We start from the raw sequence: 453,450 nt of genomic DNA, 5'->3' as shown, positions 1-453,450 counted from the left end.
CGCGCGAAGAGCGCGTCGACTTCGTTCCACATCGGCGTATCGACGACACCCGGCGCGATGCCGTTCACATTGATCTTGTGCGGCGCAAGCGCCAATGCCGCGGATTGCGTGTAGCTGAGCACCGCCGCCTTGGTCGCGCAGTAGTGCGACACGAGCGCCTCGCCGCGCCGTCCGGCTTGCGACGACATATTGATGATCTTGCCGCCGTGGCCCTGCTCGACCATCTTTTGCGCCACGGCCTGCATGAGGAAGAACATGCCCTTCACGTTGACCGCGAAGAGACGGTCGAATACGTCCCAGGATTCGTCGAGGATCGGGCGCATGTCGAAGAGCGCCGCGTTGTTGAAGAGAATGTCGATTTGCCCGAAGCGCTCCAGCGCGCTCGCCACGATGCGCTGGATATCGTCGCGGCGTGTGACGTCGGCGCGCACCGTCAGCACGCGATCGCCATGGATCGCACGCAACGAGTCGCCGAAACTGTCGGCCGGCTTCACGTCGACCAGCACGCAGCGCGCGCCTTCGTCCAGATATCGCCGCGCCACGGCTTCACCGATTCCGCTTGCCGCGCCCGTCAGAATGGCCACCTTGTCCTGCAATCGTGCCGCCACTGCTCGTCTCCGGTTCGTTTCGCTTCTTGAGGCGCGGTGAGCGAACGCTCATCACGCGAACAATTGCTCTGTTAGTGATCGAATGATCGGATACGCACCGGGCCATGTCAAGGCGCCCGAGCAGATTTCGATGGTGCAGCGCGGCAGGACTCCGGCACCCCATTCCTGCTCCGATCAACACTAGTACGAGAACTCGCAGTCGGCCAATCTGCTTTCCATGCGGCCATGCTGACAACATTTCGAGATACGTTATATCATTGCGACCTCGCTTCGCTTCGAAGCTGTTTGGTTGCGATTTCGCCCGATTGCCATTTCGTAGGAGCCTCCGCCGATGGCCACATCGACTGCAGAACACCATGCCGTGCGCCTCGCGCATGCCGAAGCGCATGCCGCCTTGCACGGGCTCGCGCTGACGCCGCTGCGTCGTCAGGTGTATGCGGCGATCGTCGCGAGCGAGCGGCCGATCGGCGCTTATGAACTGCTCGATGCGCTCGAACCGGAACGCGGCCGCGTGCCGCCCACGACCGTGTATCGCGCGCTGGACTTTTTGCTCGCGCATGGCTTCGTGCATCGGATCGAATCGAAGAACGCGTTTGTGGCCTGCTGCGAAGTCGGCGTGCCGCATCGCAGCCAGTTTCTGATGTGCGACGGCTGCGGCGCCACCGTCGAAATTCCCGGCGACGACCTCGCCGAACAGTTGTCGCATAGCGCGCCGGCCCACGGCTTCGAAGTGCATCGGCAGGTGGTCGAACTGAGCGGTCTATGCGCGCTATGTGCCCGCACGGCGCGGCCTGGCGACGCTTCGGCCGACACAAAGCCGGCCTAGAGCCGGCGCGCTTTTCCTAACGTCAGTGATCCATTCAACCCTCACGCAGCAGGACACAGCAATGAAGAAATTCGGCCCGATGTTCAAAGGCGCGCAGCGTGCGCTCAAGCTGTTGAAGTACGTCGCGGTAAGCGCCGCCGTGGTCGTGTTCGGCCACGCCGCGATGGCCGCGGACGCCAAAATCCCGGTGGTCGCGGCGGAGAATTTCTACGGCGACGTGGTGCAGCAACTTGGCGGCGAACGCGTCGACGTGACGAGCATCCTCAGCAATCCGGAGCAGGACCCGCATCTGTTCGAAGCGAGCCCGAAGACGGCGCGCGCGCTGCAGCATGCGAGCCTTGTGGTCTACAACGGCGCCGACTACGATCCGTGGATGGCAAAACTGCTGGCGGCGTCGAAGGGCGCGAAGCGCGTGACGATCGTCGCGGCCGATCTCGTCGGCAAGAAAGGCGGCGACAATCCGCACCTCTGGTACGACCCGGCGACCATGCCGAAAGTGGCGCGCGCGGTGAGCGAGGCGCTCGTCGCGGCTGACCCGGCGCACAAGTCGGCGTACGATGCGAACCTCGCGAAGTTTCTCGATTCGCTGAAACCAGTCGACGCCAAAGTCGCCGAACTGCATGGCCGCTACGCCGGCGTGCCGGTCACGGCGACCGAACCGGTGTTCGGCTACATGTCCGACGCCGTGGGCCTGACGATGCGCAACCTGCGCTTCCAGCTCGCCACGATGAACGACACCGAAGCCAGCGCGGCCGATATCGCCGCGTTCGAACGCGACCTGCGCGAGACGCGCGTCCGTGTTCTGATCTATAACAGCCAGGCAACTGAGGCCCTGACCAAACGCATGTTGAAGCTCGCGCAGCAATCGAAGGTGCCGACCATGAGCGTCACCGAGACCGAACCGGCCGGCAAGACCTATCAGACGTGGATGCTGACGCAGCTCGACGCGCTGGACACGGCGCTGGCCTCGGGTGATACGAACGGCGCAAGTGCGGCTGCGGCTTCAGGCGCGAAAGGAAAAACCCAATGACCCAGACTGGCCGCGGCGCGCCAGCGCGCGAGCCCAGCAGCGCGCCCGTGCTCGAACTCGAACGCGTGACGCTCGAACTCGGCGACCGCACGATTCTGCGCGACACCGGCTTCGTGGTGAACCAGGGCGAATTCATCGGCGTGCTCGGACCCAACGGCGCGGGCAAGACGACGCTGATGCGCGCCGTCCTCGGTCTCGTGCCTGCCGCTCAAGGCGCGATCCGCGTGCTGGGGCAACCGGTCGAACGCGGCAATTCGTCGATCGGCTATATGCCGCAGACGCGCAGCGCGCTCGCCGGACGCCGCGTGCGCGGCCGCGATTTCGTCGCGATGGCCGCCGACGGCCATCGTTGGGGCTTGCCGCATGCGGACGCGGCCACTCGCGCCGATGTCGAACGTGTGCTGGATCTGGTGGGCGGCCGCAAGCTGGCCGAGCGGCCGTTGTCGGAACTATCGGGCGGCGAGCGTCAGCGGTTGTTGCTGGCGCAGTGCCTGCTCGGCAACCCGAAACTGTTGCTGCTTGACGAGCCGTTGATCAGCCTCGACCCGCATCATCAAAAGAGCGTGGTCGAACTGGTGCGGCGCGTGCAACAGGAACTCGGCATCGCCGTGCTGTTTTCGGCGCATGAATTGAACCCGCTGCTTCACGCGCTCGATCGCGTGCTGTATCTCGGCAGCGGCGTGGCGGCGCTCGGCACCGTCGACGAAGTGATCACGCGGCCGGTCCTGTCGCGCCTCTACGGCTCGCCGATCGACGTAATGCGCGTGAACGGCCGCATCTTCGTGATGTCGGGCGACGTCGAAGTGGAAAAGCACGATCACGAGCACGAACACGACGAGCACGGCGGCCACGGCCACTCGCACTCGCACTCGCACTCGCATTCCCATTCGCATGGCCACGCGCACGGCCACTCAGACCAGCACGACTCACGCGACGGACACAAGCACGATGTTTGAATACGATTTCATGGTGAACGCATTCGCGGCGTCGGGGATCGTCGCGGTGCTGGCCGGCGTGGTGGGCTATTTTCTGGTGATGCGCGGACAGACCTTCGCGGGCCACGCGCTCTCGCACGTCGGCTTCACCGGCGCGACCGGCGCGGTGCTGATCGGCATCTCGCCGATCTGGGGGATGATCGGCTTCACGCTGGCGGCGGGCGTCGGCATGGGCGCGCTCGGCGAACGCCTCGCCGGACGCGATGTGGCGATCGGCGTGATCCTCTCGCTGTCGCTCGGTTTCGGCTTGCTGTTTCTGCACTTCTTCACCGCGTACGCGACCCAAGTCACGGCGCTGCTGTTCGGCAATGTGCTCGGCGTGAATGCATCGACGCTCGGCGTGCTGGCGGGCTTGGGTGTCGTGAGTTTGCTGGCGCTCGCGGCGATCATGCGGCCGCTGCTGTTCGCTTCGTTGCAGCCGGAACTGGCCGAAGCCAAGGGCGTGTCGTTGCGCCTCGTGTCCGTGCTGTTTCTCGCGATCGCGGCGCTCGCCGTCGCGGCGTGCACGCAGATTGTCGGCGTGCTGCTGGTGTTCACGCTGATGGTCGGCCCGGCTGCCGCCGCGCAAAACATGACGACGCGGCTTTCAGCGGGCCTCGTGCTCGCCGCAGTGTTCGCGCTACTGCAGGCGTGGCTCGGTCTGACACTCGCGTTCTACACCGATTGGCCGACGAGCTTCTGGATCACCGTGCTGTCGGCGGTGGTGTACGGCGGGAGTTTGTTGAGACGGCATTGAGTCTTCAGGAACGATGGCGGCATCGTATCTGCACACCGCCATCGTCGTCCTGCGAGCCTTCAGCCGAGCAGCACCTTCGCGTGATGCGCGAGATGATCCTCGATGAACGTCGAGATGAAGTAATAGCCGTGGTCGTAGCCCGCGTGACGGCGTAGCGTCAGCGGTTGACCTGCGGCCTGGCAAGCGGCTTCGAACACGTCGGGATTCAGTTGCTCCGCGAGGAACTGATCCGCGAGTCCCTGATCGACCAGAATCCCTTCCGAGAACTGGCGCGACGTCCGCGCGACCAGTTCGCTCGCGTCGTACTGCTTCCACGCTTCGCGGTCGTCGCCCAGATAGCCGCGGAACGCTTTCTCGCCCCACGGACAGCGCGTCGGCGCGGCAATCGGCGCGAACGCCGACACCGACCGATAGATCTCCGGATTGCGCAACGCGAGCATCAACGCGCCGTGACCGCCCATCGAATGCCCGAAAATGCCCAGACGCGCGCCGTCCACCGGCAGATTCGCGAGCACCGTTTCACGCAGTTCGTCCCGCACGTACGAGTACATCCGGTAGTGCTGCGCCCACGGCTGCTGGGTGGCATCGACGTAAAAGCCCGCGCCCACGCCGAAGTCCCACGCCGCGCTTTCGCCCGGCACGCCCGCGCCGCGCGGACTCGTATCCGGCGCGATCAACGCAATGCCGTGCTGCGCGGCGAAACGCTGCGCGCCGGCTTTGACCGGAAACGTTTCTTCGGTGCACGTGAGACCCGCGAGATAGAACAGCGCGGGCACGTTCGCACTGGCCTGCAAAGCTTGCGGCGGCAGATAGACGGAGAAGCGCATCGGCAGACCGATGGTCTGCGAGTCGTGCCGATAGATGCGCTGCTCGCCGCCATGACAGACATGCGACGACAAGAGTTCAAGCATGGCGAGGCTTCCGGATTAGTACAGCACGACCGAGCGGATCGACTCGCCCTTCTTCATCAGATCGAAGCCCTCGTTGATGCGCTCGAGCGGCAGACGGTGCGTGATCAGATCGTCGATATTGATCTTGCCTTCCATGTACCAGTCGACGATCTTCGGCACGTCGGTGCGGCCGCGCGCGCCGCCGAACGCCGAGCCTTTCCACTCGCGACCCGTCACCAATTGGAACGGACGCGTGCTGATTTCCTCGCCCGCCGCCGCCACGCCGATGATGAACGACTGTCCCCAGCCCTTATGCGTGCATTCGAGCGCCTGACGCATCACCTTCGTGTTGCCGATGCATTCGAACGAGTAGTCCGCGCCGCCGTCGGTGAGTTGCACGATGTGATCGACCACGTTCTCAACCTCGTTCGTTTTGATGAAGTGCGTCATGCCGAATTTCTTCGCCAGTTCGACACGGCCCGGATTGAGGTCCACACCGATGATCTTGTCCGCGCCAACCATCTTCGCGCCCTGGATCACGTTCAGCCCGATGCCGCCGAGACCGAACACGACCACGTTCGCGCCCGCCTCGACCTTCGCCGAATACACGACCGCGCCGACGCCCGTCGTCACACCGCAACCGATGTAGCAAATCTTGTCGAACGGGGCGTCTTCACGCACTTTCGCCACCGCGATTTCCGGCACGACGATGTAGTTCGAAAACGTCGACGTGCCCATGTAGTGAAATAGCGGCTTGCCGTCGAGCGAGAAGCGCGAGGTCGCATCGGGCATCAAACCTTTGCCTTGCGTCGAACGGATCGCCTGACAAAGATTGGTCTTGCGCGACAGACAGAATTTGCACTGGCGGCATTCCGGCGTATAGAGCGGAATGACGTGATCGCCCTTCTTCAGCGTGCCGACGCCGGGCCCGGTATCGACAATCACGCCCGCGCCTTCGTGCCCGAGAATCGCCGGAAAGATGCCTTCTGGGTCCGCGCCGGAGAGCGTGTAGTAATCGGTATGGCAAATGCCCGTGGCCTTCACTTCGATCAGGACTTCACCGGCGCGCGGCCCTTCCAGATCGACTTCCTCGATCGTCAACGGCGCGCCGGCTTTCCATGCGATTGCTGCTTTGGTCTTCATCGTCAATGCTCCTGTAATCCTGTAAGTCTGTCGAGGCAAGGCGCGTCGCGGCGGACTGCGTTGCGGCGCGCATGTGTTGCGATTCGGTGCTGCGGTTGGTTCGTGCGTCTCATGCGAGCACGTCATCATTGTCGTTCGGCGCACTGCGCCGACTCATACGTTAGCGAGTGAAAAACGTAATGGTATTGCAAAGTGCGTCACGGCATTGTCTGAACCTGACATGACATTCGCTCATTGCGACGGCGTTTCGGTGAACCATGTTTCGACTCGTCCGTAGAGATCGAGAAAGCGCTCATAGCGTCCGGCAAGCGCCGCGTCGCCTTGCGGACCTGCAACGCGCGTCGCGCCCGGCGCGAGCGCGGCCAGATCGCGCGCGTGCCAATGCCCGCTTGCGAGGCCGCCGAGAATCGCCGCGCCACGCGGCGCCGCGTTCGGACAATCGACCGCGTGCAGTTCGACATTCAGCGCATCGGCGAGCAACTGGCGCCAGCGGGCGTCGACGGAGCCGCCGCCCGCCAGTTTCAACGCCGTCACCGTCGCGCCGCTCGCGCGAATCGCGTCGAGTCCGGCACGCAGCGAGAACGCGACGCCTTCGAACGCGGCGCGCATCATCGTGCCGCGCGTGTGATCGAGCGCGAGGCCGAGCCAGCCGCCGCGCGCCATCGGATTGAGCCAGGGCGTGCGTTCGCCTGTGAGGTACGGCAGGAACGTGAGGCCGGATGCCGCCGCCGTGTTCGCATTGGATGCGTCGGTCGCGCTGGATGCGCCGATTGCGTTGGTCGCGTCACCGAACGCGTCCCGATACGCATCGGCCCATTCATACGACAGCCACCCGCGCGCGCGTTCGAGCGCGATGCCGACGTTCTGCATCGCCGCCATCCGATACCAGTGATCGCTCGCCGCGCGATAACGATGCAAGCCCTTGACCGCCGCGGGCGCGTGCTCCGCCAGCACCACGATCTGTCCGCCAGTGCCAGTGGTCAGCAATGCGTCGCCGTCGTGCGCCAATCCGCTGCCTAGCGCGGCGCAAGGCGTATCGGCCGCGCCGGTCGCGAGCACGATGCCGGCGCGCAACCCCAACGCCCGCGCCGCGCTCTCCGACAACACACCACCGGCCGCATAGGACGGCGCCAGCGGTGCGAACCATTCGCGCGGAATCTCGAGCCGATCGAGCAGCGCCGCGTCCCACACGCCGGCGGGATCGGCGAGCGCGGTCGCGCAGGCGTCGGAGGGATCGGTCGCCACCGCGCCGCCCAGTGCGACGCGCAGCCAGTCTTTCGGTTGCAGCGCCCAGCGCGTGCGGCTCGCGGACTGCGGCTCGTGCAACACGATCCAGCGCAGCAGCGGACCGGCCATGCCCGGCGCAACCGGATTCGGCTGCGGCTCGGGCCACGCGTCGAGCAAGGCCAGCGCGCGCGTGTCGGGCCACAGCATGGCGGGCCGCACGGCCTCGCCCGCTGCGTCGACCAATACGACGCCGTGCATCTGTCCGGAAAAACCGATAGCCCGCACATCGCGGCGCAATCCGTCGGGCAAACGCGCGGCGGCTTCGCATAGCGCGCGCCACCATGTTTGCACCGATGTCTCCGCCCACCCCGCCTGCGGCGTTTCGATGGGGTAAGCGACGCTCGCCACCGCCTGCTCGCGACCGTTTTCGTCGACGATTGCTACTTTGAGGGAACCGGTGCCGAGGTCGATGCCGAGAAAACTCATGGGCGATTGAACGTCAAATTGAGGAGCGAAATAAGCACGCGAAAGCTGCCCGAAAAGCGCATTTTCCAGCTTCGGCGCAGCGCTTGAAAAGCATGCCCGACCGCACGCCGAAAATCGCGAATCGCGGGTTAACCCACCCGCGCCGCGAGCCACATCAAAACAGGACTATGCGGTGAGCCAGATACACCTCATTGATTCTCACACATATCGCGTCAATCCGGACTCGCGCGACGCACAGCCTCGCATCGCCACTGCAAGGGGCTGACCGCCGATGGACCAGGCCCGCGCATTTCTTTTGGCTTTCAAACGGCCCCTACCCATATCGTCACCGGGAATGCCGGAATAGGCCCCACTGGTCTTGTTGTGCTTTTTAGTCCCCGATACCTTGGAGTCATCCCAAAAACTCAGATGGTGGAGACAGACAATATGCAATCGAACACGGTTCACCCGTGCGATGAACGACTGCCCGCAGGCCAGTTGCTCACGCTCGGCATTCAGCACGTTCTGGTGATGTATGCCGGTGCGGTCGCAGTGCCGCTGATCGTCGGCGCGGCGCTCAAGTTGCCGAAAGACCAGATCGCGTTCCTGATCAGCGCCGATCTGTTTTCCTGCGGCATCGCCACGCTGATCCAGACGCTCGGTCTGTGGATTTTCGGCATCCGTCTGCCGGTCATCATGGGCTGCACGTTCGCGGCCGTCGGTCCGATGGTCGCGATCGGCACCAATCCCTCGCTCGGCATTCTCGACATCTTCGGCTCCACGATTGCGGCCGGTGTGGTCGGGATCCTGCTCGCGCCCGCGGTCGGCAAATTGCTGCGCTTCTTCCCGCCGGTCGTGATCGGCGTGGTGATTTCGGTGATCGGTTTGTCGCTGATGGAAGTCGGCATCAACTGGGCGGCCGGCGGTGTGGGCAATCCGGATTACGGCAATCCGATCTATCTCGGCCTCTCGCTGACCGTGCTGATGCTGATTCTGTTGATCAACAAGTTCGCCAAGGGCTTCCTTGCCAATATCTCGGTGCTGCTCGGCATTGTCGCCGGCTTCGTGATCGCGCTGGCGATCGGCCGCGTCAACATGGAAGGCGTCACGCACGCGCCGTGGGTCGGCTTCGTCATGCCGTTCCACTTCGGCCTGCCGCATTTCGATCCGCTCTCGATCGCGACGATGGTCACTGTGATGTTCGTCACCTTCATTGAATCGACCGGCATGTTCCTCGCGGTCGGCGACATGGTGGATCGTCCGGTCGATCAGAAGACGCTGGTGCGCGGCTTGCGCGTCGACGGCCTGGGCACGCTGATCGGCGGTATCTTCAACTCGTTCCCGCATACCTCGTTCTCGCAGAACGTCGGCCTGATCGGCGTGACCGGCGTGAAGAGCCGCTTTGTCTGCGCGATGGGCGGCGTGATCCTGGTGCTGCTGGGCCTATTCCCGAAGATGGCGCAAGTGGTCGCCTCGGTGCCGGCTTTCGTGCTCGGCGGCGCCGGCATCGTGATGTTCGGCATGGTCGCGGCGAACGGCATCAAGGTGCTGTCGAAGGTCGACTTCGTGAAGAATCACCACAACCTGTTCATCGTCGCGGTCAGTATCGGCCTGGGTCTCGTGCCGGTGGTGTCGCCGCACTTCTTCTCGAAGCTGCCGCCGGCGCTCTCTCCGCTGCTGCATAGCGGAATTCTGCTGGCATCGGTGTCGGCGGTCGTGCTGAATCTGATCTTCAACGGCGTAAAGAGCGAGAAAAAGGCGCAGTGCGAAATTCGCAGCGCCGGGCATGATTTCGACGGACGCGGCGGCAATGAACCGCGCGGCGACGACATGCTGCGCGCGGCTGACGTGCACTGAACGGCACGCAACATTTGAGCGCTTGCGCGAATGAGGGACCGCGCAAGCGCTGCGGATAAAAAAACGCCACGGCATGCCGTGGCGTTTTTTTCATGGCGGGCTGCGCAAGGCGGTTTCTGCTGAAACTGAAACCGCTCCACGCGCCCGGGGGCAACGAGCAATTCTAACCCGCCGTGGCCCCAGAAGCCGCCACCGGCGCGCTCGCCGCACCGTAGTCGACCGGTGCATCGGCCGGACGCGGCTGCTCGCCGTTGTGTTCGATCCAGCCGCCGCCGAGCACCTGATACAACGTCACGAGGTTCTGCAGACGTTCCATGCGGGCGGTGACCAGCAACTGCTGCGACGAATACAGATCGGTCTGCGCGGTCAGCACCGTCAGATAGCTGTCGACACCATTCGTATAACGCAGGTTCGACAGATCCAGCCGGCGCTGTTCGGCAAAGGTATTGCGCTCCAATGCCTGGATCTGCTGATCGTACGTGCCGCGCGCCGCCAGGGCGTCGGCCACATCGCGGAAGGCCGACTGGATCGCTTTTTCATACGTGGCGATCTGGACTTTCTTCTGGATATTGGCGAGATCGAGGTTGGCGAGATTCTGTCCGCCCTCGAAGATCGGCAACGTGATCGACGGTGCGAAGCTCCATGCCGCCGAACCCGGTTTGAACAGACCGCCGAGCGACGGGCTGAGCGTACCGAAGCTGCCGGTCAGCGAGACCTTCGGGAAGAACGCCGCGCGCGCCGCGCCGATGTTCGCATTGGCGGCCAGCAGATTTTCTTCGGCCTCCATGATGTCCGGACGACGCGTCAGCAGATCAGACGGCAGACCCGCCGGAATATCCGTGAGGAGATTCTGGTTGTCCAGCGTCATGCCCGGCGGCAGATCGTCCGGCAACGGCTCGCCGATCAACAGCACGAGCGCGTTATCCGCTTGCGCCCGCAGACGCAGCTGCTGCTGCAGGTTGGCCTGAGCCTGTTCGACCACGGTTTGCGATTGACGCAGATCCAGCTCCGAACCGGTGCCGTTGTCGAACTGCAGCTTGGCGATCCGATACGATTCCTGCGAGGTCTTCAGCGTGTTCTGCGTGACTTTCAACAGGTCGTCGAGCTCGAGCACGGTCATGTACTGGGTCGCCACCTGCGAGACCAGCGAGATTTCCGCCGCCTTGCGCGCCTGAGCCGTGGCCAGGTATTGCGCCAGCGCCTGGTCCTTCAGGCTCTGAATCCGCCCGAAGAAGTCGATTTCCCACGACGCGTTCAAGCCGACCGAATACGTGTTGGTAATCGTCTGCCCCGCGACCGACAGATCCTTCGGCGTGCGTTGCTTGCTTTGCGAAGCCGCGGCGTCGAGCGTGGGGAACAGCCCGGCGCGAACGATCCGGTATTGCGCCGCCGAGGCCTGCATGTTAAGCACCGACACGCGCAGGTCGCGGTTGTTCTTCAGCGCGATCTCGATCAACCGCTGCATGCGCGGATCGACGAAGAAATCACGCCAGCCGATATCCGCCGCGGCCACGCCGTTGGCGCTGCGCGCAGCATTCGTCGCGCCGGGCGGTTGCTTGCCCGCCTGGGTCGCGTCTGTCTGGCTCGCGCCCGGCTGGGTCGCGCCCGGTTGCGTGTCGTACACGCCGCCGGTCGGGAAGGTGCTCGTCGTGGGCGGAGCCGGACGCTCGTACTTCGGCGCCATCGTGCACCCCGCGGCGAACAGCGCGACCGCCACTGCAATCAGAGAGTGTTTTTGCATCTCAATGTCCGTCCTTGCCCGAGCCTTGATCCGTCGACCCGGCCGAAGCGCCGCCCTGGCCGTCATGCGGATGGTGCTGGTTGTAGTGTGCGAGCGCCTCGTCCGGGTCTTCCTTCTCACCGCCGAATTTCGCGCGGATCACGACGAAGAACATCGGGATCATGAAAATCGCGAGGAAGGTCGCCGTCAACATCCCGCCGATCACGCCGGTACCGATCGCGTGCTGGCTCGCTGAACCCGCGCCATTACTGATCGCGAGCGGCATCACGCCGAGAATGAACGCGAGCGAGGTCATCAGAATCGGGCGCAACCGCAGACGCGCTGCTTCCAGCGCGGCCTCGATCGGCCCCATGCCCTCACCCTGCTGCAGCTCGCGGGCGAATTCCACGATCAGAATCGCGTTCTTCGCCGACAGACCCACCGTGGTCAACAGACCCACCTGGAAGAACACGTCGTTCTCGAGTCCACGCAGCGTAGCGGCCAGCAGTGCGCCGATCACGCCGAGCGGCACCACCATGATCACCGAGAACGGAATCGACCAGCTTTCATACAGTGCCGCGAGACACAGGAACACGACGAGGATCGAAATGCCGTACAGAATCGGCGCCTGCGAACCGGACTGGCGTTCCTGCAACGACAGACCCGTCCACTCGTAGCCCACGCCGGCCGGCAGCTTCGCCACGAGCGCTTCCATGGCTGTCATGGCCTGACCGGTCGACTTGCCCGGTGCCGCCGCGCCCTGGATTTCCACCGCGGAAATACCGTTGTAGCGCTCCAGCTTCGGCGAACCGTAGGTCCACGTGCCGCTCGCGAACGACGAGAACGGCACCATGCCACCCGCCGAGTTACGCACGTACCAGGCGTTCAGGTCTTCCGGCGTCATGCGGAACGGCGCATCGCCTTGCAGATACACCTTCTTGATCCGGCCGTCGGTGTCGAGGAAGTTGTTCACGTACTGCGACGCCCACGCGATCGAGAACGTCTGGTCGATCGCGGACAGCGACACGCCGAGGGCCGAAGCCTTCTCGTGGTCGATATCCACCTTGAACTGCGGCGTGTCGTTCAGGCCGTTCGGACGCACCTGAGCCAGCGTCGGATCTTTCGCCGCCATGCCCAGCAACATATTGCGTGCTTCCATCAACTTTGCGTGACCGACGCCGGCGCGATCCTGCAATTCGAAGTCGAAGCCCGCGGCCGTACCAAGTTCAGGAATCGACGGCGGATTCACCGGATACACCAGCGCGTTCTTGTAGCTGCCGAAGTGCATGAAGAGACGGCCCACCAGCGCCTGCACCTTCTGATCGCTGTGCTGACGTTGCGAGTAATCCTTCATCCGCACGAACACGAGACCCGCATTCTGGCCGCGACCGGCGAAGCTGAAGCCGTTCACGGTAAAGGTCGATTCGACGATGCTCTTCTCGGTGTTGAGCAGATAGTCGGACACGTCCTTCAACGCGCGCGCCGTGGTTTCCTGCGTCGAGCCCGACGGCGTTTGCACCAGCACGAACATCGTGCCCTGGTCTTCGTCAGGCAGGAACGACTTGGGCAACTTCACGAACAGCAGGCCGACCGCGAAAATCACCACCATATAGATGATCAGCCAACGGCCCGAGCGCTTGATCACGTGGTGCACGCCCGAGTGATACTTGTCGCGGCTCCTGTTGAAGGTGCGGTTGAACCAGCCGAAGAAACCGGTGGTTTTTTCCTGATGCCCCGGTTCAACCGGCTTGAGAATCGTCGCGCACAATGCCGGCGTCAGAATCAACGCGACCAGCACGGACAGCACCATGGCCGCCACGATCGTCAGCGAGAACTGCCGGTAAATTGCGCCGACCGAACCACCCGAGAACGCCACCGGCACGAACACCGCCGAGAGCACGAGCGCCACGCCGACCAGCGCGCCGGTAATCTGATCCATCGCCTTGCGGGTTGCGTCACGAGGCGATAAACCCTCCTCCTGCATCACCCGCTCGACGTTTTCCACCACCACGATCGCATCGTCCACCAGCAAGCCGATCGCCAGCACGAGCCCGAACATGGACAGCGTGTTGATCGAGAAGCCCACCAGACCCATGATCGCGAACGTGCCCAGCAGCACCACCGGCACCGCGATCGTCGGGATCAGCGTGGCGCGCAGGTTTTGCAGGAACAGGTACATGACCAGGAACACCAGCACGATACCTTCGAGCAGCGTCTTGACCACTTCTTCGATCGACAGACGCACGAAAGGCGTGGTGTCGTACGGGTACTGCACCACCAGACCGTGCGGGAAGTACTTCGACAGTTCGGCGACCTTCGCGCGCACCGCCTTCGCGGTAGCCAGCGCATTCGCGCCGGTAGCGAGCTGAATACCGAAGCCCGCCGTCGGCTGGCCGTTGTACTTGGTGTCGAAGTTGTAGTTTTCGCCGCCGAGCTCGATACGCGCCACGTCCTTGATGCGAACGCGCGAGCCGTCCTGGTTCACCTTCAGCAGCACGTTGCCGAACTGTTCAGGCGTATTGAGCAGCGTGGCTTCCGTGATGGTGGCCTGCAACACCTGACCCGGCACGGAAGGCGTGCCGCCGAGCGAACCACCCGCGACCTGCACGTTCTGCGCTTGCAACGCGGTTTCCACATCCACCGGCGTGAGGCCGAAGTTGGTCAGCTTGTTCGCGTCCAGCCAGATCCGCATGGCGTACTGCGAACCGAACAGCGTCACCGTGCCCACGCCGTCGATACGGCTCACCGGATCCTGAATGTTCGACGCGACGTAGTTCGCCAGGTCGTACTTGTTCATGCTGCCGTCTTCGGACACGAACGCCATCACCAGCAAGAAGCTGCTGCTCGACTTCGTGACCTTGGTGCCCAACTGCTGCACGGCTTGCGGCAACAGCGGCGTGGCGAGCTGCAGCTTGTTCTGCACCTGCACCTGCGCGATGTCAGGATTGGTGCCGGCCGCGAACGTCAGCGTGATGGTTGCCGTACCCGAGTCGTCCGAGGTGGACGACAGATACAGCAAGTGGTCGAGACCACTCATCTGCTGCTCGATCACCTGCGTGACGGTGTTTTCCACCGTCTTCGCCGATGCGCCCGGGTACGTTGCGCTGATCTGCACGGCCGGCGGCGCGATGGTCGGGTACTGCGCGATCGGCAATGTGAAGACCGACGCGATGCCCGCGAGCATCAGAATAATGGCGATCACCCATGCAAAAATCGGGCGATCAATGAAGAACTTTGCCATGAGGCGGGCTCCCTGTTATTACGCGCCCGATGCAGCGGAGGCAGGTTGTGCCGTCTGCGCAGCACCGCTGGCGGCCGGCGCGCTTTGAGCAGCAGCGCCGGAAGCGGGTGTGGCGGGAAGTTGCGCGGCGACGGTCTTGACCTGCATGCCGGGTTTCGCCTTGTCGGTGCCCTGCACGATCACGCGGTCGCCCGGCTTCAGGCCGCTTTCGACCACCCAGTTCGAACCGTACGTGCCCGAGGTGACCAGCTGACGCAACACCACCTTGTTGTCGTTACCGACGACCAGCGCGGTCGGCTGGCCCTTCTGGTCGTGCGTGATGCCGACTTGCGGCACCACGAGCGCGCTTTCGTTGACGCCTTCTTCGATGCGCGCGCGCACGAACATGCCTGGCAGCAGCACCTTGTCGGTGTTCTTGAAGATCGCGCGCACGGTGACCGAACCGGTGCCCTGGTCGACCGTCACGTCGGTGAACTGCAGCTTGCCCTTCTCCGAATAGGTGCGGCCGTCTTCGAGAATCAGCGACACCTTGGCGGCGTCCGGCCCGGTCGTCTTCAGACGTCCTTCCTGCATATCGCGGCGCAGCTTCAGCCCGTCGAGGCTCGATTGCGTCAGGTCCACATAGACCGGATCCAGTGTCTGCACGGTGGCCATCAAGGTGGCGGCGCTGGCCTGCACGTAGGCGCCCGGCGTGACCTGCGAAATGCCGACCTGGCCGCTCACCGGCGAAACCACGTCCGTGTAGCCGAGGTTGATCTGCGCTGTATCCACCGCCGCCTTGCCCGCGGCGACGTCGGCCACTGCCTGCCCTTGCGAGGCGACGGCGTTGTCGTAGTCCTGCTTGCTGACCGCATTGGCCGCCACCAGCACCTTGTAACGGTTCGCTTGCGCAGTGACCGACACGAGGTTGGCCTGCGCCTTCGCCAGGCTCGCCTTGGCGTTATTCAGCGTGGCGATGTACGGCGCCGGATCGATCTTGTACAGACGTTGTCCCGCTTTGACCTGACTGCCTTCCGTGAACTCGCGGCGCAGCACGATGCCGTCGACCCGCGCGCGCACTTGCGCCACGAGGAAGGCACTGGTGCGGCCGGGCAATTCGGTGACGACGGGCACGGCCGTCGGCTGAACAGTGACGACGCCGACTTCCGGCGTTTGTTGCGGCGGGGCAGATTGTTTTGGTCCGCACGCTGCCAGCAATACGGCAGCCGTCGCGGCACTGATTAAGCGGAATGGAACCCGTTCGACGCGCATGGAGCGACCTCTGTCAAAGACTGAGAATGAAAAAGTGCGCGCATCCCTACCCCGGGGACGACAGCGCACACATGCGTCTTGCGACGCTTGACCGGACACCCGCGGACGCACACCGAACCTGCAGGGCACCCTGAGTGAAATGCGCCATACCGGGGAAATGCCGCGCGGCGCCGCCCGTCCGGGCACGGCGCGAAGAGCGTTTTGAAAGGCAACAGTGACGGATATTAACGTTTCGTCACGGCTTGGGCTATCCGATCGTGGGATGCTATTATATATACATTCACGAATGCATGTAAAAGTGCGTTTATATCTCTTGCTGGCTGGGGGCTTGCAAGATCGCTTCGCAATTCGGTCAACGGTAGACGGATTGTCATCGGGCGTACTTAAAAACGCCCGGGAAAACCCCACAATCAGGGCAGGTCATTCCAACATGGTCAGAAGAACCAAAGAAGAGGCGCAGGAGACGCGCAACAGTATTCTCGACGCGGCCGAAAGGGTTTTCTTCGAGAAAGGCGTATCGCGCACGTCGCTTGCCGATATCGCGCAGGCCGCGGGCGTCACACGCGGTGCCATCTATTGGCACTTCGCACATAAGAGCGATCTGTTCACGGAAATGTTCGACCGCGTGCTGCTGCCGCTGGACGAACTCAAGGCCGCTTCGCAAGATCCCAACGAGCCTGATCCGCTCGGACGTCTGATGGAAATCTGCACAGTCTGTCTGCGCGACACCGCCAACGACCCGCGTCGCCGGCGCGTGTTCGACATCCTGTTTCTGAAATGCGAGCTGGTCGAGGAAATGGGTCCGGTGATGGTCCGCTATCAGACCAACATGCGCGAAGGACTTCAGAAAATCCAGGGCGGTCTGCGCAATGCCATCTCCAAAGGGCAACTGCCCGCGGATCTGGACACGAAGCTGGCGGCGGCGATGGTGCATGCGTTCGTCAGCGGTTCGCTGCGCGACATGCTGTTTTTGCCCGACGCCACGGATTTCGGCGCCCATGCCGTGCAGATGGTCGAAGGCATGTTCGACGCACTGAAGCTAAGCCCGTCTCTGCGCAATGGGCATGCGCAGCGGAGCGGCGGCGGTTAGGCGATCGCCTGACGGAAGCGGCGGACGAAAAAAGGCGGACGGGTGAGCAACCCGCCGCCTTTGTTTTCATGCACAGCATGCGTGATGCCGCATCCGCCGCTTTGTTCTACCCGGCCGACCGCATTCTATATAGCAGCGCTCGACGCGACCATCGTCCGCGATCTCTACGCCGCGGCCCGCGTGGCCCTTGCCTTCTGATTCGACGCATAGATGTTGTCCCGCTCCAAAGGCGTCCCACTCCGCACTGCCGCGATCCACTCGTCCGTGCTCGCCACTGCCGCGAAACGCGACTGCAGCACCACGCTGAACACCCGGTGGATGTCCTGCGCGCTGGCGAAACCCGCGCTGTTCTGATACGGCACAGAACCCGTCGCGTCGTGCAGGAATTCGACGGTCAGTCCCGCGTGAACCGCGTGATTGATGGTCGACGCGTCGCAGTTGTGCGTCATGTAGCCGGCAACCGTCAGCGTGTCGATCTGGCGCGCGGCGAGCCAGTCGGCCAGGTCGGTGCCTGTGAAAGCGCTCGGCAGCGACTTTTCGACGTAATGATCGCGAGTCCGCTCGCCCACCACCGGATGCAGCTCCGCGCCGCTGCTGCCACGCGCGAATAGCGGCGAGCTGGCCGGCGCGAAGTTTTGCACGACCACCACCGGCACGCCGGCGGCCCGCGCCGCATCCATCGCGCGGCCGATATGGGCGAGCGAGCTTTGCACGTCCGGATATTCGATCGGCAGATCGCCGGTCACGTATTCGTTCTGCACGTCGATAACGATCAGCGCACGGCGCGGTGTGGTCATGGCAAGACTCCTCGGTCGGTAAATGGGCGGCGCGGGCGGGTCCAGTCTGGACTCGGAGCGAGCTGCGGGGATGACTGCATTGTTCCCTCACGGCGAATTTCCCGACAGCGACCCGAATGACAAGATTCGCTAGAATCGGGCCATTGTCGGAATTCACGAGATGACTGATGGCCACGCCCGCTTCCACTTCCGTTTCCTCTGGCACGACGCGCGGCGAACCGCTCCGCCACATCGTCGTGGTGGTCGCGTTCGATCGCATCAGTCCGTTCCATCTTTCGGTGCCGTGCGTGGTGTTTGGCGAAGACCGCAGCGGCGGCGGCGTGCCGGAGTTCGACTTCCGCGTCTGCGCCGCCGAAACGGGCGCGCTGACCACCACCGCCGGCTTTTCGATCGCCGTCACGCATGGACTGGAAGCGCTCGCCGACGCCGACACGATCATCGTGCCGAGCTGGCGCGACCCAGCCGAAACGCCGCCCACAGCGCTGCTCGGCGCACTACGCGCCGCCCACGCGCGCGGCGCGCAACTGGTCGGGCTTTGCCTGGGCGCATTCGTGCTGGCAGCCGCCGGCATCCTCGACGACCGTCCGGCGTCGACGCACTGGGCGTGGGCCGACGACTTCGCGCGCCGCTACCCGCGCGTGCGCCTCGACCCGAACGTCCTCTATGTCGACGACGGCAATGTGCTGACCTCGGCCGGCACGGCGGCGGGCCTCGACTGCTGTTTGCATGTGATGCGCAAACTGTGCGGCGCTGCAGTGGCCAATCACGTCGCGCGCCGGCTGGTGGTGCCCCCGCATCGGCAAGGCGGCCAGGCGCAATACGTTCAGCAGCCGATGCCGCCGAATGTGCGCGGCGACCGGCTGTCGGATCTGCTCGATTGGGTGAGCGGCAATCTGACGTTGCCGCATACGCTCGACACGCTGGCCGGGCGCGCGCTGATGAGCCGCCGCACCTTCACGCGACGCTTCCGCCTCGCCACGGGCACGACTGTCGGCGCATGGCTGCTGGCGCAGCGGCTGGCTCGCGCGCAGCAATTGCTCGAGAGCACCGACGAGCCGGTGGAAGCGATCGCCGGAATCGCGGGCTTCGGTTCGGCCGCTTCGCTGCGGCAACATTTCGCGGAGGCGTTCCGCACGTCGCCGTCGGCATGGCGAAGGGAGTTTCGTGGCGTGTGAGTGTGCATGCGCGAGCGCCAGCGCGGCGCTGCTCGGCTGACGACGTTTCGTAGCAGGCCACCGGAATTTCGTAGTCGCATGGACACGACAGCGGCGCTACCCGCCGCGCTTGCGCCGCCGCTACGACAGGCACCTGGCAGAATCAATGCTCGCTGATCCAGCGCGCGACATACAACAGCAGCGCGACCAGAAAGATCATCGCGGCCCAAGCCCAGTTCGGGACCGCGTGAGGACTCGGCTCGTGATGCGGAACCCCGTGCGACACACCATGCGCGGCTCCGTGCGACGCGCTGGCCGCGCGCCCGGGCAGCGCATTGCCGTGATCCGACCTTACTCGCCGCGCCATGCTGCCGAGCGTGATCGGCCGCAGAAACACATGCTGGCGGCGCACCGCCGAACCCCGGGCGCGATTCGGACCTTGCCCATGCTTCGCGCGCACGACAGCATCGAACTCCGTAAAAAAGTCGTCGGCCAGTTGATGCAGCGCGTTTTCGAGTTGCCGCGTCGGCAGTTCCGCGAGCGGGCCCGACGAGGTCGCCCAGATGGTGTAATCGATCCGCGTGCTGCGCTCCCTGTCGGCGGCGTGCGCGCTTTCGTCAGCGCGCAAGCGTACTTCGATCTGGCCGCGCAACGCGCCGATCCCCTCGGCCCGCGCTTTGAAATTGATGGTGCGACGCTGCGCATCCGCCGGACCGGAATCCTGGCCGGCCACGTGGGCACGCGCCTGGTAGCGCGCGCGCAGCGGACCGAGCGGCACGGTCATGATCAGCTCGTATTCGCCGTGCGCGAGGCGGGTGAACGACTCGCAATTGTCGAGGCTGGCCCGCAGCAGCGCGAGATCCTGCAACGCTTCCCAGACGTCGGACGGCGCAAGTGGAATCCGTAACGCGTCGTTCAGTTCCATGCCAGCCTCCCCGATGAACGCGCGACAGCGGGATCAGGACGTCTGATCGATGCGGTCGACGCGCGATGCGTAAAACGCGAGATACCCTTTGATCTTCATCGCCGATTCGAGCGGCGTTTCGTAACTCCACACGGCGTTCTCGATCAGGCCGTCTTCCGTGCGCAGATGGAAATACGACGCGTCGCCCTTGAACGGACAGTGCGTGGTGTGCGTCGAGCGCTCGAGCCGGGCCATGTTCACGTCCGAGCGCGGGAAATAGAACACGTCCGCCAGACCGGTTTCCGACAATGTCAGTCCCGCCTGCGTATCGGCCATGGTGACGCCGCCGTGGATCATCCGCACCCGGTGGCTGTTGCCGGTGATCACGATGGTGTGCGCGCCTGCGCTCGCGTCGGGGCTACCGTGAGATGTCAAGGCATCGCTCATGTCTCGGCTCCGTGATGATGTGCGGTCGTGCAAACAGTAAAGCCACGGGGGGTGCCCGTGGCTTCATTATCGGCCAAAGTCCGGCCGATTGCGCAACCTTCCTGCACGCAGTGCGGCGCTAACCACACCACCACCCGTAACGGCGCCGGGCTTACTGCGTGTCTTACTGCGTGTTCCAGTAGAACGCGGCCTTCGCAGTGCCCTTGGCCGGGATCGTCACCGCTTTGGACTGGTCGCGGTCCTTGTATTGAGCGTGCACCGTGTAGCGCCCCGGGCGCACTTTCACCAGCATATACGGCCCGCGCGACGTGGTGCTCAGCACCTCGCCGTTGTGCGCGTCGACCAGACGCACATGAACGTCGGCGAGAAAGTCGGAACCCGGGCCCGTAAAGCGCAGCGAGAGCGGCCACTGGCTTTGCGCCTGTTGCAATGCCTTCGATTCGTCGAGACCGACGCCGCCCGACACGAACGAGACGTCGCCTTGCTGCTGGATTTGCGGCAGGCCGCCGCCATTGGCGTTGCCCGCGCTGGTTTGATCGGTGGTCGTGCCGCCGGTCGTATCGCTTGCCTGCTGTGCGTATGCGCCACCCGCCAGACCGAGCGTGAGCGCTGCGGCGACCGCGGCGGCTACGATCCTTCGCTGATTGCGTTGGGTTTTCATCGGTTCGCTCCTTGTTGAAGTCCTATGCCTGCTTCTCCGGTTTCCGGCGATGGGCCCGGATCAAAGCAGACGCAACCTGCGTGCCAAGCCGTGGGCTGAGTCATATGGAGACCGCCATATGCCACCCCGGGCGGCGCACAGCGCCCTTCTTCGATGCAAAGGTCCAATAAAAAATTGCCGGTCCGCCGGCATTAAATGCAACGGACCGGCAAGCATTACTTCAACTCGCGGTGAGATCAGCCGCGGCGTCGGTCAAACTTCCAACCGGACGAGCGGCTATGCCGTCCACCTCTCGCGACGGATCAGCCGAGATCCACCGGTACGAAGATCTGCGAGTTGTCGCGCTGGATCAGCAACGCGATGCTGTTGCCGGCGCCGGCGATTATCTGTTTCAGTTGGTCGACGCTCGAAATGGGCCGGCCGTTGACCGCCAGAATCACGTCGCCCGGTTGAATGCCGGCGCTTTCCGCCGCGCCGCCCGATTGCTGCACCAGCAGACCGTGCGAAACCGACGCGCCGCTCTTCTCTTCCGGCGTCAGCGGCCGCACCGCCACACCGAGCCGGCCTTGCAACTGCGTCGGCTGATCGGCCTTGCCCGAAGCGACCTTCGCATCCGACAACGAGCCGATGGTTACCTTGAGGTCTTTGGTGGCCTTGTCGCGCCAGACCTGCACGGTTGCAGAACTGCCCGGCGCCAGACCTGCGACCTGCGCCGGCAGATCGGACGAGTCGCTGACCGGTTCGCCGTTCACCGACAGGATCACGTCGCCCGGCTGCAAGCCGCCCTTGGCCGCCGGGCCGCCCGGATCGACCGAGCTGACCAGCGCGCCCTGCGGCTTCTGCATGCCGAACGAGTTGGCGAGCGTCTGGTCCATGCCCTGCACCGCCACGCCGAGACGGCCGCGGCTCACGTGGCCGGTCTTGACGATGTCGTCCTTGACCTTGATCGCCTCATTGATCGGGATGGCGAACGAAAGGCCCTGGAAGCCGCCCGTCTGCGAATAGATCATCGAGTTGATACCGATCACTTCGCCTTGCAGATTGAACAGCGGTCCGCCCGAGTTGCCTGGGTTCACCGGCACGTCGGTCTGAATGAACGGCGTGTAGTTTTCGTTAGGCAGCGAGCGCGACTTCGCGCTGATGATGCCCGAGGTCACCGTGTTGTCGAAACCGTAAGGCGAGCCGATCGCGACGACCCACTGGCCGACCTTGCTCTGGCGCGGATCGCCGATCTTCACGGTCGGCAGATTGCTCGCGTCGATCTTCAGCACGGCGACGTCGGACTGCTTGTCGGCGCCGACCACCTTGGCCTTGAACTCGCGCTTGTCGGTCAGCTTCACGGTGACGACGTTCGCGCCGTCCACCACGTGCGCGTTAGTCAGGATATAGCCGTCATTGCTGACGATGAATCCCGAGCCCAGGCTCGCGCTCGGCTGATCGGTCGCATCGCCGCCGTCGCCGCCGCCTTGCATGCCCGGCATGCCGCCGAAGAAATGCTTATAGAACTGGTAGAACGGGTCACTCGGATCGATCGGCAACTGATTGCCGTTGCCATTGCCGGGATTGCCGCGCAGCGCCGTCTGCTTGACGACGTGCTTCGCGCTGATGTTCACCACGGCCGGACCGTAGGTTTCGACGAGGCCCGAGAAGTCGGGAATGCCGGTTTTAGCGGCGGCTTCAGCGGGCATCATCGCGGCTTGCGCCGGCGAGATCACCTGAGGCGCGGGCACGTCGCGATGCCCCGCTACATAGCCGGCGGAAAGCGCTACGGCGACGGCGATTGCAACGGCGCTGCGGGACAAGGTTTTCGCGTTCATCGTGTACTCCTGACTGGGAGAAAGAGACTTTGGATGTCTCGAAGCGTACGTGGCATCGCTTAAAAGAGTCTTAAGCAGCGACAGATCGCTTCCAACCAGCTATTTAGGCCTGTTTAAGCCCTCTTTAAGTCTCTTTACGAACAGAAAGCCTTGCCTTCAAAATCGCACGCTCACCTGCAAGCCGCCCGCCGGCGACTCGTCGAGCGATACGGCGGCATGATGCTGCACGGCGATGCGGCGCACGATCGCCAGACCCAGACCGGTGCCCGCCACGTCGGTACGGACGCGATTCGCGCCGGCGCCCGCGCGATAGAAACGATCGAACACGCGATCGCGTTCGGCCGGCTCGATCCCCGGCCCGCTGTCGGCGATCCGCACGACCGGGTGTCCCTCTTCGACATGCAGGCTGACGTCCACACGTCCGCCGCGTGGCGTGTACTTGGTTGCGTTATCCACGAGATTGTTGAACATCACGCGCAACGCGTCGGCATCGCCGATCACGGTGGCGGATTCGGTCGCCTCGATGCCGAGATCGACGCCGCGATCGAGCGCAAGCGGCGCGTAAGCCACCACGCACTCTTGCAGCAGCGCGCGCAGATCGACCGCGTCGGTGGCGGCAAGGCCGTCCGGTTCAGAACGCGCCAGCGCCAATAGCTGTTCCGCAAGACGCGTGGCGCGTGTCACGCCGGCTTGCAGATCGGCGAGCGCTTCGCTGCGGCCGCTATCGTCCTTCGCGCGCGCCACCAGTTGCGCCTGAATCTGCACGGCGGCGAGCGGCGTGCGCAGTTCGTGCGCGGCGTCGGCGACGAATGCTTTCTGAGTATCGAGCGCGGTGGCGAGCCGTGCGAGCAGACCGTTCAGCGCGCGCACCAGCGGCTGCACTTCGAGCGGCAAGCGCTGATCCGGCAAAGGATCGAGCGCTTCGGGATGACGCGCGTCGAGCGCGCTGGTCACGCGCCGCAATGGCCTGAGTCCGCGACCGATAACCACCCACACCGCGAGCCCCAGCAACGGTAGCAGCACGATCAACGGCCACAGCGTACGCAACGCGACATTCGCAGCGAGCCGGTTGCGCACGGAAATCGGCTGCGCCAGTTGCACCACGTTGTCGCCGACGATCGCGCCATACACGCGCCACTCGCCGCGATCCGTGTGCTCGGTCGAAAACCCGAGTTCGGCGCGCGGCGCGAGCGGCGCACGCGGACGCGAGTAGTACATCAGCACGCCGTTGCGATTCCAGATCTGCAGCACGATGCCCTCGTCGCCGGTGTCGCGCGAACCGAGCACTTGGGAGAACGGTTCCGACGGCAGCGCGGCGGCGATCTGCTCCAGTTGGTAATCGAAAAGTTCGTTGGCTTCGGCCAGCGCTTGCCGGTAAATCAGCCAACCCGCAATGCCGACGCCGAGCAGCACCAGCGCCAGCAGCCAGACCAGCAATTGACGGCGAATCGAACGCATCGGCTCAGGCGTCCTTCGCGATCATGTAGCCCAGACCGCGCACGTTGCGGATCAGCTCCGCACCGAGCTTCTTGCGCAGCGCGTGAATGTAGACCTCGACCGTGTTGCTGCCGATCTCCTCGCCCCAGCCGTACATTTTTTCTTCGAGCTGGCTCTTCGAGAGCACGGCGCCGGGACGCGCAAGCAGCGCCTCGAGCAGCGCGAATTCTCGCGCCGACAACGCGACCGGCGCGCCGTCGAGCGTGACCTGATGAGAGGCGGGATCGAGCGTCAGGTTGCCGTGGCGAATGGTCGAATCGCTGCGTCCGGACTGACGCCGGATCAATGCGCGCATGCGGGCGCCGAGTTCGTCGAGATCGAAAGGTTTGACGAGGTAATCGTCGGCGCCGGCGTCGAGGCCTTTGACACGATCCGCCACGGCATCGCGCGCGGTGACGATCAGCACCGGCAGCGCGTGACCGCGCGAGCGCAGCGTGCGCAAGACGTCGAGGCCGTCGCGTTTGGGCAGGCCCAGGTCGAGCAGCACGAGATCGTAAGGCTGGCTGCCCACCGCGCTGAGCGCCGCTTCGCCGTCTTCCACCCAGTCGACCGCAAAGCCTTCGCCGCGCAGCGCCTTGCGCACGCCTTCAGCAATCATCCGGTCGTCTTCGACTAGCAAGATGCGCATGGTTATCCGTTCCGAATCGTTCGATGATGCCGCATTCTAGCGCCCGCTCCGTGCATGCGCGCCGCGTGGCGCATTTTCCACCGCAGCCTGGCGGCAACTCTCTACAATGGGCGCTTTGCTTCGCGCGGCCGGCATTTTGTGTCCGCGCGCCAACGCGATCCATCGGCACCGCCGGGATTGCCGCGTGCCCCACGCCCTGACATTTTGCTTTTTCGCCCGTCCATGACGCACGCTTTTCTGGTTTCTCTTGCACGCCGCATCAAGTATGTTCGTCATGTCGCGCTGCGTACGCGATCCGCTTCTGTTTCCGCCGCTCCAGGCACATTCACTGAGCCGTTCGATGGCGTGGCTCGCGCAGCTTCGGCCATAACAACCGCTTCCACCATACATCTGCCGCGCCGGTTCGCGCCGCGCGCCGTGACATGGCTCGTCGCCTGCGCCGCGCTCGGCTGCGGCGCATCGCTGCCGCTAGTCGCGCAGGCTCGCGTCAAGGCCACGCGTCCGAGCGTCAACGTCACCACGGTCTTGCCGCAGTCGGTGATGCTGGGCTTGCAGCGCGCGCACGTGCCCTTGTCGTCGATCAGCGTGGTCGTGGAGAAAGTCGGCGATCGCACGCCGATCCTCGCACTGAACGCCGGCAAGCCGATGATGCCCGCCTCGACGATGAAACTCGTCACCACCTACTCGGGCCTGTCGATACTCGGCCCGGACTACCGCTGGCGCACCAGCGCCTACGCGGACGGCACCATCGACGCGAACGGCGTGCTGCACGGCAATCTCTACATTCAGGGCACGGGCGACCCGAAGCTCGTGCCGGAAGAACTGATCGATCTCGTGCAGAAGATCCATAAGGCGGGCATCACCGGCATAGACGGCGCACTGGTGCTCGACAAGCGCTACTTCGATCCGTCCACACGCGACCTTCCGCCGTTCGATGACGACGCCACCGCGCCGTACAACGTCGGCCCCGATCCGCTGCTGTATGCATTCAAATCGCTGTCGTTCACGCTGACGCCGTCGCCCGACGGCAGCGTCGCGATCGACGTGCTGCCCGCGCTCGCGCAGTTGCAGATCGACAACCAGATGCACGCGGTGAACGGCCCGTGCCGCGGCGACGCGGCCTCGGTGTCGCCCACTGTCACGCCGCAACCGAACGGCACCGTCGTGGCCTCGTTCAGCGGCGACTATTCGATGCGCTGCGGCCCGCGCACGATCAATGTCGCGGTACTCGACCACTCGGCTTTTTTTGCGGGCGGTTTTCTCGCGCTCTGGCAGCAAACCGGCGGCACGTTCAGCGGCGCGACGCACGAAGGCGCGGTGCCCGTCGGCGCCAAACTGGTGGCGACGCATCAGGGGCCGGTGCTGTCCGACATCGTTCGCGACATCAACAAGTTCAGCAACAACACGATGGCGCGCAACCTGTTCCTGACGATCGGCGCCGCCGAGGAAAAAGGGCCCGCGACGACCGCCAAATCGGCGCGCGCAATCCAGGCGTTTCTGCGCCGCGACAGCGTCGACATGGAATATCTGACGCTGGATAACGGCTCGGGCCTCTCGCGCGAAGAGCATGTCACCGCGCTCTCACTCGCTGATCTATTGCAGCGAGCCAACGCGAGTCCGGTCGCGCAGGTGTTCGTGGAGTCGCTGCCGATCGCGGGCGTCGACGGCACCATGCGCAACCGCTTGACCAACCAGGGCGCGGGCGGCAATGCGCACATCAAGACGGGCACCTTGCGCGACGTTCGGGCAATCGCGGGCTATGTGGCCTCGGCGGACGGTAACAGTTACGTGGTGGTCAGCCTGATCAACGATCCGCATTCGGAAGCCGCGCGCGCCGCGCACGACGCGCTGCTCGAATGGGTGTATCAAGGACCGTCGCAGGGCTTCACCAAGGTGTCCGATCCGGTCGTCGAACCGCGCAACATCAAGCCCAGGAAAAACCCGCACGCGCGTGGCGCTCACTGAGTGTTCCTTCTAGCGAAGCCGCGCGCGGCAACGTGCTCAAGCGTGTACGCTGTCGGGCAGTGTTTGAGGCGCGCGTAATACGCTGGACGTGACGCCGGGGCGGTGCATCGATTACGGCCCCGCTCGAACAAAAACGACAACATCCGCTGCGCACAACGCGGCGGCCAGGGACCACGGAGGAAGACACAATGCAATTCGATGCCGAATTGCTGCTGCTCGCCATGGCGCCAGTCTTTCTCGCATGCATCGGCTGGGAGGCGTGGCACCTGCGGCGCACGCAACCGGGCGCGCAACTCTATAGCTGGCGCGACACGCTCTGCAACGCCGCGCTCGCGCTAATGCAGCAAGCCGCCGACAAGCTCGCGTGGCTCGCCATCATTCCGGTCTACGCGTTCTTCTACGATCACTATCGCATCTACACGTGGCAGGCGGGCTGGGTCTCGTTTGCCGTGCTGTTCATCGCGCAGGATCTGCTCTACTACGTGTTCCACCGCTGCAGTCATCGCGTGCGCTGGCTGTGGGCCGCGCATGTCGTGCATCACTCGTCGGAGCGCATGAATTTTTCAACCGCGTTCCGTCAGAGCCTGATGTATCCGGTCGCGGGCATGTGGCTATTCTGGACGCCGCTCGCCGTGCTCGGTTTTCCGCCGAAGCAGATCGTCGCGATCGTGCTCATCAATCTCGGCTTTCAGTTTTTCGTGCATACGCAGGCCATCGGCAAACTCGGCTGGCTCGAAATCGTGTTCAATACGCCGTCGATTCATCGCGTGCATCACGCGCGCAACGACCGCTATATCGACCGCAACTATGCCGGCGTGCTGGTGATCTGGGATCGCCTGTTCGGCAGCTACGTCGAGGAGGATTTGCGCGATGCGCCGGTGTACGGCATCGTCGAGCCGCTTCACACCTACAACCCGCTGAAGGCGACGTTTCACGAATGGGCGTCGATGGCCGCCGACTTCGCGAGCGTGCGCGGCTGGCGCAACAAACTGCGCGCGCTGTTTGCGCCGCCCGCGTGGGCGGCGGATTATCATGCGCGGCGCGCCGCCGGTTCATCGGGAGCGCGCATGGACTCAGGTGAATATTCGGGCGAGGCTACGCGCGCGAAGCAAGACCATACGGCCGCGTTTCAAACACCACGCAGGCCGTAGAAGATTCTGTAAGCTGTCGTCACGCCGCCTAAGCGGTGGGCGCTGGCTGCAACACATGGCAAAGGGCCACACATACATACGAGGAGATGTCGTCAACATGAAGCAAACAGCATCGCGGAAACAACATTGGCTGCGTGTCACGCAGATCGCCATGGCCAGCACGGCATTCGCTCTGCTCGCGGCTTGCGGCGGGGGTAGCGACAATAACAACAACGCCAGCAGCACGCCTGCGGGCGGAGTCAAGCTGCAGGTCGTGTCGTTCGGCGACAGCTTGTCGGATGTCGGCACGTACTCGCCGGTCATTCAAGGGAGCTTCGGCGGCGGCCGCTTCACGACGAACCCGGGTGAAGTGTGGACCCAGAAGGTCGCTGAGTATTACGGCGACACGTTGACGCCGGCCTACCTCGGCGGCTTCGGCCAGCCGCTGGTCGCAACGGGTGGCCTGGGCTATGCGCAAGGCGGCTCGGACGTCGTCAATGCTCAAGGCCAGGGTTGGGCGCCCAACAACATGGCCGCGACGACCGTGCCGGTCGTGACCCAGGTGGCCAACTACCTGGGCGCGCATGCGAGCTTCAATGCAAACCAACTCGTGCTGATCAACGGCGGCGCGAATGACATCTTCCAGTTCGCGGGGACCACCGCCAATCTGACGGCGCTGGGCGCCGCGCTACAGACGCAGTACCCGCTGCTCGTGCAAGCCGGCACACTGCCGAACTCGCAAGCGGGCCAAGTGGCGTTCATCGTCGGCTACCTGCAGAAGTTGCCCAATCCGCAGATCGCGCAGGCCGCCACGCAGCTCGCGGCGCAAGTCCAGAAGATCGTCGGCTCGGGCGCGACTCACGTGGTGGTGTCGACGGTGCCGGACATCGGCAACACGCCGCTCGGCGTCGCCGCCAACGCAAGCACGCCTGGCACGGCTGCGCTGCTGTCCGGCATTACCGCGGCGTATAACTATCTGCTGGTGCAGAACCTGACGGCTCTCGGCCTGGTGGGTACGGGCAAGGTCATCGTGGCCGACGCGTTCACCTGGATCGATCAGCAATTGCCGAACTACAAGGCGCTGGGCTTCACGGTGTCGAACACCGGCACGGCGTGTAACCTGACGTCGATGCAGGCCAACGCAACCGCGTACGCCACCGCCAATCCGAGCGCAACGAACGGGCTGACGCCGGCTCAGTACGGCGCCCAGTTCGGCTCGTCGCTGTTCTGCTCGCCGCAGACTTATACGGTGGCTGGCGCTGACCAGACCTATATGTTCGCGGATACGGTGCACCCGAGCACGCACCTGCACGCGTTGTTCGCGCAGTACGTGCAGCAGCAGATCGCTGCGACGGGGTTGGGGAAGTAATCAGGCGAGACGTTGCAGGCAAAACGGCGGATTGAGGCTCGATCCGCCGTTTTTCTTTGCTGTGGTGAATGAGAGGCCCGGCGGCCGATGCAGCCGTGCTGCCGGCATTATCCCTGCGCTTCGAACGCGGCGGCCGCCCGGCCAAGCCGGTCATTCACCGCGATCCACTCGATCGTATCCGGCAGCTTCTCGATCAGAATCCGCGTCACGTTCGCGCGATCCAGCGCCCGCAGCAAGCCATACAACTCACGCGCGTAGACATGCGGATCTTCAGGCGCGGCGATGAAATGCACGCCTTCGGCATCGGCCCAAGGTCCGGCTCGCGACGCACGCGCCACCAGCGCCACGCGCTCATCCGCTTGCCGCGCGGCAAGCAAAGGCTCCAGCGCGACGAACGGCAACAGCGCCAGCGGCGTGCGCGGCGCGTAATGCGCCTTCAACGTGCCGGAAGCCCGTGGCGCAGTCGCGTCGGAGCCGTCGGGCAAGCGCGGCGCCTCGCCGAGCACGTCGGCGATGTCTTGCGGTGTTACACGCCCCGGTCTCAACAACGCCGGAAAGCCGCGCGACAAATCCAGAATGGTCGATTCGATACCGACATCCGACGCGCCGCCGTCCAGCACATGAATCGTGTCGCCAAACTCGTCGCGCACGTGTTGCGCCGTAGTCGGGCTCACATGTCCGAACCGGTTCGCCGACGGCGCCGCAACACCGCCGTGTCCGCCGCGCAATGCATTGAACGCCTCGAGCAACGCTTGCGCGACCGGATGCGACGGGCAGCGCAATCCCACCGAATCCTGGCCGCCGCTCACCGCCGCCGGAATGCGCGCGGCGCGCTTCAGAATTAACGTGAGCGGACCCGGCCAGAACGCGTCGATCAACCGCTGCGCCTCCGCAGGCAAATGCTCGACCCAATAGTTCGGGTCGCCTTGCGGCGCGAGATGCACGATCACCGGATGATTCGCCGGCCTGCCCTTCGCCGCGTAAATGCGCGCGACGGCGTCGGGACTCTCGGCGTCGCCGCCGAGACCGTAGACCGTCTCCGTGGGAAACGCGACCAGGCTGCCCGCGTCGAGCAGCGCCGCCGCGTGTTCGATCTGCGCGGCGCTCACCGGCAATGCGGCTTCGGCGTGTTTCGGTTGATCCGGCATGATGCTCGTGTCAGCTCGTGATGATGTGCAGAAGCCGCGCGCAATCGCGTCCCGCCGTGCGCGCTTCTTCGAGCGTGGCAGCCGTGAAGTTCACGTGGCCCATCTTGCGGCCGCATCGTGCCTCCTCCTTGCCGTACAGATGCAGACGGGCTGCCGGCATGGCGGCGACTTCATGCCACGGCGGCGTGACGGCCGCGCGCTTCGGGCCGTCCGGAAACCACACGTCGCCGAGAATGTTCAGCATGACAGCCGGCGAATGCTGGCGCGTGTCGCCGAGCGGCATGCCGGTCATGGCGCGCACCTGTTGCTCGAACTGGCTGGTCGCGCAGGCGTCGACAGTGTAGTGGCCGGAATTGTGCGGGCGCGGCGCCATTTCATTGGCCACCAGCGAGCCGTCTTCGAGAATGAAGAACTCGACGCACAGCACGCCGACGTAACCGAGCTTGTCGGCGATTTGCAGTGCGGCCTGTTGCGCCTGCTGGACGAGCGTGGGGCTCGCATCGGGCGCCGGGACTATGGTGTGCGACAGCACGCCGTCGCGATGCGTGTTCTGCGCGAGCGGATAAACCACCGACGCGCCGCTCGCCGCCCGCGCGATCAGCGCGGACACTTCGAACTTCAACGGCAAACGCTTTTCCAGCACGCACGGCACGCCGGCGAGCGAAGCATGCGCCTCGCGCACTTCCTCGGCGTTGCGCACGCGAATCTGGCCTTTGCCGTCGTAGCCCATGCGGGCGGTCTTGAGAATACCCGGCAGCACGGCTTCGAGCTTCGCATCGTCGAGCGCGGCCAGCGCATCCGACGAGTCGATCACCACGTGCGGCGCCACCGTCACGCCCGACGACGCGATAAAACGCTTCTCGGCAATACGGTCCTGGGCCACGGCGACGCAGCGCCCGGCCGGACTCACGAACGTAGTCCGCGCGAGGAAGTCGAGACTCGCGGCCGGCACGTTCTCGAATTCGGTCGACACCGCCGCGCACAGCCGCGCGAGTTCGGTCAGCGAAGCTTCGTCGTCGTAAGCCGCGCGCAAATGGCGGTCAGCGACGGCGCCCGCCGGACTGCTTTCGTCCGGATCGAGCACGGCAACGCGGTAGCCCATGGCTTGAGCAGCGAAACAGAACATGCGGCCGAGCTGGCCGCCACCGACCATGCCAAGCCATGCGCCGGGCAGAATCGGTGAAACCGGTGTGTTGTCTGGGTTCATCTTAGTGGTCGGTCGCGGCCGGGTGCTGTGTGCAATGCGTGCGTGCAATGCGATGTCAGGCACCCGGCCGGGGGTCGGACAGGGGACGTCTTCAAGCAGTCAGTTCGTGCGCTTACAGCGCCGGCAACACCATGGCGTGAGCCGCTTCGTTCTGGCGCACGCGGAACGCAGCCAGCTTCTGCGCATACTCGTCGCTCGTGCCGCTCAGGAGCGACACCGCGAACAGGGCCGCGTTCGCCGCGCCCGCCTCGCCGATCGCAAATGTGGCGACCGGCACGCCCTTGGGCATCTGCACGATCGAATGCAATGAATCGACGCCCTTCAGGTACTTGCTCGCCACCGGCACGCCGAGCACTGGCACCGTAGTCTTGGCGGCCAGCATGCCCGGCAGATGCGCCGCGCCGCCCGCACCAGCGATGATCGCGCGAATGCCGCGCTCGCGCGCGCTTTCAGCATAGGCGAACATTTCGTCGGGCATGCGATGCGCCGATACGACCTTCGCTTCGTAGGGCACGCCGAATTCCTGCAGAATCGCCACGGCGTTCTTCATGACTTCCCAGTCGGAACTGGAGCCCATCAGCACGCCGATAACCGGCGCGCCATGCGTATGGGCGGTTTGTGCTTCACTCATCTTACGGCTTCCTTGTTTCTTGAGAGCGCCCGGCGCTGTCGCTTCGCGCCAGACGCCCCGGCGGAGCGGAATAGTTAGCGGCGGCCCGGCGCCCGGTTAGAAGCGCCACAAAGTCGTCGCTTCGCGCCGCCCGGCGAGGCCGTGATTGCAGAAGCGGCTTCCTCGGGAGCGGGCAAGCCACGGCGGCCCACGCTTTCTCGCGCGCGCCAACCGCTGCGCGCAATCAGGCGAGCTTATGTCCGGTCAGGCGTTCGAGCGCTTCCTGGTACTTCTCGCCCGTTTTCGTGACCACGTCGTCCGGCAGCTTCGGCGCCGGCGGCTCTTTCTTCCACGGCTGGGTTTCGAGCCAGTCGCGCACGAACTGCTTGTCGAACGACGGCGGGTTGGTGCCGACCTGATACTGGTCGGCCGGCCAGAAGCGCGACGAATCCGCAGTCAGCGCCTCGTCCATCAGATACAGCTTGCCGTGATTATCCAGACCGAACTCGAACTTCGTATCCGCGATGATGATGCCGCGCGTGGCCGCGTAGTCGGCCGCTTCCTTGTACAGCTTGATCGAGATGTCGCGGATCGTGGCCGACAGTTCGGTGCCGATGCGGCGCTCCATCTCGTTGTACGTGATGTTTTCGTCGTGATGGCCCATTTCGGCCTTGGCCGCCGGCGTGAAGATCGGCTCGGGCAGCTTCTGCGCGTTTTGCAGGCCCGGCGGCAGTTCGACGCCGCACACCGAACCGGTGGCCTGGTAGTCTTTCCAGCCGCTGCCGGCCAGATAGCCGCGCACCACGGCTTCGACGAGGATCGGCTCAAGGCGCTTCACGACGACCGCGCGGCCCTTGACCTGCTCGACCTCGTCCGCCGCCACCACGGATTCGGGCGCGACGCCCGTCAGGTGGTTCGGCACCACATGCTTCAGTTTCTCGAACCAGAAGTTCGCCATTTCGTTGAGCACGCGTCCCTTATTCGGAATCGGCTCGCCCATGATGACGTCGAACGCCGACAGACGGTCGGTCGTGACGATCAGCAACTGGTCGTTGCCCACCGCATAGTTGTCGCGGACTTTACCGCGGCCGAGCAGCGGCAGCGAGCGGAGCGTGGATTCGTAGAGGGTAGACATCGTCGTGGTTCGCTAAAAGTGAGGCAAAAAGTGTGACCGGAACAAAAGGGAAACGCCGTTCCCCGGATGATGCGGGAACGGCGGTCTAACGGCAACCTGGCCAAACGGCCAGGCGCGGAGCCTGTTGATAGCTTAGCGGACGACTTGCGAAAGCTCGCCTGCTTTGTACTTCTCCGCGATTTTATCAAGCGAAACCGGCTTGATCTTGCCAGCCTGGCCTTCGCAGCCGAATTGCGTGTAGCGCTCGACGCAGATTTTCATGGCGGCTTCGCGCGCCGGCTTGAGGTAATCGCGCGGATCGAACTTGCCCGGGTTGGTCGCCATGTAGCGGCGGATCGCGCCGGTGATCGCCAGACGCAGGTCGGTGTCGATATTGACCTTGCGCACGCCGTTCTTGATGCCTTCCTGGATTTCCTCGACCGGCACGCCGTAGGTTTCCTTCATGTCGCCGCCGAATTCACGGATTTCCGCCAGCAGTTCCTGGGGCACCGACGACGAACCGTGCATCACCAGATGGGTGTTCGGAATGCGCTGGTGAATTTCCTTGATGCGCTGGATCGACAGAATATCGCCCGTTGGCTTCTTGCTGAACTTGTACGCGCCATGCGACGTACCGATCGCGATGGCCAGCGCGTCGCACTGGGTCAGCTTGACGAAGTCGGCAGCCTGCTCCGGGTCGGTCAACAACTGCTCGCGCGTCATCGTGCCTTCCGCGCCGTGGCCGTCTTCCTTGTCGCCCTTCATGGTTTCCAGCGAACCGAGCACGCCCAGTTCCGCTTCCACCGTGATGCCGATCGAGTGAGCCGCTTCCACGACCTTGCGCGACACGTCCACGTTGTACTCGTACGACGCGACCGTCTTGCCGTCGGCTTCGAGCGAACCGTCCATCATCACGCTGGTGAAACCGCTGCGGATCGCCGCCATGCAAACCGCCGGCGACTGGCCGTGATCCTGGTGCATCACGACCGGAATGTGCGGATACGACTCGACCGCGGCTTCGATCAGGTGACGCAGGAACGCTTCGCCCGCGTACTTACGCGCGCCGGCCGACGCCTGCATGATGACCGGAGCGTTGACCTTGTCGGCCGCCGCCATGATCGCCTGAACCTGCTCCAGATTGTTCACGTTGAATGCCGGGAGGCCGTAGCCGTTTTCGGCGGCGTGGTCCAGCAGTTGACGCATTGATACGAGAGGCATGCAATAACTCCATAGATTGAAACGAAATCTTGTGCCGTCGGCATCTTTTTTTGCGAGCTGGTCTCGAAGCAAGCCACATACCCGTTCGCACAGTCTCTAAAGCGCGGAGCGGTCCTTACCGCTCGACGCGCGATTGGAGCCTGTGCGCCGCCTCTCGCGGAGCATGGCAGCCTGCTTCGGCCAATCAAAGCTGTCGACCGGAGTTTGTGCTTCAGCACTCACTCCGATCCGACGCAGAGCGTGCCGATCGAGCAGAGCGCATGTCGATCAGAGCCAGCGCTTCAGCACCGACCCCGATCCCACGCACCACACGCGCTCAATACGGTTCGCCGACCCGTACGATCTTCAGCGTATTCGTGCCGCCGGCCTGACCCATCGGCTCGCCGACGGTCAGCACCACCATGTCGCCGCGCGACGCGTAACCCTTGCTGACCACGGTCTCCAACGCCTGCTGCAACGCGGTGTCGCGGTCGGTGTTGGTGTCCAGATGCAGCGAAGTCACGTTGCGGTACAGCGCCATGGCCCGCTCGCTGCCGACCCGCGGCGTGAGCGCGAAAATCGGCACGTGGGTCCAGTGACGCGACATCCACAGCGCGGTCGAGCCGGACTCGGTCAACGCCACGATCGCCTTCGCGCCGAGATGGAACGCCGTGAACAGCGCGCCCATCGCGATCGACTGGTCGATCCGCGTAAACGTGCGGTCGAGGAAATCCTTGTCCAGCTCCGACTGCTCCGACTTCTCGGCTTCGATACAGATCGCCGCCATGGTTTCGATGGTCTGCACCGGATACTTGCCCGCCGCCGATTCCGCCGACAGCATCACCGCGTCCGTGCCATCGAGCACCGCGTTGGCGACGTCCGACACTTCGGCGCGGGTCGGCACCGGCGCGTGGATCATCGACTCCATCATCTGCGTGGCGGTGATCACGAACTTGTTCGATTCGCGCGCCATACGAATCATCCGCTTTTGCAGCGCGGGGACTGCGGCATTCCCCACTTCCACGGCCAAGTCGCCGCGCGCGACCATGATGCCGTCTGATGCATCGAGAATGCCCTGCAGCGCCGGAATGGCTTCAGCGCGCTCGATCTTGGCGATCATCTTCGGCTTGATGCCGAACGGCGCGCCGGCGATGTTCGCCAGCTGACGGGCCATTTCCATGTCGGTGGCGTTCTTCGGGAACGATACCGCGACGTAATCCACGCCGAGCGACATGGCGGTGCGGATGTCTTCCATGTCCTTGGCGGTCAGCGCGGGCGCCGTCAGACCGCCGCCCTGGCGGTTGATGCCCTTGTTGTTCGACAGCTCGCCGCCGATCTTCACAACGGTGTGAATCTCGTTGTTGATCACGCGCGCGACGTTCAGCACGATCAGGCCGTCGTTGAGCAACAGCACGTCGCCCGCTTTCAGGTCGCGCGGCAGGTCTTTGTAGTCGAGACCGGCGCGCTCTTCGTTGCCGAGTTCGCAGTCGGCGTCGAGGATGAACGGCTCGCCGGCGATCAGATTGATTTTGCCGTTTTCAAATTTGCCGACCCGGATCTTCGGGCCTTGCAGGTCCGCCATGATGGCGACTTCACGGCCGGCCTGGCGAGCCGCCTCGCGCACGAATTCGGCGCGTTGGCGGTGGTCGTCGGCGGTGCCGTGCGAGAAATTGAGCCGTACCACGTCCAGTCCTGCCTGCATCATTTGCAGCAGGATTTCCGGCGTGCTGGAAGCCGGTCCGATGGTGGCGACAATCTTGGTGGCGCGATGCATGAGTCTCCTCGTCTGGGTGAGATCGCTGGAAAGAGCGCTGCGAGTCGGATGCGGAGGCTGCGCACCGAAAGATGCTGCCGGGGGCTGCGCGCCGGTTGAAACCAGCGTCGCTTTATTGGGTGAAGCGGTGTTCGAGACCAGCACGGGAGGTGCCGGCTGCGGGGCGAGTTCTTCGTCGGGGAGTTCTGCGGATGGCGAGGCGGTCTGCACAGCATCTGCGCTGGGCAATTCCGCTGCCTCGCCGGCAGTGGTCAACTCCGCGAGCGCAAGGGGCGCCCCGGATTCTTCTTGCTGCTGGCTAGCTGAACCGACCGTGGCATCACCCGCGGACTCGAGCGCTGCCGGCGTGGCGGCGGAGCGCGCCGCGCGCTCCCCTGCCGATTCCGCCGCGATGTTGCGCGGCTTGCCGCCGCGCGCTTTTGCAGACTTTGCCGTTGGGGAGCGCGTCGCCACGTTAAGCCCGCGATTCCAGAACTTCGACGGCGGGCAGCTTCTTGCCTTCGAGGAACTCGAGGAAGGCGCCGCCGCCCGTCGAGATATAGCTGACCTTGTCGTGGATGCCGTACTTGGCGATCGCCGCAAGCGTATCGCCGCCGCCGGCAATCGAGAACGCCGACGACTTGGCGATAGCGTCCGCCAGCGTTTTGGTGCCGTTGCCGAACTGGTCGAATTCGAACACGCCGACCGGGCCGTTCCATACGATCGTGCCGGCCTTTTCCAGTTGTGCGGCAAGCGCCTTGGCCGTTTCCGGTCCGATGTCGAGGATCAGGTCGTCGTCTTGAACGTCGGCGACGGCCTTGATTTCGGCCTTGGCGGTCGGCGAAAACTCTTTGGCCGTGACCACGTCGGTCGGGATCGGCACCGAGGCGCCGCGCGCTTTCGCGGCGTCGATGATGGTTTTGGCCTCGTTCACCAGATCGGCTTCGGCAAGCGACTTGCCGATCTTCAGGCCGGCAGCCAGCATGAACGTGTTGGCGATGCCGCCGCCCACGATCAGCTGATCGACCTTGTCGGCGAGCGACTTGAGAATGGTCAGCTTGGTCGACACCTTCGAGCCGGCGACGATCGCCACCAGCGGACGTTTCGGCGCGCCCAGCGCCTTGCCGAGCGCTTCGAGTTCGGCGGCCAGCAGCGGACCGGCGCACGCGACCGGCGCGTATTTGGCGATGCCGTGCGTGGTCGCTTCAGCGCGGTGCGCGGTGCCGAACGCGTCGTTCACGTAGATGTCGCAGAGCTTCGCCATTTTTTGCGCGAGCTCGTCGGAATCCTTCTTTTCGCCCTTGTTGACGCGGCAGTTTTCCAGCAGCACGACCGAGCCCGGCTCGACATTCACGCCATTTTCCACCCAGTTCGCCACCAGCGGCACGTCGCGGCCGAGCAGTTCGGCCAGACGCTTCGCGACCGGCGCCAGCGAGTCTTCCGGCTTGAAATCGCCCTCGGTCGGACGGCCCAGGTGCGACGTGACCATCACGGCGGCGCCCGCGTCGAGCGCGGCCTTGATGGCCGGCACGGAGGCGCGGATACGGGTGTCTTCGGTGATGTTGCCTTGATCGTCCTGCGGCACGTTCAGATCGGCGCGGATGAACACGCGTTTGCCGGATAGCTTGCCTTCGGCGATCAGATCGGAGAGACGCAATACCTTGTTCATGGGCGTGTGTGTGCGAGTTGATGGGAAGGCGGTGGCGGACGGCGCGCGGTACTCAAGCGCGGTGAACTCCAGCGCTCAGGCACGGCAGCGGCTCCACTGACTCGGGTGCCGGCGGCAGAGCCGCGGCCCGCGCGCCTTGCGGCGGCGCGCTTATCCCGGAAACAAGCATTTTAACTGATCCACACGGCCTTCTGACCCGCGACCGGGCGAATGTCCCGTATTTGAAGCGAGCGGCGCCTATGCCGCAACGCAACATTTCCTGCCTCTTCAACTACATGAAGAGCCGCAACAGCGTGAACACGACCATTCCGACGACAATCGTACCGAGCATGGTGCGGCGCCACAAAAACCACCCGAGACCCGCCAGCGTGGCGTAGAACTCATGGTTCGACGGCGCGAACGACAGGCCGTCGGGCGTCGCCAGCACGTCCGGCAGGACCACGGCGGCGAGCGCCGCTGCCGGCGCATAACGCAGCATGCGCTGCACCCGCGCCGGCAAAACGGTACGCTCGCCGCCGATTAGAAACATCGCGCGTGTCACGGCGGTGACCAAGGTCATGCCGAAAATGGCCAGCCAGATCTGCGTGGATGTCATCGGGAATCTCCGGCGCTGTTACGGATGCGTCGCAAATCGGCGCGCTCGACCATCAGGTCGGCGGCGCTGCCGGCGACGATCGCCGCGATCACCGCGAGCGGCAGCGCGAGCCGGTACGGCAAGTCGAACGCCAGCAGAGACACCACACCGGCGACGGCGACCGCGACCAGCGTGGAGCGCGTCGCGATCGCCGAGATCATGATGGGCAGCAAGGCCAGCGTGCCCGCCAGCGCGAGGCCCCAGTTATCGGGAATCAGGCTCGCCAGCAGAATCCCGGCGATCGACGACACCTGCCACGACAGCCAGCTACAACTCGCCATGCCCCAGTAATACGCCTCCTTGCCCGGCACATAGCCAGTGGGGAAGCTCTTCTTCTGGAACAGCAGATAGATGACGTCGCCATTGAAGTAGCCGAGCACGATGCGCCGCCACATCGACAGATACGAAAAATGCGGCGCGAGACCCACGCTGAAGATCACGAAACGCGTATTGACCATCGCGGCGGTAAGCAGCACGGTCCAGATGGGCAGCTTGGCGGCCAGCAGCGGCAGCACCGCCAGTTGCGACGAGCCCGCATAGCACAGCAGCGACATGGTGAGCGCCTGCGGCAACGTGAGCACCGATTTGCTCATGGCGATGCCGGTGACGAGCCCCCAGGAGAAGATCGCCATCAGCGTGGGCGAATAGTCGCGCGCGCCTTCGCGGAAGGCACGACGATTGGTATCTGACAGGCGAGCGAGCATGGGGGCGAAACGCGGGCGCCAAGGGGCGCTGCAAGGATGGGAAGTCGGCGCCAGGTCGTCAAGCACCCGCTGGCGCATTCGGATATGAATTATGCGTGCGCTGGATTATAGCGTCGGGAATGCGGCCAAATGCCCGTTTCGTGTGCAAAAGACGTTAAAATGCGGGTCCTGGCTATACCCGACATAGCTACGCCTAACAACGCACCCGCTGGAGAATCGTATGTCAATGGCCGACCGCGACGGCAAGATCTGGATGGATGGCAAGCTCATCGACTGGCGCGACGCCAAGATCCACGTGCTCACCCACACGCTGCACTACGGCATGGGCGTCTTCGAAGGCGTACGCGCCTACAAGACCGCGGACGGCGGCACCGCGATTTTCCGTCTGCAGGAACACACCAAGCGTCTGCTGAACTCGGCCAAGATCTTCCAGATGGACGTGCCGTTCGACCACGAAACGCTCGCCGCCGCGCAATGCGAAGTGGTCCGCGAAAACAAGCTCGAATCCTGCTACCTGCGCCCGATCATCTGGGTCGGCTCGGAAAAGCTCGGCGTGTCGGCCAAGGGCAACACCATCCACGTGGCGATCGCCGCCTGGCCGTGGGGCGCGTACCTCGGTGAAGACGGTATCGCCAAGGGCATCCGCGTGAAGACTTCGTCGTTCACGCGCCATCACGTGAACGTGTCGATGGTCCGCGCCAAGGCGTCGGGCTGGTACGTGAACTCGATCCTCGCCAACCAGGAAGCCATCGCCGACGGCTACGACGAAGCGCTGCTGCTCGACGTGGACGGCTACGTGTCGGAAGGCTCCGGCGAGAACTTCTTCCTCGTGAACAACGGCAAGCTGTACACGCCGGACCTGTCGTCGTGCCTCGACGGCATTACGCGCGACACGGTCATCACGCTGGCGCGCGACGCGGGCATTCAGGTGATCGAAAAACGCATCACGCGCGACGAGGTTTATACCTGCGACGAAGCGTTCTTCACCGGCACCGCCGCCGAAGTCACGCCGATCCGCGAACTCGACAACCGCACGATCGGCTCGGGCACGCGCGGCCCGATTACCGAGAAGCTGCAGTCGGGCTTCTTCGATATCGTGAACGGCAAGAGCGACAAGTACGCGAACTGGCTCACCAAGATCTAACGCGCGCTGCGCCGGAATCAACCGGCGAAACGCACGCACCCTGCATACAACGAGAACGTCTCATGAGCGAAATCAAGGAAATGCCGCTGGTCGAACTGTCGGCAAAAGACCTGCCGGCGTATTGCCCGAATCCGGCCATGCCGCGCTGGAGCGCGCATCCGCGTGTCTTTATCGACGTCACGCATGGCGAAGCCAAGTGCCCGTACTGCAGCACGCGTTACAAGCTGCGCGACGGCGAAGTGGTCAAGGGTCATTGAATACGGCGCACTGAGCACTGATGGCTTGTGGCGCCGCTTGCCGGGTCGGCGGCCCGCTTCGTTGCGGGTTGGGCGCGGGTTGTGTCGTGGGGTTCGCTTCCTGATCGGCTGCGGGTTGTGCCGCGGCGAGGTTCGTCGTTGCACGAGCCGGCGCCGGTCGTGCAGTAGACCGTGACCATGCCACGCGCACGCGCAACCCGGTCCGAAAGCAGGCGCGTCACAGCAGGGCCGCCACCGCGGCGCGTCCGGCCATGCCGGAAATACGCCACGCGGCTTGCGGCTTTTCCCCTTTTACTAATCCGAATGCCACGCGCAAAACCTGCGCGGGGTTTCGTTTCGACACCGGACACTCACTCTGATGCGTCGCGCGTTGGTTATCGCACCGAACTGGATCGGTGACGCATTGATGGCGCAGCCGCTGTTTGCGCGCCTCGTGAAATTGCATCCGCGCATCGTCATCGACGCGGTCGCGCCCTCGTGGGTCGCACCTGTACTCGAACGTATGCCGGAAATCCGCGACGTCTACGCCACGGATCTCGCGCACGGCAAGCTGCAAATGCTGCGCCGCTGGCAGCTGGCGAGCGACTTGCGCGATGTCGGCTACGACGCCGCCTACGTGCTGCCGAACTCGCTCAAGTCGGCGCTGATTCCGTGGATGGCGGGTATTCCGCTGCGCATCGGCTATACCGGCGAGAGCCGCTACGGCCTGCTGAACGTGCGTCATGCGAATCCGCGCAAGGACGAGCGCCCGCCGATGGTCAGCCAGTACGCCGCCCTCGCCTACGCGCCCGGCGCCAAGCTGCCCGACGACCTGCCGATGCCGCGCCTCGACGCGGACCTGAACGAAGCGTCGCGCGTCTCGGCACGCTTCAATCTCGACACGCGCGTGCCGCTGCTGGTGTTCTGTCCGGGCGCCGAATACGGCCCGGCCAAACGCTGGCCGCCCGAGCACTTCGCATCGCTCGCGCAAATGGTCGGCCAGTCGTTCCCGTACACGCAGATCGTCGCACTCGGTTCGCCGAAAGACGCGCCGCTCGCACAGGCCATTGCCGAGCGAGCGCCGAACGTGCGCAACCTGTGCGGCCAGACCGCGCTGGGCGAGGCGTGCGCCTTGATCTCGCGCGCCAACGCGGTCGTCACCAACGATTCCGGCCTGATGCATGTGGCCGCCGCGCTGCGCCGGCCGCTGGTGGCCGTGTACGGCTCGACCGATCCGCGCCACACGCCGCCCTTGTCCGAGCTTGCGAAGGTACAATGGCTTCATCTCGAATGCAGCCCCTGTTTTGAGCGCGAGTGTCCGCTTGGTCATCTGAACTGCCTGAGGCAGTTGAGCGCCGAGCAGGTGTTCGGCGATTTGCGCGGCATGTTGCTGGCGCAACGCTGAACTCGCTGACACTTGCACGCAACACCGCACGCCCTGAGCGCGTCGCGTCATGTTCGCGCCTTGCGGCGCGGGCATTCTGGCGCTCGGGTGCGATTGTCCGGTGCCCCGGACTGTTCCGCTGACCGCTGTCCCGCAACCGCGCGCCGCGCACAAGAGACTGACGAGCCATGCCACGTTTTGCCCATATCTTCGAAGCCGCCGCCGATACCCTGAATGCCTATTACCAGGCCGTCGCCGAGGTCAATATCGACAGCTTGATGGGTCTGTGGATCGATGAAGAGTTCGTCAGCTGCATCTGCGCCGACGGCTCGCACCTGCACGGCCTCGACAGCATTCGCGCGGGCTTGCAGACCCAGCTCGAAACCGCGCGGGTTTCCATCGAACCGCTCGATATCCGCGTCTATGACAGCCTCGGCACCGTGGTCTACGCGATTGCCGAAGCGCACCGGCCGGCCGACCCGAAGGCCACGCCCGCCATGGTGTTCACGACTTACGTGATGGTTCACGAACGCGGCGAATGGCGCATCGCGCACATTCACGCGAGTCCGATGCCCAACGAAGCCGCCAGCCAGTTCGCCACGAAGATGCGGCATGGCCAGGGGTCGCTGCACTGACGCGCACCGCGCGTTTCACTTTTTTGTTCTGAAGCAGGCATGAGCACGCCCCGCAGGAAGTCCCTTTTGGGCACGACGCACGATCAATCCGCTTCTTCCGGCGCGGCACGCGCCGCGGCCGCCGTCGAGGCGACGGTCGAAGCGGCCGTCGACTTGCTCTACCGCGCGCCGCTCTGGCTGCCGAACCGGCATGTGCAGACCATCGTCCCGTCGCTGTTTGCGCGCCGCCCCGCCGTCTCGTTTCGGCGCGAGCGCTGGGACACGCCAGACGGCGATTTCATCGATCTCGACTGGGTCCAACATTCGGGCCACGCCGACGCCGCACCTCGCATTCCCGCCGAGACCGCCCCGCTCTTTGTCCTGTTTCACGGCCTCGAAGGCAGTTCCGGCTCGCACTACGCCGCTTCGTTGATGGCGGCCGCGCGCGAGTGCGGCTGGCACGGCGTCGTGCCGCACTTTCGCAGTTGCAGCGGAACGTTGAACCGCATGCCGCGCTTCTATCATCTCGCCGACAGCAACGAAGTCGACTGGGTGCTGCGTCGCCTGCGCGCCGCGCATCGCGGGCCGATCGTGGCGGCCGGCGTGTCGCTCGGCGGCAATGTGCTGCTGCGCTGGCTGGGCGAGCGGCGCGAAGACGCGGCCTCGGTGATCTCGGCCGCCGCGGCGATCTCGACACCCATCGACGTGCATGCCGGCGGCCGAGCGTTGTCACAGGGTTTCGGCCTCGTCTACACGCGCAGTTTCCTGAGGACGCTCAAGCAGAAGGCCGAGCAGAAGCTGGTTCAGTTTCCCGGCCTGTTCGACCGTGGCGCGATGCTGGCGAGCCGCACCATGTACGAGTTCGACAACGTGGTGACCGCGCCGCTGCACGGCTTTCGCGATACCGACGACTATTGGAGCACGGCGACCACGCGTCCTCTGCTGCCGCACATTCAGGTGCCGACGCTGGTGCTGAACGCGCGCAACGACCCGTTCCTGCCGGCTGCGGCATTGCCGTCGCGGCATGAAGTCTCGGAGGCGGTGGAACTCGACCAACCCAGGCACGGCGGCCACGCCGGCTTTATGACCGGGCCGTTTCCGGGCCGCATCGACTGGCTGTCGCGGCGCGTGCTCGGCTATCTGGAGCAACACGTCGATCATGGATGACATCGTCAAGCAGGCCTTGGCCAAATGGCCGAATGTACCGAGCTGCACAGGGTGGCTGATGCTGGACAGGCGCGGTAACTGGCGCATGCGCGACGAAGCCGCGCAGTCGAGTGGTTCGCCGGGTACACCGATCCGCCATGAAGCGTTGCTCGCGTTCATCAACCGGAATTACGACGCTGACGAGCGCGGGCAGTGGTATTTCCAGAACGGTCCGCAGCGCGTGTATGTCGAGTTGGGCTATACGCCGTGGGTGGTGCGGCTGTCGGCCAATACGGAGGCCGGCGCCGCAGTGCTCGCCTTGCAGGACCAGGCGGGCGGCCCGTTCGAGCCCGCAGCCGTGTTCGTCGATGAAGAAGGCGGCATTCTCTTTACCGACGGCTCGACGCCGCCGAGAGTCGCCGTCCTGCACGACCACGATCTGGAGGTGTTCTCCGATCACGCGACGCTGGCCGACGATTCGATGAGCGGCGAGTTTCGCTGGAACAATCAGGTTGTGCTGCCGCTGCAGGCTGTGCGGCGAAGCGACGTTGCGGCGCGGTTTGGATTTGTGCCAAGTCCGGCGGCTGCGGGCGCTTGAACCTTAGCCTACGCGCGGCGCTGTGCTTCGACGAGGCCAGCGCGTTGGACCCAGCCAGGCGCAGGCAACCAGGCGACGCTTAACTCTTTTCGTCCAGCCGCTCCTCCTGATAGCGGCTTTCCATCTCATGCAGCCTCGCGTCGACGGTCGCGAGATCGTAGTAGCCGATCGTCTTCAGATCGCGCGCGTCCTTCAATTGACGGATCGCCGAAGGCCACGCTCCCTCGAGCGCGAACTTTTCAGCCATCGCACGATGCTGGGTCAATGCGTCGCCGGTGCCCGCGCTAGCCTGGGCAAGATACAGCCACCAGGCCGGCTGACCGGGCTGGGCACGGGTTTCTTTTTGCGCAAGCGCCTGAGCATCGGCAAAACGGTGCAAGGTCAGCAAGGTGCGGATATGCATGTCGATGGCGGCATTCGACTGTGGCCAGCGCTTCTGCGCCAGCTCGGCCAGACGCGCGGCTTCGTCGTCACGGCCGGCGCGCCGCGCGATGTCGGCGGCCAACACGTCGAGACTCGGCGAACTGCGTGCCGTGCCGCCCTCGGCCTGCTCACCCGTCGCGAACGCGGCGCGGGACGACGCCAGCGACGCCGCAGCGTCGTCGTAACGTTCGAGCAGCATCTGCCCGTACGCAATGCCGTACCAGTTCGCCGCGACGTTGACCGCGGTGCGGTCCTCGATCTCCGAGCCCAAGCGCGAAATCTCGTCGCCGTAATCGCTGCGCGAGCGGTCCTGCAGCAGACGAGAGCGTGCCCGCACGAAACCATATTCGGCCGATTGATGCGGTTGCCGGTAAGGCGCGCGGCGCGCACGGTCCTCCATATCGGCAATCCGTTCGCCGGTCAGCGGATGGGTGCGCGCGTACGCCGGAATGCCGGTGTCGCTCATCGCGGCACGATCGAGGCGACCGAAGAAGGTGGTCATCGCGTAGGGATCGTAGCCGGCGCCGGCAAGCAGCAGAAAGCCGACGCGGTCCGCCTCGTGCTCGGCGGAACGCGAGAAACGCAACTGGTTGTCGACCGCATACGCCTGGCCGCCGATCGCAATCGCGCTGCCGAGGTCGCCGCTATGCGCGAGCACGCCGGCCAGCACGCCGAACAATAGGCCCGCGAGCGCCGCGTAGCCGCTGCGCTCGCCGGTTGTGATCATGCGCGAGATGTGCCGCTGCAAGACGTGTCCCATTTCGTGACCCAGTACCGATGCCAACTCGGACTCCGTCTGCGTGGCCACGATCAGGCCGGTGTTCACGCCGATAAAACCGCCCGGCAGCGAGAAGGCGTTGATCTGCGGGTCGCGCACCGCGAACAGATCGAAGTCCGGCCGATATCCGCCGATATAGAGCGCGCTCGCCGCCGCGGCCAGTTTCGCGGCAACCGAGTTCAGATAGTCGCGCACCAGCCAGTCCTCGAGATAGTCGGGGTCGCGGCGCAGTTCGCGCATCACGCGCTCGCCGAGCTTGCGCTCGGCCTGTGGCGTAAGCGAGCCGGAACCGCCGTTGCCGAGATCGGGGAGCTGTTGCGTAACGATCGGTGTGCGCCAGTTGGTGTTCACGCCGGTGTTGCCCGAGAAGCGGCTCTGCGCGCCGCCGTACACACCGAACACGCCTTGCGCGATATCGGACGGAACGAGCGGATCGGCGTAGGCATCGGCCGGGCCGCTAACCAGCGGCGGCTCCGCGGGCAAGGTGTTGAGCGCGATGCTCGACCCGCCGGGCGATTGCGCGAACGCGCCGGGCGGTGCGGCCAGCGCGACAGACAGCAACGCAGCGAGGAACCGTTTGAGACGCATCGCGAGCTCGAGTTGACGAAGTCGAAAGCGACGCCCGCCGCTCGGACTAAGATAGCGAGCATGGGCAATTGTAATCCGCCCATGCCGCGCTGCTATGATAGGCGCCCTCTGAAGGAGCCCAACCATGCCTGAACTCACTCATTTCGACGCAGCCGGCCAGGCGCATATGGTGGACGTCGGCGGCAAGCAGGAGACCAGGCGCATCGCCGTTGCGCGTGGCTCGATTCGCATGCTGCCGGAAACCTTCGCGCTGATTCGCGACGGCAACGCCAAGAAGGGCGACGTGATCGGCATCGCGCGGATTGCCGCGATTCAAGGCTCGAAGCGCACGGCCGATCTGATTCCGCTGTGTCATCCGCTTGCGTTGACGCGCGTCAAGGTGGATTTCGAGCTCGATGACACGCTGCCGGGCGCGCATTGCACGGTTCAGGTTGAAACGCTGGGGCGAACGGGCGTGGAGATGGAAGCGCTGACTGCCGTGCAGGTCGGATTATTGACCGTGTACGACATGTGCAAGGCGGTGGATCGCGGCATGACGATCACCGATGTGCGCGTGCTGGAAAAGCATGGCGGGAAGTCGGGGGATTGGGTGGCGAGTTGACGACTGGCTGCGTCATCAACCCACCCTTGAATCCTTGAAGCATTGAAGATTGAAGCGAACGCAGCGCCTCACTCCTCGTCGCTGTTGTCGTCCTCATTGACGTCGCCCGGCGGCATGCCGTAGCGCTTGACCAGTTCCGCCTTGAAACCGGTCAGCGTTTTCTGCTCGTCGCAAAGCTCGTACACGTAGCTCAGTTGCGACGGCCAGTCCTTCAGTTCCGTGGCGAAAATCTTCAGTCGTTCGACAGTATCGAGCGCCCCGGCCTGATCGCCGCTCAACGCCTGCAACACCGCATAGCGACGCAATACGGTTTCGCCCGGCAGCAGCGCCATCGCCTGTTTGTGCATGGCGAGCTTCTGTGGCAGATCCGTCGAATTCATCGGCAAAAGCGTCGCCAGACCATATTCGCCCCACGCCTGGAACAGGAACGACGGGGCCGCACGATATTGCTCGGCGGGACGCTGGCCGTAGTACAGCACCTCGGCGCGCGCATAGTCGCGATACACCGGATACAGCGCGGCCAGCCCGCCGAACACCACCACCGCAAAGACGCCGAACGACAGCCGTGCGGGCACGAGCCGCAGCGGCCGCGTTTCCAGCAGGCCGAACACGAACATCGCCGGCAACAGGAAGAACATATACTGCTGCGGATATTCGACCAGCGCGTGCATGACCAGCACGCCGATCAGCGCAATGCCGAATACGCGCGCTGAACTTTGCGGCGCGCGCACCACGCGCACGAGCCACGTAATCAGACCGAACAGCACGATCGCGAGGCCGATCAAACCGGTCTTCGCTAGCAGGTCGATAAAGATGTCGTGCGAATTGTTGGCGATCTCGACGCCGCCGAGCGACTTCGCAAACTCGTACTGGTAGCTCGGAAATTCGCCCCAACCGACCCCCAGCAGCGGATGCGTCTTGAACATCGTCCAGCCGTATTTCCACAGCGCGAGGCGCGGCGCGATCTGGCCGGCATCCTGAAAACGTTCCGCCGCGGACTGTCCGAGCTCCAGGTGATAGTGAACGTTGGCCCAGCGGATCAGCGCGTTGATCACGAAAAACAGCACGGCGAGCGCGATGGGAATGATCCATTCGCGATTGCCGCGGCGTACCTGCGACTGGTCGCGCATCTGCGCGAACGCCATCCAGAAACCGGCCACCACGATCACACCCATCTGCAGCCACGGCCCGCGCGACACGGTCAGCGCGAGGCCCACCGCGAAAATCGTCGACACGAGGAACCAGATGCTCACGGCGATCCGCCGCGTTTGCACGAGGAACAGCGCACCCGCCATCGCAAACGCGATGTAGGTGGCGAGGTGGTTGGCCTGAGCCATGTTGCCGAACGGCCGGCGCTCGACGGTCACGTTATACGCGACCACAAGCGGCGACACGCGCACTTCGAGGTGAAACAACTGGACGACCTGGCAAAACACCGCAAACAGTCCGCCGACGATCAACGCCCCAGCCGCCCAGCGCAACGCGGTCTCGTTGAGCTTGGCACGCGTGAAGCCATAACCGGCGTGCGTCGCCATGAAGGCCGCCAGCAAATAGCCGCCGCCGAGCCAGTTCATGGAAGGTTGCGAGACCGGCAACACCACCGACTGCGCCACCAGCAACAGCCCGAACAGCAACGGCACCAGCGCGACCACCGGCGACGCGAACGTCACACGCGGCTTGGCGCTCGCCACCATCAGCACGACACCCGCCCCGGTCAGCAGATACAGGGCGAGTGCGGTGAATTCAGCGTAAAAGGTCGGAATCGGATACGTATGGTTGACAACTGCATAAGGCAGCACCAACGCGAGAGCCAACAAAATGAAAGACAGATAGCGCGCGAAAGGGGTGGGCATCGAGGAACCGGTGGGCGTCAGCAACCGGCGCACTATACAAAAAAATTCTCCTGCTGTGCGCCGAGCCGGCTGAAATATCCCAAAAATCAGCCTTTTACGTGCGGACGACTGCGACGCCGCGCCGCTCTCCCGCGGTTATCGCGCGCTCATGTCGCATACGTTCACGAACGGCACTCAGGCGGGGCGAGATTCGACGGCAACGTGGGCGCATCGGTCGGTGCCGGGCCTGCGCCCGGCGCCGGCAGCGAGGACGCCGCTTTGCCGCCCGCAAAACATTCCCACGTCAGCGCGCCCGCCTGCACTCCGCCCTTGCTCAACGCGACGCGCGCAGTCGGCGCATCCGCATTGTCAGGCACCGACGGCACGAGCGTGAGCGTATTCGAACCAACGGCTGCGACGCGCGCCGTGAAGGCGACGGTGATCTGGCCGGTGTCGTCGTCGACCCGAATGGATTCGACGTTGCGGGTGGCGGGCGGCGACGCATAACCGCCACTGAACGTGTTGCCGCTCGCGGCGTTTTCAGCCACCGCCAGCCGCGCGGACGCCGCCAGCGACAGCCCCTCGCCGACGCGGCTGCGAGCCAGATAGTCCTGATACGCGGGAATCGCATAGGCCGCGATCACGCCGACGATCGCCAGCACGATCATCAGCTCGATCAGCGTGAAACCGGAACCGAGGTGTCGGCAGGCACGCGCGAGCCGCGCGGACCAGGCCGCCCGGCAAGATCGTGAGCGCGTGGCGAGCGAGGATTGGGAGTACGGGCAATAAGGCAAAGTGAAGATCATCGGCAGGCTCCTGAAACGAAAACGCCTGCCCCACGGATCGGGAACAGGCGTATCAATCGTAGCCAGCGGCGTTCGTGTCAGACAGTCAGCCGAATGGCTAACGTTGCAGCGTGGTGCGCCTCATGCCGACGCCGGAGCGCGTCTCAAGCCGCCGCGCGATGGGCGTTGCGGCGCTTGAGCAGATAACCAAGGACGACGACGAACAGCGCCCCCGCGATGCTCATGCCGTATTCGGCCAACGGCGTATCGAGGATCGGCCAGCGATCGCCTGCCGGGTCGTTGATGATCAGCCCGCCCGCAATCCAGCCCAGCAACCCGGCGCCGAGCGTGATGACGATCGGGAAGCGGTCGAGCAGTTTAAGAACCAGCTGGCTGCCCCACACGATCAACGGGATGCTCACCACCAGACCGAAGATCACCAACGCTAGACGGTGCTCGGGATCGGCCGCCTCAGCAGCGCCCGCGATCGCGATCACGTTGTCGAGGCTCATGACCGCGTCGGCGACGATGATGGTCTTGATCGCCGCCATCAGCTTGTCAGCCGGCTTGATGTTCTCATGCGGGTCATGCGCCGGCGCCATCAGACGCACGCCGATCCACAGCAGCAACAGGCCGCCCGCAAACTTCAGCAGCGGCACATCGAGCAGCGCGACCGCGAACGCGATCAACGCCACGCGCAGCACAATCGCGCCTGCCGTACCCCACAGCACGCCTTTCGTGCGCTGGGACGGCGGCAAATTGCGGCAGGCCAGCGCGATCACGACGGCATTATCGCCACCCAGCAGAATGTCGATGACGATGATCTGGATGACAGCGCCCCAGTGGAGCGTGGCGAAGAACTCGAGCATGATTGAAAGAATAAGAAGAAATGCGGCGAGCGGCCAATAAAAAAAGCGGAGGAGTCTGCACTCCCCCGCTTTTTGAACCGCGTGCTCACGAAAGGACTTCGTAAGCGTATCAAAAAACGCGCCGTGACAGCGCGCGAATTTCGACTTACAGCATTGCCTTCAGAAGACGCGCCATTTCCGACGGGTTCTTCGTGACCTTGATGCCGCATGCGTCCATGATTTCCAGCTTCGCTTCAGCGGTGTCAGCACCGCCCGAGATCAGCGCGCCGGCGTGGCCCATGCGCTTGCCCGGAGGCGCCGTGACACCCGCGATGAAGCCGACCACCGGCTTCTTCATGTTGTCCTTGATCCACTCAGCAGCGTTGGCTTCGTCCGGACCGCCGATCTCGCCGATCATGATGACGGCGTCCGTTTCCGGATCGTCGTTGAACATCTTCATCACGTCGATGTGCTTCAGACCGTTGATCGGGTCGCCGCCGATACCGACCGCCGACGACTGGCCGAGGCCGATCGCCGTCAATTGGCCGACTGCTTCGTACGTCAGCGTGCCCGAACGCGACACGACGCCGATGCGGCCCTTGCGGTGGATGTGACCCGGCATGATGCCGATCTTCAGTTCGTCTGGCGTGATCGTGCCCGGGCAGTTCGGGCCGAGCAACAGTGTCTTGCGGTTTTCAGCGCGCATACGAGCCTTCAGCTCGATCATGTCACGGACGGGAATGCCTTCCGTGATACAGATCGCCAGATCCAGATCGGCTTCGACCGCTTCCCAGATGGCAGCCGCGGCGCCTGCCGGCGGAACATAAATCACCGACACGGTCGCGCCCGTTTCAGCCTTGGCTTCAGCGACGCTAGCGTAGATAGGAATGCCTTCGAAGTCTTCGCCGGCACGCTTCGGGTTCACGCCCGCAACGTACGCTTCGCGGCCGTTTGCATATTCACGGCAAGCACGCGTGTGGAACTGACCGGTCTTGCCGGTGATGCCCTGCGTGATGACCTTGGTGTCTTTGTTAATCAGAATCGACATGTATTGACCTCTGTTCGTTTGGCGTCATGCGATGGCGCCGCGAGGCGGAATGTTCTCGCCCGCGTCGCTCGCACGCCGCCATTCGTAATCCTGGTTAATTCTGGCAAAAAGCCGCCGGGGGCGACGCTTACGCCTTGCCCGCAGCAGCCGCGACGACCTTCTGAGCCGCTTCTTCCATGCTGTCCGCCGCGATGATCGGCAGACCGGATTCAGCGAGCATCTTCTTGCCGAGGTCTTCGTTCGTGCCCTTCATGCGGACCACGAGCGGCACCTTCAGCGACACGGCCTTCGACGCCGCGATCACGCCTTCCGCGATCACGTCGCAGCGCATGATGCCGCCGAAAATGTTGACCAGAATCGCGGTCAGGTTCGGGTTCTTCAGCATGATCTTGAACGCTTCCGTGACCTTCTCGGTCGTGGCGCCACCGCCCACGTCCAGGAAGTTCGCCGGTTCGCCGCCGAACAGCTTGATGGTGTCCATCGTTGCCATGGCGAGGCCAGCACCGTTCACGAGGCAGCCGATGTTGCCGTCGAGCGAGATGTATGCGAGGTCGAACTTCGACGCTTCGACTTCAGCCGGATCTTCTTCGTCCAGATCGCGATACGCGACGATTTCCGGGTGACGGAACAGCGCGTTCGAATCGAAGTTGAACTTGGCGTCCAACGCGATGACCTTGCCGTCGCCGGTCAGGATCAGCGGGTTGATTTCGGCCAGCGATGCGTCGGTTTCCCAGAATGCCTTGTACAGGCCTTGCAGGATCGCGCGCGCTTGCGGCAGCGAAGCAGCGGGCACGCCGATCTTCGTGGCCAGTTCGTCGGCTTCGGCGTCTTTCAGGCCGGTTGCCGGGTCGACGGCGATCTTGTGGATCAGCTCAGGCGTCTTTTCCGCGACTTCTTCGACGTCCATGCCGCCTTCGCTCGATGCCATCACGACGATCTTCTGCGACACGCGATCGATCACGAGGCCGACATACAGTTCCTTCTTGATGTCAGCGCCTTCTTCGATCAGCAGGCGATTCACCTTCTGGCCTTCCGGACCGGTCTGGTGCGTGACGAGCTGCATGCCGAGGATCTGTTCCGAGTACTCGCGAACCTGATCCAGCGACTTGGCGACCTTCACGCCGCCGCCCTTGCCACGGCCACCCGCGTGGATCTGAGCCTTCACGACCCATACCGGGCCGCCGAGCTCTTCCGCGGCCTTGACCGCATCATCCACCGAGAAGACCGGCTTGCCGCGCGGTACCGCGACGCCGAATTTCCGCAGGATTTCCTTACCCTGGTACTCGTGAATCTTCATGCGTGATTCCCTTCAGTCTGAGAGTTGGATTGAACTTCGTTTCCGCTGCCGTCGTTCATGCCGGACGCGTTGCCGCCCTCGCCTGTCTGGCGGACTGCCCCGTCGCCTGACGATGCCGCGCGATCCGCTGTATACGGAGCGCGGCCATACCAGCGCGGATAAAACTGCTGCACCGCCTCGCCGTCGAAACGCAGCGCGTGGCAGCGTCCCAGCTGGAATGGCGGTTTATCGTTGGAATGCTCGCCTGTGCTGTTAGACGATCCGTCTCCTGAACCTGCGTTCGCGCCCGGCGTGCTGTCACCGGTATTCCACACTTCGCCCGCGAACGCCTGAATCGCGGCGGTCGGCAGAATTGCGCACAGCTCGGTGAGATGCGTGCAACCCGCCGTGCCACCGAGCACACGGGCAGACTCGCGACGGAAGTTTTGACGGAGATTGAGCCCGATGAGGGCACGGTAGGCGGGATTGCTGGCTTGGCACAAACCAGGATAGGGCACCCAGTCGGACGACGCCTCGGCGTCAACGACATTGAGCTTGCGATCGATGGTGATGCGAAGCCAGAGTTCATGGATCGGCTGACCCTTGGGCCGGACGCCCGACGCAAGCACTACGTCGCGCGGTTTTTCGTCAGTCAAGCACGCTTCCACATCCCACAGGCCATCGGCTCGCTCATAGGCTTCCGCTCTGATTGCGCGACGATGGCGCAACTGACGGGACACGGGCTGGGAGAGCGGCATGCGGGAAGGAAAGGCCGGATTGGAAAACCCACGAATTTTAGCATACTGGGTATTTGGGACAGGTCCGATTGCGCACGGCCGTGCCGCGCGCGGCTGAGAGCGGAACGTGCCACCCCAAAGGGTCTTGTATGCAAACGATGGACGACGCGGCTACTCGCCGCTCCACTCCTCGTCCATTCCCTTGAGGATTTTGCCGATCGTGGCGCCCGAAAATCCGCGCGATGCCAGAAAGCGCTGCTGTTTCGCCCGTTCGGCAGGCGTTTCGGGAAGCCGGCCGAACTTCTTTTGCCAGACGGCATGAGCGCGGGCGAGTTCGGTTTCGCGCAATTGCGCGCTCGCTTCTTCGACAAGCGTCTGGTCGACCGAATGCTGCTTCAATTCGCCAACTATCGGGCTCGCGCCCAATCGCGACGAGCGGCGATGAATCAGGCTTTCGGCAAAGCGCGAGTCGGACAGCCAGTTTTCGGCTTCCAGCGAGTCGAGCACGGTGTCGAGAGAGTCGGTTTCCTCGACGAATGGCTTCAGCTTGCGCGCCAGTTCGGTGCGGCTGTATTCGCGGCGGGATAGATAGCCGAGCGCGCGGCCTTTTAAAGACCGTGCCGGACGTTTGGATTGTTTGGCTTCGTCTTGCCCGGGTTTCGCTTCGCCTGGGACTCGACGTGAGCGGGTGTAGGTGGTCTCGGAGGGATCCGAGCCTACGGGCGGCGAGGATTCAAACTGCACGCGCTGCGGATTGCGGCCCGCGGCGCGGTCGTGTGCGTCGAACGATTCGAACGGATCGAACGACGCGTCGTCTTCATCACGCGGGCCGTCCGCGTGGCGTCCGGAATCGGACAACGGCCGGCCCTTGCGTATCACGTGATGGTTACTCTTCTTCGTCCGCGACTTCAGCGGCTGCGCCGGTCACGGCTTCAGCCATGGCATTCACGCCCAGCGATTCGCGGATACGATTTTCGATTTCACGAGCGATATCCGGATTTTCGCGCAGGAATTCACGCGCGTTGTCCTTGCCCTGACCGATACGTTCGCCGCTGTAGCTGTACCACGCGCCGGCCTTGTCGACGATCTTGGCTTGCACGCCCAGGTCGATGATTTCGCCCTGACGTGAAATTCCTTCGCCGTACAGAATGTCGAAAATCGCTTCGCGGAACGGCGGCGCCACCTTGTTCTTCACTACCTTCACGCGCGTTTCGTTGCCGATCACTTCGTCGTTCTTCTTGATCGAACCGATACGGCGAATGTCCAGACGCACCGACGCGTAGAACTTCAACGCGTTACCGCCCGTAGTGGTTTCCGGATTGCCGAACATCACGCCGATCTTCATGCGGATCTGGTTGATGAAGATCACAAGGCAGTTCGTGCGCTTGATCGTGCCGGTGAGTTTGCGCAGCGCTTGCGACATGAGACGCGCTTGCAGACCCGGCAGCGAGTCGCCCATTTCGCCTTCGATTTCAGCCTTCGGCACGAGTGCCGCGACCGAGTCGATCACGATCATGTCGATCGAACCCGAGCGCACCAGCGCGTCGGCGATTTCGAGCGCCTGTTCGCCAGTGTCTGGTTGCGAAACCAGCAGTTCGTTCACGTTGACGCCGAGCTTGCCCGCGTACTGGATGTCCAGCGCGTGTTCCGCGTCGATAAACGCTGCCGTGCCGCCGAGCTTCTGCATTTCGGCGACGACCTGCAACGTCAGCGTGGTTTTACCGGACGATTCCGGGCCATAAATTTCGACCACACGGCCACGCGGCAAACCGCCGACGCCCAACGCGATGTCGAGGCCGAGCGATCCGGTTGAGACCACCTGGATATCTTCGACCGCCTCACCTGCGCCGAGCCGCATGACCGACCCTTTACCGAACTGCTTTTCGATCTGTGCGAGTGCGGCAGCGAGTGCCTTGCTCTTTTCAGCCGTCAGTCCAGCCGAGCCTTTCTTGCTTTCTTCCATGAATCGTCCTTTGCTATGATGAACGGCGTCTGAGGCGGATGTGCAGCCCACTTTGAAAGGACAGCACACGAAACCCAGACACTGTATAAAAAAACAGTAGTTTTGGCAAGCACGATTCTCATGCGAACGCGCATTTTTACCGTCGCGCTGCCCAACTACCCACAATAATTTTCGGAGACCGCTGTGCGCCGGGGGGACACCCCGCGGTGCCGGCAAGGCCAGGCTGGCGCACCATGCGAATTCTGATTGCCGAAGACGACAGCATACTCGCGGACGGTCTGGTTCGATCACTCCGCCAATCGGCCTATGCCGTCGATCACGTAAAGAGCGGCGTCGAGGCCGATACCGCGCTGTCGATGCAATCTTTCGACCTGCTGATTCTCGATCTGGGCCTGCCGCGCATGTCCGGCCTCGAGGTGTTGCGACGCCTGCGCGCGCGCAATTCCACCCTGCCGGTGCTGATCCTGACCGCCGCGGACAGCGTCGACGAGCGCGTCAAGGGCCTCGACTTCGGCGCCGACGACTACATGGCCAAACCCTTCGCGCTGAACGAACTCGAAGCACGCGTGCGCGCCCTGACGCGGCGCGGTGCCGGCGGCGGCCCGACGGTCGTGCGGCACGGCTCGCTGTCGTTCGACCAGGTCGGCCGGATCGCCTATGTCAACGAGCAGGTGATCGACCTGTCGGCGCGCGAGCTGGGTTTGCTCGAAGTGCTGCTGCAGCGGATCGGCCGGCTGGTTTCGAAGGAACAACTCGTCGATCATCTGTGCGAATGGGGCGAAGAAGTCAGCAACAACGCGATCGAGGTCTACGTGCACCGCCTGCGCAAGAAAATCGAGCCGAGCGGCGTGCGCATCATCACCGTGCGCGGTCTGGGCTACTGTCTTGAGAAGGCCGCGTCAGCGCCGAGCGCAAGCACGAGCGCGAACGCTACGACCACGCCCGCACCCGCCGAGCCCGAACCGCCCGCCGCGCCGCCGTCCGGCGCAATGCCGGCGAGCCATCACTACAAATAGAGGCCGCCCATGTCCGCACGCGCAGATCGCGCTACGGCGCACGCGGCGGACCTCGACGAGGCGCGCGACGAGCGCTACGCCAACCCGTTCGCCCCGCCCGACGAAACCGAAGCCGCCGCCGAGGCGCGCCCGCGCTCGCTGTTCGGCGAGATTCTCGACTGGATGCTGGCGCCGCTGCTACTGCTTTGGCCAATGAGTCTCGCGGTCACCTATCTGGTCGCGAAGTCGATCGCGAACGGCCCGTTCGACCGCGCGCTGGAAACGGACGCCTACGTGCTGGCCCGCCAGATTCATCCGGTGAACGGCGTGGCGGAACTGACGCTGCCCGACTCCACGCGCGACTTTCTGCGCGCGGACAATGTCGACAGTGTGTTCTATCAGGTGCTCGGCACGCGCGGCGAACTGGTGGGCGGCGAGCGCGACATGCCGCTGCCGCACGAGGAAGACCGCCCGCAGCCGGGTCTCGTCGAATTTCGTGACGATGTGCTGCGCGGCAACGACATCCGCGTCGCCTACACGACTGTGGAATTTCCGCAGACGCCCGGCGCGCAGCCCGTGCTGGTGCAGGTCGCCGAAACGCTCGACAAACGCAGCCAGCTCGCCAACGACATCATCAAAGGCGTGATCTTGCCGCAGTTCGTGATTCTGCCGCTCGCGATCCTGCTGGTGTGGTTCGGGCTCTCGCGCGGGCTCGCGCCGCTGCACGCGCTACAGGCGCATATCCGCGCGCGCCGCCCGGACGACCTGTCGCCGCTCGAGGCGCGGCGCGCGCCGCCGGAAATCGAGCCGCTCGTGACCTCGTTCAACGATCTGCTGACGCGTCTCGAACAGAACATGGAGCTGCAAAAACGCTTTATCGCCGACGCCGCGCATCAGATGAAGACCCCGCTTGCCGGCTTGCGCACGCAGGCCGAGCTGGCGCTGCGTCAGGACGCCTCCGCGGAGGTGCATCGCTCGCTTGAGCAGATCGCCACCAGCTCGGAGCACGCCGCGCGGCTCGTCACGCAACTGCTGGCGCTGGCGCGCGCGGAGAACCGCATGTCGGGTCAGATTTTCACACCGGTCGAAGTGACGGAGGTCGCGCGCAGTGCAGTGCGCGACTGGGTTCAGGCCGCGCTCGCCAAGCAGATGGATCTGGGCTACGAAGCGCCTGACGAACCGGTCGAAGTGAATGGCAATCCGGTCATGTTGCGCGAAATGCTTTCGAATCTGATCGACAACGCGATCCGCTATACGCCGCCGGGCGGCCGCATCACCGTCAGAGTGCGGCACGACGCGGCGGCGCGGCTCGTGCATCTGGAAGTCGAGGATACAGGCCTCGGCATTCCGGTCGCCGAGCGTTCGCGGGTGATCGAGCGCTTCTACCGGATTCTCGGCCGCGAAGGCGACGGCAGCGGCCTCGGACTCGCGATCGTCCGCGAGATCGCGACCATGCACGGCGGCGAGCTGACGATCGACGACAACGTCTATCAAACTTCGCCGCGGCTTGCCGGCACGCTCGTACGCGTCAGTCTGCACGTGCACGAACGGGCCGGGACTTACCCTAACGCGACCTGAATGCGTCGATTCGCCGACTCAATAATGAGATACGTTGGGTGTAAATTGGGCCAGTTTGGCGCCAGATAGGCGCGTGTTGGGCGAAAACCCACAACACAGACCAGGCCTGCAAATTCACCCCGCCACGTCAGTACGCCGTAAGTTTCCACTCCAATAATCGGTTTCACGGGAACGCCGTTACCGGCGAACCGCGTGCATATCAATATTGGAGACGACATATGGCTACCGTTGGCGGGCAAATCTCGCACGTGCCGATGACGCGCGAAGAGAAGCGGGTGATCTTCGCATCGTCGCTGGGTACGGTTTTCGAGTGGTACGACTTCTATCTGGCCGGCTCGCTGGCGGCCTTCATCAGCAAGAGCTTCTTCTCCGGCGTCAATCCGACAGCTGCCTTCATCTTCACGCTGCTCAGCTTCGCGGCCGGCTTCGCGGTCCGGCCGTTCGGCGCGATCGTGTTCGGGCGGCTCGGCGATATGGTCGGGCGCAAGTACACGTTCCTCGTGACGATCGTGATCATGGGCTTGTCGACGTTCCTGGTCGGCTTCCTGCCGGGCTACGCGTCGATCGGCTTTGCATCGCCCGTGATCTTCATCGCGATGCGGATGCTGCAAGGCCTCGCGCTCGGCGGCGAGTATGGCGGCGCCGCCACCTACGTGGCCGAACATGCGCCGCCGGGACGCCGCGGCTTCTACACGGCATGGATCCAGACCACCGCCACGCTCGGCCTGTTCCTGTCGCTGCTGGTGATTCTCGGCGTGCGCACGGCAATGGGTGAGGATGCGTTCGGCGCCTGGGGCTGGCGCATTCCGTTCATCGTCTCGATCCTTTTGCTGGCCGTGTCAGTGTGGATTCGTCTGCAACTGCACGAATCGCCGGTGTTCGAGCGCATCAAGTCCGAAGGCAAGACCTCCAAGGCGCCGTTGACCGAAGCCTTCGGCCAGTGGAAGAATCTGAAGATCGTGATTCTCGCGCTGATCGGCCTCACCGCCGGCCAGGCCGTGGTCTGGTACACAGGCCAGTTCTACACGCTGTTCTTCCTGACGCAGACGCTGAAAGTGGATGGCAGCAGCGCCAACATCATGATCGCGATCGCGCTCCTGATCGGCACGCCGTTCTTCCTGTTCTTCGGCTCGCTGTCGGATCGTATCGGCCGCAAGCCGATCATCATGGCCGGCCTGCTGATCGCCGCGTGCACGTACTTCCCGCTGTTCAAGGCGCTCGCGCATTACACCAATCCAGCACTGGAAGCGGCGACCGCGAAGGCGCCGATCGTCGTGATCGCGAATCCGGACGAGTGCTCGTTCCAGTTCAACCCGGTCGGCACCGCGAAGTTCACGAGTTCCTGCGACATCGCCAAGAGCGCGCTCTCGAAGGCCGGTTTGAACTACGAGAACGTCGCCGCGCCGGCGGGCACGCTGGCGGAGATCAAGGTCGGCGATACGGTGATCAACACGTATGACGGCAAGGCTGCGGACGCCAAGGATCAAGGCAAGACGTTCGACAAGACTCTCGCGACGACGCTGAAGACCGCCGGTTATGCGCCGAAGGCCGATCCCACGCAGATCAACTGGCCAATGACCGTGGTGATTCTGACGATCATGATGATTTACGTGACGATGGTCTACGGCCCGATCGCGGCGATGCTGGTGGAGATGTTCCCGACGCGCATCCGCTATACGTCGATGTCGCTGCCGTATCACATCGGCAATGGCTGGTTCGGCGGCTTCCTGCCGGCCACCGCCTTTGCGATCGTGGCGGCGAAGGGCAATATCTTTTCGGGGCTGTGGTATCCGATCGTGATCGCGCTCGTCACCTTCGTGATCGGCATGCTGTTTGTCCGGGAAACCAAGGACTCGGATATCTACGCGAAAGATTGACGCGTCTGATGGACGTGACAGCTTCTTGAAAAAGTTGTGCACCGGGGGTTGACAGCCTCCGGTGCCGTCCGCATAATCTCGCTTCTTTCGGCGAATTAGCTCAGTTGGTTAGAGCGACGGAATCATAATCCGCAGGTCCGGGGTTCGAGTCCCTGATTCGCCACCAGTTGCAAGAAAAAGCCGCTGATCCGCAAGGTTCAGCGGCTTTTTTGTTTTGGCTTTCCGAACTGCAACTACAGCAACTTCAAGGAGGTTTCTTGATGACGTTCCGCACCGCCGTGCTTGCCGCGGCCACCGCTTCCATCGCTTTGCTCGGCGGCACGGCCGCCTTCGCCGCTCAGGCTCAGACACCGCCCGACAGTCAGTGGCGCACCAGCGCAACCACCCTCTCCACATTGCTGCAGGACGGCTACAAGATCGTCGCTGTCCTGAATGGCGCCCATGGCAGCGCTGGGTCAGCCGACACGATTTTCGTCCAGCGCGATCAGAGCGCATTCAAATGTATTGACCCGCAGCAGACCGACGCAAAAACCAGAACGTCCGTCGCGCCGCCGGCGTGTTTCGAACTGGTGCCGCCGTCGGGAGCGTCGGGGACGCCCGAGTCGAAATAGTCGGCACGCGGCGCGCCAAAGCGCGCCGTCAACCGCACGCTCTGTGCCGACCTACGGACTTTGAAGCTACGGTTTGAAAGAAGCCGGCGGCGGCGCAATCGACACCCCGCTCAACCAGCCGCGTGCCGCCTGTTACCGATCCACCAACCGGCTCAAATTCCCCCGCACCCGCTGCAACAACGCGATCAACTGCTTCGCTTCTTCATCGGTGAAGCCGTTCAGCGCTTCAAGCGCGACTTCGTCGCCGACTTTGCGCGCCTTGCCGAGCGTGCGCTCGGCCTTCGGCGTCATGTTCACCTGGCGCTCGCGGCGGTCCTGCGGATTGGCCGTCCGCTCGATCCAGCCGCCCTCTTCCATCCGATCCAGCAAACGCCCCGCCGAAATCGGCGCGACCTCGAGCAGGTCCGCAAGCCGCGCCTGATTGGTGTCGCCGTAGTGCGCGAGATAGGCCAGCACGCGGCACTGCGCGCGCGTCAAGTCGACCGACGACTTCGCGAGATCGTCGAAACGCTTGCCTGTCAGGCGACCGACGTCGGAAATCAGAAAGCCGAAGCGCTCATCGAGTTGGGTTTTCATTGGCGGATTATACGAAAGGCCTTCGTTTGTTAGCGTTGAAACGGGCGTATTCAGACTCCGCATAATTCCCGATGGCAGGCACGTGCTCAGTCGATATACTAAGCATGCTTATTATATCGACGACCCCGCTCCTTCATGTCCTCCGACACCCCGGCGGCCCGCGCCGCCGCGCCGCTCAACCGCCCGATGATCACCGTCTCGATCATGCTGGCGACGTTGATCCAGACGCTCGACAGCACGATCGCCAACGTGGCGCTGCCGCACATGCAGGGCACGCTGTCCGCGTCGCAGGATGAGATCACGTGGGTACTGACCTCGTACATCGTCGCCGCGGCGATCGCCACGCCGCTCACCGGCTGGTTGTCCGACCGGCTGAGCGTCAAGCGTCTGCTGATCTTCGCGATTGGCGGCTTCACGGTGTCGTCGGCGCTGTGCGGTTTGTCGGAGACGCTCACGCAGATCGTCGCGTCGCGTTTGCTGCAAGGGATTTTCGGCGCGTCGCTGGTGCCGCTGTCGCAATCCATCCTGCTCGACATCAACCCGCGCGAGAAGCAGGGGCAGGCCATGGCCGTGTGGGGCATGGGCGTGATGGTCGGACCGATTCTCGGGCCGACGCTCGGCGGCTGGCTCACCGACAGCTACAACTGGCGCTGGGTGTTTTTCATCAACGTGCCGATCGGCGCGTTCGCGCTGTTCGGTGTGGCGACCTTCCTGCCCGCGCGCGAACCGAAACACGATGCGAAGTTCGACGCGTTTGGCTTCGCCACGCTGGGTCTCGCCATCGGCGCATTGCAGGCCATGCTCGATCGCGGCGAGCAACTCGACTGGTTCGGCTCGAACGAAATCGTCATCGAGGCGTTGCTCGCGGCCATCAGCTTTGCGTTTTTCCTCGTGCACACGGCCACGGTCGGCAAGAAATCGTTTTTCAAATACGAGTTGCTGAAGGACCCGAACTTCGCCACGGGGACGTTTTTCATCTTCGTGATTGGCGCGGTGATGTACGCGACGCGCGCGTTGCTGCCGCCCATGCTGCAGAACCTGATGAACTATCCGGTCGCGACCACTGGCCTCGTCACTGCGCCGAGCGGCGCGGGCACGATGGTCGCCATGCTGTTCGCCGGGCGCCTGCTGAAGCGGATCGACGCACGGCTTCTGCTGCTCGCCGGCTTTCTGATCTCGGCGTTCGCGCTCTGGCAGATGATGCAGTACACGATCGTGCTGTCGGCGTCGGACATTGTCTGGCCCGGCGTGATTCAGGGCTTCGGGCTCGGGCTCGTGTTCGTGCCGCTGAGCGCGCTGACCTTCTCGACGCTCACGCCGGAACTGCGCGCGGATGGCACCGCGACGTACAGCCTGATGCGCAATATCGGCAGCAGTATCGGCATTTCGATCGTGCAAACGCTGATGACGCGCAACACGCAGGTCTCGCATGCGGACCTCGCGGCCAACATCACGCCCTTCAATCCCGCCGTCCAGCCGATGCTCAACAACGGCTCGAATTACGACATGGCCGCACTGAACGCGTCGATCACCCAGCAGGCGTCGATGATCGCGTATCTGAACGACTTCAAACTGATGTTCATGGCGACGCTGCTGGTTATTCCGCTTCTGCTATTGATCCGCCCCGCGCATAAGGCAGCGGAAGCGTCGGTGGCGCATGCCGCGATGGATTGAGACACGGCGCTGACCCGGTTAGTCGCCGTCGCAATGGGCCGCGCGCCGCGCCCGTGACTAACCTTCGATCCGCCCGCGCGTCACACCCAGCAGTGCCGCCATCGCCGTACGCGCTGCCACGGCGTCGCGATCGCGAATCGCTTCGAACACCGCCGTATGTTCGGCCAGCGACGCGTTGAACACCTCCGCGCGTTTTGCATTCAGACGCAGTTGCGCTTCGAGCGTGCGCTCGATCAGCGTGCCGAGCGGAATCAGCAATTCATTGCTGCACGCGGTCAACACGCTCAAATGAAACTGCAGATCGGCTCGCACCCATTCGTCGACATTGCGCGCCGCCACCATCGCTTCATGGGACGCCGCCAGCGCTTGGAAGGTGTCGTCCGTATGCGAAGCCGCCGCCAGACTCGCGGCATACGGCTCGATCATCTCGCGCATTTCCTGCAGGTTGAGCGCGAACGCCATCGGCTCGGCGACCCGCGAGTACCAGTCGAGCACGTCCACATCAAGCAGATTCCACGCGCGTTTCGGCCGCACGCGCGTCCCCACGCGCGGACGCGATTCGATCAAGCCTTTCGAAGTCAACGTGCGCAACGCCTCGCGCAACACCGTGCGACTCACGCCGAACGCCTCCATCAACTCCGCTTCGCGCGGCAGGATCGAATCAGGCGCGTAGTCGCCGCGCAGAATCGCGGTCGCCAGCCGATGGGCGACACGCCCATGCAGATCGTGCTGAATAGCTTTCTCCTAGCGGCCTTGCAGCGCTATTGATACGGGAACCGAGGCCGGAACGAGCGCGATTATCCGGCATCTCATCTCAGCCGTGAGATCACCGCTTCGACAATGCCGTGCCGGATGCAGGTCTCACCACTATCTGGCCAATAGTACTATTAATAGTATTTAAATGCGATTTTGATGTAGCATGTGAATCCTCGAAATAGTTCGCAGACGCCTAAGGCCGATGCTTCGCATGGGGCCGGAGTGAGCGCAAAAGCACTAACTCCAGCCGACAAAGGAGACGCACACCATGAAAATCACCAAGCTCGAAACCTTCATCGTTCCGCCGCGCTGGTGCTTCCTGAAAATCGAAACCGACGAAGGCATCGTCGGCTGGGGCGAACCGGTAGTCGAAGGTCGCGCGCATACGGTGGCGGCTGCGGTTGAAGAACTGTCCGACTATCTGGTCGGCAAAGACCCGCTTCTGATCGAAGACCATTGGCAAGTGATGTACCGCTCGGGCTTCTATCGCGGCGGCCCGATCACCATGAGCGCGATCGCCGGCGTCGACCAGGCGTTGTGGGACATCAAGGGCAAGCACCATGGCGTGCCGGTTCATGCGCTGCTCGGCGGCCAGGTGCGCGACAAGATCAAGGTGTATTCGTGGATCGGCGGCGACCGTCCGAGCGACGTGGCCAACAACGCGCGCGCCGTGGTCGAACGCGGCTTCAAGGCGGTGAAGATGAACGGCTCGGAAGAGTTGCAGATCATCGACACCTTCGACAAGGTGCAAGGCGTCATCAACAACGTCGCGGCCGTGCGCGAGGCAGTCGGACCGAACATCGGCATCGGCGTGGATTTCCATGGCCGCGTGCACAAGCCGATGGCCAAGGTACTGGCGAAAGAACTCGACCCGTACAAGCTGCTCTTCATCGAAGAGCCGGTGCTGTCGGAGAACGCCGAAGCGTTGCGCGACATCGTCAATCAGACCAACACGCCGATCGCGCTGGGCGAGCGTCTTTACTCGCGCTGGGACTTCAAGCACATTCTGTCGGGCGGCTACGTCGACATCATTCAGCCGGACGCATCGCACGCGGGCGGCATTACCGAGTGCCGCAAGATCGCGTCGATGGCGGAAGCCTACGACGTCGCGCTCGCGCTGCATTGCCCGCTCGGGCCGATCGCTCTGGCGACGTGTCTGCAGATCGATGCGGTGAGCTACAACGCGTTCATCCAGGAACAGAGCCTCGGCATCCACTACAACCAGGGCAACGATCTGCTCGACTACATCAGGAACCCGGAAGTCTTCAAATACGAAGACGGCTTCGTGTCGATTCCGCAAGGCCCGGGGCTCGGCATCGAGGTCAACGAAGAGAAAGTGCGGGAGATGGCCAAAGTCGGCCATCGCTGGCGCAATCCGGTGTGGCGCCATGAGGATGGCAGCGTCGCCGAATGGTAATCGCGTAAAGGAGCGCCGCCCGTGGGCGGCGTTTTTGTTTGCGTCGGCGGCCGCTCCGCCGATGCGGCCCGCGTTACGGTGACGTGACGCGTGGGCCGTCGCAGTAACGTAACATCCCGGACCGAACCCATCCGAGCAGGCGTTTTCCGCGCCCTTCCCAAACCCGCTCGAATTCCCGCAAAGCCTTATCCAGAAAGGCTGTCACGCCATCCGTTCGACACCACACATACACATGGCCCGCTCTTTGCTCAAATGCATTCAAACGACAAATGCATCGGGGAAATCATGGGCGAATTCCTGCCAGACTATCTGCTCCGCGAACAGGCCGCCGTCGGCGCGTTGGTGGCGTTCGGCGTGCTGCGCATCATCGGCGCGGCACTCGCATTCGAACGCGGCTGGCGCATCTCGGTCGTCGAGAAATGCTTCATCGGCGCCGCGATCGTGTACTGCCTGCCGCAACTGTTCGATCTGCTGACGCATATGTACGGCTCGCGCGCCGCGGGCGCCGAATTGGAAGGCAAAGCCGCGGGCTGCGCCATCGCCCTCTTTTGCGCGCCGATTCTCGGCCATCGGCTCGGTCTCGAATAAGCGGAGCCTCGCCATGCAATTGGCCAGGCGGCTCATGAGGCGGCCAAAACCCACCTTTCGCGCGGGCGACGTCCTGAAACTCAAGTCAGGCGGCCGTCCGATGACCGTCACCTGGAGCGGCCGGGTGCTATTCGCATCAGGTAACTGGCTGATCTGCCAGTGGTTCAGCGAGACCGGCGAGTTACAGCAGGAGATGTTTCCGGAGGAAACCCTGGAGCGGACGAGCCACGTACTCGCCGCTTCAAAAGTGCAGTAACGGATTGCTGGCCACCGCCAGGCGACCGTGTGTATTGCGCCGCACGCTTTGGCCGTGCGGCGCTTTTTTATGCGGCCGATGTCGCGCTTGCGAGACGTTGCGGACCTGAATCCTTAAGGACGCGGTTGCTGTTCAGGTGCCACCTGCTAGCCCGCCTTGCAGATGAGCTCGCGCTACGGTGTCAGCCGAGCGCGGCGAACGCAGGCACGCTATGCGACAACGCGGCCGCCGCGGCGAACACGCCGATCATCGCCAGCGCTTCCAGATACAGCACGTTGGCGAAGGTGTGGGCGTCCATTGTCGAGGCCGTGCGGCGCAGGCGCGGCAGCGCCAGAAAGCGGTTGAGTCCGCCGAGCACGAGCGCGAGCCCGACCAGCGCAAGCTTGAGCATCAGCACATGGCCCCACGTGCTGAGTTCGATCGCCTCGAACGAGCCGCCGGAACCTCGCACCGCGTTGAAGACGCCGGAGAGCAGCACGAGCGCAACCGCCACCACCGAGACGTTCGACACCTGAATCGCGGTGCGGATCAACATGCCGCGTGCAGTCGAGGTGCCGAGTGCCGGCAGCACCGCGAGCCCTGCGGCCATCGCCAGACCGCCCCACACGCTGGTAACGAGCACGTGCAGCGTTTGCATGGCGATCGCAGCCGAGGCCGGGCCGGCATCCGCCGCGTGACCGAGCGACGCCTTGCCGGCGGCGATCGCGACCACCGCGAGCCACAGGAGCGCATTGCGCAGCATGCCCGTATGACTGGCCATGGCCGTGCCGAGCAGCACCAGCGCGCCGGCGAACGCAAGGCTCCAACCATAACCGACGTGAGTTTGCGTCAGCACCGTGGGCACCACGCCGATGGCGGCCGGCAACCCGACACCGCTCATCGACGCCGCCTGGTACAGCAACCAGCCGAGGTCGGCGAGCACCAGCACGACGGTGGCCGTCAGCATCGAACGTTGCGCGCGCAACCAGGCGGGGCGCGCGGGCGAGATTTTCTGCTGGGCGTCCTTCGCGAGCCACGCGCCGAGCAACGCCGAACCGACGGCAAACGCAAACGCGACGTTCATGAGCGCGGCCATGGCGACCTGCCCGATCCAGAGTCCGTCGATGCTCATTTGACGATAAACGCAAAGTCGCCTTGGGTACGGTGGCCGTCCGTGGCTACCGCGATCCAGTGCACGGCATAGCGTCCGGCGCTCAACTGCGGCAGCGGCAGATGCATGACCTTGGCGTCGTCCTTGTCGACCTGCGACTCAGTTGCCACGGCCGCCTTGCCGCTGGTGTCGGCAAGCGCGATCTTGCTGAAAGCCGGTTCAAGCGGCTCGGTGAAATGGATCGTCACTTCGGAGGGCGCGGCGACTTCGGCGTTGGCCGCCGGCTCGCTCGAGCTCAGATGCGCATGGGCGAATGCCAAGGACGTCACAAGCAGCGCCGCGGCGCCGAGCATCGACGCTCGCGACGCCGGACGGGAAAAATTAAGTAGCTTCATTTAAGGCCGATAGCGGATGATCAGGAAAACGGTGGGCGTCGGACCCAGGCGCGTCGAGACCGGACAAGGTCCGGCGCGCCCGGAAGTGTACGCTTCGATGGTTCGCGCGGGCGTCGGTTCAACCTGGTTTATGGATAGTTCGTGCGCGGCCAGGCCTTGCAACCTTGATCGCGCAGACAAATTTGGGATAACAGTTAGGCAGCGTGAAACGCCTGTGCGCGTCAAACTGTCGCATGGCTGTGACAGCCGGAACCTTCTCTAATGTGCCAAATAGTCATCATCACCCTTCGATGATAGAATGCTGCGTCGCCGCAGCGCCGGCTGCCCTTCACACCGAGCCGCTCGAAGTTCGGTCAGGTCCCCGATTTTGATGGAGTTACGCGTGTCTTCAAGACGCATTTTCCGCCCGTTGCTCGCCCTTCTGCTGATCGGCTCCGCGGGCGTTTATAGCGCTGCGAAAGCGCAGACTCAGCCGAAAGCCCCCGATACGATGGAAGCGCGCGTGCAAGGCTGTACGGCCTGCCACGGCACACATGGCCAAGGTACGGACAACGACTACTTCCCTCGCCTCGCGGGCAAGCCTGCCGACTACCTGTACAACCAGCTACAGAATTTCCGCGAAGGGCGCCGCAAGTACCCGCCCATGAACTACCTCGTCACGTATCTCTCGGACGACTACCTTCATCAGATCGCCACGTATTTCTCGCAACAGCGTCCTCCGTATCCGCCGCCGGCCAAGCCGACGGTATCGTCGAGCACGCTCGCGCGCGGCCAGCAGATCGTGCTGAACGGCGACGCGTCGAAGCAGATTCCGGCTTGTGCGGCCTGCCACGGCAAGACGCTGACCGGTATGCAACCCGCTATCCCGGGTCTGGTCGGCTTGCATTCGGACTACATCAGCGCGCAGCTCGGCGCGTGGCGCTCGGGCTCGCGCCATGCCATCGCGCCTGATTGCATGCACACCATCGCCACGCGTCTGACCGACGAAGACGTGAACGCCGTTGCCGCCTGGCTTTCCACGCAGCAGGCCCCACAAAACCCCGTGCCGGCTCCAGCCCGCTCGATGAAGACTCCGCTTGCCTGCGGCAGCGAACCGCAATAAGGCACCGGGAGAGACACTCAAATGAAACGCAAGTCTTTGTTCGCCCTCTCGGCAGTCGTCGTCGTTGCGGCTGCCGCACTCGTTCCCGTCCTGTGGTCGGGCGGCGACCATCTGCATAACGGCACGGCCATGGCGGCAACGCCCGCCGACCAGGCCGCGCTGATCAAGCAAGGCGAGTATCTCGCCCGCGCCGGCGACTGTATCGCCTGCCACACAGTGCGCGGCGGGAAGCAGTTCGCCGGCGGTCTGCCCATGGCCACGCCGTTCGGCACGATGTTCACGCCGAACATCACGCCTGACGACCAGTACGGTATCGGAAAGTGGACGCAGGACGACTTCTATCGCGCCATGCACACCGGCCGTTCGAAAGACGGCAGCCTGCTGTATCCGGGCTTCCCGTTCACCAGCTACACGAAGGTCACGCGCGCCGACTCGGACGCGATCTACGCATACCTGCGTTCGGTCGCGCCGGTCAACGTGCCGAGCCGTCCGCATGAACTGAAATTCCCGTTCAACCAGCGCAACATGCTGATCGGCTGGCGCACGCTGTTCTTCCGTGAGGGCGAGTACAAGCCGGATCCGACCAAGTCGGTCGAATGGAACCGTGGTGCGTACCTGATCGAAGGTCTCGGCCACTGCGGCATGTGCCACACGTCGATCAACGCCATGGGCGGCCCGGTGAGTTCGGCGGCATTTGCCGGCGGCCTGATCCCGCTGCAGAACTGGTATGCACCGTCGCTCACGTCGAACAAGGAAGCCGGCCTCGGCGACTGGGAAACCAAAGACATCGCCGATCTGCTGAAGACCGGCGTGTCGAACCGCGGCGCGGTGTTCGGTCCGATGGCCGAAGTGGTTCACAACAGCCTGCAGTACATGTCGGACGCGGACATCAACGCGATGGCCACGTACCTGAAGACGATTCCGCAGAAGAGCGAAGCGCCTGAGTCGCTGCAGCTCGAAACGTCTGAAAAGTTCGGCGGCGAACTGCTGAAGCAAGGTCAGAAGATCTACGCTGACAACTGCGCGAAGTGCCATGCGGAAAATGGCCTCGGCATGCCGCCGGCCTTCCCGCCGCTCGCGAACAACCAGTCGATTCAGATGCCGTCGGCGGTCAACCCGATCCGTATGGTGCTGAACGGCGGATACCCGCCGAGCACGGATGCCAACCCGCATCCGTACGGCATGCCGCCGTTCGCACAAGCACTGTCGAATCAGGAAGTCGCGGCGGTTGTGACGTACATCCGTATGTCCTGGGGCAACCACGGTACGGCCGTGTCGCCGCAGCAAGTGTCCGATCTGCGTTCGGCGCCGCTCGACTAAGCAGCGTTCGTTGCACCCGGGGCGCGGCCTGCGAAATTCGCGGCCGCGCCCTTCGTTTTTGAAGGACCGGTATCATAGGGGAGTATTTACCCTGAGATAAACGCCGGGCCGCTGCTAGTTTTCTCACCCTGCGGGGTCGGCGCGCAGCGACAGATCCGGGAGCGCTTATGAAACTGGGCAGGAGATAAAGAATCGTGCATGCCGGGGAGCGTTTCAACAGCATTACCCACCTCGTCGGCGCCGTACTGTCGGTGGCGGGTCTTGCAACGCTCGTGACGATGGGCGCGCTCGACGGCGACGCGTACAAGGTGGTCAGCTTCAGCGTGTACGGTGCGATGCTGTTCGTGCTGTATGCTATCTCGACGCTTTACCACAGCGTGCGCAATCCGCGCGCGAAGGCGGTTCTGCAGAAATGCGACCATTCGGCGATCTACCTGCTGATCGCCGGCAGCTACACTCCGTTCACGCTCGTCACATTGCGCGGACCGTGGGGCTGGTCGCTATTCGGCGTAAGCTGGGGGCTTGCCGCTCTCGGCATCGTGCAGGAATTGACGCTGGGGCGACGCACCCGCAGCGTTTCGATGGTGCTGTATGTCCTGATGGGATGGCTCGCGCTCGTTGCCGTCCGCCCGCTGGTTGAAGCCTTACCGGCAGCGGGTACCGCCTGGCTCGTGGCCGGCGGGGTCATCTATAGCGTCGGCATCTACTTCTTCATCAACGACGAGCGCATCCGGCATGGACATGGTATCTGGCACCTGTTCGTACTGGCGGGCAGTCTGTGTCAATTCGTCAGTGTCGCGCGCTACGTCGCATGACACCCCACGGCGGCGAAATGCAACTTAAGGCCAGTCAACGTGTCTGCATAGCGCGTTGAAGCATTCGGCACGCGTTTGCGCGCGTGCCGCCGATTTCTCTGCGAACGGAACTGGGCTTCGGCCTCGAACACGCCATGCCGGTGTGTTCATGCCGCGTTCATGCCTGCCTGAACTCAGGTGTGTCCGTCCGCGAAACTGCATTGCAAAGATCTTTTATGTCTTTTGATTCCCTCGGCTTGTCCGAACCGTTGGTCCGCGCTGTACACGAACTCGGCTACACCACCCCGACTCCGATCCAGACGCAAGCGATTCCCGCCGTGCTCAACGGCGGCGATCTGCTGGCCGGCGCGCAAACCGGCACCGGCAAGACTGCCGGCTTTACGTTGCCGATCCTGCAACGCCTGAACACCATGCCCGCCGTTACGACCGGCTCGGGCAAGCGCGCGGTGCGCGCGCTGATTCTCACGCCCACGCGTGAACTGGCCGCGCAGGTCGAAGAAAGCGTGCGCGCGTACGGCAAGTATCTGAAACTCAAGTCGACGGTGATGTTCGGCGGCGTCGGCATCAATCCGCAGATCGGCGCACTGCGCAGCGGCGTGGATATCGTCGTCGCGACGCCGGGCCGTTTGCTCGATCACATGCAGCAGAAGACCATCGACCTGTCGCATCTCGAGATTCTCGTGCTCGACGAAGCCGACCGCATGCTCGACATGGGCTTCATCCACGACATCAAACGCGTGCTGGCGAAGCTGCCGCCGAAGCGGCAGAACCTGCTGTTCTCCGCCACCTTCTCCGACGAGATCAAGACGCTCGCCGACAACCTGCTCGACTCGCCGGCGCTGATCGAAGTCGCGCGCCGCAATACGACGGCGGAAACGGTCGCGCAGAAGATTCACCCGGTGGATCGCGACAAAAAGCGCGAACTGCTCACGCATCTGATCAAGCAACATAACTGGTTTCAGGTGCTGGTGTTCACGCGCACCAAGCACGGCGCCAACCGTCTTGCCGAACAGCTGACCAAGGACAGCATCAGCGCCCTGGCAATTCACGGCAACAAGAGCCAGTCGGCCCGCACACGCGCGCTCGCCGAGTTCAAGGACGGCACGCTGCAGGTGCTGGTCGCGACCGACATCGCGGCGCGCGGCATCGATATCGATCAACTGCCGCACGTGGTTAACTACGATCTGCCGAACGTGCCGGAAGACTACGTGCACCGCATCGGTCGCACGGGCCGCGCGGGCGCGACGGGCGAAGCGATCTCGCTGGTGTGCGTCGACGAACTGCAGTTGTTGAAGGACATCGAGAAGCTGATCAAGCGCCCGGTGCCGCAGGAAGTGATCGCCGGTTTCGAACCGGACCCGACTGCGAAGCCGGAACCGATCCTGCGTCGCGGCCAAGGTGGCGGCGGCGGTGGTGGTGGTCGTTCGCCGCGTCAGGGTCAAGGCGCACCGAAACGTGATGGCGCGGGTTCCGCGAAGCCGGCGCAGCGCTCGGGTCAACGCCCGGCGAACGGTCAACAGCAGCCGAAGCCGCATGGTGCGAAGCCGGCCGGCAATGGCGGCCAGCCGCGTCGCGACGGTCAGCGTCACGACGACCGGCCGCGCGCCGTCGCGCATGAGGGCAGCGCCGCGCAGCATGCGCCGCGCAAGCCGCAAGCCGCGAAACCGCAAGGCGGCAATCCGGGTGCGTTGCTGGGCGGTGCCAAGCCGCGCAACGAGGCGCCGCGCGGTGGCCAGCCCACGCGCAGCGGTCAGCGCGGCCGTTAAGCTTCGAGGCTCAGCCCACGCTCGCGGGCCACTGTCGTTGCGCTAAGCACGACGGGCCGGCGGCAGCAGGCAACATAGCCGCCAGGCCTAAAGGCACACACTCGCCGGCCGTTGTCCTTGCACCAAGGACGGCGGACGGCAGCACGCCGCTCACCCATCTATGGCCGTTGTCCTCGCATCGAGGACTAGCGGCCCGCCGCGGCAGCCGCTTGCTTCAGGTGCTCGATCTGCTGTTCCCATCGATCGAGTACCGCCTCTCGGTCCCCTTCCAGTTCGAACGTAATGCCGCTCGTCAGGCGCGCATAACGGACGCTTTGCGCCTCGGCCGTGTCGATCGAGCCGTGCAGATAGACAAGCCCGCTCTCATCGCCCGCGACGCTCGCTAGCGGCGTCATGAGCAACTGCACCTGATAGAACGCCTCATCGCAGACAAAGGTGAGCGCCGCCCGTCCGCTCTGCGCGATGGCGCGCGTCGCCCTCGCTTGGGGCCACAGCGCGATGCACAACGTGCGCGAATCAGGCGCGTACAACTCGCCGATGCCAAGCAGCGACGTGCGCACGTGGCCATTCGTATCGACGCTCAGCAGCGACGCGGTGAAACCCGTCTTGCCCGCGAGCGACGAACCGTCGAACAAGGCGCGCACGGCATCGGGCCATTCATCGAACACGTTCTGTTCGACTGGACGTTCGGGTGTTGAGGAATCGCTCATGGTGTCGATGGGATGATAAGTGAGCCAGTCTGCATCATGCCTTGAAAAGCAAATGGCCCGCCTAAGCGGGCCATTTGCAACGCCGGTGATTTACGCCAGGCGATTAGCGAAAGAACACGTGCTGCGTGATCTTGGCGAGCGGGTAATGCACGCCCGGCTGGATGCGCGCCGGCAGATTGAGCGGCTTGAGCAGCATCTTCACGCACATGTCGGCCGACAGATTGCGCCGCACCAGCGCATTGATGCGCGCCGCGCGCGCGCGGTTGTAGGTCGAGTCGTGCACGCGCTCCGGATAACGAGTCGCGAAGACGTGCCGCAAGGCGATTTCCGAGTCTTCGTTCTTGATTTCCATGACGCGGCGCATGAGAGCGCCGAGCACAGCCAGCCGGCCGTTGCCTTCGATCTTGTTGTACTTCTTGAAGTACTTGAAAAAGTGCTTGTAGTGACGCACTTCGTCGGTGCGGATGTTGTCGGTGATCTGCTTGAGCACGGGCTCGTCCGAGCATTCGCCGATCGCGCGATACAAGGTCGCGGTGCCGGTTTCCACCACGCAGCGCGCGACCATCTCGAGCGCGCGGGTCTTTTCAAAGTCCTCCACTGAGCAGGTCAGCGAATACTCTTCCATGAAATTACGAAATGCCGTGTCCCAGTCGAATTCGGGCCACACGTAAGCGATATACGTCTTGAGCGCGCGACCGTGCTGTAGCTCTTCCGGCTCCCACTCCTGGTTGAGCCAGGCCGAGACCTCAGGATCGCCGTTAAAGAAAGTGCTCAGATTGCTGGTGTACAGATCGGAGCCGCTTTCGATAAACGAAGACGCGCACAGCAGCAGCAGCAAGTCTTCGTTAGCGACGGCCTTTTGCCGATCAATGCGGGTGAGGTCGATGTCCTCGATCCGCCAGGGCATGACATGGTTCAGCTCTGTATGCATCGTGTCTTGCTCCGAAAGCTGTATCGACTCGCGGAGCATGCTCGCGACCGCCCGCTCTCGGCCGGGCCGGTCCGCCGTGTCTGATACAGCGCCTTGAATTAGAGTTAACCCCTTGTATCCTGCATCTTAGTCGGTGTTTCGCAACTCTGCAGATAACAGAGCACAGACCATGCCGAGGCGCCGCAGTTCCAATGGCGCGGTAGTCGAATCATTCGACCGGACAAAAGCGCATCGCGCGGCGCGTAAAAAAAGCCAGCTGAAGAGCTGGCTTGAGTTTGCGACGATCGCTCGTCAGTCAGGTTGGACGGGCATAGCGGCGCTTTGATTCAACGGCGCAAGGCCTGCGCTCAGGCCATCTGAACGCCTCGCGTCAGACGCACGCGGCGCATGCGCCACGCCACGACCACGAGCGAGAGGCCCGACAGCAGCGCGGCAATCAGCACGTAATAACTTGGCGCAAGTTTGTCGCCGGTCAAATGAATGAACGTTTCGACGATAGTGGGCGCGAAGCCGCCGAAGATCGTCACGCCGATGCTGTAACCGATTGAAAGACCGGTCGAGCGCACCTGCGTCGGAAAGATTTCGGACATTAGCGCGGGCATCGGTCCGGAATAAGCGGCCTTGAAAATTCCCGCCGTGCCCTGCAACACGAGCAGCCAGCCGACGGTCGGATGAGACTGCAGCAGCGCGAACATCGGATAGATCAGCGTGCCCATCAGAATCGAGGTGGTCAGCATGATGCGAATCCGGCCGATGCGATCGGACAACGCGCCCATCACCGGCGAGAGCAGGAACTGCAGGCCGCCGTTGAGCACCACCACGCCGAACGATGCCGCCGCCGGCATGTGCAATTGCTTGACGGCGTACATCGGCATGTAGAGCTGCAGCACATAGACGCCCACAGTGGATTGCGCGACGATGCCGATCGCGAGCAGCAGGTTGACCCACTGGCTCGCGAACGACGCGTCCTTCTCCGCGTTTGCCGTCGAGCGAGCGCCGGCCGCTTCGCGCGCCTCGCGCAGCGCGAGGAACTCCGGCGTCTCGTCGAGATGCGAACGGATGTAATAGCCCACCGGGCCGACCAGCAAACCGAACACGAACGGCAGGCGCCAGCCCCAGTCGTTCAGTTGCGCGGGCGGCATCCATGCGGTCAGCAACGAGCCGAACGCGGCGGCCGTAATCGCGGCAAGCCCCTGGCTCGCGAACTGCCAACTCGCGTAATAGCCGCGGCGCGACGCGCTATGCTCGACCATGAACGCCGTCGCGCTGCCGAACTCACCGCCCACCGCGAATCCTTGCACGAGCCGCGCGAGCAGAATCAGAATTGGCGCCGCGATACCGATCGATGCATACGGCGGCATCACCGCCATCGTGAAAGTGCCGACCATCATCAGCGCGATGGCGAACGTCAGTGCCGCCTTGCGGCCCTTGCGGTCGCCGTAGACGCCCAGCACGACCGCGCCCAGCGGCCGCATCAGAAACGAGATGCCGAAGGTGGCGATAGCGAGCAGCGTGGAGAGCCACTCGTCCTGCATCGGGAAAAACTGTTTGGCGATGATGGTCGCGAAGTAGCCGTAGACCAGAAAATCGAACCACTCGAGCGCATTGCCGACCGACGACGAAAACACGATCCGCCGCACCATCGCTTTGGAAAGCGGCGCGGGTGCGGAATGAGGGGAAGCTGTCGCCGAAGGCGACGCGTGGGTCTGCATGATGTCTCCTACTCTGTCTGATACTCGATGCCGGATGCCAGATGCCTGGCGTGCGAGAGACAACGCCGGCAACCGGTGTATTTGATTTGCGCGGGCCTTTAGCGTGCAGCGGAACGCGCGCTAAGGCATCGCCTGCGCACGCAGCGAAGCGCCGTTTCGAGCGGCGCCCTGCCTCGCGCATGGATGCCTGCTTAGAACCCCGCGGCCAACCCGTCACGGCGGCTATCGCTCGCCGCGACATAGCCACGATCCGGATCGTTGCGATCGAGCTTCCAGATGTATTGGCCGGAGCCGAAGTCCATATACGGATCGTCGACTGACTTGATCGTGTGGCCGAGCTTCTGCAAGGCCTCGGCGGTTTTTGGATCGAGCGTCGATTCGATGTCGATCGTGAAGTCGCGATTGACCTTCCAGCGCGGCGCGTCGCACGCGGCCTGCGGCTGCTGACCGTAGTCGAGCATCCGCACGATGGATTGCAGGTGGCCTTGCGGCTGCATGTCGCCGCCCATCACGCCGAAGCTCATCACCGCTTCCTGCCGGCCGTCCACCTGCTGCGTGAGGAACGACGGGATGATCGTGTGGAACGGCCGCTTGCCGCCTTCCACCACGTTCGGCGACTTCGGGTCCATCGAGAATCCGCAGCCACGGTTCTGCATGGCGATGCCGCTATCCGGCACCACGATGCCCGAGCCGAAGCCCATGTAGTTCGACTGGATGAAGCTGACCATCATGCCGCGCTCGTCAGCCACCGACATGTAGATGGTCCCGCCGGCCTTCGGCATGCCGAAGTCGAACTGCGTGGCGCGCTTGTGATCGATCAGTTTGGCGCGCGAGGTGAGGTACGCGTCGTCGAGCATCTGCTCCGGCGTGACTTCCATGGAGCGCGGATCGGCCACATAGCGGTAGACGTCGGCGAAGGCCAGCTTCATCGCTTCGATCTGCAAGTGCTGCGACTCGACGTTGTCGACCGCCAGTTCCTTCACATCGAATTTTTCGAGGATGCCCAGCGCGATCAGCGCCGCGATGCCCTGCCCGTTCGGCGGAATTTCGTGCACCGTGTAGCCGCGATAATCCTTGCCGATCGGCTCGACCCAATCCGCTTTGTAATTGCGGAGATCGTCGAGCGTCAGCGCGCCGCCGCCTTCGCGGGCGAACGCGGCGATCCGTTCAGCGATCTCGCCTTCGTAGTACGCACGCGGGCCTTGCTCGGCGAGCTTGCGCAGCGTCTTCGCGTGGCCGGGGAAGCGCACCAGTTCGCTCACTTCCGGCGCGCGGCCGCGCGGCATGAAGGTTTGCGCAAAGCCCGGCAGATCCTTCAGTTCCGGCACGGCAGCCGCCCACTTATAAGCGACGATGCTCGCCACCGCGTGACCGCGCTCGGCGATTTCAATGGCCGGCTCCATCAGGTCCGCGAACGGCAGCGTGCCGAATTTCTGATGCAGCGCTTCCCAACCTGCGATCACGCCGGGCACCGTCACCGCGTCCCAGCCGCGTTTCGGCTGCTTCGCGAGACCGTTTTCCTCGCCGTACTTGCGCTTGAAATAGTCGACGTTCCACGCCGCCGGCGAGACGCCCGACGCATTCAGGCCATGCAGCTTCTTGCCGTCCCACACCAGCGCGAACGCGTCGCCACCCAGCCCGCACGAGACCGGCTCGACCACGGTGATGGCCGCGGCGGCCGCGATCGCCGCATCGACGGCATTCCCGCCTTTCCACAGCATGCGCAGGCCGGCTTGCGCCGCGAGCGGATGCGAAGTCGAAACGATGTTGCGCGCGAACACAGGCAGACGCGGCGTCGGGTAAGGGTTTTGCCAGTTGAAGCCAGTCATGTCGAACACTCTCGAAAGCACGGCCCGGCATGTGGAAACGCCGGAAGCCATTGGAAACGGATCGAACGCGGGGTAAGGCGAGGTGAAGCGCGAATCAACCGAGGAACCCCGGATTGCATCGTGATCCGGCCCAAAAAACAAATTCATTTATCAAATGAATAAATGCGTAAATGGCCTGAATAGATCTGGGCGCGGTCGTCTTGTTGCCCATGCATGTCGCACGAGTTGGCAGACAAGGTGCGCGATGGTCTTACAATACGCTCACCCCGCTCACGTATCACCCGCTTACCGGCCAGCCTGGCGCGCCGGCGGCGGGCAGCGCCGACAAAAAACCCACGAACCGAGACACATGACCCGAGACCCCCGCCTGACTCTCAATGCCCGGCAACAGGAACTGCTGGAGTGGGTGCAACGCGACGGCTTCGTGACCGTGGACGACCTCGCGGCCCACTTCGACGTGACACCGCAGACGATCCGCCGCGACGTCAACTGGCTCGCCGACATGAACCTGCTGCGCCGTTATCACGGCGGCGCCAGTCTGCCGACCAGCTCCGAAAACGTCTCCTACACGGCGCGTCAGCGCATGTTTCACGACGAGAAACGGCGCATCGCGGCGTTAGTGGCCACTCACATTCCCGATCAGGCGTCGCTCTTCATCAACCTCGGCACCACCACCGAAGAAGTGGCGCGCGCACTCAATCGCCATCGCGGCCTGCGCGTGATCACCAACAACCTGAACGTCGCCAGCATGATGAGCGGCTATCCGGACTGCGAGGTGCTGGTGACGGGCGGCATCGTGCGGCCGTGGGACAAGGGGATCGTCGGCGAACTGGCGATCGATTTCATCCGCCAGTTCAAGGTCGACTTCGCGATCATCGGCACGTCGAGCATCGAAACAGATGGCACGCTGCGCGATTTCGACACGCGCGAAGTGCGCGTCGCCGAAGCGATCATCCAGCATGCACGCACCGTTTTCCTCGCCGCCGACAACTCCAAATTCGGCCGCCCCGCTCTGGTTCGCCAAGGCCATCTCGATCAGATCGACGCGTTGTTCACGGACATCGCACCACCCGCCGAGATGACCGAGACGCTCGCGGCCGCCAACTGCCAGGTGTATATCGCCGGCTGACGCCAGGCGTTTTTCGCCATGTTGCAGCGCACGCGAAACTTCGAGTGAAATCAAGAATCCGGCCGCGGCTCCTAACCGCCTCCCGTGCACCCAATTGTCAAAGGGAAAATTTACTGGGGCGGATTTGGTGTTTAACGTGCGGATGACTACACTCCAGTTCCCGGCGCACTTTTCCGCATTCTGCGTAGCGCCGTTGCATAAAACTTTCGTTAGAGCCGTACCTCCCGCCTGATTCTTTGCGGACTTCACTGGCAAGAGCCAGTCGCCGGCAAGGCCGTCCGCGTTTGCTTGACATGGAGAGAACGATGCTAAGTCCGCATGAATTCGCCACGTTGTTGCTCGTCAAGGATGCTCCGAACCAGGTCGATATGGAGCGAGAAGAACTCGACGCCCTTCTGGAACGCCAGTTGGTGCAACTCGAACGGCTCGCGTCGGGCAACGAACAATGGCGCGTGACTGAAATCGGCGATAGCGCATTGCGAGCCATCAAGCGTCTTTCCTAGTTTTGCGGGTTTCATTGCGTCTTGCGGGCGGACGAGCGATTCCCGTCCGCCGCCGGGACGGCGCACGCGCCGCGCTTTCATCGCACTCGCCTTTGCAACTTTGAAATCTTTCTCTTCGCGTGAAACGTAGGACGCCATCCGGCGTCCGCTTTGTTGTGCCCAAATCATTTACACAGTAAATTGACGCGACGGACTTTCTGCCCTCGCGCATGCCCAAAACGCTCTCCCCCGACGACATCCAGCAATTCCGCGAGGCCATGCGGCGCGTGGCCGAGAATGCATTCGCGACGCGTGGCGCGGCGGGCGTGACAATGCGCGAACTGGCGAGAGAACTGGGTTGCAGCGCGATGACGCCCTACCGCTACTTCCGCGACAAGGAGGAGATTCTCGCGATGGTGCGCGCCGCGGCATTCAACCGCTTCGCGGCGCGCCTCGAAGCGGCCGCGAAGACTGCCCCGGAGATGGATCACTCGGCGGTGAGCGAAGCCTACGTGGCGTTCGCGCTCGACGAACCGCACGCCTATCGGCTGATGTTCGATCTGGCTCAGAATGCCAGCGTCCATCCGGAACTTGCCGCCGCCTCGCAGCGCGCGTGGCGCATGCTCGGCGAGCACTTCGAGCAGCTCGTCGCGGCGGGCATTCTGGAAGGCGATCCGCAACTGATCGGTTACGCGTACTGGGCGAGTCTGCACGGCTTCACCATGCTGACGCTGGCGAATCAGTTACCGTTGCCTCAGGTGCAGCAACCTGCCGGCGCCGGCAATGCGCCGACCCGCGAAGCCGTGTTCGCGCAAATTCGCCGCATGCTGTGGCGCGGCGCACAGCCGCAACGCGCCTAGCGCTCACTGCGCGCGAAACAGACCGGTTCACGAATGGCGACAAGCGAGCCGAACGACGGCGCTCGCGCTTGGGCTTAACCGTTGCGCAAGGTCGGATCGACGGTCGCGCGCCAGCTCAACGCCTTAGCCCGCTGCTCGGTGAAGAACGTCACCCACTGGTTACGCACCTGCGGATCGGTGCTCACACCCTGGCTCGTGTAATGCTGCGCGATCGACGTCTGAAACGCGCAGAAATCCTCTTTCGACAGCTTGCCGCTGCGGTTCGCCACGTACGCGTCGAACATCGCCGCGTAGACGCCTTGCGCGTCGTTGCCGTAGTCGACCGTTTGGGGACTGCACATCTGCTGCAACGACGCAAACGACGGCGCGCCCCTCGTTCCGCTCAGGCTCGGCGAGCTCACACACCCCGCGAGAAGCGTAGCGGCGCCGATCATCAAAAGTCCACGCATGAATTCACCTCGAAATGGCTGCTGCCGAGAGTATCGTCCGTGGCCGCGCGTTGCGCCACTACCCGGACAACCGTTAGAGGGGCGCCCAAACAAACCGAACTTTACTTTTTCGAATATGTTCATTAGAGTTCGAAAACGAACACTATCGGTTCGATAGGTTTTCCAAAACTTTTCCGGACACGACGCAGGGGACACAGCAGGTGACGCAAGGCTCGAGATACGATTTGCTCGTCGTGGGCGGCGGGATCAACGGTGCAGGCATCGCGCGCGATGCGGCGGGCCGCGGCCTGTCGGTGCTGCTCTGCGAACAGGACGATCTGGCGGCGCATACGTCGTCGGCCAGCACGAAGCTGATCCACGGCGGCCTGCGCTATCTGGAATATCGCGAGTTCGGCCTGGTGCGCAAAGCGCTGCAGGAGCGCGAGACGCTGCTGCGCGCCGCGCCGCACATCATGTGGCCGCTGCGCTTCGTGATGCCGCACATGCCGGATCTGCGCCCGGCCTGGCTGATCCGCGCCGGCCTCTTCCTGTACGACCATCTGGCCAAACGCGAACTCCTGCCTGGCTCGCGTGGCATCGTGATGCGCAATCATCCGGCGGGCGCGCCGCTGGTCGATTCGATCAAGCGCGGCTTTGTGTATTCGGACGGCTGGGTCAACGACGCGCGCCTCGTCGTGCTGAACGCACTGGATGCGCAGGAGCACGGCGCAAAAATTCTCACGCGCACCAAGCTGCTGAGCGCCGTGCGCGCGGGCGGCGAATGGCGCGCACAACTCAAACGCGCGGACGGCACGATTCTGGACGTGCGCGCCGCCTCGATTGCGAACGCCGCGGGCCCGTGGGTCGGCGAACTGCTGCAAGGCGCGCTCGGCCGCGCCGCGTCGCACAGCGTGCGACTCGTGAAAGGCAGCCATATCGTCACGCGGCGCCTGTTCGATCACGATCACGCGTACATCTTCCAGAATCCGGACAAGCGCATCATCTTCGCGATTCCGTACGAACACGACTACACGCTGATCGGCACGACGGACCTCGAATATCGCGGCGACCCATCGCAAGTGGCGATCAACGCCGACGAAACGCAGTACCTGTGCGACTCGATCAACCGCTACTTCAAGCAGAAGATTTCGCCGGCCGACGTGCGCTGGACGTATTCGGGCGTGCGTCCGCTGCTCGAAGAAGAAGGCGCGGACAATCCGTCCGCGGTCACGCGCGACTACTCGCTCGAACTCGACGCTCCCGCCGGTGAAGCGCCGCTGCTGTCGGTGTTCGGCGGCAAGATCACCACCTTCCGCAAACTGGCGGAAGAAGCCGTCGACAAACTCACGCAAGCGCTGCGCCACGGCGCGTCTTCGTGGACGGCCGGCGCACCGTTGCCCGGCGGCGACATTCCGAACGCCAACTTCGAGCGCTTTCTGAACGAATTCAAGCAGCAGCATGCATGGTTGCCGGCCGATCTGGCGCATCGCCTCGCCCGCGCTTACGGCACGCGCGTCAAGCATGTGGTCGGCAATGCGCGTTCCGTGGCCGATCTCGGCCGCACCTTTGCGCCGGGCCTTTACGAAGCGGAACTGACGTATCTGCGCGACACCGAATGGGCGCGCAGTGCGCAGGACGTGCTGTGGCGCCGCTCGAAACTCGGCTTGCACGTCGAACCCGGCACGCTCGATTCGATCACACGCGATATCGATGCATGGTTCGCTCGCGAGCCCGAGCGACAGAGCGCATAGTCAGACATCGCCACGCGGCGCGCTCGCCGCAGTAAAAAACAACCGCATCGATTCACCCCTCGGCTGGACCACGCGGGGCCGCATCATCGCACGTGTTGCTGCCCGCGCAAAACTAGAAGCCGTTCCCGTCGCCGGCTATCCGTCCGGCGATTCATAAAACGCATGGAGAAGAGACAATGCAGGACCAGTACATCCTCGCGCTTGACCAAGGCACCACCAGCTCGCGCGCGATGCTGTTCGACCGGCTCGGCAATATCGTGTCGATCGCGCAAAAGGAATTCCAGCAGATCTATCCGCATCCGGGCTGGGTCGAACACGACCCGCAGGAAATCTGGTCGACCCAGGCGGGCGTCGCCGCCGAAGCCGTGACGCGTGCCGGCATGAACGGCACTTCGATCGCCGCGATCGGCATCACCAATCAGCGCGAGACCACCATTGTGTGGGATCGCGAAACCGGCCATCCGATCTATAACGCGATCGTCTGGCAAGACCGCCGCACCGCCGACTTCTGCGACCAACTCAAAGAGCAAGGGCTTGAAGAAAAAGTCCGCGCCAAAACCGGCCTGCCGATCGACTCGTACTTCTCGGCGACCAAGATCCGCTGGATACTCGACAACGTCGAAGGCGCGCGCGAAAAGGCCAAACAGGGCCGCCTCGCATTCGGCACCGTCGACAGTTGGCTCGTGTGGAATTTCACTAAAGGCGGCCTGCACGTCACCGACGTCACCAACGCGTCGCGCACGATGCTCTTCAACATCCACTCGCTGACGTGGGACGACGAACTGCTCGAAGCGCTCGATATTCCGCGCAGCATGCTGCCGGAGGTGCGGCCTTCGTCGGAAGTGTACGGGCCGACCAAGACCACGGTGTTCGCTTCGAAGATTCCGCTCGCGGGCATCGCCGGCGATCAGCACGCCGCCCTCTTCGGCCAGATGTGCACGGAATCGGGCATGGTGAAGAACACCTACGGCACAGGCTGCTTCCTCGTGATGAACACCGGCGACAAGCCGATCGAATCGAAGAACAATCTCGTCACCACGATCGCGTGGCAGATTGGCGATCAGATCAATTACGCGCTCGAAGGCAGCATCTTCATCGGCGGCGCCGTGGTGCAATGGCTGCGCGACGGCCTCGGCATCATCAAGAACGCCGCTGAAATCGAAACGCTGGCGCGCAGCGTGCCGCATTGCGACGGCGTGTATCTGGTGCCCGCCTTCGCCGGACTCGGCGCGCCGCACTGGAATGCGCGCGCTCGCGGCACGCTGTTCGGCGTGACCCGTGGCACGTCCTCGGCGCATATCGCGCGCGCCGCGCTCGACTCGATCGCCTATCAATCGCTCGACGTGCTGAAGGCGATGGAAGCCGACTCCGGCATTCGCATCGGCGAATTGCGCGTGGACGGCGGCGCCTGTGCGAACAATCTGCTGATGCAGTTCCAGGCGGACATTCTCGGCGTCGACGCGGTGCGCCCGAAGGTGGCGGAAACCACCGCATTGGGCGCGGCATATCTCGCCGGACTCGCGGTGGGTTACTGGAAAGACGTCGACGAACTGCAAAGCCAGTGGAAGCTCGATCGCCGCTTCACGCCTGCCTTGCCGCACGCCGAGGTCAAGCAATGTCTCGACGGCTGGCAGCGCGCGATTCGCGCCGCGAAGGCCTGGGCCGACACGCCCTGAGCGCATCTTCCAACACCTTCCTTCAACGATATCGACTATAAGGCAGCCGCTTATCCCGCGGCTTCCCTCATAACTATATTTCGGATACCCAACGATGTCTCCTTACATTGCTGAATTCATCGGCACAGCACTCGTGGTGCTGCTCGGCGACGGCGCCGTCGCCAACGTGCTGCTCGCGCGCACCAAAGGCAAAGGCGCGGACCTGATCGTGATCGTCATGGGCTGGGCGATGGCCGTGTTCATCGCCGTCTACGTCACCGCGTCGTTCAGCGGCGCTCATCTGAATCCCGTCGTGACCATCAGCCTCGCGCTGGCCGGCAAATTCGCCTGGGCCAAGGTGCCCGGCTATATCGCGGCGCAAATGCTCGGCGGCATGGCCGGCGCGCTGCTGGTGTGGATGGCGTATCGCCAGCACTTCGCAAAAGAAGCCGACGCCGACGTGAAGCTCGGCGTGTTCTGCACCTCGCCCGCGATTCGCAGCGTGCCGCACAACCTGCTCACCGAAATGATCGCCACATTCGTGCTGATCCTGGGCGTGCTGTATCTGGCTTCGCCGCAAGTCGGTCTCGGTGCGCTCGACGCGCTACCGGTCGGCCTGCTGGTTCTTGGCATCGGCATCTCGCTCGGCGGCCCGACCGGTTACGCGATGAGTCCCGCTCGCGATCTGTCGCCGCGTTTGATGCACGCGCTGCTGCCGATTCCAGGCAAGCGCGACAGCGACTGGCACTATGCGTGGATTCCGGTTTGCGGTCCGCTGCTGGGCGGCGCGGCGGCGGCGTGTCTGTATCTGTATCTGCACGTGCATTGATCCGCGCGGCGTAGGTGGGGCTCACTCAGGCGTACATCACGGTGCGCCTGAGCAAAGAAGTCACGGAAAGCAGCGGCGCCGCTCAGGCGCCGCCAAAGCACGTATCATGACGCTTTCACTTACCGCGCATGCGCTTGCAATTGCCTTGCGCATGCGCTTCGCTTTCCGTTTTCAGGCATGATCGACCACCTCATTTGTGACTGCGACGGCGTCCTCGTCGACAGCGAAATCATCGCTGACCGCGTGATGCTCGAAACGCTGACCGCCACGTTCCCCGGCCTCGACTTCGAACCCATCGTCAAGACGGCCTTTGGTCAGCAAACGTCGCGCTTTCTCGAAGGCATCGAGAAGTCATTCGATATCACGCTGCCCGTGAATTTTTTCGACACCATCGAACACAACGTCGAGCTCGAACTCGCGGCTTCGCTGAGCCCGATCAACGGTGTGCGCGACGCGTTGCAACGCGTCACGTTGCCGGCCGCCGTCGTGTCGAACAGCCGGATGGCGCGCGTGAATGCGTCGGTGCGGCGCGCGGGTTTGCAGCAGATTTTCGGCGAACGCATTTTCAGCGCGGAACAGGTGGCGCGGCCGAAGCCCTATCCCGATGTGTATCTGTTCGCCGCGAAAACGCTGGGCGTGGAACCGTCGCGATGTGTGGTGGTGGAAGACAGCGTGGCGGGTTTGAACGCCGCGCGCGCGGCGGGCATGAAGACGATCGCTTTCGTCGGCGCGAGCCATATTCCCGATGGCTACGCGGACGCGCTGCGCAAAATGGGCATGACGCGGATCATGCAGCATATGGACGAGTTGCCCGCGCTGGTCGAAGCCGGCGTACGCGGCGAGTTCGGCGACGTGCAGTCGTAGCAGTGGCGGCTAACGGACAAGCCGGCTGCAATGCCGGCGTTCATGGCGAATTCGCCGGCGTGCAACCGTAACCGTTACGCGGCGATAGGAAAAGCCGGCAATTCAAGCTTGCCGGCTTTTTTGCATCTACGCGGTAGCGAATGCGCGCGTCACCTCACGCGCGCACAGGAGTCACACCTCGTCAGCCACGCACTCGCGCGCCTGCGCCAGCGCCTGACGAAACTCCACCAGCTCGGCGATGGTCAGCATCGGCAGATTGTGTTGCGCGGCGAAGCGCTCCACATCGGCGCCGCGCGTCATCGTGCCGTCCGGGTTCATCAGTTCGCACAGCACGCCGGCCGGCTTCAGGCCCGCCAGAATCGCGAGATCGACCGTGCCTTCGGTGTGGCCTCGACGCGCCAGCACGCCGCCGGGTTGCGCACGCAGCGGGAACACGTGACCAGGACGCACGATATCGGCGGGCTTCGCCGTGTCGGCGATCGCGGCACGAATCGTCGTCACGCGATCGAGCGCGGAGACGCCGGTAGTCACGCCGTCGCGTGCTTCGATCGAGACCGTGAACGCGGTGCCGTGACGGCTTTCGTTGTTGACGGACATGGGCGGCAGTTCGAGCGCGCGGATCTTCTCGTCGGGCAAACACAGGCAGACGATGCCGCTGCATTCGCGGATCAGCAACGCCATGGTTTCGACGGACAGACGCTCGGCGGACACGATCAGATCGGCTTCGTTCTCACGGTCGTGGTCGTCTTGCAGAACGACGGCGCGGCCATCGCGCATGGCTTGCAAGGCGGCGGCGATACGCGGCGGAACGGCTTCGGTGGCGAGCAGCGGGAGGTCGAGGAATGCGCTATCCGCAATCGTCGACGGGGCAGGGAAAGTAGCAAAGGTCATGATTGAAACGCTCATCGCAAAAGTTGGGCGAGAAACGTTTCAGGGCATTGCAAACAGACAAAGACGCGCCGTTGAACGCCGCGCGAAGCGACGCTCGCGCACCGCCTCGACCTGCAAGCGGCGCCACGGAAACGAACATGACTATCTGCACATCTTCTTCCATCCGGACTCTAACCGTCGGCTCCGGCTTCTCACCAGATCTGCTGACCCCACTTCAGTCTTTCCTGTTCGGGAGACCGTACTACGTGGGCGCTCGCGGGCTCACCGGCTCACGCTTTCGCGTTGCCGGCATACCGCCGGTGGGGAATTTCGCCCCGCCCTGAAGACGCACTGATTGCCGGATCGACCGGCTGGCAAAGCATACAGCAGTCGCGCCGCACCTGCAGCGCAACCCTGCTCGTCAGACGGAGATCTCCGACTCGGAGCACATCCGTCTGTCACGATACGGATGATCAAACCGGCGCGGCCTCGCGCGCCGGCTCGTGGTGCGCTTGAACGTCCCAGCGCGGCGGCGTCTCCGCTTTCAACGTCACGCGAAACGCGCGCGCTTCCGTGTCGCCAGGATTGCGCAGGCTATGCGGCTGGTCGGCGTCGAACACGATCGCGTCGCCCGTGGCCAGCAACTGGCGTTGATCGTGGACGCTGACTTCCAGCGTACCCTCGCTCACCACCAGATTCACCGTGGTGCCAGGCGCGCGGCGCGTGCCGGCTTCGGTGTGCAGCGGCGCGATACGCAATTCGTGAAACTCGGCGGCGGTCGGCTCGGCGTCGGGATAAAGCGGCCGGGCCGAATAGCGTCCGTTCGAACTGACGACACGCGACGAACGCTCCGCCGGCAAATGCTCGAAGCCGTTGGTCGCGTGACGCCGCAAGAAAGCCGCCACCGACACCTTCAACGCCGCCGCCACCTTGCACAGCACCTTGATGGACGGCACGCTGCGCGCCGACTCGATCTGCGCGAGCATGGCGCGAGAGACGCCGGATGCGCGAGCCAAAGCGTCGAGCGACAGTTGCCGCTCGGCGCGCAAACGGGCGAGATTCACGCCGACCAGATGTTCAAGTGCATCGAAGGGTTCAGCGGCACGCGGCGACGTATCGGTGTCAGCCGTGGGATCACGAACCAGCGCAAGCGGGGAATGCATGATTGCCTCCAGGAGCGCCGCCGGACGGCGGGCAAACGGTTAGTGGAAGCAAGATAGCATCGTGCCGCGCCACCCCCAACGAAGTTATCTTCACACTGTTATCAGCATTGCGGAGGACGTTTTCCGCAATGCTTGTGCGAATTATTCATAAGGGCGCAGGCGCGGGCGGTTCACGGCCTCGTGCGTTCTCACGCCCGCTGCGCCACCGTCGTCGCCGGCGCATCCGTGCGCGCCGCGAACCACGTCAACAGCAATGCCGCCACGCTGACCGCTGCCGCCACCCACGGCAAGGTATCGAGCGAATAGCCGTGATTGATCACCAGGCCGCCGAGCCACGCGCCGCCCGCATTACCGACGTTGAACGCACCGATATTCAGCGTCGAGGCCAGATTCGGCGCCGCGGCCGCTTTCTCGACTACGCGCATCTGCAACGGCGGCACGGTGGCGAACGCGGCAATGCCCCATACGAAGATCGTGATCGCCGCGGCCACCTGCGAATGGCTGGTGCGCGCGAAGATCGCCATCACCACCGCGAGCGCCACCAGAATGCCCATCAGCGACGGCATCAGCGCACGGTCCGCCAGCTTGCCGCCGATCGTATTACCGATCGTCAGACCCACGCCGAACAACACCAGGATCAGCGTGACGCCGCGCGGCGAGAAGCCGCTCACCTGCTCGAGAATCGGCGCGATATAGGTGAACACGACGAACACGCCGCCGAAGCCGAGCACCGTCATCGCGAGCGCGGTCCAGACTTGCGGATCCTTCAACACGCGCACTTCATGACCGAGTCCGACCGGACCGGCGTCATGACGATTCGGCACCAGCGCCGTGACGCCCGCGAGCGACAGCACGCCGAACGCGCTGACGATCCAGAACGCCGCGCGCCAGCCGAACTCCTGGCCGACGAACGTGCCGAACGGTACGCCGAGCACGTTCGCCAGCGTCAGGCCGGTGAACATGAGCGCAATCGCGCTGGCGCGCTTTTCGGCCGGCACGAGCGAAGCCGCCACCACCGCGCCAATGCCGAAAAACGAGCCATGCGCGAACGACGTCACCACGCGCGCAATCATCAGCACGGAATAACTGGACGCGATCGCGCACAGCGTATTGCCGACGATGAACACGCCCATCAGCAGTTGCAGCGCCAATTTGCGCGGCATCTTGCTGGTCACCACCGCGAGCAACGGCGCACCGACGGCGACGCCGAGCGCGTAGCCGCTCACCAGCAATCCCGCCGACGGAATCGACACCGTCAGATCGTGCGCGACCTCGGGCAGCAAGCCCATGATCACGAACTCTGTCGTGCCGATTGCGAATGCGCTGATCGCCAGCGCGAGTAATGGAATGGGCATTTTTCTTCTCCAGGTTCTAAATTTGAGCGTGATGCAGCGCAGTCACGAATTCGACGACGACGCCTGGCGCAAGCGCCACGAACAGTTGCGCCTGTGCCTCTTGCGGTCCCATCTGCGGCACGCGCGCGGTTTGAAAGTCGACGCCGTGCGCATGCAGGCGGCCGAGCAGCGCCTGCCATTCGGCGGCGCTCTCCAGCCGGAAGGCGATGTGGTCGATGCGCGGCGCCGTCCTGCCGGCCGCAGCAGGCGCCGTCGCGTCGATCAGGTGAATCAGCGGGCGGCCGTTTGCGTACAGCCAGTAGCCGTCAATCGAAAACGGCGGCCGGGCGCCTTGGGTCAGCCCGGCGACGTCGACGAAAAAACGTCGGGCCGTGCCGAGGTCGGCAGTGACGATGGTCGCGTGATCGAGTTGCATGGCATGGCGGCATCAGGGTTTTCCATGAGCGCATTGTCGGGGCTGCGCGTCAATTTGATAATTGGCGTAACATTTGAAGCATTTTCAAATCTCATTTGAAAGATTCCTCATGGACAACCTCGGTGACATCCGCCTGTTCGTCGAAGCGGCGCAGCAGGGCAGCCTGTCGGCCGCGGGCCGCAAGCTGGGACTGACGCCCGCCGCCGCCAGCGCGCGCCTTGCCAAGCTCGAAGCCGGCCTCAAAGCGCGACTGTTCGAGCGCACCACCCGTCAACTCAGGCTCACTGACGAAGGCCGCCTGTACCTGAACTGCTGCCGTCAGGCGCTGCAATCGCTCGACGACGCCGAAGCGGCCCTGCAAGCCGGCCAAGGTGTCGTGCGCGGCAAGGTGCGGGTGTCGGCGACCTCGGACTTCGGCCGCAATCTGCTGATGCACTGGCTCGACGAATTCAACGCGCTGTATCCGGAAGTGACCTTCGCGTTGACGCTATCGGACTCGCTGGCGAATCTGGTGCAGGAAGACATCGATCTGGCGATCCGCTTCGGCGTGCCGCAGGACAGTTCGCTGGTCGCCCGCAAGCTGGCGCCCAATCGGCGCGTGCTGTGCGCGTCGCCGGATTACATCGCGCGCAAGGGCGAGCCGAAAGATCCGCACGATCTGGCCAATTTCGACTGCATCGTGCTGGCCACCGCCGCTGGGCTCGCGAACGAGTGGCGCTTCACGCGCGGCGACGAGGTGCAGCACTACACCGTGCCGTTCGAAACCGCCCGCGAAACCAACGACGGCGCGGTCGCCCGCGAATGGGCGCTGCGCGGTTACGGCATCGCGATCAAGTCGATGTGGGACGTGGAAGCCGACCTGCGCGCCGACGGCCTGAAGATCCTGCTGCCCGAATGGCGTTATCCAGATGCGCCGCTGCACGCGCTCTACCATCGCAACCGCTTCATGGCGCCGCGCGTGCGCGTGTTGCTGGATTTTCTGAGCGAGCGTTTCGCGCAGGTGTCGGACGAACTGGAAGGCCTGCTGGGCTTGCCGCCGGAGCTTGCATACGGCGAGGCGGCCGGGGAAACCGCATCGCGCGAAGGGCTATAATAATCAGCTACGCTGCAAACGTGCCCCGAAAGCTGCCCACGGCGGCCCATGACGGCAAATAAGCGCCGCCCCGCGGCCCGCTCGCACGTTTCGCCCTCTTCACCTTTTAAACGACGCCCCCAGGTTAACCACTGCGACCGGCGAAATTCGATGACCAAGAAAGTTTATGTAAAGACCTTTGGCTGCCAGATGAACGAGTACGACTCCGACAAGATGGTCGACGTACTCGGCGCGGCAGAAGGCCTCGTCAAGACCGACACGCCGGAAGACGCGGACGTCATTCTGTTCAACACGTGCTCGGTGCGCGAAAAGGCGCAGGAAAAAGTGTTCTCCGACCTCGGCCGCGTGCGCGAGTTGAAGGAAGCGAATCCGGATCTGATCATCGGTGTGGGCGGCTGCGTGGCGAGCCAGGAAGGCGCGGCAATCGTGTCGCGCGCGCCATACGTCGATCTGGTGTTCGGCCCGCAAACACTGCACCGTCTGCCGCAAATGATCGACAAGCGCCGCGAAAGCGGCCGCGCGCAAGTGGATATCTCGTTCCCGGAAATCGAAAAGTTCGATCACCTGCCGCCGGCGCGCGTCGACGGCCCGAGCGCGTTCGTGTCGATCATGGAAGGTTGCAGCAAGTACTGCAGCTATTGCGTCGTGCCGTACACGCGCGGCGAAGAAGTGTCGCGTCCGCTGGATGACGTGCTGACCGAAATCGCCGGCCTTGCCGACCAGGGCGTGCGCGAAGTTACGCTGCTCGGCCAGAACGTGAACGCTTACCGCGCCGGTCTCACGCTGGGTTCGACGGAAATCGCCGACTTCGCCCAGTTGATCGAATACGTCGCGGATATTCCGGGCATCGAACGGATTCGCTACACCACGTCGCATCCGAAGGAATTCACGCAGCGCCTGATCGACACCTACGCGAAAGTGCCGAAGCTCGTCAGCCACCTGCATTTGCCGGTGCAGCACGGCTCGGACCGCATCCTGATGGCCATGAAGCGCGGCTATACGGTGCTCGAATACAAATCCGTGATCCGCAAGCTGCGCGCGATCCGCCCCGACCTGTCGCTCTCCACGGACATGATCGTCGGCTTCCCCGGCGAGACGGAAGAAGACTTCGACAAGATGATGGCGCTCGTGCACGAGATGAAGTACGACACCAGCTTCTCGTTCATCTACAGTCCGCGTCCCGGCACGCCGGCCGCGAATCTGCACGACGACACGCCGCGCGAAGTGAAGCTCAGGCGTCTGCAACATTTGCAGGCCACCATCGAGGAAAACGTGCAGCGCATCAGCGATTCGATGGTCGGCAAGATCGAGCGCATACTGGTCGAGCGCCCGGCCCGCAAGGATCCGAACGAACTCGCCGGCCGCACCGAGAACAACCGCGTGGTGAATTTCCCGGCGCCGGTCGCGTCGCACGCCAGGCTGATCGGCCAGATGGTCGACGTGAAAATCGTCAAAGCGTACCCACATTCGCTACGTGGCGAGCTCGTGCTGGTTCATGACGACGCCCCGGCCACGACCCACTAAGCGACGCCAACCCGCGCCGCCAACCCGCGTACCGAAACCGACAGGATCGACCCACCGCCTTGAAGACCACTCAGCAGCATCTGGAATTCACCGCACCGCGCGAAGACAACGCGCGGCTCGCCAACCTGTGCGGCCCGCTCGACGAGAATCTGCGCCAGATCGAGCAGGCGCTCGACGTAACGCTGCAACGCCGTGGCCACCGCATCACGATTCGCGGGCGCGGCGCGAAACTCGCGCTCACCGCGCTCGAAAAGTTCTACGACAACTCGCAGAAGCCACTGTCGGTCGACGATATCCAGCTCGCGCTCGTTGAAGTGCGTCAGCCGGCACGGCGTCGCACGAACGGCAACGGCCATGGCACGGAAGCGCTGGACCCGCGTTTCCCCGGCAATCCGGATCATCCGTTCGACGAGCCCGCCGACGCCGGCGACGACGACCTCGAAGAACTCGGCCCGAAGCTGTACACGCGGCGCGCGGACCTGCGCGGCCGTACGCCGGCGCAGCGCGAGTATCTGAAGCAGATCATCTCGCACGACGTGACCTTCGGCATCGGTCCGGCCGGCACCGGCAAGACCTATCTCGCGGTGGCTTGCGCGGTGGACGCGCTCGAACGCGATCAGGTCAAACGCATCGTGCTGACGCGTCCGGCTGTCGAAGCAGGCGAGCGTCTCGGCTTCCTGCCGGGCGATCTGGCGCAAAAGGTCGATCCGTATCTGCGTCCTTTGTACGACGCGCTGTACGATCTGCTCGGCTTCGACAAGACCGCCAAGATGTTCGAGCGGCAAATGATCGAAATCGCGCCGCTCGCGTACATGCGCGGCCGCACGCTGAATCACGCGTTCATCATCCTCGACGAGGCGCAGAACACCACGCCTGAACAGATGAAGATGTTCCTCACGCGGATCGGCTTCGGCTCGAAGGCGGTGGTCACCGGTGACACGACTCAGGTCGACTTGCCGCGCGGCCACAAGAGCGGGCTGATCGAAGCGCAGCAGGTGCTGGCCGATGTGCGCGGCATCGCGCTCACACGCTTTACCAGCGCGGACGTTGTGCGGCATCCGCTGGTCGCGCGAATTGTGGAGGCGTACGATGCGCATTCGCAGAAAACCGCCAGTCCGGTGGATTCGCGCTGAGCGCCCGCAGCTATAAAGAACGCAACGAAAGCATTAAAACGACACCGCATGAGCCGCGCCCCGAAACTGACGTTGAATCTGCAATTCCCCGCCGCCAAGGCCTGGCCGGAACACAAGGCGCTGCTGCCGCGCGCCACCGTGGCCGGCTGGATCAAGGCGGCGCTCTTCGCGGACGGCGAACTGACGGTGCGTTTCGTCGATGCCGAAGAAGGCCGCACGTTGAACCGCACCTACCGCGGTAAGGATTATTCGACCAACGTGCTGACCTTCGCCTACGCCGAATCGGAAGACGATCCCGTGGCGGGCGACCTGATCCTGTGCTGTCCGGTGGTCGAGAAAGAAGCCGCCGAACAGGGCAAGCCGCTCATCGCGCACTACGCGCATCTGCTTGTGCACGGCACGCTCCACGCCCAGGGCTACGACCACGAAGTCGAGGAAGAAGCCGAGGAAATGGAAGCCATCGAAACCGAAATCCTCGGCAAGCTCGGCTTTCCCGATCCGTACCGGTAGGCGTCGATCACCCGCGCGTCGCCAACGTCCAATCCGTTCGAAACCATCGTGAGCCTCTCTTCCCCTGAAGCCGACACCCGAACACCGTGCCCGGACTATCCGCCGGCGCTCGGCGAATCGCGGCTTCTGACGGACGAGGAGTTGCGCGCGTCGCTCGAGTGCACGTTGCGCGACTGGGACCGCAAAAGCGACCTTTGGCTGTTCGGCTACGGGTCGCTGATCTGGAATCCTGGCCTGCCAACCGTCGAAGCCACTCGTTCGAAGGTCCACGGCTATCACCGTGGGCTCTATCTGTGGTCGCGCGTGAATCGTGGCACGCCCGAACAGCCCGGCCTCGTGCTGGCGCTCGATCGCGGCGGCTCGTGCACCGGCATCGCATTCCGGCTCGCGGCCGAAGGCTCGATGCCGCATCTCGAAGCGCTCTGGCGCCGCGAAATGGCGATGGGTTCATACCGGCCAGCGTGGCTGCCGTGCGTGCTCGCCGACGGCCGGCGCGTCGACGCACTCGCCTTCGTCATGCGCCGCGACGTGCCGAGCTACACCGGCAAGCTGCGCGACGAGATTGTCAAAACCGTGTTCGGCTGCGCGAGCGGGCGCTACGGCACCACGCTCGACTACGTCAGCCGGACAGTCCATGCTCTGCGTGAGAGCGGCATGCCCGACCGCGCGCTCGAAGCGCTGCTCGAACGGTGCCGCGAGGAAAGGCGCGAAGCGAACGCGAAAGCGGGCCAGAAAGCAGACCAGAAATAACCGCGGCGAACGGCGCTTTTTTTCCCGAAAACGCTTTTCCGCGCGTAATCAGTTAGGATTGACCCACGCCCGTCCTCACGGCGGAGCCGCTTCACCCCAGCTTCACTCATCGCCCAGCCGGGCGGGACACGGTCCTGCCATGTGCCTGGTGTATCCTTAATGCTCTGCAACAGCGCGCCCAGTCTTGCCGGGCGCACTACCATGAACGACACGTATCCCAGTCGACGCGAACTCGACAAACCGCAGGAAAAGCGCTCGCTCCTCGAGCGTCTGACCGACTTCATCTCGCCCGAGCCCGACTCGCGCGCCGAACTTCTGGAAATTCTGCAGGATGCGCACGAGCGCAACCTGATCGACGCCGACTCGCTGTCGATGATCGAAGGCGTATTCCAGGTGTCCGAACTCAGCGCGCGCGACATCATGGTGCCGCGGGCGCAAATGGACGCGATCAATATCGCGGAGAATCCCGCCGAATTCATCCCCTACGTGCTGGAAAAAGCGCACTCGCGCTATCCGGTCTACGAGGGCAATCGCGACAACATCATCGGTGTGCTGCTCGCCAAAGACCTGCTGCGCTATTACGCCGAAGAAGAGTTCGACGTGCGCGGCATGCTGCGCCCCGCCGTGTTCATCCCCGAATCGAAGCGCCTGAATGTGCTGCTGCACGACTTCCGTGTGAATCGCAATCACCTCGCGGTGGTAGTCGACGAATACGGCGGCGTGGCCGGCCTGATCACGATCGAAGACGTGCTGGAACAGATCGTCGGCGATATTGAAGACGAATACGATTTCGACGAGGAAAGCGGCAATATCATCGCCTCGCCGGACGGACGTTTCCGCGTGCGCGCGCTGACCGAAATCGAACAGTTCAACGAAGCCTTCGGCACCCACTATTCGGACGATGAAGTCGACACGATCGGCGGACTCGTCACGCATCACTTCGGACGGGTGCCGCATCGTGGCGAAAAAGTCCGCCTCGACGATCTGATCTTCGAGATTCTGCGCGGCGATGCCCGCCAGATTCACATGCTGCTGGTGCGCCGCGATCCGCTCGCGGGCCAGCGCGAGCGCGAAGCGCAGCACGTGCAGACCTGATCCCGCTTTTCGCTGGGTCTTGTTCCCGCCTCTCCAACTCCTCACGCCGACCGCGCAACAATGGCCGACCCGATGACCTCCCGTTCGCGCCGCAGCGTGAGCGCTTCTGCCGCCCAGCAAACCCTTGGCCGCACGCTACCGCGCTGGCATTACCTGGTCGCGCTGGCCGCGGGCGCGGCCAATACGCTCTCGTTCGCGCCGACGCCGCACGGCGGCTGGCTCGAACTCGCGATCTTCGCGTTCTTCTTCGCGTGGCTCACACGCAGCACCGGCTGGAAAAGCGCGGCGCTGACGGGCGGCGCATTCGGCTTCGGTAATTTCGTGACCGGCGTGTGGTGGCTCTACGTCAGCATGCATTTCTACGGTGGCATGGCGGCGCCGCTCGCCGGCGCCGCCGTCGTGCTGTTCTCGCTGTATCTGGCGATATATCCGGCGCTGGCGGCGGGCGTCTGGTCGTTCTGCGCCGGACACGCGCGCAACGGCGCGGCCGCCGACGACAGGCCGTTCTCCCCAACCTGGCACGGTGCGCTAGCATTCGCGAGCGCGTGGGCAATCGGCGAATGGTTGCGCGGCACGGTGTTCACAGGCTTTCCGTGGCTGGCGAGCGGCTACGCTCAGGTGGACGGTCCGTTTGCCGGCTTTGCACCGGTGGCGGGCGTGTACGGCGTCGGCTGGATGCTGGCGCTGGTGGCCGCGCTGATCGTGCAGGCTTTGCTTGCGTTCCTCTCCTCGCGCAAGCAAAGCCGGGCCGGCAACACCGGCAATAACGGCGCGAAACCGGGCGTGGCGCGCGTCGCCGTGCCGGGCGCGATCGCACTGGCGCTGATCGCCGCGGGCCTGCTGCTGCCGCTCGTGCAGTGGACGGTGCCGGCCAACGCGCCGCTGAGCGTGCGTCTGCTGCAGGGCAATGTCAAACAGGAAATGAAGTTCGAGGAATCCGGCATGCGCGCCGCAATCGATCAGTTTCAACAGATGATCACCTCGAAACCGGCCGATCTGATCGTCACGCCGGAAACCGCCATCCCGGTGCTCGCGCAGCAGTTGCCGGCGCCGTTCGCCTCTGCGGTGCGCAACTTCTCGGACTCGACCGGCAGCGCGATTCTGTTCGGCGCGATCGGCGGCACGATCACGCCGGAAGGCCAGGTAATCGACTATACGAACAGCCTGTTCGGCGTCACGCCCGGCACGCGCGACGTGTATCGCTATGACAAGCACCACCTCGTGCCGTTCGGCGAATTCGTGCCGTGGGGCTTCCGCTGGTTTGTCAATCTCATGAGCATTCCGCTCGGCGATTTCTTCCGTGGCGCGCCGGTGCAGAAGCCGTTCATGGTGCACAACCAGCCGGTCGCCGTGGACATCTGCTACGAAGACATTTTCGGCGAGGAGATTGCGCGGACCATCCGCGAAAGCGCTACACCCGCCGGCGTGCTGGTCAACTCGACCAATCTCGCCTGGTTCGGCGACACGATCGCACTCGACCAGCATCTGCAGATCGCGCGCATGCGCTCGCTGGAAACCGGCCGCCCGATGCTGCGCGCGACCAACACCGGCATGACCGCCGCGATCGACGCAAATGGCAAGGTGATCGGACGCCTGACGCCTTACACGATCGGCTCGCTCGATGTCACCGTACAAGGAACCGCGGGCAACACGCCTTACATCACGAGTGGCAATAACACCGTGCTGGCGGTTTCGTTGCTGCTGTTGGCGTTCGGCTTTGCGTTCGGGCCGGGGATTACGCGGCGGCGCAACGGCAAGCAATAAGCCGCGTCATTAAACCGCATTGATTCCGCGCGCCGCCTATTTGAAAGCGGCGCGCGCGAATCAACCACCCCAAAAACGCTGCAATAAAAAAACGCGCGCCGCGGAATACCGCGAGCGCGCGTTTTTAGCCCAATCAAACTTTACTGGTTCGAAGCAATGCGCTGCTGAATATGCTGCGCACGCGCCGGCGACGCCGGATGCGAACTCAACATGCTCGATTTACCGCCATCCAATGCGGCGAGCTTGTTGAATGCCGTCACCAATCCGGACGGATCGAGATTCTTCTTTTTCTGCAAGTCGAACGAATAATCGTCTGCGGCGCTTTCCTGCGTTTGTGAGAATTGCGCGTTAATCAGCTTCTCCGAAAAATCGCCGAGCTGCGAACCGGACAGCGCCCCCGCCACCCCGCCCGCCGACGACGCCACCGAGCGTGCCGCCGAAGTCGCATACGCGACCTGCATCGCCTTCTTCGTGTGGCCGAGCGCCACGTGGCCCATTTCATGGCCCACCACGCCGCGCACTTCGTTGTCGTTCATCATGTCCATCAGACCGCTGTAGACGCGCACGCAGCCGTTGGCCATGGCCCACGCATTGACGTCTTTGGTCATATACACCTTGTAGTTCACCGGCGTGCCGTTGATGTTGTCGCCCAATTGCGCCGCGATCTTGTTCAGCCGCTTCTGGTAATTGCTGTTGGCGGCGGCAATCTTGTTTTCGCTGTCGAGTTGCGCGCACGACTTGTCGGTCAGGGCTCGCACGTCGGCGTCGCTCAGCGTGGCAGCCTGAGTGGCCATCTGGCCGGACTTGATTAGCGCGGACGGATCGACGTTGCCGACGTTCGAGCACGCTGCAAATAAAGCGCAGGCGGAAACGGCAATGGCAAGGCGGTACGATTTCATGGTGGAAGTCTCTCTACGATGTTATTCGTTTCTGCGGCGCGCTTTTAATGCACCGCCTGTTCGCAACAGGTTTCATATCGGCAGGAAAAGAAGCCGTTATGTAAATTGCATAAACCCGCGTGGACGCATTTACAGCCCGTCAAAGACAAAAAAAATGCGCCTGACGGGCAGGCGCATTTTTACCACAAACGTAAGCTTTAATTCATGACTCTGGAAGCCTAATGACACTATTTTGCAAACTTCCCGATACGGCGGGTCATGTTATTCAATACAGCATCGCCTCACATCCATTTAGCTCACTATTCAGTCGGAAGGCGCCGTATCAATGAACGACTGACGCAGCGAGAGCTTCTGGAAATGTTTGTCCAGGTTCGGATACGGTTCGCGCCAGTTCCATTCCGGCATGCGGAAATCCAGATAACCCAATGCGCAACCCAGCGCGATATCGGCGAGCGTGTAGTGATTGGCCGCGCACCACGTCTTGCTGCCCAATCCCTGCGCCATCGCGACCAGGGCTTCGTCGATCTTGCGCTGCTGGCGCGCGACCCACGCGTCCACGCGCTGCTCCGGAGCGCGCTGCGTGCCTTCGAGGCGAATCAGCACCGCCGCGTCCAGCACGCCGTCGGCGAGCGCTTCCCAGCAGCGAACCTCGACACGCTCACGTCCCGACTGGGGAATCAGCTTGCCGACCGGCGAAAGCGTATCCACGTATTCACAGATCACGCGCGAGTCGAACACTGCTTCGCCATCTTCCATCACGAGGCACGGCACCTTGCCGAGCGGATTGAAAGTGTGAATGCGGGTGTCCGGCGCCCAGACATTCTCGGGCACCAGTTCGTAGTCGATCTTCTTATCTGCCAGCACGATCCGCGCTTTACGCACGAACGGACTGGCGAGCGAACCGATGAGTTTCATCATTACCATCTGCCTTTTTCTGAATCCGGCGAAAGTATAAGTGCTCGGCGGCGTTCACGAGCGTTCAGAAGCGTCACGCCGGCGCTTCGTGAGCCGCACGGGGACTTGCTGTGGACGGATTGCAACAGCGCCGCCGGCGCGTTGGCCGCCGCTTCCATGAGTATCCCGCGCAAAATAACTCCGCGCATGGGCGCTACAATCGCACGATGAACCAGCCGACCGAACTCACCATCGCCATCGACGTCTACCGCACGCGCCGTGAACGCGTACTCGCCGCGCTGCGGGCAGCGGGCGGCGGCGTCGCCATCGTCCCGACCGCGCCGGAAGCACTACGCAACCGGGACGCCGATTATCCGTATCGGCACGACAGCTACTTCTATTACCTGACCGGTTTCACCGAGCCCGAGGCGCTGCTGGTGCTCGACGCCAGCGCCGCGCCCGGCGCACCGGCGTCGGTGCTGTTCTGCCGCGAGAAAAACGTCGAGCGCGAAACGTGGGAAGGTTTCCGCTTCGGCCCTGACGGCGCGCGCGCCGCCTTCGGTTTCGACGCGGCGTTCGCCATCGGCGAAATCGATACGCAACTGCCGCGACTGCTCGCCGACAAGCCGTCGCTGCACTACGCGCTCGGCGCTTCGGCGCAACTGGACGAGCGGGTGCGTGGCTGGCTCGACGCGGTGCGCGCGCAAAGCCGCGGCGGTGTCGCCGCGCCGGCGGCCGCGTGCGATCTCATCCCGTTGCTCGACGAGATGCGGATTATCAAGGACGATCACGAACTCGCCATCATGCGCCGGGCCGGGCAGATTTCCGCCCAGGCGCATCGTCGCGCCATGGCGGTGTGCCATCCGGGCGTGCGCGAGTACGAACTCGAAGCCGAGCTGCTCTATACGTTCCGCAAGTTCGGCGCGCAGGCGCCGGCCTACACGTCGATCGTCGCGGCCGGCGCGAACGCCTGCGTGCTGCACTACCCGGCCGGCAACGCGATTGCCCAGGACGGCGACCTGATCCTGATCGACGCGGCCTGCGAACTCGACGGCTACGCGTCCGACATCACCCGCACCTTCCCCGCGAGCGGCCGCTTCACGCCGGCGCAGCGCGAGCTGTACGACATCGTGCTGGCCGCGCAGCATGCCGCGATCGACGCCACTCGCGCCGGCGCCACCTTCGACGACCCGCACCAGGCCGCCGTGCGCGTGCTGTCGCAGGGTCTGCTCGACACCGGCATTATCGAGCGCGCGAAATTCGCCTCGGTCGACGACGTAATCGCGGAGCGCGCCTACGCGCCCTTCTACATGCACCGCACCGGCCACTGGCTCGGCATGGACGTGCACGATGTCGGCGACTACCGCGAACGGGGCGCGCCACGCGACGAAGCGGGCGCGCTGCCGTGGCGCACGCTGCAGGCGTCGATGACGCTGACCATCGAGCCCGGCCTGTATATCCGGCCGGCCGAAGGCGTGCCCGAGCGCTACTGGAACATCGGCATCCGTATCGAGGACGACGCCATCGTCACGCCGACCGGCTGCGAACTGATGACACGCGAGGTGCCGGTCGCCGCCGACGAAATCGAGGCGCTGATGCAGGAAGCCCGCGCGGCATATGAATCAAGGAAGTAACTCGCAATGAACGACGTTTCCCAGTCGACGGTGATCCTGGAGCCTGCCAAGGCCGGCCAGCCCTTCGATTTCGACGTGACGATCGTCGGCGCCGGTCCGGTCGGGCTGGCGCTGGCCGGCTGGCTGGCGCGGCGCAGCGCGACGCGGGCGTTGAAGATCGCGCTGGTGGACGCGCGCGAACCGGAAGATTCGATCGCCGATCCGCGCGCAATCGCCGTGTCGCACGGCAGCCGGATGATCTTGGAGCCGCTGCGCTGGCCCGCCGACGCCACCGCGATCCAGCGCATCCACGTGTCGCAGCGCGGGCACTTTGGCCGCACGCTGATCGATCACGGCGAGCACGGCTTGCCGGCGCTTGGCTACGTGCTTCGCTACGGCTCGATCGTGCACGGTCTCGCCGAGGCGGTCCACGCGACCCCGGTGCATTGGTTCCGCTCCACTTCGGCTGCGGCGCCGACGCAGGAATTCGACGGCGTCACGCTGCCGATCGAAACCGCGGGCGTCACGCGTCAATTGCGCACGCGCATTCTGGTGAATGCCGAAGGCGGCCTGTTCGGCGATCAGAAGTCCGCTAAACGCGCGGCAAAACGCGCCGACAGGGACGCGCGCATGAGTGCGGACGAAGAAGTCGGCCACGACGGCGGCGAAGGTGGCGGCTACGATGACAGAACCGGCAGCCGAGCCGCGGATAGCGCGGCGAAAACCGCTGATCAGCACAGCGGCCGGGACGGCGACGCCGCGCGCCGCGCCGGCCGAGGCGCCGTCGAACCCGGCTCGCGCGATTATGGGCAAACCGCGCTGGTCGGCACGGTGACTGTTTCCGCGCCGCAACCGCACGTGGCGTGGGAGCGCTTCACGTCGCAAGGGCCGATCGCATTGCTGCCGATGGGCGGCGTGCGCGGCGCCGACTACGCGCTGGTCTGGTGCTGCGCGCCCGATGAAGCCGCGAGCCGCGCGCACCTCTCCGACGAAGACTTCCTGCGCGAACTCGGCACCGCATTCGGCGACCGCATGGGCCGTTTCACGCACATCAAGGGACGCGCGTCGTTCCCGTTGGGGCTGAACGCTGCGGAAACGCTCGTGAATGGCCACATCGTCGCGATCGGCAACGCGGCGCAGACGCTGCATCCGGTCGCGGGCCAAGGTCTGAATCTGGGTCTGCGCGACGCGCACGCGCTCGCCGACGCCCTGTCGGCGGAAGGTCCGACCCCGCTCGCGCTGGCCACCTTCGCGCAACGCCGCGCGCTCGACCGGCGCCTGACGATCGGCGCAACGGACACGCTCGCTCGTCTCTTTACCATCGACTTCGCGCCCCTCGCCGTCATGCGCGGCCTCGCTCTTACCGCGCTCGAATTCCTGCCGCCGGTAAAAACCGCGCTGGCACGGCAAATGATGTTCGGACAGCGCCGCTAGGCGCGCCGCGCGCTCACGCCCCGCGGCCTTTTTGCCCGTCGCACAAGGGACGATGGGAGCAGCGCCGGTTCTATGAATCGGCGCACTTTCATAGAAGATTTAATGGGTTACGACAGTCACATGTCGGGTGCCGGGTATCCGTTAACGCTAAAATAGCGGTTTTCTCTCGCATTTCGCGAACGCTCCGATTGACAGAAAATTGAGCAATCGGCTGCGCGCGCGTCCACCGCGTCTCACGTTATGCCCACTCTCGGCCCCCACAATCTGCGTAATAACCTGTTCGTCGCGCCTATGGCCGGCGTGACCGACCGGCCGTTCCGGCAACTGTGCAAACGGCTGGGCGCGGGCTATGCGGTGTCGGAAATGGTCGCTTCGAACGCGCAGTTGTGGAAAAGCGAGAAGACCATGCGCCGCGCCAACCACGCGGGCGAGGTCGAGCCGATCGCCGTGCAGATCGCCGGCGCCGATCCGGCCATGATGGCCGAAGCGGCCCGCTACAACGTGGCGAATGGCGCGCAGATCATCGACATCAACATGGGCTGCCCGGCCAAGAAGGTGTGCAACGTGGCGGCAGGTTCGGCCCTGTTGCAGAACGAGCCGCTGGTCCAGCGCATCGTCGAGGCCGTGGTCGGCGCCGTGGGCGTCGGGCCCGACGCGGTGCCCGTCACGCTGAAGATCCGCACGGGCTGGGATCGCGAGAACAAGAACGCGTTGAACGTCGCGCGTCTGGCCGAAGCCGCCGGCATTTCCATGCTGACCGTGCACGGGCGCACGCGCGCCGACCTGTACCACGGCGACGCCGAATACGAGACCATCGCCGCGGTGAAAGCGGCGGTGCGCATTCCGGTGGTCGCCAACGGCGACATTACCTCGCCGCACAAGGCGCGCGAGGTGCTCGCCGCCACCGGCGCGGACGCCATCATGATCGGCCGCGCCGCGCAGGGGCGCCCATGGCTGTTCCGCGAGATCGAGTACTTCCTGCAAACGGGTGAGTTGCTGCCGCCGCCGCGCATCGACGAAATCCAGCAGGTGATGAACGAGCATCTGGAAGACCACTACGCGTTCTACGGGGAATTTACCGGTGTCCGCACTGCGCGTAAGCACATCGGCTGGTACACTCGCGGCCTTTCTGGCGCCAACGTGTTCCGGCATCGCATGAATACGCTGGACACCACGCGCGAACAACTCCTCGCCGTCAACGAATTCTTCGACGCCCAAAAGGCGATCTCAGACCGTCTTGTCTACGTCGACGAGACGCTCAACGAAAACGGCGAGCCGGACCAAACCGACCGACTAGCAGCATGAGCAAGAACAATATCGAACAATCTGTCCGCGACAGCCTGGGAATGTATTTCCAGGACCTCGACGGCTCCAATCCGCACGACGTCTACGACATGGTCATTTCCTGCGTAGAAAAACCCTTGCTCGAAGTGGTGCTCGAGCAGGCCGGCGGCAATCAATCGCTGGCCGCCGAGTATCTCGGCATCAACCGCAATACGCTGCGCAAGAAACTGCAACAGCACGGATTGTTGTAGTTCGTTGTAGTTTCAGGCGCCCTGCCACGTTTCCCTTCGGCTTTTCGTCTTCATCATGATCAAGCAAGCGCTCATCTCCGTTTCCGACAAGTCCGGCATTGTCGACTTCGCCAAGTCGCTGTCGGACCTCGGCGTCAAGATCCTGTCGACCGGCGGCACCGCGAAACTACTCGCGGACGCGGGTCTCTCCGTCACCGAAGTCGCCGATTACACGGGCTTCCCGGAAATGCTGGACGGGCGCGTGAAAACGCTGCATCCGAAGGTGCACGGCGGCATTCTCGCGCGCCGCGACCTGCCGGAACACATGGCAGCGCTTGAAAAGCACGATATTCCGACCATCGACCTGCTGGTCGTGAACCTGTATCCGTTCGTGCAGACCGTGTCGAAAGAAGAATGCTCGCTGGAAGACGCGATCGAGAACATCGACATTGGCGGCCCGACCATGCTGCGGTCGGCCGCTAAGAACCATCGCGACGTGACGGTGGTGGTCGATCCGGCCGACTACGCGGTCGTGCTCGACGAAATGCGCGCGAACAGCAATGCCGTGTCGTACAAGACGAACTTCCGCCTTGCCACCAAGGTATTCGCGCACACCGCGCAATACGACGGCGCGATCACGAACTATCTGACGAGCCTGACCGACGAGTTGCAACACTCGTCGCGCAACACGTATCCGGCGACGTTCAACCTCGCGTTCGAGAAGGTGCAGGATCTGCGCTACGGCGAAAACCCGCATCAGAGCGCGGCGTTCTACCGCGACCTGTCGGTGCCGGCCGGCGCGCTGGCCAACTACAACCAGCTGCAAGGCAAGGAACTGTCGTACAACAACATTGCGGATTCGGACGCAGCGTGGGAATGCGTGAAGACTTTCGACGTGCCGGCCTGCGTGATCGTCAAACACGCGAATCCGTGCGGCGTGGCGCTCGGTGCGGATGCGCACGACGCATACGCCAAGGCGCTGCAGACCGATCCGACCTCGGCGTTCGGCGGCATCATCGCCTTCAACCGCGAAGTGGACGAAGCGGCGGCGCAAGCCGTGGCCAAGCAGTTCGTCGAAGTGCTGATCGCGCCGTCGTTCAGCGCCGAAGCGCGCCAGGTGTTCGCGGCCAAGCAGAATGTGCGTCTGCTGGAAATCGCGCTGGGCGAAGGCCATAACGCGTTCGATCTGAAGCGCGTGGGCGGCGGCCTGCTGGTGCAATCGCTCGACTCGAAGAACGTGCAGCCGCACGAATTGCGCGTGGTCACGAAGCGTCATCCGACGCCGAAGGAAATGGACGATCTGCTGTTCGCGTGGCGCGTGGCGAAGTTCGTGAAGTCGAACGCCATCGTGTTCTGCGGCAACGGCATGACGCTCGGCGTCGGCGCCGGCCAGATGAGCCGCGTGGACTCCGCGCGCATCGCCAGCATCAAGGCGCAGAACGCCGGTTTGACGCTCGCCGGTTCGGCGGTGGCGTCGGATGCGTTCTTCCCATTCCGCGACGGCCTCGACGTGGTGGTGGCGGCAGGCGCGACCTGCGTGATTCAGCCGGGCGGCTCGATGCGCGATGATGAAGTGGTTAGCGCGGCGGATGAACACAATATCGCGATGGTGCTGACGGGCGTGCGACATTTCCGGCATTGATTTGGGGGTTGGCAGTGGCGCCGGGTTCTTGTTGAAACCGGGGTTGCTGGTGAGGGTTGAGGTTTAGGGAAACGGCCTGGCGGAATTATTCGCCGGGCCGTTTTTTTTTGGCGCGGACTGGTGGGGACTTCGGTTCGGCGCTTATGCCGTGTGTGCCGTGTGTGCCGTGTGTGCCGCTTGTTCCGCTCGCTTCGATCCTGCCGTGCTTCCGCCAAGCGTCGCTCAGTCGTCCGGTTCCTTTCTCGCATAGCCGCCGCTCACATCAGCGTGTCGGCTGATATAAGTGCTGAGCCCCTGCCCGCGTTGCGCGAGACGTTTCAACGCAGCGACATGCCGTGCGCCGACGCTCGCCTCGGTGTACCAATACACCACCCCGTGCCTGAAGCGGACCGCGACGAAATCGTCGCCAATTTCATACGCCTCGACGCCCGAGTCGCCGCTGAGATTCCGATAGCGCTCCATGTGCGAATGCCTCCTTGCAGCCCACCCAGCAGTTTTTATTCCGCCGACATCGCGGCGCGCCGGCCGCCACGTGGCGCGGGTGTTGTAGTATCGCAAGCACCTGGTTTTTACCGCATTCGCGGCACCTCATGAGAATTCTCGGCATCGACCCCGGCCTGCGCGTGACCGGCTTCGGCGTAATCGACCAAAGCGGCCACAAGCTCAGCTATGTCGCAAGCGGCGTCATCAAAACCGCCGACGCCGATTTGCCGTCGCGTCTGGGCACTATCTTCGAAGGCATTTCCACATTGATCCGCCAGCATTCGCCGGATCAGTCGGCGATTGAAAAAGTGTTCGTCAACGTCAACCCGCAATCCACCTTACTACTGGGCCAGGCGCGCGGCGCGGCAATCTGCGGACTGGTCGCGGGCGGCGTGCCGGTCGCCGAATATACGGCCCTGCAATTGAAACAGGCCGTGGTGGGCTATGGCCGCGCAACCAAGGAGCAAATGCAACAGATGGTGGTGCGCCTGCTCAATCTCTCCGGCGTACCCGGCACCGACGCCGCCGACGCGCTCGGCATGGCAATCTGCCACGCACACGGCGGCACGACGTTAAGCACGTTGGGCGGCATTGCGCCTTCGCTGGCGAAGAAGGGGCTGCGGGTGAGGCGCGGACGTTTGGTGGGGTAATTTGCGCGTAACTCGCTGTCCACTCGACGCTCACGCGCTGCGCTACACTCGCCCTTTCTCTCGAGATTGAATTCGCCATGATCGGTCGCATTGCCGGCGTTCTGCTGGAAAAAAACCCGCCGCATCTGCTCATCGACTGCAACGGCGTCGGTTACGAAGTCGATGTGCCCATGAGCACGTTCTACAACCTGCCCTCCACCGGCGAGCGCGTCGTGTTGCTCACGCAGATGATCGTCCGCGAAGACGCGCATCTGCTGTACGGCTTCGGCACCGCCGAGGAACGCTCGACGTTCCGCGAACTGCTGAAAATCTCCGGCATCGGCGCGCGCATGGCGTTGGCGGTGCTGTCGGGCATGAGCGTGCATGAACTCGCGCAGACCGTCACGATGCAGGACGCGGCGCGTCTGACTCGCGTGCCGGGCATTGGCAAGAAAACGGCGGAGCGCTTGCTCCTCGAACTGAAGGGCAAGATCGGCGCAGACCTGGGCGCGATGGCGGGCGCGGCGTCGGCATCCGACCACGCCTCCGATATCCTGAACGCACTGCTCGCGTTGGGTTACTCCGAAAAAGAAGCGTTGGCCGCCGTCAAAAACGTGCCGGCCGGCACCGGCGTTTCCGAGGGCATCAAGCTCGCGTTGAAGGCGCTGTCCAAGGGCTGAAGCTCAGCCTTCTGTTCGACATGCGAGCGACAGCTGAAGCTTCGCACACGCTTGCACGCCGCGCACCCTGGCCATTCGGCCGAGTTTCGCGGCAGGCGGCTCGCGGTACAATGAACGCATGATCGAAACCGACAAACTCGCCGCCGAGCGCATCATCGCGGCCACGCCCGTCTCGCCGAACGAAGAAGCGTTCGAGCGCGCGTTGCGTCCGCGCCAGCTCGAAGAATATGTCGGGCAGGAAAAAGTGCGCGGCCAGCTGGAAATCTTTATCGAGGCCGCCAAGCGCCGCTCCGAATCGCTCGACCACGTCCTGCTGTTCGGGCCGCCGGGCCTCGGCAAAACCACCCTGGCGCACATCATCGCGCGGGAAATGGGCGTGAATTTGCGGCAAACGTCCGGGCCGGTGCTCGAGCGCGCCGGCGACCTCGCCGCGCTGCTCACCAATCTCGAAGCCAACGACGTTTTGTTCATCGACGAAATCCACCGGCTCTCGCCGGTCGTCGAAGAAATTCTCTATCCGGCGTTGGAGGATTATCAGATCGACATCATGATCGGCGAAGGGCCGGCCGCGCGCAGCGTGAAGCTGGACCTGCAACCGTTCACGCTGGTCGGCGCGACCACGCGCGCGGGCATGCTGACCAACCCGCTGCGCGACCGCTTCGGCATCGTGGCGCGGCTCGAGTTTTATAACGCCGAGGAATTGGCGCGCATCGTCACGCGTTCGGCGTCGCTGCTTCATGCACAGATCCATCCTGACGGCGCGTTCGAGATCGCCAAGCGCGCGCGCGGCACGCCACGGATCGCGAACCGCTTGCTGCGCCGTGTTCGCGACTTCGCCGAAGTGAAGGCCGACGGCAACATCACCGCGCAAGTGGCCGACGCCGCACTCAAGATGCTCGACGTGGATGCAGTCGGCTTCGACCTGATGGACCGTAAGCTGCTCGAAGCAATTCTGCACAAGTTCGACGGCGGCCCGGTCGGCGTCGACAATCTGGCGGCGGCAATCGGCGAAGAGCGCGACACGATTGAAGACGTGCTAGAGCCCTATCTGATCCAGCAAGGCTTCCTGCAACGCACGCCACGCGGTCGCGTCGCCACGCTGCTCACGTACCGGCATTTCGGCCTCGCCGCGCCGGATTCGTCGAGCGGCCTGCCGGGTCTATGGGATTCGGCCGCGACCTGAGCGGCACACGTCGAGCCTCACGAAACCGAATCAGGATGTCCGACCAAACCAGTCAGTCCAACTCGTCCAACGGTCTCGCGCATCTTCTCACCAGCAGGCTCCGCTCGAAACTGGCCGCCGGCGTTACGCATCTGACAAGCGGCAGCGGTCCCACGCTCGACTACTCGTCGCCTCCGGGCGACCCTGGTCTGTTCGGCCCGGACTCGGTGTGCTGGAAAGTCCACGCCGATTTCACATCGATGATGACGGGCGGCATCAGCGCGCTTCTGCTCCAGGCGCTGCACCCGCTGGCGCTCGCCGGCGTGTGGGACCATTCGACGTTTCGCACGGATATTCTTGGCCGCCTGCGCCGCACCGCGACGTTTATCGCGGGCACGACCTTCGGCAGCCGGCACGACGCGCTCGCGCTGATCGAACGTGTGAAGCACATTCATCTTGGCGTGAACGGCGTCGCGCCTGACGGCCGGCCCTATCGCGCGAGCGAACCCGCGCTGTTGACCTGGGTGCATGTCGCCGAAGTATCGAGTTTCATGACCGCGCACTTGCGCTATGTGAATCCGTCGCTGTCGATCGCCGCGCAGGATCAGTACTTCATGGAGACCGCACGAATTGCGGAGATGCTCGGCGCGTTGGACATTCCGCGTTCGCGTGCCGAGATCGACGCTTATTTGCTCGCGATGCGGCCGGGGCTTTTCGCCAGCGAGCGTACCCGCGAAGTCGTGAGGGTTCTGATGAACGCGCCGGCCCCGAGCCTATCGATGCGGCCGGCCGGCGTGTTGATGGTCAACGCCGGCGTCGACCTTCTGCCCGATTGGGCACAGGCGATGTTGGGATTCCAGCGCTATGCGGTGCTTCGCCGCGCGGTGGCGAGGCCTGGTGTGCGGCTGATCGCGCCGGTCATTCGCTGGGCGCTGGTGAATGGTGTGTCGAAACGGGCGCGCCGGCGTGTCGCCGCTGGCGTAAGCGAAACGGAGTAACGCGAGCGACGGCGCCCGAACGCGCACAAGCTGCGCGATCAACCGTCAGGGACAGTCAGTGACAACAACCGCGTGAATATGCGTATAAGTTGCGACACCCATCTTCGGCAGCCCGAATGCGCTGGCCGCGCGCGGACGGTCCGAATCAGCCGCGTAAACTCACGCCGCCCAATCGACGCGCGCCAATCACCGCCCCGGCTGCAGCACCTTCTTGAAACTATCATCCTCGCTCGGTGCATCGAGGTGCGAGACGTCCGCCCACGACACAATCGTCGCCTTGCCGTTGTCGAAATTCACCGTGTTCACGCTCGTGTTCAGCAGCGGGTAGTTACGCGGCGCATCGAGCGGCAAACCGCAGGCAAAGCGTCGCACGCAATCGAGCACGCCGCCGTGCGCGACGCAGGCAATCCGCCCACCGGGATGCGCGGCGACCAGCGGTTCGATCGCGTGCAGCACGCGATGGTAGAGCGTGCGTAGCGACTCGCCGTCCGGCGGTGCGAAGCCTGCGTCGCGGGTTTGCCAGTGCGCGTATTCATCGGGGAAACGCAGGGCGATCTCGTCGCTATCGTGGCCTTGGAACGCGCCGTAGGAACGCTCGCGCAGACCCTCGCGCAACTGCAGCGGCAAGCTGAGCACGTCGGCGACCGGCTGCGCAGTTTGCTGCGCGCGTTGCAGGTCGCTCGAATAGATCGCGTCGAGGCGTGCGCCCCGCTTCGCCTCATCGGCCATGCGGCGCGCCAGGCGCTGCGCTTGCGCCAGCCCCGTGGTAGCGAGCGGAATGTCGATGTGACCTTGAATGCGCTTGATGCGGTTCCAGTCGGTCTCGCCGTGCCGGATAAACAGAATCTGCGTCGTCATGGAATGAAAGTGGGCGCCTTGGCCGGTGTTGCCGAGCCGCTATTGTCGCAAAAGCGGCTGGAGGAATGGATGCGCACGCCAAGGTGCGCATTGAAGGACAAAGCTCAGGCGTTCGTCTTTAGCCAGAACGTGACCGGTCCGTCGTTGACGAGGGAGACCTGCATGTCGGCGCCGAACTCGCCGGTCCCGACGATCGGATGTTTCACGCGCGCCGTCGCGACGAAGTAGTCGAACAGGCGCTTGCCTTCATCCGGCGGCGCGGCCGGCGTAAAGCTCGGACGCAGGCCGCTGTTGGTGTCCGCGGCCAGCGTGAACTGCGACACGAGCAGCAAACCGCCCGCGCGCCCGGCGCCGTCGATATTCTGCACGGAGAGATTCATCTTGCCGGCAGCATCGCTGAACACGCGGTAGCCGAGCACCTTGGCGAGCAGCCGGTCGGCGGCTGCCTCGGTGTCGCCGCGTTCGGCGCACACGAACGCGAGCAGGCCCGCTTCGATCGCGCCGGTCACGCGGTCGGCCACGCGCACTTCCGCGCGCCGCACGCGTTGGATCAGCGCGATCATCGGCTCAACTCCGGAAGCGCCGCTCTGAACATCAGGCTGTCAGCGTAACGCGCGCAAAACGGCGCTTGCCGACCTGCACGACGTACTCGCCGGCTTCGACTTTCAGGCCCTTGTCGGACACGGTCGCGCCGTCGATCTTCACACCGCCCTGTTCGATGTTGCGCAGCGCTTCGCTCGTCGACGGCACGAGATTGGCCTGCTTGAGCAACTGGCCGATCGCGAGCGGTGCGCCCGCGAGCGTCACGCCCGGAATATCGTCCGGCACGCCGCCTTTCGCGCGATGGTTGAAGTCTTCGAGCGCGCGCTCGGCATCGGCTTGCGAGTGGAAGCGCGCGACGATTTCCTGGCCGAGCAGCACCTTGAAATCGCGCGGATTGCGGCCCGCTTCGATTTCCCTCTTGAACCCGGCGATTTCGTCCATAGGACGGAACGACAGCAGTTCGAAGTAACGCCACATCAGCACGTCGGAAATGCTCATCAGCTTGCCGAACATGTCCGTCGGCTTTTCGCTGATGCCAATGTAGTTGTTCTTCGACTTCGACATCTTCTCGACGCCGTCCAGCCCTTCGAGCAGCGGCATCGTCAGAATACATTGCTGTTCCTGGCCGTATTGCTTCTGCAACTCGCGGCCTACCAGCAGGTTGAATTTCTGGTCCGTGCCGCCGAGTTCGAGATCCGCGTTCAGCGCGACCGAGTCGTAGCCTTGCATCAGCGGATACAGGAACTCGTGAATCGAGATCGGCACGCCACCCTGAAAACGCTTGGTGAAGTCTTCGCGTTCGAGAATCCGCGCCACCGTGTAGCGTGACGCGAGTTTGATCATGCCGTCGGCGCCGAGCGGCATCGACCATTCGCTGTTGTAGCGGATCTCGGTTTTCTCGCGGTCGAGCACGAGCGCGGCCTGATCGAAATACGTTTTCGCGTTCGATTCGATCTGCTCGCGCGTGAGCGGCGGACGCGTGGCGTTGCGGCCCGACGGATCGCCGATCAGCGACGTGAAATCGCCGATCAGGAAGATGACGGTGTGGCCGAGATCCTGCAACTGACGCATCTTGTTCAACACGACCGTGTGGCCGATGTGGATGTCCGGCGCGGTCGGATCGAGCCCGAGTTTGATACGCAGCGGCGTGCCCGTGGCCGCGCTCTTCGCGAGTTTTTGCGCGAATTCGTCTTCGATCAGCAGTTCGTCGACACCGCGTTTGGTGACGGCGAGGGCGTGACGGACTTCGTCGGTGATCGGGAAGGCGGCAGCGGGATTAGGCTTGGTGGACTCGGTGCTCATGCTGGAAACGTGAAGTCGCGAAAAAAGGAGATTGTCCCATAGATGCGCGCCGCCGCGCCCAATGAGGCACCTAAGAACGCCCCGCCGGTGCACGATTTCTCCGTTCAACGTCGTGCCACCCGCGTCGCGACGCTTTATATTCGACCGCGCTTCACCCGATAATCTGCTACAACGAATCGCAACGAACCATCGAGAGGAGCAGCAACGTGGCGCAAGACCCCGCAGACGGCGTCTACTTTGGATTGATGTCCGGCACCAGCATGGACGGAGTCGACGGCGTGGCCGTCAGGTTCGCGCAAGGCAAGCCGCCGGTGGTGCTGGCCGAGGCGTTCGTCGGCTTTGCCGCGGGCCTGCGCGACGCATTGTTCGCGCTCCAGCAACCCGGCGACAACGAGATCGAGCGCGAGGCGCTCGCTGCCAATGCGCTCGCCACGCGTTACGCCGTGTGTTGCCACGACCTGCTGCACAACAGCCGCGTGCCCGCCGCGGAGGTGCGCGCGATCGGCGTGCATGGGCAGACGGTGCGGCATCGGCCGGAAAAGGGTTATACGCGGCAAATCAACAACCCGGCATTGCTCGCGGAAATGATGCATATCGACGTGATCGCCGATTTCCGCAGCCGCGACGTCGCGGCCGGCGGCCAGGGCGCGCCGCTTGTGCCGGCGTTTCACGCCACGGTGTTCGGCGCGAAAAACGAAACGCGCGTGGTTTGCAATCTCGGCGGCATCAGCAATATCACGATTCTGAACGCGACCGGCAGCGTGCGCGGCTTCGACTGCGGGCCGGCCAATGCGCTGCTCGACGAGTGGGCGCAACGCCATCTCGGCAAATCGTTCGATGAGAATGGCCATTTCGCGGCGGGCGGCCAAGTAGATCGCACGCTGTTGAACGCCTTGCTCGATGAGCCCTTTTTCGCGCAACAGCCGCCGAAGAGCACCGGCCGCGACCTGTTCAATGCGCAATGGCTCGACGCGAAGCTGCAGCCATTCGCCGGACTCGACCCCGCGGACGTGCAAGCGACGCTGGTGGCGCTCACGGCGGTGACAGTCGCGCGCGAAATCGAACGGCACGCGTCGGATGCGAGAGCGGTCTATGTCTGCGGCGGCGGCGCGCGCAATCCGGAGATCCTGAAGGCCTTGCAGCAGGCGCTGGAAGAAAGCGGCGTGAGCGGCGTACCCGTCATGACGACGGATGCGCTCGGCGTGCCGCCAAGCCAGGTCGAGCCGCTGGCGTTCGCCTGGCTTGCGATGCGCTGCGTGGCGCGTTTGCCAGGCAATCTGCCGGCGGTGACGGGCGCGTCGGCAGAGCGCGTGCTAGGAGCGATCTATCCGCGCTGACCGATGCACAGTCTATTGGTGCTAGAAATGAAAACGGGGCCGAAGCCCCGTTTTCATTTCAACCTGTTGCTCAACGAGCCAATCACACCGAGAACGACGAGCCGCAACCACAGGTGGTCGTAGCATTCGGGTTCTTGATGACGAACTGCGCGCCGTTGATGTCGTCCTTGTAGTCGATCTCAGCGCCGACCAGGTACTGGTAGCTCATGGAATCGATCAGCAGCTGGACACCGCTCTTGTTCATGACGGTGTCGTCTTCGTTGACGGCTTCGTCGAAGGTAAAACCGTACTGAAAGCCCGAGCAGCCGCCGCCCTGCACGAAAACGCGCAGTTTGAGGTCCGCATTGCCTTCTTCTTCGATCAGTTGCTTGACCTTGTCAGCCGCTGCGTCGGTAAAAACGAAGGGGGCGGGCATCTCGGTCACGGGTGTATCGGTGACTGCGTTCATTCGAACTCTCCAAAAAGCTTCTAACCGCTATTGTAGGGCTGATCTCGATATCGTGCTGAAGCCCACAAAATCAATGGGTTCTTCCGGCAAATTGATGGACGGCGCATTCTGCCGCCGCCAGCCCCGCCTGGCGGGATACATCGCCGCTCTGGCGACGAGTTCGTTGCGGCAGCACCGGGAGCACTGAGCCGCGAACCCATGAAAAAAAGCCGCCAACGCGAAAGCGTTGGCGGCTTTTGCAGCGCGCCAGCCCGAAAGCCGGCTCGCGCCCGAAGCGATTAACGCTTCGAGAATTGCTTCCTGCGGCGTGCCTTGTGGAAGCCGACCTTCTTACGTTCGACTTCACGTGCGTCACGCGTAACGAAGCCAGCCTTCGACAGTTCCGGCTTCAGCGTTGCGTCGTAGTCCATCAGCGCGCGCGTGATGCCGTGGCGAACCGCACCGGCTTGACCCGTTTCACCGCCACCGTTCACGTTGACTTTGATGTCGAACGTAACGCCGTGGTTCGTGAGTTCCAGCGGCTGACGCACGATCATGAGCGACGTTTCGCGCGAGAAGTAATCGGCGATAGGCTTGCCGTTGACAATGATCTCGCCCTTGCCAGCCTTGATGAAGACGCGTGCGACGGCGCTCTTGCGGCGGCCCGTGCCGTAATTCCAGTTACCGATCATGTGGGCTCCCCTTAGATCTCGAGCGCTTTCGGCTGTTGTGCCGAATGCGGATGCGTTGCTTCAGCGTAGACCTTCAGCTTCTTGATCATCGCGTAGCCGAGCGGGCCCTTCGGCAGCATGCCCTTGACCGCTTTCTCGAGCGCGCGGCCCGGGAAGCGTTCTTGCATTTTGCCGAACGTCGTTTCATAGATACCGCCCGGGTAGCCCGAGTGACGGTAGTACTTCTTGTCAGTAGCCTTGTTGCCCGTGACGCGCAACTTACCCGCGTTGATAACGATGATGAAATCACCGGTGTCGACGTGCGGAGTGAATTCAGGCTTGTGCTTGCCGCGAAGACGGTGTGCCACTTCGCTGGCGACACGCCCGAGAACCTTATCCGTCGCGTCAATCACGTACCATTCACGCGTGACCTCATGGGCTTTTGCGGAAAACGTCTTCATGATCGATCCAAAAAAATTGCTGCGCCCAATGTGTTTTTTCCTGCTTGTAGTGTGCGCATCGAGGCGCGTGCAGGCTCTCCCTGGTTCTTCCTCCGCGGGCGCGGATGCGGAAAAGCCCTGAATTATAAAGGAATTTGCTACGGCAAGTCAAAACGTACGGGAATGTGCGCGAGATTTCGCGGCGATCCGGCTATTGGAAGCGCGATTTGACGCACTATCGCGCCCGAGCGCGCAGGACGCGGGCGAAAAAAAACCCGAACGAGCGGTTCGGGTTTAATCCACCAAAGGAGGAGGTGGAGGAGACAGAAACGATTATATGAGTCGACCTTGTGCGATGCAAGAACATTTGCATTGCGAAACGTGATTTCACAATGTGAAAGTCAATGCTCTCGGCACGATGTCACAAATTTTCCTTTGAAATCAAACGCTAAATACCGCTCGCGCGACCATGCCGTTAGTTGTCATCTAGAGTAAAACCCCTAACCATGTCAGGGCCTTCCCGAATCGGCTGAACATGCCGCAGCGCAACACGCAAGCCGCATCCGGCATAACTGGAAGCAAAAGTCGCCTCGGGCAGACACTCAAGCACCGGGCTACAATGCCCTTTCGATAAGGCAAACGGGCGGTGGAGCACAGTATGGAATGCAAGGTGAGCTGGATGGGGCAGGACGGGATGGCGTTCGCAGCCGAGACGGGCAGCGGTCATCTGGTGACAATGGACGGCGCGCCTGAAGGCGGCGGCCGCAACCTCGCGCCGCGTCCGATGGAAATGGTTTTGCTCGGCACGGGCGGCTGCACCGCCTACGACGTCGTGATGATCCTGAAGAAAAGCCGTCAGGAAATCAGCGATTGCTCGGTGACACTGAAGGCCGAACGCGCCAGCGAAGATCCAAAAGTGTTCACCAAGATCCACTTTCACTTCACCGTAACGGGGAAGAATCTGAACCCGGCCACTGTGGAACGCGCGATCAACCTGTCGCACGACAAATACTGCTCGGCGTCGATCATGATCGCGAAGACCGCTGAGTTGACGCACTCGTTCGACATCGTCGCGGGCTGATTGCCGCCTCACGGCGACGGCGGCGCGGGTGCCGAACGAAAACTCGCCGCCCGGCACGCGCACTAAAAGAAAAATGCCGGCGTCCAGATGGACGCCGGCATTTTTTGTCAGGTGGCAAAGCAAGCCGATAAGCCGGATTCTGTGCACGCGCAACGTCCGAAGACGCGACGCGCGTGGCAGCCATTCCTCTAGGCGCGCCATTGCTGACGCGCTCAAGCTTCCTACCCGCAGACGTGACAGGGGCCCCGTCCTGCACCTCGAAGATGCTAGCCTGCCTACTTGGAATTGCTCCGGGTGGAGGTTACCGTGCCGGTCTGCCTTGCAGCAGCCGCGGTGCGCTCTTACCGCACCGTTTCACCCTTACCTGATCCCGGCTTGCGCCGGGCCATCGGCGGTTTGCTTTCTGTTGCCCTGTTCCGCGTGTTGCCACGGATGGCCGTTAGCCATCACCCTGCCCTGTGGAGTCCGGACTTTCCTCGCCCTCTTTGGCCGAAACCTCGGAGGCCGCGACTGCCTGGCCTGCTTTGCTGGGGCGGATTTTAACATCTGCGGGACGGACGGCCCGGTTTAACCGCTGAAATAGCCGAACAGCCAGGAGAATCCGAGGTCAGTTCCGCGTCGGAACCCGAACGCACCTGCCGCGCTCAACGCGCACGCCGCCCCGAGCGAAACACGGAGGTGTCGTCGTAAAACGCGGGCGACTCGTTCTCCGGCCACCAACCCGGAACACCCAGCACCGGCAACGGCGCAAACATGCGGCTTGTCAGCGCATCGGTACTCAGCAGCGCCGCCGCGACGGACTCGTCCAGCCAGGCGTCTCGCTTCGCAGCATCCCAGTCGAAATACACGGCCGGCACATCGACGATCCAGGCATGCCCTGTGCAAGCCTTGAACGGCGCAATCAGCTTCTCCATCAGCGCATGGCCGAAACATCGCACTTCGCAACTCGCCCCCCATGCATCGCGCCGGGCCACCAGCAGCGTATGCCAGTCGAACCCACGCAAGGCCTCGCTCAAAGCAGGATCAGCGCAAGCGAACAGCAGCGCGTTTTCATCGAACAGGGTTAGCGCATCGCGCACGCCGCCGCGGGTCGGACCGACGCCCAACACGTCGATGGCCGCCGACTGCCGCGCGTTCAGCGCCGCTTTGATGCGCGGAAAGGCGAACCACATCGACGCATTGAAGAAGTCGTGCAGATTGTGGCGCGTCGGCACACAGCCGGTCGACGCGATATGCGCCTCGTACGCCGCGCCGGCAGGCAAATCATCTTGCGCGATGAACGCAAGGCGCTGACCGCGCCCGGTGATCTGCCGCATCTCACCGGCCTCGGCGTTCATTTCGGCGAGCAATGCCGCGTAGCTCGTCAGGGCCGCTTGCTGCCAGCGCTTGCCGCGCTCGGCAAAAGGCGCGAACCACGGCCTGGTCCAGTCGATTGCGGCAAAGCCCGTCGGCTCCGCCTCGTGCGCCGGCATCTTGCTGAGCCTTAAACCAGCCGCCAGCCAATCGACTCGCCGCCGCGCAGCGGCACGACCGGCGTATCGCCGACCGGCAATTCAGCCGGCAGCGTCCATTCCTCACGACGCAGCGTGACCTTGTCTTCACTGCGCGGCAGACCGTAGAAGTCCGCGCCGAAAAAGCTCGCGAAGCCTTCGAGCTTGTCGAGCGCGTTGGCCTGGTCGAATGCTTCCGTGTAGAGCTCCAAAGCGTGGAGCGCCGTATAGCAACCCGCGCAGCCGCATGCATGCTCTTTCAGCCCCTTCGGATGCGGCGCGCTATCCGTGCCGAGGAAGAAACGCGGATTGCCCGAGGTCGCCGCTTCGACCAGCGCCACGCGATGCGTCTCCCGCTTCAACACCGGCAAACAGTAGTAATGCGGCCGAATGCCGCCCTGGAAGATCGCGTTGCGGTTGTACAGCAGGTGATGCGCCGTAATCGTCGCGCCCAGCAGTTCCGGCGCCGCGCCGGCTTCGCGGATATAGTCCACCGCGTCTTTCGTGGTGATGTGCTCGAACACCACCTTCAGCGCCGGGAACGCGCGGCGCAACGGCGCCATGACCCGGTCGATGAACACCTTCTCGCGGTCGAACAGATCGATCGACGAATCCGTCACTTCGCCGTGCACGAGCAGCGGCATGCCGACTTCCTGCATGACCTCGAGCGTTTTTGCGCACTTCATGATGTCGGTGACGCCCGCGTCAGAATTGGTCGTCGCGCCCGCCGGATACAGCTTTACGCCATGCACGAAGCCGCTTTCGCGCGCGCGGCGGATTTCGTCCGGCGGCGTGTTGTCGGTGAGGTACAGGGTCATCAGCGGTTCGAATTTCGCGCCTTCCGGAATCACGGCGACGATCCGCTCGCGATACGCCTGCGCCATCGTGGTGGTCGTGACCGGCGGCTTCAGGTTCGGCATGATGATCGCGCGGCCGAACTGGCGCGCGGTGTCCGGCAACACGGCCGCCAGCATTGCGCCGTCGCGGACGTGCAGGTGCCAGTCATCCGGACGGGCGAGCGTGATGGAGTCGATAGAAGCGTTGGAAGCGGTCATGGCGGCGGGGGACGAGATTCGACGACAAAAGCCAATCTATGCGGTCAATCCGCAACGTTGCGGCATAAACACGTGTCAATTTTGCTATTTGGCGTTTCTGGCTCGGTGATATGCTTGGAAAATCATCATTGTAACGGCTCGCCCCGTTCACAGGCTTACCCGCAACATGTGCCAACTTCTAGGAATGAACTGCGCCGCGCCAACGGACGTCACGTTCTCGTTCACCGGCTTTGCGGCGCGCGGCGGCGTCACCGATCACCACGCCGACGGCTGGGGTATCGCCTTCTTCGAAGACAAAGCCTGCCGCCTGTTCATCGACCATCAATCGTCGGCGACCTCGCCGATCGCCGAAATGGTCAAGCGCTACCCGATCAAATCGAAGAACACGATCGCGCATATCCGCAAGGCGACGCAAGGGCACATCCTGCTGGAAAATTGCCACCCGTTCATGCGCGAACTGTGGGGACGTCACTGGATCTTCGCGCATAACGGCGACCTCAAGGATTATTCGCCGGCGCTATCGGGCGTGTATCAGCCGGTTGGCACAACCGACAGCGAACTCGCTTTCTGCGCGCTCCTCGAAGGCCTGCGCAAGGCGTTTCCCGGCGCGCAGCAACCGCCGCTCGACGAACTGTTTGCCGCGCTTGAAACCCTCACGCGTGAAATCACGCAGTTCGGCGTGTTCAATTTCCTGATGTCGAATGGCCAGGCGCTGTTCGCGCATTGCTCCACGCATCTGCACTACATCGTGCGGCGCTGGCCGTTTTCCACCGCGCATCTCGTCGACGCCGACGTGTCGATCGATTTCGCCAAATACACGACGCCCGAAGACCGCGTCGCGGTGATCGCCACCAAGCCGCTGACCGACAACGAAGTGTGGACCGCCTTCGAACCGGGCGATCTGATGATGTTCCAGCACGGCGACGTGATCGGCCGCGTCAATGTGCCGGTGCCGGCTTCGGTGCTGGAAAAGCTGCGCAATCCGGCTTTGGATGCGTCGGCGTCGGCGAGCACGATTGCGGCTTCGACGGACACAATGAGCGCGCGAGAAGCCGAGGTCGATCTCGAAGCCGCAGACGACGCGGCCGCGTTCGAATCCTGAGCGCTCGGAGCATTCGCTAGAAAACAAATCGCCAGAAACAACAAAGCCGCTTCTTACGAAGCGGCTTTTTTCTGCCCGCGACACGCCGCGACGCGTGGCCTGCGCGCCGCGATGCCACAACAAACTCAATGCAGGATCTTCGCCAGAAAATCCTTCGCGCGATCCGACTTCGGATTGGCGAAGAAGTCTTCCTTACGGTCGTCCTCGACGATCAAGCCTTTGTCCATGAAGATCACGCGGTGCGCGACCTTCTTCGCGAAGCCCATTTCGTGCGTCACGCACATCATGGTCATGCCTTCCTGCGCGAGTTCGACCATCACGTCCAGCACTTCGTTGATCATTTCCGGATCAAGCGCGGAGGTCGGCTCGTCGAACAGCATGGCGATCGGATCCATCGACAAAGCGCGCGCAATCGCCACGCGCTGTTGCTGACCACCCGACAACTGGCCCGGAAACTTGTCGGCATGCGCACGCAGGCCGACGCGATCGAGCAGTTTCAAACCCTTCGCCGTCGCTTCGTCGTTCGAGCGGCCGAGCACCTTCACCTGCGCGAGCGTGAGGTTCTGCACGATCGACAGATGCGGGAACAGTTCGAAGTGCTGGAACACCATGCCGACCTTGGCACGCAGCTTCGACAGATTGGTTTTCTTGTCGGTGAGCGACTGGCCGTTGATGACGATCTCGCCCTTCTGGAACGGCTCGAGGCCGTTGACCGTTTTGATCAGCGTGGATTTGCCCGAGCCCGACGGCCCGCACACCACCACCACTTCACCCTTTTTGACTTCCGTCGTGCAGTCGGTCAGCACTTGAAACTGGCCGTACCACTTCGAAACATTCTTGATAGAGATCATCTTGCGACCTTTTTCTGAAGACCTTTGACGAGGCTCGACGCGACCACACAGATCACGAAATAACACGCGCCCGCGAACAGTACCATCTCGACATTCGTACCGTCACGGTCGCCAATATTCGTGGCGGTGCGGAAGAAGTCGGCGAGGCTGATCACGTAGACGAGCGACGTATCCTGAAACAGCACGATACCTTGAGTGAGCAGCAGCGGCACCATGGCGCGGAACGCCTGCGGCAGCACGATCAGACGCATGGACTGCGCGTACGTCATGCCGAGCGCGAAGGACGCGTTGACCTGCCCGCGCGCCACCGACTGAATGCCGGCGCGGATGATCTCCGAATAGTAAGCCGCCTCGAACAGCGAGAACGCGACCATGGCCGACGCGAGGCGAATGTCGATATCCGGCGACAAACCGAGCACGTTTTGCAGCACTTGCGGGACGATCAGGAAGAACCACAGCAGCACCATCACGAGCGGGATGGAACGGAAAATCGTCACGTAGCCCTTCGCGAACCACTCGAAGGGTTTGAACGACGACAGCCGCAACATCGCGAGAATAGTGCCCCAGACGATGCCGAACACGATGGCGATCAGCGTGATCTTGAACGTGACGATGGCGCCGGTCCACAGCGTAGGCAATGCGCCCGGAATACCGCTCCAGTCGAAATGGTGCATTACTTGCCTCCGATATAGCCGGGCAACCGGCTCTTGGCTTCGACCCAGCGCATGAGTTGCATCACGACCAGATTGATCAGCATGTACGCGATCGTGACCGCGATGAACGACTCATACGTCTGCGACGTGTAGTCGACCAGTTGGCGCGCCTGAGCGGACAGATCGAGCAGACCGATCGTCGACGCCACCGCCGAGTTTTTGAAGATATTCAGAAACTCGGAAGTCAGCGGCGGCACGATGATGCGGTAGGCGACCGGCAGCAGCACATACCGATACGTCTGCCATTGCGTGAAGCCCATGGCCAAACCCGCGGCGCGCTGACCCTTCGGCAACGCGTTGATCCCCGAGCGCACCTGCTCGCACACGCGCGCAGCCGTGAATAGCCCGAGACAGATGATCGACGACGAGAAAAACTGCGCGCTCGGCAGCAGTTGCTTGAACCAGTTGCCGATCGAAGCGGGCAGCAACTCCGGTATCACCAGATACCAGATGAAGAACTGCACGATCAGCGGGATATTACGGAAAATCGCGACATAGAGCGTGCCGATGCCCGACGCCCATTTATTCGGCACCGTGCGCAGCACGCCGAACAACGAACCGACGATCAGCGCGATCACCCACGCCGACAGCGACACGGTAATCGTCACCCAGAAGCCCGACAGCAGCCAGCCCAGATACGTGGTCGGCTCGCCGGTGGAGACGGGACTCAGCAGAATGCCCCAGTTCCAGTGATATGACATGACCAAGACTCCAGCAAAAAGAAACGGAAGAAGCGCGTGGCCCCTTCCGTTTCGTTCAGCGTTTCAAAAAAACAGCTAAGGTTTAATCGATTGCCTTGTCATTCGGGCTCTTGTAGAGCGCCTTGATGTCGTCGCTTTCCGGGAAGTTCAGGTTCAGGCCCTTCGGCGGGATCGGCGATTCGAACCACTTCTTGTAGATCGCGTCAGCTTCACCCGAGGTTTCGACCTTGGCGATCGCGTCGTCCACCACCTTCTTGAATTCCGGATCGTTCTTGCGAATCATGCAGCCGTACGCTTCATGCGATTGCGGCGTGCCGACAATCACGAAATCGCCCGGATTGTTCGACTTCGCGCGTTCGCCCGCGAGCAGCGCGTCGTCCATCATGAAGGCAGCGGCGCGTCCCGTGGAGAGCGTCAGGAACGACTCGCCGTGGTCCTTCGCGCTGATGATGTTCATGCCCATGCTCTTGTCCTGGTTCATCTTGCGAAGCAGGCGCTCGGACGTGGTGCCGGCGGTCGTGACGACCGTCTTGCCCTTCAGGTCCGCCCAGTCCTTGATGCCGGAGTCTTTCTTGGTCATCAGGCGCGTGCCGATCACGAAGATCGTGTTCGAGAAGGCAGCCTGCTGCTGACGTTCAGCATTGTTCGTGGTCGAACCGCATTCCATGTCCACGGTGCCGTTCTGCACCAGCGGAATACGGTTTTGCGACGTGACCGGCGTGAGCTTGACCTTCAGGTTCGGCATGTTCAGCTTCTGCTTCACTGCCTCTACGACCTTCAGCGCGAATTCCTGCGAGTAGCCGATGACGTTCTGCTTGTCGTCGTAATACGAAAACGGGATCGACGATTCGCGATGACCCAGCGAAATGACACCCGTGTCCTTGATCTTTTTCAGCGTACCAGCGTCTTGCGCATGCGCGCCAACCGTAAACAGTCCGAGAGTCGCGAGCAGCAGCGCAGCTTTTTTAACCTTCATGTGTGATCTCCTTGGCAAGAACCGGCGCCAGTTTAGCAAAGTAATTATTCTGAAAGTATGGCTATAAACCATGTTGTTGCGCGCGCGCCGCTAGGGGTTTGCGGCGCTTTGGGGGCAGGTCGGTCAACCTTTCCGCATATGCAAAGGCGGGCGGCATCGATACGATGCCGCCCGCCGGGTCGAACACGCAGTCTTGTGGACCGCGCTGAAGCAAGGATTGGCGGCGGTCCCGCGGGGTAGCGGAACCGCCGTTTGAAGCGGAAAAGAACCCGAAAGATCAGGGATACAGGCCGCGCAGTTCGCGTGCTTCCAGGATCCGCTTACATGCGACGATAAACGCCGCAGTCCGCACGGACACTTTCTGCTCGCTCGACACTTGCCACACTGCGGCAAACGCTTCACGCATCACGCGCTCGAGGCGCTGGTTGATCTCGTCTTCCGTCCAGAAGAAGCTCGAGAAGTCCTGCACCCACTCGAAGTACGACACGGTCACGCCGCCGGCGTTGGCCACCACGTCCGGGATCACGAGGATGCCGCGATCGTGCAGGATGTCGTCCGCAGCCGTGGTGGTTGGGCCGTTCGCGCCTTCCACGACGATCTTTGTCTTGATCTTGCTGGCGTTCTTTTCGGTGATCTGGTTTTCCAGCGCCGCCGGAATCAGGATGTCCGATTCGACGGTCCAGAACTCCTCGTTCGTGACGGCGTCGGCTTCGGGGAAACCACCCACGCCGCCCGTCCTGGCCACGTGGTCGAGCAGTGCGACGGCGTCGATACCGGTCGACTTGTACAGCGAGCCGGTGTGATCCTGCACCGCGACCAGCTTCGAACCGGCTTCCTGGAACAGACGCGCCGCGATGCCGCCCACGTTACCGAAACCTTGAACCGCGATGCGGGCGCCTTCGATGTCGACGCCGATACGGCGCGCGGCTTCCGAAGCTGTCACGAACACGCCGCGGCCGGTCGCCTCGCGGCGGCCGAGCGAACCGCCCAGCGTGATCGGCTTGCCCGTCACCACGCCAGTGGCCGTTTGGCCCTGGTTCATGGAGTACGTGTCCATCATCCACGCCATGATCTGCTCGTTCGTGTTCACGTCCGGCGCGGGAATGTCGGTATTCGGTCCGATGATGATGCCGATTTCGCTGGTGTAACGGCGCGTCACGCGCTCCAGTTCACCACGCGACAAGGTGCGCGGATCGACACGGATGCCGCCCTTCGCGCCGCCGTACGGCACGTTCACCGCAGCGTTCTTCACCGACATCCACGCCGACAAGGCCATCACTTCCGACAACGTCACGTCCTGGTGGTAACGCACACCGCCCTTGCCCGGACCGCGCGACACGTTGTGCTGCACGCGATAGCCTTCGAAGTGAGCGACCGTGCCGTTATCGAGTTCGATAGGCACGTCGACGATCAGAATGCGCTTCGGGCGCTTCAGGGTTTCGAGCCAGCGGGACAGGGAGCCGAGGTACGGGGCGACGCGATCGACCTGACGCAGGTAGTTGCCCCACGGGCCGAGATCGTCTTTATTCAGGTAGGAAGGAACCGACTGCAACGTTGATGCGGATTGGGCTGCTTGTGCTGCCTGTTGCTGGGATGACATGAACGCTCCGGCGTTGAACGAATGTCAGCATTGTGGAAAAACGCCGTTTTGAAATCCAATGCCGTTTCCTTATCCGATTATGTTTTTTTTGCATAACCATCAAGAAGCCGCAAATTCGCGTCGTAAGGAGGCAGGATTTCAGGCCGTGCCTTGCGCCAGTTCCTGCGACACCACCTCCCACAATTGACGCGCGAGTATCTGTCGCGCATCGTCGCTCTTCGCCGCGAGCTTGTCGCGATAGAGGCGGATCTCCATGGTCAGTGTGAGCTGGCCTTCCGGCGTGCCGCGCGTGGCGCGGTCCAGACGGATCAGCTTGCCGTCGGCGACCGCGTCCTCGACCGCGCTGTGCGGCAGGAAGGCGATGCCGTGCCCGGCCAGCGCCATCGCCTTGAGTCCCTCGGCCATGTCGGTTTCGTAGAGGCGGTCGAGGTACAGGCGCTCCGGCGCGTTGGCGAGTATCACTTCGGTCATGCGTCCCAGATAGGCGTTCGGCGTGTAGGACAGGTAAGGCGTGGGCGCCTCGCCCGTGCCCGGCAACGTATGACGCGGCCGGCCGGCGCGGCCCGGCGCCGAAAACGGACTGATCGGTTCGTTGCCGAGCGTCAGCATGTCGTAGCGGCCTGGATCGAGCGCGACCGGATGGCTGGGATGGTGATAGCCCATCATCAGATCGCAGCCGCCTTCCACCAGCGACAACGCCGCGTCATGCACGTTCAGGGCGCGCAGACGCGTGTGGATCGGACCCAGATGGGCTTCGATCCGCTGCAGCCAGCGTGGAAAGTAAGTCAGCGACAACGTGTGCGGCACGGCGAACTCGATGGTCGCCTGCGGCGTCGCCGTATGGCCACGCAGCAGCGCGCGCGCTTCGTGGAACTGCGAGAGCATCGCGAGCGCCTGTTCGTTGAACACCTGGCCGGCCGCCGTGAGTCGCGTCGGATAGACCGAGCGGTCGATCAGCTCCGTGCCGAGCCATGCTTCGAGCGCCTGAATCCGCCGGGAGAACGCCGGCTGCGTGACGTGGCGCAATTCAGCCGAGCGGCTGAAACTACGCGTTTCCGCGAGCGAAACGAAGTCTTCGAGCCATTTCAGTTCCATGCGGGGCCTGCTGCCGACGGGAGAGAGGAAGTCAGCATTCTAGTGGGTGTCGTGAGAGCGCCAGGTGCGGCCGTGCGCGAGATGGCGTGATGACCCCACGTCAGGAAATCGGATTGCGCCGATGGCGCCGCCCGGCCGCGAGCCGCTATCTTGCTGCACGCACGCCCCGGCGGCAGCGCGCCGCACCCTCCATCAACTCTCTCAGATAACGCGCCTTCCCGTGCGCGAGACCCGCCATGTCACCACTCGTCTCCATCATCACGCCGACGGCCAATCGCGACCGCTTCCTGCCGGCCATTGCGCGCTGCGTGCTGCGCCAGCAGGTCGACTGGGAATGGCTAATCCTCGACGACAGCCCCGAGCCGAGCGCGTATTTGCAGGCGCTGGCTTTGCAGGACGCGCGCATTCGCTACTTTCATTCCTCGGTGCGCATGTCGATCGGCGCCAAGCGCAACGCGCTGATCGCGGAGTCGCGCGGCTCGCTGATCGCTCATTTCGACGATGACGACCACTACGCGCCGCCCTACCTCGCGCACATGGTCACGACGATGCAGGAGAACCGCGCGGATCTGATCAAGCTGTCGGGCTTCTTCATGTACGCGCCGCACACGCAGTTCTTCGGCTACATGGACCTGAATGCCAAGGTGGGCTTGCACTACGAACTGAGCGGGCGTTCGGTCAGCCCTATCGAATTCCACGAGAAGATGCAGATCGGCGCGGACTTCATCCTGTTCTACGGCTTCTCCTATGTGTACGACAAAACGCTGGCCGCGGTCTCGGCCTTCGACGACATCAATCTGTGCGACGACGAGAGCTTCATCCGGCGCGTAGTCGAATCGGGCCGCAACGTGATCGCGGTGGACGATCCGCAGGCGAGCTGCCTGCATCTGGTCCATCCCGGTTCCACCTCGCGCTGCTTTTCGCGCTACTCGCTGCCGCCGTTCACGCTGCCTACCCTGTTCCCCGGCTACGAAGGTTATCCGGGCTAGCCGCCGCACGGGCGTTACGCTGGCGCCGCGCGGCGCAGCGTCGAAATCGGCCAGTCGGCGTCAGGTGGTAAAATTCGCGGTTCCCGCAGTTTCCTCCGCGTTTTCACCCTTGCGCCACGCCGCCATCATGTCCGACACCCATCCCGACACCCTGTTCGCGCTGAACGCGCTCTCCCCGCTCGACGGCCGCTACGCCTCGAAAACCGAAGCCCTGCGCGTCTGGCTCTCGGAAGCCGCATTCATGCGCAATCGCGTGACGGTCGAAATCCATTGGTTGATCGCGCTCTCGCGCGCCGGTTTCGCCGAAGTGCCGCGCTTTTCCGAAGCGTCCGAGCAATTCCTGCTGCAACTGGCCGAGCGCTTCACCGCGCACGACGCCGCGCGCATCAAGGAAATCGAACGTGTGACGAATCACGACGTGAAAGCGGTCGAGTACTGGCTGAAAGAATCGGTGAAGGGTCAGGCGGAACTGGAGCGCGCGAGCGAGTTCATCCACTTCGCCTGCACGTCGGAAGACATCAACAACACGTCGCACGGCCTGATGCTGGCGGGCGCCCGCGAACACGTGATCCTGCCGGCGCTGCGCTCGGTGCATCAGCGTCTCGTCGCTCTCGCTCACGCCCACGCCGAGCAGCCGATGCTGTCGCGCACGCACGGCCAGCCGGCCAGCCCGACTACGCTCGGCAAGGAACTCGCCAACGTCGCGGCCCGCCTTGAACGCGCGATCGATCGTATCGCCAAGGTCGAACTGCTGGGCAAGATGAATGGTGCGGTCGGCAACTTCAACGCGCATCTCTCTGCGTATCCGGAATTCGATTGGGAAGCGTTCTCGCGCGAAGTCGTCGAGCAACGTCTGAAACTCACCTTCAATCCGTACACGATCCAGATCGAGCCGCATGACTATATGGCCGAACTGTTCGACGCGGTCTCGCGCGCCAACACGATCCTGCTGGACCTGGATCGCGACGTCTGGGGCTACATCTCGGTCGGTTACTTCAAGCAGCGCACCAAGGCGGGCGAAATCGGTTCGTCGACCATGCCGCATAAGGTCAACCCGATCGACTTCGAAAACTCGGAAGGCAATCTCGGCCTGGCTAACGCCACGCTGCGCCACCTCGCCGACAAACTGCCGGTCTCGCGCTGGCAGCGTGACCTGACCGATTCGACGGTGCTGCGCAATATCGGCGTCGCGTTCGGTTACTCGCTGCTCGCGTACGACTCGCTGATCCGCGGTCTGGACAAGCTGGAAGTGAATGCGCTGCGTCTGAACGAAGACCTCGACAACTGCTGGGAAGTGCTGGCCGAGCCGGTGCAAACGGTGATGCGCCGTTACGGCATCGAGAATCCGTACGAGCAGTTGAAGGAACTGACGCGCGGCAAAGGCATCACGCGTGAAGCGCTGCAAACGTTCGTCAACGGCCTCGCGATTCCGCAGGACGCGAAAGACCGCTTGCTCGCGATGACGCCGGGTTCCTATATCGGCAAGGCCGTCGAATTGGCTAAGCGGATCGCTTAAGCGGTCTCGATTGCCGATTGCCTCGTTAAAGTCGAGGCGTAAAAAAACCGCTCCGTTCATGGAGCGGTTTTTCATTTGCAGCAGCGAAACAAACTCACTTGCGCGCTTCGACCTGCTTCAGCACCTCGACGACGATTTCTTCCGGGGACAATTCGATGCTCACCGTGATCGCTTCGTCCGGGCTCGGCTCTTCAAGTGTATCGAGCTGGCTTTGCAGCAGCGACGGATCGAAGAAATGCCCGGTGCGCGTGGTCAGACGCTGCTCCAGCACCTCACGCGAACCCTTCAGATACACGAAGCACACGTCCTTGTCGCCATCGCGCAAAACGTCGCGGTACGAGCGCTTCAGCGACGAGCAGGTGAACACGGCCGTCTCGCCCGCCTTCTCCTTCTCGACGATCGCGGCGCGGATGGTTTGCAGCCACGGCCACCGGTCTTCATCGGTAAGCGGAATGCCGTGGTGCATTTTCTCTTTGTTGGCGGCGCTGTGAAACGCGTCGCCATCGGTGAACGCGCAATGCAGGCGTTCCGCCAGCATTTCGCCAATTCTCGTCTTGCCGGCGCCCGACACGCCCATTGCGATCAGAATCATCAAAAACTCCTTACACGACCGCCGCGAGTGCGAAGGTCAAACCCAAGCCCATCAGTGAAATGATGGTTTCGAGGAGCGACCATGTCTTGAAGGTCTGCCCCACCGTCATACCGAAGTATTCCTTGATCAGCCAGAAACCGCCGTCGTTCACGTGCGAGAAGATCAGCGAGCCCGAACCGGTGGCGAGCACCAGCAATTCCGGCTCGACATGCACACCGCTAGCCGAAGCGATCGGTGCGACGATGCCGCACGCGGTGGTCATGGCGACCGTCGCCGAACCCGTGGCCAGACGAATCAGTGCGGCCACCAGCCAGCCGAACAACAGCGGCGACAGATGCATGGCCGTTGCCACATTGACGATTTCCTTCGAAATGCCGCTATCCATCAGCACGCGCCCGAAACCGCCGCCCGCGCCGACGATCAGCGTGATGCCCGCGATCGGCGCGAGACAGTCACCGCAGAATTTCTGGATCTGCTCGCGAGTGAAACCGCGGCTCGCACCGAAGGTCCAGAAGCTCACCAGCACGGCGATCAGCAGCGCGACGTCCGAATTGCCGGCGAAGTGCAGCAGATCGTTCGGCAAGGTTTTCGGCGTGGTGAAGAGATCGGCCCAGCTTCCCACCAGCATCAGAATCACCGGCAGCAGGATTGTGAGCAGCGTGATGCCGAAGCTCGGCAGTTCACGCTTGGGTGCCACGTTCTGCACTGCGTTTTGCTCGCCGTTTTTGGTCTCGTCACCGTGGCCGAGAAATTGCGCGGCTAGCGCGTTCTCTTTCGGCAGCTTGATGTAGCGGCTGATCAGCAACGCGAACAGCGGACCCGCGACGATCGCGGTCGGCACACCGACGATCAGCCCATAAGCGATGGTCCTGCCGATATCCGCGTGATACGCCTGCACCGCGAGCATCGCGGCCGGGTGCGGCGGAAGCAGGCCGTGCACGACGGACAGACCCGCCACCATCGGCAAGCCGACCAGCAGCAACGACTTGTTGGTGCGCTTGGCGACGTTGAACGCGATCGGGATCAGCAGCACGAAACCGACTTCGAAGAACACCGGCAAGCCGACGATGATCGCCACGATCATCATGGCCCAATGGATGTTCTTCTCGCCGAAGAAGTTGATCAACGTGGTGGCGATGCGCTCGGCGCCGCCCGACTCGGCCATCATCTTGCCGAGCATGGTGCCCAGACCGACCACGATGGCGATATGCCCAAGCGTATTGCCGTTACCCGTTTCGAACGATTTGACGATGGTCGCCATCGGCATGCCGGATGCAAGACCCAGCAGCAACGACACGATGATCAGAACGAGGAACGGATAAACCTTGTAGCGTGTGATCAGCAGGATCAGCAATGCGATGGCGATCACCGCGAAGACCAGCAGCGTGCTGCCGTGGACAGCTTCCATGAAGCTCCTCCTTTTGCGTTATTGATTCTGAGTGCGTGCGGAACACAGCCAGCACCGTGTCTCACGGCGACCTGTACGGCGCCTTGAAACCGGGCTGACCGCGCGGACGCTGAATTTTACTGTTTGTTATCTGAAGACGTGCGCCAATTCTCCGCGCATATCGCAAAAAGAGCCTCGCCAAGACAGCCTGAACAGCTGTATCGACGAGGCTCCTTCGTGTCGGACCTTGATAAAGGGTTAACGAGCGCGCGGATTCAACCTAGTGAGCCGGCGCCGCCAGCTGGCTCGCGGCACGCGCCAGACGCGTGACCTCGTCCCAGTTTTGCGCGGCGAGCGCGGCTTTCGGCGTGAGCCATGAGCCGCCCACGCATACCACGTTCGGCAGCGACAGGAAATGCGTGGCCGTTTCCGCCGTGATGCCGCCGGTCGGGCAGAACTTCAGATTCGGGAACGGGCCGTGGAACGCTTGCAGCATCGGCACGCCGCCGGCTTGCTGCGCCGGAAAAAACTTCACGATCTCGTAGCCGAGCTCGAGCGCCGCGATGATGTCCGTCGGCGTCATCACGCCCGGCAGCAGGGGCAAGCCCGCATCCTGCGCGGCCTTGTGCATGTCTCTTGTCAGGCCGGGCGAGACGCCGAACTGCGCGCCCGCCTTCTTGGCCTGAGCGCAATGCTCGGGCTTCGTAATCGTGCCGACACCCACCACGATATCTTCGGCCAACTGGCTCGCGCGTTCGATCGCTTCAAGGCCTGCTGCGGTGCGCAAGGTGATTTCCAGCACCTTCACGCCGCCCGCGTGCAGCGCGCGCGACACGTGTTCACCCTGTTCGACCGAGTCGAACGCGAGCACCGGAATCACCGGGCCGAGGCGCACGATATCGCTTACTGTTTTCGACGTCATAGTCAGACTCCTTGTTCTGCAGCACTTGGCTGGCTTGAGTGGTGCTTGTTGGGTGCCGATTTGCTGCTTGCGTGCCGCTTGCGTGTTTCAGGTGTGCGCTTTGGCTTTTTCGCCGTGACGCGCAGCCTCGTGAGCATCGTGCGACGCTGCATGAGGCGCCGCGTGCTCGCCCACCATCGCGCCGAATACCGACGCACCCTGCTCCGCCGGCGCCGCCGCCGCGCGGAACACGCCAAACAGCTCACGGCCGAAGCCAACTTCGTTCGCCGCCTGATGCTGCGGCACGGCGCCCTGGCGCGCGCTCCATTCCGCCGCGTCGATTTCGATGTCGAGCACGCCGGCGTCGGCGTCGATCACCAGCATGTCGCCTGTGCGCACCTTGCCGATCGGCCCTTGCAGCAACGCTTCCGGCGACAGGTGAATCACCGCCGGCACCTTGCCCGACGCGCCGGACATGCGGCCATCCGTGACCAGTGCAACATGGAAACCTTGATCCTGCAACACACCGAGCAGCGGCGTCAAACGGTGTAATTCGGGCATGCCGTTTGCCCGCGCGCCCTGGAAGCGCACGACAGCGATGAAGTCGCGCTTCAACTCGTGCTTGTCGAACGCTTCCTGCACGGCTTCCTGCGAATCGAACACGATCGCCGGCGCCCTCACCTTGCGATGCTGCGCCGCCACCGCCGAAATCTTGATCACGCCGCGCCCGAGCTTGCCCTGCATCAGACGCAGGCCGCCGTCCGGCTGGAACGGTTCCTTGATGCCGCGCAGCACCGCGGTGTCTTCGCTCGCTGCCGCACCCGGCACCCATTGCAGCTTGCCGTCGATCAGCTTCGGCTCTTCGGTGTAGTGCTTGAGCCCCTTGCCTGCGACCGTGTTCACGTCTTCGTGCAGCAAGCCGCCTTCGAGCAGATTGCGCACGAGGAACGCGACGCCGCCGGCTGCGTGGAAGTGGTTCACGTCCGCCTTGCCGTTCGGATAGATTTTCGCGAGCAGCGGCACGGCTTGCGACAGCGTGTCGAAGTCGTCCCAGTCGATCACGATGCCCGCCGCGCGCGCAATCGCGACCAGATGCAGCGTGTGATTGGTCGAGCCGCCGGTCGCCAGCAACGCGACAATGCCGTTGACGATCGCCTTTTCGTCGACCACGTGGCCGATCGGCATGTAGTTGCCGCGCTCGACCGTCAGATCGAGCACACGGCGCGCGGCCTGCGCGGTCAGCGCATCGCGCAGCGGCGTATGCGGATGCACGAAAGCCGAACTCGGCAGATGCAGGCCCATGACTTCCATCAGCATCTGATTGCTGTTGGCCGTGCCGTAGAACGTGCAGGTGCCGTGACTGTGATACGCGGCGGCTTCCGCTTCGAGCAGCGCGCCGCGGTCGCATTGGCCGGTCGCGAAGAGTTGGCGCGTCTTGGCTTTGTCGTCATTGGACAGGCCGCTGCCCATCGGGCCCGCCGGCACGAAGATGGTCGGGATATGGCCGAATTGCAGCGCGCCGATCAACAGGCCCGGCACGATCTTGTCGCAGATGCCGAGGCACAGCGCCGCGTCGAACATGTTGTGCGTGAGCGCGACAGCCGTGCTCATGGCGATGACCTCGCGCGAGAACAGCGACAGCTCCATGCCCGCATTGCCTTGCGTGACGCCGTCGCACATGGCCGGCACGCCGCCGGCGAATTGCGCGACGCCGCCGTTTTCACGCGCGGCCTGCTTGATGATGTCCGGGTAGTTTTTGTACGGGGCGTGGGCCGACAGCATCTCGTTGTACGAGGACACGATGCCGATGTTCGGCTCGCGAATCTGCTTGATGACGAGCTTGTCGTTGCCTTCGAGGCCGGCGAAACCGTGCGCCAGATTGGCGCAGGAGAGCGCGCCGCGCGCCGGGAACTTGCCCTGCGCCTGGTGGATGCGGGCGAGATACGCCTCACGAGTGGGCTTGCTACGCTCGACCACGCGCTGCGTGACCTTCAACAATTGCGAATGCGGGGAAACCATCGGAGCTCCTTCGTCGCTGGCCTAAGACGCGCGGACGATGCGCGCGCGATGCCAGGTGGGTATCGCGGGGGCGTCGGGTCAACCGACAACGTCATGTTAGTAGAAAAACTACACGATCGCAATGTGGATTCTTGTTGCGGCGCCGCATCGACGAATCGGCAGAAGCCCTTTACTGGCCGCCCGCTGCCGTATTTCAGCAACACCCTAGGGAATACACCTACATGCGAAATGTAGTTTTTGTACTTTTCTGGCAATCAGCTATAGTCCACGCATTCTTCAGCATAGTGCGAGTTTTCCGATGATGCTGTCCCAAGTCGAAGAGATGCGCGAGCAGTTGCGGCCGTCCGAGCGCAAGCTGGCCGACTATGTGATCGAGTCGCCACGCGAGGTGCTCGATCTGTCGATGACCGAAGTCGCCGCCCGCGCGGGCGTCAGCCAGCCGACCATCGCGCGGTTCTGTCGCGCGCTGGGCTTTTCGGGGTTTCGTGAGTTCAAGATCCGGCTGGCGCAAGGTATCGCGTCCGGCGTGCCGACCGTCTATCGCGACGTGCGGCCGGACGAAGGTGCGTCCGGGCTGATCGCCAAAGTGTTCGACCGGACCATCGGCACGCTGATCGAGGTGCGCAACAGTCTGTCGCCGGACAGCATCGAAGCGGCCGTCGAACTGCTGGCGAACGCGGCGCGCATCGAGTTTTACGGCGCGGGCGGCTCGGGCATCGCCGCCCAGGATATACAGCACAAGTTCTTCCGGCTCGGCATGCCGAGCGTCGCGTACTCCGACCCGCACACGTATTCGATGTCGGCGGCGCTGCTCGAACCCGGCGACGTCGTCGTGGCGATTTCCAATACCGGCCGTACGCGCGACATCATCGATTCAGCGCGCTCCGCGCTCGCGCGCGGTGCCAAAGTGATTGCCATCACGCACGGCAGTTCGCCGCTCGCACGGGTCGCGAGCATTTGCCTGTTCTCGAACGTCGTGGAAGAAAACGACGTGTTTTCACCGATGACCTCGCGCATGTCGCATCTCGCGATCGGCGACATTCTGGCGGTCGGCGTGGCGCTCAGGCGCGGACCTGAACTCGTCGAAAGGCTCGGCCAGGCGAAAGGCGTGATCGGCCGGCTGCGCATCGACGGCGAGCCCTGAAGCGCCGGAATAGAAAAAAGGCCTGCGCGACGGCAGGCCTTTGATGGTCAAACTTTTGCGTCGCCCGATTTACTCGGCGAAGACGCGCACGTCGACACGACGGTTTTGCATACGACCTTCGGCGGTTGCGTTCGTGGCAACCGGATCAGCGCTGCCCATGCCCTTCGATGAGAACTGGTCGGCCTGAAGGCCACCGTCGCGCAGATAAGCGACGACAGCCGCGGCACGCGCTTCGGAGAGCATCCGGTTATGCGGCTCGGAGCCTGTCTTGTCGGTATAGCCGATCACGGTCACGCGACGAAGGTGTACTTCCTTGTTCACGCGCAAGAACTGGTCGAGATTGTTCACCTTTACGTCTTCCGACTGCAGCTGGCTCACGTTCACCGCGTCCGTGGCGTTCAGACCCGCTGCCACGTTCGTGATGCGACGTTCCTTACCCGCTGCGCCAACCGACACTTCACCGCCGAGCGCCGTCGCTGCCGAGATCGCCGAGCCGCCGGCCGGCGTGAAGCCTGCCGTCGTCAGCGTCGTCGAGTTCGCCACCGAGTTCGAGCCCAGTGCTACCGAGTTCGCCGTCGTTGCCGAGGCGTTGCCACCGATCGCCACCGCATCCGTGCCCGTTGCCGACGAATCCGCCAGCGTCGAGTTCGCATGGAAGTACTTGATGCCACCACCGTTGGTGATGTTGTTCACCACGTTGCTGATGTTGGTGACGTTGCCAGCGATGTTCGTCACGTTGCCCGACAGATTGCTGACGTTGTTGCTCAGGTTGTTCACGTTGTTGTTGACCGTGTTCACCTTCGCATCTTCCGACTGCAACTGGCTCACGTTCACTGCGTCCGTCGCTGCCGAACCGGCTGCCACGTTGGTGATACGACGTTCCTTGCCTGCCGAGCCCATCGACACTTCGCCATTGGCCGTCGAAGCCGTGCCCGACAGCGTGCCCGTGCCCGGGTTGTAACCCGCGGCCGACAGGTTCGCGGTCGTCGTCGAACCCGAACCCAGTGCTACCGAGTTGGCTGCCGAGGCCGAGGCCGCACCACCGATCGCCACCGCGTTCGTGCCGGTTGCCGACGAATCCGCCAGCGTCGAGTTCGTGTGGAAGTACTTGATGCCCGTACCGCCGTTGGTGATGTTGTTCACCACGTTGCTGATGTTGGTGACGTTACCCGCGATGTTGCTGACGTTGTTGCTCAGGTTGTTCACGTTGTTGTTGACCGTGTTCACCTTCGCATCTTCCGATTGCAACTGGCTCACGTTCACCGCGTCCGTCGCTGCCGAACCGGCTGCCACGTTGGTGATGCGACGTTCCTTGCCTGCCGAACCCACCGACACTTCGCCGTTGGCCGTCGAAGCCGTGCCCGACAGCGTGCCCGTGCCCGGGTTGTAACCCGCGGCCGACAGGTTCGCGGTCGTCGTCGAACCCGAACCCAGCGCCACCGAGTTCGCTGCCGAGGCCGAGGCCGCACCACCGATCGCCACTGCGTCTGTGCCCGTTGCCGACGAGTCCGCCAGCGTCGAGTTCGTGTGGAAGTACTTGATGCCACCACCGTTGGTGATGTTGTTCACCGTGTTACTAAGGTTGGTGACGTTGCCAGCGATGTTGGTCACGTTGCCGGCAATGTTCGACACATTCTGGTTCGTCGCATACAACTGCGAGCCGTTCACCGCGTCCGTGCTGGTCGCGCTCAGCGTGCCGGCGGCCATGTTGACCACCTTGCGCTGCGACGTGGACGAACCCACCGACACCGTATTATTGACATCAGCAACAGAGTTGGAGCCCAAAGCCACCGAGTTACTTCCCGACGCCGTCGTGCCCATGCCAAGTGCAGTTGCCGCGTAATTCGTGGCCGAGCTGTTCGCGCCAACGGCGGTGGTATAACCCCAGGTTAGCGCCCCCCCTTGGGCAAGCGCGTTTTCGCCGATCGCGACAGAGTAACCGGCGTTGGAGCCCATGCTATTGAGGGCGCCCGCCTTCGCATTGCCGCCCAGTGCGACCGACGATCCCCCACCGGCTTGCGCGCTAGTGCCAATAGCGATCAGGTCAACACCTGTGGAATCGGCAATAGGCGCGGTGTTCGCGCCGGTTCCCATCGCAATTCCGTTGGTGCCCGCTGCCACAGCGCCCCCGCCGATCGCCACCGCGTTCGTGCCCGTTGCCGATGAATCCGCCAGCGTCGAGTTCGTGTGGAAGTACTTGATGCCCGTACCGCCGTTGGTGATGTTGTTCACCACGTTGCTGATGTTGGTGACGTTACCCGCGATGTTGCTGACGTTGTTGCTCAGGTTGTTCACGTTGTTGTTGACCGTGTTCACCTTCGCATCTTCCGACTGCAACTGGCTCACGTTCACCGCGTCCGTCGCCGCCGAACCGGCTGCCACGTTGGTGATGCGACGTTCCTTGCCTGCCGAGCCCACCGACACTTCGCCGTTGGCCGTCGAAGCCGTGCCCGACAGCGTGCCCGTGCCCGGGTTGTAGCCCGCGGCCGACAGGTTCGCGGTCGTCGTCGAACCCGAACCCAGCGCCACCGAGTTCGCTGCCGAGGCCGAGGCCGCACCACCGATCGCCACTGCGTCTGTGCCCGTTGCCGACGAGTCCGCCAGCGTCGAGTTCGTGTGGAAGTACTTGATGCCACCACCGTTGGTGATGTTGTTCACCGTGTTACTAAGGTTGGTGACGTTGCCAGCGATGTTGGTCACGTTGCCGGCAATATTCGCCACGTTCTGGTTCGTCGCATACAACTGCGAGCCGTTCACCGCGTCCGTGCTGGTCGCGCTCAGCGTACCGGCGGCCATGTTGACCACCTTGCGCTGCGACGTGGACGAACCCACCGACACCGTATTATTGACATCAGCAACAGAGTTGGAGCCCAAAGCCACCGAGGTGCTTGCCGACGCCGTCGCGCCCATGCCAAGTGCAGTTGCCGCGTAATTCGTGGCCGAGCTGTTCGCGCCGATGGCGGTGGAAAAACCGTAGACTCCCGGCCCCGATTGGGCGAGCGCGTTTTCGCCAATCGCAACAGCGTAACCGGCGTTGGAGCCCATGCTATTGAGGGCGCCCGCCTTCGCATTGCCGCCCAGTGCGACCGACGATCCCCCACCGGCTTGCGCGCTAGTGCCAATAGCGATCAGGTCAACACCTGTGGAATCGGCAACAGGCGCGGTGTTCGCGCCGGTTCCCATCGCAATGCCGTTGGTGCCCGCTGCCACAGCGCCCCCGCCGATCGCCACCGCGTTCGTGCCCGTTGCCGACGAATCCGCCAGCGTCGAGTTCGTGTGGAAGTACTTGATGCCACCACCGTTGGTGATGTTGTTCACCGTGTTGCTGATGTTCGTGACGTTGCCAGCGATGTTCGTCACGTTGCCCGACAGATTGCTGACGTTGTTGCTCAGGTTGTTCACGTTGTTGTTGACCGTGTTCACCTTCGCATCTTCCGACTGCAACTGGCTCACGTTCACCGCATCCGTCGCTGCCGAGCCGGCTGCCACGTTCGTGATGCGGCGTTCCTTGCCCGCCGAACCCACCGACACTTCGCCGTTGGCCGTCGAAGCCGTGCCCGACAGCGTGCCCGTGCCCGGGTTGTAGCCCGCGGCCGATAGGTTCGCCGTCGTCGTCGACAAATAACCCAGCGCTACCGAGTTCGCTGCAGTTGCATTCGCCGACGTGCCCAATGCTGTCGAGTTTGCTGCCGTTGCATTCGCCGACGTGCCCACTGCTGTCGAGGCATTCGCTGTCGCAGAGGACATCGAACCGAGCGCCGTCGCGTTTAGCGCGGACGCTGTCGCGGTAGCACCGACGGCAGTTGATAAATTCGCCGAAGCTGTCGTGCTCGTACCCACTGCCGTGGAATCCGCCCCAGAAGCTAGCGCACCACCACCAAACGCCGACGCCCACGATTGCGTCGCAGATGCCCCGTAGCCAAAAGCTGCCGCGAAGGCGCTCGAGGAGTTCCCGGCGACCGCATTGACGCCGACCACGGTCGACTGGAATCCATATGCTTGCGCGTTCCCACCAATCGCCACGCCGTAGGTAGAGGAATTTAATGCGTTCACGCCGATGGCAATCCCTGTACCGCCGTCGTTAGTGTTGGTGGTCACTTTAGCACCCTGACCAATCGCTTCCTCCGTAGAAACCGCCACCGTCCCGCCGTCAAGGCCACCAGCCACGGCCGAGCCAGCGCCGATGAGCGCGCTCCCGCCAATCACAAGCGCCAACACGCTCTTTGCCGGCGAGGCGGATTTCTTCCGTCCCTTGGCCGTCTCCTGCGCAGCAACCCACGTCCCCGTCGATTCGTTCCAGACAGAGCGATATGTCTTATTCATTTGAAAATCCTGATGAAAATTGAAAAAAGTTGTTCACGCGTTCGTGCTTGCCGCGCGGCGATGCGTCGGTGAAGTTCTGACTGAGGCGTTCGGTAGCCGGTGGACAGAGCCAGGAAGAGAAGGACTGAAGCGCCAATTGATTTGAAATTCGCGGAATTGATGACCTGCGGCAGATTCCGAATCGCTCCCGCTTATCGGGGCGTCGTTCCAATATCAAAAATGCCTTTGACTGCGTTTTCTCTATGTATGAAACTTTATGACCGACGTCATCAGACCTTAATAAGAGCATTCCGAATTGAGAGATCACGCGGCAAGATTGACAAAAACTGTCTGGATTTTTTTCTTCGGCGAAACTCGACACAACGGCGAATTTTGTAAATGAAAGGTGTGGCGGCGGAGATTTCTGTTTTGATATTAAGAATTTTCCCAACGACACACCCATGCTTAGCGAGCACAAGGCGGAGGCCACGGCAAGATTCACGGAGGACCTAATAGGACTTGCTCGCGATGGACGGAGACAAAAACAGGACAATTCTTAATACGGCAAGCGAAATTCCTCGGGCACATTAGGAATTCGCTTATTTATATTGATGCAAAATAATCTAAAATTTTTACAAATGCCGCCCCCGTAAATCGAGAGCAAAGCATTCTCCTTCGATTTGCCGAAAGTCGGAATCGATTGCCGGCGGCGCAAAGTGATTGTTTTTTGCACAGCCGCTAGAGCAAAAACCACACGCTCTGCGCGCCGCCTCCCCTCACTTAATCGAGATAATCAGCATGAAAGCGCTCAACCGTTTGACCCTTGCCATTCTTTTGGCGTCCTCCCTCGCGTCCCCTGCGTTCGCATCAGATCAAGACGAAGCGACTCTGAAGGCAATGGAACAGACTTGGGCCACTGCGACCGCCAACACTGACCGCGTCGCGCTGGAGAAGCTGCTCGACGATTCTTTCGTCGACACGACCCCCAGCGGCTCGCACCGCAGCAAGTCCGACCTTCTGTTGGCGCCGCCGCCGCCGCCCGGCTCCACGCAAACCTTGATGGATATGGAAGTCCGCGTGAACGGCGACACCGCCATCGTCACCGGCATCAATCAATTCAGAGCAAACCGAGGCGCGCGGCCGGTGGACTATTCGTTTACCGACGTGTTCGTCCGTAAATCCGAAGGCTGGCGCGCGATCGCAGCACAAATGATTCGCAAGTGAAAAAACAAGGGCGGCCCGTGCGCCGCCCTTGTTGGCTTTGAAGGCACAGGAAGCGTGATCTTGCTCGCGCTTCTTTCATACGGTTGCGGAGCCATCCCGCCCGGTCGATGGGCCGGTGCCTCAGTAGTGAAATATGTCGGCCGGCTACTGCAAGCCACGTCAGGCAGCCGCGGTCTTCCAGTCACGACAGCCCCTGCGCGATACACCGCCTGACGATTCGCAGGCCGAATGTCATGGCTATTGGCCTGCGTCGCTGCAATGCGGACACGCGCTCGCGTGCCTACCGTCGATTCAATGGATGTGAATATGAAGCACCTCAGTTTCCTGGCCGCGATTGGCCTATCAACCTGCGTCCTCGCCTCCGGCCTGACCACCCAGCTGCAAGTCGAAAACAAGCTCGTCCTCATGGAGCAAGCATGGGTCGATGCCGCCATTCGCGGCGATCGCGCGGCGCTCGATCAGTTGCTCGACGACTCCTTCGTCGAGACGATGCCTAACGGCGCACGCCGCACCAAAGCCGATCTCCTGGTCGCGCCCACGCTGCCGCCCGGTTCGGCGCAGACGCTCAGCGAACTGAAGGTGCGTGTCTTCGGAAATGTCGCCATGGTGTCCGGCGTCAATCACTACACGCCGGGCGCGGGCATCAAAGCGACCGATTACGCTTTCACTGACGTGTACGTCCGCCGTGGCGACGCATGGCGTGTGGCGGCGTCGCGCACGGCACGCGAGGCCAGCGCCTAAGCGCTTAAGTGGTGCGTCACCGGCCGTGAGTCATCAATCAGGAAGCGCGAATCCTTCGCGCCTCTTTGATTGCTGGAGCGGATCCGCAGTCCGTCTCAGGGCACCGGCACGGTGGCGACTGGATCGGCCGCCCCTTGTGCTGGCTTGCGCGTCATCGCGGCACCCACTTCAGCGACCGGTTCGCCCCTGTCCGCATCCCGTGTCGCATCGGCAAGCAACTTCGCCGCCGCACTCGCCGTAATCCGCCGATGCGCAATCCCCCGCGCATCGAGTGCAATCACCTGATACAGTTCGCGGTCGCGTTCCACTTCGCGCTCATACTCTTCGCACGTCTCCACCAGCAATTCGAGCAGCACTTGTCGGCTGCGTCGCTCGTGGTTCGTCAATGCAGGACTCCTATATATTGAGGTCGCAAGCGTGGCCAGTCGGCTGAGTTGAGTCAACTGCCGTTCGCATGAACCGAATGCCGACAAGGCGAGCTTTTCGTACTGCAGGGCATCAACGGGTGGGCGCGAGGCCGTTTGTTTTTTGGTGGACTTGCTCATGGTGCGATCTCCCTAAGACTTGCTGGATCGCCCGACACTCGCTTGCAAGGAGGGTGAGCGGGCACGTAGCGAAGTTGACAGACCGGGCTTGAAACAATCCGGCGAGCCTTGCGGCTCCTCCACCACAGCCCGCCCATAGAAAATACAGACGTGCAGAGATAGACGCACGACCCGCCTGGACGGGTGTGCGGTTTCAAGCGCGAGCTGTCAAACTCGACCACCGGTTGTTGCCGATGGTCTGCAAATTATAGATCACCCAACACGCCCATCGGCCGTCCCAATATAGGCTAACAACCGCACTGGCCATTCGGCCTAAGACACCGCGTCATCATCCAGCGCTGCAAAACAAAAAAGGGCGGTTTGCCGAACACCTCAGCAAACCGCCCTTCTACAAAATCAAAAGCCCTAACCCAAACAACCCACCCAACCACCCGCAGCCCTAAAACGGCTTGATCACCACCAACGCCACCGCCGCCAACATCCCCAGCACCGGCAACTCGTTGAACATCCGATACCACTTATCCGTCCGTCGATTCTCGCCGCGCTCGAACGTCCGCAGCAGCACACCGCAATAGGCGTGGTAAATCAAAAGCAGCACCACCACGCCAACCTTGGCGTGAATCCATCCCTGCCCGCGCCCAATGCCGATTCCCAGCCACAACCAGAGCCCGCACGCCAGCGCCGGCACGGCAATGAACGTCATGAAGCGGAACAGCTTGCGCGCCATGGTCAACAGACGCGCCGTCGCCGCAGGTTCCGTTTCCATCGCCAGATTGACGAAGATGCGCGGCAAATAGAACAGGCCGGCAAACCAGGAAGCCACCAGCACAATGTGAAACGTCTTGATCCAGAGCATCTGGCTCCTCGGGTTGCGGGTGAATTGTTATGCGGAGCGGCGGCGGTTATGCCGGTCGCGCATCGCGACACAAGGCGATCGAGGATCGCGGCAATGACAGGATGCAGCGAGAAACGGTTACGTGGCCGCATTCCACAGCCACGCTGCCCACCGCGTTCGCGTTATTGGCGCCCTTCACCATGCCCAAGCACGACGTACTTGAGCGACGTCAGCCCTTCCAGTCCCACCGGGCCACGCGCGTGCAGTTTGTCGTTGGAAATGCCGATTTCCGCGCCCAGTCCGAACTCAAAACCATCGGCAAAACGCGTCGACGCGTTGACCATCACACTCGCCGAATCCACTTCGCGCAGAAAGCGCATCGCGCGGTCGTGGTCTTCAGTGACGATCGCATCCGTGTGATGCGAGCCGTACTCGTTGATGTGCCCGATTGCCTCATCGATCCCGTCCACGACCTTGATCGCCAGCACAGGCGCGAGATATTCGGTGCGCCAGTCTTCTTCCGTCGCGTCGACCAGAGGCGCCACGCCCGCGTCTTCGAGCACCTTGCGCGCCGCCGCATCCACGCGCAGTTCCACCTCTTTTTCGCGATACAGCCTGCCGAGCGCCGGCAGCACTTCAGCCGCGATGCCGCGCGCGACCAGCAGCGTTTCCATCGTGTTGCAGGTGCCGTAGCGGTGCGTCTTCGCGTTGTCGCAGACGGCGAGCGCCTTCGGAATATCCGCGCGGCCGTCGACATACACGTGGCAAATGCCGTCGAGGTGCTTGATCATCGGCACGCGGCCTTCTTCCATCAGGCGCGCGATCAAACTCTTGCCGCCGCGCGGCACGATTACGTCGACGTATTCCGTCATGGTGATCAGCTTGCCGACCGCGGCGCGGTCCGGCGTCGCGACCACCTGCACGGCTTCCTGCGGCAGGCCCGCCCTTTCCAGCCCTTCGCCGATCAGTTTCGCCAACGCCGTGTTGCATTCGAGCGCTTCTGAACCGCCGCGCAGAATCGTCGCGTTGCCGGACTTCAGGCACAGCGCCGCGGCGTCGATGGTCACGTTCGGCCGCGATTCGTAAATGATGCCGACTACGCCGAGTGGCACGCGCATCTGTCCAACCTGAATGCCGCTTGGCCGAAACTTCAGATTGCTGATCTCGCCGATCGGATCGGCCAACGCGGCAACCTGCCGCAAGCCTTCCACCATCGTTTTGAGCGCTTTGTCCGAGAGCGTCAAGCGGTCGATAAACGCGGCGTCGTGACCTTTGTCGCGAGCCCGCGCGAGATCGCGCGCATTGGCTTCTTTCAGCAACGCGGCGTCGCGCTCGATCGCCTCGGCAACAGCGGCAAGCGCAGCGTTCTTCGCCGCCGTCGACGCCCGCGCCATCGCCCGCGATGCCCGGCGGGCGCGGCGACCGAGGTCGGTCATGTACTGGTCGATATCCATGGTGAGTCTCGTGGTGCCGCGCACGCCGAGGTGCAGCGGACAGGCAGAATTAGCGAAAGATCAAACGATTGTAAGTCGGGCCAGGCCGCTTTGCTTACCGCGGTGAAGCGCGTTAGCCGATTGGCCAGGCCTTCATGCGACGAAAACGACGAAACAGCGACGGCTAGCGGTCCGCGAACATCGGCGCGAGCGGCGCGGTTTTCAGAACCAGCCGGCCGCAAGACCAGCTCCCACGCCAGCCCTCAGACCGGCCGCCGCGCCGACGCCGCCGCCGAGCTGCGAGGTCGCGCCGGCGGCACGGCTGACGTTTTTGGCGCGGCCACCGTCATGGCGAGTTCGAACAGGCCGTCCCACGGATCGGGCGGCGGATCGTTGCGATGACTGCCCGGCGTGCCGCCCGACAAACCCTTTACCTGCCGGTCGAGCCTGGCGGCCAGCGCGAGCGCCTTTTCCAGCGCGCCTTCAGTGACACGCGACAGCGCGGGCCCGATCAACCGTTCACGCGGACCCCACACGCGGTTCTCGCGCACCAGCACCGCCAGCGGCTTGCCGGCCGCCGCGCCGCGCTTGATGCGCAGCAGCGTGCGTACTTCTTCGACCACCGCCCACAGCACCAGCACTGCGGCCTCGCCTTCGCCACGCAAGCCGTCGAGCATGCGCGACAACCGGCCGACGTCGCCCGCCAGCATCGCTTCGTTCAGCTTGAAAACATCGTAACGGGCGACGTTGAGCACGGCGTCCTGAACCTGTTCGAAGCTCAACGAACCCGCCGGATACAGCAGCCCGAGTTTCTGAATTTCCTGATGCGCGGCGAGCAGATTACCTTCCACGCGCTCGGCGATAAACGCGAGCGCGCGCCGCCCTTCTTCGCCTGCGGCAACCCGCTGACCCTGCGTTGCAAGCCGCTGCCCAACCCAATTCGGCAACTGCGCGCGCTCGACCGGATCGATTTTCAACGCGACACCCGCCTCGGACAAAGCCGTGAACCACGCCGACTTCTGCGTGGCCGCGTCGAGCCGCGGCAGCGTGACCATGGTGAGCACGTCGTCATTGACGGCAGCGGCGAGCGCTTTCAGCGCTTCCGCGCCTTCCTTGCCGGGTTTGCCGGACGGAATGCGCAACTCGACCAGTTGGCGGTCGCCGAATAGCGACATCGACTGGCTCGCGCCCAGCAACGAACTCCAGTCGAAGCCGCGCTCCACAGTGAACACCGAGCGGTCGGTAAAGCCGGCCGCGCGCGCCGTGGCGCGAATGCGATCGCACGCTTCCTGCGCGAGCAGGTGCTCGTCGCCGTACACGACGTACAGTCCGGCGAGTCCTTTGGCGAGATGCGCTTCGAGCGCGTCAAGTCGCAGTTGCATGGCTACCGATCGGCGAGGTTGAACAAAGACGGCAATTCGAACGAATGGTGCGACTCACAGCGGCGGCGGCGGCAATGGCGCGCGCGGCGCAACCGAGGGCACTTCCTCGCCCGGCGCCGGATGCATCGAGCGCACGACAGCCAGACGGCGCGTGAGCTGGTCGATCGCGTCTCTTTCCATGTCGTCGAAGAGAATGTTGCTTTCGGAGGCTTTCGCTTGCGAGAACTGATCGCTATAGGTCATTGCGCGGTTCAGCGCGATCACGCTCGGCGGAATCAGCAGCGTGCCGTCCTTGGCCGTCAGCGAATAGTTCATGTTGAGATTCAATTGATACTCTTCGACCACACCCAGCGAGTTCAGCGTCAGCGTGCCGATGCCGCGGCCTTCGGTGATCTGCAACGTGGCGTCGGCATTCGCGACCGACGTGACCACCACCGTGTCGCTGCCGCCTTCCACGATACGCGCGAGACGCGCGCCCGCCGCCGCGGAACCGCCGGCGATATAGAGGCGTTTGAATGCGTAGTCCTGCTGGCCGCGCAACTGGAAGCCGCAAGCGGTCAACATCAATACGCTGCAAGCCAGCGTCAAAAACGATCTGCGAGTCACATTGGCTCCTGGTTCGCAGTAGATTCCGCAGCGCGGACAAGCGCCGCCATGCGCGGCGGCGTCCTGCCTGCTGTCATGTCTTCGTCGATGCTCACACGACCACGTTCACGAGGCGTCCCGGCACCACGACGATCTTCTTCGGCGCCTTGCCTTCGCTGAACTTCGCAACCATGTCATGCGCGGCCGCGAGCTGTTCGATCGATTCGCGCGAGGCGTCTTTCGCCACCGTGATCGCGCCGCGCACCTTGCCGTTCACCTGCAGCACGAGTTCGATCTCGGACTGCTCCAGCGCTTGTTCGTCGACCTTCGGCCACGGCGCGTCGAGCAGCGAGCCGAGTTCGTCGGCGTAACCGAGTTCCTGCCACAACTGGAACGTAAGGTGCGGCACGACCGGATACAGCACGCGCAGCATCACGCTGCACGTTTCGCGCAGCACGGCCGGCCGGGCGCCCTTCGCGCTGTCGAGCGCGTTGAGCATCTTCATGGCGGCCGACACCACCGTGTTGTACTGCAGACGCTGGTAGTCGAAGTCGGCCTGCTTGAGCACGCTGTAGATCTCGCGGCGCAGCGTCTTTTCGACATCGCTAAGTTGGGCGGCGTCGAACGTGCCGCCTTCGCGCAATGCGGCTTCATTCGCCTGACTGAAGCTCCACACGCGGCGCAGGAAGCGGCTCGCGCCTTCCACACCCGAGCCGGACCATTCGAGCGACTGCTCGGGCGGTGCGGCGAACATCACGAACAGACGCGCGGTGTCCGCGCCATGCTGATCGATCAGCAATTGCGGATCGACGCCGTTGTTCTTCGACTTCGACATTTTCTCGACGCCGCCGAGCACCACCGGCTGACCGTCCTCATTCAGGACGGCGCCGACCGGGCGGCCCTTGTCGTCGAACGAAACGGTCACGTCGGCCGGGTTGTACCAGGTCTTCTTGCCCGCTTCGTTTTCGCGGTAATACGTTTCGTTGAGCACCATGCCCTGCGTGAGCAGGTTCCTGGCCGGCTCGCTGAATTTGACGAGGCCCATGTCGCGCATCACCTTCGCCCAGAAGCGCGAATACAAGAGGTGAAGAATCGCGTGTTCGATCCCGCCGATGTACTGATCCATCGGCGCCCAGTAGTCGGTGCGCTCGTCGACCATGGTCTTCGCATCCGGCGACGCGTAGCGGTAGAAGTACCACGACGAATCGACGAACGTGTCCATCGTGTCGGTTTCGCGTTTGGCCGCGCCGCCGCAGGTCGGGCAGGTGCAGTTCACAAACGCTTCCGACTTGGCGAGCGGATTGCCCGTGCCGTCCGGCACGAGGTCTTCCGGCAGCACCACCGGCAGATCTTTTTCCGGCACCGGCACGTCGCCGCAAGTCGGGCAGTGGATGATCGGAATCGGCGTGCCCCAGTAACGCTGACGCGACACGCCCCAGTCCCGCAGACGCCACGTGATCTGTTTGTCGCCGAGGCCGAGTTCCTTCAGGTCCGCGGCGATCTGGTCGACCGCTGCTTCATAGCCAAGGCCGTCGTACTTGCCGCTGTTGATCAGCGTGCCGGTCTTGTCGGCGTACCATTCTTGCCAGACATCGGTCGAGTATTCCTTGCCTTCAACCGCAACCACCTGCTTGATCGGCAGACCGTATTTCTTCACGAATGCGAAGTCGCGCTCGTCGTGCGCCGGCACGCCCATCACGGCGCCTTCGCCGTAGCTCATCAGCACGTAGTTGCCGATCCACACTTCGATCTGTTCCTGCGTCAGCGGATGCGTGACGTAGAAGCCGGTGGCCATGCCCTTCTTTTCCATGGTCGCGACGTCGGCTTCAGCAACGCCGCCGCGCTTGCATTCCTCGATGAAGGCCTGCAATTCCGGCTTGTCTTTCGCGAGACGCGTGGCGAGCGGATGCTCGGCGGCGATCGCGCAGAAGGTGACGCCCATGATCGTGTCGGCGCGCGTGGTGAACACGCGCAGCAGCTTCTGTTCGCCGTCGATCTCGTACGGGAAGCCGAAGTTCACGCCGAAGCTCTTGCCGATCCAGTTCTGCTGCATGATCTTGACGCGCTCGGGCCAGCCGAGGCCTTCGAGGTCGTTCAGCAGTTCGTCCGCGTACTGCGTGATGCGCATGTAGTACATCGGGATTTCGCGCTTTTCGACGAGCGCGCCCGAACGCCAGCCGCGGCCGTCGATCACCTGCTCGTTGGCGAGCACGGTCTGGTCGACCGGATCCCAGTTGACGGTGCCGGTTTTCTTGTACGCGATGCCCTTTTCCAGCATCTTCAGGAACAGCCACTGGTTCCACTTGTAGTAGTCCGGGCTGCACGTGGCGACTTCGCGCGACCAGTCGATCGCGAGGCCCATGGACTGCATCTGCTTCTTCATGTAAGCGATGTTGTCGTAGGTCCATTTCGCGGGCGGCACGTTGTTGGCCATCGCGGCGTTTTCCGCCGGCATGCCGAATGCGTCCCAACCCATCGGCATCAGCACGTTGTAGCCGTTCATCCGCAGATAGCGGTACATCACGTCGTTGATCGTGTAGTTGCGCACGTGACCCATGTGCAGCTTGCCCGACGGGTACGGCAGCATCGAGACGCAATAGAACTTGGGCTTGTCGGTGGTTTCCGTCGACTTGTACGCGTCGATGGCGCGCCATTGCCCTTGCGCGGCGGATTCGACGTCGGAGGGAACGTATTTTTCGTGCATGGTGTGATGGGATCGCTGGGTCGGTGCTTTCGCACCGGCCGCTTGGTGCTCTGCTGGATGAATTGGCGTCGTTTCCCCTTCGGCGGGGGAAAGGGCTGATTATACCGTCCGCGGACGGGTCCGCCGCGCGGCGTGCTGCATGCGACGGCTTGGCTTGGCTTGGCTTGGCTTGGCTTGGCTTGGCTTGGCTTGGCTTGGCTTGGCTTGGCTTGGCTTGGCTTGGCTTGGCTTGGCTTGGCTTGGCTTGGCTTGGCTTGGCTTGGCTTGGCTTGGCTTGGCTTGGCTTGGCTTGGCTTGGCTTGGCTTGGCTTGGCTTGGCTTGGCTTGGCTTGGCTTGGCTTGGCTTGGCTTGGCTTGGAAAGTATTTGTGGCGCGCGGCGTGAAAAGCAACTCGCACGCGATCGGAAAGCGCGACGGCCTCAAAAGCCGCCTGTTCCGCCAATTCCCGCGCCGCTAAGGCTTTGCAGCCGGCGGCGGCGGGTCGGTGACAAAACCGATCCGTTCGAGGCCGGCCTGCTGCGCCGCGCCCATCACCTGCGCGATCACCTCGTAGCGCGTGGAGCGCTCGGCGCGCAACTGGATCTCCGGCTGATCGCTCTGCTTGCCCGCTTGCGCGAAGCGCGCGCGCATCTGCTCGAGCGTGATCACGCTGCCGTCCCAGTAGAGCTTGCCGGCGGCGTCGATGGAAAGAGAAATGGTTTGCGGCGTCTGGCGCGCGGGCGCGGCCGCGACCTTCGGCAAATCGAGCCGGATCGCGTGCGTGAATAAAGGCGCGGTAATGATAAAAATCACCAGCAGCACCAGCATGACGTCGATCAGCGGCGTCATGTTGATCTCGGCCATGGGCGCGGCCGTCTGTTTTTTCTCGAGTCCGCCGAATGCCATACCGCCTCCTTCCGCCCGAGCGCGCTTAGTGGGTTGGAGCCTGCTGGGCCCGCGCCGGCGCCTGCGTGTGGCCCTGCTCCGCCGGTGCGCACACGTAGGCGTGCAGGTCGTGCGCGAAGCCGTCGAGTTCCTCCGACAACTGCCGCACCATACGCCCGAGCACGTTATAGGCGAGCACTGCCGGAATCGCCACCACAAGGCCGAAGGCGGTCATGATGAGCGCTTCGCCGACCGGCCCGGCGACGTTTTCGATCTGCGCCTGACCGCTCGCCGCGATGCTGCCGAGCGCGTGATAAATGCCCCACACGGTGCCGAGCAGGCCGACGAACGGCGCCGTGCTGCCCACCGAGGCCAGCAGCACCTGGCCGAATTCGAGCCGCCGCTGGGACACGTTGAGCGCCTGACGCAACGCCCGCAGCACTCGCTCGCCGCGTTCGACACGCGCGAGCAGTGCGCCCGGAATATCCACTTCAGACGCATGCAGCGCCGCTTCGGCCAGCGGCGTGAAGACGCGCTCGCGGTCCGCGCGCTTTAACGCCGCGACGCCTTCAGACAACGTGGGCGCCTGCCAGAAGAGCGCAATAGCGCGCGTGGCCTGGCGCTTGGCGCGCGTAAGAACCCAGCTTTTGACGATCAGAAAGCACCAGCTCGCAATCGACATGGCCAGCAACACGTACGCGACGCCATGCGTGATGGCATCGCTGGTTTGCAGGTAATGGATGATGCCGCTGCTGCCTGCCATCTGACCTCGCCATGGAGTTGTGATTTCAGGGGCGCGAACACGAGGCGCGATGCCCCTGAAGTTCGCTCAGGAAACGCTCAGCGCAGACCGAGCACGTCCTGCATGTCGAAGAAGCCGGTTGCGTGGCCTTCGAGGAAACGCACAGCACGAAGCGCGCCTTGTGCATACGAGAGACGGCTCGCCGATTTGTGCGTGATTTCGATGCGCTCGCCGATGCCCGCGAACAGCACCGTATGGTCGCCGACGATATCGCCACCGCGAATCGCCGAAAAACCGATCGTGGACGGGTCGCGTTCGCCGGTCACGCCTTCGCGGCTGTAGACCGCGCAGTCGTCGAGATTGCGGCCGAGCGCGTTGGCAATCACCTCGCCCATGACCAGCGCCGTACCGGACGGCGCGTCGACCTTGTGACGATGATGCGCGTCGATGATTTCAATGTCGTAGCCGGTCGCGAAATGCCTGGCCGCGAATTCGAGCAGCTTCAGCGTGACGTTCACGCCCACGCTCATGTTCGCCGAGAACATGATGGCGATCTTGTCCGCCGCGCCGCGCAGTTGCGCCTTCTGCTCGTTGTCGAAGCCGGTCGTGCCGATCACCATTTTGACGTTGTGACGCTGGGCCGCTTCGAGATGCATCAGCGTGCCTTCAGGGCGCGTGAAGTCGATCAGGTAATCGGATTCGGCGAACACGCGCTCGATGTCGTCGGTCAGCACAACGCCTGTCTGTTTGCCCAGAAATGCGCCGGCGTCCTGACCGAGTTGCGGAGAGCCCGCGCGGTCGAGCGCACCGGACAGCGTGGCGCCGGAATCGTTAAGGACTGTTTCGATGAGCATGCGGCCCATACGGCCCGATGCGCCAGCAATGGCAATTTTCATGGCTACGAGGGTTCGAAAGGCAAAACCCGGCAAGGCGGGCAAAAGCGGCGGCGGGCAGCACACCCAGGCGCCGCGCATGACTGAAAAACGAAGAACCGGACGCACGCTTTGCGCGGTGCGGTTGCCCGCGCGCAGCGCCTGTCTTAACAGCCTGTCTTAACACACGGACAGCGCGATTAGCCGCCCGTTCCCGAAGCCGGAGAAGAGGTCAGCGGCGCGTTGTGCGTCGGGCCGCTGTTGCTGCTCTGCGGGCCCGTCGGTCCAACCGGATTGCTGTTGTCCGTACCCGGATTTTGCGGCGGAGGCGGACGGTGGAACTGGAACTGCGGCTGACCCGCGGCCGTCGGGCTCTGTTGCGGAATGCCGCCGCCGTTGGCGGTCGGCGCGCTCGGCACGCTCGGACGCGCATTGGGCGACAACTGCACCGCATTGGTCGCACGATTGGCGGCTTGCGCGGCTTCGGCGTTGGCGTCCGTGGACGGAACGCCCGCTGCGGAAGCGCCGGCGACGGCCGGCGAGCGCGTGGTGTCGAGCGTGGCCGGCGCGGTTGCAACAACCGGCGCGCTCGCCTCGCTGGCGCCAGCGGCCACGGCCGCCGCGGCCTTCTTCTTGCCCAGCTTGTCGCCGTCGATTTCAGCCAGCAATTCAAGGTTGGACGGCAGATCTTCGCCACCCGACCAGCTGGCGACACGGTCGCCCGCGAACATCACTACGAAGTCGCGCTGCTGAACGACGCTCGTCGAGCCGCGCTTGAAATAGAACACGTAGTCCCAGCGATCGGCGTGGAACATGTCGGTCAGGAGCGGCGTGCCGAGCAGTTGCTTGACCTGCGCGCGGGACAAGCCGACCTGCATCTGTGCAGCCGCTTCTTTCGAGACGAAATTGCCTTGCACCACTGTAATGCGGTACGGCGTGATGCTTTGGGCAATACGCTGTGTCAGGCTGTCGTACGTGGAACATCCGGCAAGAACCGCGACAGTCGCAACAGCGATCAAGGTACCCCGCATGCGGCTCCCCCGGTAGATCAATTGAGATTTTGAAATCATTTCACTCACCGTGCGGGCCCGCTGACGAGCCGCGCGAGTTTCATTCCATCGAAGATGACCAGAACGGCAAAAACACATTACTATGAGAGCCCAGCATTGTACTCTAGGGATCCCTTGTCATGACCAATCCAACCGATCTCAAGAATATCGGGCTCAAGGCGACCCTTCCGCGCCTCAAAATCCTTGAGATTTTTCAGCACAGCCCGGTGCGCCACCTGACGGCCGAAGACGTGTACCGCAATCTGCTGCACGAAGAACTCGATATCGGTCTTGCAACCGTATATCGCGTGCTGACGCAATTCGAGCAGGCGGGTCTGCTCTCGCGCAGCAATTTCGAGTCGGGTAAGGCGGTGTTCGAACTGAACGAAGGGTCGCACCACGACCACCTCGTATGCCTCGATTGCGGGCTCGTCGAAGAGTTTTTCGACTCGGAAATCGAGAGCCGTCAGCAGTCCATCGCGAAAGAGCGCGGCTTCAAGCTGCAGGAACACGCTCTGGCCCTGTACGGCGCCTGCACCAAGGAGAATTGCCCGCATCGCAAGCATTGATGCGGCGCCGGCCGCGCCGGGGTGCGCGGTGCGGGCGGGCAGAAAAAGACCCGGCGGATGCGAATCGGCCGGGTCTTTTTGCATCTGCGCGGTGATTTTGCGGGAAGGCTTTTTACGACCCTATTCCACCAACTCGGCGCTCGCTTCAAACGTGAGCCGCCACGGCTCTGCCAATGACAATTCGTCGCAATTAGGCTGCTCGCCGCCACGATCCACCACCACGAAATCGCTCACCCGATCGAGCGCGAGCAACGGGTGATGCCAGACGCCTTTCGCGTAGTTCACGCCCTGCCACGCGTCGGTCCAGAAGGCGCGCATCTGCGCCGGATCGAACTCGCCGGCCGGCGCGACGACCACCAGATAACGCCCCGCGGTTAAGGGAATGAAAGCCTGGCTGCCGAGCGGATGCCGCTCCATCATCGTGATTTCGACCGGCAGCGCGCGCGGCTGCGCGCGGAACAGGTTGATCAGCGGCCGCCCGCCATACTCCGTCACGTCGACGCTGGCCAGATCGTGATAACGCTCGGTCGTGCCGCCGTTGATAGCGAAATGCCGCGCGCCGTCCAGTTCGATCACGTCGCCGAACGGCGCGAAGGCCGCGCGCGTGAGGCGTTCCATCTGCAATGTCTTCATCGACGCCACTCCGCTATGCGATTTCGCCCCATAGGCGTAGGCGCGACACGCCGCCGTCAGGAAAGATATTGAAACGAACGTGGGTGACCGGGCCCGGCGAGGCGAGGTTGTCCGCGAAGGTGTGGACGTGGTCCATCTGCAGCTTCTGTTCGTCGAGCAGCACCGGCCAGAACATTGCCTGCGTGACGAGCGAATCGTCCGTGCCGCCCGTCACCGACGCGGCTTGCAGCGAACAACGGTCCGGGAAGTTGCCCTTGAAGTGCGCCGTATCCACTTCGATCTTGCGGATCACGCCGGGCCGCGCCAACGCGACGATCGCCCAGTCGTTGCCCGGCTCGCGACGGCGCCGCGTTTCCCAGCCGTCGCCCATGTTGACGCCGCGGCCCGGCATCAGCATCTGCGAGGCCGGCCCGAAGTGCTGGTTGTTCGCCGCGACCAGGTACGCGCCGTTCTCGATCGCTGCCAGATCCAGCAGCGTGCCGCGCTCCACGCGCTCCCAATCGCGCTTCGGCTGACCGTACACGCGCAGGCGTGCGAGGCCGCCATCCGGATACAGATTCACGCGCAGATGGGTGAAAGCGCGCGCGTCGTTCACGTCGACGTAATGATGTTCATTGCCCTGCAGCGTGGTGGCCGGCACGAGGGTTTGCCAGTCCGCGTTATCGGCCGGCACGTCGCCGTCCGCGTAGCAGGCGTCGATGGACGCGGCCGGCGGGAAGTTGCCGGTGAAGTGGCTCGTATCGAGATCGACGCCATGCACGACGCCCGGGTGCGCGAGGCGGATCACGCAGTAGTCGTGGCCGGTGGTGCGCTTGCGGCGGGTTTCCCAGCCGTCCATCCATTTGCCGTGATCGTCGTATTTACCGGGGATGAACACCGCCGGCTGCGGCTCCAGCATGCGTTCCTTCGGCGCGAAGAATTCGTCGCTGGCGAAGAGCGCCTTCGCACCCAGACGCGGGTCGGCGAGGTTCATGTAGCGACGGGTGAAGGCAGGAGCGTTGGGGTCGAGGATCGGATTGGCCATGGTCGTCTAGTCTCGGTCAGGCAGCGAAAAGGTGAAGGAGAGCCGGCATTCTTCAGATCTGCCGGCGCTGGGAGCGCGCTGCAATGGCGCGCGGTTTCTAATGACGTTTCTCAGGTTCAGACAGCCGGAGCGTGCTCGCCGGCGACAGCGGGTTCGGCATCTTCACCGGCCGGGACGTAACGCAACGCCGCGTCGCGATTCAACACGCGATGCGCGCGCGCCCGGTCGATATCGTTTTCCCACACGGCGACCACCACCGTCGCCACGCAGTTGCCGATCAGGTTGGTCAGCGCGCGGGCAATACCGACGAACCAGTCGACTGGCAGGATCAGCACGAGGCCGAGCACGGGGATCGCCGGAATCGCGGACAACGTGGCGGCCAGAATCACGATTGCCGAGCCGGGAATGCCGTGCGCGCCCTTCGATGTCACCAGCGACACCAGCACCACCACGATCAGGTCATGCACCGACAGCGGCGTGTTGGTGGCCTGCGCGATGAAGATGACCGCGAGCGTGAGATAGATGGAAAACCCGTCGAGATTGAACGAGTAGCCGGTCGGAATGACGAGACCGACGGTCGAATCCTTCACACCCATCCATTCGAGCTTGCGCATGATCTGCGGCAGCACGGCGTCCGACGAGGCGGTGCCGAGCACAATCGACAGTTCTTCGCGCAGGTAGCGAATCAGCTTGAAAATGCTGAAGCCCGCGAGGCGCATGACGACGCCAAGCACGACGGCGACGAACACGAAACAGCTCACATAGAACACAAGCACCAGCATGCCGAGTTGCTTGAGCGACTCGACGCCATATGTGCCGGTGGTGAACGCGATTGCCCCGAGCACGCCGAGCGGTGCGAGCTTGATGATGAAGCCCATCACGCGGAAAAACACTTGCGACAGCTCGTCGATGAGGCTGCTCACGCGCTGCGCCTTACTGCCGAGCAGCGACAGCGCCGAGCCGAACAGCACCGAAAACACGAGGATTTGCAGGATGTCGCCGGTGGCGAACGCGTTGATCGCCGTGTCGGGGATGATCTTCAGCAGAAAGCCGGCGGTGTCCTTGAGGCTCTTCGCGTGCTCGGTGTAGGTCGAGAGCGAGGCCGGGTCCAGCGAGTGCAGATCGATGTTCATGCCGACGCCGGGGCGCGTGACGTACGCCAGGACCGCGCCGATCACGAGCGCGATCGTCGTCATCATCTCGAAGTAGATCACGGCCTTCAGGCCGACGCGCCCGACCTTGCGCAAGTCGCCGGCATGCGCCATGCCGCTGACCACGACACAAAAGACGATGGGCCCGATCACCATCTTGATCAGTTTGAGAAAGCCGTCGCCGAGCGGGCGCAGCGATTGAGCGAAATGCGGAAAAACGGCGCCGACCACGATGCCCGCCACTAGCGCTATGACGACCCGCCCAAACAGCGAATTGAAAAATTTCAACACGGCTTCCTCCTGGTTGCGATTTACATCTGTTCAGACTGGTCCGACCAGTACTGTTATCTCGAATAGTAGGAAGCCGATATACTGACGTCAAGGATTCATAGAACGGTGTTTACCCGCTGTTTCCGGAGCGGTTTCGGATCGGATCAGCGGTGGCGCGCAGCAAGCCACACGAGCGTTCAGAGCACGTACTACAATGCTGGTCAGACCGCGCCACCACAGTGAGACAACGATGAAAAACGTCCCGCATACCGTTACCGATGCCGCCATCGCGACCATCCGCGAACGGATCGAAGCGGGCGTCTATCCGGTGGGCAGTTTGCTGCCGGCGCAGCGTCAACTTTCCGAAGAACTTGCGATCAGCCGCGCGTCGCTGCGCGAAGCGCTTTCAACACTCGAAGCGCTCGGTTTGCTGGTGATTCGACCCGGCAAGGGCGTCTACGTGGAAAGCGCGCAGGCGTCGGCCGCGCATGCGTGGCGCTTCGCGGAGCAGTCGTCGCTGCCGGACACCTATCAGATGCGCTTCGCGCTGGAAGGCTTTATCGCGCGGATGGCGGCGCTGGCGGTCAGCGATTCCGACCTCGCCTGGCTCGAAGGCAACATCACGGCCATGCAAACAGCGCTCGCCTGCGACGAACTCGACGAAGCCGCCCGCCTCGACTACGACTTCCACATGCGCATCGTCAACATTGCCGGCAACGCGGCGATCGAATCGATTCTGAGCAGCAGTGCGGAAATCATGAAGGAAAGCCAGCGCATGCCGTTCTACCGGCGCGAACTGGTGCTGTCCACGTACAACGAGCATCGCGTGATTCTGGACGCGCTCAAGGCGCGCGATTCCGCCGCGGCCGGCAAAGCCATCGAGACGCATATCTCGAACGCAGCGCAGCGCGCCGGGGTCTATTTCCCGACGCCGCAGACGCAGACGCAACCGCAGGCATAGGCATAGGCGAAAAAAAACCGCTCCGAAGAGCGGTTTTTCTTTGCCCAGCCACCGCCGGCACGAAGCCGGCATTGCAGGGCGCAATGCGCGCAAGGCGCCGTCAGTTACTTCGCGTTGGCCAGCGCCACAGCCGTGTCCAGCATGCGGTTCGAGAAGCCCCACTCGTTGTCGTACCAGCTCGACACCTTCACCAGACGGCCCGACACCTTGGTCAGCGTCGCGTCGAACGTCGACGAAGCCGGGTTGTGGTTGAAGTCGATCGACACCAACGGTGCCTCGTTGTAACCGAGGATGCCCTTCAGCGAGCCTTCCGACGCTTCCTTCATGATCGCGTTGACTTCTTCGACCGTCGTGTCGCGCGCAGCGATAAACGACAGGTCGACCACCGACACGTTGATCGTCGGAACACGAATCGCGTAGCCGTCCAGCTTGCCGTTCAGTTCCGGCAGCACCAGGCCGACCGCCGAAGCCGCGCCGGTCTTGGTCGGGATCTGGCTGTGCGTGGCCGAGCGCGCGCGGCGCAGGTCTTCGTGGTACACGTCCGTCAGAACCTGGTCGTTCGTGTACGCGTGGATCGTGGTCATCAGACCGTTCACCAAGCCGATCTTGTCGTTCAGCGGCTTGACGAGCGGCGCCAGGCAGTTCGTCGTGCACGATGCGTTCGAGATCACCGTGTCCGATGCTTTCAGCACGTTGTGGTTCACGCCGTAGACGATCGTGGCGTCGACGTCTTTACCGCCCGGCGCCGAAATGATCACCTTCTTCGCGCCGCCCTTGATGTGCGCGCTCGCCTTTTCCTTAGTCGTGAAAAAGCCCGTGCATTCCATCACGACGTCGACATTCAGCTCGCCCCACGGCAGTTCGGCCGGGTTGCGGTTGGCCAGCACGCGGATCTTGTCGCCGTTGACGACGAGGTAGTCGCCGTCCACCGACACTTCGCCCGGGAACTTGCCGTGCGCCGTGTCGTATTGCGTCAGGTGAGCGTTGGTCTTGGCATCGCCGAGATCGTTGATGGCGACGATTTCGATATCGTGCTTCTTGCCGTTTTCATAGAAGGCGCGCAGCGTGTTGCGGCCGATCCGGCCGTAGCCGTTGATTGCGACGCGAATCGTCATGGTCTATCTCCTGAGGGCTGAAAAAATACGTCCAGGTTCGTCTGACTGACAGCGTTGCCGCGCGTTCGCACGCCAGCGGCAACGCTTGTTCAGGATCAGCCGAGGGCGGCTTTTGCCGTCTCCACCACGTGCTCGACGGTGAAGCCGAAATGCTTGAACAGCACGCCAGCCGGGGCCGATTCGCCGAACGTGTCGATGCCGACCACGCCGCCTTCCAGACCCACGTACTTGCGCCAGAAATCCGTGACGCCCGCTTCGATCGCGACGCGGCGCACGCCATGCGGCAGCACGCGCTCACGGTACTCGGCGTCCTGCTTGTCGAACACGGTGGTCGACGGCATGGACACGACGCGCGCCGCGATGCCTTCGCGCGCCAGCGGCTCGACTGCGTTCAGCGCCAGTTCGACTTCCGAACCGGTCGCGATCAGGATGACCTTGCGTGCGACGATTTCGTCGTTCCAGTCGCGCAGCACATAACCGCCCTTCTCGATGTTGGCGATCTGCGCGTCCGTGCGCTCCGAGAACAGCAGATTCTGACGGCTGAAGATCAGGCACGACGGGCCGTGGTGTTCGACCGCGTGGGTCCAGGCCACCGCAGTCTCAACGGTATCAGCCGGACGCCACACTTGCAGGTGCGGAATCAGACGCAGGCTCGCAACGTGTTCGACCGACTGGTGAGTCGGGCCGTCTTCGCCGAGGCCGATCGAATCGTGCGTGAACACGAAGATCGACGGCGCTTTCATCAGCGCGGCGACGCGCAGCGCGTTGCGGCTGTAATCCGAGAACGTCAGGAACGTGCCGCCGAACGCCTTGAAGCCGCCATGCAGCGCGATGCCGTTGATCGCGGCGCTCATGCCGAATTCGCGCACGCCGTAGTTGACGTAGTTGCCGGCAGCCTGGCCTTCGGCGTTCACGCGCACCGGCTTGGCGGCCTTCCAGTTGGTCAGGTTCGAACCGGTCAGGTCGGCGGAGCCGCCGAGCAGTTCCGGCAGCACGGCCGACAAAGCTTCGATAGCCTGCTGCGAAGCCTTGCGCGTCGCGATGGTTTCCGCGCGTTCGTTCGCGCCGGCGATGATAGCCTTGGCCTTTTCTTTCCAGTCGGCGGGCAGTTGCTTCGCGTCGCGACGCTTGAATTCCGCGGCTTCCTGCGGATATTTGGCTGCATACGCGGCAAACGCCTTGTCCCAATCGGACTCGTTGCGCGCGCCGGCTTCTTTCGCGTCCCACGCTGCATAGACTTCTTGCGGGATCACGAACGGCTCCCACTTCCAGCCGATTTTTTCGCGCGTGGCCGCGACTTCCTTGTCGCCCAGCGCCGCGCCGTGCGAATCGTGGCTGCCGGCCTTGTTCGGCGAGCCTTCGCCGATCACCGTCTTGCAGCAGATCAGCGTGGGCTTGTCGGATTGCTTGGCTTGCTTGATGGCCGCGTCGACCGCTTCGACGTCGTGGCCGACCACGTTCGGGATCACGTTCCAGCCGTACGCTTCGAAACGCTTGGGCGTGTCGTCGTGGAACCAGTGCACCACTTCGCCGTCGATCGAGATGCCGTTGTCGTCATAGAACGCGATCAGCTTGTTCAGCTTCAGCACGCCCGCCAGCGAGCAGGCTTCGTGCGAGATGCCTTCCATCAGGCAGCCGTCGCCGACGAACACGTATGTGTGGTGGTCGACGATCTTCGCGTCAGGCTTGTTGAATTCGGTGGCGAGCAGCGACTCGGCGAGCGCCATGCCGACCGCATTCGCCAGACCCTGGCCGAGCGGGCCGGTGGTCGTCTCGACGCCCGGCGTGATGCCGTATTCCGGGTGGCCCGGCGTCTTGGAATGCATCTGGCGGAAGTTCTTCAGCTCGTCGATCGGCAGATCGTAGCCGGTGAGATGCAGCAGCGAATACAGCAGCATCGAGCCGTGGCCGTTCGACAGCACGAAACGGTCGCGATCGGCCCACTGCGGGTTCTTCGGGTTGTGGCGCAGATGGCGCGACCACAGCGCCACGCCGATTTCCGCCATGCCCATCGGCATGCCGGGGTGGCCGGAATTCGCTTTTTGAACGGCGTCCATGGACAACGCGCGGATTGCGTTGGCCATCAAGGAAGTGGGTGCGGGAGACGGGGTCGTCATGTCGAGTCCGGAGACAGAGTCAGAAAGCGGTGCGCGCTTGAGTCCCGAATGCTCGAATGCCGGTTCACTTTGGCGCACGGTGCGGCGCCAGGAGACGCGAAACGGGCAGAGCAAACGGACAAGGCTGAAAGCGTGACATTCTAACAGAACGTTGCCCGCGCCCCGCTCCGAAAGCCGTCTGGCCCTGCGGCCCGATCCACCCGCCGAGCCCGCGCCGCGCGTCGGCCATTACAATTGCTCAACCTCGACCCACCTTGCTCCGGACGGAGCCCGCCATCCGTGAGCATTCCCTTGCTGTTCCGACCGAGTCCCGACGCCGTCTACGGATTTCCGCACGCGAAGCGCCTCGTGCGCGTCGATTCGCCGTATCAGCGGATCGAGGTTTGGGACACGCCGCAACTCGGCCGGCTCTTCACCCTCGACGGCCGTCCGATGACCTCCACCGGCGACGAGTTCATCTACCACGAGTGCATGGTGCATCCCGCCGCGCTGGCGCACCCGTCGCCGCAAGCGGCGCTCGTGCTGGGCGGCGGCGACGGCGGTGCCGCGCGGCAACTGCTGAGGCACCCGGACATTGGACGGATCGTGGTAGCGGAGCTGGACGCGCGAGTCGTAAGTCTGACGCGCGAACATTTGCCCGAGGTGCACGGCGGCGCATTCGACGATCCACGCGTCGAACTGATAATCGGCGACGCCGCACAATACGTCGAGGCAGCCGCTCCGGCGCAATTCGATCTCGTCGTGTTCGACCTGACGCCGCCGGACTCACCCGCCGCCGGTCTTTACACTCAAGCCTTCTACCAGCGGCTCAAGCGCGTCATGAGCCCGACTGCGGCACTCTCCGTGCACCTCGGGTCGCCCTATTTTCACGCCGAACGCGTCGCGCGCCTGCTCGACGACCTGAGCGCGGCCTTCGCCGTCGTCCGCACCATGAGCACTTTCGTGCCGCTATACGGCTCGCTGTGGATGATGGCGACCGCCAGCGACACGCTCGACCCCGCCGCCCTCACCGTCGATACGCTTGCGGACCGCCTGGCCGCGCGAGGAATCGACGCCCTGATGCACTACGACGCGGCCACGCACGCCGGACTGTTCTCGGCATCCCGCTCACTGCGAGATAAACTAGGTCAATTCTTAAAGCCAGCAAGCTAACGCGTGGGCAAAATGCACGGTTCCGTCGGACTGCGCTATCGGCATAACGATACGCAAACGTCCACCTGGACTCGCAGCACGTGCCCCGCCAACCCCATCGATCCGGAGAATCCCATGACCGCCTCCCGCCCAGCCGGTGTGCCCTGGTTGACCCCTTATCTGACGGTGCGCGACGCACATGCCGCGTCCGCGTTCTTCACAGCGGCGTTCGGCTTTGAAGTGCGTGACAGTGTCCAGGACGACGGTGTCGTCATGCATGTCGAGATGACCTATCAAGGCCAGTTGATTGTGATGTTCGCTCCGGAAGGCGCGTTCGGCTCGGCGGCGAAAACACCCAAAAGCGCGGGCGCAATCGCACCGCAATCGTTCTATGTCTATGTCGACGATGTCGACGCGATCTATGCGCGGGCGCTGGCCGCCGGCGCAAAGTCGCTGAGCGAGCCACAAGATCAGTTCTGGGGCGACCGCTTCGCCCAGGTCGAAGATCTGGACGGCTACCGCTGGGCGCTCGCTCGCCACCTTTCGTGAACCAATGAGTATTTTTCTGATGCCTCGCTTTTTCGTCGGTACGCCTCTCCAGCCCGAGGACGTCATGCCGCTCCCCGATGACGTCGTTCGGCATGTGCTCGTGCTGCGCCTGCAGCCCGGCGATTCGATCGTCCTTTTCAATGGCGAAGGCGGCGAATACAGCGCCGAACTCGTCGAAGTCGAACGGCGCTCGGCCGTGGTAAAGATCCGCGAATTCCGCGCTATCGAGGTCGAGGCGCCCTATCGCCTCACGCTCGCACAGGGCATTGCCGGCGGCGACAAGATGGACTGGCTGATCGAAAAAGCCGTCGAACTGGGTGCGTCCAGCTTCGTGCCGTTAACCACCACGCGCAGCGTCGTGCGTCTTTCCGGCGATCGCGCGCAGCGGCGCCATGCGCACTGGCAAGGCATCGTCCGGGCGTCGTGTGAGCAGTGCGGGCGCAATCGCCTGCCGGAAGTGATGCCGGTGCGCGAGATCGCCACCTGGCTCGGCTCGATGCCCCGCACGCCTGAAGAAGGCGACCTGCGCATTCTGCTCTCACCGCGCGCCAGCATCAGCTTTTCCGCGTTGCCCCCCGAACCGCCGAAAGGACGCGTGACTGTGCTGGTGGGCCCGGAAGGCGGCTTTTCCGCGACCGAGGAAGCAGCGGCGGCCGCTCACGGGTTTACCGCCGTCGGCCTCGGGCCGCGCGTGATGCGTACCGAAACGGCCGGCATCGCCGTTCTCTCCGCGCTGGCGGCCGGCTGGGGCGGCTGGTAAGCCGCTCGCCTGCCACGCCGGCCGTCTCGATTGAGGCAGCAAGCCGGCGTCGACATTCGCACCAAAAGCAAAGGCCCGCCAACTGGCGGGCCTTTGCTGTGTCGCCTCAACAGGCAACGCCCAAGCAAAAACTCAGGCGAACGAGTAAAACACCCGGAACGCCACTTTCCGCTCGGCCCAGAACTCCGCCGCTTCGCGGAACACGTCCAGCAGCGTCTCGCGGCCTTCCTTGTCGAACTTCTGGGCGACCGGCAACTGTTCGAGCACGATCACAAAGCCCGGCTGCGTACCCGCTTTCTGGACAAGATCGGTCAGGCAGTCGTAGAGCGCGTCGTAATTCTTGCCGAAATGCTTCGGAAACAGGAACGAGGTCGCGATGGTTTCGAGCACTTCCTGCTTGGACTGCGCGTTGGCGCAATACGCATAGAGAAAATGCTGGCCGAGCCGGTTGGCCTCGTCGGCGAGATCCTGCACGCGGAACGCGCGGATCGACTGTACGATGTTGGGTCGTACGGTCTTGAAAAGACTCATGGGCTCCTCGTTCGATGAAACCACAGTGCCTGCTTCGCTCTGGTTCTCGCGGCCCTGATCGCCGGCTCGCATCCGCATGACGCGTTGGAACAAATTGCCGTCGCCGGCCGCGAAAAGATCCGTCGCGACTCCGGAGTCGTGCGCGTAGACGTTGTCGCTCATGCCGTTCATCCCGATGTCATTCAACAATACGATTAAAACTGGTGTAGTGGTCGTCCGAGTAGTAACAATTGTCGGTTCGCTTCAGCGGACCTCCGCAGACGATGCGACGCGCCCCGCGATTACGTGAGCGAGGCGTGGGAACGGTGTATTCGTGGTAATAGCCGCGCCGATGGGCCGGCAGCAACCGTTCGCGATTGCCGAATACGATGCCGTCCTTCTCATACGGGTAAGGCCCGCCTGCGGCAATCAAGTTCAATGTATTGACCGCTTCGCGTGGCAACTGCGCCAGCGCGATGGTGCCCTGCAACTGCGCGTTCGCGTCGGCAGGTGCCGTGGAGTCGCGCGCAAACGCGCCAGGCACGGGGCCGGATAAAACGCACAGCGTAATAGCACCGATCAGCACGCCTTTCATGCGATGCCACTTGCGTGCCATGTATCAGGGTTCCCCGCTGTTAGATCACGAGTTTGACGACCATGAAAGTCGTAAGGGTATCGCTAATGGCCCCCGGAATCAACGCTCGCCGGGCCGGCGAAATCCTCACATAGGGCGCGAAATGGCCACCGGCGCGGCTTTGACGACTTTTGACAGAATATTTAGCTTAGTCAAGCTAAACTTTATCTCAATGTTGCGAATAGTGGTGGAAGCAGGCAGGTGGGGAGCGGATGTCGGGCCGCTTTGCATGAGGCTGCAAATAGTTCGATTCCCGAGGCAAGGGCAATGAGCCCATTAGCGTTCCGAGGCGGAATGTCTGCCTTGCCGTTTTTTCTGGGTGGCAATCCCCTGTTCACCCGAAGGCGTGCCCGTTGCGGGCGCGCCTTTTTTTTGCATGGCGCACGGCCTTCAAACCGGCGCCATGCTTCGTCTGGATCGCGGATTAACGGGCCGCGATCACATCCGCCACCAGCAGCGCCGTCATGTTGACGATCCGGCGCACCGTTGCCGAAGCCGTCAGCACGTGCACCGGCTTGGCCGCGCCCAGCAGCATCGGACCGATCGCGATGTTGTTGCCCGCGGCGGTCTTCAGCAGGTTGTACGAGATGTTGGCCGCGTCGATGTTCGGCAGCACCAGCAGATTGGCGTCGCCTTCGAGCGTCGAGTCGGGCATCACTTCGCGGCGCAGATTCGCGTCGAGCGCGATGTCGCCGTGCATTTCGCCGTCCACTTGCAGGTCCGGCGCGCGTTCGCGCAGGATTGCCAGCGTGTCGCGCATCTTCTGGGCGGTCGGCGCGTTGCTCGTGCCGAAGTTCGAATGCGACAGCAGCGCGATCTTCGGCTCGATACCGAAACGGCGTACTTCTTCAGCCGCCATGATCGTGATTTCGGCCAGTTGCTCCGGCGTCGGATCGACGTTCACGTGCGTGTCGACCAGGAAAATCTGGCGGTTGGGCAGCACCAGCGCGTTCATCGCCGCGTAGACCTTCGCGCCTTCCTTCTTGCCGATCACCTGATCGATGAAGTGCAGATGGCGATGCGTGGTCGACACCGTACCGCAGATCATGCCGTCGGCCTCGCCCTTTTCAACCAGCATCGCGCCGATCAGCGTGGTGCGGCGGCGCATTTCGAGCTTCGCCATCTGCGCGCTGATGCCCTTGCGCGACATCATCTTGTGATATTCCTGCCAGAAATCGCGATAGCGCTCGTCGTGGTCGGTGTTGACCACCGTGTAGTCCTGCCCTGCGATGAGACGCAGACCGTAGCGCGCAATACGCTGCTCGATCACCGCCGGACGGCCGATCAGGATCGGCTTGGCCAGCTTTTCGTCGACGATGATCTGCATGGCGCGCAGCACACGCTCTTCTTCGCCTTCCGCGAACACAATGCGCTTTTTCTCCGGCTCGACGCCACGCGCGAGCTGGAAAATCGGCTTCATGGTCGTGCCGCTGTGATACACGAACTGCTGCAGATGCTGTTCGTACGCTTCCATGTCCTCGATCGGACGCTCGGCAACGCCCGAGTCCATCGCGGCCTTCGCCACGGCCGGTGCGACCTTGACGATCAGACGCGGATCGAACGGCTTCGGAATCAGGTATTCCGGACCGAACGAGAGGTCCTGAATGCCATACGCCGTCGCGACGATGTCGCTCTGCTCCTGGCGCGCCAGTTCGGCGATCGCGTTGACAGCCGCGATTTCCATTTCCCGCGTCACCGTCGTCGCGCCCGCGTCCAGCGCGCCGCGGAACAGGAACGGGAACACCAGCACGTTGTTCACCTGGTTCGGGTAGTCGGTGCGGCCGGTGCACAGCACGGCGTCCGGACGCACTTCCAGCGCCAGTTCCGGCAGGATTTCCGGCGTCGGATTGGCCAGCGCCAGAATCAGCGGCTTGTCCGCCATCTGCTTGACCATGTCCTGCTTAAGCACCCCGCCGGCCGACAGACCGAGAAAAACGTCCGCGCCGCCAATCGCTTCAGCGAGCGTGCGGGCGTCGGTTTCACGCGCGAAGCGCTCCTTGTCCGGATCCATCAGTTCGACGCGGCCCTTGTAGACCACACCGGCCAGATCGGTGACGGTGATGTTTTCGAGCGGCAGGCCGATATCGACCAGCAGATCCAGACAGGCCAGCGCCGCCGCGCCCGCGCCCGAGGAGACCAGCTTGACCTCCTTGATGTCCTTGCCGACCACCTTCAAACCGTTGGTGATGGCCGCCGCCACGACGATCGCCGTGCCGTGCTGGTCGTCGTGGAAGACCGGAATCTTCATGCGCTTGCGGCATTCGCGTTCGACGATGAAGCAGTCCGGCGCCTTGATGTCTTCGAGGTTGATGCCGCCGAAGGTCGGCTCCAGCGCCGCGATCACGTCGACCAGCTTGTGCGGATCGGACTCGTTCAGCTCGATATCGAACACGTCGATGCCGGCGAACTTCTTGAACAGGACGGCCTTGCCTTCCATGACCGGCTTCGAGGCGAGCGGCCCGATGTTGCCGAGGCCCAGCACCGCGGTGCCGTTCGTGACGACGCCGACCAGGTTGCTGCGCGCGGTGAAGCGCGCGGCGTTCAACGGGTTTTCGACGATTTCTTCACACGCGAACGCGACGCCAGGCGAGTACGCCAGCGCGAGGTCGCGCTGGTTGATCATCTGCTTGGTCGGGGCGATCGCGATCTTCCCGGGGGTGGGGAACTCGTGGTAATCGAGGGCGGCTTCGCGGAGTTTGCTATTGACGGGAGTCGACATAAGGCGGGCTTCGGAGGGCGGATTAGAATAGACGTTCGACGGCATTGTAGCCCTAATTGCCGGCCCAATTCCTTCAATACGGGTACAACTGCCGCGACTGAAACATAGCGAAAGGCTGACGTGGCATGCTGTGGGCGGAACGCGACCCGAATCGGAGTTGCGGGCGGATCGAAGGTTTACCCTTCGTTCGCTCCGTACAATGCGCGCCGTTAGCCGAACTTCACGGCACTTGACCACTCACCTCGCGTTCACCCTCGCGTCCACCCATCGCCACCATGCTCTCCGAGTTTTCGCTGATCGATCGTTTCTTTGCCCGGCGCGCCGCTGCCCGGCCATCCGATGCCGCCGCGGGCTCGCTCGGCATCGGCGACGACTGCGCGCTGCTCGCGCCGCGCGCCGGCGAACTGCTGGCGATATCGACGGACATGCTGGTCGAAGGCCGCCACTTTTTCGCCGATGTCGATCCCGAGGCGCTCGGTCACAAGGCGCTCGCCGTGAATCTGTCGGACCTCGCCGCGATGGGTGCGCAACCGCAGGCGTTCACGCTGGCGTTCTCCTTGCCGAAGGCAGAGGAAGCCTGGCTCGCCGCGTTCAGCGAAGGGCTGTTCGCGCTGGCCGAACGCTACGGATGCGAGTTGATCGGCGGCGATACGACCGGCGGCCCGCTGAATCTGTGCATCACCGTGTTCGGCAGCGTGCCGCCGCGCGCTGCGCTGCGCCGCGACGCCGCGCAGCCGGGCGACGACATCTGGATCTCGGGCACGCTCGGCGACGCGCGCGCCGGCCTCGGCGTACAGCGCGGCGAATGGTCCGCCGATGCCGGCGACACTGCGACGTTTCGCCGCGCCCTCGAGCGACCGGAGCCACGCGTCGCGCTCGGCATGGCGTTGCGCGGCACTGCCCACGCGGCGCTCGACCTCTCGGACGGCCTTGCCGGCGATCTGCTGCACATTCTGGAACGCTCGAACCTGCGGGCCACGGTCGACGTCGACGCCGTGCCGCGTTCAGATGCGCTGGGCCGCCTCGCCCCCGACATCCAGCGACGCTGCACGCTCGCCGGCGGCGACGACTACGAGCTGTGCTTCACGGCGCCGGTCGCGGCGCGCACCGCGGTCGACAAGGCCGGCCACGAGGTGGGGATTCAGCTCACCCGCATCGGTACAATAAGCGCTCTCGAAACGGCGGCCGACCGCCCGGCGATCGGCTGGCACGACGCCGCCGGCGCGCCGCTCACACTGACGTTGCAAGGCTTCGACCACTTTCATGCAGACTGATCCCCCGCTCGGCCCGGCCGACAAACTCATCGCCGCCGAGACCTCCCCGCCCCCGCGCGCGCCCGATCAGCGCCCGCCTGGCCGTCAGCCGCGTCGCGCCACGGCGCGTTTCATGCTGTCGCATCCGCTGCACATTCTGTCGCTTGGGTTTGGCAGCGGCTTGTCGCCGATTGCGCCAGGCACGATCGGCACGTTGTTCGCGTGGGCTTCGTTCGCCGTTCTCAGCCGCCATCTGACGGTCATCGAGTGGGCCGTACTGATCGTGGCCGGCTTCTTCGGCGGCATTGCGATTTGCGGCTTCACCGCGAAGAAGCTCGGTATCGACGATCCGTCGCCGGTCGTGTGGGACGAAATCATCGCGTTCTGGCTGGTGCTGCTGATGGTCACGCCGGTCACGCTGACCGGCCAGTTCTGGGCGTTCATCGTGTTCCGCTTTTTCGACATGGTGAAGCCGCCGCCCATCGGCTATTTCGATCGCCGTCTGAAAGGTGGCTTTGGCATCATGTTCGATGACCTGGTTGCCGCGTTTTTCACGCTGCTCGTGATTGCGCTCTGGCGTATGTCCGTTTGATTGCTGCACGGCGGCCGCCGCGCCGCCGTGCATTCACCGCCAGCCCCCGTTTTCCGGATTGACGCCATGCCTACCGATTCCGTCGTTCATCAACTCGCGATTCGCGTGAGCAACCGTCTGCGCGACGAGCGCCTCATGCTCGTCACTGCCGAGTCCTGCACGGGCGGCATGGTGGCGACCGCGATCACCGATATTTCCGGCAGCAGCGGCTGGTTCGAGCGCGGCTTCGTCACGTATTCGAATCAGGCGAAGAGCGAGATGATCGGCGTGCCCGCCGAGCTGATCGACAAACACGGCGCGGTCAGCGAGCAGGTGGCGCGCGCCATGGCCGAAGGCGCGCTGCGCAACAGCCGCGCGCAGGTCTCGCTGTCGATTACCGGGGTGGCCGGACCGGGCGGCGGCACCGAGACGAAACCAGTCGGCATGGTCTCGTTTGGCTGGAGCAACCGGCTGCATACGTCGGTGGAAACGAAGATTTTCAAGGGCGACCGCGAGAAGATTCGCGTGCAGGCTGCCGCGCATGCACTGCGCGGCGTACTAGCCTTGCTCGACGAACGCGAGCACTAAACTCTGTTCGAAGCGGAAAGCCCATGCCTGATTCGCACGCAATCAAAGACGAACTGATCCGCCGCCTCGAACTCAAGCCGCATCCCGAAGGCGGATTTTTCAGCGAGACATACCGCTCGGTGGAACGCGTGATCCGTGACAAAGAGAGCGGCTCAGCGCAAACGCGCTCTGCGTCGACGGCGATCTATTACCTGCTGTGCGACGGCGCGCATTCGGCGTGGCATCGGATCAAATCCGACGAGGTCTGGCATTTCTATGCGGGCGAGCCGTTGAACGTCCACGTGTTAGACGAAACGGGGGCGCTGGTGACGCATAAACTGGGCAATGCGCTGACGCATCCGGATGCCGTGTTTCAGGCGGTAGTGCCGGCAGGGTTATGGTTCGCGGCGGAATGCGCCGACCCGGCGGCCTTCGCGCTGGTGGGTTGCACGGTGGCGCCGGGTTTCGAATTCAGCGAATTCGAGCTGGCGGATGTTGACGCGTTGAAAGCGCGGCACTCACAGCATGCCGCGTTGATCGCGCGGCTGGGGCCAAACTGAACCCCACGCGCACCCGAACAACGCTAGCCGATGATTTACCGGAACGCGTTGATCCGATCCCGCGTTTCCATCGCGGCCTTCGCCGCGGCTTCGGCGAAATCGTCGCCCTTGCCCGCGTAAATAATCGCGCGTGACGAGTTGATCAGCATGCCCGTGCCGTTCGCGGTGCGGCCGGCGTTGACGGTCGCTTGCACGTCGCCGCCTTGCGCGCCGATGCCCGGAATCAGCAGCGGCATATCGCCGACGATCCCCCGCACCACCTCGATTTCCTTCGGGAAGGTCGCGCCGACCACCAGACTCAGTTGGCCGCTCGCATTCCATTTCTCGGCCGCCAGTCGCGCGACGACCTGATATAGCGGACGGCCGCCCGTCTCCAGGAATTGCAGATCGGAGCCGCCCGGATTCGACGTGCGGCACAGCACGATCACGCCCTTGCCTGCATGCTCCAGATACGGCTCGATCGAGTCGAAGCCCATGTACGGATTCACCGTCACCGCGTCCGCCTGATAGCGCTCGAACGCCTCGCGCGCATATTGTTCGGCGGTGCTGCCGATGTCGCCGCGCTTCGCGTCCAGAATCACGGGCAGGCCCGGATGGTTCGCGTGAATGTGGGCGATCAGCTGCTCGAGCTGGTCTTCCGCGCGATGCGCCGCGAAGTAGGCAATCTGCGGTTTAAACGACGACGCATACGGCGCGGTCGCGTCGACGATCGTGCGGCAGAAATCGAAGATCGCCTCGGGACGGCCCGCGAGCGCGCCCGGGAATTTGCTCGGCTCGGGATCGAGGCCGACGCACAGCAGCGAGTTGGTGCGCTGCCAGGCGTCGTTGAGTGTCTGGATGAAATTGGGCATGGTGGTCTCGCGGCAAGCGGGAAAACGGAAGAGGCGCATATTTTACCCGTCCCGCGCGGCGGGCCGCGCCGGGAGCGTGCGGCAGCGGCGGTCCGGCGCCAGATGCCGACAGGCGCTGCTACCGGCCGCAATGCGCCGTGAGTGCACACATGCATCGGCCAGGCGCTCGCGAAGAAGCGTCCGAGCCGATGATGTCCGCAGCGCATCAGGGCATGCACACGTGCGCCCTGTCGCGCCACCCTCGCCCGCTACTGCCGCCGCTTCGAGCCGCGCGCGCCCGGCATCGAGCGCAAACCCGTGCGTTCGACGGTGAAGCGGAACGTGCGCGTCAGTCGCTCGCCACGTCCTAGCAAAGTCATGCCGTTTTCGCTCGCGCCGCCGGCCAGGTTCATCGCGTTGATCGGATGATCCACCGGTTCGAAGCAGAAAAAGTCTTCGCCGGGCGGCGTGTACAGCACGTAGTAATCGGTGTCGGCGGCAATGTTCAGCGACAGGCGGCGCTTCGGCCACACCACCGCCGCTTGCCCGCTCCAGCCGGTAAAAGCGTGATTGACCATGGTTTCCGGCAGCGGATACGCCACGCCGAATTGCCAGGCGGGCGGCGCCGGCACATGCCGCACCGGCAGCCAGTCGTCGCCGGAGAGCCACAAGCCGCCCGCAGCAGCCGACAACTCGGTGTCCGCGTCGCGCACGAAGAAGGGATGCACGCCCAGCCCGAAAGGCAGCGCCTCGCGGCCGGCATTTTCGATTTCGAGCGCGACGACGAGCGTCGGGCCGTCGAGCGTATAAGTTTGCGTCGCACGGTAGGCGTACGGCTTGCCGTCGCGGCGCTCGAGCGTGAGGCGGACGTTTTCACGATCCGACTCCGCGACCTGCCAGGCCGATTGCCAACCGTCGCCGTGAATCGGCAAGGGTTCGTCGGCGCGATTGCGCGGCACCTCGACCCGCCGTCCCGCCACATTGAATTGCCCGCCGCCGATGCGGTTCGAATACGGCAGCAGCGGATAACAGGCCAGCTGGTTCGGTTGCGTATCGGCCGCAACGTGGCGGCAGCGGCGGAAGATCGGCGTGAGCGCGCCATCGTTACGCCAGTCGAAACGGGTGACGCCGCCACCGAGCGTCGGCGCGACGTCGAGCCGCAGATGCGCATTGGCGAGCGTGATGCATGCGACATCGCCACCGCTGTCTTCGCCGACGGCCACCGCCGACGTGCTGGGACCGGCGAGCACCGGATTGGCCGCCGCCGCGAGTCGCGAGCGTCGACTCTGTGAGGTCTGAGGGGAGGAGGAAACAGGATTCGCAACAGTCATATCTGGCTCCATCGAGAGGCTTGGGACGTTGCCGTCATTGCTGACGGATGCTGTTGGGCGATTTTCTTAAAACGGGTCGCCTCTGGGTCCGAACTGCATGCTGCCGATTTGCTGCCACTGGGATTGCACCATCAACTTGCGATTCACTTCTGATTCACTGCCCGACCGTGCCTGATTGCTTCATGGCTGCCTCGGGAGCGAGGCAGCGTCATTCTGCGCTAAGCGGGCGCGCCTTGGAACACCGGCTCCGGCAAACCTTGCCGTCCGAGCGTGGCGATAAACACGCCGCCTGCCTGCATATCGTCGGCGAGCGCCGGCGCATCGAGACCGCAGCGCGCGCTCGTAATGTACAGCGTGTCCATCTGCGTGCCGCCCAGCGCGACGCAACTCGGCTGCGCGGTCGGCACGTCGACGCGCTCCGTTTCCACGCCGTCCGGTCCGTAACGCACCACGCGCCGGCCGCCCCACTGCGCGTTCCACAGGCCGCCGTCGCGGTCGACGGTCGAGCCGTCGGGTTCGCCGCTGGCGTCGGTGAGGCGGGTGAACAGGCGGTCATTGGCGATGCTGCCGTCCGCGCGATAGTCGCACGCACGGATTTCGCGTGTCGGCGAATCGCAGTAGTACATCGTCGCGCCGTCGGGACTGAACGCGATGCTGTTCGAGATCGCCGGCGCGGGCAACGGCAAACGCTCCAGCGACAAATCTTGACTGAGCCGGTAGAAGCCGCCGATTGCCTGCAACGGCACGCCCTCATCTTTGGTGCCGAACACGAAGCGGCCCTGACGGTCGCAGCGGCCGTCATTCACGCGGGTGTTCAAGCCGGCTTCGACGTCGACGATGCGCCGCGTCTCGCCGGTGGCCAGCTCGAAAAACGCGAGATGCGTGGCCAGGCCGAGCAACAGGTAACGCGGATCCGCGCACAGCGCGAAGGTGGCGAGGCGCTCGGGCATCTGCCAGGACATGTTGCTACCGTCCCGTGGGTCGTAGCGCCACAGACGCGCGCCTTCAATATCCGTCCAGTAGAAACGGCCGGTCTGCGCGCACCATGTCGCGCCTTCGCCGAGCGCGCATTTCGTATCGAGCAGCAGCGCGGCCGTGCTGGATGAACCGCTCGCACTCACGCCCAACCTCCGTCCACGATGATGTCCTGCGCGGTGATCATCCGGCTGTCGTCGGCGGCGAGGAAGAGCGCCATGCGCGCGAGATCGGCCGGTTCCAGCTCGGCGTCGATGCACTGCCCTTCCTTGATCGAACGACGGCCCGCGTCGTCGAGCCACAAGCGCTTCTGCTTCTCGGTCATCACCCAGCCCGGCACCAGCGTATTGACGCGGATATTGAAATGGCCGAGGTCGCGCGCGAGACCGCGCGTCAAACCCTGCACCGCCGATTTCGACATCACATAGACCGGATAGCCGCCGTTTTTCAGCATCCAGCTGATCGAACCGAGATTGATGATCGAGCCGCTGTTGGCGGCTTTCATGTCGTCCATCACCGCCTGCGCCGCGAAGAACTGGTGACGGATGTTCACCGCGATGCCCGCGTCGAACGACTCGCGCGTGACTTCGCCGATCGTATGGCGCTTGTCGTTCGCGGCGTTGTTCACCAGCACCTGAATCGGACCGAGCGCGGCCTTCACGTCGGCGATTGCCTTTTGCAGCGCGTCGATGTCGGTCAGATCGCACGACAGGAACAGCGGCTTGTGTTTCGAATCGCCAAGTTCGTCGGCAAGCGCTTCACCGGCGCTCGCGTCGATATCGAAAAACGCGACGCGCGCGCCTTGCGCCGCGAAATGCTCGACGAACGATGCGCCGATGCCGGTCGCGCCGCCCGTGATCAACACCGTGCGGTCGACGAGGCTCGGATAACGCGCGAAGGCGCTGTCCGCGAGACGGACGTTTGCATTGGCCGGAGACGACATCGTTCGATTCCTTTTAGAGCAAGTGAGTGGGCGGCGGGCTTAATCGCGCGAGCCGCGGTTCTTCAACTGGTCGAGCAGCACGGCGGCGAGCAGGATCGCGCCACGCACGAGGTACTGATAGAACGCGTCGATGTTCATCAGGTTCATCACGTTCTCGACCGTGCCCATGATCAGCACGCCGATCACTACGCCGGAAATGGTCGCGCGGCCGCCGAGCAGCGACACGCCGCCCAGCACGCACGCCGAAATCACGTTCAGCTCGAAGCCTTCCGCGGCATTCGGCTGACCCGACGTGATACGCGAGGCCAAAATCACACCGGCCAGCGCCGTCACCGCGCCCTGGATCAGGAAGATGTAGACGCGCGTGCGTTCCACATTGATACCGGCCAGACGCGAGGCTTCCGGATTGCCGCCGATTGCGAGCGTATTGCGGCCATACACGGTCTGGTTGAGCATCACGCCGAACACGATGAAGCACAGCAGCGTGACCCAGATCGGCAGCGACACGCCGAAGAAGCTCAATCCGCCGAGCGCGATAAACGTGTCCGACGACACGCCCACCGCCTGACCGTGCGAGACGATAAAGCCGAGACCGCGGACGATTTCCATCGTGGCGAGCGTCGTGATCAGCGCGTTGATGCGCAGATACGCGATTACCGCGCCGTTGACGAAGCCGATCACGCCGCCCGCCGCCACCGCCGCGACGATCGCAATGAACGTGTTACCGGTCGCGTTGAGCACCATCGCGCACAACACGCCGGCGAACGCGACCGTCGAGCCAACCGACAAGTCGAAGTCGCGCGAGGCGAGACAGAACATCATCGTGCACGCGACCATGCCGATCTGCGAGATCGACAGCGCGAGGCCGAGCATGTTCTCGATCGAGAAGAAGTGATCGACGGTCAGCGACATCGTGACGAACATCACGACGAAGATCACGATCAGGCTGTACTCGGTGATCTGCTGCCACCATTTGGCCTTGTCGTTCGACTGCGGAATCAACGCATCGGCAGCGCTCTTGGCGGCCTGTTGCGCGAGGTTTTCTCTGGCTTGCATGTTGAAGACTCCTCCCGTTCCCCACGGGTTGCCGGACTTTCGTCCGAATGATGTTCAGGCCGCCTGTTGGGCAGCGGCTTGCGTTCCGGGCAGTGCGGTCGAGCTTTGCGGCAGCGCAAGGCTCAGCACCGATTGTTCCGTTGCATCCTTACGCGACAGCTCGCCGGAAATCCGGCCCTGGCGCATTACCACGATGCGGTCGGACACGCCGAGCACTTCCGGCAGCTCCGACGAAATCATCACGATCGCGCAGCCGCGTTCGGCAAGCTGATAGATCACGTTATAGATTTCATGCTTCGCGCCGACGTCGATACCGCGCGTCGGCTCGTCGAGAATCACCACTTTCAGATCCGGCTCGGCCAACCAGCGCGACAGAATCGCCTTCTGTTGATTACCGCCCGAGAGGAAGCGAATCTTCTGGCGGCGGCTCGGCGTCTTGATCTTCAGCAGCTTGATGAAACGATCCGCGGTTTCCGCTTCCTTCTTGCGGTCGAGGAACATCCCGGCGCGCAGATAGTGACGGCGGCAACTGATATTGATGTTCTCCGACACGGTCGCCATCGCGACGATGCCCTCTTCCTTGCGATCTTCCGGGCACAGCACGATGCCGTGCCTGATCGCTTCGCCCGCGCTGCGCACCTTGATCGGCTTGCCGTCGAGCATCAACTCGCCGCCCTTCTTGTGATCGGCGCCGTACACCAGATGCATCAGTTCGCTGCGGCCCGCGCCCACCAGGCCGAAGAAGCCGACAATCTCGCCGCGCCGCACTTCGAAGCTGGCCGGCTGCGCGAGCGCATGGCCTTCGATCGCTTTCGCCGCGAAGCGCACTTCGCCGAGCGGCCGCGCCGAGTAGTTATAGATGTCCGAAATTTCCCGCCCCACCATTTCGCTGACGATGGTGTCGCGCGACACGCCTTCGAGCGTCGGATGCGAAGCGATCTTGCGGCCGTCGCGGAAGATCGTGCAGGCGTCGCACAGTTCGTAGATCTCGTCCATGCGGTGCGAGATGTAGATCATCGCGCGGTTGTCCGCGCGCAGATCGCGCACCAGCTTGAACAGCACTTCCGTCTCACGATGCGACAGCGAACTGGTCGGCTCGTCCAGCGCGATCACGCGCGCGTTGCGCAGCAGCGCCTTGCAGATTTCGACCATCTGCCGTTGCGCGATGGAGAGCTTGCGCAGTTTCGCGTTCGGGTCGAGCGCCACGCCCATCGCTTCGAGGCGTTCGCGCACGAAGCGTTTGGCTTCGCGCTTGTTGACCCAGCCGAGCGAGTTCGGCAGTTGACCGAGCAGCAGGTTTTCCGCGACCGTCAGATCGGGCACGTATTGCAGCTCCTGGTGAATCACCGCGATACCCGCCGCGATCGACGACGCCGCGCTCGTGAAGCGCACCTCGTTGCCGTCGATCATCACGCGGCCCGAGTCGGGCTGGTATTCACCACCGAGAATCTTCAGCAGGGTCGATTTCCCTGCGCCGTTTTCGCCCATCAGGCCGTGCACCTGGCCGACGTTGACGTCGAAGGACACACCGTCGAGCGCGCGCACGCCTGGAAAGACTTTACCGATATTGTCAAAACGTAGCGTCGCTGACACTTCGCCTCCTGTTGCTTCGTGTGAACCGAGTTCGTCGATGTGCTTGGTGGGCAACATCGCAAAACCACGGCCTGTCTCTACTGCTGATCTTTTATTGCTGCTGCCGGCACATGCCCTCTTTCGCGAAAGAGAACACGCGCCGGCAGTTCACTTCATGTCACCACGTGCGGAATCAACCCGCTCAATTCGCCGCGAGGCCCATCTTCTGACGCACATCGGCGACGTTGTCACGCGTGGCCAGCATGCCGGTCGTCAGCGTCAGCGGGGGCGGTGCCTTGCCTTGCGTGATCCAGTCGTACATCAGCGTGGAGGTTTCTTCGCCGTGACGCTTCGGGCTGATGATGACCGTGCCATAGAAGCCCGTCGGCGACGGCTTCTTGAACTCGTTGAGTGCCGAGTCCGAACCGCCGATGCCGATACCGATCATGTTGTCCGCCTTGAAGCCGCGGCCTTCCGCGGCACGCACGGCGCCGAGCACGGCTTCGTCGTTCAGGCCGTAAGCGACCCAGTGCTTGAAGTTCGGATTCTTCGTCAGCGCGATGTTGGCGGCGTTGAACGCGTTTTCCGTGTCGGTCTTCGCTTGCGGCGCCATCACGATGTTCGCCTTCGGGAAGCCGGCTGCGATCAATGCGTCGGTCGCGCCGCTGGTGCGGTCATGCGCGGTCGGCAGCTGTTCGTAGGTCACGTCGATCGCGCCCACGTCCTTCATGTCCCAGCCGCGCTTCTTGATTTCCGCCGCCAGGCCGTCGCCGACCTGCTTGCCGATGTTGTACGCCGAGATGCCCATATGCGGCACCGACGCGATCGGCTTGCCCGCGCCATCGACCAGACGGTCATCCACCGTCATCATCTTCAGGCCGTCGGCCTTCGCCTTCGCGACGATGCCCGGTCCGAGCTTGACGTCCGGCGTGCAGATCACGAAGCCTTGCGCCTTTTGCGCCGCCAGATTGTCGATGGCGCTCATCACCTTCTCGCCCGACGGCGCGCCGATCTTCACCAGCGTGAAGCCCTTTTCCTTGGCGGCGATTTCGGCGAACTTCCACTCGTCCTGGAACCACGGTTCTTCCGGCTGCTTCACGAGGAAGCCGATCTTCACCGGATCGGCGGCTTGCGCGACCGGTGCGTTGAAGAGCACACCCGTCGCCGCTGCTGCCAGCGTGAGGAAAATTCTACGTTTCATGATGCGTGTCTCCTGACTAATTGATAACGAGAAGGTATCGGCCGCGTCTTCTTGTACCGGGTGTGACACACGCGGCCAGCGCGTCGTCCGGTGTACTCCATGCGCCCCTGCGCAATCCGAGTCCTGCAAAAATTAGTCGTGATACAGCGCCGAGCGCCCGCCATCCACCGTGATGCAAGTGGCGTTGATGAACGGCGCTTCGTCCGAGGCGAGAAACACCGCTGTCATCGCCACTTCTTCCGGGCGGCCAATGCGTTTCATCGGCTGCAGATCGAGCGTCGCCTGCTGCGCCGCGGCCGGATCGGCTTGTTCGTTCCACCAGTCATGCGTCAATTGCGTTTCGATGTAACCCGGCGCGATCGCGTTGACCCGCACATTGCGCGGCGCATATTCGATGCCGAGCGCGCGCGTCAGGCCGATCACGCCGTGCTTGGCAACCGGGTACGGAAAACAGCCCGGAATGATCTTGAACGAATGTGTCGAGGCGATGTTCACAATGCTGCCCGCGCCCCGTTCGACCATGCCCGGCAAGGCCGCGCGGCAACCGTTCCACACGCCGTCGAGATCGACCGCGAAGCAGCGGCGCCAGTCGTCGTCGGTCATGGTGAGCGGGTCGCAGAACACGTTGATGCCGGCGTTGTTCACCAGCACGTCGAGCGCGCCGAATGCGCGTTCGGCTTCGCTCACCGCCTGCTGAACCGACGCGGATTGCGTCACGTCCGTGTGCACCGCGAGCACGTGCGCGCCGGTCTGCGACTCGATGTGCTCCGCCGTCTGCTGCGCGGTCTCGATATCCAGTTCGGCCAGCACGACTGCCGCGCCTTCGCGCGCGAACGCATGCGCGATCGCCGAACCGATGCCGCGACCGGCGCCGGTGACAAGCGCGACTTTGCCGGCGAGCCGTTTCATTTCTTCGCACCCGCGCGAGCGATGCGCAAACCGTTGATGTACGCCTTCGCGTGCGAAGCCGTCACTGCCGCACTCTGCCCCGGCTTATACAACGCCGAGCCGAGGCCGAAGCCGTTCGCACCCGCGCTCAAAAACGGGCCCATGTTGTCGGGCGTGATGCCGCCGACCGGCACCAGCGGCACTTCCGCCGCGATCACCGCGCGCCACGCTTTCACCACCTGGCAGCCGAGTTGTTCGGCGGGGAACATCTTCAGCACGTCCGCGCCGTTTTTTCAGCGCGAGGAATGCTTCGTTGGGCGTCGCGACGCCCGGCGCGCAGGCCATGCCTTGCGCTTTCGCTGCACCGACGACTTCCGGATCGCTATGCGGCATGACGATCAGTTCGCCGCCCGCCGACTTCACGTCGTTGACGAAACTCGGATGCAGCACCGTTCCCGCGCCGACGATCGCATCCGCCGGCAACACCTTGCGGATCGCGGCAATGCTGTCGAAAGGCTGCGGCGAATTCAGCGGCACTTCGACAATCCGGAAGCCGGCTTCGTAGAGCGCCTGGCCGTGCTCGGCGGCATCGGCGGGCGTCACGCCGCGCATGATCGCGATCAGCGGACACGCCTCGAACGCCGCGATCAAACCCGCGTGCGGCATGTACGGAGCGGGCAGATTGATGTGAGGTTGCATGTCGATTCCTTGTTTCGTGAGCGGCGGCGCTGATGGTCAGGCGCGCGCCGTCTTGGCGGCCGTTTTGACGAGCCCCGCCTGCGAGGCGACGCGCCAGAGGCCGCGCTCGGTGGCGTGCTTGACCAGTTCCGCCTGGGTGCAGCCAAATTGCGCCAGCGCGAGCCGATAACGCTCGCACAGCGCTTCGTTGCCGATCAGGCGCAGGCTCTGCCCGGCGAGCGCGCTTTGCTGTTGCGCAAGCACGGCGTCGAGACCAGCCAGTTCGTGTCCGATCAGCAACCCCGACAGATAGTCCGGTTGCTGTTCGCGCGACAGTTGTCCGGTGAGGCCGAGCGTGCGCGAACTGAACACGGTCGCGAGCACCCCCGCTTGGCCTTTTTCCCGCGCGATATTCACGCCATGCAGGAACGCGCCGGTGTCCGGAAGATCAGGCGTGAGCATGGTGCGGCCGAGAATCGTGTGTTCGCGCAGTGCCGCGAATACTTCGCCGGTCATGAAGGTGTGGAAACGTTCGATGCGGTCCGCTTGCACCACCGCCCATTTGGCGTGAGTGCCGGGGAGACCGATCAGCGAGCGCTTGCCGCTGTCGACAGTGTTTGTCTGTTCGCCGAGCGCGCCGAAGATCTGCGTTTCTTCGCCGCGCATCACGTTGGGCAGTTCGCCGCGTTGCAGGACGCCCGGCACGATATGCAGCGTCGCGCCGCACGCCGCCTGCACGCGGACGATGCCCGCCACCAGCGCATCGGCGCTCGCCGGCGTGTCCACATACGGCGCTTCCAGCCAGCCCTGCGCGCTGCCGACCATGCCTGCCGCGATCACCGGCGCGGCGGGCGCTTGTTCGAGCCAGGCGCCGCAGGCGTCGTCGAAGGCCGCGTCGAAGCCGCCCTGCTCCGCGCTGCGCGGCAGATTCATGATGCCCGCCGTCGATGCGCGCGTCGCCAGCACGTTGCCGGACGCGTCGTACAGATAGGCGCGCAGCGACGTCGTGCCCCAGTCGAGCGCGATCAGCGCGGCGTGCTCGTGGCTCGCGTCGACCGAAACGGCTGCGGCGTGGCCGGCTGCCTGGGTGGGAGAACCCGCTCGCTTCATCGCTTGATCCTGCGGGTTGCCGGCTGTGGAGCGCGCCAGCCGAGTTCTTCCGAAATCGCGCGCGCTTCGCGCTGCACGACCGGAATCAGTTCGTCCATGCGTTCGAGCGACATGTATGGAATCGTGCTCGCCACCGACAGCGCCGCCACCACCGCGCCCGACGCATCGCGCACGGGAGCCGCGACGCAGCGGATCGACGCTTCGTTTTCTTCGAGATCGAAGGTGTAGCCGCCGGCGGCGTAGTTGGTCATGCGCTGCATGAAGGTCTGCGCGTCGGGACGGTTGTCCGGCTTGAAGCTGACGCCGGCGAGCGCGCGGCGCGAGGCATCAAACAGCGACTGCCAGACGTCGGGCGTGAGGTCGAGCATCATGGCCTTGCCGATCCCCGTCGATGCCAGCGGCATGCGGTGACCGACGCGTGAGCGCATTTCGAGGCCGCGGGTGCCGGGGATTTTGTCGATGTAGAGGACGTCGTCGCCGTCGCGCACGCCGAGGTGGATCGTATCGAGGGTTTGTTCCGCGAGCGATTCGAGGTGCTGGCGAGCGACCGCGGTGAGCGGCATCTGTTCGAGCGCGATCGTGCCGAGTTCGATTAGCTTCGGGCCGAGCAGGTAGCCGCCTTGGACCTGGCGCAGATAGCGCGCCTGCACGAGGCTGCTGACCAGGCGATGCGTGGTGCTGCGGGTCGTGCCGAGCGCGGCGCCGAAGGTGCGGAGGTCGCGCACGCCCGCTGCTGCGGCTTCCAGGATCGCCAGGCCGCGCAGGAGGGTTTGCGTGCCGGCTTGCTGCGGGGTGATGTCGAGCAGCGTGCTGGGGAGCGCGATTCCGTCCACCGGGGCCGGGTGGATGCCGGCGTTCGCGCGCGGTGTCCTGGCGGCGGGCGCCGACGGACGCGGCGTCGTGCCGCTAGTCGCGTGGTCGACGGATGGCGATAGATCGGCTTCGGATTCGCTCGCGGCGTGAGTAGGCATCGCTTTGTTCATGGCGATTCGCTTTTCGGTGGTTTTTTGCGCTTACAGCGCGGGGCCGGAGAGAGGGCCTTGATTGCTCGCGGTATGGCTGGCGCGGCGGTGATGCCTTTGGGTTTTGGGCATGGTTTGGGCTTTGTCTCCGGTTTCTTCTTGCTGTCGCTTTTTCGGCGCCTGGCGGTGGGAGTTTCTCCGTGCCGTGCGGCGCTTTCTGCTTGTTGGGGTGGATTGTAGGGCGGTTTTTGAGAAAGCTCCAATATGTGAGTGTTGGATTCAGATAATGGGATTTTTTTGCTGTGGACTGAGTTGTTGGGTTGTGGTGTGCGGGTGTTGGCCTTTCCTTGAGGCGTTAGTGGTCTATTAGCGTCGCCCCTGTGCGGGGCAGGCACCTACTTTCTTTGCCGCGGCAAAGAAAGTAGGCAAAGAAAGCCGCTTCACACCGCTAACCTCTAAGCGGAGCCCTCGCGCAGCCGCGGTAGTGGTGCATCTGGAATCTGTGCCCTCGCACATTCGGCCACGGTGACAAAGCCGTCATACCCCCCGCCTCGCGCTGCGCGCTCGCCGGAAGGGTCCGCTTCTAACTCGTAGGTTTCCCTGCGTACTGTGGGGCCGTCGGCTTCGCCTCGGCGCGGCGCTGAAGTGCCGGTGTGTGAAGAGCGACGCCGGGGATGGAATCGCCAACGGTTTCGCGAGGTCTTGCAACGGTGCGAGTAGCTCCCCCTTCCGCATTGCCCGCCCCCTCTTCTCAGCACAGCCGCTGAGAACACGAACTAGGGCTTGAGAAATTTCGGAATTGATTGCGGCACGCACCTTTTAGCCTGCGCAGGTGTTCGCTTGCTGGAAGACACGTTTTAGAATTCCTTTGTCGTGTATTCCGCGACATACAGGTTTAACAGCCTACTAGCGTAGTACCCCGTACGATTGCTCAAGCAACTGTGCGGCTGCCTTTGCGCGTCTGTTCTCAACGGGCGGGCCTTGGCGGGGGAGCCTCACGGCTCGCCGGTTTTTGGTACTGCGCTCCGGTCTGTTAACCCCGTCACTGTGCCCGCTCACCACCTTGCAAGCGCGTGTCGGGCGATCCAGGTAAGTTTCAGGGAGATCGCGCCATGAGTAAATCCGTCAAGAATTCACGCACCACGTCGCGCCCACCCGTTGATGCACTTCAATACGAAAAGCTCGCCTTGTCCGCCTTTGGGCTGCTTGAGCGGCAGCTAGGTCAACTGGACAAGCTGGTGACACTTGCGGCCTCGATAGTCAGGAGTCCGGCGGGCGAGAGGAGAGACATCGCCAGCGGAAATTACTGGAATTGCTGCTCGACACGGGCGAGGATTACCAACGCGAAGTCGAGATCGACCGCGAGTTGTACCAGGTGATCGCGCTTGATGCCAAGGGAATTCCGCAGAGCCGCATCACAGCGCGCCACGCAGCGGACCTTCTTGCAAAGGCCACGAAGACAGCGTCAGAAGACCGTGAGCGTATCGGCGCAAAAAGAACGATGCAGAACAGACAACCTCGCTTTAGAACCATCACGCGAGCAACGACAGCAGCGCATTGACAAAGCTCTGCGTCGATATACGGCGCTTCGAAGAAGCCCCGAACTGAAGCGCACCAAATACCGAAAGTCGCTAGGGCCCAAAGCCGCGGCGAAGCCGACGGCCCCACAGCGCACAGAGAAACCCACTGGTTAGGACAGGAGCAGACCCTTCCGGCGAGCGCGTAGCGCGAGGCGGGAAGTATGACGGCCTTGTCACTAGCGCCGAATGTGCGAGAGCACAGATTCCAGATGCACCACTATTGCGACTGCGCGAGGGGCCCGCTTACAGGCTGGCGGTGTGAAGCGGCTTTCTTTGCCTACTTTCTTTGCCGCCGCAAAGAAAGTAGGTGCCTGCCCCGCACAGGGGCGACGCTAATAAACCACTACCAATGCAAGGAAAGGCCAACCCCACAAAAAACCCGCAACCAAAGCACCGAACAGGGCAAAAACCTCAATCGGGCAACTCAGCCGCCCCCATCCGCCTCGCAATAACCCGCGCCCGCTGCGCCAGATACTGCGACCCTCGATGCTCATCAAAATACTTAGGCTGCGGCAGCATGACAGCCAATCGCGCCGACTGCGCAGCAGTCAACCTACTCGCCGAAGTCTTGTAGTAGTAATGAGCCGCCGCCTCAGCCCCATAAACCCCATTCCCCCACTCAACGGAGTTGAGATAAATCTCAAAGATCCGTTCCTTATCCATCAAGGTCTCAAGCATCCAGGTAATGATGAGTTCCTGCCCCTTCCGGATATAACTCTTCTCCCGCGACAAGAACAGATTCCGCGCCAGCTGCTGAGTGATAGTCGACCCACCGCGCACAATCTTGCCCTTAGCCTTATTCCGCTCCCATGCCTGCAAAATAGCGTCGGTCTCATAGCCGTTGTTATTAACAAAATTCGCGTCCTCAGAAGCAATAATCGCGCGCTTCAAATTCCGCGAAATCTGGTCATACGACACCCACGTATGCTGCACTGAAAGATCCGGCCGATCCTGCGACAACCGCCACGCGTCCGACCGCATAAACGACGTACTCCGCGGATTGACGTAGTTCCAAACCGCGATCTGCCCGAAGTAAAACGCCTGCGTCGCCAGCCACGCAATCGCCACCACGGCGCCCAGATAGACGATCCATCGCACCGGACCTGGCCGGCTCACGCGCCGCGTTGCAGTCATCGTTCGTCGAGTCCTCGTGTCAATCGCCGCTGCAAAGTAAACGCCGCCTTAGGCGTGTGACGGCGCCGTCAACAGCGCGCGCAATTCGGCCAGCACCGGCGCGCCGTCAGGCCGCACGCCACGCCACACGTAAAACGATTCAGCCGCCTGTTCGACCAACATGCCGAGGCCGTCCGCACCGCGCGCGCCCAGCTTGCGCGCGTGCTCCATGAAGACCGTCGGATGCGCGCCATACATCATGTCGTAGGCAAGCGTGCCGCTGCCGAACGCGCGGTCGTCGCACTCCGGCAGCGACGCGTCCAGACTGCCCGCCGTCGCGTTGACGATCACGTCATAGGTGCCCGCTTCGATCGCCCGCGCGCTACCGCCGCTCAATCGGCACGCGGCATCACGCGCGGCTTGCGCGAATTGATCCACCAGCGCCTCGGCCTTTTCCGCCGTGCGATTGACGATGGTCAACGTATGCGGCGCGCGGTCCAGCATCGGCAGCACCACGCCGCGCGCGGCGCCGCCCGCGCCGAGCAACAGAATGCGCGCGCCCTTCAAGGACACGCCGAGATTCACCTCGATGTCACGCACGAGGCCGAAGCCGTCCGTGTTGTCGCCGTAAATACCATTCGCGTCGATACGCAACGTATTCACCGCGCCCGCCGCCGCCGCGCGCGGCGACAACGTGTCCGCAAAGGCATGCGCGTCGAGCTTGAATGGCACGGTCACGTTCAGCCCGCGCCCGCCTGCATCGATAAAGGCCCGCACGTGCGGCACGAACGCATCCACCGGCGCGAGCAGATGACCGTACTCGACGGGCTCGCCGGTCTGCGCGGCAAAGCGCCCATGAATGAACGGCGACTTGCTGTGGCCGACCGGGTTGCCGATGACCGCATAGCGGTCGCGTGAATCCTGGGTGCTCATCGCCCCGGCTCCGCAATGTGCTGATGGGTAACGGCACCGTCCGCGCCATCGCTGCTTTCGGCATCGTTCTTCACAGCAGCCGCGTCGTTGCCGTCGAGTTCGGCTTCGGCCTGCGCCTCGGCTTCGCCTTCGGCGCTCTCGTCCGGGGCGTCGATGATCTCCTCTTCGCCCTCGTCCGCTTCCTCAGCCTCGCTGCCGCTCGTCACGGTCGGCGCGTCGAGCACGTGTAGCAGACGCACGGACGCTTCGACGGTCAACTCATCGATCGACATCACTTCCATCTGCAAACGCGTGCCGCGCGCGTGCACGCCGAGGCCAGGCACATGCAGCAGCAACGGAATCTCTTCAAGGCGCACCAGATCGCCCTTCACCACCGACGCCACCACCTGCTTCCGGTTCTCCTGCTTCAGCCAGCGCAGACACCAGAAATATTCCATGCGACGCTGGTGATCGGCATACGCGGTATACGTATCGTCGAAACCCTGCACCACAGCGAACAGATCGGCGTCTTTGGGCTTGAACGGCGCGGCCAGTTTCGCGGTCACGCCGTGCTGCACGCAGGCAATCAACTGCCACTGATTAACCAGGTCGACATAACGACGCAGCGGCGACGTGCTCCAGGCGTACTGCGTGACGCCGAGTCCTTCGTGCGGCGCGGCGTTGGTCTGCATACGCGTACGCTTCGGACCGGTCGGCGCACCGAATGCGCGTTGCGTGCGATAAATGCCCGGCACGCCGTGGTCATGCAGGAACGCGCCCCACGACGAGTTCGCGAGAATCGCCAGCTCGGCGACGATCGTATCGAGCGGCGACCCACGCCGGCGCGGTGTGATCGTGATGTGCTCGCCTTCCACGTAGAAGTTGAAGTCGGTGTTGCGCTGCACTTCGCGGCGCAAACCGTAACCGGCGCGCGCGGCCTGGCGCTTTTCGAACAACGCCTGCGCGAACGGCCACAGCACGGCGATGTCGTCCTTGTGCGGATAGTCGCCGGTGCCGGCGGCGAGCGCCTCTTCGGTGACCAACTCGTCGAGCGTGTTGTGGCGCAGGTTGTTCTTGACGAACACGCGCTCGGCGCGCGTTTCGCTCGCGACGATTTCCTGCGTCTCGCGATTGACGATCACATACAGCGAGAGCGCCGGACGCAAGCCGCCTTCGGCCAGCGTGAACGCTTCCACGACGCTGTCGGGCAGCATGGTGATCTTGTCGCCAGGCATATACACGGTCGACAGACGCGTGCGTGCGATCGCATCGACCTCGTCGCCACGCTGAATGCCGAGCGCCGGCGCGGCGATGTGCACGCCGATCCGCACGCGGCCATCGGCCAGATGCTCGACGGAGAAAGCGTCGTCGATTTCAGTCGTGGTGATGTCGTCGATCGAAAATGCCTGCACGTTTGCTTCGGGCAGATCTTCCGGCAAGCTGCCGACAGAAACGGGCGGAAAACCCGTGCCGTGCGGGAAAAACTCGGAAAGGAATTTCGCTTCGTGCAGCGCGCGCGCCGACGGAATGGCACCGTTTTCCAGCATCAGACGCGCTTGCGAAATACCGCGGGCCGCCGCGGCGCCTTCGAGCGCCTTGTACTCGATCGTGTTCTTGTCCGGCCTGGTCAACAGAGCCAGCGCCTTGCTGCCGGTGAAGGCTTCCGGCAGACGGCCGGCTTTCAGCTCGTCTTCGTAGCCAGCCTGCACCAGCGCCTGCTGGCGCTTGCGCTCGAGGCCGGCGAGCGCCATCTTCAGTTGTTCCTGTGGCGCGCGCTGATACATGCCGCGGCCCTTGCGGCGGAAGTACACCGGCGAGCCGTGCATGCGCAACACCAGCGCGGCGCGCTCGATCGAGCCGAAACGCTCGCCGAAATACTCGGCGCCAAGGGTCGCGAACGGGAATTCGTCGTCAGGCGCGCATTCCCATAGAAAATCCAGATCGATCTCCTGCGCGGCGGCGTCGGCCTGTTGCATCAGCTCGGCCGCGCTCGGCTTTTCGAATTCGATCAGCACGTCTTTCGCGCGCACCTTGGTGCGCCGGCCGCCCGGCAGCTCGACCTGAAAAGCATCGCCCTGGCGCGACAGCACGCTGCCGGCCTTGAAACTGCCCGATTCCTCGAAGAAAACGTTCACTCAATACTCTCGTTCTGACTTGCATCTGCCGGCGCGCCCGATCTGGTTCAGCGATCGGTCACTGCGTGCGCGGCACGGCAACGTGTTCGTGGTAGTGGATCCGCGGCGCGGTACGCGCGCGCCTGCGGCATGAATCATGGTGCGCGGCAACTGCCGCGCTGCCGGAACGCCCGGCATGACGTGACTTAATGCAACATCAAGCGGCTTCGCGCGGCGCCGGCGGCTCGATGTCTTCCGCGTCGCAAAAGGCCAGCACGTCGTCGACGTATTGCGCGAACTCGCTGATCGCGTGGTCGCTCCCTTCGATCAGCGTAGTCCGTGCGCCGGGATAGTGCGCGAGCATTTCGCGGTAGTCGAGCACTTCGTCGCCGGTGGCGGCCATCAAATAATAGCGTTCGGGCCGGGTGATCGAGGCGACGCCGAGCGCGCGCAACTCATCCAGGTGATGCGGCTCGACGACGATGCTGCCGCCGCCGTGCCACAACGGCTGCTCGCCGAGATAGGCGCTCAGATCGCGCTGCGGCACGACCGCCGGGTTCAGCAGCACCGCCGGCCAACCGTGCTTTTCAGCCAGATACGTGGCGAAATAGCCGCCGAGCGAACTGCCGATCAGGGTGACGACTTTCGGCTGCGCGGCGGCCACCAGCGATTCGGCGAGCGCCACGGTCTCGAACGGCGAAACCGGCAACATCGGGCAGCACCATTCGTCGCTGCGGCCGAGTTCGACGAGCCGCGCCGCCAGCACGCGCGCCTTGAACGAATTCGGTGACGAGCGGAAACCGTGCAGATAAAGGATCACGAAGCGCCTCGCGCGGAAAGGGCGTCGAGCAGTTTCTGATGCACGCCGCCGAAGCCGCCGTTGCTCATCACCAGAATCTGGTCGCCGGGGCGCGCTGCGTGGACTACCGCTTTGACCAGCGCGTCGAGATTGTCAAAAGCCTGCGCCTTGCCGCCGAGCGGCGCGAGCGCCTCGCCGAGATTCCAGCCGAGCGCGTCGCGGCCGCTCGGCGCGCCGTAGCCAAACACGAGGTCGGCGTCGGCGAGACTGGCCGGCAATTGCGCCTTCATCACGCCGAGCTTCATGGTGTTCGAGCGCGGTTCCAGCACGGCGAGAATCCGCGTGTTGTCGCGGCCGACGCGGGCGCGCAAGCCGGCCACGGTCGTATCGATCGCGGTCGGGTGATGCGCGAAGTCGTCGTACACGGTCACGCCGTCGACGCTGCCGCGCACTTCCATGCGCCGCTTGACGTTGCGAAAGCTCGCCAGCGACCGGGCGGCCTGCGCCGGCGGCACGCCGACATGGCGTGCGGCGGCAATCGCGGCCAACGCGTTCATGCGGTTGTGCTCGCCTTGCACCTCCCACTCGACCACGCCGACGCGCTTGCTGTTGTGATACACGGCGAAGCGCTCGTCGACCGGCACGCCGTCTTCCGCCGGCAAGGTTTGCCAGCCGCCCTGCACGCCGAAGCGCTCCACTTCGCTCCAGCAGCCGCGTGTCAGCACGCGCTCGAGCGCGTCTTCACGGCCATTCGTGACCACGCGGCCGATGCCCGGCACGGTGCGGAGCAGATGATGGAACTGCGTTTCGATCGCGCCCAGATCCGGAAAGATGTCGGCGTGATCGAATTCGAGGTTGTTCAGCACCGCGGTCTTGGGCCGGTAGTGGACGAACTTGGACCGCTTGTCGAAGAAGGCCGTGTCGTACTCGTCAGCTTCGATCACGAAGAAGCTGGAATCGGTCAGCCGCGCGGACACGCCGAAATTCAGCGGCACGCCGCCGATCAGGAAACCCGGATTGAGGCCGGCGTCTTCGAGCAGCCAGGTCAGCATCGAGCTGGTGGTCGTCTTGCCGTGCGTGCCGGCCACCGCCAGCACCCATTTGCCGTTCAGCACATGTTCGCCGAGCCATTGCGGGCCGGAGATGTACGGCAAGCCCCGGTCGAGAATGGCTTCCATCAGCGGGTTGCCGCGCGAAACCACATTGCCGATCACGAACAGGTCGGCGTTCAGGCCGTTCAACTGGTCCGCGTCGTAGCCTTCAATCAGGCCAATGCCTTGCGCCTCGAGCTGGGTGCTCATGGGCGGATAGACGCCGGCGTCGCAACCCGTCACGGTGTGGCCCGCGCCGCGCGCGAGGACCGCGAGACCGCCCATGAACGTGCCGCAGATACCGAGGATGTGGATGTGCATAAGCCTGTCGTGCCGCGCGGGCGTTTTTCCTGGAAGGGCCCCTACTAATCCGGCGCTTCGCGCCGGTCCCCCGAGGGGGCAAGAAAAGCGGGCGAGGCCCGGGGTTTTCCCGAGAGGGATGGGAGCGCAAAAGAGCGGCCGAAACGACCGTCTGCAAAGGACGCTATTGTAACCGACGCCTTTCGATCACCCTATGCGCGCGCGCCCGCGCCGCCGCGGCCCGCGCGCTGCGCGACCCGCCAGGAAAGGCCGTCGCCAATCTCTAGTATGATCGAGGGATGGTTCGCAAATCACACTTCGATCCGCAGCGCGTGCGCGAGGAAATCGCCATCGCAGCTGCCCGCCTGATCGCCGAAGACGGTCTGGACTACGCCACGGCGAAGCGCAAAGCCGCCCGCCAAGTGATCGGCGAGAGCCGTGTTGCCGGCGAATGGCTGCCGGATAACGACCAGATTGAAGAAGAAATCCGCGAGTATCAGTCGCTATTCCAGGGCGACAGCCAGCCCGCGCTGCTGCGGCGGCTGCGCCATATCGCAGTCGACTGGATGGAACGGCTCGCGCCGTTCAATCCTTATTTGACCGGCGCGGTGCTAGGCGGCACCGCCGGCGAGCACTCGGATATTCACCTTCAGGTGTTCTGCGACAACCCCAAAGAAGTCGCGATCTATTTTCTTAACGCGGACATTCAGTACGACGTCTCGGAAACGCGGCATTTCGCCGGCCGCGGCTATGTCGAGACGCTTAGCTTCCTGTGGCGCCCCACGAATGAAGGCCGCGACGCGGAGCCGGTCGGCGTGCACGTGGCGCTCTACGAAACGGACGACCTGCGCGGCGCGGTGCGCGCCGACGCGCGCGGCCGCACAGCGCGCGCGAACCTGCAGGCCGTGCAGACGCTGCTCGACGGCAGCGACGTCGCTCCTTCAACCAACTAGACTGACCAAGATGAATATGAGACGGATTCTGGCGGGCGCGTGTGTCGCCATCGTCGCCGCAGGGGGCGGTGTATTGGCCAACCATTGGCTGAACGGCGGCGCTGGGGAAGTCGCGCACGCCGCGCAACCGGCCTCCGCCCAAAGCGCGGTCGCGCAGCTCTGGACCGCCCCCGTCACGACGGTGGACGGCAAGCCGCAAACGCTAAGTGTGCTCAAAGGGCACCCAATCGTCGTCAACTTCTGGGCGTCGTGGTGCGGGCCTTGCGTCGAAGAAATGCCGTCTTTGTCGCAGCTTCAGCGCGACTACGCGAAAAAAGGCATCCAGTTCGTTGGACTTGGCGTCGATTCGGAGAAGAACGTTCAGGCGTTCCTGCAGAAAGTAAAAGTGGCGTATCCGATCTACATCACCGGCTTCGGCGGCGCCGACCTCGCGCGTGCGTTCGGCAATACTGCGGGCGGGCTGCCGTTTACCGTCGTAATCGACGCAAATGGCAACATTCGCTCGACAAAATTGGGACAAATCGACCCGCAAGCGCTGAAACAAACGCTCGACGCGCTCTAAATTTCACATTGTTCCGACGCTCGATTACCCGCGGAAGGCGCGAAATTACACGCAAATCCCGCGGATTTGAGAGAAGATAGGCGCCCGGCGCGGCGGCAAAGCGCCGCCGGCATCGATCCGTACGTGCGCGAAACTAGACAAGTTTCTCTAATCAGCGCTAAAGTGCGCCCAATTCCACGGAAAAAGAAGCGACCATGACGCGACTGCTGGTACTGCACGGACCCAACCTCAACCTTCTCGGCACCCGGGAACCCGAGGTCTACGGTCGCGTGACCTTGCCGCAGATCGATCAGGCGCTGGCGGACCGCGCGGCGGACGCAGGCGTCGAACTCGCGTCGTTCCAGAGCAATCACGAAGGCGCTCTGGTGGACCGCATCCAATCCGCGCGGACTGAAAAAACCGATTTCATACTGATCAATCCCGCCGCGTACACGCATACCAGCGTGGCCATTCGGGACGCACTGGCGGGGGTCGGCATCCCGTTCGTCGAGATTCATCTGTCGAACGTGCATCGTCGCGAACCGTTCCGGCATCACTCGTATTTCTCCGACCAGGCTGAGGGCGTGATTTGCGGTCTCGGCTGGAAGGGATATATGTACGCGCTCGAATTCGCGCTCGACCGGCTGTCCGCCGGCTCGTCGCGCGCCTGATTCCAAACACGTCTAATTTGCGCCGGCTGCGTATGCGCCGGCACTTTTCGCATTAAAGGGGCTGCCTGATGGACTTACGTAAACTGAAAACTCTGATCGACCTCGTCTCGGAGTCCGGTATTTCCGAACTCGAAGTGACCGAGGGCGAAGGCAAGGTCCGCATCGTCAAGAATGCGCCGCCGGTTTACGTGCAGCCGTCCGCCTCATATGCGCCGCAATACGCGCAGCCGGCACCGGCAATCGGCGGCGAAGCGCCGGCTGCCGCAGCCGCGCCGGCTACGCCGGCCGCCGTCGCGCCGCAAGGCCATGTGGTGACCTCGCCGATGGTCGGCACGTTCTACCGTGCGCCGTCGCCGGGTGCCGATCCGTTCGTCCAGGTGGGCGACACGGTCAAGGAAGGCCAGACGATCTGCATTATCGAAGCAATGAAGCTGCTTAACGAAATCGAGTCGGACAAGTCCGGCGTGGTGAAGGAAATCCTCGTCGAAAACGGCCAGGCGGTCGAGTACGGCCAACCGCTGTTCGTGGTCGGCTGACGCGGCACGCTTTACGCATGCCGCCCGCGCGCCCGTCGTTCCCAGGCGCGCGACCGATCCTCTGAGGCAGCCGGCGTTGTGATCAACCCGGCGCCCATTGATGAGTCGAAAAACCGCTATGTTTGAAAAAATCCTCATTGCCAATCGTGGCGAGATCGCGCTTCGTATCCAGCGCGCCTGCCGCGAACTCGGCGTCAAGACGGTCGTCGTCTATTCAGAAGCCGACAAGGAAGCCAAGTACGTGAAGCTCGCCGACGAGGCCGTCTGTATCGGCCCGGCGCCTTCGAACCTGAGCTATCTGAACATGCCCGCGCTGATCAGCGCGGCGGAAGTCACCGACGCCGAAGCGATTCACCCCGGCTACGGCTTCCTTTCGGAAAACGCCGACTTCGCCGAACGTGTCGAACAGTCTGGCTTCACCTTCATCGGCCCGCGCCCGGAAACCATCCGGATGATGGGCGACAAGGTCACGGCCAAGCAGACCATGATCAAGACCGGCGTGCCGTGCGTGCCGGGTTCGGAAGGCGCGTTGCCGGACGATCCGAAAGAGATCGTGAAGATTGCCCGCCAGGTCGGCTATCCGGTCATCATCAAGGCCGCCGGCGGCGGCGGTGGCCGCGGCATGCGCGTGGTCCACACGGAAGCGGCGCTGGTCAACGCGGTCAACATGACGCGCGAAGAAGCCGGCCGTGCATTCGGTAATCCGCAGGTCTACATGGAGAAATTCCTGGAGAACCCGCGGCACATCGAAATTCAGGTGCTGGCTGACTCGTTCAAGAACGCAGTCTGGCTGGGCGAACGTGATTGCTCGATGCAGCGCCGTCACCAGAAAGTGATCGAAGAGGCGCCGGCGCCGGGTATCGCGCGCCGCCTGATCGACCGCATCGGCGATCGTTGCGCGGACGCCTGCAAGAAGATGGGCTATCTGGGCGCGGGTACGTTCGAGTTCCTGTACGAAAACGGCGAGTTCTACTTCATCGAAATGAACACGCGCGTGCAGGTCGAGCATCCGGTCACGGAGCTGATCACGGGCGTCGATATCGTGCAGGAACAGATCCGCATCGCGGCCGGCGAGAAGCTCGCCTTCCGTCAGCGCGACATCGTGTTCAAGGGTCACGCGATCGAATGCCGGATCAACGCGGAAGATCCGTTCAAGTTCATTCCGTCGCCGGGACGTTTGACGTCGTGGCACATGCCGGGCGGCCCCGGCATCCGCGTCGACTCGCATGCCTACAATGGCTATTTCGTGCCGCCGAACTATGATTCGATGATCGGCAAGCTGATCGCTTACGGCGCCACGCGCGAACAGGCGATCAAGCGCATGCGCATCGCGTTGTCGGAGATGGTGGTGGAAGGCATTCAGACCAACATCCCGCTGCACCGCGAGCTGATGCTGGACGCGAAATTCGTCGAAGGCGGCACCAGCATTCATTACCTCGAAAACCGGTTGGCCGCGAAGCTGCAGGCCGCGCCGGAAGAAGCGTAACCCATGAGCTACCGGGAACTGATCGCCGAGTTGGCACGCGAGCAGGCGGAGGAATTCTCCGACGCGCTGCTCGAGTTGGGCGCGTTGTCCGTATCGGTTGAAGATGCGGACGCCGACACGCCCGACGAGCAGCCGCTGTTCGGCGAACCCGGTCTCACGCCGGATCGCACGGCGTGGCAGCGATCACGCGTGATCGCGCTGGTCGCGCCGGAACACGACCCTGCGGTGTTGCTCACTGCCGCCGCCAATGAAATCGGCCTCCCGGCGGCGCCTTCGTTCACCGTGCGTGAAGTCGAAGATCAGGATTGGGTGCGCCTCACGCAGTCGCAGTTCGATCCGATCAAGATCGGCGAACGCATCTGGGTCGTGCCGTCTTGGCACGATGCGCCGGACCCCCATGCACTGGTGCTGGAGCTGGATCCTGGGCTCGCCTTCGGCACCGGCAGCCATCCCACCACGCGGCTTTGCATGGAATGGCTGGAGCAGTCGGTGCAGCCCGAGCAGTCCGTGCTCGATTACGGTTGCGGCTCCGGCATTCTCGCGATCCTCGCGAAAAAGTGCGGCGCGAATCCGGTGTACGGCATCGACATCGATCCGCAAGCGGTCGAGTCGGCGCGTCACAATAGCGAGCGCAACCGCGCGGAAGTCATCTACGGCCTGCCCGACGAATGCCCGACCGGCGAGTTCGATATCGTGGTCGCCAATATCCTGTCCAACCCACTCAAACTGATGGCGTCGATGCTTACGTCGAAGGTCAAGCCGGGTGGCAAGATCGCGCTGTCCGGCATTCTGGCGCGGCAAGCGGACGAGGTCGCACAGGTCTACTCACGGTGGATCGACATCAGCGTATGGCGCGAACAAGAAGGTTGGGTATGCCTGTCGGGAACGCGTCGCGAAAGCCATTAGAATAAGGCGTATTGTCCAACCAACGGCCTTCCGGCTCATCGGCTCAATATGCTCCTGGCGACGCGTTGCCCCTTCTGCGAAACCGTTTTTCGTCTGCAAACGGAACAGCTTGCGCTGCGCCGCGGCCTTGTGCGCTGCGGACATTGCCACGAAGTATTCGACGCATCGAGCAGTCTGTTCGACATTAGCGAAGGCGGTGATTTTTCGACCGCCAAACCGGTCGCCGCGGCTGCGGCGATAGAAGCGCTTTCGGGCGTGCGGCCGAAAAGCCCCGACTTCAGCGCCGAAGCATGGGACCCGTGGGCGCCGGCACCCGACGCCGCCATCGACAAGCGTCTGCGCCATAACGCCGGCAATGTGCCGCTCTCGCCGGTCTCGACCGGCGCGGGCGTCGCCGTCACGCCGCGCCACGCTACGGAGCCCGAACTGCAACCCGGCGCATCCAACGCGCCACTTCCGCCCGACGATGAACCGGTGCTGGCGGACGCGCCGCTCGACCCGTTCGCGTATCACCTGGACCCGCCCGAGGAAGATACCGAAGCGCCGCGTGTCTGGCACAAGACCGAGCGCGCGCCCGATACGGCGCCGAGCGAACCGCTCGAAGAGCCGGTTCTGGACGAGCCGGCTACCTTGTATGGCATTCCTGACAATGAGCCGCGTTTCGGTGCGGCCGGCTTAGGTGCGGCCGGCTTAGGCGCGGCCGGCGCGGGTCCGGCCGGCTTCGGTCCGGCCGGCGCAGGCACAACCAGACCGGATGCGCCGATGGCCACAGGCGCAGGCGCGGCGGCCTTTGCCGCTGCCGGCCCCGCCGCCGCTACCGGTCCCGTCTCCGCCAGCGGCGAACCCTTCTCCGTGCAGCCGATCGACGACGGCCCCGATCCCTTCCCCGTGGTGCGCGAAACCCGCCCGGCCGAACCGCGGCGCATGGGCTGGATCATCGCCGGCTCCGTGGTGGCGGCGCTGTTGATCGTCGCGCTGCTCGCGCAACTCGCCTGGTGGCAACGCGAAACGGTGATGGTTTATTTCCCGCGCTCGCAGACGCTCTATGCGAAGGCCTGCTTGACGCTCGGCTGCCAGGTTACGCCGCCGCACGACATCGACGGCTTGCAGGTCGAGCCGTCCGATCTGCGGCAGATCGACGGTCCGCACAAGCTCGAACTGAAGATGCCGCTGCGTAACCGTTTCAATATCGCGCTCGCCTATCCGGCCATCGAACTCACGTTGCTCGACGACCAGAACAACGTCGCGGTGCGCCGCGTGCTGTGGCCGCAAGACTACGTTCCGCCCGGCGCGCAGATCGCGGCCGGCCTGCCCGCGCATACGACCCAGACCATGATCGTGCATCTCGACACGGGCAATGCGGTCGCTTCCAATTTCCGCGTACAGATTTTTTATCCGTAACGCTTTCCCGCGCGCCCGGCACTGACCGGGCGCGTTCACCGTCAATCCTGACGAATTTTCGGAGCACGACAACATGAGTCAAGTTACGCTGGGTGGCAACCCGATCGAAGTAGCCGGCACGTTCCCGTCGGTGGGCCAGGCCGCTCCCGCTTTCTCGCTGGTCGGCAAGGATCTGAAGCCGGTGTCGCTCGCCGACTTCGCCGGCAAGCGCAAAGTGCTGAACATTGTGCCGAGCCTCGACACACCGACCTGCGCCACCTCGACCCGCAAGTTCAACGAAGCCGCCGCCAAGCTGACCAACACGGTCGTGATCGTCGTGTCGGGCGATCTGCCGTTCGCGGCGTCGCGCTTCTGCACGACCGAAGGCATCGAGAACGTCGTCACGGCGTCCACGTTCCGCGGCCATGAGTTCGCGCAAGCCTACGGCGTCGACGTAACGAGCGGCCCGCTGGCCGGCCTGACGGCACGCGCCGTGGTGGTGATCGACGAGAACGACAAGGTCGTTCACGCCGAACTGGTCGGCGAAATCAAGAACGAACCGAACTACGACGCAGCCCTCGCCGCGCTGAAGTAACGCCTTCGCGCACGAACCCGGCGCCGCGCTTCATGCGCGGCGCTGTCACATCGTCGCGCCCATTCTCTTTATCGTTTTTACAGGAACGCTCGCCTTGGCTACGCTGATTTGCGGCTCGCTCGCCTACGACAACATCATGACCTTCGAAGGCCGGTTCCGGGAGCACATCCTGCCGGAGCAGGTCCACATCCTGAACGTGAGCTTTCTGGTGCCGACCATGCGCCGCGAGTTCGGCGGCTGCGCGGGCAACATTGCCTACTCGCTGCATCTGCTGGGCGGCGACGCGCGCATCATGGGCACGCTCGGCTCGGTCGACGCGCAGCTCTATATGGACCGGTTCGAGCAACTCGGGCTGTCGACGGAGAGCGTGCTGGTGGTGCCGGACACGTACACGGCGCAGGCGATGATCACCACGGACCTGGAAAACAATCAGATCACCGCGTTCCACCCGGGCGCGATGATGCAGTCGCATCTGAATCGCGCTGATCAGGCCAAGGGCATCACGCTCGGCATCGTCGGGCCGGACGGTTACGACGGCATGATCCAGCACGCGGAGCATCTCGCGGCCGCGGGCGTCCCGTACATTTTCGATGTAGGCCAGGGCTTGCCGCTCTTCGACAGCGAGTCGCTGCGGCGCATGATTGAACTCGCCACTTATGTAGCGGTCAATGACTACGAAGCCAAACTGGTGAGCAACAAAACGGGCTGGTCGATCGAAGAGATCGCCGGCAAGGTCGAGGCGCTGATCGTCACGCTCGGCGAGCATGGCGCGCAGATCCATCACGCGGGCGGTATCGAAGAGATTCCGGCGGTGAAGGCACGGCAAGTGCTCGATCCGACAGGTTGCGGCGACGCGTTTCGCGGCGGCTTGCTGTACGGCATCGAGAACAAGCTCGGCTGGGCCACCACGGGGCGGCTGGCGAGCCTGATGGGTGCGCTGAAGATCGAACATCAGGGCCCGCAAAATTACGCGCCCAGCCGGGCCGAGATCAACGAGCGGTTCAAGCAGGCGTTCGGATACGACCTGCCGTAATACCGAGAGCTATTGGAGTTTAGGGAATGAGAATAACGAGTCGCCTGATCGTGGCCGCCTTGATTGCCGGTTCGCTGGCCATGTCGGGGTGTGCGTACAACAGCAGTTCCGCGGACGTGTACACGGCGTCGCAGGCGCAGCGCGAAGAAACGGTCCGCATGGGCACGGTGGATAGCGTGCGCGCCGTGAAGATCAGTTCGAACAATGGTCAGCCGAGCGGTCTCGGCGCGATCGGTGGCGGCGCTCTGGGCGCGGTGGCCGGCAGCAGGATCGGTGGTGGCACCGGCGCGATCGTCACGGGCATTATTGGCGGTCTGGCAGGCGCAGTGGCCGGCAATGCGGTCGAGAACGGCGTCGCGGTGCACGACGGTCTCGAGGTCACCGTCCGACTCGACAATGGCGACATGCGCGCCATCACGCAAAGCGCCACCGGCGAAATCTTCCGCGCCGGCGAACGCGTACGGTTGCTTTCCAGCGGCGGCGTCACGCGCGTCACGCACTAAGTTTCCCCTCTCGCGCGGCGAGGCTGTCTGCCGCCGCGACGACCTCACACGCATGCCCTCCCCTGTGCATGCGTTTTTTTCGCCTGCACGTTTTTCGCCGGGTGACTTCGCCTGGTGATTTCGCCGGGCGATTTCGCCGGGCGAAAAAAATCCCGTCGCCGGAAACCGGCAACGGGACTGACCGAGTAGCGCTCACCACGCTACTCAAGCGCTACTCGATCATCGGACACATCATGCGACGTGTCGAAGTACTTCTACCGCTCAGCGTCCGGATTACGGACGGCTGCCCGTCGGGAACGGCCATGCCGCTGCCGGGTTCAGCGCGGTCTTCACCGTCGCCGCCGGTGCGCTCGAAACAGAAGTCGCTGCGGGTGCGGGAGCCGCCTTCTTGGCGACAGCCTTCTTCGCAGGGGCAGCCTTCTTGGCAGGAGCAGCGGCTTTCTTCGCGGCAGCCTTCTTGGCAGGCGCAGCCTTTTTAGCGGCAGCCTTTTTCGCGGGCGCAGCCTTTTTAGCAGCAGCCTTTTTCGCAGGCGCAGCCTTCTTGGCAGCAGCCTTCTTGGCCGGTGCAGCCTTCTTCGCTGCAGCCTTCTTGGCCGGTGCCGCCTTCTTTGCTGCAACCTTCTTCACTGCGGCTTTCTTAGCCGGTGCAGCCTTCTTCGCAGCAACCTTCTTCACTGCGACTTTCTTGGCTGCAGCCTTCTTGGCCGGAGCAGCTTTCTTCGCTGCAACCTTCTTGGCCGGTGCTGCCTTCTTCGCCGCGACCTTCTTCACTGCCACTTTCTTGGCAGCGACTTTCTTTGCCGGAGCAGCTTTCTTAGCCGGAGCAGCCTTCTTTGCTGCGACCTTCTTGGCTGCGGGTTTCTTTGCGGCGGCTTTTTTTGCAGTTGCCATCATTTTCTCCTTCAGGTTTTCAGATGAGAGTCAGTTCAAACTACACCCTTCGTCAAAACCCGCTTCCCGCGGACGCTTCTCAGGGCGCGCGCTACGAAGCGGGCTATTCATCGGCGTACGCAGGTGCTGCGCGCTTACGCTAATGAATGCGGTAAGGCGCGCCGTGCCAAAAGGCACCGCGCGCCAGATCTGTTCGGCGTTGAGGCTCAACGCCGGCAATTGCTTGATCGAGCCGCCGGCAACGACGCCAGCGGCTTTTTCCGGGGGGAAGTTTGCCCATCCCACTGAAGGGTTCGCAAAGTGCCTGTCATAGTTGTGGGCCGCGAAGGCACGCGGCGCACCGGGCATGCTTTGCATCAGGCGATTCTGCTCCTAGCCAAAATTGCCGCGGCCCAAGCCGACGGCATCCCCATCGATGAATGCATTTGCAGCACGAACCCGGATCACTCCCAGGTCAGCGCGCCGCCAGTCTGATATTCGATCACTCGCGTCTCGAAGAAGTTGCGTTCCTTCTTCAGGTCGATCATCTCGCTCATCCACGGGAACGGGTTTTCCTCGTTCGGGTACAGCGGATCGAGACCGATCTGCTGGCAACGACGGTTGCAGATGAAGCGCAAATAGCTCTTGAACATCGACGCATTGAGGCCGAGCACCCCGCGCGGCATCGTGTCTTCTGCGTAACGATATTCAAGTTCGACCGCTTGCTGGAAGATCTCGCGGATTTCCGCGCGGAACTCAGCCGTCCAGAGTTGCGGGTTTTCGAGTTTGATCTGGTTGATCAGGTCGATGCCGAAGTTGCAGTGCATCGACTCGTCGCGCAGGATGTACTGGTACTGTTCCGCGGCGCCGGTCATCTTGTTCTGGCGACCCAGCGCCAGGATTTGCGTAAAGCCGACGTAGAAGAACAGGCCTTCCATCACACAGGCGAACACGATCAGCGAGCGCAGCAGCGTCTGGTCTGCCTCGAGCGTGCCGGTCTTGAAGGCCGGATCGGTCAGCACGTGGATGTACGGAATCAGGAATTCGTCTTTCGCGCGGATCGAGGAAACCTCGTGATACGCGTTGAAGATTTCGCCTTCGTCGAGACCCAGCGATTCGACGATGTACTGGTAGGCGTGCGTGTGGATCGCCTCTTCGAACGCCTGGCGCAGCAGGAACTGGCGGCATTCGGGCGCCGTGATGTGGCGGTAGGTGCCCAGCACGATATTGTTGGCGGCGAGGGAATCGGCCGTGACGAAGAAGCCCAGGTTGCGCTTGACGATGCGGCGCTCGTCTTCGGTCAGACCGTTCGGGTCTTTCCAGAGGGCGATGTCGCGCGACATGTTCACTTCTTGCGGCATCCAGTGGTTGGCACAACCAGCCAGATACTTTTCCCAAGCCCACTTGTATTTGAACGGCACCAACTGATTGACGTCGGTCTGGCCGTTGATGATGCGCTTGTCGGCGACGTTGACCCGCGCTTCCGAAACGGCAGCCGTTCCGGTAACAGCGTGAGCGACGGGAGCGACAGCGATGTCGTTCGCGAAAACGTCTTGAGCCGAGGGAGCATGAGGAGCGGAACGCGTTCCGACTTGCGAACCGACAGCCGATCCCGCAGCGTTGCGCAACACATTCTGTTGCGTAGCGCTCGAGGGAGTTACGGCAGTGATCTCGTCATCCCAGTTGAGCATAAATGTCACCATCAATTTAGAACGGTTTGTACCATCTTTTCACGAGCGATAAAAGAGTTCGCTGATGAAAAATCCTGTTTTCGATTCGCGTTGCTACGTTCATACAACACTTTGTTCAACGGAGTGTGTGCATCACCTCATGTGGAGCGTGTTGAACGTGTGTCGTCGAGGTGCTTCGCGAGCTCGAAGAGCAACGTGTCGATGCGACGTTTCGCTGCTCTATCTATCTGTATTGCGGAGCGTGCCTGTAGCGTCTTGCGACTGCTGACTGCTGACTCGCGTTGCTCGTCGCGATGGTCCGCGCTTGCTTCGCGCTTGCCCTGCGAGTGCTTCGCGTTTGCCTCGCATTTGCCTCGCGTTTGCCTATTCGTCAGTGCCGGCGAGGTGAAGTTCAATGCCATGTCGAGCGATGCATCGGGCCGGCTGCGTTGATCGACCCATCGATCGAAGCGTTTGCTGCGCGCACTGTGCCGCGCGCTTCGTCTGGTGCTGCCGACAGCTGATTGCCGAGTGACCGCTTCAAGACTTCAGTGACCTGCCTTGCTTCACTGCGTCGCTTCACTGCGTCGCCTCGCTGCGTTGCGATGAACAGCGCGCCTCGGATTCACTCGCCGCGCCGCTCATCGGCTTCACTTCTACTTCACTTGCTTCAGCTTCGCTGCTCGCTGCATGCGGGTCATTACCTACAACCCGTCAGCAAGCAGCGATCCTGCTACCTGCGTGCTTCTTATTGGCAAGCTTCGCACTCGTCGAAGCCAGGATCGCCCGGACGCATCATGCACACCGGACCATCCGCTTCCGGCGCTGCTTCAACCGCGACTGCTGCCGTGGCCGCTGCAGCCTGAAAGCCACCCGCGGCACCACCAGCCGCGCCATTGTTCGCACCGAAACCACCGGCCGCGCCACCCGCAGCGCCGCCCGAACCTTCGCCGCCACCCGAGCTCACGGCGTTCAGCGCGCCGTGCGCCACCGTCGATTTCTCGACGTGAGTCGCCGCCATCGTGCGGAGGTAGTAGGTCGTCTTCAGGCCACGCACCCAGGCGAGCTTGTAGATCTCGTCGAGCTTCTTGCCCGACGCGCCGCCCATGTAAATGTTCAGCGACTGCGCCTGGTCGATCCACTTCTGCCGACGCGACGCCGCTTCGACCAGCCACTTCGGATCGACTTCGAACGCGGTGGCGTAGATCGCGCGCAGGTCGGCCGGGATGCGGTCGATGCGCGAGAGCGTGCCGTCGAAGTACTTCAGGTCGGCGACCATCACTTCGTCCCACAGGCCGCGCGCCTTCAGGTCGCGCACCAGGTAGTCGTTGACCACCGTGAATTCGCCCGACAGATTCGACTTCACATACAGGTTCTGGAAGGTCGGTTCGATGCAAGCCGACACGCCGATGATGTTCGAGATCGTCGCCGTCGGCGCGATCGCGACGCAGTTCGAGTTGCGCATGCCGTAGGTGGCGATGCGCGAACGCAGTTCGGTCCAGTCCATCGACTCGCTCGAATCGACTTCGACGTAACCGCCGCGCGCTTGCTCCAGCAGCTTCACCGAGTCTTGCGGCAGGATGCCGCGATCCCACAGCGAGCCGCGGTAGCTGGAGTAGCGGCCGCGTTCCTGCGCCAGTTCCGTCGACGCGTAGTAAGCGTAGTAGCAGACCGCTTCCATCGACGTGTCGGCGAACTTGACCGCTTCTTCCGACGCGTACGGCGTGCGCAGCAGATGCAGGCAGTCCTGGAAGCCCATGATGCCCATGCCGACCGGACGGTGCTTCAGGTTCGAGTTACGCGCCTTGGCGACCGCGTAATAGTTGATGTCGATCACGTTGTCGAGCATGCGCATCGCCACGCTGACGGTGCGCTTCAGCTTGTCGTGGTCGAGCACGAGCGTGCCGTCGGCCTGTTCCTTCAGGTGAGCGACGAGGTTCACGGAGCCCAGGTTGCAGACGGCGATTTCGGCGTCGCTGGTGTTCAGCGTGATTTCCGTGCACAGGTTCGACGAGTGGACGACGCCGACGTGTTGTTGCGGCGAGCGCACATTGCACGGATCCTTGAACGTGATCCACGGGTGGCCGGTTTCGAACAGCATGCCCAGCATCTTGCGCCACAGTTGCGCCGCCGGGATCTTCTTGAACAGCTTGATCTCGCCGCGCGCGACCTTGTCTTCGTAAGCCGTGTAAGCCGTTTCGAATTCCGCGCCGAACTTGTCGTGCAGATCCGGGCAGGTGGACGGCGAGAACAGCGTCCAGTCGCCGCCTTCCATCACGCGCTTCATGAACAGGTCGGGAATCCAGTTCGCCGTGTTCATGTCGTGCGTGCGACGACGGTCGTCGCCGGTGTTCTTGCGCAGCTCGAGGAATTCCTCGATGTCCAGGTGCCACGTTTCCAGGTACGCGCACACCGCGCCCTTGCGCTTGCCGCCCTGGTTCACGGCAACTGCCGTGTCGTTGACCACCTTCAGGAACGGCACGACGCCTTGCGACTTGCCATTGGTACCCTTGATGTGCGAGCCCAAAGCACGCACGCGGGTCCAGTCGTTGCCCAGACCGCCGGCGAACTTCGACAGCAGCGCGTTTTCCTTCAGCGCTTCGTAGATGCCGTCGAGGTCGTCGTCGACCGTGGTCAGGTAGCACGACGACAATTGCGAACGGCGCGTGCCCGAGTTGAACAGCGTAGGCGTGGACGACATGAAGTCGAAGCTCGACAGCACGTTGTAAAACTCGATCGCGCGCGCTTCGCGGTCGATCTCGTTCAGCGACAAACCCATCGCGACACGCATAAAGAATGCCTGCGGCATTTCGATGCGCACACCGTCGTGATGCAGGAAGTAGCGGTCGTACAGCGTTTGCAGGCCGAGGTAGCCGAATTGCAGATCGCGGTTGTTGTCGAGCGCGGCGCCGAGGCGCTTCAGGTCGAACTGCAGCAGCTTGTCGTCGAGCAGCTCGGCTTGCACGCCGCGCTTGATGAACTGCGGGAAGTATTCGGCGTAACGCTCGCCCATTTCCGTTTGCGTGACTTCCTCTTCGAGGATCTCGCGGCGGATCGTGTGCAGCAGGATGCGCGCGGTGACCTGGCTATACGCCGGATCTTTTTCGATCATGGTGCGGGCAGCCAGGATCGCCGAGTCGTAGACCTGGCTCATCGGCACGCCGTCGTACAGATTCTTGACCGTTTCCGCGATGATCGGATCGGCGCTCACGGCGTCGCCCAGGTTCGAGCAAGCCAGTTCGATGATGCCGCGCAGCGCAGCCATATCCAGCGGACGCGTGACGCCGTTGTCGGTCACGTTCAGACCCGGCGTGTTCGCCACGATCTGATCGTCATGACCGCGCGCCTGCGTGCGCTTCTCGCGATACAGCACGTACGCACGCGCGACGTTGTGCTCGCCGCCGCGCATCAGCGCGAGTTCGACCTGATCCTGAATGTCTTCGATATGGAACGTGCCGCCGTTCGGACGGCTGCGCACGAGTGCGCGCACCACATTCTGCGTGAGCTGCTCGACCAGTTCGCGCACACGCGCCGACGCGGCGCCTTGACCACCGTTCACGGCCAGAAATGCCTTCGTCACGGCGATGGCGATTTTCGACGGTTCGAACGACACGACGCTGCCGTTGCGGCGGATCACCTTGTAGTCGGCGAAGGTCGCTTGCGGCGCGAGCGCTTGTGCGCCTTGTGCCTGGCCGAAGGCCTGGCCAGTCGGTGAGCCCTCGTACCGGGTCGTCACGTTGTCGGTGGTTTGCATGTGCAAAGCTCCTGGTCCTGGAAATGTTGCGGGAAGATCCGCGGATTAAAACGAACGCTGCGCCGCCGCGTGCGCAAGCGATGAGGTGCAGGAAAGGGACCGGCTGAGCCGGCTGGCGGGATGCGAGCGCGATGAAGCCTGGTTCGAATTGATAACGGTCTTCATCGTGTATGTCGCGATCACTTGCCAAGCCCCTTTCCTGAATGCTTCTGGATGCCGCCGGTGGTCTCTCCGGCCACGCCACAGGAATATTTTTTCGCTGCCTGAAATGCTTGCGGCGCCGTGCTCGGAGAGCGGACGCCGCTGACTTATTCACCCAGTTGTGCACCCGGTTATTCACATGGTTATGCACAGAACACCACAAGATGTTGTGCGCAACTGGATTTGTGGCACCAAGTATAGTGGAGATTCGAGACAGGTCAAATCGAAATATTTACTTTCGATGTCTTGACTTTTGCTTAGCGCGGCGCGAAGCCGACTCCCCGGAGAACAAGGCAGCGCCTCGCTCTCCTCGCATCACGCGAAGTCGCGCGAAGGGTCGTTACCGCGTTTTGGAAAACTTGAGATAGGGGAAATACTGAGCGTCGAGCGCGGTGTCGCGCTGCAGACGCGACCACTCGAAATGCGGCCCAGGATCGGTCTTGCGACCGGGGGCGATGTCCGAGTGACCGGCGAGCGCTTCGACCGGATAGTGAGCCTTGAGCGCGCTCACCAACGCGCCGAGCGTGCGGTATTGAGCCGCTTCGAAAGGCGCGGTGTCGCTGCCCTCCAATTCGATGCCGATCGAGAAATCATTGCAGCGCTCGCGGCCGAAAAAATTCGACGGCCCCGCGTGCCACGCGCGTTCGTTGCACGACACGAACTGTTCGAGCGCGCCGTCGCGATGAATCACGAAATGCGCCGACACCCGCACGCCGCGCAGATGCGAGTCGTAGTAGGGATGGGTGTCGCAATCGAGCGTGTTGAGGAACAGTTCGGCGATCGCGGTGCCGCCGAATTCGTTGGGAGGCAGGCTGATGTTGTGAACAACGATCAGTGTCGGCACGGCCCCTGCGGGCCGCGCTTCGAAATTCGGCGATGGCAGTTTGCGCGCGGCGGCGACCCAACCGTCGGGGTCGACGGCGAACTCGACGCTCATCGAGCGTCGCGGCCCGTGGGTCGCGCGCCGTGACGCTGCGCGTGCGCGGCGCTGCAGAACGGCTGCCCCGCCACCACCACGGAATCGCTCTTCGGCGCGTGCACGCCGCATTCGACACAACGGATCATCGGCTCGGGGAGCTGCGCCGGCGCGGACGCGGTTGAACCCGCGCCGCCGTTCGGACCTTTGGCACCCGCGGCGCCATTCGCGCCGGAGCCGGTGCGTTGCGACGCCTGCGCGTCATGACGGCGCAGCGCCTTCACCAGCCACTGGCCGACGATGAACAACAGGATCAGCAGAAAAATTTGTCGCATGGGACACGCTCACACTACAGCACGGTGCAACAGCACCTCGAATACAAACCGGCTGCCGACGTACGCTAGCAACAGCGCGACGAACGACGCCAGCACCCAGCGCAGTGCCGCACGGCCGCGCCAGCCGGAAACCTTGCGCGCCGTCAGCAGCGCGCCGAACATCACCCAGGAAAGAATCGCGAACACGGTCTTGTGATCGAGCCGCAATGCGCGATCGACCAGTTGCTCGCTGAACAGAATGCCCGACACCAGCGTCAACGTCAGCAGGACGAAACCCGCGCCGATCAGACGGAACAGCAGCTTCTCCAGCGTGAGGAGCGGCGGCAGCGTATCGAGCCAGCTCGACAGCCAGCCGTTGCCCGCCGCAGCCGCGTGACGCTGCGCGACGCCGCCGCGCATGGCATGCAGCCGCCGCTCGACCAGCAGCATCAGAACGGCGTGCAGCGCGGCGATCGCGAACAAGCCGTACGCGATGTTGGCGATCAGGAAGTGCAGCTTGAACATCGGCGCGGCGGAATACGGCAGCACGCGCACGCCGCCGAACGCGAGCGGCAACAACGAAGCGACGCAGGCGAGCGGGAGGACCAGCAGGCGCAGACCGTCGAGCGGAAAGAAAAAACTCTCTATCCAGTAGATGCCGGCGCCCAGCCAGAACATGGCCGACAGCGCGAACGCAAAACCGAACACCATGGCGTTCTGCGGGAAGATGGTGGTGTGCAGCAGCACCCCGTGGGCGAGCAGTGCCACGAACAGCAGCGCGCGGCCCGAGCTGCTCATGCCCGAAGCAGCCGACGGGGCCGACACGGACGCCGGCGCGGCGGGCACCGGCGGCACGCTTTCGAGCATGGGACGCAACGCGGCGTGCCGGTGCGAGCGCCAGCCGGCCACGGCTAAACCGCCGTAGAGGAGCGCAGTGAGGGCATACAGTACAATATCCATATTCGAAGTTTACACTAGGCCCCTGCTCCGCGACGTCTCCTGCATCGCGCCCCGCTCCGGCCGCACTGTTCATCGCTCCCCATGCTCGACAATCTGACTCAACGGATGGCGCGCGTCGTCAAGACGCTGCGCGGCGAAGCCCGGCTCACCGAGGCGAACACCCAGGAAATGCTGCGCGAGGTGCGTCTCGCGCTGCTCGAGGCCGACGTGGCGTTGCCCGTCGTACGCGAGTTCATCGCCAAGGTGAAGGAAAAGGCGCTCGGCGAAGAAGTTATCAGCAGCCTCTCGCCGGGTCAGGCGCTGGTGGGCGTAGTGCAGCGCGAACTGACCGCGATCATCGGCGGCGACTACGAAGGCAAGGCGGTCGAGCTCAACCTCGCCGTCACGCCGCCGGCCGTGATCCTGATGGCGGGTCTGCAGGGCGCGGGTAAGACGACCACCGTGGGTAAGCTCGCCAAGCTGCTGCGCGAGAAGTACAAGAAGAAAGTACTGACCGTCTCGTGCGACGTGTACCGCCCCGCCGCTATCGCGCAGTTGAAGACGGTGACCGAGCAGGTCGGCGCGGATTTCTTCCCGTCCGAACCGGATCAGAAACCGGTCGACATCGCGCGCGCCGCCGTGGATTGGGCCAAGCGCCACTATCACGACGTGCTGCTGGTCGACACGGCCGGCCGTCTCGGCATCGACGAAGCGATGATGCAGGAAATCACCGCGCTGCATAACACGCTGAAGCCGGCGGAGACGCTGTTCGTGGTCGACGCGATGCTCGGTCAGGACGCGGTCAACACCGCCAAGGCGTTCAGCGACGCGCTGCCGCTTACCGGCGTGGTCCTGACCAAGCTCGACGGCGACTCGCGCGGCGGCGCCGCGCTCTCCGTGCGTCATGTCACCGGCAAGCCGATCAAGTTCGTCGGCGTCGCGGAAAAGCTCGACGGTCTCGAAGTCTTCTACCCGGATCGCATGGCGAACCGGATTCTCGGCATGGGCGACATTCTCGCCCTCGTCGAAGAAGCGCAACGCGGCGTGGACGTGCAGGCCGCGCAAAAGCTCGCCGACAAGGTCAAGAAGGGCGGCGACTTCGATCTGAACGACTTCCGCGCACAGCTCACGCAAATGAAGGGCATGGGCGGCCTGTCGTCGCTGATGGACAAGCTGCCCGCGCAGTTTCAGCAGGCCGCCGCCGGCGCCAACATGGGCCAGGCCGAGAAGCAGATGCGCCGCATGGAAGGCATCATCAATTCCATGACGCCGCAGGAGCGCGCCAAGCCCGATCTCATCAAGGCCACGCGCAAGCGCCGCATCGCCGCGGGCGCGGGCGTGCAGGTTCAGGAAGTCAACCGCATGCTGAATCAGTACGACCAGATGCGCACCATGATGAAAAAGCTCAAGGGCGGCAATCTGCAAAAGATGATGCGCGGCATGAAGGGTATGTTGCCCGGCATGCGCTAAGCTTTAGCAAGACGGCGACACGCGTTCCGCGCATGAACCACGGAACGCGCCCCTGACTCCGCTGGGCCGACTCCCGCTTTGTGCGGGTTTATTCTGTACCGCGCGCCGCCGTCCTCACTCACACTATGTATACAGTCACCGCCCGCCAGACGTCATGAACCGCGAAGAAGCTCTCCACATTTTTAGCCACTCCGAAGAAATCGTTTCGGCCGACGACGTCAACGCGTCGATCAGCGGCATGGCGGCCGCCATCCGCAACGAGATGAGCGAGGACTTCCCGCTCGTGCTGTCGGTCATGGGCGGCGCGGCGGTGTTCACCGGCATGCTGCTGCCACACCTCGATTTCCCGCTCGAGTTCGACTACATCCACCTCACCCGCTACCGCAATACCACCAAGGGCGGCAACGAGATGCAGTGGCGCGTGGCGCCGGCGGAGTCGGTGAAGGATCGCGTCGTGCTGGTGCTCGACGACATTCTCGACGAAGGCGAGACGATGGCCGCGATTCGCGACCGCATTCTCGCGATGGGCGCGAAGCGCTTCCTGAGCGCGGTGCTGTGCGAGAAGATCATTCCGAAGGCCAAGCCGCTGCGTCCGGATTATTGCGGCTTCGAAGTGCCGGACCGTTATGTGTTCGGCTGCGGCATGGATGCGAAGGGTTACTGGCGTAACCTGCCGACGATTCGCGCGCTGACCGAAGGGGCTTGAGGTCTCTTTGAGGCGCCCGCTTTCGGGCGGTTAAGCCGGTATCGGTATAAAAAAAGCGGCCCCGTTAAACCGAGCGCCGCTTTTTTGTTGGCTGTGTGACGCCGCCACGCCAAACATTGGCCCGCTCCGGTATCACAGTTGATGCACGAACGACCGAATCCCGCCGAGCATCATCTCCACCGAAATCGCCACCAGCACGAGACCCATCAGCCGCTCGAAGGCCATCATGGCGCGCTCGCCGAGCCACGCCTGAATGCGCTCCGCCAGCATCAGCACGATTGCGCAGACCACCATCGTGACGGTCAGCGCGCCGATCCACTCAAACATCTTGCCGGGCGCCTGCGACGTCAGCAGCATCACCGTGGCGAGTGCCGACGGCCCCGCCAGCGCGGGAATGGCGAGCGGCACGATCAGCGGCTCTCCGCCGCGCGTGTCGCCGCCGAACGGACCGTCCGGATGCGGAAACACCATTCTGAGCGCGATAAGAAACAGCACGATCCCGCCGCCGATGCGCAGCGACTGGTCGGTCAGACTCATCATGCGCAGAAAGCGGTCGCCGACCACCATGAAGATCAGCAGAATCGCGAAGGCGATCGCCACCTCGCGCAGAATGACGACCGTGCGCCGCTTCGGCGCCACCCCGCGCAGACAGCTGATGAAGAGCGGAATGTTGCCGAGCGGATCGGTGATCAGAATCAGCAGGACGGTCGCGGACAGGAAGGTGTACTCCACCGTCCGCTCCGCTTAGCACGCCAACGCAGCGCGAACTTTCCCGATCACCGTTTGCGCGGCGTCTTCGACGGGCAGAAGCGTCGCTTCGGCGTCGCGGCGGCCCTGGTATTCGAGCTTGCCTTCCTTGAGGCCACGGTCGCCGATCACCAGACGATGCGGCACGCCGATCAGCTCCCAGTCGGCGAACATCACGCCCGGGCGCTCGCCGCGGTCGTCGAGGATCACGTCGATGCCGGCTTCGACCAGCGCCGCGTACAGCTTGTCGGCCTCCGTGCGCACCGCTTCGCTGCGGTCGTAACCCATCGGGCACAGCACAACTTCGAACGGCGCAATCGATTCCGGCCAGATGATGCCCTTGTCGTCGAAATTCTGTTCGATCGCGGCGCCCAGGATACGGGTGACGCCGATGCCGTAGCAGCCCATTTCCATCGGACGCGGCTTGCCGGTTTCGTCGAGGCAGGTCGCGTTCATCGCCTCGGAATACTTGGTGCCGAGTTGGAACACGTGACCCACTTCGATACCGCGGCAGATGTCGATCACACCCTTGCCGTCCGGCGACGGATCGCCCTTCTTCACGTTGCGAATATCGGCGACGACCGGTTCCGGCAGATCGCGGCCCCAGTTCACACCGGTGGTGTGGTAATCCACCTCGTTCGAGCCCACCACGAAGTCGCTCATGTTCGCGACCGTGCGATCCGCGACGACCTTGATCGGCTTCTTCGTGTTGATCGGGCCGAGATAACCCGGCGGCGTACCGAAGGTTTCGATAATTTCAGCTTCAGTCGCCATGCGGAAGTCGGCCAGCCCCGGCAGCTTGCTCGCCTTGATCTCGTTCAGATCGTGATCGCCGCGCAGCATCAACAACCAGATGGTCGGCTCGGCGCCTTCATTTTCAGTGGCGAGGATGATCGACTTGATCGTGCGCTCGAGCGGAATGTTCAGCAGCTCGGCCACCGCTTCGCACTTCGCCTTGCCCGGCGTGGGCGTTTTCTTCATCTCTTCGGCGGGGGCCGCGCGTTCCGCGTACAGCGGCAATGCTTCGGCCGCTTCGACGTTCGCCGCGAAATCGGAGGTCGGGCAATAGGCGATCGCGTCTTCACCGGTCTCGGCGATCACGTGGAATTCGTGCGAGCCGCTGCCGCCAATCGAACCGTTGTCCGCCGCCACCGCGCGGAAGTCCAGACCGAGGCGAGTGAAAATGCGCACGTACGCGTCGTACATCTTGCGATACGACTCGCGCAGACCGTCCATGTCCTTGTCGAACGAGTACGCGTCTTTCATGATGAATTCGCGGCCGCGCATCACACCGAAACGCGGACGGATCTCGTCGCGGAACTTGGTCTGGATCTGGTAGAAGTTCACCGGCAACTGGCGATAGCTCTTGATCTGATTGCGCGCGATGTCCGTCACCACTTCTTCGTGGGTCGGTCCGATCACGAAATCGGACTGCTTGCGATCCTTGAAGCGCAACAGCTCAGGACCGTACTTCTCCCAGCGGCCCGATTCCTGCCACAACTCGGCCGGCTGCACCGCAGGCATCAGTAATTCAATACCGCCTGCCCGGTTCATTTCTTCGCGCACGATGGCTTCCACCTTGCGGATCGAGCGCAGGCCGACCGGCAGGTAGTTATAGATACCGCCGGCGACGCGCCGGATCATGCCGGCGCGCACCATGAGCTTGTGGCTGACGATCTCTGCGTCGGCGGGAGCTTCTTTGAGGGTACCGATAAAGAAACGGGAAGCTTTCATTCAGATTATCCAAAAGCGGCGGCTCCGGAGGGACCGCCCGAAAGGTGAAAACGGTGGGGAAATCGACACAGATCCGGCTCTGAGCCGGCATGGCTCACCTGACAATACACTGACATCGGTACAGCGCGGTCCGACCTCGGCACCGACGTCGCCGCGCAAAGCCTTTGCACAAGGGATAAGGCACGGAAAGACTGACAGGCTACCGCAAACGCGGGCCTTTGGCGGCGAATCGTTCCAATCTGGTGCGAATCGGTGCGTCAGACCCGTTATCTGTTTATAATCAAAGCAATTTTAAAGGATTCGAAGGTGGTTGTATGCTGGATCGTGAAGGCTTTCGCCCGAACGTCGGCATCATCCTCTTGAACGCGCACAACGAGGTGTTTTGGGGCAAACGGCTCCGTGAACATTCCTGGCAGTTTCCGCAAGGGGGCATCAAGTACGGAGAGACCCCCGTGCAAGCGATGTATCGGGAGTTACACGAAGAAACCGGGCTGCTTCCTGAGCACGTCAAGGTGATTGGTCGCACGCGCGACTGGTTGCGTTACGAGGTGCCTGACAAGTTCATCAAGCGCGAAGTACGCGGTCATTACCGCGGCCAGAAACAAATCTGGTTTTTGCTCCGGATGGTTGGACGCGACTGCGACATCTGCTTGCGCGCCACCGACCACCCTGAGTTCGATGCGTGGCGCTGGAACGAGTATTGGGTGCCGCTCGACTGTGTGATCGAGTTCAAGCGGGATGTATATCAGTTGGCGCTGACGGAGCTATCCCGTTTCATGCGCCGGGCTGCGCCGCGTGCGGAAAAACCTGGCGGGCACCATGGGCCGCGCTATCCCCGGATAGCGTCATCAATGGAAAGTCCGCCGGATTCCACGGTAATGACGGTGACTTCTGTGACCACCGTCAGCATCGAAACATCGGTTCACGTTACGATCGCGTCCGATTGCGGTCCGGGGTCCGGGTCAACGGCAGAAGTAGACGCCGCGCCGGAACACGAAGACGAATCGGCAGGCGAAACGGCCGGCTCGCTGTTCCGCCCGGGCGTGCGCAATTAACAACTCTGTGCGGCTGTCCACGCCGCCTCTCTCTGGCGCGGCTCGACGAGCCGCGCCAGTGTTTCGGGGAAACCATATTGAAAGCACTTGCTCTCGTCGTGGCGTGCGTCGCCACCGGCGCCCTGCTGGCTGGTTGTTCGAGCGCCGGCAAACCAACCAATAAAGACGACAGCGCGTTTGTCTATCTGCTGGACCGCCAGGGCAACTGGGTTGAGAACAAGGTGGACGCTCTGCCGCCGCTGCCGCAGGATTCGAATCTGCTGCCTTTCGAAGTCTCCGGCAATACGCCGCTGCAGTTCGCGGTCGACCGGAATTCGCTGACCGTGGGTACGGACGGCGTGGTTCGCCTTACCGTCGTCGTGGCAAGCCCGAGCGGCGCTCGTAACGTAATTTACGAAGGGATTCGCTGCGACACGTACGAATGGCGCCAGTATGCGGGCCTGAATTCTGATCACGACGGGTGGGACACGACGGTCGCCAACAGCTTCACGCGTATCGAGAATGGCGCGCTGAACGCCTATCAGGCGGCGCTGTATCAGGACTATCTATGCGCGAACAAGATGCCCATGGGGAATGCGGCCTCGATTCTGGAGAACATCCGCTATAAGCGCACGGCGAGTTCGTCGATTCACTGAGCTTTGGATCCATGCAGCTTATGGGCGTGAAAAAAGCCGTTCCAGCTTTCGCTGGAACGGCTTTTTGTTTGCCGTATCCGTGTCCCCGCGCTTGCGACTATCGGTGACCTAGACGAGCACCAGATTATCGCGGTGGATAAGCTCCGGCTCGAGCATATAGCCAAGCACCGATTCAATCTCGCCACTCGGGCGCCGCTGAATGAGCTTGGTTTCCGCGCTGCTGTAGTTCGTCAGGCCGCGCGCCACTTCGCGCCCAGTTGCGCTCAGACAGGCGATCACTTCACCGCGCGCAAAGGCACCCTGAACGCCGACGATGCCGATAGGCAGCAGGCTCTTGCCGCCGTCAGTAAGTTTTTCGACCGCGCCGTCGTCGATCACTACATGGCCGCGCACCTGGAGATGATCCGCCATCCATTGCTTGCGCGCCGCCATGCGTGCCGTGCGCGCGATCAGCTGCGTGCCGATCGCCTCACCCGAGGCCAACCGCGACAGCACATCCGCTTCACGCCCGCTTGCGATCACCGTATTGGCGCCGCTGTGTGCCGCGCGCTTGGCGGCGAGAATCTTGGTCAGCATCCCGCCACGACCGAGACTCGAACCCGCGCCGCCCGCCATGGCTTCGAGGTCCGGCGCCCCAGCATCGGCCTGCTGGACCAGCGTGGCAGTCGGATCCTTGCGCGGGTCGGCGGTGAAAAGTCCTTGCTGATCGGTGAGGATGACGAGTGCGTCGCCTTCGATCAGGTTTGCGACGAGCGCCCCGAGCGTGTCGTTGTCGCCGAACTTGATTTCATCGGTGACGACCGTGTCGTTCTCGTTGATGATCGGCACGACGCCCAGGCGCAGAAGCGTGAGCAACGTGGAGCGCGCATTCAGATAGCGTTCGCGATCGGCCAGATCGGCGTGCGTGAGCAGAATCTGCGCGGTCTGAATGGAGTGCTCGGCAAAGCGGCTTTCGTACACCTGCGCGAGACCCATCTGGCCAACGGCAGCGGCCGCCTGCAGTTCGTCGATCTCGCGTGGCCGTTTGGTCCAGCCGAGCCGTTGCATTCCTTCGGCAATGGCACCCGAGCTGACGAGCACCACTTCCTTGCCTTGCGCGCGCAGGGCGGCAATCTGCGCGGCCCAGCGGCCGATAGCAGCATGATCGAGGCCGCGCCCGTCATTCGTGACGAGGCTCGAACCGACTTTTACTACCAATCGCCGTGAATCTGCGATGACGGAACGCATTGTGCGCGGTCTCCCAAGATGTCGCGTGATGCATACCGGTAACCCGCCCGGGCGCCGGCGCTCGAGCTTTTTATGCCTGCGGGTCGGTGCCGGCGTCGTCCGCGGCGGCCGGCGCTTCCGGCTTCTCGCGGAAGCGCACGTCAGCAGCGAGATCTTCGGCTTCCGCTGCGCGCTGTGCGTCCGAGTGCGCGGCGATGTGGTCGAACACCGCGTAGCAAAGGTTTTCGCAGCCCTGGCCTGTCAGCGCAGAGATTTCGAACACCGGGCCGTCCCAACCGAAGCCTTCGATGAACGCCGAAACACGGGCTTGGCGCTCGTCTTCGGGCACCATGTCAAGCTTGTTCAGCACCAGCCAGCGCGGCTTTTCATACAGTAGCTCGTCGTACTTGCGCAGCTCGTTGACGATCGCCTTGGCTTCCGCGACCGGATCGACCGCGTCGTCGAACGGTGCGAGGTCGACGATATGCAGCAACAAGCCCGTGCGCTGCAAGTGACGCAGGAACTGGTGGCCGAGGCCCGCGCCTTCCGCCGCGCCTTCGATCAAGCCAGGAATGTCGGCGATCACGAAGCTGCGGCTCGGCCCGACACGCACCACGCCGAGATTCGGCGCGAGTGTCGTGAACGGGTAATCGGCGATCTTCGGCTTGGCGTTCGACACCGACGCGATGAAGGTCGACTTGCCGGCGTTCGGCATGCCGAGCAGACCGACGTCTGCCAGCACCTTCAGTTCGAGGCGCACCATGCGGCGCTCGCCCGGCTTGCCGTCCGTTTTCTGACGCGGTGCGCGGTTCGTGCTGGATTTGAAATGCAGGTTTCCGAGACCGCCCGCGCCACCCTGAGCGATCTGCACGCTCTGATTGTGCTCGGTCAGATCGGCGATCAGCTCGCCGGTCTCCATGTCGGTGATCGTGGTGCCGACCGGCATGCGCAGCGTGATGTCGTCGCCGCCTTTGCCGTAGCAGTCCGCGCCGCGGCCGTTTTCGCCGTTGCGCGCCAGGTGTTTCTTCGCGTAGCGGTAGTCGATCAGCGTGTTGATGTTGCGGTCCGCGACCGCGATCACGCTGCCGCCCCGGCCGCCGTCGCCGCCATCCGGGCCGCCGAACGGAACGAACTTCTCGCGGCGCATCGACGCGCTGCCATCCCCTCCGTCGCCGGCGATGACTTCAATCCTCGCTTCGTCAATGAACTTCATGCGTAACTCCGTCCCGTGGTGTACTGCCAGATGGTGCTGCTAGATTTATTGCTACTGGATGCTGCTATTTTGCCGCGCCCGCCGCGAGTCGATCAATCGACCGAACCGCATAGGACCTAGCGGCACGAAGGGCGTTCCTGCCCATTCATCCGGCGAAAACCTGCCGGAATAAAAAAAGCCCCGCTAACTTCGCGGGGCCTTTTTCCGGTCCTGAAGCCCGTGCCTGAGTAAGCTCAGACTGCTGCCGGGACGACGTTGACCATGTGCTTCTTCGCTGCGCCCTTCGTCGAGAAATTGACGTGGCCGTCCGTCAGCGCGAACAAGGTGTGATCCTTGCCGATGCCAACGTTTTCGCCCGGGTGCATGCGCGTGCCACGTTGACGAACGATAATGCCGCCAGCGTTGATAGCCTGACCGCCGTAAACCTTCACGCCGAGGCGCTTCGATTCGGAGTCACGGCCGTTGCGGGATGATCCGCCTGCCTTTTTGTGTGCCATTTGATTTGCTCCTTAACCGGTGCGCTTACGCGTTGATCGCGTCGATGCGCAGTTCGGTATAGTTCTGGCGGTGGCCGCCATGCTTCTGGTAGTGCTTCCGGCGACGCATCTTGAAGATGGTCACTTTCTTGTGACGACCTTGCGACACGACGGTAGCCTTGACGGAAGCCCCACTGACCAGCGGCGCACCGAACTTAATCGATTCGCCTTCGCCCACTGCGAGAACCTGGTCGAGCGTGATTTCAGCGTCAATGTCTGCCGGTATCTGTTCTACTTTAAGTTTTTCGCCGACGGCAACTTTATACTGCTTGCCACCGGTTTTTATGACCGCGTACATTGAGAACCTCACTCTGTGTTCATTTTTTCCACGCACCGCGCGCGGAAACCCGTGATTATACATAGAGTTAGCTGCTCGGTCAAAACTCATTGAGGAGCGCCGCGCGCAGCGTCCGGCGCCTTGCAGCACAGGCCCGGCACGCGGTTCTGCCGCCGCCCGGAACGCGCCGCGCCGCAGCCTGCGACCCGGAACTGTCGCGATTCGCCTTATAATTCGCGGCACTACCCAATTCAGCCATCATGTCGTCGACTGCCACCCCCTCCTCCAACGCCGCCAGCCTGCTCGCTCCGATCGCCGAAGACATGCAGCAGGTCAATCGCGTCATACGGCACCGTCTTGCATCCGACGTGATGCTGATCAACCAGATTTCCGAGTACATCATCAGCGCGGGCGGCAAGCGGCTGAGGCCGGCCTTGCTGCTGCTGGTGGCCGGCGCGTTGGGCGAAACCACAGGGCATCGGCACGAACTGGCGGCGGTCGTCGAATTCATTCATACGGCCACGCTGCTGCACGACGACGTGGTCGACGAATCCGACCTGCGGCGCGGCCGCCAGACTGCCAACGCGCTGTTCGGCAACGCCGCCAGCGTGCTGGTGGGCGATTTCCTGTACTCGCGCTCGTTCCAGATGATGGTCGGCGTGGGCAAGATGCGCGTGATGGAGATTCTGTCGGAGGCGACCAACATCATCTCCGAGGGCGAAGTACTGCAGCTCCTGAACATGCACGACGCGGACGTGGACGAAGCCCGCTATATGCAGGTGATCCGCTACAAGACCGCCAAGCTGTTCGAAGCAGCCGCCCAATTGGGCGCGGTACTGGCCGGATCAGACGCGAAAACGGAAGCCGCCGCTGCCGAATTCGGCCGGCGCATCGGCACCGCGTTCCAGATCATGGACGACTGGCTCGACTACACGGGCACAGCTGAGTCGATGGGCAAGAACGCCGGCGACGACCTTCGCGAAGGCAAACCCACTCTGCCGCTGATCTATCTGATCGAACGCGGCACGCCGGAGCAGTCGGCGCTCGCGCGGGAAGTGATCGAGCAAGGTGGCACGGAACGTTTCGACACTATTTTCGAGGCGATCACGCGCTCCGGCGCACTGGATCACACGCTCGAATGCGCGAAAAAGGAAGCTCAGGCCGCCGCTGCAGCAATTTCTTCGTTTCCGGATTCCATTTTTAAAGAGAGCCTGCTAGAATTATGTTCTTACTCGACGGCAAGACAGTCTTGAACGAGACTGAAACGCTGGCTTAGTCTGAATCGAGTCTGCAGTACACATCGGGGTGTAGCTTAGCCTGGTAGAGCGCTACGTTCGGGACGTAGAGGCCGGAGGTTCGAATCCTCTCACCCCGACCAGATTCGCCTTGTTAGTTCAAGGCTCAAAAAACCGCCCAGCTTGCTCGGCGGTTTTTTGTTTTCTTGGGTCACGCGCGGCGTGTTCAGCGTGTTATTTCCCTCACGCACCCCGCACCGCCATCGTCGCCCTGTCTTTTGCCGCCAGTACGAACAGTGCGCGCAAGCCCCTCTGCTATATTCTCTTCATCCTTTCCCTATCCTTCACGACGCGTGCAACAACTTCCCTTATGGGCGCAGATTGGCGCCGTCTTTCTGCTGCTTATCTGCTCGAGCTTCTTTTCGATTTCCGAAACGGCGATGATGGCGATCAATCGCCATCGCCTGAAACATCTGGCCAATCAAAACGCGCTCGGCGCAAAGACCACTCAAAGTCTCCTCGCGCAGACGGATCAGCTTTTGAGCGTCGTGCTGATCGGCAACAATCTGTTCAACACCATCATTCCGGTGCTCACCACCTCGATCGCCTTGCACACGTTCGGCCGGAACAACCTCGTGCTGTCGATCGCGACCGGCATCGTCGCGTTTCTGATCATCGTGTTCGCGGAAATCACGCCGAAGATCGTCGGCGCGACGTTCCCTGAAAAAGTCGCGCTGCCGGCCAGTCTGCTGATCGCGCCGATGATGCGCGTCGCCAAACCGCTAGTCTGGTTCGTCAATCTTTTTGCGAACGGCATTCTGCGCGTGCTGCATATCAATACAAAGGGCGCGCACGACCAGCGCCTGTCGACCGAAGAGTTGCGCACCATCGTGCTCGAGTCCGGCAGCTTCATGCCGACCAAGCACCGCAGCATTCTGCTGAACCTGTTCGACCTGGAAAACATCTCCGTCGACGACGTGATGATCCCGCGCCGCCGCATCGAGGCGCTGGATTTCGACGCGCCGTTCGAGCACATCCTGCATCAACTGGAAACCTGCTATCACAACAAACTGATCGTCTATCAAGGCGACATCGATCGCGTGCTCGGTGTGCTGCACGTACGCAAGACACTGGCGGCGCTGCACAACCAGGAGCTGGAGCGCGAGACGCTGCGCGAGTTGCTGGCCGAGCCGTACTTCGTGCCGAGCGGGACGCCCGTGTTCCAGCAATTGCAATTCTTCCAGGAGAGCCGCCACCGCACAGCGTTGGTCGTCAATGAATACGGCGAGTTGCAGGGCCTCGTCACACCGGAAGACATCATCGAGGAACTGATCGGCGAGTTCACTACCTCGATTCCGCGCAGCGCCAACTCGCGCGGCGGCTGGAACGAGAACGGCGAATGCATCGTGGCCGGCAGCATGCCGCTGCGCGAGTTGAACCGCTGGCTGCATCTCACGCTGCCTACCGACGGGCCAAAAACGCTCAATGGTCTAATCCTCGAAATTCTCGAAGACATTCCCGACGGCGACGTGTGCGTGCAGATCGGCGAAGTCAAACTCGAAGTGATGCGCAGCGACGATCAGGCGATTCGTACGGTCAAGCTGTTCAGACCGCCGACGCGCGCGAAAGCCGGCAAGGTATTGCGCGGCTAGATTGGTCGGCGTAACTGCGCAACTTCGCGACGCGCGCGACCGCTTGGCACGACCAGCAACAGCGCGACACGGCCAGGCACGGCAGGCATGACGGCAGGCAGCGGCGAAACACGCGCCAGGCACAGCGGCCAAAACCTGCAGCAGCATCGCACACCAGCGCAGCGCGCGCCATTAGCCGAATGGCCGAATAGCGGCGCCCGCCAGCTTGCCGGAAGATGAACCCGTTGTGTTCTACAGGCGGTTCATCACCGGTCTCTCATGCAAGCCTCTTTCCAGCCCACGGCGGCATCGCCACGCCACATCGCAAACGCCCACGAAAGCGCCGTCAAAGCGAAACTGAAACCATTCGCACCCGACGTCGGCGCAACAAATCCCACTGATACCGACAACGCCCCCGCCGTACGTCTCTTGACCGACACATTGCAGGAAGCAACTCGCCGAAACGCGTCGGACCTTCACATCGAGCCAGCGGAACACGGCTGGCGCGTGCGCTTGCGAATCGACGGCGTGCTCCACGAGATCCCGCCGCCGCCCGCGCATCTGCGCGACGCATTCATTACTCGGGTGAAGGTGCTGGCGCGCATGGATATCGCCGAGCGGCGCGTGCCGCAAGACGGCCGGCTGCGCATTTCCACTTCGCCCGGACGCGTTGAAGACTATCGCGTCAACTCGCTGCCCACGCTATTCGGAGAAAAGCTCGTACTGCGCAGACTCGACGCGCTGCCCGCCGATCTTTCACTCGACTCGCTCGGTCTCGATCCGCATCAACGCGAAACCGTGGACGCCGCGATTCGCGCGCCGCACGGCCTCATGCTTGTCACCGGTCCCACCGGGAGCGGCAAGACATTGTCGCTGTACTGTTTCCTGAATCTGCTCAACGGTGACGCCCGCAATCTCTGTTCGGTGGAAGATCCCGCGGAGATCCAGTTGGCTGGCATCAATCAGGTCAGCGTGCGCGAAAAAGCCGGGCTCACTTTCGCGGTCGCGCTGCGTGCATTTCTTCGCCAGGATCCCGACGTGATCATGGTCGGCGAGATTCGCGACGAAGAAACCGCCGACGTCGCCGTAAAAGCCGCGCAAACCGGCCACCTCGTCCTGTCGACCCTGCATACGAACGACGCGCCGGCAGCCATCGCGCGTCTGATCGATATCGGCGTCGAGCCGTATAACCTCGCCGCCGCGTTGCGGATGGTCACCGCGCAACGGCTGGTGCGGCGGCTCTGCATCGCGTGCCGCGTGCCGGCGCCGCAGTCGGTCGCGGCGCTTCGGGCAGCAGGTTTCAGCGAGCAGCAACTCGATGGCTGGCAGCCCTACGCCACCGCCGGGTGCCCCGCGTGTCACGGCATCGGCTATCGCGGCCGCGTCGGCATTCATCAGGTGATGCCCGTATCCGATGCGATGCGCGAACTGATCGTCGCGAGCGCCGGCACGCATGAACTCGCGCGGCTGGCACAAACCGAACAGGTGGGCACCTTGCGCGACGCCGCGTTGAGGCGTGTGCGCGACGGCACCACCAGCCTCGCCGAAGCGCTCGCCGCCACCGAGTTCGCATGAACACGGCGACGACCCAAAGGCTTCCGGCCTCCGACATGCGTTTCAAATGGCGCGGCGTCGATGCCGACGGCGTGCGGAAAAACGGCGCGCTCATCGCGCCGGACGCAGCCATCGCTCGCTCAATACTCAAGCGCGACAATCTGTTCATCCTCGAACTGACGGCGCTCGGACCGGCACCGCGTCCCACCACGCGCGCCGCGGACATCACGCTATTCACGCGCCAGCTCGCCAGCCTGCTGCGCGCGGGTCTCCCACTCGCGCCCGCGCTGGACCTGCTCGCGCAAGCCCAGACTTCGCGCCGCCACGGCATGCCGCGCATTGTCGGCGCGCTTGCGCGCAACATTACCGGCGGCCTGCGTTTTTCTGCGGCGTTGCAGCGGCATCCCGCGCAATTCAACGCGCTGTACTGCCAACTCGTCGAAGTCGGCGAGGCAGCCGGCGCACTCGCGGCGGTCCTCGCCCGCATCGCCGACGACCGCGAACGCGCCGCCGCGCAGCGCGCCAAAGTGCGCGCGGCATTGACCTATCCCGTCGCGATCCTCGTGCTGGCGATGGCAATCACCGCGGCATTGCTCGTGTGGGTCGTGCCGACCTTCAAACAGATCTTCGACGGCTTCGGCGCCAGGCTGCCCGCACCCACGCAGTTCGTGCTGGCATTGTCGTCCGGTGTGGCGCGATGGAGCATACCGGCCGTCGCCATGATCTTCGCAATCGGATCAGCAGCGACGTTTCTGCTGCGACGTTCCGAAGCCGCGCGCATCCGCTTTGCGCGCATATCGCTGACAATACCGGTTGCCGGTCCGCTGTTGCGCACGTTGTGCGCGGCGCGCTGGAGCCGCGCGCTCGGCACCTTGTTATCAGCCGGCACACCGCTGGCCGACGCGTTCGATTCGCTGACTCACGCCACCGGCAACGCATTCTTCGACCGCGCCACAGTGGAAATCGCCGCGCGTCTGCGGCGCGGCGAACGGCTCGCCGCCGCAATGCGCGCGGCACACTGCTTTCCGCCCGAAGTCGTGCAGCCCATCGCGGTTGCCGAGGAGTCCGGAGCACTCGACGCCATGCTGATCGACGTGGCGTCGCTGGCCGATCGTCAGGTAGACGAAAAGATCGGCACGCTGTCGAGTCTATGCGAGCCACTCGTCATCGTCGTGCTCGGCGCGCTGGTCGGCGGCCTCGTGATCGCGATGTATCTTCCCATTATTCAACTCGGCAACGTGGTGTAGGATCGCAGCCGAATCCATCCTTAATCTATGCGGGCCACTCTTCCATTCGTGCCAGACACTTCTTCCAGCCTGCTGTCGGGTTTGCTGCCCGACCATTTCGCGACCGGCCTCGGCCAGGCGTTCGGCAGCTTGCCCACAGCACTGCAGATGACGTTCGCCATTGTGTTCGGCCTCGTGATCGGCAGCTTCCTGAACGTCGTCGTGCATCGGCTGCCGATCATGCTCGACCGCGCCTGGCGCGCTGAAGTCAGCGAGGCCGCCGATCAACCACTGCAAGAAGACGGCTTGCCGGCGCGCTACAACCTGTGGGTGCCGCGCAGCGCCTGTCCTCACTGCGGCCACGTGTTGAGCGCATGGGAGAACCTGCCGGTACTGAGCTATCTATTGCTACGCGGCCGCTGCTCCGCATGCAAGGCCCGCGTGAGTCTGCGCTATCCGCTGCTCGAAATCGCCAGTGCGGCGTTCGCGGCGGGCGCACTCGCATTGTTCGGCCCGACCGTCACGGCGCTCGCCGCCTTTGGTCTTTGCGCCACCTTGCTCGCCATGAGCGCGATCGACATCGACACGCATCTGCTGCCCGACTCCCTGACGTTGCCGTTGTTGTGGGCGGGCATCATCGTCAACTTCAACGGTATGTTTACGAACTTGCACGATGCGGTGCTGGGCGCGATCTTCGGCTATCTGGTGCTGTGGGTCGTGCACTGGTTATTTCTGCTCATCCGCGGCGTTGAAGGTATGGGTTATGGCGATTTCAAACTGCTGGCGGCGCTCGGCGCGTGGCTCGGTTGGGCGGCGCTGCCGCAGATCGTGCTGATCGCGGCGGTGAGCGGCGCGGTCGTCGGTCTGCTGGCAACATGGCGCGGCCGCATGCGCTTCGAGGAACCGCTGCCTTTCGGGCCGTTCCTTGCGGCGGGCGGCGCGCTGACGCTGTTTCTCGGCACACCGCTTTATCTGGCTTTGGGAGGCTGAAGCATGTTTGCTGTGGGATTGACCGGCGGCATCGGCAGCGGCAAATCGACTGTCGCCGATCTGTTTGCGGCGCACGGCGTGCCGCTCGTCGACACCGACCTGATCGCGCACCGCATCACCGCGCCGCATGGCATCGCCATGCCGCCAATCGCCGCCGAGTTCGGCGAGGAGTTCGTTGCGCCTGACGGCTCACTCGACCGCGCCGCCATGCGCGCACTCGTATTCAGCGACGACAGCGCGCGCAAACGCCTCGAAGGCATCACGCATCCATTGATTCGCGCTGAAACCGAACGCGAGCAGCGTGAGGCTCAAGGGCCTTATGTGATCATCGTGGTGCCGCTGCTGGTCGAATCCGGCAAGTGGAAGGCGCGTGTGAATCGCGTGCTGACGGTGGACTGCAGCATCGAAACGCAGATCTCGCGTGTGATGAGCCGCAATAATTTCAGTCGCGAACAGGTGCTGGCGATCATCGCTCGTCAGGCCACACGCGAAGCGCGCCTCGCCGCGGCCGACGACATAATCGACAACGACAACGCGCCGCTGGACGCGCTCGAGTCGCAAGTCGACGCGCTGCATCGCGTGTATCTGTCGCTCGCCCGCGCATGACGCGGACGTGACACCTCGGGAAATCCCGGTTGAACTTCGCAGCGATGCGCGTGCCAAAAGTGCGTTGAAAACCGCCCGAAACACGTGAAGAAAGTTGCAAATGCGTGCTGAAAAAGTGCGTGATTGCTAGGGTAGTCTCACGGCATTAGAATGTTCTGCATTCCCGTCACCGACCACGCCCGAGGCGAGCCCGCTTGATCCTTTACGAGTATCCCTTCAACGAGCGAATCCGGACGCTATTGCGCCTCGAAGATCTGTTCGAGCGCTTCACGTTCTTTCTGACTCAGGAAGACGCCAGGGAACATCACGTCGCACTGACAACGTTGTTCGAAATCTCAGAGGTTGCGGGCCGCGCGGATCTGAAGTCGGATCTGATGAAAGAACTCGAACGCCAACGGCAAACGCTGGCACCGTTTCGCGGCAATCCGGGAATCGAACAGAATGCGCTTGAAGCCGTACTCGGCGAGATCGAGCAAACACTCGCGGGGCTTTCGCAGATGCAGGGCAAGACCGGCCAGCATCTTGCAGACAACGAGTGGCTAGCCAGTATCCGCAGCCGCGCGATCATTCCGGGCGGCACCTGCAAGTTCGATCTGCCGTCCTATTACGCCTGGCAGCAGATTCATCCCGATCAGCGCCGCCAGGACATCGCCAAGTGGGTGACCCCGCTGCTGCCGCTGCGCGACGCGGCCATCATCGTCTTGCGGCTCGCGCGCGAGTCCGGCCAGGCCTCCAAGGTCATGGCCATGCAGGGCAGCTATCAGCAGATGCTGTCCGGCCGTTCGTATCAATTGATGCAAGTGCGGGTGGCACCGGAATTGCGCGTGATCCCCGAAGCCAGCGCGAACAAGTACATGCTGTGGGTGCGCTTCACCGTGCAGGACGGCGATTTGCGTCCGCGTGCGGTGGATGTCGACGTTCCTTTCCAGCTCACGCTTTGCAGCCTGTAGGTCACGCTCGCAGGCCTGTCATGTTCACCTGTTAAATCAGAAACGGTGGGGCACGCCTTTAAAGCGGCGAGAAATGCCCCTATATTCGTTACTTGTTCCGTTTGCGATTGATTGCCTGACCGTATGCCTACTGTCGTCAAATGCCCCACGTGCGGAAAGGACGTCCGCTGGACACCTGAAAACCGCTTCCGCCCCTTCTGCTCCGATCGCTGCAAGCAGATCGACCTCGGCGCCTGGGCCGCTGAGAAGTACAAGATCGGCGGGAGCGAGCAGGAAGCGTCGTCGGACGAGACGCCCGGCGGGGATTACACCCCGCATTGAGCGCGGCCCGCTGGCCGGGCCATGCCGATCGGCGCTGCGTTAGAGCAGCGCCTGACGTCGCGCGCCGTTTTCTTTCCGCTTCAGCTCTTTTCGGCTGCGAGCCATTCCAGCACGGGAATGGTCGCCGGCAACAGCGGCTCGACGTCCGCGGGCAGCGTCTGCCAGACAAAAGCCTGACCTTCGCGGCCGTGCGGCTCGCCGGACCACTGCGTCACCTTGCAGAAAAAGAGCCGCACATACGCGTGCGGGTAATCGTGTTCGAGCGTATGCCAAAGATGGCTTGCCTCGACCGCGATACCCAACTCCTCCTGCAACTCGCGAGCGAGCGCGGCTTCGACTGATTCGCCCGCTTCCAGCTTGCCGCCCGGAAACTCCCAGTAGCCTTCGTACGGCTTGCCGGCCGGGCGCTGCGCCAGCAGATAGCGCCCATCGGGCTGGACCAGCACGCCAACCGCGACTTGCGTCACCTTGCGGCCGGCGGCGTTCTTCTCGACGTCGTCGCTCATGCGCTCACTCATGCCGACGTCTTGCGGCCGGACCAGTCGCGCGCGAACTGCCACGCGACACGTCCCGAACGCGATCCGCGCTCGAGCGCCCACACCAGCGCATCGCCGCGCGCCGCTTCGACTTCGGCGTCGTCGCAACCGAAATGGCGCAGCCAGTGGCTGATGATCGACAGGTAGTCATCCTGCTTGAACGGATAGAAGCTGACCCACAAACCGAAGCGCTCGGACAGAGAGATCTTTTCTTCGACCAGCTCACCGGGGTGAATCTCGCCGTCGGACGTGTGCTTGTACGTCTCGTTGTCGCTCATGTATTCGGGCAACAGATGGCGCCGGTTCGACGTCGCATAAATCAGCACGTTGTCCGATTGCGCGGCGATCGAGCCGTCGAGCGCGACCTTCAGCGCCTTGTAGCCCGACTCGCCGTCTTCGAACGAGAGGTCGTCGCAGAACACCACGAAGCGTTCCGGCCGCTGCGCGATCAGGTCGACGATATCGCCGAGGTCGTGCAGATCGTCCTTATCCACTTCGATCAGACGTAGCCCGTCTTTCGCGTACGCGTTCAGACACGCCTTGATCAGCGACGACTTGCCGGTGCCGCGCGCGCCTGTCAGCAACACGTTGTTGGCCGGCTGCTTATGGACGAATTGACGCGTGTTCTGCTCGATCAGGCCTTTCTGGCGATCGATGTTCTGCAGGTCGTCGAGCGTGATCGCCGAGATGGCCGGCACCGGCTGCAGGTAGCCGCGCCCCTGGCGCTTGCGCCAGCGGAAGGCCACTGCCGCCGACCAGTCGATATCGGGCGAAGCGGGCGGAAGCATCGCTTCGAGGCGGACGAGCACGGCTTCGGCCCGGGTCAGAAACTGTTCGAGTTTATCCATGGCTGGGAAATAAGCGGCCTTCAGGCCGCGTAATGAACCTGGTTACGAACGATAGTCGGCGTTGATGCTCACGTAGTCGTGGGACAGATCGCAAGTCCAGATCGTGGCTTGCGCATCGCCGCGCCCGAGTACCACACGTATGCCGATCTCGCTCTTTTTCATGACGCGCTGGCCGTCTTCTTCGCGGTAGGCCGGATTGCGGCCGCCGGCAGTGGCGACCAGCACGTCGTCCAGATACAGATCGATCTTGCCGACGTCGAGATCGTCCACGCCGGCATAGCCGATGGCCGCGAGAATGCGGCCGAGATTCGGATCCGATGCATAGAAGGCCGTTTTCACGAGCGGCGAGTGGCCGATCGCATACGCGATCTGGCGGCATTCGCCGACGCTCGAGCCGCCTTCCACTTGCACGGTCATGAATTTGGTCGCGCCTTCGCCGTCGCGCACGATCAGTTGCGCGAGGGTCTGGGCGACTTCGGTCACCGCGTCGCGCAGCGCTGCATAAGCGGGCGAATCGGTGGACGTGATCGCAGGCAGGCTCGATTTGCCCGACGCGATCAGGATGAAGGAATCGTTGGTCGACGTATCGCCATCGATCGTGATGCAGTTGAACGAGCGATCCGCCACGTGCTTGACGAGCGCGTCGAGCACCGGCTGCGCGACGGCGGCGTCGAATGCGAGGAAGCCGAGCATGGTCGCCATGTTCGGCTTGATCATGCCGGCGCCCTTGCTGATGCCGGTCAGCGTGACCGTGTGGCCCTCGATCGTCACCTGGCGCGACGTGGCCTTGGGCAGCGTGTCCGTGGTCATGATCGCCTGCGCGGCGTCATACCAGTTCGCTTCCTTGCGGTTCGCCAGCGCGGCCGGCAAACCCGCTTTCAAACGATCGACCGGCAGCGGCTCCAGGATCACGCCCGTCGAAAACGGCAGCACCTGCTCCGGCGTGATGTCCGCCAGACGCGCGAGTTCGGCGCAGGTTTCGCGCGCCGCCACGAGGCCCGGCTCACCCGTGCCCGCGTTCGCGTTGCCGGTGTTGATCACCAGCGCGCGAATCGGCTTGCCGCCGGCGCGCACGCGTTCCAGATTCTCACGGCACACCGTGACGGGCGCCGCGCAAAAACGGTTCTGCGTGAACACGCCGCCCAGCGTGGCGCCTTCGCCCACGGAAATGACGAGCACGTCCTTGCGGTTCGGCTTGCGGATGTTCGCCTCCGCCCAGCCGAGTGAAACGCCGGCGACGGGATAGAGTTGAGCGGGATCGATCGAGGGGAAATTGACAGCCATGGTCGCGACCTGTCGAAGAAAATGCCGGCAGGCGCCGGCATCGGGGAAACGGAACTGATGATCCGGGCTTGTTGCCGGACCACCGCGAAATCAAGGCAACCTACCGCCTGAAACGACGCGGCGCGCCTCTCAGCGCGCCGCCTTCGGCATTACACGATCTTGCCGTGGCACTGCTTGTACTTCTTGCCGCTGCCGCACGGGCACGGGTCGTTACGGCCGACCTTTGGCACGTTGTCCGCGCTCATGTTCGCTGCTGCCGTATGCGACGAACCGTGGCTCATGGCATCGCCGATCATGGCGGCAGTCGCTGCTTCCGCGGCAACAGGCGCTGCGGCGGCCGCTTCGGCGAATTCGGCGTGGCGGAACTCGACGTTTTCAAGGTGGCCGCCCTGCTCTTCGAGCTGTTCAGCAGCCTGTTCCAACTGTTCAGGCGACTGGATCTGCACGTTCATCACCACGCGGGTGACTTCGAGCTTCACAGCGTCGAGCATGGCGGCGAACAGTTCGAACGCCTCACGCTTGTATTCCTGCTTCGGATTCTTCTGCGCATAGCCACGAAGATGGATGCCCTGACGCAAGTGATCGAGCGCGGCCAGATGTTCGCGCCAGCTGCGGTCCAGCGTTTGCAGCATGATCGAGCGCTCGAACGCGCTGAACGATTCGCGGCCGACCAGTTCGACCTTCGCTTCGTAGGCTTCGTCCGCGGCGGCTTCGACCGCTTCGAGAATCTCGTCCGCGCTGATCGAGTTCGACTCGTTGATCATTTCCTGGATCGCGAGATCGAGCTGCCATTCGTTGCGCAGCACTTCTTCCAGTTCGGGCACGTCCCACTGCTCTTCAATGCTGCCCGCCGGCACGAACTGATGAACGATATCGGCGATCACGCTCTGACGCATCGCGCCGATCGTTTCGGTGATGTCGTTCGCTTCGAGCAATTCATTGCGCTGCTGGTAAATCACCTTGCGCTGATCGTTCGACACATCGTCGTATTCGAGCAATTGCTTGCGAACGTCGAAGTTGCGCGCTTCCACCTTGCGCTGCGCCGATTCGATCGAGCGCGAGACGATGCCTGCCTCAATCGCTTCACCTTCGGGCATCTTCAGGCGGTCCATGATCGCGCGCACGCGATCGCCAGCGAAAATGCGCAGCAGCGGATCTTCCAGCGACAAATAGAAGCGCGACGAACCCGGATCGCCCTGACGGCCGGCACGGCCGCGCAGCTGATTGTCGATCCGGCGCGATTCGTGGCGCTCGGTGCCGATAATGTGCAGACCGCCCGCGGCCTTCACCTGATCGTGCAGCGCTTGCCATTCGTCATGCAGCTTCTGGATGCGGCGCTGCTTGTCGTCTTCAGCCAGCGTTTCGTCCAGCTCGAGGAACGACGCCTGCTTTTCCGCGTTGCCGCCGAGCACGATGTCCGTACCGCGACCGGCCATGTTGGTGGCGATCGTGATGCGCTTCGGACGGCCGGCTTCGGCGACGATCTCGGCTTCACGCGCGTGCTGCTTGGCGTTCAGCACTTCGTGCGGCAGACCGGCCTGCTTCAGCAGATGCGACAGCAACTCGGAGTTTTCGATGGACGTCGTACCGACCAGCACCGGCTGACCGCGTTCGTAGCAATCGCGAATGTCGCGGATTACCGCGTCGTAGCGTTCCTTGGCCGTCTTGTAGATCTGATCCTGCTTGTCGATCCGCTTGGGCGGACGGTTGGTCGGGATCACGACCGTTTCGAGACCATAGATCTCGTTGAATTCGAATGCTTCCGTATCCGCCGTGCCGGTCATGCCGGACAGCTTCGCGTACATGCGGAAGTAGTTCTGGAACGTGATCGACGCGAGCGTCTGGTTCTCGCTCTGGATCTTGACGTGTTCCTTCGCCTCGACAGCCTGGTGCAGCCCGTCCGACCAGCGGCGGCCCGACATCAGACGGCCGGTGAATTCGTCCACGATCACCACTTCGCCGTTCTGCACCACGTAGTGCTGGTCCTTGAAGAACAGCGTGTGTGCGCGCAGCGCGGCGTACACGTGGTGCATCAGCGTGATGTTCTGCGGCGCGTACAGGCTTTCGCCGTCGCCGATCAGGCCCCACTCGGCGAGCAGACGCTCGGCCTTTTCGTGGCCCGATTCCGTCAGGAACACCTGGCGGCCTTTTTCGTCCAGCGTATAGTCGCCCGGCTTTTCGACGCCGGTGCCGTCCGCTTTCTCTTCGCCGATCTGGCGCTCGAGCAGCGGCGGCAGCGCGTTCATGCGCACGTACAGGTCGGTGTGATCTTCTGCCTGGCCGGAGATGATCAGCGGCGTACGGGCTTCGTCGATCAGGATCGAGTCGACCTCGTCGACCACCGCGAAATTCAGGGCTCGCTGCACGCGCGCGTCGGTCTCGTAGACCATGTTGTCGCGCAGGTAGTCGAAGCCGAATTCGTTGTTGGTGCCGTACGTGATGTCCGCCGCGTAGGCTTCCTGCTTCGCGCCGTGATCCATCTGCGACAGATTGATGCCGACCGACAGACCGAGGAAGTTGTACAGGCGCGCCATCCATTCGGCATCGCGCTGGGCGAGGTAATCGTTGACCGTGACCACGTGCACGCCGCGGCCGGACAGCGCGTTCAGGTAGACCGGCAGCGTGGCGACGAGCGTCTTGCCCTCACCGGTGCGCATTTCGCCGATCTTGCCGTAGTGCAGAACCATGCCGCCGATCAGCTGCACGTCGAAGTGGCGCATTTTCAGCACCCGCTTGCTGGCCTCGCGGCACACCGCGAAGGCTTCCGGCAGGAGCTTGTCGAGCGATTCGCCGCTCGCGACGCGCTGGCGGAATTCACCCGTTTTGGCGCGCAGTTGATCGTCCGTCAATTGCTCGATCTGCGGTTCGAGCGCATTGATCGCCGTGACGGTCTTTTGATATTGCTTGACTAGCCGCTGGTTGCGGCTGCCAAAAATCTTCTGTAGAAAACCGGTGGTCATCGGATCGGTGTATGCGTCGCGGCTTCGGCTGGGTCGCGGCGTGCAGTTCGTGCACGCGCGCTCCGGGGTCGGAAGGGCCTCGGCGGCTTAGTCCAAGAGTGAATTCGAATCGCGCATTTTAGCACGCGGCCCCGCCCACGCTTATGTCAGCAGCGAGACGGCGGCAGGGCATCGGAAGCCCGCCGCAGCGCGCTCTGGCAGTCCGCATTGAGGCGGGACCGCGTGTGTCCTGCGCGGTACAATCGCGGCGTGAACGCGCATAGGGTGCGGACACGCCGTGACCCATCGAACATGAGCCGTTTTCCTTCCTTTTCAAGGCCGCCGCCCCAGCAGTTCAAGGCGCGCCGCCCGCAGCCGGTCGCCGAGGTGCTCAACCGCACGGACGCGTTCGCGGCCCTGCGCGCGGGCGTCGAGCAGATTGCGGCGTTGGAGAAGGATCTGCGCGCGCTGCTGCCGGACTATCTGGCGACGAGCGTTGAACCCAGCTTTATCAAGGAAGGCGTGCTCGCCCTGTTCGCCGGCCATAACGCGCTGGCGGCGCGGCTGCGGCATCTGGAGCCGCGGCTGCTGGCGGATCTGCAGCAGCGCGGCTGGCCGGTGAATTCGCTGCGGATTCGCGTGCGCCCGCAGGCTGTGAAGGAACCGCCGCCGGTCAAACAGGCGCGCATGACGCCGGCCGGCGCTGATGCGCTCCACGCGCTGAGCGAGTCGCTGGCGCCTTCGCCGCTGCAGGAAGCCTTGGCGAAAATGGCGGCGCGGCATCGGAGAAATCGCTAGGCAAAAGAAAAGCGGCCCGACTGGGCCGCTTACTTTTCATGCGCTGGCTTCGGAAATTTCACCCGAAGGCGTCAGGCGAAAGCCGTCTGCGTTTCGTAGGCAAAACCGCGCGGCGCCTTCTGCGTGTCCTCGAACGTCACGATTTCGTACGAATCTTCGTGTGCCAGCAGTTCGCGCAGGAGCGCGTTGTTCAGGCCGTGGCCCGATTTGTATGCGTCATACGCCGCCAGCAACGGATGGCCGACCACATACAGGTCGCCGATCGCGTCGAGCATCTTGTGCTTTACGAACTCGTCGTCGTAGCGCAGGCCGTCGTTATTCAGAATACGGTACTCGTCCAGCACGATCGCGTTGTCCATGCTGCCGCCACGCGCCAGACCCAGTTCGCGCATCATTTCCACTTCATGCGCAAAACCGAAGGTGCGGGCGCGCGCGATTTCGCGCACGTACGACGTATTGGCAAAATCCACTTCCAGCGCCTGGCCGGTTTTATCCACAGCCGGGTGACGGAAATCGATCGTGAACTTGAGCTTGAAACCAAAGTACGGGTCGAGACGCGCGAATTTATCGCCATCACGAATTTCGACCGGCTTGGTGACCTTGATGAATTTCTTCGCCGCGTTCTGTTCTTCAATACCCGCCGACTGAATCAGAAACACGAATGAACCGGCACTGCCGTCCATGATCGGAATTTCTTCGGCGGTGACGTCGATATAAAGATTGTCGATGCCGAGACCGGCGCAGGCGGACATCAGATGCTCGATGGTCGAGACGCGCGCGCCGTCCTTCTGCAACACGGAAGCCATACGCGTATCGCCAATCGCCATCGCCGACGCAGGAATGTCCACTGGCGTGGCCAGATCCACGCGCGAAAACACGATGCCCGTGTCCGGCGCGGCCGGACGGAGCGTCAGTTCGACTTTGCGGCCCGAGTGCAGGCCGATGCCGACTGTCTTGACGATTTGTTTGATAGTGCGCTGCTTCAGCATGGTGATCTTCTATTCGATTGAAAATCCCAATCGGGACTTTTTATTCCATAGCACGAATTATACTCCAATACCCTAAGGAGCGTCTTTCCGCGGAACGTATCAATCTGTTTCGCTGCATTACCCTTGTGCGCCCGTCAGGGAAAGCGTGACGGGCCGATGCCCCGGAACGGAGGCGTTTCCGGTCATCGGCCCGCGTAACGGCCTGTCACAAAAGCGTCTTATCGACCGTTGCCCAAGCACAACGCGCCAACCGCGCGTGCCTGTGGCGAAGGCCACGACGCCAGCGTGCCTAGCTCAACGTAGCGAGAATACTCCCTGCATCGCTGACTTCGAATTTGCCGGCAGCCTCGACGTTCAACGTCTTGACCACGCCGTCGTCGACTACCATCGCGTAGCGCTGGGAACGGATTCCCATGCCGCGCGCCGACAAATCCTGCTCGAGACCGAGCGCTCGCGTGAAAGCCGCACTGCCGTCCGCCATCATGCGCACCTTGCCCGAGGCGTGCTGATCGCGTCCCCACGCGCCCATTACGAACGCGTCGTTGACGGACACGCACCAGATCTCGTCGATGCCAAGAGCGCGCAACTGCTCGGCGTGCTCGACATAACCCGGTACATGTTTGGCCGAACAGGTTGGCGTGAACGCGCCGGGCAATCCAAAGATCACCACACGCTTGCCCGCCGTCTGCTCGCGCACGTCGAAGCTGTTAGGCCCGATCGTGCAGCCCGCCCGCTCGTCTTCGATCAACTCGAAGAGCGTCGCGTCGGGCAGCTTGTCACCTGCCTGAATCATGCTCAGTCCTTTGCATCGATGCGAAGCACGCTCGCACGTCGTCGTGTCGCAGTGAAAAATCCGGCGTGGGCACCAACCACTGCATGCTCCGCCGTCCGGCGACAGTCGCCCAATCCGCTTCGCGAATCCGAAGAGGGCACTTGTCCTTGTCGCGAATCCTCAACGATACGCGACTTGTTCGCCGTTCACCCGCCACGCTCGTGCATTCGTCCGCCAGCGCTGCACTGCTGTCCAAGCAGCGCCGCAACGAAAGCCTGCCCGTGCGCTCAGTCCGCCTGCTTGCGCAGGAATGCCGGAATATCGTACGTGTCGACGCCCTTTTCCTGCAGCGCCTGCACATGCGAAGCGGCCGTATCGCGCGACGTGCGCCACACTGCCGGCGTATCCAGCGCGCCGTAATCGGCGGTGCTGGCGTGCGACGACTGCGGTGCGTAAGCCGCGTGTGCACTGATCGGCTGGTTGTCGGTGCCGGTGCGCAGCAGCGTCATCGGTGCCGATTGCTGCTTCTTGGCCGCACGGCCCAGACCCGTTGCCACGACCGTCACGCGCAGCGCGTCGCCCATTGCATCGTCGTACACCGCGCCGAAAATCACGGTCGCGTCTTCTGCCGCGTAGCTCTTGATCGTGTTCATCACTTCGCGCGTTTCCGACAGACGCAGCGAACGGCTCGACGTGATGTTCACCAGCACGCCACGCGCGCCCGACAGATCCACGCCTTCCAGCAGCGGGCTCGCCACAGCCTGCTCAGCAGCGAGACGCGCGCGATCGACGCCGGCAACCGTCGCCGTGCCCATCATCGCCTTGCCCTGCTCGCCCATCACCGTCTTCACGTCTTCGAAGTCGACGTTCACCAGACCGTCGACGTTGATGATTTCCGCGATGCCGGCAACTGCGTTGTTCAGAACGTCGTCTGCGCACTGGAAGCACTTGTCCATCTCGGCGTCATCGCCCATCACCTCGAACAGCTTGTCGTTCAGAACGACGATCAGCGAGTCGACGTGATCCTCCAGTTGCTGCGAACCGGCTTCTGCCACGCGCATCCGCTTGCCGCCTTCGAATTCGAACGGCTTGCTGACCACGCCAACGGTCAAGATACCCATTTCTTTAGCGATCTGCGCGACCACGGGTGCTGCGCCCGTGCCCGTGCCGCCGCCCATGCCGGCCGTGATGAAGACCATGTGCGCGCCGCGCAGTGCGTCGGCGATGCGCTCACGTGCTTCTTCCGCTGCGGCGCGGCCCATTTCCGGCTTGGCGCCGGCGCCCAGACCCGTGTTGCCGAGCTGGATCACCGCGGTGGCGCGCGAACGCGACAAAGCCTGCGCGTCCGTGTTCATCACGATGAAGTCGACGCCTTGCACGCCTTTGTTGATCATGTGCTGAACAGCATTGCCGCCAGCGCCACCTACTCCGACCACCTTGATGATGGTGCCGTTCGTTTCGGTTTCCAGCATTTGGAAATCCATGATGCCTCCGTCAAGATAAAAATTTACAGCCACTTCGGCCGTTATTCGGCAGGAGATCGGGCAACCCCCTGTCGCGCGCCGGCCGCCGGCACCAGCGCGTATTTTGAAAACCCGTTCGACAACCCGTTCTGTGCAGCGGTGCTACGAATGCTTTAGAAATTGCCGAGGAACCAGTCCTTCATGCGCGTGAACACCTGTCCCATCGAGCCCGACTGCACGGCCACCTTGCGGCCGCGCATGCGTTGCGAGCGTCCTTCGACGAGCAGGCCCATCGCCGTCGAATAGCGCGGATTGCGCACTACGTCAGCCAGACCGCCCGCGTATTCCGGCACGCCGATACGCACCGGCTTCAGGAAGATGTCTTCACCCAGTTCGACCATGCCGAGCATCATCGACGCGCCGCCGGTCAGCACCACGCCGGAGCTCAGCAGTTCCTCGTAACCCGACTCGCGCACCACCTGCTGCACGAGCGAAAACAGTTCTTCGACGCGCGGCTCGACCACCGCCGCCAGCGCCTGGCGCGACAGCGTGCGCGGACCGCGCTCGCCGAGACCCGGCACTTCGATCATTTCGTCCGGATCGGCCAGCGCCTGCTTGGCGATGCCGTAATCCACCTTGATGTCTTCCGCGTCCGGCGTCGGCGTGCGCAGCGCCATCGCGATGTCGCTCGTGATCTGGTCGCCGGCGATCGGAATCACAGCCGTATGACGGATCGCGCCTTCGCTGAAAATCGCAATATCAGTCGTGCCACCGCCGATATCGACCAGCACCACGCCGAGTTCTTTTTCGTCTTCCGTCAGCACCGCCAGCGACGACGCCAGCGGCTGCAAGATCAGATCGTTCACTTCGAGCCCGCAACGGCGCACGCACTTGACGATGTTTTGCGCCGCGCTCACCGCGCCGGTGACGATATGCACCTTCACTTCCAGGCGAATGCCGCTCATGCCGATCGGCTCGCGCACATCTTCCTGACCGTCGATGATGAATTCCTGCGTCAGGATATGCAGCACTTGCTGATCGGTCGGGATGTTGATCGCCTTCGCCGTTTCGATCACGCGCGCCACATCGGTCTGCGTGACTTCCTTCTCCTTGATCGCCACCATGCCGCTGGAATTGAAGCTGCGGATATGGCTGCCGGCAATCCCGGTAAATACGTTGGTGATCTTGCAGTCGGCCATCAGTTCGGCTTCTTCGAGCGCGCGCTGAATGGACTGCACGGTGGCCTCGATATTCACCACCACGCCTTTCTTGAGCCCCTTTGATTCGCTCTGGCCGAGGCCGATCACCTCGTAGTGACCTTCGCCCTTCAACTCGGCGACGATGGCCACGACCTTCGACGTCCCAATGTCGAGGGCGACCAGCAGATCTTTATAGTCTTTACTCATAGCGTGCTCATTGCGTGTGATGTCCGTTTACTTCTTGCCCTTGTCGGGTTCGGTGATAAAGCGCATCCCTGCCGCGCGAATCGCGAAACCGTTCGGATAGCGCAAGTCCGCATACTCGATATCCTTTCCCCAACGTTGCGTCACCGCGCTCCACGCCGCGCTCAGACGTTTGCTCCGATCGAGCAGCGTGTCCTGATTGCGTTCGCGCCCAAGTTCCACCTGCGTGCCGTTCGAGAGCTTCACCGTCCACGCGTAGCGCGGCGACAGCGTCACTTCTTCAGGCGTCGCGCCCAACGGCGCAAACCATTTCTGGAAGTCGTGATACCGCGCGACCACCTCTTTTGCCGTACCGTCCGGACCGTCGAACGCGGGCAGATCTTCTTCGAGCTCGCCCTGGTTCGCGGTGAACAGCTCGCCGTCGACGCTCACCAACTGATCGCTGCCCCACGTTCCCAGCGGTTTGTACTCTTCCAGCGTGACAGCTAGTGCATTCGGCCAGACGCGCCGCACGCTCGCATGACGCACCCACGGCATCTGCTCGAATGCCTGGCGTGCCACGTCGAGATCCACCGTAAAAAAATTGCCCTTCAAGCGCCCAACCACACCCGCGCGCACCGTCGGCGAATTGATGTGCTCGGTATCGCCGTCGATCTGGATTTCGCGCAGCGCGAAATTCGGGCGCTGGATCAGCCAGTAACCGCCTGCCGCCAGCAGCACGAGCACCAGCAACACATGCAATGTGTTGGCGGCAAAATTGAGCTGGCGAACGTTGTTCCACATGGTGTTGCTTTCGGGTCGCCCCGGTTAGTCCTGCAGCGTCAGCGCCAACACGCCGACAACCAGTTCCTGATAGCTGATGCCCACCGCACGCGCCGCTTTCGGCGGCAGCGAGTGATCGGTCATGCCAGGCGCCGTGTTCACTTCGAGGAAATACGGGTTGCCGTCGGCGTCGAGCATGAAATCCGCGCGGCCCCAGTCGGTGCAGCCGAGCACGTCGAAGGCACGGCGCGCCAGCACTTTCAGGCGCGCTTCCTCGTCTGCCGCCAGACCGCACGGGATCAGATACTGCGTGTCGTTCGCGATGTACTTCGCGTGATAGTCGTAGAACTCGCCGGCCGGCACGATGCGAATCACCGGCAAATCCAGATTGCCGGCTATGCACGCGGTGTATTCGCCGCCGCCTTCAATACTCTTTTCGACCACGACGATCTTGTCGTACTTGACCGCTTCGATCAGCGCGGCGGGCAGCGCGTCGGCGCTCTTCACCTTGATCACCGCGACGCTCGAGCCTTCGCTCGCCGGCTTCACGAAAAGCGGCAAGCCGAGCTTCGCGACGATCTCTTTCGAGCGCGCTTCGTAGTCGTCGCCGCGCAGCACGGCTTCGAACGGCGGCGTCGGAATGCCGAGTTGCTGCCACACGAGCTTGGTGCGGAACTTGTCCAGACCGAGCGCCGAGCCGAGCACGCCGCTACCCGTGTACTTGATGCCGTAAAAGTCGAGCGCGCCTTGAATCTGGCCGTTCTCGCCGTAACCGCCATGCAGCGCGTTGAACGCGCGCACAAAACCTTCTTCCTTCAATGCGGCGAGCGGACGCTCGGCCGGATCGAACGGATGTGCGTCCACGCCGGCGTCGCGCAGCCCTTGCAGCACGAGGCGGCCGGAATTGAGCGAGACCTCGCGCTCGGCGGAATTACCACCGAGCAGTACTGCCACTTTGCCGAATTGTTTGGGGTCGATACTGCTCATCTCACACCTTCGTTTCCTGCGCGAGGCGACCCGGCACACCACCGATCGAACCCGCGCCCATCGTGATCACCACATCGCCGTCGCGCACCACTGCTGAGAGCGCGTCCGGCACTTCATCCACCGTATCGACAAAGACCGGCTCGACCTTGCCCGCCACACGCAGCGCACGCGCCAACGCACGGCCGTCCGCGGCGACGATCGGCGACTCGCCGGCCGAATAGACTTCGGTCAGCACGAGCGCGTCGACGGTGGACAGCACTTTCACAAAATCCTCGAAGCAATCACGCGTGCGCGTGAAGCGGTGCGGCTGGAACGCCAGTACCAGACGGCGGCCCGGAAATGCGCCGCGCGCCGCCGCCACAGTGGCCGCCATTTCGACCGGGTGATGACCGTAGTCATCCACCAGCGTGTACGCGCCGCTCGCTTTGCCTTCGCTGACGACCGGCACTTCGCCGTAACGCTGGAAGCGTCGGCCCACGCCGTTGAAATCCGCCAGCGCTCGCTGGATATCGGCATCTTTCACTTCAAGTTCAGTCGCGATTGCAATTGCGGCCAAAGCATTCTGTACGTTGTGCTCGCCCGGCAGGTTCAAGACGATGTCGATCGGCGCCGCGTCTTCGCGCATGGCCGTGAAATGCATCTTGCCGTCATGCGCTTTTACGTTGACCGCGCGCACCTGCGCGTCCGGCGCGAAGCCGTAGCGAATGATCGGCTTCGACACGAACGGCAGGATCTCCTTCACATTCGGATCGTCCACACACAACACCGCGATGCCATAGAACGGCAGCCGGTGTGTGAATTCGATGAACGCCTGCTTGAGCCGCGCGAAGTCGTGGCCATAGGTGTCCATGTGATCCGCGTCGATGTTCGTGATGACTTCGATCACCGGAAACAGATTCAGGAACGATGCATCCGACTCGTCGGCTTCCGCGACGATGAAGTCGCCCGTGCCGAGGCGCGCATTCGCGCCCGCGCTGATAAGACGGCCGCCGATCACGAAAGTCGGATCGAGACCGCCTGCCGCGAGCACGCTCGCCACCAGCGAGGTGGTCGTGGTCTTGCCGTGCGTACCGGCAATCGCGATGCCCTGCTTCAGGCGCATCAGTTCCGCGAGCATCACCGCGCGCGGCACGATCGGAATGCGGCGATGACGCGCGGCCAGCACTTCCGGGTTGTCGCTGCGCACCGCGGTGGAAACGACCACCGCGTTCGCGCCTTCGATGTTCTCCGCCGCGTGGCCGATCGCGATCCGCGCGCCGAGTGCGGCGAGGCGATCGGTGATCGCGTTGCTCGTGAGATCCGAGCCGCTCACCTGATAGCCGAGGTTGACCAGCACCTCCGCGATGCCGCTCATGCCGACACCACCGATGCCGACAAAGTGAATGTGTTTGACGATGTGTTTCATTGCTTTCCTTCTGGGCTCGCGCCCGAAATCGAACCCGCCACGGTCGCGCAAATCTGCGCGACCTGTTCCGTGGCGTCGGGTTTCGCGAGCGAGCGCGAACGCTCCGCCATCTCCGCGAGGGTTGCTCGCGTCTGGCTGCGCAACCAGTCAGCGAGGGTTTCCGCCGACAGATCGCGTTGCTGCACGACCAGCGCCGCGCCGTTGTCGGCGAGGAACGCTGCATTAGTGGTTTGGTGATCGTCTACTGCATACGGGAACGGCACGAAGAACGCCGCCACGCCTACTGCTGAAATCTCGGACACCGTCATTGCGCCGGACCGGCAAATCACCAGGTCGGCTTTCGCGTAGGCGCTCGTCATGTCGTCGATGAACGGCACGAGTTCGACATCGGCGCCTGCTTGCAGACCTGCTGCCGCGTAGTTTTCGCGCAGCGCTTCAATATGCTTCGCGCCCGCCTGATGCACGATGCGCGGCCGTTCGTCCGGCGCGAGCAAGGCCACCGCGCGCGGCACGACTTCATTCAACGCCGCGGCGCCCAGACTGCCGCCCACGACGAGCACATTCAACGGACCGCTGCGTTGCGCGTAGCGTGCTTTGGGTGCAATCGCGCGCGCAAGTTCCTCACGAATCGGATTTCCCGTCCATTCGCCGTGCGGCAGTGCATTCGGAAACGCAACCAGCACACGTTTAGCGACTTTCGCGAGCACCTTGTTCGCGAGACCGGCAATCGAATTCTGTTCATGCAGCACCAGCGGACGGCCGCTCAACGCGGTCATCAAACCGGCCGGAAACGTGATGTAACCGCCCATGCCGAGCACGACATCCGGCTTCACGCGACGCAGCACGGAGAGACTTTGCGTGCAGGCACGCAGCAGATTCAGCGGCAGCATCAGCTTGGGTTTCAGACCCTTGCCGCGCACGCCGCCGAAGCGCACGTATTCCATCGGGATGCCGTGCTTCGGCACCAGCGTCGCTTCCATGCCCGCAGGATTGCCGAGCCATACGACCTTCCAGCCCCACGCCTGCATCAGATGCGCGACCGCGAGCCCCGGGAACACGTGTCCCCCGGTGCCGCCGGCCATCACCATCAGCGTGCGTTGCGGCAGAGCGGTCATACCTTCCCTCCGCGCATGAGCACCCGGTTCTCGTAGTCCACACGCATCAACACGGCAACAGCAACGCAGTTCAGCACAATGCCCGAACCGCCATAACTGACTAGCGGCAACGTGAGACCCTTCGTCGGCAGCAAGCCGAGGTTCACGCCCATGTTGATGAAGGTCTGCGCGCCAAACCAGATGCCGATACCTTTCGCGACCAGGCCCGCGAACGTGCGGTCGAGTGCGAGCGCCTGACGGCCGATCTCGAACGAGCGGCGCACGATCCAGTAGAACATCAGGATCACGACCAGCACGCCGACAAAACCCAGTTCCTCGCCGATCACCGCGAGGATGAAGTCGGTATGCGCTTCCGGCAGATAGTTGAGTTTCTCGACGCTGCCGCCAAGACCCACGCCGAACCACTCGCCGCGACCGAACGCGATCAGCGAGTGCGTCAATTGATAAGCCTTGCCCTGTGCATAGCGGTCGTCCCACGGATCGAGGTACGCGAAAATCCGCTCACGACGCCACGGCGACGCCCACACCAGCAAACTGAACGTGCCGACCGCGGTCGCCACCAGGCCGCCGAACAGCTTGCCGTTCACGCCGCCGAGAAACAGCACGCCCATTGCAATCGCCGCGATCACCATGAACGCGCCCATGTCCGGTTCGAGCAGCAGCAATGCGCCGACGAGACCCACGGCGACCGCCATCGGCAAAAAGCCTTTGGCGAAGCTGTGCATGTATTCCTGTTTGCGCACCGTGTAGTTCGCGGCGTAAATCGTCACCGCGAGCTTCATGATTTCCGACGGCTGCATGTTCGTGATGCCGAGTGGAATCCAGCGGCGCGCGCCGTTCACGCCCTTGCCGACGTGCGGGATCAGCACGATCACCAGCGCGAACAGCGAGATCAGAAACAGCTTTGGCGCGTACTTGTCCCATGTCGCGATCGGAATGCGGAACGACACGATGCCGATCACCGAGCCCATCACCACGAAGATGATCTGGCGCACGAGGAACGCGTAATCGCGGTACGACGCGTACTTCGGCGAATCGGGCATGGCGATCGACGCCGAATACACCATCACCACGCCGAGACCGAGCAGCGCGACGACCACCCACAGCAGCGAGTGATCGTAGTCGAGCATGCGCGAGCGCAGCGGACGCACGCCGTTGACGGCGCTCGCAAGACCGCTGCCGCCCGTGCGGCCACCGACGCGAGCCGCGCCGCCCGAACCACCCGCGTCGCCGCCAGCGGCCTGGCGCGAACCGAAACGTTCCGACCAGCTCATATCATCGTCCCCCGTTCGGCCGCGATGTCTTCTACCGTGCTGCGGAATACCGCGGCGCGGTGCGCGTAACCCTTGAACATGTCGAAGCTCGCGCAAGCGGGCGAGAGCAGTACGGCATCGCCCGGCTCAGCGAGCGCGGTCGCGGCGCGCGTCGCTTCTTCGAGCGTCGCGTGATCCGTCATGGCGATACCGGTTTCTTCCAGCGCCGCGCGAATCTGCGGCGCGTCGCGGCCGATCAGCATCACGGCGCGGCACCAGCGCGTGACCGGCGCGGCAAGCGGTTCGAAATCCTGACCCTTGCCGTCGCCGCCGGCGATCAGCACGATGCGCTGGGCGAGCCCGTCGAGCGCGGCAACCGTCGCGCCGACGTTGGTGCCCTTGCTGTCGTCCACATAGTCGACACCGTCGATCGACGCGATTAATTCCACGCGATGCGGCTCGCCGCGATATTCGCGCAGACCGTGCAACAGCGGCGCGCCCGGCAGGCCGACCGCGCGTGCGAGTGCATAGGCGGCGAGCGCGTTGGCGGCGTTGTGCAGGCCACGAATGCGCAAGGCGTCCGCGGGCATCAGGCGTTTGAGCGCGATGTTCGGCGGCGTGACCACTTCGTTCTTGCGACGGCGCTTCGGCACCGGTTCGTCGCTCGCGTCGCGATCGTGCGCCTCTACGAGCCAGATCATGCCGTTGTCGCGCAGCAGACCGTAGTCGCCGTCGTTCTTCGGCTCGGTGACGCCGAACGTGACCATCTCGGCTTCGCTATCTTCCGCGGGCGCGAGCTTCATGACACGCGAGTCGTCGCGATTCAGCACGCGCACAGTCTGCGCACCGAAGATGCGGCCCTTCGCGGCGGCGTATGCGTCCAAACCGCCATGCCAGTCCAGATGATCCTGCGTGATGTTCAACACGACCGCCGCATCCGGCGAGAACGTGTGCGCCGTTTCCAACTGGAAGCTCGACAGTTCCAGCACCCACACGTCGGGCAACGCGGTGTTGTCGATCGCTTCAGCGAGTTTGTCGAGCAGCGACGGGCTGATGTTGCCCGCCACCGCGACCTTTTTGCCGGCGCGCTCGCACAGCAGGCCGGTCAAGCTCGTCGTCGTGGTCTTGCCGTTGGTGCCCGTAATCGCGATCACCTTCGGCGCATAGCCGCTTTCGCCAAGCGACTTCAGCGCTTGCGAGAACAGTTCGAGTTCGCCCCACACGGGGATACCCTGCTCGCGCGCAGCTTCGATCAGCGGCAACAGATCGGCGGCAAACGGCGACAGGCCGGGGCTGATGGCGACGAGTTCGACACCTTCGAGCAGCACCGGCGAAAACGGGCCGCCGACGAATGCGGCGTCGACGCCATGCGCTTCCAGCGCGGGCAGGTTCGGCGGTACTTCACGCGTGTCGGCCACTCGCAGCCGACAGCCGTGCCGCGCGCACCAGCGCGCCATTGCAAGACCGGATTCACCCAGTCCCAGCACGAGCACCATCGGCTTTTGCCGATCCCGAAACTTCTCGCCGAACATCGCCTGCTTCCTTAAGGACCTGCTGCTTAACGCAGTTTGAGCGTGGACAAACCAAAGAGACACAACATCAACGTGATGATCCAGAAGCGCACGACCACTTGCGTTTCCTTCCAACCCGACAATTCAAAATGGTGATGCAGCGGCGCCATCTTGAAGAGACGCCGCCCTTCGCCGAAGCGGCGCTTGGTGAATTTGAACCACGTCACTTGCAACATCACGGAGAGCGTTTCCGCGACAAAAATGCCGCCCATGATGAAGAGCACGATTTCCTGGCGCACGATCACCGCCACCGTGCCGAGCGCACCACCGAGCGCGAGCGCGCCGACGTCGCCCATGAACATTTGTGCCGGGTGCGTGTTGAACCAGAGAAACGCGAGCCCTGCCCCGCCCATTGCCGAACAGAAGATCAGCAGTTCGCCCGCGCCGGCGATATGCGGAAACAGCAGGTATTTCGAGTAAACCGAGCTGCCCATCACGTAAGCGAACACACCGAGCGATGCGCCGACCAGCACGACCGGCATGATCACGAGACCGTCGAGGCCGTCAGTGAGGTTGACCGCGTTGCTCGCGCCGACGATCACCAGATACGTCAGCACGATGAAGCCCCACACGCCGAGCGGATAGCTGATCGATTTGACGAACGGCAGCATCAGGTCGGCACGCGCCGGCAAGCCCATCGAGAGGCCGCTGCGCACCCACGCCATGAACAGGTCGAACACGCGCACATTGCTCGCTTCCGACACGCTGAAAGCCAGATAGACCGCCGCGAACAGACCAATTACCGACTGCCAGAAATACTTTTCGCGCGACGACATGCCGCGCGGATCCTTGTAGACCACCTTGCGGTAATCGTCGACCCAGCCGATCACGCCGAAACCGAACGTGACGAGCATCACGATCCAGATGAAGCGATTGGTCAGATCGGCCCACAACAACGTCGCCACGGCGATGCCGAGCAGAATCAGCACGCCGCCCATGGTCGGCGTGCCGGATTTGACGAGGTGAGTTTGCGGGCCATCTTTACGAACAGCCTGACCGACCTTCATGGCGGTCAGCTTGCGAATCACCGCCGGGCCGCAGACGAGCCCGATCAGCAGCGCGGTGATGGTCGCCATCACCGCACGGAAAGTCAGATAACTGAACACGCGCAAGAAGCTTGCGTCATTCTGCAGCCATTGCGCCAGCGCCAGTAGCATGCTTCGGTCCTTCTATTTCAATGTGCGGCGGGCGTACTGCCCGCTGCGTTGGGTTGTGGACTCGTTACGGCGTCCACCACGCGCTCCATCTGCATGAAGCGCGAGCCTTTCACGAGAAGCGTTGCGCCAGGACCGAAACCGGCCTGCTGCAATTGCGCGACCAGCGTGCCGATGTCGGCGACGTGATGCGCGTTCGCGCCATACGCGGTGCAGGCGTCGCGCGAGGCGTCGCCCATTGCGTACAGCGCGTCGATACCGCGTTCCTTGGCGTAAGCGCCGATTTCGCGGTGAAACGCCGGACCGTTGTCGCCGACTTCGCCCATGTCGCCCATCACCAGCACGCGCGGCGCGGCGCGCGAGGCGAGCACGTCGATCGCGGCGCGCATCGAATCGGGGTTGGCGTTGTAGGTGTCGTCGATGACGGTGGCGCCGGCGAGCGAGCCGAGTACGGCCTGCTTAACCTGCAAGCGGCCCTTCACGGCGCCGAACGATTCGAGGCCGCGCTTGATCGCGTCGAGCGACACGCCCGCAGCCAACGCTGCCGACGTTGCGGCCAAGGCGTTGTGCGCGTTGTGGTCGCCCAGCACTTTCAGCGTGACTTCGACCTGGCCTTCCGGCGTATCGATGCTCAGGACGTTGCCGGCGAACGTGCCTTTTACTGCGGCTTCGGTGATGCGCTCGGCGGAGTTCAGTGCGAAGTCCATGATGCGATTGCCGGTTGCGGCCACGCGCCAGATGCTCGCGTAGGCGTCGTCCGCAGGGAACACCGCGACGCCTTCCGGCGAGAGCGCGTGAATCACGCTTGCGTGTTCGAGCGCGACCGCTTCGACCGTCGCCATGAATTCCTGATGCTCGCGCTGCGCGTTGTTCACCACGGCGACCGTCGGCTCAGCGATCTTCGCGAGCTCCGAGGTTTCGCCCGGATGATTCATGCCCAGTTCGACCACTGCCAGTTGGTGCGCTGCGTGCAGGCGGAACAGCGTGAGCGGCAAGCCGATGTCGTTGTTGAAGTTGCCCGCGGTCGCGAGACGCGCGTCGGCGCCGACTGCGGCGGCGAAGATCGCCGCGATCATTTCCTTGACCGTGGTCTTGCCGTTGCTGCCCGTCACCGCGACGAGCGGCGTGCTGAACTGGCGGCGCCAGCCGCGTGCGAGCGCGCCGAGTGCGATGCGCGTGTCGGTGACTTTGAGCGCCGGCACAGTCCAGTCTTGCGGCGTGCGCGTGACGAGAACAGCGCTCACGTTGCGCGCGGCGACGTCCGGCAGAAAGTCGTGGGCGTCGAAGCGATCGCCCTTGATCGCGACGAACAGATCGCCGGGGCCCGCGCTGCGGCTGTCGGTCGCGACGCGTTCGAAGGTAACGCCCTCGTCACCCAGCACGGTTGCGCCCGAGATCAGCGCGGCAGCTTCACGCAGAGAGAACATGTTCATTCGCCACCTCCGCGTGCGTGCGTCGCGCGCGCGGCTAGCGCGAGGCGAGCGTGGTCCTGATCCGAGAAAGCGCGTTTCTTGCCCATGATTTCCTGTGTTGCTTCGTGCCCCTTGCCGGCCAGCACGATGACGTCCTCGCGCGCGGCGCTGCGGATCGCTTGCAGAATCGCGCTCGCGCGGTCCTCGATACGCCGCGCTTTCGACGCGTCTTTCATGCCCGCCGCGATCTGCTCGATGATGGCTTGCGGATCTTCGCTGCGCGGGTTGTCGCTGGTGACCACGACGCCGTCGGCGATTTTCTCGGCGATCGCGCCCATCAGCGGACGCTTGGTGGCGTCGCGGTCACCGCCGCAGCCGAACATGCAGATCAGTTCGCCGCCGCGCGCGGTCGCCATCGGGCGCAACGCTTCGAGTGTTTTTTCCAGCGCGTCCGGCGTGTGCGCGTAGTCGATCACGACGAGCGGTTCGTCGTTCTGCAAGCGGCCACCGAGCCGCTGCATGCGGCCGTTCACCGACTCGAGCTTTGCAAGTTCGGCCACGGCGGCGTCGAATGGGACGTCGGCGGCGAGCAGTGCGCCCAGCACGCCGAGCAGATTGCTGACGTTGAACGCGCCGAGCGTCTGCACTTCCACTTCGGCATCGCCCCAATCGGAAGTAGTCAGATGGAACGCGGTGCCTGTGGCCGTAGCGCGCACGTTCGAAGCGAGCAGAAGCGCGTCGGCTTGCGGCGCGTCTTGCAGCGTTTCGTCCAGCCCGTAGGCGATGGTGCGTGCATGGCCTTGCGTGCTCGCGAGCAAACGGCGGCCGGCTGCATCGTCGCGATTGATCACGGCCGCGCGCAGTTCCGGCCAGGCGAACAGACGCGCTTTAGCGGCTTCGTAGGCTTCGAACGTATGGTGATAGTCGAGATGGTCCTGCGTGAGATTCGTGAACACGGCGATGTCGAACGCCGTGCCGTTCACGCGCCCCTGATGCAACGCGTGCGACGACACTTCCATGGCCACCGCCTGCGCGCCCGCGTCGCGCAACTGCGCGAGACTGCGCTGCAATTGCGGCGCGTCGGGCGTGGTAAAGCCGGTGTGCACCAGGTGGCCCGGCAAGCCGGTGCCGAGCGTGCCGATGATCGCGCAGCGCGTGCCGAGCGCCGTCAGCGCCGCCGAGATCCACTGGCTGCACGAGGTCTTGCCGTTCGTGCCGGTAACGCCGACCGTGAGCATGCTGTCGCTCGGATCGTTGTACCAGCCGCTCGCAATCGAACCCGCGAGCTCGTTCAATGCCGGCACGGCCAGCGTGTTCGACGGATCGATCGCGCCGTTGAAGCCTTCGGGCTGAACCAGCACGGCGGCAGCGCCACGTTCGATCGCGCCGTCGACGAACGGGCGGTTGTCCGCGCCATCCACGGCATAGGCGAAAAACGCGTCGCCGGGTGCGAGCGAGCGCGTGTCGGCGTGCAGATGCGCGCCTGGCTGCACGTGAGCATGCAGCCAGGCGAGGGCGTCGGCGATCTGCCGCTGTGCGGGATGCTTCTTCCGCAACATGCTCATCGCACGACTCCCGGATGGCTTTTCGCGTTCGCGGAAATCGTCAACTTCTTCGCGCCGGCGCTGGTGGAGAGCTTCTTGGCCGTGGCTGGCGTGGCTGGCGTGGCTGGCGCGGTCGGTGCAGCCGGTGCCGAATCGTCCGACACCACCATTTGCTTGACCGGCATGTCCGGCGGCACATTCAAGGAGCGCAGCGTGTCGCCGACGATGCTCGAGAACACCGGACCCGACACCTGACCGCCGAAGTGGCTGCCCGCCGTCGGTTCGTCGACGGAGACGGCCACGACGATGCGCGGGTTCGGCATCGGCGCCATACCGACGAACGAAGCGCGATATTTCGAGTGGTCGTAGCCGTGCGCGCCGTGCTTGTACGCCGTGCCGCTCTTGCCGCCGACGCGATAGCCCGGCACCGCCGCATCCGGCGAGGTGCCGCCCGGCGCCGTGACGGTTTCGAGCATGGCGCGTACTTGACGTGCGGTAGTAGGCGCGAAAATCTGCGGGCCGGTGGCCGGCTGATCGCCAGGCGTGCGGAAAATCGACACCGGCATGATCTCGCCGTCGTGCGCGATTGCCGTATAAGCGCGGCCCAACTGGAACAGCGACACCGACAGACCGTAACCGTACGACATGGTGGCCTGCTCGATGCGGCGCCAGCTCTTCCACGGACGCAGACGGCCGGCCGCCGCGCCCGGGAAACCGACCTTCGGCGCCTGACCGAGACCGATGCTGGTGTACATGTTCCACATCTCTTCGGGCTTGAGCTGCATGGCGATCTTCGTCGCGCCGATGTTGCTCGACTTCTGGATCACGCCGCCCACCGTCAGCACGCCGAACGCGCTGTCGTCGGTAATCGGCGCGCCGTCGAGCACGAAACGGCCGCCGCCTGTATCAACCAGTGTAGTCGGCGTGACGCGGTGCAGATCGAGCGCGAGCGAAACCGTGAACGGCTTCATGATCGAGCCGGGCTCGAACGTGTCGGTCAGGATGCGGTTGCGCAGCTGATCGCCGGTCAGGTGTGAACGGTCGTTCGGGTTGTAGGTCGGGTAATTGACGAGCGCCAGCACTTCGCCGGTGCGCACGTCGATCACCATGGCCGCGCCGGCCTTGGCCTTGAATTTCTCGACGGCCGCCTTCAGGTTCGTGTAGGCGATGTACTGAATCTTGCTGTCGATCGAGAGATCCACGTCCTGGCCGTTGTGCGGCACGACCTGCTCGTCCACGTCTTCGATGATGTGGCCCATGCGGTCCTTGATCACGCGGCGGCTGCCCGACATGCCGGCGAGCAGCTTCTGGTCGCCGAGCTCGACGCCTTCCTGGCCTTCGTCTTCCACATTGGTGAAGCCGATCAGGTGGGCCGTGATCTCGCCTTCGGGATAGAAGCGCTTGTACTCGTCGCGCGCGTAAATGCCCGGGATCTCCAGCGCGGCGACTTTAGCGGCGACATCCACCGGCACCTGGCGCTTGACGTAAACAAAGGTCTTGTCTTCCGAGAGCTTGGCGCGCAGTTCCTTATTAGTCATGCCGAGCAGTTTGCCGAGCGACGTGAGCTTGTCCGCGCCAAGGTCGTCCGGCACCGATTCGGGAATCGCCCAGATCGCGCGCACCGGCAGACTCGTGGCCAGCACGAGACCATTGCGGTCGAGAATCTTGCCGCGCGTGGCCGGCAGTTCGAGCCGGCGCTGATAGCGGATTTCACCCTGCTTCTGATAGAACGCGTTGCCCGGGCCCTGGATCCAGAAGGCGCGCGCGGTCAGCGCGACGAACGCCATGAACAGCAGGAACACGACGAGTTTCGAGCGCCACATCGGCAGGCGCACCGACAGGATCGGATTGGCCGAGAAAGCCACGCTCTTGCGAGTCGACGATTTTTTCATCGCACGCCTCCGCGACGGGTCGGTGCCGGCGCCGATGCCGGGCCGGAAGTCGGAATCGGTGCGTCTTCGGCTTTCGCCGCGCCCGGATCGAGCGTCAGGTACTGGGTGCGGCCGGTGGCGACCGATTGCATCTTCAGGGAATCGGTGGCGATAGTCTCGATGCGCGACGTTTTCGACAGCGCGCTCTGCTGATATTGAAGTTGCGAATAATCCTGCTGCAGTTGACGCTCCTGCGATTGAGCGCGCTGCAACTGGATAAAGATCTGGCGCTGCTGATTGGTAGCATTGACGACGGACAGAGCGCAGCCCATCACGATGATCAGCAGGAAGATGTTGAGACGATTCATGGTGCGATCCGCTCCGCCACGCGCATCACGGCAGAACGGGCGCGCGGATTCGCGGCGACTTCAGCGTCGCTTGCGAATACGCGGCCGATGATTTTGAGCGGAGGGCTCGGCAGATCGACTGCGCGAATCGGCAGACGGCGATCCACCGTCGGCGTACTCGCGTGCGCCTGCATGAATCGCTTGACGATCCGGTCCTCGAGCGAATGAAAGCTGATGACCACCAGCCGCCCCCCTTGCTCCAACAGCGACAACGCTGCTTCTAAAACGACTTGCAGCTCCGCAAGCTCTTGATTGATGTGAATCCGTATAGCTTGAAAGGTGCGGGTTGCCGGATCCTTGCCCTTCTCACGGGTTTTGACGACGTTAGCCACGATTTGGGCAAGCTCGCCCGTGCTGACGAGAGGCCCAAGACGGTCGGACTCTGCCCGGCGAGCAACAAGCGCCTTTGCAATCTGAAAAGCAAACCGTTCTTCCCCATAATCTCGTATCACCTCCGTCAATTCCTGCACCGTGGCCCGCGCGAGCCAATCAGCCGCCGATTCGCCGCGCGTCGGGTCCATCCGCATGTCGAGCGGGCCGTCGGCGCGGAAGCTGAAGCCCCGCTCCGGATCGTCGACTTGCGGCGACGACACGCCCAGATCCAATAAAACGCCCGACACCCGTCCTACGCCGCGCTCCGCAATCGCGGTGCGCAGTGAAGCAAAACTCTCGTGCACGATGCCGAAGCGCGGATCCGCAATCTGCTGCGCCGTGGCGATGGCGAGCGGGTCTTTGTCGAAAGCGATCAGACGCCCCGACTCAGCCAGCTTTTCCAGCACCAGGCGGCTATGCCCTCCGCGCCCGAACGTGCCGTCCACATACACGCCGTCTGCGCGCGTAACCAGCGCCTGGACCGCTTCTTCCAGCAGCACCGTGCGATGCTGCAATTCGTTTCCCATCGCAGGTGCCATATATGTAAACCGCGATCAGAACGTGAAATCTTTTAACGCGTCGGGCATGCCCTCGGCCATTGCCGCCTGTTCCTTCGCGGCGTATGTTTGTGCATCCCACAACTCGAAGTGACGACCCATGCCAAGCAAGGTCACTTCTTTTTCCAATCCACCAGCCGTGCGCAATTCCGGCGATACGAGCACGCGCCCTGCGCCGTCCATTTCAACGTCCATTGCATTGCCGAGAAAAATGCGCTTCCACCAGGTCGCGTTCATAGGCAGCTTGTCGACCTTGTCGCGGAAAATTTCCCACTCCGGGCGCGGAAAGAGCAACAGGCAGCCGTCCGGGTGCTTGGTGATCGTCACCCGGCCCTCTGCCTGTGTCTGCAGCGCATCCCGATATCGAGAGGGAATAGACATCCGCCCTTTCGCATCGAGCGTCAGCGCCGACGCCCCTTGGAACACTTCGCTCTCCCCATTTGGCGCATTGGCGCGCCAGCTGCCCGACCCATGAAAATCTACCCGAAACCGCTTGTGAGATCACACAAAAATACACTTTCTCACACTGTCTCCCACTTTAGAGGAACGCTAAACGGGGGTCAAGGGAGATACGTGCTTTTCCAGCGAATTTTGTTTGTTAGAACAAGGACTTAGCGCGACTCCTTCACGTCGCGCATAAAACGGAAAACCGTTATAAATGAACGAGCTAGTGCAGCTTGTGAAGGTGATACGTGAAAAGTGCTGGGGAAAGGCGCGGAATGAAAGAGATCGTTAAGCGGGATCGGCAAACGTGGGATGGCGTTTCTGGGTGCTTCAGGCGAACGGCGCGAGGCGCCGTCCCACTTTCGAGATGTACGTGAACAGTTGGCTTTGACTTATATGTAATACGCGGTGCGCGTCATGACTTTCGACACGGCGCGCATCAGCGCGCGCGCGGGCAACGGTAGCTCCATGCCGCCGGCTTCCATCGCCGCCTTGCCGTGTTCCGCTTCGTCCGCGCGCATCTGCTCGACGATTGCACGCGACTCGTGATCGGCTGCCGGCAGTTCGTTCAGATGGCCGTCGAGATGCAGTTCCACCTGACGCTCGGTTTCGGCCATGAAGCCGAGGCTGACGCGGTCGCCCATGCGCCCAGCCGCGAGTCCGATTGCGAGCGCGCCTGTATACCAGAGTGGGTTCAGCAGGCTGGGGCGCGAGTCGAGCGCTTCGAGACGCTTGGAAGTCCACGCGAGATGATCTTCTTCCTCGATCGCGGCGCGATTGAACACAGCCCGCAAAGACGGCGATCTGGTCGCGAGTTTCTGAGCCTGGTAGAGCGCCTGCGCGCAGACCTCCCCGACGTGATTCACGCGCATCAAGCCGGCCGCGTGCGCACGCTCGGCCGGTGAAAGTTCGACCGCCGGTTCGGTCACCGCGGATTCTTGCGGCACCGGCAACGGACGACTCATCCGCGACACGCCGGTCATTGAGCGTAAACCCCGATCAAACTCGCTAATCAACTCGTCCAGAAACATTCAGCACTCCCTCATTCGACAACCGCCTTACCGATCCGCCAGGTCGGCTCGACAAGGCTTTGCGGTGCAAAACCGGCTTCGCAAAAACCTTCAAACCGCATGAATCGGGCGGCCAATTTCTGATTTTAGACCATGTTGCGTAAACGAAACAGGAGCCTTCGCGCCCCGCTCCTTTTTCTTTGTGCCATGTATGCCTTTTGTTACATTACGTGCAACTTCTCGCGAAGTTGGACATGCAAGGCCTCAACGCTAGATAAATATTCTGCCTTGTACAAAAGATTCGTAATCCTTGGAGATCATTCGATGAAAAAGTCGCTTCTCGCTCTCGCAGCACTGGGCGCATTCGCAGGCGTCGCACATGCTCAGAGCAGCGTGACCCTGTACGGTATCATTGACGAAGGCTTCAACATCAACACCAACTCGGGTGGCAAGCACCTGTACAACCTGTCCAGCGGCGTCATGCAAGGCTCGCGTTTCGGCCTGCGCGGCACGGAAGATCTGGGCGGCGGTCTGAAGGCAATCTTCGTGTTGGAAAACGGCTTTGACGTGAACAACGGCAAGCTGGGTCAAGGCGGCCTGATGTTCGGTCGTCAAGCTTACGTTGGCCTGTCGAGCCAGTTCGGTACGGTCACGCTGGGTCGTCAGTACGACTCCGTCGTCGACTACGTCGGTCCGCTGGAAGCCGGCGACCAATGGGGCGGCTACATCGCTGCTCACCCGGGCGACATCGACAACTTCAACAACGCGTACCGCACCAACAACACGGTCAAGTACACGAGCGCTGATTACGGCGGCCTGAAGTTCGGCGGCACGTACAGCTTCGGCGGCGTTGCCGGCAACGTCACGTCGAACCAGATCTGGTCGTTGGGCGCTGGCTACAACAACGGTCCGTTGGTCTTGGGCGTTGGCTATTTGAACGCACGCAGCCCGGCAGCTTCGGGCGGCCTGTTCAACAACGGCGGTACGGCTGCAACACCGGCCGCGGCTGTGACGTCGCCGGTGTACGCTGGCTTCTCGTCGGCTAACACGTATCAAGTGATCGGTGCAGGCGGCGCTTACACGTTCGGCGCAGCAACTATCGGTGCGACGTACTCGAACATCCGCTTCGGCAACCTGGGCGCTTCGTTCGCATCGCCGTTCAAGGGCCAGTCGGCTACGTTCAACAATGCAGAACTGAACTTCAAGTATCAGTTGACCCCGGCATTGCTGGTCGGCGCAGCGTATGACTACACGCGCGGCGCGGAAATCAACGGCAACTCGCGTGCTCAATACCACCAAGGCTCGCTCGGCGTGGATTACTTCCTGTCCAAGCGCACGGACGTGTACGTGATTGGCGTGTACCAACACGCTCTGGGCGATACGATCAACGCAGCGGGTGCTACGGTCAACGCAACGGCAGGCATCAACGGCCTGTCGGGCTCGTCGAACCAGAATCAACTCGCGGCTCGCGTCGGTATCCGCCACAAGTTCTAATAAGTCGTAAAAAAGCAGTCTGCCTCAAAGGCGCCTTCGGGCGCCTTTTTTTATGGCGCGCGCTGCCAACTGGTTTCGCGATGCGATTGCCATGCGAAAGAAAAGGCCCGGCAGACTTGCGTCTGCCGGGCCTTTTTCGCTTACTCGCCGCTTCTTGTCACCTTCTTGTCAGCTTCTTGCCGGCTTCGTGCCCGATCAGTGTGCGATTCCGTCTACGCGCGTCCGTCGCGCAACTCACGGCGCAGAATCTTGCCAACATTGCTCTTCGGTAGTTCAGTGCGGAACTCGACGATCTTAGGGCGCTTGTAGCCGGTCAACTGCTGCTTGCAGTACGCGAAGATGTCGGCATCAGTGAGCGCCTGATCCTTTTTCACGACAAACAGTTTCACTGCTTCGCCCGAATGCTGATCCGGCACGCCCACCGCGGCGACTTCGAACACGCCCGGCAGTTTGGCGACCACGTCTTCGATTTCATTCGGATAGACGTTGAAACCGGACACCAGAATCATGTCCTTCTTACGGTCGACGATCTTCACGAAGCCGCCGTCGTTCATCAGGCCGACATCGCCCGATTTGAAGAAGCCGTCCGGCGTCATCACCTTCGCGGTTTCGTCGGGCCGGTTCCAGTAACCCGCCATGACCTGCGGGCCGCGGATGCAGATTTCGCCAGGCTGGCCGAGCGGCACTTCGTTGCCCTCGTCGTCACGAATCGAGATTTCCGTCGACGGCAGCGGCAGACCGATCGTTCCGCTGTATTCGGTGACCGTGACCGGATTGCAGGTCACGCACGGCGACGTCTCCGACAAACCGTAGCCTTCGATAATCGGCGTATGAGTCTCTTCGTACCAGCGCTTGGCGACGGCTTCTTGCACCGCCATACCGCCGCCATTCGCGGCGATCAGCTTCGAAAAATCGAGCTTATGGAAATCCGGGCTATTCAACAACGCGTTGTAGAGCGTGTTGACGGCGGGAATCGTCGTGATCGGATAGCCTTCGAGCGCCTTGATCATGCCTGGAATGTCGCGCGGATTCGGAATGAGTACGCCGAGGCCGCCGGTGCGGATCGTCAACAGACCGCACACGGTCAGCGCGAACACGTGGTACAGCGGCAACGCTACGACGGTGACGAACTGACCGATATCCGTGCGATTCGCGCGAACCGGATCGAGCCAGATCTCCGACTGCAGCACATTGGCAATCAGGTTCCGATGCAGCAGGGTCGCGCCCTTGGCCACGCCTGTCGTGCCGCCCGTGTACTGGAGAAACGCGACATCGTCAGGGCCCTGCTGGACCGCTTTGAAATTCTGGCGCGCGCCTTCCGCGATGGCGGTGTTGAACTTGACGTGGCCCGGCAGACTCCAGGCCGGCACCATCTTCTTCATCTTGCGCACGACGAAGTTCACCAGCGTGCCCTTGATCCCCATCAGGTCGCCCATCGCGGCCACCACGATGTGCTTGATCGACGTGTTGCGCACGATCGCCTGCAGTGTGACCGCAAAATTCTCAAGCAGAATGATCGCTTCCGCGCCGCTGTCCTTGAGCTGATGCTCGAGCTCGCGAGGCGTATAGAGCGGGTTTACGTTCACGACCACATAGCCCGCGCGCAAGATAGCTGCAATGGCCACCGGATATTGCAGCACGTTGGGCATCATGATCGCGATGCGCGCGCCGCGGGCCAGGCCCTTCGACTGAAACCATGCGGCGAGTTTGCGCGAAAGCGCGTCGAGCTCGCCGTAGCTGATCTCCTTACCCATGCAGACGAACGCCGGTTTGGCGCGATGCTCGCGGAAGGCTTCTTCGAGCAGTTCTCCCACCGACGAATAGCGGCTCGGGTCGATCTCTGCGGGAACGCCGGGCGGATAAGATTTCAGCCAGATTTTGTCCATGCAGCGTCTCCTCCTTTATTTTCGAATGGTCGTGCTAAAAACGCATCGTAGCATGGGCACCTCGGTGCTATTCGCGAAAAGCGGCCTGGTTAGACTGCAGCCTCGAACCCGTGCGGGACGCGCGCTGCGGGGTGACTGAGCGGGTTTCAGAGGCGTTCGACTTCGACCAGGCAGTCGTAGAACGTCGCCGAGCCGCCCAGATCGGTGAGCGCCTGGCTGGTGAGTTGATTGGCATTGCGACCGTCGGGCGCGAGCTTTTTCCACCAGATCGACAGGCCGACCACGAGCCCTTTACGGGCTTTATCCGTGACGCGCACGCACGCCTGCATGGAACCGCGATCGTTAAAGATCCGCACCCGAGCGCCATCGACGATCTCCCGCGATTGGGCGTCGGCCGAATGCATGTCGAGGTGCGGCTCGCCCTCCGTCGAACGCAGACTTTCGACGTTCACGAAGGTGCTGTTCAGGAAGTTGCGGGCCGGCGGCGAGATCATCGCAAGCGGGTAGCGGGCGGCTAGCTCCGGTGCGCCGTCGGCGGATTCGTAGGGCGGCAGATAGTCCGGGAGCGGGTCGAGCCCCTGCTGCGCGAGCCGTTCACTATAGAACTCACATTTGCCGGACGGCGTTCGGAAGCCTCCTTCTGCGAAAGGTGCATCGGGCAGGTTCAGCCGGGCCCAGCCGGTTTGCTTCAACGTCTCCCAATCCACGCCTTCGAGCGTTTTGTCCTGCCAGCGGAACGCGTTTTTGGCGACCGTCTCGTCGCTTTCGAATAGCGCCGGCTCGCTTAACCCCATGTGACGCGCGAAGCCGCGGAAAATCTCCGTGTTCGGGAGTGCGCCGCCAACCGGAGCGATTGCCGGCAAGTTGACCATCACGTGCGTGTGGCCGTATGACTTATGGACATCGAAGTGTTCGAGTTGAGTCGTTGCGGGCAGGAGCAGATCGGCGTAGTCGGCGGTGTCGGTCTGGAAATGCTCCAGCACGATGGTGAAGAGATCCTCACGCGCGAAACCCGCTGCCACTCGCTCGGAATCCGGCGCGACGGCCACCGGATTCGAGTTGTAGACGACGATCACTTCGACTTTAGGGCCGAACGCGGCGTCGCCCTTGTGCAGCAACGCATCGCCGATTGTATTCATATTGATGACGCGGCTGACCTTGGACGGCCAGCCCGGCATCAGGTCCGGACGCTGCAATGCATGCGAGTCGACCGGCGCCCAACCGCCCGAAGACAGCAGCACGCCACCCGCTCTTTCGCGCCACGCGCCCGTCAACGACGGCAGGCAGGCGATAGCGCGCACGGCATTGCCGCCGCCACGCACGCGCTGCAGACCATAATTCATGCGGATCGCGGCCTTTTTAGTACCACCGTAAAGTCGCGCAAGATCGATGATAACGTGTTCATCAACGTCGCAAATTCCAGCAGCACGCGAGGGCGGGTAATTCAGCGCGCGGGCCTTCAGTTCATCAAAGCCTAATGTGTGGGCCTCAATGTAAGCGTGATCGAGCAGATTTTCCGCGATCAACACGTTCATCATGCCGAGCGCCAAGGCACCATCGGTGCCGGGTTTCAGGGCGATATGCTGATGGCACTTTTCGGCGGTCAGCGAGCGGTAAGGATCGATCGCGATCAGCTGTGCGCCGCGGCGTTTGGCCTGTTGAGCGCGGGTCCAGAAATGCAGGCTCGATGCGATGGGGTTGGCCCCCCAGATGAGGATGACCTCGCTCTCGTCGAAAAACTCGGTGAGCATGCCAAGGCTCGCGCCATAGGTGTACTTCAAACCGGCGGCGCCGGCGGACGCGCAGATCGTCCGGTCCAGTTGCGATGCGCCGAGCTTGTGAAAGAATCGTTGCGCGATGCTGTCGCCCTGGACCAAACCCATCGTGCCGGCATAGCTGTAGGGGACAATCGCTTCTGGCGCGCGACGCGCAATCTCCGAGAGACGGCCTGCCGCGAGCTGGAACGCCTCATCCCAACTGATCGGCTCAAAGCGGCCCTCGCCTTTACGGCCGACACGCTTCATCGGCGTCGTCAATCTTCGCGGATGATGCACGCGCTCAGCATAGCGACTGACCTTGGCGCACAGCGCGCCTTGCGTCGGCGGATGTTCGGGATCAGCGACGACCTTGATCGCACGTCCAGCCGCGACCGTCACTCGCATCGCGCAGGTGTCGGGGCAGTCGTGCGGGCATACGGCGCGGGCGAGTTCGGTCGGAGCATTCATCGGCGATCCTTTCAAGAAGGCGGTGAGCGGTGTAGCAATGCCGGATTCTATTACGGCAATTGCTGCGTGGCCTGCGCGCTGCCGCCAAAAAGGCCTTGGGCGTAGAATCGGTTATTACCGTGCCCGGGCCGGTGTGGCCCCGAGCGATTCCACGCAAGCCAAAGCACAGAAGCGTTACCACTCCATCATGAAACTTATCCCCGAAATCCAAGCCGCTCACGGCGAAATTCAGACCCTCCGACGAACGATCCATGCTCATCCGGAACTGCGTTACGAAGAAACGGCGACGGCCGATCTGGTGGCGCGAACGCTCGAGTCCTGGGGCATCGAAACTCATCGAGGGTTGGGCAAGACCGGCGTCGTCGGTGTGCTGAAACGAGGCAATGGTTCACGCTCCATTGGTCTGCGGGCCGATATGGATGCGTTGCCGATACAGGAACTGAACAGCTTCGACCATCGGTCGAAAAACGACGGCAAGATGCACGCGTGCGGCCACGACGGACATACCGCGATGCTGCTCGGCGCCGCGCGGCACCTGGTCAAACATGGCGAATTCGACGGCACAATCGTGTTCATTTTCCAGCCTGCCGAAGAAGGCGGCGCAGGTGCGCAGGCCATGATCGACGACGGCCTATTCGCGAAATTTCCGGTCGACGCCGTATTCGGTATTCATAACTGGCCGGGCATGCCGGCGGGGCACTTCGGCGTGACCGAAGGTCCAATCATGGCATCGAGCAACGAATTTCACATTGAAATCAAAGGCGTGGGCTCGCACGCCGCGCTGCCGCACAACGGCCGCGATCCCGTCTTCACTGCCGTCCAGATTGCGAATGGATTGCAGAGCATCATCACGCGGAACAAGAAGCCGCTCGACACCGCCGTGCTGTCGATCACGCAGATTCACGCCGGCGACGCGGTCAACGTCGTCCCGAACAATGCGTGGATCGCAGGCACCGTACGGACGTTTACGACCGAGACGCTAGATCTGATCGAAGCGCGCATGCGCAAGATCGCGGAGAGCACGGCCGAGGCCTACGATTGCTCGGTCGATATTCGTTTTCACCGAAACTACCCGCCGACGATCAACAGCAGCGAGGAGGCTCGCTTTGCAGCGACGGTGATGAAGGAAATTGTCGGTGCAGATAAAGTCGACGACGCGGTCGAACCAACGATGGGGGCGGAGGACTTCTCTTTCATGTTGCTCGCCAAACCGGGCTGTTACGCGTTCCTGGGTAATGGCGATGGCGGGCACCGAGATTCGGGCCATGGCGCGGGTCCGTGCATGCTGCATAACGCAAGCTATGACTTTAACGACGAGTTGCTGCCGATCGGGTCGACGTACTGGGTACGGCTGGCACAGCGGTTTCTGGCGCAGGGCAAATAGAATATTTTCGAGGGGGTTGGCGGCGGTGAATGGTGACCTTGCCCCCGTTTGGCGAATCCCATAACCGAGGATGTTATGCGGCCTTGCCTTGCTGTGCTGCGAACCAGTTCTGCTCGAAAGTCATTGGGCTAACGTAGTTGAGCGTCGAGTGTAACCGGCGTGCATTGTAAAAGCCCGAGCCTGTCAGATTTTCTGTGTGCCGAGGTCATGAGACGATAACGGAAATAACGTCCTATGACCGAAGCAACCGTGACAAAGAAGAACAGGAACCCGAAGGCACCGAAGCTGTTTCCCGACGAGTTGATCGACCAATTGCTTGCCCAGGTGCAGGGCAAGGATGCTGAGTCGGTCCTGGGCGAATCAGGTCTGGCCGGCCAGCTCAAGAAACGGCTGGCCGAGCGCATGCTCGCGGCCGAGTTGAGCCACCATCTGGAAGCCGAGACCGGGCAAGGCAAGTCCGGCAACCACCGCAACGGCACCAGCCCCAAGACGGTCATCACGCCCAATGGCGAACTGAATCTGGACATTCCGCGTGACCGGCAGGCGACATTCGAGCCGCAGTTGGTGGGCAAGTATCAGCGCCGGCTGCCGGGCTTTGACGATCACGTCATCAGCATGTACGCGCGCGGCATGAGCGTGCGCGAGATTCAGGGCCATTTGCTGGAGCTATATGGCCTACAGGTGTCGCCCGATCTGATTTCGACCGTCACCGACGAGGTGCTGGCCGAAGTCGAACAGTGGCAGCAACGCCCGCTCGAGGCGATGTATCCGATCGTGTATTTCGACGCACTTCGACTGAAGATCCGCGACGAAGGCACGGTCAGGAACAAGGCGGTGTACCTCGCGCTGGGCATTCGGGCCGACGGGCGCAAGGAAGTGCTGGGTTTGTGGATCGAGCAAACCGAAGGCGCCAAGTTCTGGCTGAAGGTTTTCAACGAGTTGAAGAATCGCGGTTTGCACGACATCCTGATTGCGGTGGTCGACGGCCTGCGTGGGTTCCCGGAGGCCATCGAGGCGGTGTTTCCGGCCGCGCAGATCCAGACCTGCATCGTGCATCTGATCCGTAATTCGCTGAATCTGGCGAGCTGGAAGGACCGTAAGCCGTTGGCTGCGGCGCTCAAGCCGATCTATCAGGCCGCCACCGCCGAAGCCGCTGAGGCGGCGCTGCAAGCCTTCTCGCAAAGCGAATGGGGCAAGAAATTCCCAACGGTCGCCGCGATGTGGCAGCGCCAATGGGAACAGGTCATTCCGTTCTTCGCCTATCCGCCGGAAGTACGCAGAATCATATACACGACAAATGCGATCGAAAGCATGCACATGCAGCTTCGCAAGATCGTCAAGAACCGCGGTCACTTCCCAAGCGACGAAGCCGCCAGCAAATTGCTATACCTGGCCTTGCGCAACATCGAAAAGGACTGGAAGATGCCACCTATCACCTGGCGGCAAGCAGTCAATCAGTTCGCCATTCTGTTCGGCGAGCGGTTCACCAGCGCCATCAACTGAGATTTCTAACCGGCCTCAGCACACAAGATTTCTGACACGTCCGATGAATGCGTACTTCACATCGACTCCTTGGCGAAGTACGCGGCCGCTTTTTTTAAAATATCCCGCTCCATCTTCAGGCGAGCCACTTCGGCACGCAGCCGCGCGAGCTCCATCTGTTCCGGGCTCACGGGCTTCGTGCCCGCACCCGTCAGTTTGCCTTCCCGGTCAGCCTTTACCCAGTTGTACAGCGTCTGTTCGACCACACCCAGTGTCGCCGCCACCGCAGCCATGCTTTGCCCGGCCTTGACCAGCCGCACCGCTTCCAGCTTGAACTCGAGCGTGTACTGCGCTCGCTTTGCCTTGCTTGTCATCGTTCTTCTCCTTGCTTGAGTTTACCTGCTCAGCAAGGGATTCGTTTTTCGGGGGCAAGCTCATGGTTCGCCGCCGAGCCTTCTCTCGTTGCTATGAATGGTTTCTGCGGATGGGAGTGAGGTGATTTAACCCGTCGGTTTTCTATGTGTATGGCGGCGGGGTAAACGCAGAAACCCCACCTTTGTGGGGTGGGGTTTCTGATTGCTGCTGGGGAGCCTGACGATTACCTACTTTCACACGGGTAATCCGCACTATCATCGGCGTGGAGTCGTTTCACGGTCCTGTTCGGGATGGGAAGGGGTGGGACCGACTCGCTATGGTCATCAGGCATGACTTGTTGCTGCACTGCTCGTGGAGCAATGCAACCAATCGGGAAGAAGTAGCTGAGAGGATGCCTCTCGTGTTGCTTTGGGTTGTGTTGTTTCTGGCACAACACGATCACTTAACCTGAGTGGCCTTGCCCCCTTCGGGGGTGGGATGCCCGTCCAGTGCTGAAGCACTGACGATCATCGCAAAACACACCTGTTATAGGATCAAGCCTTACGGGCAATTAGTATCAGTTAGCTTAACGCATTACTGCGCTTCCACACCTGACCTATCAACGTCCTGGTCTTGAACGACCCTTCAAGGGGCTCGAAGCCCCGGGGATATCTCATCTTAAGGCGAGTTTCCCGCTTAGATGCTTTCAGCGGTTATCTCTTCCGAACATAGCTACCCGGCGATGCCACTGGCGTGACAACCGGTACACCAGAGGTTCGTCCACTCCGGTCCTCTCGTACTAGGAGCAGCCCCCTTCAAATATCCAGCGCCCACGGCAGATAGGGACCAAACTGTCTCACGACGTTTTAAACCCAGCTCACGTACCTCTTTAAATGGCGAACAGCCATACCCTTGGGACCGGCTACAGCCCCAGGATGAGATGAGCCGACATCGAGGTGCCAAACACCGCCGTCGATATGAACTCTTGGGCGGTATCAGCCTGTTATCCCCAGAGTACCTTTTATCCGTTGAGCGATGGCCCTTCCATACAGAACCACCGGATCACTATGACCTGCTTTCGCACCTGCTCGACTTGTCGGTCTCGCAGTTAAGCACGCTTATGCCATTGCACTATCAGCACGATTTCCGACCGTACCTAGCGTACCTTCGTACTCCTCCGTTACACTTTGGGAGGAGACCGCCCCAGTCAAACTGCCTACCATGCACTGTCCCCGATCCGGATTACGGACCAAGGTTAGAACCTCAAACAAACCAGGGTGGTATTTCAAGGATGGCTCCACGCAGACTGGCGTCCACGCTTCAAAGCCTCCCACCTATCCTACACAGACCGGTTCAAAGTCCAATGCAAAGCTACAGTAAAGGTTCATGGGGTCTTTCCGTCTAGCCGCGGGGAGATTGCATCATCACAAACACTTCAACTTCGCTGAGTCTCGGGAGGAGACAGTGTGGCCATCGTTACGCCATTCGTGCAGGTCGGAACTTACCCGACAAGGAATTTCGCTACCTTAGGACCGTTATAGTTACGGCCGCCGTTTACCGGGACTTCAATCAAGAGCTTGCACCCCATCATTTAATCTTCCGGCACCGGGCAGGCGTCACACCCTATACGTCCACTTTCGTGTTTGCAGAGTGCTGTGTTTTTATTAAACAGTCGCAGCCACCAGTTTATTGCAACCCCTTCACCCTCTGCGCGCAGGCGCATCAGGCTACAGGGGCGTACCTTATCCCGAAGTTACGGTACCAATTTGCCGAGTTCCTTCTCCCGAGTTCTCTCAAGCGCCTTAGAATACTCATCTCGCCCACCTGTGTCGGTTTGCGGTACGGTCACTGTCAAACTGAAGCTTAGAGGCTTTTCTTGGAACCACTTCCGATTGCTTCTTCACCGAAGTGAATGGCCTCGCACCCTTGAATTCCGCGCCCGGATTTGCCAAAGCGCCTTCTCCAATGCAAGGACCGGGACTTCCAACACCCGGACAACCTTCCGCGATCCGTCCCCCCATCGCATTTAACAATGGTGCAGGAATATTAACCTGCTTCCCATCAGCTACGCATTTCTGCCTCGCCTTAGGGGCCGACTCACCCTACGCCGATGAACGTTGCGTAGGAAACCTTGGGCTTACGGCGAGGGGGCTTTTCACCCCCTTTATCGCTACTCATGTCAGCATTCGCACTTCCGATACCTCCAGCACACTTTCCAGTGCACCTTCGCAGGCTTACGGAACGCTCTCCTACCATGCACATAAATGTGCATCCGCAGCTTCGGTATATTGCTTAGCCCCGTTACATCTTCCGCGCAGGACGACTCGATCAGTGAGCTATTACGCTTTCTTTAAAGGATGGCTGCTTCTAAGCCAACCTCCTGACTGTTTTAGCCTTCCCACTTCGTTTCCCACTTAGCAATATTTGGGGACCTTAGCTGGCGGTCTGGGTTGTTTCCCTCTTGACACCGGACGTTAGCACCCGATGTCTGTCTCCCGTGATTGCACTCTTCGGTATTCGGAGTTTGCTATGGCGTAGTAATCCGCAATGGACCCCACAACCATGACAGTGCTCTACCCCCGAAGGTGATACACGAGGCACTACCTAAATAGTTTTCGGAGAGAACCAGCTATTTCCAGGTTTGTTTAGCCTTTCACCCCTATCCACAGCTCATCCCCTAACTTTTCAACGTTAGTGGGTTCGGACCTCCAGTACGTGTTACCGCACCTTCATCCTGGCCATGGATAGATCACCTGGTTTCGGGTCTACACCCAGCGACTGAATCGCCCTGTTCGGACTCGCTTTCGCTACGCCTGCCCTAATCGGTTAAGCTTGCCACTGAATGTAAGTCGCTGACCCATTATACAAAAGGTACGCCGTCACCCTCTTTCAAAGGCTCCGACTGTTTGTATGCATGCGGTTTCAGGATCTGTTTCACTCCCCTCCCGGGGTTCTTTTCGCCTTTCCCTCACGGTACTGGTTCACTATCGGTCGATCACGAGTATTTAGCCTTGGAGGATGGTCCCCCCATCTTCAGACAGGATTTCACGTGTCCCGCCCTACTTGTCGTACACCTAGTTCTTCCTCGCTGTTTTCGTCTACAGGGCTATCACCTGCTATGGCGGCACTTTCCAGAGCCTTCGACTAACAATGAAGATAAAGAGTACAGGCTGGTCCCATTTCGCTCGCCACTACTCTGGGAATCTCGGTTGATTTCTTTTCCTGCGGTTACTTAGATGTTTCAGTTCACCGCGTTCGCTTCACGTAGCCTATGTATTCAGCTACGGATGACCCATACGGGCCGGGTTTCCCCATTCGGATATCGGTGGATCAAAGCTCGTTTGCCAGCTCCCCACCGCTTTTCGCAGGCTACCGCGTCCTTCATCGCCTGTGATCGCCAAGGCATCCACCACATGCACTTGTTCGCTTGACCCTATAACGGGTGTGTCTCGCACGCCCTTCGCTGGGAAGACCGTGTCTGCCACACTCGCTACAGGTTGAGTATTCGTGTTGCGCCGTATTCCAAAAGCGATCTTTCGATCTCTCTTTTCATACATTGATACAATCACAACCCTGATTCACCTACTCAACCACCCATCTCTAAGTGATCTTTCGTGAATCTCTTTACTACTTCTTCCTGATTGTTAAAGAACGACAGCCGATATAAAGCTCTGCTTCATATCACTCTGACTGGCTCAATCGCCAATGCACAACGCTCTGCCTTTTACTGCCCGCAGAACGCTACGCATTGAGGATTGGTGGAGGATGACGGGATCGAACCGACGACCCCCTGCTTGCAAAGCAGGTGCTCTCCCAGCTGAGCTAATCCCCCAGTCATACAGCTACCCCAGAGGTTTCAGACGATCAGCACACCAGACAAGACTTTGGTGGGTCTGGATGGATTCGAACCATCGACCCCCGCCTTATCAAGACGGTGCTCTAACCGACTGAGCTACAGACCCCTGAGTCTGTCCTGATTTCACAGCCGATAAGCGTGAGCGCTCAACGCATTGCTTTTACACAACTGACGCGTTTAGCTCGAGAAAGGAGGTGATCCAGCCGCACCTTCCGATACGGCTACCTTGTTACGACTTCACCCCAGTCATGAATCCTACCGTGGTGACCGTCCTCCTTGCGGTTAGACTAGCCACTTCTGGTAAAACCCACTCCCATGGTGTGACGGGCGGTGTGTACAAGACCCGGGAACGTATTCACCGCGGCATGCTGATCCGCGATTACTAGCGATTCCAGCTTCACGCACTCGAGTTGCAGAGTGCGATCCGGACTACGATCGGTTTTCTGGGATTGGCTCCCCCTCGCGGGTTGGCGACCCTCTGTTCCGACCATTGTATGACGTGTGAAGCCCTACCCATAAGGGCCATGAGGACTTGACGTCATCCCCACCTTCCTCCGGTTTGTCACCGGCAGTCTCCCTAGAGTGCTCTTGCGTAGCAACTAGGGACAAGGGTTGCGCTCGTTGCGGGACTTAACCCAACATCTCACGACACGAGCTGACGACAGCCATGCAGCACCTGTGTTATGGCTCCCTTTCGGGCACTCCCACCTCTCAGCAGGATTCCATACATGTCAAGGGTAGGTAAGGTTTTTCGCGTTGCATCGAATTAATCCACATCATCCACCGCTTGTGCGGGTCCCCGTCAATTCCTTTGAGTTTTAATCTTGCGACCGTACTCCCCAGGCGGTCAACTTCACGCGTTAGCTACGTTACCAAGTCAATGAAGACCCGACAACTAGTTGACATCGTTTAGGGCGTGGACTACCAGGGTATCTAATCCTGTTTGCTCCCCACGCTTTCGTGCATGAGCGTCAGTATTGGCCCAGGGGGCTGCCTTCGCCATCGGTATTCCTCCACATCTCTACGCATTTCACTGCTACACGTGGAATTCTACCCCCCTCTGCCATACTCTAGCCCGCCAGTCACAAATGCAGTTCCCAGGTTAAGCCCGGGGATTTCACATCTGTCTTAGCGGACCGCCTGCGCACGCTTTACGCCCAGTAATTCCGATTAACGCTTGCACCCTACGTATTACCGCGGCTGCTGGCACGTAGTTAGCCGGTGCTTATTCTTCCGGTACCGTCATCCCCCCACCGTATTAGGGCGGAGGTTTTCTTTCCGGACAAAAGTGCTTTACAACCCGAAGGCCTTCTTCACACACGCGGCATTGCTGGATCAGGCTTGCGCCCATTGTCCAAAATTCCCCACTGCTGCCTCCCGTAGGAGTCTGGGCCGTGTCTCAGTCCCAGTGTGGCTGGTCGTCCTCTCAGACCAGCTACAGATCGTCGCCTTGGTAGGCCTTTACCCCACCAACTAGCTAATCTGCCATCGGCCGCCCCTGCAGCGCGAGGTCCTAAGATCCCCCGCTTTCATCCACAGATCGTATGCGGTATTAATCCGGCTTTCGCCGGGCTATCCCCCACTACAGGACACGTTCCGATGTATTACTCACCCGTTCGCCACTCGCCACCAGGGTTGCCCCCGTGCTGCCGTTCGACTTGCATGTGTAAGGCATGCCGCCAGCGTTCAATCTGAGCCAGGATCAAACTCTTCAGTTCAAACCTGTTACTGTTTTTCGGTTGTTTTACCAACCGGTCGCTCACTCAACGTACTGACGAATGATCTCTCCATCTTTCAATGGAAAAACCTTCCTTTCATTACTGTGTGAGACTTGATACTTTCGCTTCTTCCGGCAGATCCCGAAGGACCCGCCGGCGCGTCGCGCATCAAGCGCCCACACTTATCGGCTGTTAATTTTTAAAGATCGAGTACGCATTCACTACCGAACCCGTGCCGCCAGTCGTCAGCATCACAACCACCCGGCACCGCTTCGTTCTGCGTCGCTGCATCAGCAGCAGAGAAACGAGATTATGAAGAATTTCCGCTACGCCGTCAACAGGTTTTTCTAACTTCCTGAACCTGCCCGCTTCGCCGAAAGCCTTGCCACTGCTGGCTCTCCCGCCTCCCGCGCTCCGTTGTCCGAAGCACGAAAGAGCGAGATTCTAGCGAGCCCGAACCCGCCTTGCAAGCGTTATTTTGACAAGCGTATTAACGATGCTTGAAAACCGGTTTGCGCTTCTCGACAAACGCGGCCATGCCCTCCTTTTGATCTTCGGTGGCAAAGAGCGAATGGAACAGGCGGCGCTCGAAATGCACGCCTTCTGCAAGTGTCGTTTCATAAGCGCGGTTGACCGATTCTTTCACCATCATCACGGCCGGCAACGGGAATTCAGCGATCGTCGCAGCCGCAGCCACTGCTTCATCAACCAAGGACGCAGCTGGAATCACACGCGACACCAATCCTGCGCGCTCGGCTTCGGCGGCATCCATAAATCGCGCGGTCAGGCAGAGGTCCATCGCCTTCGCTTTGGACACGGCACGCGGCAGGCGCTGCGTACCGCCGGCGCCAGGCATGATGCCGAGCTTGATTTCCGGCTGGCCGAACTTTGCCGTGTCGGCGGCGAAAATGATGTCGCACATCATCGCCAGTTCGCAGCCGCCACCGAGCGCAAAGCCCGCCACCGCCGCAATAATCGGCTTACGAATGGAGCGAACGGTTTCCCAGTTGCGGGTGATGTAGTCACCCTTGTAGACATCCATATAGGTATAGGTGGACATCATGCCGATGTCAGCACCAGCCGCGAACGCCTTTTCGCTGCCCGTGACCACGATCGCGCCAATCGCGTCGTCGGCATCGAACTCGCGCAACGCCGCCCCCAGTTCGTCCATCAATGCGTCATTTAAAGCGTTCAACGCCTTCGGGTGATTCAACGTGACCAAGCCGACCCGTCCCCGCGTCTCAACCAGAATGTTCTCGTAAGCCATTGCCGCCTCCTAAGGTTAGAAAAATTGCGCGCGAAAACGCTTCGCGCGGTCATCTTAATAATGCTACCATTCGCCAACCAACCGGTCGGTCAATTATTCGACAGTCTTTTCCCAACGTACAGCCAAGCCCTCTGCCATGACACATCCGCTATTCACCAAGCACGAAGACACGCTGCAAAAGGCACTCACCGCGGTTGAAACGCGCGGCTACTGGAGCCCGTTCGTCGAAATGCCCAGTCCGAAAGTGTACGGGGAAACAGCTAATGCGGACGGCGAAGCCGCATTCAAAGCGCATCTCAACGCAACGTTCCAGCTGGACCAACCCTCGACGGGTGAAACCGTCGGCGCCGAAGTCTCACCGTTCGGATTCCCGCTCGGCGTGCGCTACCCGAAGGCCGACCCCGCCGCACTGATCGCGGCTGCCGCCGCTGCCCAACGTGAGTGGCGCGCAGCAGGCCCGCACGCATGGATCGGTGTCTGCCTCGAAATCCTTGCCCGCGTGAATCGCGCCAGCTTCGAAATTGGCTACAGCGTGATGCACACGACCGGCCAGGCATTCATGATGGCCTTCCAGGCCGGCGGCCCGCACGCACAAGACCGCGCGCTGGAAGCCGTCGTGTATGCGTGGGACCAGTTGCGCCGCATTCCCGGCGACGCCCATTGGGAAAAGCCGCAAGGCAAGAATCCGCCGCTCGCCATGCACAAGCGTTACACCGTCGTGCCGCGCGGCACCGGCCTTGTGCTCGGCTGCTGCACCTTCCCGACGTGGAACGGCTATCCGGGCCTCTTCGCCGATCTGGCCACCGGCAACACGGTCATTGTCAAGCCGCATCCGGGCGCAATTCTGCCGCTGGCGCTGACCGTGCGAATCGCGCGTGACGTTTTGCGCGAAGCGGGTTTCGATCCGAACGTCGTCACCTTGCTGGCCACCGAGCCGAACGACGGCGCACTCGTCCAGGACTTGGCCCTGCGTCCGGAAATCAAACTCATCGACTTCACGGGCAGCACGCAAAACGGCACGTGGCTCGAGCGCAATGCGCACCAGGCCCAGGTCTACACCGAAAAAGCCGGCGTGAACCAGATCGTGATCGACTCGGTCGACGACATCAAGGCTGTTGCCCGCAACATCGCCTTCTCGCTCGCGCTGTACTCGGGCCAGATGTGCACCGCGCCACAAAACATCTACGTGCCGCGCGGCGGCATCCGCACTCCGGAAGGCACGCTCGGTTTTGACGAAGTTGCCCAAGCCATTGCGGGCGCGGTGCAAAAACTCGTCGCCGACCCGGCCCGCGCTGTCGAGCTGCTCGGCGCGATTCAGAACCAAGGCGTGATTCAACGCATCGACGAAGCCGCAGAGCTCGGCCACGTTCTCGTCGAGAGCCTGTCGCTTGAACATCCCGCTTTCGCCGGCGCCCGCGTGCGCACGCCGCTCGTGCTCCAACTGGATGCCGCCACCGACCAGGCGCAGTTCACCAAAGAATGGTTCGGCCCGATCTCGTTCGTGATCGCGACGGACTCCACTGCGCAGTCGCTCGAACTCGCCGGCGCAATCGCCGCGGAACACGGCGCGCTGACGCTGTCGGTTTACAGCACGGACGAAGCGGTGCTCGAAGATGCGCACGAAGCATCGATCCGCGGCGGCGTGGCCTTGTCGATCAATCTGACCGGCGGCGTGTTCGTCAATCAGTCGGCAGCGTTCTCGGACTTCCACGGCACGGGCGCGAACCCGGCGGCCAATGCCGCGTTGGCTGACGCCGCCTTTGTCGCGAATCGCTTCCGCGTAGTTCAAAGCCGCGTTCATGTTGAACCCAAAGCGGCGCCGGCGGTAGCTGGCTGAATGGCATAAGGCAAAAGCACGGCTTTCGTCCTATGCCGTTTGGCCGAATGGACCGGGCGATGCACCCCAACTAACATGAGGCATTGGATCGGCACCTCACGCCGATCCGTTCCAGCAGGAATTCATATGAACGACGCCTTCATCTGCGATGCGATTCGCACTCCAATTGGCCGCTACGGCGGCGCACTCAAGGATGTCCGCGCCGATGACCTCGGCGCGGTGCCGATCAAGGCGTTGATCGAACGCAATCCAGGCGTCGACTGGCGCGCTTTGGACGATGTCATTTATGGCTGCGCGAACCAGGCCGGCGAAGACAATCGCAACGTCGCCCGCATGTCGGCGTTACTAGCCGGCTTACCCACCGAGGCGCCCGGCGCAACCATCAATCGCCTGTGCGGCTCGGGTATGGACGCAGTTGGCACCGCTGCGCGCGCTATCAAGGCGGGCGAAGCGCGTCTGATGATCGCGGGCGGCGTCGAAAGCATGACGCGTGCGCCGTTCGTCATGGGCAAGGCGACCAGCGCCTTCGCGCGCCAGGCTGACATTTACGACACGACCATCGGCTGGCGCTTCATCAATCCGTTGATGAAACGTCAGTACGGCGTCGATTCGATGCCCGAGACCGCGGAAAACGTTGCAGTCGAATTCAGCGTGAGCCGCGCGGATCAGGACGCGTTTGCCCTGGCGAGCCAGCAAAAGGCCGCGTATGCCCAAAGGGACGGCACGTTAGCTCAGGAAATTGTCGGCGTCGAAATCGCGCAAAAGAAGGGCGATCCTATACGCGTACTGCTCGATGAGCACCCGCGTGAAACCTCGCTCGAAAGTTTGGGCAAGCTCAAGGGCGTGGTTCGCCCGGACGGCAGTGTGACGGCCGGCAATGCGTCGGGCGTGAACGACGGCGCGTGCGCGTTGTTGCTAGCTAACCAGCAGGCCGCCGATCAATACGGACTGCGCCGCCGCGCCCGCGTGGTGGGCATGGCAACGGCGGGCGTCGAGCCGCGCATCATGGGTATCGGTCCGGCGCCGGCCACGCAAAAACTGTTGAAGCAGCTTGGCATGAGGCTCGAACAACTCGATGTGATCGAGTTGAACGAAGCCTTCGCCTCGCAAGGTCTCGCTGTTCTGCGTACGCTCGGTCTGCGCGACGACGACCCACGCGTCAACCCGAACGGCGGAGCCATTGCACTCGGCCACCCGCTGGGCGCTTCGGGCGCGCGTCTGATCACAACCGCGCTGTACCAGTTGGAGCGGACCAACGGCCGCTTTGCGCTTTGCACGATGTGCATTGGCGTGGGCCAGGGCATCGCACTGGTCATCGAGCGGCTCTGATATCAGCGCCGCAGCGCCCATCGGTCGAAGAGACTTTGAGGAGACACCCAATGTCATATGAAGCGATTCGCCTGGACATCGACTCATCGAGCCATGTCGCAACCATCACGCTGAACCGGCCGGACAAGCTCAACAGCTTCACGCGCGCGATGCATCAGGAACTGAGCGCCGCGCTCGACGAGGCCGAAACGTCCGGCGCGCGCGCGCTCGTGCTCACCGGAGCGGGCCGCGGCTTTTGCGCCGGCCAGGACCTCGCCGACCTCGATTTCACTCCAGGCGCCATGACCGATCTGGGTGAACTGATCGAGCAACATTTCAACCCGTTGATCCGCCGTCTGCAAGCACTGCCGCTGCCCATCATCGCCGCAGTGAACGGCACGGCCGCTGGCGCAGGCGCCAATCTCGCGCTCGCGTGCGACCTCGTGCTCGCGGCTCGCTCGGCCAGCTTCATTCAGGCGTTCGTGAAAATCGGCCTCGTTCCGGACTCGGGTGGCACATGGTTCCTGCCGCAGCGTGTCGGCATGGCTCGCGCGTTGGGACTCGCCATCACTGGCGACAGACTCAGCGCGGAAAAAGCTGAAGGCTGGGGCTTGATCTGGCAAGCAGTCGACGACTCGGAGCTCGCCGCCACCGCCGGGAAACTCGCGTCTCAACTCGCGCAGCAACCCACGCGCGCCATCGCCGCTATCAAGCAGGCCATGCGTGCGGGCGCGACGCAAACGCTCGACCAGCAACTCGATCTGGAACGCGATCTGCAACGCGAACTGGGAGCTTCCCACGATTACGCGGAAGGCGTGCAAGCCTTCGTTGAAAAGCGCGCACCGCGCTTTGAGGGCCGTTGAACATGTCCACGCAAGCCAATCATCCCGATCAGATGACGCCCGAGGAACTCGCCCGCGCCACTGCTGCCGCGATGTACGAGAACGACGCGTGCAGCCGTGCGCTCGGCCTCGAAATCGTCGAGGTGCGCCCCGGATACGCGCGCCTGCGCATGGCCGTGCGCGACGACTTTCTGAACGGTCATCAGATTTGCCACGGCGGCCTGATTTTCACGCTCGCGGATTCGACGTTCGCGTTCGCCTGCAACACGTACAACATCAACACGGTTGCAGCCGGCTGCTCGATCGAGTTTCTGCGGCCTGTGAAAGGCGGCGACGTGTTGACGGCGGAAGCCGTCGAGCAAACCTTGAGCGGCCGAACCGGCATCTACGACATTCGCGTGACGAACCGCGCCGAAGAAACCGTGGCGATGTTCCGCGGCAAATCCGCACAAATCAAAGGCAATCTGATTCCCGCAGGCGATTGATAACCGCAACCCTGCGGCAGGCTTAAGAGAGATTCGTGGTTTGGTGGCCGCACTTCACCCGCAAGCCGTTAAACCGCTAAAAAGCACCCAGCCCACGGTTTTTGCGCGCAAGCGCACGTACATCAGACCAAAGCATTGAGGCAGCAAGGAGACATTCGATGACCACCGCCCTTCCGCTCGATCCGATCGAGACCGCCAGCCGCGACGAACTCGCCGCGCTTCAACTCGAACGGCTTAAATGGTCGTTGAACCACGCTTATGAAAACTCGCCGGTTTATCGGCACAAATTCGATGAAGCCGGCGTTCACCCGAGTGAAGTGAAAACCCTCGCGGACCTGGCGCGTTTCCCCTTCACCACCAAGAAGGATCTGCGCGACAGCTACCCGTTCGGGATGTTCGCCGTGCCGCAGGAACAGATTTCACGGATCCACGCGTCGTCGGGTACGACAGGTAAGCCGACCGTGGTGGGTTACACGGCGCGCGATATCGACACGTGGGCGAATCTCGTCGCGCGTTCGGTCCGCGCCGCCGGCGCAAGACGCGGCGACAAGGTTCATATCAGCTACGGCTACGGCCTCTTCACGGGCGGCCTCGGCGCGCACTACGGCGCCGAGCGCGCGGGGCTCACCGTGATTCCGTTCGGTGGCGGGCAGACTGAAAAGCAGGTGCAACTGATCCAGGATTTCCGGCCGGACATCATCATGGTCACGCCGAGCTACATGCTTTCTATCGCAGACGAACTCGAGCGTCAGGGCATCGACCCGGCCAATTGTTCGTTGCGCATCGGCATCTTCGGCGCGGAACCGTGGACCAACGACATGCGTCGGGCGATCGAAAAGCGCATGGGCATCGACGCTGTCGACATCTACGGTCTGTCTGAAGTGATGGGTCCAGGCGTGGCGTCGGAGTGCGTGGAAACGAAAGACGGGCCGACCATCTGGGAAGACCACTTCTATCCCGAGATCATCGACCCCGAAACCGGCGAGGTGCTGCCGGACGGCGAACTGGGCGAACTGGTGTTCACGTCGCTGACCAAAGAGGCGCTGCCGATCGTCCGTTACCGCACGCGCGACCTCACGCGCCTCCTGCCCGGCAGCGCGCGCACCATGCGGCGCATGGAAAAAATCACCGGCCGCTCGGACGACATGATGATCGTGCGCGGCGTGAATGTGTTCCCGACGCAGATCGAAGAACTGCTGCTCAAGCAGCGCGCGCTCGCGCCGCATTATCAGATCGTGCTGACCAAAGAAGGCCCGCTCGACGTGTTGACGTTGAACGTCGAACCTTGCCCGGAATCGGCGCCTGACACAGCAGCGCTGAGCACGGCCAAGCAGGCGCTGGCCTATGACATCAAGGCGCTGATCGGCGTGAGCGCGGTGGTGAATGTGCTGGCTGTGAATGGAATCGAGCGTTCGGTAGGCAAGGCGCGGCGCGTGGTGGATAAGCGCAAGTCGGGACTGTAACGAAAGCCGCTTTGATCGACGCATGCAGCACGACGCATGCGTCGCACCCGCCTGCGCGCACGGTCGAATTGAACAGCCACACCCAAAACAAAGTGCAGCCAATCAAATAAGCAGCGCGGCCGCGCCGCTTACCGATCACATCAACCGGAAACAGCGGCGGCGTTAAACCTAACGTCCACCGCGAAACCTCAAGAATTCGGCAGCAACAACCACATCCGGCCGCCCTGCTTCATCTTCCCGGCCAGATCGCCGGCGTCGTCGCCGAGGCCCCAGAAGTAATCGGCGCGCACGCCGCCTTTAATCGCGGAACCCGTGTCTTGCGCGAACACGAGGCGGTTCATCGGCGAATTCGTCAACGGACGCGTTGTCTGTAAGAACACGGGCGTACCGAGCGGAATCGAAGTCGGATCGACCGCGATCGACCTCTCTGGCGTGAGCGGCACACCCAGTGCGCCGATGGGACCATCCGCGCCACTGCTCGGCACGCTCTCGCCGGACGGCATCTCGCGGAAGAACACGAAGCGCGGATTCGTATCGAGCAACGCATCGACGCGCGTCGGGTTCGCGCGCGCCCACGCCTTGATGCCCTGCATGGTCGCCTGCGCGGGCGTGAGTTCGCCGCGGTCCAGCAGCCAGCGTCCGATCGACTTGTACGGCTGGTTGTTAGTCCCGCCAAAGCCGAGCCGCATCACGCTGCCGTCTTCCATCACAATGCGCCCGGAGCCCTGCACCTGCAGGAAGAACGCTTCGATCGGGTCGTCGACCCATACGAGTTCGTTACCGTTGAGCACACCCGCGCGCTCGAGTTGCGCACGCGCCGGCAGCGGCGCGCCCGCGCGATAACCGGAAGGCCAGCGGTACAGCGCGGTCTGATACACGCCGTGGCGTGTGCGCGAGCCACGCAACAAGGGCTCGTAGTAACCGGTAACCAAGCCGTCGAGCGTGCCGTCGGTATTCGCTAACTGGAAAGGCGTGAAATAGGCTTCAAAAAAAGCCCGCGCACTGGTGACGTCGAGGTCGTCGATTTGCGAGGCCGCGGCACAGGCGCGGGCCCAGTTCGGTTGACGCGCGAGCCTCACGCAGTTTTGCCGCAACGCGGCCGTCGCACCGATCAACGAGTCGTCCTGCCAACCCGGCACCTGCTGCCAGGCAACGGCGGTTAGCCGCGCCGCGGCAATCTGCCCAGGTATGATCGCCGCCCCCGTGGGTGGCGAAACCGAGGGCCGGACCGCGCCGCCGCCACCGCAGGACGCCAGCATCACCGCAACCGAAAGCGCGCCGAGCCATGCTCCGGCCGCGCGGACAAAACGCATACAATGTTCGTTCTTGATGGAAACCGCCATGTCTGATCTGTTCGACGAATACCCGATGCTCATCTTCGCGCTGGAATCGCTCCTCGCGCTCTTCCTGCTCGTCTTTATCGTTGTGTGGACGTCGTCCGGCAAGAAGAAAGCGGCACGCGCCAACGCGAGTAAACAGCAAAAGCAGCAAAAATCGCAGTAAAGCTACGCGTTGCACCGCGCATGAGCTTCTTAAAGACCGCGGGCCGCGCCCTCGGTTCAATGCAACGTACGCGGCATGCGCAGAATGAACTCCGGCACCGGCGCGTCGAAACGCTCACCGTCCTCGGCCACGCAGAAGTACTCTCCGCGCATGGTGCCGACCGGCGTGGCGATCACCGCCCAACTCGTGTATTCGAAATGCTCGCCCGGTTTGAGCAACGGCTGGTGTCCGACCACACCCAAGCCCTTCACCTCCTGCACGCTCTTGTCGCTGTCGGTGATCACCCAATGACGCGCGATCAATTGCGCGGGCACCTGGCCGGTGTTGCGGATGGTCAGCGTGTAGGCGAATGCATACTGGCGGCGCTCCGGGTCCGACTCTTCGGGCAGATACTGCACCTGCGCCGAGACGCTGAATTCGTACTGGCTCATCCTGATTCCGGTCTGCTGAAACGGGGTGTGAAAAATCGCGGGAAAGCCCGAACGCCAATGGTTTGCGGGCGCACTGGCGAGGCGGCGCTGATGGTTTTGGCATTCTGCTTGATGCGCGGCACGCCCGCAACCGGACAAATCCCTTTGGCCAAGGGACATTAGGACGTTTTGTCACATTCGCCGCTTGAACGAAGGTTCACGCCCGAAAGCGTCCACGAACCGGAACGCCCGCGCGCAAAACGGTAAAATGGCGCTTTCCCGCTTGCCTCCGCCCCCGCCATGACGCAATTCCGCATCGCTCCAAGCATTCTGTCAGCCGACTTCGCCCGCCTCGGCGAAGAAGTCCGCAACGTTGTCGCCGCCGGCGCCGACTGGATTCATTTCGACGTGATGGACAACCATTACGTGCCGAACCTGACCATCGGCCCGCTCGTCTGCGAGGCGATCCGCCCGCATGTGGACGTGCCGATCGACGTGCATCTGATGGTGCGCCCGGTCGACCGCATCGTGCCGGACTTCGCGAAGGCCGGCGCGAATCTGATCAGCTTTCACCCGGAAGGCTCGGACCATATCGACCGCACGCTGTCGCTGATCCGCGACCACGGCTGCAAGGCCGGCCTGGTCTTTAATCCGGCCACGTCGTTGAATTATCTGGATCACGTGATGGACAAGGTCGATCTCGTGCTGATCATGTCGGTGAATCCGGGTTTCGGCGGCCAGTCGTTCATTCCGGAGGCGCTCAACAAGCTGCGCGAAGCACGCCGGCGGATCAATGCCTACAAGGAGCGCACCGGCCGCGAGATTCATCTGGAAGTGGACGGCGGCGTGAAGGTCGACAACATCGCCGAAATCGCGGCGGCCGGCGCGGACACCTTCGTGGCCGGTTCGGCGATCTTCGGCCAGCCCGACCACAAGGTCGTGATCGAGAAGATGCGCGCGGCACTCGCCAACATCCAGCACTGAGCACCGACGCATAACCGGCACGCAACATGACCACTCCGTTCCCCACCCCGACTTTCACCGGCCCACGCCTGCAAGCGGCGATCATCGACCTCGACGGCACGATGATCGATACCGCTGACGATTTCACCGCCGGCCTGAACGGCATGCTCGCGCAACTCGACGCGGAAGAAACGTCACGCGAGGAAGTGGTCGGTTATGTCGGCAAGGGTTCGGAGCATCTGATCCGCAGCGTGCTGGCGCCGCGCTTCGAAACGGAGCATGCGCAAGACCGCTTCGACGAAGCGCTCGCGATCTATCAGGAGGAGTACGCGAAGATCAACGGCACGCACACGCGGCTCTATCCCGATGTCGAAGCCGGATTGATCGCCATGCGCGACGCCGGCCTCAAGCTCGCCTGCGTGACCAACAAGCCGCATCGGTTCGCGGTGGAATTGCTGCAGCAGTATGGGCTCGCCCAGTATTTCGGCGTCGTGCTCGGCGGCGACAGCCTGGCGAAAAAGAAGCCGGATCCGCTGCCCATGCTTACCGCGGCCGCGCAGTTGGGCGTCGAACCGCGGGCCACGGTTGCCATTGGCGATTCGGAAAACGATGCGCTGGCGGGCCGTGCGGCCGGCATGGCGACGCTCACGGTGCCCTATGGCTACAACCATGGCCAAGCTATACAAACAATAAAATCCGATGGTATAGTTGGCTCGCTGCTCGACGCCGCCAAGGCGATCGCAGCGCACCATTCCACGACTTAAAAGTCCTTCATCCTCATGTTTCTGAATAAAAAACGGAGTCTGATTAGCATCGACCGGGGAGCCTGGCCCTGGCGTCGCTGGTCGCGCTAACCTCGCCTGAGGTACGCTGAAGTTCGTCTTCGGCAACCGTTTTTTACTTCGCTGCGCTCACGCGTTTTTTCCATCATCTTGTTTCGCTGCATCGGTTGATTCGGCCTGCGTGTACCCGCAAAGTACCGTTGTGCGCTGAAATCCCTTGCACGCGTCGATGGGAAACTCGCGCCGGTCGGTATCATCGTATCGACACGTCGAACGAACACCTGACCGGCCGCGCAATGACCCGCTTTGTCCGACGCACGCTGCCGCCGGATCACCGTACAGGATCGGAACATGACCGAACTCGAATTCCAGTCCCTCGCCAATGAGGGCTTCAACCGCATTCCGCTGATCGCCGAAGCGCTCGCCGACCTCGAAACGCCGCTCTCGCTGTACCTGAAACTCGCGCAGAGCGAGCGCAACGGCGCCAACTCGTTCCTGCTGGAATCGGTGGTGGGCGGCGAACGGTTCGGCCGCTATTCGTTCATCGGCCTGCCGGCGCGCACGCTGCTGCGCACCCGCAACGGCGTGTCCGAAGTGGTGCGCGACGGCAAGGTCGTCGAGACGCACGAGGGTGACCCGCTCGAATTCATCCAGCAATTCCAGGGCCGCTTCAAAGTGGCGCAGCGCCCCGGCTTGCCGCGCTTCGCGGGCGGTCTGGCCGGTTATTTCGGCTACGACGCAGTGCGCTACATCGAGAAGAAGCTTGCGCACACAGCGCCGAAAGACGATCTGAATCTGCCTGACATCCAGTTGCTTCTGACTGAAGAAGTCGCGGTGATCGACAACCTCGCGGGCAAGCTCTACCTCGTGGTCTACGCCGACCCGACGCAGCCCGAGGCCTACACAAAAGCGAAGCAACGTCTGCGCGAACTGCGCCAGCGTTTGCGCACGACCGTGCAACCGCCGGTCACGTCGGCGAGCGTACGCACCGAGACCTACCGTGAGTTCGCCAAAGACGATTACCTGACGGCCGTGCGCAAGGCGAAGGAATATATCGCCGCCGGCGAGCTGATGCAGGTGCAGGTCGGCCAGCGCCTGATCAAGCCGTACCGCGACAATCCGCTCTCGCTGTATCGCGCGCTGCGCTCGCTGAATCCGTCGCCGTATATGTATTTCTACAACTTCGGCGACTTCCACGTGGTCGGTGCATCGCCGGAAATCCTCGTGCGCCAGGAAAAACGTGGCGAGGATCGCATCGTTACCATCCGGCCGCTCGCCGGCACGCGGCCACGCGGCAATACGCCGGAACGCGACGCGGAACTCGCCACCGAGCTGCTGAACGACCCGAAGGAAATCGCCGAACACGTCATGTTGATCGACCTCGCGCGCAACGACGTCGGCCGCATCGCGCAGATCGGCTCAGTGGTCGTCACCGACAAGATGGTGATCGAAAAGTACTCGCACGTGCAGCACATCGTGAGTTCGGTCGAAGGCAAGCTGAAGCCCGGCACAACGAATTTCGACGTGCTGCGCGCCACCTTCCCGGCCGGCACGTTGTCGGGCGCGCCGAAAGTCCGCGCGATGGAACTGATCGACGAACTGGAGCCGGTGAAGCGCGGCCTGTATGGCGGTGCGGTCGGCTATCTGTCGTTCACGGGTGAAATGGATCTGGCCATCACGATCCGCACCGGCGTGATCGCGAACGGCAATCTGTATGTGCAGGCGGCAGCGGGTGTAGTCGCGGATTCGGTGCCGGAATCCGAATGGCAAGAGACCGAGAACAAGGCGCGCGCCGTGCTGCGCGCCGCGGAACAAGTGCAAGACGGCCTCGATAGCGACTTCTGACCGGAGACACACCATGCTGCTCATGATCGACAACTACGACTCGTTCACCTACAACCTGGTGCAGTACTTCGGCGAACTCGGCGAAGACGTGCGCACCTATCGGAACGACGAAATCACGCTGGACGAAATCGCGAAACTCAACCCGGAGCGCATCTGCCTGTCGCCCGGGCCGAGCAATCCGCAACACGCCGGCATCACGCTCGACGTGCTGCGCGAATTCAGCGGCAAGACGCCGATTCTCGGCGTCTGTCTCGGCCATCAGGCAATCGGCGAGGCCTTCGGCGGACGCGTGGTGCGCGCGCAAACCATCATGCACGGCAAGGTCAGCACGATCGAGACCGACTGCAAGGGCGTGTTCGCCGACCTGCCGAAGCATTTCGTCGTGACCCGCTATCACTCGCTTGCGATCGAACGCGAATCGCTGCCCGACTGCCTCGAAGTGTCCGCATGGACCGAAGACGGCGAGATCATGGGCGTGCGTCACAAGGAACTGGCGGTCGAAGGCGTGCAGTTCCACCCTGAATCGATCCTGTCCGAACACGGCCACGCGCTGCTCGAAAACTTCGTCAAGCAATCGAAGCTCGCCGGTGCGCCAACGTCCAATCGCAACGCTTGATGAAAAGAGACGACATCATGACGATTACGCCCCAGGAAGCGCTGCAACGGACCATCGAGCACCGCGAGATTTTCCACGACGAAATGCTGCACTTGATGCGGCTCATCATGCGCGGCGAACTCTCGCCCGTCATGGCGGCCGCAATCATCACCGGCTTGCGCGTCAAAAAAGAGACCATCGGCGAAATCACCGCCGCCGCCACGGTGATGCGTGAATTTGCCCGGCACGTCGAGGTGCAGGACAACTCGAACTTCGTCGATATCGTCGGCACCGGCGGCGACGGTTCGCATACCTTCAACATATCCACGGCAACCATGTTCGTGTCGGCCGCGGCCGGCGCCAAGGTCGCGAAGCACGGCGGCCGCGGCGTGTCGAGCAAGTCGGGCAGCGCGGACGTCCTCGAAGCGCTCGGCGTGAATATCGATCTGCAGCCGGAACAGGTGGCGGCGTCGATTGCGGAAACCGGCATGGGCTTCATGTTCGCGCCGAACCATCATCCGGCCATGAAGAACATTGCGCCGGTGCGCCGCGAACTCGGCGTGCGGACCATCTTCAACATTCTCGGGCCGCTGACCAATCCGGCCGGCGCACCCAATCAGTTGATGGGCGTGTTCCACGGCGATCTGGTCGGCATTCAGGTGCGCGTGATGCAGCGTCTCGGCGCGAAGCACGTGCTGGTGGTGTACGGTATGGACGGCATGGACGAGGTCTCGCTTGGCGCGGCGACGCAAGTCGGCGAGTTGCGCGACGGCCAGATTTACGAGTACGAGATCCATCCGGAAGACTTCGGCATGCAGATGGTGTCGAATCGCACGCTCAAAGTGGCCGACGCCACCGAATCGAAAGCAATGCTGCTCGACGCGCTCGACAACAAGCCGGGCGTGGCTCGAGAGATCGTCACGCTGAACGCGGGCACGGCCCTGTATTCGGCGAACGTGGCTTCGTCGATTGCGGACGGCATTCAGTTGGCGCGCGAAGCGATCGCGAGCGGCAAGGCGCGAGCCAAGGTCGACGAACTGGTTCGCTTCACCCAGCAATTCAAGCAGTGATCAAGTAGCAATCAACGTAGCGAGACACTTATGAGCGACATCCTCGACCGTATCATCGCGGTCAAACGCGAAGAAGTCCGCGCGGCCGAACAGAGCGCGCCGCTCGAAGAGCTGCGCCTCGAAGCGTCGTCGCGCGACATTCGCGACTTCGTCGGCGCATTGCGCGCGAAACACACGGCAGGCCTTGCCGCCGTGATCTCCGAAGTCAAGAAAGCGAGCCCGTCGAAAGGCGTGTTGCGCGAACACTTCGTGCCGGCCGATATCGCGCGCTCTTACGAAAAGCACGGCGCGGCCTGCCTGTCCGTACTGACCGACGTGCAGTTCTTTCAAGGCAGCGTCGCGTATTTGGAGCAAGCGCGCGCGGCCTGCAATTTGCCGGTGCTGCGCAAGGACTTCATCGTCGATCCTTACCAGATCGTCGAAGCGCGCGCGATGGGCGCCGACGCGATCCTGCTGATCGCCGCCGCGCTCGAAACGTCGCAGATGCAGGACCTGGAAGCGCTCGCGCATTCGCTCGGGCTCGCCGTGCTGGTCGAAGTGCACGATCAAGACGAACTGATGGAATCGCTCAAGCTGAAAACGCCGCTGATCGGCATCAACAACCGCAATCTGCGCACCTTCGAGACCTCGATCGAAACGACAATCGGCATGCTCGAATCGATTCCGGACGACCGCATCGTCGTCACGGAGTCGGGCATTCTGTCGCGCGCCGATGTGGAGCGCCTGCGCGCAATGGACGTGCATACGTTCCTCGTCGGCGAGGCGTTCATGCGCGCGGACGAGCCGGGCGTGGAGCTTGCCCGGATGTTTTTCTGAGCGCGCTGTCGGCATACGGCACGCGGCGTACGTAGCGGAGCAGATCATGGGCATGGAACGCGAAATCAAACTGGCGCTGCCGCCCGCCCAGGTGCAAGCGGCGACGCAGTGGTTCGCCACCCGCACGGGCGCGGCGGGTCGTCCGGTCAAGCTGGTGAATATTTACTTCGACACGCCGCAACTGACGCTCGCGAATTCGAAAAGCGCCTTGCGTTTGCGGCAGACGCCGGACGGGTGGCTGCAAACCTTCAAGACGGTGGGCAACGCCAAAGATGGTTTGCACAACCGGCACGAATGGGAAATGCCGGTGGCGGGCGAAAAGCTGGAGATCGACGCGCTGCTGCGCGAGTGCGACGAGCCGTCCGCTGCGGATGCTTTGCGTCAGGCAGCGCCTGAGCTGACCGAACTGTTCCGCACGAATTTCACCCGGACGCTGTGGCGTGTCGAAGTGGACGGCTCGGACATCGAAGCGGCCATCGATCAGGGCGACGTGTTCGCCAAAGTCGACGCAGAAACGCGCCGCGCGCCGATCTCGGAAGTCGAACTCGAACTGAAGTCCGGTGACGAAGCGGCGCTTCACACGCTTGCAGCGGAGCTCGGCAAACAGATAGCCGGCCTCGCGCCGGACAATATCAGCAAGGCGCAGCGCGGTTATAAGTTGCGGGCCGGCTGAGGCACAGCACGGAAAGCTACCGGGCAAACGCGACAAGCCGCGCCGCCCCACCTTGAGCAACGCCGCGTTTGCTGCGACACTTCCCCGCCATGACCTCTGCTTCCCGAACCCGCTCCAATCCGTCGCAGGCCTCGCTGTTCGGCGACGCCGCCTCCGCACCCGCCAAGGCTGCCAAGACGAGCACCCAGCCGCAGCAATCCGGCGCAAGCGCGCCCCCGCCGACGCTCGAAGCGCAATTCGACGCCCTGCCGCCCGCATGGCGCGCGCATCTCAAACCGTTCATCGAATGCGACGCCTATGCGCCGCTCTGCCGTTTCGTCGATGGTGAGCGCGCTGCCGGCAAAACCGTCTATCCCGCCGACGTGTTCCGCGCGCTGCGCCTGACCAGTCCGGAAGACGTCAAAGTCGTCATCCTCGGCCAAGACCCGTATCACGGCGAAGACCGGGGCACGCCGCAAGCGCACGGACTCGCGTTCTCCGTGGCGCCGAACGTGCGCACGCCGCCGTCGTTGCGCAATATTTTCAAGGAAATCGCCGCGAGCCTCGGCCACGAGACGCCGCGTCACGGCTGTCTCGACACATGGGCGAAGCAAGGGGTGCTGCTGCTGAACACCGTGCTGACCGTCGAGCGTGACTCCGCCGCCAGCCACGCGAAACGCGGCTGGGAAAAATGCACCGACACGTTGATCCATGAACTGGCCATGCGTCATGACGGCCTCGTGTTCATGCTGTGGGGTGCGCATGCGCAAGCCAAGCGCGCGCTGCTCGGCGGCAAGTCACATTGCGTGCTGGAAGCGCCGCATCCGTCGCCGCTGTCGGCGCATCGCGGTTTTCTCGGCTGCGGGCATTTCGCGAAGGCCAACGACTATCTCGCGCAGCAAGGTCGTGAACCGATCGATTGGCGCCTGCCCGACGAAGCGCAAATGCTGGCGTAAACCGCCGGCAATAGCCAGCGAGCGTGACACCGCCGCCGTGCCTCAAAGCAAAAACGCCACGGACCTAAAGATCCGTGGCGTTTTTTTCCGGCAGTCTGTTCACCGCATCGAAGCGGCGCAGCCAACCTTACGCAGCAGCAATCGCTTCACGTGCCGAGGCCAACGCAGCACCGGCAGCGTCCGGGCCCATGTTCAGGCCTTCGGCGTAGATGAAGTTCACGTCGGTCATGCCGAGGAAGCCGAGGAAGCTCTTCAGGTACGGCGTCTGGCTGTCGTTCGGCGTGCCCAGATACTTGCCGCCGCGTGCCGACACGACGTAGACCTTCTTGCCCTTCACGAGACCTTCCGGACCATTCGCCGTGTACGCAAACGTGATGCCGGCACGGGCGATGAAGTCGAAGTACGTCTTGAGTTGCGACGAGATGCCGAAGTTGTACATCGGCGCGCCGATCACAACGATGTCAGCGGCTTGCAGTTCGGCGATCAGCGCGTCGCTGCGCGCAGCGATCGCGGCTTGCTCAGCCGTGCGTTGCTCGGCCGGCGTGAAGAACGCGCCGAGGACGGCGTCGTCCAGGTGGGGCAGCGGCTCAGCTTGCAGATTGCGGACGACGACTTGCGCGCCCGGATTCGATTGTTGCAGCTTGGCGGTCAGTTCGTTGACGAGCAGCGTCGAGTTTGCGCCTTGCGAACGGGCTGCCGAGTTGATTTGCAGGATCGTGGTCATGGTTGACTCCAGTTGGGGGCGCGCAGTGTTGCGCGAATGGAGCCATTGTGGTTTTTTGCCGAACCTGGAACAAGCCGTCCGGCGGCGACGGATTGTTGCACTGGTAGAACAATCCGCCTGATCAGGCCGTCCATTGGCGACGGCCCCGACGACGATCAGCTGGCCAGCCAGCGCTCGCGTGCCTTACGCGCGGCGGGCCGCTTGTCGCTGGCGGTGAGCTTGTAGCGTGTCACTTCAGGCCCGTCCAGCTTGACTTGCGTGGTGCGCAACTCGTCGCGGCGGAACGCGTGAACCTCGACTTTCGCGCCCGGCTGATAGCGCGCGAGCAGCCCGTCAAGATTCGAGCCGGTTACGCGCAGGCCGTCGAGCGCGATCAGCACGTCGCCCGCCGAGAGTCCTGCTTTTTGCGCGGCGCTGTCGTCATGAACCGCCGCCAGCGTGCAATCGGCGCCACCGCGCACGCGCGCGCCGAGCGTCGGCTTGCCGTTTTTGTCCAATTCGGGCGCGATGTCGACGCCGAACGGCGCGAGCAGCGTGTCGAGGGGCAGATCGCGCGTGCCGTGCACGGCTTCGGCGAACAACTCGGCCAGTTTCGCGCCGGTTGCTTCGGCGAAAAGCGCCTCGATCTCGCCTTCGTCGACGCCAACCGGCTTGCCGCGATAAAAATCACGGCCGAAGCGCTGCCACAGCAAACGCATCACGTCGTCGAGCGATTTGCGGTTGTTGGTCTGCGCGCGGATCGTCAGATCGAACGCGAGCGCGACGAGCGAGCCCTTGGTGTAATAGCTGACGATCGCGTTCGGCGCGTTCTCGTCCTGCCGGTAGTACTTGACCCACGCGTCGAACGAGCTTTCGGCGACGGTCTGCTTGAGACGCCCACTGCCGCGCTGCACGCCGCCGATCACCTTGCCGAGCATGCCAAAATAGTCGTCCTGCGAGATGAGGCCGCTGCGCACGAGGATCAGGTCGTCGTAGTAAGAGGTGAAGCCCTCGAACAGCCACAGCAGCGACGTGTAGTTTTCGACGCTGAGATCGTACGGTGCGAACACAGCCGGCTTGATGCGCTTCACGTTCCAGGTGTGGAAATACTCGTGGCTGCACAAGCCTAGATAGGTTCGATAGCCTTCAGTGAGCGCCTCACGGCCTTCCACCGGCAGATCGCCGCGATTGCAGATCAGCGCGGTCGAAGCGCGGTGTTCAAGGCCGCCGTAACCATCGGTGACGGCCTGGGTCATGAACACGTAGCGATCCACCGGCGCTTTCTTCGACTTCGGCTCGAACAACGCGATCTGCGCTTCGCAAATGCGCTTCAGGTCGGCGGACAGACGCGCCATGTCGAGCCCGATCACGCGCCCGGCGATCACGATGTCGTGCGGCACGCCATGCGCCTTGAACGTCGCCAGTGCGAATTCACCGAGCGTGACCGGATGATCGATCAGTTCGTCGTAGTTCTGCGCGCGATACTCGCCGAAGCCATACCGCTTCGTGCCGCGCACTTCCGGCAGCGCGGTCGCGACACGCCAGTTGCGGTACGCCGCGCCCTCGGGCTTCTGAATATCGACCACGCACTGCGCCTCTTCGTGGCCGAGCGGCGAGAGAAACACGCTCGTGCCGTTGAAAAAGCCCGTCGTATCGTCGAGATGCGCGGCGCGCACCGACAGATCCCACGCATAGACCTCGTAGCGCAGCGTCAGCGCGCCTTTGACCGGCGCGGCTTGCCACGTGTGCTTGTCGGTCTTTTCGACGCGCACTTTGCGGCCCGCCTCGTTGACCGCGCGGAGCGTCACGATATTGCGGGCGAACTCGCGCACCATGTAGCTGCCCGGAATCCATACCGGCAGCATGAAACGCTGCCCAGCCGGATCAGGATCGGCGACGGTCACGGTGACTTCGAACAGGTGGGCGGCAGGCTGCTTGGGAACGATGGTGTAGCGGATCGGCTTCATCGGCGGTAATTAGGAGAGGTCAGGCGGGGATGTTCGGGCTCGATGTGAAAGGAGGCGCACGACGCGCCTCCTTTGCTTGATGTTTTACGCGTGCTCAGTGCACCGCGGACATTTCTTTATCCAGCCGGTCTGCCGGCACGGCGCCCGGCAGACGGCGGCCGTCGGCGAGAAACACCGTGGGCGTGCCGTCGACGTTCATGGCGTGGCCGAGCGCCAGGTTCTTGTCGATCGCGGCGGTGTCGCAGGTGCCGGCGGCGGTGGGCGCCTGGTGATCCTGCATCCACGACTCCCAGGCTTTCGCGCGATCCGTCGAGCACCAGATCGACTTCGACTTCGCCGTCGAATCCGGCGACAGCACCGGGTACAGGAAAGTGTAGACCGTCACGTTGTCGATCGACTTGAGCGACGTTTCGAGCTGCTTGCAGTACGGACAATTCGGATCGGAGAACACGGCGATCTTGCGCGCGCCGTTGCCCTTCACGACCTTCACCGCGTTGCCGAACGGCAGGCTCGCGAAGTCGATGCGGTTGGTTTCGGCCAGACGTGCTTCGGTCAGATTCTTGCGGGTCTTGGCGTCCACCATGTCGCCGAGCAGCAGGTATTCGCCGTTCGCGTCGCTATAGACGATCTGCGTGCCGAGGTTCACTTCGTACAGACCAGCAATCGGCGACTTCGTCACGCTCTTGATCGACACGTCGGCGAGACGCGTTTGCAGCGTGGCTTTGAGCTTGTCCGTGGTCTGGTCGGCCTGAGCGGAGCAGCCGATGGTGACGGCAGCAATGGCGAGCACGGCGGCTGCCATGCGGAAAGTTTTTTTCATGCTGAATTCCTGGTTCAATCGCGCGCAATGCGCGGGCAGTGCTCGTTTCCTGACGCTCCCGGTCTGACCGGAACGGCGTCCACCCGTTCATGATACCTGTCTCGCCGGCCGCGGCATGCCCGGCCGGATGCTTCAACCCAGCGCGGCCGACACCAGCCAGCGCTTGATGAACGGCTGCGCGCCGACAAACGCCATGCCGGTGTTACGCAACACCTTGGCAAACGGACCGGGGACGGAGAAGAGTTTTTGCAGGCCGTCGGTGGCGATCATTAGCGCGCGGATGTCCTCGCGGCGCGAGCGTTCGTAGCGGCGCAGCAGCACCATGTCGCCGAGATCGCGGAACGACTCCTTGCCGGCGACGGTGTCGGCGAGCGCAGCAACGTCGCGCAAGCCGAGGTTCATGCCCTGCCCGGCCAGCGGATGAATCAGATGCGCGGCGTCGCCGACCAGCGCGACGCGCGGCGCCACCAGCCGGTCGACCGTTTGCAGCGCGAGCGGGAAGCCTTGCGCCGGCGTCACGCAATCGAGCGCGCCGAACTGGCCGCCGGTCACGCGTTCCACTTCAGCGGCGAGTTGCGCCGGATCGAGCGCGATCAACTGCTGGGCGTGCTCCGTGCGCGCCGACCAGACCAGCGAGACGTGACCGTCCGGCATGGGCAGCAGCGCGATGATCTCGCCGTCCTTGAACCATTGGTAGGCGGTTTCGCTGTGCGGTTTTTCCGCCTTGAAATTGGCGACCACGCCGGTTTGCTTGTAGTCGCGCCGGTCCATTTTCGAGCCGATTTGCGCGCGCACCCACGAATGTGCGCCGTCCGCGCCGACCACCAGATCGGCGTCGAGCACATTGCCGTTGGCGAGGCCGACGCTTGCGCTGTCCGCCGTGAAGTCGAGCGCCTGAGCACGCGTGTCGATCCAGGTGAGGCTCGGCTGGAAGCGCAGCGCCGCATCCAGCGCACGTTCGATCACCGACGATTCGACGATCCACGCCAGCTGCGGCACCGAAGCCTGGAACGCGGAGAAATGCAGTTCGGCGTGCGCGTCGCCGTAAACGCGCATGTCATACACCGGCCCAAGCCGCGTCAGATCGAGCGCCTGCCACACCCGCAACCGCTCCAGCAAAGCCTGGGAACTCGACGACAGCGCGTAGACGCGCGAGTCGAAGGCAGCGCCGGCGGGCAGCGCCGCGCACGGTTGCGCGAGCAGCGCCACGCGCAGTCCGCCTTGCGTCAGCGCCAGCGCCGCGGTCTTGCCGACGAGCCCGCCGCCGATCACGGCGGCATCAAAGGTCTGGTGGTGTGCGTTCATCCGCGCATTATAGCCGTGGGGGTTGCCGGGGACGGATCGATGCAGGCGGCTTTCGCGCACGCCTTTGCGCCCGAACAACCGCGCCGCGGCTCACTGGTGACCGGCCGCCGCCAATGCCGCGTTGGCTTCGCGCAGCCGCGTGAATGCGCGGTCGGAAGACAGCAGCCGCCACGCGCTCGCCTCGAGGTCGCCCTTGCGCTCCCGCTGATCGCCGCGCACGGCGCAGTCCGGGAAGATGCGGTCGTACACGCGCCAGAGCGAATCGAAGTCGTTGGTATCGGCGAACTGCGCGATCTGTTTTTTATCGTCGAGCGTTAAGTGGCTTGAGAGACAGTTGACCGTTTGCCGGTCGGAGTTCGCCTGAGCGTCGTCGAAGTTCGGCGACACCCATGACGCAATCGCGCTGCCCACCGCGACGACAGCCACACCCGTTAAGACCCACCGTATTGTTCTCATTTTTTCCTCGGATTCGGGCTCTAGCGGCCCTGAACTGGCGATTCTACAGTGCGCCCGAGAAAACCTTACCTGAACCTTGCAATCGCGGACCGAGCGGCGAGCACCGCTTTCCCGCAGCCGCGTCGGTGAGCCGATCCGAACGGGTTACAATTGCGCTTTCCGTGAAAACTCGCACCCGGTCGTCGAGCAACGCCCCGATCCGGTGTCTTGTCCCGCTCCGCTGCACTGGTCCGCCACGCCACCCGCGAAGGCTTCTCGAATCCTGCACACAGCGTCGAGCGCATCACGCAACTTACTGATTCACTGAAGGATTTCCATGAGCCTCAAATGCGGCATCGTCGGCCTGCCTAACGTCGGCAAGTCCACCCTGTTCAATGCGCTGACCAAGGCGGGCATCGCCGCCGAAAACTATCCGTTCTGCACGATCGAGCCGAACGTCGGCATCGTCGAGGTGCCGGACGCGCGGCTGAAGGCGCTCGCTGAAATCGTCAAGCCGGAGCGCATCCTGCCGGCCGTGGTGGAATTCGTCGACATCGCCGGTCTCGTGGCAGGCGCAAGCAAGGGCGAAGGTCTGGGCAACCAGTTTCTCGCCAACATCCGCGAAACCGATGCGATCACGCACGTGGTGCGCTGCTTCGAAGACGAGAACGTGATTCACGTCGCGAACAAGATCGATCCGCTGTCGGATATCGAAGTGATCAACACCGAACTGGCGCTGGCCGACCTCGCGACTGTCGAAAAGGCGCTGGCGCGCTATTCGAAGGCGGCCAAGTCGGGTAACGACAAGGAAGCCATCAAGAACGCGGCCGTGCTGGAGAAGGTGCGCGCGCAGCTCGACCAGGCCAAGCCGGTCCGGGCGCTCGACCTGTCGGACGAAGAAAAGGCAACGCTCAAGCCGTTCTGCCTGATCACCGCCAAGCCGACCATGTACGTGGCCAACGTGAAGGAAGACGGCTTCGAGAACAATCCGCATCTGGACGCAGTCGCGAAGCACGCTGCGGCGGAAAATGCGCCGGTCGTGGCCGTTTGCGCCGCGATCGAAGCGGAAATCGCCGACCTCGACGAAGCCGACATGGAAGTGTTTCTCGCCGACATGGGCATGGAAGAGCCGGGCCTGAACCGCGTGATCCGCGCCGGCTTCAAGTTGCTGGGTCTGCAAACCTACTTCACGGCCGGCGTGAAGGAAGTGCGCGCATGGACGATCCATATCGGCGATACCGCGCCGCAGGCTGCGGGCGCGATTCACACGGACTTCGAACGCGGCTTCATTCGCGCGCAGACGATCGCGTACAACGACTACATCACCTATAAGGGTGAGCAAGGCGCGAAGGAAGCGGGCAAGATGCGCGCGGAAGGCAAGGAATACGTCGTGCATGATGGCGACGTGATGAACTTCCTGTTCAACGTCTGAGCTTCGCCTTCCGCTTCGGCGTGCGGCGACGGGTGCAAACCTGAGCGCCGCCACCCGCAGCAAGTGATTTCAAGAGAGCCCGTTCATCGAAGCGGGCTTTTTTTATCGCTCACTCCTTGCCTTGGAACGCGCACAACGCAACGGCAACGCAATACCCTCCCTAATGGCCGCCATTTTCTCCGGTGAATCCGCGAGCACCGCATCGATGCCGAGGCACGCCGCCATACGGTAATCGTCCGCCTCGTTCACCGCAATCGCGACGATCCGCACGTCCGGCTTCTGCCGGAAACAAGCGACAGTTGCAGGCGTCCACAGCGTAGCCTGCACGTCCGAGCGCCCCTCCCCCAGCGTGAACTTCTCCACCACCGTCAGCGCGCGATGCAGCTCGAACGCGGTCATGGCGTGTTCGGCCGGCGCGTCCACGCAGCCCTGATTCAGCAAGACTCGCACAAGCCGCCCACGCGTCGCATCGCGCGATTCGAACAGCTTCGCTTGTGGATACGCGGCAAAGCTTCGTTGATAATCCGCTTCGGTCGAATAAATCGACACACGCTGCCACGCCTTTTCTTCATCGAGCACGCGCACGACGGCTTGCGTCTGCGGCCCGGCGGGCAGCGCTTTCATATCGAGGATGACCGGCATGGTCGCAGGCATGGCATGCAGCGCCTCACGCAACGTCGGAATTCCCACAGGATGATCGCGGTATGGATATGCCTCGCTGCGGAGGAAGTTCCAACCGGCATTGACGCGAGCGAGTTCGGCCGCGGTGTAGGCAGCCACCGGACCTCTCGCGTCCGTCAATGCCGACAGATCCGCCGGCCGATACAAAACCGGCACGCCGTCCTTGCTCAACTGCACGGTGAGCCACATGGCGTCGGCGTGATGCTCGACCGACAGGCGGATCGCTTCGAGCGTGTTCTCTGGCGCGTCGCCCGTGCCGCCGCGATGCGCGATGATCGCCGGCAAAGAGTTCACCTGCTTGACGGCATCGTTGTTCGTGACCGGCGTGAACGCACACCCCGCCAAAGTGAGGGCCATCATCCAGCCACCTGTTGCCGACCGCACTGAGTAACCCAGCATCTGCAATCCTGATTATCGGACACCGTGATGTGACGCACCCGAATCGCCACGCGCGACTCAAACCCGCGTCCATCATGCCCTCTCGCAAACGGCCGCGTCCAGCCGGCACCTCGGGCTTTGCCTTCGCGCAAACTTCACCTTCAGACGCCGACTGTTTCCGTTTTATGACACCGATGTTAAATTGCGGCATTCGGCGCCCGTCAAAAATGGTGCACCGTGCCCGGCAACCGTCGCCGGACTGTCATCGAACACAAATAGAATCGCGCGATTCGCATTCGCGCCCGTTCCGACTGGAGACAAATCGATGAGTTTGAAGCCGCTAATCCGTTCGCTTTCCCTTGCCGCCGTATTGAGCGCCGGCCTTAGCCAGGCGGCCCATGCCGCGACTGAAATTCAGTTCTGGCACGGCATGGAAGCCGCATTGGGCGAACGGCTGAACGACATCGCCAACGCGTTCAACGCATCGCAAAGCGACTACAAGATCGTGCCGGTCTTCAAGGGCACCTACGATCAGACGCTCGCCGCCGGCATCGCCGCGTATCGCAGCGGCAATGCGCCGGCCATTCTGCAGGTCTACGAAGTCGGCACCGCCACCATGATGCAGGCGAAGAAGGCGGTGATCCCCGTCTCGGAAGTGTTCAAGCAAGCCGGCGTGCCGCTCGATGAGAAGGCCTTCGTGCCGACCATCGCCAGCTATTACAGCGACGCCAAAACCGGCGAGCTGATCTCGATGCCGTTCAATAGCTCGACGCCGGTGCTGTACTACAACAAGGACGCCTTCAAGAAAGCCGGCCTCGATCCGAACCAGCCGCCGAAAACCTGGGCCGAACTGCAGGCCGACGCGCAGAAGCTGAAGGCGTCGGGCATGGCGTGCGGTTATTCGTCGGGCTGGCAGAGCTGGATTCAACTCGAGAACTACAGCGCGTGGCACGGCGCACCGTTCGCGTCGAAGAACAATGGCTTCGACGGCCCGGACGCGCAACTGGAATTCAACAAGCCGCTGCAGGTCGCGCACATCCAGTTCCTGCAGAACATGCAGAAGGACGGCACGTTCACCTACGTCGGCCGCAAGGACGAACCGGTATCGAAGTTCTATAGCGGCGACTGCGGGATCATCACCAACTCGTCGGGGTCGCTCGCCACGATCAAGAAGTACGCGAAGTTCAACTTCGGCACCGGCATGATGCCGTACGACGCCAGCGTGAAGGGCGCGCCGCAGAACGCGATCATCGGCGGAGCGAGCCTGTGGGTCCTGTCGGGCAAGGATCCTGCCGTGTATAAGGGCGTGGCGAAATTTCTCTCGTATCTGTCGTCGGCGCCGGTTGCGGCCAAGTGGCATCAGGACACCGGCTATCTGCCGGTCACCACGGCGGCGTATCAACTGACGCAGCAGCAAGGCTTCTACGAGAAGAATCCGGGCAGCGACACCGCCATCAAGCAGATGCTCAACAAGCCGCCTCTGCCGTACACCAAGGGCTTGCGTCTGGGCAACATGCCGCAGATCCGCACGGTCATCGACGAAGAACTCGAGCAGGTCTGGGCACAGAAGAAGACGCCGCAACAGGCGCTCGACGCGGCTGTGTCGCGCGGCGACGAACTGCTGCGCCGCTTCGAGAAAGCCGGCAACTAAGCGGTCGTCGGCGGGGTTTCGGTGCGCCCGCACCGAAACCCGTGCTTGCAGCAGAACCTTGGAAATCATCGATGGAAAAGCGCTCCAGCTTCGGCACCAGCCTGCTGCCCTACCTGCTCGTCGCGCCGCAACTGGCGATCACGTTGCTGTTTTTTCTGTGGCCGGCCGGTGAGGCGCTCTGGCAATCCACGCAAAGCCAGGATGCGTTCGGCACGTCGAGCGAGTTCGTCGGACTGGCCAATTTCAAGCAACTCTTCGCCGATCCGCTCTACCTGTCGTCGTTCTATACGACGCTGATCTTCTGCGCGCTGGTCACCGTGTCGGGACTTGTGATCTCGCTGCTGCTCGCGGTCTGCGCGGATCGCGTAACGCGCGGCGCCAAGACCTATCAGACGCTGCTGATCTGGCCGTACGCGGTTGCGCCCGCGATCGCGGCGGTGTTGTGGTCGTTCCTGTTCAACCCGAGCATCGGCCTCGTCACCTATGCGCTGGCCAAATACGGCATCGTGTGGAATCACGCGCTGAACGCGGGTCAGGCGATGTTCCTGGTCGTGCTGGCGTCCGTCTGGAAACAGGTCAGCTATAACTTTCTGTTCTTCTACGCGGGCTTGCAGGCAATTCCGCGCTCGCTTATCGAAGCAGCGGCGATCGACGGCGCCGGTCCCGTGCGGCGCTTTTTCGGCATCGCACTGCCGCTCCTGTCGCCGACCAGTTTCTTCCTGCTGGTGATCAACATCACGTACGCCTTCTTCGACACTTTCCCTGTAATCGATGCGGCCACCGGCGGCGGCCCCGCGCAGGCAACCCGCACGCTGATCTACAAGATCTTCGCCGAAGGTTTTCAGGGGCTCGACATCGGCAGTTCCGGCGCGCAGTCGGTGATCCTGATGGTGATCGTCGTTGCGTTGACGGTCGTGCAATTCCGCTTCATCGAACGCAGGGTTCAATACTCATGATCGAGAACCGCCGCGGTTTCGACCTCTTCTGCCACGCCGTGTTGATTCTCGGCGTCGTGCTGGTGGTGTTTCCGGTGTACGTCGCGTTCTGCGCGGCGACCATGAGCGAGCACGAAGTGTTCAGCGTGCCGCTTTCGCTGGTGCCGAGCACGCATCTGTTCGAAAACATCGCGACCGTCTGGTCGCAAGGCAGCGGCAACGCGGCGGCGCCGTTCGGCCGCATGCTGTTCAACAGCCTCGTGATGGCGCTGGTGATTTCGATCGGCAAGATCGCCGTCTCCATGATCTCCGCGTACGCGATCGTGTTCTTCCGTTTTCCGTTGCGCAACCTCGCGTTCTGGCTGATCTTCATCACGCTGATGCTGCCGGTCGAAGTGCGGATCTTCCCAACCGTGCAAGTCGTGTCGTCGATGCATTTGAGCAATACGTATAGCGGTTTGACGTTGCCCCTGATCGCCTCGGCCACCGCGACATTCCTGTTCCGCCAGTTCTTCATGACGCTGCCGGACGAATTGATGGAAGCGGCGCGCATCGACGGCGCCGGCGCCATGCGGTTCTTCTGGGACGTCGTCTTGCCGCTGTCGAAAACGAACATGGCGGCTCTGTTCGTGATCACGTTCATTTACGGCTGGAACCAATACTTGTGGCCGATTCTGATCACGAGCCAGCAATCGCTGACCACGGCGGTGGTCGGCATCAAAAGCATGATCGCGTCGGGCGACACGGCGACCGAATGGCATCTCGTGATGACCGCGACGCTGCTCGCGATGCTGCCGCCGCTGGCAGTCGTGCTGACGATGCAACGCTGGTTCGTGCGCGGGCTCGTGGACGCGGAGAAGTAAGCGGCGCTTCACCGAGCATTCTTGATGCATTGGAATAGATAACACCGCGCGATCCGCGGCACGCAACGAGAGGCTAAAACGGCATGGCTGCGCTAACCCTGCAAGGCGTTAAAAAAACCTACGACGGAAAACAGTTCGTGCTGCACGGTATCGACGTGGACGTCGCCGACGGCGAGTTCGTCGTGATGGTCGGCCCGTCGGGTTGCGGCAAATCGACCTTGCTGCGGATGGTGGCGGGACTCGAACGCATCTCCGAGGGCAGCATTTCGATCGCCGGCAAAGTAGTCAATCAACTGGAGCCGAAGGATCGCAACATCGCGATGGTGTTCCAGAACTACGCGCTGTACCCGCATATGAGCGTCGCCGAAAACATGGGCTACGCGCTGAAGATCGCGGGCGTGGACCGCGCGCAGATTGCAAAGCGCGTGGACGCCGCCGCGCAGATTCTCGAACTCGAAGCGCTGTTGCAACGCAAGCCGCGCGAGTTGTCCGGCGGCCAGCGGCAACGCGTCGCGATGGGTCGCGCAATCGTGCGCGAGCCGGCCGTGTTTTTGTTCGACGAACCGCTGTCGAATCTCGACGCGCGCCTGCGCGTGCAGATGCGGCTCGAAATCCAGCGCTTGCATGCGCGGCTCGCCACGACGAGTCTGTACGTGACGCACGATCAGATCGAAGCGATGACATTGGCGCAGCGTGTGATCGTGATGAACAAGGGCCATGCCGAGCAGATCGGCGCACCGACCGAGGTGTATGAACGGCCTGCGACGGTGTTCGTGGCGAGCTTCATCGGCTCGCCGGGGATGAATCTGCTGGAAGGCCGCGTATCGGACGACGGCGCGTATTTCGAAGTGGCGGGCAATGGGCCGAAGCTGCCGCTGACCGACGTCGCGTCGATCGGCCAGGAAGTTGCCAAAGGACGCGAATGGACGCTTGGCATTCGTCCGGAGCACATGAGCCCCGGCCAGGCGGACGCGCCTCACGGAACGCTCACCGTCGACTCCTGCGAGTTGCTCGGCGCGGACAACCTCGCGCACGGCCGCTGGGGCAAGCACGACGTCACGGTGCGCCTGCCGCACGCGCATCGGCCCGCGGCGGGTGACGCGCTGCAGGTGGCGCTGCCCGCGCGGCATCTGCATTTCTTCGATCCGGCGAGCGGACGGCGCGCGAATTGAAACGCGGCAAAGCGCGTTGGAACTCAGAACAACAAGCGCAAGAAAGACAATGACACGCACGACCCACAAGAGCCTGCGCTCGTGCGCGGCGGTTGCCGCAGCGCTGCTGTTCAGCGCATCGTCCGCGTTCGCTTACGTAGCGCCGGGCACCACGCCCGACGAAGCAGACCTTAGCAACCACAACACCTACACCAATCGCGACGGCAGTACGGTGCACACGCCGGCCCGCTCGTTATCCGGCAAGGCGCCGGAAGGCGCAACCGCGCGCTGCCGCGATTCCACCTACAGCTTCAGCCGGCATCGCAGCGGCACCTGTTCGCGCCATGGCGGCGTGGCGGATTGGCTCTGAACACCCGAGCGAGGCCTGGCTGAACGGGTAGCCGCTGCCGCCCCGCGCTTGCGCCGAAGTACAATGCCACCTGAACCACCCGCCCGCGCGCGGGGCGTCGCGAAGTTCGACGCCGCGCTACATACCGCGCCGGCCGGCGCCGGGCGCTCCGCCCGGCCATAACACCGATTACCCGTCCACCCACGACCGCCCGCCCCCATGCGGCCGGTGTCGTCAACGTCTATTGCAAGCAAATGGCCCAATACGTCTTCACCATGAACCGGGTCGGCAAGATCGTGCCGCCCAAGCGTCAAATCCTGAAAGACATCTCGCTGTCGTTTTTCCCCGGCGCGAAGATCGGCCTGCTCGGCCTGAACGGCTCGGGCAAGTCGACGCTGATCCGCATCATGGCCGGTGTGGACAAAGACATCGAAGGCGAAGCCACGCCGATGCCGAACCTGAACATCGGCTATCTGCCGCAGGAACCGCAACTCGATCCGAACAAGACGGTGCGTGAAGCGGTCGAGGAAGGTCTCGGCGATGTCTTCGGCGCGCAAAAGAAACTCGACGAAATCTACGCGGCCTACGCCGAACCGGACGCCGACTTCGACGCGCTCGCCGCCGAACAGGCGAAGTACGAAGCGATCCTCGCCACCACCGACGGCAGCGCCGAGCAGCAGATCGAAATCGCCGCCGACGCGCTGCGCCTGCCGGCCTGGGACGCGAAAATCGAACATCTGTCGGGCGGCGAAAAGCGCCGCGTTGCGCTGTGCAAGCTGCTGCTCGAAAAGCCCGACATGCTGCTGCTCGACGAGCCGACCAACCACCTGGACGCGGAATCGGTCGACTGGCTCGAGCAGTTCCTCACGCGTTTCCCCGGCACCGTGGTCGCCGTGACTCACGATCGCTACTTCCTGGACAACGCCGCTGAGTGGATTCTCGAACTCGACCGCGGCCACGGCATTCCGTGGAAGGGCAACTACAGCAGCTGGCTCGACCAGAAGGAAGAACGCCTGAAGCAGGAAGAATCGTCGGAGTCGGCGCGTCAGAAGGCGATCAAGAAGGAACTGGAGTGGGTGCGCCAGAACCCGAAGGGCCGTCAGGCGAAGTCGAAGGCGCGTATTGCGCGCTTCGAGGAACTGAACAGCCAGGACTACCAGAAGCGCAACGAAACCTCGGAAATCTTCATCCCGGTCGGCGATCGCCTGGGCAATGAAGTGATCGAGTTCAAGAATGTCAGCAAGTCGTATGGCGACCGTCTGCTGCTCGACGACGTCAGCTTCAAGATTCCGGCGGGCGCGATCGTCGGCATCATCGGGCCGAACGGCGCCGGTAAGTCGACGCTGTTCCGCATGCTGACCGGCCGCGAACAACCGGACTCGGGCGAGATCGTGCAAGGCCCGACCGTCAAGCTCGCGTACGTGGATCAAAGCCGCGACGCGCTCGACGCCTCGAAGACCGTATTCGAGGAAATTTCCGGCGGCGCCGACGTGCTGACGGTTGGCAAGTACGAAACGCCGTCGCGTGCTTACATTGGCCGCTTCAACTTCAAGGGTGGCGATCAGCAAAAGATTGTCGGCAACCTGTCGGGCGGTGAGCGCGGCCGGCTGCATCTGGCGAAAACGCTGATCGCGGGCGGCAACGTCCTGCTGCTGGACGAACCGTCGAACGACCTCGACGTCGAAACGCTGCGCGCGCTCGAAGACGCCTTGCTCGAGTTCGCCGGCTCGGTGCTGGTGATCTCGCACGATCGCTGGTTCCTCGACCGGATCGCCACACACATCCTGGCGTTCGAAGGCGATTCGCAAATCACGTTCTTCGACGGCAACTACCAGGAATACGAAGCGGACAAGCGCGCGCGTCTGGGTGAAGAAGCTGCGCGTCCGAAGCGCCTACGTTACAAGCCGATCGCACGATAAGCCCGGATCGGGCGGCCTGCGCGTCGGATTTATTGACGCGTGCGCCGCCTAGATGCCCGTGTTTCAGGCGCTCGGACGACGTCACTTCGAAGTGCAACCTGGCTCACGGCGCAAACACGTCTGGGGCTTCACCCGTATGCGCGGCAGGGCACACGCATTGCTCGCGATGGCGTGATACACGTCATCGCGGCGGGATGCGTGTCGCGCGTTCCGCCTTGGACAAACACATCTGAGAGCGCGCGCCGCCCAGCAAGCGCACAGACCGATCACTGCCACACCGCGCGACAGGCGGAGACGAGGAGGCAAGCATGGCGATGTCGAAGGGCAAGCGCTGGGCCGTCGCCGCGGGCGGCGTGCTGCTGGTGCTGATCGTCGTCATGGTCGGCGCCTTGCAGTTCGCGCAACGCGAGGTCAAGGAGCGTGTGATCGCGGCGCTCGGTCCTTTGGGCAGCGCCGAAACTATCGAGGTCGGCCTCACTTCGGTTCATCTCACCAACGTTCTTCTCAAGGCGCCGCCCGGCTGGCCGGCCGGCGATCCGCTCCGGGCGGACGAAATTACACTCACACCCGACATTCGCGATCTGATCGCGCGGCGCATGCATATTCGCAGCGTGGTGGTACGCGGCTTCGACATCGCCGTGCTGCGCACGAAGGACGGCGCGATTCGCCTGATGCCGAATCTACGAGAAACGGTGAATCGATCCGACACCGAAGGCAGCGGCACGGCGACGTCCATTCCACGCGAAAAGCAGTTCGACCACGTCAGCTTCGAACGGGGCAACTTCCACTTCTACGACATGACAGTTGGCCCGCCGCCCTTCAAGGTGACGGTGAGCGATGCAAACGCGACCGTCGATAATCTGCGCCTGCCCGCGCTCACTGACCCGACCCATGTCAATGTCACGGGCTCCATCAAGGGCCCGCAGCATACGGGCACGGTGTCGTTCGGCGGCTGGATCAAGGTCGCCAGCAAGGATTCGCAGACTACGAGCAAGCTGCGCGGCGTCGATATCGTGATGCTCGACCCGTATCTGATCAAGAAAGCCGGCGCCAAGGCGCAAGTGGCGGGCGGCACGGTCGATCTGACAGTGGACTCGACGGTGAGCAACTATCAGTTGCACGCACCCGGCACGCTGACCATCCACAATCTGCAACTCGCCGACAGCGGCAGTCCGCTCGACACTTTCATGTCGATTCCGACCAAGGCTGCGGTCGCCGCGCTCAAGTCGCACAACGGCGACATCACGCTGCATTTCGTACTGGATGGGAATTTGCGCGACCCGAAATTCTCGGTGCAGGAGGGGCTGATAAAGCGCATCGGCAACGGCTTCGCCAAGGCGCTGGGTGTGAGCGTCGAAGACGTGGCAAAGGGCGCCGGCGAAACCGTGAAAGGCTTGGGTAACGCGTTGAAAAATCTGCTCGGCCAGTAGGCCGGGGCAGACGCCTCAGCCTTAAACCGGCAAGCCAAGCTCGCGCAGTTTCGCTTCGGTTCGCGCGGCGCTGGTGTGATGCACGCCATGCCAGCCGAGCGCTGTCGCGGCCTCGGCGTTCTTCAGGTTGTCGTCGATGAAGACGAGTTCGGCAGGCTCGATGCCGGGCAATTGCGCCTCGATCCGCTCGCGCATGGTCGCGAAAATGGCCGGATCGGGCTTCACCATCTTCACTCGCCCCGACACGACAATGTCGCGAAAGCGCCGCAACACCGGGTAATGCTCCCACGCATACGGAAAGGTTTCCGCCGACCAGTTGGTCAGCCCGAAAAGCGGCACTTCGGCCGCTTCGAGCTTTTCCATGATTGCCACGCCCTCTTCCAGCACACCGGCCACCATCTCGTGCCAGCGCTCGTAGAACGCGCGGATCAGCGCTTCGTGATCGGGAAACTTCGCCACCAGTTCGGCTGTGGCCTCGACGATCGGCTGGCCGCCGTCCTGACGGATCACCCAGTCCATCGAGCAGACGTGGGTCAGAAACCAGCGCCGCTCGGTTTCGTCAGGGATCAGTTCCCGATACAGATACTCGGGACTCCAGTCGATCAGCACGCCGCCGAAATCGAACACCACTGCCTTGATGGCCATGCACGCTCCGTAAGCTCGTTTCCGATTGCGATCAGATGGGTTGCGTGCGCAGCTCCAGCCACGCCTTGGCGTCGCCCGACACGTGCGGCGACAGCCGCGTGCGCACCGTCTCGTGATACGCGTTCAGCCACGCGCGCTCGTCCTCGCGCAGCAGCGACAGGTCTAGACAACGCGTATCAATCGGGCACAGCGTCAAAGTCTCGAACTTGAGGAAATCGCCGAACTCGGTTTCACCGGCCGGCACGTTCAGCACCAGATTCTCGATTCGCACGCCCCATTTGCCCGGACGGTAAATGCCCGGTTCGACCGAGGTAATCATGCCCTCTTCCATCGCCGTCCACGGTTCGGCCGGCGCGTAGTGCGAGATCACCTGCGGACCTTCGTGCACGTTCAGGAAATAGCCCACGCCGTGACCGGTGCCGTGGCCATAATCGGCGCCGACTTCCCAGATCGGCGCGCGGGCGATCGCGTCGAGCATCGGCGAACGGATGCCGCGCGGGAACTGCGCGCGCGAGAGCGCCATGGTGCCCTTCAGTACGATCGTGAAATCGCGCCGCTGCGCGTCGCCAGGGGTGCCGATCGGCACCACGCGCGTAATGTCGGTCGTGCCGCTCAGATACTGCGCGCCCGAATCGATCAGCAACAGGCCGTCGCCTTCGATCACCGAATGCGATTCCTCGGTGGCGCGGTAGTGCGGCATCGCGCCGTTCGCGTTGAAGCCGGCGATCGTCGCAAAGCTCAGCGACACGAAGCCCGGACGGCGCGCGCGAGCCGCCGTCAAACGTTCGTCGATGGTGAGTTCGGTGATCGTCTCGTTGCCGAGCGCGCCTTCGAACCACGCGAAAAATTCCGCCAGCGCCGCGCCGTCCTGTTCCATTGTCTCGCGCACATGCTCGGCTTCCGCCTCGGTCTTGCGCGATTTGAAGAAGGTGGACGGATTGACGGCCTCGACCACCGTGACCGTCGACGGCACCGATTGCAGCGAGCCGAACGTGATGCGGCGCGGGTCGATCAGCAGCGTGCTGCCGGCGGGCAGCGCGGCCAGTGCGTCCGCCGCCTTCGCATACGGCTCGACGCTGATGTTGTCTTTCGCGAGCGCGTCGGCTAGCGCCTGCGGCACCTTGCCGTCTGCGACGAACAGCGACGCGTGGTCGACACCGATCAGCGCATGCGCCACGAACACGGGGTTGTAGCTGACGTCGGCGCCGCGCAGATTCAGCAGCCACGCGAGATCGTCGAGCGTGGAGATGAAGTGCCATTGCGCGCCTTTGTCAGCCATCGCGCGGCGAATCTGCGCGAGCTTGTCCGACCGGGCGACGCTCGCGTGCGGCGCGGCGTGCTCGAACACGGCGGCCGCCGGCAGCGACGGACGCTGCGGCCAGATCGCGTCGAACAGATCGACGTCGGTGCGCAGCTGCACGCCGCGGGCGTTGAGAGCCTGGCTCAAGGCACGCGCCGCCGCCACGCCGAGCACGGCGCCATCCACACCGACCGTGGCGCCAGCCGGCACGTTCTGAGCGAGCCATTCGAAATGCGGCACGGTCTGCTGGCCGCCGGTCATTTTCATGAGCTGAACGCCGGTGCCGGCCAGTTGCGCATTGGCCTGTTCCCAATAGCGGCTGTCTGTCCAGACGCCGGCGAAGTCCGCGGTCACGACCAGCGTGCCGGCCGAGCCGGTGAAACCGGACAGCCACTGCCGGCCTTGCCAGCGCCCAGGCAGATACTCGGACAGATGCGGGTCGGCGGACGGCACCAGATAGGCGGCGACGCCTTCGCGCGCCATTGCGTTGCGCAAGGTGGCAAGCCGTTCGGGAATGGAGGAAGTTTCGGGGAGTCGGGCATTCATGGGAGTCACCTGCAAATATTCATCGACGGGAAAGCAAGCCGACCGTCACGGCAACGACGATCAACGCGACGCCGGTGCAGACCGGCCATTCGAGCGTATCGCCGTCATGGAAGAGACCAATCACGTTGCCGGCCATGTGCGCGACGGCCGCGCCCAGCACGCCGGCCAGCAGCGCCACCCACCACCGGGCGCGGCTCGCGCGTCGCAGCGGATGCAACCACCAGCCCGCGAGGCCAATCGCCGCCCCCAACACTACAAGGCCGGGCCACCCCATTAACGGCTGGCCTCGCGCAGTTTCGGATTCGTCTCATGGGCGCAAGGGGCCAACACAGCTAGCATTTTTGTCTCATTAACTATAGAAGTTCAGCACGGCGCTTTCCGCATAGCGGTTGAGTTTAGGGGTCGGGGTGATGTTAGGCAAGCTGTCAGCCTTACGGAAAAGCCTGGTCCCCGGTCATTGCCACGCTGAAAGCGCGTCATGCGAATTGCCCTTATCGAGCCGGACTTGCGGCATGCTGAACTGGTCGGCCGGTTGGTCTTCGCCGGCGGTCATCTGTGTCAGCACTTCATCGCGAGCGTGCCGTTTCTCAAGCACGCGAACGAAGAATTCTTCGACCTTCTCATCACCGAAAGCTGGGCCGGCGACCATTCCGCCGAAGATGTCATTGCGCGAGCCCGCGCCATCCTGCCGGGGTTGCCGGTGATCGTGCTGATGTCGGCGCCGCGCGAAAGTCAGATTGTCGCCGCGCTGCACGCCGGCGCCGACGACTGCCTGACCAAACCGGTCCGCGGCCCCGAGATGCTGGCCCGCGTCGATGCGCTGCTGCGCCGCGCCGGCTTGCGGCGCCCGCCCAACCGGCGGCGCGACATCATCGGCGAATATGCGTTCGATGCGGCGCAATTCGCCGTCACGTTCCGGAAGCAAACAGTTTTGCTGACGCCGAAGGAATTCCGCCTTGCGCTGCTGTTGTTCAGCAATCTCTCGCGGCCGGTGTCGCGAGCGCATATTCTTGAAAACGTCTGGACGCGCCGACGCGACGTAAGGTCGCGCACCGTGGACACGCACGCGTCGCGCGTGCGCAATAAATTGCAGCTTCATCCGGAACACGGCTATTGCCTGACGCCGCTTTACGGCTTCGGCTATCAACTCGACGCGATCCCCCTGGAGGCCGTTGTAAACGCGGAATAAGCCGCGCGCAATGTGGAAATCGTGGAAACGCTATAATATTGGGCTAAACCATAGCTCCCCCAAATGCAGCTTCTAACGATCGGAATCAATCACCACACTGCGCCTGTCGCCTTGCGCGAACGCGTGGCGTTTCCGCTCGAACAGATCAAGCCTGCTCTGGACACATTCAAGAGCATCTGGCTCGGCCCGTCGGCCCGCACGGCGCCTGAAGCGGCCATTCTCTCCACCTGCAATCGCACCGAGCTCTACTGCGCGACCGACGACCAGGCGGCGCGCGAAGCCGCGATCCAGTGGCTTTCCAAGTACCACAACCTGCCCATCGAGCAGCTCGCGCCGCACGTCTATGCGCTGCCGCAGTCGGAAGCCGTGCGCCACGCGTTTCGCGTCGCTTCCGGGCTGGATTCGATGGTGCTGGGTGAGACGCAAATCGTCGGACAAATGAAGGACGCGGTGCGTACCGCGTCCGAAGCGGGCGCGCTCGGCACCTATCTGAACCAGTTGTTCCAGCGCACCTTCGCCGTGGCGAAGGAAGTGCGTAGCACGACCGAAATCGGCGCGCAGTCGGTTTCCATGGCGGCCGCCGCGGTGCGCCTCGCCCAGCGGATTTTCGACAAGGTCTCGAACCAGCGCGTGCTGTTCATCGGCGCGGGCGAAATGATCGAGCTGTGCGCCACGCACTTCGCGGCGCAGCAGCCGCGTGAACTCGTGGTCGCGAATCGCACGGCCGAGCGCGGCACGCGTCTCGCCGAGCGTTTCAACGGCCGGGCCATTCCGCTGTCGGAACTGCCTTCGCGCATGCATGAGTTCGACATTATCGTGTCGTGCACGGCGTCCACCTTGCCGATCATCGGTTTGGGCGCGGTCGAGCGGGCAGTGAAAGCGCGTCGTCACCGGCCGATTTTCATGGTCGATCTGGCCGTTCCGCGCGATATCGAGCCCGAAGTCGGCAAGCTCGAAGACGTGTTCCTCTATACCGTCGACGACCTCGGCGCGATCGTCCGCGAAGGTAATGCGTCGCGGCAAGCGGCGGTGGCGCAAGCCGAAGCGATCATCGAAACGCGCGTGCAGAATTTCATGCAATGGCTGGATGCACGCAGCATCGTGCCGGTGATCCGCCATATGCACACGCAGGCCGACGTGCTGCGCCGCGCCGAAGTCGAACGCGCGCAGAAAATGCTCGCGCGCGGCGAAGATCCGGCCGCCGTGCTCGAAGCGCTGTCGCAATCGCTCACCAATAAACTGATCCACGGTCCTACGCACGCGCTCAATCGCGCGAGCAGCGAGAACCGCGACACGCTCATCGAACTCATGAGCGGTTTCTACAAACACTCCGGTTCCACGGAGCGTTAGCGGCGCAGCCACCGCCGCGCTGACCGGGCTACCCGCAAGTGGCCCGCGACGTGCTTCAGACCAGGGCATCCGCCCATTCCCCTAGTCGTCGTCTTTGCCGGAGCCCGCTCCGATACCCCGTCCGATGAAAACGAGCATGCAACGCAAGCTCGACCAGCTCACTACCCGGCTGGCCGAACTGAACGATCTGTTGAGCCGCGAGGACATCACCTCGAATCTCGACCAATACCGCAAGCTCACGCGGGAACACGCCGAGCTCGGACCGGTGGTGGACCACTACGCGCTGTGGCGTCAGGCCATGAACGACGCAACCACCGCGCAGGAATTGCTGGCGGATGCGTCGATGCGCGACTTCGCCGAAGATGAAATTCGCGCCGCCCGCGAGCGCATGGAAAAGCTAGGCGCCGAGTTGCAGAAAATGCTGCTGCCGAAAGATCCGAACGACGACCGCAACATCTTCCTCGAAATCCGCGCCGGCACGGGCGGCGACGAATCCGCGCTGTTCGCGGGCGACCTGCTGCGCATGTACCTGCGCTTTGCCGAACGCAACCGCTGGCAAGCGGAAATGATGTCGGCGAGCGAGTCGGACCTGGGCGGCTACAAGGAAGTGATCATGCGCATCGCGGGCGAAGCCGCTTATTCGAAGCTCAAGTTCGAGTCCGGCGGCCACCGCGTACAACGCGTGCCGGCGACCGAAACGCAAGGGCGCATTCACACGTCGGCGTGCACGGTCGCGGTCATGCCGGAAGCGGACGAAATCGGCGAAGTCGAGATCAATCCGGCTGATTTGCGGATCGACACGTTCCGCGCCTCCGGCGCGGGCGGGCAGCACATCAACAAAACCGATTCCGCGGTGCGCGTCACGCACTTGCCGACGGGGATCGTCGTCGAATGTCAGGACGACCGCTCGCAGCACAAGAACAAGGATCGCGCTCTGAAGGTGCTGGCCGCGCGCATCAAGGACAAGCAATCGCACGAGCAGCAGGCGAAGGAAGCCGCCACGCGCAAAAGCCTGATCGGCTCGGGCGACCGCTCGGAGCGGATTCGCACGTACAACTTCCCGCAAGGGCGACTGACGGATCATCGTATCAACCTGACGCTTTACCGCCTCGACGCGATTATGGACGGCGATCTCGACGAACTGATCGCGGCGCTCGTCAGCGAGCACCAGGCGGAATTGCTGGCCTCGCTCGGCGACGCGGACTGAAGCGCGCATGAGTTCGGCCAAACCTGCCACGTCTGCCACACCTGCCGCGCTACTGCGCGCCTCGACGCTGCCGCCGCTCGAAGCGCGCATCCTGCTCACGCACGTGCTCGGCTGGCGGCCCACGCAGCTGATTACACGCAGCGACGAAGCGCTCGACACCCAGTTCGTCGAGCGTTACCAGACGCTCGAAGCGCGGCGCGTAGCCGGCGAGCCGGTGGCACAACTGGTCGGCGCGCGCGAATTTTTTGGGCTGGATTTCGAAGTCACGCCGCACGTGCTGATTCCGCGTCCTGAAACCGAATTGCTGGTCGAAACGGCGCTGACGGCGCTGGAAAACCACGTGCGGCCGCGCGTGCTGGATCTCGGTACGGGCACCGGCGCCATTGCCGTCGCGATTGCGTCGATGCGGCCGGATGCACGAGTCTGGGCGCTCGACCGTTCCGCCGAAGCACTGGCGGTCGCCACGCGCAACGCCGCCCGCCTGCTCGACGCGCAGCGCCCCGGCGGCGCCGTGGCGTTGGTGCAAAGCGACTGGTACGACTCGCTGGACACCACGTTGCGCTTTGACGCGATCGTCAGCAATCCGCCGTATATCGCGAGCGGCGATCCGCATCTGGACGAAGGCGATCTGCGTTTCGAACCGCGCGGCGCACTCACCGATGAAGCCGATGGACTCAGCGCGATCCGCGTCATCATCGCTGGCGCGCCCGCCCGGCTTGCCGCCGGCGGCGTATTGTGGATCGAGCACGGCTACGATCAGGCCGAAGCCGTGCGCGCGCTGCTGGCGGCACAAGGTTTCGTGCAAGTCCGCTCGGAGTGCGACCTGGCGGGCATCGAACGGATCAGTGGCGGGCGTCTGGACGGCTGACGCGAACCGGCAAATATCCACAAACGCTGCACGGACAAAGCGGCGCTCGGCCGGCTGTATCGAAATCCGCTATCATTTCAGCCTATTCCCTACACATAACGGAACCGCAAGGTCAGTCATGGATACGCAACAACGCATCAAGCAAATCGTCGACGAGAACAATGTCGTCCTCTTCATGAAGGGCACCGCTCAGTTCCCGATGTGCGGCTTTTCGGGCCGCGCCATTCAGATTCTGAAGGCGTGCGGCGTCGGTGAGATCAAGACCGTCAACGTGCTCGAAGACGACGAAGTCCGCCAGGGGATCAAGCAATTCTCGAACTGGCCGACCATTCCGCAGCTGTACGTGAAGGGCGAATTCGTCGGCGGCTCGGACATCATGATGGAAATGTACGAATCGGGCGAACTGCAGCAGCTGTTCGCTGCGGCCTAAGCGGCCCGGTTCACACGTTTCTCTCCTTAGGCGCCGCGAGCCATGGAAACACGCGCTGCGGCGCCACGCCGGCTGATCGTCGCGATCACCGGCGCGACGGGTGCCATCTACGGCATCCGGACACTCGAAACGCTGCGCCGGCTGGGCGGCGTCGAGAGCCATCTGCTGATTTCGAGCGCGGGCTGGCTCAATATCCAGCACGAACTGCAGTTGAGCAAAGAAGACGTGCATCCGCTCGCGGATGTCGTTCATTCGGTGCGCGACGTCGGTGCGAGCATCGCGTCCGGCTCGTTTGCCACCGACGGCATGGTCGTCGCCCCTTGCTCCATGAAGACGCTCGCCAGCGTCGCGCACGGTTTCTCGGACAACCTGATCACGCGCGCCGCTGACGTCACGCTCAAGGAGCGCCGCCGCCTCGTGCTGCTCGTGCGCGAAACGCCGTTCAATCTGGCGCATCTGCGCAACATGACGGCCGTCACTGAAATGGGCGGCGTAATCTTCCCGCCCTTGCCTGCCTTCTACAACCAACCCGCTTCCATCGACGAAATGGTCGATCACACTGTGGCGCGCGTGCTGGATCTGTTTGCGCTCGGGCCGGCTTTGTCGCCGGCGTGGGCTGGGCTGCGCGGCACGCAGGAATAACGCGTCACCTCCGCCGGGCGATGATGTCCGTGCATACGCACGCATTCACAACATCTGCGACACAATCAATTCTGTTTTAGCCCGTTTATCAAATCACGGTAGACCCCTATATTGGTAGCAACCCAATCTTTGCGCCGCGCCCTCGCGGCCGCGTTGCTGCCATGAACCGCTTACCCTCGCTTTTTCTGTCCCACGGCGCGCCCACGCTGCCGATCGACCCGTCGCTGCCGTCCGCCGAATTCGGTACGCTGAGTGCCCAGTTGCCGCGTCCGAAAGCCGTGCTGATGCTGTCGGCCCATTGGGGCACGGCGCAGCCGGTGGCGAGCACGTCCACGGCGCCGGAAACCATTCACGATTTCTACGGCTTTCCGCGTCAGTTGTACGAAATTCAGTACCCGGCCCCGGGTGCGCCCGATGTGGCGCGCCGCGCCGCCGTGTTGCTCGGCGAGAGCGGCATCCTCGCCGGCGCTCAGCCGCACGGACTCGATCACGGTGCGTGGGTCCCGATGCTGCTCATGTTTCCGGAGGCCGATATACCCGTCGCCCAGTTGTCGATCCAGCCGCACATGGACGCGGCGCATCACTTTCGCGTCGGCCGGGCGCTGCGGTCGCTGAAAGACGACGGCGTGATGGTGATCGGCTCCGGCCAGATCACCCACAATCTGCGCGCCGCCGACTTCTCCGCGCGCCCTGAGGACGCCGATCCACGGGTCGCCGAATTTACCGACTGGTTCGAGGAAAAACTCGCCGCGCACGATATCGACGCGCTGCTCGACTATCGCCGGCAGGCGCCGCACGCAGTGCTGATGCATCCCACCGACGAGCATCTGCTGCCGGTATTCGCCGCATTGGGCGCAGCGGACGACGATTATTCGCTGGCTGTCCAGTCGCTCGGAACCTATCAGCGCTCGCTCGCCATGACGAACTACGTATTCGGCACAGCCTGACGCAAGGTCATAGGCACCTTGGAAAAGAAAAACCCCCGCCTGAGCAACTCCGGCGGGGGTTTTTTCCACAAGCTTCAGCGCAACACTTTAATGAGCGCCCATGCCTTCGAGCACTTCGTCATGCTCGCTGCGCTCGTCCAGGTATTCCGAGCGATAACCGCTCGTCACGCCCCAGTAATAGAACACCAGCGAAAACGCGATAACCACCACCATGTCCCAGCCATAAGGGATCAGGTCGTGACCGCCGAACTGCTTGCTGCCGATCAGCGACAGAATCGCCATCACCGGCAGATAAGCGACCAGCCACCACGCCGCCTTCAGATCACGTCCCCAGCCAGCGAAACCCGACTTCGCCTGGAAGTAGAAGTAGACCGGCAACGCGACGACCATCAGCAGAATGATTTCGCCGGTCAGCGGCCACTTCGCCCAGTACAGGATCAGCGACGCGCAGACGAACGCGAACGGCGCAATGATCTTCATGCCCGGGATATGCAGCGGACGCTCGAGGTCGGTCGCCGCGCGGCGCAGTGCCATCAGGCTGATCGGGCCAGTCAGATACGAGATCACGGTCGCGACCGAAATCACCGCCGCCAGCGAACTCCAGCCGCGGAAGAAGAACAGGAAAATGAACGACACCAGCAGGTTGAACCACATTGCCTGACGCGGCACGCCATAGAACGGGTGGACGTTGCCGAACATCTTGGGCATCGTGTTGTTGCGCTCCATCGCGTAGATCATGCGGCTGGTGGTCGCCATGTAGGTCGTGCCGGTGCCGCTCGGGCTGACGAATGCGTCGACGTACAGCAGGATCGCCAGCCAGTTCAGGTTCAGCGCGATCGCGAGCTCCGCGAACGGCGAAGCGAAGTTGAAGTGGCTCCAGCCCTTCATCACGTCGCTCGGATTCACCGCGCCGATATACGCAATCTGCAGCAGAACGTAGATCACCAGCGCCAGCAGGATCGAGCCGATCACCGCGAACGGCACGCTCTTGGCCGGATTGCGCGCTTCACCGGCGAGATTGATCGGGCTCTGGAAACCGTTGAACGCGAACACGATGCCGCTCGTCGACACCGCCGTCAGCACCGCCGACCAGCCGTACGGCGCGAAGGTGCTCGCTTCGCCGAAGTTTTCCTTGTGGAAGCCCGCGAACATCAAGCCGAGGATCGTCGCGCCAGGAATCAGGAACTTGAAGATCGTGATCGCCGAATTGGCACGCGCAAACAGTTTCACGCCCCAGTAGTTCAGCATGAAGTAAATGATCACGAGCGCCGCGGACAGTAATAAGCCGTTGGTGGTTAATGATCCATCCACGAATAGCGCATGCGCCCAGGGATAGGGCCACGTGCTCATATATTGAATGGACGCTTCGGCCTCGATCGGAATCACCGAAACAATGGCAATCCAGTTGGCCCATGCGCTGATGAAACCCACCAGCGCACCGTGCGAGTAGCGCGCATAACGCACCATGCCGCCGGACTCCGGGAACATCGCGCCGAGTTCCGCGTACGTCAATGCGATCGCGAGAATCACGACCGCGCCGATCACCCATGCACAAACGGCAGCGGGCCCGGCAATTTTTGCAGCCTTCCACGCGCCGAAAAGCCAGCCCGATCCGATGATGGAACCTAAGCCCGTCAGCATCAGCGCGAACGGCCCGATGTTCCGTTGTATAGAACTTTTCACGTCTTCTCCTGTGTCGGCCGGAGTGAGCGCTTCAGCACCAACTCCGCTCCATGCAAATTTGCAGCAGAACCATGTCGGCACCGCGTCACATCGCCTTGGAGGCGCTGGAAACGGGTGACGAGCATGCGTACGCGACGGCCATTCCAAACAGGTGCAACCGACGCGAGGCGCGTAGTTTAACGGTTGCACCCAGCCCTCGCATCGAAACTAAGGGTTGTCCCTAGCAAAAAATTCAGAAGAATAGCAAGCTTTGTAAGCAACTTTTACGCCAAGCTAGCGAAAGTTCGTAAAGTTGTGGGGCGACTGTTGACCTTCTCTCAAAATCGCCGTATAACGTCGGGGCAGGATTTCAAGCGGCGAGTGAATTGGTCTTTCGTAGTTCGCCCATCAACGGTACTCCGGTTGGTCCCATTACCCCCTTCCTTGATTTTCATGCACCCTCTGGGCTTCGGCCTTATTTACCATCTTTAGGAACAAGTAATATGGAAACCGGTACCGTCAAGTGGTTCAATGACGCAAAGGGCTTTGGCTTCATCACGCCGGACGGCGGTGGCGAAGATCTGTTCGCGCATTTCTCGGAAATCCGCACGGAAGGCTTCAAGACGCTGCAAGAAAACCAAAAGGTTACATTTGAAGTGAAGACGGGCCCGAAGGGCAAGCAAGCTGCTAACATCAAGCCGGTGTAAGCAACACGCTTCCTTCTGGACGCAAAAAAACCCCGCCTCGGCGGGGTTTTTTTATATCCGCCGCAATTGCGAACGGTGATTATCTTCGCAGTATGCGATTGATGATTCTGGTTATCCGAATACACGCCGTGCGTGAATGCCGAGTCCAGTCGCGACACTCGCGAGCCGGTCGCCGAATACCGCTTTAGCATCGGGAAATGCCGCCGCCAATGCGCCCGATAGAAATGCCAATCCGGTCGAACCGCCCGTAAAGTAAATCGCATTGACGTCGCGTGTCGCCACGCCGGCCGCCTGCACAGTGTCGCGTGCCGCCTGCACGATGCGCAGCGTTTCGTCCTGGCCGGCCTTGATGAGTTGCGCTTCGTCGAACGCCAGACGCAAGTCGTCTTCCACTTCATCGAGGTCGATCACGGTCTCTCCGCCCGCCGCCACGCCGATCTTCGCCTCTTCCGCGTGAGCGGCCAGCGCATGACCCAGGCGGCGTTCCACGACGCGCATCAGGCGGTCGTGATGCTTGACCTCGGTGAACAGGTGCCGCATTAGCGCGAGCTCGTTGACACGCTTCGGGGCGTAGACGGTGTTGATCAGATGCCAGGTCGCCAGATCGAAATAAATCCGGTTCGGAATCTCACGACCTTCCGGGTCGAGCGTCTGATATCCCATTTCCCGCAGGATCGTCGCCAGTTCCACGCGACGGTCGAAATCCGTGCCGGCGACGTGCACGCCGTGGTGGGCCAGCACGTCGTCCTTGCGCTCGACACGCTTCATCCGCTCCGGCCCGACTCGCACCAACGAAAAGTCCGAGGTACCGCCGCCGATATCGGCCACCAGCACGAGCCCTTCTTCCGTCAGATGCGATTCGTAGTCGAACGCGGCCGCGATCGGCTCATACTGAAAGTGAATTTCCCGCAGGCCGACTGAGCGCGCGGCGGCTTCGAGCTGCTGCTGCGCCATCTGATCGGCACGCGGGTCGTCGTCGACAAAAAACACCGGGCGGCCCAGCACGGCGCGATGGATCGGGCCGCCTGCGCTTTTTTCCGCCGAACGCTTCAGATGCTCGACGAAAATCGCGATCACGTCCGTGTACTTGATCGCCGAGCCGTCGCCGAGATCCGTGGAGTTCTCTGCGAGCGGCGAGCCGAGAATGCTCTTCATGGAACGCATCAGACGGCCGTCGAAGCCGTCGATATAGGCTGCGAGCGCCGCCCGCCCGAATTCGCGGGTGTTTTCGTCGGTATTGAAAAAGACCGAGGTGGGCAGCGTCGTGTAGGCGCCCTCGACCGGCGCGAGCTTGAGCGCGCCGTCGACAGGAACGGCCACAGCCGAATTGGAAGTACCGAAGTCAATCGCGCAATAGTTCATGGCAGGAATCGCCGCTCACGGCTGGCGCGGACAGAAGGGGGAGCGGCTTTGTAACACGAAAGCCCAATCAGCATCAACTGACGTTTCAGGCACGCTCGCGAGAACGCAAACACGCAGTTCGACGGAACGAATATTGCTCATTTTGACAGGATATACCGCCAATTTTCGGAATTGAGGAGACTTCAAGCAATGAGCGCGCCGCCTACTGCCGCTGTCCACGAAAAAAACGCCACGGTCGTCGAAACGGATCTGCCTTCGCGGCTCGACCGTCTGCCGTGGGGCCGGTTTCACTCGCTGATCGTGGTGGCGCTTGGCGTGACGTGGCTGCTCGACGGTCTGGAAGTCACGCTGGCGGGCGCGGTCGCAAGTGCGTTGAAGTCTAGTCCATCGTTGCACTTTACCAACGCCGACGTCGGTCTGGCCGGTAGCGCCTACATCGCCGGGGCGGTGCTCGGCGCGCTGGGATTCGGTTGGCTCACCGACCGGCTCGGACGTCGCAAGCTGTTTTTCATCACGCTCGCCCTGTATCTGGCAGCGACGGCGGCAACCGCGCTGTCGTGGAATCTGGCGAGTTTTCTGCTGTTTCGCTTCCTGACCGGCGCTGGGATTGGCGGCGAATATACGGCGATCAATTCGACGATCCAGGAATTCACGCCGGCGCGCGTGCGCGGCTGGACCGATCTTGGCATCAACGGCACGTTCTGGGTCGGCGCGGGCCTCGGCGCGGCCGGCTCGCTGGTGCTGCTCGATCCGCATCTGCTGCCGCCCGACTGGGGCTGGCGCGCCTGTTTCTTTATCGGCGCGGTGCTGGCGCTGGGGATTCTGCCCATGCGCATCTGGGTGCCCGAAAGCCCGCGTTGGCTCCTGACGCACGGCGACGAGCGCGACGCGCGCGCGATTGTCGAAGGCATCGAAACGCGCTTTCGCAACGAAGGCCACGCGCTCTCCGACAGCGACCTCACGCGCCTGCGCCTACGCGCTCGCGGACACACGCCGCTGCGCGAGGTATTCCATACGCTCTTTAACGTGCACCGGAGGCGCGCGCTGGTCGGTCTGTCGCTGATGACCGCGCAGGCGTTTTGTTACAACGCGATCTTTTTCACCTACGCACTCGTGCTCACCGATTTCTACCACGTGCCGGGCGACCGCATCGGCTGGTATCTAATGCCCTTTGCGCTCGGCAATTTCCTAGGACCGCTGCTGCTCGGGCGGCTCTTCGACGTGATCGGGCGGCGCAAAATGATCACGGCGACTTACGCGATCTCCGGCATCCTGCTGACGCTGAGCGGCTACCTGTTCGAGCAGCAGATGCTCACCGTCGCGACGCAGACGATCGCGTGGATGGTGATTTTCTTCTTCGCGTCCGCGGCCGCGAGTTCGGCTTATCTGACCGTCAGCGAATCGTTTCCGCTGGAAATCCGCGCGCTGGCCATTGCGGTTTTCTACGCGTTCGGCACGGCGCTCGGCGGCATCGCCGGGCCGGCGTTTTTTGGCCGGCTGATCGACACGCATCAGCGCAGCGAAGTGTTTTCCGGCTATCTGGTCGGCTCGGGTCTGATGCTGGCGGCGGCGGTGATCGCGGCAATCTGGGGCGTGGATGCGGAGCGCAAGTCGCTGGAGAGCGTGGCGACGCCGCTGTCGAGTGTCGCGGACGACGCCGAATAAAAAACGCGCGGTCAGCGCCGCGCGTTCGCGTTACTCAATAGATAGGCTGAAAACCGCTCAGAACGCTTTCTTCCAGCCGCCGCCATAAGCAATTTCCGCCAGCGGCAGACGCTGACGCACCGACTTTTCGCGCTCGCGCAAAACCGGATCCAGTTTGTCCACGTCGCCGTAATGACCGAGCGAAATCATCGCGATCACTTCAACGTCGTTCGGCAGCTTGAATGCGGCGCGGAACGCGTTCGGGTCGAAACCGCTCATCTGGTGCGCGGCCAGGCCGAGCGCATGCGCCTGCAAAACCAGCGCCATCGCCGCAGCGCCTGCATCGTACGGTGCGCAGCGATTCACTTCGCCCTTGTTGGTCAGTGTGTGCGTAGTGACCGCGATCAGCACCGGTGCGGGCGCGTTCCAGCCCTGGTTGAACGGCACCAGCGTGGCGAAGGCCTGCTTGAACGAGACTTCATCGACGCTGCGGTCGAATACGAGAAAACGCCACGGCTGCGCGTTATACGAAGACGGCGCCCAGCGTGCCGCTTCAAGCACGGAGTGCAGGTGCTCGCGGCTCACCGGCTCGCTCGAATACGCGCGCGGGCTCCAGCGGCCTGCAATCAGCTCGTGAATGGCAATTGCGGTAGGGGCGGGTTTGTTGGTCATGCGCTTCTCTCGGTCGAAATTCATGATCGACGGGCAACTGCCCGGGGGTCACATAGCATAACCGGGCTTCGGCACGCGTGCGCCAACAAGCGAGCAGTTTGTTTAACGCCGGCTGCGATAGCAAAACGGCCCCTTGCGGGGCCGTCGTTGTCGCGATGCCCGAACAGCCGCGCGCGGTTTCAAACCGGTGCATTTGCCGGCATCGTGCAGGGCGATTGCGTGCGGCTCTACGCCACCTGCGGTTCCGGCACTTTGGCGGGCCGGTTGATCCGCAACACGATCACCGCCGCCACGAGGCACAAGCCGCCGGAAATCATCGACGCCACCGTGTACGTACCGAGGCTCGCGCGCAGCATACCCGCGCCGAGCGCCGCGAACGCCGCGCCGAGCTGATGCCCGGCAACGACCCAGCCGAACACCACCGGGGCCGATTCCTTGCCGTAGACGTCGGTGGCCAGACGCACGGTCGGCGGCACGGTCGCGATCCAGTCGAGGCCGTAGAACACGGCGAACAGCGGCAACCCGAAGAAGTCGATGCCGAACGCGTGCGGCAGATACATCAACGACAACCCGCGCAGACCGTAGTACCAGAACAGCAGCACGCGGCTGTTGAAGCGGTCGGACAACCAGCCCGAGAGGGTCGTGCCGAACAGATCGAAGATGCCCATCGCGGCAAGCAGGGAAGCGCCCTGCACTTCCGTCATGCCGTAGTCGCCGCACATCGCGATCAGATGCGTACCGATATAGCCGTTGGTGCTCGCGCCGCAGATAAAGAAGCTGAAGAACAGCAACCAGAAGTCGCGCGTCTTGCTGGCCATGGCGAGTGTGCCGAAGGCGATCGCCAGCGGATTCTGCTTGGTGACGGTGCTGTTGATGGGCGAATCGTGCGGTTCGCCGTACGGGCGCAGCTTCATGTCGGCCGGGCGCTCGGGCAACAGAAACGCCACCAGCGGAATCACGACCGCGGCCGCAATGGCGACGACCCACACCACTTGCCGCCAGCCGTGGTGCTCGGCGATGGCGGCGAGCATCGGCAGGAACACGAGTTGGCCGGTCGCCGAACTTGCCGTGAGAATGCCCATGACGAGGCCGCGCCGCGTGGTGAACCAGCGCGTTACAACCGTCGCCGAGAGCGACAGCGCCGCGACACCCGTCGAGCCACCGACCATCACGCCCCAGATCAGGACCATTTGCCACGGATGCGTCATCAGCGACGACAGCGCGACGCCCGCCGCCATCGTCCCCAGCGCGGCCAGCAGCGTGGGGCGCACACCGAAACGTTGCATCGCCGCCGCCGCGAACGGTCCCATCAGACCGTACAGCGCGATGTTCACGGAGATCGCGAGAGAAATCGTTGCGCGGCTCCAGCCGAATTGATGCTCGAGCGGCAGCATCATCACGCTCGGCGTGGCGCGCGTGCCGGCCGCCGCCAGCAGCACCAGAAAAACCACTGCGACGGTCAACCAGCCGTAGTGGAAACGTCCGCCAATCAGTCTTGCTGCCCAATTCATGGATTCTCCAATCGACACCTGCTCCGCAGGCGACGCCGCTTAGATTGTTACGTGTTCGGTAAAGGACTTGTGACAGATCAGTCACAATAGGTGTTGCGATCTTAGTTACTGCTCGGTAACATGTCAAGGCGTTAATTGAGTTCAGGTGGTCACCATGTCGGACAGTCAAACCCCAAAGCCGGCCGTCGCGCGCCGCACGCGCGGCGCGCAGACCGCCGGCCCGCAGGCGCAGCAGCACTTGCTGCGTGCCGCGGACGAGTTGTTCTATCGCGAGGGCGTGCGAGCCGTCGGCGTAGACGCGGTGGTCGAGCGCGCGGGCGTGAACAAGATGAGCTTGTACCGGCAATTTTCGTCGAAAGACGAGCTGGTCATGGCTTACCTGGAGCGCAAGGACGAGCAGTTCTTCAGCTATGTGGAGCGGAGCTTCGCCAAACATCCGGGCGAACCGGCAAGGCAGCTTCAGCAATATTTCGACGACCTCGCGGTGCGCGCGTCTGTCGACGATTATCGCGGCTGTCCTTTCGTGAACGTGTCGGTGGAGTTTCCGGAGGCGGCGCATCCGGCGCGGCAATTCGTGTTTCGCAACAAAGCGCGCTTGATGGCGCGGCTCACGGAGCTGACCACGGCGGCCGGCGCCGACGATCCGGTAGCGCTCGCCAATGCGCTGGGTTTGATGATCGAAGGCGTGTATGCGGCCAGTCAGACCTACGGGCCCGGATGCGGGCCCATTCTGGCTGCGCCGAAAGTCGCCGCACAGTTGATCGCCGCCGCGTGCGGCAGCGGCAGCTAACCGAATTTTCTGCTTTGACGTTCTGTTTGAGCGAGGCGCGAATCGACGCCGGTCCGCCCGTTAAAATGGCGCTTTATCTCCCGCGCCGCCTGCCATGTCGTTGTCCGCCGAATCCCACGATGCCGTTGTTGCCGCTACTCGTCACTGGCTGACCGAGGCTGTGATCGGCCTCAATCTCTGCCCGTTTGCGAAGGCGGTCCATGTGAAGGGACAGATTCGCTATGCCGTCAGCGATGCCGTGGACATGGAAGGCGTGCTGACCGATCTGGAAACCGAGCTTCAGACGCTGGTCGCCGCCGACCCTGATGCCGTGGATACGACGCTGTTAATCGTGCCGCAGGCGCTCAGCGATTTTCTCGACTACAACGATTGCCTGTTTTTCGCCGAACGCATGCTCAAGCAGCTTCGGCTCGAAGGCGTCGTTCAGATCGCGAGCTTCCATCCGTTTTATCAGTTCGAAGGCAGTGAGCCCGACGATATCGAGAACTACACGAATCGCGCGCCGTATCCGATTTTGCATTTACTGCGCGAGGACAGCATCGAACGCGCGGTTCAGGCTTTTCCCGACGCTGAAGAGATTTACGAGCGGAATCAGGAAACGCTCCGGCGAATCGGGCTGGCGGGCTGGAATGCGTTGATGAAGCGTTGATGAAGCGCTAATACGCGCAACGTCCCGCAAAAGCGACCGCGCGCCGCCGCCCCATAGGCTCAAACAAAGAACCGTTCCTTCAACTCCTCGATCCCGAGGGTTTCCATCACCTCGTTCAGGCGCTCGGCCGGCCGGCGCCTCGGCAAATCCTTGTACTGGGCGATGATGAGTTCATTCTTCATGGAATGCTCCCAGCCCACCAGTTCGGTCACGCTGACCTGATAGCCGTGCGCCTCAAGCTGCAAACACCGCAGCACGTTGGTGATCTGGCTCCCGAACTCCCGCGTGTGCAACGGATGCCGCCAGATTTCCGTGAGGGCGTTGCCGAGCGATTTGCCCTTGTTCTGCCGCAAAACCCCCGCCACCTCGGCCTGACAGCACGGCACGACCACGATGTACTTCGCCTTCTTTTCGAGCGCGAAGCGCAGCGCGTCGTCGGTTGCGGTGTTGCAGGCGTGCAGCGCGGTCACGATGTCGATCCGGGCCGGCAAGCGGTCCGACGTGATCGAGTCCGCCACCGACAGATTCAGAAACGACATGCCGGTGAATCCCAGCCGTTGGGCCAGTTCCTCCGACTTCGCGACAAGCTCCTCGCGCGTCTCAATACCATATATGTGTGACGCACCGCCCGCATCGCCCTGAAATTCCTTGAAGAAAAGGTCGTACAGGATAAAACCTAGATAGGACTTGCCCGCGCCGTGGTCGACGAGGGTCACGGCGCCCTGCTCGCTCTGGAGGTCTTTGAGCAGCGGCTCGATGAACTGGAACAGGTGATAGACCTGTTTCAGCTTGCGACGGCTGTCCTGGTTCATCTTGCCGTCGCGCGTGAGGATATGCAGCTCCTTCAGCAATTCGACGGATTGGTTGGGGCGGATTTCGTGCGTTTTGGTGGACATCGAGGGAAATCGCCAATAATTGCAGCGTGAACGTGCGACAGGCGACGGAAAAAGGGAAAAGTTGCTGCCAGTTTACCCAAAGTGCGGCTTGCTGACCGAAGGAGCCGTCAAACCATGCCAGAAAGAGCACAAACCTGGAACACTTCCTGCACGAAAAGCGCCGCGTGGAAGGTTTCGGAAAGGTACAAAAGCAGCTTGCGTGACGGCCGGGCACGATGGTGCCGGGCGTTGCGCCTATAACAACGGGCTGCGGCCGTGGCTTTCACCACGCGAACCGAATGCATGTGGGGAGGACGGTCCCGGAACACGGGCCGAACGTTACGTAACCAGCAGCGCGCCGAGACTTCAAGCGGACGCGTGCTCGGAAAATAGAAGAGGCGGCAATGGATACGGTACCCAACGGAAACGTCGAACAGAAATTTCAGGAAATGCTGGCGAAACTGATCGCCACCCCGGCGTGGTCCGAGAAGCAGCAACTCGAGCTGGAAATGGCGCGCGACATCTCGACGGAGATGCTGCGTCTGGCCGAAGTCATGCGCGACGGCAGCGTGGACATGGAAACCTGTCTGACCATGCTCAAGTACGCCAAAGTGCTCGACTTCGTCATGACTACGCTGGCTTCGCGGCGCGATATCAAGCCGCAAACGCTGCGGGTGATCTTCAAGCTCGCCGGGTTGAAGGTGGACGAGGCGTACCCCGGCTAGGACATTGTTCGACGATGCTGCGACCCGCGCGGGCGGCAAGGTGCCGTTCGCGCGGGTCGCTCGTTCTGTAGCTCCCCAAAAGACAGCAGCTCACGCGCGCGGTGCTTCGACCGGCGGCGTGCCGTCGTGAAAGAGCGTCTTGAGTTGCGAGCGCAATTCCGGCGAATCCGTATGTTTGTGCACCGTGACCGCGTGCTGAACGGCGGCGTCGAGCAATTCGCTCTCGCTGTCGGCAGACAGGGCGACGGTGCAGTTCGTTTCGCTCGGAAACTCGCGGCAATCGATGTATTTGCGGGACATGGCGGTCTCCTTGATTCAGATGACGTTCAGACATCCACGCAGGCAGCAGACGCGCGGACCAGATCGCCGGCCGTGACACGGCGGCTCCGATTGCGCGGATAGCACCGGGTGGCGGGGAAGGTGGCGAGTTGGTCTGACGCGAGGAAGACGCGTGCGGCGTCCGATGGAAGGTGTCTGAAAAGTATAGGTCGCGCCGCTCGATAACAAAGGCACCGAAGCAAACCGGCCGGATGCAGGAGCGCCTGAACCCAGCCTATTTCGGCCTGCCGATCCGCTCGCGCGTTTGCCCTGCGCTGTCCACGGTGTGAAAATAGCGGCCTTCGCGCCGCCGGATCATCCGAACCGTCGGCGCGCCGCCACTTCCGCTCTTTCGCAGGCCCGCATGCCATCCTCATTCCATTCTGCCCGCGTCGCCGTGATCGGCGGCGGCCCCGCCGGCTTGATGGCCGCCGAGGCGCTCGCGCAGCAAGGTGTGCAGGTCGACGTCCATGACGCCATGCCGTCGGTCGGCCGCAAGTTTCTGATGGCGGGCAAAGGCGGCATGAACATCACGCATTCGGAGCCGCTGGAGCCGTTTCTCGGCCGCTACGGCGCGCGCCGCGAGCAGATCGCGCCGCTCGTGCGGGCCTTCGATCCCGACGCTTTGCGCGCGTGGCTGCACGAGTTGGGCGTGGAAACATTCGTCGGCAGTTCGGGGCGCGTTTTTCCGGCCGACATGAAAGCCGCGCCGATGCTGCGGGCGTGGCTGCATCGACTGCGCGAAGCGGGCGTGCGTTTTCACATGCGCCACAAATGGTGCGGCTGGGACGCCGAAGCCGGCGACGCCGCCACGCATACGCTCCGTTTCGCCACGCCCGAGGGCGAGCAAGCCGTCACCTTCGACGCCGTGGTGTTTGCGCTCGGCGGCGCAAGCTGGCCGCGTCTCGGCTCGGACGCCGCGTGGGTCCCGCTGATGGCGTCGCGCGATGTGCCCGTCGCGCCCTTGCTGCCCGCGAACTGCGGCTTCGACGCGGACTGGAGCCCCTATCTGCGCGAGCGTTTCGCGGGTCAACCGGTCAAGCCCGTGGCCATCACGCTCACCGATGTAGACAGTAAAGTCCACAATCGACAAGGTGAAATACTTTTGACCGAAACGGGCCTCGAAGGCAGTTTGATCTATGCCTTGTCGAGCCAGATTCGGGAGCGGATTCTGGCTGACGGCGATGTCACGATCATGCTCGATCTGGCGCCAGGCCTGGCTTTGGAGCGAGTCGTCGCCGAAGTCACGCGGCCGCGCGGCTCACGTTCGATGTCGAGCCACTTGCACGGCCGGATCGGGATTGGTGGGGTAAAACTGGCTCTGTTGCATGAGATTCTGTCGAAAGAAGCTTTCGCGGACGCCAACGGTCTCGCGCACGCGATCAAGGCGCTGCCGGTAAGGCTCACGCGCGCCCGTCCGATCGCGGAAGCAATCAGCACCGCTGGCGGCATTCCCTTCGAGGCGCTCAACGAACATCTGATGATCGAGCGCCTGCCCGGCGTCTTCTGCGCGGGCGAAATGCTCGACTGGGAAGCGCCGACGGGCGGCTACCTGCTCACCGCCTGCTTTGCCAGCGGCCTCGCGGCAGGGCGCGGGGCGGCGGCGTACGTCGGCCGCGCATCGACCTGAGGCGCCGCATTGCTGCTCTCGCTGTTGAGCGAGCCGCAATCCGTCTCACCGCTTAGCGCGCCTTCAGACGCCACAGTGACGTCACTTCGGCCAGACGCGCCGTGTGAAGCGCATCGGTTTCATCGGTCGACTTGGGGTGTCGCGGACGAATGTCCTCGCGGCCCACCACGCTCAAACCCGCCTTGTCGATGGCCGCCAGCAGCCAGTCGCGCGCGCGCAAACCGAGATGCTCGGCGAAATCCGACATGATCAGCCAGCCTTCCCCGCCCGGCGACAGATGCTCCGCCAAACCGTTCAGGAAGCCGAGCAGCATGCGGCTTTCCGGATCGTAGATCGCGTACTCGATCGGCGAAGCGGGCCTCGCCGGCACCCACGGCGGATTGCACACCACGAGCGGCGCGCGGCCTTCGGGAAACAAATCGGCCTGCACGACGTCGACCTGCTGGTCGTAACCGAGACGCGTGAGGTTTTCGCGCGCGCAAGCGAGCGCGCGCGGATCCTGATCGGTAGCGATGATTTTCTTTACGCCGCGTTTGGCGAGCAGTGCCGACAACACGCCCGTGCCCGTGCCGATATCGAAGGCCTTGTTCAGCGAAGGCAGCGGCGTGCGCGCGACGAGATCCACATATTCGCCGCGCACCGGCGAGAACACGCCGTAATGCGGATGAATCCGGTCGCCCAGCGCGGGAATCTCGACGCCCTTCTTGCGCCACTCGTGCGCGCCGATCATGCCGAGCAGTTCACGCAGCGACACGACGGACGGTTCGTCGTTCGACGGTCCGTAGGTTTCGATGCAGGCTTGCTGGACATCGGGCGCGCGGCGCAGCGGAATGGTGTACGTGGCGTCGAGCGGAATCAGGATCATGCCGAGCGTACGCGCGCGCTGCGACTGCGCTTGCCGATGCAGATTGAATGCGTCGAGCGGCGTTTCGCCCTGCTTGCGCGGCTTGCGCTCCAGTCGGCGCGTTACCGCTTGCAGCAGCTGGCGAGCGTTCTGAAAGTCGCCGTTCCACAGGAGCGCCGTCCCTTCGCACGCGAGTCGGTACGCGGAATCGGCGGTGGTGCGGTCGTCCGCAACGATGACGCGCTTGGGCGGCGGCACGGCTGCTTCGGAGCGCCAACGCGCGGTGCGGGGGCCGTCGGCTTCGGGCCAGGTGATGGTTGCGGGGCTGGTCATGGTGAGGTGGGATCGGTGTTGCGGGAGCGACGCGCTGAGGAGGCGCGTCATCGGGGGCGGTGCCCGCCGGAGTACTTGGAAGCGTTGCCGACTGACGCCCGAATAGTACCTCTGTCGTCCGGGTCCGCGGTGCGCTATTCGCTGGCCGGACGGGTAACGCGCGTTATCTGCCGGCCTTGGCCGACAAATTGTAGACTTTGCAGTCCACAATCGACAAGGTGAAAGAGATATGGTGATTTTGGACCGATTTGCGCCTCACCGATATTTCATGAAACCAGTCCTTTTGCAGGCGGAAGCGCCGCGCAGCGCCTCGGACACGGTGACTTCGTCGATAAGCACGCACCAAGAAAAACGGGGTTTCTGATTGAACAGAAACCCCGTTTTAGTACAACTGGTGCCGGCTGCAGGACTCGAACCCGCCACCTCATGATTACAAGTCAAGCGCTCTACCTGATGAGCTAAGCCGGCATGAGGCCGTGATTCTACTTCATTTTACGATCTTGAGGCGAGCCCTTCCGCCGCCTTTTGAGCCATCGTCGTCAGGCTGCGGTCCGGCCGTCTCGCTATCCGCTTTGGCGGTGGCGGCACCCGTAGCGGGCGCCGTTTCGATCGCTCGCGGCGCGGGGGCTTCGGTGTCGTCGGCCACTTCCGCGTCCGCGCCCGAATCCTGCGCTTCACCCCCTGCCGACTCGACCGGGAATGCCATGCCCTGACCGTTCTCGCGCGCATAGATCGCAAGAATATTGGCGATCGGCACCTCGATCTTGTGCGACTTGCCGGAGAAACGCGCGCTGAATTCGATCCACTCGTTGCCCATCTGCAGCTGGCTGGTCGCCTCGAAGCTGATGTTCAACACGATTTCGTTATCGCGCACGAACTGACGCGGCACGCGCGTCTGATTGTCGACCCGGACCGCGATGTGCGGCGTATAGCCGTTATCCGTGCACCACTCGTAGAGTGCGCGCAGCAGATAGGGCTTGGTGGAAATCTCTTGCATCTACAGTCCTCTAACGGACGCGGGCCCGCGCTCATTCAACCGCGCGGCGCCCTCGTCCAAAAGCCAAGCTCAACGACGCATCACCTTTTCCGAAGGCGTCAGCGCTTCGATATAAGCCGGGCGGCTGAAAATGCGCTCGGCGTATTTCATCAGCGGTGCGGCGTTCTTCGACAGTTCGATGCCGTAATGATCCAGACGCCACAGCAGCGGTGCGATCGCGACGTCGAGCATCGAGAACTCTTCGCCGAGCATGTACTTGTTCTTCAGGAAGATCGGCGCCAGTTGCGTCAGACGATCACGGATCGCGAGACGGGCTTTCTCGTGATTCTTCTCCGCAGCCTTGCCCTTTTCGTTTTCGAGCGTGCCGACGTGCACGAACAGCTCTTTCTCGAAGTTCAGCAGGAACAGGCGGGCACGCGCGCGCTGAACCGGATCGGCCGGCATCAGTTGCGGGTGCGGGAAGCGCTCGTCGATGTACTCGTTGATGATGTTCGATTCGTACAGAATCAGGTCCCGTTCGACGAGAATCGGCACCTGACCATACGGATTCATCACGGCGATGTCTTCCGGCTTGTTAAACAGGTCGACGTCGCGGATCTCGAAGTCCATGCCCTTTTCGAACAACACCAGCCGGCAGCGCTGGGAGAACGGGCAAGTTGTGCCGGAATACAGAACCATCATGTTTACGTTTCCTCAAAAAGCTGAAAGGCCAGCGCGCGGAAAAACCGTCCAACAGGTTTTTCCTGGCGCCGGCCCCACGCCGGGTGACGGCGTGATTATTTGATATGTTTCCAGTACGCGGCGTTCAATCGCCAGGCGAAAAAGCTCAGGATACCGAGGAACATCAGCACCCACACGCCAAGCTGCTTGCGGGTTTTCTGGGTCGGTTCGGACATCCATGACAGGTACGACACGAGGTCGGCCACAGCAGAATCATAATCTACCGGCGACATCGTCCCCGGAGTGACCTGCTGGAAGCCGACGAATTTGTGTACCGTCTCGCCAGTTTTTTCGTCGGTTTCATCCCCGAACTTCGCGGTACGTTCGCCCTGAAGCTGCCACAGCACGTGAGGCATGCTCACGTTTTCATACACCAGATTGTTCCAGCCGGTCGGCCGCGTATTGTCGCGATAAAAAGTGCGCAAATACGTGTACAGCCAGTCCTTGCCGCGCGCCCGCGCTTCCACCGACAAATCCGGCGGACTCGCGCCGAACCACGCTTTCGCGTCGTCCGGGCGCATGGCCACGGTCATGGTGTTGCCGACTTTGTCCGTGGTGAACAGCAGGTTCGCCTGAATTTCGTTTGGCTTGATGCCGATGTCGGTCAGGCGGTTGTAGCGCATCAGGTTCGCGCTATGGCAATTCAGGCAGTAGTTTACAAACAATTGCGCGCCGTGCTGCAAGGAAGCGAAATTCTCCGCGTTATCCGGCGCGCGGTCGAGAGGGAAATTCTCGTCCGCGTATGCCGGGGCGGCCAGCACCGCGAGCAGTGTCGCGCCGATCAGCGCGCACTTCGTAAGCAGTTTTTTCATTCGTGTTCTCCTGGCTCGCGATTAGTGAGGCTTGAACCGCACCCGCTCGGGCGGCTGCTTGAACGTGCCAAGCCGCGTCCAGAACGGCATACCGAGGAAAAACGCGAAGTAGATCAGCGCACAAACCTGCGCGATCAGCGTGGCGGCCGGCGACGGCGGTTTAGTGCCGAGGAAGGCCAGCGTCAGGAACACGAGCACGAAGATCCCGTAGAACACCTTGTGAAAAAACGGCCGGTAACGGATCGACTTGACCGGCGACCGGTCGAGCCAAGGCAAGAAGAACAGCGACACCACCGCGCTGCCCATCACCACCACACCCCAGAACTTCGATTCGGTGAACGCCATGGCCAGAATCACCACGACAGCGAGCACCGGCAGGCCGAGTTTCCATTTTCCGCGCGCGCGCACCAGCGCGAGCAGGCCGAGCAACCCGATTATCACCATCAGCACGATCTTGAACGGATCCGTCGTGGCGCGCAGCATCGCGTAGAACGCCGTGAAATACCACACCGGCGCAATTTCAGGCGGCGTTTGCAGCGGATTGGCCGGCACGAAGTTATTCGCTTCGAGGAAATACCCGCCCATCTCCGGCGCGAAGAAAATGATCGCCGCGAAGATGATCAGGAACACCGTGACACCCATGAAATCGTGCACCGAGTAATACGGGTGGAACGGAATGCCGTCGAGCGGAATGCCGTCCGGGTCCTTCTTCGCCTTGATTTCGATGCCGTCCGGGTTGTTCGATCCCACCTCGTGCAGCGCGACCAGGTGGGCGACCACCAGACCGATCAGCACCAACGGAATCGCGATTACGTGAAACGCGAAGAAGCGGTTCAGCGTGACGTCCGAGACCACGTAGTCGCCGCGAATCCACAGCGACAGATCCGGCCCGATGAACGGAATCGCCGAGAACAGGTTGACGATCACCTGCGCGCCCCAAAAGGACATCTGGCCCCACGGCAGCAGATAGCCGAAAAACGCTTCAGCCATCAGGCAGAGGAAAATCGCGCAGCCGAAAATCCACACCAGTTCGCGCGGCTTGCGGTACGAGCCGTACATCAGCCCACGGAACATATGCAGGTAGACGACGACGAAAAACATCGACGCGCCCGTGGAGTGCATATAGCGAATCAGCCAGCCCCACGGCACCTCGCGCATGATGTACTCGACCGACGCGAACGCGAGCGTTGCGTCGGGCTTGTAGTTCATGGTGAGGAAGATGCCGGTGACGATCTGGTTGACCAGCACCAGCAGGGCAAGCGAACCGAAGAAGTACCAGAAGTTGAAGTTCTTCGGCGCGTAGTACTCGGAAACGTGCTTCTTCCAGGTGGAAGTCAGCGGAAAGCGCCGGTCGATCCAGCCGACCAGCCCGGTCGTCTCTACTTCGTGTTCGATCGCCATTACGCTTCTCCTTTCTCGTCCTTGCCGATCACGAGGCCGGTGGCCGAGGTGAACATGTAAGGCGGGATGTCGAGGTTCTGCGGCGCAGGTTTGTTCTTGAAGACGCGACCGGCCATGTCGTAGGTCGAGCCGTGGCAAGGGCACAGGAAGCCGCCTGGCCAGTCGTCCGGAAGATTGGGCTGCGCGCCCTCCTGGAAGCGCGGTGTCGGCGTACAGCCCAGATGGGTGCACACGGCGACGGCGACGAAAAGGTTCTTGTGGTCGGTGCGTGAACGGAACTCGTTGTTGCAGTACTCCGGCAACGGCATCGAAAAAGGATTCTTGGTGTGGGGATCCGCTACTTCGTTATCGGCTTTCTGGACATCGGCGAGCATACGGTCGGTGCGGTTGATGATCCACACGGGCTTACCACGCCAGGCAACGGTCTTCATGTCGCCGGGCTTGAGATCACTGATATCGACTTCGACCGGGGCACCTGCTGCCTTGGCCTTTTCAGATGGTGCAAACGAACTAACAAAGGGTACGACAGTGGCAACGCCTCCTATGCCACCTGCTACGGTCGTCGCTATCAGCCAGGTACGGCGGCTGCCGTCGACGCGTTCATCTTCCTTGTCTCGCATCACACGCCCCACTTCTGAGTTGGATTTTTCCTTCACGTCTCTTCTACCGCCGCTAGTTTGCGCGAATGGAGTCGCCATTTACAAGGCCCGATTGCCAAAAACCGTGCGAAGCCTTTGATAAATCAGGGTTACTCCGTACGCATCGCAAACTTTTTCGCACCTCCTTTTAAGTGCCCTCTGCGTTATTCGTGCCTTTTTCTTCCCTAATGCGTTTTACGTAACTCGGCGATTCAAACGGGATTAGGGATATCGATAAAGAGATGCTCGATATCGAACTGCTCGGACAGATGCTTGCCCACCGCCTGCACGCCGAAGCGCTCGGTGGCATGGTGGCCCGCTGCGAGAAACGCGACGCCGCTTTCCGCCGACGTGTGCATCACCGATTCCGACACTTCGCCCGTCAGATAAACGTCGGCGCCCGCGTTGATGGCCGCGTCGAACATGCCTTGCGCGGCGCCCGTGCACCAGCCCACGCGGCGCAGTTCGCGGTCCGCGTCGCCGAATACGAGCGGCGTGCGGCCGAGCGTCTGCTCGACCTGCGCGGTGAAGTGCGCGAGCGTGATCGGCATGGGAAACGTGGCGAGCCAGCCGAGGTCGTTCTCGCCGAAGCGCGCGTCGCTGATCCAGCCCATCTTCTGGCCAATCTGAGCGTTGTTGCCGAACTCGGGATGGTCGTCGAGCGGCAGGTGATAGGCGAACAGGTTCAGGTCGTTGGCGATCAGCAGCTTGAGCCGCTCGTGTTTGCGGCCGGTGATCTGCGGCGCTTCGTTGCGCCAGAAGTAGCCGTGATGAACCAGCACGGCGTCCGCGCCCCAATCGAGCGCGGCCTCCAGGAAGGCCACCGAAGCGGTCACGCCGGTCGCGAGCTTATTGATCTTGCGACGCCCTTCGACCTGCAATCCATTGGGGCAATAGTCCTTGAAGCGCGCGGTTTCAAGGAGATTGTTCAAGTACAATTCAAGTTCGATCCGATCCATATAAACCTCTAGTCTTCAGATGCTTAGACGCTTTTGGCTGTTCTTTGCCCAAGCGGTGACCGTGCTGTTGGCGCTCATGTTCATCATTGCGACCCTCAAACCGCAGTGGCTCCAGCGTCAAGGGCAATTCGGCAAGCAACTCGCCGAACCGATCGTCGCGCTGCGGGAAGTAGCGCCAGGCATCGGCAGCGGCCCAGCTCAGGCGTCGTACGCGGACGCCGCGCAAAAGGCCATGCCCGCGGTCGTCAACGTGTTTTCCAGCAAGGATGGCTCACTGCCGCCCGACCCACGCGCGAAAGATCCGCTGTTCCGCTACTTCTTCGGCGACAAGAACCGCAAGCAGCAGGAACAACCCGCATCCAATCTGGGCTCCGGCGTGATAGTGAGTTCGGAAGGTTACATTCTAACGAACCAGCACGTCGTCGACGGCGCCGATCAGATCGAAATCGCGCTGGCCGACGGCCGCACCACGAATGCGAAGGTGATCGGCGTCGATCCGGAAACGGATCTGGCCGTGCTCAAGGTCAACATGACCAACCTGCCCACCATCACGCTCGGCCGCATGGACCAGACGCGAGTGGGCGACGTGGTGCTCGCCATCGGCAATCCGTTCGGCGTCGGCCAGACGGTGACCATGGGCATTGTCAGCGCGCTCGGGCGCAATCACCTCGGCATCAACACGTTCGAAAACTTCATTCAGACCGATGCGGCAATCAATCCGGGCAACTCGGGCGGCGCGCTCGTCGACGTGAACGGCAATCTGCTCGGCATCAACACCGCGATCTATTCCCGCTCGGGCGGCTCGCTCGGCATTGGCTTTGCGATTCCCGTCTCGACCGCGAGGAGCGTACTCGAGAGCATCATCACCACGGGTTCGGTCACGCGCGGCTGGATCGGCGTCGAACCGCAGGACGTCACACCGGAGATCGCCGAGTCGTTCGGGCTGGAGCAAAAGTCGGGCGCGATTGTCGCAGGCGTGCTGAAGAACGGCCCCGCTGACCGTGCGGGCATCAAGCCGGGCGACATTCTCATGAGCGTGAACGGTCAGGAAATTACCGACACCACGCGTCTTCTGAACGTGATCGCGCAGATCAAGCCGGGCACGGCGGCGAAGGTGCATCTCGTGCGCAAGAGCCATGAGATGGATCTGGAGGTCACCATAGGCAAACGCCCGCCTCCGCCGAAGCAGCCGGCCGAGGACAATGGCGGCGGCAACGGCGATCAGGACGACGACGGCGGCTGACCTTAGCGAAAGGCAAATCGAATCCAACGTCTCGCAATAAGCAAGCACAAGCCATGCGCCGTGTGCCAAACAAAAAGGGCAGTTCACTATGAACTGCCCTTTTTGTTTGCGTGCGTTCGCTGAAGCGCTAGACCATCATTCCGACGCGCTCGCGTCTTCGATCACCACCGGCTGCTTGCCGACGATCAACCGCGCCGCGATGATCCCCGCCTCGTACAGCACGATCAGCGGAATCGCCAGAATCAGTTGCGAGAACACGTCCGGCGGCGTGACCACGGCCGAAATCACGAAGGCGCCGACGATCACATACGGTCGAATCTCCTTGAGCTTCTTGAGCGTCACCACGTTCATGCGCACCAGTAGCACCACGACGATCGGCACTTCGAACGTCACGCCGAACGCAATGAACATGGTCAACACGAAGCTCAGGTAATTGTCGATGTCCGTGGTCATTTCCGCGCCCAGCGGCGCGTTGTAGTGCGCCATCACACGGAAAATGGTCGGGAACACCACGAAGTACGCGAACGCCATGCCGCACAGGAACAGCGTGTAGCTGCTGCCCACCAGCGGCCCGACCAGCTTCTTCTCGTGCTGGTAAAGACCCGGCGCGACGAACGCCCAGATCTGATAGAGCACGATCGGCAGCGCGATCACGAAGGCCACCAGCATGGTCACCTTCATCGGCACGAAGAACGAACCGGTGACGTCGGTGACAATCATCTTGCCGTCCTTCGGCAAGTTCTGCATCAAAGGCCGCGCCAGCAACCGGAAGATATCCGGCGCCCAGTACACGAGTCCGACGAACACCACGACAACGGCAAGGCCGGCGCGAATGATGCGGTCGCGCAATTCAACGAGGTGGGAAATGAAGGTCTCTTCAGTGCCTTCGTCCTGGGTTTGCTGGGGGTCGCTCACGCCGGCCCTCGGTTAGAGATTGTCGTTCTGATCATCAGAAGAACCGCGTCGGACGACGCATGCTGGTCGGCGTATGCCTTGCCACGCGCGCCGCACCCGACTGCACACGCGTGCGGCGCGTGGTCGCGCGCTTGTACCAGGTGGGCATGGCCGTCTGCTTGACGCGCCAGTTCTTGCGTTTGGCCGCCGCAGCGGGCGTGCTGCCCGACCACGACGTATTGCCGGCATCTTCGAGCGCGCCACCGGCAATGCTCGGCGACACCGACGAGCCGCTGTTCCACGCGTCGTTCATTTCGGACTCGTGCTTGCGCAGGTTGTCCTGAACGGAGGTCTGGACGTTGGTCGCGGCGGCCTCGAACTCGCTTTTCATCCGACGCAATTCGTCGAGTTCGATTTCGCGCGTGACTTCGGCCTTCACGTCGTTGATATACCGCTGCGCGCGGCCGAACAACGCCCCGGCCGTGCGGGCGACGCGTGGCAGGCGCTCAGGCCCGAGTACGACCAGCGCGACGACGCCGATCAGCGCCATCTTGGTTAGACCGAGGTCCAGCATGAAGTGGAATGTCCGTCAGTAACGCGGGTAAGCCGCGGCTTAGCGGTAATCGCCGGAACGCGGCGTCTTTTCCTTTGCTTCCACGTCCACGGCGCCGTTGCGCGGCAGTTCGCGCTGCTGCGCTTCGGCTGCCGGCGTTTCGCCTTCCTTGATGCCTTCCTTGAAGCCCTTCACCGCGCCACCCAGATCGGTGCCGATATTGCGCAGCTTCTTCGTGCCGAACACGAGCGCTACGATCAACAACACGATCAGCCAATGCCAAATACTCAACGAACCCATGACTACTCTCCTTAACCCCGATACCGCACCGGATGCGGCGAAACTCGGGCGCCTTGCGGCATGAATCGAAGCGCGTACGCTTCATCTATACGTTACCGCGACCTTTTCGGCTGCAACCCGCGACACGGAATGTCATTGTGACCAGACGATCGCGTCGGCGTCGTTACAATGCGGCAAAAACAACGGCCGCGCTATTGTCCGCGACCAAAACTCGCTACACACCCCCGCACTGCCGGGTCAACCCATGCGCTGCCAGGGGCGCGGTCCCGCGAGAATGTGCGCGTGCAGGTGATAGACCTCCTGGCCGCCGCCCGGACCGGTATTGATTACCGTGCGAAAACCCGTTTCGCCGCCGGTGTACGCCACGCCCAGTTGATCGGCCAAACGCGCTGCCAGGACCAGCATTCTACCAAGCAGCGGTGCATCGCTCTCGGTGCAGCTCGATAGGGTGGCGATGTGCTTGCGCGGAATCACCAGCACATGCGTATCCGCGGCCGGCCGAATGTCGCGGAAGGCGACGAACTCGTCGTCTTCGTGGACCTTGGTCGACGGGATCTCGCCGGCGGCAATCTTGCAGAAAAGGCAGTTCGGGTCGTGGCTCATCGTATTCCTGACACAGTATGGCTGAAGCGCGAAGCCGACGCGGCGCGATTCATGTCAGGCCCGGCAACCATCGGACGAAACCTAGAACCAGCCCCGCGGATTCGCGAGCGGCTTGTTATCGTACAGATACAGCCAGCCCTTGATAATACGGTACAACATCCAGATGCTCACGGCCCACAGAACCGGAATGCCGATCACCACGAACAGCAGCACGCCGCCGATCGCATAGCCCAGCAAAGCCATCCAGAAGGAGCGGATCTGCCACTCGAAATGGGCCTCGTACGGCGTGCCCACCACGTCGGGCCGCTTCACGTAGTTGATGATGATCGCGATCAGGATCGTCAGGCCGCCCGTCAGCCAGTGGACCGCATAAAGCGCGTACAGCACGTGGGTGAGCGTACGCAGGCTGCGCTCGCGCTCAGGCTCGAGAGCATTGCGATAGGCCGGCGGCGGATACCTCTCGTGCGACTGTTCCATGCTTGCGTCCTCCCAAGGATGCGATCCGATGCGTTCCTGCAATATGGGCGCCGGTGCCCTGCACTTCAACACGCAAGCGCGGACCCACTACGATCAGTCGCCGTTCTGCTCGCGGTCGCGGCTCTTGCGCAGCGCCTTTTCCTCGATACCCGACATGCCTTCGCGGCGCTCCAGTTCGGCGAGCACGTCCGCCGGGCTCAGATCGAAGTGCGACAGCATTACGAGGCAGTGGAACCACAGGTCCGCGACTTCGCCCACCAGCGCCTTCGGCGCGCCACCGTGGCGTGCGTCCTTGGCGGCCAGCACGACTTCGGTGGCTTCTTCGCCGATCTTCTTCAGCACCGCGTCGTCGCCCTTGTGGAACAGGCGCGACACGTACGACACGTCCGGATCGCCGCCCTTGCGGCTGTCGATGATCGCCGCGAGGCGCATCAGCGTGTCAGTCGTTGACGTGGAATTGGACAACGTGGTTTGCGTGGATTGCGTCATTTGTAGATGTGTTCGGGGTCTTTCAGCACGGGATCGACGGCGACCCAGTCGCCGTCATCCACAGAGCCTTCGAATTTCTGGAAAAAGCACGAGTGGCGGCCAGTGTGGCAGGCAATGCCCGATACCTGCTCCACTTTCAGCAGCACGACGTCTTCGTCACAATCGAGCCGCACTTCGTGCACATGCTGCACGTGGCCGGACTCTTCGCCCTTGAACCACAGGCGTTGGCGCGAACGCGAGAAATACACCGCGCGATGAGTTTCGATGGTTTTCGCCAGGGCTTCGCGGTTCATCCACGCGAACATGAGTACGTCGTTCGTCGACGCTTCCTGCGCGATCACGGGCACGAGGCCGTTCACGTCCCACTTGACCTTGTCGAGCCAATTGACTGCCGAGGGATTCACCACGTCACAACCTCACCGAAATGCCCTGATCGGCCATGAAGCGCTTGGCCTCGCCCACGGTGTGTTCGCCGTAGTGGAAGATGCTCGCGGCGAGCACCGCGTCCGCGTGGCCGCTTTTGATGCCGTCGGCCAGATGTTGCAGGTTGCCTACGCCGCCCGAAGCGATTACTGGAATCGGTACGGCGTCCGACACTGCGCGCGTGAGCGCGAGGTCGAAGCCGCTCTTGGTGCCGTCGCGATCCATGCTGGTGAGCAGGATTTCACCCGCGCCGAGTTCGGCCATCTTGCGCGCCCATTCGACGGCTTCAAGGCCGGTGGCCTTGCGCCCGCCGTGCGTGAAGACTTCCCAGCGCGGCGGCTCGCCGTCCGCGGAGACGCGCTTCGCGTCGATTGCGACGACGATGCACTGCGAGCCGTATTTGTCCGTGGCGTCTTTCACGAGCTGCGGATTCGCCACCGCCGACGAGTTCATGCTGATCTTGTCCGCGCCCGCGTTCAGCAGGCGCCGCACGTCTTCGACGGCGCGCACGCCGCCGCCGACCGTCAGCGGAATGAACACTTGCGAGGCGACGGCCTCAATGATCGGCAGGATCAGATCGCGCTGATCCGAGGTCGCGGTGATGTCGAGGAAGGTGAGTTCGTCGGCGCCCTGATCGTCGTAGCGGCGGGCGATTTCAACCGGGTCGCCCGCATCGCGCAGTTCGACGAAGTTGACGCCCTTGACCACGCGGCCAGCCGTGACGTCGAGACAGGGAATGATGCGTTTAGCTAGAGCCATGATCTTGCAATTCTGCCAATACCGCTGATGAGGCCGCTCGCTTTGGAACTTCAACGAGCGGCGCAAGGTCGGCGCGGCGCAGTCGCGCTGCGCCGCCGGTGAGTCGCACGCGGACGGCCTGAGGCACTCTGCCGGTGCATTACCGCGTCCGTTTCGGCTGCCGGCGATTCGTTCACCGCGACGCCGGCCGGAAACGCGAGACGCGGGCGGCGAGCCTGAAGGTTCGCCTGAGCAGCCTTAAGCGTCGTCCGACTCGCGCAGCCGGTCCGCGAGGGTTTGCGCCGCCGCGAAGTCGAGATCGCCCGAGTAAATCGCCCGGCCGCAGATCACGCCTTCGATGCCTTCGTCTTCGACTTCGCACAGCGATTCGATGTCGGTGAGGTTGGACAAGCCGCCGCTCGCGATCACCGGAATCTTCACCGCGCGCGCAAGGCGCACCGTCGCTTCGATGTTGATGCCCTGAAGCATGCCGTCGCGGCCGATGTCGGTGTAAATGATCGATTCGCAGCCGTAGTCCTCGAACTTGCGCGCGAGATCGGCCACTTCGTGGCCGGTCAGCTTGCTCCAACCGTCGGTCGCGACCTTGCCGTCTTTCGCATCCAGTCCGACGATGATATGGCCGCCGAACGCCGTGCAGGCATCCTGCAGAAAGCCGGGGTTCTTCACCGCCGCCGTGCCGATGATCACGTACGACAAACCGTCGTCCAGATAGCGCTCGATCGTGTTCAGGTCGCGAATGCCGCCGCCCAGTTGCACGGGAATCTCGCCGCCCACTTCCTCGATGATCGCGCGAATCGCGTCTTCGTTCTTCGGCTTGCCGGCGAACGCGCCATTCAGGTCGACGAGGTGGAGACGCCGGGCACCGCGCTCGACCCAGTGTCGGGCCATGGCCGCCGGTTCCTCGGAAAATATCGTCGCCTGGTCCATATCGCCCTGTTTGAGGCGTACACACTGACCGTCTTTCAGGTCGATGGCGGGAATCAGCAGCATAGCAATCGGGTGTTGTCTGGGAAGGGGTTGAAGGTCGGCGGCGGCGGCTGGTGATCCAGCCCGCCGGGACGCCGTTTCGCTAGTTTAGTACAACTCTTTCGACGCCCTTGCGTGGCGTCGTGAGGCAGCGAAAGCATGATGTTGCGATTGCGGCGCGCGACATACGGTCCGCTTGTGGCGGAGCGACGCACGGCAACAGGGTGAAGAAAGGCGCTCACGGGTTCCAGTGCACGAAGTTGCGATACACGCGCAGCCCCGCTTCGGCGCTCTTTTCCGGGTGGAATTGGGTCGCGAAGATGTTATCCCGCGCCACCGCCGAGGTAAAGGGCACACCGTACACTGTTTCGCCCGAGGTATGGGCGGCGTTGTCCGGCGCCACGTAATAACTGTGCACGAAGTAGAAGAACGCGTTGTCCGCGACGCCGTCCCACAGCGGATGCGGCTGCGCCTGGCGCACGCGGTTCCAGCCCATTTGCGGGACTTTGAAGCGCGAACCGTCGTCCTGCAATTGGCCTTCCAGGTCAAAGCGCAGCACCTTGCCGGGCAACAGGCCCAAGCCGGGCGTGTCGCCCTCCGCGCTCCAGTCGAACAGCATCTGCTCGCCGACGCACACGCCCATCAGCGGCTTGCTGCGCGACGCCTCGATCACCGCTTCCTGCAGGCCGGACTCGGCCAGACTGCGCATGCAGTCGGGCATCGCACCCTGGCCGGGCAGCACGACGCGGTCGGCCGCGCGAATCGCTTCCGGCCGGTCGACGATCGCCACGTCCGCTTCCGGCGCGGCTTTGCGCAGTGCCTGGGCGACCGAACGCAGGTTGCCCATTCCGTAATCCACAATCGCTATCGAAGTTTTCATTTCAAGTTAGGCAGCAATGCCTTCAATCCATCGACGATGAATTCCACCGCCAGCGCCGATAACATCAAACCCATGAGCCGCGTGCCGATGTTGATACCCGTGCGACCGACCCAGCGGGCAATCGGTTCGGCGAGCCGCAGCGAAAAAAAGCAGATCGCCGCCAACACCGCGCCGATCGCGACGAGGCTGATCCGGTCGTACCAATGCGCCGAGCCGGCCGCGTAGATGATCGTAGTGCTGATCGCGCCCGGACCGGTGAGCAAAGGAATCGCGAGCGGCACGACCGCGATGTTGTCCTTCTGCTCGGCTTCATGGCGTTCTTCCGGCGTCGAACGGCTGTTGCCGATCTGCGCGTTCAGCATGTTGATCGCCATCAGCAGCATGATGATTCCGCCGCCCACTTCGAGCGAGCCGACCGAAATGCCGAAGAAGCTGATGATCTGCTGCCCGAGCAGCGTGGTGATCGCGATCACGCAGAACACCGAGATCGCCGCAATGCGAATGGTTCTACGCCGCTCGGCGTCGCTCTGATTCGCCGTCAGGCTCATGAAGAACGGGATGGCGCCGACCGGGTTGATCAACGCCAGCAGCGAAATAAACGACTTCAGAATGTCCATCGCACACCGGGAGCGCGCGCACTCGACGCGGGTCCCGGTCCTGGTAATTGAGTTGGCCTATGAACCGGCTATTGAGGGCTTAGAGGCTGCCCTTGGTCGACGGAATCTGCCCCGCCGCGCGTTCGTCCAGTTCGGTGGCCATGCGCAACGCACGCCCGAACGCCTTGAACACCGTTTCCATCTGATGGTGGGCGTTCAGGCCGCGCAGGTTGTCGATATGCAAAGTGACGCCGGCGTGATTCACGAAACCGCGGAAAAACTCGATGGACAGATCGACGTCGAACGTGCCGATGCGCGCACGCGTGAACGGCACATGGAATTCGAGACCCGGACGGCCCGAGAAATCAATCACGACGCGCGACAGCGCCTCGTCGAGCGGCACGTACGAATGACCGTAGCGGCGGATGCCCTTGCGGTCCCCAATCGCTTTCGCGACGGCCTGGCCGAGCGTGATGCCGGTGTCTTCGACCGTGTGGTGGTCGTCGATATGCAGGTCGCCATGCGCTTCGATTTCGAGGTCGAACAATCCATGCCGCGCGATCTGGTCGAGCATGTGGTCCAGAAACGGCACGCCGGTGGCCAGCTTTTGCTGACCGGTGCCGTCCAGATTGATCTTCACACGGATCTGCGTTTCGCTGGTGTTGCGAACGACTTCCGCAAGGCGCATGGTAATTCCTCGAATCTAGCTAGAAAGCGACAGGTAGTGGGGTGAAAAAACGGCGGGCCACGCGCGCCTTCCCACCATATGGAAAAGCGCCAGCGCGGCCGTTCAGTTCAGCACGAGTTTCAGTCCGGCGAGCAATTGCGCGTTTTCTTCCGCCGAACCGACGGTCAACCGCACGCAATTAGCCAGCAATGGATGCATTTTACTCACGTTTTTGATCAGAACCCGCGCCGTGAGTAGCGTTTCGAACAGAACCGACGCGTCGGGCACGCGCACCAGCAGGAAGTTGCCGGCGCTCGGGAACACTTCGGCGCCCGGTAATCGGGACACCGCGTGCGCGAGTTTCGTGCGTTCGTCGCGCAATTGCGCCGCTTGCGAGTCGAGCACGTCGACATGGTCGAGCAGGAAATCGGCGGCGGCTTGCGTGAGCACGTTGGTGTTGTACGGCGGCCGCACTTTATCGAATTCGGTCAGCCAGCCGGGTTTGCCCGCCAGATAGCCGAGACGGATGCCGGCAAGGCCGAGCTTGGAGACCGTGCGCATGACAACGACGTTATCGAACGCGTCGGCGCGCGGCAGCCAGCTTTGTTGCGCGAACGGCTGATAAGCCTCGTCGATCACCACCAGGCTCTTGTTGGCCGCCGCGATGATGCGCTCCATGTCGGCGTCGTCGTACAGCGTGCCGGTCGGGTTGTTCGGGTAGGCAAGATAGATGATCGCCGGCTGGTGTTCCGCGATCGCGGCCAGCATCGCTTCGGTGTCGAGCGTGAAATCCGCTTTCAGCGGCACGCCGATGAACTCGAGATTCGCCAGCTTCGCCGACATCTGATACATGACGAAACCCGGTACCGGCGCGAGCACCTTGGCGCCCGGCTGCGCACACGCGATCGACACCATGCTGATGATTTCATCCGAGCCGTTGCCGAGCAGCACGTCGCAGCCGGCCGGCACGCCCATCACACGCTTGATCTTCTCGATCAGCGCGTCAGGACGCGGCGCCGGATAGCGATTCAGCGCAACGCCGGCCAGATGCTCGCCCAGATGCGCGGCCAGCACGGGCGGCAGCGTGAACGGATTTTCCATCGCGTCGAGCTTGATATAGCCCGTGGCGTCCGGAACGGGATAGCTCGTCATCGCGAGCACGTCGCGGCGGATGATGTCTTGAGGTGTCGTCATAGGTCGGTAAAGCCGGTCGCAAGGGAACGCCGGCCCGGCGTTGGCGGCATGCGGGCCGCCCCAGGTTGTCTGTATTGTCTTTATTAAACGAAGAACCACGCGCAATCCGTCGCCGCTGTTCGCGGGCCGGTTCGACGTCCGCGCCTTCAGCGCCGGATCAAGCGCGTTCAGCTGTTCTGCCGCATCCGGTATTCGGCGCTACGGGCATGCGCCTGCAGGCCTTCGCCGTAAGCGAGCTCGGCGGCGATCTCGCCGAGCGTCTGCGCGCCGTCCGCGCTGACCTCGATCACGCTCGAACGCTTGAAGAAATCATAGACGCCCAAGGGAGACGAGAACCGTGCGGTACGAGACGTAGGCAAAACGTGATTCGGCCCCGCGCAGTAGTCGCCGAGGCTTTCGCTCGTGTAGCGGCCGAGGAAGATCGCGCCGGCATGGCGGATCAGCTGGCCCCACTGATGCGGCTCCAGCGCGGAGATTTCGAGGTGTTCCGGGGCGATGTCGTTGGCGATCGCGCAGGCTTGCTCCATGTCGCGCACCTTGATCAGCGCGCCACGGCCTTCGAGCGATGCCTGGATCACATCGCGGCGCGGCATGGTAGGCAACAGTTCGTCGATCGCGTCTTTCACGCGGCCGATGAACGCGTCGTCCGGGCACAGCAGGATGGACTGCGCGAGCTCGTCGTGCTCGGCTTGCGAGAACAGGTCCATCGCGACCCAGCGCGGGTCCGTGGTGCCGTCGCACAGCACGAGGATTTCCGACGGCCCGGCGATCATGTCGATGCCGACCGTGCCGAATACGCGGCGCTTGGCCGACGCGACATACGCATTGCCGGGACCGCAGATCTTGTCGACTGCGGGAATGGTTGCCGTGCCGTACGCCAGCGCGCCGACCGCCTGCGCGCCGCCGATCGTGAACACGCGGTCCACGCCGCCCAGCAGCGCGGCCGCGAGCACCAGCGGATTCTTCACACCGTCCGGCGTGGGCACGACCATGACGATTTCGCGCACACCGGCCACTCGCGCCGGAATCGCATTCATCAGCACCGACGACGGATATGCCGCCTTGCCGCCCGGCACATAAATGCCCGCGCGATCCAGCGGCGTGACTTTCTGGCCGAGCACGGTGCCGTCGGCTTCCGTGTACTGCCAGCTATGGCTGCCGCATTCAATCTTCTGCTTCTCGTGGTAACCGCGCACGCGCGCCGCCGCCGCTTCGAGCGCCGCGCGGCGCTTCGGTTCGAGGCTTTCGAGCGCCGCCTCCAGCTCCGCCATCGGCAACTCGAGCGCGTCGACGCTCTTTGCCTCGACACGGTCGAAGCGTTGCGTGTATTCGAGCACCGCGGCGTCGCCGCGCGCCTTCACGTCGTTCAGAATCTGCGCGACCGAGCGCTCGATTGCTTCGTCTTCGCTCGCCTCGAATGCGAGCACCGCGTGCAGCGACTTCTGGAAGTCGGGAGCGGCGGAATCGAGCTTGCGAATCTTGATAGACATACGGGTATCCGTTTCGGTAAGGCGCGCTTTAGAACGTGGTCACACTGACGCTATCAGGCCGTCGTGGCGCCGGCCTTCGACGCGCGTTCGAACGCGTCGAGGATCGGCCGCAACGCGGCGCGCTTGAGCTTCAGCGCCGCCTGGTTCACCACGAGGCGCGACGAAATCTGCATGATCTCCTCCACCTCGACCAGATTGTTGGCGCGCAAGGTGTTGCCCGAGCTCACCAGGTCGACGATCGCATCGGCGAGACCGACCAGCGGCGCCAGTTCCATCGAACCGTACAGCTTGATCAGATCGACGTGCACGCCCTTGGCGGCGAAATGCTCACGCGCGGTTTCAACGTACTTGGTCGCGACGCGCAAGCGCGCGCCCTGGCGCACCGCGCTCGCATAATCGAAACCGGCGGCGACCGCGACCGACATGCGGCAGCGCGCAATATCCAGGTCGACCGGCTGGTACAGGCCGCTGCCGCCGTGTTCGAGCAGCACGTCTTTGCCCGCCACGCCGAAGTCGGCCGCGCCGTATTCGACATAGGTCGGCACGTCGGTGGCGCGCACGATGATCACGCGCAGGTTCGCGTCGGTGGTCGGCAGAATCAGCTTGCGCGAGGTCTCCGGGTCTTCGGCCACTTCGATGCCGGCTGCGGCGAGCAGCGGCAACGTTTCCTCGAAGATACGCCCTTTCGACAGCGCCAGCGTGAGCGGCGCGCTCACTGCCGGCGATGCCGAAGTTTGCGGCACGGCGCTCATGCCTGGCTACCCGAAACCCGGCGCACCTTCGCGCCGAGCGCGGTGAGCTTGGTTTCCATGCGGTCGTAACCGCGGTCGAGGTGATAGATCCGGTCGATCAGCGTTTCACCGTCGGCACGCAACGCCGCGATCACGAGACTCGCCGACGCGCGCAGATCGGTCGCCATCACTTTCGCGCCGGACAGCTGTTCGACGCCGGTCACGAGCGCGGTGTTGCCGTCAATCGTGATATTGGCGCCCAGGCGGTTCAGTTCCTGCACGTGCATGAAGCGGTTTTCGAAGATCGTCTCGACAACCTGCGAGGTGCCCGTCGCGATCGTGTTCAGCGCCATGAACTGCGCCTGCATGTCCGTCGGGAACGCGGGGTATTCGGAGGTGCGGAAGGTGACCGCGCTCGGGCGCTTGTCCATGCGCACGCGCATCCAGTCGTCGCCCTCTTCGACCGTGACGCCGGCTTCGCGCAGCTTTTCGGTCACCGCTTCGAGAATCAGCGGACGCACCTTGCGCAGCGTGACGTCGCCACCGGCTGCCGCCACCGCGCACAGGAACGTGCCGGCTTCGATGCGATCCGGAATCACCGTGTGCTTCGCACCGTGCAGCTTGTCGACGCCCTGGATCACAAGGCGATCCGTGCCGATGCCTTCGATCTTCGCGCCCATCGCGACCAGCAGATGCGCGAGGTCGCCGACTTCCGGCTCACGCGCCGCGTTCTCGATGACGGTTTCACCTTCGGCCAGCACCGCTGCCATCAGCAGGTTTTCAGTGCCGGTCACGGTGATCATGTCGGTAACGATACGTGCGCCCTTCAGACGCTTCGCGCGTGCTTCGATGAAGCCGTGCTCGATCGTGATCTCGGCGCCCATGGCCTGCAGGCCCTTGATGTGCTGATCCACCGGACGCGCGCCGATCGCGCAGCCACCCGGCAGCGAAACACGCGCGTGACCGAAGCGCGCCACCAGTGGGCCGAGCACGAGGATCGACGCGCGCATGGTCTTCACCATTTCGTACGGCGCGACGAGGTTATCCACCTTCGCCGCGTTCAGCGACACGCGCCCGTCGCCGCTTTCGATCTGCACGCCCATCTGGCCGAGCAGTTTGAGCATTGTGCGCACGTCCTGCAGGTCGGGCACGTTGTCCAGATGCACTGGCTCCGCGCTGAGCAGACTCGCGCACAGAATCGGCAACGCCGCATTCTTCGCACCCGAGACGACGACTTCACCCGACAGCGGGTAGCCACCTTCAATGACGAGTTTATCCATGCCTGTCAGTTCCTGATTGACCCGGACTTCGGCCGGGGCTGCTTTGACTGTGTTCGGCGCGCCGCTACCGGCGTCACGCCCTTCTTGAGTAATTCGCACTAAATTTCCAGATTACGCGTTCTGCCATTCGGCGGGCGTCAGCGTCTTCATGCTGAGCGCGTGGATCTCTTCGCGCATGCGATCGCCGAGCGCCGCATACACGAGTTGATGTCGCTGGATCAGACGCTTGCCTTCGAAGCTCGGCGAAACGATGGTCGCAAAGAAATGCTGGCCGTCGCCTTCGACTTCGAGATGCTGGCAGGCGAGCCCAGCCGCGATGTATTGCTTGACCTGTTCGGGAGTCGGCAACATAAGAGAAGCTCCTGATCAGTGGCGCAGTTTGTAGCCGGAAGCGAGCATGCGCATCGCCACCACGGCCAGCACCACAAAGAAACCGGCAACGATCGCGAGGCTCGCGAGCGGATTGATATCCGACATCCCGAAGAAACCGTAGCGAAAGCCGTCGATCATGTAGAAAAAGGGATTCAGCCGCGACACTTCGCGCCACACCGGCGGCAGCGTGTGCGTGGAGTAGAACACGCCCGAGAGGAACGTGAGCGGCATGATCAGAAAATTTTGAAACGCCGCAAGCTGATCGAATTTGTCAGCCCAGATGCCAGCGATCAAACCGAGCGTGCCGAGAATCGCCGCGCCGAAAATCGCGAACAGGATGATGTAGAGCGGCGCGGTGAAACTGACCGGCACGAACCAGATCGTCACGATGAATACGCCGAAGCCGACCGCCAACCCGCGCGCCACGGCCGCCAGCACGTAGGCGCCGAACATCTCGTAGTGCGACAGCGGCGGCAGCAGCACGAACACCAGGTTGCCCGTGATCTTCGACTGGATCAGCGACGACGAACTATTGGCAAACGCATTTTGCAACACGCTCATCATCACGAGACCCGGGATCAGGAAACTCGTGTATTCGACGCCCGGATAAACCTCCACGTGACCGCGCAAAGCGTGGCCGAAAATCGTCAGATACAGGAGCGCGGTGATGACCGGCGCCAGCACCGTCTGGAACGCCACCTTCCAGAAACGCAGGAGCTCTTTGTAAAACAGCGTACGGAAACCGCTCATGCAAGCCCCTCGATCACTTCCGGACCGTTCATCACCTGAACGAACACATCTTCGAGATCGGCTTTGCGGACCTCGATTTCTTCGAATACGCAGCCCGCCGCGCGGCACTGCGCGAGGATTTTCTCGACGTCGTCGTAGCTTGCCAGACGCAGCAGATGCTGACGGCCATTGCCGTTGCCCGTGCCGCTGTCCACTTCGAGCGGACGCAGATCGACCGGCAAGACGCCTTGCGTGAACCGCAGGAATAGTTGCATGCCGGCAAAGCGTTGCAGCAGCGTGCTGGTGCGTTCGAGCGCCACGACCTCGCCGCGCCGCAACATCGCAATGCGGTCGCACAGCGATTCGGCTTCTTCCAGATAGTGCGTAGTCAGCACAATGGTGTGGCCTTCGCGGTTCAGGCGCGAAATGAACTTCCACAACGTTTGCCGCAATTCGACGTCGACGCCCGCGGTCGGCTCGTCGAGCACGATCACCGGCGGACGATGCACCAGCGCCTGCGCGACCAGCACGCGGCGCTTCATGCCGCCCGACAGCGCGCGCATGTTGGCGTCGGCTTTGTCGGTGAGGTCGAGATTGGCCATGATCTCGTCGATCCACGCGTCGTTGTTGCGCAGCCCGTAATAGCCGGACTGGATGCGCAAGGTTTCGCGGACCGTGAAGAACGGATCGAACACCAGTTCCTGGGGCACCACGCCGAGCGCGCGGCGCGCGTCGCGGAAATCGTTGACGACGTCGTGGCCGCGCACCGCGATGCTGCCTTCATCGGCGCGCGCGAGCCCGGCGAGGATGCTGATGAGCGTCGTCTTGCCCGCGCCGTTCGGACCGAGCAGTCCGAAGAACTCGCCTTCTTCAACTGTGAGGCTGACGCCCTTGAGCGCCTGCAAATCCTTGTAGCGCTTCTTGACGTTACGAATTTCTATGGCTGACATGACTGTGGGCCGCGTGCGTCGCGGCGCCTAAAGGAGCCCCGAGGGGGCGCGCAAATGCTTGGAAGGAACGGAATTGGGGCCGGTTAGGCGCCCCAAAAAACGTTTGATTATAGGGCAAAAATCCGTGGCCCTATCTCAGTAGGAGGTGTTCGGAGATGACGCGTTAGAGCGTCAATGTCGCGCGCCGATGAGGGTATCGACGCCGTAGGCTTGCGCGAGACTGGCGAGACCAGCCGGCAGATTCACGATCTCAAACGTGGCGCCGCGTGCCTGGGCGGCACGCTGCCACGCCAGGAGGACGGCCAGCGCGGACGAATCGAACTGCGCGAGCGGCGCGCAGTCCACACCGTTGGCGCCCGCCGCAATACGCTGCAAACCCGCCGCGAGTGCGGCATTCGCGCTCGCGTGGGTTAGTGTCGCACCGCTCTCGAAGCGGCTGGCGACAGGGCTCAGCACTTCGCTCACGACTGCTTGCCCGCGGCGAGTTGCTGGTTGCGCTGCGTGAGGAACTGGATCAGTCCGTCCACACCCTTCTGCTGGATCTGCTCGTTGAACTGCTGCTGATACGCCTGGATCAGCCATGCGCCGAGCACGTTGATGTCATACACGCGCCAGCCTTGCGGCGTTTTGTACAGACGGTAGTCGAGTTCGATCGGCGAGCCGTTGTTCATCACCACCGAGCGCACCACCGTGTCGGTGTCGTCCGGGTTCATGCGGAACGGCTTGTACTGGATCTGCTGATCGCGCACCTGAGCCAGTGCGCCCGAGTACGTACGGATCAGCAGCATCTTGAACTGCTCGACCACCGCGTTCTGCTGCTCCGGCGACGCGGTGCGCCAGTTGCGGCCCATCGCCAGTTGCGTGGTGCGGCGGAAATCCGTGTACGGCAAGATCTTCTCGTTGACCAGCTTCGTGATGTGCGAGATGTCGCCCTGCTGGATCGACTTGTCCGCGCGAATTGCGTCGATCACCTGCTGGGTGACGGTCTTGATCATGCCGTCGGGTGAATTGGAGTCGACCGTCTGAGCGGACGCGCCGGCACTGGCAAACGAGAACAACGCGACGAACAGCGGAATCAGGAAGAATTTTTTCATTTGGAGCCTTGCCTTAAAAATAGTGCAACCGTTTGAGCCGACATTAACACGCGAGTTCAGCAGCAATCCATGCGCAAACTGCGAGAGTCGTATCGATCTGTTACGGCAGCACGATCAACGCAATTTGAATGACGGGAAGTTGAAACGCGACGGCGGCACCAGCTGGCCGGCCGGGATCTGCGTCGTCTCGGGGCCCCCGTTCAGGTCCAGTGGCGGCGATTCGGAGCTGCCCGATGCGGCCTCCGGCGCGGCTGCCGTGCCGGACGCCGCCTGCGGTGGCGTTGCCGCGGTCGCACCCGAAGCCGGCGCCGCCTTCGCCGCCGCAGCACCCTGCGTGCCCGCCGTGCCGGAAACAGCGCCTGCCGGCGCACCCGCCGCACCGCTGTCGACGTCGTCGTACTTCGGCAGCGGCGCTTCGTCGCCGTAGTTCGGCAGGCCCTGCGCCTGCTTGCCGTCCGACAGCAGGTACTGACGGCGTTGCAAATACGCGTTACGCACGAACGAATATTTGTCGAGAGCCGCGCCTTCCAGCACATCGCTCGCGTTCAGCAGATTCGCGCGCGTGTTGACGACGTTCAGCCCGTACAGCGCCCAGCTCAGACCATCCGGATGAATGTAGCTGAGCGGATTCACATAGTAATTGCCGATCGAGCCGACCGCGTCGCGCACGGTGCTCGGCCCGAACAGCGGCAACACGAGGTATGGGCCCGCCGGCACGCCGTAATGGCCAAGCGTGAGGCCAAGGTCGTTGTCGTGCTTGGGCAGCTTGGCGAGCGTTGCCACGTCGAACAGACCGCCAACGCCGAATACCGTGTTGATCACGATCCGCATGATGTCTTCGACACCGTCGGTGATCTTCAACTGCAGCAGGTTGTTCGCCGCAATGTAGACGTCGCCGATGTTCGAAAAGAAGTTCGTCACGCTGTCGCGAACCGGCTGCGGCGTGATGAATACGTAGCCCTTCGCGACCGGCTTGAGCGCGTATTGATCGAGCTTGTCGTTGACGGTGAAGATCGTGCGGTTCAAACCTTCGAGCGGGTCGCCCTTGGTCGGCGTCTGGACAGTCGTACAGCCGGCGAGCAGCGCTGCGCCTACCGCCAGCTTGCAGGCCTGGAAGGCGCGCGCGCCGCCGATGCGTGTGGTCTGCATTCTTGTTCTCCTTATTGAGCGGCCGCGCCGGAGGCGGGCAGGCTCGACGCCGCAGGCGCTGCGGCAGGCGCCTGCGCGGGAGTACCCGCCGCCGCGCCAGGCTTGGACGCACCCGAGTCGGCCGCTTTGCTATACAGAAACTGGCCGATGAGGTTTTCCAGCACGATCGCCGATTGCGTCATGGAGATGGTGTCGCCCGCCTTGAGCATTTCGCTGTCGCCGCCGGGTTCGAGCCCGATGTATTGCTCGCCGAGCAGCCCCGAAGTCAGGATCTTCGCCGAGGTGTCTTTCGGAAACTGGTATTGCTTGTCGAGGTCGATCGTGACGAGCGCCTGATACGCGTTACTGTCGAAGCCGATCGAAGCGACCCGGCCGACCGTCACACCCGCGCTCTTCACGGGCGCGCGCGCCTTCAGTCCGCCAATATTGTCGAACTTGAGCTTGACCGGATAGGTTGCCTGGAACGACAACGAGCTCATGTTGCCGGCCTTCAGCGCGAGAAACAGCAACGCCACGAAACCCAGCACCACGAACAGGCCGACCCAGAAGTCGAGAGCAGCAGTCTTTTTCATCGTCATCCCAAAGTGAATCCGCCACGCCGCAGACACTCCCCGCCGCGCGCGTCCCGTGACGCGCCGCCGGCGGAAAACGTGCAGCGCAGTCTTAGCTGAACATCAGTGCGGTCAGCAGAAAATCGAGGCCGAGCACCGCAAGCGACGCGTACACGACCGTCTTGGTCGTGGCGCGCGACACGCCTTCCGGCGTCGGCTTGGCTTCGTAGCCTTGAAACAGCGCAACGAACGTCACCGCGAGGCCGAACACCACGCTCTTGATAACGCCTGCGCCGACGTCGCGCCAGACATCGACGCCGCCTTGCATCTGCGACCAGAACGCGCCAGCATCGACGCCGATCAGCAGCACGCCCACCACATAACCACCGAATACGCCGACCGCGCTGAAGATCGCGGCGAGGATCGGCATCGAGATGATGCCGGCCCACAGACGCGGCGCGACCACCACCTTGACCGGGTCGACGGCCATCATTTCCATCGCGGTCAGTTGCTCGCCCGCCTTCATCAAGCCGATCTCGGCGGTGAGCGACGTGCCGGCGCGCCCGGCGAACAGCAGCGCCGTGACCACCGGGCCGAGTTCGCGCACGAGCGACAGCGCGACCAGCAGGCCGAGCGCCTGCTCGGAACCGTAGCGGTTCAGCGTGTAGTAGCCCTGCAAGCCGAGCACGAAGCCGACGAACAGACCCGACACCGCGATGATCACCAGCGAATAATTACCTACGAAGTGGATCTGCTTCGTGACAAGACGCGGACGGCGCAGCAACGGAAAAAACTCGAGCAGCAGCCGGAAGAAAAAACGCGTGGCGTAGCCGGCTGTGCCCAGTCCGTCGATCACCGAGCGGCCGATCGCACTGATCATGACTGACCTCCGCCGATGCCGAAGTCCGCCGCGAGCGGCGTCTTGCTGGGATAGTGAAATTTGAAGGGACCGTCGGGCGCGCCGTCGATGAACTGGCGCACGGTGGGATCGGTCGACGCGCGCAATTCGGCGGGCGTGCCTTCGGCGTGAACCCCGCCGTTGGCGAGAAAGTAGACGTAATCGGCGATCGCGAACGATTCGGGCACGTCGTGTGTGACGAGAATCGAGGTGGCGCCGAGCGCCTGATTGAGCGCGCGAATCAGGTTCGCGGTGATGCCGAGCGAAATCGGATCGAGACCGGCGAACGGCTCGTCGTACATCATCAGCTCGGGATCGAGCGCGATGGCGCGCGCCAGCGCCACGCGCCGCGCCATGCCGCCCGAAATCTCCGACGGCGCCAGGTCGCGCGCGCCGCGCAGACCGACCGCGTTGAGCTTCATCAGCACGAGGTCGCGGATCAGTTCTTCAGGAAGGTCAGTGTGTTCACGCAGCGCGAAGGCGACGTTTTCGAACACGGACATGTCGGTGAACAGCGCGCCGAACTGGAACAGCATGCCCATCTTGCGGCGCAGAGCGTAAAGGCCGTCGCGCGTCTGCCGGCCGATGTCCTGGCCCTGGAACAGGATCTGGCCGCGCTGCGCGCGCACCAGGCCGCCGATCAGACGCAGCACGGTGGTCTTGCCGCAACCCGACCCGCCCATGACCGCGACCACCTGGCCGCGCTTGAAGCGCAGGTTCAGGTTCGACAGAACGAGCCGGTCGCCGTAACCGAAGTCGACGTCGCGCAGCTCGAGTAAGGTCTCGGGGGAGGAAGACACGAAACGGACAGTCCTTTTACACGGAAGGCGAATTATAGGGCCACCGTGCAAAAGTTGCCGTGAGGGTGCCCTGTCCCTTAACTAATCATAGGATTATCGCGTAAACCCTTGCTGCAGTGCAGAAACTGCGGCGGCCGGATCCGCCGCTTCCGTCACCGCCCGCACCACGGCCGCGCAGCCGACACCCGTCGCCAGCACGTCAGGCAGGACCTGCAGGTCGATTCCGCCGATCGCCACCATCGGAACGACGCCGTCGAGCAGGCGCACGTAGCGGGCCAGACGCCTGAGGCCCTGCGGCGCGGTCGGCATAACTTTGGTGGTGGTCGGAAACACCGCGCCCAATGCGATGTAGCTTGGCCGGAAATGCAGCGCTTTCAGAATCTCGTAGAAACCGTGGGTCGACAGGCCCAAGCGGACGCCTCCCGCTGCCAGCGCCGCGAGGTCGGCCGTGTGCAGGTCTTCCTGGCCGAGGTGGACGCCGTAGGCGCCGGCGTCGAGTGCGGCCTGCCAGTGGTCATTGATGAACACCTGAGCGTCGTGCCGACGGCCGACGGCCACGCAGCGGGCAATTTCATGCTTCAGCTCATCGGCAGGCTCAGCTGATTTGCGGCGCAACTGCACCGTCTTCACGCCGAAGCCCACCACGCGTTCGACCCATTCCGCCGTCGGCAGCACCGGATACAGGCCCAGCCGGTCCGGGCAGCGCGCGAACGCCTGGGCAGGGGCGTCAGGCAAACCGGCGAGACGCGGAAAATGGCTCAGATCGGCGGGAAAGGCGTCGTCGGCACGGGTTTCGTCGCCGTCGCGCCAGGCGAGCGCCAGCACCAGTGCGTCATGCGGGTCGAAGCCGCAGTCGAGGAACGCCGCCAGCGCGGCAATCCAGTCTTCCGCCAGATGACCGTCGAGGCGGTATTTTTCGCCGCCCAGATGCAGTGTGGCCTTGTCCTCGGCGGCTTCGATCACGCCGGCGCCCCGCACCAGCCAGCGCGCCATCTGCTCGCCATGCTGCTGCGCGTCGGCGATCACGATCAGATCGCCGCCGTTCGGCTCGTCCGGCGCGGTCAGGCAGATGCGCCACGGCGCATGCGTCGGCGGCCAGTCGCCCAGCCGGGCGCGGATGCGCTCGGCGGCTTCGGTGAGTTCGTCGGCGGGCGGCCAGAACAGGTCGCGGTCTTTCAATGTCAATGTCTGCGTCATGCGGCGCTCCCGTCTTGATGCCAGAACGGCATGCCGACCACCGGCGTGCTCGCGTGCGCGCTTTCGCGCTCGGCCATCGGCCCCGCCAGAAAAGCCTGGCGCCCCGCTTCGACGCCCAGCGCGAAGGCGCGCGCCATCGCGTCGGGATGAGTGGCCTGCGAAACCGCGGTGTTGAGCAACACGCCGTCGAAGCCCCATTCCATCACCTGCGCCGCATGCGACGGCACGCCGAGACCGGCGTCGACGATCAGCGGCACGTCCGGCAGACGCTCACGCAACACGCGCAGGCCATATGGATTGATCACGCCCTTGCCGGTGCCGATCGGCGCGCCCCACGGCATCAACGCTTCACAGCCGGCGTCCAGCAAGCGACGGCCGATCACGAGGTCTTCGGTGCAATACGGCAGCACCTTGAAGCCGTCCTTGACCAATTGCGCGGCCGCTTCGATCAGGCCGACCGGGTCGGGCTGCAGCGTGTAATCGTCGCCGATCAGTTCGAGCTTGATCCACTCGGTTTCGAAGATTTCGCGCGCCATATGCGCGGTCGTCACCGCCTCGCCGACGGTCAGGCAGCCGGCCGTGTTCGGCAGTAGCGGTACGCCGTGGCGCTTCAGCAGATCGAAGAAGCCGGCTTCCGCGCCGCCTTCGTTCATTTGCCGGCGCAGCGCGACAGTCACCATGCCGGGCCGCGCGGCATCGATCGAATCGGATAGCGATTGCAGCGACGGATAACGCGAGGTGCCAAGCAGCACGCGGCTCGCGAAAGTCTGGCCGTAGAGCGTGAGCGCGTCGGCGGTATTTGGGGAAGTCATTTGCATAATCTTTTGTCTCCGGCAATCCGGCGTTTCAGGCAATGCATGGCGGTCGTTCAGCCGCCAGCCACGGGTTGCACGACATCGAGCCTGTCGCCCGCTTGCAGCGCGCGCGCCGCGTGCTGGGTGCGCGCCACGAAGTCGCCGTTCAAGGCGACCGCAAACGGCGGACGCGCGCCGAACGCGGTCAGCGCGTCCGCGACAGTCGCGCCCTCGGGCAGCGACAACGGCTTCTGATTGATATGAATGTCCATGGTGTTCGAATACGTTTCAGTCGATGGCGAAAGCGGCGTGGCGGGCAGCGCTCGTCTGAGTCATGACGGGTCGCGCAACGCTCATGCCGGCTCCCGCGCGGAGTCCAGTTGAAAAAGCTCGCTCCAGCGCGCGTCGCGCTGCCAGTCGGCGAAGGCATCGGCGTCGCCGATGCGGCCGTCGAGCAGCGCCGCGGCGAAGCGCACGGCTTCGTCGGCGACTTCGGGCACGATCATGTAGCCGTGCCGGTACAGGCCGTTCACGCGCAGTGTCTGCGCGCCGTCCCACAGCAACGCCGGACGGTGGTCCGGCAGAGTTGGGCGGCACTGCGAATTCAGTTCGAGGATGCGTGCCTCGCCGAAGCCGGGATGCACGGAAAACGCCGCGCTCAGCAGTTCGAGCGCGGAGCGCACGCTGACCGGCGACATGTCCTCGCCTTCCACTTCGGTCGCGCCGATCACGTAGAGATCGTCCTGCTTCGGCGCAATGTAGAGCGGATAGCGTGGATGCAGCAGCCGCACCGGCCGCGTCAGCTTGATACCGGGCGCATGCACGCGCGCGACTTCGCCACGAATGCCGCGCAGCGTAGGCAGCACGGACTTCGCGCCGAGGCCGCGGCAATCGATTGTGATACGCGCGGGCGGCAGCGCACGCTCGTCGACCGGCGTATTCCAGTGCGTGTCGACGCCGCGTTGCGCGAGGCCCGCAGCCAGCGCGGTCAGCACCTGACGGTTGTCCAGCTGGCCTTCACGCGGCAGCAGCCAGCCCTGGTTGAAACGGCCCGCCAAAGCAGGCTCGGCGGCGCCGAGCTGCGCGCCCGCCAGGGTGACGAAGCCGCCGTCCAGCAATTCATCCGGAGCGTTCGAGCGCACCCGGCGTTCGAATAGCGGCGCTTCGGTGCGGTCGGCGTGATGCCAGACGACCAGCGTGCCGTTGCGCTGAAAGAACACCGGCTCAGGAAGTTCGGCCAGCACTTGCGGCCAGGTGTCGAGCGAACTCGCGCCGAGACGGGTGATCAGCAGTTCGGCGCTGGCGGCTTCCGCGAGCGGTGCCAGCATCGCCGCGGCGACCCACGCGGCCGATTGCGTGCCGGCGGCATCGCCACGTTCATAGAGCGCCACGCGATGCCCCTGACCGGCGAGCCGCCACGCCACCAGCCGCCCGCACAGGCCACCGCCGAGCACGGCGAAATCGGGTTGTGCAGAACGCGTCATCGCGCACACTCCGTTTCAGGACGGCAAGCAAAGCTGAAGCACCGCGCGCCGACGGCGGCGTGACGAAGAGCAAAACACATATCTGAAGAATAGGCGGTCATCGAGTCCTTTCCGTACGGCAACAAAGCGCTCGTACCCAGGACGAAACCGGCGGGTGAGGCCGGCCAGGCAATGCGCGATCCAATGACGGACGCTGCCCGGCGGGGAATGGAAGACTGGCTGCTTCCGGAAACTTCCCGCGCCGGTATTACCCGGATCGGGTGCAAAGGGTGTCTCTCAGCCTCGCCGCCGCGCCATGAAAATCATGCCGCCTGTGCGCGAAGCACCCCTGTTTCGTCGAAGGTCATTAGACCATAAAAGGCGCGGCGCCCGCAAACCAGCGGCTGGCCGCGTCGCGCGCGATTTGATCCGACACCATCTTTCACGTTATCAATGCGGCCGAAGGCGGCGCTCTGGCACAATGCCAGCACAGGACGCCGCACGGACGCGGCGCGGGCGGCACGCCGTCCCGCCGTGTTCGCAACTGCAGCGGCGCGGGGCCTCGCGGCGCAAATTAATTTTCGCTTAAGGGCTTCACGCCAGAATCTGACGCTCACTCAGGCGTGCGTTCGTCGAGCACGACGCCCGGGCATGTACCGCAAACCCGCCGCAGGGCAGCCCGCAGACGAGCTGCCCGAACGGGGTCAGCCCCAATGGGCCACCCCGATGGGCCAGCACTACTTCAGGATGCTCATGACACCGAATACCTCTGCCAGCCCCGTGCTGCCGCCGGACGAAAAAGTCTCCGCCTGGAGCCTGATCAAACCTTACTGGGTTTCCGAAGAACGAAAAACGGCCTGGGGCCTGCTCATCGCGATCATCGTGATGAATCTGCTCGTGGTGTGGATCAACGTACGGCTGAACCGCTGGAGCGCCGACTTCTACAACGCGCTGCAAACCAAGAACGTGCACGACTTCCCGCACCTGCTGATGGTGTTCTCGGGGCTCGCGTTCGGCTTCATCATTCTCGCGGTGTACGGCCGTTACCTACGCCAGATGCTCGGCTTCCGCTGGCGCCAGTGGCTGACCACGCGCTACCTGAACGAGTGGCTGAACGACAGCGCCTTCTACCGGATCGAGCGCGACCGCCTCGCCGACAACCCCGACCAGCGGATCAGCGACGACCTCCAGTCGTTCGCCACCAGCACGCTCTCGCTGACGCTCGACCTGCTGTCCACCGTCGTCACGCTGGTGTCGTTCATCACGATCCTGTGGTCGCTAGCCGGCGCGCTGACCATTTCGCTCGGCGGCATGCCGATTGAGATTCCCGGCTACATGGTGTGGGCCGCTGCGCTCTACGCCGTGGTCGGTTCGCTGATCATCCAGAAGGTCGGCCATCCGCTCGTGCCGATCAACTATCAGGCGCAGAAAGTCGAGGCGGATTTCCGTTTCGGCCTGATCCGTCTGCGTGAAAACGCCGAACAGATCGCCTTCTATAACGGCATGGAGACCGAGAAGAAGAACGCGCATTCGCTGTTCGGCCGTATCCGCGACAACTGGTGGCAGGTGATGAAGTACACCAAGCGGCTCACCTTCGTGCTGAGCTTCTACGGCCAGATCGCGATCATCTTCCCGCTGGTGGTCGCCGCACCGCGCTACTTCGCCGGCGCCTTCACATTCGGCGTGCTGATGCAGATCTCCAGCGCCTTCGGCACGGTCAGCGATTCGTTTTCGTGGTTCATCAACAGTTACGGCACTTTGGTCGAATGGCGCGCTACCGTGAACCGGTTGCGTGAATTCAAGCGCGTGGTGCACGCGCCGCGTTTGAAGGAATCGGTCTCGCCGGCTACCGCGCATGGCGGCATCAATCTGCATTTCGTCGACGAGGACAAGCTCTCCACCGACGGCCTCAAGCTCGCCCTGCCCAACGGCAATCCGTTGTCGCGCATTCGCGATGTCGCGATTCAGCCGGGCTCGCGCTGGCTGGTGCGCGGCCCGTCGGGCTCGGGCAAGAGCACGCTGATGCGCGCGCTCGCCGGCTTGTGGCCGTTCGGCGATGGTTCGATCGACGCCCCGGTCAACGCGCGCATGATGTTCATTCCGCAGGTCAGCTACATGCCGATCGGCACGCTCAAAGCGGCGCTCGCCTATCCGTCCGCCGCCGACACCTACACGGACGACGAATGCCGCGAAGCGCTCGTCGTCTGTCATCTGTCGGAATACGCGGACCGTTTGCAGGAAACGGGACACTGGACCCGTATTCTGTCGCCGGGCGAGCAACAGCGCCTCGCCGCCGCTCGCGTGCTGCTGCACAAGCCGGACTATCTGTTCCTCGACGAAGCCACTAGCGCGCTCGACGCGGAAAACGAAGCGCGTCTGTATCGCCTGTTCACCGAGCGGCTGCCGAAGGCGGCGATTGTCAGCGTCGCGCATCGCGAGTCGCTGGCTGCGTTCCATGACGAGACGCTCGACGTCGAGCGCTCGGGCGAAGCGGTCGCGGCATGACCACTATGAGCCGCGTCAGCGACCTGAACGACGCGGGCAGCGCCGGCTTCGAGCGCGTCGTGCTGATCACCGGCGCGGGCTCCGGCATCGGCGCGGCATTGGCCAGACGCATCGCCGCGCCGCGCTCGGCCTTGATGTTGCACGCACGCGGCGCGGATCAGGAAGCGCGTGAACGGCTCGCGCAAGTCGCCGCCGATTGCAGCGCGAACGGTGCGCGCTGCGCGACGGTGTTCGGCGATCTCGCCGAACGCGGCGCGGCGGAACATGTGATTCATCAAACGCTGGCGAGCTTCGGCGCACTCGATCAACTGGTCGCCAACGCAGGACACGCGCAGCGCCAAACGCTGAATGCGCTCGATCCCGACGCGCTGAGCGCAGCCTTCGCGGCGATGCCGGCGGCGTTCGCGGCGCTCGTCAGACGCGCGACGCCCGCGTTGGAAACCTCTAAGCGCGGCCGCGTGGTCGCGCTCAGTTCGTTCGTCGCGCATCGCTATCGCGCGGACACGCCGTTTGCCGCGACGGCTGCTGCGAAAGCGGCGCTCGAGTCGCTGGCGAAAACCGCGGCCGCCGAGCTTGCACCGCATGGCGTGACGGTCAATTGCGTGGCGCCCGGCTATACCCGTAAAGATCGCGGGCCGAGTGCCGATAATGCATCGGTATGGACTCGCGCCGCAGAGGCGACGCCGCTCGGGCATGTCGCCGAACCCGCGGATGTCGCCGCGCTGATCGCGTTCCTGCTTTCCGATGAAGCGCGTCATATCACCGGCCAAGTGATTCATGTGGACGGTGGCCTCACGCTTGGTTGAGCGACGGGCGAACTGCCTCACTCAGCCACACCAGATCGCGGCGGCGGCCGCCGCCGCATTCCTTCGCGCTCCCAGCGCAATACACCGCAACATCCCGAAACACGCGAGAAGAATTCGAAAGCATTTGCGAAGCGCCTAAGCTGTTCCGCGCTTTGGAAATGCCTCCCAGCGGCGACGATAGCCGTGCGGGCCGTACCCGGTCCTGCCCCACGTCATTCATCGCTACTGGAGTCTCCGTCCATGTCATTCGATCGCCGCTCCCATCCTTTGACCCAGCGCCTGGCGCTAGCTCTCGGCGCCGCGCTGCTCGTCACGAGCGTTGCGCACGCAGCCCAGGCGACTCAGGCCAATCTGGCCAACGAACCGGCCGACGTTTGCCCCGCGCTCAAACATATCGTCGATGCCGCTGATTTCCGGCAGTTGCAGACCCAGGCCGCCGCGCAATTGCCGGGCACGTCAAGCGCCGACGACTGCCGCGCCAACACGCACGCCTACGATTGCCACTGGCGCGCGCACTGGCAAGCCGACGGCGTCGTCACCGATCCGCTCGAGGAATTCGGCGCCGATATCGCCGCCTGCTTCCCGAACGTCGTGCATGACGTCAACACGCCGACGCGCCAGCATTTCATCGTCACCACCGCCGAGCGGCGCGTCAGCGTCACGGCGAACGTGCAGGGGCAAAACGAACTGCGTCTGCGCGTCACGCGCTGAGCGTGATCCTGACTGCAGTTACCCGAGGTGATTCGCCGTGACTCACCGCCTCCACCAACCGCTACCAGGCGCCGCCCCATGACCTTCGTGCCGAGCATGCGCGCCTATGCTTTCACGCGAGCCCCACGGGCCGCGTGGGTCGCGTTGCGGCGTCCCTGCGCGTGGCTCACCGTATCCGCCACGCTGGCGGTTGGCCTGAACGGCTGCGCCTGGACATTGATCCAGGCCGCCGACGCCACCGGCTCCGTGATTCAGGCGGGCTACGCGATCGCGGCGAACTATTCGTCGCCGACCTTCGTCAACGGCAGGCCGGCCGAAGTGAGCAACGTCTGTATCGAGGTCAATCAGAACGTGTCGGTGGGCGATTTCGTGCCGGCGCTGCAACTCGCGCTCGACCGGCGCGGCATTCGTTCGGACGTCTACAATCCGGGCACCTCGCCCGCCGGCTGCGAGGCGCGCCTCGTCTATAACGCCGCAATCGATTATGGCCGCCGCTCGTTCAGCGACGAGACGATCCAGTATCTGTCGATCATCGACCTGACGCTGATCCAGAACGGCCGCATTCTCGTCACCGCCCGCTATCAGACCGGCGGCCTGAACACCGATCGCTTCTCTTCGGCGTCGACCAAGCTCAACGGGCTGATCGAGCGAATGGTGGTCGATCGAACCGACTTCGCGCGGCAGCCGCTGCAGACCATCCAGACCTCGCAGGCGAACTAGTCACGCGGGCTCTTGCCATCTCTTACACGGGAAAGGATTCGAAAGCGTTACGCGCTTTGCTCCGCGCGCGTGCTTCTCTAAGATGACCTGAATGAACCAATCCATTCTCGTCGTCGACGACGACCCCGTCGTACGTGAGCTCGTCAGCGGCTACCTGCAAGGGCGCGGCTTCAAAGTCGACACGCTCCAGAACGGCCTGGCGCTGCAGCGTCGTTTGCAGGACGAGCGCCCCGCCTTGATCGTACTCGACATCATGATGCCGGAGCTCGACGGCATCAGCGCACTGCGCGCCTTGCGCGTGGCCGGCGACGACATCCCCGTGATTCTGCTGACCGCGCGCTCCGATCCGATCGACCGCGTGATCGGCCTCGAACTCGGCGCGGACGACTATCTCGGCAAACCCTTCGAACCGAGCGAGCTGGTCGCGCGGATTCGCACTGTGCTGCGCCGTCGCGGCACGATTGCGCCGAGCGCGCCGGAGCAGCGCGCGCCGTACCGCTTCGGCCGTTTCGAAGTCAATTTTCCGGCGCGCGAGTTACGCCGGGATGGCGAGCGCATCACGCTGCGTTCGAGCGAATTCGCCATGCTGAAGGTATTCGTCAGCCATGCAATGACCGTGCTGACGCGCGCGCAGTTGCTGGAGAAACTGCACGGCAATAGCGAGGTGCATCGCAATCGCAGCCTGGACGTGTCGATCTGGCGTTTGCGCCGGCTGATCGAAGTGGACCCTTCCGAGCCGCGCTACGTGCAAACCGTGTGGGGACGCGGCTATGTGTTCGTGCCCGACGGTGAAATGGGCGCGGCTGAACGCAGCGCCTGACGGGTGCGTGAAGTGCAATGGACTGTCCACTTCATGTGTCGCCTGCGTCTCAGACCTGTAGCGCGCCGACGGCTCAGAACGTCAGCACGCTCATGAACATTCTCTGCAGCCAGCCCATCGTCGTGGCGTCGGATACCATGCCCACGCCGGCCTGCTCGATGCGCGCGTTCGCCACCTTGCTCGACGCCACGTAATTGCCCGCTTCGATATCCTTAGGATTGACGATGCCCGACAGGCGCAGCCGGTCGCGGTTGCCGCTCATTGCGATCACCTTCTCGCCCGACACCACAAGATTGCCGGTAGACATGGTGCCGATCACGGTGACAGCAAGCGTGCCGCTCATGCCGCTGACGTCGGTCAGACTGCCCTGCCCTTTGTATTCGGTGCTCGCCGAGCCGATGTTGAACAGTCGCGCGAGCCGCGCGGCGGCGTTGGTGGAATGATCGGCGGCGTCGGCGGTGATGCTGCTCGAGCGGCTCGCCGCCGCGGTCGCGCTGTTGTTGCCGCTGTACGATTCCGCAAGGCGAATGGTCAGCACGTCGCCGATATGCTGGGCGCGCGGTGTTTCGTATAGCAGCAGCGGCGTGCCGGCCTGATAGATCGCGCCTTGCGTGTTGACGTTCAGCGGCGCCGAGGCGAGCGGCGGCGCCATCGGCGTATCGACGATCGAGCTTTGCTGCTGGCTCGCGCAAGCCGCGAGGCAAGCCGCCGCAGCTAGCGCGACAGCCAGACGTAGCGCAGTCATGCATGCTCCTCGTTGAAAACGGGCCTCACGGCCGCACTCATCGGCGCTCATCAACCCGCCTCCGCGCCGCTCGCCTGCCATTGCCGCAACACCGACTTCACCCACGCATCCGAACCCTTCAGAAGATAGGTCAGCGTGCCGTTGCGCGTGCCCGGCAGAAAGCACAACGTGATCGAACTCATCGCGTTTTCCCACACGTACATGGGCATCGCGCCCGTCGCCGACGCGTTCTGCGTCGCGAGACGCGGCGGCCCGTAGCGGTCCGCGAGTGCGTCGCGCAAATCTTCGGCGGTGATCTCGTCGATCACGAAAGAAATCTCGTATAGATGCAGCGCGCTTTGGCCGTCCACGCGCGCGAAGCGCAGCACGTGCTCCAGCGCCGGCGCGCCGTCGACCACCGCTTGCGACACCGCCCAGCCATTGTCCGCGCGATGCGCCCAGCGGCACGCCACCGTCAGACTGTCGTGCGACTTCAGCCGCATGCCGAGCGCGCCCGCCTGCACGTCCGTCTCGCAGACCGGCACGCTGCCGAGCGGCGTCGCCCGCACGCTCGAGCCCGCGCGGAATTCGTCGAGCGTGATGCCGAGCGCGATGCCACGAAACGCGAATGGCGCGTCTTGCGAGCGCCGCCGCGCATCGGTGGAAGGGTCTTTCGATGCGGCGCCCGCAGCACTTGCGTCGCGCGCAGGCGGCCGCGCTTGCGCGGTCGACGACAGCACGGCGCCCAGCAATGCCAGCACCCAGGCAATCCGTTTGAGTGTCATGATTCAGTCGATGGCGGATGAACACATGTCGAACGGCGAGGCCGCGGCATGGCCCACGACCGGGATGATTTTCAGCGTGGCCGAAGTCAGCCGGCACGGCAGCGCGGCGACGGCGCAGCCACCCAGTGGCAGCAGCGCCGCGCCGAGCGTCAACCACGCAACGACACGCATCAAGCGGTGAAGAATTCTCGGAGTCGACACGTGGGCCTCGGTACGTCAGGCGGTCGTATTGACGTGGTGCCCGACCAGCCCGGTGGGCAGCGACGGCGGTGTCTGAGCGCCAGACTCTCGCGTCGGCGTGGCGGCGTCCGGATTGTTGGCGGCGGCGGGTCTTCCGGCCGGCGGCGTCGGCGCCAGAGAAGAAAAGCGGGTTGAAGAGAGATTGCTGGGAACGGTCATGATGAGCCTCGCGTGGCGCTAGGTTTCGATTTCACGCCGCCTGCCGTGGGCCCAAGGCGTTAGGCTGTTTTCAGCATGCGGCGCAACGTACTGCACGACGAATCATCTCGCGGCCGCGCAATGCCGATGCACGAAGCAAAGCGCGCTTTCCGGCGGTTCTTACGACCCGTTCCGACCTGTTTCGACCGGTTCCAGATACGTGCAAATTCTTTCCTGCGAGGAATGTTGGCGATGCGAAACGAAATCGGCGCCGCCGCGCGCGTTGCCAAAGACGGTGCGGCTGAAATATCCCGCGAGCCTTGCGTAGCGGGCCTGAAAGCGGGCCTGAAAGCGGGCCTGACAAGCGGGCCGGCCGAAGCGGCGCGGCCTCTCGTAAGCGTTGGTAAGAAAACAGTCGGCCGCGCGCCACGCGCGTCAGCTTAAAATTTCAGCATGAATCCACAGGTCCTTATCGTCGACGACGATCCGGTCGTACGCGATCTGCTTTGCAAGTTTCTGCAGTCGAACGGCTTCGACGCGTCCGTGCTCCACGACGGCACACATCTCCAGCGCCGGCTCGAACGCGAACGGCCGTCCGTCGTCGTGCTCGACATCATGATGCCGAACACCGACGGCTTGCGCGCGCTCACCGCGCTGCGCGCCGCCGGCGACGACATTCCGGTGATCTTCGTGACGGCGCGCGGCACGGTGGCCGACCGCATTGTCGGGCTCTCGCTCGGCGCGGACGACTATCTGACCAAGCCGTTCGATCCGCGCGAATTGCTCGCCCGCATCCACACGGTTTTGCGCCGGCGCGGGCCGTCCACCACGAGCGCGCCGGAAGCCCGCAAGCCGTATCGCTTCGGCCCGTTCGAGCTCGACTTCGCCACCCGTTCACTGTGCCGCGACAACTCCAAGCTGCCGCTGCGCGACAGTGAGTTCGCGCTCCTGAAGATCTTCGTCAACAATCCGTACAAGGTGCTGTCGCGCGTGCTGATTCACGATCTCGTGCATCGCGACAACCTCGCCTTCCGCGACCGCAGCCTCGACGTGCCGATCTGGCGCCTGCGCCGCGTGATCGAAGACGACCCGTCGAATCCCTGCTACGTGCAGACGGTGCGCGGCAAAGGCTATGTTTTCGTGCCCGACGCCGACGGCACGCCTTTCGCCGACGAGGCCGCCTCAAGCGCATGAAAAACCCGCTGAACACGCTGTTCGGCAGAATGGCGTTACTCTCGGCGGCGGTGTTGTTCGCAATTCAGGCCGGCTGGTTCGTGCTGGTAGTGATGCAGCCGCCGCGCCACGAAATCGACGGCTTCGCGCGCGGCATCCTGCTGGTGCTGCAAGCCGTCAACGGCGAGCCGATGAAAGGCGCCGCGCTCGCGCCCGCCATGCGCGTACATCTCGTACCCACCTGGAACATGCCGGCGAGCGTGCATCTACACGCGCCCACGCAGCGTCCGCTCGAAGACCTGAGCCGGCACTTGCGCGAGAATCTGCCGCCCGGCACGCAGATCGCCGTCGACGATCTACGCCCGCCGCAGTTATGGGTGCTGTTTCCCGGCAAGCCGAACTGGGTCGTGGTGCCGGTCGATGTGCCGCCGCGCCCACGCTTTCTGATCGAGTCGATCTCGATGCTGCTTGCCGCGCTGATCCTCTCGCTGTTGGCAGTCTGGCAGATGCAGCGGCCGCTTTCGCGCGTCGCCGACGCCGCGCGTGCGTTCGGCTCGGGCGGCCGTCCAGAACCGGTGACAGTGCAAGGCCCGCGCGAGTTGCGCGATCTGATCGGTTCGTTCAACGACATGATGCGGCGCCTGAACGAAGCGGGCGACGACCAGGCGGTGATGCTGGCCGGTGTCGCGCACGACCTGAAGGCGCCGCTCACGCGCCTGAAGCTGCGCGCGAGCGTGCTGGTGGCGGAAAACGAACGCGCCGGCCTGATCCGCGACGTCGACTCGCTCACCAACATCGTTCAGCAGTTTCTCGAATTCGCGGGACAGTCCGCCGACGCCGGGCCGCCGGTCGAAGTCAACGACTTCTTGCAGGAACAGTTCTCCGCCAGCGACAGCACCGAAGCACCGCTCTTCACGCTCGATCTGCGCGCCGGCCCGGCGTTCAGGCTGCCGCGCACGCTGCTGGACCGGCTGGTCACGAACCTCGTCGACAACGCGCTCGAACACGGCGCGCCGCCGGTGGATATCGCCACCGCCCGCACCGACGGCCATTGGGTAATCAGCGTGCGCGACCACGGCGTCGGCATTCCCGACGACCGCATCGCCGCAGCCATGAAGCCGTTTGTCCGGCTCGACGCGGCGCGTGGCGGCGAGGGCCATTGCGGCCTCGGCCTCGCGATCGTCGCACGGCTCGCGCACGATCGCGGCGGACGCTGTCACGTGCGTAATCACGCGCAGGGCGGTCTGGAAGTGCGGATCGAATTGCCGGCGGTGCCGACGTCGACGTGACAGAGAGGTGAAAGAGGTTGGGCGGCGCTTACGCCCCCTTACTGGATGAACCATCGCAGGCGCGGGGGCTTTATAGTCGCTCCCGGCAACCTCGATGCCGCCCTTCTCTGTCCGCCCCGTCATTTAGGGCGGACTTTTTTTGGCCGGCTTTTTTCGTGTCGAACGCGTAGCTCGCGGCTGTGGCGCCTCAAAACACCAGGCGACTGTGCAAGGTATCGATGGTCGTCTGCGAGACGCCGAGACCTTGCGTCAGATAGCTCACCATCGTGCCGTAGATTGCCTGCACCTGGTCGAATCCGGCCTGCAGATAATTTTCCTGGACATTCATCAGCGGCGCTTCCGCGGAAGCGATGGCGTCGCCGTCCTGCGCGCGCAGCCTGCCGGTTTGCGTTTCGATCGACGGCGCCAGATAGGCGTTGCTCAGCAGATAGTCCTGCACGATGACGTCGAGCGGAACGTTCGCAATGCTGAGCAGGAGCGCCGCGACCCAGCCGGCGCGGTCCTTGCCCGCGTTGGAATGAAAGAGTTGCGCGCCTGGCCCTTCGGCGAGACCGGTCAGCAGCGCCCCGTATGCGGCGCGCTGGGCGGCGCCGGTGACGTAGCCGCGCGCCTGCGATTCCATGAACGCGACGGCGGCGCCCGCCGTCTCGACGTTCGGCGTGACGAAGTCAGTGATGCCGAGCACGTTGAACGTCTGGGTGGTCGCGCCGCTCGGCAGGATATCGGCGGTGCGCGCAATTTCACCGGGCGTGCGCAGATCGTAGACCGAGGCAATGCCGAGCCGGTCGATCGTGGCCTGGTCGGTGGTGTCGAGCGTCAAGGCGTTCGCGCGGTAGAACGCGCCCCGGCGCATCTGTTTGCCGTCGACGGTCGGATACCCAGCGGCCGCTCCCGCCAGATCGCGGAAGTTGTCGACCGACGCAAGACGCGGCGTGGCGGGCTGATCAGCGTCGAGGTTGCCGCCGCCGCACGCGGACAGTAGCGAGCTGCCCATGCCGGAGATCAGCAGCACGCCGGCTGAGCGCTTCAGGAAAGTCCGGCGCGAGGCCGGCGGCGCCTCGTCCGACAGTTGGCTCGTCCGCGGAAAAGTGCTCGCGGAGCGTCGGAATGGCGAGCAGGTTTTTGCGGGAACGGGCATTCGGCGTGGCTGGCGCGGGCGTGAGTGGATAAGTCGCAGCATCGGCGCTGCGAGCGCAGTTTAACCATGCTCAATATCGTTTGGGTTACACGGTAGTAGTTGGTAAGGAAAAAGCGGCTCGCGCGCATCGGTCGGACAGCGCGATCGTCAGCCAGGCCGCGACATTGCCTTTCCCTCGCGCAGATTTCTCCGGCTTTTCATCTCTTATCGGTTTCTTACCGTTGCCTGCCATTTTTGACCACAACTGGCCTCACGACGCCTCATCCCCGTAGAATACAAACACCCCACATTCACGCCGACGGCAGGCCAACAAGCCCTGGAGACCACAACAAAACATGCCCTCTCTCCAATGGTTCACCGAACTGACCCAACGCGAACGCCGCACGCTATACGCCGGCTTCGGAGGCTACGCGGTCGATGCTTTTGACTTCATGATTTACTCCTTCCTCATTCCGACGCTGATCGCGACGTGGGGCATGACCAAAAGCGAAGCCGGCATGATCGCCACCAGTTCGCTGATCTCGTCGGCGGTGGGCGGCTGGCTCGCCGGCATTCTCGCCGACCGCTACGGCCGCATCCGCGTGCTGCAGTGGACCATCGCCACCTTCGCGCTGTTCACCTTTCTGTCCGGCTTCACGCACTCGTTCTGGCAGTTGCTCACCACGCGCACGCTGCAAGGCATCGGCTTCGGCGGTGAATGGTCGGTCGTGACGATCATGATGGCCGAGACCATTCGTTCGCCTCAGCATCGCGCGAAAGCGGTCGGCACCGTGCAAAGCAGCTGGTCGTTCGGCTGGGCGGCTGCGGCGATCATTTACTGGGCTTTCTTTGCGTTGCTGCCTGAGCAGTACGCATGGCGCGCCTGCTTCTGGATCGGTCTGCTGCCCGCTGCATGGATCATCTACATTCGTCGCAATGTGAGCGATCCGGAGATCTTTCTCGAAACGCGTCGGGCTCGTGAGAGCGGTTTCGATACGTCACATTTCCTGCAGATCTTCTCGGGCGCTCACCTCAAAACCACCTTGCTCGGTAGCGTGCTGTGCACCGGCATGCTCGGCGGCTATTACGCGATCACCACGTGGTTGCCGACCTATCTGAAGACCGTGCGGCATCTGTCTGTGTTCAACACGAGCGGCTATCTGATCGTGCTGATCGTCGGTTCATTCACGGGGTATATCGTCGGCGCGATTCTGTGCGACAAGATCGGCCGGCGCGCGTCGTTCGTGCTATTCGCGATCGGCTCGTTCGTGCTCGGCATGTTCTACACCATGCTGCCGATCACCGACGGCATGATGCTGGCGCTCGGCTTTCCGCTCGGCATCGTGGTGCAAGGGATTTTCGCGGGCGTGGGCGCTTACCTGTCCGAGCTTTATCCGAATGCGATACGCGGTTCGGGACAAGGATTCTGCTACAACCTCGGGCGTGGCCTCGGTTCGTTCTTTCCGATTCTGGTCGGTACACTGTCGCAAACCATGACGCTGGTGAAGGCGATGGGCATCGTGGCCGGCTCAGGCTATCTGCTTGTGATCGTCGCCGCGTTGTGTCTGCCCGAAACCAGGGGCAAGGTGCTCGGCGCGACCCAGCCTGCCGCCTGAACCCGCAGTCACACACATGAAAACGATTGTTCTGGGCGGCGGCGTGATCGGCGTCGCCACTGCTTTTTACCTCCGCCAGCAGGGCTGCGAAGTCACCGTGATCGAGCGCGAACCGGACGTCGCGCTCTCCACCAGTTTCGGCAACGCGGGCGTGATCGCGCCGGGCTACGTCACGCCCTGGGCCGCGCCCGGCATGCCGGCGAAGATCCTCAAATATCTGTTCAAGCCGGCCTCGCCGCTGATCTTCCGCCCGACCTTCGATCCAGCTCAATGGCGTTGGATCGCGCGCTGGCTGCATGAATGCGATCTCGAACGGTTTCGCGTCAACAAGCAGCGTATGCAGCGCATTGCTTACTACAGCCGCGACTGTCTGCACGAATTCCGCGCTTGCTATCCGTTCGACTACGCCCGCAGCCAAGGCTATCTGCAGTTGTTCCGCAGCGAGTACGACGTCGAACTCGCGCAGCCGGCGCTCGCCGTGTTGCGCGACGCGGGTATCGCGCATCGGGAAGTGAGCGCGGCGCAGTGTGTCGAGATCGAGCCGGGTTTGAACTGGGCGCGTCAGGCGCCGCTCTCGGGGCTCTATCTGCCCGACGACGAAGCCGGCGATTGCGCACGCTTCACGCGCGAACTGCGCGCCATATGTGAACGCAATGACGTGCGCTTCCGTTTCGACACGCGGGTGACGTCGCTTGATGTGCAAGGCGGGGCGGTGCGCGCAGTGCGTATCGAGAGCGAGCGCGGCGCGGAGATGCTGTACGCGGATGCCGTGGTGGTGGCGCTGGGCGTCGACAGTGCGGGGTTGCTCGCGCGGCTCGGCGTGAAGGTGCCGCTTTATCCGGTGAAAGGCTATTCCGCGACGCTGCCCGTCACCGACGAAGAAAAAGCCCCGCGCGGCGCGTTGATGGACGAATCGCTGAAGACGGCAATCACGCGTTTTGGCAACAACCTGCGGGTAGCCGGCACTGCGGAACTCGGTAATCGGCAGACCACCTTGCGCGAACAGGCCTTGCAAACGCTCATGAAAGTGCTGAGCGACTGGTTTCCGCACGCGGCTAATCCCACGTCCGCGCATTTTTGGGTCGGCCGCCGTCCCATGACACCCGACGGCGCGCCGCTGCTCGGTCCGTCCGGCGTGGAGAAACTGTGGTTGAACCTCGGGCACGGCTCGACGGGTTGGGCGATGTCGATGGGTTCGGGACGTGTGGTCGCGGATTTGATCACGCACCGCAAGCCGGAGATCGATCTTGATGGGCTGACGTTGGGGCGGTACGGTAAATCACGTACATAGCGCCGCTGCACGCTGAAGTTAAAAAGCCGGGTCACCCTCTCAGGTGCCCGGCTTTGTTTTTTCACCGCTTGATGCACCGCTGACGCGGCACATTGTCGTCTCCACCTCTTCCTGCAAGCAGTAGCCGGCTCCCATGCCTCAGCACGAAAACCAGACGGGAGACGTTTAACGCGGCAGTTCCGAATGCCCCATCAGGAACGCGTCGACCGAACGCGCGCACTGACGGCCTTCACGAATCGCCCACACCACCAGCGACTGACCACGGCGCATATCGCCCGCGGTGAACACCTTGTCCACCGAGGTGTAGTACGCCTTCTCGCCTTCGGTAGAAGCACGCACGTTGCCGCGATTATCCTTATCGACGCCGAACGCTTCGAGCACCGGCGACACCGGCTGCGTGAAGCCCATGGCGAGCAGCACCAGATCGGCCTTCATTTCGAATTCGGAGCCCGGCACTTCCTGCATCTTGCCGTCCTTCCATTCGACGCGCGCCGCGATCAGCTTCTCGACCTTGCCATTCTTGCCTTCGAGGCGCTTGGTCGCGACTGCCCAATCACGCGAGCAGCCTTCGTCATGCGACGACGACGTGCGCAGCTTGATCGGCCAGTACGGCCACACGAGCGGCTTGTTTTCTTCTTCCGGCGGCTGCGGCAGCAATTCGAATTGCGTGACGCTCTTCGCGCCATGGCGATTCGACGTGCCCACGCAGTCCGAACCCGTATCGCCGCCGCCGATCACGACCACATGCTTGCCCTTCGCGAGCAACTGGTTCGCGACCTTGTCGCCGGCATTGACCTTGTTCTGTTGCGGCAGGAATTCCATCGCGTAGTGGATGCCTTCCAGCTCGCGGCCCGGCACCGGCAGATCGCGCGGCGTTTCCGAACCGCCCGCGATTACCACGGCGTCGAACTCTTCCTTCAGTTGCTCCGGCGAAACGGTTTCCTTCGCCGTGTTGCCGATATGCGCCGGCAGTGAATCCGCCTTGCCGATGAACACGCCCGCGCGGAACGTCACGCCTTCGGCTTCCATCTGACGCATGCGGCGATCGATCAGCCACTTCTCCAGCTTGAAGTCGGGAATGCCATAACGCAGCAAACCACCGATGCGGTCGTTCTTTTCGAACACCGTGACATCGTGCCCCGCGCGCGCGAGTTGCTGCGCGACGGCCAAACCAGCGGGGCCGGAACCGACCACGGCAACCTTCTTGCCGGTCTTGTGCTTCGGCGGCTGCGGCGCAACCCAGCCTTCGGCCCAGGCTTTGTCGATGATCGCGTGCTCGATCGACTTGATGCCGACCGGATCGTCATTGATGCCGAGCGTGCAGGCCGCTTCGCACGGTGCCGGGCAGATGCGGCCCGTGAACTCGGGGAAGTTGTTCGTCGAGTGCAGCACTTCGATCGCGTTCTTCCAGTCCTGATGGAACACCAGGTCGTTGAAGTCCGGGATGATGTTGTTCACCGGGCAGCCGTTGTTGCAGAACGGAATGCCGCAGTCCATGCAACGTGCGCCTTGAATCTTCGCTTCGTCGTCGGTCAGTGCGGCGACGAATTCCTTGTAGTGCTTCACACGTGTGAGCGGAGCTTCGTACGCCTCGTGGCGGCGTTCGAACTCGAGAAAACCGGTTGCCTTGCCCATGTGGTTCTCTTCTCTATCTAATCAGGTGGGGTGATCTACACCCGCCGCGTGCACCGTTGAACGGCGGGCCGCGGCGGGTACGGCTTGTATGTGACGTCTTTGGCTTGAGGCCAGTTGCGAATCAGGCGGCGAGCACTTCCTTGTTCGCCTTCTTCGCGGCCATTTCGCTCAGCGCGCGCTTGTATTCGGTCGGGAACACCTTCACGAATTGACGGCGCGACGCGTCCCAGTTTTCGAGCAGCGCCTTGGCGCGCGGCGAACCCGTGAACTGGAAGTGACGCTCGATGAGTCCCTTGAGCAGCGCCTCGTCGGTTGCGCCGGCGTGCCACAGGCCCTTGTCGACCGTGCGTTCCTGTTCGGCCGTTTGCAGAACCGGATCGAGCGCGACCATCGACTTGTTGCATTTGCCCGCGAACGAGCTGTCCGGGTCGTACACGTAGGCGATGCCGCCCGACATGCCGGCCGCGAAGTTGCGGCCCGTTTCGCCGAGCACGACCACCGTGCCGCCCGTCATGTATTCGCAACCGTGGTCGCCCGTGCCTTCGACAACCGCCGTCGCGCCCGAGTTACGCACGCAGAAGCGCTCGCCGGCGACGCCGCGGAAGAACGCTTCACCTTCGATCGCGCCGTACATCACCGTGTTGCCGCAGATGATGTTCTCTTCCGACTTGCCGCGGAAATCGTTGGTCGGACGGATGATGATGCGGCCGCCCGACAGGCCCTTGCCGACGTAGTCGTTACCGTCGCCGACGAGATCCAGCGTGATGCCCTTGGCGAGGAACGCGCCGAAGCTCTGGCCCGCCGTGCCTTTCAACTGGATGTGAATGGAGTCGTCGGGCAAGCCGTCGTGACCATACTTCTTCGCGATCGTGCCGGACAGCATCGCGCCGACGGTACGGTTCACGTTACGCACCGGCTGGATGAACGAGACGTGCTCGCCCTTCTCGATCGCCGCCTTCGCCTTTTCGATCAGCGTGTGGTCGAGTGCCTTGTCCAGACCGTGGTCCTGCATGTCGACATGCTTGCGCGCGACTTCAGCCGACACTTGCGGCAGATAGAACACGCGCGAGAAGTCCAGACCCTTGGCCTTCCAGTGCTCGATGCCCTTCTTCATGTCGAGCAGTTCGGCGTGGCCGATCAGGTCGTCGAACTTGCGGATGCCCAGTTGCGCCATGATTTCGCGCGCTTCTTCCGCAACGAAGAAGAAGAAGTTCACGACGTGTTCCGGCTGGCCCTGGAACTTCGCACGCAGCACCGGATCTTGCGTCGCGACGCCGACCGGGCAAGTGTTCAGATGGCACTTGCGCATCATGATGCAGCCTTCGACGACGAGCGGCGCCGTCGCGAAACCGAACTCGTCCGCGCCAAGCAGCGCGCCGATCACGACGTCGCGGCCGGTCTTCATCTGACCGTCGGCCTGCACGCGGATACGGCCGCGCAACTGGTTCAGCACCAAAGTTTGCTGCGTTTCGGCGAGACCCAGTTCCCACGGCGTGCCGGCATGCTTCACCGACGACAGCGGCGACGCGCCCGTGCCGCCGTCATGGCCGGCGATCACGACGTGATCGGCCTTGGCCTTGGCGACACCGGCGGCCACCGTACCCACGCCCGATTCCGACACCAGCTTCACCGAGATGCTGGCCGCCGAGTTGGCGTTCTTCAGATCGTGAATCAACTGCGCCAGATCTTCGATCGAGTAGATGTCGTGGTGCGGCGGCGGCGAAATCAGTCCGACGCCCGGCACCGAGTAACGCAGCTTGCCGATGTAGTCCGACACCTTGTGGCCCGGCAACTGGCCGCCTTCGCCCGGCTTCGCGCCTTGCGCCATCTTGATCTGGATCTGATCAGCGGACGCGAGGTATTCCGCGGTCACGCCGAAACGGCCTGACGCCACCTGCTTGATCTTCGAGCGCAGCGAGTCGCCTTCCTTTAGCGGAATGTCGACGATCACTTCGTCGCCGATCACCGACTTCATGGTGTCGCCGTTCTTGATCGGAATGCCGCGCAGTTCGTTGCGATAACGGTTCACGTCCTCGCCGCCTTCGCCCGTGTTCGACTTGCCGCCGATGCGGTTCATCGCGACAGCCAGCGTGGCATGTGCTTCAGTCGAGATCGAGCCTAGCGACATCGCGCCGGTTGCGAACCGCTTGACGATTTCCTTCGCCGATTCGACTTCGTCGAGCGGGATGGCCTTGGTCGGATCGAACTTGAATTCGAACAGGCCGCGGAACGTCATGTGGCGCTTGGTCTGATCGTTGATCAGATGCGCGTATTCCTTGTATGTCTGATACGAGTTGCTGCGCGCCGAGTGCTGCAGTTTGGCGATCGCATCCGGCGTCCACATGTGTTCTTCGCCGCGCACGCGGTACGCGTATTCGCCGCCCGCGTCGAGCATGTTCGCAAGAACCGGGTTGTCGCCGAACGCGTCGCGGTGCAGACGGATCGCTTCTTCCGCGACGTCGAACAGGCCGATACCGCCCACCTTCGACGACGTGCCCTTGAAGTACTTCACCACCAGGTCTTCGGCCAGGCCGACCGCTTCGAAAATCTGCGCGCCGGTGTAGGACATGTAGGTCGAAATGCCCATCTTCGACATGACCTTCATCAGGCCCTTGCCGACTGCCTTCGTGAAGTTGTAGACCGCCTTCTCCGCCGACAGGTCGCCCTTCAGGCCGGCCGCGAGCTGGCTCAGCGTTTCCATGGCGAGGTACGGGTGCACGGCTTCCGCGCCGTAGCCCGCGAGCAGCGCGAAGTGGTGCGTTTCCCGCGCCGAGCCGGTTTCGACGACCAGGCCCGCGCTCGTGCGCAGACCATGCTGCACGAGGTGCGTGTGGATCGCGGCGGTGGCCAGCAGCGCCGGGATCGCGACGTTGTCGCGGTCGGTCTTGCGGTCCGACACGATCAGCATGTTGTAGCCGGACTTGACCGCATCCACGGCTTCCGCGCACAGCGAGGCGAGGCGCGCTTCGATGCCTTCCTTGCCCCACGCGACGGGATAGCAGATGTTCAGTTCGTACGAGCTGAACTTGCCGCCCGTGTACTGATCGATCGCGCGGATCTTGGCGATGTCCTTGAAGTCGAGCACCGGCTGCGACACTTCGAGACGCATCGGCGGGTTGATGTTGTTCGTGTCCAGCAGGTTCGGTTTCGGACCGACGAACGACACCAGCGACATCACCATGTTTTCGCGGATCGGGTCGATCGGCGGGTTCGTCACTTGCGCGAACAGCTGCTTGAAGTAGTGATACAGCGTCTTGTTCTTGTTGGACATGACCGCGAGCGGCGAGTCGTTGCCCATCGAGCCGACCGCTTCTTCGCCGGCTTGCGCCATTGGCGCCATCAGGAACTTGAGGTCTTCCTGCGTGTAGCCGAACGCCTGCTGGCGATCCAGCAACGCAGCGGCTTCGCGGCGTTCCGTGGCGACGTCTTCGGCCTTCGCCTCGATCTCGTCGAGCTTGATGCGCACGGCGTCGATCCAGCTCTTGTACGGCTTGGCGTTCGCGAGGTTGTCCTTCAGTTCCTTGTCGTCGATGATGCGGCCGTGCTCCATGTCGATCAGGAACATCTTGCCCGGCTGCAAACGCCACTTCTTGACGATCTTCGACTCCGGGATGGGCAGCGTGCCCGCTTCCGACGCCATGATGACGAGATCGTCGTCCGTGACGATGTAGCGCGCCGGACGCAGGCCGTTACGGTCGAGCGTCGCGCCGATCTGACGGCCGTCGGTGAAGGCGATCGCGGCGGGGCCGTCCCACGGCTCCATCATCGCGGCGTGGTATTCGTAGAACGCGCGGCGGTTGTCGTCCATCAGCGTGTGCTGTTCCCAGGCTTCCGGGATCATCATCATCATGGCGTGGACGAGCGGGTAGCCGGCCATTACCAGCAGTTCGAGACAGTTGTCGAACGAGGCGGTGTCCGATTGGCCCGGATAGATCAGCGGCCAGAGCTTCGGCAGATCGTCGCCGAGCACGTGCGACGCGATCGCGCCGGTGCGGGCGTTCAGCCAGTTGACGTTGCCCTTCACCGTGTTGATTTCGCCGTTGTGGGCGATCATGCGGTACGGGTGAGCCAGTTCCCACGCCGGGAACGTGTTGGTCGAGAAGCGTTGGTGCACCAGCGCCAGCGCCGACACCGTGCGCTCGTCCTGCAGGTCGCGGTAATACACACCGACCTGGCCGGCCAGCAGCAGGCCCTTGTAGACGACCGTGCGCGCCGAGCACGACGGCACGAAGTATTCCTTGCCGTGCTTGAGCTTGAGCGCCTGGATGCGGTGGCTCGCGGTCTTGCGGATGATGTACAGCTTCCGCTCGAGCGCGTCCGTCACCATGATGTCCTTGCCGCGGCCGATGAAAATCTGGCGGATCAGCGGCTCGCTCGCCTTCACGGTGGGCGAAATCGGCATGGTGTGGTCGACCGGCACGTCGCGCCAGCCCAGCACGACCTGGCCTTCGGCCTTCACCGTGCGTTCCAGTTCCTGTTCACAGGCCAGACGCGACGCGTGTTCCTTCGGCAGGAAGACCATGCCGACGCCATATTCGCCGTGCGGCGGCAGCACCACGCCCTGCTTGGCCATTTCCTCGCGATAAAAGCCGTCCGGAATCTGGATCAGGATGCCCGCGCCGTCGCCCATCAGCGGATCGGCGCCGACGGCGCCCCGGTGGTCGAGGTTCTCGAGAATCTTCAGGCCCTGCTCGATGATCTCGTGGCTTTTCTTGCCCTTGATGTGAGCGACGAAGCCGACGCCGCAGGCGTCGTGCTCGTTTTGCGGGTCGTACAGACCTTGCGCGGCGGGAACCGGGTGAGTCGGTTGCTGGTGGTCGTTCATGGGGACACCGTCTGTGAGGGGCCGGACAGGCCGTTAAACCGTTTTTCTATTGCCGCAGTGCGATTCACAACCGCGACGGCGCGCTCAACGCTCGATGCTACGCGCGTCAAAAAGCACCGGAATTCGGAATATACGCGACGAATCAATGGAATAGCAAATAAATCGTTATCATTGAACCCCAATTATCAAGTTGGTGCATTGCGGTGAAATTTTATTGGTTCCACATCAAATTGGGGCAAAAGAAAACGGCATGCAAAGATGCCGTTTCGCTGCAGCTCATTGATGGAGAACGCTTTATTGCTGCTGCGGCGTCTCGCGCACCTTGCGTGGCCGCCCGCGTGGCAATGGCGATACACGCCGATTGGCGGCCCGCGCCGCCCACTCGCGGTATGTCTCGCTGCCCAAAACCCAGCCCTTCAGCGTGGCCTGCTGAAGCTGGCTGGCCTCGCGTTCGTCGAGCGGCTGCTCGCACAGTTCGCGGTACGCGCGCTGGCGTTCGAACGGCGTATTGCCCAGCGACCAGTACAGCGGATGGTCGGTAATCAGGCTGTCGAGCGTCAGGCCGATGTGATGGCGGTAGCTCGACCAACGGTAGTCTTCCGGCGCGCTCACGAGTCCCGCGCGCACCGGACACATTTCGACGACGCGGCTCGCCAGCAGAAAGTAGCGCTCGCCTTCGATTACCGTGGCTCTGTAGCGCCCTTCCCACAATGTGCCACGGCGCGCGTAGCGCCTGTTAAAGTGCGCCACGTAACGGCGCCCGACCGCCTGCATCGCCTTCGGCAGGCTCGACTCCTCGGTCGGCGTGACGAGCAGTTGCACCGCGCCCGGCATCAACGCATACGCGTGGATGGACAGGTGATGATCGCGTGAAGCCGCTTTCAAACAATCGATGAAAAGCTCGTAGTCCTGGTCGTCGACGAAAGCGGGCTGCTGATCGAGCCCGCGGAGGATGACGTGCTGCGGCTGGTCAGGGACATAGAGACGTGCAAGCCGTGCCATGCTGGAGTATCCGATAGTCGCGTTGGTACATACCCGAAGGTCCGAAGAACCGCATGCGCTCAAGCTTCGGCGCCATGCGGTAGAGCCAGAAACCACGCGGTGCTTAGGGAGAAAGCTCTAACCGCCGCGTATGGTTTGTTTCAAACGTTGTAGTCATAATGAGCGGGCCTTTTTTGGAGGAGCACATATGAAATTAAAACAGGCCGTAACGGGGATCGCGGCGCTAGCCTGCATGACAACGGCAGCGCACGCGCAATCGGCCGGTAGCTTTTACGTCACTTCGGGCTGGTTCCATCTAGCGCCTCAATCGAGCAGCCAACCGTTGAAAGTGACGAGCATCGGCGGCAGCCCGACCAACATCACCGAAGCCAACACCGGTGCAACCCTCGGCTCAGCCGACACCATCGGTTTCACTGCCGGCTACTTCGTTACCGATCACATCGCAACTGAGTTCGTCATTGGCGTGCCGCCATCGTTCGACCTGGAAGGTTCGGGCAGTCTCGCCCAGTTCGGCAAGCTGGGCCAGGCAAAACAGTGGAGCCCGACTCTGCTGTTCAAGTACTACTTCAATGCCCCGACCGCCACGTTCCGCCCGTATCTCGGCCTCGGCGTGAGCCGCGTCTCGTTCACCGACGAAAAGATCACCAATAGCGCGTTCGAGGCAAACGTTCTGCATGGTCCGACCACCGTCACTACGGATAGTTCGTGGGAGCCGGTGTTTAATGCCGGCTTCACTTATGCGTTCAACCAGCACTGGTTCGCGGGCGTCTCGATCTCGTACCTGCCGCTCAGCACGACCGCCAAGCTGAACACCGCGGCGAACACGCCGGTCGGTACTCTGAACGTGCAGTCGCAAACCAAGATCAAACTGAACCCGATCGTTTCCTACGTCAACATCGGTTACCGTTTCTAACGCTTCAAAAAATTAGGGCCGTTGAGGTAGGGTAGTCGAATTTTCGTGGCTTGGACAACGCCGTCATACATCCAATGACGGCGTTTTCATTTGTGCGCGCATCAGGCGACCGGTTCGGCGCTCATGAAGCCGCGCGGCGACTCCGCTGTCAGCGTTTGTAAATTTGACCCGGAATCGTGCCCGCCAGTGCAATGCCTGCCGACGAATCCGCGTTCGGACCACGGTGGCTAGGGCCTGCGGGGTTTGGCACCGAAGTTGCATTCGCATGGTGTTTCCCGCGTCCCGACGTGAAACTGCGTCTTCGTGACAACGCGCGGGTCCTTTTTCACCTCATCGACGGAGCGACCATGACTGCACTTCCGAATACGCGAGACGCCCTCGGCGAATCCTGGACCAGCACCAGCCGCCGTGCGCGGCGTATCGCTCGCCACAGCCGCCACGCAGCCGAAGATATCGCAGGCGAACTGCGCACGCTAATGTCGGAACTCGAATCCACGCTGGCGGACGGCACCCAAGCCGACGCGGTAGCGTTGCGCGGCAAACTTCGCAAACAACTCGACGTCGCGCGCGCGCGCCTGAACGATACGCGCGACGCCGTACGCGAACGCGCCCAGGTGGCGGTGGCAGACGCCGACGATTACGTGCATGAGAATCCATGGCAGACGATTGCGATCGTCGGGGGCGTTGCGCTGATTGCGGGCGCGTTGTTCGCGTCGCGGCTGCGTTAAGGCGCTACCGCGCAGGGCTGCCGCCGCCGGTTGAGCGGTGGCCTGCTGCAAGTGATCTGAACCGGTACATTGCACTGGCCCCGGCTCGCAAGTCGTCGCGGCCGGCGCGACTTTGTGCCGCGCTGCTCAGTTGTCGTCGATCACGAACAGCCGCTGATATTCCTTGACCGCGTACCGATCCGTCATACCCGCGATGTAGTGGGCGATCAGACGCGGTTGCTGCGTCGCGTCGGTTGACTGATAGCTTGGCGGCAGCAGTCGCGGGTCGTCCGTGAACGCGTCGAACAAACCGGCGACGACGCGGCGCGCCTTGTTGGCCATGCGCATCACGCGGTAATGGCGATACAGGTTTTTGAACAGGAAGCGCTTGAGCGCCGCAGCCTGCGTGGCAATCTCGTCACTGTGCGCGACGAGCGCGGGCGATAAGCGCACGGCGTCAAGCGACTCGGGCGCGTGCCTGTCCAGGTTCGACCTGGTCGTATCGATCAGATCGACAATCAGCGTATTGATGATGCGGCGCACTGTTTCGTGAATGAGACGTCGGCCTTCGATCTGCGGAAAGTCGCTACGCGCCGCCTCGTAGTGCACCTGCCACAACTCCACTTCGGCGAGTTGCTCGACAGTGAGCAGGCCCGAGCGCAAGCCGTCGTCGACGTCGTGGTTGTTGTAGGCGATCTCGTCGGCAACGTTCGCGATCTGCGCCTCGATGGACGGCTGCCGGCCTTCCAGAAAGCGCTCGCCCAATGCGCCGAGCCGCCGCGCATTCTCACGTGAGCAGTGCTTCAGAATCCCCTCACGCGTTTCGAAACACAGGTTCAGGCCGTTGAACGCGCCGTAGTGCTCCTCCAGATCGTCGACGACAGCGAGGCTCTGCAGATTGTGCTCGAAGCCACCGTGCTCACGCATGCATTCGTTGAGCGCGTCCTGTCCGGCATGGCCGAACGGTGTATGACCCAAGTCATGGGCGAGGGAGATGGCTTCGACGAGATCTTCGTTCACCCGCAGATTGCGCGCGACCGAGCGCGCGATCTGCGCGACTTCCAGGCTGTGAGTCAGACGCGTACGAAACAGGTCGCCCTCGTGATTCACGAACACCTGAGTTTTGTACTCGAGCCGGCGGAATGCCGTCGAATGGACAATGCGGTCACGGTCGCGCTGGAATTCGGTACGCGCGCTGGGGGCGGCTTCCGGATAGCGGCGGCCGCGCGATTGCGCGGAATGCGCCGCGTACGGCGCGAGGTGCGCTTCGAGTGCGTCCTGCGAGGGCACGCTGATTGTCGCCGTGCCTGCCGCCGGTTCATGCTTTACATCGTCGCTGCGCCTGTCAGTCACCGGGTTCTCCGAATCATGGGCGGCGCCTCGTGACGCGAGTGCGTGCAGCGTTGCTGGATGCTCCGCGAGCCTCAGACGGCGGCGGCCAGCGTGGCGTGCACCTCGGCGTCGGGCGCCTGGGTGATCAGCGTCTCACCGAAACGCTTCAGCAGAATGAATTTGATCGCGCCGGCTTCCGCTTTCTTGTCGACCCGCATGAGTTCGACATAACGCGACTCGCCGAGCGCGGGTGCCCGGGTCGGCAAATGGGCTGCGACGATCACGTCCACCAGACGCTTGCGGGCGGCCTCGCCGAGATAGCCGAGACGCACGGACAGATCCGCCGCCATCACCATCCCGCAGCCCACTGCTTCACCGTGCAGCCATTCGCCGTAGCCGAGGCCGGCTTCGATCGCATGGCCGAACGTGTGGCCGAAATTGAGGATGGCGCGCAGTCCGCCTTCGCGCTCGTCCTGTGCGACCACCGACGCCTTGATTTCGCATGACCGCTTGACCGCCTCGGCCAGCGCCTCGGATTCGCAGCGATTCAGTGCCGCGATATTGGCTTCGATCCAGCGAAAGAAACCCGCGTCGGCGATGGCGCCGGTCTTGATCACTTCGGCGATGCCCGCCGCCAGTTCACGCGGCGGCAGCGTGCGCAGCACGCCGATGTCGGCGATCACGGCCTGCGGCTGATAGAACGCGCCGATCATATTCTTGCCAAGCGGGTGATTGATGCCGGTCTTGCCGCCCACCGACGAATCGACCTGCGACAGCAAGGTGGTCGGCACTTGGATGAACGGCACGCCGCGCATATAGCAGGCGGCCGCAAAACCCGTCATGTCGCCGATCACGCCTCCGCCCAACGCGATCAGTGTGGTCTTGCGATCGGCGCGGCCGCCGAGCAGCGCGTCGAAAATCAGGTTCAGCGTTTCGAGGTTCTTGTACGCTTCGCCGTCCGGCAAGACGACCGTGGACACCTGCTTGCCGAGCGGCGCCAGCGCGGCGCGCAGCTTGTCGCCGTATAGCGGATCGACGGTGGTATTGGTGACGATGGTGACCGAGCTGCCGGCGATATGCGGCGCGAACAGCGCGGTCTGGCCGATCAGGTCGGCACCGATATGGATGGGGTAGGCGCGCTCGCCCAGTTCGACGTTGACGGTATTCATACGGTCCATTATGACGCAGGATGTTTGGCGACGCCGGCCATCTCGAGCTGCATCAGAACCATGTTGACGAGGCCGTTGACCGAAGGCCGGCCGGTTTCGATCACGAAATGCGCGCATTCGCGGTATAGCGGGTCGCGCACTTCGTAGAGTGCTTCGAGACGCGCTTTCGGGTCTTCGGTCTGCAACAGCGGGCGATTCTTGTCGCGCCGGGTGCGCAGCCACAGGTCGTGCGGATTGGCGCGCAGATAGATCACCACGCCGCGATTCTGCAAGGCTTCGCGGTTGTCCGGCCGCAGTATCGCGCCGCCGCCGGTGGCGAGGACGATATTGTCACGCCCGGTCAGGTCGGAAATCACGCTGGCTTCGCGCTCGCGGAAGCCCGCTTCGCCCTCCAGCTCGAAGATCACGGGGATGCGCGCGCCCGTGCGCGCCTCGATTTCATGGTCGGAATCGAAGAACGGGCGATCGAGACGGCGCGCAATGGCCCGGCCCACGGTGGTTTTCCCTGCCCCCATGAGCCCTACGAAAAATACATTGGCGTGTGCGTCCCGCGCTTGCAACGGTGTCCTCTGGCTAATCCGGTTTGGTTCGTGCCGCAGCTTACTGGCAAAGCGGCTGCCTTGTCGAGCCTGCGCCCCGCTTGAGAGCGCCTTCAGCCCTGTCGCTTCGCGCCAGGCCGCTTGATAGGGCTTCCGGCGCAGCGCAAAAGCTGCAGCGGTCCGGTGCTCTCTCGCAGCGGCGACAGCGTGCCCCTAATTTGTCTGAACGACGCGCGGCGTGATGAAAACTGCCAGTTCGCTGCGCTGATCGCGATGAGCCCGATGGCGGAAAAGCGCACCCAAAACCGGTATTTTGCCCAGGACCGGGACCCGCGTCACATCGTCCCGGTCGTCGGTCGCATAAATTCCGCCGATCGACACCGTACCACCATCCTCGACCTCGACGCGCGTTTGCACGTGCTTGGTGTTGATCGCGGGTCCGGCGTCGGTCTGCTCGCCGACGCTGTCTTTGGCGACGTCGAGGTCCAGCACCACCCGGCCGTCCGGCATGATTTGCGGCTCGACCTCCAGTTTGAGCGTGGCGCGGCGAAACTGCACGCCCGATACGCCCTGCCCCACTTTTGCCTGATACGGCAGCTCGGTGCCCTGCTCGACGACCGCTTTCATCCGGTCGGCCGTGACCACGCGCGGGCTCGAGACGATTTCGCCGCGCCCCTGCGCTTCTAGCGCGCTCAGTTCGATGTTCAGCAGCCGCGTCGCGCCAGCGGCGAACAAGGTCAGGCCGGCGGTCGCGACGTCGAAGCCGGAAATCGGGCGGGCCGACAGATCATAGCCGACGTCGGTCAAGCCTTTCGCGGTGCCGTCGGCGTTCGCGGCCGCCATGGAAAGCTTCACGCCGAGATTGCGCGAAAACCCATGTTCGCCCTCGACGATACGCGCTTCGATCAACACCTGGCGCGTCGGCCGGTCGACGGAGGCTAGCAGCGCGGCAATCTGCGCGAGGCGCCCTTCGAGATCGGTCACGAACAGCAGATTGGTGCGCGGATCGGCAGTCGCGGCACCGCGTTTGGACAGCACGCGCTGAGCGCCCGAACCGGTCAGCAGACGCCTGACATCTTCGGCGTGTGCGTAGTGCAGCTCGAAAGTGCGGCTCGCGAGCGGCTCGAGATCGGCGGCCCGGGCGTGGGCTTCGAAGCGCTGCCGCTCACGCGCGGCCAGATCCGCCATCGGCGCGACCCAGATCACGTTGCCGTGGCGCTCCATGGCGAGCCCGTTGACGTCGAGCAGCGTGTCGAACGCGGTGCGCCACGGCACTTTGTCGAGCCGCAACGAGACGGCGCCGCGCACTCTCTCGCTCGCGACGATGTTCAGCCCGGTGAATCGGGCGAACGCATTCAGCACAGCGCCGAGTTCGGCACGCTGGAAATTCAGCGAGATCGGTTTGTCGTCGGGCGCGAGGGCCGCGTCGGCGGCGCTGCGTGGCGCGTTGCTCAGACGTGCGAGCGGTGGCAACGGCACCGGCGGACCCTCGAGCGTGGCGGTGCCGGTGCCGGTGCCGGTGCCGGTGGCATCGGCGCGAATTGGGACGGTGGACTGTCTTCGCAGCGGCACGGAGCCGTCGGAGTTGGCGTCTGCATCGTCGGGCGTCGAAGCGGCGGATTGGCTTCGCGACGACGGAGACACCAAGCCCTCGGCGGCGTCGGCGGCAGCAGGCTCACCCGTACGAGTATGGGCCGCTGTCGCGCTCATACTCGGTGCGTCCGCGTCGTCTGCGAAATCCTGACGAAACGGATTGGGCACCTCGGTGGAAACGTTACGTGGCAGCGGCGGTGTGCCGTTGTACGAAGCATCGCGTGGCGATACCGCGTCGTCGAACGGCATGTAGGCGGGCAGCGGCGGCAGAGGTGGTGTCGACGCCTGTGCGACGCCGGCGCCCAGCGCGGCGCTGAAATACAGGCCAAGACACGTCTTGAGGCGAGGCGACGCACGCGTATCGGCACTCGACAAGGCAAAAGGAAATGGTTTCGGCAATCTCATCAGGAAGCTTCCTCCAGCGCTAGCGTGCGTGTCGCCCCATCCTTCGCGAGCGTAATGCCGGACGCGTCCAGCTTCGTGACACGCTCGGCGCCGATCCGCTCTCCTGGCTCGACGTTGGTCACGCCGTCCGGTGTTTCGAGCACGGCCAATCCACGCGTGCGATCGCTCAGCAATCCGACCAGACGCAGTGGCGAGCCATCGGGCAGATCGCCGGCGGCCTGCATCTGCGGCTGCGGCTGCGAAAACGGATCGAAGAAGACAATCTCTTCATCGTCGTCCGAATCGAGGCTGTCGTCGTCGAGTGCTTCCACCGAGTTTGCCGACGACGTCGGCCGCAGCGCGTCGAACACGCGTAACGTGGTGCTCACCGACAACGACGCCGCGGCTTCCCGCTTGACGGTCACGTCGACGGGCACGATCAGCACCGGCAGATCGGACAGTCCGCGCAGGAAGGCCATCAGGTGAACGAAGTCCGTGCGCGCGGTCAGTTGCAACGGACGCATACGCTCAACGCCCGCGCCGCTCACCGCTCCGGGCTCCACCGCTAGCAACGCGACGCTATTTTGCGCAGCCAGTTCGGAGACGATGCGGAGGTCGTCCGCGGAACTCCACGGCCCTGATGAACGCGCCGCCGAAGCAGCAAGCGGCATGGCGGCAGCTTCGCGGCGCAACGCAGGCAATTGCGCAAGCGCATGCCGCGCGTTCGCGAGACGCAAGCGACTGGCCTCCAACGCCGCGCGGCTCGCTTCGACGCCGCCGAGATCGGCCACCACCCAACCATGCGCGCCCAAACCGAACACCACAACGGCAATCATCAACGCGACCAGCCAGCGGCGGCGCCGGCTCCATGCATCAAGCGGCACGCGCACGCGTTTCATCCAATGGGAAAGAACAAGCCGCGCATTTGCCGCGCCGCCGAACTCGACAAAGATCGTACTCATTTCGCACCTCTTGATTGTTCAGACTTCATAGGACGCTGCGTGGTGGCCCCAGCCAGGTGAGCCGTTTTTTGCGCGGGCTCGCTCCAACGCAGATGCGCGCCGAATTCGATCGGACCGGCCACGCTCGCTGGCGCGAGCGCACCGCCGCGCGGAACAGAACGATGCAGGTCGCTCACTTCCGCACCCTTCACGCCCCGGATCGCACTCAAGCGCTTAAGCCACTCGGCCGAAGCGAGATGCCCGCGCGACGTCGCCAGCAACTCGGTCTCGTTTTCACGCTGACGCAACTGCTGCAACACCACGCCATCGCCCGGGTCGAAACTCAACGCGTCGAGCAGATCGCGCAGATGTGTGAGCGGATCAGACAGGCTTTTCGCGCGGGCGGCGTTCTGCCGCTGTTCGTCTCGCGTGCGCAGCAACGTGGCATGCTCGGCGAGCGGCGCAGATAGATGCGTGAGCGTGTGTTCGACCGACACGCGCTGTGCCTCGAGCCGCGCCCTCCCGATTGCCTGCCAGGCGACCAGCACGAAGACGGCGGCAAAACCGGCGCAGACCGCGGCAATCCATTCGAGCACGCGCCGTCGACGCGCAAGCCGCGCGTCGCGCTGCCGATAAGGCAGCAGATTGAAACCACCAAGCTTGGATCGCGCGAAGCGCATGCCGCGTTCCGGCGCTCGCGTGTCGGAGGCCGCGGCGTACGACAGACGCCCGGTCATTCGAGCACCCCGCGCAGCGCGAGTCCGAATGCGACCGCGCCGGCCGGTTCATGCAACAGCGAACCGTCCAACGGACGAACAAGGCCGCCGAGCGGCGCGCATTCGAACGGAAGCACCGTGCAGCCCAAGACGTCGGCGATATCGGCAGTCGAGAAACCCACGCCGCCGAGCAGATCGACCTCACCGCTCACCAGCGCGCAGTCGAGTTCCGGGCCGTGCGCCATATCGCGCAATGCATCGGCGAGATCGGTGTGTTCGGGCGCCGGGTAGCGCATTTCGCTGGCGACGATGTCGTCCACGATTCGCCAGCCATACACGCCGTCCGTGCCGATCCACAACGCGACATACGGCTCGTGCGGATCGAGCTCGTAACTCGCCGCGTAGCGCATGGCGCGCAACGCCGCATGGGGCTCACCGTCGATGGCGGTGAGGGAGATGCCTGCAATCGCCGCGCACTCGATTCGCGCTTCGAGATGTTGCCGCGCGGTGGCGGCAATGGTCACGGAGCGGACCGGCGCATACGCTTCGTCGAGATACCAGTCGACAGCGAGAGCATGTCGCTCGAGGCCCGCAATGCGCTCGACTTCGCTCATCACCGCCGGCTCCAGTTCAGCCAGTTGATGCCCGCCGTCTTCCGAACAACCGCTCTGCGCGGCAAGCCGCGTGAGCGGCACCGTGGCGGTCATGGTGGCCGACGCGGGCAGCGCCATCGCGCACCGCAGGGCGTGAGTCGCGCACGCGTGCGGCAAACCCGCGAACGCGTCGCGCAACGCACGCGCCACCGCGTGCCGGTCCGCGATCTCGCTGCCGGCCATTGCACCGGCAACAAGTGGGACCGTGCCCGCGTATTCGATATGCAGCGCACCCGGTGAGCGCACGCGCTGACTCAGCACGACCAGACGCACAGTCTGCGAACCAACATCGATCCCCGCGGCAAAACGCTGCGCGCCGGGTTGCACTGCCTGAAACCAAGATCTTTTCAACGCCATGACGCCCTCCCTCTGACTCACGCGACGAACCATTCGAACGCATGTGATGAGGAAGAATTGTGCGTAGCCGCGCCGCCGCGCGACACTCAGCCAAACGGCTAACGTTAAGCAACGCACGACCTGTACGCGATCAAAGCGACTACAGTGAAGTCATTCCCGCGCGGCGCGCAGACTTGTCAAGAAGTGTCAGTAAGCATGCCGAAAGCTGAAAAGCGAGGCGGCTATAATCGCGGGACTGTTTTTTTGGTGCCTACATGCAATCCACGTCTTCTACGTCCCCGCCGCCCGCGCCCAAAAAGCGCAAACGCCCGTTGTGGCTGAAGCTCATCCTGGGCTTCGTGGGTCTGATCGTCGCAGGCATTCTGTGCGGGCTCCTGGTGCTCGGCTATGCGCTCGTCGTCGCCACGCCCAATCTGCCCTCGCTCGACGCGTTGACCGACTACCGCCCGAAGGTGCCGCTGCGCATCTATACGGCCGACCATGTGCTGATCGGCGAATTCGGCGAGGAACGGCGCGACATCGTCCATATTCAGGATGTGCCCGATAGTTTGAAGAAGGCGATCCTCGCCATCGAAGACGCGCGCTTCTACGATCACGGCGGCGTCGACCTGACGGGCATTGCGCGCGCGGGCTTCGTCGCGCTGACGAATGGCCACGCCACCCAGGGCGCAAGCACGATCACCATGCAGGTGGCGCGCAACTTCTTTCTCTCGAGTGAAAAGACCTACACGCGCAAGATCTACGAGATGCTGCTGGCGTACAAGATCGAGTCGAAGCTGTCCAAGGATCAGATTCTCGAGGTGTACATGAATCAGATCTATCTCGGCCAACGCGCCTACGGCTTTGCGAGCGCGGCGCGCGTGTACTTCGGCAAGGACCTGAAGGATCTGACTTTGGCGGAATCGGCCATGCTGGCGGGCTTGCCGAAAGCGCCGTCCGCGTATAACCCGGTGGTCAATCCGAAGCGTGCGAAGGTGCGTCAGGAGTACATCCTGCAGCGCATGTACGAGCTGCGCTACATCACGCAGGAACAATACGACCAGGCGAGCAAGCAGCCGCTCGTGGTCAAGGGCGCGGGCAAAGAGTTCAGCGTGCACGCGGAGTACGTCGCGGAAATGGTGCGTCAGATGATGTACGCGCAGTATCGCGAAGAAGCCTACACGCGCGGCCTGAACGTGGTGACCACGATCGATTCCGCCGATCAGGACGTCGCGTACCGCGCGCTGCGCAAAGGTCTGATGGACTACGAACGGCGTCACGGCTATCGCGGTCCGGAAGCGTTCATCGATCTGCCGTCCGACGCCGACGACCGCGAACAGGCCATCGACGACGCCTTGCTCGAACACCCGGACAACGGCGAGATCATTGCCGCGGTGGTCACTGCGGCGAGTCCGAAGCAGGTGCAGGCTGCTTTCATCGACGGCAATGTCGCGACGATCCAGGGCGACGGCCTGCGCTTCGCGCAGTTCGCGCTCGGTCCGCGGGCGCAACCGAATCAACGTGTGCGGCCCGGCGCGGTCATCAGGCTCGTCAAGAACGACGACGGCAACTGGTCGATCACGCAACTGCCACAGGTGGAAGGCGCGTTCGTTTCGGTGATCCCGCAAGATGGCGCGATCCGCGCGCTGGTCGGTGGCTTCGACTTCAACAAGAACAAGTTCAATCACGTCACGCAAGCGTGGCGCCAGCCGGGGTCGAGCTTCAAGCCGTTCATCTATTCGGCGTCGCTCGAAAAAGGACTCGGACCGGCAACCGTGATCAACGACGCGCCGCTGTTCTTCAGCGCGGCCGAGACCGGCGGCCAGGCGTGGGAGCCGAAGAACTACGGCGGCGGCTTCGACGGCCCGATGACCATGCGCACCGCGCTGCAGCGCTCGAAGAACCTGGTGTCGATTCGTATCCTGAACCAGATCGGCACGAAGTACGCGCAGCAGTACATCACGCGCTTCGGCTTCGACGCGGATCGCCACCCGGCTTATCTGCCGATGGCGCTAGGCGCCGGTCTCGTCACGCCGTTGCAGATGGCGGGGGCGTTCTCGGTGTTCGCCAACGGCGGCTATCGGGTCAATCCGTATCTGATCGCCGAAGTCACCGATCAGCGCGGCATGGTGGTCGCGCATGCGCAACCGCTGGTCGCCGCGCAGAGCGCGCCGCACGCGATCGAGCCGCGCAATGCGTACGTGATGAACAGCCTGCTGCAAAGCGTCGCGCAACGCGGCACGGGCGCCAAGACCAACGTGTTGAAGCGCACTGATCTCGCCGGCAAGACGGGCACGACCAACGACTCGCGCGACGCGTGGTTCGCCGGCTATCAGCACACGCTCACCGCGATTGCGTGGATCGGCTACGACAATCCGCGCAGTCTCGGCGACAAGGAAACCGGTGGCGGCCTCGCGTTGCCGGTGTGGGTCGAATACATGGGGCGCGCGCTGAAGGGCGTGCCGGAGTACAAGATGCCCAAGCCCGACGACGTCACGGAAATCGGCTCGGAGCTTTATTTCGACGAGTTCACACCGGGAAATGGTTTCGTTGCCACCGTCGGCATCAGTCAGGCGACACTTGATGCACAGTCGAGTGCTGCGTCGGCGGCGGCACCTGAGCAGGTCGGCGAGCAGGAGAAGCAGGACATCATGAATCTGTTCCGCGGACACTGACGCACCCGCTTATGCACCCGTTTACGCAGTCCAGCAGAAAAGCAAAATGGCCGCGCTCAATGCGTGGCCATTTTGCTTTGTGCGATCAGGGCGAATCGATTCGGCCGTTTTGGCGGCGCTCGCCCGATCGGCGGATCTTACGCTTCGAAGTGAACCGGCTCGCCGGCCTGCTGCGTCGCGTACTCCGACAGCGCGGCGAAAAACTCCGTGCCGCTGCGCGTGTCACGCCATTCGCCGTCGACGAAACGGAAGTGGAAACCGCCCGCTTTCGCCGCGATCCAGATCTCGCTCATGGGCGGCTGAAGGTTGACGATAATCTTCGAACGGTTCTCGAATTCGAGGGTCAGGACGTTGCCGCTGCGCTCCAGTTCGATGTCGGCATCCGTGTCGTCGAGCGCGCGTTCGATGGCGGCTAGCGCGGCTTCCGCGCGGGTCAGGTATTCACTATCGGACATGCTAAACTCCATCGATTATTTATTCAGGGACAGTCATGCGAGTCGTATCTCGGATGCGCGCGGCGGCGCCCGGCCGCGCGATTGTAGCGGTTTTAGCCATTCTCGCAGGTTGTGCACTTGCCGGCTGCGGACAACGCGGTTCGCTCTATTTGCCCCACGTGCCGCCGCTACCGGCCAAGCCGTCCGATCGCACGCAAACCCCGGACGTCGCGCAACCCGCGTCGACTACCTCCACCGACATGAGCACTGTTCCGGATACCTCCGGCACACCGCTTTCGTTGGCGCCGGAAAACGAACTCGCCGCGCCGCCCGCCTCCGCTGCATCCGCCACGGCGGCTCCGCTGCCTGCTTCCGCCGCCACACCCGTTCAATAAGACTTTCGCATGACTCGATCCGCATTTGACTACGTCGACGGCGTGCTGCACGCCGAAGGCGTGTCCGCCGTCTCCCTCGCCGAGCAGTTCGGCACGCCGCTGTACGTGTACTCGCGCGCCGCGCTCACCGAGGCGTGGAACGCTTACGCGGGCGCTTGCGCAGGCCGTCGCGCGAGCGTGCATGTCGCCGTCAAGGCCAATAGCAATCTCGCGGTGTTGAACGTATTCGCGCGCCTCGGCGCCGGCTTCGATATCGTGTCGGGCGGTGAACTGGCACGCGTGCTGGCCGCCGGCGGCAAAGCGGAAAACACCGTGTTTTCCGGCGTCGGCAAGAATGCGGACGAGATGCGCGATGCGCTAGCGGCGGGGGTGAAATGCTTCAACGTCGAATCGATTCCCGAGCTCGACCGCCTGAATGCGGTTGCCGCGGCGATGGGCAAGAAGGCGCCTGTCTCGCTGCGCGTGAATCCGGACGTCGACGCGAAGACGCATCCGTATATTTCCACCGGCCTGAAGTCGAACAAGTTCGGCGTCGCGTTCGAAGACGCGCGCGCCACGTATCAGGCGGCCGCGGCCATGGCGAATCTCGAGGTGGTCGGCATCGACTGCCATATCGGCTCGCAGATCACCGAAGTCGCGCCGTATCTCGACGCGGTCGACAAAGTGCTGGAACTGGTCGAGCAGATCGAACAGGACGGCGTGAAGATTCGTCACATCGACGTGGGCGGTGGTCTCGGCATCACGTACGACGATGAAACGCCGCCGGAAATCGGCGAGTTCGTGCGCACCGTGCTGGATCGCATCGAAGCGCGTGGTCATGGTCATCGTGAAGTGTATTTCGAGCCGGGCCGTTCACTGGTCGGCAATGCGGGCGTGCTGCTTACGCGCGTCGAGTTTTTGAAGCCGGGCGCGGAAAAGAATTTCGCAATCGTCGACGCGGCTATGACCGATCTCGCACGCCCCGCCATGTACGAGGCGTATCACGCGATCGACCCGGTCGTGAAGCGCGACGTGCCGGCGCACGTGTATGACGTGGTCGGTCCGGTTTGCGAGAGCGGCGACTGGCTCGGACGTGAGCGTCTGCTCTCGGTAGAACCCGGCGATCTGCTCGCGATTCGTTCGGCCGGCGCGTACGGCTTCGTGATGAGCTCGAACTACAACACACGTCCGCGCGCGGCCGAGGTGATGGTTGATGGTACACAGGTGCATGTGGTCCGCGCACGCGAAGAGGTGAAGCAGCTGTTTGCGGGCGAAAGCATTCTGCCGGCATAACCTTCAATAGCTGCGCCAATATCGAAAAAAGGCGATGCCGCGTGGCATCGCCTTTTTCTGTTTACAACGCGAGGCCCACCAACGCTCGTCAGCGTGTCTTCAACTTTCTGTCACGCAGCCACACGATCAAGCGCCAGCCGAGCAACGCCACCATGATCGCGCCGTAAATCTTCGGCAGGATCAGATCGTGTTTGCCGGCCTTCATCCACCAGAAGTGCAGGATCGCGAGCGCGCCGATCGCATAGATGGAACGATGCAGCATTTGCCAGCGACGCCCGAGCTTGCGCACCATCGCACGCGGCGACGTTACGGCCAATGCGATCAGCAACACGAACGCCGCGAAGCCCACCGTGATGAACGGCCGCTTGCCTATGTCCTTGATGATCGCGGCGACGTCGAACCACTTGTCGAACCAGAGGTAAGTGGTGAAATGCAGCGTCGCGTAGAAGAACGCATAGAGCCCGAGCATGCGGCGAAAGCGCACGAACGCGGCAACGCCAGTGAGTTTGCGCAACGGCGTCACAGCAAGCGTGATGCAGAGGAAAACGAGCGTCCAGAGACCGGTCGAGCGCGTGATGAATTCGATCGGATTCGCGCCTAGCCGGTCAGTCACGCCGAACAGCACGATGCGCGCGAGCGGATACCACGCGGCGATGAATACCGCGATCTTGGCCGGCACGATCCAGCGCGCGCCGGTTGCGGGCCGCTTTGCCGTCGTTGTTGTGGCGGACACCTGCGCGCGCGGCGCTTTGCGTTCGGTCTGCGTGGCGGATTGCGTCTCAGAGGAAGCCATGTTCGCGCCGCTCAGAAATTCTTCTTCAGGTCCATGCCCTGATACAGCGACGCGACCTGATCGCCGTAGCCGTTGAACATCAACGTCTTGCGCTTGGGCGTGAAAAAACCGTCTTCGCCGATACGACGCTCGGTCGCCTGACTCCAGCGCGGATGATCGACGTTCGGATTCACGTTCGAGTAAAACCCATATTCGCTCGATGCATACGTGTTCCAGCTGGTCGGCGGCTGCTTGTCGAGAAAGCGGATCTTCACCAGCGACTTCGCGCTCTTGAAGCCGTATTTCCACGGCACCACGACGCGCACCGGCGCGCCGTTCTGATTGGGCAGCACCTGGCCGTACAGGCCCATCGTCAGCAACGTCAACGGATTCATCGCTTCGTCCATGCGCAGCCCTTCGGAGTACGGCCAATCGAGCACGGGCGTCGACAGTCCGGGCATTTGCGACGGATCGGCGAGCGTGATGAATTGCACGTATTTAGCGTTGCCCGTCGGCTGAACGCGCTTGATCAGTTCCGCGAGCGGCACGCCGATCCACGGAATCACCATCGACCATCCTTCGACGCAGCGCATTCTGTACACGCGCTCTTCCAGCGGCGCGAGCTTGAGTAACTCGTCGATGTCGTAGACCTTCGGATTCTTGATCTCGCCCTCGACGCTCACCTTCCACGGATGCGGCCGCAGCGTCCCGGCGTTGTGCGCGGGATCGGCCTTGTCGGTGCCGAACTCGTAGAAGTTGTTGTACGTGGTGATGTCCTTGAACGGTGTGATTTTGTCGAGCGCGACGAATTTGGTGTTGGTCTTAGCCGCCAGCTTCTGCGCCTTCGGGTCCGGCGACGTGTAAGCCGCCAGCGCCTCGCCGTTCACTCCGATCAGACTGCCGAGCGCCACCGCGCCGGCCGCCTGCAACACGCGCCGCCGGTTCTGAAAGACGGGCTGCGGCGTGATTTCGCTGCGCGCGATGTCGTCGCCATTCAATTGAATTCTGTCGCTACGCTTGATCCACATCGTGCTGCTCCTTGCCGGCCCACCGGTCTGTACATCTTAAGGGGCCATATTGATGATCGGTCGTCTGTCCAGCCATCTGTAGGTACTCTGAGGGCGAACACTTTGGATGCAGCCAATATTCCATCGGCCATAAAAAAACCGCCGGTGCGAAGCACGCGGCGGTCTTTAGTCGTTTCAGCGCGGCAGATCTTACAGCTTGCCGTAGCTATGCAGGCCCGACAGGAACATGTTGACGCCGAGGAACGCGAAGGTCGTCACCAGCAGGCCGGTCAGCGCCCACCATGCCGCGACCGCGCCGCGCAGACCCTTCATCAGGCGCATATGCAGCCAGGCCGCATAGTTCAGCCAGACAATCAGCGCCCACGTTTCCTTCGGGTCCCAGCTCCAGTAGCCGCCCCAGGCTTCAGCGGCCCACAGCGCGCCGAGAATCGTGGCGATCGTGAAGAACGCGAAACCGACGGCGATCGATTTGTACATCACGTCGTCGAGCACTTCGAGCGCCGGCAGGCGGTCGGCCAGCACGCCGCGCTCTTTCGCCAGATACGCGACGCCCACCATGGCCGACAGCGCGAAGCTGCCATAACCGATGAAGTTCGCCGGCACGTGAATCTTCATCCACCAGCTTTGCAGCGCGGGAACCAGCGGCTGGATCTGCTGCGCGTCGCGCGCCACCGAGTACCACATCAGGAAGCCGACTGCGGCGCCGATCACCAGCAACACGAACGCGCCGAGCGCGCGGGTGTTGTAGTGCTGCTCGTAGTACAGATAGAACAGCGCGGTGATCAGGCTGAACAGCACGAACACTTCGTACAGGTTCGAGATAGGAATATGGCCGACGTCCGCGCCGATCAGGTACGACTCGTACCAGCGCACCATCAGGCCGACGAAGCCCATCACCACCGCCGCCCACGTCATTTTCGAGCCGATCGCGGCGCCGGTCGGCGAGCGCGACAGCAGGCCGATCCAGTAGAACACCGTGGCGAACACGAAGAGTGCGCTCATCCACAGAATCGCGGACTGGCTCGACAGGAAATACTTGAGGAAGAAGGCGTTGTCCGCGCGGCTCAGATCGCCGTGGTAGATCTGGATGGCCAGCAGCGACAGCGCCGCGATGCCCACCATCAGCGGACGCACCGGTTTCCAGCGCCAGCCGAGCACCACGAAAACCGGCACGGCGCAGCAGAGCACCAGCTTGTCGTAGTAGTTCATGAACGGGTGATAGCGCGACAGCGCGAACCCGGCGCCCGCGACCATGGCGAGGGCAAACAGCCAGTCGACGATACCGAGCCGTTTCAGGAACGGCCGTTCGTCGTACTCGCCGACGTTGAGTGACTCGCCTGCCAGCGCCTTGTGGGGCCGTGAGGAGGGAGATTGGGAAACCTGAGTCAAGTCCATGATCTTACCGGGTCGAATCTTGTGAGCTTGCGGACGGCGCGCCGGCGTTGCCGGATTGAGCGGAGGCGCTGGCTTCGTCGGGTGCTTCAACGAGTTTGGCGCCCAACGCCGCGCCTACCGCGTCGCGCGTCTGAACGAACTCTTTCTCGAAGTCGAGCGTCTTGCGTGCGCTCGACATTGCCATCACGACATTCGTGCCGTGCGCAGTGTCTTTGAGCCAGAACCAGAGGCGCCGTTCGCGAACGTAGAACATCGAAAAGATGCCCAACACGAGGAGCAGGCTGCCAAGATACACGACTTTTTTGCCCGGTGCGCGCGTCAACTGAAATACCGAAGCTTGCACCTGCTTGAATGAGTCAAGTTGTAAATAGACCGGCGATCCATACAAAAAGCTGTCGGATATCGCATTGATCGAGCTTTGGATGAAGCGGCTGGCGTCCGCATTGGCCGTCGCCTCCGGCTCGCCGAGTTGCTGGCGGGACAGCTGATACAGGTCCCACGTCGAGCCTTCCAGCATGCGCAGCAGCAGGCCGGCGGCCTTTTCCTGCTCACCCTTGGGCACCGAATGGTCGATAAACCCGGCGATCGCCTGGAAGCCGCCGACCGTCTGACCGTTCGGCATCTTGATGCTGTTATCCGCGCCGGCAAAAAGGGTCAGCACGCGCAGCGCGCTTTCTTCCAGATGCTGTTGCAGTTCGGCATTCGAGCCGGGCACCGAGCGCAGCGCGAAACTGTGCGCCGCCGCAGCGCGCATGGCCGGATCCTCGAGCGTCGCGCGCAGGTTCATCCAGTCCTTCACGGTGCCGCCGCTGTCGGCGGGAATGCGCAGGTAGCGGAACGGATCGTCCGGGTTCACGCGCATGCCGGCCAGGAACATCTTTTCGCCGGACACATCGACCGGCAGCATGTAGTTGTTGTACTCGCGCGCCTGGCCGTCCTTATCACGCACCTTGTATTGCACCGACGGGCCGACGTTGTGCAGGTCGAGCGGCTTCGAGGTCTTCGCGCCGGAGCCGAGGCGTTCGTCGAACGCTTCTTTCAGCGTGCGGTGCGCCGCGACACCGCGGGCGTCGGTCTGGCCGCTGCCGTTCTGGATGTTCTCGACGTTGATCGCGCGAAAATCGGTGAATTCGACCGTTTGGCCGTCGGCTAGCGGCGTGGCCGTGCTCAACGGCGCGTTGCCGCCGATCGTGCCGCCGAACGGCGCGGTCTTCGCGCTCGCGCCGCTCATCGGGTAGGCCGTCATCTGCATCTGCGAGCCGCCGTCCTGGAAGCTCGACTGGTAGATCGACACGCCGTCGTAGGTGAACGGTTTGTTCACTTCGACGCGCGCCGGCACGCGCGCGCCCGTCTTGTGGTCGACCACGACGATGTCGCTCGCGAACAGCTTCGGCATGCCCGTCGAGTAGTAATCGACGATGAACTTGTTCAGTTCGATCGAAAACGGCAGATCCTGGATCAGCGAGCCGTCGGGCTGGTTGAGAATCGCCGTGGACACGTGCTGGCCTTCCGGCACCCATGCGTAGCCGCGGAACGTCGGATTGGACTGCGACAGACGATGATCCGGCGTGATGTCGTTGATCACCGTGTTGGCGCGGATCGGCGACTTGTCGAACAGCCACATTTGCAGCTTGATCGGCAGATTGCTGTCGAGCAGGCCGCCGAGGCAGATCACCACGATCGCGAGGTGAGCAGAGATGTAGCCGAACTTGGTCAGCGCGCCGCGTTTGGCGGCGATCAGGGTCGCGCCGTCGGACTCACGGGTCACGAACTTGTAGCCGAGCTTCGCCGAGAGCCTTGCGAGCAACGCCGCGGTCTGCGCGCGAGTTGCGTGCACCGCGAATTCGCCCTTGTGATGGAACGCGCGCAGGCTGCCTTCGCGGACCTTGTCCTTCCAGCTCTTTACGTCGGCGACCATTTTCGGCGCATTGCGGATCACGCACAGTGACACCGACACCATCAGGAAGCCGAGAATCAGCATGAACCACCACGAGCTGTACACCGTGTACAGGCTCAGCGAACGGAAGATGTCCGCCCAGAACGGGCCGAACTGATTGACGTAATTGGGATACGGATCGTCCTGCGTGAGGACGGTGCCGATGATGCTGGCGATCGACAGAATCACGAGCAACGAGATGGCAAAACGCATCGAACTCAAGACTTCGACGACGCTGCGCATAACGCGATTGCCCGACTTGGACTGCAAACCCGACGTGGTGACGCTCATTCATACTCCGACTGAACAGCAAAAAAGGGTGAAGGGCTGTCGTAGGCACGACGCCCTCACCCTTTTCTTGTTTTGTACCGACCTCGCCGGGCCGGTTGCACTTGCGTGCGGACTTGTGAGAAAACGCGAGGCCGCCCGAGTTTTCTCACGCCCCCGCAGGGGGACTTGGCGCAAAGCGCCAAGTTTGGGGGCACTCTATCCTAGTGCAAGCCCGCGATGTAATCGGCCACTGCCTTGATCTCGCTATCCGACAGACGCGTTGCGATCGCATGCATCGGCTCGTTGTTGTTACGTGCGCCCGGACCTTGCGTGAACGCCAGCAACTGCGCCACCGTGTATTCCGCCCACTGCCCCGACAGCCGCGGATACTGCGACGGAATCCCCTGCCCGGTCGGACCGTGACAGCTTGCGCACGCCGGCACGCCCTTGTCGGCGATCCCGCCGCGATAAATCTTCTGACCGAGCGGAACGGTGTCTTTGTTGTGCGCGTAGCCTGGCTTCGGGGTCTGCGCCGCGAAATAGGCCGCGACGTTGACCATATCCTGATCGGACAGCGCCGCCGCCATGCCCGCCATGATCGCATTGTTACGCGCTGGCTGCTTGGCGCCCGGCTGGATCTTGAAGTCCTTGAGTTGCTTGACGAGATACTCAGGGTGCTGGCCCGCCAGCTTCGGATATGCGCCGCCGGCACTGTTGCCGTCTGCCCCGTGACATGACGCGCACACCTGCACCGCGATTGCCTGCCCCCGATTGACGTCCGGCTTTGCCGGTTCTGCTGCTCGTGCCTGAATTGCCAAACCTGAAAGACCTGCCGCTACATGAAGCACCATCAGAGTCTTGCTCAGTTGATTCATTCGCACACCCTGTCTCGTCTTGTGGGATTTTTAGAGAGCCCCTAAACCTGTCGCTGCGCGCCAGGCCCGGCGTTTTCTTGAAGGTTTTGCAAAACACGACGGCGACCGAGTGACCGCCAGGAGCCGCCAAGGCACGTGGGCTGGCCCCCTCAGGTTTTCAGTAAACCATCGTATTGTACAATAACTCGCTAATCGCTAAGACGCCAGTCGGGCTTGACCCGTCCCCACTCCGGGTTCCCCGGCGTCTCGAATCTTGGCCTGATCATGTCCTTCCTGCTCCACCAATCCCGCTTTTTCACGACCGTCAATCACTTGCGTGATCTGCCGGCCACTTCGCAACCCGAAATCTGCTTTGCGGGGCGCTCGAACGCGGGCAAGTCGACAGCCATCAATATTCTGTGCAATCAGAAGCGGCTGGCCTTCGCCAGTAAAACGCCGGGACGCACGCAGCATATCAATTACTTTTCGGTGGGCAAGGCGGACGAGCCGACCGCGCATCTGGTCGATCTGCCGGGCTATGGCTACGCGGAAGTGCCGGGCGCCGCCAAGGCGCATTGGGAAGCGCTGCTGTCCACCTATCTGCAATCGCGCTCGCAGCTGCGCGGCATGATCCTGATGATGGACTCGCGCCGCCCGCTGACGGATCTGGATCGCCGCATGATCGAGTGGTTCGCGCCGACCGGCAAGCCGATCCACACGCTCCTCACCAAGTGCGACAAATTGACGCGCCAGGAAAGCATAAACGCGTTGCGCGCGACGCAGAAAGGTCTGGCCGAGTATCGCACCGCCGGCTACCAGGGCGAACTGACCGCCCAGCTGTTCTCCGCGCTCAAACGCGTCGGCATCGACGAAGCGCACGAGCTGATCGAGAGCTGGCTGATCCCCGACGACAAGGGCGAAACGGACGCCGCTCAGTAAGCGAGTTGGCGTCTCGGGCGAGGACAAAAGCGCTATTCCGGCCGCCCATAAAAAAACCCGCCGCTTTAACGGCGGGTCAAACAGCCTAATCGAAAAACGACAGGCACCCGCTCAGGGAGGAGAAGCGGGGAGGTCAGCGCAAGGCGCCTTGCTCGATCGGTATGATATACCATTGTCTCGAAAAGTTTCCGGGAGCGGAGGCAGGCGTTACTTGTCCACTCCACATATCCACGTTTCCTCGATTCGCTATGAGCTTCTATCCGCACCACCGTCCGCGCCGCATGCGCCGCGACGACTTCTCGCGCCGTCTGATGCGGGAAAACATCCTCACCACCAACGATCTGATTTATCCAGTCTTTATAGTCGAAGGCACCAACGTGCGGCAAGCCGTGCCATCGATGCCTGGCGTCGAACGCGTGTCGGTCGATCTGCTGATGGGCGTGGCTGAGCAGTGCGTCGAACTGGGCGTGCCCGTGCTGTCGCTGTTTCCGGCGATCGAGCCGTCGCTGAAAACGCCCGATGGGCGCGAAGCGACCAACGCGGCCGGTTTGATTCCACGCGCGGTTCGCGAACTGAAGAAAAATTTCCCCGAGCTGGGCGTGCTCACCGACGTGGCGCTCGACCCGTACACGAGCCACGGCCAGGACGGCGTGCTCGACGAAGCCGGCTATGTCATCAACGACGAGACCGTCGAGATTCTGGTCGAACAGGCGCGTGCGCAGGCTGAAGCGGGGGTCGATATCGTCGCGCCGTCGGACATGATGGACGGCCGCATCGGCGCGATCCGCGAAATGTTCGAGAGCGAGGGTCTTGTCCACACGCGCATCATGGCTTATGCGGCCAAGTTCGCGTCGGCGTTTTACGGCCCGTTCCGCGACGCCGTCGGTTCCGCGACGAATTTGGGCAAAAGCAACAAGATGACCTACCAGATGGATCCGGCCAATTCGAATGAAGCGCTGCGCGAAGTGCAAGCGGACATCGACGAAGGCGCGGACATGGTGATGGTCAAGCCCGGCATGCCGTATCTGGATATCGTGCGCCGCGTGAAGGATGAGTTCCGGTTCCCGACGTACGCGTATCAGGTAAGCGGCGAATACGCGATGCTGAAAGCGGCCGCGCAGAACGGCTGGCTCGATCACGACAAGGCGATGATGGAATCGCTGCTGGCGTTCAAGCGGGCGGGCGCGGACGGGGTGCTGACCTATTTCGCGCTGGATGCCGCGCGGATTTTGCGTTCGCAGAAGTGACGTGACGAGACGCCTTGCGGGGCGTTTAAGCGTTGCAATGAACGGAGGACGGCTTTGTGTCGTGCCTCCGTTTTTTTCAAGCTTTCGTGGTCAGTCTGCGTCGAGCACGATTGCCTGACGCTTGACTGGCAGTCGATCGTCGCGGCCGCACACCGGCCGCCGCAGTCGCCGCGACCGACCAGCTGCTATCCGTTACGCGCCGGGCGCATTCGCCCGATCCAGACTGCGCAAGAATTTATCCGCCGACTCGTATCCCACGACGCGCAGCACTTCCCTACCACCCTGATCGAAAAAGATGATCCCCGGCGGACCAAATAGGCTGAAGCGCTTGAGCAGCGTTTGATCGTCGGAGTTGTTCGCGGTCACATCGGCGCGCAGCAGGTTCATCTGCTTCAATTTCGCCTGGACGCGCGGGTCGCTGAAAGTGAATTTCTCCATTTCCTTGCAGCTGACGCACCAGTCCGCGTAAAAATCGAGCATGGCGGGCTGTGCGGCCGCTTTGACGGCCTGGTCGAGCTCATTCGATGAGCGAACCGGCGCGAACGTCAGATCGCCCTGCGGCGCGCTGTCCGGCTTATTCGACGCGCTCGCGACACCCGCTTCCCCGCCACGCGCCGCCAGCACGGCAAGCGGGCGCAGCGGATCGGAGGAGCCCGCCGCCAGACCAACCAGCAGGACTGCAGCCCAGATAGCGAGCGCAGCGCCCAAGCCTCGGCCAAGCCTGCGCCACACGGAAGCCTGCGCAGTCGGCGCCGAAAATAAGCCGAGAGAGGCCGAGGCGACCAGCAACCAGAGCGCGCTCAGCAGCATCGTCGCCGTCGCGCCGAGCACCGGCCAAACGATCCATAACGCGGCCGCAAGCAGCACGACGCCGAAGAAGACCTTGACGCCGTCCATCCATGCGCCGGCTCGCGGCAGCAGCGTGCCCGCGCCAAAACCGAGGATGAGCAGCGGCACGCCTAGACCCAGCCCCATCGAGAACAGCGCCGCGCCACCGAGCACCGCGTCGCCCGTATGCGCAATGAACGCCAGCACTGCAAAAAGCGGTGCGGTCATGCACGCGCCGACCACCAGCGCGGACAGCGCGCCCATCACCGCAACAGCCGCAAACTTACCGCCGGAGCGCCTGGACGACGCGTGTGAAACGCCGTCCTGCCAACTTTGCGGCAGCGCGATGTCGACACCCGCAATCAGGGTCAGCGCGAAAATGGTCAAAAGTACGCCGAATGCGCCAAGTACCCACGGATTCTGCAGCCATGCGCCGAGACTCTGCCCGACCAACGCAGCGGCGATACCGAGCGCCGTATACACGAGCGCCATGCCGATGACATAGGCCAGCGACAGCGCAAATCCGCGGGCACGCGTCACGCGCGCGCCTTCGCCGATGATGATCGCCGAGAGAATCGGAATCATCGGATACGAACAGGGGAGCAGGCTGAGCACGGCGCCGGCGACGAAAAAGAGCCCGACGATCGCGAAGAAGCCGCCGCCTTGCAGCAGCGACTGCGCGTAATCGGCGCTGGTAGCGCGGTCGTACCATGAGGTGCCCGCGGGGACGGCGGCTGCCGGCGCGGCCGCGCTGCCGGCCGGTTGAAGTGCCGCGCCGGTTACGTGATACACGCGCTCCATCGGCGGATAGCAGATGCCCGCATCGGCACAGCCTTGCGACGTCACTGCCAGATCGAACGGTCCAGCCGCCTGTTTAACCGGAATCCGGATAGTCAGTTCGTTCCGATACGTCTCGACGTTCTTGTTAAAGGTCTGATCGAACTTGATGTGGCCGGCCGGCAATTGCGGCTCGCCGATCGTGGTCGTGCCGTTACGCGTCGCGAACGCGAAGCGCTCACGGTACATGTAGTAGCCGTCCGCGATTTTGTAGGTCACGTCGACTTCGCCGGGCTTCTCCGACGCGCTGAATTTGAACGCGACCGCGGGATCCAGGAAATCGTCCGCCGCGCGGGCGAGCGTGCCGAACTGCGCGAAGATCAGGCAGCCGAGCAGAAAGAATGCGGTGCGCAGCGCATTGCGCGCGCGCCGGTCGAGGCCGTTAAACATGGAGAGGACGTTGGGTTTCAGCAGTGATCCACTGGCCGTACGCGGCCGACGCCGTCGCTTGCCATGAGAGGATTTCCGGCGTGTCGTAGGGATGGTGAGCCTGAATGTACTGCTCGAGTTCAAGCACGCGTGCCGCGCTGGTCTTGAACAGCAACTGGATTTCCTGCGCGGTTTCAACCGCACCCTGCCAGTGGTAGCTGGACTGCACGGAGCCTAATTGCGTGACACAGGCGCATAGCCGCATGGCCAAAGCATCCGCAGCAAGCTTCTGGGCCACGGCGGCATCCGGCACCGTCGTCAGAATCAACGTCACATTCACGCTCACAGATGGCTCCGGGCAAGGCACGATTCAGGTGCCGATATCGTATCACCTGGTCTTGCCTGCACGCAGGCCGCTCCGCAGCGGCCACGCGGCGGATGGCCGCTGCCAACGCCTGACGCTACAAACAAAAAAGCCAGACTTTGCGCCTGGCTTTTTAAGATGCTCGGAAGCTTATTCAGCTTCTTGCACTTCGACTTCTTCAACTTCCGGACGGTCGAGCAATTCGACCAGTGCCATCGGAGCGTTGTCGCCGACGCGGAAGCCGAACTTCAGGACGCGCAGGTAGCCGCCCGGACGGGTAGCGTAACGCGGGCCCAGAACTTCGAACAGCTTCGTGACCGAGTCACGATCGCGCAGGCGGTTGAACGCCAGACGACGATTTGCCAGCGACGGCTTCTTGCCGAGCGTGATCAGCGGCTCGACAACCTTACGGAGTTCTTTTGCTTTCGGCAGCGTGGTCTTGATGACTTCGTGCTCGATCAGCGAGTTGGACATATTACGGAGCATAGCCAGACGGTGGCTGCTCGTGCGGTTCAGTTTCCGCAAACCATGACGGTGACGCATGTTAATTCCTTCGATTCAAAGTTTTGGTCCAGCTCTTCTATCGCGCTCGAACTACCTGCGGTTTCCCAACGGTAGCGAGTGCACGGGCCGGTAGTGAAAAAAGACAAGACGCGGATTTTAAAGGAAAATCCGCGTCTTTGCCAGTGCAGCGGCGGGTTCTGTCCCGGGATTACTTGTCCAGACCAGCCGGCGGCCAGTTTTCAAGTTTCATGCCGAGCGTCAAACCACGCGACGCCAGTACTTCCTTGATTTCGTTCAGCGACTTGCGGCCCAGATTCGGCGTCTTGAGCAGCTCGTTTTCCGTGCGCTGGATCAGGTCGCCGATGTAGTAAATGTTCTCGGCCTTCAGGCAGTTCGCGGAACGAACCGTCAGTTCGAGATCATCCACCGGACGCAGCAGGATCGGATCGATCTGCGGCGCGCGCGACGGCGCTTCAGCCGTTGCTTCGGTGCCTTCCAGTGCAGCGAATACCGACAGTTGATCGACCAGAATGCGCGCCGATTGACGGATCGCTTCTTCCGGCGAAATCACACCGTTGGTTTCGATGTTCATCACGAGCTTGTCGAGGTCGGTACGCTGTTCGACGCGAGCGCTTTCAACGGCGTAGCTCACGCGGCGAACCGGCGAGAACGACGCGTCCAGCACGATACGACCGATGATCTTGGCCGACTCTTCGCCATAACGACGCACATTGCCCGGCACATAGCCGCGGCCCTTTTCGACCTTGATTTGCACGTCGAGCTTGCCGCCCTTCGACAGATGCGCAATCACGTGATCCGGATTGATCACTTCGCAATCGTGCGCGAGTTCGATGTCGCCAGCAGTGACAACGCCTTCGCCTTCCTTGCGCAGCGTAACCGTGACTTCATCACGGTTGTGCAGCTTGAACACCACGCCCTTCAGGTTTAACAACAGGTTGACTACGTCCTCTTGCACACCGTCGAGCGTCGAATACTCATGTACGACGCCTGCGATCGTCACTTCGGTCGGCGCGTAGCCGATCATCGACGACAGCAGCACGCGCCGGAGCGCGTTACCCAAGGTGTGGCCGTAACCGCGTTCAAACGGTTCCATGACCACTTTCGCATGGCTCTCACCAAGCGATTCAACAGCGATGATCTTGGGCTTCAACAAACTGGTTTGCATAGGTTTTCCTTTTCAATACCCTCGGCTCGTTACACCGATAAGGCTGACCGGTAACAACCTGAAAATAAACAGCCGAGGCGCCCCCTTGCTCAGCGCAATCAGGGTACCCCGGCCGTTAATCCGATTACCGCGAATACAATTCGACGATCAGGCTTTCGTTGATATCGCCAGCGATGTCGCTGCGTTCCGGCTTTTGCTTGAACGTGCCTTCGAACTTCTTCGAATCGACGGCGACCCAGCTCGGCAGACCGCCTTGCTCAGCCAGCGACAGCGCTTCGAGAATACGCGCCTGCTTCTTCTTCGTTTCGCGCACTGCGACGACGTCGCCAGCCTTCACTTGCATCGACGGGATGTTCGACACAACGCCGTTCACGACGATCGCCTTGTGGCTCACGAGCTGACGCGCTTCAGCGCGCGTCGAGCCGAAGCCCATGCGGTACACGACGTTGTCCAGACGCGATTCGAGCAATTGCAGCAGGTTTTCACCCGTGTTGCCCTTCAGGCGGTCGGCTTCAGCGAAGTAACGACGGAATTGACGCTCGAGGACACCGTAGATGCGCTTCACTTTTTGCTTTTCGCGCAGCTGCGTGCCGTAGTCGGACGTGCGTGCGCCCGAGGTGCGGCCGTGTTGGCCGGGCTTGCTGTCAAGTTTGCACTTGTCAGCGAGCGAACGACGGGCGCTCTTCAGGAAGAGGTCAGTGCCTTCACGGCGGGACAGCTTGGCCTTAGGGCCGATATAACGTGCCACGTTGATTCCTTTGTTGATTGATCACGCGGATGCATGCACTCGCGCTAGTCCGAACCCTTTGGGTCGAACGGTGGGCTTAGTCAATTCAATAACGCAAGCAGCCTGCCGCCGCCCAAGGCGGCAACAGGCGCTAGCAAAATCGGCGTCTTAGATACGACGACGCTTCGGCGGACGGCAGCCGTTGTGCGGGACCGGGGTCACGTCGGAGATCGCGGTGATCTTGATACCAAGACCATGCAACGCGCGCACCGCCGACTCACGGCCAGGACCGGGGCCCTTGATCCGCACTTCGAGGTTCTTCACGCCGTATTCCATCGCCACGCGGCCAGCCGATTCGGCCGCCACCTGGGCTGCAAACGGGGTCGATTTGCGCGAACCCTTGAAGCCTTGACCACCCGACGTTGCCCAAGCAAGTGCATTGCCTTGACGATCGGTGATCGTGATGATGGTGTTGTTGAACGACGCGTGAACGTGAACCACGCCCTCGGCGACGTTCTTCTTGACCTTCTTGCGAACGCGTTGCGCCGCGGAGTTGTTCGAAGCCTTAGCCATTACGTTTTCCTGTAACTGTCAGTTCCGCTTACTTCTTCAGCGATTGCGCTGCACGACGCGGACCCTTGCGCGTACGGGCATTCGTACGCGTACGTTGGCCGCGCAGGGGCAAGCCCTTACGATGCCGAACGCCACGGTAGCAGCCGAGATCCATCAGGCGCTTGATGTTCATCGTCGTTTCACGGCGCAGATCGCCTTCAACGATGAACTTGCCGACTTCTTCACGCAGCTTTTCGAGGTCTGCGTCGTTCAGGTCTTTGACCTTCTTCGAAAATGCCACACCAGCAGCGACGCAGATGTCGCGCGAGCGCGTGCGGCCGACACCGTAAATAGCCGTCAGGCCGATTTCGGTATGCTGGTGATTCGGGATGTTAACCCCTGCGATACGAGCCATTGTTTTTCCTCAAACAAAAAGCGCAGCAAAAAGCGCGGCGTTCAGCCTTGACGCTGTTTGTGGCGCGGATCAGAGCTGCAAATCACGCGCACAACGCCTTTGCGCTTGATGATCTTGCAATTGCGGCAAATGCGCTTAACCGATGCCATCACTTTCATGATATTACCCTTTTTTCAAATCACTTCGCCCGGAACACGATCCGCGCACGCGACAGATCGTAAGGCGTCAATTCAACCGTCACCTTGTCGCCAGGCAAGATTCGGATGTAGTGCATCCGCATCTTGCCGGATATGTGTCCCAATACGACATGGCCGTTTTCCAGCTTCACCCTGAAGGTAGCGTTAGGCAGGTTTTCGATGACTTCACCCTGCATCTGGATAACATCGTCTTTGGCCATAAGTCCTTTCAACGCATCGGGACGCCGCCGCCTTTGAAATTAGCTTTCTTCAGCAGCGATTCATACTGTTGCGACATAACGTACGACTGCACCTGCGCCATGAAATCCATTGTGACGACGACAATGATCAGCAGCGACGTTCCACCAAAATAAAACGGCACGTTCCAGCGCAGCACCAGAAACTCGGGCAGCAGACAAACAAACACGATGTAGATCGCACCGGCCAGCGTCAGACGCGTCAGGATGCGGTCGATGTATCGCGCTGTTTGATCGCCCGGGCGGATGCCTGGGACGAAAGCGCCACTCTTTTTCAGGTTGTCGGCCGTCTCTCTGCTGTTGAACACCAATGCGGTGTAGAAAAAACAGAAGAAAACGATCGCCAACGCGTACAGCAACACGTACACAGGTTGACCGGGCTTGAGGGCCTCTGCCACGTTGTGCAACGTGTCTGCGAACCAGCTGGTACGCGACCCCGAACTAAACCAGTTCAGGATAGTTGCCGGGAAGAGAATGATCGACGATGCAAAGATCGGCGGAATCACGCCCGACATATTCAACTTCAGCGGCAGATGCGAAGACTGTCCGCCGTAAATCTTGTTGCCGACCTGCCGCTTCGCGTAATTCACAAGAATCTTGCGCTGGCCGCGTTCGATGAACACCACCAGATACGTAACAGCAGCAATCAGCGCGACGACGATAATCGCGGATATCGGGCTCATCGAACCGGTTTGCACCAGTGAAACGAGACCACCGATCGCATTCGGGAAACCCGCTGCAATCCCGCCGAAAATAATGATCGAGATGCCGTTGCCAAGCCCGCGCTCCGTGATCTGCTCACCCAGCCACATCAGGAACATCGTGCCGGTCACCAGCGTCACGACCGTCGTCAACCGAAAAACCATCCCCGGATCGATCACCAGGCCCGGCTGATTTTCCAACGCGACGGCAATGCCGAACGCCTGGAACGTCGCCAGCAGGACCGTAAAGATACGCGTGTACTGCGTAATCTTCCGTTGACCCGCCTGCCCTTCCTTTTTCAGCGCTTCGAGTTGTGGCGAGACGATTGCCAACAGCTGCATGATGATCGACGCCGAAATGTACGGCATGATCCCCAGCGCAAAAATCGTGAACCGCGATAGCGCGCCACCCGAGAACATGTTGAACATGCCAAGGATGCCGCCCGACTGACTTTGGAACAACTTTGCCAGTTGGTCCGGGTCAATACCCGGCACCGGAATATGCGCGCCGATACGGTAGACGATCAGCGCCAGCAGCAGGAACACTGCCCGCCGACGCAGATCGCCGAACTTCGCCGCGCTGCGACCGGGTTTTGCGAGACTCGGGCTGTTAGCCAAGTACCTTCTCCGATGCAAATGCTAGTGACGGCAAATAACTTGCGCGTTACTCGGCGAATGAGCCGCCAGCTGCTTCGACAGCAGCGCGCGCACCCTTCGTCGCACCCAGACCTTTCACAACAATCTTGCGCTTCAACTCGCCAGTCTTGATGATCTTGGCACTCGTGATCATCTCGCCAATCAGGCCGGCTTGTTTCAGAGCCAACAGATCGATCTCGTCGACCGGCAGCTTTTCCAGATCCGAGAGACGCACTTCACCAACGAATTCCTTCGTCAGCGAGGTGAAGCCACGCTTCGGCAGGCGACGTTGCAGCGGCATTTGACCGCCTTCGAAGCCAACCTTGTGAAAGCCGCCCGAACGCGACTTCTGACCCTTGTGACCGCGGCCAGCCGTCTTGCCCAGACCGGAGCCGATGCCACGGCCGACGCGACGCTTAGCGTGCTTCGAACCTTCAGCCGGCTTCAGGTTATTCAATTCCATTATCAACTCCTTGAGTCCTGGTCAGCCGCTTAGCTGATGACCTTAACGAGGTACGAAACCTTGTTGATCATGCCGCGCACGGCCGGCGTGTCCTGCAACTCGCTAACCGAGTTGAGTCGGCGCAGACCCAAGCCACGCACCGTTGCACGGTGCGTTTCACGGGTGCCGATCAGGCTCTTGACGAGCTGGACCTTGACAGTTTTATCAGACATGGTGTCCACCTTAGCCCAGAATATCTTCGACGGACTTGCCGCGCTTCGCCGCGATGTCGCCCGGCGTCGACTGCTTGCGCAGACCGTCGAGCGTTGCACGAACGAGGTTGTACGGGTTCGTCGAACCGTGGCTCTTAGCAACCACGTTTTGCACGCCCATCACGTCGAACACTGCGCGCATCGGACCACCAGCGATCACGCCCGTACCATCCTTCGCCGGAGCGAGGAGGACGGCGGATGCGCCGTGCTTACCGTGCACTTCGTGTTGCAACGTACCGTTCTTCAGCGGCACCTTGAACATGTTGCGGCGAGCTTGTTCCATTGCCTTTTGAACAGCAACCGGAACTTCCTTCGCTTTGCCCTTGCCCATGCCGATGCGGCCATCGCCGTCGCCAACCACGGTCAGTGCGGCAAAACCGAGAATCCGGCCGCCCTTCACAACCTTGGTCACGCGGTTGACCGAAATCATCTTTTCGCGCAGGCCGTCGTCGCGTTCGTCAGCCTGAACTTTCGCTTGCATCTTTGCCATGACGAATTCTTCCCTTAGAACTTGAGTCCGGCTTCGCGCGCCGCATCAGCCAGCGCTTTCACGCGGCCGTGGTAACGGAAACCCGAACGGTCGAAGGCGACGGATTCGATGCCGGCAGCCTTAGCCTTTTCTGCGATGCGCTTACCGATCAAGGTCGCAGCATTGACGTTGCCGCCCTTGCCCGTTTGATCAGCCAGTTGCGCACGCACTTCGGCCTCGAGCGTCGACGCGCTGGCGAGCACCTTGGTGCCGCACGGCGAGAACACTTGCGCATAGATGTGCGTGTTCGTGCGATGCACGGCGAGACGCGCGACCTGCAGCTCAGCGATCTTGATACGCGTCTGACGAGCGCGGCGCAGGCGAGATTGAGTCTTATCCATGATTGCGCACCCTTACTTCTTCTTCGTTTCTTTGAGGATCACAACCTCATTGGCATAACGCACACCCTTGCCCTTATAGGGCTCCGGCGGGCGATAGCCGCGCACTTCTGCCGCGACCTGGCCAACTTGTTGCTTATTGATCCCCTTGATCACGATTTCGGTTTGCGTCGGGGTTTCAGCCTTGACGCCTTCCGGCATCTGGTGCACCACAGGGTGCGAGAAACCCAGCGACAGGTTCAACTTGTCGCCTTGCGCCTGTGCGCGGTAACCGACGCCAACCAGCGTCAGCTTGCGCTCGAAACCCTTCGTCACGCCGTTCACCATGTTCGCAACCAGTGCGCGCATCGTGCCCGACATCGCATTCGCTTCGCGGCTTGCGTCAACCGGCTCGAAATTCAGCGTGCCGTTGTCGTTCACCACTTTCACGAGGCGGTTTGCCGCCTGCGTAATCGTACCCAGCGGGCCCTTGACGGTGATGCGATCGTCGCTCAGGGCCACTTCTGCGCCTTGCAGCGCGACCGGGCTTTTACCTACTCGAGACATGTTTCTCTCCTTTCGGCCTTAAGCGACGTAGCAGATGACTTCGCCGCCAACGCCCGTTGCACGCGCCTTGCGGTCCGTCATCACGCCCTTCGGCGTCGACACGATTGCCACGCCGAGGCCATTCATGACCACGGGGATGTCGTTACGGCCGCGGTACACACGCAGACCAGGCTTCGAGACGCGTTCAATGCGCTCGATAACCGGACGGCCAGCGTAGTACTTCAACACGATGTTCAATTCAGACTTCGCACCTTCGGACTTCACTGCGAAATCATCGATATAGCCTTCGTCCTTCAGGACCTGCGCAATCGCAACCTTGACTTTCGACGAGGGCATTGTCACCGAGACTTTCTCAACCATCTGCGCATTGCGGATGCGAGTCAGCATATCGGCGATAGGATCACTCATGCTCATTTACGTTTCTCCTATTACCAGCTCGCCTTGGTCAGGCCAGGGATCTCGCCGCGGAACGCGATTTCGCGAATCTTGTTACGCGCCAGCCCGAATTTACGGAACGTGCCACGCGGGCGACCGGTAATTGCGCAACGATTGCGCTTACGGGTCGGGTTAGAGTTGCGCGGCAATTGTTGCAGTTCCAGACGTGCTGCGTAATGCTCTTCGTCCGACTTGCTCATATCGCCGATGATCGCTTTCAGCTCAGCACGCTTGGGAGCGTACTTAGCAGCCAAGCGAGCACGCTTCTTTTCACGTTCGATCAGTGCCAGTTTAGCCACGGTAACCTCAGTTTCTGAACGGGAACTTGAAGCTGGCGAGCAGAGCCTTTGCTTCGTCGTCGGTCTTCGCAGTCGTCGTGATGCTGATGTTCAGCCCACGCAGTGCGTCGATCTTGTCGTAGTCGATTTCGGGGAAAATGATCTGCTCTTTCACACCGATGTTGTAGTTGCCGCGACCATCGAACGCACGACCCGACACACCACGGAAGTCACGCACACGGGGGAGCGCGACCGTCACGAAACGGTCCAGAAATTCGTACATTGCCTGACCACGCAACGTGACCATTGCACCGATCGGATAGCCCTGACGGATCTTGAAGCCAGCGATTGCCTTGCGTGCCTTCGTGATCACCGGCTTCTGGCCTGCGATCTTCGTCAGGTCGCCAACGGCGTTTTCGATGATCTTCTTGTCAGCAACCGCTTCGCCAAGGCCCATGTTCAGGGTGATCTTGGTGATGCGCGGCACTTCCATCACGGACTTGTAACCGAACTTCTCGATGAGGCCGGGTACAACCTTCTCTTTGTAAAACTCTTGCAAACGAGCCATTTTTTTACTCCGCAGCGTCAGGCGCTCAGCTCGGCACCGGTCGTTTTAAGGAAACGGACTTTCTTGTCTCCTTCGACCTTGATGCCTACACGCGACGCCTTGCCATTCGCGTCGACCAATGCGACGTTCGAAATTTGCAGCGGCATCGTCTTGGCTTCAACACCGCCCGTCGTACCCTTCATCGGGTTCGGCTTGACGTGTTTCTTGACGAGGTTGATACCCTCGACAATCACTTTGCCCTCGCCAACGGACAGCACGACGCCGCGCTTGCCTTTATCTTTGCCGGTGATGACGATAACTTCGTCACCTTTGCGAATCTTGTTCATCGCGACTCCTTACAGCACTTCAGGTGCCAACGAAACGATCTTCATGAATCGTTCGCTGCGCAACTCGCGCGTGACAGGCCCGAAAATACGGGTGCCAATAGGTTCGAGCTTGGCATTCAACAACACAGCGGCGTTGCCATCGAACTTGATCAGCGAGCCGTCCTGACGGCGCACGCCCTTGGCGGTGCGAACCACCACGGCGTTGTAAATTTCGCCTTTCTTCACGCGCCCGCGCGGCGTTGCTTCTTTGACGGTCACCTTGATGATGTCGCCAATGCTGGCATAACGACGCTTCGAGCCGCCGAGCACCTTGATGCACATGACTTCACGCGCACCCGTGTTGTCGGCCACTTCAAGCCGAGTTTCGGTCTGGATCATGGTTTATCTTTCCCAACTTAATCCGGTCACACCACCATGGCGTACCCGGTCAGTCTTGGTCCCGTCAGCCAATCGGCTGCTTGGGTATGAACAGCAGCGACGGCAAACGAAACCCGCCATCGCAATCCGGTGAATCCTACGGAACAGACTGGCGCCCGATCCGCTTCCCCCACCAACTTCGCCCGCGACGGGGCTCCCATAAAGAGGGAAGACCGAGAGTATAACAAATAATCTCGGTCTTGCAAGCGAAATCTACTGCGATTTCAACAACTTCTACTACTTCGCGGCGTCAGATGACGCGAGCAGCCTCGACCAGGCGAGCCACAACCCAAGCTTTCGTCTTCGAAATCGGACGCGTTTCCTGGATTTCAACAAGGTCGCCCTCGTTGTACGTGTTCGCGTCGTCGTGCGCGTGGTACTTCTTCGAACGCACAACGTACTTGCCGTAGATCGGGTGCTTCACGCGGTGCTCAACCAGCACGGTGACCGTCTTGTCCATCTTGTTGCTGACGACCTTGCCGACCAGCGTCCGCTTGAGCGAGGTTTTTACGCTATCGTTCATTTCTGGTTCGCCTTCTCAGTCAGGACGGTCCGCACACGTGCGATGTCGCGACGAACCTTCTTCAGCTGGCTCGTGTTCGTGAGCTGCTGGGTCGCGAGTTGCATGCGCAGGCCGAATTGCGCCTTCAACAGGTCCGACAGCTCCTTGTTGAGCGCGGCCTGATCTTTCTGGTGAAGTTCGGATGCCTTCATCATTTGCTCCTTAGGCGCCGAGCTGACGCACGATAAACGTCGTCTTGAGCGGCAGCTTAGCTGCAGCCAGACGGAACGCTTCGCGTGCCAGCTCTTCGGTTACGCCGTCCATTTCGTACAGCATCTTGCCCGGTTGAATCTCTGCGACGTAGTACTCAGGGTTACCTTTACCGTTACCCATACGTACTTCAGCCGGCTTGTGCGAGATCGGCTTGTCCGGGAAGATGCGAATCCAGATGCGGCCACCACGCTTGATGTGACGCGTCATTGCACGACGTGCCGCTTCAATCTGGCGCGCGGTCAAGCGACCACGACCGATAGCCTTCAGGCCGAATTCACCGAACGACACCGCGTTGCCGCGGGTAGCGATACCGGTGTTACGACCCTTCTGCTCTTTGCGATACTTTCTGCGTTTCGGTTGCAGCATCGTTATTCTCCAGTCTTCCCGCCGTCGCCGGCACCGCCAGCTCGACGAGGAGCGCCACGGCGTGCACCTGCCGGGCCACCACCTTCACCATCACGACGCGGACGGCGATCGCCACCCGGACGTGCGTTGCGGCGCGGACGCTTTTCTTCGGCGACTTCTTCAACCACCGGTGCGTCGTTGCGGCCGAGCGTGTCGCCCTTGTAGACCCAGACCTTCACGCCGATGATGCCGTACGTCGTCTTCGCTTCCGAAGTTGCGTAGTCGATATCAGCACGCAGCGTATGAAGCGGCACGCGACCTTCGCGATACCATTCCGTACGAGCGATTTCGATACCGTTCAGGCGGCCAGCGCTCATGATCTTGATGCCTTGAGCACCCAGACGCATTGCGTTTTGCATCGCACGCTTCATCGCGCGGCGGAACATAATCCGGCGCTCGAGCTGTTGCGTGATCGAATCCGCGATCAGTTGCGCATCGGTTTCCGGCTTGCGGATTTCTTCGATGTTGACGTGAACCGGAACGCCCATACGCTTTTGCAGCTCGGACTTCAGCAGTTCAATGTCTTCACCCTTCTTACCGATCACGACACCCGGACGCGAGCTGAAAATCGTGATGCGGGCGTTCTTTGCAGGACGCTCGATCACAACGCGGCCGACGGACGCGTTCTTCAGCTTCTTCTTCAGGTATTCACGAACACCGATGTCTTCCTGCAACATCGCCGCGAAATTGTTGTTGTTCGCGTACCAACGCGACGCCCAATTGCGGCTGACGGCCAAACGGAAGCCAGTCGGATGAATTTTCTGTCCCATCGTATGACCCCTTAATTCCCGACCGTCACAGTGATGTGACAGGATTGCTTCTCGATGCGGTTACCGCGGCCTTTAGCGCGCGCGGTGAAACGCTTGAGCGACGCAGCCTTGTCGATGTAGATGCTCGTGATCTTGAGCTCATCGATATCGGCGCCTTCGTTATGCTCCGCATTCGCGATCGCCGACAGCACGACCTTTTTCACGATTCCCGCAGCCTTCTTCGGCGAGAACGTCAGAACGTTCAGCGCCTTGTCGACCGGCAAACCGCGGATCTGGTCAGCCACAAGGCGCGTTTTCTGCGCCGAGATGCGGGCACCGCGATGAATTGCTTTCACTTCCATCATGAGCCCCTTATTTCTTAGCCTTCTTGTCGGCTGCGTGACCCTTGAACGTACGGGTCAATGCAAACTCGCCAAGCTTGTGGCCGACCATGTTTTCCGAGATGTACACCGGAACGTGTTGACGGCCGTTATGAACGGCGATCGTCAGACCGATGAAATCCGGGAGGATCGTCGAACGGCGCGACCAGGTTTTGATCGGCTTCTTATCCCGCGAAGCTGCTGCCGCCTCAACTTTCTTCAGCAAATGGGCGTCGCAGAACGGACCTTTTTTTACAGAACGTGCCATTGCCTACTCCTTAACGCTTGTGACGGCGCTGGACGATCATGCTCGTCGTGCGCTTATTGCTGCGGGTGCGATAACCCTTAGCAGGCGTGCCCCACGGGCTCACCGGATCGCGACCTGCAGCCGTCTTGCCTTCACCACCACCGTGCGGGTGATCGACCGGGTTCATTGCAACGCCACGCACCGTCGGGCGGATACCGCGCCAGCGGTTTGCGCCAGCCTTACCGATTTGACGGAGGCTATGCTCTTCGTTGCCAACTTCACCAATCGTCGCGCGGCACTCAACGTGGACGCGGCGGATTTCACCCGAGCGCAGGCGGACCTGTGCGTAGATGCCTTCACGAGCCAGCAGCATCGCCGACGTACCAGCCGAACGCGCCATTTGCGCGCCCTTGCCCGGCAGCATTTCGATGCAGTGAATCGTCGTACCGACCGGAATGTTGCGGATCGGCAGCGTGTTACCTGCGCGGATCGGAGCTTCCGAACCCGACATCAGTTGCTGGCCAACCGTCACACCCTTCGGAGCGATGATGTACTTGCGCTCGCCGTCTGCGTACAGAACCAGCGCGATGTTCGCGCTACGGTTCGGATCGTACTCAAGACGTTCGACCTTCGCTGCGATACCGTCCTTGTTGCGGCGGAAATCGACGACGCGATAGTGATGCTTGTGACCACCGCCCTTATGACGGGTAGTGATGTGACCGTTGTTATTACGACCGGCGGTCGAGGATTGCGAGTCGAGCAGCGGTGCGTACGGCTTGCCCTTATGCAGATCCTTGTTGACCACCTTGACCATCGCACGGCGACCCGGCGAAGTCGGCTTAACTTTAACGATTGCCATGATTACTTGGCCTCCGCTTCAAAGTTGATTTCCTGGCCGGGCTTCAGGCAGACGTACGCCTTCTTCACGTCCTTGCGCTTGCCCATGAAGCGGCCAAAGCGCTTGGCTTTGCCCTTCGAGACCAGCACGTTGACGGAATTGACTTCCACCTTGAACAGCAGCTCGACTGCAGCTTTCACTTCCTGCTTCGTGGCATCGGGCGCGACTTCGAACACAACTTGTTCGTTCTTGTCGGCCACCAGCGTCGCCTTTTCGGAGATCACCGGCGCGAGCAGGACCTGCATCAAACGATGATCGTTCTTGCGAATCTCGCTCATGACAGCAACTCCTCGATCTGGGCGACCGCAGCCTTCGTGATCAGGATCTTCTTGAAGTAGATCAGCGACAGCGGGTCGGCGTAACGCGGCTCGACAACTGCCACATGGGCCAGGTTGCGCGACGCGAGGTACAGGTTTTCGTCAACCGTGTCGGTGATCACCAGCACGGATTCGAGACCCATCGCCTTGAATTTTTCGGCCAGCAGCTTCGTCTTCGGCGCTTCGAGCGTCAGCTCGTCGACCACCGAGATGCGGCCTTCGCGGGCCAGCTGCGAGAAGATCGAGCAGAGACCTGCGCGATGCATCTTCTTGTTGACCTTGTGCGAAAAGTTTTCTTCCGGCGAATTCGGGAAGATACGGCCACCGCCGCGCCACAACGGGCTCGACGACATACCGGCACGGGCGCGGCCCGTACCCTTTTGGCGCCACGGCTTCTTGGTCGTGTGCTTAACTTGCTCACGGTCCTTCTGCGCGCGGTTGCCGCTGCGGGCATTCGCTTGATACGCCACTACCACCTGGTGAATCAGGGCTTCGTTGTAATCGCGGCCGAACACGACGTCCGACGCGCTAACGCCTGCACCTTCCTGACCATTGGCATTCAGGAGCTTAAGTTCCATTATTTCGCTCCTTTCACGGCACGCGTCTTCACGGCCGGCGTAACGAATACCTTGCCACCCTTCGCACCCGGAACGGCGCCCTTGACCAGCAACAGCTTGCGGTCAGCGTCGATACGAGCGATTTCGAGGTTTTGCACGGTTACCGTATCGTCACCCATGTGACCGGTCATGCGCTTACCCGGGAAAACACGACCCGGATCCTGCGCCATACCGATCGAGCCCGGCACGTTGTGCGAGCGCGAGTTACCGTGCGATGCACGGCCGGATGCGAAGTTGTAACGCTTGATGGTACCGGCGTAGCCCTTACCGATCGACACGCCTTGCACGTCGACCTTCTGGCCTACTTCGAACAGGTCGGGACCGACCACGGTGCCGTTCGACAACTCGGCAGCCTTGGCAGCATCGATCTGGAATTCTTTGAGGATTTCACCGGCTTGAACACCGGCTTTGGCGAGATGACCGGCCAACGGCTTCGTCACGCGCGATGCACGGCGCGTACCGAATGCAACCTGCACGGCCGTGTAGCCGTCGGTTTCAACAGTCTTGATCTGCGTCACGCGGTTGTCGGACACGTCCAGCACGGTAACGGGAATCGAATCCCCTTCTGCCGTGAAGATACGGGTCATGCCAACCTTGCGACCTACGAGTCCAAGGCTCATCGTTTTCTCCATTCCCGACTGCGATTGGTCGGGGCTAATTTACAAAATGCCGGTGCCGTTTCGGGCGTGAAATCACGCTGCAGCGCACCGACTTTTTTGCGCAAATGCGCGAAAAGCCGACTATTATAGCGAGGCTTTTCGTTTTCCGCAAGCAATCAATGACTTAGCGCTGCCTGGTACGCCAGGCAACACTTTGAAGCTTTATTGCAACTTGATTTCCACGTCCACGCCAGCCGGCAGGTCCAGCTTCATCAGTGCGTCAACGGTCTTGTCCGTCGGATCGACGATGTCCATCAGGCGTTGGTGCGTACGGATTTCGAGCTGATCGCGCGACGTCTTGTTGACGTGCGGCGAGCGCAGGATGTCGAAGCGTTGAATGCGGGTCGGCAGGGGCACCGGACCACGAACGATTGCGCCAGTCCGCTTTGCCGTGTCGACGATTTCAGCTGCCGATTGATCGATCAGGCGATAGTCGAAAGCCTTCAGGCGAATGCGGATTTTCTGGTTCTGCATGACAATTCCTTGGAAAAGAGCGAGGCGGTATTGCACCGCCAGACAATAAAAGAACGTAGAGCCGGACGCCCGCGGAGGGCCGGCGCCCGGCTCCGGGCACCACTTACAGCAAATACATCAATCCGCGATTTTACTCGAGAATCTTGGCAACCACACCTGCGCCGACCGTACGGCCGCCTTCGCGGATTGCGAAACGCAGACCTTCTTCCATCGCGATCGGGTTGATCAGCTTCACCGTGATCGACACGTTGTCGCCCGGCATGACCATTTCCTTGTCCTTCGGCAACTCGATCGAGCCCGTCACGTCCGTCGTACGGAAGTAGAACTGCGGACGATAGTTGTTGAAGAACGGCGTGTGACGGCCACCTTCGTCCTTGCTCAGCACGTACACTTCAGCCGTGAAGTGCGTGTGCGGGTTGATCGAACCCGGCTTGGCCAGCACCTGGCCACGCTCCACGTCTTCACGCTTCGTGCCGCGCAGCAGGATACCGACGTTGTCGCCTGCCTGACCCTGATCGAGCAGCTTGCGGAACATTTCCACGCCCGTGCAGGTCGTCTTCACCGTCGGCTTGATACCGACAATTTCGATTTCCTCGCCGACCTTCACGACGCCGCGCTCAACGCGACCCGTCACCACCGTGCCGCGACCCGAGATCGAGAACACGTCTTCCACCGGCATCAGGAACGCACCGTCAACTGCGCGCTCCGGCGTCGGGATGTACGTGTCCAGCGCGTCGGCCAGATTCATGATCGCCACTTCGCCCAGCTCGCCCTTGTCGCCTTCCAGCGCCAGCTTGGCCGAACCCTTGATGATCGGCGTGTCGTCGCCCGGGAAGTCGTACTTCGACAGAAGTTCGCGAACTTCCATCTCGACCAGCTCCAGCAGCTCAGCGTCGTCCACCATGTCGCACTTGTTCAGGAACACGATGATGTACGGCACGCCAACCTGACGCGCCAGCAGGATGTGCTCACGCGTTTGCGGCATCGGGCCGTCAGCGGCCGAACACACCAGGATCGCGCCGTCCATCTGCGCTGCGCCCGTGATCATGTTCTTCACATAGTCAGCGTGGCCCGGGCAGTCGACGTGTGCGTAGTGGCGGTTTGCCGTTTCGTACTCGACGTGTGCCGTGTTGATCGTGATACCACGCGCCTTTTCTTCCGGCGCCGCGTCGATCTGGTCGTATGCCTTCGCTTCGCCGCCAAACTTCTGCGTCAGAACCGTCGTGATCGCTGCCGTCAGCGTGGTCTTGCCGTGGTCAACGTGACCGATCGTGCCGACGTTCACGTGCGGCTTGGTCCGTTCGAATTTACCTTTAGCCATGTTTCTCTTCTTTCAAAAAGTTAATCGTTGAATGACTTTGCCGCGCGATTACTTCGACTTGGCGTTGATGATCGCTTCCGACACGTTACGCGGTGCTTCGGAGTAGTGCTTGAACTCCATCGTGTACGTTGCACGACCTTGGGTCAGCGAACGCAGCGACGTCGAGTAGCCGAACATTTCCGACAGCGGCACTTCGGCGCGAACGATCTTGCCTCCGCCAACCATGTCGTCCATGCCCTGAACGATACCGCGACGACCCGACAGGTCACCCATCACGTTGCCCATGTAATCTTCAGGCGTTTCGACTTCCACAGCCATCATCGGTTCGAGGATGACCGGTTGAGCCTTGCGCATTGCTTCCTTGAACGCCATCGAGCCGGCCATGCGGAACGCATTTTCGTTCGAGTCAACGTCGTGGTACGAACCGAACGTCAGGTGAACCTTGACGTCGACGACCGGGAAGCCTGCCAGCACGCCTGCCTTCAGCGTTTCCTGAATACCCTTGTCCACCGCCGGGATGTATTCGCGCGGAATCACACCGCCCTTGATCTCGTCGAGGAACTCGTAGCCCTTACCTTGCTCATTCGGCTCGAGCGTGATGACCGCGTGACCGTACTGGCCGCGACCACCCGACTGCTTGACGAACTTGCCGTCAACGTCTTCCGCCTTGCCGCGAATCGTTTCACGGTACGCGACCTGCGGCTTGCCGACGGTCGCTTCCACGCCGAATTCGCGCTTCATACGGTCAACCAGAATTTCCAGGTGGAGCTCGCCCATGCCCGAAATAATGGTTTGGCCCGATTCTTCGTCCGTTTGAACGCGGAACGACGGATCTTCCTGTGCCAGACGGTTCAGCGCCAGACCCATCTTTTCCTGGTCGGGCTTCGTCTTCGGCTCAACAGCCTGCGAAATCACCGGCTCCGGGAAAATCATGCGTTCGAGCACGATCGGGCTTTGCGGATCGCACAGCGTGTCGCCGGTCGTCGCGTCTTTCAGGCCGACTGCAGCAGCGATGTCGCCTGCGCGGACTTCCTTGATTTCTTCGCGCTGGTTCGCGTGCATCTGCAGAATACGACCCAGACGTTCCTTCTTGTCTTTGGTCGCGTTCAGCACGGTGTCGCCCGAATTCACGACGCCCGAGTACACACGGAAGAAGATCAGCTGGCCGACGAACGGGTCGGTCATGATCTTGAATGCCAGTGCCGAGAACTTTTCGTCGTCGGCAGCGCGGCGCTCGCCCTTTTCACCGTTTTCCAGCTCGCCGGTAACCGGCGGGATGTCGATCGGCGACGGCAGGAAGTCGAGCACGGCGTCCAGCATGCGTTGCACGCCCTTGTTCTTGAACGCGGTGCCGCACAGCATCGGCTGGATTTCGCAAGCGATCGTACGGTCGCGCAGACCCTTGATGATTTCCGCTTCAGAGAGCTCGCCCTCTTCCAGGTACTTGTTCATCAGTTCTTCGCTCGACTCGGCAGCCGCTTCGATCATCTTCTCGCGCCACTCGTTGCAAGAGTCAGCCAATTCTGCCGGGATTTCTTCGTACGAGAACTTCGTGCCTTGGGACGCTTCGTCCCAAATGATCGCTTTCATCTTCAGCAGATCGACGACGCCCGTGAAGTTTTCTTCCGCGCCGATAGGCACCACGACCGGAACCGGGTTCGCCTTCAGACGCAGCTTGAGCTGGTCGTAAACCTTGAAGAAGTTCGCGCCGGTACGGTCCATCTTGTTGATGAACGCGAGACGGGGAACCTTGTACTTGTTTGCCTGACGCCACACGGTTTCCGACTGGGGCTGAACGCCGCCCACAGCGCAGTACACCATGCACGCGCCGTCGAGCACGCGCATCGAGCGCTCGACTTCAATCGTGAAGTCGACGTGGCCCGGGGTGTCGATGATGTTGATGCGGTGCTCAGCGCGGTCGCCGGCCATGCCTTTCCAGAACGCCGTGGTAGCAGCGGACGTGATCGTGATGCCGCGTTCCTGTTCCTGCTCCATCCAGTCCATGGTGGCAGCGCCGTCGTGAACTTCACCAATCTTGTGGTTCACGCCGGTGTAGAACAAGATGCGCTCGGTCGTCGTCGTTTTGCCGGCGTCGATGTGAGCGCTAATACCGATGTTACGGTAGCGCTCGATAGGTGTCTTGCGAGCCACTTTGATCCTCTATTGGGATGACGCGATGCGAGAAAATACCCATCGCGCTGTAACACAAACGGGCGAGGCGCTTTGTAAGCGCACCCGCCCGGAATTTCTTTCCGTTTTTCCTGCTAAACCCGGGTTCGGGAAGCTTAGAAACGGAAGTGCGAGAACGCCTTGTTGGCTTCTGCCATCCGGTGAACTTCGTCGCGCTTCTTCATTGCGCCGCCACGGCCTTCGGCCGCTTCGGAAAGTTCACCTGCCAGACGCAGGGCCATCGACTTCTCGCTGCGCTTCTTCGCGGCTTCACGCAGCCAACGCATCGCCAATGCCATACGACGCGACGGGCGCACTTCGACCGGAACCTGATAGTTCGCACCACCAACGCGGCGGCTCTTAACTTCGACCACCGGCTTGACGTTGTTGAGCGCTACCGTGAACACTTCCAGCGGGTCCTTGCCACCCTTGGTCTGGATCTGTTCGAAAGCGCCGTAGACGATACGCTCGGCAACCGACTTCTTGCCTGAGAGCATCAGCACGTTCATGAACTTAGCTACATCAACGTTACCGAACTTCGGATCCGGCAACACTTCCCGCTTGGGGACTTCGCGACGACGCGGCATGCTTCTTCCTTTAACTTTTCAGTTGGAGCTACTTTTAGCCCCACGGTCACCAACTAACCCGATTCATCTCTAACGACTTACCAGCCTGGTCGGGTGACCACTTACTCGACAGCACCGGCGATTCCGGCACCACCGCTATTACCGCCTTTACAGGCGACCTGAAACTGCTGACCGGCTGATTACTTGCCAGCCTTGGCACGCTTCGCACCGTACTTCGAGCGAGCCTGCTTACGATCCTTGACGCCCTGGGTATCCAGCGAGCCGCGAACCATGTGATAACGCACACCGGGCAAGTCCTTCACACGGCCGCCGCGAATCAGCACGACCGAGTGTTCCTGCAGGTTGTGGCCTTCACCACCGATGTACGAAATCACTTCGAAGCCGTTCGTCAGACGAACCTTGGCAACCTTACGCAGTGCCGAGTTAGGCTTCTTAGGCGTCGTGGTGTACACACGGGTGCACACGCCGCGACGCTGGGGGCAGTCCTGCAAGGCCGGGCTCTTGCTCTTAGTCGTTTCCGACTGGCGGCCTTTGCGAACCAGTTGATTGATGGTTGGCATTGTTTATTCCTGAAATTGAACAAAATCGACGCATCTGTTTCCGGGCAAAGCAGAAACGATTGCGCATCGAACTTCCGGACCCAAGTGCCGATACACGAGTTAACTACGCGCGCAGGCATTCCAAGAACCGGAACCTAGCATAATATTCCGAAAATACTAAGGGAGTCAACAGGTTGCGACGTTTCGCACCCCTGTCAACCCGCTCAAGTGCTCGCCGAGCGCTTAGTCGGCGGCGACGACTTCCAGCAATTCGTCGCCGAAACGGTCGAGTTTGCGTGCGCCCATACCCGGAATGCCGCGCAAATCCTCAATCGAGTCGGGGCCGTTGCGGGCGATTTCCGCCAGGGTCGCGTCGTGGAAGATCACGTAGGCCGGCACGCCGTCGCTCTTCGCGGTTTCAGTGCGCCATGCGCGAAGCCGCTCCCAGCGCGCGCGTTCGCGCGGGCCCATGCCGATCGTCGGGTCAGCGCGCTCACTGGTGCGGCCGGACGATTGCCGCGTGCGTGTAGGCTTCACATAGCGGCGCATTGTGACGTTCTGCTCACCTTTGAGCACCGGCTTGCTTGCCTCGGTCAGGACCAGCGAGCCAAATCCTTCATGGTCGACCGTCAGATAGCCGAACGCGACCAACTGACGGAACACAGCTCGCCACTCCGGTTCGCCTAGCGCCGAACCGATGCCGAACGTGGTCAGCTTCTCGTGACCACGCTGCAGGATTTTCTCGTTACTGTTACCGCGCAGAATATCGATCAGATGGCCGGCGCCGAAATGAAAGCCGCTCGCCCGCTGCGCGCGGAACACGCACGACAGCGCCATGCGCGCCTCGCGCGTCGCATCCCATGTGTCCGGCGGTTCAAGGCAGTTGTCGCAGTTGCCGCAAGGCTTGCTCGATTCACCGAAATACGCGAGCAGTCGCACTCGCCGGCAGGTCGCCGCTTCGCACAGTCCGAGCAACGCGTCCAGCTTGCCGGTCTGTACGCGTTTGTGCGCGTCGTCAGCATCGGATTCGTCGATCATCTTGCGCTGCTGCACAACGTCGCCGAGACCGTAGGCCATCCAGGCGTTCGCCGGCATGCCGTCGCGGCCCGCGCGCCCCGTTTCCTGGTAGTAACCTTCGACGCTCTTCGGCAAATCAAGGTGAGCGACGAAACGCACGTCCGGTTTGTCGATGCCCATGCCGAACGCGATGGTCGCGCACATCACAATCCCTTCCTCGCGCTGAAACATCTCCTGATGCTTCTGGCGGATTTCGAATTCCATGCCGGCGTGATACGGCAGCGCTCGCATGCCTTTTTCCTTCAACCATTCCGCCGTCTCTTCGACCTTGCGGCGCGACAGGCAATAGACGACGCCGGCGTCGGTCGTGCCGTCCGGCTTCGAATGCTCCGCGCGAATGAAGTCCAGCAACTGCGTACGCGCATTGTCTTTTTCGACGATGCGATAACGGATGTTCGGTCGGTCGAAGCTCGACACGAAAACGCGCGCGTCATCCAGCGCGAGGCGATGGACGATCTCGTCGCGCGTGATTGCGTCAGCGGTGGCCGTCAGCGCGATCCGCGGCACGTTCGGGAATCGCTCGTGCAGCACCGACAACCGAATGTATTCCGGCCGGAAATCGTGCCCCCACTGCGACACGCAATGCGCTTCGTCGATGGCGAACAATCCGATACGAGTGCGTTCCAGCAGTTCCTGGAACCGGGGCGTCATCAAACGCTCTGGCGCTACGTAGAGCAGATCGATTTCGCCTTCGCGCAATGCGCGCTCGGTCGCCATCGCCTCGGCGCTAGAGAGCGTCGAATTCAGATACGCCGCGCGCACGCCCACTTCGGTGAGCGCGGCCACCTGATCCTGCATCAGCGCAATCAGCGGAGAAACGACGATGCCGGCGCCGAAGCCGCCTTCGCGGCGCACCAGCGACGGAATCTGATAGCAGAGGGACTTGCCGCCGCCCGTCGGCATCAACACGAGGCAGTCGCCGCCGCCGGCGACGTGCTCGACAATTTCGCCCTGCTGCCCTCTGAACGCGGGGTAACCGAAGACTTCGTTGAGAATTTCGAGCGGACGGGACATGAATTTGAGAGAAGCAGCGTGATGCCGGTGACACGAATTTTACCAACGCATTCGTGCTGCGCCCGCGCTTTGATGCAGCGTTAGCCGTTTGGCCGACTGATCCGCAAAAAATGCGAGAAAGAAGAACGCATAAAAAAAGCCGCTCAGTCGAAACTGAGCGGCTTCGCTGGCTGGTGAGCCCAAGCGGCTTACGCTGCCTGGACTGACTGACCTGAGCTTACTCGCCTGAGTGCTGCTGTTCGGCGGCCGGAGTTTCCGGCGTACCGAATTCGAACGACTCTTCCGCTGCGATCTGATCGAAACGCTCGCGGTCCGACAGCTCCTTGGTCTTGCGCGCCTTGTGGAACGCGAGACCCGTACCAGCCGGAATCAGACGGCCGACGATCACGTTTTCCTTCAGACCACGCAGGTCGTCGCGCTTGCCCATAATCGCCGCTTCGGTCAGCACGCGGGTCGTTTCCTGGAACGACGCCGCCGAGATGAACGAATCGGTCGACAACGAGGCCTTCGTGATACCGAGCAAGACGTTTTCGTACGTTGCCGGACGCTTGTCTTCCGCAATCATACGGTCGTTCTCGTCGAGCATATCCGACCGCTCGACCTGTTCGCCCGGGATGAAACGCGTATCGCCGTTGTCCGTAATCTGCACGCGGCGCAGCATCTGACGAACAATCACTTCAATGTGCTTGTCGTTGATCTTCACGCCTTGCAGACGGTACACGTCCTGCACTTCGTCCACGATGTAACGCGACAGCGCTTCGATACCTTGCAGACGCAAGATGTCGTGCGGATCGGCCGGACCGTCGACAATCATTTCGCCCTTGTTGACGACCTGACCATCGTGCACCAGAACCTGCTTTTCCTTCGCGATCAGGAACTCGTGCTGATTGCCGTCGAGGTCCGTGATAACGAGACGCTGCTTGCCCTTCGTGTCCTTACCGAACGACGTCGTACCCGTGACTTCCGCCAGGATACCTGCGTCCTTCGGCGAACGCGCTTCGAACAGCTCGGCCACACGCGGCAGACCACCGGTAATGTCACGCGTTTTCTGCGATTCAACCGGGATACGTGCCAGCACTTCACCGACCTGCACTTGCTGACCGTCCTTCACGGTGATCAGAGCGCCGACCTGGAAGCCGATCTGCACCGAGTGCTCGGTGTTCGGGATCTTGACTTCTTCGCCGTTCGCGTCGAGCAGCTTGACCTGCGGACGCACCGTCTTCGACGCTTGCGAACCACGACGCTTCACGTCGATCACGACCAGCGTGGACAGACCCGTCACATCGTCGATCTGCTTCGCAACGGTCACGCCTTCTTCGACGTTTTCGAACTTCACCGTACCGCCCCACTCGGTGATGATCGGACGCGTCAACGGATCCCACGTCGCCAGTTGCGTGCCGGCCTTGATCTGCGCGCCATCCAGTTGCAACAGCGTCGCGCCGTACGGCACCTTGTGACGTTCGCGCTCGCGACCGTGGTCGTCGGTGATCATCGCCTCGCCCGAACGCGAGATGACGATCTGCTCGCCCTTCGCGTTGGTGACGTAACGCATCGTTGCCGTGAAACGCACTGTACCGTTCGACTTCGCTTCAACCGACGAAGCCACTGCCGCACGCGACGCCGCACCACCGATGTGGAACGTACGCATCGTGAGCTGCGTGCCCGGTTCACCGATCGACTGAGCAGCGATCACGCCGACTGCTTCACCGACGTTGACCGACGAGCCACGGCCCAGGTCGCGGCCATAGCAGGCTGCGCACAGACCGTAACGCGTTTCGCAAGTCAGCGGCGTACGTACGCGCACTTCGTCGATGCCGAGGCGTTCGATTTCTTCGACCGCATCTTCGTCGAGCAACGTGCCCGTTTCGTACAGCGTTTCCTGCGATTCCGGATTGACGACGTCAGCCACCGTCACGCGACCCAGAATACGGTCACGCAGCGCTTCGACGACTTCACCGCCTTCGACCAACGCCTTCATGGCGACGCCGTTGGACGTACCGCAATCGTCCTCGACCACCACCAGATCCTGCGTCACGTCGACCAGACGACGCGTCAGGTAACCCGAGTTTGCCGTCTTCAGTGCCGTATCAGCCAGACCCTTACGTGCGCCGTGGGTCGAGATGAAGTACTGCAACACGTTCAGGCCTTCGCGGAAGTTCGCCGTAATCGGCGTCTCGATGATCGAGCCGTCCGGCTTCGCCATCAGGCCACGCATACCGGCCAGCTGACGAATCTGAACCGCGGAACCACGAGCACCCGAGTCCGCCATCATGTAAATCGAGTTGAACGATTCCTGACGCGTTTCGTTGCCGTCGCGATCCGTGACCGGTTCCGTCGACAGCTGTTCCATCATCGCCTTGCCGACCGCTTCCGACGTTGCCGACCAGATGTCGACCACATTGTTGTAGCGCTCTTGCGACGTGACGAGACCCGACATGTACTGACGGTCGTATTCCTTCACCTTCTTCGCGGCGTCGCCGACGATGGTTTCCTTCTGCGGCGGCACGAGCATGTCGTCGACGCAGATCGAAATACCAGCGCGCGTTGCCAGACGGAAACCCGACTGCATCAACTGGTCGGCGAAAATCACCGTTTCACGCAGACCGCACTTGCGGAATGCGGTGTTGATGAGGCGCGAGATTTCCTTCTTCTTCAGCGGCTTGTTGAGCACCGAGAACGGCAGGCCCGGCGGAAGGATTTCCGACAGGATTGCACGGCCAACGGTGGTCGGGTACAGCGTGATCTTCGGCACGAACGCCGGCGCACCTTCCGACTTGTCTTCGTTATGGACCATTTCGGTGATCCGCACGTTGACGCGCGAGGCGAGCTCGACTTCCTTGTTCTCGTAAGCACGCAGCGCTTCCGAAACGCCGGTGAACGTCAGGCCTTCGCCCTTTGCGTTCACTGCTTCACGGGTCGCGTAGTACAAACCGAGCACGATATCCTGCGACGGCACGATCGACGGATCGCCGTTGGCCGGGAACAGGACGTTGTTCGACGCCAGCATCAGCGTGCGCGCTTCCATCTGCGCTTCCAGCGACAGCGGCACGTGAACAGCCATCTGGTCACCGTCGAAGTCGGCGTTGAACGCCGCGCAAACGAGCGGATGCAGCTGGATTGCCTTACCTTCGATCAGCACCGGCTCGAAAGCCTGAATGCCGAGACGGTGCAGCGTCGGCGCACGGTTCAGCATGACCGGATGTTCGCGAATGACTTCTTCGAGAATGTCCCACACCACCGGCGTCTGGTTCTCGACTTCCTTCTTCGCAGCCTTGATGGTGGTAGCGACACCCATCACTTCGAGCTTGTTGAAGATGAACGGCTTGAACAGTTCGAGCGCCATCAGCTTCGGCAGACCGCACTGATGCAGCTTGAGCGTCGGGCCGACCACGATCACCGAACGGCCCGAATAGTCAACGCGCTTACCGAGCAAGTTCTGACGGAAACGACCGCCCTTACCCTTGATCATGTCGGCGAGCGACTTCAGCGGACGCTTGTTCGCGCCGGTCATGGCCTTACCGCGACGACCGTTGTCGAGCAGCGAATCGACGGCTTCCTGCAGCATCCGCTTTTCGTTGCGGACGATGATTTCAGGCGCCTTCAGTTCGAGCAGACGCTTCAACCGGTTGTTACGGTTGATCACGCGGCGATACAGGTCGTTCAGGTCCGACGTCGCGAAACGGCCGCCATCCAGCGGCACCAGCGGACGCAGTTCCGGCGGCAGCACCGGCAGCACTTCGAGCACCATCCAGTCAGGCTTGATGCCCGAACGCTGGAAAGCCTCGAGCACCTTCAGGCGCTTCGCGTACTTCTTGATCTTCGCTTCCGAACCCGTGTTCTTGAGTTCGGTGCGCAGCATCTCGACCTGTTCGTCGATGTTGATCGCGCGCAGCAGTTCGCGCACGCCTTCCGCGCCCATCTCGGCACGGAATTCGTCACCGTACTCTTCGACCTTGTTGTAGTAATCCTCTTCCGTCATGATCTGCCGCGCTTTCAGCGGCGTCATGCCCGGATCGATCACCACATACGCTTCGAAGTACAGCACGCGTTCGATGTCGCGCAGCGTCATGTCGAGCACCATGCCCAGACGCGACGGCAGCGACTTCAGGAACCAGATGTGCGCAACCGGCGAGGCCAGTTCGATGTGCCCCATCCGTTCGCGACGCACCTTCGCCAGCGTCACTTCGACGCCGCACTTCTCGCAGATCACGCCACGGTGCTTCAGGCGCTTGTACTTGCCGCAAAGGCATTCGTAGTCTTTGATCGGCCCGAAGATCTTCGCGCAGAACAAACCATCGCGTTCCGGCTTGAACGTCCGGTAGTTGATGGTTTCCGGCTTCTTCACTTCACCGAACGACCACGAACGGATCTTGTCCGGCGAAGCCAGACCGATCTTGATCGCGTCAAAAACTTCAGGCTGTTGGACTTGCTTGAATAGATCGAGCAGAGCTTTCATTGCTTTCTCTCCGTAGTCCGATTAGTTGCGGTCGAGGTCGATGTCGATACCGAGCGAGCGGATTTCCTTCACCAACACGTTGAAGGATTCCGGCATGCCGGCGTCGATCACGTGATCGCCCTTGACCAGGTTTTCATAAACCTTGGTCCGGCCTGTCACGTCGTCCGACTTCACCGTCAGCATTTCCTGCAGCACGTACGATGCGCCGTACGCTTCGAGCGCCCACACTTCCATTTCACCGAAACGCTGGCCACCGAATTGCGCCTTACCGCCCAACGGCTGCTGCGTCACGAGCGAGTACGGGCCCGTGGAACGTGCGTGCATCTTGTCGTCGACCAAGTGGTGCAGCTTCAGGTAGTGCATGTAGCCGACCGTCACCGTACGTTCGAACATTTCGCCCGTGCGGCCGTCGTACAGACGCACCTGATTCTTCGACGGCGTCATGCCGAGGTTCTTCGCGATGTCGTCCGGGAATGCCAGATCCAGCGCGCGCGACATTTCTTCTTCCGTCGCGCCGTCGAACACCGGCGTAGCGAACGGCACGCCTTCGCGCAGGTTCTTCGCCAGTTCGACGATCTCGTCGTCCGTGAAGCTGTCCAGCTCTTCAGCGCGACCCGACTCGTTGTAGATCTTGGTCAGGAATTCGCGCAGTTCAGCGATCTTCGCCTGACGCTGCAGCATTTCGCCGATACGCCAGCCGAGACCCTTCGCGGCCCAACCCAGATGCACTTCGAGAACCTGACCCACGTTCATCCGCGACGGCACGCCGAGCGGGTTCAGAACGACGTCAGCCGGACGGCCGTCGGCCATGTACGGCATGTCTTCGATCGGAACGATCTTCGACACGACACCCTTGTTACCGTGACGGCCGGCCATCTTGTCGCCAGGCTGCAGGCGGCGCTTGACTGCCAGATATACCTTGACCATCTTCAACACGCCCGGCGGCAGTTCGTCGCCTTGCGTGAGCTTCTTGCGCTTTTCTTCGAACGCCAGATCGAACTGGTGACGCTTCTGTTCGATCGAGTCCTTGATAGCTTCGAGCTGTGCCGCTGCTTCTTCGTCCGCGAGGCGGATGTCGAACCAGTGGTAGTGATCCAGATCTTGCAGGTAAGCCTGTTCGATCTTCGTGCCCTTGGCCAGTTTCTTCGGACCGCCGTTCGCGACCTTGCCGTCGAGCATACGTGCGAGACGCTGGAATGCGTCGCCTTCCACGATACGCAGCTGGTCGTTCAGGTCGAGGCGATAGCGCTTCAGTTCATCGTCGATGATCTGTTGCGCGCGCTTATCGCGCTGAATGCCTTCACGCGTGAACACTTGAACGTCGATCACCGTGCCGCTCATGCCCGACGGCACGCGCAGCGACGTGTCCTTCACGTCCGAAGCCTTTTCACCGAAGATCGCGCGCAGCAGCTTTTCTTCCGGCGTCAGTTGGGTTTCGCCCTTCGGCGTGACCTTACCGACCAGCACGTCGCCTGCTTCGACTTCAGCGCCGATGTAGACGATGCCCGATTCATCGAGACGGCCGAGTTGCACTTCAGCCAGGTTCGAGATGTCGCGCGTGATTTCTTCCGGTCCGAGCTTCGTATCGCGAGCTACGACGTTCAGTTCTTCGATGTGGATCGACGTGTAACGGTCGTCGGCAACCACCTTCTCCGAGATCAAAATCGAGTCTTCGAAGTTGTAACCGTTCCACGGCATGAACGCGACCAGCATGTTCTGGCCGAGAGCCAGTTCGCCGAGGTCGGTCGATGCGCCATCAGCCAGCACGTCGCCACGCGACACGATGTCGCCGACCTTCACGATCGGGCGCTGGTTGATGTTCGTGTTCTGGTTCGAACGCGTGTACTTGATCAGGTTGTAGATGTCCACGCCGACGTCGCCAGCAACGGCTTCATCGTCGTTCACGCGGATCACCATACGGCCTGCGTCGACGTAATCGACCACACCGCCACGGAATGCCTGAACCGTCGTACCCGAGTCGACTGCCACCGTGCGCTCGATACCCGTACCGACCACGGCCTTTTCAGGACGCAGACACGGCACAGCCTGACGCTGCATGTTCGAACCCATCAATGCGCGGTTCGCGTCATCGTGCTCGAGGAACGGAATCAGCGATGCTGCCACCGACACGATCTGCGACGGCGCCACGTCCATGTACTGGATGCGGTCCGGCGTAACCATCAGCGTTTCGCCAGCTTCACGCGACGACACCAGTTCGTCGGTCAGCGAGCCGTCTTCGGCCACGGCCGCGTTCGCCTGAGCGATCACGTAACGGCCTTCTTCGATCGCCGACAGATAGTCGATCTGATCGGTCACCTTGCTGTCCACAACCTTGCGATACGGCGTTTCGAGGAAGCCGTATTCGTTCAGGTGCGCGTACAGTGCGAGCGAGTTGATCAGGCCGATGTTCGGACCTTCCGGCGTTTCAATCGGACACACGCGACCGTAGTGAGTCGGGTGCACGTCGCGGACTTCAAAGCCAGCGCGTTCACGCGTCAAACCGCCCGGGCCAAGAGCCGAAACACGGCGCTTGTGGGTGATTTCCGACAGCGGGTTCGTTTGGTCCATGAACTGCGACAGCTGCGACGAACCGAAGAACTCGCGAATCGCCGACGAAATCGGCTTCGAGTTGATCAGGTCGTGCGGCATCAGGTTTTCGCTTTCGGCTTGGCCGAGGCGTTCCTTCACAGCACGTTCGACACGCACGAGACCTGCGCGGAACTGGTTTTCCGCCAGTTCACCGACGCAACGCACACGACGATTGCCCAAGTGGTCGATGTCGTCGACTTCGCCCTTGCCGTTGCGCAGTTCGACCAGGATCTTGATCGTGGCGAGGATGTCGTCGTCTTGCAACGTCATCGGACCGACGATTTCGTCGCGGCCGACACGGCGATTGAACTTCATACGACCCACCTTGGACAGGTCGTATGCGTCTTCGCTGTAGAACAGACGGTTGAACAGCGCCTCGACCGCTTCTTCGGTCGGCGGTTCGCCCGGACGCATCATGCGGTAGATCGCGATGCGCGCGGCCATCTTGTCCGCGGTTTCGTCGATACGCAGCGTCGACGAGATGTACGGACCTTGATCCAGATCGTTCGTGTAGAGCGTCTGGATATCTTTGATCTTCGACTCGCGCAGCTTCTCGAGCACGGTTTCCGTGATTTCGTCGTTCGCGTTAGCGATGACTTCACCCGTGTCGCCGTCGACGACGTTCTTTGCCAGCACGCGGCCGAGCAAATAGTCTTCCGGGACCGAGATGAACTTGGTCTTGGCGTTGTCGAGGTCGCGAATGTGCTTCGCGTTGATCCGCTTGTCCTTCTGGACGATCACGTTGCCATCACGGTCCGTGATGTCGAAACGCGCGACTTCACCACGCAGACGCTCGGGAACGAATTCCATCTGCGCGCCTTCCGGCATCAGCGTGAAATTGTCGAACACGAAGAAGTTTGCGAGGATCTGTTCCGGCGTGAGGCCGATTGCCTTCAGCAGGATCGTGACCGGCATCTTGCGGCGACGGTCGACGCGGAAGTACAGCACGTCCTTCGGGTCGAACTCGAAATCGAGCCACGAACCGCGGTAGGGAATGATACGTGCCGAGAACAGGAGCTTGCCCGAGCTGTGCGTCTTGCCCTTGTCGTGCTCGAAGAACACGCCCGGCGAACGGTGCAGCTGCGAAACGATCACACGTTCCGTGCCGTTGATGACGAACGAACCCGTCGGCGTCATGAGCGGAATTTCGCCCATGTACACTTCCTGTTCCTTCACTTCCTTGACGACCGGCTTGCTCGGCGATTCCTTGTCGAGCAGCACCAGGCGCACTTTCGCGCGCAGGGCCGAACAGTACGTCAAACCGCGCTGCTGACATTCCTTGATGTTGAATGCCGGCGGCGACAGCATGTAGCTGACGAACTCTAGACGAGCGAACCCGTTATGCGAAACAATCGGAAAAACGGAAGTAAACGCAGCTTGCAGGCCTTCCGGCTTGCGTTGCGTGGACGACGTGTCTGCTTGCAGAAACGTGCTGAATGATTCAAGCTGGGTAGCCAGCAGGAAAGGTACTTGGTGAACGATGGGGCGCTTCGCAAAACTCTTGCGAATACGCTTCTTCTCGGTGAAGGAATATTGCATACGATCTCCGAATCACGGCGGGCATTGTTGTCGAGGCAGGATACCTTGATGAGACAACCCGAGTGTTCACCGACTGAGACCCGATGGCCGTCCGATGGCTTGAACGAGCCTAGAAGCTTGGTGGTTGGCCGCTACCAACCGCTGGCTGACGGCAGCGGATGCCTATGTTGCCCGCTACCCGACCAAACTTGCCTTCTGCAGTCGCTTCAGAAGACAAAGAGAAGCGCCGGTCAATGTTGCCGAATGGCGATTTTCTTTGGCTTCTGGGGCACCGGTTCTTGCCGAAACTGGCAGGCAAAAACGTTGTCCCCACAAAGCACAAAAAGGCCGGCGGTGGAAAACCGCCAGCCTTCGCACAGCGCGCTGAAACTTACTTGATTTCAGCTTTCGCGCCGGCTTCTTCCAGCTTCTTCTTGGCTTCTTCAGCAGCGGCCTTCGGTACCGATTCCTTAACAGGCTTCGGTGCACCGTCAACCAGGTCCTTCGCTTCCTTCAGGCCGAGACCCGTCAGTTCGCGAACAGCCTTAATGACCGAAACCTTGTTCGCGCCGACTTCCGTCAGGTTGACCGTGAATTCGGTTTGCTCTTCAGCAGCAGCAGCAGCGCCGCCGCCTGCCGGGCCTGCCACTGCAACAGCAGCTGCCGACACGCCAAACTTTTCTTCGAACGCCTTGACCAGCTCGTTCAGTTCCAGAACCGACATCGAGCTTACTGCCTCGAGGATGTCTTCTTTTGCGATTGCCATTTGAAATACTCCTAAATTGAATTCGGATACAGCCAGCGATCAATCACGCTCGACTGAAGTGCATTACGCAGCGGCTTCTTCGCCTTGTTTCTTTTCTGCCAGCGCGGCCAGAGCGCGCGCAAAGCCAGAAACAGGTGCCTGCATAACGTACAACAGCTTGGAGAGCAGTTCTTCGCGGCTCGGGATGTTTGCCAGCGCTTGCACGCCAGCCTTGTCCATCACCTTGCCTTCGTAGGAACCGGCCTTGATGATCAACTTGTCATTGGTTTTGCCGAAGTCGTTGACGACCTTAGCAGCAGCAATTGCATCTTCCGAGATGCCGTAGATCAGCGGACCAGTCATCTGCTCTGCCAGCGGAGCAAACGGGGTACCTTCGACAGCGCGACGCGCCAGCGTGTTTTTCAACACGCGAAGGTAAACCTGTTGCTCACGCGCTTTCGCGCGCAGCTTGGTCAGATCGCCAACCGCGATTCCACGATACTCAGCCAGAACCACGGTCTGGGCTTTCGCGACTTGCGCGGCAACCTCAGCGACGACGGCCTGCTTGCTTTCTTTGTTAAGTGGCACGGTTAACCTCCAGATTCGATACACGCAGCGTGCGCCTTGTGTACCGCGTTCAATAACGGCGTCCGACCAGTCAGGAGTATTTCACCGCCTGAGCCCCGCATTGCTGCGGATATCAACCGGCTTCATCACTACAAAACCTTTTCGGGTTCGCCATCTGCGTTGGCTTTACATTAAGGACGCGCCTACCAGCTGCGCGCCCGCCAACGGTCTTTGACAACCGGTCGCTCGATGCAGACTGCCACCTTACGACCGCCCAAAGCCCATAAAACCGCCCCAACTCACGCCGAGGCGATGAAATCCATTACTGTGCTGCGATCGATGCCTGGTCGACGCGAACGCCGACGCCCATCGTGCTCGACAGCGCAACCTTACGCAGGTAGACGCCCTTGCTCGTTGCCGGCTTCGCCTTTTGCAGCGCGTCGACGAGAGCGTTCAGGTTGCTACGCAGAGCTGTCGGCTCGAACGAAGCACGGCCGATAGTAGCGTGGATGATACCGGCCTTGTCGACGCGGAATTGCACCTGACCAGCCTTAGCGTTCTTCACGGCAGTCGCGACGTCCGGCGTGACCGTACCGACCTTCGGATTCGGCATCAAGCCGCGCGGGCCGAGGATCTGGCCGAGCGTACCGACAACGCGCATCGTGTCCGGCGAAGCGATCACAATGTCGAAGTCCAACTTGCCAGCCTTGACTTGTTCAGCCAGGTCTTCCATACCGACCACTTCTGCGCCGGCTGCACGAGCTTGCTCAGCCTTTTCGCCCTGTGCGAACACTGCGACGCGAACCGACTTACCCGTACCAGCCGGCAGCACGACCGAGCCACGAACCACTTGGTCCGACTTCTTCGCGTCGATGCCGAGTTGCACAGCGACGTCGATCGACTCGTCGAACTTCGCGCTTGCACATTCCTTCACGAGCGACAGAGCTTCGTCGATTGCGTACAGCTTTTGACGATCAACCTTGGCTGCAAATGCTTGCAGACGCTTTGAAAGCTTGGCCATTTACACGCCCTCCACGGTGATGCCCATCGAGCGGGCGCTACCAGCGATCGTACGAACCGCTGCGTCAAGATCAGCTGCCGTCAGATCGGGCATCTTGGTCTTGGCGATATCTTCAGCCTGAGCGCGGGTGATCTTGCCGACCTTGTCGGTATGCGGCTTGCTCGAACCCTTATCGATCTTTGCTGCCTTCTTGATCAGAACTGTTGCCGGCGGCGTCTTCAGAACGAACGTGAAGCTCTTGTCCGCAAATGCGGTGATCACAACCGGAGTCGGCAGACCTGGTTCCAGCGCTTGAGTCTGCGCGTTGAACGCCTTGCAGAACTCCATGATGTTCAGGCCGCGTTGACCCAGTGCCGGGCCGACCGGCGGCGACGGATTGGCTTTACCTGCAGGAATCTGCAGCTTGATAAAGCCGATAATTTTCTTTGCCATGTTGAAAACCTCTTTGGAACACCGCACGGGTACATGCGGACGTTCAGTGAGTAGTAGCGCGCGTTCGCCAAAAAATCGGCTACTTACGCTCCTCAACGGTCATTACGCGGACCGTAAGCGCGAAATACGGAACGCACCGACTGGTGCGCTCCGCGGAATTCCGGACTACAGCTTTTCGACCTGGCCGAATTCCAGTTCGACCGGCGTTGCGCGGCCGAAGATTGTAACGGAAACACGGACACGCGACTTTTCGTAGTTCACTTCTTCGACGCTGCCGTTGAAATCCGTGAACGGACCGTCCTTCACCCGCACCATCTCGCCGACTTCGAACAGGGTCTTTGGACGCGGCTTTTCCACGCCTTCCTGCATTTGCGACATGATCTTCTCGACTTCCCGCGGGGAAATCGGACTGGGACGATTACGCGCACCGCCTACGAAACCCGTCACCTTTGCCGTGTTTTTCACGAGGTGCCACGTCTCATCAGTCATTTCCATTTCGACGAGCACATAGCCCGGGAAGAAACGACGTTCGGTCACCGATTTGTGACCGCCCTTCACCTCGACGACTTCTTCAGTCGGAACGAGGATTTGACCAAACTGGTCTTGCATGCCAGCACGTTCGATGCGCTCCTGAAGCGCACGTTGCACGCTCTTCTCCATGCCGGAGTAGGCGTGCACCACGTACCAACGTTTGCCGCTCGGGGATGCCGGAGTATCGCTCATATCATTTCCAACCCAGAATCACCGAGAAAATCGCCCATTCGATGGATTTATCACTAACCCAAAGAAGGATCGCCATGACGAACACGAAGCCGAACACCACAAGCGTCGTCTGGGTAGCCTCTTTGCGAGTCGGCCAAACGACCTTGCGGACTTCCTTGTACGAATCTTTGGCGAAAGCGATGAAACCCTTGCCAGGCGCGGAGAGAAGACCGACTGCAATACCCGCGATCGCACCAACAGCCAAGGCGGCTCCGCGGACGTACCATTCCTGGCCGCTGAGCCAGAAGAACCCCACGAACCCGGCCAAGACCAACAATACGCCCGCGACGAGCATCAGCTTGTCGCCGGATGTATTTACAGTTTCGACGGAAGGATTCGCCATAACACCTTAACGAAGCGCCACGTACGGCGCGAGAGTTGGCAGGGGCAGAGGGAATCGAACCCCCAACCTTCGGTTTTGGAGACCGACGCTCTGCCAGTTGAGCTATACCCCTAAACCATTTTGGGGTTGACGACACCGCCAACCCCGAAACTACCGATTAACGAGAACTTTCTGGCGTTACTCGAGAATCTTGGCAACCACACCTGCGCCGACCGTACGGCCGCCTTCGCGGATTGCGAAACGCAGACCTTCTTCCATCGCGATCGGGTTGATCAGCTTCACCGTGATCGACACGTTGTCGCCCGGCATGACCATTTCCTTGTCCTTCGGCAACTCGATCGAGCCCGTCACGTCCGTCGTACGGAAGTAGAACTGCGGACGATAGTTGTTGAAGAACGGCGTGTGACGGCCACCTTCGTCCTTGCTCAGCACGTACACTTCAGCCGTGAAGTGCGTGTGCGGGTTGATCGAACCCGGCTTGGCCAGCACCTGGCCACGCTCCACGTCTTCACGCTTCGTGCCGCGCAGCAGGATACCGACGTTGTCGCCTGCCTGACCCTGATCGAGCAGCTTGCGGAACATTTCCACGCCCGTGCAGGTCGTCTTCACCGTCGGCTTGATACCGACAATTTCGATTTCCTCGCCGACCTTCACGACGCCGCGCTCAACGCGACCCGTCACCACCGTGCCGCGACCCGAGATCGAGAACACGTCTTCCACCGGCATCAGGAACGCACCGTCAACTGCGCGCTCCGGCGTCGGGATGTACGTGTCCAGCGCGTCGGCCAGATTCATGATCGCCACTTCGCCCAGCTCGCCCTTGTCGCCTTCCAGCGCCAGCTTGGCCGAACCCTTGATGATCGGCGTGTCGTCGCCCGGGAAGTCGTACTTCGACAGAAGTTCGCGAACTTCCATCTCGACCAGCTCCAGCAGCTCAGCGTCGTCCACCATGTCGCACTTGTTCAGGAACACGATGATGTACGGCACGCCAACCTGACGCGCCAGCAGGATGTGCTCACGCGTTTGCGGCATCGGGCCGTCAGCGGCCGAACACACCAGGATCGCGCCGTCCATCTGCGCTGCGCCCGTGATCATGTTCTTCACATAGTCAGCGTGGCCCGGGCAGTCGACGTGTGCGTAGTGGCGGTTTGCCGTTTCGTACTCGACGTGTGCCGTGTTGATCGTGATACCACGCGCCTTTTCTTCCGGCGCCGCGTCGATCTGGTCGTATGCCTTCGCTTCGCCGCCAAACTTCTGCGTCAGAACCGTCGTGATCGCTGCCGTCAGCGTGGTCTTGCCGTGGTCAACGTGACCGATCGTGCCGACGTTCACGTGCGGCTTGGTCCGCTCAAACTTACCCTTGGCCATTTTCGACTCCTAAGAGGATTTTTCCGTACGTTGCGCCGGGCGCAAACAATCACCGAGTACGTCTGGTGCCCATGGGCAGGATCGAACTGCCGACCTCTCCCTTACCAAGGGAGTGCTCTACCACTGAGCCACATGGGCGCTACTTCTATATTGCTGGAGCGGGTGAAGGGAATCGAACCCTCGTCGTAAGCTTGGAAGGCTTCTGCTCTACCATTGAGCTACACCCGCAAGGATCCATGGATTCCCAACAACTGCTACAACTTGCATTCTGGTGGAGGAGGTTGGATTCGAACCAACGTAGGCGTAAGCCAACAGATTTACAGTCTGCCCCCTTTAGCCACTCGGGCACCCCTCCGCAGAGAACTGATGATTATGGGGGAACAACCGCTTGTTGTCAAGACTTGCTTGACCGCTCCAAACCCAAGGCTCTCACTTATATAGTGATTTCAGCGCTATCGTAAACGCAGAAACCCCACCTTTGTGGGGTGGGGTTTCTGATTGCTGCTGGGGAGCCTGACGACTACCTACTTTCACACGGGTAATCCGCACTATCATCGGCGTGGAGTCGTTTCACGGTCCTGTTCGGGATGGGAAGGGGTGGGACCGACTCGCTATGGTCATCAGGCATGACTTGTTGCTGCACTGCTCGTGGAGCAATGCAACCAATCGGGAAGAAGTAGCTGAGAGGATGCCTCTCGTGTTGCTTTGGGTTGTGTTGTTTCTGGCACAACACGATCACTTAACCTGAGTGGCCTTGCCCCCTTCGGGGGTGGGATGCCCGTCCAGTGCTGAAGCACTGACGATCATCGCAAAACACACCTGTTATAGGATCAAGCCTTACGGGCAATTAGTATCAGTTAGCTTAACGCATTACTGCGCTTCCACACCTGACCTATCAACGTCCTGGTCTTGAACGACCCTTCAAGGGGCTCGAAGCCCCGGGGATATCTCATCTTAAGGCGAGTTTCCCGCTTAGATGCTTTCAGCGGTTATCTCTTCCGAACATAGCTACCCGGCGATGCCACTGGCGTGACAACCGGTACACCAGAGGTTCGTCCACTCCGGTCCTCTCGTACTAGGAGCAGCCCCCTTCAAATATCCAGCGCCCACGGCAGATAGGGACCAAACTGTCTCACGACGTTTTAAACCCAGCTCACGTACCTCTTTAAATGGCGAACAGCCATACCCTTGGGACCGGCTACAGCCCCAGGATGAGATGAGCCGACATCGAGGTGCCAAACACCGCCGTCGATATGAACTCTTGGGCGGTATCAGCCTGTTATCCCCAGAGTACCTTTTATCCGTTGAGCGATGGCCCTTCCATACAGAACCACCGGATCACTATGACCTGCTTTCGCACCTGCTCGACTTGTCGGTCTCGCAGTTAAGCACGCTTATGCCATTGCACTATCAGCACGATTTCCGACCGTACCTAGCGTACCTTCGTACTCCTCCGTTACACTTTGGGAGGAGACCGCCCCAGTCAAACTGCCTACCATGCACTGTCCCCGATCCGGATTACGGACCAAGGTTAGAACCTCAAACAAACCAGGGTGGTATTTCAAGGATGGCTCCACGCAGACTGGCGTCCACGCTTCAAAGCCTCCCACCTATCCTACACAGACCGGTTCAAAGTCCAATGCAAAGCTACAGTAAAGGTTCATGGGGTCTTTCCGTCTAGCCGCGGGGAGATTGCATCATCACAAACACTTCAACTTCGCTGAGTCTCGGGAGGAGACAGTGTGGCCATCGTTACGCCATTCGTGCAGGTCGGAACTTACCCGACAAGGAATTTCGCTACCTTAGGACCGTTATAGTTACGGCCGCCGTTTACCGGGACTTCAATCAAGAGCTTGCACCCCATCATTTAATCTTCCGGCACCGGGCAGGCGTCACACCCTATACGTCCACTTTCGTGTTTGCAGAGTGCTGTGTTTTTATTAAACAGTCGCAGCCACCAGTTTATTGCAACCCCTTCACCCTCTGCGCGCAGGCGCATCAGGCTACAGGGGCGTACCTTATCCCGAAGTTACGGTACCAATTTGCCGAGTTCCTTCTCCCGAGTTCTCTCAAGCGCCTTAGAATACTCATCTCGCCCACCTGTGTCGGTTTGCGGTACGGTCACTGTCAAACTGAAGCTTAGAGGCTTTTCTTGGAACCACTTCCGATTGCTTCTTCACCGAAGTGAATGGCCTCGCACCCTTGAATTCCGCGCCCGGATTTGCCAAAGCGCCTTCTCCAATGCAAGGACCGGGACTTCCAACACCCGGACAACCTTCCGCGATCCGTCCCCCCATCGCATTTAACAATGGTGCAGGAATATTAACCTGCTTCCCATCAGCTACGCATTTCTGCCTCGCCTTAGGGGCCGACTCACCCTACGCCGATGAACGTTGCGTAGGAAACCTTGGGCTTACGGCGAGGGGGCTTTTCACCCCCTTTATCGCTACTCATGTCAGCATTCGCACTTCCGATACCTCCAGCACACTTTCCAGTGCACCTTCGCAGGCTTACGGAACGCTCTCCTACCATGCACATAAATGTGCATCCGCAGCTTCGGTATATTGCTTAGCCCCGTTACATCTTCCGCGCAGGACGACTCGATCAGTGAGCTATTACGCTTTCTTTAAAGGATGGCTGCTTCTAAGCCAACCTCCTGACTGTTTTAGCCTTCCCACTTCGTTTCCCACTTAGCAATATTTGGGGACCTTAGCTGGCGGTCTGGGTTGTTTCCCTCTTGACACCGGACGTTAGCACCCGATGTCTGTCTCCCGTGATTGCACTCTTCGGTATTCGGAGTTTGCTATGGCGTAGTAATCCGCAATGGACCCCACAACCATGACAGTGCTCTACCCCCGAAGGTGATACACGAGGCACTACCTAAATAGTTTTCGGAGAGAACCAGCTATTTCCAGGTTTGTTTAGCCTTTCACCCCTATCCACAGCTCATCCCCTAACTTTTCAACGTTAGTGGGTTCGGACCTCCAGTACGTGTTACCGCACCTTCATCCTGGCCATGGATAGATCACCTGGTTTCGGGTCTACACCCAGCGACTGAATCGCCCTGTTCGGACTCGCTTTCGCTACGCCTGCCCTAATCGGTTAAGCTTGCCACTGAATGTAAGTCGCTGACCCATTATACAAAAGGTACGCCGTCACCCTCTTTCAAAGGCTCCGACTGTTTGTATGCATGCGGTTTCAGGATCTGTTTCACTCCCCTCCCGGGGTTCTTTTCGCCTTTCCCTCACGGTACTGGTTCACTATCGGTCGATCACGAGTATTTAGCCTTGGAGGATGGTCCCCCCATCTTCAGACAGGATTTCACGTGTCCCGCCCTACTTGTCGTACACCTAGTTCTTCCTCGCTGTTTTCGTCTACAGGGCTATCACCTGCTATGGCGGCACTTTCCAGAGCCTTCGACTAACAATGAAGATAAAGAGTACAGGCTGGTCCCATTTCGCTCGCCACTACTCTGGGAATCTCGGTTGATTTCTTTTCCTGCGGTTACTTAGATGTTTCAGTTCACCGCGTTCGCTTCACGTAGCCTATGTATTCAGCTACGGATGACCCATACGGGCCGGGTTTCCCCATTCGGATATCGGTGGATCAAAGCTCGTTTGCCAGCTCCCCACCGCTTTTCGCAGGCTACCGCGTCCTTCATCGCCTGTGATCGCCAAGGCATCCACCACATGCACTTGTTCGCTTGACCCTATAACGGGTGTGTCTCGCACGCCCTTCGCTGGGAAGACCGTGTCTGCCACACTCGCTACAGGTTGAGTATTCGTGTTGCGCCGTATTCCAAAAGCGATCTTTCGATCTCTCTTTTCATACATTGATACAATCACAACCCTGATTCACCTACTCAACCACCCATCTCTAAGTGATCTTTCGTGAATCTCTTTACTACTTCTTCCTGATTGTTAAAGAACGACAGCCGATATAAAGCTCTGCTTCATATCACTCTGACTGGCTCAATCGCCAATGCACAACGCTCTGCCTTTTACTGCCCGCAGAACGCTACGCATTGAGGATTGGTGGAGGATGACGGGATCGAACCGACGACCCCCTGCTTGCAAAGCAGGTGCTCTCCCAGCTGAGCTAATCCCCCAGTCATACAGCTACCCCAGAGGTTTCAGACGATCAGCACACCAGACAAGACTTTGGTGGGTCTGGATGGATTCGAACCATCGACCCCCGCCTTATCAAGACGGTGCTCTAACCGACTGAGCTACAGACCCCTGAGTCTGTCCTGATTTCACAGCCGATAAGCGTGAGCGCTCAACGCATTGCTTTTACACAACTGACGCGTTTAGCTCGAGAAAGGAGGTGATCCAGCCGCACCTTCCGATACGGCTACCTTGTTACGACTTCACCCCAGTCATGAATCCTACCGTGGTGACCGTCCTCCTTGCGGTTAGACTAGCCACTTCTGGTAAAACCCACTCCCATGGTGTGACGGGCGGTGTGTACAAGACCCGGGAACGTATTCACCGCGGCATGCTGATCCGCGATTACTAGCGATTCCAGCTTCACGCACTCGAGTTGCAGAGTGCGATCCGGACTACGATCGGTTTTCTGGGATTGGCTCCCCCTCGCGGGTTGGCGACCCTCTGTTCCGACCATTGTATGACGTGTGAAGCCCTACCCATAAGGGCCATGAGGACTTGACGTCATCCCCACCTTCCTCCGGTTTGTCACCGGCAGTCTCCCTAGAGTGCTCTTGCGTAGCAACTAGGGACAAGGGTTGCGCTCGTTGCGGGACTTAACCCAACATCTCACGACACGAGCTGACGACAGCCATGCAGCACCTGTGTTATGGCTCCCTTTCGGGCACTCCCACCTCTCAGCAGGATTCCATACATGTCAAGGGTAGGTAAGGTTTTTCGCGTTGCATCGAATTAATCCACATCATCCACCGCTTGTGCGGGTCCCCGTCAATTCCTTTGAGTTTTAATCTTGCGACCGTACTCCCCAGGCGGTCAACTTCACGCGTTAGCTACGTTACCAAGTCAATGAAGACCCGACAACTAGTTGACATCGTTTAGGGCGTGGACTACCAGGGTATCTAATCCTGTTTGCTCCCCACGCTTTCGTGCATGAGCGTCAGTATTGGCCCAGGGGGCTGCCTTCGCCATCGGTATTCCTCCACATCTCTACGCATTTCACTGCTACACGTGGAATTCTACCCCCCTCTGCCATACTCTAGCCCGCCAGTCACAAATGCAGTTCCCAGGTTAAGCCCGGGGATTTCACATCTGTCTTAGCGGACCGCCTGCGCACGCTTTACGCCCAGTAATTCCGATTAACGCTTGCACCCTACGTATTACCGCGGCTGCTGGCACGTAGTTAGCCGGTGCTTATTCTTCCGGTACCGTCATCCCCCCACCGTATTAGGGCGGAGGTTTTCTTTCCGGACAAAAGTGCTTTACAACCCGAAGGCCTTCTTCACACACGCGGCATTGCTGGATCAGGCTTGCGCCCATTGTCCAAAATTCCCCACTGCTGCCTCCCGTAGGAGTCTGGGCCGTGTCTCAGTCCCAGTGTGGCTGGTCGTCCTCTCAGACCAGCTACAGATCGTCGCCTTGGTAGGCCTTTACCCCACCAACTAGCTAATCTGCCATCGGCCGCCCCTGTAGCGCGAGGTCCTAAGATCCCCCGCTTTCATCCGCAGATCGTATGCGGTATTAATCCGGCTTTCGCCGGGCTATCCCCCACTACAGGACACGTTCCGATGTATTACTCACCCGTTCGCCACTCGCCACCAGGATTGCTCCCGTGCTGCCGTTCGACTTGCATGTGTAAGGCATGCCGCCAGCGTTCAATCTGAGCCAGGATCAAACTCTTCAGTTCAAACCTGTTACTGTTTTTCGGTTCAGTTAAGAACCGGTCGCTCACTCAACGTACTGACGAATGATCTCTCCATCTTTCAATGGAAAAACCTTCCTTTCATTACTGTGTGAGACTTGATACTTTCGCTTCTTCCGGCAGATCCCGAAGGGCCCGCCGGCGCGTCGCGCATCAAGCGCCCACACTTATCGGCTGTTAATTTTTAAAGATCGATTACGCATTCACTACCGAACCCGCACCGCCAGTCGTCAGCATCACAACCACCCGGTACCGCTTCGTTCTGCGTCGCTGCATCAGCAGCAGAGAAACGAGATTATGAAGGCTCTTTTTCGTTTCGTCAACAACATTTTTCGCTTTCGCTTAAAACCTTGTTGACGCTACGGCCGCTGGTTTCTGCCGCGGCCCTCGTTCTGCAACGAGGAGGCGAATCTTAGGTCAACATCGGCCATATAACAAGGGTTTGACCGAAATCTTTTTTGGCGGCTCATTTGTGGGTTGAATTCACCACCGCGTCCATCGGAACCACGTCGGCCATCGCGGCGTAGCCGGCGTCGCTGGGATGGATGTGATCGCCACTGTCAAAGTAGCGCCGCAGACGATCCGGCTGCGCCGGATCACGCAGCGCGGCGTCGAAGTCCACCACGCCGTCGAAGGCATGGCTCGTCCGAATCCACTGGTTGACGGCGAGCCGCATGCTTTCTCGCTGCGGCGGAAGCGACGCCGGCGTGAGCGTCGCACCGAACAGCTTCACACCGGCGTGCCGGGCAGCGGTGATCAGCCGCTGGTATCCGGCAATCAGATCGACGGCCGTCACCGACGTGTGCGGAAAATCGCAATCGAGCCCATTGCGCGGCGGCATGGCCGCGAAGTTGATGTCATTGATGCCGATCAGCAGAATCGCCGTCTTGACGCCCGGGCGCCCGAGCACGTCGTGCTCGAAGCGCGTCGCGAGCGCGTCGCCGTAGCAAGGGGAGTCGCTCAACAGGCGGTTGCCGCTGATCCCCAGATTGACAATCGCGGTCGACCGGTCGCCGCTAGCGGCAAACCGGCGCGCCAACGCGTCGGGCCAGCGGCGATTCTGGTTCAGGCTGGAGCGCATGCCGTCTGTGATCGAGTCGCCGATCGCGGCAACGGCCGCGGATGCAGGTGCCGCATCCACCGACAATCCGGTTACCCACACATATTGGGTGAACCTACCGCGAAACGCCTCGGCAGAAGCATCCGCCGTGTGATTACCCGGCGCCGAAACATAGTTCACCTGGTTCGACACACGATGCCACGCCACGATACGCTGCTCGGCCCCCATAAATGCGCTGACGGCATAAGGCGCACCTCCGGCGATATCGATCGCGACGGGGTCACTGTCCAGCTCGCCACCCGGCGGAATCGAGACTGCACTCTTGCCGCTGAACGTCACGCGCGCCTCACCATTACCAGCCGCCGCGCCACCCGCAGAACGCGCGATCCGCAGGTCTTCGATGACGAGCGGAGTTTTACCGTACCGATTGCTGAGATGAACCCGCGCGGACTTTCCGGACAGCGTCGGATAAACGATCTGGCGCACTGTGCGCCCAGCTACTTCGGGTGCGCGATACAGCGGCGGCAAGTCCGCCCGCTGAGGAATAGGTTGCAGCGCAGTCGCCCATGCGGTGACCCAATGTGCCGGGGCGTCGGCTGCGAAAACGGTCGGGGAAACGGCAAATTGGACAAACAACGCCGCGCTGCACGCGGCGGCCAAGGTGCGAATGGTCATTCGGGTGGTCGGTTGAAGGCGAAACGTGCATTGTGCCCGATCGCTCCAGCCGTCGCGGGTCTCTGCGACGGCATTCGCGCGCGGCCGACTCAGGCCGTCTGCGCTCCGGCCATCTTCAACGCGAGCGCTTCGGCGACTTCGATCCCGTCGATGGCAGCCGAGTAGATCCCGCCGGCATAGCCCGCTCCTTCGCCGGCCGGATACAGGCCTTCGACGTTCATGCTCTGATAGTCGTCCCGCCGCCGCACGCGAATCGGCGACGACGTTCTCGTCTCGACGCCTGTCAGCACGGCGTCGTGCATCGCGAACCCGGCGATCTTCTTGTCCATCTCCGGCAAGGCTTCGCGAATGGCCTCGATCACATAGTCGGGAAGCGCCGTGCTGAGATCGGTCGGATGCACGCCGGGCTTGTAGGACGGCACCACCGAACCCAGCGACGTGGACGGCCGGCCGGCGATAAAGTCGCCGACCAGCTGGCCCGGCGCCATGTAGTTGCCGCCACCCAGCTCGAAAGCCCGCTCTTCCCATTTGCGCTGAAAAGCGATCCCGGCGAGCGGGCCGCCCGGGTAATCGTCCGGCGTGATGCCAACCACGATCCCCGCGTTGGCATTCCGCTCCGCCCGCGAATACTGGCTCATGCCGTTGGTCACCACGCGGCCCGGTTCGGAGGTCGCCGCCACCACGGTGCCGCCCGGGCACATGCAGAAACTGTAGACGGCGCGGCCGTTGCTGCAGTGATGCACCACCTTATAGTCGGCGGCGCCGAGCTGTTTGTGACCGGCAAACTTGCCGAAACGGCTGCGGTCGATCAAACCCTGCGGATGTTCAATGCGGAAACCGAGTGAAAACGGCTTCGCCTCAATGTAGACGCCGCGGTCGTTCAGCATCTGGAAGGTGTCGCGCGCGCTATGCCCGACCGCCAGCACCACATGATCGCAGCGCAGCGTTTCGCCGGTAGACAGCTTCAGCGCCCGCACCTTGCCCTGATCGATCTCGATATCGTCGACGCGGGTTTCGAAACGCACTTCGCCGCCCAACTCGTGGATGGTCGCGCGCATTTTTTCAACCATGCTCACCAGCCGGAACGTGCCGATATGCGGCCGGCTCAGAAACAGAATGTCTTCCGGCGCGCCAGCCCGCACGAATTCGTCGAGCACCTTGCGGCCGTAGTGCTTCGGATCCTTGATCTGGCTGTACAGCTTGCCGTCCGAGAAAGTGCCCGCGCCGCCTTCGCCGAACTGCACATTCGATTCGGGATTGAGCACCGACTTACGCCACAAGCCGAAGGTGTCCTTGGTGCGCTCGCGCACGGCCTTGCCGCGCTCGAGGATGATTGGCCGGAAACCCATTTGCGCCAGGATCAACCCGGCAAACAGGCCGCACGGCCCCATGCCGATCACGACCGGGCGCAGCGCGGTCATCTGCGCCGGCGCTTTGGCGACGAACCGGTAGGCCATGTCTGGCGTCACGCCGCAATGTGGCACGTCGGCGAGCCGCTTGAGCGCCGCCGCTTCATCCGTCACCTCGGCATCGACGATGTAGGTGAGCTTGATGTCGGCGCGCTTGCGCGCATCGTGCGCGCGACGAAACACGGTGTATCGGATGAGCCCGTCCACGGCCACGCCGAGTTCCGCGAGGCGCGCACGCACGGCGGCTTCGAGGGCGCTCTCGGGATGATCGAGCGGGAGTTTGATTTCGCTTAAACGTAACATGAGTACCGGGGGACGCAGGAAGGCCGCAAATCGCGGCCAATTCGCAATTTTATAGGTTTAGTGTGGGGGCGGGGCGCCGGCGCAGACGAAACGCCTTGCTAACGAATCTCTTCCCTCCTCCATCGGCCCGCTCGATCCATCTCAAAAAATTTATTAACCGACCGGTCGGTTGGCTTATACTGTGCGCACACAGACAACTTCCGCAGAGAGCGTCCCCATGTACACGCAATCCCTGGATATTCCCGGCAATGTCGCCCCGCTAGACGCGGGCGCAGACTCGTCCGAGCAGATGCGGTTCGACGCGGTCATGGCCGCCGACGGCAAGATCGAAGCTCAGGACTGGATGCCTGAGGCCTACCGCAAAACGCTGGTCCGGCAAATCTCGCAGCACGCGCATTCGGAAATCGTCGGCATGCTGCCGGAAGGCAACTGGATCACGCGCGCGCCCAGCCTGAAACGCAAGGCGATTCTGCTTGCCAAAGTGCAGGACGAGGCCGGCCATGGCCTCTATCTATATAGCGCGGCGGAAACGCTCGGTGTGTCGCGCGATCAGCTGATCGCCGCGCTGCACTCTGGCAAAGCCAAATATTCGAGCATTTTCAATTACCCGACACCCACATGGGCGGACGTCGGCGTGATCGGCTGGCTGGTGGACGGCGCGGCGATCATGAACCAGATTCCGCTGTGCCGTTGCACGTATGGCCCGTACGCGCGCGCCATGATCCGCATCTGCAAGGAAGAGTCGTTCCACCAACGGCAGGGCTTCGACGCGCTCATGTCGATGATGGCCGGCACCGAAGCACAGCGCGAACTGGTCCAGCAGGCCGTGAACCGCTGGTGGTGGCCGGTGCTGATGATGTTCGGCCCGAGCGACAAGGATTCGATCCACAGCAACCAGTCGTCGAAATGGGGCATCAAGCGCATTTCGAACGACGATCTGCGCCAGAAATTCGTCGACGCCACCGTCGACCAGGCCAAGGTACTCGGCGTCACGCTGCCCGATCCGGACCTGAAATGGAACGAAGCGCGCGGCCATCACGACTACGGCGACATCGACTGGGAAGAATTCTGGCGCGTGGTGAACGGCGACGGCCCGTGTAACCGCGAGCGTCTCGCCACCCGCGTCAAGGCCCACGACGACGGTGCCTGGGTCCGCGAAGCGGCCCTCGCCCACGCCGAAAAACAGCGCCAGCGCGCACAACAGCACGCCGCTTAACGCGCGCCGCATGCCGGACACAGAATCAGGAGATCTGCAATGAACAAGGAATGGCCGATTTGGGAAGTCTTCGTGCGCAGCAAGCAGGGACTCGATCACAAACACTGCGGCAGCCTGCACGCCGCCGACGCGCCGATGGCGCTGCGCATGGCGCGCGACGTCTACACGCGCCGCCAGGAAGGCGTGAGCATCTGGGTGGTGCCGTCGTCGGCGATTACGGCGTCCGCGCCGGAAGACAAGGCGGAGCTGTTCGAACCGGCGGGCGACAAGATCTACCGCCACCCTACGTTCTACACGCTCCCCGACGAAGTCAACCACATGTAAGCGCGGCCATGACCATCACGCCCCAACATCTTCAGTACGTGCTGCGCCTCGCGGATACCGCGCTGATCCTCGGTCAGCGCAATACCGAATGGTGCGGCCACGGCCCGATCCTCGAAGAGGACATCGCGCTGTCGAACATGAGCCTCGACCTGATCGGCCAGGCGCGGCTGCTGTATACACACGCCGCGTCGCTCGAACAGCAGCTCACCGGCAAAAACCGCACGGAAGACGACTACGCGTACTTTCGCGCCGAGCGCGAGTTTGCCAACTACACGCTCGCCGAGTTGCCGCATGTCGGTCCGCTGTCGGCCACCGCGAAAACCGAGAAGGATTACGCGGTCACGATCGTGCGCAATTTCCTCTACTCGACGCTGATGGCGCATCTGTGGACTGCCCTCACCGCATCCACCGACGAGCAACTGGCGGCGATCGCATCGAAGTCGATCAAGGAAACCAGCTATCACGTGCACCACGCACGCGAGTGGCTGATCCGTTTCGGCGACGGCACCGAGGAATCGCATCGCCGCGCGCAAGCCGCGCTGGACTATCTGGTGCCGTACACGCGGGAGTTCTTTAGCACGGACGCCGTCGAGGAAGGCATTGCGGCAGCCGGCATCGGCCCGCTGACGTCGGACCTCGAAGCAGCGTGGCTCGACGACGTGCGCGCCACGCTCGACGAAGCCACCTTGACACTGCCCGAACCGGTCAAGCACATCACGACCGGCAAGCACGGCGAGCATTCCGAGCACATGGGTTTCGTGCTGGCCGAAATGCAGAGCCTCGCGCGTCAGCATCCCGGCGCAACCTGGTAATCCAACGATGACGACTTCGACGGCCCTCCGCACGACCGACATGACCGACGCCACACTTGAACGCGCATGGGCCGTGCTCGAAACGGTGCCCGATCCGGAGATTCCGGTGGTGTCGATTCGCGAACTCGGCATTTTGCGCGACGTGCGGCGCGCCGCCGACGGCACGCTCGAAGTCGTGATCACGCCGACCTACTCCGGTTGCCCGGCCATGTCGCAGATTGCCGAGGACGTCGCACATGCGCTCGACGTGGCGGACCTCAAGCCTTATCGGATCGCCACGGTGCTCGCGCCGGCCTGGACGACCGACTGGATGACCGCCGACGCGCGCGAAAAATTGCGCGCCTACGGCATCGCGCCGCCCACGGGCAATTGCGGTTCGGCCATGCCCGTACAGGAAAAAGTGATGCGCTTCGTGCCCCGCGCGCTGCCCGCGCCGTCCTGCCCGCGTTGCGGCTCGGCGCACACCGAGCGGCTCGCGCAGTTCGGCTCGACCGCCTGCAAAGCCTTGTACCGCTGCCTCGATTGCCGCGAGCCCTTCGACTACTTCAAACCATACTGATATGGCCACTCCGCAATTTCACCCGCTGCGCATCCGCGAAGTGCGGCCCGAAACCGCCGATTCGGTTTCGGTCGCCTTCGAAGTCCCCGCCGAACTGCGTGACCATTACCGCTTCACGCAAGGCCAGTTCGTCACGCTGAAGACGCATATCGACGGTGAGGAAACGCGCCGTTCGTATTCGATCTGCGTCGGCGTCACCGATTACGACCGCGACGGCGAACTGCGCATCGGCATCAAGCGCGTACGCGGCGGGCGTTTCTCGAACTTTGCCTTCGATACGCTGCAGCCCGGCCACACGATCGACGTGATGACACCGGACGGGCGCTTCTTCACCCATCTGAACGCCGATCAGGGTCAGCAATATCTGGCGTTCTCGGGCGGTTCGGGCATCACGCCGGTGCTGGCCATCATCAAGACGACGCTCGAAGTCGAACCGCGTAGCACCTTCACGCTCGTGTACGGCAACCGTAGCGTCGATCAGATTATGTTCGCGGAAGAGCTCGAAGATCTGAAGAACCGCTTCATGAACCGCTTCGTGCTCTATCACGTGCTGTCCGACGATCTGCAGGACGTCGAGCTATTCAACGGCGTGCTCGATCAGGATAAGTGCGCGGCCTTCATCGAGAATCTGCTGCCGGCCGAGGCGATCGACGAAGCCTTCATTTGCGGCCCGGCTCCGATGATGGACGCCGCCGAAGCCGCGCTGAAAGCCGCCGGCGTGCCATCGGAGAAGGTGCACGTGGAGCGCTTCGGTTCGCCGCTGCCGCAAGCGGGCGTGCCGCTGGTCGAAATCACCGAAGACACGCCTGCCGCCGACCTGGAAATCGTGCTCGACGGCAAACGCCGCAAGCTGCGCCTGCCGTATCAGGGCGTAAGCGTGCTCGATGTCGGCCTGCGCGCCGGTCTCGCGCTGCCATATGCGTGCAAGGGCGGCGTCTGCTGCACCTGCCGCGCGAAGGTGCTGGAAGGCGAAGTGAAGATGGAAAAGAACTACACGCTCGAAGAACACGAAATCCGCGACGGTTTCGTGCTGACGTGCCAATGTCATCCGATCAGCGACCGCGTGGTGGTGAGCTACGACGAACGTTGAGCCGAATGCGGCGGACGAACCTGCTGGACGTCCGCCGCGCTTTGAGCAGGTGCGCGATCCGCTTACACTAGGGGCCGCTCATCGACCGGACACCTGTTCCGGTCGATGAGCGGCCCCTAGTGTTGTTAACCGCCCCACACCACTGCCGATGAGCACGATCCACCTCACCAATGGCGATGTCGCCGCCGAGTCACTGCGCGCCGCGTTGCGGGATGCGGGCCGCGACGAGCGCGTGCACGCGTTGCGCGACGATCTCGCGGTCGGCCCGCTGCGCGGCGTCGACGACGCGCCCGACGTGCGCGCCGACTTCTGGGATCGCGTGAGCGCCGACACGAAGCGCGATTTCCTTAGGGAATTCCGCGAGCAGGCCGCGGCGCTGGAGAATATTGCGCGCGGCGACGCGAATCTGGTGGTCTGGCACGGCGAAAGCGCATCGGATCAGTTGATGCTGCGCCGCGTCTGCTACCACCTGCGCAATAACCCGCAGCGCCTGAACGAAGTGCGTCTGTCGATTCGCGATCTCACCGATCCGGACGCGTGGGCGCACAGCCGCAAAGACCGCGCGACGTCGGTCGGCATGTTTGCGCCGCCCGTGCTGCAATCCCGTCTGGCGGACGCCGCGCCGATCTCGGTGCTGCGCATCAGCCGGCTCGCGCTCGAATGGCAGGAAGTCAAACACGCGAACGGCGAAACGCGGCGCTGGCGCGACAATACGTTCACGAGCGGCAGCTTCGCAGAGCTGGACGCGCTGATTTTCGAGCACGTCACTGAAGACTGGCAGCCCGCCGCGCGCGTTGCCGCCGAATTGATGACGGCCGAACTCGGTTTCCTGGTGAGCGACAGCATTGCGCTGTGGCGCTTCCGGGAACTGGCCGCAACCCGACGCATCAAGCTGCGCGGCGACGCGAACGGCTGGCGCACGCTCGAATTGTGCGCAGCGTTCGCACCCTGTCCACACTAATAGAACAGACGACTATGGCCCGCACCCGAGCGCCCGACCACGAAACTCAGCGCGAGCAGATTCTTGAACTCGCCGCGGCGAAGTTCGCCCAGACCAGCTATCCCAGCACCTCGATGGCCGACCTCGCCGCCGCGAGCGGCACTTCGAAAGCGCGCCTCTACCACTACTACGCGAGCAAGGAAGCGATCCTGTTCGATCTGTTGGACCGCTATACCAAGCGGCTCATGCTGATTATCGCGGAGGTGGAAGGCGCGAGTCAGCGGCGCGGCTTGTCGGAGCGGGAAACCTTCGCCGAGCTGATCCGGGCATTTCTGTCGGAGTATGAGACGTCGCATAGCCGGCACGTCGCGCTGTTGAACGACGTGAAATATCTGGTCGATACCCAGCGCGAAGTGATCCTGAACCGCCAGCGTGACGTGGTGGCGGCTTTTGCGCGGCAGTTGGCGCGCGCCTATCCGGAGCGCGCCACGCGCGACAACCAGACCGCGCTCACCATGATGGTGTTCGGCATGATCAACTGGACCTTCACCTGGCTGAAGCCCGACGGCCGGCTGGGTTACCGTGAATTCGCCGAGCAGGTTGTCGGCATGGTGGACCACGGCTTGAGTTCAAGTGAGGCCTGATTCTGCATTGCAGCAATATACAGACGAAATGACGTGCCGGTGTGATCGATGTGCGACATCGTGTCGCGAACGCTCGTATCATTTATTTATTCTTTAAAATCAAAAGCATAAAAATAGGGCGCAAACTTTTTAGGCACTCCCTTCAAATATTGATACGGGTTTTCCCTAGTGCGCAGTGTGTATCTCCGCTAAAATTGCTTTTGCGGTGCACCACGCCGCTCGACCAAAAGGAGAACCCGACCATGAACTTGACTACACCCCGCGCTGCTGAGCCGATCGTTGCGCATGATCGTTTGATGCAGCCAGCCGGTCGTGCGCCTGCTCTGGTCCGCGAACTCACCGCAGTCGACCGCGAGCGCCTGCTCACCCACTTCCTCGCGCTCGACGAAGACGACCGGCTCCTACGCTTCGGCCAGATCGTGCCGGACCACGTCATCGAAAACTATGTTCGTGCGATCGACTTCAAGCGCGACACCGTCTTCGGCGTCTTCAACAATGAATTGGAGTTGACCGGCGTCGGCCACCTGGCTTATCTGCCGGCCGAAGGCGACAAGCGCACGGCCGAGTTCGGCGTGTCCGTGCTGGAAAGCGTCCGTGGCCAGGGCATCGGCTCGAAGCTGTTCGAACGCGCCGCCATTCGCAGCCGCAATACGCACGTCGGCATGCTGTACATGCACTGCCTGTCGCGCAATTCGACCATGATGCATATCGCGAAGAAGGCAGGCATGAAGATCGAATATGCCTACGGTGAGGCAGACGCGTACCTCACGCTGTCGCCGGCGGATCAATCGAGCATCATCACGGAAATGCTGCAGGAACAGGCTGCCGTGTTCGACTACGCGCTCAAGCGGCAAGCGTGTCGCACATCGAAGCTGTTCGAGTCGTTCATGCCGACGGCTGTCGCAGCCTGAGAGCACCAAGCTTCAGCAAGAACAAAGGGCGGCCACGTGGCCGCCCTTTTTGTTTGCACGCGCCCGCCGCCTCGCACGCGACGCTGACCTCACAAGATCGGCAGCGCGGTCGTCTCCTTAAACTTTTCCAGCGAGAAGCTCGATTTCACGTCGATTACCGACGGATGGTGCAGCAACTGATCCTGCACGAAGCGCGAAAAGTGCGCCATATCCTTCACCTGAACGCGCAGCAAATAATCCATGTCGCCGGTCATTGCGTGACATGCCACCACTTCAGGCCACGTCTGCACCGCCGCGCGAAACAGATCCGCATGAGTGGCGTCGCCGCGCGAACTGAGCGCCGGACCACCGCGCTTTTCCAGTCGCACATTCACATAGGCAAGCAAATCGAGCCCAAGCTGCTGTGCGTCGAGCAGCGCCACATAGCCGCGTATCACGCCGCTCTCTTCCAGCCGACGGATGCGCCGAAGACACGGACTGGGCGATAGATTGATGCGCTCGGCGATCTCCTGATTCGACAGTCGGCCATTCTCCTGAAGAATCGCCAGAATCCGCCTGTCGATGGCGTCTATCTCTGTATTGGCCATTTTCTGCCATCCATTCGAACTGTTGAGCTAGAAACTAGCGTCAGCGTATCGACACGCGATTAAGTTCGCAAGTTTTCGCCGCAGACAGGCCTTTACACTTGCGTCATTCAGTCGCGCAATGGCTCATTCGGCTCGCGCTCATCAGGAGACAGACAATGCAAGTTTCAACCTGGGAAAATCCGCTCGGCACCGACGGCTTCGAGTTCATCGAATACACCGCGCCGGATCCGAAGGCGCTCGGCAAGCTCTTCGAGCAGATGGGCTTCACCGCCGTTGCGCGGCATCGCCATAAAGATGTGACGCTGTATCGCCAAGGGGAAATCAACTTCATTGTCAACGGCGAGCCGGATTCGTTCGCGCAACGCTTCACGCGTTTGCACGGCCCTTCGATCTGCGCGATCGCTTTCCGGGTTCAGGACGCCGCCAAGGCGTACAAGCAAGCAGTGGAAAAAGGCGCCTGGGGCTTCGACAACAAGACCGGCCCGATGGAATTGAACATTCCGGCGATCAAAGGCATTGGCGACTCGCTGATCTATTTCGTCGACCGTTGGCGCGGCAAGAACGGCGCCGAGCCGAACAGCATCGGCAACATCGACATTTACGACGTGGATTTCGAACCCATTGCGGGCGCGAACCCGAATCCGGTCGGCCACGGCCTGACCTACATCGACCACCTGACACACAACGTGCATCGCGGCCGCATGCAGGAATGGGCGGAGTTCTACGAGCGTCTGTTCAACTTCCGCGAAGTGCGTTATTTCGACATCGAAGGCAAGGTGACGGGCGTGAAGTCGAAGGCGATGACCTCGCCGTGCGGCAAGATCCGCATCCCGATCAACGAAGAAGGTTCTGAAACCGCCGGCCAGATTCAGGAATATCTCGACGCGTACCACGGCGAAGGCATTCAGCACATTGCCCTCGGCAGCGACGACATTTACCGCACGGTGGACGGCTTGCGCGCATCGAACATCTCGCTGCTCGACACGATCGACACGTACTACGAGCTGGTCGATCGCCGCGTGCCGAATCATGGCGAGCCGCTCGACGAGTTGCGCAAGCGCAAGATCCTGATCGACGGCGCGCCCGAAGATCTGCTGCTGCAGATTTTCACCGAAAACCAGATCGGTCCGATCTTCTTCGAGATCATTCAGCGCAAGGGGAATCAGGGCTTCGGCGAGGGCAACTTCAAGGCACTGTTCGAATCGATCGAACTGGATCAGATTCGCCGTGGTGTGGTGCAAGACAAAGTCTGACAGCGTGCGCCGCTTCACCAGAGCGGATGCGTGATGCGCAGACCCAATTGAAAAGGGCGAAGATCTCGCGATCTTCGCCCTTTTCGTTGGCGCCGTTGTCTCAAGCGAAACCTTTATGGCTTGACGCAACAACGGCGGGTTACTCAACCGACACACCGCATGCGCGGCGTATCACGAATTCTTGTCTTCCCCGTCGGACTCGATGGATCGCGTGACGCTGCTCATGGCAATACGTGCGGGCGCGACCTGCGCCGTACGGGTTACCGCGTTCGACAGCGCCCCTGCACTGCCCGAATTCGAGCGCACCGGCGCGCTCATGGCAAAAAATGCTGCCGAAACCATCAGGAAGGTCTGGATGTTTCTCGTGTTCATGCGTACTCCTTTTCTGACTGCCCTGTTGTCGTGAAGCTCCACCGAATGCGGAGCGTTGCGCGGACATTGCTCACAGGTGGGGGTTAGACAGGCATTTCGCGCACGGTTCCGCAGATTTGTAGTTTTTACAGCTTGTTACAGGCAATCGCGAGAGCGGTGCGCGAGCGAACAGCGAACCCGCGCGCCGACATTCGCGACAAAAGCGGAAGCCTCGTTCTTCCTAGGCTGCGGCGGGTTTTCACCAGTGCTACCATCACTTAAAACACGTCAATATGACGGCCCCGGCCCTACGCATTCACAAGATGCCGCGGCCCAAAAAAGTTTTGGTGATCCCAAACTGGTTGGAGGAGTACACATAATGAACGCCCCGCTAGACGCAGGTCAGCGAGCCTCGCTCGAAGCCGCGCTATCTTCCGTCACGCTCGACGACAAATACACCCTCGAACGCGGCCGCGCGTACATGAGCGGCATCCAGGCGCTGGTGCGTCTGCCGATGTTGCAGCAGGAACGCGACCGGACCGCCGGACTCAACACCGCCGGCTTCATCTCCGGTTACCGTGGATCGCCACTCGGCGGGCTCGACCAATCCCTGTGGAAGGCGAAACAGCACCTCGCCGCACATCAGGTCGTGTTCCAGCCAGGCGTCAACGAGGACCTCGCGGCCACCGCCGTTTGGGGTTCGCAGCAGGTCAATCTGTACCCGAGCGCCAAATACGACGGCGTGTTCTCGATGTGGTACGGCAAAGGCCCAGGTGTCGACCGTTCCGGCGACGTCTTCAAGCATGGCAATTCGGCCGGTTCGGCGCGCAACGGCGGCGTTCTCGTCCTTGCCGGCGACGACCACGCCGCAAAATCGTCCACGCTCGCGCACCAGTCCGAACACATTTTCAAGGCGTGCGGCCTGCCGGTTCTGTTCCCGTCGAACGTGCAGGAATATCTCGACTTCGGCCTGCACGGCTGGGCAATGAGCCGCTACTCCGGTCTGTGGGTCGCGATGAAATGCGTGACCGATGTGGTCGAGTCGTCGGCATCGGTCGACATCGATCCGCATCGCACAAAGATCATTTTGCCGGAAGACTTCGCGATGCCGGAGGGCGGCTTGAATATCCGCTGGCCGGATCCGCCGCTCGTGCAGGAAGCGCGTCTGCTCGACTACAAGTGGTATGCAGCGCTCGCCTACGTGCGGGCCAACAAGCTCGACCGCGTCGAAATCGATTCGCCGCATGCGCGCTTCGGCATCATGACCGGCGGCAAGGCGTATCTCGACGTGCGTCAGGCGCTGACCGACCTCGGCCTCGACGACGAAACCTGCTCGCGCATCGGCATCCGTCTGTACAAGGTCGGCTGCGTGTGGCCGCTCGAAGCGCAAGGCGCGCAGGCGTTCGCGCGCGGCCTCGACGAAATTCTGGTGGTCGAAGAAAAGCGCCAGATTCTCGAATACGCGATCAAGGAAGAACTGTACAACTGGCCCGACGCGCAGCGTCCGCGCGTGTTCGGCAAGTTCGACGAGAAAGACGGTGCGGGCGGCGAATGGTCGGTGCCGATGGGCAACTGGCTGCTGCCGGCGCACTACGAACTCTCGCCGGCGATCATCGCCAAGGCAATCGCCACGCGGCTCGACAAGTTCGACCTGCCGTCGGACGTGCGCGCTCGCATCGCCACGCGTATCGCGGTGATCGAAGCCAAGGAAAAAGCGCTGGCGCGCCCGCGCGTCGAAGCCGAACGCAAGCCGTGGTTCTGCTCGGGCTGTCCGCACAACACGTCGACCAACGTGCCGGAAGGCTCGCGCGCGATGGCCGGCATCGGCTGCCATTACATGACGGTCTGGATGGACCGCAGCACCAGCACGTTCAGCCAGATGGGCGGCGAAGGCGTGGCGTGGATCGGCCAGGCGCCGTTCAGCAACGACAAGCACGTGTTCGCCAATCTCGGCGACGGCACCTACTTCCACTCCGGCCTGCTGGCGATTCGCGCGGCGATCGCGTCGAAGGCCAACATCACCTACAAGATTCTCTATAACGACGCGGTCGCCATGACCGGCGGCCAGCCGGTCGACGGCGTGCTGACCGTGCCGCAGATCACGCACCAACTCGCCGCCGAAGGCGCGACGAAAATAGTGATCGTCACCGACGAGCCGGAGAAGTACTCGGCGAACGTCGGCCTCGCGCCGGGCATCGACATTCATCACCGCGATAAGCTCGACGAAGTACAGCGCCAACTGCGCGAAGTGTCCGGCACGACGATCCTGATCTACGACCAGACTTGCGCGACGGAGAAACGCCGCCGCAGGAAACGCGGCACGTATCCGGACCCGGCACGCCGCGTCGTGATCAACGAGGCCGTCTGCGAAGGCTGCGGCGATTGCTCGGTGAAGTCGAACTGCCTGTCTGTCGAGCCGCTCGATACCGAGTACGGCACGAAGCGCCAGATCAATCAGTCCACCTGCAACAAGGACTTCTCGTGCGTGACCGGTTTCTGCCCGAGCTTCGTCTCAGTTGAAGGCGGTCAGTTGCGCAAGCCGAAGGCCGCCTCCGGTGTCGCGGGCGACGCGATGCCGCCGGTGCCGGAACCCGAATTACCGTCGATGGAGCGGCCGTATGGCGTGCTGGTGACGGGCGTCGGCGGCACGGGCGTCGTGACGATCGGCGCGCTGCTCGGCATGGCCGCGCATCTGGAGAACAAGGGCGTCACCGTGCTCGACGTCACCGGGCTCGCGCAGAAAGGCGGCGCCGTGATGAGCCACGTGCAGATCGCGAAGAATCCGGCCGATATTCACGCAACCCGTATCGCCATGGGCGAAGCGAGTCTCGTGATCGGCTGCGATGCGATCGTCACAGCCAGCGACGAATGCGTGTCGCGCATGCAGGCCGGCCGCACGCGCGTCGTGTTGAACAGCGCGCATACGCCGACCGCCGAACTCATCAAGAACCCGAACTGGCGCTTCCCGGGCAGCAGCACGGAAGCCGACGTGCGCGCCGCCGCGGGCGACGACGGTGTCGATACGGTCGACGCGAATCACTTCGCGGTCGCGCTGCTCGGCGACGCGATCTATACGAACCCGTTCGTGCTCGGCTACGCATGGCAACGCGGCTGGGTGCCGCTCACGTATCAGTCGCTGATGCGCGCTATCGAGTTGAACAACGTGCAGGTCGAGAAGAACCGCGCGGCGTTCGAATGGGGTCGCCGTGCCGCGCACGATCTGGCCGGCGTTCGCAAGCTCGCGCAATCGCAAGGACGTGGTGCGGCAGCGGAAACGACAAGCAGCAAGATCATCTCGCTGCACACGCCGAAGGCGCTCGACACGCTGATCGACAAACGCGCCGAGTATCTCACCGCGTGGCAGAACAGCGCGTATGCCGACCGTTATCGCGCGCTGGTGTCGCAAGTGCGTGCAGCCGAGTCGGCGCTCGATGCTATCGACGGCCAATTGCCGTTGACCGAAGCAGTCGCGAAGAACCTGCACAAGCTGATGGCCTACAAGGACGAGTACGAAGTCGCGCGTTTGTACAGCGATCCGGCGTTCATCGAAAAGTTGAAGGCGAATTTCGAAGGCGACTGGAAGCTGCACATTCACCTCGCGCCGCCGACGTTCTCGAAGAAAGATGCCAAGGGTCATCTGGTGAAGAAGAAGTACGGCCCGTGGGTTTTCAGCGCGATGCACGTGCTGGCCCGCTTCAAGTTCCTGCGCGGCACCACGCTCGATGTGTTCGGCAAGACGGAGGAGCGTCGTACCGAACGTGCGTTGATCGGCGAGTATGAAGCGCTGGTGCGCGAACTGATCGCCGGCCTGACTGCGCAGAATCGCGAGTTGGCCATCGAACTGGCGAATCTGCCGGACGGCATCCGCGGCTATGGTCACGTGAAGGAAAACAACCTGAAGGGCGTGCGCGTCAAATGGAACGAGTTGCTCGCGCGGTGGCGTTCGCCTGAGGCTGGCACGACGCAACACGCGGCGTGATCGTAATGGCTTGACCGACTTGCCGGTCTGAAAACAGAAAGGCGGCTGTCCTCGCGGACAGTCGCCTTTTTTATGTGTTGTGAAACGTGACGCGTGAAGCTGGTGCAACGACAGCGCCAATAAAAAAGCCACGGAAACGACATCCGTGGCTTTCTCGCAGATTCGTCGCGACGCCTCGACGAGAGGCGCCGCTCCGATTCTCAAAGCATCCGCATTACTTCGCGTTCACTGCCTTGCGTGCGTTGGCCGAAGCCACTGCCGTCATGTTGATGATCCGGCGCACGGTCGCAGCCGGCGTCAGGATGTGCACCGGCTTTTCCGCGCCCAGCAGGAACGGACCGACCGTCACGCCTTCGCCGCCGATCATCTTCAGCAGGTTGTACGTGATGTTCGCCGCTTCCACATTCGGCATGATCAACAGGTTGGCTTCGCCGGTCAGCGTCGTGCCCGGGAACGCAGCCTTGCGCACCGCTTCCGACAGTGCCGCATCGCCATGCATCTCACCGTCGATCTCGAGCGAGGGCGCGCGTTCGGTAATCAGCTTGCGAGCCGCCGCCATGCGTTGCGACGACGACGACGGTGCGCTGCCGAAGTTCGAGTTCGACAGCAGCGCTACCTTCGGCGTGATACCGAACTTCTCCATCTCACCCGCGGCCAGCATCGTCATATCGGCAAGTTGCTCGGCGGTCGGCGTTTCGTTCACGTACGTATCGCAGATGAACAGATTGCGGCCCGGCAGCAT

420 protein-coding genes, 11 tRNA genes, 6 rRNA genes, 1 other RNA gene, 4 pseudogenes and 2 riboswitches (2 of these 444 cut by a window edge) are annotated in these 453,450 nt (G+C 62.6%); of the genes and pseudogenes, 160 read left to right on the top strand and 282 right to left on the bottom strand.

Going from position 1 to position 453,450, the window contains the following annotated elements:
* On the bottom strand, window positions 1-608 hold the 5' portion of the coding sequence (locus B0G82_RS09530; protein WP_116139285.1) for an L-iditol 2-dehydrogenase. 175 nt of this gene lie to the left of the window's left edge; 608 of the gene's 783 nt are visible here — the first part of the coding sequence; its start codon is at window positions 606-608; its stop codon lies off the left edge, out of view.
* A gap of 331 nt (window positions 609-939) precedes the next feature.
* Between B0G82_RS09530 and B0G82_RS09525 the strand changes: the two genes are divergently transcribed.
* The 4 genes from B0G82_RS09525 (at window position 940) to B0G82_RS09510 (ending at window position 4,195) form a co-directional block, all read left to right on the top strand.
* On the top strand, window positions 940-1,434 hold the full coding sequence (locus B0G82_RS09525) for a Fur family transcriptional regulator (protein WP_121307235.1): 495 nt from the start codon (window positions 940-942) through the stop codon (window positions 1,432-1,434).
* A 61-nt stretch (window positions 1,435-1,495) separates the two neighbouring features.
* Window positions 1,496-2,464, top strand: coding sequence for a metal ABC transporter solute-binding protein (locus B0G82_RS09520; protein ID WP_121307234.1), 969 nt, complete (start codon window positions 1,496-1,498; stop codon window positions 2,462-2,464).
* A complete protein-coding gene (locus B0G82_RS09515; protein WP_121307233.1) occupies window positions 2,461-3,420 on the top strand; it encodes an ABC transporter ATP-binding protein in 960 nt (319 codons plus the stop codon). The genes B0G82_RS09520 and B0G82_RS09515 overlap by 4 nt, the downstream gene beginning before the upstream one ends.
* Window positions 3,413-4,195, top strand: a complete 783-nt coding sequence (locus B0G82_RS09510) for a metal ABC transporter permease (protein ID WP_121307232.1) — start codon at window positions 3,413-3,415, stop codon at window positions 4,193-4,195. Before B0G82_RS09515 ends, B0G82_RS09510 begins: the two co-directional genes overlap by 8 nt.
* A gap of 59 nt (window positions 4,196-4,254) precedes the next feature.
* Here B0G82_RS09510 and fghA read toward each other — a convergent pair whose 3' ends face one another.
* From fghA to B0G82_RS09495, 3 genes are all read right to left on the bottom strand, one after another.
* Complete coding sequence (fghA, locus tag B0G82_RS09505) at window positions 4,255-5,106, bottom strand: S-formylglutathione hydrolase (RefSeq protein WP_121307231.1); 852 nt, start codon at window positions 5,104-5,106, stop codon at window positions 4,255-4,257.
* A gap of 15 nt (window positions 5,107-5,121) precedes the next feature.
* Window positions 5,122-6,228 (bottom strand): S-(hydroxymethyl)glutathione dehydrogenase/class III alcohol dehydrogenase, encoded by a 1,107-nt coding sequence (locus B0G82_RS09500; protein WP_121307230.1) that lies wholly within the window; start codon window positions 6,226-6,228, stop codon window positions 5,122-5,124.
* A gap of 231 nt (window positions 6,229-6,459) precedes the next feature.
* On the bottom strand, window positions 6,460-7,941 hold the full coding sequence (locus tag B0G82_RS09495) for an FGGY family carbohydrate kinase (RefSeq protein WP_121307229.1): 1,482 nt from the start codon (window positions 7,939-7,941) through the stop codon (window positions 6,460-6,462).
* A 426-nt stretch (window positions 7,942-8,367) separates the two neighbouring features.
* Between B0G82_RS09495 and B0G82_RS09485 the strand changes: the two genes are divergently transcribed.
* Window positions 8,368-9,777 carry a nucleobase:cation symporter-2 family protein gene (locus B0G82_RS09485; RefSeq protein WP_121307228.1) on the top strand — a complete coding sequence of 470 codons (1,410 nt, stop codon included), beginning with the start codon at window positions 8,368-8,370 and terminating at the stop codon, window positions 9,775-9,777.
* 163 nt (window positions 9,778-9,940) lie between these two features.
* On the opposite strand, the gene B0G82_RS09480 is transcribed toward B0G82_RS09485, so the two are convergent.
* Genes B0G82_RS09480 through B0G82_RS09470 form a run of 3 tightly spaced genes read right to left on the bottom strand, consistent with a single transcriptional unit; the run spans window position 9,941 to window position 15,989 of the window.
* Window positions 9,941-11,518, bottom strand: coding sequence for an efflux transporter outer membrane subunit (locus B0G82_RS09480; protein WP_116139272.1), 1,578 nt, complete (start codon window positions 11,516-11,518; stop codon window positions 9,941-9,943).
* Between the two features lies 1 nt (window position 11,519).
* Window positions 11,520-14,738 (bottom strand): efflux RND transporter permease subunit, encoded by a 3,219-nt coding sequence (locus B0G82_RS09475; protein WP_121307227.1) that lies wholly within the window; start codon window positions 14,736-14,738, stop codon window positions 11,520-11,522.
* Between the two features lie 18 nt (window positions 14,739-14,756).
* Window positions 14,757-15,989 (bottom strand): efflux RND transporter periplasmic adaptor subunit, encoded by a 1,233-nt coding sequence (locus tag B0G82_RS09470; RefSeq protein ID WP_116139270.1) that lies wholly within the window; start codon window positions 15,987-15,989, stop codon window positions 14,757-14,759.
* A 430-nt stretch (window positions 15,990-16,419) separates the two neighbouring features.
* Between B0G82_RS09470 and B0G82_RS09465 the strand changes: the two genes are divergently transcribed.
* Window positions 16,420-17,079 (top strand): TetR family transcriptional regulator, encoded by a 660-nt coding sequence (locus B0G82_RS09465; protein ID WP_121307226.1) that lies wholly within the window; start codon window positions 16,420-16,422, stop codon window positions 17,077-17,079.
* A 164-nt stretch (window positions 17,080-17,243) separates the two neighbouring features.
* Here the strand turns inward: B0G82_RS09465 and B0G82_RS09460 are convergent, their stop codons facing one another.
* Window positions 17,244-17,876: a cysteine hydrolase family protein gene (locus B0G82_RS09460; RefSeq protein ID WP_121307225.1), complete on the bottom strand. Its 633-nt coding sequence runs from the start codon at window positions 17,874-17,876 to the stop codon at window positions 17,244-17,246.
* Window positions 17,877-18,043: 167 nt separating this feature from the next.
* On the opposite strand from B0G82_RS09460, the gene B0G82_RS09455 reads away from it, so the two are divergent.
* Window positions 18,044-19,051, top strand: a complete 1,008-nt coding sequence (locus B0G82_RS09455; protein ID WP_121307224.1) for a helix-turn-helix domain-containing protein — start codon at window positions 18,044-18,046, stop codon at window positions 19,049-19,051.
* Window positions 19,052-19,193: 142 nt separating this feature from the next.
* Here B0G82_RS09455 and B0G82_RS09450 read toward each other — a convergent pair whose 3' ends face one another.
* From B0G82_RS09450 to B0G82_RS09425, 6 genes are all read right to left on the bottom strand, one after another.
* Window positions 19,194-19,955, bottom strand: coding sequence for an SRPBCC domain-containing protein (locus B0G82_RS09450; RefSeq protein ID WP_106284094.1), 762 nt, complete (start codon window positions 19,953-19,955; stop codon window positions 19,194-19,196).
* A gap of 33 nt (window positions 19,956-19,988) precedes the next feature.
* Complete coding sequence (locus tag B0G82_RS09445) at window positions 19,989-20,381, bottom strand: DUF427 domain-containing protein (protein ID WP_106284093.1); 393 nt, start codon at window positions 20,379-20,381, stop codon at window positions 19,989-19,991.
* A 163-nt stretch (window positions 20,382-20,544) separates the two neighbouring features.
* A complete protein-coding gene (locus tag B0G82_RS09440; RefSeq protein ID WP_121307223.1) occupies window positions 20,545-21,042 on the bottom strand; it encodes a carboxypeptidase-like regulatory domain-containing protein in 498 nt (165 codons plus the stop codon).
* A 302-nt stretch (window positions 21,043-21,344) separates the two neighbouring features.
* Window positions 21,345-22,859 carry a DegQ family serine endoprotease gene (locus B0G82_RS09435; protein ID WP_116139260.1) on the bottom strand — a complete coding sequence of 505 codons (1,515 nt, stop codon included), beginning with the start codon at window positions 22,857-22,859 and terminating at the stop codon, window positions 21,345-21,347.
* A 156-nt stretch (window positions 22,860-23,015) separates the two neighbouring features.
* A complete protein-coding gene (locus B0G82_RS09430; RefSeq protein WP_116139258.1) occupies window positions 23,016-24,317 on the bottom strand; it encodes an ATP-binding protein in 1,302 nt (433 codons plus the stop codon).
* A 4-nt stretch (window positions 24,318-24,321) separates the two neighbouring features.
* Window positions 24,322-24,984, bottom strand: coding sequence for a response regulator (locus B0G82_RS09425; RefSeq protein WP_121307222.1), 663 nt, complete (start codon window positions 24,982-24,984; stop codon window positions 24,322-24,324).
* A gap of 222 nt (window positions 24,985-25,206) precedes the next feature.
* Between B0G82_RS09425 and dacB the strand changes: the two genes are divergently transcribed.
* The 3 genes from dacB to B0G82_RS09410 all read left to right on the top strand — a co-directional run bounded on the left by dacB (window position 25,207) and on the right by B0G82_RS09410 (window position 29,448).
* Window positions 25,207-26,949 (top strand): D-alanyl-D-alanine carboxypeptidase/D-alanyl-D-alanine-endopeptidase, encoded by a 1,743-nt coding sequence (gene dacB, locus B0G82_RS09420; RefSeq protein WP_121308642.1) that lies wholly within the window; start codon window positions 25,207-25,209, stop codon window positions 26,947-26,949.
* Window positions 26,950-27,137: 188 nt separating this feature from the next.
* On the top strand, window positions 27,138-28,100 hold the full coding sequence (locus tag B0G82_RS09415) for a sterol desaturase family protein (protein ID WP_121307221.1): 963 nt from the start codon (window positions 27,138-27,140) through the stop codon (window positions 28,098-28,100).
* A 97-nt stretch (window positions 28,101-28,197) separates the two neighbouring features.
* Complete coding sequence (locus B0G82_RS09410) at window positions 28,198-29,448, top strand: SGNH/GDSL hydrolase family protein (RefSeq protein WP_121307220.1); 1,251 nt, start codon at window positions 28,198-28,200, stop codon at window positions 29,446-29,448.
* Between the two features lie 107 nt (window positions 29,449-29,555).
* Here the strand turns inward: B0G82_RS09410 and B0G82_RS09405 are convergent, their stop codons facing one another.
* The 9 genes from B0G82_RS09405 to B0G82_RS09365 form a co-directional block, all read right to left on the bottom strand.
* Window positions 29,556-30,596: an L-threonylcarbamoyladenylate synthase gene (locus B0G82_RS09405; protein WP_121307219.1), complete on the bottom strand. Its 1,041-nt coding sequence runs from the start codon at window positions 30,594-30,596 to the stop codon at window positions 29,556-29,558.
* Between the two features lie 10 nt (window positions 30,597-30,606).
* On the bottom strand, window positions 30,607-31,803 hold the full coding sequence (locus B0G82_RS09400) for a 5-(carboxyamino)imidazole ribonucleotide synthase (RefSeq protein ID WP_121307218.1): 1,197 nt from the start codon (window positions 31,801-31,803) through the stop codon (window positions 30,607-30,609).
* Between the two features lie 112 nt (window positions 31,804-31,915).
* Window positions 31,916-32,434 (bottom strand): 5-(carboxyamino)imidazole ribonucleotide mutase, encoded by a 519-nt coding sequence (purE, locus tag B0G82_RS09395; RefSeq protein WP_106284085.1) that lies wholly within the window; start codon window positions 32,432-32,434, stop codon window positions 31,916-31,918.
* 223 nt (window positions 32,435-32,657) lie between these two features.
* Window positions 32,658-33,548, bottom strand: coding sequence for a phosphoribosylaminoimidazolesuccinocarboxamide synthase (locus B0G82_RS09390; RefSeq protein ID WP_012434235.1), 891 nt, complete (start codon window positions 33,546-33,548; stop codon window positions 32,658-32,660).
* Window positions 33,549-33,680: 132 nt separating this feature from the next.
* Entirely contained in the window at window positions 33,681-34,745 is a 1,065-nt protein-coding gene (gene fba / locus B0G82_RS09385; protein ID WP_106284084.1) for a class II fructose-bisphosphate aldolase, read from the bottom strand.
* Window positions 34,746-35,061: 316 nt separating this feature from the next.
* Complete coding sequence (pyk, locus tag B0G82_RS09380) at window positions 35,062-36,498, bottom strand: pyruvate kinase (RefSeq protein WP_106284083.1); 1,437 nt, start codon at window positions 36,496-36,498, stop codon at window positions 35,062-35,064.
* Window positions 36,499-36,952: 454 nt separating this feature from the next.
* Entirely contained in the window at window positions 36,953-38,146 is a 1,194-nt protein-coding gene (locus B0G82_RS09375; protein ID WP_116139246.1) for a phosphoglycerate kinase, read from the bottom strand.
* 271 nt (window positions 38,147-38,417) lie between these two features.
* Window positions 38,418-38,741 carry an AzlD domain-containing protein gene (locus tag B0G82_RS09370; protein WP_106284081.1) on the bottom strand — a complete coding sequence of 108 codons (324 nt, stop codon included), beginning with the start codon at window positions 38,739-38,741 and terminating at the stop codon, window positions 38,418-38,420.
* A complete protein-coding gene (locus B0G82_RS09365; RefSeq protein ID WP_121307217.1) occupies window positions 38,738-39,484 on the bottom strand; it encodes an AzlC family ABC transporter permease in 747 nt (248 codons plus the stop codon). The genes B0G82_RS09370 and B0G82_RS09365 overlap by 4 nt, the downstream gene beginning before the upstream one ends.
* 220 nt (window positions 39,485-39,704) lie before the next feature.
* Between B0G82_RS09365 and B0G82_RS09360 the strand changes: the two genes are divergently transcribed.
* The 6 genes from B0G82_RS09360 (at window position 39,705) to B0G82_RS09335 (ending at window position 44,606) form a co-directional block, all read left to right on the top strand.
* Window positions 39,705-40,628, top strand: coding sequence for a branched-chain amino acid transaminase (locus tag B0G82_RS09360; RefSeq protein ID WP_106284079.1), 924 nt, complete (start codon window positions 39,705-39,707; stop codon window positions 40,626-40,628).
* Window positions 40,629-40,690: 62 nt separating this feature from the next.
* The gene (locus B0G82_RS09355; RefSeq protein ID WP_007180502.1) at window positions 40,691-40,885 is read left to right on the top strand and encodes a zinc-finger domain-containing protein; all 195 of its coding nucleotides are present in this window, start codon (window positions 40,691-40,693) and stop codon (window positions 40,883-40,885) included.
* A 358-nt stretch (window positions 40,886-41,243) separates the two neighbouring features.
* On the top strand, window positions 41,244-42,269 hold the full coding sequence (gene waaF, locus B0G82_RS09350; protein ID WP_121307216.1) for a lipopolysaccharide heptosyltransferase II: 1,026 nt from the start codon (window positions 41,244-41,246) through the stop codon (window positions 42,267-42,269).
* A 167-nt stretch (window positions 42,270-42,436) separates the two neighbouring features.
* Window positions 42,437-42,883, top strand: coding sequence for a nuclear transport factor 2 family protein (locus tag B0G82_RS09345; RefSeq protein WP_106284077.1), 447 nt, complete (start codon window positions 42,437-42,439; stop codon window positions 42,881-42,883).
* A gap of 39 nt (window positions 42,884-42,922) precedes the next feature.
* On the top strand, window positions 42,923-44,029 hold the full coding sequence (locus tag B0G82_RS09340) for a hydrolase (RefSeq protein WP_121307215.1): 1,107 nt from the start codon (window positions 42,923-42,925) through the stop codon (window positions 44,027-44,029).
* A complete protein-coding gene (locus B0G82_RS09335) occupies window positions 44,022-44,606 on the top strand; it encodes a DUF2946 family protein (protein WP_121307214.1) in 585 nt (194 codons plus the stop codon). The genes B0G82_RS09340 and B0G82_RS09335 overlap by 8 nt, the downstream gene beginning before the upstream one ends.
* Before the next feature lie 79 nt (window positions 44,607-44,685).
* On the opposite strand, the gene B0G82_RS09330 is transcribed toward B0G82_RS09335, so the two are convergent.
* Entirely contained in the window at window positions 44,686-46,395 is a 1,710-nt protein-coding gene (locus tag B0G82_RS09330) for a M48 family metalloprotease (protein ID WP_121307213.1), read from the bottom strand.
* Window positions 46,396-46,519: 124 nt separating this feature from the next.
* Here B0G82_RS09330 and moaC point away from each other — a divergent pair, with 124 nt between their 5' ends.
* A complete protein-coding gene (moaC, locus tag B0G82_RS09325; protein WP_121307212.1) occupies window positions 46,520-46,996 on the top strand; it encodes a cyclic pyranopterin monophosphate synthase MoaC in 477 nt (158 codons plus the stop codon).
* A 68-nt stretch (window positions 46,997-47,064) separates the two neighbouring features.
* On the opposite strand, the gene B0G82_RS09320 is transcribed toward moaC, so the two are convergent.
* The 8 genes from B0G82_RS09320 to recA form a co-directional block, all read right to left on the bottom strand.
* Entirely contained in the window at window positions 47,065-48,849 is a 1,785-nt protein-coding gene (locus tag B0G82_RS09320) for a Wzy polymerase domain-containing protein (RefSeq protein WP_121308641.1), read from the bottom strand.
* A gap of 161 nt (window positions 48,850-49,010) precedes the next feature.
* Window positions 49,011-49,634: a pilin gene (locus B0G82_RS09315; RefSeq protein ID WP_121307211.1), complete on the bottom strand. Its 624-nt coding sequence runs from the start codon at window positions 49,632-49,634 to the stop codon at window positions 49,011-49,013.
* A gap of 143 nt (window positions 49,635-49,777) precedes the next feature.
* Window positions 49,778-50,482, bottom strand: a complete 705-nt coding sequence (locus B0G82_RS09310; protein ID WP_106284071.1) for a TerC family protein — start codon at window positions 50,480-50,482, stop codon at window positions 49,778-49,780.
* A gap of 145 nt (window positions 50,483-50,627) precedes the next feature.
* The gene (gene sucD, locus B0G82_RS09305) at window positions 50,628-51,509 is read right to left on the bottom strand and encodes a succinate--CoA ligase subunit alpha (protein ID WP_091799342.1); all 882 of its coding nucleotides are present in this window, start codon (window positions 51,507-51,509) and stop codon (window positions 50,628-50,630) included.
* Window positions 51,510-51,636: 127 nt separating this feature from the next.
* Entirely contained in the window at window positions 51,637-52,806 is a 1,170-nt protein-coding gene (gene sucC / locus B0G82_RS09300) for an ADP-forming succinate--CoA ligase subunit beta (protein ID WP_012434252.1), read from the bottom strand.
* Complete coding sequence (locus B0G82_RS09295; protein ID WP_121307210.1) at window positions 52,803-53,543, bottom strand: DUF2889 domain-containing protein; 741 nt, start codon at window positions 53,541-53,543, stop codon at window positions 52,803-52,805. The genes sucC and B0G82_RS09295 overlap by 4 nt, the downstream gene beginning before the upstream one ends.
* Before the next feature lie 150 nt (window positions 53,544-53,693).
* Entirely contained in the window at window positions 53,694-54,401 is a 708-nt protein-coding gene (gene recX, locus B0G82_RS09290; RefSeq protein ID WP_121307209.1) for a recombination regulator RecX, read from the bottom strand.
* 7 nt (window positions 54,402-54,408) lie between these two features.
* Window positions 54,409-55,485 (bottom strand): recombinase RecA, encoded by a 1,077-nt coding sequence (recA, locus tag B0G82_RS09285; protein ID WP_012434255.1) that lies wholly within the window; start codon window positions 55,483-55,485, stop codon window positions 54,409-54,411.
* Window positions 55,486-55,718: 233 nt separating this feature from the next.
* Between recA and B0G82_RS09280 the strand changes: the two genes are divergently transcribed.
* The 5 genes from B0G82_RS09280 (at window position 55,719) to B0G82_RS09260 (ending at window position 60,546) form a co-directional block, all read left to right on the top strand.
* A complete protein-coding gene (locus tag B0G82_RS09280) occupies window positions 55,719-56,501 on the top strand; it encodes a response regulator transcription factor (RefSeq protein WP_121307208.1) in 783 nt (260 codons plus the stop codon).
* 9 nt (window positions 56,502-56,510) lie between these two features.
* Complete coding sequence (locus B0G82_RS09275) at window positions 56,511-58,058, top strand: sensor histidine kinase (protein ID WP_106284066.1); 1,548 nt, start codon at window positions 56,511-56,513, stop codon at window positions 58,056-58,058.
* A gap of 218 nt (window positions 58,059-58,276) precedes the next feature.
* Window positions 58,277-59,935 carry an MFS transporter gene (locus B0G82_RS09270; protein WP_121307207.1) on the top strand — a complete coding sequence of 553 codons (1,659 nt, stop codon included), beginning with the start codon at window positions 58,277-58,279 and terminating at the stop codon, window positions 59,933-59,935.
* 89 nt (window positions 59,936-60,024) lie between these two features.
* A tRNA-Met gene (locus B0G82_RS09265) sits at window positions 60,025-60,101 on the top strand.
* Between the two features lie 94 nt (window positions 60,102-60,195).
* Entirely contained in the window at window positions 60,196-60,546 is a 351-nt protein-coding gene (locus B0G82_RS09260; RefSeq protein ID WP_116148254.1) for a hypothetical protein, read from the top strand.
* 132 nt (window positions 60,547-60,678) lie between these two features.
* Here B0G82_RS09260 and B0G82_RS09255 read toward each other — a convergent pair whose 3' ends face one another.
* Complete coding sequence (locus B0G82_RS09255; RefSeq protein WP_116139222.1) at window positions 60,679-61,122, bottom strand: MarR family transcriptional regulator; 444 nt, start codon at window positions 61,120-61,122, stop codon at window positions 60,679-60,681.
* A gap of 135 nt (window positions 61,123-61,257) precedes the next feature.
* Between B0G82_RS09255 and B0G82_RS09250 the strand changes: the two genes are divergently transcribed.
* Window positions 61,258-62,796 carry a DHA2 family efflux MFS transporter permease subunit gene (locus tag B0G82_RS09250; protein WP_121307206.1) on the top strand — a complete coding sequence of 513 codons (1,539 nt, stop codon included), beginning with the start codon at window positions 61,258-61,260 and terminating at the stop codon, window positions 62,794-62,796.
* A gap of 57 nt (window positions 62,797-62,853) precedes the next feature.
* Here B0G82_RS09250 and B0G82_RS09245 read toward each other — a convergent pair whose 3' ends face one another.
* Entirely contained in the window at window positions 62,854-63,531 is a 678-nt protein-coding gene (locus tag B0G82_RS09245) for a FadR/GntR family transcriptional regulator (RefSeq protein WP_121307205.1), read from the bottom strand.
* A gap of 289 nt (window positions 63,532-63,820) precedes the next feature.
* Here B0G82_RS09245 and dgoD point away from each other — a divergent pair, with 289 nt between their 5' ends.
* The 3 genes from dgoD to B0G82_RS09230 all read left to right on the top strand — a co-directional run bounded on the left by dgoD (window position 63,821) and on the right by B0G82_RS09230 (window position 65,813).
* A complete protein-coding gene (dgoD, locus tag B0G82_RS09240) occupies window positions 63,821-64,969 on the top strand; it encodes a galactonate dehydratase (protein ID WP_116118238.1) in 1,149 nt (382 codons plus the stop codon).
* A gap of 285 nt (window positions 64,970-65,254) precedes the next feature.
* The gene (locus B0G82_RS09235) at window positions 65,255-65,557 is read left to right on the top strand and encodes a hypothetical protein (protein WP_106284059.1); all 303 of its coding nucleotides are present in this window, start codon (window positions 65,255-65,257) and stop codon (window positions 65,555-65,557) included.
* 13 nt (window positions 65,558-65,570) lie between these two features.
* Window positions 65,571-65,813, top strand: a complete 243-nt coding sequence (locus B0G82_RS09230) for a YodC family protein (protein WP_106284058.1) — start codon at window positions 65,571-65,573, stop codon at window positions 65,811-65,813.
* 181 nt (window positions 65,814-65,994) lie between these two features.
* Here the strand turns inward: B0G82_RS09230 and B0G82_RS09225 are convergent, their stop codons facing one another.
* The gene (locus B0G82_RS09225) at window positions 65,995-66,924 is read right to left on the bottom strand and encodes a CopD family protein (protein WP_121307204.1); all 930 of its coding nucleotides are present in this window, start codon (window positions 66,922-66,924) and stop codon (window positions 65,995-65,997) included.
* Window positions 66,921-67,298, bottom strand: a complete 378-nt coding sequence (gene copC / locus B0G82_RS09220) for a copper homeostasis periplasmic binding protein CopC (protein WP_121307203.1) — start codon at window positions 67,296-67,298, stop codon at window positions 66,921-66,923. The genes B0G82_RS09225 and copC overlap by 4 nt, the downstream gene beginning before the upstream one ends.
* 370 nt (window positions 67,299-67,668) lie before the next feature.
* Here copC and B0G82_RS09215 point away from each other — a divergent pair, with 370 nt between their 5' ends.
* The 4 genes from B0G82_RS09215 to B0G82_RS09200 all read left to right on the top strand — a co-directional run bounded on the left by B0G82_RS09215 (window position 67,669) and on the right by B0G82_RS09200 (window position 72,301).
* Window positions 67,669-68,400, top strand: coding sequence for a c-type cytochrome (locus B0G82_RS09215; protein WP_012434267.1), 732 nt, complete (start codon window positions 67,669-67,671; stop codon window positions 68,398-68,400).
* A 21-nt stretch (window positions 68,401-68,421) separates the two neighbouring features.
* Complete coding sequence (locus tag B0G82_RS09210) at window positions 68,422-69,720, top strand: cytochrome c (protein ID WP_121307202.1); 1,299 nt, start codon at window positions 68,422-68,424, stop codon at window positions 69,718-69,720.
* Window positions 69,721-69,914: 194 nt separating this feature from the next.
* The gene (locus tag B0G82_RS09205; RefSeq protein ID WP_116118242.1) at window positions 69,915-70,535 is read left to right on the top strand and encodes a hemolysin III family protein; all 621 of its coding nucleotides are present in this window, start codon (window positions 69,915-69,917) and stop codon (window positions 70,533-70,535) included.
* Window positions 70,536-70,750: 215 nt separating this feature from the next.
* Window positions 70,751-72,301, top strand: coding sequence for a DEAD/DEAH box helicase (locus B0G82_RS09200; RefSeq protein WP_121307201.1), 1,551 nt, complete (start codon window positions 70,751-70,753; stop codon window positions 72,299-72,301).
* A gap of 185 nt (window positions 72,302-72,486) precedes the next feature.
* Here B0G82_RS09200 and B0G82_RS09195 read toward each other — a convergent pair whose 3' ends face one another.
* The 4 genes from B0G82_RS09195 to ggt form a co-directional block, all read right to left on the bottom strand.
* The gene (locus B0G82_RS09195; RefSeq protein ID WP_121307200.1) at window positions 72,487-73,011 is read right to left on the bottom strand and encodes a hypothetical protein; all 525 of its coding nucleotides are present in this window, start codon (window positions 73,009-73,011) and stop codon (window positions 72,487-72,489) included.
* Window positions 73,012-73,114: 103 nt separating this feature from the next.
* Window positions 73,115-73,942: a ferritin-like domain-containing protein gene (locus B0G82_RS09190; protein ID WP_106284131.1), complete on the bottom strand. Its 828-nt coding sequence runs from the start codon at window positions 73,940-73,942 to the stop codon at window positions 73,115-73,117.
* A 347-nt stretch (window positions 73,943-74,289) separates the two neighbouring features.
* On the bottom strand, window positions 74,290-75,654 hold the full coding sequence (locus B0G82_RS09185) for an MFS transporter (RefSeq protein WP_121307199.1): 1,365 nt from the start codon (window positions 75,652-75,654) through the stop codon (window positions 74,290-74,292).
* A gap of 191 nt (window positions 75,655-75,845) precedes the next feature.
* Window positions 75,846-77,483, bottom strand: coding sequence for a gamma-glutamyltransferase (gene ggt, locus B0G82_RS09180; RefSeq protein WP_116139203.1), 1,638 nt, complete (start codon window positions 77,481-77,483; stop codon window positions 75,846-75,848).
* Between the two features lie 349 nt (window positions 77,484-77,832).
* On the opposite strand from ggt, the gene B0G82_RS09175 reads away from it, so the two are divergent.
* The 3 genes from B0G82_RS09175 to B0G82_RS09165 all read left to right on the top strand — a co-directional run bounded on the left by B0G82_RS09175 (window position 77,833) and on the right by B0G82_RS09165 (window position 79,954).
* Window positions 77,833-78,612 (top strand): DeoR/GlpR family DNA-binding transcription regulator, encoded by a 780-nt coding sequence (locus tag B0G82_RS09175; protein WP_116118247.1) that lies wholly within the window; start codon window positions 77,833-77,835, stop codon window positions 78,610-78,612.
* Between the two features lie 305 nt (window positions 78,613-78,917).
* Window positions 78,918-79,115, top strand: a complete 198-nt coding sequence (locus tag B0G82_RS09170) for a hypothetical protein (protein ID WP_166679045.1) — start codon at window positions 78,918-78,920, stop codon at window positions 79,113-79,115.
* A gap of 209 nt (window positions 79,116-79,324) precedes the next feature.
* Window positions 79,325-79,954 carry a TetR/AcrR family transcriptional regulator gene (locus tag B0G82_RS09165; RefSeq protein ID WP_121307198.1) on the top strand — a complete coding sequence of 210 codons (630 nt, stop codon included), beginning with the start codon at window positions 79,325-79,327 and terminating at the stop codon, window positions 79,952-79,954.
* A gap of 74 nt (window positions 79,955-80,028) precedes the next feature.
* On the opposite strand, the gene B0G82_RS09160 is transcribed toward B0G82_RS09165, so the two are convergent.
* Window positions 80,029-80,403 (bottom strand): hypothetical protein, encoded by a 375-nt coding sequence (locus tag B0G82_RS09160; protein WP_116139199.1) that lies wholly within the window; start codon window positions 80,401-80,403, stop codon window positions 80,029-80,031.
* A gap of 200 nt (window positions 80,404-80,603) precedes the next feature.
* On the opposite strand from B0G82_RS09160, the gene glpD reads away from it, so the two are divergent.
* The 4 genes from glpD to B0G82_RS09140 all read left to right on the top strand — a co-directional run bounded on the left by glpD (window position 80,604) and on the right by B0G82_RS09140 (window position 85,481).
* Entirely contained in the window at window positions 80,604-82,133 is a 1,530-nt protein-coding gene (gene glpD, locus B0G82_RS09155) for a glycerol-3-phosphate dehydrogenase (RefSeq protein ID WP_121307197.1), read from the top strand.
* A 176-nt stretch (window positions 82,134-82,309) separates the two neighbouring features.
* Complete coding sequence (gene glpK, locus B0G82_RS09150) at window positions 82,310-83,809, top strand: glycerol kinase GlpK (RefSeq protein WP_121307196.1); 1,500 nt, start codon at window positions 82,310-82,312, stop codon at window positions 83,807-83,809.
* A gap of 94 nt (window positions 83,810-83,903) precedes the next feature.
* Window positions 83,904-84,617: an MIP/aquaporin family protein gene (locus B0G82_RS09145; RefSeq protein WP_116118251.1), complete on the top strand. Its 714-nt coding sequence runs from the start codon at window positions 83,904-83,906 to the stop codon at window positions 84,615-84,617.
* Window positions 84,618-84,794: 177 nt separating this feature from the next.
* Complete coding sequence (locus tag B0G82_RS09140) at window positions 84,795-85,481, top strand: HAD family hydrolase (RefSeq protein ID WP_116139195.1); 687 nt, start codon at window positions 84,795-84,797, stop codon at window positions 85,479-85,481.
* Between the two features lie 171 nt (window positions 85,482-85,652).
* Here B0G82_RS09140 and ribB read toward each other — a convergent pair whose 3' ends face one another.
* From ribB to B0G82_RS09120, 4 genes are all read right to left on the bottom strand, one after another.
* Entirely contained in the window at window positions 85,653-86,372 is a 720-nt protein-coding gene (gene ribB, locus B0G82_RS09135) for a 3,4-dihydroxy-2-butanone-4-phosphate synthase (RefSeq protein WP_116118252.1), read from the bottom strand.
* Between the two features lie 147 nt (window positions 86,373-86,519).
* Window positions 86,520-86,703: riboswitch (FMN riboswitch) on the bottom strand.
* Between the two features lie 121 nt (window positions 86,704-86,824).
* Window positions 86,825-87,514 carry an XRE family transcriptional regulator gene (locus B0G82_RS09130; RefSeq protein ID WP_116139193.1) on the bottom strand — a complete coding sequence of 230 codons (690 nt, stop codon included), beginning with the start codon at window positions 87,512-87,514 and terminating at the stop codon, window positions 86,825-86,827.
* A gap of 188 nt (window positions 87,515-87,702) precedes the next feature.
* Window positions 87,703-88,869: an MFS transporter gene (locus tag B0G82_RS09125; RefSeq protein ID WP_121307195.1), complete on the bottom strand. Its 1,167-nt coding sequence runs from the start codon at window positions 88,867-88,869 to the stop codon at window positions 87,703-87,705.
* A gap of 16 nt (window positions 88,870-88,885) precedes the next feature.
* The gene (locus B0G82_RS09120; protein WP_121307194.1) at window positions 88,886-89,284 is read right to left on the bottom strand and encodes a VOC family protein; all 399 of its coding nucleotides are present in this window, start codon (window positions 89,282-89,284) and stop codon (window positions 88,886-88,888) included.
* 109 nt (window positions 89,285-89,393) lie between these two features.
* On the opposite strand from B0G82_RS09120, the gene B0G82_RS09115 reads away from it, so the two are divergent.
* The 7 genes from B0G82_RS09115 (at window position 89,394) to lnt (ending at window position 97,153) form a co-directional block, all read left to right on the top strand.
* Window positions 89,394-90,377: a LysR family transcriptional regulator gene (locus B0G82_RS09115; protein WP_116139188.1), complete on the top strand. Its 984-nt coding sequence runs from the start codon at window positions 89,394-89,396 to the stop codon at window positions 90,375-90,377.
* 150 nt (window positions 90,378-90,527) lie between these two features.
* On the top strand, window positions 90,528-91,901 hold the full coding sequence (gene miaB / locus B0G82_RS09110; RefSeq protein ID WP_121307193.1) for a tRNA (N6-isopentenyl adenosine(37)-C2)-methylthiotransferase MiaB: 1,374 nt from the start codon (window positions 90,528-90,530) through the stop codon (window positions 91,899-91,901).
* A 59-nt stretch (window positions 91,902-91,960) separates the two neighbouring features.
* Entirely contained in the window at window positions 91,961-93,034 is a 1,074-nt protein-coding gene (locus tag B0G82_RS09105) for a PhoH family protein (RefSeq protein ID WP_121307192.1), read from the top strand.
* 48 nt (window positions 93,035-93,082) lie between these two features.
* On the top strand, window positions 93,083-93,544 hold the full coding sequence (gene ybeY / locus B0G82_RS09100) for an rRNA maturation RNase YbeY (RefSeq protein WP_121307191.1): 462 nt from the start codon (window positions 93,083-93,085) through the stop codon (window positions 93,542-93,544).
* 48 nt (window positions 93,545-93,592) lie between these two features.
* Window positions 93,593-94,294, top strand: a complete 702-nt coding sequence (locus B0G82_RS09095; RefSeq protein WP_121307190.1) for a gamma-glutamylcyclotransferase — start codon at window positions 93,593-93,595, stop codon at window positions 94,292-94,294.
* Between the two features lie 201 nt (window positions 94,295-94,495).
* Window positions 94,496-95,389, top strand: coding sequence for a transporter associated domain-containing protein (locus tag B0G82_RS09090; protein WP_116118260.1), 894 nt, complete (start codon window positions 94,496-94,498; stop codon window positions 95,387-95,389).
* Between the two features lie 60 nt (window positions 95,390-95,449).
* The gene (lnt, locus tag B0G82_RS09085) at window positions 95,450-97,153 is read left to right on the top strand and encodes an apolipoprotein N-acyltransferase (protein ID WP_121307189.1); all 1,704 of its coding nucleotides are present in this window, start codon (window positions 95,450-95,452) and stop codon (window positions 97,151-97,153) included.
* 140 nt (window positions 97,154-97,293) lie between these two features.
* Here the strand turns inward: lnt and B0G82_RS09080 are convergent, their stop codons facing one another.
* Together B0G82_RS09080 and B0G82_RS09075 are read right to left on the bottom strand one after the other, a co-directional pair.
* Window positions 97,294-98,052: a M48 family metallopeptidase gene (locus B0G82_RS09080; protein WP_106284031.1), complete on the bottom strand. Its 759-nt coding sequence runs from the start codon at window positions 98,050-98,052 to the stop codon at window positions 97,294-97,296.
* Window positions 98,053-98,355: 303 nt separating this feature from the next.
* Window positions 98,356-98,970, bottom strand: coding sequence for a glutathione S-transferase C-terminal domain-containing protein (locus B0G82_RS09075; RefSeq protein WP_199730071.1), 615 nt, complete (start codon window positions 98,968-98,970; stop codon window positions 98,356-98,358).
* Between the two features lie 203 nt (window positions 98,971-99,173).
* Here B0G82_RS09075 and B0G82_RS09070 point away from each other — a divergent pair, with 203 nt between their 5' ends.
* The 5 genes from B0G82_RS09070 to purH all read left to right on the top strand — a co-directional run bounded on the left by B0G82_RS09070 (window position 99,174) and on the right by purH (window position 105,149).
* Window positions 99,174-100,580, top strand: a complete 1,407-nt coding sequence (locus tag B0G82_RS09070; RefSeq protein ID WP_116148251.1) for an aminopeptidase P N-terminal domain-containing protein — start codon at window positions 99,174-99,176, stop codon at window positions 100,578-100,580.
* 6 nt (window positions 100,581-100,586) lie between these two features.
* Window positions 100,587-101,993 (top strand): UbiH/UbiF/VisC/COQ6 family ubiquinone biosynthesis hydroxylase, encoded by a 1,407-nt coding sequence (locus B0G82_RS09065; protein WP_121307187.1) that lies wholly within the window; start codon window positions 100,587-100,589, stop codon window positions 101,991-101,993.
* Window positions 101,994-102,233: 240 nt separating this feature from the next.
* Window positions 102,234-103,298, top strand: a complete 1,065-nt coding sequence (gene dusB, locus B0G82_RS09060; protein WP_121307186.1) for a tRNA dihydrouridine synthase DusB — start codon at window positions 102,234-102,236, stop codon at window positions 103,296-103,298.
* Window positions 103,295-103,528 carry a Fis family transcriptional regulator gene (locus B0G82_RS09055; RefSeq protein WP_007180440.1) on the top strand — a complete coding sequence of 78 codons (234 nt, stop codon included), beginning with the start codon at window positions 103,295-103,297 and terminating at the stop codon, window positions 103,526-103,528. The genes dusB and B0G82_RS09055 overlap by 4 nt, the downstream gene beginning before the upstream one ends.
* A 55-nt stretch (window positions 103,529-103,583) precedes the next feature.
* Complete coding sequence (gene purH, locus B0G82_RS09050) at window positions 103,584-105,149, top strand: bifunctional phosphoribosylaminoimidazolecarboxamide formyltransferase/IMP cyclohydrolase (RefSeq protein WP_116118266.1); 1,566 nt, start codon at window positions 103,584-103,586, stop codon at window positions 105,147-105,149.
* 222 nt (window positions 105,150-105,371) lie between these two features.
* Here the strand turns inward: purH and B0G82_RS09045 are convergent, their stop codons facing one another.
* The gene (locus B0G82_RS09045; protein WP_121307185.1) at window positions 105,372-105,611 is read right to left on the bottom strand and encodes a hypothetical protein; all 240 of its coding nucleotides are present in this window, start codon (window positions 105,609-105,611) and stop codon (window positions 105,372-105,374) included.
* A gap of 128 nt (window positions 105,612-105,739) precedes the next feature.
* On the opposite strand from B0G82_RS09045, the gene ruvC reads away from it, so the two are divergent.
* From ruvC to B0G82_RS09025, 4 genes are all read left to right on the top strand, one after another.
* Complete coding sequence (gene ruvC, locus B0G82_RS09040) at window positions 105,740-106,282, top strand: crossover junction endodeoxyribonuclease RuvC (RefSeq protein WP_106284025.1); 543 nt, start codon at window positions 105,740-105,742, stop codon at window positions 106,280-106,282.
* Between the two features lie 77 nt (window positions 106,283-106,359).
* On the top strand, window positions 106,360-106,941 hold the full coding sequence (gene ruvA / locus B0G82_RS09035) for a Holliday junction branch migration protein RuvA (RefSeq protein WP_106284023.1): 582 nt from the start codon (window positions 106,360-106,362) through the stop codon (window positions 106,939-106,941).
* 118 nt (window positions 106,942-107,059) lie between these two features.
* Window positions 107,060-108,124 carry a Holliday junction branch migration DNA helicase RuvB gene (gene ruvB / locus B0G82_RS09030; protein ID WP_106284022.1) on the top strand — a complete coding sequence of 355 codons (1,065 nt, stop codon included), beginning with the start codon at window positions 107,060-107,062 and terminating at the stop codon, window positions 108,122-108,124.
* A 35-nt stretch (window positions 108,125-108,159) separates the two neighbouring features.
* Window positions 108,160-109,101, top strand: a complete 942-nt coding sequence (locus tag B0G82_RS09025; protein WP_121307184.1) for an oxygenase MpaB family protein — start codon at window positions 108,160-108,162, stop codon at window positions 109,099-109,101.
* A gap of 186 nt (window positions 109,102-109,287) precedes the next feature.
* Here B0G82_RS09025 and B0G82_RS09020 read toward each other — a convergent pair whose 3' ends face one another.
* From B0G82_RS09020 to tyrS, 3 genes are all read right to left on the bottom strand, one after another.
* A complete protein-coding gene (locus B0G82_RS09020) occupies window positions 109,288-109,959 on the bottom strand; it encodes a histidine phosphatase family protein (protein WP_121307183.1) in 672 nt (223 codons plus the stop codon).
* Between the two features lie 104 nt (window positions 109,960-110,063).
* Window positions 110,064-110,522 (bottom strand): D-aminoacyl-tRNA deacylase, encoded by a 459-nt coding sequence (gene dtd, locus B0G82_RS09015; protein ID WP_121307182.1) that lies wholly within the window; start codon window positions 110,520-110,522, stop codon window positions 110,064-110,066.
* Between the two features lie 31 nt (window positions 110,523-110,553).
* Window positions 110,554-111,804 carry a tyrosine--tRNA ligase gene (gene tyrS, locus B0G82_RS09010; RefSeq protein WP_116139162.1) on the bottom strand — a complete coding sequence of 417 codons (1,251 nt, stop codon included), beginning with the start codon at window positions 111,802-111,804 and terminating at the stop codon, window positions 110,554-110,556.
* 206 nt (window positions 111,805-112,010) lie between these two features.
* On the opposite strand from tyrS, the gene B0G82_RS09005 reads away from it, so the two are divergent.
* Complete coding sequence (locus B0G82_RS09005) at window positions 112,011-113,141, top strand: anhydro-N-acetylmuramic acid kinase (RefSeq protein ID WP_121307181.1); 1,131 nt, start codon at window positions 112,011-112,013, stop codon at window positions 113,139-113,141.
* Window positions 113,142-113,223: 82 nt separating this feature from the next.
* On the opposite strand, the gene erpA is transcribed toward B0G82_RS09005, so the two are convergent.
* The 3 genes from erpA to rplM all read right to left on the bottom strand — a co-directional run bounded on the left by erpA (window position 113,224) and on the right by rplM (window position 114,700).
* Window positions 113,224-113,589 (bottom strand): iron-sulfur cluster insertion protein ErpA, encoded by a 366-nt coding sequence (gene erpA, locus B0G82_RS09000; protein ID WP_007180424.1) that lies wholly within the window; start codon window positions 113,587-113,589, stop codon window positions 113,224-113,226.
* Window positions 113,590-113,867: 278 nt separating this feature from the next.
* Entirely contained in the window at window positions 113,868-114,260 is a 393-nt protein-coding gene (rpsI, locus tag B0G82_RS08995; protein ID WP_007180423.1) for a 30S ribosomal protein S9, read from the bottom strand.
* Between the two features lie 11 nt (window positions 114,261-114,271).
* The gene (gene rplM / locus B0G82_RS08990) at window positions 114,272-114,700 is read right to left on the bottom strand and encodes a 50S ribosomal protein L13 (RefSeq protein ID WP_007180422.1); all 429 of its coding nucleotides are present in this window, start codon (window positions 114,698-114,700) and stop codon (window positions 114,272-114,274) included.
* A 637-nt stretch (window positions 114,701-115,337) separates the two neighbouring features.
* Between rplM and B0G82_RS08985 the strand changes: the two genes are divergently transcribed.
* A complete protein-coding gene (locus tag B0G82_RS08985) occupies window positions 115,338-115,760 on the top strand; it encodes an OsmC family protein (protein ID WP_106284016.1) in 423 nt (140 codons plus the stop codon).
* A 112-nt stretch (window positions 115,761-115,872) separates the two neighbouring features.
* Here B0G82_RS08985 and rnpB read toward each other — a convergent pair.
* From rnpB to pyrC, 3 genes are all read right to left on the bottom strand, one after another.
* Window positions 115,873-116,286: RNase P RNA component class A (rnpB, locus tag B0G82_RS08980), an RNA gene on the bottom strand.
* A 118-nt stretch (window positions 116,287-116,404) separates the two neighbouring features.
* Window positions 116,405-117,232 carry a DUF3025 domain-containing protein gene (locus B0G82_RS08975; protein WP_121307180.1) on the bottom strand — a complete coding sequence of 276 codons (828 nt, stop codon included), beginning with the start codon at window positions 117,230-117,232 and terminating at the stop codon, window positions 116,405-116,407.
* Between the two features lie 11 nt (window positions 117,233-117,243).
* Window positions 117,244-118,305, bottom strand: coding sequence for a dihydroorotase (gene pyrC, locus B0G82_RS08970; protein ID WP_121307179.1), 1,062 nt, complete (start codon window positions 118,303-118,305; stop codon window positions 117,244-117,246).
* Window positions 118,306-118,471: 166 nt separating this feature from the next.
* Between pyrC and B0G82_RS08965 the strand changes: the two genes are divergently transcribed.
* Window positions 118,472-119,407, top strand: a complete 936-nt coding sequence (locus tag B0G82_RS08965) for a class II glutamine amidotransferase (RefSeq protein WP_121307178.1) — start codon at window positions 118,472-118,474, stop codon at window positions 119,405-119,407.
* Window positions 119,408-119,532: 125 nt separating this feature from the next.
* Here B0G82_RS08965 and B0G82_RS08960 read toward each other — a convergent pair whose 3' ends face one another.
* From B0G82_RS08960 to B0G82_RS08935, 6 genes are all read right to left on the bottom strand, one after another.
* On the bottom strand, window positions 119,533-120,258 hold the full coding sequence (locus tag B0G82_RS08960) for an amino acid ABC transporter ATP-binding protein (protein WP_012434314.1): 726 nt from the start codon (window positions 120,256-120,258) through the stop codon (window positions 119,533-119,535).
* The gene (gene gltK / locus B0G82_RS08955; protein ID WP_116118276.1) at window positions 120,255-120,932 is read right to left on the bottom strand and encodes a glutamate/aspartate ABC transporter permease GltK; all 678 of its coding nucleotides are present in this window, start codon (window positions 120,930-120,932) and stop codon (window positions 120,255-120,257) included. The genes B0G82_RS08960 and gltK overlap by 4 nt, the downstream gene beginning before the upstream one ends.
* Complete coding sequence (locus B0G82_RS08950; RefSeq protein WP_121307177.1) at window positions 120,932-121,672, bottom strand: amino acid ABC transporter permease; 741 nt, start codon at window positions 121,670-121,672, stop codon at window positions 120,932-120,934. The genes gltK and B0G82_RS08950 overlap by 1 nt, the downstream gene beginning before the upstream one ends.
* An 82-nt stretch (window positions 121,673-121,754) precedes the next feature.
* Complete coding sequence (locus B0G82_RS08945) at window positions 121,755-122,648, bottom strand: glutamate/aspartate ABC transporter substrate-binding protein (protein WP_106284010.1); 894 nt, start codon at window positions 122,646-122,648, stop codon at window positions 121,755-121,757.
* A gap of 277 nt (window positions 122,649-122,925) precedes the next feature.
* The gene (locus tag B0G82_RS08940) at window positions 122,926-124,248 is read right to left on the bottom strand and encodes a Glu/Leu/Phe/Val dehydrogenase (RefSeq protein WP_106284009.1); all 1,323 of its coding nucleotides are present in this window, start codon (window positions 124,246-124,248) and stop codon (window positions 122,926-122,928) included.
* Between the two features lie 138 nt (window positions 124,249-124,386).
* Complete coding sequence (locus B0G82_RS08935; RefSeq protein WP_116118278.1) at window positions 124,387-125,343, bottom strand: LysR family transcriptional regulator; 957 nt, start codon at window positions 125,341-125,343, stop codon at window positions 124,387-124,389.
* Window positions 125,344-125,579: 236 nt separating this feature from the next.
* Here B0G82_RS08935 and B0G82_RS08930 point away from each other — a divergent pair, with 236 nt between their 5' ends.
* Together B0G82_RS08930 and purB are read left to right on the top strand one after the other, a co-directional pair.
* Window positions 125,580-126,332, top strand: coding sequence for a glycosyltransferase family A protein (locus tag B0G82_RS08930; protein ID WP_121307176.1), 753 nt, complete (start codon window positions 125,580-125,582; stop codon window positions 126,330-126,332).
* Window positions 126,333-126,459: 127 nt separating this feature from the next.
* A complete protein-coding gene (gene purB, locus B0G82_RS08925) occupies window positions 126,460-127,848 on the top strand; it encodes an adenylosuccinate lyase (RefSeq protein ID WP_116148250.1) in 1,389 nt (462 codons plus the stop codon).
* A 94-nt stretch (window positions 127,849-127,942) separates the two neighbouring features.
* On the opposite strand, the gene B0G82_RS08920 is transcribed toward purB, so the two are convergent.
* The 4 genes from B0G82_RS08920 to edd all read right to left on the bottom strand — a co-directional run bounded on the left by B0G82_RS08920 (window position 127,943) and on the right by edd (window position 132,747).
* Window positions 127,943-128,440: a gluconokinase gene (locus B0G82_RS08920; protein ID WP_116139148.1), complete on the bottom strand. Its 498-nt coding sequence runs from the start codon at window positions 128,438-128,440 to the stop codon at window positions 127,943-127,945.
* 10 nt (window positions 128,441-128,450) lie between these two features.
* The gene (locus B0G82_RS08915; RefSeq protein WP_116139146.1) at window positions 128,451-129,848 is read right to left on the bottom strand and encodes a GntP family permease; all 1,398 of its coding nucleotides are present in this window, start codon (window positions 129,846-129,848) and stop codon (window positions 128,451-128,453) included.
* A gap of 259 nt (window positions 129,849-130,107) precedes the next feature.
* Window positions 130,108-130,749, bottom strand: a complete 642-nt coding sequence (gene eda / locus B0G82_RS08910) for a bifunctional 4-hydroxy-2-oxoglutarate aldolase/2-dehydro-3-deoxy-phosphogluconate aldolase (RefSeq protein ID WP_116139144.1) — start codon at window positions 130,747-130,749, stop codon at window positions 130,108-130,110.
* A gap of 87 nt (window positions 130,750-130,836) precedes the next feature.
* Window positions 130,837-132,747 (bottom strand): phosphogluconate dehydratase, encoded by a 1,911-nt coding sequence (gene edd, locus B0G82_RS08905; protein ID WP_121307175.1) that lies wholly within the window; start codon window positions 132,745-132,747, stop codon window positions 130,837-130,839.
* Window positions 132,748-133,045: 298 nt separating this feature from the next.
* Here edd and B0G82_RS08900 point away from each other — a divergent pair, with 298 nt between their 5' ends.
* The gene (locus B0G82_RS08900; protein WP_116118283.1) at window positions 133,046-133,891 is read left to right on the top strand and encodes a MurR/RpiR family transcriptional regulator; all 846 of its coding nucleotides are present in this window, start codon (window positions 133,046-133,048) and stop codon (window positions 133,889-133,891) included.
* Window positions 133,892-133,960: 69 nt separating this feature from the next.
* On the opposite strand, the gene B0G82_RS08895 is transcribed toward B0G82_RS08900, so the two are convergent.
* From B0G82_RS08895 to B0G82_RS39375, 3 genes and pseudogenes are all read right to left on the bottom strand, one after another.
* Complete coding sequence (locus B0G82_RS08895) at window positions 133,961-137,638, bottom strand: OmpA family protein (protein ID WP_241974514.1); 3,678 nt, start codon at window positions 137,636-137,638, stop codon at window positions 133,961-133,963.
* A 10-nt stretch (window positions 137,639-137,648) separates the two neighbouring features.
* Window positions 137,649-138,214 (bottom strand): annotated as a pseudogene (locus B0G82_RS41200) (ESPR-type extended signal peptide-containing protein); the annotation flags it as partial.
* Window positions 138,207-138,695, bottom strand: coding sequence for a hypothetical protein (locus B0G82_RS39375; RefSeq protein ID WP_147439464.1), 489 nt, complete (start codon window positions 138,693-138,695; stop codon window positions 138,207-138,209). The pseudogene B0G82_RS41200 and the gene B0G82_RS39375, both read right to left, overlap by 8 nt.
* Window positions 138,696-138,991: 296 nt before the next feature.
* Here B0G82_RS39375 and B0G82_RS08890 point away from each other — a divergent pair, with 296 nt between their 5' ends.
* Window positions 138,992-139,417 carry a nuclear transport factor 2 family protein gene (locus tag B0G82_RS08890; RefSeq protein WP_121307174.1) on the top strand — a complete coding sequence of 142 codons (426 nt, stop codon included), beginning with the start codon at window positions 138,992-138,994 and terminating at the stop codon, window positions 139,415-139,417.
* A 306-nt stretch (window positions 139,418-139,723) separates the two neighbouring features.
* Window positions 139,724-140,158, top strand: coding sequence for a nuclear transport factor 2 family protein (locus B0G82_RS08885; RefSeq protein ID WP_158608133.1), 435 nt, complete (start codon window positions 139,724-139,726; stop codon window positions 140,156-140,158).
* 95 nt (window positions 140,159-140,253) lie between these two features.
* On the opposite strand, the gene B0G82_RS08880 is transcribed toward B0G82_RS08885, so the two are convergent.
* The 10 genes from B0G82_RS08880 to B0G82_RS08830 form a co-directional block, all read right to left on the bottom strand.
* Window positions 140,254-140,703 (bottom strand): hypothetical protein, encoded by a 450-nt coding sequence (locus tag B0G82_RS08880; RefSeq protein ID WP_121307172.1) that lies wholly within the window; start codon window positions 140,701-140,703, stop codon window positions 140,254-140,256.
* 439 nt (window positions 140,704-141,142) lie between these two features.
* Entirely contained in the window at window positions 141,143-141,559 is a 417-nt protein-coding gene (locus tag B0G82_RS08875; protein ID WP_121307171.1) for a CopD family protein, read from the bottom strand.
* 161 nt (window positions 141,560-141,720) lie between these two features.
* Window positions 141,721-142,992 carry a glutamate-5-semialdehyde dehydrogenase gene (locus B0G82_RS08870; protein WP_121307170.1) on the bottom strand — a complete coding sequence of 424 codons (1,272 nt, stop codon included), beginning with the start codon at window positions 142,990-142,992 and terminating at the stop codon, window positions 141,721-141,723.
* Between the two features lie 242 nt (window positions 142,993-143,234).
* Entirely contained in the window at window positions 143,235-144,353 is a 1,119-nt protein-coding gene (holA, locus tag B0G82_RS08865) for a DNA polymerase III subunit delta (RefSeq protein ID WP_121307169.1), read from the bottom strand.
* Between the two features lie 54 nt (window positions 144,354-144,407).
* A complete protein-coding gene (gene lptE / locus B0G82_RS08860; RefSeq protein ID WP_116118291.1) occupies window positions 144,408-144,959 on the bottom strand; it encodes an LPS assembly lipoprotein LptE in 552 nt (183 codons plus the stop codon).
* A 91-nt stretch (window positions 144,960-145,050) separates the two neighbouring features.
* A complete protein-coding gene (leuS, locus tag B0G82_RS08855; protein WP_106285235.1) occupies window positions 145,051-147,642 on the bottom strand; it encodes a leucine--tRNA ligase in 2,592 nt (863 codons plus the stop codon).
* 453 nt (window positions 147,643-148,095) lie between these two features.
* The gene (locus B0G82_RS08845) at window positions 148,096-148,527 is read right to left on the bottom strand and encodes a biopolymer transporter ExbD (RefSeq protein ID WP_106285233.1); all 432 of its coding nucleotides are present in this window, start codon (window positions 148,525-148,527) and stop codon (window positions 148,096-148,098) included.
* Window positions 148,528-148,552: 25 nt separating this feature from the next.
* A complete protein-coding gene (locus tag B0G82_RS08840) occupies window positions 148,553-149,269 on the bottom strand; it encodes a MotA/TolQ/ExbB proton channel family protein (RefSeq protein ID WP_116139122.1) in 717 nt (238 codons plus the stop codon).
* Window positions 149,270-149,346: 77 nt separating this feature from the next.
* Window positions 149,347-150,144, bottom strand: a complete 798-nt coding sequence (gene dapB / locus B0G82_RS08835; RefSeq protein ID WP_121307168.1) for a 4-hydroxy-tetrahydrodipicolinate reductase — start codon at window positions 150,142-150,144, stop codon at window positions 149,347-149,349.
* Window positions 150,145-150,320: 176 nt separating this feature from the next.
* Window positions 150,321-151,151, bottom strand: a complete 831-nt coding sequence (locus tag B0G82_RS08830) for an outer membrane protein assembly factor BamE (RefSeq protein WP_121307167.1) — start codon at window positions 151,149-151,151, stop codon at window positions 150,321-150,323.
* Between the two features lie 158 nt (window positions 151,152-151,309).
* Between B0G82_RS08830 and fur the strand changes: the two genes are divergently transcribed.
* Window positions 151,310-151,738: a ferric iron uptake transcriptional regulator gene (gene fur / locus B0G82_RS08825; protein ID WP_012434340.1), complete on the top strand. Its 429-nt coding sequence runs from the start codon at window positions 151,310-151,312 to the stop codon at window positions 151,736-151,738.
* Window positions 151,739-151,858: 120 nt separating this feature from the next.
* Here fur and B0G82_RS08820 read toward each other — a convergent pair whose 3' ends face one another.
* From B0G82_RS08820 to B0G82_RS08810, 3 genes are all read right to left on the bottom strand, one after another.
* Window positions 151,859-152,371 (bottom strand): ureidoglycolate lyase, encoded by a 513-nt coding sequence (locus tag B0G82_RS08820; RefSeq protein ID WP_199730070.1) that lies wholly within the window; start codon window positions 152,369-152,371, stop codon window positions 151,859-151,861.
* A 13-nt stretch (window positions 152,372-152,384) separates the two neighbouring features.
* Entirely contained in the window at window positions 152,385-153,395 is a 1,011-nt protein-coding gene (gene alc, locus B0G82_RS08815) for an allantoicase (protein WP_121307165.1), read from the bottom strand.
* Between the two features lie 116 nt (window positions 153,396-153,511).
* Window positions 153,512-154,837: a C4-dicarboxylate transporter DctA gene (locus tag B0G82_RS08810; protein WP_121307164.1), complete on the bottom strand. Its 1,326-nt coding sequence runs from the start codon at window positions 154,835-154,837 to the stop codon at window positions 153,512-153,514.
* Between the two features lie 229 nt (window positions 154,838-155,066).
* Here B0G82_RS08810 and B0G82_RS08805 point away from each other — a divergent pair, with 229 nt between their 5' ends.
* A complete protein-coding gene (locus B0G82_RS08805) occupies window positions 155,067-155,777 on the top strand; it encodes a FadR/GntR family transcriptional regulator (protein WP_121307163.1) in 711 nt (236 codons plus the stop codon).
* Window positions 155,778-155,881: 104 nt separating this feature from the next.
* Here B0G82_RS08805 and gap read toward each other — a convergent pair whose 3' ends face one another.
* Complete coding sequence (gap, locus tag B0G82_RS08800; protein ID WP_106285226.1) at window positions 155,882-156,892, bottom strand: type I glyceraldehyde-3-phosphate dehydrogenase; 1,011 nt, start codon at window positions 156,890-156,892, stop codon at window positions 155,882-155,884.
* 95 nt (window positions 156,893-156,987) lie between these two features.
* Entirely contained in the window at window positions 156,988-159,009 is a 2,022-nt protein-coding gene (tkt, locus tag B0G82_RS08795) for a transketolase (RefSeq protein ID WP_106285248.1), read from the bottom strand.
* 279 nt (window positions 159,010-159,288) lie between these two features.
* Between tkt and speE the strand changes: the two genes are divergently transcribed.
* From speE to B0G82_RS08780, 3 genes are all read left to right on the top strand, one after another.
* Entirely contained in the window at window positions 159,289-160,161 is an 873-nt protein-coding gene (gene speE, locus B0G82_RS08790; RefSeq protein ID WP_121307162.1) for a polyamine aminopropyltransferase, read from the top strand.
* Window positions 160,162-160,275: 114 nt separating this feature from the next.
* Window positions 160,276-160,689, top strand: coding sequence for a VOC family protein (locus B0G82_RS08785; protein WP_106285247.1), 414 nt, complete (start codon window positions 160,276-160,278; stop codon window positions 160,687-160,689).
* Between the two features lie 19 nt (window positions 160,690-160,708).
* A complete protein-coding gene (locus B0G82_RS08780; RefSeq protein WP_116148248.1) occupies window positions 160,709-161,449 on the top strand; it encodes a 16S rRNA (uracil(1498)-N(3))-methyltransferase in 741 nt (246 codons plus the stop codon).
* A 132-nt stretch (window positions 161,450-161,581) separates the two neighbouring features.
* Here the strand turns inward: B0G82_RS08780 and B0G82_RS08775 are convergent, their stop codons facing one another.
* From B0G82_RS08775 to B0G82_RS08765, 3 genes are all read right to left on the bottom strand, one after another.
* Window positions 161,582-162,142 carry a barstar family protein gene (locus B0G82_RS08775; protein ID WP_106285246.1) on the bottom strand — a complete coding sequence of 187 codons (561 nt, stop codon included), beginning with the start codon at window positions 162,140-162,142 and terminating at the stop codon, window positions 161,582-161,584.
* Window positions 162,143-162,158: 16 nt separating this feature from the next.
* Window positions 162,159-162,575: a ribonuclease gene (locus B0G82_RS08770; RefSeq protein ID WP_116139108.1), complete on the bottom strand. Its 417-nt coding sequence runs from the start codon at window positions 162,573-162,575 to the stop codon at window positions 162,159-162,161.
* A gap of 442 nt (window positions 162,576-163,017) precedes the next feature.
* Window positions 163,018-165,357: an NADP-dependent malic enzyme gene (locus B0G82_RS08765; protein ID WP_012434352.1), complete on the bottom strand. Its 2,340-nt coding sequence runs from the start codon at window positions 165,355-165,357 to the stop codon at window positions 163,018-163,020.
* A 230-nt stretch (window positions 165,358-165,587) separates the two neighbouring features.
* Here B0G82_RS08765 and thiL point away from each other — a divergent pair, with 230 nt between their 5' ends.
* The 4 genes from thiL (at window position 165,588) to B0G82_RS08745 (ending at window position 168,263) form a co-directional block, all read left to right on the top strand.
* Window positions 165,588-166,586 (top strand): thiamine-phosphate kinase, encoded by a 999-nt coding sequence (gene thiL, locus B0G82_RS08760; RefSeq protein WP_121307161.1) that lies wholly within the window; start codon window positions 165,588-165,590, stop codon window positions 166,584-166,586.
* Window positions 166,576-167,157 (top strand): phosphatidylglycerophosphatase A, encoded by a 582-nt coding sequence (locus B0G82_RS08755; protein ID WP_199730069.1) that lies wholly within the window; start codon window positions 166,576-166,578, stop codon window positions 167,155-167,157. The genes thiL and B0G82_RS08755 overlap by 11 nt, the downstream gene beginning before the upstream one ends.
* 66 nt (window positions 167,158-167,223) lie before the next feature.
* A complete protein-coding gene (locus B0G82_RS08750; protein WP_106285221.1) occupies window positions 167,224-167,724 on the top strand; it encodes a CinA family protein in 501 nt (166 codons plus the stop codon).
* Between the two features lie 23 nt (window positions 167,725-167,747).
* A complete protein-coding gene (locus B0G82_RS08745) occupies window positions 167,748-168,263 on the top strand; it encodes a cupin domain-containing protein (RefSeq protein ID WP_121307160.1) in 516 nt (171 codons plus the stop codon).
* Window positions 168,264-168,298: 35 nt separating this feature from the next.
* On the opposite strand, the gene pyrF is transcribed toward B0G82_RS08745, so the two are convergent.
* The 11 genes and pseudogenes from pyrF to B0G82_RS08690 all read right to left on the bottom strand — a co-directional run bounded on the left by pyrF (window position 168,299) and on the right by B0G82_RS08690 (window position 179,830).
* Complete coding sequence (gene pyrF / locus B0G82_RS08740; RefSeq protein ID WP_116139102.1) at window positions 168,299-169,114, bottom strand: orotidine-5'-phosphate decarboxylase; 816 nt, start codon at window positions 169,112-169,114, stop codon at window positions 168,299-168,301.
* A gap of 248 nt (window positions 169,115-169,362) precedes the next feature.
* On the bottom strand, window positions 169,363-170,424 hold the full coding sequence (locus tag B0G82_RS08735) for an aldose 1-epimerase (protein WP_121307159.1): 1,062 nt from the start codon (window positions 170,422-170,424) through the stop codon (window positions 169,363-169,365).
* Window positions 170,425-170,642: 218 nt separating this feature from the next.
* On the bottom strand, window positions 170,643-171,545 hold the full coding sequence (locus B0G82_RS08730) for an SMP-30/gluconolactonase/LRE family protein (RefSeq protein WP_121307158.1): 903 nt from the start codon (window positions 171,543-171,545) through the stop codon (window positions 170,643-170,645).
* Entirely contained in the window at window positions 171,542-172,342 is an 801-nt protein-coding gene (locus B0G82_RS08725; RefSeq protein WP_106311012.1) for an SDR family oxidoreductase, read from the bottom strand. Before B0G82_RS08725 ends, B0G82_RS08730 begins: the two co-directional genes overlap by 4 nt.
* A 39-nt stretch (window positions 172,343-172,381) precedes the next feature.
* Window positions 172,382-173,398, bottom strand: a complete 1,017-nt coding sequence (gene araH, locus B0G82_RS08720; RefSeq protein WP_106285215.1) for an L-arabinose ABC transporter permease AraH — start codon at window positions 173,396-173,398, stop codon at window positions 172,382-172,384.
* Window positions 173,399-173,452: 54 nt separating this feature from the next.
* Window positions 173,453-174,991, bottom strand: coding sequence for an L-arabinose ABC transporter ATP-binding protein AraG (araG, locus tag B0G82_RS08715; RefSeq protein ID WP_121308639.1), 1,539 nt, complete (start codon window positions 174,989-174,991; stop codon window positions 173,453-173,455).
* 181 nt (window positions 174,992-175,172) lie between these two features.
* Window positions 175,173-176,171 (bottom strand): arabinose ABC transporter substrate-binding protein, encoded by a 999-nt coding sequence (locus tag B0G82_RS08710; protein ID WP_121307157.1) that lies wholly within the window; start codon window positions 176,169-176,171, stop codon window positions 175,173-175,175.
* Window positions 176,172-176,303: 132 nt separating this feature from the next.
* The gene (locus B0G82_RS08705; protein WP_121307156.1) at window positions 176,304-177,080 is read right to left on the bottom strand and encodes an SDR family oxidoreductase; all 777 of its coding nucleotides are present in this window, start codon (window positions 177,078-177,080) and stop codon (window positions 176,304-176,306) included.
* Window positions 177,077-177,758, bottom strand: a pseudogene (locus tag B0G82_RS08700) (2-dehydro-3-deoxy-6-phosphogalactonate aldolase). The gene B0G82_RS08705 and the pseudogene B0G82_RS08700 overlap by 4 nt, the downstream one beginning before the upstream one ends.
* 36 nt (window positions 177,759-177,794) lie before the next feature.
* Window positions 177,795-178,847 (bottom strand): 2-dehydro-3-deoxygalactonokinase, encoded by a 1,053-nt coding sequence (locus B0G82_RS08695; RefSeq protein WP_121307155.1) that lies wholly within the window; start codon window positions 178,845-178,847, stop codon window positions 177,795-177,797.
* The gene (locus B0G82_RS08690) at window positions 178,844-179,830 is read right to left on the bottom strand and encodes an IclR family transcriptional regulator (RefSeq protein ID WP_121307154.1); all 987 of its coding nucleotides are present in this window, start codon (window positions 179,828-179,830) and stop codon (window positions 178,844-178,846) included. Before B0G82_RS08690 ends, B0G82_RS08695 begins: the two co-directional genes overlap by 4 nt.
* A 1,091-nt stretch (window positions 179,831-180,921) precedes the next feature.
* Here B0G82_RS08690 and B0G82_RS08680 point away from each other — a divergent pair.
* A pseudogene (locus B0G82_RS08680) lies at window positions 180,922-181,370 on the top strand (hypothetical protein).
* Window positions 181,371-181,800: 430 nt separating this feature from the next.
* Here the strand turns inward: B0G82_RS08680 and mtgA are convergent.
* The 5 genes from mtgA to mpl all read right to left on the bottom strand — a co-directional run bounded on the left by mtgA (window position 181,801) and on the right by mpl (window position 187,739).
* Window positions 181,801-182,523: a monofunctional biosynthetic peptidoglycan transglycosylase gene (gene mtgA, locus B0G82_RS08670; protein WP_121307153.1), complete on the bottom strand. Its 723-nt coding sequence runs from the start codon at window positions 182,521-182,523 to the stop codon at window positions 181,801-181,803.
* Between the two features lie 48 nt (window positions 182,524-182,571).
* Entirely contained in the window at window positions 182,572-183,435 is an 864-nt protein-coding gene (aroE, locus tag B0G82_RS08665) for a shikimate dehydrogenase (protein ID WP_116139082.1), read from the bottom strand.
* Window positions 183,432-185,549, bottom strand: coding sequence for an RNB domain-containing ribonuclease (locus B0G82_RS08660; protein ID WP_121307152.1), 2,118 nt, complete (start codon window positions 185,547-185,549; stop codon window positions 183,432-183,434). Before B0G82_RS08660 ends, aroE begins: the two co-directional genes overlap by 4 nt.
* Window positions 185,550-185,745: 196 nt before the next feature.
* Complete coding sequence (locus B0G82_RS08655) at window positions 185,746-186,348, bottom strand: YqiA/YcfP family alpha/beta fold hydrolase (RefSeq protein WP_121307151.1); 603 nt, start codon at window positions 186,346-186,348, stop codon at window positions 185,746-185,748.
* Window positions 186,345-187,739, bottom strand: a complete 1,395-nt coding sequence (gene mpl, locus B0G82_RS08650; protein WP_121307150.1) for a UDP-N-acetylmuramate:L-alanyl-gamma-D-glutamyl-meso-diaminopimelate ligase — start codon at window positions 187,737-187,739, stop codon at window positions 186,345-186,347. Before mpl ends, B0G82_RS08655 begins: the two co-directional genes overlap by 4 nt.
* A 278-nt stretch (window positions 187,740-188,017) precedes the next feature.
* Here mpl and B0G82_RS08645 point away from each other — a divergent pair, with 278 nt between their 5' ends.
* From B0G82_RS08645 to B0G82_RS08600, 10 genes are all read left to right on the top strand, one after another.
* The gene (locus tag B0G82_RS08645) at window positions 188,018-188,671 is read left to right on the top strand and encodes a UDP-N-acetylmuramate--alanine ligase (RefSeq protein ID WP_106285203.1); all 654 of its coding nucleotides are present in this window, start codon (window positions 188,018-188,020) and stop codon (window positions 188,669-188,671) included.
* Window positions 188,672-188,681: 10 nt separating this feature from the next.
* Complete coding sequence (locus B0G82_RS08640; protein ID WP_199730068.1) at window positions 188,682-189,233, top strand: TlpA disulfide reductase family protein; 552 nt, start codon at window positions 188,682-188,684, stop codon at window positions 189,231-189,233.
* 194 nt (window positions 189,234-189,427) lie between these two features.
* Window positions 189,428-189,883 (top strand): type II 3-dehydroquinate dehydratase, encoded by a 456-nt coding sequence (gene aroQ, locus B0G82_RS08635; protein WP_121307148.1) that lies wholly within the window; start codon window positions 189,428-189,430, stop codon window positions 189,881-189,883.
* 68 nt (window positions 189,884-189,951) lie between these two features.
* Entirely contained in the window at window positions 189,952-190,419 is a 468-nt protein-coding gene (accB, locus tag B0G82_RS08630) for an acetyl-CoA carboxylase biotin carboxyl carrier protein (protein WP_106285201.1), read from the top strand.
* Between the two features lie 118 nt (window positions 190,420-190,537).
* Entirely contained in the window at window positions 190,538-191,905 is a 1,368-nt protein-coding gene (gene accC, locus B0G82_RS08625) for an acetyl-CoA carboxylase biotin carboxylase subunit (protein WP_106285200.1), read from the top strand.
* A 3-nt stretch (window positions 191,906-191,908) separates the two neighbouring features.
* The gene (gene prmA / locus B0G82_RS08620) at window positions 191,909-192,811 is read left to right on the top strand and encodes a 50S ribosomal protein L11 methyltransferase (protein WP_121307147.1); all 903 of its coding nucleotides are present in this window, start codon (window positions 191,909-191,911) and stop codon (window positions 192,809-192,811) included.
* 48 nt (window positions 192,812-192,859) lie between these two features.
* Window positions 192,860-194,212, top strand: a complete 1,353-nt coding sequence (locus B0G82_RS08615) for a zinc-ribbon and DUF3426 domain-containing protein (RefSeq protein ID WP_121307146.1) — start codon at window positions 192,860-192,862, stop codon at window positions 194,210-194,212.
* A gap of 73 nt (window positions 194,213-194,285) precedes the next feature.
* Window positions 194,286-194,786: a thiol peroxidase gene (gene tpx, locus B0G82_RS08610; RefSeq protein ID WP_106285197.1), complete on the top strand. Its 501-nt coding sequence runs from the start codon at window positions 194,286-194,288 to the stop codon at window positions 194,784-194,786.
* Window positions 194,787-194,880: 94 nt separating this feature from the next.
* A complete protein-coding gene (locus B0G82_RS08605) occupies window positions 194,881-195,819 on the top strand; it encodes a carbohydrate kinase family protein (RefSeq protein WP_121307145.1) in 939 nt (312 codons plus the stop codon).
* Window positions 195,820-195,845: 26 nt separating this feature from the next.
* On the top strand, window positions 195,846-196,322 hold the full coding sequence (locus B0G82_RS08600; protein WP_106285195.1) for a glycine zipper 2TM domain-containing protein: 477 nt from the start codon (window positions 195,846-195,848) through the stop codon (window positions 196,320-196,322).
* 273 nt (window positions 196,323-196,595) lie between these two features.
* On the opposite strand, the gene B0G82_RS08595 is transcribed toward B0G82_RS08600, so the two are convergent.
* From B0G82_RS08595 to ccsA, 7 genes are all read right to left on the bottom strand, one after another.
* Window positions 196,596-197,213, bottom strand: a complete 618-nt coding sequence (locus B0G82_RS08595) for a histone H1-like DNA-binding protein (protein WP_012434386.1) — start codon at window positions 197,211-197,213, stop codon at window positions 196,596-196,598.
* A 30-nt stretch (window positions 197,214-197,243) separates the two neighbouring features.
* Window positions 197,244-197,570 (bottom strand): hypothetical protein, encoded by a 327-nt coding sequence (locus B0G82_RS08590; protein ID WP_116139060.1) that lies wholly within the window; start codon window positions 197,568-197,570, stop codon window positions 197,244-197,246.
* 86 nt (window positions 197,571-197,656) lie between these two features.
* Window positions 197,657-198,883: a ribonucleotide-diphosphate reductase subunit beta gene (locus tag B0G82_RS08585; RefSeq protein WP_106285193.1), complete on the bottom strand. Its 1,227-nt coding sequence runs from the start codon at window positions 198,881-198,883 to the stop codon at window positions 197,657-197,659.
* A gap of 727 nt (window positions 198,884-199,610) precedes the next feature.
* Window positions 199,611-202,616 (bottom strand): ribonucleoside-diphosphate reductase subunit alpha, encoded by a 3,006-nt coding sequence (locus B0G82_RS08575; RefSeq protein ID WP_106285190.1) that lies wholly within the window; start codon window positions 202,614-202,616, stop codon window positions 199,611-199,613.
* Window positions 202,617-203,157: 541 nt separating this feature from the next.
* Entirely contained in the window at window positions 203,158-203,754 is a 597-nt protein-coding gene (gene ampD / locus B0G82_RS08570) for a 1,6-anhydro-N-acetylmuramyl-L-alanine amidase AmpD (RefSeq protein ID WP_121307143.1), read from the bottom strand.
* Window positions 203,751-204,068: a PP0621 family protein gene (locus B0G82_RS08565; protein WP_116118323.1), complete on the bottom strand. Its 318-nt coding sequence runs from the start codon at window positions 204,066-204,068 to the stop codon at window positions 203,751-203,753. The genes ampD and B0G82_RS08565 overlap by 4 nt, the downstream gene beginning before the upstream one ends.
* 9 nt (window positions 204,069-204,077) lie before the next feature.
* The gene (ccsA, locus tag B0G82_RS08560; protein ID WP_121307142.1) at window positions 204,078-205,007 is read right to left on the bottom strand and encodes a cytochrome c biogenesis protein CcsA; all 930 of its coding nucleotides are present in this window, start codon (window positions 205,005-205,007) and stop codon (window positions 204,078-204,080) included.
* 81 nt (window positions 205,008-205,088) lie between these two features.
* Between ccsA and ffh the strand changes: the two genes are divergently transcribed.
* Entirely contained in the window at window positions 205,089-206,456 is a 1,368-nt protein-coding gene (ffh, locus tag B0G82_RS08555) for a signal recognition particle protein (RefSeq protein WP_012434393.1), read from the top strand.
* Window positions 206,457-206,610: 154 nt separating this feature from the next.
* Entirely contained in the window at window positions 206,611-207,162 is a 552-nt protein-coding gene (locus B0G82_RS08550) for a hypoxanthine-guanine phosphoribosyltransferase (protein ID WP_012434394.1), read from the top strand.
* Between the two features lie 132 nt (window positions 207,163-207,294).
* Here the strand turns inward: B0G82_RS08550 and B0G82_RS08545 are convergent, their stop codons facing one another.
* Window positions 207,295-207,894, bottom strand: coding sequence for a MarC family protein (locus B0G82_RS08545; RefSeq protein WP_106285185.1), 600 nt, complete (start codon window positions 207,892-207,894; stop codon window positions 207,295-207,297).
* Window positions 207,895-207,906: 12 nt separating this feature from the next.
* Complete coding sequence (locus tag B0G82_RS08540; RefSeq protein ID WP_121307141.1) at window positions 207,907-209,643, bottom strand: proline--tRNA ligase; 1,737 nt, start codon at window positions 209,641-209,643, stop codon at window positions 207,907-207,909.
* 314 nt (window positions 209,644-209,957) lie between these two features.
* Here B0G82_RS08540 and B0G82_RS08535 point away from each other — a divergent pair, with 314 nt between their 5' ends.
* Window positions 209,958-210,698: an RNA pyrophosphohydrolase gene (locus B0G82_RS08535; protein ID WP_116118326.1), complete on the top strand. Its 741-nt coding sequence runs from the start codon at window positions 209,958-209,960 to the stop codon at window positions 210,696-210,698.
* A gap of 77 nt (window positions 210,699-210,775) precedes the next feature.
* Window positions 210,776-211,333, top strand: a complete 558-nt coding sequence (locus B0G82_RS08530) for a CNP1-like family protein (protein WP_106285182.1) — start codon at window positions 210,776-210,778, stop codon at window positions 211,331-211,333.
* Window positions 211,334-211,441: 108 nt separating this feature from the next.
* Here B0G82_RS08530 and proB read toward each other — a convergent pair whose 3' ends face one another.
* The 4 genes from proB to rplU form a co-directional block, all read right to left on the bottom strand.
* Window positions 211,442-212,560, bottom strand: coding sequence for a glutamate 5-kinase (proB, locus tag B0G82_RS08525; RefSeq protein WP_106285181.1), 1,119 nt, complete (start codon window positions 212,558-212,560; stop codon window positions 211,442-211,444).
* A 70-nt stretch (window positions 212,561-212,630) separates the two neighbouring features.
* On the bottom strand, window positions 212,631-213,752 hold the full coding sequence (cgtA, locus tag B0G82_RS08520; protein ID WP_116139045.1) for an Obg family GTPase CgtA: 1,122 nt from the start codon (window positions 213,750-213,752) through the stop codon (window positions 212,631-212,633).
* A 233-nt stretch (window positions 213,753-213,985) separates the two neighbouring features.
* Entirely contained in the window at window positions 213,986-214,249 is a 264-nt protein-coding gene (gene rpmA / locus B0G82_RS08515; protein ID WP_007180330.1) for a 50S ribosomal protein L27, read from the bottom strand.
* Window positions 214,250-214,274: 25 nt separating this feature from the next.
* Window positions 214,275-214,586 carry a 50S ribosomal protein L21 gene (gene rplU / locus B0G82_RS08510; RefSeq protein WP_006051835.1) on the bottom strand — a complete coding sequence of 104 codons (312 nt, stop codon included), beginning with the start codon at window positions 214,584-214,586 and terminating at the stop codon, window positions 214,275-214,277.
* Window positions 214,587-214,825: 239 nt separating this feature from the next.
* Between rplU and B0G82_RS08505 the strand changes: the two genes are divergently transcribed.
* The 9 genes from B0G82_RS08505 (at window position 214,826) to yacG (ending at window position 223,078) form a co-directional block, all read left to right on the top strand.
* Complete coding sequence (locus tag B0G82_RS08505; RefSeq protein ID WP_106285179.1) at window positions 214,826-215,818, top strand: polyprenyl synthetase family protein; 993 nt, start codon at window positions 214,826-214,828, stop codon at window positions 215,816-215,818.
* A 48-nt stretch (window positions 215,819-215,866) separates the two neighbouring features.
* Window positions 215,867-215,943: transfer RNA gene (locus B0G82_RS08500), tRNA-Pro, on the top strand.
* Between the two features lie 210 nt (window positions 215,944-216,153).
* On the top strand, window positions 216,154-217,452 hold the full coding sequence (locus B0G82_RS08495) for an HlyC/CorC family transporter (protein ID WP_121307140.1): 1,299 nt from the start codon (window positions 216,154-216,156) through the stop codon (window positions 217,450-217,452).
* A gap of 258 nt (window positions 217,453-217,710) precedes the next feature.
* Window positions 217,711-219,006, top strand: coding sequence for an ATPase, T2SS/T4P/T4SS family (locus B0G82_RS08490; RefSeq protein WP_121307139.1), 1,296 nt, complete (start codon window positions 217,711-217,713; stop codon window positions 219,004-219,006).
* Window positions 219,003-220,232 (top strand): type II secretion system F family protein, encoded by a 1,230-nt coding sequence (locus tag B0G82_RS08485; protein ID WP_121307138.1) that lies wholly within the window; start codon window positions 219,003-219,005, stop codon window positions 220,230-220,232. Before B0G82_RS08490 ends, B0G82_RS08485 begins: the two co-directional genes overlap by 4 nt.
* Window positions 220,233-220,259: 27 nt before the next feature.
* The gene (locus tag B0G82_RS08480) at window positions 220,260-221,201 is read left to right on the top strand and encodes an A24 family peptidase (RefSeq protein WP_121307137.1); all 942 of its coding nucleotides are present in this window, start codon (window positions 220,260-220,262) and stop codon (window positions 221,199-221,201) included.
* 3 nt (window positions 221,202-221,204) lie between these two features.
* The gene (gene coaE, locus B0G82_RS08475; protein WP_121307136.1) at window positions 221,205-221,807 is read left to right on the top strand and encodes a dephospho-CoA kinase; all 603 of its coding nucleotides are present in this window, start codon (window positions 221,205-221,207) and stop codon (window positions 221,805-221,807) included.
* Between the two features lie 194 nt (window positions 221,808-222,001).
* Window positions 222,002-222,757 carry a cell division protein ZapD gene (gene zapD / locus B0G82_RS08470; RefSeq protein WP_106285174.1) on the top strand — a complete coding sequence of 252 codons (756 nt, stop codon included), beginning with the start codon at window positions 222,002-222,004 and terminating at the stop codon, window positions 222,755-222,757.
* A gap of 123 nt (window positions 222,758-222,880) precedes the next feature.
* On the top strand, window positions 222,881-223,078 hold the full coding sequence (gene yacG / locus B0G82_RS08465) for a DNA gyrase inhibitor YacG (RefSeq protein ID WP_106310901.1): 198 nt from the start codon (window positions 222,881-222,883) through the stop codon (window positions 223,076-223,078).
* 80 nt (window positions 223,079-223,158) lie between these two features.
* Here the strand turns inward: yacG and mutT are convergent, their stop codons facing one another.
* The 4 genes from mutT to secA all read right to left on the bottom strand — a co-directional run bounded on the left by mutT (window position 223,159) and on the right by secA (window position 228,706).
* Entirely contained in the window at window positions 223,159-223,584 is a 426-nt protein-coding gene (gene mutT / locus B0G82_RS08460) for an 8-oxo-dGTP diphosphatase MutT (protein ID WP_121307135.1), read from the bottom strand.
* A gap of 8 nt (window positions 223,585-223,592) precedes the next feature.
* Window positions 223,593-224,462, bottom strand: coding sequence for an ATP-binding protein (locus B0G82_RS08455; RefSeq protein ID WP_116118336.1), 870 nt, complete (start codon window positions 224,460-224,462; stop codon window positions 223,593-223,595).
* A gap of 42 nt (window positions 224,463-224,504) precedes the next feature.
* Window positions 224,505-225,746, bottom strand: a complete 1,242-nt coding sequence (gene argJ / locus B0G82_RS08450) for a bifunctional glutamate N-acetyltransferase/amino-acid acetyltransferase ArgJ (protein ID WP_121307134.1) — start codon at window positions 225,744-225,746, stop codon at window positions 224,505-224,507.
* Between the two features lie 149 nt (window positions 225,747-225,895).
* Window positions 225,896-228,706 (bottom strand): preprotein translocase subunit SecA, encoded by a 2,811-nt coding sequence (gene secA, locus B0G82_RS08445; protein WP_116118338.1) that lies wholly within the window; start codon window positions 228,704-228,706, stop codon window positions 225,896-225,898.
* A 291-nt stretch (window positions 228,707-228,997) separates the two neighbouring features.
* Here secA and B0G82_RS08440 point away from each other — a divergent pair, with 291 nt between their 5' ends.
* On the top strand, window positions 228,998-229,483 hold the full coding sequence (locus B0G82_RS08440) for a DciA family protein (protein ID WP_041758585.1): 486 nt from the start codon (window positions 228,998-229,000) through the stop codon (window positions 229,481-229,483).
* Window positions 229,484-229,554: 71 nt separating this feature from the next.
* On the opposite strand, the gene lpxC is transcribed toward B0G82_RS08440, so the two are convergent.
* The 18 genes from lpxC to coq7 form a co-directional block, all read right to left on the bottom strand.
* Entirely contained in the window at window positions 229,555-230,472 is a 918-nt protein-coding gene (lpxC, locus tag B0G82_RS08435) for a UDP-3-O-acyl-N-acetylglucosamine deacetylase (protein WP_116138948.1), read from the bottom strand.
* A 289-nt stretch (window positions 230,473-230,761) separates the two neighbouring features.
* Window positions 230,762-231,265: a peroxiredoxin gene (locus B0G82_RS08430; protein ID WP_012434415.1), complete on the bottom strand. Its 504-nt coding sequence runs from the start codon at window positions 231,263-231,265 to the stop codon at window positions 230,762-230,764.
* Window positions 231,266-231,531: 266 nt separating this feature from the next.
* Window positions 231,532-232,728, bottom strand: coding sequence for a cell division protein FtsZ (gene ftsZ, locus B0G82_RS08425; protein ID WP_012434416.1), 1,197 nt, complete (start codon window positions 232,726-232,728; stop codon window positions 231,532-231,534).
* Window positions 232,729-232,880: 152 nt separating this feature from the next.
* Entirely contained in the window at window positions 232,881-234,113 is a 1,233-nt protein-coding gene (ftsA, locus tag B0G82_RS08420) for a cell division protein FtsA (RefSeq protein ID WP_007180311.1), read from the bottom strand.
* Between the two features lie 27 nt (window positions 234,114-234,140).
* Complete coding sequence (locus B0G82_RS08415) at window positions 234,141-234,893, bottom strand: cell division protein FtsQ/DivIB (RefSeq protein ID WP_106285166.1); 753 nt, start codon at window positions 234,891-234,893, stop codon at window positions 234,141-234,143.
* A 24-nt stretch (window positions 234,894-234,917) separates the two neighbouring features.
* Window positions 234,918-235,859 carry a D-alanine--D-alanine ligase gene (locus B0G82_RS08410; protein WP_121307133.1) on the bottom strand — a complete coding sequence of 314 codons (942 nt, stop codon included), beginning with the start codon at window positions 235,857-235,859 and terminating at the stop codon, window positions 234,918-234,920.
* Window position 235,860: 1 nt separating this feature from the next.
* On the bottom strand, window positions 235,861-237,264 hold the full coding sequence (gene murC, locus B0G82_RS08405; protein ID WP_012434420.1) for a UDP-N-acetylmuramate--L-alanine ligase: 1,404 nt from the start codon (window positions 237,262-237,264) through the stop codon (window positions 235,861-235,863).
* Window positions 237,261-238,379, bottom strand: coding sequence for an undecaprenyldiphospho-muramoylpentapeptide beta-N-acetylglucosaminyltransferase (murG, locus tag B0G82_RS08400; RefSeq protein ID WP_121307132.1), 1,119 nt, complete (start codon window positions 238,377-238,379; stop codon window positions 237,261-237,263). The genes murC and murG overlap by 4 nt, the downstream gene beginning before the upstream one ends.
* Window positions 238,376-239,653, bottom strand: coding sequence for a putative lipid II flippase FtsW (ftsW, locus tag B0G82_RS08395; RefSeq protein WP_116138942.1), 1,278 nt, complete (start codon window positions 239,651-239,653; stop codon window positions 238,376-238,378). Before ftsW ends, murG begins: the two co-directional genes overlap by 4 nt.
* A complete protein-coding gene (gene murD, locus B0G82_RS08390; protein WP_116138940.1) occupies window positions 239,650-241,164 on the bottom strand; it encodes a UDP-N-acetylmuramoyl-L-alanine--D-glutamate ligase in 1,515 nt (504 codons plus the stop codon). Before murD ends, ftsW begins: the two co-directional genes overlap by 4 nt.
* A 26-nt stretch (window positions 241,165-241,190) precedes the next feature.
* Entirely contained in the window at window positions 241,191-242,360 is a 1,170-nt protein-coding gene (gene mraY, locus B0G82_RS08385) for a phospho-N-acetylmuramoyl-pentapeptide-transferase (protein ID WP_095418165.1), read from the bottom strand.
* A 17-nt stretch (window positions 242,361-242,377) separates the two neighbouring features.
* Window positions 242,378-243,790, bottom strand: coding sequence for a UDP-N-acetylmuramoyl-tripeptide--D-alanyl-D-alanine ligase (gene murF, locus B0G82_RS08380; protein WP_121307131.1), 1,413 nt, complete (start codon window positions 243,788-243,790; stop codon window positions 242,378-242,380).
* Window positions 243,787-245,334, bottom strand: coding sequence for a UDP-N-acetylmuramoyl-L-alanyl-D-glutamate--2,6-diaminopimelate ligase (locus B0G82_RS08375; protein WP_121307130.1), 1,548 nt, complete (start codon window positions 245,332-245,334; stop codon window positions 243,787-243,789). Before B0G82_RS08375 ends, murF begins: the two co-directional genes overlap by 4 nt.
* The gene (locus tag B0G82_RS08370; RefSeq protein WP_121307129.1) at window positions 245,331-247,205 is read right to left on the bottom strand and encodes a penicillin-binding protein 2; all 1,875 of its coding nucleotides are present in this window, start codon (window positions 247,203-247,205) and stop codon (window positions 245,331-245,333) included. Before B0G82_RS08370 ends, B0G82_RS08375 begins: the two co-directional genes overlap by 4 nt.
* Window positions 247,202-247,552: a cell division protein FtsL gene (gene ftsL, locus B0G82_RS08365; protein ID WP_106285157.1), complete on the bottom strand. Its 351-nt coding sequence runs from the start codon at window positions 247,550-247,552 to the stop codon at window positions 247,202-247,204. The genes B0G82_RS08370 and ftsL overlap by 4 nt, the downstream gene beginning before the upstream one ends.
* On the bottom strand, window positions 247,549-248,502 hold the full coding sequence (gene rsmH, locus B0G82_RS08360; RefSeq protein WP_106285156.1) for a 16S rRNA (cytosine(1402)-N(4))-methyltransferase RsmH: 954 nt from the start codon (window positions 248,500-248,502) through the stop codon (window positions 247,549-247,551). Before rsmH ends, ftsL begins: the two co-directional genes overlap by 4 nt.
* A gap of 15 nt (window positions 248,503-248,517) precedes the next feature.
* On the bottom strand, window positions 248,518-248,946 hold the full coding sequence (mraZ, locus tag B0G82_RS08355) for a division/cell wall cluster transcriptional repressor MraZ (RefSeq protein ID WP_012434430.1): 429 nt from the start codon (window positions 248,944-248,946) through the stop codon (window positions 248,518-248,520).
* Window positions 248,947-249,356: 410 nt separating this feature from the next.
* On the bottom strand, window positions 249,357-249,995 hold the full coding sequence (coq7, locus tag B0G82_RS08350) for a 2-polyprenyl-3-methyl-6-methoxy-1,4-benzoquinone monooxygenase (protein WP_121307128.1): 639 nt from the start codon (window positions 249,993-249,995) through the stop codon (window positions 249,357-249,359).
* Window positions 249,996-250,298: 303 nt separating this feature from the next.
* Here coq7 and B0G82_RS08345 point away from each other — a divergent pair, with 303 nt between their 5' ends.
* Entirely contained in the window at window positions 250,299-251,468 is a 1,170-nt protein-coding gene (locus B0G82_RS08345) for a porin (protein ID WP_116138930.1), read from the top strand.
* 212 nt (window positions 251,469-251,680) lie between these two features.
* Here B0G82_RS08345 and B0G82_RS08340 read toward each other — a convergent pair whose 3' ends face one another.
* Entirely contained in the window at window positions 251,681-253,354 is a 1,674-nt protein-coding gene (locus B0G82_RS08340) for a long-chain fatty acid--CoA ligase (RefSeq protein ID WP_116138928.1), read from the bottom strand.
* A 146-nt stretch (window positions 253,355-253,500) separates the two neighbouring features.
* Window positions 253,501-255,579, bottom strand: a complete 2,079-nt coding sequence (locus B0G82_RS08335) for a molybdopterin oxidoreductase family protein (RefSeq protein ID WP_121307127.1) — start codon at window positions 255,577-255,579, stop codon at window positions 253,501-253,503.
* Between the two features lie 187 nt (window positions 255,580-255,766).
* Here B0G82_RS08335 and B0G82_RS08330 point away from each other — a divergent pair, with 187 nt between their 5' ends.
* Window positions 255,767-256,963: a M20 aminoacylase family protein gene (locus tag B0G82_RS08330; protein WP_116138924.1), complete on the top strand. Its 1,197-nt coding sequence runs from the start codon at window positions 255,767-255,769 to the stop codon at window positions 256,961-256,963.
* A gap of 234 nt (window positions 256,964-257,197) precedes the next feature.
* Complete coding sequence (locus tag B0G82_RS08325) at window positions 257,198-258,466, top strand: IS256 family transposase (RefSeq protein ID WP_206751610.1); 1,269 nt, start codon at window positions 257,198-257,200, stop codon at window positions 258,464-258,466.
* A 36-nt stretch (window positions 258,467-258,502) separates the two neighbouring features.
* On the opposite strand, the pseudogene B0G82_RS08320 reads toward B0G82_RS08325, so the two are convergent.
* From B0G82_RS08320 to B0G82_RS08290, 7 genes and pseudogenes are all read right to left on the bottom strand, one after another.
* A pseudogene (locus B0G82_RS08320) lies at window positions 258,503-258,819 on the bottom strand (transposase); the annotation flags it as partial.
* 215 nt (window positions 258,820-259,034) lie between these two features.
* Window positions 259,035-259,148, bottom strand: a 5S ribosomal RNA gene (gene rrf, locus B0G82_RS08315).
* Between the two features lie 201 nt (window positions 259,149-259,349).
* Window positions 259,350-262,232: ribosomal RNA gene (locus tag B0G82_RS08310) — 23S ribosomal RNA — on the bottom strand.
* A 323-nt stretch (window positions 262,233-262,555) separates the two neighbouring features.
* Window positions 262,556-262,631: transfer RNA gene (locus B0G82_RS08305), tRNA-Ala, on the bottom strand.
* Between the two features lie 53 nt (window positions 262,632-262,684).
* Window positions 262,685-262,761 (bottom strand) — tRNA-Ile (locus B0G82_RS08300).
* An 81-nt stretch (window positions 262,762-262,842) separates the two neighbouring features.
* Window positions 262,843-264,373, bottom strand: a 16S ribosomal RNA gene (locus B0G82_RS08295).
* Together the 16S, 23S and 5S rRNA genes with 2 tRNA genes alongside form the textbook arrangement of a ribosomal RNA operon.
* A gap of 490 nt (window positions 264,374-264,863) precedes the next feature.
* The gene (locus tag B0G82_RS08290; protein ID WP_121307126.1) at window positions 264,864-265,640 is read right to left on the bottom strand and encodes an enoyl-CoA hydratase; all 777 of its coding nucleotides are present in this window, start codon (window positions 265,638-265,640) and stop codon (window positions 264,864-264,866) included.
* A gap of 136 nt (window positions 265,641-265,776) precedes the next feature.
* On the opposite strand from B0G82_RS08290, the gene paaN reads away from it, so the two are divergent.
* The 5 genes from paaN to paaK all read left to right on the top strand — a co-directional run bounded on the left by paaN (window position 265,777) and on the right by paaK (window position 271,575).
* Window positions 265,777-267,477, top strand: coding sequence for a phenylacetic acid degradation protein PaaN (paaN, locus tag B0G82_RS08285; protein ID WP_116144004.1), 1,701 nt, complete (start codon window positions 265,777-265,779; stop codon window positions 267,475-267,477).
* A 126-nt stretch (window positions 267,478-267,603) separates the two neighbouring features.
* Window positions 267,604-268,806, top strand: coding sequence for a 3-oxoadipyl-CoA thiolase (gene pcaF, locus B0G82_RS08280; RefSeq protein ID WP_121307125.1), 1,203 nt, complete (start codon window positions 267,604-267,606; stop codon window positions 268,804-268,806).
* A 50-nt stretch (window positions 268,807-268,856) separates the two neighbouring features.
* A complete protein-coding gene (gene paaG / locus B0G82_RS08275; protein WP_121307124.1) occupies window positions 268,857-269,648 on the top strand; it encodes a 2-(1,2-epoxy-1,2-dihydrophenyl)acetyl-CoA isomerase PaaG in 792 nt (263 codons plus the stop codon).
* Between the two features lie 2 nt (window positions 269,649-269,650).
* On the top strand, window positions 269,651-270,112 hold the full coding sequence (paaI, locus tag B0G82_RS08270; protein ID WP_116143998.1) for a hydroxyphenylacetyl-CoA thioesterase PaaI: 462 nt from the start codon (window positions 269,651-269,653) through the stop codon (window positions 270,110-270,112).
* 158 nt (window positions 270,113-270,270) lie between these two features.
* Complete coding sequence (gene paaK, locus B0G82_RS08265; RefSeq protein WP_121307123.1) at window positions 270,271-271,575, top strand: phenylacetate--CoA ligase PaaK; 1,305 nt, start codon at window positions 270,271-270,273, stop codon at window positions 271,573-271,575.
* Window positions 271,576-271,763: 188 nt separating this feature from the next.
* On the opposite strand, the gene B0G82_RS08260 is transcribed toward paaK, so the two are convergent.
* On the bottom strand, window positions 271,764-272,888 hold the full coding sequence (locus B0G82_RS08260; protein WP_116148760.1) for an MltA domain-containing protein: 1,125 nt from the start codon (window positions 272,886-272,888) through the stop codon (window positions 271,764-271,766).
* Between the two features lie 28 nt (window positions 272,889-272,916).
* Between B0G82_RS08260 and B0G82_RS40005 the strand changes: the two genes are divergently transcribed.
* Entirely contained in the window at window positions 272,917-273,078 is a 162-nt protein-coding gene (locus B0G82_RS40005; RefSeq protein ID WP_166679051.1) for a hypothetical protein, read from the top strand.
* A 56-nt stretch (window positions 273,079-273,134) separates the two neighbouring features.
* Here the strand turns inward: B0G82_RS40005 and apaG are convergent, their stop codons facing one another.
* The gene (gene apaG / locus B0G82_RS08250) at window positions 273,135-273,509 is read right to left on the bottom strand and encodes a Co2+/Mg2+ efflux protein ApaG (RefSeq protein ID WP_012434444.1); all 375 of its coding nucleotides are present in this window, start codon (window positions 273,507-273,509) and stop codon (window positions 273,135-273,137) included.
* 279 nt (window positions 273,510-273,788) lie between these two features.
* On the opposite strand from apaG, the gene rpe reads away from it, so the two are divergent.
* The 8 genes from rpe to B0G82_RS08210 all read left to right on the top strand — a co-directional run bounded on the left by rpe (window position 273,789) and on the right by B0G82_RS08210 (window position 281,167).
* On the top strand, window positions 273,789-274,472 hold the full coding sequence (gene rpe, locus B0G82_RS08245) for a ribulose-phosphate 3-epimerase (protein WP_116118354.1): 684 nt from the start codon (window positions 273,789-273,791) through the stop codon (window positions 274,470-274,472).
* Between the two features lie 26 nt (window positions 274,473-274,498).
* Complete coding sequence (locus tag B0G82_RS08240; RefSeq protein ID WP_121307122.1) at window positions 274,499-275,215, top strand: phosphoglycolate phosphatase; 717 nt, start codon at window positions 274,499-274,501, stop codon at window positions 275,213-275,215.
* A gap of 369 nt (window positions 275,216-275,584) precedes the next feature.
* A complete protein-coding gene (trpE, locus tag B0G82_RS08235) occupies window positions 275,585-277,078 on the top strand; it encodes an anthranilate synthase component I (protein ID WP_106284240.1) in 1,494 nt (497 codons plus the stop codon).
* A 13-nt stretch (window positions 277,079-277,091) separates the two neighbouring features.
* Window positions 277,092-277,694: an aminodeoxychorismate/anthranilate synthase component II gene (locus B0G82_RS08230; RefSeq protein WP_116118356.1), complete on the top strand. Its 603-nt coding sequence runs from the start codon at window positions 277,092-277,094 to the stop codon at window positions 277,692-277,694.
* Window positions 277,695-277,711: 17 nt separating this feature from the next.
* A complete protein-coding gene (gene trpD / locus B0G82_RS08225; RefSeq protein ID WP_106284259.1) occupies window positions 277,712-278,743 on the top strand; it encodes an anthranilate phosphoribosyltransferase in 1,032 nt (343 codons plus the stop codon).
* 30 nt (window positions 278,744-278,773) lie between these two features.
* The gene (gene trpC, locus B0G82_RS08220) at window positions 278,774-279,559 is read left to right on the top strand and encodes an indole-3-glycerol phosphate synthase TrpC (protein ID WP_121307121.1); all 786 of its coding nucleotides are present in this window, start codon (window positions 278,774-278,776) and stop codon (window positions 279,557-279,559) included.
* A gap of 46 nt (window positions 279,560-279,605) precedes the next feature.
* Entirely contained in the window at window positions 279,606-280,232 is a 627-nt protein-coding gene (locus tag B0G82_RS08215) for a CYTH domain-containing protein (RefSeq protein ID WP_116143940.1), read from the top strand.
* Window positions 280,233-280,321: 89 nt separating this feature from the next.
* The gene (locus B0G82_RS08210) at window positions 280,322-281,167 is read left to right on the top strand and encodes a uracil-DNA glycosylase (RefSeq protein ID WP_121307120.1); all 846 of its coding nucleotides are present in this window, start codon (window positions 280,322-280,324) and stop codon (window positions 281,165-281,167) included.
* 127 nt (window positions 281,168-281,294) lie between these two features.
* On the opposite strand, the gene B0G82_RS08205 is transcribed toward B0G82_RS08210, so the two are convergent.
* From B0G82_RS08205 to B0G82_RS08185, 5 genes are all read right to left on the bottom strand, one after another.
* Window positions 281,295-281,891, bottom strand: coding sequence for an NAD(P)H-dependent oxidoreductase (locus tag B0G82_RS08205; protein ID WP_106284235.1), 597 nt, complete (start codon window positions 281,889-281,891; stop codon window positions 281,295-281,297).
* Window positions 281,892-282,046: 155 nt separating this feature from the next.
* Window positions 282,047-283,837, bottom strand: coding sequence for a PDZ domain-containing protein (locus tag B0G82_RS08200; protein WP_121307119.1), 1,791 nt, complete (start codon window positions 283,835-283,837; stop codon window positions 282,047-282,049).
* 94 nt (window positions 283,838-283,931) lie between these two features.
* The gene (locus tag B0G82_RS08195) at window positions 283,932-284,657 is read right to left on the bottom strand and encodes a DsbC family protein (RefSeq protein ID WP_116148756.1); all 726 of its coding nucleotides are present in this window, start codon (window positions 284,655-284,657) and stop codon (window positions 283,932-283,934) included.
* A gap of 132 nt (window positions 284,658-284,789) precedes the next feature.
* Window positions 284,790-285,962: a UbiH/UbiF family hydroxylase gene (locus B0G82_RS08190; protein ID WP_121307118.1), complete on the bottom strand. Its 1,173-nt coding sequence runs from the start codon at window positions 285,960-285,962 to the stop codon at window positions 284,790-284,792.
* Window positions 285,963-286,052: 90 nt separating this feature from the next.
* Window positions 286,053-286,418 (bottom strand): hypothetical protein, encoded by a 366-nt coding sequence (locus B0G82_RS08185; protein ID WP_121307117.1) that lies wholly within the window; start codon window positions 286,416-286,418, stop codon window positions 286,053-286,055.
* Between the two features lie 316 nt (window positions 286,419-286,734).
* Here B0G82_RS08185 and ychF point away from each other — a divergent pair, with 316 nt between their 5' ends.
* Window positions 286,735-287,829: a redox-regulated ATPase YchF gene (gene ychF / locus B0G82_RS08180; RefSeq protein WP_012434458.1), complete on the top strand. Its 1,095-nt coding sequence runs from the start codon at window positions 286,735-286,737 to the stop codon at window positions 287,827-287,829.
* A gap of 102 nt (window positions 287,830-287,931) precedes the next feature.
* Here the strand turns inward: ychF and B0G82_RS08175 are convergent, their stop codons facing one another.
* Window positions 287,932-288,909 carry a glycerophosphodiester phosphodiesterase family protein gene (locus B0G82_RS08175; RefSeq protein ID WP_121307116.1) on the bottom strand — a complete coding sequence of 326 codons (978 nt, stop codon included), beginning with the start codon at window positions 288,907-288,909 and terminating at the stop codon, window positions 287,932-287,934.
* 304 nt (window positions 288,910-289,213) lie between these two features.
* Between B0G82_RS08175 and ugpB the strand changes: the two genes are divergently transcribed.
* The 7 genes from ugpB to B0G82_RS08140 all read left to right on the top strand — a co-directional run bounded on the left by ugpB (window position 289,214) and on the right by B0G82_RS08140 (window position 297,186).
* Window positions 289,214-290,539: a sn-glycerol-3-phosphate ABC transporter substrate-binding protein UgpB gene (gene ugpB / locus B0G82_RS08170; RefSeq protein ID WP_106284231.1), complete on the top strand. Its 1,326-nt coding sequence runs from the start codon at window positions 289,214-289,216 to the stop codon at window positions 290,537-290,539.
* Between the two features lie 71 nt (window positions 290,540-290,610).
* Window positions 290,611-291,495: a sn-glycerol-3-phosphate ABC transporter permease UgpA gene (gene ugpA / locus B0G82_RS08165; protein ID WP_012434461.1), complete on the top strand. Its 885-nt coding sequence runs from the start codon at window positions 290,611-290,613 to the stop codon at window positions 291,493-291,495.
* The gene (gene ugpE, locus B0G82_RS08160; RefSeq protein WP_116143922.1) at window positions 291,492-292,337 is read left to right on the top strand and encodes a sn-glycerol-3-phosphate ABC transporter permease UgpE; all 846 of its coding nucleotides are present in this window, start codon (window positions 291,492-291,494) and stop codon (window positions 292,335-292,337) included. Before ugpA ends, ugpE begins: the two co-directional genes overlap by 4 nt.
* An 83-nt stretch (window positions 292,338-292,420) precedes the next feature.
* Window positions 292,421-293,509 carry a sn-glycerol-3-phosphate import ATP-binding protein UgpC gene (locus tag B0G82_RS08155; RefSeq protein ID WP_116143921.1) on the top strand — a complete coding sequence of 363 codons (1,089 nt, stop codon included), beginning with the start codon at window positions 292,421-292,423 and terminating at the stop codon, window positions 293,507-293,509.
* A gap of 49 nt (window positions 293,510-293,558) precedes the next feature.
* A complete protein-coding gene (locus tag B0G82_RS08150) occupies window positions 293,559-293,858 on the top strand; it encodes a DUF3761 domain-containing protein (RefSeq protein WP_116143920.1) in 300 nt (99 codons plus the stop codon).
* Between the two features lie 233 nt (window positions 293,859-294,091).
* A complete protein-coding gene (ettA, locus tag B0G82_RS08145; RefSeq protein WP_116143919.1) occupies window positions 294,092-295,756 on the top strand; it encodes an energy-dependent translational throttle protein EttA in 1,665 nt (554 codons plus the stop codon).
* A 308-nt stretch (window positions 295,757-296,064) separates the two neighbouring features.
* Entirely contained in the window at window positions 296,065-297,186 is a 1,122-nt protein-coding gene (locus B0G82_RS08140) for a DUF748 domain-containing protein (protein ID WP_121307115.1), read from the top strand.
* A 21-nt stretch (window positions 297,187-297,207) separates the two neighbouring features.
* On the opposite strand, the gene B0G82_RS08135 is transcribed toward B0G82_RS08140, so the two are convergent.
* The 3 genes from B0G82_RS08135 to B0G82_RS08125 are packed head-to-tail and all read right to left on the bottom strand — an operon-like array spanning window position 297,208 to window position 299,951.
* A complete protein-coding gene (locus B0G82_RS08135) occupies window positions 297,208-297,831 on the bottom strand; it encodes an HAD family phosphatase (RefSeq protein WP_121307114.1) in 624 nt (207 codons plus the stop codon).
* A 31-nt stretch (window positions 297,832-297,862) separates the two neighbouring features.
* Complete coding sequence (locus B0G82_RS08130; RefSeq protein WP_116143916.1) at window positions 297,863-299,677, bottom strand: aminopeptidase P family protein; 1,815 nt, start codon at window positions 299,675-299,677, stop codon at window positions 297,863-297,865.
* 19 nt (window positions 299,678-299,696) lie between these two features.
* A complete protein-coding gene (locus B0G82_RS08125; RefSeq protein WP_121307113.1) occupies window positions 299,697-299,951 on the bottom strand; it encodes a hypothetical protein in 255 nt (84 codons plus the stop codon).
* A gap of 204 nt (window positions 299,952-300,155) precedes the next feature.
* Here B0G82_RS08125 and B0G82_RS08120 point away from each other — a divergent pair, with 204 nt between their 5' ends.
* From B0G82_RS08120 to B0G82_RS08090, 7 genes are all read left to right on the top strand, one after another.
* Window positions 300,156-300,866 (top strand): response regulator transcription factor, encoded by a 711-nt coding sequence (locus B0G82_RS08120; protein ID WP_121307112.1) that lies wholly within the window; start codon window positions 300,156-300,158, stop codon window positions 300,864-300,866.
* A gap of 63 nt (window positions 300,867-300,929) precedes the next feature.
* Window positions 300,930-302,216 (top strand): glutamyl-tRNA reductase, encoded by a 1,287-nt coding sequence (gene hemA / locus B0G82_RS08115; RefSeq protein ID WP_106284222.1) that lies wholly within the window; start codon window positions 300,930-300,932, stop codon window positions 302,214-302,216.
* Between the two features lie 124 nt (window positions 302,217-302,340).
* Window positions 302,341-303,423, top strand: a complete 1,083-nt coding sequence (gene prfA, locus B0G82_RS08110; protein ID WP_121307111.1) for a peptide chain release factor 1 — start codon at window positions 302,341-302,343, stop codon at window positions 303,421-303,423.
* Between the two features lie 7 nt (window positions 303,424-303,430).
* Window positions 303,431-304,291, top strand: a complete 861-nt coding sequence (gene prmC, locus B0G82_RS08105; protein ID WP_121307110.1) for a peptide chain release factor N(5)-glutamine methyltransferase — start codon at window positions 303,431-303,433, stop codon at window positions 304,289-304,291.
* 118 nt (window positions 304,292-304,409) lie between these two features.
* Window positions 304,410-304,721: a Grx4 family monothiol glutaredoxin gene (gene grxD, locus B0G82_RS08100; protein WP_012434475.1), complete on the top strand. Its 312-nt coding sequence runs from the start codon at window positions 304,410-304,412 to the stop codon at window positions 304,719-304,721.
* 42 nt (window positions 304,722-304,763) lie between these two features.
* Complete coding sequence (locus B0G82_RS08095; protein WP_121307109.1) at window positions 304,764-305,363, top strand: UbiX family flavin prenyltransferase; 600 nt, start codon at window positions 304,764-304,766, stop codon at window positions 305,361-305,363.
* Window positions 305,364-305,524: 161 nt separating this feature from the next.
* Window positions 305,525-306,310 carry a class III extradiol ring-cleavage dioxygenase gene (locus B0G82_RS08090; RefSeq protein WP_121307108.1) on the top strand — a complete coding sequence of 262 codons (786 nt, stop codon included), beginning with the start codon at window positions 305,525-305,527 and terminating at the stop codon, window positions 306,308-306,310.
* Between the two features lie 87 nt (window positions 306,311-306,397).
* Here the strand turns inward: B0G82_RS08090 and B0G82_RS08085 are convergent, their stop codons facing one another.
* Complete coding sequence (locus B0G82_RS08085) at window positions 306,398-307,993, bottom strand: APC family permease (RefSeq protein WP_041759043.1); 1,596 nt, start codon at window positions 307,991-307,993, stop codon at window positions 306,398-306,400.
* 482 nt (window positions 307,994-308,475) lie between these two features.
* Here B0G82_RS08085 and B0G82_RS08080 point away from each other — a divergent pair, with 482 nt between their 5' ends.
* Window positions 308,476-308,679: a cold-shock protein gene (locus B0G82_RS08080; protein WP_007180251.1), complete on the top strand. Its 204-nt coding sequence runs from the start codon at window positions 308,476-308,478 to the stop codon at window positions 308,677-308,679.
* A 111-nt stretch (window positions 308,680-308,790) separates the two neighbouring features.
* Here the strand turns inward: B0G82_RS08080 and B0G82_RS08075 are convergent, their stop codons facing one another.
* A complete protein-coding gene (locus B0G82_RS08075) occupies window positions 308,791-310,041 on the bottom strand; it encodes an Hsp70 family protein (RefSeq protein ID WP_116118392.1) in 1,251 nt (416 codons plus the stop codon).
* A gap of 189 nt (window positions 310,042-310,230) precedes the next feature.
* On the opposite strand from B0G82_RS08075, the gene B0G82_RS08070 reads away from it, so the two are divergent.
* The gene (locus tag B0G82_RS08070) at window positions 310,231-311,706 is read left to right on the top strand and encodes an MFS transporter (protein WP_121307107.1); all 1,476 of its coding nucleotides are present in this window, start codon (window positions 310,231-310,233) and stop codon (window positions 311,704-311,706) included.
* 57 nt (window positions 311,707-311,763) lie between these two features.
* Here the strand turns inward: B0G82_RS08070 and B0G82_RS08065 are convergent, their stop codons facing one another.
* Both B0G82_RS08065 and B0G82_RS08060 read right to left on the bottom strand, forming a co-directional pair.
* Window positions 311,764-312,357 (bottom strand): nitroreductase family protein, encoded by a 594-nt coding sequence (locus B0G82_RS08065; protein WP_181196649.1) that lies wholly within the window; start codon window positions 312,355-312,357, stop codon window positions 311,764-311,766.
* Window positions 312,358-312,584: 227 nt separating this feature from the next.
* Window positions 312,585-313,868 (bottom strand): MFS transporter, encoded by a 1,284-nt coding sequence (locus tag B0G82_RS08060; RefSeq protein ID WP_121307106.1) that lies wholly within the window; start codon window positions 313,866-313,868, stop codon window positions 312,585-312,587.
* A 154-nt stretch (window positions 313,869-314,022) separates the two neighbouring features.
* Between B0G82_RS08060 and B0G82_RS08055 the strand changes: the two genes are divergently transcribed.
* Both B0G82_RS08055 and B0G82_RS08050 read left to right on the top strand, forming a co-directional pair.
* A complete protein-coding gene (locus tag B0G82_RS08055; protein WP_121307105.1) occupies window positions 314,023-314,658 on the top strand; it encodes a TetR/AcrR family transcriptional regulator in 636 nt (211 codons plus the stop codon).
* A gap of 94 nt (window positions 314,659-314,752) precedes the next feature.
* Entirely contained in the window at window positions 314,753-315,307 is a 555-nt protein-coding gene (locus B0G82_RS08050) for a DUF1415 domain-containing protein (protein WP_106284212.1), read from the top strand.
* A 59-nt stretch (window positions 315,308-315,366) separates the two neighbouring features.
* Here B0G82_RS08050 and B0G82_RS08045 read toward each other — a convergent pair whose 3' ends face one another.
* Complete coding sequence (locus B0G82_RS08045) at window positions 315,367-316,203, bottom strand: SAM-dependent methyltransferase (protein WP_116143906.1); 837 nt, start codon at window positions 316,201-316,203, stop codon at window positions 315,367-315,369.
* Between the two features lie 383 nt (window positions 316,204-316,586).
* Between B0G82_RS08045 and B0G82_RS08040 the strand changes: the two genes are divergently transcribed.
* Window positions 316,587-316,907 carry a hypothetical protein gene (locus B0G82_RS08040; protein ID WP_012434486.1) on the top strand — a complete coding sequence of 107 codons (321 nt, stop codon included), beginning with the start codon at window positions 316,587-316,589 and terminating at the stop codon, window positions 316,905-316,907.
* 90 nt (window positions 316,908-316,997) lie between these two features.
* On the opposite strand, the gene B0G82_RS08035 is transcribed toward B0G82_RS08040, so the two are convergent.
* On the bottom strand, window positions 316,998-317,207 hold the full coding sequence (locus B0G82_RS08035) for a DUF1059 domain-containing protein (protein ID WP_106284210.1): 210 nt from the start codon (window positions 317,205-317,207) through the stop codon (window positions 316,998-317,000).
* A gap of 382 nt (window positions 317,208-317,589) precedes the next feature.
* Here B0G82_RS08035 and B0G82_RS08030 point away from each other — a divergent pair, with 382 nt between their 5' ends.
* Window positions 317,590-318,855, top strand: a complete 1,266-nt coding sequence (locus tag B0G82_RS08030; protein WP_121308638.1) for a TIGR03862 family flavoprotein — start codon at window positions 317,590-317,592, stop codon at window positions 318,853-318,855.
* Between the two features lie 52 nt (window positions 318,856-318,907).
* Here the strand turns inward: B0G82_RS08030 and B0G82_RS08025 are convergent, their stop codons facing one another.
* The 8 genes from B0G82_RS08025 to B0G82_RS07990 form a co-directional block, all read right to left on the bottom strand.
* Window positions 318,908-320,032 (bottom strand): class I SAM-dependent methyltransferase, encoded by a 1,125-nt coding sequence (locus B0G82_RS08025; RefSeq protein ID WP_121307104.1) that lies wholly within the window; start codon window positions 320,030-320,032, stop codon window positions 318,908-318,910.
* Window positions 320,033-320,424: 392 nt separating this feature from the next.
* Window positions 320,425-320,500 (bottom strand) — tRNA-Thr (locus B0G82_RS08020).
* 19 nt (window positions 320,501-320,519) lie between these two features.
* Window positions 320,520-321,029 carry a ClpXP protease specificity-enhancing factor gene (locus tag B0G82_RS08015; RefSeq protein ID WP_121307103.1) on the bottom strand — a complete coding sequence of 170 codons (510 nt, stop codon included), beginning with the start codon at window positions 321,027-321,029 and terminating at the stop codon, window positions 320,520-320,522.
* 69 nt (window positions 321,030-321,098) lie between these two features.
* Complete coding sequence (locus B0G82_RS08010) at window positions 321,099-321,710, bottom strand: glutathione S-transferase N-terminal domain-containing protein (RefSeq protein WP_006052302.1); 612 nt, start codon at window positions 321,708-321,710, stop codon at window positions 321,099-321,101.
* Between the two features lie 95 nt (window positions 321,711-321,805).
* On the bottom strand, window positions 321,806-322,561 hold the full coding sequence (locus tag B0G82_RS08005) for a cytochrome c1 (RefSeq protein ID WP_116143903.1): 756 nt from the start codon (window positions 322,559-322,561) through the stop codon (window positions 321,806-321,808).
* A 21-nt stretch (window positions 322,562-322,582) separates the two neighbouring features.
* On the bottom strand, window positions 322,583-323,962 hold the full coding sequence (locus tag B0G82_RS08000; protein ID WP_121307102.1) for a cytochrome bc complex cytochrome b subunit: 1,380 nt from the start codon (window positions 323,960-323,962) through the stop codon (window positions 322,583-322,585).
* The gene (gene petA, locus B0G82_RS07995; RefSeq protein WP_012434493.1) at window positions 323,962-324,582 is read right to left on the bottom strand and encodes a ubiquinol-cytochrome c reductase iron-sulfur subunit; all 621 of its coding nucleotides are present in this window, start codon (window positions 324,580-324,582) and stop codon (window positions 323,962-323,964) included. Before petA ends, B0G82_RS08000 begins: the two co-directional genes overlap by 1 nt.
* Window positions 324,583-324,812: 230 nt before the next feature.
* Window positions 324,813-325,559, bottom strand: a complete 747-nt coding sequence (locus tag B0G82_RS07990) for a Nif3-like dinuclear metal center hexameric protein (RefSeq protein ID WP_121307101.1) — start codon at window positions 325,557-325,559, stop codon at window positions 324,813-324,815.
* 19 nt (window positions 325,560-325,578) lie between these two features.
* Here B0G82_RS07990 and B0G82_RS07985 point away from each other — a divergent pair, with 19 nt between their 5' ends.
* Window positions 325,579-326,802 (top strand): Do family serine endopeptidase, encoded by a 1,224-nt coding sequence (locus tag B0G82_RS07985; RefSeq protein WP_121307100.1) that lies wholly within the window; start codon window positions 325,579-325,581, stop codon window positions 326,800-326,802.
* A gap of 135 nt (window positions 326,803-326,937) precedes the next feature.
* Here B0G82_RS07985 and tatC read toward each other — a convergent pair whose 3' ends face one another.
* From tatC to B0G82_RS07840, 29 genes are all read right to left on the bottom strand, one after another.
* A complete protein-coding gene (gene tatC, locus B0G82_RS07980) occupies window positions 326,938-327,717 on the bottom strand; it encodes a twin-arginine translocase subunit TatC (protein ID WP_106284202.1) in 780 nt (259 codons plus the stop codon).
* Between the two features lie 34 nt (window positions 327,718-327,751).
* On the bottom strand, window positions 327,752-328,270 hold the full coding sequence (gene tatB / locus B0G82_RS07975) for a Sec-independent protein translocase protein TatB (protein WP_116118401.1): 519 nt from the start codon (window positions 328,268-328,270) through the stop codon (window positions 327,752-327,754).
* A 39-nt stretch (window positions 328,271-328,309) separates the two neighbouring features.
* A complete protein-coding gene (gene tatA, locus B0G82_RS07970) occupies window positions 328,310-328,549 on the bottom strand; it encodes a Sec-independent protein translocase subunit TatA (RefSeq protein ID WP_106284200.1) in 240 nt (79 codons plus the stop codon).
* Between the two features lie 237 nt (window positions 328,550-328,786).
* Window positions 328,787-329,152, bottom strand: coding sequence for a histidine triad nucleotide-binding protein (locus tag B0G82_RS07965; RefSeq protein ID WP_106284199.1), 366 nt, complete (start codon window positions 329,150-329,152; stop codon window positions 328,787-328,789).
* 81 nt (window positions 329,153-329,233) lie between these two features.
* Entirely contained in the window at window positions 329,234-329,629 is a 396-nt protein-coding gene (locus B0G82_RS07960; RefSeq protein ID WP_106284198.1) for a hypothetical protein, read from the bottom strand.
* A 93-nt stretch (window positions 329,630-329,722) separates the two neighbouring features.
* Window positions 329,723-330,118 carry a phosphoribosyl-ATP diphosphatase gene (locus B0G82_RS07955; protein ID WP_116143898.1) on the bottom strand — a complete coding sequence of 132 codons (396 nt, stop codon included), beginning with the start codon at window positions 330,116-330,118 and terminating at the stop codon, window positions 329,723-329,725.
* Complete coding sequence (gene hisI, locus B0G82_RS07950; protein WP_181196648.1) at window positions 330,115-330,525, bottom strand: phosphoribosyl-AMP cyclohydrolase; 411 nt, start codon at window positions 330,523-330,525, stop codon at window positions 330,115-330,117. Before hisI ends, B0G82_RS07955 begins: the two co-directional genes overlap by 4 nt.
* Before the next feature lies 1 nt (window position 330,526).
* Window positions 330,527-331,300 carry an imidazole glycerol phosphate synthase subunit HisF gene (gene hisF, locus B0G82_RS07945; RefSeq protein ID WP_013589770.1) on the bottom strand — a complete coding sequence of 258 codons (774 nt, stop codon included), beginning with the start codon at window positions 331,298-331,300 and terminating at the stop codon, window positions 330,527-330,529.
* Between the two features lie 237 nt (window positions 331,301-331,537).
* Entirely contained in the window at window positions 331,538-332,290 is a 753-nt protein-coding gene (gene hisA, locus B0G82_RS07940) for a 1-(5-phosphoribosyl)-5-[(5-phosphoribosylamino)methylideneamino]imidazole-4-carboxamide isomerase (RefSeq protein ID WP_106284196.1), read from the bottom strand.
* A 214-nt stretch (window positions 332,291-332,504) separates the two neighbouring features.
* Window positions 332,505-333,146 (bottom strand): imidazole glycerol phosphate synthase subunit HisH, encoded by a 642-nt coding sequence (gene hisH, locus B0G82_RS07935; protein ID WP_116143897.1) that lies wholly within the window; start codon window positions 333,144-333,146, stop codon window positions 332,505-332,507.
* Window positions 333,143-333,763 carry a MarC family protein gene (locus B0G82_RS07930; protein WP_116143896.1) on the bottom strand — a complete coding sequence of 207 codons (621 nt, stop codon included), beginning with the start codon at window positions 333,761-333,763 and terminating at the stop codon, window positions 333,143-333,145. Before B0G82_RS07930 ends, hisH begins: the two co-directional genes overlap by 4 nt.
* Window positions 333,764-333,842: 79 nt before the next feature.
* On the bottom strand, window positions 333,843-334,430 hold the full coding sequence (hisB, locus tag B0G82_RS07925) for an imidazoleglycerol-phosphate dehydratase HisB (RefSeq protein WP_064267519.1): 588 nt from the start codon (window positions 334,428-334,430) through the stop codon (window positions 333,843-333,845).
* Window positions 334,431-334,532: 102 nt separating this feature from the next.
* A complete protein-coding gene (gene hisC, locus B0G82_RS07920) occupies window positions 334,533-335,603 on the bottom strand; it encodes a histidinol-phosphate transaminase (protein ID WP_116143895.1) in 1,071 nt (356 codons plus the stop codon).
* A gap of 167 nt (window positions 335,604-335,770) precedes the next feature.
* The gene (gene hisD / locus B0G82_RS07915; protein ID WP_106284192.1) at window positions 335,771-337,093 is read right to left on the bottom strand and encodes a histidinol dehydrogenase; all 1,323 of its coding nucleotides are present in this window, start codon (window positions 337,091-337,093) and stop codon (window positions 335,771-335,773) included.
* Window positions 337,094-337,146: 53 nt separating this feature from the next.
* Window positions 337,147-337,845, bottom strand: coding sequence for an ATP phosphoribosyltransferase (hisG, locus tag B0G82_RS07910; protein ID WP_121307099.1), 699 nt, complete (start codon window positions 337,843-337,845; stop codon window positions 337,147-337,149).
* Window positions 337,842-339,104: a UDP-N-acetylglucosamine 1-carboxyvinyltransferase gene (murA, locus tag B0G82_RS07905; RefSeq protein WP_116143894.1), complete on the bottom strand. Its 1,263-nt coding sequence runs from the start codon at window positions 339,102-339,104 to the stop codon at window positions 337,842-337,844. The genes hisG and murA overlap by 4 nt, the downstream gene beginning before the upstream one ends.
* Window positions 339,105-339,215: 111 nt before the next feature.
* On the bottom strand, window positions 339,216-339,455 hold the full coding sequence (locus B0G82_RS07900; protein ID WP_006052280.1) for a BolA family protein: 240 nt from the start codon (window positions 339,453-339,455) through the stop codon (window positions 339,216-339,218).
* Between the two features lie 15 nt (window positions 339,456-339,470).
* A complete protein-coding gene (locus B0G82_RS07895) occupies window positions 339,471-340,226 on the bottom strand; it encodes an ABC transporter permease (protein ID WP_116118407.1) in 756 nt (251 codons plus the stop codon).
* The gene (locus tag B0G82_RS07890; protein WP_116143892.1) at window positions 340,223-341,155 is read right to left on the bottom strand and encodes an ABC transporter ATP-binding protein; all 933 of its coding nucleotides are present in this window, start codon (window positions 341,153-341,155) and stop codon (window positions 340,223-340,225) included. The genes B0G82_RS07895 and B0G82_RS07890 overlap by 4 nt, the downstream gene beginning before the upstream one ends.
* 171 nt (window positions 341,156-341,326) lie before the next feature.
* The gene (locus B0G82_RS07885; protein ID WP_106284187.1) at window positions 341,327-341,620 is read right to left on the bottom strand and encodes an STAS domain-containing protein; all 294 of its coding nucleotides are present in this window, start codon (window positions 341,618-341,620) and stop codon (window positions 341,327-341,329) included.
* On the bottom strand, window positions 341,617-342,249 hold the full coding sequence (locus B0G82_RS07880) for an ABC transporter substrate-binding protein (RefSeq protein WP_121307098.1): 633 nt from the start codon (window positions 342,247-342,249) through the stop codon (window positions 341,617-341,619). The genes B0G82_RS07885 and B0G82_RS07880 overlap by 4 nt, the downstream gene beginning before the upstream one ends.
* A 114-nt stretch (window positions 342,250-342,363) precedes the next feature.
* A complete protein-coding gene (locus tag B0G82_RS07875; RefSeq protein ID WP_116143890.1) occupies window positions 342,364-343,398 on the bottom strand; it encodes a VacJ family lipoprotein in 1,035 nt (344 codons plus the stop codon).
* Between the two features lie 11 nt (window positions 343,399-343,409).
* A complete protein-coding gene (gene mlaD, locus B0G82_RS07870) occupies window positions 343,410-343,970 on the bottom strand; it encodes an outer membrane lipid asymmetry maintenance protein MlaD (RefSeq protein ID WP_121308637.1) in 561 nt (186 codons plus the stop codon).
* Between the two features lie 91 nt (window positions 343,971-344,061).
* Complete coding sequence (gene mlaE / locus B0G82_RS07865; RefSeq protein WP_106284184.1) at window positions 344,062-344,829, bottom strand: lipid asymmetry maintenance ABC transporter permease subunit MlaE; 768 nt, start codon at window positions 344,827-344,829, stop codon at window positions 344,062-344,064.
* Window positions 344,826-345,647 (bottom strand): ABC transporter ATP-binding protein, encoded by an 822-nt coding sequence (locus tag B0G82_RS07860; RefSeq protein ID WP_012434519.1) that lies wholly within the window; start codon window positions 345,645-345,647, stop codon window positions 344,826-344,828. Before B0G82_RS07860 ends, mlaE begins: the two co-directional genes overlap by 4 nt.
* Window positions 345,648-345,740: 93 nt before the next feature.
* A complete protein-coding gene (gene thiE / locus B0G82_RS07855; RefSeq protein ID WP_121307097.1) occupies window positions 345,741-346,844 on the bottom strand; it encodes a thiamine phosphate synthase in 1,104 nt (367 codons plus the stop codon).
* Window positions 346,841-347,656, bottom strand: a complete 816-nt coding sequence (locus tag B0G82_RS07850) for a thiazole synthase (RefSeq protein ID WP_116148748.1) — start codon at window positions 347,654-347,656, stop codon at window positions 346,841-346,843. The genes thiE and B0G82_RS07850 overlap by 4 nt, the downstream gene beginning before the upstream one ends.
* Before the next feature lie 56 nt (window positions 347,657-347,712).
* Window positions 347,713-347,910 (bottom strand): sulfur carrier protein ThiS, encoded by a 198-nt coding sequence (gene thiS / locus B0G82_RS07845; RefSeq protein WP_106284181.1) that lies wholly within the window; start codon window positions 347,908-347,910, stop codon window positions 347,713-347,715.
* 81 nt (window positions 347,911-347,991) lie between these two features.
* Window positions 347,992-349,122 carry an FAD-dependent oxidoreductase gene (locus B0G82_RS07840; RefSeq protein WP_121307096.1) on the bottom strand — a complete coding sequence of 377 codons (1,131 nt, stop codon included), beginning with the start codon at window positions 349,120-349,122 and terminating at the stop codon, window positions 347,992-347,994.
* Between the two features lie 216 nt (window positions 349,123-349,338).
* A riboswitch (TPP riboswitch) is annotated at window positions 349,339-349,462 on the bottom strand.
* Between the two features lie 392 nt (window positions 349,463-349,854).
* Between B0G82_RS07840 and B0G82_RS07835 the strand changes: the two genes are divergently transcribed.
* From B0G82_RS07835 to B0G82_RS07815, 5 genes are all read left to right on the top strand, one after another.
* The gene (locus B0G82_RS07835) at window positions 349,855-351,606 is read left to right on the top strand and encodes an ABC transporter ATP-binding protein/permease (protein ID WP_106284251.1); all 1,752 of its coding nucleotides are present in this window, start codon (window positions 349,855-349,857) and stop codon (window positions 351,604-351,606) included.
* On the top strand, window positions 351,603-352,412 hold the full coding sequence (locus tag B0G82_RS07830) for an SDR family oxidoreductase (protein ID WP_199730067.1): 810 nt from the start codon (window positions 351,603-351,605) through the stop codon (window positions 352,410-352,412). Before B0G82_RS07835 ends, B0G82_RS07830 begins: the two co-directional genes overlap by 4 nt.
* Before the next feature lie 240 nt (window positions 352,413-352,652).
* Window positions 352,653-353,123 carry a hypothetical protein gene (locus B0G82_RS07825; protein WP_116118415.1) on the top strand — a complete coding sequence of 157 codons (471 nt, stop codon included), beginning with the start codon at window positions 352,653-352,655 and terminating at the stop codon, window positions 353,121-353,123.
* 78 nt (window positions 353,124-353,201) lie between these two features.
* Window positions 353,202-353,843, top strand: a complete 642-nt coding sequence (locus B0G82_RS07820; protein ID WP_116143882.1) for a hypothetical protein — start codon at window positions 353,202-353,204, stop codon at window positions 353,841-353,843.
* A gap of 91 nt (window positions 353,844-353,934) precedes the next feature.
* A complete protein-coding gene (locus B0G82_RS07815; RefSeq protein WP_106284176.1) occupies window positions 353,935-354,663 on the top strand; it encodes a response regulator in 729 nt (242 codons plus the stop codon).
* 73 nt (window positions 354,664-354,736) lie between these two features.
* Here the strand turns inward: B0G82_RS07815 and B0G82_RS07810 are convergent, their stop codons facing one another.
* The 4 genes from B0G82_RS07810 to B0G82_RS07800 are packed head-to-tail and all read right to left on the bottom strand — an operon-like array spanning window position 354,737 to window position 356,571.
* On the bottom strand, window positions 354,737-355,408 hold the full coding sequence (locus B0G82_RS07810; RefSeq protein WP_121307094.1) for a flagellar basal body L-ring protein FlgH: 672 nt from the start codon (window positions 355,406-355,408) through the stop codon (window positions 354,737-354,739).
* A 50-nt stretch (window positions 355,409-355,458) separates the two neighbouring features.
* On the bottom strand, window positions 355,459-356,172 hold the full coding sequence (locus tag B0G82_RS07805; protein ID WP_121307093.1) for a hypothetical protein: 714 nt from the start codon (window positions 356,170-356,172) through the stop codon (window positions 355,459-355,461).
* Between the two features lie 3 nt (window positions 356,173-356,175).
* On the bottom strand, window positions 356,176-356,343 hold the full coding sequence (locus tag B0G82_RS39370; RefSeq protein ID WP_308706150.1) for a DUF6726 family protein: 168 nt from the start codon (window positions 356,341-356,343) through the stop codon (window positions 356,176-356,178).
* A gap of 45 nt (window positions 356,344-356,388) precedes the next feature.
* Window positions 356,389-356,571 carry a hypothetical protein gene (locus tag B0G82_RS07800; protein ID WP_121307092.1) on the bottom strand — a complete coding sequence of 61 codons (183 nt, stop codon included), beginning with the start codon at window positions 356,569-356,571 and terminating at the stop codon, window positions 356,389-356,391.
* A gap of 432 nt (window positions 356,572-357,003) precedes the next feature.
* On the opposite strand from B0G82_RS07800, the gene B0G82_RS07790 reads away from it, so the two are divergent.
* Entirely contained in the window at window positions 357,004-357,744 is a 741-nt protein-coding gene (locus tag B0G82_RS07790) for a response regulator (RefSeq protein ID WP_012434533.1), read from the top strand.
* Complete coding sequence (locus tag B0G82_RS07785; RefSeq protein ID WP_121307090.1) at window positions 357,741-359,012, top strand: ATP-binding protein; 1,272 nt, start codon at window positions 357,741-357,743, stop codon at window positions 359,010-359,012. Before B0G82_RS07790 ends, B0G82_RS07785 begins: the two co-directional genes overlap by 4 nt.
* A 187-nt stretch (window positions 359,013-359,199) precedes the next feature.
* On the opposite strand, the gene B0G82_RS07780 is transcribed toward B0G82_RS07785, so the two are convergent.
* Window positions 359,200-360,150, bottom strand: coding sequence for a tyrosine-protein phosphatase (locus B0G82_RS07780; RefSeq protein ID WP_121307089.1), 951 nt, complete (start codon window positions 360,148-360,150; stop codon window positions 359,200-359,202).
* Between the two features lie 335 nt (window positions 360,151-360,485).
* On the opposite strand from B0G82_RS07780, the gene B0G82_RS07775 reads away from it, so the two are divergent.
* Window positions 360,486-361,745 carry an MFS transporter gene (locus B0G82_RS07775; RefSeq protein ID WP_121307088.1) on the top strand — a complete coding sequence of 420 codons (1,260 nt, stop codon included), beginning with the start codon at window positions 360,486-360,488 and terminating at the stop codon, window positions 361,743-361,745.
* 16 nt (window positions 361,746-361,761) lie between these two features.
* The gene (locus tag B0G82_RS07770; protein WP_116143874.1) at window positions 361,762-363,036 is read left to right on the top strand and encodes a D-amino acid dehydrogenase; all 1,275 of its coding nucleotides are present in this window, start codon (window positions 361,762-361,764) and stop codon (window positions 363,034-363,036) included.
* 165 nt (window positions 363,037-363,201) lie between these two features.
* On the opposite strand, the gene B0G82_RS07765 is transcribed toward B0G82_RS07770, so the two are convergent.
* The 3 genes from B0G82_RS07765 to B0G82_RS07755 form a co-directional block, all read right to left on the bottom strand.
* Entirely contained in the window at window positions 363,202-364,671 is a 1,470-nt protein-coding gene (locus tag B0G82_RS07765) for a glutamate synthase subunit beta (protein WP_106284166.1), read from the bottom strand.
* 121 nt (window positions 364,672-364,792) lie between these two features.
* The gene (locus tag B0G82_RS07760) at window positions 364,793-369,496 is read right to left on the bottom strand and encodes a glutamate synthase-related protein (RefSeq protein WP_121307087.1); all 4,704 of its coding nucleotides are present in this window, start codon (window positions 369,494-369,496) and stop codon (window positions 364,793-364,795) included.
* A 294-nt stretch (window positions 369,497-369,790) separates the two neighbouring features.
* The gene (locus B0G82_RS07755; protein ID WP_012434540.1) at window positions 369,791-370,498 is read right to left on the bottom strand and encodes a transposase; all 708 of its coding nucleotides are present in this window, start codon (window positions 370,496-370,498) and stop codon (window positions 369,791-369,793) included.
* A 187-nt stretch (window positions 370,499-370,685) separates the two neighbouring features.
* Here B0G82_RS07755 and B0G82_RS07750 point away from each other — a divergent pair, with 187 nt between their 5' ends.
* A complete protein-coding gene (locus tag B0G82_RS07750; protein WP_116143867.1) occupies window positions 370,686-371,411 on the top strand; it encodes an OmpW family outer membrane protein in 726 nt (241 codons plus the stop codon).
* A 347-nt stretch (window positions 371,412-371,758) separates the two neighbouring features.
* Complete coding sequence (locus B0G82_RS07745; RefSeq protein ID WP_012434543.1) at window positions 371,759-372,139, top strand: DUF883 family protein; 381 nt, start codon at window positions 371,759-371,761, stop codon at window positions 372,137-372,139.
* 126 nt (window positions 372,140-372,265) lie between these two features.
* On the opposite strand, the gene B0G82_RS07740 is transcribed toward B0G82_RS07745, so the two are convergent.
* The 7 genes from B0G82_RS07740 to pilM form a co-directional block, all read right to left on the bottom strand.
* The gene (locus B0G82_RS07740) at window positions 372,266-373,471 is read right to left on the bottom strand and encodes a deoxyguanosinetriphosphate triphosphohydrolase (RefSeq protein WP_121307086.1); all 1,206 of its coding nucleotides are present in this window, start codon (window positions 373,469-373,471) and stop codon (window positions 372,266-372,268) included.
* Between the two features lie 71 nt (window positions 373,472-373,542).
* Window positions 373,543-374,628, bottom strand: a complete 1,086-nt coding sequence (gene aroB, locus B0G82_RS07735; RefSeq protein ID WP_121307085.1) for a 3-dehydroquinate synthase — start codon at window positions 374,626-374,628, stop codon at window positions 373,543-373,545.
* A complete protein-coding gene (locus B0G82_RS07730; RefSeq protein ID WP_121307084.1) occupies window positions 374,628-375,179 on the bottom strand; it encodes a shikimate kinase in 552 nt (183 codons plus the stop codon). Before B0G82_RS07730 ends, aroB begins: the two co-directional genes overlap by 1 nt.
* A gap of 192 nt (window positions 375,180-375,371) precedes the next feature.
* Window positions 375,372-377,156: a type IV pilus secretin PilQ gene (gene pilQ, locus B0G82_RS07725; protein WP_121307083.1), complete on the bottom strand. Its 1,785-nt coding sequence runs from the start codon at window positions 377,154-377,156 to the stop codon at window positions 375,372-375,374.
* Entirely contained in the window at window positions 377,156-378,097 is a 942-nt protein-coding gene (locus B0G82_RS07720) for a hypothetical protein (RefSeq protein ID WP_121307082.1), read from the bottom strand. Before B0G82_RS07720 ends, pilQ begins: the two co-directional genes overlap by 1 nt.
* Complete coding sequence (locus B0G82_RS07715) at window positions 378,094-378,813, bottom strand: fimbrial assembly protein (RefSeq protein ID WP_121307081.1); 720 nt, start codon at window positions 378,811-378,813, stop codon at window positions 378,094-378,096. The genes B0G82_RS07720 and B0G82_RS07715 overlap by 4 nt, the downstream gene beginning before the upstream one ends.
* On the bottom strand, window positions 378,810-379,802 hold the full coding sequence (pilM, locus tag B0G82_RS07710; protein WP_121307080.1) for a pilus assembly protein PilM: 993 nt from the start codon (window positions 379,800-379,802) through the stop codon (window positions 378,810-378,812). Before pilM ends, B0G82_RS07715 begins: the two co-directional genes overlap by 4 nt.
* Window positions 379,803-380,056: 254 nt before the next feature.
* Between pilM and B0G82_RS07705 the strand changes: the two genes are divergently transcribed.
* Complete coding sequence (locus B0G82_RS07705; RefSeq protein ID WP_121307079.1) at window positions 380,057-382,456, top strand: penicillin-binding protein 1A; 2,400 nt, start codon at window positions 380,057-380,059, stop codon at window positions 382,454-382,456.
* Window positions 382,457-382,593: 137 nt separating this feature from the next.
* Here the strand turns inward: B0G82_RS07705 and cyaY are convergent, their stop codons facing one another.
* Window positions 382,594-382,911 (bottom strand): iron donor protein CyaY, encoded by a 318-nt coding sequence (gene cyaY, locus B0G82_RS07700; RefSeq protein WP_011490036.1) that lies wholly within the window; start codon window positions 382,909-382,911, stop codon window positions 382,594-382,596.
* 35 nt (window positions 382,912-382,946) lie between these two features.
* Here cyaY and B0G82_RS07695 point away from each other — a divergent pair, with 35 nt between their 5' ends.
* Window positions 382,947-383,285 (top strand): lipoprotein, encoded by a 339-nt coding sequence (locus B0G82_RS07695; protein WP_121307078.1) that lies wholly within the window; start codon window positions 382,947-382,949, stop codon window positions 383,283-383,285.
* A gap of 9 nt (window positions 383,286-383,294) precedes the next feature.
* Window positions 383,295-384,557 (top strand): diaminopimelate decarboxylase, encoded by a 1,263-nt coding sequence (gene lysA, locus B0G82_RS07690; protein WP_121307077.1) that lies wholly within the window; start codon window positions 383,295-383,297, stop codon window positions 384,555-384,557.
* A gap of 88 nt (window positions 384,558-384,645) precedes the next feature.
* On the opposite strand, the gene msrQ is transcribed toward lysA, so the two are convergent.
* From msrQ to B0G82_RS07665, 5 genes are all read right to left on the bottom strand, one after another.
* The gene (msrQ, locus tag B0G82_RS07685; RefSeq protein WP_121307076.1) at window positions 384,646-385,350 is read right to left on the bottom strand and encodes a protein-methionine-sulfoxide reductase heme-binding subunit MsrQ; all 705 of its coding nucleotides are present in this window, start codon (window positions 385,348-385,350) and stop codon (window positions 384,646-384,648) included.
* Between the two features lie 11 nt (window positions 385,351-385,361).
* Complete coding sequence (msrP, locus tag B0G82_RS07680) at window positions 385,362-386,357, bottom strand: protein-methionine-sulfoxide reductase catalytic subunit MsrP (protein WP_121307075.1); 996 nt, start codon at window positions 386,355-386,357, stop codon at window positions 385,362-385,364.
* Window positions 386,358-386,546: 189 nt separating this feature from the next.
* Entirely contained in the window at window positions 386,547-387,752 is a 1,206-nt protein-coding gene (ccsB, locus tag B0G82_RS07675; RefSeq protein WP_121307074.1) for a c-type cytochrome biogenesis protein CcsB, read from the bottom strand.
* A gap of 4 nt (window positions 387,753-387,756) precedes the next feature.
* On the bottom strand, window positions 387,757-389,979 hold the full coding sequence (locus B0G82_RS07670) for a cytochrome c biogenesis protein ResB (RefSeq protein WP_116143845.1): 2,223 nt from the start codon (window positions 389,977-389,979) through the stop codon (window positions 387,757-387,759).
* 200 nt (window positions 389,980-390,179) lie between these two features.
* Complete coding sequence (locus B0G82_RS07665) at window positions 390,180-390,833, bottom strand: c-type cytochrome (protein ID WP_121307073.1); 654 nt, start codon at window positions 390,831-390,833, stop codon at window positions 390,180-390,182.
* 264 nt (window positions 390,834-391,097) lie between these two features.
* On the opposite strand from B0G82_RS07665, the gene yihA reads away from it, so the two are divergent.
* Both yihA and hemB read left to right on the top strand, forming a co-directional pair.
* Window positions 391,098-391,751, top strand: a complete 654-nt coding sequence (yihA, locus tag B0G82_RS07660) for a ribosome biogenesis GTP-binding protein YihA/YsxC (RefSeq protein ID WP_116118440.1) — start codon at window positions 391,098-391,100, stop codon at window positions 391,749-391,751.
* Window positions 391,752-391,999: 248 nt separating this feature from the next.
* On the top strand, window positions 392,000-392,998 hold the full coding sequence (gene hemB / locus B0G82_RS07655) for a porphobilinogen synthase (RefSeq protein ID WP_121307072.1): 999 nt from the start codon (window positions 392,000-392,002) through the stop codon (window positions 392,996-392,998).
* 192 nt (window positions 392,999-393,190) lie between these two features.
* Here the strand turns inward: hemB and dsbD are convergent, their stop codons facing one another.
* The 56 genes from dsbD to B0G82_RS07375 form a co-directional block, all read right to left on the bottom strand.
* Complete coding sequence (dsbD, locus tag B0G82_RS07650; protein ID WP_121307071.1) at window positions 393,191-395,053, bottom strand: protein-disulfide reductase DsbD; 1,863 nt, start codon at window positions 395,051-395,053, stop codon at window positions 393,191-393,193.
* Entirely contained in the window at window positions 395,046-395,372 is a 327-nt protein-coding gene (cutA, locus tag B0G82_RS07645; protein ID WP_181916923.1) for a divalent-cation tolerance protein CutA, read from the bottom strand. The genes dsbD and cutA overlap by 8 nt, the downstream gene beginning before the upstream one ends.
* 174 nt (window positions 395,373-395,546) lie before the next feature.
* A complete protein-coding gene (gene rplQ, locus B0G82_RS07640) occupies window positions 395,547-395,939 on the bottom strand; it encodes a 50S ribosomal protein L17 (RefSeq protein WP_006052227.1) in 393 nt (130 codons plus the stop codon).
* Window positions 395,940-396,108: 169 nt separating this feature from the next.
* Complete coding sequence (rpoA, locus tag B0G82_RS07635) at window positions 396,109-397,086, bottom strand: DNA-directed RNA polymerase subunit alpha (RefSeq protein WP_006052226.1); 978 nt, start codon at window positions 397,084-397,086, stop codon at window positions 396,109-396,111.
* A 124-nt stretch (window positions 397,087-397,210) separates the two neighbouring features.
* Window positions 397,211-397,834, bottom strand: a complete 624-nt coding sequence (rpsD, locus tag B0G82_RS07630) for a 30S ribosomal protein S4 (protein ID WP_106284146.1) — start codon at window positions 397,832-397,834, stop codon at window positions 397,211-397,213.
* 147 nt (window positions 397,835-397,981) lie between these two features.
* A complete protein-coding gene (rpsK, locus tag B0G82_RS07625; protein WP_006052224.1) occupies window positions 397,982-398,386 on the bottom strand; it encodes a 30S ribosomal protein S11 in 405 nt (134 codons plus the stop codon).
* Between the two features lie 28 nt (window positions 398,387-398,414).
* On the bottom strand, window positions 398,415-398,780 hold the full coding sequence (gene rpsM / locus B0G82_RS07620) for a 30S ribosomal protein S13 (protein WP_012434566.1): 366 nt from the start codon (window positions 398,778-398,780) through the stop codon (window positions 398,415-398,417).
* 41 nt (window positions 398,781-398,821) lie between these two features.
* Entirely contained in the window at window positions 398,822-398,938 is a 117-nt protein-coding gene (rpmJ, locus tag B0G82_RS07615) for a 50S ribosomal protein L36 (RefSeq protein ID WP_004199844.1), read from the bottom strand.
* Between the two features lie 20 nt (window positions 398,939-398,958).
* Window positions 398,959-399,177: a translation initiation factor IF-1 gene (infA, locus tag B0G82_RS07610; protein WP_004521905.1), complete on the bottom strand. Its 219-nt coding sequence runs from the start codon at window positions 399,175-399,177 to the stop codon at window positions 398,959-398,961.
* Between the two features lie 8 nt (window positions 399,178-399,185).
* On the bottom strand, window positions 399,186-400,532 hold the full coding sequence (gene secY, locus B0G82_RS07605; RefSeq protein ID WP_007180124.1) for a preprotein translocase subunit SecY: 1,347 nt from the start codon (window positions 400,530-400,532) through the stop codon (window positions 399,186-399,188).
* 46 nt (window positions 400,533-400,578) lie between these two features.
* The gene (gene rplO, locus B0G82_RS07600; protein WP_106284144.1) at window positions 400,579-401,013 is read right to left on the bottom strand and encodes a 50S ribosomal protein L15; all 435 of its coding nucleotides are present in this window, start codon (window positions 401,011-401,013) and stop codon (window positions 400,579-400,581) included.
* 29 nt (window positions 401,014-401,042) lie between these two features.
* Window positions 401,043-401,225, bottom strand: coding sequence for a 50S ribosomal protein L30 (gene rpmD, locus B0G82_RS07595; RefSeq protein ID WP_007180126.1), 183 nt, complete (start codon window positions 401,223-401,225; stop codon window positions 401,043-401,045).
* A gap of 10 nt (window positions 401,226-401,235) precedes the next feature.
* Window positions 401,236-401,754 carry a 30S ribosomal protein S5 gene (gene rpsE / locus B0G82_RS07590; RefSeq protein ID WP_007180127.1) on the bottom strand — a complete coding sequence of 173 codons (519 nt, stop codon included), beginning with the start codon at window positions 401,752-401,754 and terminating at the stop codon, window positions 401,236-401,238.
* 14 nt (window positions 401,755-401,768) lie between these two features.
* The gene (rplR, locus tag B0G82_RS07585; RefSeq protein ID WP_012434568.1) at window positions 401,769-402,134 is read right to left on the bottom strand and encodes a 50S ribosomal protein L18; all 366 of its coding nucleotides are present in this window, start codon (window positions 402,132-402,134) and stop codon (window positions 401,769-401,771) included.
* A 12-nt stretch (window positions 402,135-402,146) separates the two neighbouring features.
* Complete coding sequence (gene rplF, locus B0G82_RS07580) at window positions 402,147-402,677, bottom strand: 50S ribosomal protein L6 (RefSeq protein WP_106284143.1); 531 nt, start codon at window positions 402,675-402,677, stop codon at window positions 402,147-402,149.
* Window positions 402,678-402,695: 18 nt separating this feature from the next.
* Window positions 402,696-403,091 carry a 30S ribosomal protein S8 gene (gene rpsH, locus B0G82_RS07575; RefSeq protein WP_006052216.1) on the bottom strand — a complete coding sequence of 132 codons (396 nt, stop codon included), beginning with the start codon at window positions 403,089-403,091 and terminating at the stop codon, window positions 402,696-402,698.
* A gap of 14 nt (window positions 403,092-403,105) precedes the next feature.
* Window positions 403,106-403,411 carry a 30S ribosomal protein S14 gene (rpsN, locus tag B0G82_RS07570; protein ID WP_006052215.1) on the bottom strand — a complete coding sequence of 102 codons (306 nt, stop codon included), beginning with the start codon at window positions 403,409-403,411 and terminating at the stop codon, window positions 403,106-403,108.
* Between the two features lie 7 nt (window positions 403,412-403,418).
* The gene (gene rplE, locus B0G82_RS07565) at window positions 403,419-403,958 is read right to left on the bottom strand and encodes a 50S ribosomal protein L5 (RefSeq protein WP_006052214.1); all 540 of its coding nucleotides are present in this window, start codon (window positions 403,956-403,958) and stop codon (window positions 403,419-403,421) included.
* A 17-nt stretch (window positions 403,959-403,975) separates the two neighbouring features.
* On the bottom strand, window positions 403,976-404,284 hold the full coding sequence (gene rplX / locus B0G82_RS07560; protein WP_006052213.1) for a 50S ribosomal protein L24: 309 nt from the start codon (window positions 404,282-404,284) through the stop codon (window positions 403,976-403,978).
* A gap of 9 nt (window positions 404,285-404,293) precedes the next feature.
* Window positions 404,294-404,662 carry a 50S ribosomal protein L14 gene (gene rplN, locus B0G82_RS07555; protein ID WP_006052212.1) on the bottom strand — a complete coding sequence of 123 codons (369 nt, stop codon included), beginning with the start codon at window positions 404,660-404,662 and terminating at the stop codon, window positions 404,294-404,296.
* 289 nt (window positions 404,663-404,951) lie between these two features.
* Window positions 404,952-405,224: a 30S ribosomal protein S17 gene (gene rpsQ, locus B0G82_RS07550; RefSeq protein ID WP_007180129.1), complete on the bottom strand. Its 273-nt coding sequence runs from the start codon at window positions 405,222-405,224 to the stop codon at window positions 404,952-404,954.
* Window positions 405,221-405,415, bottom strand: coding sequence for a 50S ribosomal protein L29 (rpmC, locus tag B0G82_RS07545; protein WP_007180130.1), 195 nt, complete (start codon window positions 405,413-405,415; stop codon window positions 405,221-405,223). The genes rpsQ and rpmC overlap by 4 nt, the downstream gene beginning before the upstream one ends.
* Before the next feature lie 10 nt (window positions 405,416-405,425).
* Entirely contained in the window at window positions 405,426-405,842 is a 417-nt protein-coding gene (rplP, locus tag B0G82_RS07540; RefSeq protein ID WP_007180131.1) for a 50S ribosomal protein L16, read from the bottom strand.
* 2 nt (window positions 405,843-405,844) lie between these two features.
* Window positions 405,845-406,651: a 30S ribosomal protein S3 gene (gene rpsC, locus B0G82_RS07535; protein WP_007180132.1), complete on the bottom strand. Its 807-nt coding sequence runs from the start codon at window positions 406,649-406,651 to the stop codon at window positions 405,845-405,847.
* Window positions 406,652-406,662: 11 nt separating this feature from the next.
* Complete coding sequence (gene rplV, locus B0G82_RS07530; protein WP_007180133.1) at window positions 406,663-406,995, bottom strand: 50S ribosomal protein L22; 333 nt, start codon at window positions 406,993-406,995, stop codon at window positions 406,663-406,665.
* A gap of 7 nt (window positions 406,996-407,002) precedes the next feature.
* A complete protein-coding gene (rpsS, locus tag B0G82_RS07525; RefSeq protein ID WP_004199273.1) occupies window positions 407,003-407,278 on the bottom strand; it encodes a 30S ribosomal protein S19 in 276 nt (91 codons plus the stop codon).
* Window positions 407,279-407,288: 10 nt separating this feature from the next.
* Complete coding sequence (gene rplB / locus B0G82_RS07520; protein ID WP_106284141.1) at window positions 407,289-408,116, bottom strand: 50S ribosomal protein L2; 828 nt, start codon at window positions 408,114-408,116, stop codon at window positions 407,289-407,291.
* Window positions 408,117-408,118: 2 nt separating this feature from the next.
* A complete protein-coding gene (gene rplW / locus B0G82_RS07515; RefSeq protein ID WP_007180135.1) occupies window positions 408,119-408,433 on the bottom strand; it encodes a 50S ribosomal protein L23 in 315 nt (104 codons plus the stop codon).
* Entirely contained in the window at window positions 408,430-409,050 is a 621-nt protein-coding gene (rplD, locus tag B0G82_RS07510; RefSeq protein ID WP_106284140.1) for a 50S ribosomal protein L4, read from the bottom strand. The genes rplW and rplD overlap by 4 nt, the downstream gene beginning before the upstream one ends.
* Window positions 409,050-409,709: a 50S ribosomal protein L3 gene (gene rplC / locus B0G82_RS07505; protein ID WP_007180137.1), complete on the bottom strand. Its 660-nt coding sequence runs from the start codon at window positions 409,707-409,709 to the stop codon at window positions 409,050-409,052. Before rplC ends, rplD begins: the two co-directional genes overlap by 1 nt.
* Window positions 409,710-409,910: 201 nt before the next feature.
* A complete protein-coding gene (rpsJ, locus tag B0G82_RS07500; protein ID WP_006998489.1) occupies window positions 409,911-410,222 on the bottom strand; it encodes a 30S ribosomal protein S10 in 312 nt (103 codons plus the stop codon).
* Between the two features lie 130 nt (window positions 410,223-410,352).
* Window positions 410,353-411,543, bottom strand: a complete 1,191-nt coding sequence (gene tuf / locus B0G82_RS07495; protein ID WP_012434572.1) for an elongation factor Tu — start codon at window positions 411,541-411,543, stop codon at window positions 410,353-410,355.
* Between the two features lie 48 nt (window positions 411,544-411,591).
* On the bottom strand, window positions 411,592-413,694 hold the full coding sequence (gene fusA / locus B0G82_RS07490; RefSeq protein WP_012434573.1) for an elongation factor G: 2,103 nt from the start codon (window positions 413,692-413,694) through the stop codon (window positions 411,592-411,594).
* Between the two features lie 134 nt (window positions 413,695-413,828).
* Window positions 413,829-414,299, bottom strand: a complete 471-nt coding sequence (rpsG, locus tag B0G82_RS07485; protein WP_006053291.1) for a 30S ribosomal protein S7 — start codon at window positions 414,297-414,299, stop codon at window positions 413,829-413,831.
* Between the two features lie 179 nt (window positions 414,300-414,478).
* Entirely contained in the window at window positions 414,479-414,859 is a 381-nt protein-coding gene (rpsL, locus tag B0G82_RS07480) for a 30S ribosomal protein S12 (RefSeq protein ID WP_012434574.1), read from the bottom strand.
* 222 nt (window positions 414,860-415,081) lie between these two features.
* Window positions 415,082-416,929 (bottom strand): DNA helicase RecQ, encoded by a 1,848-nt coding sequence (gene recQ / locus B0G82_RS07475; RefSeq protein WP_121307070.1) that lies wholly within the window; start codon window positions 416,927-416,929, stop codon window positions 415,082-415,084.
* A gap of 217 nt (window positions 416,930-417,146) precedes the next feature.
* A complete protein-coding gene (rpoC, locus tag B0G82_RS07470; protein WP_106284138.1) occupies window positions 417,147-421,385 on the bottom strand; it encodes a DNA-directed RNA polymerase subunit beta' in 4,239 nt (1,412 codons plus the stop codon).
* A gap of 21 nt (window positions 421,386-421,406) precedes the next feature.
* Complete coding sequence (rpoB, locus tag B0G82_RS07465) at window positions 421,407-425,513, bottom strand: DNA-directed RNA polymerase subunit beta (RefSeq protein WP_106284137.1); 4,107 nt, start codon at window positions 425,511-425,513, stop codon at window positions 421,407-421,409.
* Window positions 425,514-425,883: 370 nt separating this feature from the next.
* Complete coding sequence (rplL, locus tag B0G82_RS07460; RefSeq protein WP_011490060.1) at window positions 425,884-426,258, bottom strand: 50S ribosomal protein L7/L12; 375 nt, start codon at window positions 426,256-426,258, stop codon at window positions 425,884-425,886.
* Between the two features lie 63 nt (window positions 426,259-426,321).
* Window positions 426,322-426,825 (bottom strand): 50S ribosomal protein L10, encoded by a 504-nt coding sequence (gene rplJ, locus B0G82_RS07455; protein WP_102632847.1) that lies wholly within the window; start codon window positions 426,823-426,825, stop codon window positions 426,322-426,324.
* Between the two features lie 301 nt (window positions 426,826-427,126).
* Window positions 427,127-427,825, bottom strand: coding sequence for a 50S ribosomal protein L1 (gene rplA, locus B0G82_RS07450; protein ID WP_007180145.1), 699 nt, complete (start codon window positions 427,823-427,825; stop codon window positions 427,127-427,129).
* On the bottom strand, window positions 427,826-428,257 hold the full coding sequence (gene rplK / locus B0G82_RS07445; protein WP_012434578.1) for a 50S ribosomal protein L11: 432 nt from the start codon (window positions 428,255-428,257) through the stop codon (window positions 427,826-427,828).
* Between the two features lie 165 nt (window positions 428,258-428,422).
* Complete coding sequence (gene nusG, locus B0G82_RS07440) at window positions 428,423-428,980, bottom strand: transcription termination/antitermination protein NusG (RefSeq protein ID WP_007180147.1); 558 nt, start codon at window positions 428,978-428,980, stop codon at window positions 428,423-428,425.
* A gap of 1 nt (window position 428,981) precedes the next feature.
* Window positions 428,982-429,362, bottom strand: a complete 381-nt coding sequence (gene secE, locus B0G82_RS07435; RefSeq protein WP_106284136.1) for a preprotein translocase subunit SecE — start codon at window positions 429,360-429,362, stop codon at window positions 428,982-428,984.
* A gap of 36 nt (window positions 429,363-429,398) precedes the next feature.
* Window positions 429,399-429,474 (bottom strand) — tRNA-Trp (locus tag B0G82_RS07430).
* Window positions 429,475-429,539: 65 nt separating this feature from the next.
* Window positions 429,540-430,730 carry an elongation factor Tu gene (gene tuf / locus B0G82_RS07425; protein ID WP_012434572.1) on the bottom strand — a complete coding sequence of 397 codons (1,191 nt, stop codon included), beginning with the start codon at window positions 430,728-430,730 and terminating at the stop codon, window positions 429,540-429,542.
* A 63-nt stretch (window positions 430,731-430,793) separates the two neighbouring features.
* Window positions 430,794-430,868, bottom strand: a tRNA-Thr gene (locus tag B0G82_RS07420).
* Between the two features lie 16 nt (window positions 430,869-430,884).
* Window positions 430,885-430,958: transfer RNA gene (locus B0G82_RS07415), tRNA-Gly, on the bottom strand.
* Window positions 430,959-430,999: 41 nt separating this feature from the next.
* Window positions 431,000-431,085 (bottom strand) — tRNA-Tyr (locus tag B0G82_RS07410).
* 156 nt (window positions 431,086-431,241) lie between these two features.
* A 5S ribosomal RNA gene (rrf, locus tag B0G82_RS07405) occupies window positions 431,242-431,355 on the bottom strand.
* A 201-nt stretch (window positions 431,356-431,556) separates the two neighbouring features.
* Window positions 431,557-434,439: ribosomal RNA gene (locus B0G82_RS07400) — 23S ribosomal RNA — on the bottom strand.
* Window positions 434,440-434,762: 323 nt separating this feature from the next.
* Window positions 434,763-434,838, bottom strand: a tRNA-Ala gene (locus B0G82_RS07395).
* A 53-nt stretch (window positions 434,839-434,891) separates the two neighbouring features.
* A tRNA-Ile gene (locus B0G82_RS07390) sits at window positions 434,892-434,968 on the bottom strand.
* Between the two features lie 81 nt (window positions 434,969-435,049).
* Window positions 435,050-436,580, bottom strand: a 16S ribosomal RNA gene (locus B0G82_RS07385).
* A 481-nt stretch (window positions 436,581-437,061) separates the two neighbouring features.
* Window positions 437,062-438,330: an SGNH/GDSL hydrolase family protein gene (locus B0G82_RS07380; protein WP_121307069.1), complete on the bottom strand. Its 1,269-nt coding sequence runs from the start codon at window positions 438,328-438,330 to the stop codon at window positions 437,062-437,064.
* 89 nt (window positions 438,331-438,419) lie between these two features.
* The gene (locus B0G82_RS07375) at window positions 438,420-440,042 is read right to left on the bottom strand and encodes an NAD(P)/FAD-dependent oxidoreductase (protein ID WP_116118447.1); all 1,623 of its coding nucleotides are present in this window, start codon (window positions 440,040-440,042) and stop codon (window positions 438,420-438,422) included.
* Window positions 440,043-440,259: 217 nt separating this feature from the next.
* Between B0G82_RS07375 and paaA the strand changes: the two genes are divergently transcribed.
* The 8 genes from paaA (at window position 440,260) to B0G82_RS07335 (ending at window position 446,538) form a co-directional block, all read left to right on the top strand.
* The gene (gene paaA / locus B0G82_RS07370) at window positions 440,260-441,258 is read left to right on the top strand and encodes a 1,2-phenylacetyl-CoA epoxidase subunit PaaA (protein ID WP_116143825.1); all 999 of its coding nucleotides are present in this window, start codon (window positions 440,260-440,262) and stop codon (window positions 441,256-441,258) included.
* A gap of 39 nt (window positions 441,259-441,297) precedes the next feature.
* Window positions 441,298-441,582: a 1,2-phenylacetyl-CoA epoxidase subunit PaaB gene (gene paaB / locus B0G82_RS07365; RefSeq protein ID WP_007179854.1), complete on the top strand. Its 285-nt coding sequence runs from the start codon at window positions 441,298-441,300 to the stop codon at window positions 441,580-441,582.
* Between the two features lie 8 nt (window positions 441,583-441,590).
* On the top strand, window positions 441,591-442,394 hold the full coding sequence (gene paaC / locus B0G82_RS07360) for a 1,2-phenylacetyl-CoA epoxidase subunit PaaC (protein WP_106286038.1): 804 nt from the start codon (window positions 441,591-441,593) through the stop codon (window positions 442,392-442,394).
* A 7-nt stretch (window positions 442,395-442,401) separates the two neighbouring features.
* A complete protein-coding gene (gene paaD, locus B0G82_RS07355) occupies window positions 442,402-442,953 on the top strand; it encodes a 1,2-phenylacetyl-CoA epoxidase subunit PaaD (RefSeq protein WP_121307068.1) in 552 nt (183 codons plus the stop codon).
* Window position 442,954: 1 nt separating this feature from the next.
* The gene (gene paaE / locus B0G82_RS07350; RefSeq protein ID WP_121307067.1) at window positions 442,955-444,043 is read left to right on the top strand and encodes a 1,2-phenylacetyl-CoA epoxidase subunit PaaE; all 1,089 of its coding nucleotides are present in this window, start codon (window positions 442,955-442,957) and stop codon (window positions 444,041-444,043) included.
* Window positions 444,044-444,191: 148 nt separating this feature from the next.
* The gene (locus tag B0G82_RS07345) at window positions 444,192-445,004 is read left to right on the top strand and encodes a DUF1835 domain-containing protein (RefSeq protein ID WP_121307066.1); all 813 of its coding nucleotides are present in this window, start codon (window positions 444,192-444,194) and stop codon (window positions 445,002-445,004) included.
* Window positions 445,005-445,018: 14 nt separating this feature from the next.
* Window positions 445,019-445,627 (top strand): TetR/AcrR family transcriptional regulator, encoded by a 609-nt coding sequence (locus B0G82_RS07340; protein WP_121307065.1) that lies wholly within the window; start codon window positions 445,019-445,021, stop codon window positions 445,625-445,627.
* A 242-nt stretch (window positions 445,628-445,869) separates the two neighbouring features.
* Window positions 445,870-446,538 (top strand): GNAT family protein, encoded by a 669-nt coding sequence (locus B0G82_RS07335; RefSeq protein WP_121307064.1) that lies wholly within the window; start codon window positions 445,870-445,872, stop codon window positions 446,536-446,538.
* A gap of 89 nt (window positions 446,539-446,627) precedes the next feature.
* On the opposite strand, the gene B0G82_RS07330 is transcribed toward B0G82_RS07335, so the two are convergent.
* Complete coding sequence (locus B0G82_RS07330; RefSeq protein WP_116118452.1) at window positions 446,628-447,125, bottom strand: Lrp/AsnC family transcriptional regulator; 498 nt, start codon at window positions 447,123-447,125, stop codon at window positions 446,628-446,630.
* 155 nt (window positions 447,126-447,280) lie between these two features.
* Between B0G82_RS07330 and hppD the strand changes: the two genes are divergently transcribed.
* Complete coding sequence (gene hppD / locus B0G82_RS07325) at window positions 447,281-448,378, top strand: 4-hydroxyphenylpyruvate dioxygenase (protein WP_121307063.1); 1,098 nt, start codon at window positions 447,281-447,283, stop codon at window positions 448,376-448,378.
* A 171-nt stretch (window positions 448,379-448,549) separates the two neighbouring features.
* On the opposite strand, the gene B0G82_RS07320 is transcribed toward hppD, so the two are convergent.
* Window positions 448,550-448,750 carry a hypothetical protein gene (locus tag B0G82_RS07320; protein ID WP_106286046.1) on the bottom strand — a complete coding sequence of 67 codons (201 nt, stop codon included), beginning with the start codon at window positions 448,748-448,750 and terminating at the stop codon, window positions 448,550-448,552.
* A gap of 358 nt (window positions 448,751-449,108) precedes the next feature.
* Between B0G82_RS07320 and B0G82_RS07315 the strand changes: the two genes are divergently transcribed.
* Window positions 449,109-452,708 carry an indolepyruvate ferredoxin oxidoreductase family protein gene (locus B0G82_RS07315; RefSeq protein WP_121307062.1) on the top strand — a complete coding sequence of 1,200 codons (3,600 nt, stop codon included), beginning with the start codon at window positions 449,109-449,111 and terminating at the stop codon, window positions 452,706-452,708.
* A gap of 214 nt (window positions 452,709-452,922) precedes the next feature.
* Here B0G82_RS07315 and B0G82_RS07310 read toward each other — a convergent pair whose 3' ends face one another.
* Window positions 452,923-453,450: the 3' portion of an NADP-dependent malic enzyme gene (locus B0G82_RS07310; protein ID WP_106286048.1), read on the bottom strand. Its footprint extends 1,755 nt past the window's final position; only the last 528 of its 2,283 coding nucleotides appear in the window; its start codon lies off the right edge, out of view — the gene reads right to left on this strand; it ends in the stop codon at window positions 452,923-452,925.

Source organism: Paraburkholderia sp. BL17N1 (assembly GCF_003634175.1).
Classification (GTDB): domain Bacteria; phylum Pseudomonadota; class Gammaproteobacteria; order Burkholderiales; family Burkholderiaceae; genus Paraburkholderia.
This window is presented reverse-complemented; position numbering and strand designations above follow the sequence as displayed.

What these genes read in the sequence shown, in the direction of transcription:
- B0G82_RS09525 (WP_121307235.1), top strand. Translation starts at nt 940, where the DNA reads ATGGCCACATCGACTGCAGAACACCATGCCGTGCGCCTCGCGCATGCC.
- B0G82_RS09520 (WP_121307234.1), top strand. Translation starts at nt 1,496, where the DNA reads ATGAAGAAATTCGGCCCGATGTTCAAAGGCGCGCAGCGTGCGCTCAAG.
- B0G82_RS09515 (WP_121307233.1), top strand. Translation starts at nt 2,461, where the DNA reads ATGACCCAGACTGGCCGCGGCGCGCCAGCGCGCGAGCCCAGCAGCGCG.
- B0G82_RS09510 (WP_121307232.1), top strand. Translation starts at nt 3,413, where the DNA reads ATGTTTGAATACGATTTCATGGTGAACGCATTCGCGGCGTCGGGGATC.
- fghA (WP_121307231.1), bottom strand. Translation starts at nt 5,106, where the DNA reads ATGCTTGAACTCTTGTCGTCGCATGTCTGTCATGGCGGCGAGCAGCGC.
- B0G82_RS09500 (WP_121307230.1), bottom strand. Translation starts at nt 6,228, where the DNA reads ATGAAGACCAAAGCAGCAATCGCATGGAAAGCCGGCGCGCCGTTGACG.
- B0G82_RS09495 (WP_121307229.1), bottom strand. Translation starts at nt 7,941, where the DNA reads ATGAGTTTTCTCGGCATCGACCTCGGCACCGGTTCCCTCAAAGTAGCA.
- B0G82_RS09485 (WP_121307228.1), top strand. Translation starts at nt 8,368, where the DNA reads ATGCAATCGAACACGGTTCACCCGTGCGATGAACGACTGCCCGCAGGC.
- B0G82_RS09480 (WP_116139272.1), bottom strand. Translation starts at nt 11,518, where the DNA reads ATGCAAAAACACTCTCTGATTGCAGTGGCGGTCGCGCTGTTCGCCGCG.
- B0G82_RS09475 (WP_121307227.1), bottom strand. Translation starts at nt 14,738, where the DNA reads ATGGCAAAGTTCTTCATTGATCGCCCGATTTTTGCATGGGTGATCGCC.
- B0G82_RS09470 (WP_116139270.1), bottom strand. Translation starts at nt 15,989, where the DNA reads ATGCGCGTCGAACGGGTTCCATTCCGCTTAATCAGTGCCGCGACGGCT.
- B0G82_RS09465 (WP_121307226.1), top strand. Translation starts at nt 16,420, where the DNA reads ATGGTCAGAAGAACCAAAGAAGAGGCGCAGGAGACGCGCAACAGTATT.
- B0G82_RS09460 (WP_121307225.1), bottom strand. Translation starts at nt 17,876, where the DNA reads ATGACCACACCGCGCCGTGCGCTGATCGTTATCGACGTGCAGAACGAA.
- B0G82_RS09455 (WP_121307224.1), top strand. Translation starts at nt 18,044, where the DNA reads ATGGCCACGCCCGCTTCCACTTCCGTTTCCTCTGGCACGACGCGCGGC.
- B0G82_RS09450 (WP_106284094.1), bottom strand. Translation starts at nt 19,955, where the DNA reads ATGGAACTGAACGACGCGTTACGGATTCCACTTGCGCCGTCCGACGTC.
- B0G82_RS09445 (WP_106284093.1), bottom strand. Translation starts at nt 20,381, where the DNA reads ATGAGCGATGCCTTGACATCTCACGGTAGCCCCGACGCGAGCGCAGGC.
- B0G82_RS09440 (WP_121307223.1), bottom strand. Translation starts at nt 21,042, where the DNA reads ATGAAAACCCAACGCAATCAGCGAAGGATCGTAGCCGCCGCGGTCGCC.
- B0G82_RS09435 (WP_116139260.1), bottom strand. Translation starts at nt 22,859, where the DNA reads ATGAACGCGAAAACCTTGTCCCGCAGCGCCGTTGCAATCGCCGTCGCC.
- B0G82_RS09430 (WP_116139258.1), bottom strand. Translation starts at nt 24,317, where the DNA reads ATGCGTTCGATTCGCCGTCAATTGCTGGTCTGGCTGCTGGCGCTGGTG.
- B0G82_RS09425 (WP_121307222.1), bottom strand. Translation starts at nt 24,984, where the DNA reads ATGCGCATCTTGCTAGTCGAAGACGACCGGATGATTGCTGAAGGCGTG.
- dacB (WP_121308642.1), top strand. Translation starts at nt 25,207, where the DNA reads ATGACGCACGCTTTTCTGGTTTCTCTTGCACGCCGCATCAAGTATGTT.
- B0G82_RS09415 (WP_121307221.1), top strand. Translation starts at nt 27,138, where the DNA reads ATGCAATTCGATGCCGAATTGCTGCTGCTCGCCATGGCGCCAGTCTTT.
- B0G82_RS09410 (WP_121307220.1), top strand. Translation starts at nt 28,198, where the DNA reads ATGAAGCAAACAGCATCGCGGAAACAACATTGGCTGCGTGTCACGCAG.
- B0G82_RS09405 (WP_121307219.1), bottom strand. Translation starts at nt 30,596, where the DNA reads ATGCCGGATCAACCGAAACACGCCGAAGCCGCATTGCCGGTGAGCGCC.
- B0G82_RS09400 (WP_121307218.1), bottom strand. Translation starts at nt 31,803, where the DNA reads ATGAACCCAGACAACACACCGGTTTCACCGATTCTGCCCGGCGCATGG.
- purE (WP_106284085.1), bottom strand. Translation starts at nt 32,434, where the DNA reads ATGAGTGAAGCACAAACCGCCCATACGCATGGCGCGCCGGTTATCGGC.
- B0G82_RS09390 (WP_012434235.1), bottom strand. Translation starts at nt 33,548, where the DNA reads ATGTCTACCCTCTACGAATCCACGCTCCGCTCGCTGCCGCTGCTCGGC.
- fba (WP_106284084.1), bottom strand. Translation starts at nt 34,745, where the DNA reads ATGCCTCTCGTATCAATGCGTCAACTGCTGGACCACGCCGCCGAAAAC.
- pyk (WP_106284083.1), bottom strand. Translation starts at nt 36,498, where the DNA reads ATGCATCGCGCCACCAAGATTGTCGCCACCATCGGACCGGCTTCCAGC.
- B0G82_RS09375 (WP_116139246.1), bottom strand. Translation starts at nt 38,146, where the DNA reads ATGAACAAGGTATTGCGTCTCTCCGATCTGATCGCCGAAGGCAAGCTA.
- B0G82_RS09370 (WP_106284081.1), bottom strand. Translation starts at nt 38,741, where the DNA reads ATGACATCCACGCAGATCTGGCTGGCCATTTTCGGCATGACCTTGGTC.
- B0G82_RS09365 (WP_121307217.1), bottom strand. Translation starts at nt 39,484, where the DNA reads ATGCTCGCTCGCCTGTCAGATACCAATCGTCGTGCCTTCCGCGAAGGC.
- B0G82_RS09360 (WP_106284079.1), top strand. Translation starts at nt 39,705, where the DNA reads ATGTCAATGGCCGACCGCGACGGCAAGATCTGGATGGATGGCAAGCTC.
- B0G82_RS09355 (WP_007180502.1), top strand. Translation starts at nt 40,691, where the DNA reads ATGAGCGAAATCAAGGAAATGCCGCTGGTCGAACTGTCGGCAAAAGAC.
- waaF (WP_121307216.1), top strand. Translation starts at nt 41,244, where the DNA reads ATGCGTCGCGCGTTGGTTATCGCACCGAACTGGATCGGTGACGCATTG.
- B0G82_RS09345 (WP_106284077.1), top strand. Translation starts at nt 42,437, where the DNA reads ATGCCACGTTTTGCCCATATCTTCGAAGCCGCCGCCGATACCCTGAAT.
- B0G82_RS09340 (WP_121307215.1), top strand. Translation starts at nt 42,923, where the DNA reads ATGAGCACGCCCCGCAGGAAGTCCCTTTTGGGCACGACGCACGATCAA.
- B0G82_RS09335 (WP_121307214.1), top strand. Translation starts at nt 44,022, where the DNA reads ATGGATGACATCGTCAAGCAGGCCTTGGCCAAATGGCCGAATGTACCG.
- B0G82_RS09330 (WP_121307213.1), bottom strand. Translation starts at nt 46,395, where the DNA reads ATGCGTCTCAAACGGTTCCTCGCTGCGTTGCTGTCTGTCGCGCTGGCC.
- moaC (WP_121307212.1), top strand. Translation starts at nt 46,520, where the DNA reads ATGCCTGAACTCACTCATTTCGACGCAGCCGGCCAGGCGCATATGGTG.
- B0G82_RS09320 (WP_121308641.1), bottom strand. Translation starts at nt 48,849, where the DNA reads ATGCCCACCCCTTTCGCGCGCTATCTGTCTTTCATTTTGTTGGCTCTC.
- B0G82_RS09315 (WP_121307211.1), bottom strand. Translation starts at nt 49,634, where the DNA reads ATGATCTTCACTTTGCCTTATTGCCCGTACTCCCAATCCTCGCTCGCC.
- B0G82_RS09310 (WP_106284071.1), bottom strand. Translation starts at nt 50,482, where the DNA reads ATGCTCGAGTTCTTCGCCACGCTCCACTGGGGCGCTGTCATCCAGATC.
- sucD (WP_091799342.1), bottom strand. Translation starts at nt 51,509, where the DNA reads ATGTCGATTCTGATTAACAAAGACACCAAGGTCATCACGCAGGGCATC.
- sucC (WP_012434252.1), bottom strand. Translation starts at nt 52,806, where the DNA reads ATGAAGATTCACGAGTACCAGGGTAAGGAAATCCTGCGGAAATTCGGC.
- B0G82_RS09295 (WP_121307210.1), bottom strand. Translation starts at nt 53,543, where the DNA reads ATGCCGCTCTCCCAGCCCGTGTCCCGTCAGTTGCGCCATCGTCGCGCA.
- recA (WP_012434255.1), bottom strand. Translation starts at nt 55,485, where the DNA reads ATGGAAGAAAGCAAGAAAGGCTCGGCTGGACTGACGGCTGAAAAGAGC.
- B0G82_RS09280 (WP_121307208.1), top strand. Translation starts at nt 55,719, where the DNA reads ATGCGAATTCTGATTGCCGAAGACGACAGCATACTCGCGGACGGTCTG.
- B0G82_RS09275 (WP_106284066.1), top strand. Translation starts at nt 56,511, where the DNA reads ATGTCCGCACGCGCAGATCGCGCTACGGCGCACGCGGCGGACCTCGAC.
- B0G82_RS09270 (WP_121307207.1), top strand. Translation starts at nt 58,277, where the DNA reads ATGGCTACCGTTGGCGGGCAAATCTCGCACGTGCCGATGACGCGCGAA.
- B0G82_RS09260 (WP_116148254.1), top strand. Translation starts at nt 60,196, where the DNA reads ATGACGTTCCGCACCGCCGTGCTTGCCGCGGCCACCGCTTCCATCGCT.
- B0G82_RS09255 (WP_116139222.1), bottom strand. Translation starts at nt 61,122, where the DNA reads ATGAAAACCCAACTCGATGAGCGCTTCGGCTTTCTGATTTCCGACGTC.
- B0G82_RS09250 (WP_121307206.1), top strand. Translation starts at nt 61,258, where the DNA reads ATGTCCTCCGACACCCCGGCGGCCCGCGCCGCCGCGCCGCTCAACCGC.
- dgoD (WP_116118238.1), top strand. Translation starts at nt 63,821, where the DNA reads ATGAAAATCACCAAGCTCGAAACCTTCATCGTTCCGCCGCGCTGGTGC.
- B0G82_RS09235 (WP_106284059.1), top strand. Translation starts at nt 65,255, where the DNA reads ATGGGCGAATTCCTGCCAGACTATCTGCTCCGCGAACAGGCCGCCGTC.
- B0G82_RS09230 (WP_106284058.1), top strand. Translation starts at nt 65,571, where the DNA reads ATGCAATTGGCCAGGCGGCTCATGAGGCGGCCAAAACCCACCTTTCGC.
- B0G82_RS09225 (WP_121307204.1), bottom strand. Translation starts at nt 66,924, where the DNA reads ATGAGCATCGACGGACTCTGGATCGGGCAGGTCGCCATGGCCGCGCTC.
- copC (WP_121307203.1), bottom strand. Translation starts at nt 67,298, where the DNA reads ATGAAGCTACTTAATTTTTCCCGTCCGGCGTCGCGAGCGTCGATGCTC.
- B0G82_RS09215 (WP_012434267.1), top strand. Translation starts at nt 67,669, where the DNA reads ATGGAGTTACGCGTGTCTTCAAGACGCATTTTCCGCCCGTTGCTCGCC.
- B0G82_RS09210 (WP_121307202.1), top strand. Translation starts at nt 68,422, where the DNA reads ATGAAACGCAAGTCTTTGTTCGCCCTCTCGGCAGTCGTCGTCGTTGCG.
- B0G82_RS09200 (WP_121307201.1), top strand. Translation starts at nt 70,751, where the DNA reads ATGTCTTTTGATTCCCTCGGCTTGTCCGAACCGTTGGTCCGCGCTGTA.
- B0G82_RS09195 (WP_121307200.1), bottom strand. Translation starts at nt 73,011, where the DNA reads ATGAGCGATTCCTCAACACCCGAACGTCCAGTCGAACAGAACGTGTTC.
- B0G82_RS09190 (WP_106284131.1), bottom strand. Translation starts at nt 73,942, where the DNA reads ATGCATACAGAGCTGAACCATGTCATGCCCTGGCGGATCGAGGACATC.
- B0G82_RS09185 (WP_121307199.1), bottom strand. Translation starts at nt 75,654, where the DNA reads ATGCAGACCCACGCGTCGCCTTCGGCGACAGCTTCCCCTCATTCCGCA.
- ggt (WP_116139203.1), bottom strand. Translation starts at nt 77,483, where the DNA reads ATGACTGGCTTCAACTGGCAAAACCCTTACCCGACGCCGCGTCTGCCT.
- B0G82_RS09175 (WP_116118247.1), top strand. Translation starts at nt 77,833, where the DNA reads ATGACCCGAGACCCCCGCCTGACTCTCAATGCCCGGCAACAGGAACTG.
- B0G82_RS09170 (WP_166679045.1), top strand. Translation starts at nt 78,918, where the DNA reads ATGCTAAGTCCGCATGAATTCGCCACGTTGTTGCTCGTCAAGGATGCT.
- B0G82_RS09165 (WP_121307198.1), top strand. Translation starts at nt 79,325, where the DNA reads ATGCCCAAAACGCTCTCCCCCGACGACATCCAGCAATTCCGCGAGGCC.
- B0G82_RS09160 (WP_116139199.1), bottom strand. Translation starts at nt 80,403, where the DNA reads ATGCGTGGACTTTTGATGATCGGCGCCGCTACGCTTCTCGCGGGGTGT.
- glpK (WP_121307196.1), top strand. Translation starts at nt 82,310, where the DNA reads ATGCAGGACCAGTACATCCTCGCGCTTGACCAAGGCACCACCAGCTCG.
- B0G82_RS09145 (WP_116118251.1), top strand. Translation starts at nt 83,904, where the DNA reads ATGTCTCCTTACATTGCTGAATTCATCGGCACAGCACTCGTGGTGCTG.
- B0G82_RS09140 (WP_116139195.1), top strand. Translation starts at nt 84,795, where the DNA reads ATGATCGACCACCTCATTTGTGACTGCGACGGCGTCCTCGTCGACAGC.
- ribB (WP_116118252.1), bottom strand. Translation starts at nt 86,372, where the DNA reads ATGACCTTTGCTACTTTCCCTGCCCCGTCGACGATTGCGGATAGCGCA.
- B0G82_RS09130 (WP_116139193.1), bottom strand. Translation starts at nt 87,514, where the DNA reads ATGCATTCCCCGCTTGCGCTGGTTCGTGATCCCACGGCTGACACCGAT.
- B0G82_RS09125 (WP_121307195.1), bottom strand. Translation starts at nt 88,869, where the DNA reads ATGCCCATTCCATTACTCGCGCTGGCGATCAGCGCATTCGCAATCGGC.
- B0G82_RS09120 (WP_121307194.1), bottom strand. Translation starts at nt 89,284, where the DNA reads ATGCAACTCGATCACGCGACCATCGTCACTGCCGACCTCGGCACGGCC.
- B0G82_RS09115 (WP_116139188.1), top strand. Translation starts at nt 89,394, where the DNA reads ATGGACAACCTCGGTGACATCCGCCTGTTCGTCGAAGCGGCGCAGCAG.
- miaB (WP_121307193.1), top strand. Translation starts at nt 90,528, where the DNA reads ATGACCAAGAAAGTTTATGTAAAGACCTTTGGCTGCCAGATGAACGAG.
- ybeY (WP_121307191.1), top strand. Translation starts at nt 93,083, where the DNA reads ATGAGCCGCGCCCCGAAACTGACGTTGAATCTGCAATTCCCCGCCGCC.
- B0G82_RS09090 (WP_116118260.1), top strand. Translation starts at nt 94,496, where the DNA reads ATGAACGACACGTATCCCAGTCGACGCGAACTCGACAAACCGCAGGAA.
- lnt (WP_121307189.1), top strand. Translation starts at nt 95,450, where the DNA reads ATGGCCGACCCGATGACCTCCCGTTCGCGCCGCAGCGTGAGCGCTTCT.
- B0G82_RS09080 (WP_106284031.1), bottom strand. Translation starts at nt 98,052, where the DNA reads ATGAAATCGTACCGCCTTGCCATTGCCGTTTCCGCCTGCGCTTTATTT.
- B0G82_RS09075 (WP_199730071.1), bottom strand. Translation starts at nt 98,970, where the DNA reads ATGATGAAACTCATCGGTTCGCTCGCCAGTCCGTTCGTGCGTAAAGCG.
- B0G82_RS09070 (WP_116148251.1), top strand. Translation starts at nt 99,174, where the DNA reads ATGAACCAGCCGACCGAACTCACCATCGCCATCGACGTCTACCGCACG.
- B0G82_RS09065 (WP_121307187.1), top strand. Translation starts at nt 100,587, where the DNA reads ATGAACGACGTTTCCCAGTCGACGGTGATCCTGGAGCCTGCCAAGGCC.
- dusB (WP_121307186.1), top strand. Translation starts at nt 102,234, where the DNA reads ATGCCCACTCTCGGCCCCCACAATCTGCGTAATAACCTGTTCGTCGCG.
- B0G82_RS09055 (WP_007180440.1), top strand. Translation starts at nt 103,295, where the DNA reads ATGAGCAAGAACAATATCGAACAATCTGTCCGCGACAGCCTGGGAATG.
- purH (WP_116118266.1), top strand. Translation starts at nt 103,584, where the DNA reads ATGATCAAGCAAGCGCTCATCTCCGTTTCCGACAAGTCCGGCATTGTC.
- B0G82_RS09045 (WP_121307185.1), bottom strand. Translation starts at nt 105,611, where the DNA reads ATGGAGCGCTATCGGAATCTCAGCGGCGACTCGGGCGTCGAGGCGTAT.
- ruvC (WP_106284025.1), top strand. Translation starts at nt 105,740, where the DNA reads ATGAGAATTCTCGGCATCGACCCCGGCCTGCGCGTGACCGGCTTCGGC.
- ruvA (WP_106284023.1), top strand. Translation starts at nt 106,360, where the DNA reads ATGATCGGTCGCATTGCCGGCGTTCTGCTGGAAAAAAACCCGCCGCAT.
- ruvB (WP_106284022.1), top strand. Translation starts at nt 107,060, where the DNA reads ATGATCGAAACCGACAAACTCGCCGCCGAGCGCATCATCGCGGCCACG.
- B0G82_RS09025 (WP_121307184.1), top strand. Translation starts at nt 108,160, where the DNA reads ATGTCCGACCAAACCAGTCAGTCCAACTCGTCCAACGGTCTCGCGCAT.
- B0G82_RS09020 (WP_121307183.1), bottom strand. Translation starts at nt 109,959, where the DNA reads ATGACGACGCAGATTCTGTTTATCCGGCACGGCGAGACCGACTGGAAC.
- dtd (WP_121307182.1), bottom strand. Translation starts at nt 110,522, where the DNA reads ATGATCGCGCTGATCCAACGCGTGCGGCGCGCGGAAGTGCGCGTGGCC.
- tyrS (WP_116139162.1), bottom strand. Translation starts at nt 111,804, where the DNA reads ATGAGCACCGAGTCCACCAAGCCTAATCCCGCTGCCGCCTTCCCGATC.
- erpA (WP_007180424.1), bottom strand. Translation starts at nt 113,589, where the DNA reads ATGAACGCAGTCACCGATACACCCGTGACCGAGATGCCCGCCCCCTTC.
- rpsI (WP_007180423.1), bottom strand. Translation starts at nt 114,260, where the DNA reads ATGATCGGTAACTGGAATTACGGCACGGGCCGCCGCAAGAGCGCCGTC.
- rplM (WP_007180422.1), bottom strand. Translation starts at nt 114,700, where the DNA reads ATGAAGACGTTTTCCGCAAAAGCCCATGAGGTCACGCGTGAATGGTAC.
- B0G82_RS08985 (WP_106284016.1), top strand. Translation starts at nt 115,338, where the DNA reads ATGGAATGCAAGGTGAGCTGGATGGGGCAGGACGGGATGGCGTTCGCA.
- B0G82_RS08975 (WP_121307180.1), bottom strand. Translation starts at nt 117,232, where the DNA reads ATGCCGGCGCACGAGGCGGAGCCGACGGGCTTTGCCGCAATCGACTGG.
- pyrC (WP_121307179.1), bottom strand. Translation starts at nt 118,305, where the DNA reads ATGACCGCTTCCAACGCTTCTATCGACTCCATCACGCTCGCCCGTCCG.
- B0G82_RS08965 (WP_121307178.1), top strand. Translation starts at nt 118,472, where the DNA reads ATGTGCCAACTTCTAGGAATGAACTGCGCCGCGCCAACGGACGTCACG.
- B0G82_RS08960 (WP_012434314.1), bottom strand. Translation starts at nt 120,258, where the DNA reads ATGATCTCTATCAAGAATGTTTCGAAGTGGTACGGCCAGTTTCAAGTG.
- gltK (WP_116118276.1), bottom strand. Translation starts at nt 120,932, where the DNA reads ATGCACCATTTCGACTGGAGCGGTATTCCGGGCGCATTGCCTACGCTG.
- B0G82_RS08950 (WP_121307177.1), bottom strand. Translation starts at nt 121,672, where the DNA reads ATGTCATATCACTGGAACTGGGGCATTCTGCTGAGTCCCGTCTCCACC.
- B0G82_RS08945 (WP_106284010.1), bottom strand. Translation starts at nt 122,648, where the DNA reads ATGAAGGTTAAAAAAGCTGCGCTGCTGCTCGCGACTCTCGGACTGTTT.
- B0G82_RS08940 (WP_106284009.1), bottom strand. Translation starts at nt 124,248, where the DNA reads ATGTCATCCCAGCAACAGGCAGCACAAGCAGCCCAATCCGCATCAACG.
- B0G82_RS08935 (WP_116118278.1), bottom strand. Translation starts at nt 125,343, where the DNA reads ATGGAACTGAAATGGCTCGAAGACTTCGTTTCGCTCGCGGAAACGCGT.
- B0G82_RS08930 (WP_121307176.1), top strand. Translation starts at nt 125,580, where the DNA reads ATGTCACCACTCGTCTCCATCATCACGCCGACGGCCAATCGCGACCGC.
- purB (WP_116148250.1), top strand. Translation starts at nt 126,460, where the DNA reads ATGTCCGACACCCATCCCGACACCCTGTTCGCGCTGAACGCGCTCTCC.
- B0G82_RS08920 (WP_116139148.1), bottom strand. Translation starts at nt 128,440, where the DNA reads ATGATTCTGATCGCAATGGGCGTGTCGGGCGCCGGCAAGACGAGAATT.
- B0G82_RS08915 (WP_116139146.1), bottom strand. Translation starts at nt 129,848, where the DNA reads ATGGAAGCTGTCCACGGCAGCACGCTGCTGGTCTTCGCGGTGATCGCC.
- eda (WP_116139144.1), bottom strand. Translation starts at nt 130,749, where the DNA reads ATGACGTCGAAAACAGTAAGCGATATCGTGCGCCTCGGCCCGGTGATT.
- edd (WP_121307175.1), bottom strand. Translation starts at nt 132,747, where the DNA reads ATGGTTTCCCCGCATTCGCAATTGTTGAAGGTCACGCAGCGCGTGGTC.
- B0G82_RS08900 (WP_116118283.1), top strand. Translation starts at nt 133,046, where the DNA reads ATGATGCTGTCCCAAGTCGAAGAGATGCGCGAGCAGTTGCGGCCGTCC.
- B0G82_RS08895 (WP_241974514.1), bottom strand. Translation starts at nt 137,638, where the DNA reads ATGTCCTCTGCGACAGCGAATGCCTCGACAGCAGTGGGCACGTCGGCG.
- B0G82_RS08890 (WP_121307174.1), top strand. Translation starts at nt 138,992, where the DNA reads ATGAAAGCGCTCAACCGTTTGACCCTTGCCATTCTTTTGGCGTCCTCC.
- B0G82_RS08885 (WP_158608133.1), top strand. Translation starts at nt 139,724, where the DNA reads ATGAAGCACCTCAGTTTCCTGGCCGCGATTGGCCTATCAACCTGCGTC.
- B0G82_RS08880 (WP_121307172.1), bottom strand. Translation starts at nt 140,703, where the DNA reads ATGAGCAAGTCCACCAAAAAACAAACGGCCTCGCGCCCACCCGTTGAT.
- B0G82_RS08875 (WP_121307171.1), bottom strand. Translation starts at nt 141,559, where the DNA reads ATGCTCTGGATCAAGACGTTTCACATTGTGCTGGTGGCTTCCTGGTTT.
- B0G82_RS08870 (WP_121307170.1), bottom strand. Translation starts at nt 142,992, where the DNA reads ATGGATATCGACCAGTACATGACCGACCTCGGTCGCCGCGCCCGCCGG.
- holA (WP_121307169.1), bottom strand. Translation starts at nt 144,353, where the DNA reads ATGCAACTGCGACTTGACGCGCTCGAAGCGCATCTCGCCAAAGGACTC.
- leuS (WP_106285235.1), bottom strand. Translation starts at nt 147,642, where the DNA reads ATGCACGAAAAATACGTTCCCTCCGACGTCGAATCCGCCGCGCAAGGG.
- B0G82_RS08845 (WP_106285233.1), bottom strand. Translation starts at nt 148,527, where the DNA reads ATGGCATTCGGCGGACTCGAGAAAAAACAGACGGCCGCGCCCATGGCC.
- B0G82_RS08840 (WP_116139122.1), bottom strand. Translation starts at nt 149,269, where the DNA reads ATGGCAGGCAGCAGCGGCATCATCCATTACCTGCAAACCAGCGATGCC.
- dapB (WP_121307168.1), bottom strand. Translation starts at nt 150,144, where the DNA reads ATGAAAATTGCCATTGCTGGCGCATCGGGCCGTATGGGCCGCATGCTC.
- B0G82_RS08830 (WP_121307167.1), bottom strand. Translation starts at nt 151,151, where the DNA reads ATGCGGGGTACCTTGATCGCTGTTGCGACTGTCGCGGTTCTTGCCGGA.
- fur (WP_012434340.1), top strand. Translation starts at nt 151,310, where the DNA reads ATGACCAATCCAACCGATCTCAAGAATATCGGGCTCAAGGCGACCCTT.
- B0G82_RS08820 (WP_199730070.1), bottom strand. Translation starts at nt 152,371, where the DNA reads ATGAAGACATTGCAGATGGAACGCCTCACGCGCGCGGCCTTCGCGCCG.
- alc (WP_121307165.1), bottom strand. Translation starts at nt 153,395, where the DNA reads ATGGCCAATCCGATCCTCGACCCCAACGCTCCTGCCTTCACCCGTCGC.
- B0G82_RS08805 (WP_121307163.1), top strand. Translation starts at nt 155,067, where the DNA reads ATGAAAAACGTCCCGCATACCGTTACCGATGCCGCCATCGCGACCATC.
- gap (WP_106285226.1), bottom strand. Translation starts at nt 156,892, where the DNA reads ATGACGATTCGCGTCGCAATCAACGGCTACGGCCGGATCGGCCGCAAC.
- tkt (WP_106285248.1), bottom strand. Translation starts at nt 159,009, where the DNA reads ATGACGACCCCGTCTCCCGCACCCACTTCCTTGATGGCCAACGCAATC.
- B0G82_RS08785 (WP_106285247.1), top strand. Translation starts at nt 160,276, where the DNA reads ATGACCGCCTCCCGCCCAGCCGGTGTGCCCTGGTTGACCCCTTATCTG.
- B0G82_RS08780 (WP_116148248.1), top strand. Translation starts at nt 160,709, where the DNA reads ATGCCTCGCTTTTTCGTCGGTACGCCTCTCCAGCCCGAGGACGTCATG.
- B0G82_RS08775 (WP_106285246.1), bottom strand. Translation starts at nt 162,142, where the DNA reads ATGAGCGACAACGTCTACGCGCACGACTCCGGAGTCGCGACGGATCTT.
- B0G82_RS08770 (WP_116139108.1), bottom strand. Translation starts at nt 162,575, where the DNA reads ATGGCACGCAAGTGGCATCGCATGAAAGGCGTGCTGATCGGTGCTATT.
- B0G82_RS08765 (WP_012434352.1), bottom strand. Translation starts at nt 165,357, where the DNA reads ATGCCGTCGAACGTCTATTCTAATCCGCCCTCCGAAGCCCGCCTTATG.
- thiL (WP_121307161.1), top strand. Translation starts at nt 165,588, where the DNA reads ATGCTCTCCGAGTTTTCGCTGATCGATCGTTTCTTTGCCCGGCGCGCC.
- B0G82_RS08755 (WP_199730069.1), top strand. Translation starts at nt 166,576, where the DNA reads ATGCAGACTGATCCCCCGCTCGGCCCGGCCGACAAACTCATCGCCGCC.
- B0G82_RS08750 (WP_106285221.1), top strand. Translation starts at nt 167,224, where the DNA reads ATGCCTACCGATTCCGTCGTTCATCAACTCGCGATTCGCGTGAGCAAC.
- B0G82_RS08745 (WP_121307160.1), top strand. Translation starts at nt 167,748, where the DNA reads ATGCCTGATTCGCACGCAATCAAAGACGAACTGATCCGCCGCCTCGAA.
- pyrF (WP_116139102.1), bottom strand. Translation starts at nt 169,114, where the DNA reads ATGCCCAATTTCATCCAGACACTCAACGACGCCTGGCAGCGCACCAAC.
- B0G82_RS08735 (WP_121307159.1), bottom strand. Translation starts at nt 170,424, where the DNA reads ATGACTGTTGCGAATCCTGTTTCCTCCTCCCCTCAGACCTCACAGAGT.
- B0G82_RS08725 (WP_106311012.1), bottom strand. Translation starts at nt 172,342, where the DNA reads ATGTCGTCTCCGGCCAATGCAAACGTCCGTCTCGCGGACAGCGCCTTC.
- araH (WP_106285215.1), bottom strand. Translation starts at nt 173,398, where the DNA reads ATGCAAGCCAGAGAAAACCTCGCGCAACAGGCCGCCAAGAGCGCTGCC.
- B0G82_RS08710 (WP_121307157.1), bottom strand. Translation starts at nt 176,171, where the DNA reads ATGAAACGTAGAATTTTCCTCACGCTGGCAGCAGCGGCGACGGGTGTG.
- B0G82_RS08705 (WP_121307156.1), bottom strand. Translation starts at nt 177,080, where the DNA reads ATGAAACGGCTCGCCGGCAAAGTCGCGCTTGTCACCGGCGCCGGTCGC.
- B0G82_RS08695 (WP_121307155.1), bottom strand. Translation starts at nt 178,847, where the DNA reads ATGAAGCGAGCGGGTTCTCCCACCCAGGCAGCCGGCCACGCCGCAGCC.
- B0G82_RS08690 (WP_121307154.1), bottom strand. Translation starts at nt 179,830, where the DNA reads ATGAACAAAGCGATGCCTACTCACGCCGCGAGCGAATCCGAAGCCGAT.
- mtgA (WP_121307153.1), bottom strand. Translation starts at nt 182,523, where the DNA reads ATGACTGCAACGCGGCGCGTGAGCCGGCCAGGTCCGGTGCGATGGATC.
- aroE (WP_116139082.1), bottom strand. Translation starts at nt 183,435, where the DNA reads ATGAGCACCCAGGATTCACGCGACCGCTATGCGGTCATCGGCAACCCG.
- mpl (WP_121307150.1), bottom strand. Translation starts at nt 187,739, where the DNA reads ATGCACATCCACATCCTCGGTATCTGCGGCACGTTCATGGGCGGTCTC.
- B0G82_RS08645 (WP_106285203.1), top strand. Translation starts at nt 188,018, where the DNA reads ATGGTTCGCAAATCACACTTCGATCCGCAGCGCGTGCGCGAGGAAATC.
- B0G82_RS08640 (WP_199730068.1), top strand. Translation starts at nt 188,682, where the DNA reads ATGAATATGAGACGGATTCTGGCGGGCGCGTGTGTCGCCATCGTCGCC.
- aroQ (WP_121307148.1), top strand. Translation starts at nt 189,428, where the DNA reads ATGACGCGACTGCTGGTACTGCACGGACCCAACCTCAACCTTCTCGGC.
- accB (WP_106285201.1), top strand. Translation starts at nt 189,952, where the DNA reads ATGGACTTACGTAAACTGAAAACTCTGATCGACCTCGTCTCGGAGTCC.
- accC (WP_106285200.1), top strand. Translation starts at nt 190,538, where the DNA reads ATGTTTGAAAAAATCCTCATTGCCAATCGTGGCGAGATCGCGCTTCGT.
- prmA (WP_121307147.1), top strand. Translation starts at nt 191,909, where the DNA reads ATGAGCTACCGGGAACTGATCGCCGAGTTGGCACGCGAGCAGGCGGAG.
- B0G82_RS08615 (WP_121307146.1), top strand. Translation starts at nt 192,860, where the DNA reads ATGCTCCTGGCGACGCGTTGCCCCTTCTGCGAAACCGTTTTTCGTCTG.
- tpx (WP_106285197.1), top strand. Translation starts at nt 194,286, where the DNA reads ATGAGTCAAGTTACGCTGGGTGGCAACCCGATCGAAGTAGCCGGCACG.
- B0G82_RS08600 (WP_106285195.1), top strand. Translation starts at nt 195,846, where the DNA reads ATGAGAATAACGAGTCGCCTGATCGTGGCCGCCTTGATTGCCGGTTCG.
- B0G82_RS08595 (WP_012434386.1), bottom strand. Translation starts at nt 197,213, where the DNA reads ATGGCAACTGCAAAAAAAGCCGCCGCAAAGAAACCCGCAGCCAAGAAG.
- B0G82_RS08590 (WP_116139060.1), bottom strand. Translation starts at nt 197,570, where the DNA reads ATGCAAAGCATGCCCGGTGCGCCGCGTGCCTTCGCGGCCCACAACTAT.
- B0G82_RS08585 (WP_106285193.1), bottom strand. Translation starts at nt 198,883, where the DNA reads ATGCTCAACTGGGATGACGAGATCACTGCCGTAACTCCCTCGAGCGCT.
- B0G82_RS08575 (WP_106285190.1), bottom strand. Translation starts at nt 202,616, where the DNA reads ATGCAAACCACCGACAACGTGACGACCCGGTACGAGGGCTCACCGACT.
- ampD (WP_121307143.1), bottom strand. Translation starts at nt 203,754, where the DNA reads ATGAGCGTCGAGTTCGCCGTCGACCCCGACGGTTGGGTCGCCGCCGCG.
- B0G82_RS08565 (WP_116118323.1), bottom strand. Translation starts at nt 204,068, where the DNA reads ATGCGACAAATTTTTCTGCTGATCCTGTTGTTCATCGTCGGCCAGTGG.
- ccsA (WP_121307142.1), bottom strand. Translation starts at nt 205,007, where the DNA reads ATGGATATTGTACTGTATGCCCTCACTGCGCTCCTCTACGGCGGTTTA.
- ffh (WP_012434393.1), top strand. Translation starts at nt 205,089, where the DNA reads ATGCTCGACAATCTGACTCAACGGATGGCGCGCGTCGTCAAGACGCTG.
- B0G82_RS08550 (WP_012434394.1), top strand. Translation starts at nt 206,611, where the DNA reads ATGAACCGCGAAGAAGCTCTCCACATTTTTAGCCACTCCGAAGAAATC.
- B0G82_RS08540 (WP_121307141.1), bottom strand. Translation starts at nt 209,643, where the DNA reads ATGAAAGCTTCCCGTTTCTTTATCGGTACCCTCAAAGAAGCTCCCGCC.
- B0G82_RS08535 (WP_116118326.1), top strand. Translation starts at nt 209,958, where the DNA reads ATGCTGGATCGTGAAGGCTTTCGCCCGAACGTCGGCATCATCCTCTTG.
- proB (WP_106285181.1), bottom strand. Translation starts at nt 212,560, where the DNA reads ATGCGTTCCGTCATCGCAGATTCACGGCGATTGGTAGTAAAAGTCGGT.
- cgtA (WP_116139045.1), bottom strand. Translation starts at nt 213,752, where the DNA reads ATGAAGTTCATTGACGAAGCGAGGATTGAAGTCATCGCCGGCGACGGA.
- rpmA (WP_007180330.1), bottom strand. Translation starts at nt 214,249, where the DNA reads ATGGCACACAAAAAGGCAGGCGGATCATCCCGCAACGGCCGTGACTCC.
- rplU (WP_006051835.1), bottom strand. Translation starts at nt 214,586, where the DNA reads ATGTACGCGGTCATAAAAACCGGTGGCAAGCAGTATAAAGTTGCCGTC.
- B0G82_RS08505 (WP_106285179.1), top strand. Translation starts at nt 214,826, where the DNA reads ATGTCGTCGACTGCCACCCCCTCCTCCAACGCCGCCAGCCTGCTCGCT.
- B0G82_RS08490 (WP_121307139.1), top strand. Translation starts at nt 217,711, where the DNA reads ATGCAAGCCTCTTTCCAGCCCACGGCGGCATCGCCACGCCACATCGCA.
- B0G82_RS08485 (WP_121307138.1), top strand. Translation starts at nt 219,003, where the DNA reads ATGAACACGGCGACGACCCAAAGGCTTCCGGCCTCCGACATGCGTTTC.
- B0G82_RS08480 (WP_121307137.1), top strand. Translation starts at nt 220,260, where the DNA reads ATGCGGGCCACTCTTCCATTCGTGCCAGACACTTCTTCCAGCCTGCTG.
- coaE (WP_121307136.1), top strand. Translation starts at nt 221,205, where the DNA reads ATGTTTGCTGTGGGATTGACCGGCGGCATCGGCAGCGGCAAATCGACT.
- yacG (WP_106310901.1), top strand. Translation starts at nt 222,881, where the DNA reads ATGCCTACTGTCGTCAAATGCCCCACGTGCGGAAAGGACGTCCGCTGG.
- mutT (WP_121307135.1), bottom strand. Translation starts at nt 223,584, where the DNA reads ATGAGCGACGACGTCGAGAAGAACGCCGCCGGCCGCAAGGTGACGCAA.
- B0G82_RS08455 (WP_116118336.1), bottom strand. Translation starts at nt 224,462, where the DNA reads ATGGATAAACTCGAACAGTTTCTGACCCGGGCCGAAGCCGTGCTCGTC.
- argJ (WP_121307134.1), bottom strand. Translation starts at nt 225,746, where the DNA reads ATGGCTGTCAATTTCCCCTCGATCGATCCCGCTCAACTCTATCCCGTC.
- secA (WP_116118338.1), bottom strand. Translation starts at nt 228,706, where the DNA reads ATGACCACCGGTTTTCTACAGAAGATTTTTGGCAGCCGCAACCAGCGG.
- B0G82_RS08440 (WP_041758585.1), top strand. Translation starts at nt 228,998, where the DNA reads ATGAGCCGTTTTCCTTCCTTTTCAAGGCCGCCGCCCCAGCAGTTCAAG.
- lpxC (WP_116138948.1), bottom strand. Translation starts at nt 230,472, where the DNA reads ATGCTGAAGCAGCGCACTATCAAACAAATCGTCAAGACAGTCGGCATC.
- B0G82_RS08430 (WP_012434415.1), bottom strand. Translation starts at nt 231,265, where the DNA reads ATGATTCAGGCAGGTGACAAGCTGCCCGACGCGACGCTCTTCGAGTTG.
- ftsZ (WP_012434416.1), bottom strand. Translation starts at nt 232,728, where the DNA reads ATGGATTTCCAAATGCTGGAAACCGAAACGAACGGCACCATCATCAAG.
- ftsA (WP_007180311.1), bottom strand. Translation starts at nt 234,113, where the DNA reads ATGAGTAAAGACTATAAAGATCTGCTGGTCGCCCTCGACATTGGGACG.
- B0G82_RS08415 (WP_106285166.1), bottom strand. Translation starts at nt 234,893, where the DNA reads ATGTGGAACAACGTTCGCCAGCTCAATTTTGCCGCCAACACATTGCAT.
- B0G82_RS08410 (WP_121307133.1), bottom strand. Translation starts at nt 235,859, where the DNA reads ATGAGCAGTATCGACCCCAAACAATTCGGCAAAGTGGCAGTACTGCTC.
- murC (WP_012434420.1), bottom strand. Translation starts at nt 237,264, where the DNA reads ATGAAACACATCGTCAAACACATTCACTTTGTCGGCATCGGTGGTGTC.
- murG (WP_121307132.1), bottom strand. Translation starts at nt 238,379, where the DNA reads ATGACCGCTCTGCCGCAACGCACGCTGATGGTGATGGCCGGCGGCACC.
- ftsW (WP_116138942.1), bottom strand. Translation starts at nt 239,653, where the DNA reads ATGAGCTGGTCGGAACGTTTCGGTTCGCGCCAGGCCGCTGGCGGCGAC.
- murD (WP_116138940.1), bottom strand. Translation starts at nt 241,164, where the DNA reads ATGTTCGGCGAGAAGTTTCGGGATCGGCAAAAGCCGATGGTGCTCGTG.
- mraY (WP_095418165.1), bottom strand. Translation starts at nt 242,360, where the DNA reads ATGCTACTGGCGCTGGCGCAATGGCTGCAGAATGACGCAAGCTTCTTG.
- murF (WP_121307131.1), bottom strand. Translation starts at nt 243,790, where the DNA reads ATGAACATGTTCTCTCTGCGTGAAGCTGCCGCGCTGATCTCGGGCGCA.
- B0G82_RS08375 (WP_121307130.1), bottom strand. Translation starts at nt 245,334, where the DNA reads ATGAGCATGTTGCGGAAGAAGCATCCCGCACAGCGGCAGATCGCCGAC.
- B0G82_RS08370 (WP_121307129.1), bottom strand. Translation starts at nt 247,205, where the DNA reads ATGAAAAAATCGTCGACTCGCAAGAGCGTGGCTTTCTCGGCCAATCCG.
- ftsL (WP_106285157.1), bottom strand. Translation starts at nt 247,552, where the DNA reads ATGAATCGTCTCAACATCTTCCTGCTGATCATCGTGATGGGCTGCGCT.
- rsmH (WP_106285156.1), bottom strand. Translation starts at nt 248,502, where the DNA reads ATGGCACCTGCGATGGGAAACGAATTGCAGCATCGCACGGTGCTGCTG.
- coq7 (WP_121307128.1), bottom strand. Translation starts at nt 249,995, where the DNA reads ATGTTTCTGGACGAGTTGATTAGCGAGTTTGATCGGGGTTTACGCTCA.
- B0G82_RS08345 (WP_116138930.1), top strand. Translation starts at nt 250,299, where the DNA reads ATGAAAAAGTCGCTTCTCGCTCTCGCAGCACTGGGCGCATTCGCAGGC.
- B0G82_RS08340 (WP_116138928.1), bottom strand. Translation starts at nt 253,354, where the DNA reads ATGGACAAAATCTGGCTGAAATCTTATCCGCCCGGCGTTCCCGCAGAG.
- B0G82_RS08335 (WP_121307127.1), bottom strand. Translation starts at nt 255,579, where the DNA reads ATGAATGCTCCGACCGAACTCGCCCGCGCCGTATGCCCGCACGACTGC.
- B0G82_RS08330 (WP_116138924.1), top strand. Translation starts at nt 255,767, where the DNA reads ATGAAACTTATCCCCGAAATCCAAGCCGCTCACGGCGAAATTCAGACC.
- B0G82_RS08325 (WP_206751610.1), top strand. Translation starts at nt 257,198, where the DNA reads ATGACCGAAGCAACCGTGACAAAGAAGAACAGGAACCCGAAGGCACCG.
- B0G82_RS08290 (WP_121307126.1), bottom strand. Translation starts at nt 265,640, where the DNA reads ATGGCTTACGAGAACATTCTGGTTGAGACGCGGGGACGGGTCGGCTTG.
- paaN (WP_116144004.1), top strand. Translation starts at nt 265,777, where the DNA reads ATGACACATCCGCTATTCACCAAGCACGAAGACACGCTGCAAAAGGCA.
- pcaF (WP_121307125.1), top strand. Translation starts at nt 267,604, where the DNA reads ATGAACGACGCCTTCATCTGCGATGCGATTCGCACTCCAATTGGCCGC.
- paaG (WP_121307124.1), top strand. Translation starts at nt 268,857, where the DNA reads ATGTCATATGAAGCGATTCGCCTGGACATCGACTCATCGAGCCATGTC.
- paaI (WP_116143998.1), top strand. Translation starts at nt 269,651, where the DNA reads ATGTCCACGCAAGCCAATCATCCCGATCAGATGACGCCCGAGGAACTC.
- paaK (WP_121307123.1), top strand. Translation starts at nt 270,271, where the DNA reads ATGACCACCGCCCTTCCGCTCGATCCGATCGAGACCGCCAGCCGCGAC.
- B0G82_RS08260 (WP_116148760.1), bottom strand. Translation starts at nt 272,888, where the DNA reads ATGCGTTTTGTCCGCGCGGCCGGAGCATGGCTCGGCGCGCTTTCGGTT.
- B0G82_RS40005 (WP_166679051.1), top strand. Translation starts at nt 272,917, where the DNA reads ATGTCTGATCTGTTCGACGAATACCCGATGCTCATCTTCGCGCTGGAA.
- apaG (WP_012434444.1), bottom strand. Translation starts at nt 273,509, where the DNA reads ATGAGCCAGTACGAATTCAGCGTCTCGGCGCAGGTGCAGTATCTGCCC.
- rpe (WP_116118354.1), top strand. Translation starts at nt 273,789, where the DNA reads ATGACGCAATTCCGCATCGCTCCAAGCATTCTGTCAGCCGACTTCGCC.
- B0G82_RS08240 (WP_121307122.1), top strand. Translation starts at nt 274,499, where the DNA reads ATGACCACTCCGTTCCCCACCCCGACTTTCACCGGCCCACGCCTGCAA.
- trpE (WP_106284240.1), top strand. Translation starts at nt 275,585, where the DNA reads ATGACCGAACTCGAATTCCAGTCCCTCGCCAATGAGGGCTTCAACCGC.
- B0G82_RS08230 (WP_116118356.1), top strand. Translation starts at nt 277,092, where the DNA reads ATGCTGCTCATGATCGACAACTACGACTCGTTCACCTACAACCTGGTG.
- trpD (WP_106284259.1), top strand. Translation starts at nt 277,712, where the DNA reads ATGACGATTACGCCCCAGGAAGCGCTGCAACGGACCATCGAGCACCGC.
- trpC (WP_121307121.1), top strand. Translation starts at nt 278,774, where the DNA reads ATGAGCGACATCCTCGACCGTATCATCGCGGTCAAACGCGAAGAAGTC.
- B0G82_RS08215 (WP_116143940.1), top strand. Translation starts at nt 279,606, where the DNA reads ATGGGCATGGAACGCGAAATCAAACTGGCGCTGCCGCCCGCCCAGGTG.
- B0G82_RS08210 (WP_121307120.1), top strand. Translation starts at nt 280,322, where the DNA reads ATGACCTCTGCTTCCCGAACCCGCTCCAATCCGTCGCAGGCCTCGCTG.
- B0G82_RS08205 (WP_106284235.1), bottom strand. Translation starts at nt 281,891, where the DNA reads ATGACCACGATCCTGCAAATCAACTCGGCAGCCCGTTCGCAAGGCGCA.
- B0G82_RS08200 (WP_121307119.1), bottom strand. Translation starts at nt 283,837, where the DNA reads ATGAAGCCGATCCGCTACACCATCGTTCCCAAGCAGCCTGCCGCCCAC.
- B0G82_RS08195 (WP_116148756.1), bottom strand. Translation starts at nt 284,657, where the DNA reads ATGAAAAAAACTTTCCGCATGGCAGCCGCCGTGCTCGCCATTGCTGCC.
- B0G82_RS08190 (WP_121307118.1), bottom strand. Translation starts at nt 285,962, where the DNA reads ATGAACGCACACCACCAGACCTTTGATGCCGCCGTGATCGGCGGCGGG.
- B0G82_RS08185 (WP_121307117.1), bottom strand. Translation starts at nt 286,418, where the DNA reads ATGAGAACAATACGGTGGGTCTTAACGGGTGTGGCTGTCGTCGCGGTG.
- ychF (WP_012434458.1), top strand. Translation starts at nt 286,735, where the DNA reads ATGAGCCTCAAATGCGGCATCGTCGGCCTGCCTAACGTCGGCAAGTCC.
- B0G82_RS08175 (WP_121307116.1), bottom strand. Translation starts at nt 288,909, where the DNA reads ATGCTGGGTTACTCAGTGCGGTCGGCAACAGGTGGCTGGATGATGGCC.
- ugpB (WP_106284231.1), top strand. Translation starts at nt 289,214, where the DNA reads ATGAGTTTGAAGCCGCTAATCCGTTCGCTTTCCCTTGCCGCCGTATTG.
- ugpA (WP_012434461.1), top strand. Translation starts at nt 290,611, where the DNA reads ATGGAAAAGCGCTCCAGCTTCGGCACCAGCCTGCTGCCCTACCTGCTC.
- ugpE (WP_116143922.1), top strand. Translation starts at nt 291,492, where the DNA reads ATGATCGAGAACCGCCGCGGTTTCGACCTCTTCTGCCACGCCGTGTTG.
- B0G82_RS08155 (WP_116143921.1), top strand. Translation starts at nt 292,421, where the DNA reads ATGGCTGCGCTAACCCTGCAAGGCGTTAAAAAAACCTACGACGGAAAA.
- B0G82_RS08150 (WP_116143920.1), top strand. Translation starts at nt 293,559, where the DNA reads ATGACACGCACGACCCACAAGAGCCTGCGCTCGTGCGCGGCGGTTGCC.
- ettA (WP_116143919.1), top strand. Translation starts at nt 294,092, where the DNA reads ATGGCCCAATACGTCTTCACCATGAACCGGGTCGGCAAGATCGTGCCG.
- B0G82_RS08140 (WP_121307115.1), top strand. Translation starts at nt 296,065, where the DNA reads ATGGCGATGTCGAAGGGCAAGCGCTGGGCCGTCGCCGCGGGCGGCGTG.
- B0G82_RS08135 (WP_121307114.1), bottom strand. Translation starts at nt 297,831, where the DNA reads ATGGCCATCAAGGCAGTGGTGTTCGATTTCGGCGGCGTGCTGATCGAC.
- B0G82_RS08130 (WP_116143916.1), bottom strand. Translation starts at nt 299,677, where the DNA reads ATGAATGCCCGACTCCCCGAAACTTCCTCCATTCCCGAACGGCTTGCC.
- B0G82_RS08125 (WP_121307113.1), bottom strand. Translation starts at nt 299,951, where the DNA reads ATGGGGTGGCCCGGCCTTGTAGTGTTGGGGGCGGCGATTGGCCTCGCG.
- B0G82_RS08120 (WP_121307112.1), top strand. Translation starts at nt 300,156, where the DNA reads ATGCGAATTGCCCTTATCGAGCCGGACTTGCGGCATGCTGAACTGGTC.
- hemA (WP_106284222.1), top strand. Translation starts at nt 300,930, where the DNA reads ATGCAGCTTCTAACGATCGGAATCAATCACCACACTGCGCCTGTCGCC.
- prfA (WP_121307111.1), top strand. Translation starts at nt 302,341, where the DNA reads ATGAAAACGAGCATGCAACGCAAGCTCGACCAGCTCACTACCCGGCTG.
- prmC (WP_121307110.1), top strand. Translation starts at nt 303,431, where the DNA reads ATGAGTTCGGCCAAACCTGCCACGTCTGCCACACCTGCCGCGCTACTG.
- grxD (WP_012434475.1), top strand. Translation starts at nt 304,410, where the DNA reads ATGGATACGCAACAACGCATCAAGCAAATCGTCGACGAGAACAATGTC.
- B0G82_RS08095 (WP_121307109.1), top strand. Translation starts at nt 304,764, where the DNA reads ATGGAAACACGCGCTGCGGCGCCACGCCGGCTGATCGTCGCGATCACC.
- B0G82_RS08090 (WP_121307108.1), top strand. Translation starts at nt 305,525, where the DNA reads ATGAACCGCTTACCCTCGCTTTTTCTGTCCCACGGCGCGCCCACGCTG.
- B0G82_RS08080 (WP_007180251.1), top strand. Translation starts at nt 308,476, where the DNA reads ATGGAAACCGGTACCGTCAAGTGGTTCAATGACGCAAAGGGCTTTGGC.
- B0G82_RS08075 (WP_116118392.1), bottom strand. Translation starts at nt 310,041, where the DNA reads ATGAACTATTGCGCGATTGACTTCGGTACTTCCAATTCGGCTGTGGCC.
- B0G82_RS08070 (WP_121307107.1), top strand. Translation starts at nt 310,231, where the DNA reads ATGAGCGCGCCGCCTACTGCCGCTGTCCACGAAAAAAACGCCACGGTC.
- B0G82_RS08065 (WP_181196649.1), bottom strand. Translation starts at nt 312,357, where the DNA reads ATGACCAACAAACCCGCCCCTACCGCAATTGCCATTCACGAGCTGATT.
- B0G82_RS08060 (WP_121307106.1), bottom strand. Translation starts at nt 313,868, where the DNA reads ATGAATTGGGCAGCAAGACTGATTGGCGGACGTTTCCACTACGGCTGG.
- B0G82_RS08055 (WP_121307105.1), top strand. Translation starts at nt 314,023, where the DNA reads ATGTCGGACAGTCAAACCCCAAAGCCGGCCGTCGCGCGCCGCACGCGC.
- B0G82_RS08050 (WP_106284212.1), top strand. Translation starts at nt 314,753, where the DNA reads ATGTCGTTGTCCGCCGAATCCCACGATGCCGTTGTTGCCGCTACTCGT.
- B0G82_RS08045 (WP_116143906.1), bottom strand. Translation starts at nt 316,203, where the DNA reads ATGTCCACCAAAACGCACGAAATCCGCCCCAACCAATCCGTCGAATTG.
- B0G82_RS08040 (WP_012434486.1), top strand. Translation starts at nt 316,587, where the DNA reads ATGGATACGGTACCCAACGGAAACGTCGAACAGAAATTTCAGGAAATG.
- B0G82_RS08035 (WP_106284210.1), bottom strand. Translation starts at nt 317,207, where the DNA reads ATGTCCCGCAAATACATCGATTGCCGCGAGTTTCCGAGCGAAACGAAC.
- B0G82_RS08030 (WP_121308638.1), top strand. Translation starts at nt 317,590, where the DNA reads ATGCCATCCTCATTCCATTCTGCCCGCGTCGCCGTGATCGGCGGCGGC.
- B0G82_RS08025 (WP_121307104.1), bottom strand. Translation starts at nt 320,032, where the DNA reads ATGACCAGCCCCGCAACCATCACCTGGCCCGAAGCCGACGGCCCCCGC.
- B0G82_RS08015 (WP_121307103.1), bottom strand. Translation starts at nt 321,029, where the DNA reads ATGCAAGAGATTTCCACCAAGCCCTATCTGCTGCGCGCACTCTACGAG.
- B0G82_RS08010 (WP_006052302.1), bottom strand. Translation starts at nt 321,710, where the DNA reads ATGATGGTTCTGTATTCCGGCACAACTTGCCCGTTCTCCCAGCGCTGC.
- B0G82_RS08005 (WP_116143903.1), bottom strand. Translation starts at nt 322,561, where the DNA reads ATGAAAAAACTGCTTACGAAGTGCGCGCTGATCGGCGCGACACTGCTC.
- B0G82_RS08000 (WP_121307102.1), bottom strand. Translation starts at nt 323,962, where the DNA reads ATGGCGATCGAACACGAAGTAGAGACGACCGGGCTGGTCGGCTGGATC.
- petA (WP_012434493.1), bottom strand. Translation starts at nt 324,582, where the DNA reads ATGCGAGACAAGGAAGATGAACGCGTCGACGGCAGCCGCCGTACCTGG.
- B0G82_RS07990 (WP_121307101.1), bottom strand. Translation starts at nt 325,559, where the DNA reads ATGGATCGGATCGAACTTGAATTGTACTTGAACAATCTCCTTGAAACC.
- B0G82_RS07985 (WP_121307100.1), top strand. Translation starts at nt 325,579, where the DNA reads ATGCTTAGACGCTTTTGGCTGTTCTTTGCCCAAGCGGTGACCGTGCTG.
- tatB (WP_116118401.1), bottom strand. Translation starts at nt 328,270, where the DNA reads ATGCTGGACCTCGGTCTAACCAAGATGGCGCTGATCGGCGTCGTCGCG.
- tatA (WP_106284200.1), bottom strand. Translation starts at nt 328,549, where the DNA reads ATGGGTTCGTTGAGTATTTGGCATTGGCTGATCGTGTTGTTGATCGTA.
- B0G82_RS07965 (WP_106284199.1), bottom strand. Translation starts at nt 329,152, where the DNA reads ATGAGCCACGACCCGAACTGCCTTTTCTGCAAGATTGCCGCCGGCGAG.
- B0G82_RS07960 (WP_106284198.1), bottom strand. Translation starts at nt 329,629, where the DNA reads ATGGAACAGTCGCACGAGAGGTATCCGCCGCCGGCCTATCGCAATGCT.
- B0G82_RS07955 (WP_116143898.1), bottom strand. Translation starts at nt 330,118, where the DNA reads ATGACGCAATCCACGCAAACCACGTTGTCCAATTCCACGTCAACGACT.
- hisF (WP_013589770.1), bottom strand. Translation starts at nt 331,300, where the DNA reads ATGGCTCTAGCTAAACGCATCATTCCCTGTCTCGACGTCACGGCTGGC.
- hisA (WP_106284196.1), bottom strand. Translation starts at nt 332,290, where the DNA reads ATGCTGCTGATTCCCGCCATCGACCTGAAAGACGGTCAGTGTGTACGC.
- hisH (WP_116143897.1), bottom strand. Translation starts at nt 333,146, where the DNA reads ATGAAAACTTCGATAGCGATTGTGGATTACGGAATGGGCAACCTGCGT.
- B0G82_RS07930 (WP_116143896.1), bottom strand. Translation starts at nt 333,763, where the DNA reads ATGGACATTCTGAAGTCGTTTATTTCGCTGCTGGCGTTGATCAACCCG.
- hisB (WP_064267519.1), bottom strand. Translation starts at nt 334,430, where the DNA reads ATGCGCCTTGCGGAAGTCGTTCGCAACACCAGCGAAACGCAGATCCGT.
- hisC (WP_116143895.1), bottom strand. Translation starts at nt 335,603, where the DNA reads ATGACGACACCTCAAGACATCATCCGCCGCGACGTGCTCGCGATGACG.
- hisD (WP_106284192.1), bottom strand. Translation starts at nt 337,093, where the DNA reads ATGTCTATCAAGATTCGCAAGCTCGATTCCGCCGCTCCCGACTTCCAG.
- hisG (WP_121307099.1), bottom strand. Translation starts at nt 337,845, where the DNA reads ATGAGCGCCGTGCCGCAAACTTCGGCATCGCCGGCAGTGAGCGCGCCG.
- murA (WP_116143894.1), bottom strand. Translation starts at nt 339,104, where the DNA reads ATGGATAAACTCGTCATTGAAGGTGGCTACCCGCTGTCGGGTGAAGTC.
- B0G82_RS07900 (WP_006052280.1), bottom strand. Translation starts at nt 339,455, where the DNA reads ATGTTGCCGACTCCCGAACAGGTCAAGCAATACATCGCGGCTGGGCTC.
- B0G82_RS07895 (WP_116118407.1), bottom strand. Translation starts at nt 340,226, where the DNA reads ATGAGCGGTTTCCGTACGCTGTTTTACAAAGAGCTCCTGCGTTTCTGG.
- B0G82_RS07890 (WP_116143892.1), bottom strand. Translation starts at nt 341,155, where the DNA reads ATGTCAGCCATAGAAATTCGTAACGTCAAGAAGCGCTACAAGGATTTG.
- B0G82_RS07880 (WP_121307098.1), bottom strand. Translation starts at nt 342,249, where the DNA reads ATGAAAAAATTCTTCCTGATTCCGCTGTTCGTCGCGTTGTTCTCGTTT.
- B0G82_RS07875 (WP_116143890.1), bottom strand. Translation starts at nt 343,398, where the DNA reads ATGCAGACCACACGCATCGGCGGCGCGCGCGCCTTCCAGGCCTGCAAG.
- mlaD (WP_121308637.1), bottom strand. Translation starts at nt 343,970, where the DNA reads ATGAAAAAGACTGCTGCTCTCGACTTCTGGGTCGGCCTGTTCGTGGTG.
- mlaE (WP_106284184.1), bottom strand. Translation starts at nt 344,829, where the DNA reads ATGATCAGTGCGATCGGCCGCTCGGTGATCGACGGACTGGGCACAGCC.
- thiE (WP_121307097.1), bottom strand. Translation starts at nt 346,844, where the DNA reads ATGACGCAGACATTGACATTGAAAGACCGCGACCTGTTCTGGCCGCCC.
- B0G82_RS07850 (WP_116148748.1), bottom strand. Translation starts at nt 347,656, where the DNA reads ATGACTTCCCCAAATACCGCCGACGCGCTCACGCTCTACGGCCAGACT.
- thiS (WP_106284181.1), bottom strand. Translation starts at nt 347,910, where the DNA reads ATGGACATTCATATCAATCAGAAGCCGTTGTCGCTGCCCGAGGGCGCG.
- B0G82_RS07840 (WP_121307096.1), bottom strand. Translation starts at nt 349,122, where the DNA reads ATGACGCGTTCTGCACAACCCGATTTCGCCGTGCTCGGCGGTGGCCTG.
- B0G82_RS07835 (WP_106284251.1), top strand. Translation starts at nt 349,855, where the DNA reads ATGACACCGAATACCTCTGCCAGCCCCGTGCTGCCGCCGGACGAAAAA.
- B0G82_RS07830 (WP_199730067.1), top strand. Translation starts at nt 351,603, where the DNA reads ATGACCACTATGAGCCGCGTCAGCGACCTGAACGACGCGGGCAGCGCC.
- B0G82_RS07825 (WP_116118415.1), top strand. Translation starts at nt 352,653, where the DNA reads ATGTCATTCGATCGCCGCTCCCATCCTTTGACCCAGCGCCTGGCGCTA.
- B0G82_RS07820 (WP_116143882.1), top strand. Translation starts at nt 353,202, where the DNA reads ATGACCTTCGTGCCGAGCATGCGCGCCTATGCTTTCACGCGAGCCCCA.
- B0G82_RS07815 (WP_106284176.1), top strand. Translation starts at nt 353,935, where the DNA reads ATGAACCAATCCATTCTCGTCGTCGACGACGACCCCGTCGTACGTGAG.
- B0G82_RS07810 (WP_121307094.1), bottom strand. Translation starts at nt 355,408, where the DNA reads ATGACTGCGCTACGTCTGGCTGTCGCGCTAGCTGCGGCGGCTTGCCTC.
- B0G82_RS07805 (WP_121307093.1), bottom strand. Translation starts at nt 356,172, where the DNA reads ATGACACTCAAACGGATTGCCTGGGTGCTGGCATTGCTGGGCGCCGTG.
- B0G82_RS39370 (WP_308706150.1), bottom strand. Translation starts at nt 356,343, where the DNA reads ATGCGTGTCGTTGCGTGGTTGACGCTCGGCGCGGCGCTGCTGCCACTG.
- B0G82_RS07800 (WP_121307092.1), bottom strand. Translation starts at nt 356,571, where the DNA reads ATGACCGTTCCCAGCAATCTCTCTTCAACCCGCTTTTCTTCTCTGGCG.
- B0G82_RS07790 (WP_012434533.1), top strand. Translation starts at nt 357,004, where the DNA reads ATGAATCCACAGGTCCTTATCGTCGACGACGATCCGGTCGTACGCGAT.
- B0G82_RS07785 (WP_121307090.1), top strand. Translation starts at nt 357,741, where the DNA reads ATGAAAAACCCGCTGAACACGCTGTTCGGCAGAATGGCGTTACTCTCG.
- B0G82_RS07780 (WP_121307089.1), bottom strand. Translation starts at nt 360,150, where the DNA reads ATGCCCGTTCCCGCAAAAACCTGCTCGCCATTCCGACGCTCCGCGAGC.
- B0G82_RS07775 (WP_121307088.1), top strand. Translation starts at nt 360,486, where the DNA reads ATGCCCTCTCTCCAATGGTTCACCGAACTGACCCAACGCGAACGCCGC.
- B0G82_RS07770 (WP_116143874.1), top strand. Translation starts at nt 361,762, where the DNA reads ATGAAAACGATTGTTCTGGGCGGCGGCGTGATCGGCGTCGCCACTGCT.
- B0G82_RS07765 (WP_106284166.1), bottom strand. Translation starts at nt 364,671, where the DNA reads ATGGGCAAGGCAACCGGTTTTCTCGAGTTCGAACGCCGCCACGAGGCG.
- B0G82_RS07760 (WP_121307087.1), bottom strand. Translation starts at nt 369,496, where the DNA reads ATGAACGACCACCAGCAACCGACTCACCCGGTTCCCGCCGCGCAAGGT.
- B0G82_RS07755 (WP_012434540.1), bottom strand. Translation starts at nt 370,498, where the DNA reads ATGGCACGGCTTGCACGTCTCTATGTCCCTGACCAGCCGCAGCACGTC.
- B0G82_RS07750 (WP_116143867.1), top strand. Translation starts at nt 370,686, where the DNA reads ATGAAATTAAAACAGGCCGTAACGGGGATCGCGGCGCTAGCCTGCATG.
- B0G82_RS07745 (WP_012434543.1), top strand. Translation starts at nt 371,759, where the DNA reads ATGACTGCACTTCCGAATACGCGAGACGCCCTCGGCGAATCCTGGACC.
- aroB (WP_121307085.1), bottom strand. Translation starts at nt 374,628, where the DNA reads ATGGACCGTATGAATACCGTCAACGTCGAACTGGGCGAGCGCGCCTAC.
- pilQ (WP_121307083.1), bottom strand. Translation starts at nt 377,156, where the DNA reads ATGAGATTGCCGAAACCATTTCCTTTTGCCTTGTCGAGTGCCGATACG.
- B0G82_RS07720 (WP_121307082.1), bottom strand. Translation starts at nt 378,097, where the DNA reads ATGAGTACGATCTTTGTCGAGTTCGGCGGCGCGGCAAATGCGCGGCTT.
- B0G82_RS07715 (WP_121307081.1), bottom strand. Translation starts at nt 378,813, where the DNA reads ATGACCGGGCGTCTGTCGTACGCCGCGGCCTCCGACACGCGAGCGCCG.
- pilM (WP_121307080.1), bottom strand. Translation starts at nt 379,802, where the DNA reads ATGGCGTTGAAAAGATCTTGGTTTCAGGCAGTGCAACCCGGCGCGCAG.
- B0G82_RS07705 (WP_121307079.1), top strand. Translation starts at nt 380,057, where the DNA reads ATGCAATCCACGTCTTCTACGTCCCCGCCGCCCGCGCCCAAAAAGCGC.
- cyaY (WP_011490036.1), bottom strand. Translation starts at nt 382,911, where the DNA reads ATGTCCGATAGTGAATACCTGACCCGCGCGGAAGCCGCGCTAGCCGCC.
- B0G82_RS07695 (WP_121307078.1), top strand. Translation starts at nt 382,947, where the DNA reads ATGCGAGTCGTATCTCGGATGCGCGCGGCGGCGCCCGGCCGCGCGATT.
- lysA (WP_121307077.1), top strand. Translation starts at nt 383,295, where the DNA reads ATGACTCGATCCGCATTTGACTACGTCGACGGCGTGCTGCACGCCGAA.
- msrQ (WP_121307076.1), bottom strand. Translation starts at nt 385,350, where the DNA reads ATGGCTTCCTCTGAGACGCAATCCGCCACGCAGACCGAACGCAAAGCG.
- msrP (WP_121307075.1), bottom strand. Translation starts at nt 386,357, where the DNA reads ATGTGGATCAAGCGTAGCGACAGAATTCAATTGAATGGCGACGACATC.
- ccsB (WP_121307074.1), bottom strand. Translation starts at nt 387,752, where the DNA reads ATGGACTTGACTCAGGTTTCCCAATCTCCCTCCTCACGGCCCCACAAG.
- B0G82_RS07670 (WP_116143845.1), bottom strand. Translation starts at nt 389,979, where the DNA reads ATGAGCGTCACCACGTCGGGTTTGCAGTCCAAGTCGGGCAATCGCGTT.
- B0G82_RS07665 (WP_121307073.1), bottom strand. Translation starts at nt 390,833, where the DNA reads ATGAATCAACTGAGCAAGACTCTGATGGTGCTTCATGTAGCGGCAGGT.
- yihA (WP_116118440.1), top strand. Translation starts at nt 391,098, where the DNA reads ATGTCCTTCCTGCTCCACCAATCCCGCTTTTTCACGACCGTCAATCAC.
- hemB (WP_121307072.1), top strand. Translation starts at nt 392,000, where the DNA reads ATGAGCTTCTATCCGCACCACCGTCCGCGCCGCATGCGCCGCGACGAC.
- dsbD (WP_121307071.1), bottom strand. Translation starts at nt 395,053, where the DNA reads ATGTTTAACGGCCTCGACCGGCGCGCGCGCAATGCGCTGCGCACCGCA.
- rplQ (WP_006052227.1), bottom strand. Translation starts at nt 395,939, where the DNA reads ATGCGTCACCGTCATGGTTTGCGGAAACTGAACCGCACGAGCAGCCAC.
- rpoA (WP_006052226.1), bottom strand. Translation starts at nt 397,086, where the DNA reads ATGCAAACCAGTTTGTTGAAGCCCAAGATCATCGCTGTTGAATCGCTT.
- rpsK (WP_006052224.1), bottom strand. Translation starts at nt 398,386, where the DNA reads ATGGCTAAGGCTTCGAACAACTCCGCGGCGCAACGCGTTCGCAAGAAG.
- rpsM (WP_012434566.1), bottom strand. Translation starts at nt 398,780, where the DNA reads ATGGCTCGTATCGCAGGGGTTAACATCCCGAATCACCAGCATACCGAA.
- rpmJ (WP_004199844.1), bottom strand. Translation starts at nt 398,938, where the DNA reads ATGAAAGTGATGGCATCGGTTAAGCGCATTTGCCGCAATTGCAAGATC.
- infA (WP_004521905.1), bottom strand. Translation starts at nt 399,177, where the DNA reads ATGGCCAAAGACGATGTTATCCAGATGCAGGGTGAAGTCATCGAAAAC.
- rplO (WP_106284144.1), bottom strand. Translation starts at nt 401,013, where the DNA reads ATGGAATTGAATAACCTGAAGCCGGCTGAAGGTTCGAAGCACGCTAAG.
- rpmD (WP_007180126.1), bottom strand. Translation starts at nt 401,225, where the DNA reads ATGTCTGATAAAACTGTCAAGGTCCAGCTCGTCAAGAGCCTGATCGGC.
- rpsE (WP_007180127.1), bottom strand. Translation starts at nt 401,754, where the DNA reads ATGGCAAAGATGCAAGCGAAAGTTCAGGCTGACGAACGCGACGACGGC.
- rplR (WP_012434568.1), bottom strand. Translation starts at nt 402,134, where the DNA reads ATGGATAAGACTCAATCTCGCCTGCGCCGCGCTCGTCAGACGCGTATC.
- rplF (WP_106284143.1), bottom strand. Translation starts at nt 402,677, where the DNA reads ATGTCTCGAGTAGGTAAAAGCCCGGTCGCGCTGCAAGGCGCAGAAGTG.
- rpsH (WP_006052216.1), bottom strand. Translation starts at nt 403,091, where the DNA reads ATGAGCATGAGTGATCCTATCGCCGATATGCTGACTCGCATCCGCAAT.
- rplE (WP_006052214.1), bottom strand. Translation starts at nt 403,958, where the DNA reads ATGGCTCGTTTGCAAGAGTTTTACAAAGAGAAGGTTGTACCCGGCCTC.
- rplX (WP_006052213.1), bottom strand. Translation starts at nt 404,284, where the DNA reads ATGAACAAGATTCGCAAAGGTGACGAAGTTATCGTCATCACCGGCAAA.
- rplN (WP_006052212.1), bottom strand. Translation starts at nt 404,662, where the DNA reads ATGATCCAGACCGAAACTCGGCTTGAAGTGGCCGACAACACGGGTGCG.
- rpsQ (WP_007180129.1), bottom strand. Translation starts at nt 405,224, where the DNA reads ATGAACGATAGCGTAAAAACCTCGCTCAAGCGGACGCTGGTCGGCAAG.
- rpmC (WP_007180130.1), bottom strand. Translation starts at nt 405,415, where the DNA reads ATGAAGGCATCCGAACTTCACCAGAAAGATCAGGCCGCGCTCAACAAG.
- rplP (WP_007180131.1), bottom strand. Translation starts at nt 405,842, where the DNA reads ATGCTGCAACCGAAACGCAGAAAGTATCGCAAAGAGCAGAAGGGTCGT.
- rpsC (WP_007180132.1), bottom strand. Translation starts at nt 406,651, where the DNA reads ATGGGACAGAAAATTCATCCGACTGGCTTCCGTTTGGCCGTCAGCCGC.
- rplV (WP_007180133.1), bottom strand. Translation starts at nt 406,995, where the DNA reads ATGATGGAAGTGAAAGCAATTCATCGCGGTGCCCGCATCTCGGCGCAG.
- rpsS (WP_004199273.1), bottom strand. Translation starts at nt 407,278, where the DNA reads ATGGCACGTTCTGTAAAAAAAGGTCCGTTCTGCGACGCCCATTTGCTG.
- rplB (WP_106284141.1), bottom strand. Translation starts at nt 408,116, where the DNA reads ATGGCAATCGTTAAAGTTAAGCCGACTTCGCCGGGTCGCCGTGCGATG.
- rplW (WP_007180135.1), bottom strand. Translation starts at nt 408,433, where the DNA reads ATGAGCGAGATTCGCAAGAACGATCATCGTTTGATGCAGGTCCTGCTC.
- rplD (WP_106284140.1), bottom strand. Translation starts at nt 409,050, where the DNA reads ATGGAACTTAAGCTCCTGAATGCCAATGGTCAGGAAGGTGCAGGCGTT.
- rplC (WP_007180137.1), bottom strand. Translation starts at nt 409,709, where the DNA reads ATGAGCCTTGGACTCGTAGGTCGCAAGGTTGGCATGACCCGTATCTTC.
- rpsJ (WP_006998489.1), bottom strand. Translation starts at nt 410,222, where the DNA reads ATGCAGAACCAGAAAATCCGCATTCGCCTGAAGGCTTTCGACTATCGC.
- tuf (WP_012434572.1), bottom strand. Translation starts at nt 411,543, where the DNA reads ATGGCTAAAGGTAAATTCGAACGGACCAAGCCGCACGTGAACGTCGGC.
- rpsG (WP_006053291.1), bottom strand. Translation starts at nt 414,299, where the DNA reads ATGCCGCGTCGTCGCGAAGTCCCCAAGCGGGAAGTGTTGCCGGATCCG.
- rpsL (WP_012434574.1), bottom strand. Translation starts at nt 414,859, where the DNA reads ATGCCAACCATCAATCAACTGGTTCGCAAAGGCCGCCAGTCGGAAACG.
- recQ (WP_121307070.1), bottom strand. Translation starts at nt 416,929, where the DNA reads ATGTCCCGTCCGCTCGAAATTCTCAACGAAGTCTTCGGTTACCCCGCG.
- rpoC (WP_106284138.1), bottom strand. Translation starts at nt 421,385, where the DNA reads ATGAAAGCTCTGCTCGATCTATTCAAGCAAGTCCAACAGCCTGAAGTT.
- rpoB (WP_106284137.1), bottom strand. Translation starts at nt 425,513, where the DNA reads ATGCAATATTCCTTCACCGAGAAGAAGCGTATTCGCAAGAGTTTTGCG.
- rplL (WP_011490060.1), bottom strand. Translation starts at nt 426,258, where the DNA reads ATGGCAATCGCAAAAGAAGACATCCTCGAGGCAGTAAGCTCGATGTCG.
- rplA (WP_007180145.1), bottom strand. Translation starts at nt 427,825, where the DNA reads ATGGCCAAGCTTTCAAAGCGTCTGCAAGCATTTGCAGCCAAGGTTGAT.
- rplK (WP_012434578.1), bottom strand. Translation starts at nt 428,257, where the DNA reads ATGGCAAAGAAAATTATCGGCTTTATCAAGCTGCAGATTCCTGCAGGT.
- nusG (WP_007180147.1), bottom strand. Translation starts at nt 428,980, where the DNA reads ATGAGCGATACTCCGGCATCCCCGAGCGGCAAACGTTGGTACGTGGTG.
- secE (WP_106284136.1), bottom strand. Translation starts at nt 429,362, where the DNA reads ATGGCGAATCCTTCCGTCGAAACTGTAAATACATCCGGCGACAAGCTG.
- tuf (WP_012434572.1), bottom strand. Translation starts at nt 430,730, where the DNA reads ATGGCCAAGGGTAAGTTTGAGCGGACCAAGCCGCACGTGAACGTCGGC.
- B0G82_RS07380 (WP_121307069.1), bottom strand. Translation starts at nt 438,330, where the DNA reads ATGACCATTCGCACCTTGGCCGCCGCGTGCAGCGCGGCGTTGTTTGTC.
- B0G82_RS07375 (WP_116118447.1), bottom strand. Translation starts at nt 440,042, where the DNA reads ATGTTACGTTTAAGCGAAATCAAACTCCCGCTCGATCATCCCGAGAGC.
- paaA (WP_116143825.1), top strand. Translation starts at nt 440,260, where the DNA reads ATGTACACGCAATCCCTGGATATTCCCGGCAATGTCGCCCCGCTAGAC.
- paaB (WP_007179854.1), top strand. Translation starts at nt 441,298, where the DNA reads ATGAACAAGGAATGGCCGATTTGGGAAGTCTTCGTGCGCAGCAAGCAG.
- paaC (WP_106286038.1), top strand. Translation starts at nt 441,591, where the DNA reads ATGACCATCACGCCCCAACATCTTCAGTACGTGCTGCGCCTCGCGGAT.
- paaD (WP_121307068.1), top strand. Translation starts at nt 442,402, where the DNA reads ATGACGACTTCGACGGCCCTCCGCACGACCGACATGACCGACGCCACA.
- paaE (WP_121307067.1), top strand. Translation starts at nt 442,955, where the DNA reads ATGGCCACTCCGCAATTTCACCCGCTGCGCATCCGCGAAGTGCGGCCC.
- B0G82_RS07345 (WP_121307066.1), top strand. Translation starts at nt 444,192, where the DNA reads ATGAGCACGATCCACCTCACCAATGGCGATGTCGCCGCCGAGTCACTG.
- B0G82_RS07340 (WP_121307065.1), top strand. Translation starts at nt 445,019, where the DNA reads ATGGCCCGCACCCGAGCGCCCGACCACGAAACTCAGCGCGAGCAGATT.
- B0G82_RS07335 (WP_121307064.1), top strand. Translation starts at nt 445,870, where the DNA reads ATGAACTTGACTACACCCCGCGCTGCTGAGCCGATCGTTGCGCATGAT.
- B0G82_RS07330 (WP_116118452.1), bottom strand. Translation starts at nt 447,125, where the DNA reads ATGGCCAATACAGAGATAGACGCCATCGACAGGCGGATTCTGGCGATT.
- hppD (WP_121307063.1), top strand. Translation starts at nt 447,281, where the DNA reads ATGCAAGTTTCAACCTGGGAAAATCCGCTCGGCACCGACGGCTTCGAG.
- B0G82_RS07320 (WP_106286046.1), bottom strand. Translation starts at nt 448,750, where the DNA reads ATGAACACGAGAAACATCCAGACCTTCCTGATGGTTTCGGCAGCATTT.
- B0G82_RS07315 (WP_121307062.1), top strand. Translation starts at nt 449,109, where the DNA reads ATGAACGCCCCGCTAGACGCAGGTCAGCGAGCCTCGCTCGAAGCCGCG.